This window comes from Pseudomonas nitroreducens, from assembly GCF_010994165.1.
In the GTDB taxonomy this organism is placed as follows: domain Bacteria; phylum Pseudomonadota; class Gammaproteobacteria; order Pseudomonadales; family Pseudomonadaceae; genus Pseudomonas; species Pseudomonas nitroreducens.
Window position 1 is genome coordinate 1 of record NZ_WMBX01000002.1, and the last position, 448,904, is coordinate 448,904.

401 protein-coding genes, 3 tRNA genes, 2 rRNA genes, 3 pseudogenes and 1 riboswitch (1 of these 410 running past the window's edge) are annotated in these 448,904 nt (G+C 65.2%); of the genes and pseudogenes, 231 read left to right on the top strand and 178 right to left on the bottom strand.

Annotated features, from left to right (window positions below):
- Both rrf (GJV37_RS07960) and rrf (GJV37_RS07965) read left to right on the top strand, forming a co-directional pair.
- Positions 1 to 108, top strand: a 5S ribosomal RNA gene (gene rrf / locus GJV37_RS07960); the annotation flags it as partial.
- A gap of 105 nt (positions 109 to 213) precedes the next feature.
- Positions 214 to 329: ribosomal RNA gene (gene rrf, locus GJV37_RS07965) — 5S ribosomal RNA — on the top strand.
- Positions 330 to 536: 207 nt separating this feature from the next.
- Here the strand turns inward: rrf (GJV37_RS07965) and GJV37_RS07970 are convergent.
- The 6 genes from GJV37_RS07970 to GJV37_RS07995 form a co-directional block, all read right to left on the bottom strand.
- Positions 537 to 995 carry a GNAT family N-acetyltransferase gene (locus GJV37_RS07970; protein WP_170860203.1) on the bottom strand — a complete coding sequence of 153 codons (459 nt, stop codon included), beginning with the start codon at positions 993 to 995 and terminating at the stop codon, positions 537 to 539.
- Between the two features lie 119 nt (positions 996 to 1,114).
- The gene (gene fabB, locus GJV37_RS07975; RefSeq protein ID WP_024766931.1) at positions 1,115 to 2,332 is read right to left on the bottom strand and encodes a beta-ketoacyl-ACP synthase I; all 1,218 of its coding nucleotides are present in this window, start codon (positions 2,330 to 2,332) and stop codon (positions 1,115 to 1,117) included.
- 10 nt (positions 2,333 to 2,342) lie between these two features.
- Positions 2,343 to 2,858, bottom strand: coding sequence for a 3-hydroxyacyl-[acyl-carrier-protein] dehydratase FabA (gene fabA / locus GJV37_RS07980; protein WP_017517389.1), 516 nt, complete (start codon positions 2,856 to 2,858; stop codon positions 2,343 to 2,345).
- 231 nt (positions 2,859 to 3,089) lie between these two features.
- Positions 3,090 to 5,006 carry an ATP-binding protein gene (locus GJV37_RS07985; protein WP_024766930.1) on the bottom strand — a complete coding sequence of 639 codons (1,917 nt, stop codon included), beginning with the start codon at positions 5,004 to 5,006 and terminating at the stop codon, positions 3,090 to 3,092.
- A complete protein-coding gene (locus GJV37_RS07990; protein ID WP_170860205.1) occupies positions 5,003 to 5,923 on the bottom strand; it encodes an ABC transporter substrate-binding protein in 921 nt (306 codons plus the stop codon). The genes GJV37_RS07985 and GJV37_RS07990 overlap by 4 nt, the downstream gene beginning before the upstream one ends.
- A gap of 1 nt (position 5,924) precedes the next feature.
- Positions 5,925 to 8,033, bottom strand: coding sequence for a TonB-dependent receptor plug domain-containing protein (locus tag GJV37_RS07995; protein WP_170860206.1), 2,109 nt, complete (start codon positions 8,031 to 8,033; stop codon positions 5,925 to 5,927).
- Positions 8,034 to 8,215: 182 nt separating this feature from the next.
- Here GJV37_RS07995 and GJV37_RS08000 point away from each other — a divergent pair, with 182 nt between their 5' ends.
- The 11 genes from GJV37_RS08000 to GJV37_RS08050 all read left to right on the top strand — a co-directional run bounded on the left by GJV37_RS08000 (position 8,216) and on the right by GJV37_RS08050 (position 18,040).
- Positions 8,216 to 9,238, top strand: coding sequence for an NAD(P)H-dependent glycerol-3-phosphate dehydrogenase (locus tag GJV37_RS08000; protein ID WP_037015951.1), 1,023 nt, complete (start codon positions 8,216 to 8,218; stop codon positions 9,236 to 9,238).
- A gap of 12 nt (positions 9,239 to 9,250) precedes the next feature.
- Positions 9,251 to 9,607: a DUF4389 domain-containing protein gene (locus GJV37_RS08005; protein WP_054908417.1), complete on the top strand. Its 357-nt coding sequence runs from the start codon at positions 9,251 to 9,253 to the stop codon at positions 9,605 to 9,607.
- The gene (gene sixA / locus GJV37_RS08010) at positions 9,604 to 10,068 is read left to right on the top strand and encodes a phosphohistidine phosphatase SixA (protein ID WP_037015946.1); all 465 of its coding nucleotides are present in this window, start codon (positions 9,604 to 9,606) and stop codon (positions 10,066 to 10,068) included. The genes GJV37_RS08005 and sixA overlap by 4 nt, the downstream gene beginning before the upstream one ends.
- Positions 10,069 to 10,325: 257 nt before the next feature.
- Positions 10,326 to 11,993: an AMP-binding protein gene (locus GJV37_RS08015; RefSeq protein ID WP_170860207.1), complete on the top strand. Its 1,668-nt coding sequence runs from the start codon at positions 10,326 to 10,328 to the stop codon at positions 11,991 to 11,993.
- Positions 11,994 to 12,013: 20 nt separating this feature from the next.
- A complete protein-coding gene (locus GJV37_RS08020; RefSeq protein ID WP_017517381.1) occupies positions 12,014 to 12,439 on the top strand; it encodes a hotdog fold thioesterase in 426 nt (141 codons plus the stop codon).
- Positions 12,440 to 12,635: 196 nt separating this feature from the next.
- Positions 12,636 to 13,439 (top strand): AraC family transcriptional regulator, encoded by an 804-nt coding sequence (locus tag GJV37_RS08025; protein ID WP_024766924.1) that lies wholly within the window; start codon positions 12,636 to 12,638, stop codon positions 13,437 to 13,439.
- A gap of 44 nt (positions 13,440 to 13,483) precedes the next feature.
- Positions 13,484 to 14,131 carry a LysE family translocator gene (locus GJV37_RS08030; protein WP_170860208.1) on the top strand — a complete coding sequence of 216 codons (648 nt, stop codon included), beginning with the start codon at positions 13,484 to 13,486 and terminating at the stop codon, positions 14,129 to 14,131.
- Positions 14,132 to 14,279: 148 nt separating this feature from the next.
- Complete coding sequence (locus tag GJV37_RS08035; protein WP_054908420.1) at positions 14,280 to 15,080, top strand: alpha/beta fold hydrolase; 801 nt, start codon at positions 14,280 to 14,282, stop codon at positions 15,078 to 15,080.
- 9 nt (positions 15,081 to 15,089) lie between these two features.
- Entirely contained in the window at positions 15,090 to 15,953 is an 864-nt protein-coding gene (locus GJV37_RS08040; protein ID WP_065327588.1) for an alpha/beta hydrolase, read from the top strand.
- A gap of 81 nt (positions 15,954 to 16,034) precedes the next feature.
- Complete coding sequence (locus GJV37_RS08045; RefSeq protein WP_170860209.1) at positions 16,035 to 16,922, top strand: DUF4892 domain-containing protein; 888 nt, start codon at positions 16,035 to 16,037, stop codon at positions 16,920 to 16,922.
- A 62-nt stretch (positions 16,923 to 16,984) separates the two neighbouring features.
- Complete coding sequence (locus tag GJV37_RS08050) at positions 16,985 to 18,040, top strand: AI-2E family transporter (protein ID WP_065327589.1); 1,056 nt, start codon at positions 16,985 to 16,987, stop codon at positions 18,038 to 18,040.
- 278 nt (positions 18,041 to 18,318) lie between these two features.
- Here the strand turns inward: GJV37_RS08050 and GJV37_RS08055 are convergent, their stop codons facing one another.
- The 5 genes from GJV37_RS08055 to GJV37_RS08075 form a co-directional block, all read right to left on the bottom strand.
- Entirely contained in the window at positions 18,319 to 19,599 is a 1,281-nt protein-coding gene (locus GJV37_RS08055; protein ID WP_193452313.1) for a CynX/NimT family MFS transporter, read from the bottom strand.
- Between the two features lie 53 nt (positions 19,600 to 19,652).
- On the bottom strand, positions 19,653 to 20,300 hold the full coding sequence (locus GJV37_RS08060; RefSeq protein WP_193452314.1) for a FadR/GntR family transcriptional regulator: 648 nt from the start codon (positions 20,298 to 20,300) through the stop codon (positions 19,653 to 19,655).
- Between the two features lie 127 nt (positions 20,301 to 20,427).
- The gene (xopAW, locus tag GJV37_RS08065; protein WP_193452315.1) at positions 20,428 to 21,210 is read right to left on the bottom strand and encodes an EF-hand domain-containing protein; all 783 of its coding nucleotides are present in this window, start codon (positions 21,208 to 21,210) and stop codon (positions 20,428 to 20,430) included.
- 108 nt (positions 21,211 to 21,318) lie between these two features.
- Complete coding sequence (locus tag GJV37_RS08070; protein WP_084359777.1) at positions 21,319 to 22,425, bottom strand: sensor histidine kinase; 1,107 nt, start codon at positions 22,423 to 22,425, stop codon at positions 21,319 to 21,321.
- Entirely contained in the window at positions 22,406 to 23,161 is a 756-nt protein-coding gene (locus GJV37_RS08075; RefSeq protein ID WP_037018411.1) for a response regulator, read from the bottom strand. The genes GJV37_RS08070 and GJV37_RS08075 overlap by 20 nt, the downstream gene beginning before the upstream one ends.
- 321 nt (positions 23,162 to 23,482) lie before the next feature.
- Here GJV37_RS08075 and kdpF point away from each other — a divergent pair, with 321 nt between their 5' ends.
- The 6 genes from kdpF to GJV37_RS08105 all read left to right on the top strand — a co-directional run bounded on the left by kdpF (position 23,483) and on the right by GJV37_RS08105 (position 31,722).
- Positions 23,483 to 23,572 carry a K(+)-transporting ATPase subunit F gene (gene kdpF, locus GJV37_RS08080; RefSeq protein ID WP_037007992.1) on the top strand — a complete coding sequence of 30 codons (90 nt, stop codon included), beginning with the start codon at positions 23,483 to 23,485 and terminating at the stop codon, positions 23,570 to 23,572.
- 8 nt (positions 23,573 to 23,580) lie between these two features.
- A complete protein-coding gene (gene kdpA / locus GJV37_RS08085; RefSeq protein WP_169887900.1) occupies positions 23,581 to 25,275 on the top strand; it encodes a potassium-transporting ATPase subunit KdpA in 1,695 nt (564 codons plus the stop codon).
- A gap of 12 nt (positions 25,276 to 25,287) precedes the next feature.
- Entirely contained in the window at positions 25,288 to 27,348 is a 2,061-nt protein-coding gene (kdpB, locus tag GJV37_RS08090; protein WP_170860178.1) for a potassium-transporting ATPase subunit KdpB, read from the top strand.
- 161 nt (positions 27,349 to 27,509) lie between these two features.
- Positions 27,510 to 28,058 (top strand): potassium-transporting ATPase subunit KdpC, encoded by a 549-nt coding sequence (kdpC, locus tag GJV37_RS08095; protein WP_193452316.1) that lies wholly within the window; start codon positions 27,510 to 27,512, stop codon positions 28,056 to 28,058.
- A gap of 270 nt (positions 28,059 to 28,328) precedes the next feature.
- Positions 28,329 to 30,986, top strand: coding sequence for a sensor histidine kinase (locus GJV37_RS08100; protein WP_065327594.1), 2,658 nt, complete (start codon positions 28,329 to 28,331; stop codon positions 30,984 to 30,986).
- A 43-nt stretch (positions 30,987 to 31,029) separates the two neighbouring features.
- Positions 31,030 to 31,722: a response regulator gene (locus tag GJV37_RS08105; RefSeq protein WP_024767315.1), complete on the top strand. Its 693-nt coding sequence runs from the start codon at positions 31,030 to 31,032 to the stop codon at positions 31,720 to 31,722.
- 59 nt (positions 31,723 to 31,781) lie between these two features.
- On the opposite strand, the gene GJV37_RS08110 is transcribed toward GJV37_RS08105, so the two are convergent.
- The 3 genes from GJV37_RS08110 to GJV37_RS08120 all read right to left on the bottom strand — a co-directional run bounded on the left by GJV37_RS08110 (position 31,782) and on the right by GJV37_RS08120 (position 33,473).
- Positions 31,782 to 32,123, bottom strand: coding sequence for a type II toxin-antitoxin system RelE/ParE family toxin (locus GJV37_RS08110; protein WP_024767316.1), 342 nt, complete (start codon positions 32,121 to 32,123; stop codon positions 31,782 to 31,784).
- Entirely contained in the window at positions 32,120 to 32,356 is a 237-nt protein-coding gene (locus tag GJV37_RS08115) for a type II toxin-antitoxin system ParD family antitoxin (protein WP_024767317.1), read from the bottom strand. The genes GJV37_RS08110 and GJV37_RS08115 overlap by 4 nt, the downstream gene beginning before the upstream one ends.
- Positions 32,357 to 32,435: 79 nt before the next feature.
- A complete protein-coding gene (locus GJV37_RS08120; RefSeq protein WP_024767318.1) occupies positions 32,436 to 33,473 on the bottom strand; it encodes a patatin-like phospholipase family protein in 1,038 nt (345 codons plus the stop codon).
- A gap of 106 nt (positions 33,474 to 33,579) precedes the next feature.
- Between GJV37_RS08120 and selD the strand changes: the two genes are divergently transcribed.
- Together selD and mnmH are read left to right on the top strand one after the other, a co-directional pair.
- Positions 33,580 to 34,614: a selenide, water dikinase SelD gene (gene selD / locus GJV37_RS08125; protein ID WP_024767319.1), complete on the top strand. Its 1,035-nt coding sequence runs from the start codon at positions 33,580 to 33,582 to the stop codon at positions 34,612 to 34,614.
- Positions 34,614 to 35,714, top strand: coding sequence for a tRNA 2-selenouridine(34) synthase MnmH (mnmH, locus tag GJV37_RS08130; protein ID WP_024767320.1), 1,101 nt, complete (start codon positions 34,614 to 34,616; stop codon positions 35,712 to 35,714). Before selD ends, mnmH begins: the two co-directional genes overlap by 1 nt.
- 78 nt (positions 35,715 to 35,792) lie before the next feature.
- On the opposite strand, the gene GJV37_RS08135 is transcribed toward mnmH, so the two are convergent.
- Complete coding sequence (locus tag GJV37_RS08135; protein ID WP_065327598.1) at positions 35,793 to 36,140, bottom strand: GFA family protein; 348 nt, start codon at positions 36,138 to 36,140, stop codon at positions 35,793 to 35,795.
- 150 nt (positions 36,141 to 36,290) lie between these two features.
- Here GJV37_RS08135 and GJV37_RS08140 point away from each other — a divergent pair, with 150 nt between their 5' ends.
- Both GJV37_RS08140 and GJV37_RS08145 read left to right on the top strand, forming a co-directional pair.
- Positions 36,291 to 36,569, top strand: a complete 279-nt coding sequence (locus GJV37_RS08140; RefSeq protein WP_024767322.1) for a hypothetical protein — start codon at positions 36,291 to 36,293, stop codon at positions 36,567 to 36,569.
- 64 nt (positions 36,570 to 36,633) lie between these two features.
- Positions 36,634 to 37,242, top strand: a complete 609-nt coding sequence (locus tag GJV37_RS08145) for a flavin reductase family protein (protein ID WP_193452317.1) — start codon at positions 36,634 to 36,636, stop codon at positions 37,240 to 37,242.
- Between the two features lie 24 nt (positions 37,243 to 37,266).
- Here GJV37_RS08145 and GJV37_RS08150 read toward each other — a convergent pair whose 3' ends face one another.
- Positions 37,267 to 37,641 carry a hypothetical protein gene (locus GJV37_RS08150; RefSeq protein ID WP_024767324.1) on the bottom strand — a complete coding sequence of 125 codons (375 nt, stop codon included), beginning with the start codon at positions 37,639 to 37,641 and terminating at the stop codon, positions 37,267 to 37,269.
- A 1,246-nt stretch (positions 37,642 to 38,887) separates the two neighbouring features.
- Here GJV37_RS08150 and GJV37_RS29790 point away from each other — a divergent pair.
- Positions 38,888 to 39,019 (top strand): annotated as a pseudogene (locus GJV37_RS29790) (HAMP domain-containing protein); the annotation flags it as partial.
- The gene (locus tag GJV37_RS29795) at positions 39,014 to 39,877 is read left to right on the top strand and encodes a methyl-accepting chemotaxis protein (protein WP_374701927.1); all 864 of its coding nucleotides are present in this window, start codon (positions 39,014 to 39,016) and stop codon (positions 39,875 to 39,877) included. The pseudogene GJV37_RS29790 and the gene GJV37_RS29795, both read left to right, overlap by 6 nt.
- Here the strand turns inward: GJV37_RS29795 and GJV37_RS08160 are convergent.
- Positions 39,845 to 41,593, bottom strand: a complete 1,749-nt coding sequence (locus tag GJV37_RS08160) for a SulP family inorganic anion transporter (RefSeq protein ID WP_084359782.1) — start codon at positions 41,591 to 41,593, stop codon at positions 39,845 to 39,847. The genes GJV37_RS29795 and GJV37_RS08160 overlap by 33 nt on opposite strands.
- Before the next feature lie 190 nt (positions 41,594 to 41,783).
- Entirely contained in the window at positions 41,784 to 42,788 is a 1,005-nt protein-coding gene (locus tag GJV37_RS08165; RefSeq protein ID WP_065327603.1) for an NADP-dependent oxidoreductase, read from the bottom strand.
- A gap of 228 nt (positions 42,789 to 43,016) precedes the next feature.
- On the opposite strand from GJV37_RS08165, the gene GJV37_RS08170 reads away from it, so the two are divergent.
- Positions 43,017 to 43,778 carry an SDR family oxidoreductase gene (locus tag GJV37_RS08170; RefSeq protein ID WP_024765409.1) on the top strand — a complete coding sequence of 254 codons (762 nt, stop codon included), beginning with the start codon at positions 43,017 to 43,019 and terminating at the stop codon, positions 43,776 to 43,778.
- Positions 43,779 to 44,213: 435 nt separating this feature from the next.
- Entirely contained in the window at positions 44,214 to 45,104 is an 891-nt protein-coding gene (locus GJV37_RS08175; protein ID WP_024765410.1) for a bile acid:sodium symporter family protein, read from the top strand.
- A 113-nt stretch (positions 45,105 to 45,217) separates the two neighbouring features.
- Here the strand turns inward: GJV37_RS08175 and GJV37_RS08180 are convergent, their stop codons facing one another.
- The 3 genes from GJV37_RS08180 to GJV37_RS08190 are packed head-to-tail and all read right to left on the bottom strand — an operon-like array spanning position 45,218 to position 48,244.
- Positions 45,218 to 46,381 carry an AAA family ATPase gene (locus GJV37_RS08180; protein ID WP_193452319.1) on the bottom strand — a complete coding sequence of 388 codons (1,164 nt, stop codon included), beginning with the start codon at positions 46,379 to 46,381 and terminating at the stop codon, positions 45,218 to 45,220.
- A gap of 47 nt (positions 46,382 to 46,428) precedes the next feature.
- Positions 46,429 to 47,628 carry a benzoate/H(+) symporter BenE family transporter gene (locus GJV37_RS08185; RefSeq protein ID WP_024765412.1) on the bottom strand — a complete coding sequence of 400 codons (1,200 nt, stop codon included), beginning with the start codon at positions 47,626 to 47,628 and terminating at the stop codon, positions 46,429 to 46,431.
- A 13-nt stretch (positions 47,629 to 47,641) separates the two neighbouring features.
- On the bottom strand, positions 47,642 to 48,244 hold the full coding sequence (locus GJV37_RS08190) for a LysE family translocator (protein ID WP_193452320.1): 603 nt from the start codon (positions 48,242 to 48,244) through the stop codon (positions 47,642 to 47,644).
- Positions 48,245 to 48,406: 162 nt separating this feature from the next.
- Between GJV37_RS08190 and GJV37_RS08195 the strand changes: the two genes are divergently transcribed.
- Positions 48,407 to 49,054, top strand: coding sequence for a hypothetical protein (locus tag GJV37_RS08195; RefSeq protein WP_170860171.1), 648 nt, complete (start codon positions 48,407 to 48,409; stop codon positions 49,052 to 49,054).
- Here GJV37_RS08195 and GJV37_RS08200 read toward each other — a convergent pair.
- On the bottom strand, positions 49,051 to 49,491 hold the full coding sequence (locus tag GJV37_RS08200; protein WP_024765415.1) for a MarR family winged helix-turn-helix transcriptional regulator: 441 nt from the start codon (positions 49,489 to 49,491) through the stop codon (positions 49,051 to 49,053). The genes GJV37_RS08195 and GJV37_RS08200 overlap by 4 nt on opposite strands.
- 82 nt (positions 49,492 to 49,573) lie before the next feature.
- Between GJV37_RS08200 and GJV37_RS08205 the strand changes: the two genes are divergently transcribed.
- From GJV37_RS08205 to GJV37_RS08220, 4 genes are all read left to right on the top strand, one after another.
- Positions 49,574 to 50,731 carry an aminotransferase-like domain-containing protein gene (locus tag GJV37_RS08205; protein WP_024765416.1) on the top strand — a complete coding sequence of 386 codons (1,158 nt, stop codon included), beginning with the start codon at positions 49,574 to 49,576 and terminating at the stop codon, positions 50,729 to 50,731.
- Between the two features lie 10 nt (positions 50,732 to 50,741).
- Positions 50,742 to 51,344, top strand: a complete 603-nt coding sequence (locus GJV37_RS08210) for a glutathione S-transferase family protein (protein ID WP_024765417.1) — start codon at positions 50,742 to 50,744, stop codon at positions 51,342 to 51,344.
- Positions 51,345 to 51,713: 369 nt separating this feature from the next.
- Positions 51,714 to 52,175 carry a bacteriohemerythrin gene (locus GJV37_RS08215; protein WP_024765418.1) on the top strand — a complete coding sequence of 154 codons (462 nt, stop codon included), beginning with the start codon at positions 51,714 to 51,716 and terminating at the stop codon, positions 52,173 to 52,175.
- A gap of 97 nt (positions 52,176 to 52,272) precedes the next feature.
- Positions 52,273 to 53,121, top strand: a complete 849-nt coding sequence (locus tag GJV37_RS08220; protein ID WP_024765419.1) for a cache domain-containing protein — start codon at positions 52,273 to 52,275, stop codon at positions 53,119 to 53,121.
- 62 nt (positions 53,122 to 53,183) lie between these two features.
- On the opposite strand, the gene folE is transcribed toward GJV37_RS08220, so the two are convergent.
- From folE to GJV37_RS08240, 4 genes are all read right to left on the bottom strand, one after another.
- Entirely contained in the window at positions 53,184 to 53,729 is a 546-nt protein-coding gene (gene folE, locus GJV37_RS08225; protein ID WP_024765420.1) for a GTP cyclohydrolase I FolE, read from the bottom strand.
- Positions 53,730 to 53,872: 143 nt separating this feature from the next.
- On the bottom strand, positions 53,873 to 54,430 hold the full coding sequence (locus tag GJV37_RS08230; protein WP_054908448.1) for a Smr/MutS family protein: 558 nt from the start codon (positions 54,428 to 54,430) through the stop codon (positions 53,873 to 53,875).
- Between the two features lie 70 nt (positions 54,431 to 54,500).
- On the bottom strand, positions 54,501 to 54,821 hold the full coding sequence (locus GJV37_RS08235; protein ID WP_024765422.1) for a hypothetical protein: 321 nt from the start codon (positions 54,819 to 54,821) through the stop codon (positions 54,501 to 54,503).
- Positions 54,822 to 54,994: 173 nt separating this feature from the next.
- Positions 54,995 to 55,591 carry a cysteine hydrolase family protein gene (locus tag GJV37_RS08240; RefSeq protein ID WP_024765423.1) on the bottom strand — a complete coding sequence of 199 codons (597 nt, stop codon included), beginning with the start codon at positions 55,589 to 55,591 and terminating at the stop codon, positions 54,995 to 54,997.
- 180 nt (positions 55,592 to 55,771) lie between these two features.
- Here GJV37_RS08240 and prmB point away from each other — a divergent pair, with 180 nt between their 5' ends.
- Positions 55,772 to 56,686, top strand: coding sequence for a 50S ribosomal protein L3 N(5)-glutamine methyltransferase (gene prmB, locus GJV37_RS08245; protein ID WP_170860190.1), 915 nt, complete (start codon positions 55,772 to 55,774; stop codon positions 56,684 to 56,686).
- A gap of 217 nt (positions 56,687 to 56,903) precedes the next feature.
- Here prmB and GJV37_RS08250 read toward each other — a convergent pair whose 3' ends face one another.
- On the bottom strand, positions 56,904 to 57,686 hold the full coding sequence (locus GJV37_RS08250; protein WP_170860189.1) for a hypothetical protein: 783 nt from the start codon (positions 57,684 to 57,686) through the stop codon (positions 56,904 to 56,906).
- Positions 57,687 to 57,734: 48 nt separating this feature from the next.
- Positions 57,735 to 58,766: an alpha/beta hydrolase gene (locus tag GJV37_RS08255; RefSeq protein WP_170860188.1), complete on the bottom strand. Its 1,032-nt coding sequence runs from the start codon at positions 58,764 to 58,766 to the stop codon at positions 57,735 to 57,737.
- 122 nt (positions 58,767 to 58,888) lie between these two features.
- Between GJV37_RS08255 and aroC the strand changes: the two genes are divergently transcribed.
- The 6 genes from aroC (at position 58,889) to GJV37_RS08285 (ending at position 63,537) form a co-directional block, all read left to right on the top strand.
- Positions 58,889 to 59,980: a chorismate synthase gene (gene aroC, locus GJV37_RS08260; protein WP_169887882.1), complete on the top strand. Its 1,092-nt coding sequence runs from the start codon at positions 58,889 to 58,891 to the stop codon at positions 59,978 to 59,980.
- Positions 59,981 to 60,039: 59 nt separating this feature from the next.
- Positions 60,040 to 61,200 carry an MFS transporter gene (locus GJV37_RS08265; RefSeq protein ID WP_065327609.1) on the top strand — a complete coding sequence of 387 codons (1,161 nt, stop codon included), beginning with the start codon at positions 60,040 to 60,042 and terminating at the stop codon, positions 61,198 to 61,200.
- The gene (locus GJV37_RS08270) at positions 61,184 to 61,810 is read left to right on the top strand and encodes a methylthioribulose 1-phosphate dehydratase (RefSeq protein ID WP_084359789.1); all 627 of its coding nucleotides are present in this window, start codon (positions 61,184 to 61,186) and stop codon (positions 61,808 to 61,810) included. Before GJV37_RS08265 ends, GJV37_RS08270 begins: the two co-directional genes overlap by 17 nt.
- Positions 61,811 to 61,856: 46 nt before the next feature.
- On the top strand, positions 61,857 to 62,402 hold the full coding sequence (locus tag GJV37_RS08275; RefSeq protein WP_024765430.1) for a 1,2-dihydroxy-3-keto-5-methylthiopentene dioxygenase: 546 nt from the start codon (positions 61,857 to 61,859) through the stop codon (positions 62,400 to 62,402).
- A gap of 174 nt (positions 62,403 to 62,576) precedes the next feature.
- Positions 62,577 to 63,260 carry an acireductone synthase gene (mtnC, locus tag GJV37_RS08280; protein ID WP_089285847.1) on the top strand — a complete coding sequence of 228 codons (684 nt, stop codon included), beginning with the start codon at positions 62,577 to 62,579 and terminating at the stop codon, positions 63,258 to 63,260.
- An 85-nt stretch (positions 63,261 to 63,345) separates the two neighbouring features.
- Positions 63,346 to 63,537 (top strand): PLDc N-terminal domain-containing protein, encoded by a 192-nt coding sequence (locus tag GJV37_RS08285; RefSeq protein ID WP_024765432.1) that lies wholly within the window; start codon positions 63,346 to 63,348, stop codon positions 63,535 to 63,537.
- Between the two features lie 75 nt (positions 63,538 to 63,612).
- Here the strand turns inward: GJV37_RS08285 and GJV37_RS08290 are convergent, their stop codons facing one another.
- Complete coding sequence (locus tag GJV37_RS08290) at positions 63,613 to 64,140, bottom strand: dihydrofolate reductase family protein (protein WP_084359166.1); 528 nt, start codon at positions 64,138 to 64,140, stop codon at positions 63,613 to 63,615.
- A 67-nt stretch (positions 64,141 to 64,207) separates the two neighbouring features.
- On the opposite strand from GJV37_RS08290, the gene GJV37_RS08295 reads away from it, so the two are divergent.
- Both GJV37_RS08295 and GJV37_RS08300 read left to right on the top strand, forming a co-directional pair.
- Positions 64,208 to 64,786 (top strand): TetR family transcriptional regulator, encoded by a 579-nt coding sequence (locus GJV37_RS08295; RefSeq protein WP_169887881.1) that lies wholly within the window; start codon positions 64,208 to 64,210, stop codon positions 64,784 to 64,786.
- Positions 64,787 to 64,810: 24 nt separating this feature from the next.
- Complete coding sequence (locus GJV37_RS08300) at positions 64,811 to 65,344, top strand: methylated-DNA--[protein]-cysteine S-methyltransferase (protein WP_240157938.1); 534 nt, start codon at positions 64,811 to 64,813, stop codon at positions 65,342 to 65,344.
- On the opposite strand, the gene GJV37_RS08305 is transcribed toward GJV37_RS08300, so the two are convergent.
- Together GJV37_RS08305 and GJV37_RS08310 are read right to left on the bottom strand one after the other, a co-directional pair.
- Positions 65,341 to 65,817: a methylated-DNA--[protein]-cysteine S-methyltransferase gene (locus GJV37_RS08305; RefSeq protein WP_024765436.1), complete on the bottom strand. Its 477-nt coding sequence runs from the start codon at positions 65,815 to 65,817 to the stop codon at positions 65,341 to 65,343. The two genes, GJV37_RS08300 and GJV37_RS08305, sit on opposite strands and share 4 nt — an antisense overlap.
- A gap of 2 nt (positions 65,818 to 65,819) precedes the next feature.
- Positions 65,820 to 66,725 (bottom strand): DNA-3-methyladenine glycosylase family protein, encoded by a 906-nt coding sequence (locus GJV37_RS08310; protein WP_193452321.1) that lies wholly within the window; start codon positions 66,723 to 66,725, stop codon positions 65,820 to 65,822.
- 180 nt (positions 66,726 to 66,905) lie between these two features.
- Between GJV37_RS08310 and speE the strand changes: the two genes are divergently transcribed.
- The 3 genes from speE to GJV37_RS08325 all read left to right on the top strand — a co-directional run bounded on the left by speE (position 66,906) and on the right by GJV37_RS08325 (position 71,133).
- A complete protein-coding gene (gene speE / locus GJV37_RS08315) occupies positions 66,906 to 67,766 on the top strand; it encodes a polyamine aminopropyltransferase (RefSeq protein WP_024765438.1) in 861 nt (286 codons plus the stop codon).
- A gap of 286 nt (positions 67,767 to 68,052) precedes the next feature.
- Positions 68,053 to 70,128, top strand: a complete 2,076-nt coding sequence (locus tag GJV37_RS08320) for an LTA synthase family protein (protein WP_193452322.1) — start codon at positions 68,053 to 68,055, stop codon at positions 70,126 to 70,128.
- Positions 70,129 to 70,347: 219 nt separating this feature from the next.
- On the top strand, positions 70,348 to 71,133 hold the full coding sequence (locus tag GJV37_RS08325) for a sulfite exporter TauE/SafE family protein (protein WP_169887878.1): 786 nt from the start codon (positions 70,348 to 70,350) through the stop codon (positions 71,131 to 71,133).
- 140 nt (positions 71,134 to 71,273) lie between these two features.
- Here the strand turns inward: GJV37_RS08325 and GJV37_RS08330 are convergent, their stop codons facing one another.
- Positions 71,274 to 72,290 (bottom strand): AraC family transcriptional regulator, encoded by a 1,017-nt coding sequence (locus tag GJV37_RS08330; protein ID WP_037017623.1) that lies wholly within the window; start codon positions 72,288 to 72,290, stop codon positions 71,274 to 71,276.
- Between the two features lie 130 nt (positions 72,291 to 72,420).
- Between GJV37_RS08330 and GJV37_RS08335 the strand changes: the two genes are divergently transcribed.
- The 6 genes from GJV37_RS08335 to GJV37_RS08360 all read left to right on the top strand — a co-directional run bounded on the left by GJV37_RS08335 (position 72,421) and on the right by GJV37_RS08360 (position 77,810).
- Positions 72,421 to 73,896: a flavin-containing monooxygenase gene (locus GJV37_RS08335; protein WP_084359152.1), complete on the top strand. Its 1,476-nt coding sequence runs from the start codon at positions 72,421 to 72,423 to the stop codon at positions 73,894 to 73,896.
- Positions 73,880 to 74,827 carry an alpha/beta hydrolase gene (locus GJV37_RS08340; protein WP_170860184.1) on the top strand — a complete coding sequence of 316 codons (948 nt, stop codon included), beginning with the start codon at positions 73,880 to 73,882 and terminating at the stop codon, positions 74,825 to 74,827. Before GJV37_RS08335 ends, GJV37_RS08340 begins: the two co-directional genes overlap by 17 nt.
- Positions 74,824 to 75,585, top strand: a complete 762-nt coding sequence (locus GJV37_RS08345; RefSeq protein WP_084359148.1) for an SDR family oxidoreductase — start codon at positions 74,824 to 74,826, stop codon at positions 75,583 to 75,585. Before GJV37_RS08340 ends, GJV37_RS08345 begins: the two co-directional genes overlap by 4 nt.
- A gap of 33 nt (positions 75,586 to 75,618) precedes the next feature.
- Entirely contained in the window at positions 75,619 to 76,302 is a 684-nt protein-coding gene (locus GJV37_RS08350) for a VIT1/CCC1 transporter family protein (protein ID WP_054908468.1), read from the top strand.
- 277 nt (positions 76,303 to 76,579) lie between these two features.
- On the top strand, positions 76,580 to 76,918 hold the full coding sequence (locus GJV37_RS08355; protein WP_024765445.1) for a ribonuclease E inhibitor RraB: 339 nt from the start codon (positions 76,580 to 76,582) through the stop codon (positions 76,916 to 76,918).
- Between the two features lie 187 nt (positions 76,919 to 77,105).
- Entirely contained in the window at positions 77,106 to 77,810 is a 705-nt protein-coding gene (locus GJV37_RS08360; RefSeq protein ID WP_065327620.1) for a type 1 glutamine amidotransferase, read from the top strand.
- A gap of 92 nt (positions 77,811 to 77,902) precedes the next feature.
- On the opposite strand, the gene GJV37_RS08365 is transcribed toward GJV37_RS08360, so the two are convergent.
- From GJV37_RS08365 to ydcS, 5 genes are all read right to left on the bottom strand, one after another.
- Positions 77,903 to 79,327, bottom strand: coding sequence for a gamma-aminobutyraldehyde dehydrogenase (locus GJV37_RS08365; protein ID WP_170860183.1), 1,425 nt, complete (start codon positions 79,325 to 79,327; stop codon positions 77,903 to 77,905).
- A 151-nt stretch (positions 79,328 to 79,478) separates the two neighbouring features.
- Positions 79,479 to 80,300, bottom strand: a complete 822-nt coding sequence (locus tag GJV37_RS08370; protein ID WP_170860182.1) for an ABC transporter permease — start codon at positions 80,298 to 80,300, stop codon at positions 79,479 to 79,481.
- Positions 80,290 to 81,192 carry an ABC transporter permease gene (locus tag GJV37_RS08375; RefSeq protein WP_169887872.1) on the bottom strand — a complete coding sequence of 301 codons (903 nt, stop codon included), beginning with the start codon at positions 81,190 to 81,192 and terminating at the stop codon, positions 80,290 to 80,292. Before GJV37_RS08375 ends, GJV37_RS08370 begins: the two co-directional genes overlap by 11 nt.
- Positions 81,189 to 82,208 carry an ABC transporter ATP-binding protein gene (locus tag GJV37_RS08380; protein WP_024765450.1) on the bottom strand — a complete coding sequence of 340 codons (1,020 nt, stop codon included), beginning with the start codon at positions 82,206 to 82,208 and terminating at the stop codon, positions 81,189 to 81,191. Before GJV37_RS08380 ends, GJV37_RS08375 begins: the two co-directional genes overlap by 4 nt.
- Before the next feature lie 275 nt (positions 82,209 to 82,483).
- Positions 82,484 to 83,656 (bottom strand): putative ABC transporter substrate-binding protein YdcS, encoded by a 1,173-nt coding sequence (gene ydcS / locus GJV37_RS08385; RefSeq protein WP_170859565.1) that lies wholly within the window; start codon positions 83,654 to 83,656, stop codon positions 82,484 to 82,486.
- 350 nt (positions 83,657 to 84,006) lie between these two features.
- Here ydcS and GJV37_RS08390 point away from each other — a divergent pair, with 350 nt between their 5' ends.
- From GJV37_RS08390 to GJV37_RS08405, 4 genes are all read left to right on the top strand, one after another.
- Positions 84,007 to 85,419 (top strand): circularly permuted type 2 ATP-grasp protein, encoded by a 1,413-nt coding sequence (locus GJV37_RS08390; RefSeq protein WP_024765451.1) that lies wholly within the window; start codon positions 84,007 to 84,009, stop codon positions 85,417 to 85,419.
- Positions 85,420 to 85,421: 2 nt separating this feature from the next.
- Positions 85,422 to 86,372: an alpha-E domain-containing protein gene (locus tag GJV37_RS08395; protein WP_065327624.1), complete on the top strand. Its 951-nt coding sequence runs from the start codon at positions 85,422 to 85,424 to the stop codon at positions 86,370 to 86,372.
- Entirely contained in the window at positions 86,369 to 87,178 is an 810-nt protein-coding gene (locus GJV37_RS08400; protein WP_037010443.1) for a transglutaminase family protein, read from the top strand. The genes GJV37_RS08395 and GJV37_RS08400 overlap by 4 nt, the downstream gene beginning before the upstream one ends.
- Before the next feature lie 79 nt (positions 87,179 to 87,257).
- Positions 87,258 to 87,992 (top strand): proteasome-type protease, encoded by a 735-nt coding sequence (locus GJV37_RS08405; RefSeq protein ID WP_024765453.1) that lies wholly within the window; start codon positions 87,258 to 87,260, stop codon positions 87,990 to 87,992.
- A 126-nt stretch (positions 87,993 to 88,118) separates the two neighbouring features.
- Here the strand turns inward: GJV37_RS08405 and GJV37_RS08410 are convergent, their stop codons facing one another.
- Positions 88,119 to 88,922, bottom strand: coding sequence for a cytochrome c (locus GJV37_RS08410; RefSeq protein ID WP_170859566.1), 804 nt, complete (start codon positions 88,920 to 88,922; stop codon positions 88,119 to 88,121).
- Between the two features lie 688 nt (positions 88,923 to 89,610).
- On the opposite strand from GJV37_RS08410, the gene GJV37_RS08415 reads away from it, so the two are divergent.
- The 3 genes from GJV37_RS08415 (at position 89,611) to GJV37_RS08425 (ending at position 93,923) form a co-directional block, all read left to right on the top strand.
- A complete protein-coding gene (locus GJV37_RS08415; protein ID WP_084359130.1) occupies positions 89,611 to 90,816 on the top strand; it encodes an acetyl-CoA C-acetyltransferase in 1,206 nt (401 codons plus the stop codon).
- 161 nt (positions 90,817 to 90,977) lie between these two features.
- Positions 90,978 to 93,122: a 3-hydroxyacyl-CoA dehydrogenase NAD-binding domain-containing protein gene (locus tag GJV37_RS08420; protein ID WP_170859567.1), complete on the top strand. Its 2,145-nt coding sequence runs from the start codon at positions 90,978 to 90,980 to the stop codon at positions 93,120 to 93,122.
- A 246-nt stretch (positions 93,123 to 93,368) separates the two neighbouring features.
- A complete protein-coding gene (locus GJV37_RS08425) occupies positions 93,369 to 93,923 on the top strand; it encodes a cysteine hydrolase family protein (RefSeq protein ID WP_193452323.1) in 555 nt (184 codons plus the stop codon).
- Between the two features lie 18 nt (positions 93,924 to 93,941).
- On the opposite strand, the gene GJV37_RS08430 is transcribed toward GJV37_RS08425, so the two are convergent.
- Entirely contained in the window at positions 93,942 to 94,094 is a 153-nt protein-coding gene (locus GJV37_RS08430) for a hypothetical protein (RefSeq protein ID WP_170859569.1), read from the bottom strand.
- 33 nt (positions 94,095 to 94,127) lie between these two features.
- On the opposite strand from GJV37_RS08430, the gene GJV37_RS08435 reads away from it, so the two are divergent.
- Positions 94,128 to 94,880 carry an amidotransferase gene (locus GJV37_RS08435; RefSeq protein ID WP_170859570.1) on the top strand — a complete coding sequence of 251 codons (753 nt, stop codon included), beginning with the start codon at positions 94,128 to 94,130 and terminating at the stop codon, positions 94,878 to 94,880.
- Between the two features lie 193 nt (positions 94,881 to 95,073).
- Here GJV37_RS08435 and GJV37_RS08440 read toward each other — a convergent pair whose 3' ends face one another.
- Both GJV37_RS08440 and GJV37_RS08445 read right to left on the bottom strand, forming a co-directional pair.
- Positions 95,074 to 96,045, bottom strand: a complete 972-nt coding sequence (locus tag GJV37_RS08440; protein ID WP_017516914.1) for a magnesium and cobalt transport protein CorA — start codon at positions 96,043 to 96,045, stop codon at positions 95,074 to 95,076.
- A 92-nt stretch (positions 96,046 to 96,137) separates the two neighbouring features.
- A complete protein-coding gene (locus GJV37_RS08445) occupies positions 96,138 to 96,359 on the bottom strand; it encodes a hypothetical protein (protein WP_170859571.1) in 222 nt (73 codons plus the stop codon).
- Positions 96,360 to 96,643: 284 nt separating this feature from the next.
- Here GJV37_RS08445 and GJV37_RS08450 point away from each other — a divergent pair, with 284 nt between their 5' ends.
- Complete coding sequence (locus tag GJV37_RS08450) at positions 96,644 to 97,147, top strand: macro domain-containing protein (protein WP_084359124.1); 504 nt, start codon at positions 96,644 to 96,646, stop codon at positions 97,145 to 97,147.
- A 106-nt stretch (positions 97,148 to 97,253) separates the two neighbouring features.
- On the opposite strand, the gene GJV37_RS08455 is transcribed toward GJV37_RS08450, so the two are convergent.
- Positions 97,254 to 97,445 (bottom strand): hypothetical protein, encoded by a 192-nt coding sequence (locus GJV37_RS08455; protein WP_170859572.1) that lies wholly within the window; start codon positions 97,443 to 97,445, stop codon positions 97,254 to 97,256.
- 157 nt (positions 97,446 to 97,602) lie between these two features.
- Positions 97,603 to 98,292: a crotonase/enoyl-CoA hydratase family protein gene (locus tag GJV37_RS08460; protein ID WP_038803681.1), complete on the bottom strand. Its 690-nt coding sequence runs from the start codon at positions 98,290 to 98,292 to the stop codon at positions 97,603 to 97,605.
- Between the two features lie 237 nt (positions 98,293 to 98,529).
- On the opposite strand from GJV37_RS08460, the gene GJV37_RS08465 reads away from it, so the two are divergent.
- Together GJV37_RS08465 and GJV37_RS08470 are read left to right on the top strand one after the other, a co-directional pair.
- Positions 98,530 to 99,804 (top strand): hypothetical protein, encoded by a 1,275-nt coding sequence (locus GJV37_RS08465; protein ID WP_170859573.1) that lies wholly within the window; start codon positions 98,530 to 98,532, stop codon positions 99,802 to 99,804.
- A 22-nt stretch (positions 99,805 to 99,826) separates the two neighbouring features.
- Positions 99,827 to 100,111 (top strand): GNAT family N-acetyltransferase, encoded by a 285-nt coding sequence (locus tag GJV37_RS08470; RefSeq protein WP_024765462.1) that lies wholly within the window; start codon positions 99,827 to 99,829, stop codon positions 100,109 to 100,111.
- A 228-nt stretch (positions 100,112 to 100,339) separates the two neighbouring features.
- Here the strand turns inward: GJV37_RS08470 and GJV37_RS08475 are convergent, their stop codons facing one another.
- Both GJV37_RS08475 and GJV37_RS08480 read right to left on the bottom strand, forming a co-directional pair.
- Positions 100,340 to 101,416 (bottom strand): 3-deoxy-7-phosphoheptulonate synthase, encoded by a 1,077-nt coding sequence (locus GJV37_RS08475; protein WP_024765463.1) that lies wholly within the window; start codon positions 101,414 to 101,416, stop codon positions 100,340 to 100,342.
- 180 nt (positions 101,417 to 101,596) lie between these two features.
- A complete protein-coding gene (locus tag GJV37_RS08480) occupies positions 101,597 to 102,016 on the bottom strand; it encodes a PilZ domain-containing protein (protein WP_024765464.1) in 420 nt (139 codons plus the stop codon).
- Here GJV37_RS08480 and GJV37_RS08485 point away from each other — a divergent pair.
- The 5 genes from GJV37_RS08485 (at position 102,015) to cysB (ending at position 106,001) form a co-directional block, all read left to right on the top strand.
- Positions 102,015 to 102,401: a YbbN family protein gene (locus GJV37_RS08485; RefSeq protein ID WP_065084142.1), complete on the top strand. Its 387-nt coding sequence runs from the start codon at positions 102,015 to 102,017 to the stop codon at positions 102,399 to 102,401. The two genes, GJV37_RS08480 and GJV37_RS08485, sit on opposite strands and share 2 nt — an antisense overlap.
- Positions 102,401 to 103,348 (top strand): putative 2-dehydropantoate 2-reductase, encoded by a 948-nt coding sequence (locus tag GJV37_RS08490; RefSeq protein ID WP_170859574.1) that lies wholly within the window; start codon positions 102,401 to 102,403, stop codon positions 103,346 to 103,348. The genes GJV37_RS08485 and GJV37_RS08490 overlap by 1 nt, the downstream gene beginning before the upstream one ends.
- A gap of 17 nt (positions 103,349 to 103,365) precedes the next feature.
- Complete coding sequence (locus tag GJV37_RS08495; protein ID WP_065084144.1) at positions 103,366 to 104,277, top strand: 5'-nucleotidase; 912 nt, start codon at positions 103,366 to 103,368, stop codon at positions 104,275 to 104,277.
- 96 nt (positions 104,278 to 104,373) lie between these two features.
- Positions 104,374 to 104,859 carry a universal stress protein gene (locus tag GJV37_RS08500; protein ID WP_038803683.1) on the top strand — a complete coding sequence of 162 codons (486 nt, stop codon included), beginning with the start codon at positions 104,374 to 104,376 and terminating at the stop codon, positions 104,857 to 104,859.
- Between the two features lie 167 nt (positions 104,860 to 105,026).
- Positions 105,027 to 106,001 (top strand): HTH-type transcriptional regulator CysB, encoded by a 975-nt coding sequence (gene cysB / locus GJV37_RS08505; RefSeq protein ID WP_024765699.1) that lies wholly within the window; start codon positions 105,027 to 105,029, stop codon positions 105,999 to 106,001.
- A gap of 179 nt (positions 106,002 to 106,180) precedes the next feature.
- On the opposite strand, the gene GJV37_RS08510 is transcribed toward cysB, so the two are convergent.
- Complete coding sequence (locus GJV37_RS08510; RefSeq protein WP_024765700.1) at positions 106,181 to 106,525, bottom strand: hypothetical protein; 345 nt, start codon at positions 106,523 to 106,525, stop codon at positions 106,181 to 106,183.
- Between the two features lie 85 nt (positions 106,526 to 106,610).
- Positions 106,611 to 107,345, bottom strand: a complete 735-nt coding sequence (locus tag GJV37_RS08515; protein ID WP_037007390.1) for a phosphoadenylyl-sulfate reductase — start codon at positions 107,343 to 107,345, stop codon at positions 106,611 to 106,613.
- Between the two features lie 189 nt (positions 107,346 to 107,534).
- Between GJV37_RS08515 and thrH the strand changes: the two genes are divergently transcribed.
- Positions 107,535 to 108,152: a bifunctional phosphoserine phosphatase/homoserine phosphotransferase ThrH gene (gene thrH, locus GJV37_RS08520; RefSeq protein ID WP_024765701.1), complete on the top strand. Its 618-nt coding sequence runs from the start codon at positions 107,535 to 107,537 to the stop codon at positions 108,150 to 108,152.
- Positions 108,153 to 108,240: 88 nt separating this feature from the next.
- Here the strand turns inward: thrH and pabB are convergent, their stop codons facing one another.
- Positions 108,241 to 109,584, bottom strand: coding sequence for an aminodeoxychorismate synthase component I (gene pabB, locus GJV37_RS08525; RefSeq protein ID WP_170859575.1), 1,344 nt, complete (start codon positions 109,582 to 109,584; stop codon positions 108,241 to 108,243).
- Positions 109,585 to 109,746: 162 nt separating this feature from the next.
- Here pabB and GJV37_RS08530 point away from each other — a divergent pair, with 162 nt between their 5' ends.
- The 7 genes from GJV37_RS08530 to GJV37_RS08560 all read left to right on the top strand — a co-directional run bounded on the left by GJV37_RS08530 (position 109,747) and on the right by GJV37_RS08560 (position 120,568).
- Positions 109,747 to 112,455 carry a winged helix-turn-helix domain-containing protein gene (locus GJV37_RS08530; RefSeq protein WP_193452324.1) on the top strand — a complete coding sequence of 903 codons (2,709 nt, stop codon included), beginning with the start codon at positions 109,747 to 109,749 and terminating at the stop codon, positions 112,453 to 112,455.
- A gap of 1 nt (position 112,456) precedes the next feature.
- Complete coding sequence (locus tag GJV37_RS08535; protein WP_193452325.1) at positions 112,457 to 115,180, top strand: helix-turn-helix transcriptional regulator; 2,724 nt, start codon at positions 112,457 to 112,459, stop codon at positions 115,178 to 115,180.
- 230 nt (positions 115,181 to 115,410) lie between these two features.
- Positions 115,411 to 115,866 carry a DUF6160 family protein gene (locus GJV37_RS08540; protein ID WP_037010433.1) on the top strand — a complete coding sequence of 152 codons (456 nt, stop codon included), beginning with the start codon at positions 115,411 to 115,413 and terminating at the stop codon, positions 115,864 to 115,866.
- Between the two features lie 78 nt (positions 115,867 to 115,944).
- Entirely contained in the window at positions 115,945 to 116,706 is a 762-nt protein-coding gene (locus GJV37_RS08545; RefSeq protein ID WP_024765704.1) for a C39 family peptidase, read from the top strand.
- 48 nt (positions 116,707 to 116,754) lie between these two features.
- The gene (locus tag GJV37_RS08550; protein ID WP_024765705.1) at positions 116,755 to 117,759 is read left to right on the top strand and encodes a transporter; all 1,005 of its coding nucleotides are present in this window, start codon (positions 116,755 to 116,757) and stop codon (positions 117,757 to 117,759) included.
- Positions 117,760 to 117,777: 18 nt separating this feature from the next.
- On the top strand, positions 117,778 to 119,376 hold the full coding sequence (locus GJV37_RS08555; protein ID WP_024765706.1) for an outer membrane protein transport protein: 1,599 nt from the start codon (positions 117,778 to 117,780) through the stop codon (positions 119,374 to 119,376).
- 10 nt (positions 119,377 to 119,386) lie between these two features.
- Positions 119,387 to 120,568 (top strand): MalM family protein, encoded by a 1,182-nt coding sequence (locus GJV37_RS08560; protein WP_170859578.1) that lies wholly within the window; start codon positions 119,387 to 119,389, stop codon positions 120,566 to 120,568.
- Between the two features lie 176 nt (positions 120,569 to 120,744).
- Here GJV37_RS08560 and GJV37_RS08565 read toward each other — a convergent pair whose 3' ends face one another.
- From GJV37_RS08565 to ppsR, 6 genes are all read right to left on the bottom strand, one after another.
- Positions 120,745 to 121,731, bottom strand: coding sequence for an alpha-L-glutamate ligase-like protein (locus GJV37_RS08565; protein WP_024765708.1), 987 nt, complete (start codon positions 121,729 to 121,731; stop codon positions 120,745 to 120,747).
- 3 nt (positions 121,732 to 121,734) lie between these two features.
- A complete protein-coding gene (gene rloB / locus GJV37_RS08570) occupies positions 121,735 to 123,270 on the bottom strand; it encodes an osmotic stress tolerance membrane protein RloB (protein ID WP_038803686.1) in 1,536 nt (511 codons plus the stop codon).
- Positions 123,271 to 123,274: 4 nt separating this feature from the next.
- The gene (rloA, locus tag GJV37_RS08575) at positions 123,275 to 123,817 is read right to left on the bottom strand and encodes a retropepsin-like aspartic peptidase RloA (protein ID WP_024765709.1); all 543 of its coding nucleotides are present in this window, start codon (positions 123,815 to 123,817) and stop codon (positions 123,275 to 123,277) included.
- 283 nt (positions 123,818 to 124,100) lie between these two features.
- A complete protein-coding gene (locus GJV37_RS08580; protein WP_170859579.1) occupies positions 124,101 to 124,994 on the bottom strand; it encodes a DUF2950 domain-containing protein in 894 nt (297 codons plus the stop codon).
- 10 nt (positions 124,995 to 125,004) lie between these two features.
- Positions 125,005 to 126,591 carry a DUF3300 domain-containing protein gene (locus GJV37_RS08585; RefSeq protein WP_193452326.1) on the bottom strand — a complete coding sequence of 529 codons (1,587 nt, stop codon included), beginning with the start codon at positions 126,589 to 126,591 and terminating at the stop codon, positions 125,005 to 125,007.
- 162 nt (positions 126,592 to 126,753) lie between these two features.
- Positions 126,754 to 127,572 (bottom strand): posphoenolpyruvate synthetase regulatory kinase/phosphorylase PpsR, encoded by an 819-nt coding sequence (gene ppsR, locus GJV37_RS08590; RefSeq protein ID WP_017516884.1) that lies wholly within the window; start codon positions 127,570 to 127,572, stop codon positions 126,754 to 126,756.
- Between the two features lie 166 nt (positions 127,573 to 127,738).
- Here ppsR and ppsA point away from each other — a divergent pair, with 166 nt between their 5' ends.
- The 8 genes from ppsA to GJV37_RS08630 all read left to right on the top strand — a co-directional run bounded on the left by ppsA (position 127,739) and on the right by GJV37_RS08630 (position 135,797).
- Complete coding sequence (ppsA, locus tag GJV37_RS08595; protein WP_038803688.1) at positions 127,739 to 130,108, top strand: phosphoenolpyruvate synthase; 2,370 nt, start codon at positions 127,739 to 127,741, stop codon at positions 130,106 to 130,108.
- 65 nt (positions 130,109 to 130,173) lie between these two features.
- Positions 130,174 to 131,148 carry an alpha/beta fold hydrolase gene (locus GJV37_RS08600; protein ID WP_193452327.1) on the top strand — a complete coding sequence of 325 codons (975 nt, stop codon included), beginning with the start codon at positions 130,174 to 130,176 and terminating at the stop codon, positions 131,146 to 131,148.
- Positions 131,149 to 131,244: 96 nt separating this feature from the next.
- Positions 131,245 to 131,733 carry a ribonuclease E activity regulator RraA gene (gene rraA / locus GJV37_RS08605; RefSeq protein ID WP_024765711.1) on the top strand — a complete coding sequence of 163 codons (489 nt, stop codon included), beginning with the start codon at positions 131,245 to 131,247 and terminating at the stop codon, positions 131,731 to 131,733.
- A 101-nt stretch (positions 131,734 to 131,834) separates the two neighbouring features.
- The gene (locus tag GJV37_RS08610) at positions 131,835 to 132,833 is read left to right on the top strand and encodes a zinc transporter ZntB (protein ID WP_024765712.1); all 999 of its coding nucleotides are present in this window, start codon (positions 131,835 to 131,837) and stop codon (positions 132,831 to 132,833) included.
- A gap of 54 nt (positions 132,834 to 132,887) precedes the next feature.
- Positions 132,888 to 133,136, top strand: coding sequence for a hypothetical protein (locus tag GJV37_RS08615; RefSeq protein WP_037010426.1), 249 nt, complete (start codon positions 132,888 to 132,890; stop codon positions 133,134 to 133,136).
- A gap of 2 nt (positions 133,137 to 133,138) precedes the next feature.
- On the top strand, positions 133,139 to 133,963 hold the full coding sequence (locus GJV37_RS08620; RefSeq protein ID WP_024765714.1) for a mechanosensitive ion channel family protein: 825 nt from the start codon (positions 133,139 to 133,141) through the stop codon (positions 133,961 to 133,963).
- 73 nt (positions 133,964 to 134,036) lie between these two features.
- Positions 134,037 to 134,627, top strand: coding sequence for an RNA polymerase sigma factor SigX (gene sigX / locus GJV37_RS08625; RefSeq protein WP_065084150.1), 591 nt, complete (start codon positions 134,037 to 134,039; stop codon positions 134,625 to 134,627).
- Between the two features lie 108 nt (positions 134,628 to 134,735).
- Complete coding sequence (locus tag GJV37_RS08630) at positions 134,736 to 135,797, top strand: OmpA family protein (RefSeq protein WP_024765716.1); 1,062 nt, start codon at positions 134,736 to 134,738, stop codon at positions 135,795 to 135,797.
- A gap of 67 nt (positions 135,798 to 135,864) precedes the next feature.
- Here the strand turns inward: GJV37_RS08630 and cobA are convergent, their stop codons facing one another.
- The 11 genes from cobA to acnB all read right to left on the bottom strand — a co-directional run bounded on the left by cobA (position 135,865) and on the right by acnB (position 152,084).
- Positions 135,865 to 136,602 (bottom strand): uroporphyrinogen-III C-methyltransferase, encoded by a 738-nt coding sequence (cobA, locus tag GJV37_RS08635; protein ID WP_024765717.1) that lies wholly within the window; start codon positions 136,600 to 136,602, stop codon positions 135,865 to 135,867.
- 36 nt (positions 136,603 to 136,638) lie between these two features.
- Positions 136,639 to 139,353 carry a nitrate reductase gene (locus tag GJV37_RS08640; RefSeq protein ID WP_170859581.1) on the bottom strand — a complete coding sequence of 905 codons (2,715 nt, stop codon included), beginning with the start codon at positions 139,351 to 139,353 and terminating at the stop codon, positions 136,639 to 136,641.
- A gap of 35 nt (positions 139,354 to 139,388) precedes the next feature.
- The gene (gene nirD, locus GJV37_RS08645; protein ID WP_084359110.1) at positions 139,389 to 139,718 is read right to left on the bottom strand and encodes a nitrite reductase small subunit NirD; all 330 of its coding nucleotides are present in this window, start codon (positions 139,716 to 139,718) and stop codon (positions 139,389 to 139,391) included.
- 56 nt (positions 139,719 to 139,774) lie between these two features.
- Positions 139,775 to 142,225 carry a nitrite reductase large subunit NirB gene (gene nirB / locus GJV37_RS08650; RefSeq protein ID WP_193452328.1) on the bottom strand — a complete coding sequence of 817 codons (2,451 nt, stop codon included), beginning with the start codon at positions 142,223 to 142,225 and terminating at the stop codon, positions 139,775 to 139,777.
- A 272-nt stretch (positions 142,226 to 142,497) separates the two neighbouring features.
- Positions 142,498 to 144,162: a bifunctional protein-serine/threonine kinase/phosphatase gene (locus tag GJV37_RS08655; RefSeq protein WP_193452622.1), complete on the bottom strand. Its 1,665-nt coding sequence runs from the start codon at positions 144,160 to 144,162 to the stop codon at positions 142,498 to 142,500.
- 147 nt (positions 144,163 to 144,309) lie between these two features.
- Entirely contained in the window at positions 144,310 to 145,521 is a 1,212-nt protein-coding gene (locus GJV37_RS08660) for a nitrate/nitrite transporter (protein ID WP_193452329.1), read from the bottom strand.
- 319 nt (positions 145,522 to 145,840) lie between these two features.
- Complete coding sequence (locus GJV37_RS08665) at positions 145,841 to 146,269, bottom strand: thioesterase family protein (protein WP_024765720.1); 429 nt, start codon at positions 146,267 to 146,269, stop codon at positions 145,841 to 145,843.
- A 98-nt stretch (positions 146,270 to 146,367) separates the two neighbouring features.
- Positions 146,368 to 147,060, bottom strand: coding sequence for a polysaccharide lyase family 7 protein (locus GJV37_RS08670; protein WP_193452330.1), 693 nt, complete (start codon positions 147,058 to 147,060; stop codon positions 146,368 to 146,370).
- Positions 147,061 to 147,283: 223 nt separating this feature from the next.
- Complete coding sequence (locus tag GJV37_RS08675) at positions 147,284 to 147,862, bottom strand: ANTAR domain-containing response regulator (protein WP_037010417.1); 579 nt, start codon at positions 147,860 to 147,862, stop codon at positions 147,284 to 147,286.
- A gap of 2 nt (positions 147,863 to 147,864) precedes the next feature.
- Positions 147,865 to 149,067: a CmpA/NrtA family ABC transporter substrate-binding protein gene (locus GJV37_RS08680; protein ID WP_193452623.1), complete on the bottom strand. Its 1,203-nt coding sequence runs from the start codon at positions 149,065 to 149,067 to the stop codon at positions 147,865 to 147,867.
- A gap of 407 nt (positions 149,068 to 149,474) precedes the next feature.
- Positions 149,475 to 152,084, bottom strand: a complete 2,610-nt coding sequence (gene acnB / locus GJV37_RS08685) for a bifunctional aconitate hydratase 2/2-methylisocitrate dehydratase (protein ID WP_038803692.1) — start codon at positions 152,082 to 152,084, stop codon at positions 149,475 to 149,477.
- 382 nt (positions 152,085 to 152,466) lie between these two features.
- Between acnB and GJV37_RS08690 the strand changes: the two genes are divergently transcribed.
- Entirely contained in the window at positions 152,467 to 152,943 is a 477-nt protein-coding gene (locus GJV37_RS08690; RefSeq protein WP_065084156.1) for a DUF1289 domain-containing protein, read from the top strand.
- A 69-nt stretch (positions 152,944 to 153,012) separates the two neighbouring features.
- On the opposite strand, the gene GJV37_RS08695 is transcribed toward GJV37_RS08690, so the two are convergent.
- On the bottom strand, positions 153,013 to 153,876 hold the full coding sequence (locus GJV37_RS08695; protein ID WP_054907736.1) for a universal stress protein: 864 nt from the start codon (positions 153,874 to 153,876) through the stop codon (positions 153,013 to 153,015).
- Between the two features lie 180 nt (positions 153,877 to 154,056).
- Between GJV37_RS08695 and GJV37_RS08700 the strand changes: the two genes are divergently transcribed.
- Positions 154,057 to 154,668: a MiaE family protein gene (locus tag GJV37_RS08700; RefSeq protein WP_065084157.1), complete on the top strand. Its 612-nt coding sequence runs from the start codon at positions 154,057 to 154,059 to the stop codon at positions 154,666 to 154,668.
- 157 nt (positions 154,669 to 154,825) lie between these two features.
- On the opposite strand, the gene GJV37_RS08705 is transcribed toward GJV37_RS08700, so the two are convergent.
- The 3 genes from GJV37_RS08705 to GJV37_RS08715 all read right to left on the bottom strand — a co-directional run bounded on the left by GJV37_RS08705 (position 154,826) and on the right by GJV37_RS08715 (position 157,512).
- On the bottom strand, positions 154,826 to 156,154 hold the full coding sequence (locus tag GJV37_RS08705; RefSeq protein ID WP_024765726.1) for an SPFH domain-containing protein: 1,329 nt from the start codon (positions 156,152 to 156,154) through the stop codon (positions 154,826 to 154,828).
- A 124-nt stretch (positions 156,155 to 156,278) separates the two neighbouring features.
- Complete coding sequence (gene lpxH / locus GJV37_RS08710) at positions 156,279 to 157,001, bottom strand: UDP-2,3-diacylglucosamine diphosphatase (RefSeq protein ID WP_193452331.1); 723 nt, start codon at positions 156,999 to 157,001, stop codon at positions 156,279 to 156,281.
- A gap of 4 nt (positions 157,002 to 157,005) precedes the next feature.
- Positions 157,006 to 157,512 (bottom strand): peptidylprolyl isomerase, encoded by a 507-nt coding sequence (locus GJV37_RS08715; protein ID WP_024765728.1) that lies wholly within the window; start codon positions 157,510 to 157,512, stop codon positions 157,006 to 157,008.
- A 121-nt stretch (positions 157,513 to 157,633) separates the two neighbouring features.
- On the opposite strand from GJV37_RS08715, the gene GJV37_RS08720 reads away from it, so the two are divergent.
- The gene (locus GJV37_RS08720) at positions 157,634 to 159,316 is read left to right on the top strand and encodes a glutamine--tRNA ligase/YqeY domain fusion protein (RefSeq protein ID WP_169887953.1); all 1,683 of its coding nucleotides are present in this window, start codon (positions 157,634 to 157,636) and stop codon (positions 159,314 to 159,316) included.
- A 3-nt stretch (positions 159,317 to 159,319) separates the two neighbouring features.
- Positions 159,320 to 160,708, top strand: a complete 1,389-nt coding sequence (gene cysS, locus GJV37_RS08725) for a cysteine--tRNA ligase (protein WP_024765729.1) — start codon at positions 159,320 to 159,322, stop codon at positions 160,706 to 160,708.
- A gap of 64 nt (positions 160,709 to 160,772) precedes the next feature.
- Here cysS and folD read toward each other — a convergent pair whose 3' ends face one another.
- Positions 160,773 to 161,627 (bottom strand): bifunctional methylenetetrahydrofolate dehydrogenase/methenyltetrahydrofolate cyclohydrolase FolD, encoded by an 855-nt coding sequence (gene folD / locus GJV37_RS08730; RefSeq protein WP_193452332.1) that lies wholly within the window; start codon positions 161,625 to 161,627, stop codon positions 160,773 to 160,775.
- Positions 161,628 to 161,889: 262 nt separating this feature from the next.
- Here folD and GJV37_RS08735 point away from each other — a divergent pair.
- The 9 genes from GJV37_RS08735 to GJV37_RS08775 all read left to right on the top strand — a co-directional run bounded on the left by GJV37_RS08735 (position 161,890) and on the right by GJV37_RS08775 (position 170,840).
- Positions 161,890 to 161,966, top strand: a tRNA-Arg gene (locus GJV37_RS08735).
- Between the two features lie 31 nt (positions 161,967 to 161,997).
- Positions 161,998 to 162,073 (top strand) — tRNA-His (locus GJV37_RS08740).
- Between the two features lie 52 nt (positions 162,074 to 162,125).
- Positions 162,126 to 162,210 (top strand) — tRNA-Leu (locus GJV37_RS08745).
- A 142-nt stretch (positions 162,211 to 162,352) separates the two neighbouring features.
- Positions 162,353 to 163,663, top strand: coding sequence for a trigger factor (gene tig, locus GJV37_RS08750; protein ID WP_037010414.1), 1,311 nt, complete (start codon positions 162,353 to 162,355; stop codon positions 163,661 to 163,663).
- Between the two features lie 93 nt (positions 163,664 to 163,756).
- Positions 163,757 to 164,395, top strand: a complete 639-nt coding sequence (clpP, locus tag GJV37_RS08755) for an ATP-dependent Clp endopeptidase proteolytic subunit ClpP (RefSeq protein ID WP_024763281.1) — start codon at positions 163,757 to 163,759, stop codon at positions 164,393 to 164,395.
- 107 nt (positions 164,396 to 164,502) lie between these two features.
- Positions 164,503 to 165,783 carry an ATP-dependent Clp protease ATP-binding subunit ClpX gene (gene clpX, locus GJV37_RS08760; protein WP_017519553.1) on the top strand — a complete coding sequence of 427 codons (1,281 nt, stop codon included), beginning with the start codon at positions 164,503 to 164,505 and terminating at the stop codon, positions 165,781 to 165,783.
- 133 nt (positions 165,784 to 165,916) lie between these two features.
- Entirely contained in the window at positions 165,917 to 168,313 is a 2,397-nt protein-coding gene (gene lon, locus GJV37_RS08765) for an endopeptidase La (protein WP_024763282.1), read from the top strand.
- 136 nt (positions 168,314 to 168,449) lie between these two features.
- Positions 168,450 to 168,722: a nucleoid-associated protein HU-beta gene (gene hupB / locus GJV37_RS08770; protein ID WP_003087931.1), complete on the top strand. Its 273-nt coding sequence runs from the start codon at positions 168,450 to 168,452 to the stop codon at positions 168,720 to 168,722.
- 228 nt (positions 168,723 to 168,950) lie between these two features.
- Positions 168,951 to 170,840 (top strand): SurA N-terminal domain-containing protein, encoded by a 1,890-nt coding sequence (locus tag GJV37_RS08775; protein WP_037010412.1) that lies wholly within the window; start codon positions 168,951 to 168,953, stop codon positions 170,838 to 170,840.
- A gap of 89 nt (positions 170,841 to 170,929) precedes the next feature.
- Here the strand turns inward: GJV37_RS08775 and fabI are convergent, their stop codons facing one another.
- The 8 genes from fabI to gloB all read right to left on the bottom strand — a co-directional run bounded on the left by fabI (position 170,930) and on the right by gloB (position 181,774).
- Positions 170,930 to 171,727: an enoyl-ACP reductase FabI gene (gene fabI, locus GJV37_RS08780; protein ID WP_038803140.1), complete on the bottom strand. Its 798-nt coding sequence runs from the start codon at positions 171,725 to 171,727 to the stop codon at positions 170,930 to 170,932.
- Positions 171,728 to 171,750: 23 nt separating this feature from the next.
- Positions 171,751 to 173,361, bottom strand: coding sequence for an ABC transporter ATP-binding protein (locus GJV37_RS08785; RefSeq protein ID WP_065084159.1), 1,611 nt, complete (start codon positions 173,359 to 173,361; stop codon positions 171,751 to 171,753).
- Between the two features lies 1 nt (position 173,362).
- Positions 173,363 to 174,382 carry an ABC transporter permease gene (locus GJV37_RS08790; protein WP_038803141.1) on the bottom strand — a complete coding sequence of 340 codons (1,020 nt, stop codon included), beginning with the start codon at positions 174,380 to 174,382 and terminating at the stop codon, positions 173,363 to 173,365.
- Positions 174,383 to 174,386: 4 nt separating this feature from the next.
- Positions 174,387 to 175,469, bottom strand: a complete 1,083-nt coding sequence (locus GJV37_RS08795) for a microcin C ABC transporter permease YejB (RefSeq protein ID WP_024763285.1) — start codon at positions 175,467 to 175,469, stop codon at positions 174,387 to 174,389.
- Positions 175,469 to 177,334: an extracellular solute-binding protein gene (locus GJV37_RS08800; protein ID WP_193452333.1), complete on the bottom strand. Its 1,866-nt coding sequence runs from the start codon at positions 177,332 to 177,334 to the stop codon at positions 175,469 to 175,471. Before GJV37_RS08800 ends, GJV37_RS08795 begins: the two co-directional genes overlap by 1 nt.
- Entirely contained in the window at positions 177,331 to 179,160 is a 1,830-nt protein-coding gene (locus GJV37_RS08805; RefSeq protein WP_193452334.1) for an extracellular solute-binding protein, read from the bottom strand. Before GJV37_RS08805 ends, GJV37_RS08800 begins: the two co-directional genes overlap by 4 nt.
- Positions 179,161 to 179,277: 117 nt before the next feature.
- A complete protein-coding gene (locus GJV37_RS08810) occupies positions 179,278 to 180,900 on the bottom strand; it encodes a LysM peptidoglycan-binding domain-containing protein (protein ID WP_024763288.1) in 1,623 nt (540 codons plus the stop codon).
- Between the two features lie 79 nt (positions 180,901 to 180,979).
- The gene (gene gloB, locus GJV37_RS08815) at positions 180,980 to 181,774 is read right to left on the bottom strand and encodes a hydroxyacylglutathione hydrolase (protein WP_065084164.1); all 795 of its coding nucleotides are present in this window, start codon (positions 181,772 to 181,774) and stop codon (positions 180,980 to 180,982) included.
- A gap of 89 nt (positions 181,775 to 181,863) precedes the next feature.
- On the opposite strand from gloB, the gene GJV37_RS08820 reads away from it, so the two are divergent.
- From GJV37_RS08820 to nudC, 9 genes are all read left to right on the top strand, one after another.
- Positions 181,864 to 182,619: a class I SAM-dependent methyltransferase gene (locus tag GJV37_RS08820; protein WP_024763290.1), complete on the top strand. Its 756-nt coding sequence runs from the start codon at positions 181,864 to 181,866 to the stop codon at positions 182,617 to 182,619.
- Between the two features lie 11 nt (positions 182,620 to 182,630).
- Entirely contained in the window at positions 182,631 to 183,074 is a 444-nt protein-coding gene (gene rnhA, locus GJV37_RS08825; protein ID WP_024763291.1) for a ribonuclease HI, read from the top strand.
- A 72-nt stretch (positions 183,075 to 183,146) separates the two neighbouring features.
- On the top strand, positions 183,147 to 183,884 hold the full coding sequence (dnaQ, locus tag GJV37_RS08830) for a DNA polymerase III subunit epsilon (RefSeq protein WP_037011876.1): 738 nt from the start codon (positions 183,147 to 183,149) through the stop codon (positions 183,882 to 183,884).
- Between the two features lie 207 nt (positions 183,885 to 184,091).
- Positions 184,092 to 186,344: an Orn/Lys/Arg family decarboxylase gene (locus GJV37_RS08835; RefSeq protein ID WP_170859583.1), complete on the top strand. Its 2,253-nt coding sequence runs from the start codon at positions 184,092 to 184,094 to the stop codon at positions 186,342 to 186,344.
- 118 nt (positions 186,345 to 186,462) lie between these two features.
- The gene (locus GJV37_RS08840) at positions 186,463 to 188,637 is read left to right on the top strand and encodes a putative bifunctional diguanylate cyclase/phosphodiesterase (protein ID WP_243778215.1); all 2,175 of its coding nucleotides are present in this window, start codon (positions 186,463 to 186,465) and stop codon (positions 188,635 to 188,637) included.
- Positions 188,638 to 188,829: 192 nt separating this feature from the next.
- The gene (locus GJV37_RS08845) at positions 188,830 to 190,173 is read left to right on the top strand and encodes an amino acid permease (protein ID WP_024763294.1); all 1,344 of its coding nucleotides are present in this window, start codon (positions 188,830 to 188,832) and stop codon (positions 190,171 to 190,173) included.
- Between the two features lie 238 nt (positions 190,174 to 190,411).
- Positions 190,412 to 191,224 carry a crotonase/enoyl-CoA hydratase family protein gene (locus GJV37_RS08850; protein ID WP_024763295.1) on the top strand — a complete coding sequence of 271 codons (813 nt, stop codon included), beginning with the start codon at positions 190,412 to 190,414 and terminating at the stop codon, positions 191,222 to 191,224.
- A gap of 42 nt (positions 191,225 to 191,266) precedes the next feature.
- Complete coding sequence (locus GJV37_RS08855) at positions 191,267 to 192,940, top strand: FimL-related protein (protein ID WP_084359080.1); 1,674 nt, start codon at positions 191,267 to 191,269, stop codon at positions 192,938 to 192,940.
- Complete coding sequence (gene nudC / locus GJV37_RS08860) at positions 192,940 to 193,779, top strand: NAD(+) diphosphatase (RefSeq protein WP_037011888.1); 840 nt, start codon at positions 192,940 to 192,942, stop codon at positions 193,777 to 193,779. Before GJV37_RS08855 ends, nudC begins: the two co-directional genes overlap by 1 nt.
- Before the next feature lie 24 nt (positions 193,780 to 193,803).
- Here nudC and GJV37_RS08865 read toward each other — a convergent pair whose 3' ends face one another.
- Positions 193,804 to 194,586, bottom strand: coding sequence for a TSUP family transporter (locus tag GJV37_RS08865; RefSeq protein WP_024763298.1), 783 nt, complete (start codon positions 194,584 to 194,586; stop codon positions 193,804 to 193,806).
- 158 nt (positions 194,587 to 194,744) lie between these two features.
- On the opposite strand from GJV37_RS08865, the gene GJV37_RS08870 reads away from it, so the two are divergent.
- Positions 194,745 to 195,389: a hypothetical protein gene (locus tag GJV37_RS08870; protein ID WP_037011890.1), complete on the top strand. Its 645-nt coding sequence runs from the start codon at positions 194,745 to 194,747 to the stop codon at positions 195,387 to 195,389.
- Positions 195,390 to 195,478: 89 nt separating this feature from the next.
- On the opposite strand, the gene GJV37_RS08875 is transcribed toward GJV37_RS08870, so the two are convergent.
- The 4 genes from GJV37_RS08875 to GJV37_RS08890 all read right to left on the bottom strand — a co-directional run bounded on the left by GJV37_RS08875 (position 195,479) and on the right by GJV37_RS08890 (position 198,743).
- Positions 195,479 to 196,246, bottom strand: a complete 768-nt coding sequence (locus GJV37_RS08875) for an SDR family oxidoreductase (RefSeq protein ID WP_024763300.1) — start codon at positions 196,244 to 196,246, stop codon at positions 195,479 to 195,481.
- Between the two features lie 28 nt (positions 196,247 to 196,274).
- Positions 196,275 to 197,342, bottom strand: coding sequence for a phosphotransferase family protein (locus GJV37_RS08880; protein ID WP_193452336.1), 1,068 nt, complete (start codon positions 197,340 to 197,342; stop codon positions 196,275 to 196,277).
- Between the two features lie 319 nt (positions 197,343 to 197,661).
- Positions 197,662 to 197,973, bottom strand: a complete 312-nt coding sequence (locus GJV37_RS08885; RefSeq protein ID WP_017519529.1) for an SCP2 sterol-binding domain-containing protein — start codon at positions 197,971 to 197,973, stop codon at positions 197,662 to 197,664.
- Positions 197,974 to 198,032: 59 nt separating this feature from the next.
- Positions 198,033 to 198,743 carry a histidine phosphatase family protein gene (locus GJV37_RS08890; protein WP_024763302.1) on the bottom strand — a complete coding sequence of 237 codons (711 nt, stop codon included), beginning with the start codon at positions 198,741 to 198,743 and terminating at the stop codon, positions 198,033 to 198,035.
- Between the two features lie 211 nt (positions 198,744 to 198,954).
- Between GJV37_RS08890 and sohB the strand changes: the two genes are divergently transcribed.
- Both sohB and GJV37_RS08900 read left to right on the top strand, forming a co-directional pair.
- Positions 198,955 to 199,983: a protease SohB gene (gene sohB, locus GJV37_RS08895; protein WP_193452337.1), complete on the top strand. Its 1,029-nt coding sequence runs from the start codon at positions 198,955 to 198,957 to the stop codon at positions 199,981 to 199,983.
- A 73-nt stretch (positions 199,984 to 200,056) separates the two neighbouring features.
- Positions 200,057 to 201,049 carry a YhdH/YhfP family quinone oxidoreductase gene (locus GJV37_RS08900; protein ID WP_024763304.1) on the top strand — a complete coding sequence of 331 codons (993 nt, stop codon included), beginning with the start codon at positions 200,057 to 200,059 and terminating at the stop codon, positions 201,047 to 201,049.
- Positions 201,050 to 201,070: 21 nt separating this feature from the next.
- Here GJV37_RS08900 and GJV37_RS08905 read toward each other — a convergent pair whose 3' ends face one another.
- Complete coding sequence (locus tag GJV37_RS08905) at positions 201,071 to 201,925, bottom strand: alpha/beta hydrolase family protein (protein WP_037011894.1); 855 nt, start codon at positions 201,923 to 201,925, stop codon at positions 201,071 to 201,073.
- Positions 201,926 to 201,936: 11 nt separating this feature from the next.
- Positions 201,937 to 202,374: a hotdog fold domain-containing protein gene (locus GJV37_RS08910; RefSeq protein WP_024763305.1), complete on the bottom strand. Its 438-nt coding sequence runs from the start codon at positions 202,372 to 202,374 to the stop codon at positions 201,937 to 201,939.
- 123 nt (positions 202,375 to 202,497) lie between these two features.
- Between GJV37_RS08910 and GJV37_RS08915 the strand changes: the two genes are divergently transcribed.
- The gene (locus GJV37_RS08915) at positions 202,498 to 203,076 is read left to right on the top strand and encodes a TetR/AcrR family transcriptional regulator (RefSeq protein ID WP_024763306.1); all 579 of its coding nucleotides are present in this window, start codon (positions 202,498 to 202,500) and stop codon (positions 203,074 to 203,076) included.
- 141 nt (positions 203,077 to 203,217) lie between these two features.
- On the opposite strand, the gene GJV37_RS08920 is transcribed toward GJV37_RS08915, so the two are convergent.
- The 5 genes from GJV37_RS08920 to GJV37_RS08940 form a co-directional block, all read right to left on the bottom strand.
- Entirely contained in the window at positions 203,218 to 203,721 is a 504-nt protein-coding gene (locus GJV37_RS08920; RefSeq protein WP_054907707.1) for a DUF934 domain-containing protein, read from the bottom strand.
- A complete protein-coding gene (locus GJV37_RS08925; RefSeq protein ID WP_024763308.1) occupies positions 203,705 to 205,363 on the bottom strand; it encodes a nitrite/sulfite reductase in 1,659 nt (552 codons plus the stop codon). Before GJV37_RS08925 ends, GJV37_RS08920 begins: the two co-directional genes overlap by 17 nt.
- 239 nt (positions 205,364 to 205,602) lie before the next feature.
- The gene (locus GJV37_RS08930; protein ID WP_084359074.1) at positions 205,603 to 206,097 is read right to left on the bottom strand and encodes a PaaI family thioesterase; all 495 of its coding nucleotides are present in this window, start codon (positions 206,095 to 206,097) and stop codon (positions 205,603 to 205,605) included.
- Between the two features lie 315 nt (positions 206,098 to 206,412).
- Positions 206,413 to 206,628: a DUF2970 domain-containing protein gene (locus GJV37_RS08935; protein ID WP_024763310.1), complete on the bottom strand. Its 216-nt coding sequence runs from the start codon at positions 206,626 to 206,628 to the stop codon at positions 206,413 to 206,415.
- Between the two features lie 48 nt (positions 206,629 to 206,676).
- The gene (locus tag GJV37_RS08940) at positions 206,677 to 208,002 is read right to left on the bottom strand and encodes an MATE family efflux transporter (RefSeq protein ID WP_170859588.1); all 1,326 of its coding nucleotides are present in this window, start codon (positions 208,000 to 208,002) and stop codon (positions 206,677 to 206,679) included.
- A 229-nt stretch (positions 208,003 to 208,231) separates the two neighbouring features.
- Positions 208,232 to 208,319: riboswitch (cyclic di-GMP riboswitch) on the top strand.
- 121 nt (positions 208,320 to 208,440) lie between these two features.
- Here GJV37_RS08940 and GJV37_RS08945 point away from each other — a divergent pair.
- The 4 genes from GJV37_RS08945 to GJV37_RS08960 all read left to right on the top strand — a co-directional run bounded on the left by GJV37_RS08945 (position 208,441) and on the right by GJV37_RS08960 (position 210,441).
- Entirely contained in the window at positions 208,441 to 209,040 is a 600-nt protein-coding gene (locus GJV37_RS08945; RefSeq protein ID WP_084359072.1) for a hypothetical protein, read from the top strand.
- Positions 209,037 to 209,567 carry a GTP-binding protein gene (locus GJV37_RS08950; RefSeq protein WP_193452338.1) on the top strand — a complete coding sequence of 177 codons (531 nt, stop codon included), beginning with the start codon at positions 209,037 to 209,039 and terminating at the stop codon, positions 209,565 to 209,567. The genes GJV37_RS08945 and GJV37_RS08950 overlap by 4 nt, the downstream gene beginning before the upstream one ends.
- Positions 209,568 to 209,599: 32 nt before the next feature.
- Positions 209,600 to 210,010, top strand: a complete 411-nt coding sequence (locus GJV37_RS08955; RefSeq protein WP_024763314.1) for a roadblock/LC7 domain-containing protein — start codon at positions 209,600 to 209,602, stop codon at positions 210,008 to 210,010.
- 71 nt (positions 210,011 to 210,081) lie between these two features.
- On the top strand, positions 210,082 to 210,441 hold the full coding sequence (locus GJV37_RS08960) for a hypothetical protein (protein WP_024763315.1): 360 nt from the start codon (positions 210,082 to 210,084) through the stop codon (positions 210,439 to 210,441).
- Positions 210,442 to 210,500: 59 nt separating this feature from the next.
- Here GJV37_RS08960 and GJV37_RS08965 read toward each other — a convergent pair whose 3' ends face one another.
- Together GJV37_RS08965 and metH are read right to left on the bottom strand one after the other, a co-directional pair.
- Positions 210,501 to 210,854, bottom strand: coding sequence for a 50S ribosome-binding protein YggL (locus tag GJV37_RS08965; protein WP_024763316.1), 354 nt, complete (start codon positions 210,852 to 210,854; stop codon positions 210,501 to 210,503).
- A gap of 189 nt (positions 210,855 to 211,043) precedes the next feature.
- The gene (metH, locus tag GJV37_RS08970; RefSeq protein ID WP_065084174.1) at positions 211,044 to 214,736 is read right to left on the bottom strand and encodes a methionine synthase; all 3,693 of its coding nucleotides are present in this window, start codon (positions 214,734 to 214,736) and stop codon (positions 211,044 to 211,046) included.
- 274 nt (positions 214,737 to 215,010) lie between these two features.
- Between metH and GJV37_RS08975 the strand changes: the two genes are divergently transcribed.
- The 5 genes from GJV37_RS08975 (at position 215,011) to nfuA (ending at position 222,593) form a co-directional block, all read left to right on the top strand.
- Positions 215,011 to 215,817 (top strand): hypothetical protein, encoded by an 807-nt coding sequence (locus GJV37_RS08975; RefSeq protein WP_193452339.1) that lies wholly within the window; start codon positions 215,011 to 215,013, stop codon positions 215,815 to 215,817.
- A gap of 267 nt (positions 215,818 to 216,084) precedes the next feature.
- Positions 216,085 to 217,302 (top strand): hypothetical protein, encoded by a 1,218-nt coding sequence (locus GJV37_RS08980; RefSeq protein WP_223121861.1) that lies wholly within the window; start codon positions 216,085 to 216,087, stop codon positions 217,300 to 217,302.
- Positions 217,287 to 219,446 carry an AAA family ATPase gene (locus GJV37_RS08985; protein ID WP_193452340.1) on the top strand — a complete coding sequence of 720 codons (2,160 nt, stop codon included), beginning with the start codon at positions 217,287 to 217,289 and terminating at the stop codon, positions 219,444 to 219,446. Before GJV37_RS08980 ends, GJV37_RS08985 begins: the two co-directional genes overlap by 16 nt.
- Before the next feature lie 71 nt (positions 219,447 to 219,517).
- Positions 219,518 to 221,800, top strand: coding sequence for a fatty acid cis/trans isomerase (locus tag GJV37_RS08990; protein ID WP_193452341.1), 2,283 nt, complete (start codon positions 219,518 to 219,520; stop codon positions 221,798 to 221,800).
- Between the two features lie 208 nt (positions 221,801 to 222,008).
- Positions 222,009 to 222,593 carry a Fe-S biogenesis protein NfuA gene (nfuA, locus tag GJV37_RS08995; RefSeq protein WP_024763318.1) on the top strand — a complete coding sequence of 195 codons (585 nt, stop codon included), beginning with the start codon at positions 222,009 to 222,011 and terminating at the stop codon, positions 222,591 to 222,593.
- 209 nt (positions 222,594 to 222,802) lie between these two features.
- Here nfuA and GJV37_RS09000 read toward each other — a convergent pair whose 3' ends face one another.
- From GJV37_RS09000 to lpdA (GJV37_RS09035), 8 genes are all read right to left on the bottom strand, one after another.
- Positions 222,803 to 223,969: an MFS transporter gene (locus GJV37_RS09000; RefSeq protein WP_193452342.1), complete on the bottom strand. Its 1,167-nt coding sequence runs from the start codon at positions 223,967 to 223,969 to the stop codon at positions 222,803 to 222,805.
- Between the two features lie 9 nt (positions 223,970 to 223,978).
- The gene (locus tag GJV37_RS09005) at positions 223,979 to 224,221 is read right to left on the bottom strand and encodes a DUF1272 domain-containing protein (RefSeq protein ID WP_024763320.1); all 243 of its coding nucleotides are present in this window, start codon (positions 224,219 to 224,221) and stop codon (positions 223,979 to 223,981) included.
- Positions 224,222 to 224,248: 27 nt separating this feature from the next.
- Positions 224,249 to 225,253 (bottom strand): GlxA family transcriptional regulator, encoded by a 1,005-nt coding sequence (locus tag GJV37_RS09010; RefSeq protein ID WP_084359060.1) that lies wholly within the window; start codon positions 225,251 to 225,253, stop codon positions 224,249 to 224,251.
- 195 nt (positions 225,254 to 225,448) lie between these two features.
- The gene (locus GJV37_RS09015; protein ID WP_024763322.1) at positions 225,449 to 225,994 is read right to left on the bottom strand and encodes a DUF4256 domain-containing protein; all 546 of its coding nucleotides are present in this window, start codon (positions 225,992 to 225,994) and stop codon (positions 225,449 to 225,451) included.
- A gap of 63 nt (positions 225,995 to 226,057) precedes the next feature.
- Positions 226,058 to 227,059 carry a response regulator gene (locus GJV37_RS09020; RefSeq protein WP_084359058.1) on the bottom strand — a complete coding sequence of 334 codons (1,002 nt, stop codon included), beginning with the start codon at positions 227,057 to 227,059 and terminating at the stop codon, positions 226,058 to 226,060.
- Positions 227,056 to 230,739 (bottom strand): PAS domain S-box protein, encoded by a 3,684-nt coding sequence (locus GJV37_RS09025; RefSeq protein ID WP_193452343.1) that lies wholly within the window; start codon positions 230,737 to 230,739, stop codon positions 227,056 to 227,058. The genes GJV37_RS09020 and GJV37_RS09025 overlap by 4 nt, the downstream gene beginning before the upstream one ends.
- Positions 230,740 to 231,042: 303 nt before the next feature.
- On the bottom strand, positions 231,043 to 231,312 hold the full coding sequence (locus tag GJV37_RS09030; RefSeq protein WP_024763325.1) for a hypothetical protein: 270 nt from the start codon (positions 231,310 to 231,312) through the stop codon (positions 231,043 to 231,045).
- A 246-nt stretch (positions 231,313 to 231,558) separates the two neighbouring features.
- On the bottom strand, positions 231,559 to 232,959 hold the full coding sequence (gene lpdA / locus GJV37_RS09035; protein WP_065084180.1) for a dihydrolipoyl dehydrogenase: 1,401 nt from the start codon (positions 232,957 to 232,959) through the stop codon (positions 231,559 to 231,561).
- A 210-nt stretch (positions 232,960 to 233,169) separates the two neighbouring features.
- Here lpdA (GJV37_RS09035) and GJV37_RS09040 point away from each other — a divergent pair, with 210 nt between their 5' ends.
- The 5 genes from GJV37_RS09040 to ppk2 all read left to right on the top strand — a co-directional run bounded on the left by GJV37_RS09040 (position 233,170) and on the right by ppk2 (position 237,239).
- Positions 233,170 to 234,291 carry a M14 family metallopeptidase gene (locus GJV37_RS09040; protein ID WP_193452344.1) on the top strand — a complete coding sequence of 374 codons (1,122 nt, stop codon included), beginning with the start codon at positions 233,170 to 233,172 and terminating at the stop codon, positions 234,289 to 234,291.
- A gap of 274 nt (positions 234,292 to 234,565) precedes the next feature.
- A complete protein-coding gene (locus GJV37_RS09045) occupies positions 234,566 to 234,721 on the top strand; it encodes a hypothetical protein (protein WP_193452345.1) in 156 nt (51 codons plus the stop codon).
- A 328-nt stretch (positions 234,722 to 235,049) separates the two neighbouring features.
- A complete protein-coding gene (locus GJV37_RS09050; RefSeq protein ID WP_024763328.1) occupies positions 235,050 to 235,442 on the top strand; it encodes a hypothetical protein in 393 nt (130 codons plus the stop codon).
- A gap of 146 nt (positions 235,443 to 235,588) precedes the next feature.
- Entirely contained in the window at positions 235,589 to 236,041 is a 453-nt protein-coding gene (locus GJV37_RS09055) for a PaaI family thioesterase (protein ID WP_024763329.1), read from the top strand.
- Between the two features lie 280 nt (positions 236,042 to 236,321).
- Positions 236,322 to 237,239, top strand: a complete 918-nt coding sequence (ppk2, locus tag GJV37_RS09060; protein ID WP_084359054.1) for a polyphosphate kinase 2 — start codon at positions 236,322 to 236,324, stop codon at positions 237,237 to 237,239.
- Between the two features lie 69 nt (positions 237,240 to 237,308).
- Here ppk2 and GJV37_RS09065 read toward each other — a convergent pair whose 3' ends face one another.
- Positions 237,309 to 238,544 (bottom strand): tetratricopeptide repeat protein, encoded by a 1,236-nt coding sequence (locus tag GJV37_RS09065; protein WP_193452346.1) that lies wholly within the window; start codon positions 238,542 to 238,544, stop codon positions 237,309 to 237,311.
- Between the two features lie 260 nt (positions 238,545 to 238,804).
- Between GJV37_RS09065 and GJV37_RS09070 the strand changes: the two genes are divergently transcribed.
- Positions 238,805 to 239,518 (top strand): MORN repeat-containing protein, encoded by a 714-nt coding sequence (locus tag GJV37_RS09070; RefSeq protein ID WP_024763330.1) that lies wholly within the window; start codon positions 238,805 to 238,807, stop codon positions 239,516 to 239,518.
- A 372-nt stretch (positions 239,519 to 239,890) separates the two neighbouring features.
- On the opposite strand, the gene GJV37_RS09075 is transcribed toward GJV37_RS09070, so the two are convergent.
- Positions 239,891 to 240,808 carry a hypothetical protein gene (locus tag GJV37_RS09075; protein ID WP_193452347.1) on the bottom strand — a complete coding sequence of 306 codons (918 nt, stop codon included), beginning with the start codon at positions 240,806 to 240,808 and terminating at the stop codon, positions 239,891 to 239,893.
- Positions 240,809 to 241,044: 236 nt separating this feature from the next.
- Here GJV37_RS09075 and GJV37_RS29455 point away from each other — a divergent pair, with 236 nt between their 5' ends.
- The gene (locus GJV37_RS29455) at positions 241,045 to 241,602 is read left to right on the top strand and encodes a hypothetical protein (protein ID WP_223121862.1); all 558 of its coding nucleotides are present in this window, start codon (positions 241,045 to 241,047) and stop codon (positions 241,600 to 241,602) included.
- Positions 241,603 to 241,661: 59 nt separating this feature from the next.
- Here GJV37_RS29455 and GJV37_RS29495 read toward each other — a convergent pair whose 3' ends face one another.
- The 8 genes from GJV37_RS29495 to pobA all read right to left on the bottom strand — a co-directional run bounded on the left by GJV37_RS29495 (position 241,662) and on the right by pobA (position 250,977).
- Entirely contained in the window at positions 241,662 to 242,129 is a 468-nt protein-coding gene (locus GJV37_RS29495; protein WP_243778227.1) for a hypothetical protein, read from the bottom strand.
- A complete protein-coding gene (locus GJV37_RS09090; RefSeq protein WP_193452348.1) occupies positions 242,126 to 242,638 on the bottom strand; it encodes a hypothetical protein in 513 nt (170 codons plus the stop codon). Before GJV37_RS09090 ends, GJV37_RS29495 begins: the two co-directional genes overlap by 4 nt.
- Before the next feature lie 132 nt (positions 242,639 to 242,770).
- Positions 242,771 to 243,256, bottom strand: a complete 486-nt coding sequence (locus tag GJV37_RS09095) for a BRO family protein (RefSeq protein ID WP_193452349.1) — start codon at positions 243,254 to 243,256, stop codon at positions 242,771 to 242,773.
- A 285-nt stretch (positions 243,257 to 243,541) separates the two neighbouring features.
- A complete protein-coding gene (locus GJV37_RS09100) occupies positions 243,542 to 245,296 on the bottom strand; it encodes an ATP-dependent nuclease (RefSeq protein ID WP_193452350.1) in 1,755 nt (584 codons plus the stop codon).
- Positions 245,297 to 245,378: 82 nt separating this feature from the next.
- Positions 245,379 to 246,533 (bottom strand): catalase family protein, encoded by a 1,155-nt coding sequence (locus GJV37_RS09105; RefSeq protein WP_193452351.1) that lies wholly within the window; start codon positions 246,531 to 246,533, stop codon positions 245,379 to 245,381.
- A gap of 354 nt (positions 246,534 to 246,887) precedes the next feature.
- A complete protein-coding gene (locus tag GJV37_RS09110; protein WP_193452352.1) occupies positions 246,888 to 248,798 on the bottom strand; it encodes a di-heme-cytochrome C peroxidase in 1,911 nt (636 codons plus the stop codon).
- A 183-nt stretch (positions 248,799 to 248,981) separates the two neighbouring features.
- Positions 248,982 to 249,602, bottom strand: a complete 621-nt coding sequence (locus tag GJV37_RS09115) for a sigma-70 family RNA polymerase sigma factor (protein ID WP_193452353.1) — start codon at positions 249,600 to 249,602, stop codon at positions 248,982 to 248,984.
- A 190-nt stretch (positions 249,603 to 249,792) separates the two neighbouring features.
- On the bottom strand, positions 249,793 to 250,977 hold the full coding sequence (gene pobA, locus GJV37_RS09120; protein ID WP_193452354.1) for a 4-hydroxybenzoate 3-monooxygenase: 1,185 nt from the start codon (positions 250,975 to 250,977) through the stop codon (positions 249,793 to 249,795).
- Between the two features lie 117 nt (positions 250,978 to 251,094).
- Here pobA and GJV37_RS09125 point away from each other — a divergent pair, with 117 nt between their 5' ends.
- The 6 genes from GJV37_RS09125 to GJV37_RS09150 all read left to right on the top strand — a co-directional run bounded on the left by GJV37_RS09125 (position 251,095) and on the right by GJV37_RS09150 (position 256,511).
- Complete coding sequence (locus GJV37_RS09125) at positions 251,095 to 251,964, top strand: helix-turn-helix domain-containing protein (protein WP_420852373.1); 870 nt, start codon at positions 251,095 to 251,097, stop codon at positions 251,962 to 251,964.
- 6 nt (positions 251,965 to 251,970) lie between these two features.
- Positions 251,971 to 252,900, top strand: a complete 930-nt coding sequence (gene pcaQ / locus GJV37_RS09130; protein ID WP_193452355.1) for a pca operon transcription factor PcaQ — start codon at positions 251,971 to 251,973, stop codon at positions 252,898 to 252,900.
- A 117-nt stretch (positions 252,901 to 253,017) separates the two neighbouring features.
- Positions 253,018 to 253,737 carry a protocatechuate 3,4-dioxygenase subunit beta gene (gene pcaH, locus GJV37_RS09135; RefSeq protein WP_193452356.1) on the top strand — a complete coding sequence of 240 codons (720 nt, stop codon included), beginning with the start codon at positions 253,018 to 253,020 and terminating at the stop codon, positions 253,735 to 253,737.
- A gap of 12 nt (positions 253,738 to 253,749) precedes the next feature.
- Positions 253,750 to 254,355, top strand: a complete 606-nt coding sequence (gene pcaG, locus GJV37_RS09140; protein ID WP_037015695.1) for a protocatechuate 3,4-dioxygenase subunit alpha — start codon at positions 253,750 to 253,752, stop codon at positions 254,353 to 254,355.
- Complete coding sequence (gene zapE / locus GJV37_RS09145; RefSeq protein ID WP_193452357.1) at positions 254,345 to 255,424, top strand: cell division protein ZapE; 1,080 nt, start codon at positions 254,345 to 254,347, stop codon at positions 255,422 to 255,424. Before pcaG ends, zapE begins: the two co-directional genes overlap by 11 nt.
- Positions 255,425 to 255,668: 244 nt before the next feature.
- A complete protein-coding gene (locus GJV37_RS09150) occupies positions 255,669 to 256,511 on the top strand; it encodes an IclR family transcriptional regulator (RefSeq protein ID WP_024763339.1) in 843 nt (280 codons plus the stop codon).
- Positions 256,512 to 256,518: 7 nt separating this feature from the next.
- Here the strand turns inward: GJV37_RS09150 and GJV37_RS09155 are convergent, their stop codons facing one another.
- The gene (locus tag GJV37_RS09155; protein ID WP_024763340.1) at positions 256,519 to 257,064 is read right to left on the bottom strand and encodes an RNA 2'-phosphotransferase; all 546 of its coding nucleotides are present in this window, start codon (positions 257,062 to 257,064) and stop codon (positions 256,519 to 256,521) included.
- A gap of 311 nt (positions 257,065 to 257,375) precedes the next feature.
- Here GJV37_RS09155 and pcaK point away from each other — a divergent pair, with 311 nt between their 5' ends.
- The 6 genes from pcaK to GJV37_RS09185 all read left to right on the top strand — a co-directional run bounded on the left by pcaK (position 257,376) and on the right by GJV37_RS09185 (position 264,112).
- Positions 257,376 to 258,725: a 4-hydroxybenzoate transporter PcaK gene (pcaK, locus tag GJV37_RS09160; RefSeq protein WP_024763341.1), complete on the top strand. Its 1,350-nt coding sequence runs from the start codon at positions 257,376 to 257,378 to the stop codon at positions 258,723 to 258,725.
- Positions 258,726 to 258,850: 125 nt separating this feature from the next.
- Positions 258,851 to 259,804, top strand: a complete 954-nt coding sequence (locus tag GJV37_RS09165) for an AraC family transcriptional regulator (protein WP_024763342.1) — start codon at positions 258,851 to 258,853, stop codon at positions 259,802 to 259,804.
- A 442-nt stretch (positions 259,805 to 260,246) separates the two neighbouring features.
- The gene (gene benA, locus GJV37_RS09170; RefSeq protein ID WP_193452358.1) at positions 260,247 to 261,614 is read left to right on the top strand and encodes a benzoate 1,2-dioxygenase large subunit; all 1,368 of its coding nucleotides are present in this window, start codon (positions 260,247 to 260,249) and stop codon (positions 261,612 to 261,614) included.
- Positions 261,614 to 262,102, top strand: coding sequence for a benzoate 1,2-dioxygenase small subunit (gene benB, locus GJV37_RS09175; protein WP_425326834.1), 489 nt, complete (start codon positions 261,614 to 261,616; stop codon positions 262,100 to 262,102). Before benA ends, benB begins: the two co-directional genes overlap by 1 nt.
- Before the next feature lie 78 nt (positions 262,103 to 262,180).
- Positions 262,181 to 263,194, top strand: a complete 1,014-nt coding sequence (gene benC / locus GJV37_RS09180) for a benzoate 1,2-dioxygenase electron transfer component BenC (RefSeq protein ID WP_024763345.1) — start codon at positions 262,181 to 262,183, stop codon at positions 263,192 to 263,194.
- 144 nt (positions 263,195 to 263,338) lie between these two features.
- Entirely contained in the window at positions 263,339 to 264,112 is a 774-nt protein-coding gene (locus tag GJV37_RS09185; protein ID WP_169887819.1) for a 1,6-dihydroxycyclohexa-2,4-diene-1-carboxylate dehydrogenase, read from the top strand.
- A gap of 18 nt (positions 264,113 to 264,130) precedes the next feature.
- Here GJV37_RS09185 and GJV37_RS09190 read toward each other — a convergent pair whose 3' ends face one another.
- Positions 264,131 to 265,003, bottom strand: coding sequence for a LysR family transcriptional regulator (locus GJV37_RS09190; protein ID WP_024763347.1), 873 nt, complete (start codon positions 265,001 to 265,003; stop codon positions 264,131 to 264,133).
- Between the two features lie 148 nt (positions 265,004 to 265,151).
- Here GJV37_RS09190 and GJV37_RS09195 point away from each other — a divergent pair, with 148 nt between their 5' ends.
- The 9 genes from GJV37_RS09195 (at position 265,152) to pcaC (ending at position 273,508) form a co-directional block, all read left to right on the top strand.
- Complete coding sequence (locus GJV37_RS09195; protein ID WP_193452360.1) at positions 265,152 to 266,273, top strand: muconate cycloisomerase family protein; 1,122 nt, start codon at positions 265,152 to 265,154, stop codon at positions 266,271 to 266,273.
- Between the two features lie 42 nt (positions 266,274 to 266,315).
- Complete coding sequence (catC, locus tag GJV37_RS09200; protein ID WP_015477003.1) at positions 266,316 to 266,606, top strand: muconolactone Delta-isomerase; 291 nt, start codon at positions 266,316 to 266,318, stop codon at positions 266,604 to 266,606.
- Between the two features lie 47 nt (positions 266,607 to 266,653).
- Positions 266,654 to 267,586, top strand: a complete 933-nt coding sequence (gene catA / locus GJV37_RS09205; protein ID WP_193452361.1) for a catechol 1,2-dioxygenase — start codon at positions 266,654 to 266,656, stop codon at positions 267,584 to 267,586.
- Between the two features lie 271 nt (positions 267,587 to 267,857).
- Positions 267,858 to 268,706: a CoA transferase subunit A gene (locus tag GJV37_RS09210; RefSeq protein ID WP_193452362.1), complete on the top strand. Its 849-nt coding sequence runs from the start codon at positions 267,858 to 267,860 to the stop codon at positions 268,704 to 268,706.
- Entirely contained in the window at positions 268,706 to 269,488 is a 783-nt protein-coding gene (locus GJV37_RS09215) for a CoA-transferase subunit beta (protein WP_024767506.1), read from the top strand. Before GJV37_RS09210 ends, GJV37_RS09215 begins: the two co-directional genes overlap by 1 nt.
- The gene (pcaF, locus tag GJV37_RS09220; protein ID WP_065084133.1) at positions 269,485 to 270,690 is read left to right on the top strand and encodes a 3-oxoadipyl-CoA thiolase; all 1,206 of its coding nucleotides are present in this window, start codon (positions 269,485 to 269,487) and stop codon (positions 270,688 to 270,690) included. The genes GJV37_RS09215 and pcaF overlap by 4 nt, the downstream gene beginning before the upstream one ends.
- A gap of 213 nt (positions 270,691 to 270,903) precedes the next feature.
- Positions 270,904 to 272,274, top strand: coding sequence for a 3-carboxy-cis,cis-muconate cycloisomerase (locus GJV37_RS09225; RefSeq protein ID WP_193452363.1), 1,371 nt, complete (start codon positions 270,904 to 270,906; stop codon positions 272,272 to 272,274).
- A 9-nt stretch (positions 272,275 to 272,283) separates the two neighbouring features.
- On the top strand, positions 272,284 to 273,072 hold the full coding sequence (gene pcaD, locus GJV37_RS09230; RefSeq protein WP_193452364.1) for a 3-oxoadipate enol-lactonase: 789 nt from the start codon (positions 272,284 to 272,286) through the stop codon (positions 273,070 to 273,072).
- 37 nt (positions 273,073 to 273,109) lie between these two features.
- On the top strand, positions 273,110 to 273,508 hold the full coding sequence (gene pcaC / locus GJV37_RS09235) for a 4-carboxymuconolactone decarboxylase (RefSeq protein WP_024765605.1): 399 nt from the start codon (positions 273,110 to 273,112) through the stop codon (positions 273,506 to 273,508).
- Between the two features lie 150 nt (positions 273,509 to 273,658).
- On the opposite strand, the gene GJV37_RS09240 is transcribed toward pcaC, so the two are convergent.
- The 11 genes and pseudogenes from GJV37_RS09240 to GJV37_RS09290 all read right to left on the bottom strand — a co-directional run bounded on the left by GJV37_RS09240 (position 273,659) and on the right by GJV37_RS09290 (position 288,566).
- Positions 273,659 to 275,614 (bottom strand): acetoacetate--CoA ligase, encoded by a 1,956-nt coding sequence (locus GJV37_RS09240; protein ID WP_193452365.1) that lies wholly within the window; start codon positions 275,612 to 275,614, stop codon positions 273,659 to 273,661.
- 95 nt (positions 275,615 to 275,709) lie between these two features.
- A complete protein-coding gene (locus tag GJV37_RS09245; RefSeq protein ID WP_084359763.1) occupies positions 275,710 to 276,480 on the bottom strand; it encodes a 3-hydroxybutyrate dehydrogenase in 771 nt (256 codons plus the stop codon).
- A gap of 58 nt (positions 276,481 to 276,538) precedes the next feature.
- Positions 276,539 to 277,930 carry a GntP family permease gene (locus GJV37_RS09250; protein WP_193452366.1) on the bottom strand — a complete coding sequence of 464 codons (1,392 nt, stop codon included), beginning with the start codon at positions 277,928 to 277,930 and terminating at the stop codon, positions 276,539 to 276,541.
- Between the two features lie 78 nt (positions 277,931 to 278,008).
- Positions 278,009 to 279,274 (bottom strand): OprD family porin, encoded by a 1,266-nt coding sequence (locus GJV37_RS09255; protein WP_193452367.1) that lies wholly within the window; start codon positions 279,272 to 279,274, stop codon positions 278,009 to 278,011.
- A 263-nt stretch (positions 279,275 to 279,537) separates the two neighbouring features.
- Positions 279,538 to 281,008: pseudogene (locus GJV37_RS09260) on the bottom strand (sigma-54 interaction domain-containing protein).
- Between the two features lie 329 nt (positions 281,009 to 281,337).
- Positions 281,338 to 282,240: a hydroxymethylglutaryl-CoA lyase gene (locus GJV37_RS09265; protein ID WP_037018116.1), complete on the bottom strand. Its 903-nt coding sequence runs from the start codon at positions 282,238 to 282,240 to the stop codon at positions 281,338 to 281,340.
- A gap of 135 nt (positions 282,241 to 282,375) precedes the next feature.
- The gene (locus tag GJV37_RS09270; protein ID WP_193452368.1) at positions 282,376 to 284,337 is read right to left on the bottom strand and encodes an acetyl/propionyl/methylcrotonyl-CoA carboxylase subunit alpha; all 1,962 of its coding nucleotides are present in this window, start codon (positions 284,335 to 284,337) and stop codon (positions 282,376 to 282,378) included.
- Complete coding sequence (locus GJV37_RS09275; RefSeq protein ID WP_193452369.1) at positions 284,337 to 285,149, bottom strand: gamma-carboxygeranoyl-CoA hydratase; 813 nt, start codon at positions 285,147 to 285,149, stop codon at positions 284,337 to 284,339. The genes GJV37_RS09270 and GJV37_RS09275 overlap by 1 nt, the downstream gene beginning before the upstream one ends.
- A 10-nt stretch (positions 285,150 to 285,159) precedes the next feature.
- On the bottom strand, positions 285,160 to 286,767 hold the full coding sequence (locus tag GJV37_RS09280) for a carboxyl transferase domain-containing protein (protein WP_193452370.1): 1,608 nt from the start codon (positions 286,765 to 286,767) through the stop codon (positions 285,160 to 285,162).
- Positions 286,768 to 286,941: 174 nt separating this feature from the next.
- Positions 286,942 to 288,105: an isovaleryl-CoA dehydrogenase gene (locus tag GJV37_RS09285; protein WP_024765596.1), complete on the bottom strand. Its 1,164-nt coding sequence runs from the start codon at positions 288,103 to 288,105 to the stop codon at positions 286,942 to 286,944.
- Between the two features lie 56 nt (positions 288,106 to 288,161).
- Positions 288,162 to 288,566: a MerR family transcriptional regulator gene (locus tag GJV37_RS09290; RefSeq protein WP_024765595.1), complete on the bottom strand. Its 405-nt coding sequence runs from the start codon at positions 288,564 to 288,566 to the stop codon at positions 288,162 to 288,164.
- 241 nt (positions 288,567 to 288,807) lie between these two features.
- Between GJV37_RS09290 and GJV37_RS09295 the strand changes: the two genes are divergently transcribed.
- From GJV37_RS09295 to GJV37_RS09315, 5 genes are all read left to right on the top strand, one after another.
- On the top strand, positions 288,808 to 290,706 hold the full coding sequence (locus tag GJV37_RS09295; RefSeq protein ID WP_084359756.1) for a sigma-54-dependent Fis family transcriptional regulator: 1,899 nt from the start codon (positions 288,808 to 288,810) through the stop codon (positions 290,704 to 290,706).
- A complete protein-coding gene (locus GJV37_RS09300) occupies positions 290,706 to 292,433 on the top strand; it encodes an ABC transporter ATP-binding protein (protein ID WP_170859615.1) in 1,728 nt (575 codons plus the stop codon). Before GJV37_RS09295 ends, GJV37_RS09300 begins: the two co-directional genes overlap by 1 nt.
- A complete protein-coding gene (qhpE, locus tag GJV37_RS09305; RefSeq protein ID WP_065084123.1) occupies positions 292,423 to 293,094 on the top strand; it encodes a subtilisin-like serine protease QhpE in 672 nt (223 codons plus the stop codon). The genes GJV37_RS09300 and qhpE overlap by 11 nt, the downstream gene beginning before the upstream one ends.
- Positions 293,095 to 293,374: 280 nt before the next feature.
- The gene (qhpG, locus tag GJV37_RS09310) at positions 293,375 to 294,691 is read left to right on the top strand and encodes a flavin-dependent monooxygenase QhpG (protein ID WP_170859616.1); all 1,317 of its coding nucleotides are present in this window, start codon (positions 293,375 to 293,377) and stop codon (positions 294,689 to 294,691) included.
- A 63-nt stretch (positions 294,692 to 294,754) separates the two neighbouring features.
- Positions 294,755 to 295,282 carry a DUF3828 domain-containing protein gene (locus tag GJV37_RS09315; protein WP_038803153.1) on the top strand — a complete coding sequence of 176 codons (528 nt, stop codon included), beginning with the start codon at positions 294,755 to 294,757 and terminating at the stop codon, positions 295,280 to 295,282.
- Between the two features lie 209 nt (positions 295,283 to 295,491).
- Here GJV37_RS09315 and GJV37_RS09320 read toward each other — a convergent pair whose 3' ends face one another.
- The gene (locus tag GJV37_RS09320; RefSeq protein WP_024765590.1) at positions 295,492 to 296,877 is read right to left on the bottom strand and encodes an NAD-dependent succinate-semialdehyde dehydrogenase; all 1,386 of its coding nucleotides are present in this window, start codon (positions 296,875 to 296,877) and stop codon (positions 295,492 to 295,494) included.
- 132 nt (positions 296,878 to 297,009) lie between these two features.
- Between GJV37_RS09320 and ptrR the strand changes: the two genes are divergently transcribed.
- The 3 genes from ptrR (at position 297,010) to GJV37_RS09335 (ending at position 299,904) form a co-directional block, all read left to right on the top strand.
- The gene (gene ptrR, locus GJV37_RS09325; RefSeq protein WP_024765589.1) at positions 297,010 to 297,888 is read left to right on the top strand and encodes a putrescine utilization regulator PtrR; all 879 of its coding nucleotides are present in this window, start codon (positions 297,010 to 297,012) and stop codon (positions 297,886 to 297,888) included.
- A 223-nt stretch (positions 297,889 to 298,111) separates the two neighbouring features.
- Positions 298,112 to 299,098: a hypothetical protein gene (locus tag GJV37_RS09330; protein ID WP_024765588.1), complete on the top strand. Its 987-nt coding sequence runs from the start codon at positions 298,112 to 298,114 to the stop codon at positions 299,096 to 299,098.
- Positions 299,095 to 299,904, top strand: a complete 810-nt coding sequence (locus tag GJV37_RS09335) for a peptidoglycan recognition protein family protein (RefSeq protein ID WP_170859617.1) — start codon at positions 299,095 to 299,097, stop codon at positions 299,902 to 299,904. The genes GJV37_RS09330 and GJV37_RS09335 overlap by 4 nt, the downstream gene beginning before the upstream one ends.
- A gap of 49 nt (positions 299,905 to 299,953) precedes the next feature.
- On the opposite strand, the gene GJV37_RS09340 is transcribed toward GJV37_RS09335, so the two are convergent.
- Positions 299,954 to 301,501 (bottom strand): nucleobase:cation symporter-2 family protein, encoded by a 1,548-nt coding sequence (locus tag GJV37_RS09340; RefSeq protein WP_024765586.1) that lies wholly within the window; start codon positions 301,499 to 301,501, stop codon positions 299,954 to 299,956.
- 379 nt (positions 301,502 to 301,880) lie between these two features.
- Between GJV37_RS09340 and GJV37_RS29655 the strand changes: the two are divergent.
- The 3 genes and pseudogenes from GJV37_RS29655 to GJV37_RS09350 form a co-directional block, all read left to right on the top strand.
- Positions 301,881 to 302,015 (top strand): annotated as a pseudogene (locus GJV37_RS29655) (LysR family transcriptional regulator); the annotation flags it as partial.
- A gap of 98 nt (positions 302,016 to 302,113) precedes the next feature.
- On the top strand, positions 302,114 to 302,290 hold the full coding sequence (locus GJV37_RS29505) for a LysR substrate-binding domain-containing protein (protein ID WP_246228288.1): 177 nt from the start codon (positions 302,114 to 302,116) through the stop codon (positions 302,288 to 302,290).
- Positions 302,291 to 302,784: 494 nt separating this feature from the next.
- Entirely contained in the window at positions 302,785 to 303,477 is a 693-nt protein-coding gene (locus GJV37_RS09350) for a B3/B4 domain-containing protein (RefSeq protein ID WP_170859618.1), read from the top strand.
- A 4-nt stretch (positions 303,478 to 303,481) separates the two neighbouring features.
- Here GJV37_RS09350 and GJV37_RS09355 read toward each other — a convergent pair whose 3' ends face one another.
- Positions 303,482 to 304,111, bottom strand: a complete 630-nt coding sequence (locus tag GJV37_RS09355; RefSeq protein ID WP_170859619.1) for a TetR/AcrR family transcriptional regulator — start codon at positions 304,109 to 304,111, stop codon at positions 303,482 to 303,484.
- A gap of 95 nt (positions 304,112 to 304,206) precedes the next feature.
- Between GJV37_RS09355 and GJV37_RS09360 the strand changes: the two genes are divergently transcribed.
- The gene (locus GJV37_RS09360; RefSeq protein WP_170859620.1) at positions 304,207 to 304,872 is read left to right on the top strand and encodes an O-methyltransferase; all 666 of its coding nucleotides are present in this window, start codon (positions 304,207 to 304,209) and stop codon (positions 304,870 to 304,872) included.
- Positions 304,873 to 304,883: 11 nt separating this feature from the next.
- On the opposite strand, the gene GJV37_RS09365 is transcribed toward GJV37_RS09360, so the two are convergent.
- Positions 304,884 to 305,807, bottom strand: a complete 924-nt coding sequence (locus GJV37_RS09365) for a LysR family transcriptional regulator (protein WP_170859621.1) — start codon at positions 305,805 to 305,807, stop codon at positions 304,884 to 304,886.
- Positions 305,808 to 305,970: 163 nt separating this feature from the next.
- Between GJV37_RS09365 and GJV37_RS09370 the strand changes: the two genes are divergently transcribed.
- Positions 305,971 to 306,366 (top strand): RidA family protein, encoded by a 396-nt coding sequence (locus GJV37_RS09370; protein ID WP_037012222.1) that lies wholly within the window; start codon positions 305,971 to 305,973, stop codon positions 306,364 to 306,366.
- Positions 306,367 to 306,450: 84 nt separating this feature from the next.
- The gene (locus GJV37_RS09375) at positions 306,451 to 306,951 is read left to right on the top strand and encodes a GNAT family N-acetyltransferase (RefSeq protein ID WP_170859622.1); all 501 of its coding nucleotides are present in this window, start codon (positions 306,451 to 306,453) and stop codon (positions 306,949 to 306,951) included.
- Positions 306,952 to 306,955: 4 nt separating this feature from the next.
- Here GJV37_RS09375 and GJV37_RS09380 read toward each other — a convergent pair whose 3' ends face one another.
- On the bottom strand, positions 306,956 to 307,375 hold the full coding sequence (locus GJV37_RS09380; protein ID WP_170859623.1) for a transcriptional regulator: 420 nt from the start codon (positions 307,373 to 307,375) through the stop codon (positions 306,956 to 306,958).
- A 202-nt stretch (positions 307,376 to 307,577) separates the two neighbouring features.
- Between GJV37_RS09380 and GJV37_RS09385 the strand changes: the two genes are divergently transcribed.
- The gene (locus tag GJV37_RS09385; RefSeq protein WP_235376348.1) at positions 307,578 to 307,967 is read left to right on the top strand and encodes a hypothetical protein; all 390 of its coding nucleotides are present in this window, start codon (positions 307,578 to 307,580) and stop codon (positions 307,965 to 307,967) included.
- 449 nt (positions 307,968 to 308,416) lie between these two features.
- Complete coding sequence (locus GJV37_RS09390; RefSeq protein WP_170859624.1) at positions 308,417 to 310,111, top strand: amidase; 1,695 nt, start codon at positions 308,417 to 308,419, stop codon at positions 310,109 to 310,111.
- 149 nt (positions 310,112 to 310,260) lie between these two features.
- Here GJV37_RS09390 and GJV37_RS09395 read toward each other — a convergent pair whose 3' ends face one another.
- Positions 310,261 to 311,274 (bottom strand): GlxA family transcriptional regulator, encoded by a 1,014-nt coding sequence (locus tag GJV37_RS09395; protein WP_170859635.1) that lies wholly within the window; start codon positions 311,272 to 311,274, stop codon positions 310,261 to 310,263.
- Positions 311,275 to 311,533: 259 nt separating this feature from the next.
- On the opposite strand from GJV37_RS09395, the gene GJV37_RS09400 reads away from it, so the two are divergent.
- Positions 311,534 to 312,193, top strand: coding sequence for a glutathione S-transferase family protein (locus GJV37_RS09400; protein ID WP_024765576.1), 660 nt, complete (start codon positions 311,534 to 311,536; stop codon positions 312,191 to 312,193).
- Positions 312,194 to 312,280: 87 nt separating this feature from the next.
- Here the strand turns inward: GJV37_RS09400 and GJV37_RS09405 are convergent, their stop codons facing one another.
- Together GJV37_RS09405 and GJV37_RS09410 are read right to left on the bottom strand one after the other, a co-directional pair.
- Positions 312,281 to 313,774, bottom strand: coding sequence for an aldehyde dehydrogenase family protein (locus GJV37_RS09405; RefSeq protein WP_170859625.1), 1,494 nt, complete (start codon positions 313,772 to 313,774; stop codon positions 312,281 to 312,283).
- Between the two features lie 412 nt (positions 313,775 to 314,186).
- The gene (locus tag GJV37_RS09410; RefSeq protein WP_170859626.1) at positions 314,187 to 315,860 is read right to left on the bottom strand and encodes an MFS transporter; all 1,674 of its coding nucleotides are present in this window, start codon (positions 315,858 to 315,860) and stop codon (positions 314,187 to 314,189) included.
- A 489-nt stretch (positions 315,861 to 316,349) separates the two neighbouring features.
- On the opposite strand from GJV37_RS09410, the gene ccsA reads away from it, so the two are divergent.
- From ccsA to peaD, 5 genes are all read left to right on the top strand, one after another.
- A complete protein-coding gene (gene ccsA / locus GJV37_RS09415) occupies positions 316,350 to 318,533 on the top strand; it encodes a cytochrome c biogenesis protein CcsA (protein ID WP_169887945.1) in 2,184 nt (727 codons plus the stop codon).
- 197 nt (positions 318,534 to 318,730) lie between these two features.
- A complete protein-coding gene (gene peaA / locus GJV37_RS09420; protein ID WP_193452371.1) occupies positions 318,731 to 320,302 on the top strand; it encodes a quinohemoprotein amine dehydrogenase subunit alpha in 1,572 nt (523 codons plus the stop codon).
- Positions 320,303 to 320,377: 75 nt separating this feature from the next.
- Positions 320,378 to 321,808 (top strand): quinohemoprotein amine dehydrogenase maturation protein, encoded by a 1,431-nt coding sequence (gene peaB, locus GJV37_RS09425; RefSeq protein WP_193452372.1) that lies wholly within the window; start codon positions 320,378 to 320,380, stop codon positions 321,806 to 321,808.
- Between the two features lies 1 nt (position 321,809).
- Entirely contained in the window at positions 321,810 to 322,133 is a 324-nt protein-coding gene (gene qhpC / locus GJV37_RS09430; RefSeq protein WP_015477047.1) for a quinohemoprotein amine dehydrogenase subunit gamma, read from the top strand.
- A gap of 59 nt (positions 322,134 to 322,192) precedes the next feature.
- Entirely contained in the window at positions 322,193 to 323,326 is a 1,134-nt protein-coding gene (gene peaD / locus GJV37_RS09435) for a quinohemoprotein amine dehydrogenase subunit beta (RefSeq protein WP_024765570.1), read from the top strand.
- Between the two features lie 76 nt (positions 323,327 to 323,402).
- Here peaD and GJV37_RS29800 read toward each other — a convergent pair whose 3' ends face one another.
- Positions 323,403 to 323,681, bottom strand: a complete 279-nt coding sequence (locus GJV37_RS29800) for a PSPA7_2676 family Cys-rich small protein (RefSeq protein ID WP_420852374.1) — start codon at positions 323,679 to 323,681, stop codon at positions 323,403 to 323,405.
- Positions 323,682 to 323,878: 197 nt separating this feature from the next.
- Here GJV37_RS29800 and GJV37_RS09440 point away from each other — a divergent pair, with 197 nt between their 5' ends.
- A complete protein-coding gene (locus GJV37_RS09440; protein ID WP_193452373.1) occupies positions 323,879 to 324,691 on the top strand; it encodes an SDR family NAD(P)-dependent oxidoreductase in 813 nt (270 codons plus the stop codon).
- Between the two features lie 160 nt (positions 324,692 to 324,851).
- Here GJV37_RS09440 and GJV37_RS09445 read toward each other — a convergent pair whose 3' ends face one another.
- From GJV37_RS09445 to pbpG, 4 genes are all read right to left on the bottom strand, one after another.
- On the bottom strand, positions 324,852 to 325,418 hold the full coding sequence (locus tag GJV37_RS09445) for a TetR/AcrR family transcriptional regulator (RefSeq protein WP_065084108.1): 567 nt from the start codon (positions 325,416 to 325,418) through the stop codon (positions 324,852 to 324,854).
- Positions 325,419 to 325,622: 204 nt separating this feature from the next.
- Positions 325,623 to 326,756, bottom strand: a complete 1,134-nt coding sequence (locus GJV37_RS09450; RefSeq protein WP_193452374.1) for a thiolase family protein — start codon at positions 326,754 to 326,756, stop codon at positions 325,623 to 325,625.
- Between the two features lie 21 nt (positions 326,757 to 326,777).
- A complete protein-coding gene (locus tag GJV37_RS09455; protein ID WP_414602907.1) occupies positions 326,778 to 327,317 on the bottom strand; it encodes a PaaI family thioesterase in 540 nt (179 codons plus the stop codon).
- Positions 327,318 to 327,478: 161 nt separating this feature from the next.
- Positions 327,479 to 328,408, bottom strand: coding sequence for a D-alanyl-D-alanine endopeptidase (gene pbpG / locus GJV37_RS09460; protein ID WP_169887798.1), 930 nt, complete (start codon positions 328,406 to 328,408; stop codon positions 327,479 to 327,481).
- 504 nt (positions 328,409 to 328,912) lie between these two features.
- Between pbpG and GJV37_RS09465 the strand changes: the two genes are divergently transcribed.
- The 7 genes from GJV37_RS09465 to GJV37_RS09495 all read left to right on the top strand — a co-directional run bounded on the left by GJV37_RS09465 (position 328,913) and on the right by GJV37_RS09495 (position 338,876).
- Positions 328,913 to 330,592 (top strand): AMP-binding protein, encoded by a 1,680-nt coding sequence (locus tag GJV37_RS09465; RefSeq protein ID WP_024765566.1) that lies wholly within the window; start codon positions 328,913 to 328,915, stop codon positions 330,590 to 330,592.
- Positions 330,593 to 330,643: 51 nt separating this feature from the next.
- Positions 330,644 to 331,666 (top strand): AraC family transcriptional regulator, encoded by a 1,023-nt coding sequence (locus tag GJV37_RS09470; RefSeq protein WP_193452375.1) that lies wholly within the window; start codon positions 330,644 to 330,646, stop codon positions 331,664 to 331,666.
- 74 nt (positions 331,667 to 331,740) lie between these two features.
- Positions 331,741 to 333,888: a methyl-accepting chemotaxis protein gene (locus tag GJV37_RS29940; RefSeq protein ID WP_193452376.1), complete on the top strand. Its 2,148-nt coding sequence runs from the start codon at positions 331,741 to 331,743 to the stop codon at positions 333,886 to 333,888.
- Between the two features lie 197 nt (positions 333,889 to 334,085).
- Entirely contained in the window at positions 334,086 to 335,750 is a 1,665-nt protein-coding gene (locus tag GJV37_RS09480) for an acyl-CoA synthetase (RefSeq protein WP_193452377.1), read from the top strand.
- Positions 335,751 to 335,768: 18 nt separating this feature from the next.
- Complete coding sequence (locus GJV37_RS09485) at positions 335,769 to 336,539, top strand: 3-hydroxyacyl-CoA dehydrogenase (protein ID WP_054907902.1); 771 nt, start codon at positions 335,769 to 335,771, stop codon at positions 336,537 to 336,539.
- 8 nt (positions 336,540 to 336,547) lie between these two features.
- Complete coding sequence (locus GJV37_RS09490; protein ID WP_170859893.1) at positions 336,548 to 337,738, top strand: acetyl-CoA C-acyltransferase; 1,191 nt, start codon at positions 336,548 to 336,550, stop codon at positions 337,736 to 337,738.
- A gap of 10 nt (positions 337,739 to 337,748) precedes the next feature.
- Positions 337,749 to 338,876 (top strand): acyl-CoA dehydrogenase family protein, encoded by a 1,128-nt coding sequence (locus GJV37_RS09495; RefSeq protein WP_065084727.1) that lies wholly within the window; start codon positions 337,749 to 337,751, stop codon positions 338,874 to 338,876.
- Positions 338,877 to 339,015: 139 nt separating this feature from the next.
- Here GJV37_RS09495 and GJV37_RS09500 read toward each other — a convergent pair whose 3' ends face one another.
- Entirely contained in the window at positions 339,016 to 339,939 is a 924-nt protein-coding gene (locus tag GJV37_RS09500; RefSeq protein ID WP_193452378.1) for a LysR family transcriptional regulator, read from the bottom strand.
- Positions 339,940 to 340,106: 167 nt separating this feature from the next.
- On the opposite strand from GJV37_RS09500, the gene GJV37_RS09505 reads away from it, so the two are divergent.
- Positions 340,107 to 341,336 carry an acyl-CoA dehydrogenase gene (locus tag GJV37_RS09505; RefSeq protein ID WP_024765513.1) on the top strand — a complete coding sequence of 410 codons (1,230 nt, stop codon included), beginning with the start codon at positions 340,107 to 340,109 and terminating at the stop codon, positions 341,334 to 341,336.
- 205 nt (positions 341,337 to 341,541) lie between these two features.
- Here GJV37_RS09505 and GJV37_RS09510 read toward each other — a convergent pair whose 3' ends face one another.
- From GJV37_RS09510 to GJV37_RS09520, 3 genes are all read right to left on the bottom strand, one after another.
- Positions 341,542 to 341,742, bottom strand: a complete 201-nt coding sequence (locus tag GJV37_RS09510) for a hypothetical protein (protein WP_037015017.1) — start codon at positions 341,740 to 341,742, stop codon at positions 341,542 to 341,544.
- Positions 341,708 to 342,751 carry a TerC family protein gene (locus GJV37_RS09515; protein ID WP_037015020.1) on the bottom strand — a complete coding sequence of 348 codons (1,044 nt, stop codon included), beginning with the start codon at positions 342,749 to 342,751 and terminating at the stop codon, positions 341,708 to 341,710. The genes GJV37_RS09510 and GJV37_RS09515 overlap by 35 nt, the downstream gene beginning before the upstream one ends.
- A gap of 201 nt (positions 342,752 to 342,952) precedes the next feature.
- A complete protein-coding gene (locus GJV37_RS09520) occupies positions 342,953 to 344,335 on the bottom strand; it encodes a substrate-binding domain-containing protein (protein ID WP_084357608.1) in 1,383 nt (460 codons plus the stop codon).
- Positions 344,336 to 344,532: 197 nt separating this feature from the next.
- Here GJV37_RS09520 and GJV37_RS09525 point away from each other — a divergent pair, with 197 nt between their 5' ends.
- From GJV37_RS09525 to GJV37_RS09540, 4 genes are all read left to right on the top strand, one after another.
- Positions 344,533 to 344,775, top strand: a complete 243-nt coding sequence (locus GJV37_RS09525) for a hypothetical protein (RefSeq protein WP_024765509.1) — start codon at positions 344,533 to 344,535, stop codon at positions 344,773 to 344,775.
- Positions 344,776 to 344,899: 124 nt separating this feature from the next.
- Positions 344,900 to 347,536, top strand: a complete 2,637-nt coding sequence (locus tag GJV37_RS09530; protein WP_193452379.1) for a hypothetical protein — start codon at positions 344,900 to 344,902, stop codon at positions 347,534 to 347,536.
- 231 nt (positions 347,537 to 347,767) lie between these two features.
- Positions 347,768 to 348,391 (top strand): response regulator transcription factor, encoded by a 624-nt coding sequence (locus GJV37_RS09535; RefSeq protein ID WP_024765507.1) that lies wholly within the window; start codon positions 347,768 to 347,770, stop codon positions 348,389 to 348,391.
- 389 nt (positions 348,392 to 348,780) lie between these two features.
- Positions 348,781 to 349,932 (top strand): hypothetical protein, encoded by a 1,152-nt coding sequence (locus tag GJV37_RS09540; RefSeq protein WP_141678377.1) that lies wholly within the window; start codon positions 348,781 to 348,783, stop codon positions 349,930 to 349,932.
- 61 nt (positions 349,933 to 349,993) lie between these two features.
- Here the strand turns inward: GJV37_RS09540 and xthA are convergent, their stop codons facing one another.
- Positions 349,994 to 350,806, bottom strand: coding sequence for an exodeoxyribonuclease III (gene xthA / locus GJV37_RS09545; protein WP_054907912.1), 813 nt, complete (start codon positions 350,804 to 350,806; stop codon positions 349,994 to 349,996).
- Between the two features lie 129 nt (positions 350,807 to 350,935).
- Here xthA and GJV37_RS09550 point away from each other — a divergent pair, with 129 nt between their 5' ends.
- The 5 genes from GJV37_RS09550 to GJV37_RS09570 all read left to right on the top strand — a co-directional run bounded on the left by GJV37_RS09550 (position 350,936) and on the right by GJV37_RS09570 (position 360,815).
- Positions 350,936 to 351,583: a GNAT family N-acetyltransferase gene (locus tag GJV37_RS09550; protein WP_024765504.1), complete on the top strand. Its 648-nt coding sequence runs from the start codon at positions 350,936 to 350,938 to the stop codon at positions 351,581 to 351,583.
- Between the two features lie 80 nt (positions 351,584 to 351,663).
- On the top strand, positions 351,664 to 353,391 hold the full coding sequence (locus GJV37_RS09555) for an autotransporter assembly complex protein TamA (RefSeq protein ID WP_084357613.1): 1,728 nt from the start codon (positions 351,664 to 351,666) through the stop codon (positions 353,389 to 353,391).
- Positions 353,392 to 353,405: 14 nt separating this feature from the next.
- Positions 353,406 to 357,071 carry a translocation/assembly module TamB domain-containing protein gene (locus GJV37_RS09560; RefSeq protein ID WP_193452380.1) on the top strand — a complete coding sequence of 1,222 codons (3,666 nt, stop codon included), beginning with the start codon at positions 353,406 to 353,408 and terminating at the stop codon, positions 357,069 to 357,071.
- A 125-nt stretch (positions 357,072 to 357,196) separates the two neighbouring features.
- Positions 357,197 to 359,914 (top strand): magnesium-translocating P-type ATPase, encoded by a 2,718-nt coding sequence (mgtA, locus tag GJV37_RS09565; RefSeq protein WP_170859862.1) that lies wholly within the window; start codon positions 357,197 to 357,199, stop codon positions 359,912 to 359,914.
- Positions 359,915 to 360,014: 100 nt separating this feature from the next.
- Positions 360,015 to 360,815, top strand: coding sequence for a substrate-binding periplasmic protein (locus tag GJV37_RS09570; protein ID WP_205896513.1), 801 nt, complete (start codon positions 360,015 to 360,017; stop codon positions 360,813 to 360,815).
- 2 nt (positions 360,816 to 360,817) lie between these two features.
- Here GJV37_RS09570 and GJV37_RS09575 read toward each other — a convergent pair whose 3' ends face one another.
- Both GJV37_RS09575 and GJV37_RS09580 read right to left on the bottom strand, forming a co-directional pair.
- A complete protein-coding gene (locus tag GJV37_RS09575; RefSeq protein WP_170859863.1) occupies positions 360,818 to 361,285 on the bottom strand; it encodes a thermonuclease family protein in 468 nt (155 codons plus the stop codon).
- A gap of 67 nt (positions 361,286 to 361,352) precedes the next feature.
- A complete protein-coding gene (locus tag GJV37_RS09580) occupies positions 361,353 to 362,345 on the bottom strand; it encodes an aldo/keto reductase (RefSeq protein ID WP_170859864.1) in 993 nt (330 codons plus the stop codon).
- A 115-nt stretch (positions 362,346 to 362,460) separates the two neighbouring features.
- Between GJV37_RS09580 and GJV37_RS09585 the strand changes: the two genes are divergently transcribed.
- A complete protein-coding gene (locus tag GJV37_RS09585; protein ID WP_024765499.1) occupies positions 362,461 to 363,360 on the top strand; it encodes a LysR family transcriptional regulator in 900 nt (299 codons plus the stop codon).
- A gap of 139 nt (positions 363,361 to 363,499) precedes the next feature.
- Positions 363,500 to 364,321 (top strand): alpha/beta fold hydrolase, encoded by an 822-nt coding sequence (locus tag GJV37_RS09590; RefSeq protein WP_024765498.1) that lies wholly within the window; start codon positions 363,500 to 363,502, stop codon positions 364,319 to 364,321.
- Between the two features lie 80 nt (positions 364,322 to 364,401).
- Here the strand turns inward: GJV37_RS09590 and GJV37_RS09595 are convergent, their stop codons facing one another.
- The 14 genes from GJV37_RS09595 to GJV37_RS09660 all read right to left on the bottom strand — a co-directional run bounded on the left by GJV37_RS09595 (position 364,402) and on the right by GJV37_RS09660 (position 377,802).
- The gene (locus tag GJV37_RS09595) at positions 364,402 to 364,755 is read right to left on the bottom strand and encodes a VOC family protein (RefSeq protein ID WP_024765497.1); all 354 of its coding nucleotides are present in this window, start codon (positions 364,753 to 364,755) and stop codon (positions 364,402 to 364,404) included.
- A gap of 38 nt (positions 364,756 to 364,793) precedes the next feature.
- Positions 364,794 to 365,303 (bottom strand): hypothetical protein, encoded by a 510-nt coding sequence (locus tag GJV37_RS09600; protein ID WP_037015035.1) that lies wholly within the window; start codon positions 365,301 to 365,303, stop codon positions 364,794 to 364,796.
- Between the two features lie 135 nt (positions 365,304 to 365,438).
- On the bottom strand, positions 365,439 to 366,113 hold the full coding sequence (locus GJV37_RS09605; protein ID WP_162483998.1) for a methionine ABC transporter permease: 675 nt from the start codon (positions 366,111 to 366,113) through the stop codon (positions 365,439 to 365,441).
- Entirely contained in the window at positions 366,076 to 367,137 is a 1,062-nt protein-coding gene (locus GJV37_RS09610; protein WP_024765494.1) for a methionine ABC transporter ATP-binding protein, read from the bottom strand. Before GJV37_RS09610 ends, GJV37_RS09605 begins: the two co-directional genes overlap by 38 nt.
- Before the next feature lie 135 nt (positions 367,138 to 367,272).
- Positions 367,273 to 368,070: a MetQ/NlpA family ABC transporter substrate-binding protein gene (locus tag GJV37_RS09615; RefSeq protein ID WP_037015040.1), complete on the bottom strand. Its 798-nt coding sequence runs from the start codon at positions 368,068 to 368,070 to the stop codon at positions 367,273 to 367,275.
- A 39-nt stretch (positions 368,071 to 368,109) separates the two neighbouring features.
- Positions 368,110 to 369,507 carry an LLM class flavin-dependent oxidoreductase gene (locus GJV37_RS09620; RefSeq protein WP_193452381.1) on the bottom strand — a complete coding sequence of 466 codons (1,398 nt, stop codon included), beginning with the start codon at positions 369,505 to 369,507 and terminating at the stop codon, positions 368,110 to 368,112.
- Entirely contained in the window at positions 369,504 to 370,706 is a 1,203-nt protein-coding gene (locus GJV37_RS09625; RefSeq protein WP_084357621.1) for an SfnB family sulfur acquisition oxidoreductase, read from the bottom strand. The genes GJV37_RS09620 and GJV37_RS09625 overlap by 4 nt, the downstream gene beginning before the upstream one ends.
- A 9-nt stretch (positions 370,707 to 370,715) precedes the next feature.
- The gene (locus GJV37_RS09630; protein ID WP_024765491.1) at positions 370,716 to 371,951 is read right to left on the bottom strand and encodes an SfnB family sulfur acquisition oxidoreductase; all 1,236 of its coding nucleotides are present in this window, start codon (positions 371,949 to 371,951) and stop codon (positions 370,716 to 370,718) included.
- A gap of 173 nt (positions 371,952 to 372,124) precedes the next feature.
- Complete coding sequence (locus tag GJV37_RS09635) at positions 372,125 to 372,895, bottom strand: MetQ/NlpA family ABC transporter substrate-binding protein (protein ID WP_024765490.1); 771 nt, start codon at positions 372,893 to 372,895, stop codon at positions 372,125 to 372,127.
- Positions 372,896 to 373,021: 126 nt separating this feature from the next.
- A complete protein-coding gene (locus tag GJV37_RS09640) occupies positions 373,022 to 373,687 on the bottom strand; it encodes a methionine ABC transporter permease (RefSeq protein WP_024765489.1) in 666 nt (221 codons plus the stop codon).
- A complete protein-coding gene (locus GJV37_RS09645) occupies positions 373,687 to 375,060 on the bottom strand; it encodes an LLM class flavin-dependent oxidoreductase (protein WP_170859867.1) in 1,374 nt (457 codons plus the stop codon). Before GJV37_RS09645 ends, GJV37_RS09640 begins: the two co-directional genes overlap by 1 nt.
- 10 nt (positions 375,061 to 375,070) lie before the next feature.
- Complete coding sequence (locus GJV37_RS09650) at positions 375,071 to 376,294, bottom strand: SfnB family sulfur acquisition oxidoreductase (protein WP_170859868.1); 1,224 nt, start codon at positions 376,292 to 376,294, stop codon at positions 375,071 to 375,073.
- 305 nt (positions 376,295 to 376,599) lie between these two features.
- Positions 376,600 to 377,079 (bottom strand): YbaK/EbsC family protein, encoded by a 480-nt coding sequence (locus GJV37_RS09655; protein WP_024765487.1) that lies wholly within the window; start codon positions 377,077 to 377,079, stop codon positions 376,600 to 376,602.
- 72 nt (positions 377,080 to 377,151) lie between these two features.
- Complete coding sequence (locus tag GJV37_RS09660; protein ID WP_024765486.1) at positions 377,152 to 377,802, bottom strand: hypothetical protein; 651 nt, start codon at positions 377,800 to 377,802, stop codon at positions 377,152 to 377,154.
- A 248-nt stretch (positions 377,803 to 378,050) separates the two neighbouring features.
- Between GJV37_RS09660 and GJV37_RS09665 the strand changes: the two genes are divergently transcribed.
- Both GJV37_RS09665 and GJV37_RS09670 read left to right on the top strand, forming a co-directional pair.
- Positions 378,051 to 378,476: a YciI family protein gene (locus GJV37_RS09665; protein ID WP_024765485.1), complete on the top strand. Its 426-nt coding sequence runs from the start codon at positions 378,051 to 378,053 to the stop codon at positions 378,474 to 378,476.
- A gap of 17 nt (positions 378,477 to 378,493) precedes the next feature.
- On the top strand, positions 378,494 to 378,910 hold the full coding sequence (locus tag GJV37_RS09670) for a VOC family protein (RefSeq protein WP_024765484.1): 417 nt from the start codon (positions 378,494 to 378,496) through the stop codon (positions 378,908 to 378,910).
- A gap of 85 nt (positions 378,911 to 378,995) precedes the next feature.
- Here GJV37_RS09670 and GJV37_RS09675 read toward each other — a convergent pair whose 3' ends face one another.
- The gene (locus GJV37_RS09675) at positions 378,996 to 380,042 is read right to left on the bottom strand and encodes a helix-turn-helix transcriptional regulator (protein WP_024765483.1); all 1,047 of its coding nucleotides are present in this window, start codon (positions 380,040 to 380,042) and stop codon (positions 378,996 to 378,998) included.
- Positions 380,043 to 380,153: 111 nt separating this feature from the next.
- Between GJV37_RS09675 and GJV37_RS09680 the strand changes: the two genes are divergently transcribed.
- Together GJV37_RS09680 and GJV37_RS09685 are read left to right on the top strand one after the other, a co-directional pair.
- Positions 380,154 to 381,902 (top strand): amidohydrolase, encoded by a 1,749-nt coding sequence (locus tag GJV37_RS09680; protein WP_024765482.1) that lies wholly within the window; start codon positions 380,154 to 380,156, stop codon positions 381,900 to 381,902.
- A complete protein-coding gene (locus GJV37_RS09685) occupies positions 381,899 to 382,816 on the top strand; it encodes a CobW family GTP-binding protein (RefSeq protein ID WP_024765481.1) in 918 nt (305 codons plus the stop codon). The genes GJV37_RS09680 and GJV37_RS09685 overlap by 4 nt, the downstream gene beginning before the upstream one ends.
- A 72-nt stretch (positions 382,817 to 382,888) precedes the next feature.
- Here the strand turns inward: GJV37_RS09685 and ppnP are convergent, their stop codons facing one another.
- The gene (gene ppnP / locus GJV37_RS09690) at positions 382,889 to 383,170 is read right to left on the bottom strand and encodes a pyrimidine/purine nucleoside phosphorylase (RefSeq protein ID WP_024765480.1); all 282 of its coding nucleotides are present in this window, start codon (positions 383,168 to 383,170) and stop codon (positions 382,889 to 382,891) included.
- A 111-nt stretch (positions 383,171 to 383,281) separates the two neighbouring features.
- Positions 383,282 to 383,833, bottom strand: coding sequence for a 3'-5' exonuclease (locus GJV37_RS09695; protein WP_024765479.1), 552 nt, complete (start codon positions 383,831 to 383,833; stop codon positions 383,282 to 383,284).
- A 97-nt stretch (positions 383,834 to 383,930) separates the two neighbouring features.
- Between GJV37_RS09695 and GJV37_RS09700 the strand changes: the two genes are divergently transcribed.
- Complete coding sequence (locus GJV37_RS09700) at positions 383,931 to 384,815, top strand: NAD(P)-dependent oxidoreductase (protein ID WP_338125917.1); 885 nt, start codon at positions 383,931 to 383,933, stop codon at positions 384,813 to 384,815.
- Positions 384,816 to 384,873: 58 nt separating this feature from the next.
- On the opposite strand, the gene GJV37_RS09705 is transcribed toward GJV37_RS09700, so the two are convergent.
- Positions 384,874 to 385,215 (bottom strand): DMT family protein, encoded by a 342-nt coding sequence (locus GJV37_RS09705; RefSeq protein WP_024765477.1) that lies wholly within the window; start codon positions 385,213 to 385,215, stop codon positions 384,874 to 384,876.
- 443 nt (positions 385,216 to 385,658) lie between these two features.
- On the opposite strand from GJV37_RS09705, the gene GJV37_RS09710 reads away from it, so the two are divergent.
- Together GJV37_RS09710 and GJV37_RS09715 are read left to right on the top strand one after the other, a co-directional pair.
- On the top strand, positions 385,659 to 385,913 hold the full coding sequence (locus GJV37_RS09710; protein WP_037012901.1) for a YkgJ family cysteine cluster protein: 255 nt from the start codon (positions 385,659 to 385,661) through the stop codon (positions 385,911 to 385,913).
- A 124-nt stretch (positions 385,914 to 386,037) separates the two neighbouring features.
- The gene (locus tag GJV37_RS09715) at positions 386,038 to 386,643 is read left to right on the top strand and encodes an START domain-containing protein (protein WP_024765475.1); all 606 of its coding nucleotides are present in this window, start codon (positions 386,038 to 386,040) and stop codon (positions 386,641 to 386,643) included.
- A gap of 208 nt (positions 386,644 to 386,851) precedes the next feature.
- On the opposite strand, the gene gltA is transcribed toward GJV37_RS09715, so the two are convergent.
- Positions 386,852 to 388,135, bottom strand: coding sequence for a citrate synthase (gltA, locus tag GJV37_RS09720; RefSeq protein WP_024765474.1), 1,284 nt, complete (start codon positions 388,133 to 388,135; stop codon positions 386,852 to 386,854).
- A gap of 354 nt (positions 388,136 to 388,489) precedes the next feature.
- Between gltA and sdhC the strand changes: the two genes are divergently transcribed.
- The 10 genes from sdhC (at position 388,490) to brnQ (ending at position 401,610) form a co-directional block, all read left to right on the top strand.
- Positions 388,490 to 388,876 carry a succinate dehydrogenase, cytochrome b556 subunit gene (sdhC, locus tag GJV37_RS09725; protein WP_162483999.1) on the top strand — a complete coding sequence of 129 codons (387 nt, stop codon included), beginning with the start codon at positions 388,490 to 388,492 and terminating at the stop codon, positions 388,874 to 388,876.
- Positions 388,870 to 389,238 carry a succinate dehydrogenase, hydrophobic membrane anchor protein gene (sdhD, locus tag GJV37_RS09730; protein WP_024765472.1) on the top strand — a complete coding sequence of 123 codons (369 nt, stop codon included), beginning with the start codon at positions 388,870 to 388,872 and terminating at the stop codon, positions 389,236 to 389,238. The genes sdhC and sdhD overlap by 7 nt, the downstream gene beginning before the upstream one ends.
- Before the next feature lie 3 nt (positions 389,239 to 389,241).
- Complete coding sequence (gene sdhA / locus GJV37_RS09735) at positions 389,242 to 391,014, top strand: succinate dehydrogenase flavoprotein subunit (protein WP_024765471.1); 1,773 nt, start codon at positions 389,242 to 389,244, stop codon at positions 391,012 to 391,014.
- 11 nt (positions 391,015 to 391,025) lie between these two features.
- Positions 391,026 to 391,733, top strand: a complete 708-nt coding sequence (locus GJV37_RS09740; protein ID WP_024765470.1) for a succinate dehydrogenase iron-sulfur subunit — start codon at positions 391,026 to 391,028, stop codon at positions 391,731 to 391,733.
- Positions 391,734 to 391,982: 249 nt separating this feature from the next.
- Complete coding sequence (locus GJV37_RS09745; RefSeq protein WP_024765469.1) at positions 391,983 to 394,814, top strand: 2-oxoglutarate dehydrogenase E1 component; 2,832 nt, start codon at positions 391,983 to 391,985, stop codon at positions 394,812 to 394,814.
- Between the two features lie 42 nt (positions 394,815 to 394,856).
- Positions 394,857 to 396,089 carry a 2-oxoglutarate dehydrogenase complex dihydrolipoyllysine-residue succinyltransferase gene (gene odhB, locus GJV37_RS09750; RefSeq protein ID WP_193452382.1) on the top strand — a complete coding sequence of 411 codons (1,233 nt, stop codon included), beginning with the start codon at positions 394,857 to 394,859 and terminating at the stop codon, positions 396,087 to 396,089.
- Between the two features lie 81 nt (positions 396,090 to 396,170).
- On the top strand, positions 396,171 to 397,607 hold the full coding sequence (gene lpdA, locus GJV37_RS09755; protein ID WP_037012907.1) for a dihydrolipoyl dehydrogenase: 1,437 nt from the start codon (positions 396,171 to 396,173) through the stop codon (positions 397,605 to 397,607).
- 159 nt (positions 397,608 to 397,766) lie between these two features.
- The gene (sucC, locus tag GJV37_RS09760) at positions 397,767 to 398,933 is read left to right on the top strand and encodes an ADP-forming succinate--CoA ligase subunit beta (protein ID WP_015477516.1); all 1,167 of its coding nucleotides are present in this window, start codon (positions 397,767 to 397,769) and stop codon (positions 398,931 to 398,933) included.
- Positions 398,933 to 399,814: a succinate--CoA ligase subunit alpha gene (gene sucD, locus GJV37_RS09765; protein WP_038803160.1), complete on the top strand. Its 882-nt coding sequence runs from the start codon at positions 398,933 to 398,935 to the stop codon at positions 399,812 to 399,814. Before sucC ends, sucD begins: the two co-directional genes overlap by 1 nt.
- A 482-nt stretch (positions 399,815 to 400,296) precedes the next feature.
- Positions 400,297 to 401,610 carry a branched-chain amino acid transport system II carrier protein gene (brnQ, locus tag GJV37_RS09770; RefSeq protein WP_169887781.1) on the top strand — a complete coding sequence of 438 codons (1,314 nt, stop codon included), beginning with the start codon at positions 400,297 to 400,299 and terminating at the stop codon, positions 401,608 to 401,610.
- 102 nt (positions 401,611 to 401,712) lie between these two features.
- Here the strand turns inward: brnQ and GJV37_RS09775 are convergent, their stop codons facing one another.
- Together GJV37_RS09775 and GJV37_RS09780 are read right to left on the bottom strand one after the other, a co-directional pair.
- Entirely contained in the window at positions 401,713 to 402,378 is a 666-nt protein-coding gene (locus tag GJV37_RS09775) for a DUF3313 domain-containing protein (RefSeq protein WP_065084752.1), read from the bottom strand.
- 76 nt (positions 402,379 to 402,454) lie between these two features.
- The gene (locus GJV37_RS09780; RefSeq protein WP_170859873.1) at positions 402,455 to 403,756 is read right to left on the bottom strand and encodes an OmpP1/FadL family transporter; all 1,302 of its coding nucleotides are present in this window, start codon (positions 403,754 to 403,756) and stop codon (positions 402,455 to 402,457) included.
- A 602-nt stretch (positions 403,757 to 404,358) separates the two neighbouring features.
- On the opposite strand from GJV37_RS09780, the gene GJV37_RS09785 reads away from it, so the two are divergent.
- The 9 genes from GJV37_RS09785 (at position 404,359) to GJV37_RS09825 (ending at position 416,004) form a co-directional block, all read left to right on the top strand.
- Positions 404,359 to 405,339, top strand: a complete 981-nt coding sequence (locus GJV37_RS09785) for an AAA family ATPase (protein ID WP_170859874.1) — start codon at positions 404,359 to 404,361, stop codon at positions 405,337 to 405,339.
- A gap of 14 nt (positions 405,340 to 405,353) precedes the next feature.
- On the top strand, positions 405,354 to 406,295 hold the full coding sequence (locus GJV37_RS09790; RefSeq protein ID WP_170859875.1) for a DUF58 domain-containing protein: 942 nt from the start codon (positions 405,354 to 405,356) through the stop codon (positions 406,293 to 406,295).
- The gene (locus tag GJV37_RS09795; protein ID WP_170859876.1) at positions 406,292 to 406,789 is read left to right on the top strand and encodes a DUF4381 domain-containing protein; all 498 of its coding nucleotides are present in this window, start codon (positions 406,292 to 406,294) and stop codon (positions 406,787 to 406,789) included. Before GJV37_RS09790 ends, GJV37_RS09795 begins: the two co-directional genes overlap by 4 nt.
- Entirely contained in the window at positions 406,776 to 407,783 is a 1,008-nt protein-coding gene (locus GJV37_RS09800) for a VWA domain-containing protein (RefSeq protein ID WP_170859877.1), read from the top strand. Before GJV37_RS09795 ends, GJV37_RS09800 begins: the two co-directional genes overlap by 14 nt.
- The gene (locus tag GJV37_RS09805) at positions 407,783 to 409,357 is read left to right on the top strand and encodes a VWA domain-containing protein (protein ID WP_065084756.1); all 1,575 of its coding nucleotides are present in this window, start codon (positions 407,783 to 407,785) and stop codon (positions 409,355 to 409,357) included. Before GJV37_RS09800 ends, GJV37_RS09805 begins: the two co-directional genes overlap by 1 nt.
- Positions 409,354 to 410,676, top strand: a complete 1,323-nt coding sequence (locus tag GJV37_RS09810; RefSeq protein WP_170859879.1) for a BatD family protein — start codon at positions 409,354 to 409,356, stop codon at positions 410,674 to 410,676. Before GJV37_RS09805 ends, GJV37_RS09810 begins: the two co-directional genes overlap by 4 nt.
- A gap of 14 nt (positions 410,677 to 410,690) precedes the next feature.
- Entirely contained in the window at positions 410,691 to 411,686 is a 996-nt protein-coding gene (locus tag GJV37_RS09815; protein ID WP_170859880.1) for an HAD family hydrolase, read from the top strand.
- A 108-nt stretch (positions 411,687 to 411,794) separates the two neighbouring features.
- Positions 411,795 to 413,369 carry an arylsulfatase gene (locus tag GJV37_RS09820; RefSeq protein ID WP_170859881.1) on the top strand — a complete coding sequence of 525 codons (1,575 nt, stop codon included), beginning with the start codon at positions 411,795 to 411,797 and terminating at the stop codon, positions 413,367 to 413,369.
- 124 nt (positions 413,370 to 413,493) lie between these two features.
- A complete protein-coding gene (locus tag GJV37_RS09825; RefSeq protein ID WP_193452383.1) occupies positions 413,494 to 416,004 on the top strand; it encodes a fused MFS/spermidine synthase in 2,511 nt (836 codons plus the stop codon).
- Here the strand turns inward: GJV37_RS09825 and GJV37_RS09830 are convergent.
- Both GJV37_RS09830 and aspT read right to left on the bottom strand, forming a co-directional pair.
- Positions 415,977 to 416,606: a hypothetical protein gene (locus GJV37_RS09830; protein ID WP_065084760.1), complete on the bottom strand. Its 630-nt coding sequence runs from the start codon at positions 416,604 to 416,606 to the stop codon at positions 415,977 to 415,979. The two genes, GJV37_RS09825 and GJV37_RS09830, sit on opposite strands and share 28 nt — an antisense overlap.
- A gap of 63 nt (positions 416,607 to 416,669) precedes the next feature.
- The gene (aspT, locus tag GJV37_RS09835; protein WP_193452384.1) at positions 416,670 to 418,358 is read right to left on the bottom strand and encodes an aspartate-alanine antiporter; all 1,689 of its coding nucleotides are present in this window, start codon (positions 418,356 to 418,358) and stop codon (positions 416,670 to 416,672) included.
- 249 nt (positions 418,359 to 418,607) lie between these two features.
- Between aspT and GJV37_RS09840 the strand changes: the two genes are divergently transcribed.
- From GJV37_RS09840 to GJV37_RS09860, 5 genes are all read left to right on the top strand, one after another.
- Positions 418,608 to 419,204: a paraquat-inducible protein A gene (locus GJV37_RS09840; RefSeq protein WP_193452385.1), complete on the top strand. Its 597-nt coding sequence runs from the start codon at positions 418,608 to 418,610 to the stop codon at positions 419,202 to 419,204.
- The gene (locus GJV37_RS09845; protein ID WP_193452386.1) at positions 419,201 to 419,836 is read left to right on the top strand and encodes a paraquat-inducible protein A; all 636 of its coding nucleotides are present in this window, start codon (positions 419,201 to 419,203) and stop codon (positions 419,834 to 419,836) included. Before GJV37_RS09840 ends, GJV37_RS09845 begins: the two co-directional genes overlap by 4 nt.
- Complete coding sequence (locus GJV37_RS09850) at positions 419,817 to 421,457, top strand: PqiB family protein (RefSeq protein WP_024762436.1); 1,641 nt, start codon at positions 419,817 to 419,819, stop codon at positions 421,455 to 421,457. Before GJV37_RS09845 ends, GJV37_RS09850 begins: the two co-directional genes overlap by 20 nt.
- A 24-nt stretch (positions 421,458 to 421,481) precedes the next feature.
- On the top strand, positions 421,482 to 422,015 hold the full coding sequence (locus GJV37_RS09855; protein WP_024762435.1) for a PqiC family protein: 534 nt from the start codon (positions 421,482 to 421,484) through the stop codon (positions 422,013 to 422,015).
- A gap of 131 nt (positions 422,016 to 422,146) precedes the next feature.
- Positions 422,147 to 424,120, top strand: coding sequence for a BCCT family transporter (locus tag GJV37_RS09860; protein WP_193452387.1), 1,974 nt, complete (start codon positions 422,147 to 422,149; stop codon positions 424,118 to 424,120).
- 2 nt (positions 424,121 to 424,122) lie between these two features.
- Here GJV37_RS09860 and GJV37_RS09865 read toward each other — a convergent pair whose 3' ends face one another.
- The 5 genes from GJV37_RS09865 to GJV37_RS09885 form a co-directional block, all read right to left on the bottom strand.
- Positions 424,123 to 425,346 (bottom strand): chloride channel protein, encoded by a 1,224-nt coding sequence (locus GJV37_RS09865; protein ID WP_401035575.1) that lies wholly within the window; start codon positions 425,344 to 425,346, stop codon positions 424,123 to 424,125.
- A 225-nt stretch (positions 425,347 to 425,571) separates the two neighbouring features.
- Positions 425,572 to 426,039 carry a DoxX family protein gene (locus tag GJV37_RS09870; RefSeq protein WP_193452389.1) on the bottom strand — a complete coding sequence of 156 codons (468 nt, stop codon included), beginning with the start codon at positions 426,037 to 426,039 and terminating at the stop codon, positions 425,572 to 425,574.
- A 10-nt stretch (positions 426,040 to 426,049) separates the two neighbouring features.
- Complete coding sequence (locus GJV37_RS09875) at positions 426,050 to 426,805, bottom strand: HvfC/BufC N-terminal domain-containing protein (RefSeq protein ID WP_193452390.1); 756 nt, start codon at positions 426,803 to 426,805, stop codon at positions 426,050 to 426,052.
- On the bottom strand, positions 426,802 to 427,635 hold the full coding sequence (gene bufB, locus GJV37_RS09880; protein WP_193452391.1) for an MNIO family bufferin maturase: 834 nt from the start codon (positions 427,633 to 427,635) through the stop codon (positions 426,802 to 426,804). Before bufB ends, GJV37_RS09875 begins: the two co-directional genes overlap by 4 nt.
- A gap of 16 nt (positions 427,636 to 427,651) precedes the next feature.
- Positions 427,652 to 427,939 (bottom strand): BufA1 family periplasmic bufferin-type metallophore, encoded by a 288-nt coding sequence (locus GJV37_RS09885; RefSeq protein WP_024762431.1) that lies wholly within the window; start codon positions 427,937 to 427,939, stop codon positions 427,652 to 427,654.
- Positions 427,940 to 428,172: 233 nt separating this feature from the next.
- Between GJV37_RS09885 and GJV37_RS09890 the strand changes: the two genes are divergently transcribed.
- The 3 genes from GJV37_RS09890 to GJV37_RS09900 all read left to right on the top strand — a co-directional run bounded on the left by GJV37_RS09890 (position 428,173) and on the right by GJV37_RS09900 (position 430,338).
- Positions 428,173 to 428,763, top strand: coding sequence for a sigma-70 family RNA polymerase sigma factor (locus GJV37_RS09890; protein WP_193452392.1), 591 nt, complete (start codon positions 428,173 to 428,175; stop codon positions 428,761 to 428,763).
- Positions 428,750 to 429,391, top strand: a complete 642-nt coding sequence (locus GJV37_RS09895; RefSeq protein WP_193452393.1) for a DUF1109 domain-containing protein — start codon at positions 428,750 to 428,752, stop codon at positions 429,389 to 429,391. Before GJV37_RS09890 ends, GJV37_RS09895 begins: the two co-directional genes overlap by 14 nt.
- A 185-nt stretch (positions 429,392 to 429,576) precedes the next feature.
- Positions 429,577 to 430,338, top strand: coding sequence for a DUF599 domain-containing protein (locus GJV37_RS09900; protein ID WP_084357640.1), 762 nt, complete (start codon positions 429,577 to 429,579; stop codon positions 430,336 to 430,338).
- Between the two features lie 65 nt (positions 430,339 to 430,403).
- Here GJV37_RS09900 and GJV37_RS09905 read toward each other — a convergent pair whose 3' ends face one another.
- On the bottom strand, positions 430,404 to 430,625 hold the full coding sequence (locus GJV37_RS09905; protein ID WP_024762428.1) for a hypothetical protein: 222 nt from the start codon (positions 430,623 to 430,625) through the stop codon (positions 430,404 to 430,406).
- Between the two features lie 160 nt (positions 430,626 to 430,785).
- Here GJV37_RS09905 and GJV37_RS09910 point away from each other — a divergent pair, with 160 nt between their 5' ends.
- From GJV37_RS09910 to GJV37_RS09930, 5 genes are all read left to right on the top strand, one after another.
- Positions 430,786 to 431,259, top strand: coding sequence for a PaaI family thioesterase (locus tag GJV37_RS09910; protein WP_024762427.1), 474 nt, complete (start codon positions 430,786 to 430,788; stop codon positions 431,257 to 431,259).
- On the top strand, positions 431,256 to 431,702 hold the full coding sequence (locus GJV37_RS09915) for a PaaI family thioesterase (protein ID WP_024762426.1): 447 nt from the start codon (positions 431,256 to 431,258) through the stop codon (positions 431,700 to 431,702). Before GJV37_RS09910 ends, GJV37_RS09915 begins: the two co-directional genes overlap by 4 nt.
- Entirely contained in the window at positions 431,703 to 432,947 is a 1,245-nt protein-coding gene (locus GJV37_RS09920; protein WP_065084767.1) for an MFS transporter, read from the top strand.
- Between the two features lie 119 nt (positions 432,948 to 433,066).
- Complete coding sequence (htpG, locus tag GJV37_RS09925; protein WP_024762424.1) at positions 433,067 to 434,971, top strand: molecular chaperone HtpG; 1,905 nt, start codon at positions 433,067 to 433,069, stop codon at positions 434,969 to 434,971.
- 89 nt (positions 434,972 to 435,060) lie between these two features.
- Complete coding sequence (locus GJV37_RS09930; RefSeq protein WP_193452394.1) at positions 435,061 to 435,792, top strand: dienelactone hydrolase family protein; 732 nt, start codon at positions 435,061 to 435,063, stop codon at positions 435,790 to 435,792.
- Between the two features lie 44 nt (positions 435,793 to 435,836).
- Here the strand turns inward: GJV37_RS09930 and GJV37_RS09935 are convergent, their stop codons facing one another.
- From GJV37_RS09935 to GJV37_RS09955, 5 genes are all read right to left on the bottom strand, one after another.
- Positions 435,837 to 437,117 carry a cytochrome c gene (locus GJV37_RS09935; protein ID WP_193452395.1) on the bottom strand — a complete coding sequence of 427 codons (1,281 nt, stop codon included), beginning with the start codon at positions 437,115 to 437,117 and terminating at the stop codon, positions 435,837 to 435,839.
- Positions 437,114 to 439,351, bottom strand: coding sequence for a xanthine dehydrogenase family protein molybdopterin-binding subunit (locus GJV37_RS09940; RefSeq protein ID WP_193452396.1), 2,238 nt, complete (start codon positions 439,349 to 439,351; stop codon positions 437,114 to 437,116). The genes GJV37_RS09935 and GJV37_RS09940 overlap by 4 nt, the downstream gene beginning before the upstream one ends.
- The gene (locus GJV37_RS09945; protein WP_193452397.1) at positions 439,348 to 439,839 is read right to left on the bottom strand and encodes a (2Fe-2S)-binding protein; all 492 of its coding nucleotides are present in this window, start codon (positions 439,837 to 439,839) and stop codon (positions 439,348 to 439,350) included. Before GJV37_RS09945 ends, GJV37_RS09940 begins: the two co-directional genes overlap by 4 nt.
- A gap of 170 nt (positions 439,840 to 440,009) precedes the next feature.
- Positions 440,010 to 441,263 carry a sugar MFS transporter gene (locus GJV37_RS09950; protein WP_024762419.1) on the bottom strand — a complete coding sequence of 418 codons (1,254 nt, stop codon included), beginning with the start codon at positions 441,261 to 441,263 and terminating at the stop codon, positions 440,010 to 440,012.
- Between the two features lie 147 nt (positions 441,264 to 441,410).
- Positions 441,411 to 442,277 carry a pirin family protein gene (locus GJV37_RS09955; RefSeq protein ID WP_084357648.1) on the bottom strand — a complete coding sequence of 289 codons (867 nt, stop codon included), beginning with the start codon at positions 442,275 to 442,277 and terminating at the stop codon, positions 441,411 to 441,413.
- A gap of 130 nt (positions 442,278 to 442,407) precedes the next feature.
- Between GJV37_RS09955 and GJV37_RS09960 the strand changes: the two genes are divergently transcribed.
- The 3 genes from GJV37_RS09960 (at position 442,408) to GJV37_RS09970 (ending at position 446,546) form a co-directional block, all read left to right on the top strand.
- Positions 442,408 to 442,893 (top strand): DUF3859 domain-containing protein, encoded by a 486-nt coding sequence (locus tag GJV37_RS09960; protein ID WP_065084773.1) that lies wholly within the window; start codon positions 442,408 to 442,410, stop codon positions 442,891 to 442,893.
- Positions 442,894 to 443,200: 307 nt separating this feature from the next.
- Positions 443,201 to 445,162 carry a DUF1302 domain-containing protein gene (locus GJV37_RS09965; RefSeq protein ID WP_089285751.1) on the top strand — a complete coding sequence of 654 codons (1,962 nt, stop codon included), beginning with the start codon at positions 443,201 to 443,203 and terminating at the stop codon, positions 445,160 to 445,162.
- 13 nt (positions 445,163 to 445,175) lie between these two features.
- Complete coding sequence (locus GJV37_RS09970; RefSeq protein WP_193452398.1) at positions 445,176 to 446,546, top strand: DUF1329 domain-containing protein; 1,371 nt, start codon at positions 445,176 to 445,178, stop codon at positions 446,544 to 446,546.
- Between the two features lie 132 nt (positions 446,547 to 446,678).
- On the opposite strand, the gene GJV37_RS09975 is transcribed toward GJV37_RS09970, so the two are convergent.
- A complete protein-coding gene (locus GJV37_RS09975; protein ID WP_037013174.1) occupies positions 446,679 to 447,116 on the bottom strand; it encodes an Lrp/AsnC family transcriptional regulator in 438 nt (145 codons plus the stop codon).
- A 129-nt stretch (positions 447,117 to 447,245) separates the two neighbouring features.
- Between GJV37_RS09975 and GJV37_RS09980 the strand changes: the two genes are divergently transcribed.
- Positions 447,246 to 448,133, top strand: coding sequence for a DMT family transporter (locus GJV37_RS09980; RefSeq protein ID WP_193452399.1), 888 nt, complete (start codon positions 447,246 to 447,248; stop codon positions 448,131 to 448,133).
- Positions 448,134 to 448,222: 89 nt separating this feature from the next.
- Positions 448,223 to 448,904, top strand: partial view of a DUF1615 domain-containing protein gene (locus GJV37_RS09985; RefSeq protein ID WP_420876227.1) — the 5' portion only. The gene runs 461 nt beyond the window's last position; the window shows 682 of its 1,143 coding nt (coding positions 1-682); it begins with the start codon at positions 448,223 to 448,225; the stop codon falls past the right edge of the window.

Consider the following 448,904-nt stretch of genomic DNA (forward strand, 5'->3'; position numbering starts at 1 on the left):
CCATAGAGCGTTGGAACCACCTGATCCCATCCCGAACTCAGTAGTGAAACGACGCATCGCCGATGGTAGTGTGGAGTTTCTCCATGTGAGAGTAGGTCATCGTCAAGCTCCTATCCCAAGACCCCTGGTCAGCTTCGCTGGCCGGGGGTTTTGCTTATTAGTGTAAGCAACCCGAATTCGGATGAGCGCCAAGGCGAGCATCCAACCGAATTGCTTGACGACCATAGAGCATTGGAACCACCTGATCCCATCCCGAACTCAGTAGTGAAACGATGCATCGCCGATGGTAGTGTGGAGTTTCTCCATGTGAGAGTAGGTCATCGTCAAGCTTCTAATTCCAAAACCCCTGATCAGCGAAAGCTGATCGGGGGTTTTGTTTTTGGGGAAGGGAAAATACTCGCTGTGCCATGGGATGCTTCCGCTTGGCGCGCCGCCCTCTCCCTAACCCTCTCCCTGAAGGGAGAGGGGACCGATTGGCACGGTGAACAGTTCTGGCGTTAGTCGGAGAACGATGCTATTCGCGAGCAAGCTCGCCCCTACAGCGGGCTGAGGGGCTTGGTCATGATGAGGGTGCGCTCTTCACCGTGGAGTTGTTCGCGCAGCACGCGATAGCCCAGGCGAGTGTAGAAGCTCTCAGCAGTGATGGAGGAGGGGACCAGCAGGGCCTCTATGCTGCGCTCCAGAGCGGCTTTCTCGATTCGGCTCATAAGGGACTGGCCGATGCCTTTGCGTTGCTGCGCAGGGGCTATGAAGAGGCTGCGCACGACATCGCCATCCAGGGCGCCAGTGCCGACCACCTGGTTGCCCAGCAGGGCGACGAACGCCAACCGATGTTCGAGTAATTCCATCACCCGTTCAGGCGTGAAGTGCGCCACCACCGACTCGATGACGCTCGTCGGGTAGTCCAGGCCGTTGCTCTCCCTGACCGCCGCCACGATCACCTGGCTGATGGCCTTGGCGTCGTTGCTGCGGGCTTGTCTGATCATCAAATCCATCTGCGTACTCCCTTTTATCAGCCTGTTAATCCTGACTGGATCGAGCGTGGGAGGGTAGGGCGCGGATTCGCAGGCAACAAAAAAGGCGCCCTGAGGCGCCTTTTTGTTTTGATCACCGATCAGCCGTTGTGGCGTTTCAGGACCAGGGTGGCGTTGGTGCCGCCGAAGCCGAAGCTGTTGCTCATGACGGTGTCGATCTTCGCGTTTTCGCGGGTCTCGCGCAGGATCGGCAGGTCGGCGACCTCCGGGTCCAGTTCGTCGATGTTGGCGGAGCCGGCGATGAAGTTGCCTTCCATCATCAGCAGGCAGTAGATCGCTTCGTGAACGCCGGCAGCGCCCAGGGAGTGGCCGGACAGGCTCTTGGTGGAGCTGATGGCTGGGGCGTTGCTGCCGAACACTTCGCGCACACCACGGATTTCAGCGACGTCGCCGACCGGGGTGGAGGTGCCGTGGGTGTTCAGGTAGTCGATCGGGGTGTCGACGGTGGCCAGGGCCTGCTGCATGCAGCGGATGGCGCCTTCGCCGCTCGGGGCGACCATGTCGTAGCCGTCGGAAGTGGCGCCGTAGCCGACGATCTCGGCGTAGATCTTGGCACCACGCTTGAGGGCGTGTTCCAGCTCTTCGACCACGACCATGCCGCCGCCGCCGGCGATGACGAAGCCGTCACGCTTGGCGTCGTAGGCGCGGGAAGCCTTTTCCGGGGTGTCGTTGTATTGGGTGGAGAGGGCGCCCATGGCGTCGAACAGGCAGCTCTGGCTCCAGTGTTCTTCCTCACCGCCGCCAGCGAAGACGACGTCCTGCTTGCCCAGCTGGATCTGTTCCATGGCCTGGCCGATGCAATGCGCGCTGGTGGCGCAGGCCGAGGAGATGGAGTAGTTCACGCCCTTGATCTGGAAGGGAGTGGCCAGGCACGCGGATACGGTGCTGCCCATGGTGCGGGTCACGCGGTATGGGCCGATGCGCTTGACGCCCTTCTCGCGCAGGGTGTCGATGGCTTCCATCTGGTTCAGGGTGGAAGCACCGCCGGAGCCGGCGATCAGGCCGGTGCGCGGGTTGGATATCTGCTCGGGGGTGAGGCCGGAGTCCTTGATCGCCTGTTCCATTGCCAGGTAGGCGTAAGCGGCGGCGTCGCCCATGAAGCGGAAGACCTTGCGGTCGATCAGCTCTTCCAGGTTCAGGTTGACCGAACCGGACACGTGGCTGCGCAGGCCCATCTCGGCATAGCTCGGGTTGTGGCGGATGCCAGCACGGCCTGCGCGAAGGTTGGCGGAGACGGTGTCTTTGTCATTGCCCAGGCAGGAAACGATGCCCAGACCGGTGATCACGACGCGACGCATGCGGATACCCTTAGAAGCTGTCAGTGGAAGTGAACAGGCCGACGCGGAGGCCTTCGGCGCTGTAGATTTCGCGGCCATCGACGCTGACGGTGCCGTCGGCGATGGCCAGGATCAGCGAACGATTGATCGTACGCTTGATGTGAATGTTGTAGGTGACTTTCTTGGCGGTCGGCAGGACCTGGCCGAAGAACTTCACTTCGCCCGAACCCAGGGCGCGGCCGCGGCCGGGATTGCCCTGCCAGCCGAGGTGGAAGCCTACCAGCTGCCACATGGCGTCGAGGCCCAGGCAGCCCGGCATGACGGGGTCGCCTTCGAAGTGGCAGGCGAAGAACCACAGGTCCGGGTTGATATCCAGCTCGGCGACCAGTTCGCCCTTGCCGTACTTGCCGCCGACATCACTGATGTGGGTGATGCGGTCGATCATCAGCATGTTCGGGGCGGGCAGTTGCGCATTACCCGGGCCGAAGAGCTCGCCGCGGCTGCAGCGCAGCAGGTCTTCTCGGGTGAAGGCGTTTTGTTTGGTCATGCGAGCTCCTCAAAAATCCTGGATAGCAGGCGTTGTTTGGCTTGTGCCTGCGGTGCCGCGTACCGTCGTACTTGTCACGGTGTCATGCGGCAGCCTAGTCATAGACTATTGCCTTTAAGTGAAAGTCACAGCAATCGGCGAACGCTTGTTCACTTTTCGCCGACGCCAGGTTTCCCTGTCGGGACGCAGGCCGTGGGCCGGTCCGCAGTTTGCGGGCAAGTGCTCCCTGGATCAACGACCTGGAGCAACCCAGCGCTGCAGAATCCGCTGCAACTCCGCACGTTTGAACGGCTTTGCGAGATAGTCGTTCATTCCCGCCTCAAGGCACGCTTCGCGATCGCCCTGTAGCGCATTGGCGGTCAGGGCGATGATCGGCACCTGTTCGCCGCCCGGTTTTGCGCGGATCTGCCGGGTAGCTTCGTAGCCGTTGAGCACGGGCAGGCGGCAGTCCATCAGGATCACCGCGAACTCGCCGCGCTCCGAGGTGCGCACTGCCTGGGCGCCGTCACCCACCAGCGTGACGCGATAGCCCAGGCTGCGCAACATAGCTTCTATGACTGTTTGATTCACCGGGTTGTCTTCCACCAGCAGCACGGACTGACCAGTGGCAAGCGCGGCGCCACCGTTCGTCCCGTCCTCCGCGGCGCTTTGACGCTCGCGGAAGGGCAGGGGAATCTCCAGGGTGAAAGTCGAACCGCAGCCTTCTTCGCTGACCGCACCCAGGGTGCCGCCCATCCGTTCGGCGAGTGTGCGCGCGATGGACAGGCCCAGCCCGGTGCCGCCATAGCGCCGCGAAGTGGAGGAGTCTGCCTGCTGGAAGGCCTCGAACATGTGTTCCAGGCGTTCGTGAGAGATGCCGATGCCGCTGTCCTGCACCGAGCAACTGAGCCAGAGCACCTCTGCGTCCAGTGCCTGCCAGGTGGCCTCCAGTCGCACGCCGCCTTCTTCGGTGAATTTCAGCGCATTGCCCAACAGGTTGACGAGGATCTGCCGGATGCGCGTCGGGTCACCCTGCACCTCGAGATTGTCCAGCCCGTCCTGCACATTCATTTCCAGTGCCAGGCCGCGCTGCTGGGCGCTGTGCTGGAAGACCTGAATGGAGCTCTGGATCAGTTCCAGCAGGTTGAACGGAATGCGCTCCAGTTCCAGAGCGCCGCGCTCGACGCGGGAGAAGTCGAGGATGTCGTTGATCACCTTGAGCAGGTGCTCGGTGGATTCGGTGGCCAGTGCGCTGTATTCGGCCTGCTCCTGGTTCAATTCGGTGGTTTCCAGCAGTTGCAGCATGCCCAGCACTCCGTTCATCGGAGTGCGCAGCTCGTGGCTCATCATTGCCAGGAAGTCGGATTTGGCACGGTTGGCCTCCTCGGCCTCCTCCCGCGCCGCCACCAGTTGGGCAATGCTGCGCTCCTGCTCCAGGCTGGCCTGTTGCAGGCCGCGGGCGAGGTTGTTGATGTGGCGGGCGAGGTCACCGACTTCGCCGTCGTCCGGCACCGGCAGGGTGGTGTGGTAGTCGCCGGTCTGGATCGCCTGCACGGCGCGGCCCATGGTGCGGATCGGCGCGGCGAGGCGACGGGCGAGACGGCGCGCCAGCAGGTAGGTGAGGATCAGGGCGAACAGGGCGAGCAGGCTGGCCTTGAGGAGGATCTCCTGCTGCCGCTCGCTGAAGGCGTCGCTGGCCATGCCGACCACCACGCGGCCCAGGTAGTCGCCGCTGGGCGGTGCGGCGGCCGGCAGCATGTCGTTGGAGCCGCCCAGCTCGCTGCCATTGAGGGCGATGTTCTCGCGCTGGATCGAGGCGTGGAAGATTTCCACCTTGGTACTCGCCTGCGCGGGATCGGCTGCGTGCTCGACGTAGACGAGGATGTTGTCGCCCCGGTCGCGCACCTCGATGAAGCGCACGTGGGCGGTGCTCAGGGTCGCCCGCAGTAGGCTCTGCAGCACGGGCAGGTTGCCGGAGATCACCCCGTATTCCGCCGCCGGGGCGAGCTGGTTGGCGATCAGTTGGCCGGTATGGTTCGACTCCAGGCGCAGGTCCTGCAGACGCGAGTAGGTGAAGTAGCCGGTCAGCAGCACGGTCAACAGCAGTGCGGGCCCCAGGCTGATGGCCAGCATGCGCGTCTGGATGTTCCAGCTCTTGCGGGAGCTCATGGTTTCTCTCCTTCGGCCAGGCGCTGCGCAAGCTGCGCGTCGTCCGGCAGGTCGATGCCCAGCGAACGCGCCACCTGGCGGTTGCTCTGCACCTTGAAGCGTTCGGGGTAGAGGCTGCGCGGCCATTGCTCCGCCGGCCGGTCGAGCAGGGTGTCCAGGGTCTCCAGCCAGTCGCTCTGGTCGCTGTAGCTGCTGGCCAGGCTGCCGGCCTTGACGAAGGCGGCGGTAGGGCCGATCAGCGCCCGGTTCTCGGCGTAGGCGCTGAGGAGGATGCCCTTGATGGTCTGTGCGTTATAAAGCTGTTTGTCGTCCAGCCCGAGCAGCAGGTCACTGCGACCGAGCAATTCTCGCAACGGGCGGCTGTCGTCGGGGCGGGTTTGCCGTTCGCTGGTGAGCTCGACGCCGAGCTCCCGCGCAGCCTGGTCGAGCTCCGGCAGGAGGAACTCGCTGGCAGGGCCGAGCAGTACGCCAATGCGCTGCGGACGCGGGCTGAGTTGCAGGGCGAGTTGCAGTTGCCGGGCCGGCGGCGGGTCGCTCCAGAGCAGGCTGAGATGCGGTGGCTCGCGCTCGCCCAGGACCTGCCGGGCTTCGACGCGGCTGACCAGTAGCGTCAGCGCCGGCGGTGCGTCGTGGCTGGCCAGGCGCCAGTTCAGCGCGCCGCTGCCGAGCAGCAGCAGGCGCGTCTGGCCATCGAGGTTGGCGGCGGGGGGCAGGTTTTCCGGGGTCTCCAGTCGCACCTGGTCATTCGGCCGGTGTTGCGCCAGCGCTTCGGCGAAGTCCTGCAGGGCTGGGCTCTGCTCGGTGCTGACCAGCAGGATGTCGCGGGCCTGGGCCGGCAGCGCGAAGAGGCAGGCCAACCAGAGCAGCAGGGCGGCGAAGAGGGGGCCGGGGCTCGTCCATGAGCGGCGGGCAGACATGCTAGAAGGCCACCTCGGCGCTGAAGTAGAGCAGGTGGCGGTTGTCGTAGCGGTTTTCCGGCCAGGTCAGTGGTTCGTCGTCCAGGCGCTGCTGCAGGACGCCGGCCAGTTCCAGCGCGGCGCGGCCCAGGGGAATGCGCTTGGCCACGCGCAGGTCGATGCGCTCGAAGCGGTGTTCGTTCAGCGCATCGTCGCCATAGTAGAAGACCGAGCTGGACCAGCCGCGGCCCCAGTCGCGCATCCACCCGGCCGAGCCGCTGTTGCGCGCGGTGAGGCGCCGGTCGAATCGGCTGCTGGCGTCATAGTCGACATAGGCATAGGTCAGCCGCACGCGGTCCTGCCGCGTCAGGCGCCAGTCCAGCTGAGTTTCGGCGCCGCTGAAGCGGATGTCGTTGTCGTTGGTCGGTTCGAAGTCGGATACCTGCAAGGGATCGCTGATCAGCCCGTGGATTTCGTCGTAGTAGGCTTTGATGTCCACCGCCAGCCCGAGTTCGTCGAACTGGCCGTTGTAACCGATTTCCCGCGAGCGCATGCGCTCCTGGTCCAGGTCGCCTGGGCCGTGGGCGCGGGCAAAGTAGTAGGCGCTGGACTGGCCATACGCGAGCGGCGAGAGGTGGCGCGCCCGGTAGCTCCAGTTCACGTCGTTCTCGTACATGTCCGGCGAGCGCACGGCTTCGGAATACACCGCTCGCAGGCTGTGGCGCGGATTGATCAGGTAGTTCAGCGCGAGGCGCGGGCTGACCGAACTGCCGGAAAGCTGGTCGTCCTCCGCCATCGCACCGCCCTGCAGCAGCCAGTGCGGCGACAGGTGCCATTCCAGCTGGCCGAACAGGCGCCAGATGTCGTTGTTCACCGTGCCGTCGAAGTAGGTCTCCGAGGTGGCCTGGTCGTGCCGATAACTCATGCCGCTGACCAGCCGCACGCTTTCGGCGAGGCTCAGGGTGTCCTGGATTTCCAGGTCGTAGCGGGTCTCGCGAATGTTCTGGTTCACCTGCCCGCACACCGGCAGGTAGGCGCCATTGGCCAGTTGCTGCAGAACCTGCCCGGCCAGTGCCTGTTCCTGAGCGGTCCCGCGGGGAATCCTGGGCAGCGACTCGGCCAGGTCGTCGACGTACTTCGGGTTCAGTGACCAGAGCTGCGCCAGCTGGGGGCTGAAGGCGACCTGGGCCTCGCAGGCGCCGAAGTCCTGCAGGCGCTCCCAGTGCTCGGCGTAGCCCTGCACATAGAAGCTGTGCTCGGGGTTCACGTCGAAGGTCCAGCGCATCGAGCCCGCGTAGTCGCGCGCGGTCAGGTCGGAGTTGTCGTCGCCGGGGGCGATGTCGCCGAAGATCGGCTCGTAGCTGTAGGGCCGCTGGTTGGTGCCTTCCTTGGCTGCCAACTGCCAGTCCAGGCTGTTGCGCAGGTCGAGGTTGTGGCTGGCCACCAGGTTGAAGCGGTTCAGGCGCCGGCCATCGCGGTAGTCGCGATCGAACTGGTCATGGTCGAAGCCGTCGTCTTCCTGGCCGGACAACGACAACCGGTAATAGCCCGAGCGGTCGTGGATGCCCTGGCTCGCGTACCAGTCGCGGACGCCGTTCTGCCCGGCGGTGTATTTCAAGCGCGTGCCCTGGCTGTCGGCCGGGTGGCGGGTGAGGATGTTGATGACGCCCATCAGCGCGTTGGCGCCGTAGCTCACCGCGTTGGGGCCGCGGAAGACCTCGATGCGGTCGATGTCCTCGATGGCCACCGGGATGTCGCTCCAGTCCACCGTCGCCAGGCCTGGGCGGTACACCGAACGGCCGTCCACCAGCACCTGCAGGCGCCGCGCCTCGGTGACGTTGGTGCCGTGGTAGTTCACCGTCGCCTGGTTGCCCGACAGGTAGCCGACCATCATGCCCGGTACCAGGCGCATCAGTTCCGGAATGTCGCGAGCGCCGGAAGCCTTGATCAGGTCGCGGTCGAGTACCGTCATGCTGCCGGGCACCTCCGCGGGGGACTGTTTGAGCCGCGTCGCGGTCAGAACCTGGGGAACGTCGAGGCTGTCCACGAACAGATCGCCCGCCATGGCCTTGCCGGCCAGCAGCGCGGCAAGCAGGGTAAGCGGCAAAGGGACGCGGGCGGGATGCTGCACGGAACGACCTTGTTCTCGGTTTTTATCAGATGTGTCGACGTCTGGAGTTAGACGTTTTCTGTCAGACGGATGTTAAACGAGGCAGCGCTGATTGCCAGTCCGGCGATCCGGGCTGGTCGCTCGCCGATGCGGCCTTATAATGCCCCAATCGCTGCCTCAGGGCGGCCACCAATGGAACAGACATGACACAGCAGCAACCGATCGCCGTCCTCGGTGGTGGCAGTTTCGGCACCGCCTTCGCCAATCTGCTGGCAGAAAACGGGCAGCGCGTTCGTCAATGGATGCGCGACGAGGAGCAGGCCGAGGCGATCCGCACCCGCCGCGAGAATCCCAACTACCTCAAGGGCGTGCGTATCCATGACGGCGTGGAGCCGACCACGGACCTGGTGGCGACCCTGGCCGAGTGCGAGATGATTTTCGTCGCAGTGCCTTCCAGCGCCCTGCGCAAGGTGCTCGATGGCCGCAGCGAAGAGCTGGCGGGCAAGATGCTGGTCAGCCTGACCAAGGGCATCGAAGCGCAGAGCTTCAAGCTGATGAGTCAGGTGCTCGAAGAGATCGCACCGAAATCCCGCATCGCGGTGATTTCCGGCCCGAACCTGGCGCGCGAGATCGCCGAGCACGAGCTGACCGCCACCGTGGTCGCCAGCGAGGACGAAGACCTCTGTGCCCAGGTGCAGCAGGCCCTGCACGGCCGCACTTTCCGCGTCTACGCCAGTGGCGACCGCTTTGGCGTCGAACTGGGCGGCGCGCTGAAGAACGTCTACGCCATTATTGCCGGGATGGCTGCCGCGCTGGGCATGGGCGAGAACACCAAGGGCATGCTGATCACCCGCGCCCTGGCGGAGATGACCCGCTTCGCCGTCAAGCTCGGCGCCAACCCCATGACGTTCCTCGGCCTGGCCGGTGTGGGCGACCTGATCGTCACCTGTTCGTCACCCAAGAGTCGTAACTATCAGGTGGGCTTCGCCCTGGGCGAAGGCCTGACCCTGGAGGACGCCGTGGCGCGCATGGGCGAGACTGCCGAGGGCGTGAATACCCTCAAGGTGCTCAAGGCCAAGGCCGACGAGCTGCAGGTCTACATGCCGCTGGTGGCCGGCCTCAACGCCATCCTGTTCGGCGGCCGTACACTGGAGCAGGTCATCGGAGCGCTGATGAGCGGCGAGCCGAAGACCGACGTCGACTTCATTCCCACCACCGGTTTCTGAGGAGGTTTCGCCATGTCCGCTGAACGTCAGCCCGCTGACCGTCTAGAGAAGGAATCCCTGGTCCTGCGCGTCGTCTGGATGCTGGTCTTCGCGCTGGTCTGGTTCGTCGCCGAGATGATCCTCGGCGCCGTGGTGATCATCCAGCTGATCTACCGCATCATCTACGGTGCGCCCAGCGGCAGCCTGATGGGCTTCGGCGACAGCCTGAGCCAGTACTTTGCGCAGATTGGCCGCTTCGGCACCTTCCAGACCGAAGAGAAGCCCTGGCCGTTCGCCGACTGGCCGACTGCCCGTGCCCCGGAAGGCGAGGCCCCGCACGACGTGCCGCCGGCGCCGCACCCGGTGCGTGACGAGGAGCCGAAGCTTTGAAGCTCTGGCTGCTGCGCCATGGCGAGGCCGAGCCCCAGGCCCGCCGTGATGCCGAGCGCCGACTGACGGCCCATGGCATCAAGGAGGCGCTGAAAAGCGCCGCCCAGTTGGCCGGCCAGCCGCTGGACGGCATCCTCGCCAGCCCCTACGTGCGCGCCCAGGAAACCGCCGAGCTGGTTCGCGAGGCGCTGGGTTTCGAGGGGGCGGTCGGCACCGCGCCCTGGCTGACTCCGGATGACGATCCGAAAGACGTGCTGCGTTTCCTCGATGGCCGCAACGAGCAGAACCTGCTGCTGGTCACGCATCAGCCTCTGGTCGGTGCGCTGGCCGGCCTGCTGGTGCATGGCAGCCGCAGCGATGCCGTGCCGTTCAGCACCGCCACGCTGGCGGAACTGGAAGGCGAGGTGCCGGTGGCGGGATTGATGGAGCTGGTGTCGCTCTACCATCCGCGGCATTCCTGAGTCGTCCGTTTCCGAAAAAGGCCCCGAAAGGGGCCTTTTGCATTTCCATTACCGGCAAATCGTGCCTGGATGTTTCTTCGCGAGCCCCGTTGCAGAGCGGCTGGTGGCCAATCCTTCGGCTAAATCCTACAAAAGTTCACACGACCAGCCTTGTCTGCCGCTGCGCTGCGTGGAATATTCAACCAAGCAAGTGCTTGGTTGATCCATCGCTATATCCCTGAGCTACACCTCTGACAAAAAAAACAAAGGAGGGGCACGTGGTTAAAGCAGTCCGATTACCACTCGACCTGTTCTATCAGCGCGAGAAGAGCCACCCGAACAAGCGCTACCTGGTGCAGCCGCTCACTGGCGGCCAAGTGCAGACCCTGACCTGGGGCGAAGTGGGCGACCAGGCCCGCCGCGCCGCCGCCTGGCTGCGCAGCCTTGACCTGCCCGAAGGCAGCCGGGTGGCGATCATTTCGAAGAACTGTGCGCACTGGATAGTCGCCGACGTCGCCATCTGGATGGCCGGCCACGTCTCGGTGCCGCTGTATCCCAACCTCACCGCCGACTCCGTGCGCCAGGTGATGACCCACTCCGAAGCGCGGGTGGCCTTCATCGGCAAGCTGGACGACTGGCCGGCAATGGTCGACGGTATTCCCGAGGGCGTGCCCACGGTGGCTTTGCCGCTGCATCCGGAAGGGCGATTCGACCACCAGTGGGGCGATCTTCAGCAGCAGGCGCCGATCAGCGATGATCCGCGCCCGGACACCACCACCCTGGCAACCCTCATCTACACCTCCGGCACCACCGGTACGCCCAAGGGCGTGATGCACACCTTCGGCAACTTCGCCTTCGCCGCCAGCCATGCCATCGACCTGTTCGGTGTCGGCGAGGAGGACCGGCTGCTGTCGTACCTGCCGCTGTGCCATGTGGCCGAGCGGATGTTCGTGCAGATGGCGTCGATCTATGCCGGGCAGACGATCTTCTTCGCCGAGAGCCTGGACACCTTCGTTGCCGACATGCGCCGGGCGCGGCCCACGGTGTTCTTCGGCGTGCCGCGCATCTGGACCAAGTTCCAGATGGGCGTCTACGCGCAGATACCGGCGAAAAAGCTCGACCGCCTGCTGCGCCTGCCCATCGTCGGCCGCCTGGTCGGTCGCAAGGTACTCGCCGGCCTTGGCCTGGACGCCGTGCGCTACGCCCTGTGCGGTGCCGCGCCGGTGCCCGAGGCGCTGCTGAACTGGTACCAGCGCCTGGGCCTGAATGTGCTCGAGGTCTACGGCATGACCGAGAACTGCGGTTACTCCCACGTCTGCAGACCGGGCGAGCAGAAGACCGGCTGGATCGGCCGCAACAGCCCCGGCGTGGAAGTGCGCATCAGCGACGAGGGCGAAGTGCAGGTGCGCAGCGGCGCGACCATGGTCGGCTACTTCAAGGACCCGGAGCGCACTGCCGAGACCATCACCGAGGACGGCTTCCTGCGTACCGGCGACAAGGGCGAGCAGGATGCCGAAGGCCACCTGCGCCTGACCGGACGCATCAAGGAAATCTTCAAGACCGCCAAGGGCAAGTACGTGGCCCCGGCGCCCATCGAGAACCGCCTGGCCGTGCATTCGCGGATCGAGCAGATCTGTGTGGTCGGCGACGGCCTGATTGCCCCGCTGGGTCTTTGCGTGCTCTCCGAGGTGGGCCGCCAGGAAGCCGCCAACGGCTCGCGCATCGAGCTCGAACAGAGCCTGCAGGCGCTGCTGACGGAGGTGAACGAGGCGCTGGACAAGCACGAACGCCTGGCCGGACTGGTGCTGGTCAAGGACGTCTGGACGGTGGATAACGGCTTCCTCACGCCCACTCTGAAGATCAAGCGCAACGTGGTGGAAGGCACCTACGGTCAGCGCTTCAATGAATGGGCGGAGCGCCGCGAGGCGGTGCAATGGCATGAATGAGACGACATGAGGGGAATGGCATGACCTGGCGCACCACGCCCGATCTGGAAAAGCTCAACGCGAACCTGAAGAACACCATCGGTGAAGTGCTCGATATCCGCTTCGAGGCGTTCGACGACGACTCGCTGACCGCCAGCATGGTGGTGGATTCGCGTACCCACCAGCCCTACGGCCTGCTGCACGGCGGCGCCTCGGTGGTGCTGGCGGAGACCGTCGGCTCCACCGCCAGCTACCTGTGCCTGGATACGTCCAAGTACTACTGCGTTGGCCTGGAGGTGAACGCCAACCACCTGCGCGGCCTGCGCAGCGGGCGGGTGACGGCGGTGGCCAAGGCGGTGCATATCGGTCGCTCGACCCACGTCTGGGAAATCCGCCTGCACGGGGATGATGGCAAGCCGAGCTGCATCTCGCGGCTGACCATGGCGGTGGTGCCGCTGGAGCGTTGAGGGGGCCGGGAACTGGCTCGAACGTGGGATGGCATGGAGCGAAGCGATACCCATCAATTACTGCTCCGGCAGCATGGGTATCGCCTAGGCTCCACCCATCCTACAAGGGCGCTCCCTGCGGTTGCATCTGACTGGAGGAGCGGGCGCTCGCAATTTTGTCCAAGACCCGCCGTTCCTGCGCCGGTAAAGTAGGCCCATGGAACGTATCGAACACCACAGCAGCGGCTTGCCCGGCGTCCGTTTCATCGACGCCGAGTACCGCCGTTTCGCCTTTCCGCGGCATTTTCACCTCGACTATCACGTCGGGTTGATGCTCGACGGTCGCCAGCGCTACACCCATCGCGGTGAGCGCTCGCTGGCCGGGAATGGCGACATCCTGCTGATGAGCCCCGAGAGTATCCACGACGGTTCCAGCGACGGTGAGGACGGCTATCGCATCCGCGTGCTGTCCATCGACCCGCACTGGCTGGACGATGCCTGCCGCGCCTTCAGCGATGGCCGCCAGGGCGCGCCGCGGCTGACGGCCGCGCAACTGCGCGATCCACGGCTGCAGGCCGAACTGCAACAAGCCCATGCCCTGATGCTGGGTGGCGAGCGGCTGGAGCAGGAAGGCCAGCTGTGGCAGGCGCTGGCCGCCTTGCTGGAGCGCGCCTCCAGCCTGCGCATCCGTGAGCCGGGGCAGGGTTTCGACGCGCCGACCTGGGCACGTATCCGCGAATGGCTGGAGTCGCGCCTGGAAACGCCGCCGACGCTGGAGGAGATCGCCGAGTTCTGCGACCTCAGCCCCTGGCAGGTATTGCGCCGCTTCCGCCACCAGTGCGGATTGCCGCCGCACCAGTGGCTGACGCACCTGCGACTCGAGCGCGCCTTGCCGCGGGTGCTCAAGGGCCAGCCGCTGTCGGAGATCGCCCTGAGCCTGGGCTTCTATGACCAGGCGCACTTCAGCCGCCTGTTCCGCCGCACCTACGGATTGCCGCCCGCGCGTCTGCGCCAGCGCTGATCCACCCACCGATCCCGTTTCCTTTCCCACTGGAGAATCCCGCCATGCAGGAGGTTCACGTCTTGCTCATGCTCACCGCCGTGTTTGCCGTCGCCCTGGTCAGCCCCGGCCCGGACGTCGCGCTGGTGGTGCACACTTCTCTGCACCAGGGCCGCCGCGCCGGCGTGCTCAGCGCCCTGGGGCTGGCCTGCGGCATCCTGGTCCACGGCACGTTGGTGCTGACCGGCGTGTCGCTGCTGCTCAGCCGTTCGCCGCTGCTGTTCAGTGCGTTACAGCTGGTGGGCGCGTTCTATCTCGGCTGGCTGGGCATCGGTGCTCTGCGTGCCCTGCGCAAGCCGGGCGGGGCAGGGCGGATCGACGGCGAGCTGGCTGAATCCAGGCTTGGCCCCTGGCTGCGCGGGTTGGCGACCAACCTGTTCAATCCCAAGGCGCTGGTGTTCTTCCTCGCATTGCTGACCAGCCTGATCCCGGTAGACATGTCGGCACCCGGCAAAGTGGCGGTGGCTGTGATGCTGTTCGGCACTGGTTTCCTCTGGTTCAGCCTGCTCAGCGTGATCCTCACCCGACCGGTCTGGCAGAAGCGCCTGCTGCGGGCGGTCCCGGTGATCAATGGAGCCTGTGGGCTGGTATTCCTGCTGGTGGCTGGCGGCATCCTGTTCAGCGTGGTGAACCACGCGGTGCAGTGGGTCTGAGTCGCGCCGCGAGAGGGCGGGAAGGGCAAATCCGCCGGAGCGCCATGGACTTTGGCCGTAGTGCCGTCATTCGCGGGAATGCGGGTCATTGCCGCACTCGGGTTGCTGTCGGAAAATCCAGGCTGTCATTCCCCCGAGTTCACCCAGCATGTCGCAAGCGGTCTTCTTCGCCCACGCCAACGGTTTCCCCTCGGGTACCTATGGCAAGTTGTTCGACGCCCTGGAGCCGGATTACCGGGTCCATCGGCTGGACATGCACGGCCATGACCCGCGCTTCCCGGTGAACGCCAACTGGGAAAACCTGGTGGAGGAACTGCTGCATCACCTGGAGGCGCTGGATGAACCGGTGTGGGGCGTCGGCCATTCCCTGGGCGGCGTGCTGCATTACCACGCGGCGCTGCGCAGGCCCGAGCTGTATCGCGGGGTGGTCATGCTCGATTCGCCCCTGCTGACCTTGGCCGATCAACTGGTGATCCGTGTCGCCAAGCGCTTCGGCTTCATCGACCGGCTGACGCCCGCCGGCCGCACGCTCGGTCGCCGCGAGGATTTCGACGATTTTGCCGAGGCGCTGGAGTATTTCGCCGGCAAGCCGCTGTTCAAGCGTTTCGACCGCGATTGCCTGGAAGCATACGTGCGCCACGGGCTGGCGCCGGCCGACGCAAGGGGCCTGCGGTTGAAGTTCGACCCGGCCACGGAAATCTCCATCTACCGCAACGTGCCACACACCAGCCCCGGCCGCGCGAAGCAGCTCGCCGTGCCGTTGACCATGGTGCGCGGCCGCCACAGTCGGGTGGTGCTGCCGCACCACGCCCGTATGATCGGCCGCATCCCCATGGGGGAGAGCCTGTCGCTGCCCGGTGGGCACATGTTCCCGCTGGAGCGCCCGCAGGACACCGCCGCTCTGCTCAAGACCGTCTTCGCCCGCTGGCAACAGCGCACCAACGCCTGAGGAACCGCCATGACCGCCAAAGTCCAGGAAATCCGCCTGAACCTGCCGCATATCGAGCTGGCCGCGCACCTGTTCGGCCCGGAAGACGGCCGGCCGGTGATTGCCCTGCACGGTTGGCTGGACAACGCCATGAGCTTCGCCCGCCTGGCACCGAAGCTCGAAGGCGTGCGCATCCTCGCCCTCGATTTCGCCGGCCACGGCCACTCGGGCCACCGCGCACCGGGGGCCAGCTACCTGCTCTGGGATTACGCGCTGGACGTGCTGATGGTGGCCGACCAGATGGGCTGGGAGCGTTTCTCCCTGCTCGGGCACTCCATGGGCGCGATCGTCTCGGTGCTGCTGGCCGGCGCCATGCCCGAGCGCATCGAGCGCCTGGCGCTGATCGACGGCCTGGTGCCCTACACCGGAGAACCGGACACCTCGCCGCAGAAGCTTGGCGAAGCCTTGCGCGCGCAACTGGCCCTGCCGAACAAGCGCAAACCGGTGTACGAGGCTATCGACCGTGCCGTGGAAGCGCGCATGAAGGGCGTCGGCGCGGTGAGCCGGGAAGCCGCCGAGCTGCTGGCATCCCGTGGTCTGGTACCGGTGCCCGGCGGCTACACCTGGCGTACCGACGCGCGCCTGACACTGCCGTCGCCGCTGCGCCTGACCCGCGCCCATGCGCGACAATTCGTCCAGTCCGTGCAGTGCCCGACCAGCCTGGTGCTGGCGCAGCAGGGGTTGATGCTGGTCGAGCCGGCCACCCGCGAACTGCTCAAGGACAGGCCCTTCGAGGTCCATGAACTGCCGGGCCAGCACCACCTGCACCTGGATGACGAGGCGGGCGCCGAAGCGGTTGCCGCGATCTTCCGGCCGTTCCTGCTGGCGGACTGAGCAATACCCTGTAGCGGCGCGCAGCTTGACTAAAACGGGGCCTGCCGCGAGTCTGCACGGATCGTTTCAGGGAGATTGTGCATGCTCGACGTCCAGACCACCGCGCGCCAAGACGGCAAAAACCTTTCGGCGGACGCGCAGAAGGCCCGGATCTCGCGGCTCCTTCACTCCCTGATCTTCACCGGTATTCTCGGTGTCAGCGCCGTTGCCGGCGCCGCCGACCTGCCCGACAGCCACGACCTGGACATCCTCCCGCGCTTCCCGCGTTCGGAGATCGTCGACTTCAACCAGGCTGCCGGCCAGGAGCGCATCTACCCACAGGGCTCGATCAGTCGTATCAGCGGGCGCCTGCGCATGGAGGGGGAGGTGCGTGCCATCGGCGACCTGACCGCCGTGACCTACCGCCTGCCCGACGAGGACTCCAGCCAGAGCGCCTTCGCCGCCGCGCGCAAGGACCTGCTCAAGGCCGACGCCACGCCGCTGTTCTGGTGCGAGAGCCGCGATTGCGGCTCCAGCAACCTGCTGGCCAATTCGGTGTTCGGCAACTCCAAGCTGTTCGGCCCGGACGACCAGCAGGCCTACCTGCTGGTACGCCTTGCCGCGCCTCACGAGGACAGCCTGGTAGCGGTCTACACCATCACCCGCGGCAACCGCCGCGCCTACCTGCATGCCGAACAGCTGGACAGCGGCGCCGCCCTCGGCGAGTTGTTGCCCAGCCCGGCGACCCTGATGCGCCTGCTCAAGGCCAACGGCGAGCTGACCCTCAGCCATGTGCCTCAGGAGCCGGGCGGTGCCTGGCTCGACCTGCTGGTGCGTACCCTGCGCCTGGATACCGGGGTGCGCGTCGAGCTGGCCGGCAAGCATGCCAGCGACTGGCGCGCAGCACTCACCGCCCAGGGCGTGCGCGATGCGCGTCTGGAGCAGGGCAGGGACGATAGTGACGGCCTGCACCTGACCTGGCTGCGCTGATTCCCCTACGCTGAAGGACGAAACGCCCTACACTGGGGCTTTCGAGCCAACCGGGGTTTCCAATGTTCGACAATGATCGCCTGTTGCTGCGCCTGCTGTTGCTGGGCCTGCTTGCGGCCAGCATCTGGGTGTTGCTGCCCTTCTGGTCGGCATTGGTCTGGGCCGCAGTGCTGGCTTTCGCCAGCTGGCCGCTGATGCGCCTGCTCACTCAACTGCTGGGCGGCCGCCAGGCAGCGGCGGCCGGCGTGCTCACCGTCTGCTGGATCGTGCTGGTGGCGCTGCCATTGGTATGGCTGGGCTTCGGGCTGGTGGACCGGGTGCGCGAAGGCGTGGAGCTGGTGAAGAACCTGCAGGTCTCCGGCCTGCCGCCGCCGCCGGAGTGGATGGCCCGCGTGCCGCTGATCGGCGATCGCCTGATCGGCTGGTGGTACCAGGCCGACCAGCAGGGCGTGGCAATGTTCTCCGCGCTCAAGCCGTACATGGGTGAGGTCGGCAACTGGGTGCTGGCGCGCAGCGCCAAACTGGGGGCGGGGATCTTCGAGCTGGTACTCAGCCTGGTGCTGATCTTCTTCTTCTACCGTGACGGCCTGCGCCTGCAGGCTTTTGCCCACGGCATGCTGCAGCGCCTCATCGGCGACACCGCACAGCAGTACATGGACATCATCGCCGGTACCGTGCAACGGGTGGTCAACGGGGTGATCGGCACCGCCGCCGCACAAGGGGTGCTGGCGACCGTCGGCTTCCTCATCGCCGGCGTGCCGGGCCCGCTGGTGCTGGGCTTGCTGACCTTCGTCTGTAGCCTGCTGATGGTGCCACCGCTGATCTGGGGGCCGGCCGTGCTCTGGCTGTTCTACCAGGAGAGCTATGGCTATGGCGTGTTCATGGCCATCTGGGGCTTCTTCGTGATCAGTGGCGTGGACAACATCCTCAAGCCCTACCTGATCAGCCGGGGCGGCAACCTGCCGCTGGTGGTGGTGCTGCTGGGCGTGCTTGGCGGCTTGCTCAGCTTCGGCTTCATCGGTTTGTTCCTCGGGCCGGTGCTGCTGGCGGTGGTCTACAACCTGATCAGCGCCTGGGTCGAGAGCTCGCGCCGGCCGCCGTCACCGCCTGTAGTTTGATGGTTCGGAGCAGGGTTTTGCCCTCTCCCTAACCCTCTCCCTGAAGGGCGAGGCGACTGTCCGGCGTGTGCCGAAAGCGCGGCACTCGCCGGCTGACTCCCTAGAAGAGCCCCGCGCCGAGCGGCTCCCTCGCCCTGCGGAGCGGGGCGCGCAGCCAGGGCGGGGGAGAGGGCGCAACGGCCGCTTCGGAACTGACGGGAAGCTCCATTCGCGAGCAAGCTCGCTCCTACAGTTAAGGCGCAATCCCGAACGGGTTATGCGCCCTGCGGCTTCAGGTGTCAGACGTGCTCGCTCTTCACCTGCACCAACCGATCCCGCCCGGCGCCCAGGCCGAAGATGATCGCCGCCACCGTCACCACCACGAAGATCACCCCGGTTGCCGCCCAGCCGCCGGTGAGGTCGTGCACCACGCCGACCAGGAAAGGTCCGCAGGCCGCCAGCGTGTAGCCCACGCCCTGGGCCATGCCGGAGAGGTTGGAGGCGACGTGGGAGTCCGGCGAGCGCAGCACGATCAGCGCCAGGGCGATGCTGAAGGTGCCGCCCTGGCCGAGGCCGAGCACCACCGCCCAGCCCCAGATACCCGACAGCGGGGCGAGCAGCAGGCCGAGCAGGCCGGCCAGTGTCAGGCTCATGACGATCACCACGGCGAGGCGCTGGTCCTTGCCGCGGGTGGCCAGCCAGGGGGCGGCCAGGGCGCTGAACAGCTGCACCATCACCGAACCGGAGAGCACCAGCCCGGCTTCCACCGCACTGAGTCCACGGTCGATGAGAATCGACGGTACCCAGCCGAAGACGATGTAGGCCAGCGACGATTGCAGGCCCATGTACAGCGTCACCTGCCAGGCCAGCGGGTCGCGCCACAGGCCCTTCACCTTGTACACCGCACGGTGGGCGTGGTGGTTCTGGTGCGTCTGCGGCAGCCAGATCGCCGCCGCGACCACGGCGGGAATCGCCCAGAACGCCAGGGCCAGTTGCCAGCTGTTGCCCATCAGCCCGGCCAGCGGCACGGTGGAGCCCGCGGCGGTGGCGGCGCCCAGGCACAGGGCCATGGTGTAGACGCCGGTCATGGTCCCGGCGATATGCGGGAAGTCGCGCTTGACGATGCCCGGCAGCAGCACGCCGATGATGCCGATGCTGGCGCCGGCCACCAGGCTGCCGAGGAACAGCCCGGCCACCGGGAACAGGCTGCGCAGGACGATGCCGCCGGCCAGGGTGAAGAGGATCAGCAGCACGGTGCGCTCGGCGCCCAGGCGCCGCGCGAGCATCGGCGCCAGCGGCGCGAACAGGCCCAGGCAGAGCACCGGCAGGGTGGTCAGCAGGCCGGCGGCGGCAGCGGAAAGGCCGGTGCCGTCGCGCACGGTGTTGAGCAGCGGCGACAGGCTGGAAAGCGCCGGGCGCAGGTTGATCGCCACCAGCACCAGGCCCAGCAGCAACAGCCAGGTACGTTGCGGGCGCGGTCCGATCTTCGGCGCGCTGTCGTCTTCGGCGTCGATCAGCAGTTCTTCGGGCGGGCAGGACACCTTGTGTTCGATGTCTTTCGGGTCATTGGGCAGGGACATGGTGGGCATTCCAGGGCAGCAAGGCAGAAAGCGTTCGGTATAGGAAATGGGAGTCAGATCAGCAGCGCGCGGTTCGCTTTCGCGGCGGCTTCGGCGTCGCCACGGGCAATGGCGTCCACCAGCTCGCGGTGCAGCTCGAAGCTCGGCTGCGGCCGGTTCGGGTCGCCGATGGTGCGCTCCAGCCCGGCGCGGATGACCTGGGAGAAGTAGCGGTACAGCTCGCTGAGCACCGGGTTGTGGGCGCTGTCCACCACGCGTTGGTGGAAGGCCAGGTCGTGGGCGATGTATTCGTCCAGCGATCCGCCGTGGTGCACGGCGGAAGCTTCGAGGGCCTCATGCAGCGCGGCGAGGTCGGTTTCGCTGCGGCGCTCGGCGGCCAGTCGGCTGGCTTCCACCTCGATGATGCCGCGTGCCTCCAGCGCCTGCTCCACCGAGCTGCGGGCGAGCACCAGCATGGCGTCCAGCGGGTTGGCGCAGGCGCGTACGTAGGTGCCATCGCCCTGGCGCACTTCCAGTACACCGGAGAAGGTCAGCACGCGCACGGCCTCTCGAACCGTATTGCGGCTCATGCCGAGAGCTTCGGCCAGTTCGGGTTCGGGGGGCAGGCGCTGGCCCAGCGGCCAGGTGCCGTCGCCGATGCGCTGATGGATCTGCTCCAGGGCGATGTCGACCAGGGAGCGCTTTTGAAGAGGGCTTGGCATGGAAACATCCAATCATCGGATGAATTTGAAGAGGCCAAGACTAGGCCAGGCACGGGGTCGCTGGCAATGCGGGACTGACGGGTGATACCGCCGGAGCGGGGGGCTCCGGCGGTGGGTACGACGCGGATCAGGCGGCGATGTTCACCAGGCTGCCGCTGGTAGCCTGGAGTGCAGTGACCTCGCTGCTCTGGTATTGCTTGAGCAGGTTGGCCACCAGCTTCTGGTAGGCAGCGCCGGTGTTGGCGCTGCTTGCGGAGTTGCTGGAGGCGGTGGTCGTCGAGCTGTCCGAGGAGCCGCTGGAAGAATCGCTGGACGAGCCACTGGAGGCCGAAGGCGGCGGTGGCGGCGGACCGTCGCTGCGCTGCGCCTGCAGTGCGCTGGCGAGTTCGTCGCTGCTGATGGAGCCGTTGCCGTCGGCGTCGAGCTGGCTGAACAGTTCGCTCAGGCGCTCGCTGTCGTCGCTGCTGCCCAGAGCGGAAAGCTCGTCGCTGCCGAGGCTGCCGTCGCCGTCGCTGTCCAGGGCGCTGATCAGGTCGTCGGCGGACTCCCCCGCATCGGCCATTCCCCCCATGCCGCCCGGCGGTGGGGGAGGCGGGGGCATGGCGGCGGAGAGTTCGTCCTGGGAGATGCCGCCGCTGGCATCGCTGTCCAACTCGCTGAGCAGGGCGTCGATGTCGATATCGCTGCTGTCCGAGTCGTCGCCGGACGACAGCGCGTTGGTCAGTTCGTCCTTGCTGATGCTGCCGTCGCCATCGCTGTCGATGGACTTGAACAGGTCTTCCTGGAACTTCGCCGCGCCCTGGGACGCGCCAGTGCTACCGCTCTGTGTGGCGGTGCTGCTGGCGGTCTGGGTCCGGGCGAGCGAGCTGGTGTAGTAGCTCGCATAGCTGCTGCTCACGCCGCTGATCATAGGAGAGTCTCCATGGTTGCCAAGCCGGAGGGTTCTCCGGTGATGACAGCCTCGGGCGCGCCTGTGTCGCGGGTTTGTGCGCTTTGTTTGCTGGCGGCTACAACGGCGTTACGCAGCCGCGCTTCTGGGCAGGCGCAGCACGGCGGTGGCGCCGCCGCCAGGGGTTTCCTCGAAGAACAGGTCGCCGCCCTGGCGCCGCGCGGCATCGCGGGCGATGGCCAGGCCCAGGCCGACGCCGCCGGAGTTGCGGTTGCGTGAGCCTTCCAGGCGGAAGAACGGCTCGAACACCTGCTCGCGCAGCTCCGCGGGAATGCCCGGGCCGTGGTCGCGTACGCGGATTTCCAGCTCGCGGGTGCCGTCACGCAGCTCGATGCTGACATCGCCGGCATAGCGCAGCGCATTGTCCAGCAGGTTGTTCAGGCAGGAGCGCAGTGCCATCGGCTGCACCTTGAGCGGCGCGCAGTAGCCTTCCACGCCGACATCGGCGCCGCGCTCGCAGGCGTCCTCGGCGAGGGAATCGGCCAGCGCCTTCACGTCGAACCACTGCAGGGGTTCGCTGGCGCGCTCCTGCTGCAGGTAGTGCAGGGTGGAGTCGAGCATGCCGATCATTTCGGCCAGGTCCTGGCTGATGCGGGTGCGCAACTGCGGGTTGTCGACTTCCTCGACGCGCAGGCGCAGGCGCGAGAGCGGCGTGCGCAGGTCATGGGAAACCGCCACCAGCATGCGGCTTCGCTGCTGCACCTGTTCGCGAATGCGCTCGCGCATGCGGTTGAAGGCGCGCGCGGCCTGGCGCGCTTCACGCGTGCCGGTCTCCGGCAGGGGCGGGCTGTCCAGGTCTTCGGATAGGCGCAGCGCAGCGTCTCCCAGATGCTGCACCGGGCGGGCCAGCAGGCGCGCGCCGATGTAGGCGGCGAGGATCAGGGTCAGCAACTGGAAGGCGAACGGCACGCTCCAGAACGGCAGGCGCGGGCCGGGCGGTGGCGGCGGCATCATGCCGGGGGGCGGCGGGCCGCGCTCGAAGCCGTGCTCCGCTGGCGGCGGAGGCGGTGGCTCGTGACGCGGCCCGTAGTGATGGAACCAGGCGAAGGCCAGCAGGTGCGCGACCACGATGGCCAACAGGAACACGCCGAACAGCCGGGCGAACAGGCTGTCGGCGCGCTCCAGGGGTTTTTCCTTTGCGCGCACGGGCGCGGATTCAGGCGATGTCGCGGACATCGAACAGGTACCCTTCGCCGCGTACGGTCTTGATCAGCCGGGGCGAGCGCGGATCGTCGCCGAGCTTCTGACGCAGACGCGAGACCAGCAGGTCGATGCTGCGGTCGAAGGCCTCGATGGCGCGGCCACGGGCGGCGTCCAGCAGCAGTTCGCGGTTGAGCACCCGCCGCGGGCGTTCGAGGAACACCCAGAGCAGGCGGAATTCGGCGTTGGACAGCGGCACCACCAGGCCATCCGGTGCATGCAGCTGGCGCAGTACGCTGTCCAGCCGCCACTGGTCGAAGCGCACCTGGGCACGCGGTTCGCCGCGGGTGCCTTCCTCGCTGGGGAGACTGGTGCCGCGCACGCGGCGCAGGATGGTCTGGATGCGCGCTACCAGCTCGCGCGGCTCGAAGGGCTTGGCCATGTAGTCGTCGGCGCCCAGTTCCAGGCCGATGATGCGGTCCGCCGGTTCGCAGCGGGCGGTGAGCATGAGGATCGGGATGTCCGACTCGGCGCGCAGGTAGCGGCACAGGGACAGGCCGTCTTCGCCGGGCAGCATCAGGTCGAGCACCACGACATCGAAGTTTTCGTTTTCCAGCGCACGGCGCATCTCGACGCCGTCGGCCACGCCATGGGCCTCGATGTTGAAGCGCGCGAGGTAACCGCAGAGCAGCTCGCGGATCGGCTGGTCGTCGTCCACCAGCAGGGCGCGGGTGGTCCAGCGGCGTGGGTCGTCGGAAGTGGTCGGGTGCATGAAGAAACCTGTCGCGGGAGAACGTGGGGCAGGATGGCCAGGGGCCGCCAGGGGCATGCGACGCACGCATGCTAACCCGTCAGCGCGTGCGCGGGCCATGGTCGGCGAGGCTGCGGTGCGCGGGTGTCGTCAGCGTGTCGGCTGTGTATCGGTCCGGATACATAAGCGCCAATCGCCGCGCCAGAGCGGCTTTTTACGCTTTCTTTATGCCGCGCGGCACGCTCGGGAATCGCTCCTTTACGCGTTGCTTGCGGAGAATTTCCGTCAAGCGGCAAACAGCCGCGCAAGCGATGGAATCGCCCGCGTGAGGAGAAATAGATCATGAGCGTGCTCGACGCTGTGTCACTGGTCCTGGCCACGGGACTGTTCATCTACCTGCTGGTGGCGCTGCTGCGCGCCGACCGTTCCTAGGAGCGTTCATGAACAGTCATGACGTGCTGCTGATCATTGCCTTCCTGGCTCTGGTGCTGGCGCCAGCGCCGTTCCTCGGGCGCTTCTACTACAGGGTGATGGAGGGCCAGCGGACCTTCCTCAGTCCGGTCTTCCTGCCGGTGGAGCGGGCCATTTACCGCGTATGTGGCATCCACCCTGACGATGAGCAGAACTGGAAGAGCTACACCCTGGCCCTGCTGGCCTTCAACCTGGTAGGGCTGGTGTTGCTGTTCGCCATCCTCCTGCTGCAGGGCGGCCTGCCGCTCAACCCGCAGCACCTGCCGGGTCTGGAGTGGACGCTGGCGTTCAACACCGCGGTGAGTTTCGTCACCAATACCAACTGGCAGGCCTACAGCGGTGAGGCTTCGCTGAGCTACCTGAGCCAGATGCTCGGCCTGACCGTGCAGAACTTCGTCAGCGCCGCCGTCGGCCTGGCCGTGCTGGTGGCGCTGGCCCGCGGCATCTCGCGCAAGTCGACGAACAACCTCGGCAACTTCTGGGTCGACCTGACCCGCGCCACCCTCTACGGGCTGATCCCGCTGTGCCTGCTGCTGGCGCTGCTGCTGGTCTGGCAGGGCGTGCCGCAGACCTTCCTCGACTACGCCCACGCGCTGACCGTGCAGGGCGCCGACCAGTCCATCCCGCTGGGCCCGGCGGCCAGCCAGATCGCCATCAAGCAACTGGGCACCAATGGCGGCGGCTTCTTCGGCGTGAACTCGGCGCACCCGTTCGAGAACCCGACCATCTGGAGCAACCTGTTCGAAGTCGTCTCGATCATCCTGATCCCGGCTGCGCTGGTGTTCACCTTCGGCCACTACGTGAAGGACCTGCGCCAGAGCCGCGCCATCCTCGGCTGCATGCTGGTGCTGTTCGCCCTCGGCCTGGGCGCCTCGCTGTGGGCCGAGTACCAGCCCAACCCGGCGCTCAGCGCGCTGCCGGTGGAGCAGGTCGCCCCGCTGGAAGGCAAGGAAAGCCGCTTCGGCACCACGGCCAGCGTGCTCTGGGCTGTGACCACCACCGCGGCCTCCAACGGCTCGGTGAACGCCATGCATGACAGCCTGAATCCGCTGTCCGGCATGGTGGCGATGCTCAACATGATGGTCGGCGAAGTGATCTTCGGCGGCGTCGGTGCGGGGCTCTACGGCATGCTGCTATTCGTCCTGATCGCCGTGTTCCTCGCCGGGTTGATGGTCGGCCGCACCCCGGAATACCTCGGCAAGAAGCTCGAAGCCCGCGAAGTCCGCCTGCTGGTGGCAACCCTGCTGGTGATGCCGGTGGGCGTGCTGGTGCTCGGCGCCATCGCCGCCAGCCTGCCCGGCCCGGCCTCCTCGGTGAGCAACCCCGGCGCCCACGGCTTCAGCCAACTGCTCTACGCCTATACCTCGGGCACCGCGAACAACGGCTCGGCCTTCGGTGGCTTCGGCGCCAACACGCCGTTCCACAACCTGATGATCGCCCTGGCCATGCTGATCGGCCGCTTCGGCTACATCCTGCCGGTGCTGGCGATCGCCGGCAGCCTGGCGGCGAAGAAGGCCACGCCGGTCGGCCCCAACAGCTTCCCGACCCACGGCCTGCTGTTCGTCAGCCTGCTGACCGCGACCATCCTGCTGGTCGGCGGCCTGAACTTCCTGCCGACGCTGGTGCTGGGCCCGGTGGCCGACCACCTGACGCTTGGTTTCTGAGGAGCTCCTTGAATGAACGCACATACCCAGGAACTCGCGATGAAAAAGGCCGTTGAAAAACGCCCGACCACCGCGCTGTCCGCCCTCTGGAAGCCGGCACTGCTGCAGGCCTTCATCAAGCTCGACCCACGCCAGCTGCAACGCTCGCCGGTGATGCTGGTGGTCGCCCTGACCGCCGTGCTGACCACCGTGCTGTGTGTGGTCGGCGGCGAGGCGGTGCCCACCTTCGTCGCCGTGCAGATCGCCGTGTGGCTGTGGTTCACCGTGCTCTTCGCCAACTTCGCCGAAGCCCTTGCCGAAGGCCGCGGCAAGGCCCGCGCCGACAGCCTCAAGGCCGGTACCCAGGGCCTGCAGGCCATGCGCATGGCGGTGACCGGCAAGTTCGAGAAAGTCGCCGCCAGCAGCCTGCGCAAGGGCGACGTGGTACGAGTCGAAGCCGGCGAGCTGATTCCCGGCGACGGCGAGGTGATCGAGGGCGTGGCGGCGGTCAACGAGGCCGCCATCACTGGCGAATCCGCGCCGGTGATCCGCGAATCCGGAGGCGACCGCTCCGCCGTGACCGGCAACACCCGGCTGGTCTCCGACTGGCTGCTGGTGAAGATCACCGCCAACCCCGGCGAATCCACCCTCGACCGCATGATCGCGCTGGTGGAGGGCGCCAAGCGCCAGAAGACCCCCAACGAAGTGGCGCTGGACATCCTGCTGATCGGCCTGACGCTGATCTTCCTGCTGGTGGTCGTGACCCTGAAGCCCTTCGCCCTGTTCGCCGGCGGCAACCTGCCGCTGGTGTTCCTGGTGGCGCTGCTGGTGACCCTGATCCCCACCACCATCGGCGGCCTGCTCTCGGCCATCGGCATCGCCGGCATGGACCGACTGGTGCGCCTGAACGTCATCGCCAAGTCCGGCCGCGCCGTGGAGGCGGCGGGGGACGTGCACGTGCTGATGCTCGACAAGACCGGCACCATCACCTTCGGCAACCGTCGCTGCAGCGCGCTGCATACCGCACCCGGCGTGCAGCCGCTGGAGCTGGCCGAAGGCGCTTTCCTCGCCTCGCTGGCGGACGATACGCCGGAAGGCAAATCCATCGTGGAGTTCCTGCGCGCGCAGATCGTCCTTCCGGAGCCGGAACGCAGCCGCGTGACGCCGATTGCCTTCAGCGCCGAGACGCGCCTGTCGGGCATCGACATGGACGGCCACATCTACCGCAAGGGCGCCGTCGACGCCGCGCTGGCCTTCGTTGGCCTGGATCGCGCGCAGATGCCGGAAAGCCTGGCCAAGGAAATCGAACGCATCGCCCAGAGCGGCGGCACGCCGCTGCTGGTAGTAGCCGACGGCAAGCTGCTGGGCGCCATCCACCTCAAGGACGTGGTCAAGCCGGGCATCCGCGAGCGCTTCGCCGAGCTGCGCCGCATGGGCATCCGCACCGTGATGGTGACCGGCGACAACCCGCTGACCGCCGCCGCCATCGCCGCCGAAGCCGGTGTGGACGACGTGATCGCCGAAGCCACGCCGGAGAAGAAGCTGGCGCGCATCCGCCAGGAACAGGGCGAGGGGCGCATGGTCGCCATGTGCGGCGACGGCGCCAACGACGCTCCGGCCCTGGCCCAGGCGGATGTCGGCATGGCCATGAACGACGGCACCCAGGCCGCCCGCGAGGCCGCCAACCTGGTGGATCTGGACAGCGACCCGACCAAGCTGCTGGACGTGGTGCAGGTCGGCAAGGAACTGCTGGTGACCCGTGGCGCGCTGACCACCTTCTCGGTGGCCAACGACGTGGCCAAGTACTTCGCCATCCTTCCCGCGCTGTTCGCCGGCATCTACCCGCAACTGGGCGTGCTCAACGTGATGAAGCTGGCCAGCCCGCAGAGCGCCATCCTCTCGGCCATCGTGTTCAACGCGCTGATCATCGTCGCGCTGATCCCCCTGGCCCTGCGCGGCGTGCGCGTGCAGGCCAGCGACGCCTCGCAGCTGCTGCGGCGCAACCTGCTGATCTATGGCGTGGGCGGCCTGGTCGCACCGTTCGTGGGGATCAAGGTGATTGACATGATTCTGGTAGCGGTGGGCCTGGCCTGAGGCGCGCGCCTTTTCCCCTCTCCCAATGGGAGAGGGGACCGTCCGGAGTGATCGGGAAACGCCGACCTCGCCGGACACACCGAACGTCTCCCTCTCCCTTCAGGAGAGGGCTGGGGTGAGGGACGCCTCTCGCTCCGAACCCAACAGAGGATCACGAAAAAATGCTCAACCAACTCCGCCCCGCCATCGCCTCGCTGGTCCTGCTCAGCGCGATCACCGGTGTTGTCTACCCGCTGGCCGTCACCGGCATCGCCCAGGTGGCCTTCCACGACCAGGCCAATGGCAGCCTGGTGCGCGACGATCAGGGCAATGTCCGCGGCTCGGCCCTGATCGCGCAGAAATTCGACGGCGCCCAGTGGTTCCATTCGCGCCCCTCGGCCGGTGATTTCGCCACCGTCTCCAGCAGCGCCAGCAACCTTGCGCCCGGCAACCCGGCGCTGGCCGAACGCATCGCCAAGGATGCCGCCGCCCAGCAGATTGGCGGCCAGCCGGTGCCGCTGGCGCTGGTCACCACCTCCGGCAGCGGGCTCGATCCGCAATTGCCGCCCGTCGCGGCGCTGTATCAGGTGCCGCGCATCGCCCTGGAACGTGGCGTACCGGCGGCGAGCCTGGAGAAGCTGGTGGAGGCGAACACCGAACGCCCGCTGATCGGCCCCGCCGTGGTCAACGTGCTGGCGCTGAACATGGCCCTCGCCAGCCTGCCTCGCTAGACTCCAGCGCCTGTGTAGCAGGGTGCAGCCAGGGTTGGACCGTAGGGCGAATAACCTGGAACAGGTTATCCGCCGACTCTGATCGTGGTGGATAACGCTGGCGCGTTATGCACCCTACAAACGCACGCGCGCGTTGTTCTGGTAGGAGCGCCGTCGACGCTATGCAGGAAGGCGGCGCTGGCTGACGGTATCTTCCCGTGGGAAAGAGGTTTCGGCCCCTTCTCCAGCAACACATGAACGAGCGCCATCAGGCACTTCGAGGATAGCGACATGACCGACCCCAACCGCGCCGATGCCCTGCTGGCCGACCTGCCTGCCATGGGCCGTGGCCGCCTCAAGGTTTTCCTCGGCGCCGCGCCGGGTGTCGGCAAGACCTACGCCATGCTCCTGGCCGCCCAGAGCCAGTTGCGCCAGGGCGTCAAGCTGCGCGTCGGCATCGTCGAAACCCACGGCCGCGCCGAAACCGAAGCACTGCTCGCCGGTCTGCCGCAGCAGGCACTCAAGCGCTCCGTCTACCGTGGCATCACCCTCGAAGAAATGGACCTCGACGGCCTGCTCGCCGACCCGCCCACGCTGGCGCTGGTGGACGAACTGGCCCACAGCAATGCACCTGGCAGCCGCCACGCCAAGCGCTGGCAGGACATCCAGGAGCTGCTCTCCGCCGGCATCGACGTCTACACCACGGTCAACGTCCAGCACCTGGAAAGCCTCAATGACCACGTCCGCGACATCACCGGCGTGCAGGTGCGCGAAACCGTGCCCGATTGGGTCCTGCAGGAAGCCTACGAGCTGTTGCTGGTGGACCTGCCGCCGCGCGAACTGCTGGAGCGCCTGCGCGAGGGCAAGGTCTATGTGCCCGAGCAGGCGCGCGCCGCCATCGATGCCTTCTTCAGCCAGACCAACCTGACCGCGCTGCGCGAGCTGGCCATGCAGACGGCCGCCGCGCGGGTCGATGCCGACCTTACCCATCGCTACCGCCAGCAGGGCGGCGAGGCGCCCGCCGTGCGTGGGCGCCTGCTGGTCGGCGTGGATGGCGAACACAACGCCGAACGCCTGGTGCGCCACGCCAGTCGCGTAGCCGAACGCCGGCACCTGCCCTGGTCGCTGGTGCATGTCGACACCGGCGAGGCGCGCAGCGAAGAGTCGCGCATGCAATTGCAGAGCGCCCAGCAACTCGCTGAGCGCCTGGGCGGCGATGTCGTCGAACTGCGCGGTGGCGAAGTCGCGCGAACCCTGGTCGAACATGCCAAGGAGCGTCGCGCCACGCTGTTGCTGGTTGGCCGTTCTCGACAACGCTGGTATCGCCAGCTGTTCGGCGGCGGCCTGGCGGCGCGCCTGCTGCGCCTGGGCGACGGGCTGGAAATCAGCGTGCTCGACAGCGAGGCTGATCTCACGCCACCCAAGGTTCGCGCGCAGACGCCCTGGCCCTGGGGCAATTACCTGCTCGCCGCGCTGGCCGCTGCCTGCGCCAGCGCGCTGGCCTGGGGCGTGGCCAGCGTGCTGGAACTGCCGAACATCTCCCTGGTGTTCCTCGCCGCCGTGCTGCTGGTGGCGGTACGCAGCAGCCTCGGCCCGGCGCTGGCCTGCGCGGTGCTGTCGTTCCTGGCCTACGACTTCCTGTTCATCCCGCCGCATTTCTCCTTCTCCATCCAGCGCGAAGAAGACGTGCTGACGCTGCTGTTCTTCCTGCTCATGGCCGGCCTCACCGGCAACCTTGCCGCCCGCCAGCGCCGGCAATTGCAGGCCCTGCGCGAGACGCAGGAAGAGACCAGCCAACTGCTCGACCTGTCGCGCAAGCTCACCGCCGCCACCGACCGCCAGGCGGTGATGGCCGCCGCCGCGCAACAACTGGGCGGCTGGGACGGGCTGGACATCTGCCTGCTCGGGCAGGTCAACCGCGAGTGGAAAGTCGAAGGAGGATTGAACCGGCCTTTCGACGACCAGGAGCGCGCCGCCGCCGACTGGGCCTGGCAACACGACCAGCCCGCCGGGCTGGGTACCGGCACGCTGCCGGGGGGGCGCTGGTGGTGGTGGCCGCTGTTCGGCGAGGATGGCCCTTTGGCTCTGCTGGGTGTCAGCCCGCGCGATGGCCAACCGCTGCCAGGTTCGCGCCGCCGTCTGCTCGCCGCCCTCGGCCAGCCGCTGGGGCAGGCCCTGGCCCGTGCGCGTCTGGCCGAAGACCTGGAAGCCGCGCGCCTGCACGGCGAAACCGAACAACTGCGCAGCGCGCTGCTGGCCTCGGTCAGCCATGACCTGCGCACGCCACTGACCTCCATGCGCGGCGCCATCGACAGCCTGCTGGCATTGGGCGACGCGATCCCGCCGCCGGACCGCCGCGAACTGCTGGAAAGCACCCGCGACGAGGCCGAACGCCTGGACCGCTACATCCAGAACCTGCTGGACATGACCCGCCTCGGCCACGGCGGCCTGAAACTCTCGCGCGACTGGGTATCGCCCGGCGACATCGTCGGCAGCGCGCTCAACCGCCTGCGCGCCGTGGTTGCCCCGTACCGCGTGGAAACCCGCGTGCCGCCGGAGTTGCCGCTGCTCTACGTGCACGCCGCGCTGATCGAGCAGGCGCTGGTCAACGTGCTGGAAAATGCCGCACGCTTTTCGCCGCCACAGGGCCGCCTGCGCGTTGCAGTGGATTCCATCGAGGACGAGTTGCGCTTCTCGGTCAGCGACGAAGGGCCGGGCATTCCACCGGCGGAGCGGGAGAAGATCTTCGACATGTTCTACACCGCGGCCCGCGGTGACCGAGGCGGGCAGGGCACCGGGCTGGGCCTGGCGATCTGCCAGGGCATGGTCGGTGCCCACGGCGGGCGGATCACCGTCGAGGATGGCATCGACGGGCGCGGCACCACCCTCGTGCTGCACCTGCCGCTGCAGCAGCAGCCGGATATGGAGGAGCTTGATGCTGCTGTCTGAAAGGCTCAAGCTGAACGCTTCCGTCAGCCAGCCCAACACCCCGATGAACGCCAGCGCCGCCACGATTCTGGTCGTCGACGACGAACCGCAGATCCGCAAGTTTCTCCGCATCAGCCTCAGCGCTGGCGGCTACAAGGTGCTGGAAGCCGGTACCGGCGAGGAGGGTCTGGCCCAGGCCGCGCTGGGGCGACCGGACCTGGTGGTGCTCGACCTTGGCCTGCCGGACAAGGACGGCCAGGACGTGCTGCGTGAGCTGCGCGAGTGGTCGCAGGTACCGGTACTGGTGCTGTCGGTGCGCGCCAGCGAAAGCGAGAAGGTGCTGGCGCTGGACAGCGGCGCCAACGACTACGTGACCAAGCCCTTCGGCATCCAGGAGTTTCTTGCGCGCATCCGTGTGTTGCTGCGTCAGGGCGGCAGTGGCGAGGCGCAGGAAGCGGTGGTGGCGGTCGGGCCGCTGAGCGTGGATTTTTCCTACCGCCGTGTGCTGCTCGACGGTGACGAAGTCTCGCTGACGCGCAAGGAGTACGCGGTGCTTTCGACTCTCGCTCGGCACGTCGGGCGGGTGGTTACCCAGCAGCAACTGCTCAAGGATATCTGGGGGCCGACGCATACCGAGGACACGCACTATCTGCGGGTGGTGGTTGGGCATCTGCGGCAGAAGCTCGCCGATGATCCGGCGAGTCCGCGCTTTATCGTGACCGAGGCGGGCGTCGGTTACCGCCTGCGCGAGGCCTGATCGCCCGGTATTCACGCTGTTGCGTGGGCCATGCCCGTGATCGCGCCCATGGGGTGCTCCTACAGGTTGAAGCCTTGGTCTTCGTTGGTCAGCAGCCAGTCGGCAATATCTCGCTTACCGTTAAGCACGCGCCAGACATCGATGTGGTCGGCTCGCTCGATGAAGAACACCAAGTGTGGGTAGCGTTTCAGAGGCCAACTGCGCAGGCCTGGAATGTCCAGTTCGTGGGCATATCGTGAAGAGGATGCTGCGGGGTTTCGTGCAATCAACTGATAGGCACGTTGTAGCTCGTCGATGAAGCCGAAGGCGGCCTTCTCACCACCTTCGCTCAAATAGTATTCCAAGGACTCTGCGACATCCTGCCGGGCTATGGCCCGGGGTCTGACCGGGCGGGCTTTCACGAATCGCGCCTGCGTACGCGGTCACGCAGCGCTTCGAAATACCCGTCATCCACAGCTTCACCGGGCTCGGACGCAGCACCGGCCAGAAGCAGATCACGCAGGTGCTGGCGATCCTGGTCCTTGCGGATCAGCTCGCGCACATATTCGCTACTGGTGCCGTAGCCACGCTGGCTGACCTGATCATCGACGAAGCCTTTCAATGCTTCAGGCAGGGAGATATTCATCGTGCTCATGCCGGCTCTCTCGGAAATGGCAAAATTTGCCAAAGCATACGCCGTTCATTCCGCATGGCAAAAGCCTTCCGCCAGCCGGTCAGTAGGGATTCTCCGCCTCATACCTATCCAGCGTATCGCTGGCGATCTGCCGGCCGAGGGCGATGAGTTCCGGGGCCTTGTAGAACTCGAAGAAGCGGCACACGCGCTTGGGCACGTTGATCAGGATGTCCGGCGGGTAGCCGGCGATCTTGTACTGCGCCAGCGACGTCTGCATCACCTCGAAGCTCTGGTTCACCAGTTCCAGCAAGGAGGCCGGGCTGCTGCTGTCGATCACGTGGCTGCCGGTCGCGGAGCGTGGCGAGCCCTTGGCCTGCGGGGCGGCGGCGGGTTGCTGCATTTCCGGCTCGGCGGGCTCCTCGGCGGCGGCCGGGACGGGGTGGAGCAGGGCGTCGGCGATCAGCTCGGGTGGCGGCTCGGACTCCCCTTTACGGAAGAAGCTCAGCTTGTTGGACAGCCCGGAGAGCACCGCATCGAAGCGGCCTTTCAGGGCGGCGGGGCGCTCGATCACCGGCAGTGAGTACTGGCGCTGGTTGGTGGCGTTGAGGTTGACCGCGACGATCAGGTCGGCGTGGGTCGAGACCACCGGGACGATCGGCAACGGGTTGAGCAGGCCGCCGTCCACCAGCATGCGGGTGCCCTGCATGACCGGGGTGAACAGGCTGGGAATCGCCGCCGAAGCGCGCATGGCCTGGTGCAGGCAACCTTCCTGGAACCAGATTTCCTGCTGGTTGGTCAGGTCGGTGGCGACCGCCGTGTAGGGGATGGGCAAGTCCTCGATATTGATCTCGCCGAGCAGTTCGTGAATCTTGCCGAACACCCGCTCGCCGCGGATGGCGCCGAGGCGGAAGCTGACGTCCAGCAGGCGCAGCACGTCGAGGTAGTCCAGGCTTTCCACCCAGTCGCGGTATTCGCCCAGTTTGCCGGCGGCGTAGATGCCGCCGATCACCGCGCCCATGGAGCAGCCGGCGATGCACACCACTTCATAGCCACGCCGCTCGATCTCCTCGATTACGCCAATGTGCGCATAACCTCGGGCTCCGCCGGAGCCAAGCACCAGCGCAATCTGTTTTGACATAGGGCAACTCCGCGTTACGAACTGCCTGACGATACGCCGGGCACACCGGTCGAGCCAAGCCGGGCTTTGCTAGAATCGGCGTTTGTTTCCCTGCCGGAGCCTCCCGATGAGCGAACCGATCCGCCTGACCCAGTACAGCCATGGTGCCGGTTGCGGCTGCAAGATTTCCCCCAAGGTGCTGGAGGTGATCCTCGCCGGCAGCGGCGCGCAGAACCTCGACCCGAAGCTGTGGGTCGGCAATGCCTCGCGCGATGACGCTGCGGTTTATGCTATCGACGCCGAACGCGGCGTGGTGTCCACCACCGACTTCTTCATGCCGATCGTCGACGATCCCTTCGATTTCGGTCGCATCGCCGCCACCAACGCGATCAGCGACATCTACGCCATGGGTGGCGACCCGCTGATGGCGATCGCCATTCTCGGCTGGCCGGTGAACGTGCTGGCGCCGGAAATCGCCCGTGAAGTGATCGCCGGTGGCCGCAAGGTCTGCGACGAAGCCGGTATCCCGCTGGCCGGCGGGCATTCCATCGACGCGCCCGAGCCGATCTTCGGCCTGGCCGTCACCGGGCTGGTGGAGAAGCGCTTCATGAAGCGCAACGACACCGCCACCGCCGGCTGCAAGTTGTACCTGACCAAGCCGCTGGGCATCGGCATCCTCACCACCGCCGAGAAGAAGGCCAGGCTGCGCGCCGAAGACGTGGGCGTCGCCCGCGACTGGATGTGCACCCTGAACAAACCCGGCGCGCGCTTCGGCAAGCTCGACGGCGTGAAGGCGATGACCGACGTCACCGGCTTCGGCCTGCTCGGCCACCTGGTGGAAATGGCCGACGGTAGCGGGCTGACCGCTCGCGTGCGCTACGACGCCGTGCCGCGCCTGGCCAGCGTCGAGCATTACCTGGAAGCCGGCTGCGTGCCCGGCGGCACCCTGCGCAACTTCGACAGCTACGGCGAGCGCATCGCGCCGTTGCCCGAATTGCACAAGCTGCTGCTGTGCGACCCGCAGACCAGCGGCGGCCTGCTGGTGGCAGTGGAGCCGGAGGGAGAAGCGCAATTCCTCGCCACGGCGAAGGAACTGGGCATGGACCTGGCGCCCATCGGCGAACTGGTTGGCCGACAGCGCCACGCGGTCGAGGTGGAGTGATGCGCGACAACACCCGCCACTACCGCGAGCTGTTCCTCGGCGATGTGAAGATGATGGACGTGCGCGCCCCGGTCGAATTCGGCAAGGGCGCCTTCCCCAATGTGATCAACCTGCCGCTGATGAACGACATCGAGCGGCAGAAGGTCGGCACCAGCTACAAGCAACATGGCCAACAGGCGGCCATTGCCCTGGGCCACGAACTGGTCTGCGGCCAGATCAAGGCCGAGCGGATCGAAGCCTGGGCGAATTTCGCCAAGGCCAACCCCGAAGGTTACCTGTACTGCTTCCGCGGTGGCCTGCGGTCACAGATCACCCAGCAGTGGCTGAAGACCGAGGCTGGCATCGATTACCCGCGGGTTGTCGGCGGCTACAAGGCGATGCGTGGATTCCTCTTCGATACCACCCGTGCGGCCACCGAGGAATGCCAGTTCGTGCTGGTGGGCGGCCTGACCGGCACCGGCAAGACCGAGGTCATCGCCCAACTGGCCAACAGCCTGGACCTTGAAGGCCACGCCAACCACCGCGGCTCCGCCTTCGGCCGCCGCGCCACGCCGCAGCCCGCGCAGATCGATTTCGAGAACCGCCTGGCCATCGACATCCTGAAGAAGCGCCACGCCGGCATGGAGCAGTTCGTGCTGGAGGATGAGGGCCGCATCGTTGGCAGCTGTTCGGTGCCGCTGGAGCTGTACCAGGGCATGCAGCACTACCCGCTGGTGTGGCTGGAGGACAGCTTCGAGCAGCGCGTGGAGCGCATCCTCAAGGACTACGTGGTGAATCTGTGCGCCGACCATGTCCAGGTGGTGGGCGAGGAGGGGGGCTTCGACTCCTTCGCGGCATACCTGCGCAAGAGCCTGTCGGGCATCGTCAAGCGGCTGGGCGGCGAGCGCTATCAGCGCCTGGCGGCGATCATGGACGCAGCGCTGGACGAGCAGAAGGTGACGGGCGCGGTGGACCTGCACCGGGGCTGGATCGAGGGACTGCTGGGCGAATACTACGACCCGATGTACGCCTTCCAGCGCGAAAGCAAGGGCGAGCGCGTGGAGTTCCGCGGCACCCAGGACGAGGTGGTGGAATACCTGCGGTTCCGCGCGGAGCGTTGATCGAATCTTCTGCAGCGGCTGGCTGATCGCGGACTCCGTCCGCGATGATTTCAAGGCCGCAGCGGGGCATTGGTCTGTTCACCGGCTCTTGCCGTCGTATTCCTTCACCGTCAGCCCGGCGAGCTCCACTCCCGGCAGGCAGCGCACATTGATCGCCGCCATCGGCGTGCCGTCCGGCGCGCTGGCGTAGGCCAGCGGTGCGCAGCCGCAGGTGGGGCAGAAGCGATGCTCGATGCGATGGGTGTTGAACGTATAGGTGCTCATCGCACTCTCAGGAGTCGTCAGCTTCAGCTTGCCGCGCGACACGAACCAGAGCAGCGAGCCCTTGCGCCGGCAGATCGAGCAGTTGCATGACACGACCTCACCGACATCCCCTTCCACTTCGAACGCGATCTGCCCGCAATGGCAACTGCCCTGATGCACCATGATCCTTCTCCTGTCGGGATATCCCGTGGGCAGACAGTGTAGTAGTCGCTTGAACGCCATCCGTCCGATGGCATACTGCGGCGCCATCCGGCAGGCCCCCGCGCCGCGTTCTAAGCTGGATTCACCGCGAATATTCCCAGGAGTTCCGTCATGCCGCGCATTCCCCTGATCATCGCCCTGGCGCTGGCCGTCGCTGGCTGCTCGGGCAAGACCGTCAACCGCGACAGTTGCGCCTCGCAACTGGATGCCGCCTGGCACGAACTGGACCTGGCCAAGGCCGAAGGCTTCGCCGGCACAGTCAGCTACTCCAAGGCCCTGGGCCTGCTGACCGCCGCCAAGACCCAGCAGCAGGTCGAGGCGTACACCGGTTGCTCCGACAAGGCCAGCCGCGCGCGTTTCTACATCAAGGAATCCCGCGCCGGCCGCTGAGCCGCGCACCGCCGGGCCGCCTGGCGCGGTCCGCGTCTTCCCACCGATTTGTCCGGATCTGCCCATGCAACTCGACTTCACCCAACTGTCCAAGGCCGAGGCCTATCGCTGGCTGGCTTCCACCGTCACGCCGCGGCCCATCGCCTGGGTCTCCACGCTGTCGAAAGAGGGACAAAGCAACCTCGCGCCGTTCAGCTTCTTCCAGGTCATCAGCGATTCGCCGCCGACCCTGCTGGTCAACACCAGCGTGCGCGACGACGGCAGCGTCAAGGACACCTTGCGCAACGTGCGCGAGACCGGCGAGCTGGTGATCCACCTGGTCAGCGCCGCGCAGGTCGAAGCCATGAACGCCACCGCCGCCTGGCTGCCCCACGGCGTCAGCGAGATCGAGCACGCCAGCATCGCCACCGTGCCCAGCGAGCGTGTTGCTCCACCTCGCGTTGTGGGCGCGCCGGTGGTCTTCGAATGCCAGTTGGCGGAAATCATGCCCTACCCGGCGGAAAACCCCTCGAGCATGCTGATCTTCGCCCGAGTGCTACTGGCGCATATCGACGATGCGGTGATGCAGGACGAACGCCACATCGACCCGACGCGGCTGGACCTGGTGGGCCGTCTGGGCGGCACCCAGTACAGCTACACCCGTGACACCTTCAGCATGATTCGTCCGAAGTAGGGCTGCGCGCCTGGCGCTGCGACGTCAGGCAAATTCCAGCTCCAGGCCGAGTTGCCAGCGGATGTCGCCGAGGCGCGCCTCGTCCAGCCGCTCGCCGAGGGCGAAGAGTTCCGAGAGCAATGCGTCGCGGTGGGTGAATTCCAGCGTACTGCCGTGAACCAGGCTGACGACGACCTGTACCAGGCGCCAGCCGGCCTGCGCCTCGAACCAGCAGTCCAGCCATTCGCCCTTGCTCTCGTCGTAGGTCTGCGGGCAGACGAAATGCCGAATCGGCAGATGCCCGCGCGTCAGCAGCAGGGGGTCGAGGCGGCGTTGCTCGCGGTACAGCTCCGGCAGGAAGAGTTGGTCGGCGAATCCTGTCAGCGGGCGCTGCAGGACCAGTTGATAGAAGGCGTTCATCCGCGCACCTGGAGTGGAAGGGCAGGTGTCGGAATCTGAATGGTCGGGCAGGCAGGTCGCTGTCGGCGATTTCCGTATCCGTGCCAGGAAAGTCCTGTTCAGTGTTCTGGATACGACCTCCACGTATCCTTGCGCAGCATCACCGTGCCATCACCGTCGCGCCCTCTATCCAGTCGATGGGCAGCGCTCCTAATGTTCCGCCCATAAGCACCGATAACGAGCAGGAGACCTACGAGGATTTCCTGCAACGCCATTGCGGATGGGGGGAGTAGCCATGGTTGCCTTCGTGCAGCGTCGTCTGGCCGACATGGGCACGGCGAAGAAACTGGCCATCGGCTTCGGCCTGGTGCTGTTGCTCACGGCGCTGGTGGCGGTCATCGGCGTGACGTCGTTGCGCGCCATTTCCCAGCGCTTCGACCTGCTCGGCGACATGTCGACCATCAACCGCGAACTGCTGGAGATGCGCCAGAGTGAGAAGGATTTCGTCATCGACGCCAGCGATGCTTCCGCCAAGCGCCTGCGCGAGCACGCCGGCAATCTCGGCGAGGCGGTGGCGCGGCTCAAGGCCCGGCCGGACCAGGCGGCAGTCATGGCCCGGGTGGAGCAGGGCATCGCCGATTACCTGGCGGCATTCGAGAAGTTCGAAAAGTCCAGCAAAAGCCGGCGGCTGTCGCTGGACGCCGCCACCTGGTCGGTGAACGGTGCGTCCAACAGCCTGGACATCCTGCAATCCAGCCTGGCCGATGACGGCGCCTACGAACTCAAGGAATCCCAGGGCCAGAAGGGGGAGGAGTTGCTGCAGCAGGCCGCCCAGGTCAGCCAGCTCTACCGTCTGGTGCTGCAGGGCCTGAACGAGGCGCGCTCGCGCATGGAGGTCGGCGGCGAGAGCGGCGAGAAGGCCGAGGGTGGGCGCATCAAGTCCGCCGCCGAGGCGCTGGAACTGTCCGCCAAGCTGCAGGAGGCCATCACCGACCCGACCTACGTCTCGGTGCTCAAGGACGTGATCACCAACATCAACGCCTTCGTCGAGAAGCTCGACGAATACAGCGCCAGCCTCGAGCAGGAAAAACAGGTCCACGCGCAGATGAACGACCGCGCGGCCCAGGTCATGCAGCAGGTCGATGACGCCTATGCGGCGCAGCGGGCGGCCATGCAGACCCAGCTACGCACCAATACGCTGCTGATCGTCGCTTCGGCGGCGCTGGCGCTGCTGGTGGGCGCACTGGCTTCGCTGCTGATCACCTGGATGATCGTGCGGCCGCTGCGCCAGGTGATCGGCATGGCCAGCCGCATCGCCGAGGGCGATCTGAGTGTGAGTGTCGAAGTGCGGCGCAAGGACGAAGTCGGCCAATTGATGGGCGCGGTGGGCAGCATGGCCGACAGCCTGCGCGGCATTGTCAGCCGCCTCAGCGATGGCGTGGGGCAGATCACCGCGTCGGCGCAGGCGCTTTCCAGCGTCACCGAGCGCACCCAGCACGGGGTGAACTCGCAGAAGGCCGAGACCGATCAGGTCGCCACGGCGATGAACCAGATGGCGGCCACCGTGCATGATGTCGCGCGCAACGCCGAGGAAGCCGCCAGTTCCGCCGAACAGGCCGATGGCAAGGTCGCCAGCGGGCAGGATGTGGTGCGCCAGACCCTTGGCCGTATCGAGCAACTGGCCGACGCCGTGCGCGCGGCCACCGAAAGCATCGAGCAGCTCGGCCGCGAGAGCCAGAGCATCGGCAGCGTGCTGGTGGTGATCAAGAACGTCGCCGAGCAGACCAACCTGCTGGCGCTCAATGCCGCCATCGAGGCGGCGCGGGCCGGCGAGCAGGGCCGGGGCTTTGCCGTGGTGGCCGACGAAGTGCGGGCGCTGGCGCGGCGCACCCAGCAGTCCACCGCCGAAATCGAGACGTTGATCGCCGCCCTGCAGAGCGGCGCGACCACCTCGGTCCAGCGCATGCAGCGCAGTCACGCGCTGGTGGAGATGACCGTGGGCGACGCGGTACAGACCGAGGCCGCGCTGGGCAACATCGCCTCGGCGGTGGCGGTGATCCACCAGATGAACCAGCAGATCGCCGCCGCTTCCGAACAGCAGAGCGCGGTCGCCGAGGAGATCAGCCGCAGCGTCACCAGCATCCGTGGCATCGCCGACGAATCGGCGCAGGCCATGGAGTCCACCGCATCGTCCAGCGTCGAGCTGGCGCAGCTCAGTCGCGAGCTACAGGGGCTGGTGGGGCAGTTCCGGCTGTGACGCCGCTGCGGCACGTTCGGCCGCCTCCTGCTCGCGCTTGCGCTGCTGGTGCCAGCGCCGGTAGGCGTTGACACCCGCACGCACGGAGCTGAACACCAGCGGCGGCTTGACCTCGCCCAGCAGTTGCGAGCGTTTGAGCAGGGCCAGCGTTTCGCCGGTGACCCGCGCCAGCGACAGGTAAACGCCCCGGGCCTCCAGGGTCTGCTGCACTTCGCGTAGCGTGGTCAAGCCGCTGATGTCCAGGTTGAGGATGCCTTCGGCGTTGAGCAGCACGGCGCGGGCGTTCGGCGTCTGGGCCACCACCTCGAGGATGCGTTGCTTGAAGTAGTCGGCATTGAAGAACAGGATCGGCGCGTCGAAGCGGTAGATCACCAGCCCCGGCAAGGTGCGCGCGTTGGGGTATTGCTCGATTTCCACCTGGCCGTCGATGCCATGCACCCAGCCCATTACCGCGTCGTGCGGGCGGTAGGTGAGATAGAGCAGGCGCAGCAGGGCCAGCATGATGGCGACGAAGATGCCCGGCAGCACGCCGACGCTGAGCACGCCGACCGTGGTCAGCACGCACAGGCCGAACTCGAACCGGCTCAGCGCCCAGAAACCGCGCAGTGCGCGGAAGTCGATCAGGCCCCAGCCGGCCATCAGCAGCACCGCGCCCAGCGCCGGCATCGGCACCCAGCCCAGCGGCTTGCTGAACAGCAGCAGGACCAGGCCGATCACCAGGGCGGCGACCACGCCGACCATCTGGCTCTTGCCGCCGACCATGTCGTTCACCGCGGTACGCGAGTCGGCGCCGCTGATGACGAAGCCCTGGGAAATCCCCGCGCCGATGTTGGCCATGCCCAGCGCCATGAACTCGTGGTTGGCGTCGATGGCGTAGCCGTGGCGGGCGGCGAAGCTGCGCGCGGTGAGCATCGCGCTGCAGAAGCTGACGATGGTGATGCCCATGGCATCGCGGAACAGGCTGCCGGCCTCCTCGACGCTGGTCTTCGGCCAGGTCAGGTGGGGCAGGCCTTGCGGCACCTCGCCGAGCAGCTTGATGCCGTACTGGTCCAGGCCGAACAGGGCGGCGATGACCGAGGCGAACAACACGCCGACCAGTGCGCCGGGAATCTTCGGGTAGCGACGTGGTAACAGGATCATCAGCGCCAGGGTGCCGACGCCCAGCGCCAGCGTCGGCAGGTGCGTATCGGCGAGATTGCGCACCAGCGCGATCAGCCCGCGGACGAAACCGCTGGTCTCGCTGTGGTAGCCGAGGATCTTGCCGAGCTGGCCGGCGATCAGGCTCAGGCCGATACCGTTGAGGTAACCCACCAGCGTCGGCCGCGACAGGAAGCTGGCGACGAAGCCCGCACGCGCGAAACCGGCGGCGATGGACAGCGCGCCCACCAGCACCGCGACTATCATCGACAGTTGCAGCAGCCGCTCCGGGTTGCCTGCCGCCAGCGGCGTGATGGCCGCCGCGACCATGGCGGCGGTGGCGGCATCCGGGCCGACCATCAATTGCCGCGAGCTGCCGACGATGGCGTAGATCAGCATCGGCAGGATGCAGGCGTAGAGCCCGACCTGCGGTGGAAAGCCGATGATCTGCGAGTACGCAATGGCAGTGGGAATCTGCACCGCAGCCACCGACAGGCCGGCCTGGATATCGCGCGGCAGCCAGTCGGAGCGGTAGTGCAGCAGGCTGTCCAGACCGGGCAGCCAGCGGGCGAGGGACATCGGGGGTCTTCCTTGGAATCGGCCAAGGGAAATCCTAGCTGGAAAGGCGCCTCAGAGCTTGTCGGAAATCATTGAGATAGAGGGCGCATAGCCATCCCAGCAACTCACGGCAACTTCAGTGCTGGGTTTACCCCTCACCCCAACTCTCTCCCGCTAGCGGGAGAGAGGGGCTTTGGGGCTGAGGGGCGGATCAGACCTTGAGCACCAGCTTGCCGAAGTTCTCGCCGCTGAACAGCTTGGCCAGGGTCTCGGGGAAGGTTTCCAGGCCTTCGACGATGTCTTCCTTCGATTTCAGCTTGCCTTCGCCGATCCAGGTCGCCATGTCCTTGAAACCTTCCTGGAAGCGGTGGGCGTAATCCATCACCACCATGCCTTCCATGCGCGCGCGGTTGACCAGCAGGGAGAGGTAGTTGGCCGGGCCGCGCACGGCTTCCTTGTTGTTGTACTGGCTGATCGCGCCACAGATCACCACCCGCGCCTTGGGCGCCAGGCGGGCCAGCACGGCGTCGAGGATGTCGCCGCCGACGTTATCGAAGAATACGTTCACGCCCTTGGGGCATTCGCGCTTGAGGCCGGCGTTGACGTCCTCGGCCTTGTAGTCGATGGCGCCGTCGAAGCCCAGCTCATCCACCAGATAGCGGCACTTGTCGGTGCCGCCGGCGATGCCCACCACGCGGCAACCCTTGATCTTGGCGATCTGCCCGACCACGCTGCCCACCGCGCCGGCGGCGCCGGAGACGACCACGGTGTCACCGGCCTGAGGCAGGCCGACGTCGAGGAAGCCGAAGTAGGCCGTCATGCCGGTCATGCCCAGCGCCGAAAGGTACAGGGGCAACGGCGCGCGCTGGCTGTCGACCTTGTAGAAACCCTTCGGCTCGCCGAGGAAGTAATCCTGCACGCCGAGGGCGCCGTTCACCTCGTCGCCGACCTTGAAGTCCGGGTGCTGCGAGGCGATCACCGTGCCCACGCCGAGGGCACGCATCACGTCGCCGATGGCCACCGGGGCAATATAGGACTTGGCGTCGTTCATCCAACCGCGCATGGCCGGGTCCAGCGACAGGTACTGGTTCTTCACCAAGATCTGCCCCGGGCCGGGTTCGCCGATCGGGGTTTCCACATAGGTGAAGGTGTCGCGGGTGGCGGCACCGACCGGGCGCTGGGCGAGCTGGAACTGGCGGTTGATCTGGGCAGACATGGCAGTGGACTCAGTCAGGGGGAAAGCCTAGGTGATAGTCCGCCTGCTGCGCCGGGGCAAGTTTCGTCCGCCGGAGGAATGTTCACCCATCGGTTCCAGTGATCCGGATTTGCAGGAATCATCATTGCCATGGATGCAGGAACGTCGCCCCGCCTGATAGTGCTTCGCGCCGCTGGAGCGCTGGCTAGACTGCGACGGTTATTTCCCAAACCGCTTCGAGGTTCGCTCATGAGTCAGCTGCTTTCCGGCCAGGTTGCCCTGGTCACTGGCGCCGGTAACGGTATCGGCCGCGCCACCGCCCAGGCCTTTGCCCAGCAGGGTGTGAAGGTCGTGGTTTCCGACGTCGACGCCAAGGGCGGCGAAGCTACCGTCGAGCTGATCCGCGCCGCCGGTGGCGAGGCCACCTTCATCCGTTGCGACGTGACCCGCGACGCCGAGGTCAAGGCGCTGGTGGAAGGCACCGTGGCCGCATACGGCCGCCTGGACTACGCCTTCAACAATGCCGGCATCGAGATCGAGAAGGGCAAGCTGGCCGACGGCGAGGAGAGCGAGTTCGACGCCATCATGGGCGTCAACGTCAAGGGTGTCTGGCTGTGCATGAAGCACCAGATCCCGGTGATGCTGGAGCAGGGCGGCGGCGCCATCGTCAACACCGCCTCGGTCGCTGGCCTGGGCGCCGCGCCGAAGATGAGCATCTACGCCGCCTCCAAGCATGCGGTGATCGGCCTGACCAAGTCCGCCGCCATCGAGTACGCGAAGAAGAAAATCCGCGTCAACGCCGTCTGCCCGGCGGTGATCGACACCGACATGTTCCGCCGTGCCTACGAGGCCGACCCGAAGAAGGCCGAGTTCGCCGCTGCCATGCATCCGGTGGGCCGTGTGGGGCGCGTCGAGGAAATCGCCAGTGCGGTGCTGTACCTGTGCAGCGACCACGCCGGCTTCACCACGGGCATTGCGCTGCCGGTGGATGGCGGGGCCACGGCGATCTGATCGATTCGGGGGAGCGGTGCGTTCGAGTGTTCCCTCTCCCCAACCCTCTCCCTGAAGGGAGAGGGGGCTGTTCGGCATGCGGGTGACACGCCCGTTTAGCCGCCTCGTCCCCCGTTTCATGTAACCGAAACGGTGTCAGGTGAGCGACGAACTGAATGTGGCGGAGGACGAATCCCTCTCCCTTCAGGGAGAGGGTGTTCCCAGTCCTATTACTTCATGAATCACCTGTAGGAGCGCATTTACCAGCCGATTCGGCGCTGGGCGGTTCGCGAGCAAGCTCGCTCCTACAAAAAGCGTACCCGCCGACGATCCCGACCCGTTCGCAACAAGACTTTGCATTCTGTTACAGGATGAAGTGGTTTTGGCCTGCAAGGCCAGTTACAAGCGCCCAAGAGGCCGAAACAATCGGCCCACCCCAGTTGGAGAATAATGACAATGACCAACGATCCCTTGCTGACGCTCTTCATGCCCATTGCCCTGGGCATCATCATGCTGGGCCTCGGCCTGTCCCTGACCGTCGCCGACTTCGCCCGCGTGGTGCGCTATCCCAAGCCGGTGCTCATTGGCCTGGTCTGCCAGATCATCCTGCTGCCCCTGGCGTGCTTCCTCATTACCGTCGGCTTTGCCCTCGAAGCCGCACTGGCGGTGGGCATGATGCTGCTCGCCGCATCCCCCGGCGGCACCACCGCGAACCTCTACAGCCACCTGGCCCACGGTGACGTGGCGCTGAACATCACGCTGACCGCGGTGAACTCGGTGATCGCCATCCTCACCATGCCGCTGATCGTCAACATGTCTCTGCTCTATTTCATGAACGATGGCCAGACCATTCCGCTGCAATTCGGCAAGGTGCTGCAGGTGTTCGTCATCGTCCTGGGACCGGTCGCCATCGGCATGATCGTGCGGCGCCTGCTGCCGAGCGTGGCGGCGGCGCTGCAGAAGCCAGTGAAGATCCTCTCGGCGCTGCTGCTGGCGGTGATCATCGGCGTGGCCGTGACCAAGGACTGGCAGACCTTCCTGACCTACGCCCCCATCGTTGGCGCGGCCGCCCTGAGCTTCAACCTGCTGAGCCTCGCCGTGGGTTACTGGGTGCCACGCCTGCTCAAGCTGTCCAAGCCGCAGTCCATCGCCATCGGCATGGAGATCGGCATCCACAACGGCACCCTGGCCATTGCCCTGGCGCTCAGCCCGATGCTGCTGAACAACAGCACCATGGCGATTCCGGCGGCGATCTACGGCGTGCTGATGTTCTTCACTGCTGGTCTGTTCGGCTGGTGGGTCAGCCGCGGCGTGGCGAAGACAGCCGCGGAGCAGGCGCCTGCCTGATCCGCTACCGCACCCGCCATCGGGTGTCCATTGTTCTCGTGAGCGCAGGAGCGGACTCCATCCGCGATTGTTTTCCCGTCGCTCCTACGCCATATCGTTGCCTGACTCCGAGCTCAATCCGCCCAATGCCACGCCGGGGTATCGAACATGCCCTGGTCGCGGATGCGCGTCTGGCCCAGTTCCTTGTCCAGGTGCAGGCAATTGCACTCGGGGTGTTCCTCCAGCGTGGCGATCAGCCGGCTGGCGTGGGACACGACCCAGACCTGGGTGTGTTTCGACGCCGCGATGATCAACCGTCCCAGCGCGGGCAGCAGGTCCGGGTGCAGGCTGGTTTCCGGCTCGTTGAGCACCATCAGCGACGGCGGCCGCGGAGTGAGCAGGGCGGCCACCAGCAGCAGGTAGCGTAACGTACCGTCGGAGAGTTCCGCCGCGCTCAGGGGCCGCAGCAGCCCGTGCTGTTTCAGCGCGACGGCGAAGCGCCCGCCAAGCTGGCAATCGATCTGTAGTTCGGCGCCTGGGAAGGCGTCGCTGATGGCGGCTTCCAGGGCATTGGCATCGCCGATTTCCCGAATCGTCTGCAGCGCGGCGGCCAGGTCGCGGCCGTCGTGGTGCAGCACCGGCGTGCGGGTGCCCAGTTGCGGCTGGCGTGCGGGGGCGTCGGCGTCGGTGCGGAAGTGGTCGTAGAAGCGCCAGCCGCGAATCTGCTCGCGCAGCAGCAGTGCTTCGGGGCAGTCCGAGCCACTGCCGATCTGGGTGAACAGGCTGTCGAAGGTCGGGATGTGCTGCTCCAGCACCTGCCAGCTGCGGCCTTCGCGGGCACGCAGCATCGGACCGTTGCGTTCCACCAGTTGCGAGGCGGGGCGATACCAGGGGCCGGCCCAGATGCTTTCGTGCTTGATTTCCGGGTCCAGGCCGAAGGCGCTGACCACCGGCGGGGGCGGCAGGCCGAGGGCGATGGCGTAACCGAAGTCCTCGCCGGCGAAGCCCAGGCGCAGGCGCTTCACTTCGTTGCGCGGGCCGCCCTGGACTTCCACCTCGCCTGTGCGCATGCGCCTGGAATGGGTCTCCGGCCCGGCCCAGAAGGTGGATTCCAGCCCGCCTTCGCGCGCCAGTGCATTCACCACGCCGCCCTGAGCGGTCTCGCCGAGCAGGCGCAGGGCACGGTAGAGGTTGGACTTGCCGCTGCCGTTGGCGCCGGTGATCAGGTTCAGCCGGCCCAGCGGCAGCACCAGCGAGTTGATCGAGCGGTAATTGGCGACGGCCAGGGTGTGCAGCATGCGGGCGATCCGGTTCGGGCAAACGCCCGCATGCTAGCAGAAGGGTCTTACGCGGAACGACGCCAGTTCAGTACCAGCTGTGTCAGCAGGCCTGCAACCAATCCCCAGAAGGCGGAACCCACGGAGAACAGGGTGAAACCGGAGGCTGTGACCAGGAAGGTGACCATCGCCGCTTCGCGCTGGCGCGCATCGGCCATCGCGTTGGTCAGGCCATTGGTGATCGAACCAAGCAGCGCCAGCGCGGCGATCGACAGCACCAGCGCCTTGGGCAGCGCGGCGAACAGCGCTGCCAGGGTGGCGCCGAAGATGCCGGCGATGCCGTAGAACAGCCCGCACCAGAGCGCGGCGGTGTAGCGCTTGTGCGGGTTCTCGTGGGCTTCCGGGCCGGTGCAGATCGCCGCGCTGATGGCCGCCAGGTTGATGCCGTGGGAGCCGAAGGGCGCCAGCAGCAGCGAGGCGATGCCGGTAGTGGAGATCAGCGGCGAGGCGGGCACCTGGTAGCCGTCGGCGCGCAGTACGGCGAGTCCCGGCATGTTCTGCGAGGCCATGGCGACGATGAACAGCGGGATGCCGATACTGATGGTGGCGGCCAGGGAGAAGCTCGGCGTCGTCCACACCGGACGGGCGATCTCCAGCTGGAAGTGGCTGAAGTTGAGCAGGCCGAGGAAACCGGCCAGGGCGACGCCAACCAGCAACGCAGCGAATACCGCGTAACGTGGCGAAAGACGCTTGGCGACGAGGTAGCTGACGAACATCGCCACCACCAGCGCCGTCTGCTGCTGCGCGGCGTTGCAGATCTCGATGCAGATGCGGAACAGCACGCCGGCCAGCAGCGCCGAGGCCAGCGAGCCGGGCACCTGGCGCATCAGGCGGTCGAAGCTGCCGGTGACGCCGCAGATCGTGATCAGCGCGGCGCAGACAATGAACGCGCCGATGGCCTCGCCATACGGCACGCCGGGCAGGCTGCTGATCAGCAGCGCCGCGCCGGGGGTGGACCAGGCGATGACGATGGGGGTGCGGTAGCGCAGGGTGAGGCCGATGGTGGTCAGCGCCATGCCGATGGACAGCGCCCAGATCCACGAAGAAATCTGCGCGGTGGTCAGCCCCGCCGCCTGGCCGGCCTGGAACATCAGCACCAGCGAGCTGGTGTAGCCGGTAAGCATGGCGACGAACCCGGCAACGATGGCGGCGGGAGATGAATCGGCCAGCGGGCGCAAGGGCGCGGCGGCGGGAGTAGTGTCAGTCATGCACGAACTTCCATCAGGTGCGGGTGAATAGCGGGTAGAGCGAGGCTACCAGCAGGGCGGCCATGCCGACATTGAACAGGCGCAGCCGCAGTGGGTCTTCCAGCCAGCGCCGCAGCAGGCTGCCGAGTATGGTCCAGACGCCCACGCTGGGCAGGTTGACCACGGCGAACAGGGTGGCGATCAGCACGACATTGCCGATCCAGCTGTTGGCCGGCAGGTAGGTGGCGATGGCGCCGACGGCCATAACCCAGGCCTTGGGGTTGACCCACTGGAAGGCGGCTGCCTGGAGAAAGGTCATGGGTCTGGCGGCGTTCTCACCCTTCGCTTCGGGCGCGCCGGAGCGGGCACTCTTCCATGCCAGGTAGAGCAGGTAGGCGCCACCGGCATAGCGCAGCGCCGTGTAGGTCGCCGGGAAACGCTCGAACAGCTGGTGCAGGCCCAGGCCCACGGCGACCACCAGCAGCAGGAAGCCGATGCTGATGCCGAGCATGTGCGGGATGGTCCGGCGCACGCCGAAGTTCACGCCCGAGGCCAGCAGCATCATGTTGTTGGGGCCGGGGGTGATGGAGGTGACGAAGGCGAACAGCACGAAGGCGCCGAGGAGTTCGAGGGGCATGGCGGAGTACCGGTCTAATTGTAGGGCCAGACTAATCCTGCCAACGCAGGGCTGTCCCATAACAGCCAGTGGCCGAGTGGCCCGTACAGTGGCGGCATCGCTGGCACGGCCCGCATGCCCGCAGTATGTTGCACACTCCCGACAGACAGGAGTCAGCCGTTCATGGAGCAGAACCCATACGCCGCGCCGCAGGTGGAGTTGGTCGACACGCGCGCGCCCACGCCTTTCCTCGTCGGCGACTGGTCGTCCGGCAAGCTGCGGCTGCTGGCGGGACTCACGCTTGCTCTGCTGCTGACGGACCTGACGCTGATCGGTATCGGCATGGTCGCTCGCCTGCCGGGTGGCCCGAAGTTCCTGATGCCGTATGAGGAGTGGCTGGGTGCGCTGAGTATGCTGCTGGGGTGTTTTCTGGCCTGGCGCAGCACGCGTCTGCTTGAGGATCGATTCGCGGCCCGCGGGCTCCGCTGGCCAATGTGGATTCTCATCGTCATCGCCGTGGTGATGCAGGTGTTTTCCATGCTTTTCGACGTCGACCTGACCGGCTCGCGCCAGAGCAACGCGACGGTGTATTTCATGATGATGTACCTGCCCAGCGGCCTGGTGCAGCTCTGGTATGGCATCCGTGTGCTGAAGATCCAGCTGCCGTTCACCTCGGTGAAGGTCATGGGCTGGTTCGACGTCGTGAGCGGCATCTGCCTGGCGAGCATCGTACTGTTCGCCTTTGGCACCTTGCTGTCGATCATCAACACCATCCCCTTGGCGCTGATTTTCCTGCGCTCCGCCGGCGAGCAGGAGCGGGCCGCCCGCTAATCGTCCGGCGAGCGGGCAATGGCCTGGTTCACCGCCAGCCAGCCTTTCACCGCTTCTTCCCCGGCCTCGCCGAAGGCGCGCTGCAGCAGGCGGTCCTGCTCGCGGCGCAGGGCCTTTTCCAGCTTGCCGCCTTCAGCGGTCAGCCCCAGCCGCCGCTTGCGCTTGTCGTTGCCGCAGGCCTCACTGCTGATCAGTTCGCGCTCGAGCAACTGACGCAGCGGCAGGTTCAGTGCCTGCTTGGTCACGCCCAGGGCGGCCAGCAGTTGGCTGACACTCAGCCCCGGATTACGCGCGATGAAGAACAGGATGCGGTGGTGCACCCGGCTCAGCCCGCGGCGGGCGAGCATCTCGTCGGGTTTCGCGGTGAAGGCCCGGTAGCTGTAGAAGAAGGCCTGGATCGCTTCGAGTTGCAGGCTGTTTTTTGTTAGGTCAGGCATATTGACGTATCCATCCCGGGCGTCGTAGCTTCGGTCAAGCAGTTTGACTCATTCTTCCGTGCTCCCGCTACCGGTGACCCCCATGGCCTTCTCCGAACGCATCGCCCGACTGAAAAGCTCTCTGATCCGTGAAATCCTCGCCGCGGCGCAGCGCCCGGAGGTGATGTCCTTTGCCGGCGGCCTGCCCGCCGAGCCGATGTTGCCGAAGGTGAATTGGGACGACATGCCGGTGAGCATGGGCCAGTACGGCATGAGCGAAGGGGAGCCGGCGCTGCGCGAGGCCATCGCCGCCGAGGCGCGAGCGTTGGGCGTGCCCTGCGAAGCGAGCCAGGTATTGATCGTCAGCGGTTCGCAGCAGACGCTCGACCTGGCCAGCAAGCTGTTCATCGATCCGGGTACCGAGGTATTGCTCGAAGCGCCGACCTATCTTGCTGCGCTGCAGGCCTTCCAGCTGTTCGGCGCGAACTGCCTGACCGTGCCGCTGGGCGCCGAAGGCCCGGATGTCGCCGCGCTGCGCCAGCGCCTGCAGGCCAGCAAGCCGGCCTTCGCCTACCTGATCCCGACTTTCCAGAACCCGTCCGGCGTGCGCTACAGCGAGCAACGCCGCGATGAAGTGGCCGCCGTGCTCGACGAGTTCGGCGTGACCCTGATCGAGGACGAGCCTTACCGCGAGCTGGTGTTCGATGCGGGCGCCGCGACTCCGTTGGTCAGTCGCCTGAAGAAATCCAGCTGGATCTACACCGGTACCGTCTCCAAGACGCTGCTGCCGGGGCTGCGCGTGGGCTTCCTGATCGCCACGCCGGACCTGTTCCCGCACCTGCTGCGCCTGAAGCAGTCCGCCGACCTGCACACCAACCGCGTCGGCCAGTGGCAGGCACTGCAGTGGTTCGGCACCGAGGCCTATCGCGGCCACCTGGCCGAGCTGCGCGATTTCTATCGCATTCGCCGCGACGCCATGCAGCAGCAGCTGGAAGAGCATTTCGCCGAGCTGGCGGAGTGGAATGTGCCCCAGGGCGGCTTGTTCTTCTGGCTCAAGCTCAAGCAGCCGCTGGATACCCGTACACTGCTGGACGCGGCGTTGGCGCAGAACGTGGCCTTCATGCCGGGCGAGCCTTTCTTCACGCAACCGGATGCCAATCCCGGCTATTTGCGGCTTAACTTCAGCCACGTGGCGCCGGAACGTGCCGGCGAAGGTTTGCGCCGTCTGGCGACGGTCATCCGCGAAGCCCAGGCCCAATGAGGAGATGAGCATGTACACCGTCTACGGCGATCGACTGTCCGGCAACTGCTACAAGGTCAAGCTGGCCCTGCACCTGCTCGGCCTGCCTTACCAGTGGCGCGAGATCGATATCCTCAAGGGCGAGACGCAGACCGCCGAGTTCCTGGCGATGAACCCCAACGGCAAGGTGCCGGTGCTGCAGCTGGAAGATGGCACCTGCCTGTGGGAGTCCAACGCCATCCTCAACTTCCTCGCCGATGGCAGCGATCTCCTGCCACGTGAACCGCGCCTGCGCACCCAGGTGCTGCAATGGCAGTTCTTCGAGCAATACAGCCATGAGCCCTACGTGGCGGTGGCGCGTTTCATCGAGTTCTACCTGGGCCTGCCCGAAGAGCGCCGCGAGGAGTATGTGCGCTGCCAGAAGGGCGGTTACAAGGCGCTGAAAGTGATGGAAAAGCAGCTGCAGCAGACGCCTTACCTGGTGGGTGACCAGTACTCCATCGCCGACATCACCCTGTATGCCTACACCCATGTGGCGCACCAGGGCGGCTTCGACCTGTCGAACTTCCCGGCCATCAATGCCTGGCTGGCGCGGGTGGCCGACCATCCGCGGCACGTGGCGATGCAGGACTGATCATCCCGCCCGGCCATTGAAAACGCCGCTTCCCTCGAAGCGGCGTTTTTCGTTGGCAGACCCAATGATGCGGAAGCGGATTCGGTCCGCGATCGTTTTCTCGTCGATTCGAGGTGGCCGGATAGCACTCGCGAACGGAGTCTGCTCCTGGCAAAGTTTCGCTTTGTGCGAAGCGAAAACAGGCAATTTGCCATCAGATAAGTCCGAAAAGCCGCTCTAAACCGCTGATTTCGGTACTTTGGGGTTGACCGGCATCATGGCGGCGTTTTGTCGCCCTCCCTAATCTGGACGGGCTGCCATGCGGGACGTACCGATGTGGCCGGGCGCGAGCGGCAGGCAGTGTCGTCGCCCGGCGTGGGGAGGGGAAAGATGGCCTATCTGGTCTGGCAGGCGGATCTCGACACCGGGATCGGAGTGATCGACGCGCAGCACAAACGCATCGTCGAAATGATCAACCAGCTGCACGAGGCCCAGGCCCATCACGACCGAGCCATGCTCGGCGGCGTGATCGAGGAACTGGTCGACTACACCATCTCGCACTTCGCCTTCGAGGAGACGCTGCTGGAGGATTCCGGCTACCAGTTCACCCGTGCGCACAAGAAGGTCCACGAACTCTTCATCAAGCGCGTTTCCGACTACCGCCTGCGCTTCGACGCCGGCGAGGACGTCGCCGAGGAACTCAAGGGCCTGCTCGGACGCTGGCTGTTCAACCATATCCGTAATGACGACGCCAACTACGTGGAGTCGGTGATGGCCAGCATGCACGAGCTGACCCGCGACCAGAGCCACGGTGGCTGGCTGTCGCGCTCGATGAAGCGATTCTTCGGCTGAATTTTCAGTCACTTCGGCGGTGAATGCCGACGCGAATCCCCTTCGGCTGGCTATGCTCTGTGCACAACTACAAGCAATGCCACGGGGGTATTCGCGCATGAAGACGCTGTTGAAGTCACTGCTGCTGCTTTCTTTCCTCTCATCCTTCCCATTGTTCGCCGCCCAGCCGACGACCTCGCCAACGGACGACCAGCGCGCCAAGGCGTTGCTGTCCAAGGCGGTGGCCGCCTACAAGCAGGAGGGCGACAAGGCCTTCGCTGCGTTCAGCCGCCAGGGCGAGTTCATCGACGGGGACCTGTATGTGTTCGTCGTGGACAGCAAGGGCACCATGCTTGCCAGCGGCGGGCCATCGGTGGTGCTGATCGATCGGGATGTGTCGACCACACTCGATCCGTCATTGCAGAAGCAGTTTGCGCAGGCGCTGAAATCGCCGGAGACAGGCAAGGTGCAACAGGCCGACTACCGCTGGAAGAACTGGGCGGACGGCAAGGTCGAGCGCAAGCACGTCTATTACCAGCGTGTGGGTGAGCGCTTCCTCGCGGTGGGCTACTACATCCCGCGCGCGTCGGCGCAGCAGGCGGCGGCCATGCTGGACAAGGCGGTGAAGGCCGTCGAGGCCGATCCGCAGGACACCTTCAAGAAGATCACCGCGCGCGATCCCGCATTTATCCAGGATGACCTCTACGTCTTCGTTGTCGACCTGGATACGTCGAAATTCGTTGCCCATGGCTTCAATACGCGGATGGTCGGCACGGACTTCGATTCGCTGAAGGACCCGGGCGGCAACCCGATCGGCCACGCCATGCTGGAACTGGCCAAGTCCAAGGGCGAGGCGGAATTCGAGTACCAGTGGCGCAACCCGGTGACCAGCAAGGTGGAGAACAAGCACGCCTTCCTGCGCAAGGCCGGCCATTACCTCGTTGCGGTGGGTTACTACACGCGCTGATTGCAGCGATTCACAGGCACAAAAAACCGGCCCGAGGGCCGGTTTTTTCATGACGGCGGCTGTCAGCGGATCAGGCTGAGGAACTCGCTGCGGGTGGCGGCGTTCTCGCGGAACTCGCCGAGCATCACCGAGGTGACCATGGAGGAATTCTGCTTCTCCACGCCGCGCATCATCATGCACATGTGCTTGGCCTCGATCACCACGGCCACGCCCAGCGCGCCGGTGACCTGCTGGACCGCCTCGGCGATCTGCCGCGACATGTTTTCCTGGATCTGCAGGCGGCGGGCGTACATGTCGACGATGCGCGCCACCTTGGACAGCCCCAGCACCTTGCCGTTGGGGATGTAGGCCACGTGGGCCTTGCCAATGAACGGCAGCAGGTGGTGTTCGCACAGCGAGTAGAGCTCGATGTCCTTGACCAGCACCATCTCGCTGTTGTCGGAGCTGAACAGGGCGCCGTTGACGATCTCCTCCAGCGTCTGCTGGTAGCCGCGGCAAAGGTACTGCATGGCTTTGGCGGCGCGCTTGGGCGTGTCCACCAGGCCTTCGCGGGTGACGTCCTCACCGAGCTGGCTGAGGATCGCGGAGTAGTTTTGTTCCAGGGACATGATCTACCTGTGGCAATGACAAAAATAAAAACCGTGGCGCAGGGTAGGGCGCTCAGCCTTGGCTGGCAAGGCCCGAGCGCCGGTTGGCGCGTTATGGCAGGCGGATTGTCGCCGGACGCGAGTGCTAGCCGGGGGCAGGGCTTTTACTCGTCGCGGCCTTCGAGCATGTTGCGGCGCAGCATCACGTAGATGGCGCCGGTACCGCCGTGGCGCGGCAGGCAGGAGGTGAAGCCGAGTACCTGCGGGTGCTGGCGCAGCCAGGTGTTCACATGGCTCTTCACCATCGGGCTGCGGCCGTCGACGCGCGCCGCCTTGCCGTGGGTAACGCGGACGCAGCGGATCTCGAAGCGCGTGGCTTCGGCGATGAAGTCCCAGAGGGTTTCGCGGGCCGTTTCGATCTTCATGCCGTGCAGGTCGAGGCTGCCCTCGAAACTGATCTGGCCGGCCTTGAGCTTGCGTATCTGGCCTTCCTGGACGCCGTCGCGGGCCCAGTAGAGTTCGTCCTCGGGGCCGACGTCGATGACGAACTGGTCGGAGAGGCCGTCGACCCGGATGTTCTCGGTGCGTACGGTCGCGTTCTGTCGCAGCTCCTTGAGCTGCTTGCGGTCGGCCTTGGGTTTACCGGTGTCGGCCTGGTCCACGGTGATCCGTCTGACGCCGCGCATTTCGCTGGCGAATTGGGAAAAATCGTCGTCTTGCATGCGCACCTCCTCAAACAGCCGCGCAGTCTAACGGATCGCGCCGGTCCTGCGGAAATGCGCCGTGCGGGGATCAGTCGCGGCGCTTCATCAGCCGGGGCGACAGGCTCAGGCCTTCACGGCCACGGGCGCGGCGGCGCGCGGCGCGCCAGAATGTGACGCCCAGCCACAGACAGAACAGTCCGATTACCAGCAGCACGGCGCCGGCTCCCGGTTCGATGTGCAGTACGCCCACCGCGGGCTGGCGGCGGAGCAGGGCGGCGACGCCGGCCATGGCGGACAGGATGCCCAAGGTGGCGATTACCGCGGCGATCGCGGCGGCGAAGCGCCAGCGCCAGCGACCCGGACGCTTCGGGCGCAGGCTGGGTGGATCGAATTTATCGGTCATCTTCATCCCGACTTCCTCATCTATTGAACGAGGCTATGACCGGTGGGGAGGGGTGGGGTTCCAACCCCAGGGGCGGGAAGCGCGGCGAACCCGCTGGGTGAGCGGGTTCGCGGGCTATCGCGCCTAAGCTGAGCCTAACCCCGGGTGCTTGTCGTTGCCGCCCGTCGGGACGAATGGCTTCAGACCAGCGCCTGGGCTTGCGCGACCACGGCGGCGAAGTTGTCGCCCAGGGCGGCGATTTCGGCGCGGTGCAGGTCGCGCGCGGCGAGCACGCCGCCTTCGGGGGTGGGAATGTCGCGGGTGGCGCAGGCGGCATCCACCAGGGTGCAACGGTAGCCGTAGTCCTTGGCGGCGCGGACGGTGGTGCTGATGCTGGAGTGGGTCATGAACCCGCAGACGATCAGGTCCAGGCGGCCGCCGGCCTGCAGGCGGTCATGCAGGTCGGTGCCGGCGAAGGCGTTGGGCAGGCGCTTGTCCACCACCACCTCGCCCGGCAGCGGCGCCAGTTCGGGCAGGAAGCGGCCGCGCGGGCCCTGAGGGTCGAGGAGGCCGCCGACCACGCCCAGGTGGTGTACGTGGACAATGGGAGTGCCCATGGCCCGGGCCGTCTCCAGCAGCAGGCGAATCTGCGCCACCGCGGCATCCAGGTCAGGCAGGGCCAGTACGCCGCTGCGGTACTCCTCCTGGGCATCGATGATCAACAGAGTGCTCTGGCGCAGGGTGGCCGGCGGATATCCGCGCCCACTGATCTGCAGCATGCTGAGCGGAAGGGACATGTCACGACTCCTGTAAATGCATGTTCACTCATTGTGGGCCGTAACGCGTCCGCTGTGAATCTTTGCGAACTCGCGCCAAAGTGGTAATGGCATTCTGTGGCGGAACGGGCTGGAAAGCCCCCGGAGTGTCCGCATTCCGCTAGAATGCGCCCCTTTTTGCGAGCTGCGAGGACTGCTGCCGTGACCGAATCTCGTTTGCTGACCCTGCGTGACCACATCCGCTGGGCCGTCAGCCGCTTCCACGCCGAGGAACTGTTCTTTGGCCACGGTACCGACAACGCCTGGGATGAGGCCCGCCAACTGGTGCTGGGCGCGCTCCATCTGCCCTGGGAAATGGCCGACGCCTACCTGGATTGCCGCCTCGAGGACGAGGAGCGCGAATACCTGATGCACCTGCTGCGCCGACGCATCGAGGAGCGTGTGCCGACTGCCTACCTGCTGGGTGAGGCCTGGTTCTGCGGCATGCCCTTCGTGGTGGACGAGCGCGTGCTGGTGCCGCGCTCGCCCATCGCCGAACTCATCGAACGTCGCTTCGAGCCCTGGCTGGCGGCCGACCCTGCACGAATCCTCGACCTGTGCACCGGCTCGGGCTGCATCGGCATCGCCTGCGCCAGCGCCTTCCCGGAATCCGAAGTGGTGCTGGGCGACCTGTCGTTCGATGCCCTGGAAGTGGCCAATATCAATATTGAGCGCCACGAGCTGGGCGAGCGCGTCTACACCGTGCAGGGTGACGGCTTCGAAGGCCTGCCGGGCCAGCGTTTCGACCTGATCGTGTCGAACCCTCCCTATGTCGACGCCGAAGACTTCGCCGACATGCCCGCCGAGTACCGCCACGAGCCGGAGCTGGGCCTGGCCTGCGGCAACGACGGCCTGGACCTGGTGCGGCGCATGCTGGCCGAGGCGGCGGACCACCTGACCGAGCGCGGCACATTGGTGGTGGAGGTGGGCAACAGCCAGGTGCACGTGGCGGCGCTCTACCCGGAAGTGGACTTCACCTGGCTCGACTTCGAGTACGGTGGCCACGGGGTATTCCTGCTCTCGGCGCAGCAATGCCGCGAGCATCAGGAGCTGTTCAGGGCGCGGGTAAAGGCCTGATCCGCTCCAAGGGTGGGCTGAATCTGCAGGAGCGAGCTTGCTCGCGAATGGATTTACCGGTTGGTCCGGCGCCTGGCCGGTTCGCCAGCAGGCTCGCTCCTACAAAAGAATGCTTCGGCGTGGGACTCAGCCCATCGCGGAGGTCGGCTTTGGGTAGGAGCGGACTTCGTCCGCGGTTGCCCACCGGCCGCGCCGATCGGTCGGCGGCGCATGCACGCTAGTGCGTGGCGATCCAGATCAGCAGTCCCGCCTGGAACACGGCGAACACCGTCAGGCAGGCGATGGTGAAGCGCAGGCTGGTGTCGTCGCGGCGGAAGGTCTCGATGCGCTGCTCCAGCCGGCGAATCTCGTTGGACTGGGTGGCGAGGTTCTGGTCAGCCTGTTCCAGCATCGAGCTGGCTTCCAGCAGCGGGACTATCTGCACCTTGTCCTTGTGCCAGTCGTCGTACAGCTCGCTGACCCGGCCGACGCTGTAGCGCGCCTTCAGCAGCCGCGAATCCTCGTAGATCACGTCGAAGCCCTGGGCGCGCAGGAAGTGGTCGCGGCGCTGCCGGGCCTCTTCGTTGGGTGCGTCCTTCATCGCCAGCGCGCCACCCTCGACACGGTAGTGCGACCACTTCTTTTTCGCCCAGGCCACTCCCTGGGCCAGCAGGAATCGCCCCAGTCCGCGGTTCAGCGGTTCGGTGGTGAAGCCCGAGTCGGCGCCGAAGCGCACTTCCTTGTTGCGGTGGTCCGCCCAGACCTCCAGCAGGTTCACTTCCTTGCGCAGCACCTGGCCGGGCACCTGTACGGTCAGCCGCAGCAGGCTCTGCTCGCCGTTGTGGCGTTCCACCCGGCCCAGTTGCACGAAGCGCAGCGGCCGCGCGCCAGTGGTGCGGTCGGTGGGCAGCGGCGCCAGGCGCAGCAGGCGATAGTGTTCCGGCGCCAGGTCCGCCCAGGGATGCGGGCGGGCGGCGGCGCTCTCGTCGGCGGCGACGGCTGTCTGTTCGGCTTCGGTCATGGGGTCTACCTCGGGGCCTGGCGGGCGTGGCCAGGGCTCTCCCGTGGTTTATCGACGCACCGGCGGATTTCTTGAGACGTTCGCTCCAGATCCGGGCGCATTTTCGGCAAGCGTACTGCCGGGCAGGCTCGGCGCGTGCTGGATGAAAGTCGTGATGCGCTGCACCAGCTCACGGGCCAGCGGCAGGTTGGGGTTGTTGTAGGAGGCGAGCTGCTGCGGACCGCTGGTCGGAACGATCCGCAGGATATGGTTCATCCCCGAGATCAGATGGAAGTCGCTGTCGGGCTTGGCGCGCTTGAGCGCCTGCGCATCCTCGACGCCGACCTGGATATCGTTGGTGCCCTGCAGGACCAGCGTCGGCAATTTCAACTCGGCGAAGGCGCGGGCCGGGTCCTGGCGGAACAGCGAGATCAGGTAGGGTTGCACGCTGGGGCGGAACAGCACCTTCAGGGGCTCCGGCACCCGTGGCTGCAACTGCCCGGCCTGCAGACCGTCGATCAACTGGTCAGCCTGGGCGAGCAGGGGCGGCGGCAGGCGGGCTTGCAACTGCTCGCGCAATACGTCGCCGATCGGGCGGGCGCTGCCGGCCAGGGAAACCAGCGCCTCGGCGTGGGTTTGCGGCGCGGCGAGGCTGGCGATCAGCGCGCCCTCGCTGTGGCCGATGAGAATCTGCCGGCCGAAGCGCGGGTCGTGGGCCAGCTTGTCGCTCCAGGCCATCACGTCGCTGACGTAGGCTTCGACGCTGAGCTCTTCCTCACGCGGCGCGGCCGGCAGGCTGCGGGCCACGCCGCGCTTGTCGTAGCGTACGCTGGCAATGCCGTTTTCCGCCAAGGCCTCGGCCAGTTTGCGCAGGTAGGCGTTCTGTCCGCCCTCGGGGTTGTTGCCGTCGCGGTCGGTGGGGCCGGAGCCGGCGATCAGCAGTGCTACTGGCGGAGGGGTATCGCCCTGGGGCAGCAGCATCGTCCCGCGCAGCACGCCGTGGCCGGTATCCAGATCATAGGGACGCTGCAGGATGCTGGTGGGGGCGGCCTGGGCGATGCTGGTGACGAAACAGAAGAGGAGCAGGGCGAGACGGCGCATCGAAGACTTCGCGATGGGGCTGATGGCGCTTTGATCCTCGCGGGCGGCGAAGGTTCGCAGGGCGGATTGACGCAGGTATACTGCTCGGCCTTTTCGATACCAGTCTTTTCGCGGAGCCTCGCATGTCCGGCAACACCTACGGCAAGCTGTTCACCGTCACCACCGCTGGCGAAAGCCACGGCCCGGCGCTGGTCGCCATCGTCGACGGCTGCCCGCCCGGCCTTGAGATTTCCCTGGAAGACCTGCAGCGCGACCTGGACCGCCGCAAGCCCGGCACCAGCCGCCACACCACCCAGCGCCAGGAAGCCGACGAGGTGGAAATCCTCTCCGGCGTGTTCGAGGGCAAGACCACCGGCACCCCGATCGGCCTGCTGATCCGCAACACCGACCAGAAGTCCAAGGACTACTCGGCGATCAAGGACCTGTTCCGCCCGGCCCACGCCGACTACACCTACCACCACAAGTACGGCATCCGCGACTACCGTGGCGGCGGCCGTTCCTCGGCGCGCGAGACCGCCATGCGCGTGGCCGCTGGCGCCATCGCCAAGAAGGTCCTGGCGGGCATGGGCATCAGCGTGCGCGGCTACATGAGCCAGCTCGGCCCGATCGACATCCCCTTCAAGACCTGGGACAGCGTCGAAGACAACGCCTTCTTCAGCCCCGATCCGGACAAGGTCCCGGAGCTGGAGGCCTACATGGACCAGTTGCGCCGTGACCAGGATTCGGTCGGCGCGAAGATCACCGTGGTCGCCGAAGGCGTGCCGCCGGGCCTGGGCGAACCGATCTTCGACCGCCTGGATGCCGAACTGGCCCATGCGCTGATGAGCATCAACGCGGTGAAGGGCGTGGAAATCGGCGCCGGCTTCGCCAGTGTTGCCCAGCGCGGCACCGAGCACCGCGACGAACTGACCCCGGAAGGCTTCCTGTCGAACAATGCCGGCGGCATCCTTGGCGGCATTTCCAGCGGCCAGCCGATCATTGCCCACCTGGCGCTCAAGCCAACCTCCAGCATCACCACCCCGGGCCGCTCCATCGATGTGGACGGCAACCCGGTGGACGTCATTACCAAAGGCCGCCACGACCCCTGCGTGGGCATCCGCGCAACGCCCATCGCCGAGGCGATGATGGCCATCGTGCTGCTTGACCACCTGCTGCGCCACCGCGCGCAGAACGCCGACGTAAAGGTCGGTACACCGGTCCTTGGCCAGCTTTGAGTGACCTGGCGCTCCCGCCGGCCTGATCAGGTGGCGGGAGCGTCGGATATTCGCCGCCGATGACTCAGGTTCCCTACTGGCGGCTGTCCAGTTTCTACTTCTTCTACTTCTGCCTGCTGGGTGGGACGGCGCCGTTCCTCGCGCTGTATTTCCATCACCTGGGGTTCTCTGCGCCACGCATCGGCGAACTGGTGGCGATCCCCATGCTGATGCGCTGCATCGCCCCCAACCTGTGGGGCTGGTTGGGCGACCGCAGCGGCCAGCGGCTGGCCATCGTGCGCTTCGGCGCGGTGTGCACGGCGCTGTGTTTCGCCGGCATCTTCCTCGGTCACAGCTATGCGTGGCTGGCGCTGATCATGGCCGGGCACGCGTTCTTCTGGCACGCGGTACTGCCGCAGTTCGAGGTGATCACGCTGGCGCACCTGCGCGGGCGCACCGAGAGCTACAGCCGCATCCGCCTGTGGGGTTCCATCGGTTTCATCTGTACCGTGGTCGGCCTGGGCTGGCTGTTCGAGTTCGCCAGCCTGGACGCCTATCCGCTGGCGCTGCTGACGATCATGCTCGGCATCGTCGGCGCCAGTTGGTGGGTGCCGAATGCCCAGCCGCCGGCGCGGCAGGATGAGGCCAGCGCGGGCGGTTTTCTCCAGCAACTGCTCAAGCCCGGCGTGCTCGCCTTCTACCTGTGCGTGTGCCTGATGCAGCTGTCCCACGGTCCGTACTACACCTTCCTGACCCTGCACCTGGAGTCGCTTGGCTACGCCCGCGGGCTGATCGGCCAGCTCTGGGCGCTGGGGGTGGTGGCCGAGGTGCTGCTGTTCCTGGTCATGCCGCGCCTGCTCAAGCGCTTCTCGCTGCGCCAGGTGCTGGTGGCGAGCTTCCTGCTGGCGGCCTTGCGCTGGCTGCTGCTGGGAACGTTGGCCGGGCACCTGCCGGTGCTGCTGTTTGCCCAGTTGCTGCACGCGGCGACCTTTGGCAGCTTCCACGCCGCCGCCATTCATTTCGTCCAGCGCAGCTTCCAGGCTCGCCAGCAGGGGCAGGGCCAGGCGCTGTACGCCGCGCTGGCCGGCACCGGTGGCGCGCTCGGCGCGCTTTACTCCGGCTACAGCTGGGGTAGCCTTGGGCCGGCCTGGACCTTTGCCATCGCCAGCGTGGCTGCGCTGGCTGCCGCCTTCATCATCTGGACCCGTCTGAACGAGGACCCGCATGAACGACACCCGTGAACAGCTGACCCAACAGATCATCGAGGCCGGCCGTTTCCTCTATGGCCGTGGCTGGTCGCCGGCCACCAGCAGCAACTATTCCGCGCGCCTGGCCGCCGACCGTGCGTTGCTCACCGTTTCGGGCAAGCACAAGGGCCAACTCGGTGAGAACGATGTGCTGGAAACCGACCTCGCCGGCAACAGCCTGGAACCGGGCAAGAAGCCCTCGGCGGAAACCCTGCTGCACACCCAGCTCTACGCCTGGCGCCCGGAGATCGGCGCGGTGCTGCACACTCATTCGGTCAATGCCACCGTACTGTCGCGCCTGACCGTGGGTGACCGCCTGGAGCTGGAAGACTACGAACTGCAGAAGGCCTTTGCCGGCGTCAGTACCCACGAAGGCCGTGTGACCGTGCCGATCTTCGATAACGACCAGGACATCGCCCGGCTGGCGGCCAAGGTGCAGCCCTGGCTCGATGAGCATCCGGACTGCCCCGGTTACCTGATCCGTGGCCACGGACTGTACACTTGGGGGCCACGCATGGCCGATGCCCTGCGCCAGATCGAAGCCTTCGAATTCCTCTTCGAATGCGAACTGAAAGTACTGAGCCTTCGCGGCGGCACGCGCTGAGCGAACCCGGCCCGCTTTTGAGAAAAAGCCCAGAAGGACAACGACCATGAGCAGCCTGACCGTCTACCACGAATCCAACCCCGAGCAGCCGCTGAAACTGCTGACCCACGCCGAGGACATCGCTTCCACCCTGGGCGAGCTGGGCGTGCGCTTCCAGCGCTGGGCGGCGAATGCCCCCATCGTTCCCGGCGCCAGCCAGGAAGAGGTGATCGCCGCCTACCAGCACGAGATCCGTCGCCTGCAGGAGGAGGAGGGCTACGTCACCGTCGACGTGGTCAGCCTGACCGCCGATCATCCGCAAAAGGATGAACTGCGCGCCAAGTTCCTCGATGAACATCGCCATGGCGAGGACGAGGTACGCTTCTTCGTCGCCGGCCGCGGGCTGTTCACCCTGCACATCGAGGATCACGTCTACGCCGTGCAGTGCGAGAAGAATGACCTGATCTCGGTGCCCGCCGGCACCCGCCACTGGTTCGACATGGGCGAGCGCCCGCACTTCGTGGCCATCCGCCTGTTCAACAATGCCGAAGGCTGGGTCGCGAAATTCACCGGCGACGAGATCGCCAAGCGGTTTCCGTTGCTGGAAGACTGATCTCTCCTTAGCCGGGGAGGGTAGGCTGTTTCCTGCTCTTCGTAGGAGCGAGCTTGCTCGCGAACAGTGTTGCCGGCCCACTCGGTTCCATGCGGTTCGCGAGCAAGGACTGGGCGTCCCCCTCGGTCCTACATGTCATCCCGCCTGGGTTAAAGGCGGGCTTTTGGAGTCCCCATGCCCATCAAAGCCATCCTCACCGACATCGAAGGCACCACCAGCGCGGTCAGCTTCGTCTTCGACGTGCTCTTTCCCTATGCCGCCGCGCACCTGCCGGACTTCGTGCGTGGGCATGCCGACGAGCCGGCCGTGGCCGAGCAACTCGCCGCCGTGCGCGCCGACAGTGGTGAGACGAACGCCGACACCGAACGCTGCATCGAAATCCTTCTCGGCTGGATCGCCGAAGACCGCAAGGCCACGCCGCTCAAGGCACTGCAAGGCATGGTCTGGGAGCAGGGCTACAGCGCCGGCCAGCTCAAGGGCCATGTCTACCCGGACGCCGTCGACGCGCTGCGCCACTGGCACGCCGAGGGCTACCGGCTGTACGTCTATTCCTCCGGCTCTATCCAGGCGCAGAAGCTGATCTTCGGCTGCTCGGAGGCGGGCGACCTGTCGCCGCTGTTTTCCGGCTACTTCGACACCACCAGCGGACCCAAGCGCGAGGTGGAGTCCTACCGCCGCATCGCCGCCGCCATCGGTCTGCCGGGCGAAGACATCCTCTTCCTCTCCGACATCGTCCAGGAGCTGGATGCCGCGCAGCAGGCCGGCCTGCAGACCATCGGCCTGGCCCGCGAGGGTGGGGGACTGGAAGGCCACGACACGGTGGCAAGCTTCGCGCTGATCGACCCGGCGCGGGTTTGACCCCTGCCTTGAATGCACGCCCGCGCCGCTGCGGCGCGGGCAGCTATGCTGATCAGGCCGACATTCTCATAGAAGGATCTTCCAAATGGGCTCGACCCTCAGTGGCCTGATCAGCCTGATCATCTTTGCCCTGGATATCTGGGCGATCATCAACGTGGTGAAAAGCAACGCCGAGATGCCGATGAAGATCATCTGGATCCTGGTGATCGTCATCCTGCCGGTTCTCGGCCTGATCATCTGGGCGGTGGCAGGGCCGCGCGGCAACGTGCGGGTCTGAGCGCCATCCCGACTCCCGCAGGGGCGGGCCATGTTCGCGATAGCGCCCATGGAACGCTCCTGCAGGTCGACAGCTTCAGTCGAACCGGTAATGCATCCGCACGCAGCCCGGCTCGATCACCTTGGCCGACAGCAGCGTCGGCGACACCCGCAGCCCGGTGGCGGGGAATAGCGCAAAACCGCCGCCGATGATCTCCGGCATCACATAGATCTCCAGCTCATCCAGTGCCCCGCGCTCCAGGAAGGCCATCTGCAGCTGGCCGCCGCCGAGCATCCATACGTCGCCATCTTCCAATGCGCGCAGTTCCCCGATCAGCGCGTCGACATCGCTGCGGGTTTCCAGCGGGTCCTTCGGGTCGTCGATGGGGCGCGAGGTCACCACCAGCACGCGCTTTGCGCCATAGGGCCAGGGGCCGGGGTCGGCCGCGAGGAAGTCGTAGGTCGCGCGGCCCATGACCACGGTGCGGATGCGCTGGAGGAACAGGGTGTAGTCATGTTCGCCCAACTGCAGCTGGTCATGCCTGAACAGCCAGTCCAGCCCGTGTTCGGGCGTTGCGATGAAGCCGTCGAGGCTGGTGGCGATGTAGCCGAGAATTCTGGCCATGTTGCGTTTCCCTGGATAAGCTTTGTGCCAATATATAAATGAATGTTCATTTATAAAAGAGATTGGCATGGCTCGAACCAAGACAGTAAGCGACGCAGCGATACTCGACGCCGCCATGCAGCTGATGGTGCGCGCAGGACCGGAGGCGGTGACCTTCGCCGCCGTGGGCCGCGAGGTCGGGCTTTGCGCCGCGACACTGGTGCAGCGCTACGCGACCAAGGCGGATTTCCTCCGCGCCGTGTTGCTGCGCGCCTGGGACCAACTGGATGAGCAGACCGCCCGACTCGACGAGAGCACCGAGTTGAGCCCGGAAGGCGCGATTCAGATGCTGGTGGCGATGTTTCCGGTGGGCGAGGGTGAGACCGATTACGCGGAAGGGTTGCTGATCCTGCGCGAGGACATGCGCGATCCAGTGCTTCGTGAACGAGGTGCACGATGGGGCGCGTCGTTGGCCGCGGCATTGGGGCGGCGATTGAGCGATGATCCGCAACGGCAGCCGATTCTCGGCCGGCTGATGGCCTGCCAGTGGCAGGGTGCGCAGCTGTGGTGGGCTTTCGAACGTCGAGGCGATCCGGCGAGTGCCATCGGCGACGAGCTGCGCCGTTGGTGCGATGTCGTGCTGAAGGCGGAAAGGGTTGCGGGATAAGGCGCCGCGATGGAGACTCGTTCGATGCATTACTGCCTGATCGAAACAGACCTCGGCTGGTTCGGGCTCGCCTGGAGCCCGCAGGGAATCACGCGCGCCTATCTGCCGGGGGACTCCGTGCACAGCGTGCGCGAGCGCTTCGACAAGCTCGGCACCGAGACTGCCCAATGGCCTGCATTCATCGATGAAGCGCGCCGGTTGATCCTCGGTTATGCGCAGGGCGAAGCGGTGTCGTTCGAGAGCTTGCCGCTGGACCTGTCCGGCCAGAGCGATTTCCACCGCCGCGTCTACGACGACATTCTCCAGCTGGGCCGTGGGGAGACCACGACCTATGGCGAGATCGCCCGGCGCCTGGGCGATGTCGGCTTGTCCCGCGCGGTGGGGCAAGCGATGGGGTCCAATCCGATCCCGTTGATCATTCCCTGTCACCGTGTGCTTGCCAGCGGCGGCAAGACCGGTGGCTTCTCCGCACCCGGTGGTAGCGGCTCGAAGATGCGCATGCTGGCGTTGGAAGGCTACGTCGATCCGCAGGCCGCACAGACCTCCTTCGATTTCTAGGCCTTTTCCAGCGCGCCCTCCAGGCGCAGCAACAATTCCTTGCGCGGCAGGCCGCCGGCGTAGCCGGTGAGGCTGCCGTTGCTGCCGATCACCCGGTGGCAGGGAACGATGATGCTGATCGGGTTGGCACCGTTGGCCGCGCCCACCGCGCGGATGGCCTTGGGCCGGCCGATCCGCCGCGCCAGTTCCGCATAGACAGTGGTATAGCCGTAGGGAATCTCCAGCAGCGCCTGCCAGACCTGGCGCTGGAACTCGGTGCCACCGGTGTTCAGCTTCACGTCGAAGCGCTGGCGCTTGCCGGCGAAATATTCGTCCAGCTGACGCGCCACGTCGTCCAGCAGCGGGCTGCCTTCGCGCCAGTCCGGCTGAGGGTAATGGCGCACCTCCAGGTCCATGTAGAGCATGCTCAGGCCGCCTTCGTCGCCGGCCAGCAGCAGGCGGCCGGTGGGGCTGTCGTGGTAACGGTAGTGCATGGTCATCCTCCGGTGCGGCCGACCTGGGAATAGGCGTGCCACAGATAGACGGCGGCATAGGCGCGCCACGGCCGCCAGGCTTCGGCGCGACGTTGCAGCTCGCGGGCGGTGATGCCTTCCGCGCCCCACACCGGCGACTTGAGCAGGCCCAGGTCGGCGGCGGGGAAGGCGTCCGGATCGCCGAAGGCGCGCAGGGCGACGTACTCCGCCGTCCACGGACCAATGCCGGGGAGGGCGCAGAGGCGCTGTACCAGGTCGTCGGCGCCGTCGTTCACGTGCAATTCCAGCGCGCCGCTGGCGCAGGCGGCGGAGAAGCGCTGCAATGTCTCCACGCGCTTGCCGGGCATGCCGATGCCGGCTAGGTCAGCTTCGGCCAGGGCCTCGGGGGGGGGGAACAGCCGCGTTGGCTGGCCTTCACAATCGCCGGGCAACGCTTCGCCCAGGCGCTGCACCAGGCGTCCGACGATGGTGACGGCGGCCTTCACCGTGACCTGCTGGCCGACGATGGCGCGCACGGCCTGCTCGAACGGGTCGAAGGCGGTGGGCAGGCGCAGGCCGGGCGCCTGCAGTAGCAGCGGGGCGAGCAGCGGGTCGGCCTGGAAGTGCTCGGCGATCTGCAGTGGGTCGCTGGCCAGGTCGAACATCTTGCTCACCCGCGCCGCCAGCGGTTGCGCATGCTGCGGCGCCAGGTGAATGTCCAGTTCCAGTTCGGCGCTGTCTTCGCGCGGGCGAACGCTGAACCAGCCGATATCGCCGCCCACGCGCACACTGCGGGCATAGCGGCGCGGCGACAGGCATTCGACGCCGGTCAGGCTGCGCAGGGCGAAATGCTCGTGGAACTGCTGCCAGTCCCAGGGCGCACGGTAGGGCAGGCGAATGAGTTGGGGAGTGGGGGGCGTGTTGGTCATGGGGCGACATTACCCGTTGCCGGCAATGCTGTCCTCCCGCGCCTGACTTTCAAATTCCCCTGGAAGGCTGGCGCCGACGGCAGGGTTCGACCTGTCATCGATGGGCACGTAGAATGCGCGCCTCTTTCGGGGCGGCCCGGCCGTCCCCTCCTATTGTCTTGTCCCGACGGGAGCGCACTCATGCACGATTACCAGGAAACCCTCTACGACGGCTATGGCCAGCGTTTCAGCGTCGACAGGATGCTCCACGAGGTGCGCACCGAGCACCAGCACCTGGTGATCTTCGAGAATGCCCGCATGGGCCGGGTGATGGCGCTGGACGGCGTGATCCAGACCACCGAGGCCGACGAGTTCATCTACCACGAGATGCTCACCCACGTGCCGATCCTCGCCCATGGCAACGCCAGGCGCGTGCTGATCATCGGTGGCGGCGACGGCGGCATGCTGCGCGAGGTGTCCAAGCACGCCAGCGTCGAGCACATCACCATGGTCGAGATCGACGGCACCGTGGTCGACATGTGCAAGGAGTTCCTGCCCAACCATTCCCAGGGCGCCTTCGACGACGCGCGGCTCAACCTGGTGATCGACGACGGCATGCGCTTCGTCGCCACCACCACGGAGAAGTTCGACGTGATCATCTCCGATTCCACCGACCCCATCGGCCCCGGCGAAGTGCTGTTCTCGGAGAACTTCTACCAGGCCTGCCATCGCTGCCTGAACGACGGCGGCGTGCTGGTGACCCAGAACGGCACACCCTTCATGCAACTGGACACCGTGCGCAATACCGCCGGCCGCATGAACGGCCTGTTCGCCGACTGGCACTTCTACCAGGCGGCGGTACCGACCTACATCGGCGGTTCGATGACCTTCGCCTGGGGTTCGACCAACCCGGCCCTGCGCCACGTCGACGTGACCACCCTGGCCCAGCGCTTCGCCGCCAGCGGCATCCAGACCCGCTACTACAACCCGGCTATCCACCAGGGCGCCTTCGCCCTGCCGCAGTACGTACTGCAGGCCATCGGCAAGCGGGCCAACGACTGATCGTCGCGCAAGCGCGGGGACAAGCCCCGCGCCACGACATTTTCTTCACGCGCTCTACGGCACTCTGCCCGCCCTTGGGCGGTCCCACATGCGCCGATTCACCCTTGCATCATCCCGAAACGATTGGCATGCCAGGCTTAATGTCCGCTCAAACGGCGCACTTTAGAATGCGCCGCCGCTGCTTTTGCGGTGTAATGCCGCAGCCTTTCGTGCTTGCGTGGGCCACGGTTCTGCCCGGCCTAGGCGAAGCACCTTCGAACCCACACGTTCATTACGGAACCAAGAAATGGGCCAATCAGAAGTCCTGACCAATCGCCAGACCGGTGCGAGCCTCACGCGGCCGACCGTGTCCAGCCATCTGGCGTTCACCGCGCTCAGCGTCGTCACGCTGATGGTGATGTACTCCCTGCTGCGCCTGGCGCTGTTGATCTATAATCGCGAGCTGATCGGCAGCACGCCGGCCTCTACCTTTGTCGAAGCATTCCTCACCGGCATGCGCTTCGACATCCGCGCCGTGGTCTACATCGTTGCTCCGCTGGTGTTCGCTATCGTCAGTGTGCGCGCCATGGGCTGGCGCTGGCTGTGGAAGGCCTGGCTGACCGTCGCCGCGAGCATCACCCTGTTCCTCGGGGTGCTGGAGATGGACTTCTACCGTGAGTTCCACCAGCGCCTGAACAGCCTGGTGTTCCAGTACATGTCCGAAGACCCGAAAACGGTCATGAGCATGATCTGGTACGGCTATCCGGTGGTCCGTTACCTGCTGGCCTGGGCTTTTGCCACCTGGCTGCTGTACCTGCTGTTCAAGGGTATTGACCGCGCCACCCGTCCGGCCGCCAGCGGCCCGTCGGCGGCCGCCTGGTACATCCGTACCGCCGTCTTCCTGGTCATGGTCCTGCTGTGCGTCGTCGCCGCCCGCGGCACCCTGCGCCAGGGCCCGCCGCTGCGCTGGGGTGATGCGTTCACCACGGACTCGCAGTTCGCCAACCAGCTCGGCCTGAACGGCACCCTGAGCCTGATCAAGGCCGCCGAGAGCCGCTTCTCCGAAGACCGCGACAATATCTGGAAGTCGACCCTGCCGCAGGATCAGGCCTTGGCCACGGTGCGTCAGATGCTGGTGATGCCGGACGACAAGCTGGTGGATGCCGATGACGCGCCGGTTCGCCGCGACTACACGCCGCCAGCCGATGGCACCCTGCCGGTGAAGAATGTCGTGGTGATCCTCATGGAAAGCTTTGCCGGCCACTATGTCGGTGCCCTGGGCGCTCCGGGTGAGATCACGCCGAACTTCGACAAGCTGGCGAAGGAAGGGCTGCTGTTCACCCAGTACTTCTCCAACGGCACCCACACCCACCAGGGCATGTTCGCCACCATGGCGTGCTTCCCCAACCTGCCGGGCTTCGAGTACCTGATGCAGACGCCCGAGGGCGGCCACAAGTTCTCCGGCCTGCCGCAGTTGCTGTCGGCGCGCAAGTTCGAGGACGTCTACGTCTACAACGGCGATTTCGCCTGGGACAACCAGTCCGGCTTCTTCGCCAACCAGGGCATGACCTCGTTCATCGGCCGCAATGACTTCGTCAACCCGGTGTTCTCCGACCCGACCTGGGGCGTCTCCGACCAGGACATGTTCGCTCGCGGCAACGAGGAACTGGACAAGCTGGAAGCCACCGGCAAGCCGTTCTATGCGCTGCTGCAGACCCTGTCCAACCACGTGCCCTACGCGCTGCCCAAGGACCTGCCGGTACAGCCGGTGACCGGTTACGGCAGCCTGGACGAGCACCTGACCGCGATGCGCTACTCCGACTGGTCGCTCGGCCAGTTCTTCGAGAAGGCCAAGAAGTCGCCGTACTACAAGGACACCATCTTCGTGATCGTCGGCGACCACGGCTTCGGTACCCCCGAGCAACTGACCGAGATGGATCTGTTCCGCTTCAACGTGCCGCTGCTGGTCGTCGCGCCCGGCATTCAGGAGAAGTTCGGCGCCACTCGCGACACCGTCGGCACCCAGATCGACATCGTGCCGACCATCATGGGTCGCCTGGGCGGCGAAGCGCGCCACCAGTGCTGGGGCCGCGACCTGCTGAACCTGCCCGAGGGTGACAAGGGCTTCGGCATGATCAAGCCCTCGGGCAGTGGCCAGGATGTGGCGCTGGTTTACGGTAATCGCATCCTGATCAAACCCAAGGAAGGCGACATCCGTGTCTACGATTACAAGCTGGGCAAGGACTTCGGTGTCACCCGCATCGAAAACACCCCCGAGCAGTCGCAGATGAAGACCCGACTGGAGTCCTTCATTCAGACCGCCACCCAGGCCCTGCTGGATAACAAGACCGGTGTGGTTGACGGCAAGCCTGACGTGAAGTGATCGATGAGCCGGTGAAAAGGGGCCTTCGGGCCCCTTTTTCTTGCCTGCCGCTGCGCCAGGAGTGCCATTCCAGATGACATCGCGCAGGCGCGGCCCATCCAGATTTCAGCAAAAGACAGTTATAAAGTAAGACCACATCGGTCTAATGGATTATAAGAAAAGTCAGTATCCTCCCGGCCACACCACGAGGTGATCAGTTTCGCCAGTCAGGACGCGTAGATGGATTTCGGCAATATCGGGTTTGTAGTCGCGGGTCTTGTCGTAGGCTTTATCGTTGGGATGACCGGTGTCGGTGGCGGTTCGCTGATGACGCCCATCCTGCTCTGGTTCGGTATCAACCCTGCCGCCGCGGTAGGCACCGACCTGCTCTATGCCGCTATCACCAAGTCCGGCGGCGTCCTGGTTCACCGCAAGAACGACAACATCGACTGGCGCATCACCGGCTGGCTGGCCCTGGGCAGCGTCCCGGCTGCCGCGTTGACGTTGCTGTTCCTGCACAGCCTGCATACCGACACCGCGGCCATGAACGCGGTGATCAAGAACGCCCTGGGCGTCGTGCTGCTGCTCACTGCGCTGGCCGTGCTGTTCAAGAAGCAGGTGCTGGCCTTCGCCCAGCGTCACGCCGGGGACAGCTTCCACTTCAGCGGCCCCCGGCTGAATACCCTGACCGTGATCACCGGCGCCATCCTCGGCGGCATGGTCGCGCTGACGTCCATCGGCGCCGGCGCCCTGGGTACGGTGGCGCTGTTCATCCTCTATCCCTTCCTCGCCACCCGCCGTCTGGTGGGCACCGAGATCGCCCACGCTGTGCCCCTGACCCTGGTCGCCGGCCTCGGCCATGCCAGCATGGGCAACATGGACTGGGGCCTGCTGGGCTACCTGCTGATCGGCTCGCTGCCGGGCATCTACATCGGCAGCCACCTGGCCGGGCGTATTCCGGACGGCGTGCTGCGCCCGTGCCTGGCGATCATGCTGGCAATGATCGGCTACAAGCTGGTCTTCTAAAAAACCGTCTACGATCTGCTGCGCGTCGGCCGTAGGGCGTTGGAAAGCGCCCTCAGATGCTCATTTACAGAACGTAAACTCCGCTCTTCGGGCGTTCTCCGCCTACCACGGCTCTGCTCGCAAGATCGTCAGCAGATTTTCTAACGGCGGCGGAAACGTCCCGGCGTCACGCCTTTCCAGCGACGGAAGGCGTGGATGAAGTTCGACACCTCGCCGTAGCCGAGTCGCTCGGCGATTTCCTCCAGACGAATTGCCCCCGTGGCCAGCAATTCCTCGGCCAGCGCCTGGCGCACCTCGTCGAGCAGCGCGCGATAGCTGCTGCCTTCGCCTTCCAGCCGGCGCCGCAACGTGCGCGAGGTCATGTGCAACTCATCCGCCAGTTGCTCCATGTCCGGCAGCCGCCCCGGCGTGCCCAGCAGGCGGTCGCGGATCTGCCCGGAAAGCCCGGTGCGTACCTGGCGCCGGGCGAGCAGGGCGCGGCATTGCTCCTCGCAGCGCCGCGCCACTTCCGGGTTTGCGCCCGGCAGCGGCATTTCGAGAATGTGGCTGTCGAAGACGATGCGGTTTTCCGTCTGGCCGAACAGCGGTTTCACCCCCAGTTCATCGATATAGGGCTGCAGGTCGGCTGGCGCTTCGCGGCGGAACAGCGCCTGGCGAATCGGCGGCGGCTGGTTGGTGAGGTCGCGCTGGATGCGCAGCACACCGCCGCCGTCGCGGTCGATGAGGAAGTCGCGCAGGTCTTCCGGCACGGACGTGTCGTCCAGCACCAGGTGCGCTTCGCCGTCGTGTTCCTCCAGGGTCATGCGGTGGAAGGCATAGGTCAGGTCGAGGTAGCGCAGGCCCAGGTGCGCGGCACTGAGGAAGGTCGAGCTGCTGAGCATCGCGAAGCCCCAGATGCCGTAGGCGTTGAGGTGGTAGCGCAGGCCGGCCTTGAGCCCGATGCCGGGGCGCTGGCCGATGTGCCGGTTGATGTTGCGCAGCAACTCCAGTTCCTGGGTGGCCTCCACCTCGGCGCCGGGATCGGCGAGCACACCGATGTCCAGTCCGGTGCGGCCCAGGCACTGTTCCAGGGTCATGCCATGGTCGAGGCCGAACTGGGTCATGAGCTGCACGCTGATGGCACTGCGCCGGGGGGAGCAGGCTGGGGTAGCAGGCATCGAAACCTCGGGAGTCAGGGTGACCGAAAGTCACAATTTTCTGTCCGACTATGCCATAACCCGTGACGGGAAGTCGCACTAGGATGTTGTCATCCGCCGCTGCGCGGACATAAGAACCGGGAGCACAACAATGACAACATCATCCCGTCGATCGGCCGCCCCGCGCGTGCTGATCATCGGTGCCGGCTTCGCCGGCCTGGGGTTGGCGATCCGCCTGCAAAAGGCCGGGATCGACGACTTCCTGATCCTCGAAAAGGCCGCCGACGTCGGCGGCTGCTGGCGCGAGAACGTCTATCCGGGCGCTGCCTGCGACGTGCCTTCGCACCTGTATTCCTTCTCCTTCGAACCCAAGGCCGACTGGTCGCGCAAGTTCGCGCCCCAGGCGGAAATCCTCGACTACGCGCGGCACTGCGCCGATAAATACCGCCTGCGCGAACGCATCCGCTTCAACTGCGAGGTACGCGAGGCAAACTTCGATGAAGCCGCCGGTGAGTGGCGCGTAACCTGCGCAGATGGCGAAGAGCTGCGCGCGCAATCGCTGGTCTGCGCCCTGGGCCAACTGAGCCGCCCGTTGATCCCGAAGCTGCCGGGGATCGAGCGCTTCCAGGGCAAGGCCTTCCATTCCGCGCAGTGGGACCATGGCACGCCATTGGACGGCAAGCGCGTGGCCGTGGTCGGGACCGGCGCCAGCGCCATCCAGTTCGTCCCGCAGATCGCGCCGAAAGTCGCCGAGTTGCTGCTGTTCCAGCGCAGCGCCGCCTACGTGATTCCCAAGCCGGATCGCCCCTACGCCGGCTGGGAGCGCCGCATCAAGTCGCGCCTGCCCTGGCTGCAGCGTCTGGATCGTGGGCTGAAGTACGTGCAGCACGAGGCGCGGGCGCTGGCCTTCACGGTGTTCCCGCCGATGATGAAATTCATGCGGATCAGCTTTCACCTGCACATGCGCAAGAGCATCGCCGACCCTCAGCTGCGCGCGCGGCTGCAGCCGGATTACCCCATGGGCTGCAAGCGCATCCTGATCAGCAACGACTACTACCCGGCGCTGGCGCGCAGCAACGTGAAGCTGGTCGATACCGGCATCCGTGAGGTTACTGAAGACGCCATCGTCACTCGCGACGGCCAGCGTCATCCGGTGGATACGATCATCTACGGCACCGGCTTTGCCGCCACCGAGTTCCTCGCGCCGATGCGCATCACCGGCCTCGCCGGGCGCGAGCTGAACCAGGCCTGGAGCGACGGCGCCGAGGCGTACAAGGGCATCAGCGTCAGCGGCTTCCCCAACTTCTTCATCCTCTACGGACCGAACACCAACCTGGGGCACAACTCCATCATCTACATGCTGGAGAGCCAGTTTCCCTACGTACTCGGCTGCCTGCAGCGCATCCAGCGCGAGGGCCTGAAGTACCTGGACCTCAAACCGCAGGTACAGCAGGGCTTCAATCGCCAGTTGCAGCACGACCTGCAGCACACCATCTGGGAGCGCGGTTGCAGCAGCTGGTACAAGACCGAAAGCGGCCGCAACACCGTCAACTGGCCGGGCTTCACCTTCCGTTACCGCCAACAGACCCGCCAGCCGGAGTTCGCCGACTATGACTGCATCCGTTGAGCCCGTGGTACCGCTGTCGATCCGCCAGAAACTCCTGACCGCCACCTTGCGTGGCACGCTCAACCTGCTGTTCCGCGGGTTGATGGGCCCGCAGTTGCCGGTGAAAGCTCAACGTGCATTGCTGCGCGGGCTGACGGCCGCAACCCTGACGCCTCGCGGCGTGCATCGTCAGCAGACGACGCTGGGCGGTGTCCCGGCCGAGGTCTGGCGTCCCGATGGGGGCGGCGAGGGCAGGGTGATCCTCTACCTGCATGGCGGTGCCTATCTGGTTGGCTCGCCGGCGACCCACCGGGCGATCACCGCCAACCTGGCGCGGCGCTGCCAGGCCGAGGTGTGGGTGATCGATTACCGCCTGGCGCCGGAGCACCGTTTCCCGGCCCAGCGCGAGGACGCGGTGGCGGCCTACCGCGCCTTGCTGGACAAAGGCATCCCGGCATCCGCCATCGCCGTCGCCGGAGATTCCGCGGGGGGCCATCTGACCCTGCAACTGGCGCTGGAGGCGAAGAAGCAGGGGCTGCCGGTGCCGGGCGCGCTGGTGACCTTCTCGCCGGTGACCGATCTCTCCGCCGAGCATCTGCACGCGCCAACGGCCGGCGATCCGCTGATCACCCGCGCCTGGATGGACAGCGCCATGGAGATGTTCTGCCCGCCGGGCATGCCGCGCGTGGACGCACAACTGTCGCCGCTGCATGCTGATCTCACCGGCTTGCCGCCGCTGCTGATCCAGGTCGGCGAGGATGAAGTGCTGCGCAACGACAGCCTGCGCTTCGCCGACGCGGCGCGGCGGCATGGCGTGAGCGTCAGCCTGCAACGTTTCCCCGGCTGCTGGCATGTGTTCCAGGCTCACGCCGGCCTGCTGGACGTGGCCGACCGGGCGCTGCAGGACGTTGCCAACTATCTCGCCGGCCATCTGCAGGGAGCACGCCGATGAATTCCATCCTGATCAGCGGTGCCGCCTCCGGCATCGGCGCCGCTACCGCGAAGCTCTTCCACCGTAATGGCTGGCGCGTCGGTCTGATCGACCTCAATCCCGAGCCGCTGGAGAACCTCGCCGCCGAACTGGATGGCGCCTGGCAAAGGGCGCTGGACGTTACCGATGCCGAGGCCGTAACGGCGGCGGTGAACGCGTTCGCCGAAGCCAACGGCGGCCACCTGCGCCTGCTGTTCAACTGCGCGGGCATCCTGCGCTTCGGGCGTTTCGAGGACATCAGCCTCGCCGAGCACAACCGCATCATCGCCATCAATGTGCAGGGCGTACTCAACTGTTGCTATGCCGCGCTACCGTACCTCAAGCGCACGCCGGGTGCACAGGTGCTGAACATGGGCTCGGCTTCCGGGCTGTATGGCGTGCCGCAGATGGCCAGTTATTCGGCCTCGAAGTTTGCCATCCGTGGGCTGACCGAGGCGCTGGAGCTGGAGTGGCGCGAGCTCGGCATCCGCGTCGCCGACCTGATGCCGCCGTTCGTGCGCACGCCGATGGTCGCCAGCCAGACCTTCGAGCCCCCGGTATTGCGCCGCCTGGGCGTCACCCTGGTCGCCGAAGACATCGCTCGGGCCGCCTGGCGCCAGGCCCGGAGTGGCGGCGTGCACCGACCCATTGGCGCGATGTTCCGCGCCATGTACTGGTCCGGTCAGCTGTCGCCCCCGGCGATCAACCGCTGGGTGATGGCCTGGCTCAGCCGTGCCTGAGTAGACTGCAGGGGCGGCGAAGGAGGCCGTCCCATGCAGCGAATCCCCGAACCCCAGCCCTCTGTCTGGCAGCGAGTGCTGCAGGACATCACCACACCGTTCGACCGGATCAGCGAGATGACCTACGGGGTGATCATGACCCTGACCATCATCTCGGTGATTTCTGCTGCCAGTGGCGGTGCGAGCCGACAGGACCTGATCGTCGCCGCGTTGGGCTGCAACATCGCCTGGGGCGTGGTGGATGCCCTGATGCTGCTGGTGCGCCTGCGGGTGGAGCGGGTGCACCAGCACGGGCGGCTGCGCGCTTTGCGGGGTGTTTCGAGCGACACCGACTTTCGTGAAGGGCTCGACGAGTTCCTGCCGCCCAGGCTGGTGGCAGTGCTCCATCCGGATGAGGTCTGGAGCCTGCGCCAGCGGCTGATGGCCTCGGAACTGGGTATCGGTCAGCCGCGCGGTGGCGGTGCCGCTGTCTGGCTGGCGGCGTTGCTGATCGTGCTGCTGGTGAGCGGCATCACCCTGCCGTTGATCCTGCCGCTGTGGCTGGTGCCGGACGAGCTGATGGCACTGCGCATTGCCCAGGGCATCGGTGTGGTCATGCTGTTTGGCCTGGGCTGGCTGCTCAGCCGCTGGTCCGGTGACTCCCCCTGGCCGGGTGCGCTGGGCTTCACGGCCCTTGGCGTTGCCATGACGGGCCTGTGCATCGCGCTGGGCGGCTAGTGCCGCGGGGTTGCGCCATCCGCCGCCTGTCGCCGCCGAGCGGAGCAAAGCGTCAAAGTAGCGGCAGGTCGGGCGCCGAGACGCTACGCTGAGAAATGTGGCCGCTATATTTCCGTTGCGCCGCTCGGCGCGTTCGGCGGAGTTGGCCACCATTTCGGGGGACGTTGCGGCATTTGACGTTTCCTGGCGGCACACTGAAGTGCCCGGAACGCGACCGCCAAGGCCGCGTTCGTTGGCGGGGAATACACTCTGAACGTCTCGACAGGAGGTGCGTACCATGGAAAAGCCCCTCTCGGAGGATATCAGCGTCAACGTGTTGCGCCGGATGAAGGAAGGTGGCTTCGATTTCGCACGCATTCATCCCATCGACTTTTTCGCCATCTTTTCCGATGAACAGAACGCCCGCAAAGCTGCCCGGCAGTTTCGCGGCGAATCGCTGAGAACCCAGGTCGAGGCCCGCGATGACGGCGGCTGGAGCCTGCAGATCAGCAAGGTGATGTTCGCCACCCACGCCGCCATCGGTGATTTCGAACACGATCTTGAGGAGGTCGTGGTGCCACTGGGCGGTATTCTCGATGGATGGGGCGTGACCCAGGAGGTCACTTCCCTGCGCTAGCAGCACGTCGTTGAGCCGCTTTTCATGGCGGCCGATCTTCTACCCGCGAAACCCGACAGCGCGCCGTCGCCAGCAGTGACGGCGCGCTTCTTCACGTCGGCAAAGGCGGCGATGCAAGAAGGACCTTGCGGACACGCCCGGTTCCCCCGGCGCCACCGATGCGGCAGACTGCCGCGCGGAGGTGACCATGACCGATATCCTGATCCTGACCCACGTCGATTTCTGCCCGCCCGGCCATCTGGGCGTGGTGCTCGACCGTTTGCAATTGCCGTTCGACGTCCGCCGTGCCGACCTGGGCGAGTTGCAAGGCTACGACCTGGAACGGCCCAGGGCCGTCGCCATCATGGGCGGGCCGATGAGTGTGAACGACGACCTGCCATGGCTGCGCGACGAGATCGCGGCAATCCGCCGCTTCATCGAGCGCGACGTACCGATGATCGGCCACTGCCTGGGCGGCCAGTTGCTGGCCAAGGCGCTGGGCGCGGACATCCGTCGCCTGCCGTACACCGAACTCGGCTGGCAGCCGATGCGCCGCCAGGAAGGCCAGAGCCCGTGGCTGGCGCACCTGCCCGACGAATTCCCGATCTACCAGTGGCACGGCGATACCTTCGACATCCCCGAAGGCGCCACGCGCCTGCTGTCCAGCCCCTGGTGCGAGAACCAGGGCTTCAGCTATGGCGATCGCATCCTCGGCCTGCAGGGCCACCCGGAAATGACCGAGGAACTGGTCAGCGATTGGGTCAACGGTTTCCCGGAATACCTCGATCCCAGTCAGCCAAGCCAGGAGAGCGCAGCAGTCATGCTCGACGGTCTGCCGCAGCGAGTGGCGGCGATGAACCAGGTGGCGGAAGGCTTCTACCGTCATTGGTTGAAGCTGGCCGGGTTGATCTGATCCGGCGATCCTGGGGCGGCGATGGGACATCGCGGACGGAGTCCGCTCCCACGCAGGAGCTCGCTCCTACAGTGTCTGCATGTGTGTGCGACTCAATGCTTGAACATGATGTGCCGCGCCACGGTGTAGTCCTCCAGGCCGTACATCGACAAATCCTTGCCATAGCCGGACTGCTTGAAGCCGCCGTGGGGCATTTCGCTGCACAGCATGAAATGCGTGTTCACCCAGGTGCAGCCGTACTGCAGGCGCGCCGCGACTCGTGAGGCGCGTCCGACATCCTTGGTCCACACCGACGAGGCGAGGCCGTAGTCGGAGTCGTTGGCCCAGCGCACGGCCTCGTCCGCATCGCTGAACGGCGTCACCGACACCACCGGGCCGAACACCTCGCGGCGGACGATCTCGTCGTCCTGCTGGGCGTTGGCTACCACCGTGGGTTCGTAGAAGAACCCCTTGCCGCTGACCATCTTGCCGCCGGTGGCGATCTGGATGTGCGGGCTGGCCTTGGCCCGTTCGACGAAGCCGGAGACGCGGTCGCGCTGGGCCGCGGTGATCAACGGGCCGAGTTCGGTATTCGGGTCGTTCTGCAGGCCGGTCTTCAGGCTGGATACCGCGCTGGCCAGATCGGCGACGAAGTTGTCGTAGACCTTCTTGCCGGCATAGATGCGGCAGGCGGCGGTGCAATCCTGCCCGGCGTTGTAGAAGCCGAAGGTGCGGATGCCGGCGATCACATCTTCCAGGTCGGCGTCGTCGAAGACGATCACCGGGGCCTTGCCGCCCAGCTCCATGTGCAGGCGTTTCACGCTGTCGGCGGCGCTCTTGATGATGGCCTTGCCGGTGCCCACCGAGCCGGTCAGCGAGACCATGCGCACCAGGTCGTGGCTGACCAGTGGCGCGCCCACGCTCGGGCCACGGCCGAAGACCAGGTTGACCACGCCGGCGGGGAACAGCTCGGCGATGAATTCGGCCACGCGCAGGGCGGTCAGCGGGGTCTGTTCCGACGGCTTGAGCACCACGCAGTTGCCCGCGGCCAGCGCCGGGCCGAGCTTCCATGCGGCCATCATCAGCGGGTAGTTCCACGGTGCGATGGAGGCGACCACGCCCACCGGGTCGCGACGGATCATCGAGGTGAAGCCGGGCAGGTACTCGCCGGCGGCGGAGCCGGGCAGCACGCGGCAGGCGCCAGCGAAGAAGCGGAATACGTCGGCGATGGCCGGGATCTCGTCGTTCAGCGCGGCGGCGTAGGGTTTGCCGCAGTTTTCCGACTCCAGGCGGGCCAGTTCCTCGGCGTGTTCCTCGATGCGGTCGGCCAGGCGCAGCAGGAGCATGGCGCGGTCCTTCGGCGCGGTCTGCGACCAGCCGTCGAAGGCGGCGTTGGCGGCGCGCACCGCGGTATCCACCTGGGCTTCGCTGGCTTCGGCGATCTGGCCGATCACCTCGCCGGTGGAGGGGTTGAGGATATCCAGCTTGGTGCCTTCACCGGCGACGAACTGGCCGTTGATCAGGAGTTTGGTTTGCATGGGGCTCTTCCTTCAATGGGTTTCCCCTCACCCCAGCCCTCTCCCGGAGGGAGAGGGGGCTGTCCTCTGCACGGTGGTATCCCGCTGCACGGATGCTCCCTCTCCCTTCAGGGAGAGGGCTGGGGAGAGGGCGTTTCGCAAAACGCCAGAGTCATTTCCCGCTCCCTGCCACATCACTGGTCCCGCGCGTCAGGTAGTACGCGCCGAGTATCGGCAGCATGGTGGCGAGCATCACCAGCATGGCCACCACGTTGGTGATCGGCACGTCGCGCGGGCGGGTCAGCTGGTTGAGCAGCCACAGCGGCAGGGTGCGCTCATGGCCGGCGGTGAAGGTGGTGACGATGATCTCGTCGAACGACAGCGCGAAGGCCAGCATGCCGCCGGCCAGCAGCGCCGTGGCGATGTTCGGCAGGATGATGTAGCGGAAGGTCTGCCAGCCGTCGGCGCCCAGGTCCATGCTCGCCTCGATCAGGCTGAACGAGGTGCGGCGGAAGCGCGCGATCACGTTGTTGTAGACGATCACCACGCAGAAGGTGGCGTGGCCGATGACGATGGTCAGGAAGCCGGGGTCGATGCCGAGGGTCTTGAATGCCGAGAGTAGGGCGATACCGGTGATGATGCCGGGCAGGGCGATGGGCAGGATCAGCATCAGCGAGATGCCTTCCTTGCCGAAGAAGTCGCGGCGGTAGAGAGCGCCGGCTGCCAGCGTGCCGAGGATCATGGCAATCAGCGTGGCGACGCAGGCGATCTTCACCGACAGCCAGATGGCGTCGAGTACGTCCCCGCGCTGAAACGCGATGCTGAACCATTTCAGGGTGAAGCCCTGCAGCGGGAAGCTGTAGGCCGACTCCTCGGTGTTGAAGGCGTAGAGCAGGATCACCAGGATCGGGAAGTGCAGGAACAGCAGCCCGCCCCAGGCCGTCAGGCGCAGGAACCAGGAGGGACGGTCGGTGGAATGTGCATCAGAGCGCATCGAAGGCCCCCAGCCGCTTGGCGATGGAGAGATACACGGCGATCAGCACGATGGGCACCAGGGTGAAGGCTGCCGCCAGCGGCATGTTGCCCACTGCGCCCTGCTGCACGTAGACCATGGTGCCGATGAACAGCCCGCTGGGGCCCACCAGTTGCGGGATGATGAAGTCGCCCAGGGTCAGGCTGAAGGTGAAGATCGAGCCGGCCACCACGCCGGGGAAGGCCAGCGGCAGGATGACCTGGAAGAAGGTCTGCCGCGGGTGCGCGCCGAGGTCGGCCGAGGCTTGCAGCAGCGTGGGCGGTAGGCGCTCCAGGGCGGCCTGGATCGGCAGGATCATGAACGGCAGCCAGATGTAGGTGAACACCCAGAAGCGCCCGATGTGCGAGGTGGACAAGGTGTTGCCGCCCACGCCGGGCACTTCCAGCAGCAGGTTGAGCAGGCCAAGCAGGTGCAGGTGCTCGATCACCCAGTAGAGGATGCCGCCCTTGGCCAGGATCACCGTCCAGGCGTAGGCCTTGACGATGTAGCTGGCCCACATCGGCAGCATCACGGCGATGTAGAAGAAGGCTTTTTCCTTCGGCCCGGCATAGCGCGCCATGTAGTAGGCGATGGGGAAGGCGAGGATGGCGCTGGCGATGGACACGGCGATGGCCATGCCCAGCGTGCGCAGGACAATGTCGTAGTTTGCCGGGTTGAACAGTGCCCGGTAGTTGGCCAACGTCAGGTCCGGCGTCACCGCCATAGTGAAGTCGTCGAAGGTGTAGAAGCTCTGCCAGAGCAGGGCGAACAGCGAGCCGATGTAGATCACGCCGAACCACAGCAGCGGCGGGATCAGCAGCATCAGCAGGTAGAGTGTGCTGCGCCGGTAGAGGAAGGTGGAGATCGCCCTCATGACGGCGGTTCTTCCAGCAGCGGCACCAGCGCGCTACGCGCCCAGGAGGCGGTCACTGCGTCGCCGGGTTTCGGGCGCTGTTCCTCGCGCTCGCCGTTGGGCAGCGCGGCGACCAGGCGCACACCGTTCTCCAGTTCGATCTCGTAGCGGCTGCTGGCGCCCATGTACTGCACGTCGAACAAGGTGCCACTGACCTCCAGTTCGCCCTCACCGGCGCGGCCGAAGCGCACGTGTTCCGGGCGCAATGAGTGTGGGCGGGACTCGCCGAGCAGGCGTTGGGCGAGATCGCCGCGCAGCACGTTGGCGGTACCGACGAACTCGGCGACGAAGCGCGTGGCCGGGCGACGGTAGAGGTTGCCCGGAGTATCGACCTGTTCGATGCGGCCCTTATTGAACACTGCGACGCGGTCGGACATGGACAGCGCTTCGCTCTGGTCGTGGGTGACGAAAATGAAGGTGATGCCCAGCTGGCGTTGCAGTTTCTTCAACTCCACCTGCATCTGCTCGCGCAGCTTCAGGTCCAGCGCGCCGAGGGGTTCGTCCAGCAGCAGCACACGCGGGCGATTCACCAGGGCGCGGGCGAGCGCCACGCGCTGGCGCTGGCCGCCGGACAACTGCGCCGGCTTGCGCTTGCCGTATCCGGCGAGGGCGACCATCCCCAGGGCTTCCTCGGCGCGGTGGTAGCGTTCGGCCTTGGCCACGCCTTTCACCTTCAGGCCGTAGGCGACGTTGTCCAGCACGTTCATGTGTGGGAACAGCGCGTAGTCCTGGAACACCGTGTTGACGTCGCGCTCGTAGGGCGGCAGGCCCGCGGCTTCGTTGCCGTGGATGCGGATGGACCCGGAGGTGGGTTGCTCGAAGCCGGCGATCAGCCGCAGGCAGGTGGTCTTGCCGGAGCCGGACGGGCCGAGCATGGAGAAGAACTCGCCGTCGCGGATCTCGATGGACACGCGGTCGACGGCGCGCACCTCGCCATAGTGGCGGCTCACGTCGGTGAACTGGACGGCTGTGGTCATGCTGCGGGCTACCTGCGTGGCGGGGGCTGCATCAGAAAAGGTAGCGCATGGGGGCGGGGGTGCTTGCCGACTTGTGGGTGAGGTGGGGCATTTGTAGCGGCGACTGTTTTCTGGAAAGGTTTGTGCCAACGCATCCCCTCACCCCCAGCCCTCTCCCTCAGGGAGAGGGAGCCGTCCGTGCCGGCTGATGGCAAGGTTTCATCCTGCACCGAACGGTTCCCTCTCCCGCTTGCGGGAGAGGGTTAGGGTGAGGGGCTTTTGATCCGGCAGGGGGATCACCTCCCACCCATGATCGCAATGTAGTCCTGCGTCCAGCGGCTGTACGGCACGCACTGCCCCTGGGCGCACTTGGCCTGCGGGGTCTTCCAGAAGGCGATGCGGTCGAACTGGTCGTAGCCATTGTTCGCGCAACCCTGGGCGCCGAGCAATTGGCTGCCGGTGCAGCCGGCGGGGGCGGCGGGCACCGAGCCGAACCAGGCGGCGACATCACCCTGCACCTTGGGTTCCAGCGACCAGTTCAGCCACTTGTAGGCGCACACCGGGTGCTTGGCGTCCACGTGCATCATGGTGGTGTCGGCCCAGCCGGTGACGCCCTCGGTGGGGATGGTCGAGGAGATCGGCTGCTTCTCGCCCTGCAGCGCGTTCACCTGGTAGGGCCAGGAACCGGAAGCGGCCACGCCTTCGTTCTTGAAGTCGCTCATCTGCACCGTCGCATCGTGCCAGTAGCGATGGATCAGCTTCTGCTGTTCGCGCAGCAGCTTGAGGGCGGCGGCGTACTGTTCCTCGTTGAGTTCGTACGGGTCCTGGATGCCCAGCGCGGGCTGGGTGGTCTTGAGGTAGAGCGCCGCATCGGCGATGTAGATCGGGCCGTCATAGGCCTGCACGCGGCCCTTGTTGCTCTTGCCGTCGGGCAGCTTCTGCTCGCTGAACACCACGCTCCAGCTGTCGGGGGCCTTGGGGAAGACCTTGGTGTTGTACATCAGCACGTTCGGCCCCCATTGGTAGGGCGTGCCGTAGTGCTGGCCATCCACCGTGTGCCAGGGCGCGTCCTGCAGGCGCTTGTCGACGTTCTTCCAGTTGGGCACCAGGGCGATGTTGATCGGCTGCACGCGCTTGCCGTAGACCAGCCGCAGCGAGGCATCGCCGGACGCGGTGACGAGGTCGTAGCCACCCTTGGCCATCAGGCTGACCATTTCGTCGGAAGTGGCGGCGGTCTTCACGTTGACCTTGCAGCCGCTGTCCTTCTCGAACTGGCTGACCCAGTCGTAGTTCTTGTCGCTCTCGCCGCGCTCGATGTAGCCGGGCCAGGCAATGATATCCAGCGCGCCTTCGGGGTTGCCGAGCTGCTTGAGTGCTTCTGCCGCCTGCAGCGAGGCGCTGGAGAGCAGGCTGACGCCGGCGAAGGCCAGTGCCGCGGCTTTCACTAAGGACAATTGCACGGATGACATGGACGGACTCCTGTTGTTCTTCGTGTGGGAGCCACTGCGGAACCAGCGCGCAGAAAAATGGCACCTCCGTTGACCGCTGCATGTCCATAGCGAATGGGCACGCTCTTGCAGCGTAGTTCCGGCCCCGGAGGCTGACAAGAAAGCCTCCGGCACCCCGCAAAAGCCCGCCGCATGGCGCTTGCGGCCCCAAACGGGGCGGGCCGGGGTGGCTGGCCGGGAAAAGTGCACCAAGCGGGTGCGTGGCCTCCGGGCAGCCTTTGCAAGTCATTGAACCAACAGGAAATCGACCTCTGGCACGGGCCTTGCGATGGCCTTCGCAGCCGAGGACGAGCGGCAACAAGGAGTAGAAGATGGCTCGGGTGTTCTATGACGAAATGCATGACGCCGCTGGCGCCTGCCGACCGCACTACACGGAGTTCGCCCGCTGGCTGGCGGACATGCCCGGCGAGCATCTGCAACAGCGCCGCCGCGAGGCCGACCTGCTGTTCTATCGCGCCGGGATCACCTTCACCCTCTATGGCGACGACCAGGGCACCGAACGCCTGATCCCCTTCGACACCATCCCGCGGAGCATTCCCGCCAGCGAATGGAAAATCATCGAGGCTGGCTGCATCCAGCGGGTACAGGCGCTCAACCTGTTCCTTGCCGACCTCTACCACGACCAGCGCATCCTCAAGGAAGGCCTGATCCCGCCCGAGCAGGTGCTGGCCAACGACCAGTACCAACTGGCGATGCAGGGCCTGGACGTGCCCGGCAATGTTTACGCGCACATCGCCGGCATCGATCTTGTGCGCGACGGCAACGGCGCCTACTACGTGCTCGAGGACAACCTGCGCACCCCCAGCGGCGTCTCCTACATGCTGGAGAACCGCAAGATGATGATGCGGCTGTTCCCCGAGCTGTTCTCCGCCCAGCGCATCGCCCCCATCGACCACTACCCGAACCTGCTGCTGGATACCCTGCGCAACTCCAGCCCGCTGGATAACCCCAGCGTGGTGGTGCTGACGCCGGGGCGTTTCAACAGCGCCTACTTCGAGCACGCCTTCCTTGCCCGCGAGATGGGCGTGGAACTGGTGGAAGGCGCCGACCTGTTCGTCCGTGACGAGCGCGTCTACATGCGCACCACCGCCGGCCCGCAGCAGGTGGACGTGATCTACCGGCGCATCGACGACGATTTCCTCGACCCGCTGGCCTTCAACCCCGACTCCATGCTCGGCGTGCCCGGCCTGCTGGCCGCCTATCGCGCCGGCAACGTGGTCCTGGCCAACGCCATCGGTACCGGCGTGGCGGACGACAAGTCGGTCTACCCCTACGTGCCGGAAATGATCCGCTTCTACCTCGACCAGGAGCCGATCCTGCACAACGTGCCGACCTGGCAGTGCCGCCGCCCGCAGGACCTGTCCCACGTGCTGGCGCACCTCCCCGAACTGGTGGTGAAGGAAGCCCAGGGCTCCGGCGGCTACGGCATGCTGGTCGGCCCGGCGGCTACCACGGCGGAAATCGAAGCCTTCCGCGCGCGGCTGATGGCGCGGCCGGAGGCCTACATCGCGCAGCCGACGCTGAGCCTGTCGACCTGCCCGACCTTCGTCGAGAACGGCATCGCCCCGCGGCACATCGACCTGCGGCCCTTCGTGCTGTCCGCGCCGGACAACGTGCGCCTGGTGCCGGGCGGGCTGACCCGCGTGGCGCTGCGCGAAGGCTCGCTGGTAGTGAATTCGTCACAGGGTGGCGGCACCAAGGACACCTGGGTGGTGGAGGACTGATCATGCTGAGCCGTACCGCTTCTGACCTCTACTGGATGTCGCGTTACCTGGAGCGCGCCGAAAACCTCGCGCGCATGCTCGACGTGTCCTACTCGCTGTCGCTGATGCCCCAGGACGGCCGCGGCGATGGCCTGGAAGAGCTGGCCATGCCGCTGCTGATCACCGGCAACCTCGACGCCTATCTCGCCCGCCACGGCGAGCTCCACGCCGAGCGCCTGCTGAACTTCTTCGCCCTGGATGCCCAGAACCCCACCAGCATCTATTCCTGCTTCGGCGCCGCCCGCGCCGGGGCGCATGCGGTGCGCGGGCGCATCACCACCGACATGTGGGAAAACATCAACGCCACCTGGCTGGAGATGCGCGACATCGCCCACCAGGGCCTGCTGCGCTACGGCATCAGCCACTTCTGCGAATGGGTGAAGGACCGCTCGCACCTGTTCCGCGGCGCCACCTTCGGCACCAGCATGCGCAACGACGCCTTCCACTTCATCCGCCTGGGCACCTACATCGAGCGCGCCGACAACACCTTGCGACTGCTCGATGCGCGGCATCAGGTGCTGGGCGAACACAGCGCCGGCCCGGCGGAAGGTTCCGCCCGTGGTTACTACCAGTGGACGGCATTGCTGCGCGCGCTCTCGGCCTTCGAGGGTTACACCGAGCTTTATCGCGATGCGCTGAACGCACGGAACATCGCCGAACTCCTGCTGCTGCGCGAGGACGTCCCGCGTTCGCTGCTGGCCTGCGCCGAGGAACTGCGCCAGATCCTCGCCAGCCTGCCGGGCGCCAACGGTCGGCCGGCCCAGCGCATGGCCGCCGAACTGGAGGCACGGGTGCGCTACACCGGCATCGACGAGGTGCTCGGCGCCGGCCTGCACACCTGGATCACCGACCACATCGGGCTGGTTCGCCAGCTCGCCAACGCCATTCACAGCTCGTACCTGGAGGCCGCATGAAACTCTCCATCCGCCACGACACCACCTACCGCTACGAAGACCAGGTGCGCGCGAGCATCCAGTACCTGCGCCTGACCCCGCAGGAAAGCGAGCGCCAGCACGTCCTGGACTGGCAACTGCACCTGCCGCGCCCGGCGCACCCGCAGCGCGATGCCTACGGCAACATCCTCCATGTGCTGACCCTCGACGAGCCCCACGAGGCCATTGCCATAGCCGCTCACGGCAACGTTGAAATCGACGTGGAGAACGAGCGCGAGCACGATCACCTGTCGCCGCTGCCGTTCCTGCGTGGCACGCGCCTGACCCAGGCCGACGGCGCGCTGCAGGAGTTCGCCCGAGCCCAGTGTGCCGAGCGGCGCGACCGCAAGGCGATGATCCGCCTGATGCAGGCGCTGAACGAGCGCATCGCCTACGTGCCCGGTTCGACCCAGGTGGACAGCACTGCCGCCGAAGCCTTTGCGGCCGGGCAAGGGGTCTGCCAGGACCATGCCCACGCCTTTCTCGCCTGCCTGCGCTATCTGAGCGTGCCGGCGCGCTACGTTTCCGGCTACCTCTACACCGACAGCGAAGAGCACCTCGCCAGCCATGCCTGGGCGGAGGCCTGGCTGGACGACGCCTGGTACAGCTTCGACGTGACCAACGTGCTGGACCGTCCTGAACGCCACCTGAAACTGGCGGTGGGCCTGGACTACCTCGACGCTTGCCCGGTGCGCGGCATGCGTCGGGGTGGCGGCGGCGAGCAGATGCACGCCCGCGTCACCGTGGCGCCTGGGCATCTCCAGCAGGCCCAGCAGATGCAGCAATGAGCGGGCGTGGCGAAAGACCGGGCACCGGCTTAAGATCGGTGCCAGCTTTCCCGTTCCCTGAACCTGCCATGAGAACGCCATGACCTATTGCGTCGCCATGAACCTCGCCCAGGGCCTGGTCTTCGTTTCCGATTCGCGCACCAATGCCGGCGTCGACAACATCGCCGTGTTCCGCAAGCTGCACATCTTCGGCACACCCGGCGAGCGCCTGATCGTGGTGCAGAGCGCCGGCAACCTGGCCACCTCGCAATCGGTGATCAGCACGCTGCGCCTGCGCATGGGCAGCGACGGGCCGAACCTGGGCAATGTCGAGAACCTGTTCGAGGCGGCCCGGCTGGTGGGCTCGACTCTGCGCGAGGTGGTCGATCACGATGAGAACATCGGCCAGAACCAGGGCGTCGACCTGGGTAGTTCGTTCCTGGTCGGCGGCCAGATCGGCCAGGAAGTGCCGCGTCTGTTCAACGTCTATCCGCAGGGCAACTTCATCGAGTCCTGCCGCGACACGCCTTACTTCCAGATCGGCGAAAGCAAATACGGCAAGCCGATCATCGACCGCGCCATGAGCTACGCGACACCGCTGGAACAGGCGCTGCGCTGCGCGCTGATCAGTTTCGACTCGACCATCCGCAGCAACCTCTCGGTGGGCATGCCGCTGGACCTGCTGGTGTATCGCGAAGGCAGCCTGGAGGTGCCGGCGGGGTATCGTATCCAGGAGGGCGATGCGTATTTCGAGGGCATTCGCGGGCAGTGGGGCGCCGGGCTACGTCAGTTGCTTGGCGAACTGCCGGCGCCGCCGGGGGATTACTGGCACTGACGTTTCGCTGCGGGCCGGGTTTTGGGGATAGTGCTGTAGGGTGCATAACCTGGAACAGGTTATCCGCCGATATCGATAAGGCGGATAACGCTGGCGCGTTATCCGCCCTACAAAGAGCCCCGGCTTCTAGCCGCCAACCTTCACCTTGCGCCCCGCCATGTGCTTCAGGTAAGCGACGATCTGATCCAGCTCCTTGTCGCTGATCGCATCCGTCGCAAACCCTTTCATCCGCGCTTCCGGCCAGTGCCGCAGGCTCTGCGGGTCGCGGATGTACCGCTTGAGATAGCCCGCGGCGAAGTATTCGGTCGGGTTGTGCGGGATGTTCAGGTCCGGACCGAACTGCGAATCCCCGGCACCGTTCAGGCGGTGGCAGGCCAGGCAGTTCTTCTGGAACTGGGCGAAACCGTCCTGCACTGGCTTCGGTGCGCTCTTCGCCGGCAGCAGCGCCGGGAAGCGTTCGGCCAGCGGCTTCAGGTAACGGATGCTGGCAACCTGGAACGGCCACTGCTCCGGGCCGATGCCGGCGGCCTTGGGATCGCTCCACACAAGGTAGAACGGCCCGGCGGACGGCTTGCCGTCGCCGAGTTTCGGCCAGGGCCTATCGGCTTCCTCGATGGCCAGCCAGGCGCGCGAGCCTGTGTTCTCCAGCAGCGGCGCGGCTGGCAGCTCGGCGGCGAATCCATCGAGCGCCACTGCCTGCAGGTGATCACCGGGCTTCACGCCTTTGAGCAGCGCGGCCAGTGGCACCGCGCGGTAATGCATGGTGCGGTTGTAGGAAACGTCGGCGGGAATCTCGATGTCCTGCGCCTGGGGATCGGCCAGCAATTGCTCACTGGTCAGGCTGTGCTTGCCATCGGGCAGTTCGAGGGTGAGCGTCGCGGCGAAAGCGGTGGGGCAGAGCAGGAGCAGCGTCAGCAGCAGTGGGCGCATGGTCGCATCCGTGGCGGAGTGGGCCGCGGAACATTAGCAGAGGAGTGGGCGCCGCAGGAGATGGGTGGCTCCCGCGCTGCGTTGACCGTGGCGCGCGGATGGCGGCACGCGGTACGCAGCGACGGGGTAGCCGGGTGTTGGCCCTAGCCGACCAGACGACTCAGATTGGGGATGATCAGTACAACGGTGGTTGCGAAGACGATCAGGCTTGCCTGACGCCACTTTCTCGATTGTTTGTCCATGATGTCCTTCCGCCTTTCTTGTTCTTGGCACGGCCACCCACGGCCTGTTGACAGTGGCGCGCATGCCTTGGCTTCTGGTGACTCCAGCCGAGCCGGCAAAACCCGGCAACGGCACTTTTCGCATCATCTGCACGCTTTTCATTCACTGCATAACGGAGTCTAAGCCTAGTGCCGCGCGGGCTTAGACCATCTTGCAGCAAGTGATGCAGCTTCAGGCATATTCCCTCTATATGACTGGAACGTGACAACGCGGTTCAGCTTTTCGACCGCTCGTCCGTTCCCGCCGAAAACCCCTTTCCAGAGCTTTCGGCTCGATCACCTCCGGTCGGTCGCTGAGCGTGGCGGTCAATTTCGCTGAGCGCTGCGGTCATTGCTCCCTGCCGATACGCCGCTAAGGTAGGCCGACACGCCACGCCTGCGTGACGACAACTCTAAGAGAGAACACCATGACCGAAGCATTCATTTACGACGCGGTGCGTACTCCCCGCGGCAAGGGCAAGAAGGACGGCGCGCTGCACAGTGTCAAGCCGGTCAACCTGATGGCCGGCGTGCTGCGCGCACTGCAGCAGCGCAACCAGCTGGATACCGCCCAGGTCGACGACATCGTCCTGGGCTGTGTGACCCCGGTGGGCGACCAGGGCTCGGACATCGCCAAGACCGCTGCGCTGGTGGCCGACTGGGACGAGCAGGTCGCCGGCGTGCAGATCAATCGCTTCTGCGCCTCGGGCCTGGAGGCGGTCAACCTGGGCGCCATGAAGGTGCGTTCGGGCTTCGAGGACCTGGTGGTGGTCGGCGGCGTCGAATCCATGTCCCGCGTGCCCATGGGCTCCGACGGCGGCGCCTGGGCGCTGGACCCGGAAACCAACCTGCACACCAGCTTCGTGCCCCAGGGCATCGGCGCCGATCTGATCGCCACCCTGGAAGGCTTCAGCCGTGCCGACGTCGACGCTTTCGCCCTGCGCTCCCAGCAGAAGGCCGCCAAGGCCCGCGCCGAAGGACTGTTCGCCAAGTCCCTGGTGCCGGTGACCGACCAGAATGGCATCGTCCTGCTCGACCATGACGAGTTCATTCGCGGCGACTCGACCCTCGAAGGCCTCGGCGCGCTCAAGCCCAGCTTCGAGATGATGGGACAGATGGGCTTCGACGCCAGCGCGCTGCGCAAGTACAGCTTCGTCGAGCGCATCGAGCATGTACACACGCCGGGCAACAGCTCCGGCATCGTCGACGGCGCCACCGCCATGCTCATCGGCTCCGAAGCCAAGGGCCGCGAGCTGGGCCTGAAGGCCCGCGGGCGCATCGTCGCCACCGCGGTGACCAGCACCGACCCGACCATCATGCTCACCGGCCCCGCGCCGGCAACCCGCAAGGCGCTGGCCAAGGCTGGGCTCAAGGCCGAGGACATCGACCTCTATGAAGTGAACGAAGCCTTCGCCTCGGTGGTGATGAAGTTCATGAAGGACATGGGCGTGCCGGAGAGCAAGGTCAACGTCAACGGCGGCTCCATCGCCATGGGCCACCCGCTGGGTGCCACCGGCTGCATGATCCTCGGCACCCTGCTGGACGAGCTGGAGCGGCGCAACCTGCGCTACGGCCTGGCCACCCTCTGCGTGGGCGGCGGCATGGGCATAGCCACCATCATCGAACGTATTTAAGGATCGATCATGGGCAACTGCGCTCGGCCATGCCGCGTTGGAAGCTCTCCGGGAATGCCCATTGGCTACAGCCAACTCCGCTTCCCGAAGAGATTCCGCCCTGCCTGACCTTCGCTCGTGACGCCCCTGAAGCGATCCCCCAGCATGGGAAGAAAACAAAAATGACTGACGCCATCCGTTACGAGAAAGGCCAGGACAACATCGTCGTCCTGACCATGGACATGCCTGGCCAGAGCGCCAACACCATGAACGGTGTCTACCGCGAGGCCATGGCCGCCACTGTCGCGCGCCTGGAAGCCGAGAAGGACTCGATCGCCGGCGTGGTGATCACCTCCGCGAAGAAAACCTTCTTCGCCGGCGGCGATCTCAATGAACTGATCAAGGTCACCAAGGCGGACGCCAAGGCCTTCTACGAAGGCATCCTGGTGCTCAAGGGCCAGCTGCGCCGCCTGGAAACCCTCGGCAAGCCCGTAGTTGCCGCCATCAACGGCGCGGCGCTGGGCGGCGGCTGGGAAATCTGCCTGGCCTGCCACCACCGCATCGCCCTGGACGAAAGCCACGTCCAGCTCGGCCTGCCGGAAGTCACCCTGGGCCTGCTGCCCGGTGGCGGCGGGGTAGTGCGCATGGTCCGCCTGCTGGGGCTGGAGAAAGCCCTGCCGTATCTGGCCGAAGGCAAGAAAGTGCGCCCGGACCAGGCGCTCAAGGCCGGCCTGATCCATCAGTTGGCCTCCAGCCGCGACGAGATGCTGAGCAAGGCCCGCGAGTGGATCGCCGCCAACCCGGCCGCCAAGCAGCCGTGGGACAGCGCCGGCTACAAGATCCCCGGCGGCACGCCGTCCAGCCCGGCCGTGGCACAGATGCTCGCCATCGCCCCGTCCGTGCTGCGCGACAAGACCAAGGGCTGCTTCCCGGCACCGGAGAAGATCATGTGCGCTGCCGTGGAAGGCGCCCAGGTGGACTTCGATACCGCGCAGCTGATCGAGGCGCGCTACTTCACCGAGCTGACCACCGGCCAGGTGGCGAAGAACATGATCGGCACCTTCTGGTTCCAGCTCAACGAGATCAACGCCGGCAAATCCCGTCCGCAAGGCATCCCGCCGCAGCAGACGAAGAAGGTCGGCGTCGTCGGCGCCGGCATGATGGGCGCGGGCATCGCCTACGTCTCGGCCGCCGCCGGCATCGAGGTGGTGCTCAAGGACGTTTCCGTCGAAGCGGCGGAAAAGGGCAAGGCGTACTCCGCCGGCCTGCTGGACAAGAAAGTCGGCAGGGGCCAGATGACGGCCGAGAAACGCGACGCCTTCCTCGCCCGCATCAAGCCGACGGCCAGTGACGCCGATTTCGAAGGCTGCGACCTGATCATCGAAGCCGTATTCGAGGACCGTGGCCTGAAGGCCAAGGTCAGCGCTGCTGCGGAAACCGCCGCGCTGCCGGACGCGGTGATCGCCTCCAACACCTCGACCCTGCCGATCACCGGCCTGGCCGAAGCCGTGGCGCAGCCGCAGAAATTCATCGGCCTGCACTTCTTCAGCCCGGTGGACAAGATGCCGCTGGTGGAAATCATCCGCGGCGCGAAGACCGACGACGCCACCCTGGCCCGGGCCTTCGACTACGTCCTGCAGATCAAGAAGACCCCGATCGTCGTCCACGACAGCCGCGGCTTCTTTACCTCCCGCGTGTTCGGCACCTTCACCAACGAAGGCCTGGCCATGCTCGGCGAAGGCGTGTCGGCGGCGATGATCGAGAACCAGGCGCGCCAGGCTGGCATGCCGGTAGGCCCGCTGGCGATCAGCGACGAAGTCTCCATGAGCCTGATGACCCATATCCGCGAGCAGACCCGCAAGGACCTGGAAGCCGAAGGCAAGCCATTGCCGAAGCATCCGGCCTTCGCCGTGGTGGACCTGATGGTCAACGAGTACAAGCGCCCGGGCAAAGCCGCCGGCGCCGGTTTCTACGACTATCCGGCCAACGGCAAGAAGCATCTGTGGACTGAGCTGAAACAGCGCTTCGAGAAGGCTGACGCGCAGATTTCCGCCGAGGACGTGCGCGACCGCATTCTCTTCGTGCAGGCTATCGAGACGGTGCGCTGCGTGGGGGAGGGCGTGCTGACCTCCACCGCCGACGCCAACATCGGCTCGATCTTCGGCATCGGCTTCGCGGCCTGGAGCGGCGGTGCGCTGCAGTTCATCAACCAGTACGGCCTGAAGGACTTCGTCGCCCGCGCCCAGTACCTGGCCGAGCAGTACGGCGAGCGCTTCCTGCCGCCGGCGCTGTTGCTGGAGAAAGCGGCGCGGGGCGAAAGCTTCTGAGTCGGTTCCTTCGAGAGCCCCTCACCCTAACCCTCTCGCGGAGGGAGAGGGGACCGTTCGGCGCAGGGTGAAACCGTGGCATCAGCCGGCACGATCCGCCCCCTCTCCCTCTGGGAGAGGGCTGGGGTGAGGGCAATCGACTTGCACGGACTTTCAACCGCTCTCTAAAACCGGCCCGCATGGCCGGTTTTTTCTCGTCTGCGCAGCCCATAGAATGGCGTCTTTCCGCCCATCAGGACCGCACCGATGACCGCTCCCGCCCTGTTGATCATCGATATGCAGAACGGCATGCGCACCAGTCCCGAGTCGCGCAACAACCCGCAGGCCGAACCGCGCATCGGTGAGCTACTGGCAGCCTGGCGCCAGGCAGGCTGGCCGGTGGTTCACGTGCGGCACATTTCCCGTACACCAGGCTCACCGTTCTGGCCCGGCCAGCCCGGCGCGGAATTCCAGCCGGAGCTGGCGCCGCTGAAGCACGAGCACGTGGTGGAGAAGAACGTCCCCGACGCCTTCATCAACAGCGCCCTGGAACGCTGGTTGCGCGTGCGCGGCATCGAGTCGGTGGTGATCTGCGGCGTGAGTACCAACAACTCGGTGGAATCCACGGCCCGCACCGCGGGTAACCTGGGCTTCTTCGTCCAGGTGGTAGCGGATGCCTGCTTCGCCTTCGACAAGCGCGATTTCAACGGCGTGCTGCACAGCGCAGAGGAGGTCCACGCCATGTCCCTGGCCAACCTGCAAGGCGAATACGCGCAGGTAGTGGACGCGAACTCGGTTCTGCGCGAGCGGTCATTGGACTGAATCCTTGCCAACCGGCCGTCACCCTTGTGCGCCGGTGCAATTGAAGGAAGTCGGTTTTTCCGGTATTTCCCCTGAAATTCCTGCACAAGAATCGGCTTCGGCATCTTGTGCGGTGAAAAAATAGGGCGTAATTTTCACGCGCGTTTCATCAGTGTCAGGATAACCACTCATATCAGCCGCCAACCCCCCAGGAATCACCCCTGCATGTCGTTGCACATCTGCATTCTGGAAACCGACATCCTCCGCCCCGAACTCATCGATCAGTACAAGGGCTATGGCTGGATGTTCCAGCAACTGTTCGCCAAGCAACCCGTTCCGGCCGAGTTCAAGGTCTACAACGTGGTGGAAGGGCATTACCCGCCCGATGATGAGAAGTTCGATGCGTACCTGGTGACTGGCAGCAAGGCGGACTCCTTCGGCACTGATCCCTGGATCCAGACCCTCAAGGACTACGTGCTCAAGCTCTACCAGCGCGGCGACAAGCTGCTGGGCGTGTGCTTTGGCCACCAGTTGCTGGCGCTGGTGCTGGGCGGCAAGACCGAGCGTGCCAGCCAGGGCTGGGGCGTGGGTATCCACGACTACCGCATCGAGGAGCAGCCGGAGTGGATGAGCCCGTCGCTGGGTGATGGCCTGACCCTGCTGGTCAGCCACCAGGACCAGGTCACCGAGCTGCCCCACGGCGCGCGCCGCATCGCTTCCAGCGATTTCTGCCCGAATGCTGCCTACGCCATCGGTGATCAGGTGCTGTGCTTCCAGGGCCACCCGGAGTTCCAGAGCGACTATTCCCAGGCGATCCTGGAGCTGCGCAAGCACATCTTCAGCGAGCCGGTGTTCCAGTCCGGTATCAATAGCCTTGCGCGCCCGCACCAGGGTACGGCGGTGGGTGAGTGGATGATGCGCTTCGTCCAGCAGGGCAGCGACGAGAAGAAAAGAGCCGAGAAGAAAAGCGCGGCCTGATTTCTGCCGTGCTGACTGAAAACGCCGCTCAGATGAGCGGCGTTTTCGTTTGCGCAGATGTCAGGCTGAACAGTTTTTGTAGGATGGGTGGAGCGCAGCGACACCCATGCAGGCCGATGCGTACCATTCGATGGGTATCGCTGCGCTCCACGCCATCTTACGTTCCGCGTCGCCGAATGGCCGCCGATGGTCTCTATAGCCAATCCGCCTGCTTGAAGCTGATGTATAGCCCGACGCAGCCCAGCGCCAGCAGCCCCATGATCAGGAAGTAGCCGTAGTGCCAATGCAGTTCCGGGATGTATTCGAAGTTCATCCCGTAGATACCGGCCACGGCGGTGGGGAAGGCGAGGATGGCCGCCCAGGCAGCGAATTTGCGCTGCACCACGCTCTGCCGTGAAGACTCCAGCGCCAGCCCGACTTCGATGGTCTGGCTGGCGACATCGCGCAGGGTAGTGAGGTCTTCCAGCAGGCGGTTCACGTGGATCGCCACGTCGCGGAAGTAGGGGCGCATCTGCTTGTCGATGAAGGGGAAGTCCAGGCGCTGCAGTTCCTGGCAGATTTCCACCATGGGCGCGGCGTAGTGCTTGAGCTTGAGTACCTCGCGGCGCAGGCCATAGATTTTCTCGATCTGCTCCTGGGTCAGTGACTTGCGCAGCACTTGTTGCTCCACTTCCTCGATCTCCTCGCGTATGGCCTCCACCACCGGTTCGTAGTTGCTCATCACGAAATCCAGCAGGGCGTAGAGCACGAAGTCGGTGCCATGGGCCAGCAGCAGCGGCCGGGCTTCGCAGCGTTGCCTGACCTGGGCATAGGACTGGGAGAAACCATGGCGTGCACTGATGATGTAGCCGATGCCGGCAAACAGGTGGGTTTCGACGAACATCAGCCGGCTATCGGCGCGGATCGGCGAATAGATGACGATGAACAGCGCATCGCCGAAGGTTTCCAGCTTCGGTCGACTGTGCTTTTCCAGGGCGTCGGAGACAGCCAGTTCGTGGAGATTGAACTGCCGTTGCAGGTTGAACATTTCCTCCGGCGTTGGCTCCTGCAGGCCAGTCCAGACGAAGTGATCGGGCTGGCAGGCCCAGCGATAGCCGTCCTCAAGCGGGATGTCGGAAACCTTGCGGCCCTTGCTGTAGACGGCGGAAGCGATGACTCGGCCCATGCTGAAACCCACGCTGCTATTGGATCGGTCGGGAATCGTTCTGCAGGGTTTGAGTGTTGGCCAGCCTGGCGAGACGCGCCAGTGACGTGCAGTCAGGAGTGGGGAGTGAGGGCGGCCTGTATACCTTGCAGCGCGACGGGCACCGCCTGGTTGAATCGCTCGAAGAGCCCGTTGCGGTCGACATTGTCCACTGGAGCACGGCGGGCGCCGTCGAAGCCGGCAGTGAGCGCCGTGACCACCAGGATCACGATGGTGTAGAGCCCCAGGGCAGCGAGGGCGCCGTTGCGGGCATAGCGGTGGGCTCGGCGGTTCATGCTGGCGACTCGGGTTCCGGGATGGGATGGCCCAGTGTCGCTTTGGTTATTTCGATTGAATAACGATGATGGTTGGTTCCCGGTATCAGGCGAATTGATGGATGGCGGTGCAACGGCCAGGCGCAAGGCTGCGGGTGGCGGGACCTCGTCGGATGTTTCCGGGACTCTGGCGGTCTTCATGGCTGCTTGACCCTCGTCAAGGAGGGGGAGGCTACCGGGCGTAGCTTGGAGATCAGGTGGTGGCGCGAAGCTGCCACGGACACCCCGGACGCAAGGAACTCCCCATGATTCGATACGTTGAAGGCGACATTCTGCTGAGCAAGGCCCAGGTCATCGCGCACGGCATTGCGCCGCAGGACCATTTCGACAGCGGCCTGGCGCTGGACTTGCGCGAGCGCTGGCCGTCGATGGTTCGCGACTACCGTCATGCGTCGCACTCGAATGCGCCCAAACCGGGTGCGATCTGGATCTGGTCGGGCGTGGACGCCGATGGCTCCACCCGCTGCATCGTCAACCTGCTCACCCAGGGCATGCAGGGCGAGGGGCGCGGCGCAAAGCCAGCCGGAGCGACACTGGAGAATGTCAGCCATTGCCTGAAGGATTTGGCCAAATACCTGCAGAGCGAGCGCATCGAAAGCGTGGCTCTGCCCTGTCTGGCAACAGGGGTTGGCGGGTTGGAGTGGAAGGAAGTCAAGCCGCTGGTGGAGCGTTACCTGGGAGACCTGGCCGCCACTGTGTGGGTCTACGAGACCTACCGCCGGGGAGTCGAGGCCGCCGAAAGGCCCTGAGGCTGCGTCATCGCCTCTGAAAAGCCCGGCTTCAGGCCGGGCTTTTCGCTTCGGGCTCGACTGCATGACGTCACCTGCTGCAGGCGGCTGGAGGGGCGTAAAGGTCTTAGCCCTGCTTGGCAGCGGCTTCGACATTCACCTTGCTGGCAGACTGCTCGGACTGTTGCTGCGGGATGGCGGCCTGGGTCATGTGAACCATGCGGTCCTGCATCAGCGGGGACTCTTCGGCGAAGCTGGCTTGAGCGGCAAAGGCAGTAGCGGCGGCCAGGACGCTGGCGGCGATGATGTTGAGTTTCATGATGAACACCTCCGGTTAGTTTTGCTTGGGTTCATCTATAGATTAATGCGTAATAATTTTTGAAAAATAGCAAACAGGATTAATCAGTGTTGCTTTTTGGGTAATAATTTGGGCATGAAAAAGCCCGGCACAGGCCGGGCTTTGCGTTCTCAGGCGATCAGGCCAGGTGGTTCTTGTCCAGCTCGATGGACTTGTCGAGGGTTTCCAGCAACTGCTTGCGCACCTTCAGCTTGGTATTGCGGTGGGCAGTCATGTTCAGCTTCTTCAGGTGCTGTGCGGCTTCCAGGGCGGCGGCCTGGAGCTGTTCTGCCGGCACCACCTTGTCGAGGAAGCCGGCATCCACGGCGTCACGTGGGTTGAACATCTCGGCATTCACCACCGAGCGGGTGAAGGCGGAGCGGCGCAGGCGATCACGGGCCAGCTCAATGCCGACGTGGTGCATGGTCATGCCGATGGCCACTTCGTTCAGGCCGATCTGGAACGGACCATCGACGCCGATGCGGTAGTCCGCCGAGAGCAGAATGAACGCGCCTTTCGCTACCGCGTGGCCGGTGCAGGCGACGATGATGGGGAAAGGGTGGGAAAGCATGCGGCGCGCCAGGGTCGAACCGGCAGCGACCAGATTCACGGCGTTTTCAGGCCCGGAGGTCATCACCTTGAGGTCATAGCCGCCGGAGAGGATGCCGGGCTGGCCGGTGACGATGACGATGGCGCGGTCCTTCTCCGCCTGGTCCAGGGCCTGGTTGAAGGCTTCGATGACCGCGGGAGAGATGGCGTTCACCTTGCCGTTGTTCAGGGTCAGGGTGGCGATGCCGTCTTCGAATTGGTAGCTGATCAGCTCACTCATGGCAGAGAGTCCTGGGTTGGAGTCCGTGGGTTGAAGTGGGCCAGAACATACTGAGGCGGACCTGGAGCGTAAAGCGTTTTGACTGACTGGTGGGTCATCCAGCGGCCACTAAATTCGGGCGATATCTGTGCGCTGTGCACGCAAATTCTCGCAGCTCTCATAGAGAGGTCGAGGGTGTGCTGTTAAGCTGCCACTATCCCTGCGCCCCGCTCTCGCACAATCCAGGATGTGCCTTCCATGTCGAAGATTCTCAAGTGGTCTCTTTTTGCTATCGTTGCGATTGCCTTGATCATCAAGGCGTCGCTCTGGCTCTCTGTGCGCAGTGTGGTGAACGACGCAATCGCTCGTGTTTCGCCATTCATGGAGATCTCCTACGGTGGCATTTCCTCGTCCTTCGACGGTCGGGTGGGGCTGCAGAACGTGGTGATCAGGGTGCCAATGGCCGGTGACAGCCTGAAGGTTTCCCATGCACAGTTGAAGTTCAATGGCCTGCGCGAACTGCTCAGCTTCAAGGAGCGCCTGGGCGAGGGCAAGCTGCCGGAGCAGATGGCGGTGGACCTGAAGGGCGTTGAACTGCAGATTCATGGCCCGTTCATGCAGTCGCTGTACGCCCAGCCGGCGGAGAAGAGCGCCTTCACCGCCATGAGCGAAGTGGCCTGCGGCAACGTACGCAACATCGGTGTCGATGAGTTGCTGCAGATGGGTTACCGCACCCTCGAATCGGACATCGAGTTCTCCTACCGCCTGCAGCCGGGCGCGCAGACCCTGACCTTCGACCTGCGTAGCGACACCCGCGACATGCTGGACATGCACACCAGCATGACGCTGATGAACGTCTCCGAGCGCCCGGGCGACATGCGTGTGAATCCGCCGCGGGTGTCTCAGGTCGTCGTCGAGATGAATGACAACCAGTACCAGCGCCGAGTCAGCGAATTCTGCCGGGGCAAGCTGGGCGTGGACCAGAAGGCGTATACCGCGCTTTCGCTGGAACAGTTCGACAAGGCGCTGCGCCAACAGCGTATCGCCCTGGACAAGCCGGTGCTCGAGGCTTACGGCCGTTACCTGGAAGACCCGCGCTCGCTGCGCGTTGAGCTGACCCCCAGTGAGGGTATGGCCTGGGACGGCCTGCAATTTTTCGAGCCCAAGGATGTGATTCAGATGCTGCATCCGGTCGTCTTAGTAAACCAGCAGTCGGTTACACCGCTGGGATTCGCCTGGGTCGATCCGCTGAAGAAAAAAATCACGCCGGAAAGCCAATATCAAATGGTTTCGGCCCAAGAAACGGTTGAGTCGCAGGCCAGAACGCAGCAATATGAGTTCGTTAGCGTTGAAAGCCTTGCCCAGTACACCGGCAAGCGCCTGCAGTTCATCACGTTCGATGGTGCCTATTACCAGGGTGTGCTGCACAAGGTGGAGAACGGTCGAGCCTATATCACGGTCCTGATGGGGACCGGCTCGGCAGAAATGTTCCTCCGCCTGAACAAGATCAATCAGGTGCGGGTCATGTTGTGAGGCCCCCGGAAGGAGAGAGCAAGTGAGTGAGTCGTTGTCCATCCAGCATGATGAAACCAGCCACCAGTTCGTAACGACTGTTGATGGTCATCGCGCCTATCTGGCCTACATGGATCTGGGCAAGCAGACGCTCGACATCTATCGCACTTTCGTTCCGGACAGCCTTCGCGGCCGCGGCATCGCCGCCGCCCTCACCGAACACGCGCTGCAGTTCGCCGAGCGCAAGGGCTACAGCGTCATCCCGTCGTGCTCCTATGTGGAGCGCTACCTGGAGCGCCGCCAGCGCCACACTGATACTGCGCTCTGATCATCAGGGCGCAGAAATGAAAAGCCCGGCCAATGCCGGGCTTTTTTATGCCTGATGGAATTCCATTTCCGGCAGAAGTTCTGTAGGAGCGAGCATGCTCGCAAACGGTGTTTCTACCCAGCGTCAAGCGATTCGCGAGCAGGCTCGCTCCTACAAAAAGCACCGGTGCAGAATTTGCCAAAGAAAAAGCCGGGCATCTGCCCGGCTTCTTCCTATCCGCTCGAAGCGTCAGCCGCGCTGGCGCTTGGGCAGGACGTCCTTGAGCTTGGCATGCATGCTGCGCACGGCCTTCTCGGTGGTGTCCCAGTCGATGCAGGCGTCGGTGATCGACACGCCGTATTTCAGCTGGCACAGATCCTTCGGGATTGGCTGAGCGCCCCAGCCCAGGTGGCTTTCGACCATCAGGCCGACGATGGAATTATTACCTTCGGCGATCTGGTTGGCGACGTTGTCCATCACCAGCGGCTGCAGGGCCGGGTCCTTGTTGGAATTGGCGTGGCTGCAGTCGACCATCACGTTGAGCGGGATCTTCGCCTTGGTCAGTTCCTGCTCGCACAGGGCGACGCTGACCGAGTCATAGTTCGGCTTGCCGTTGCCGCCGCGCAGCACCACGTGGCCGTAGGCGTTGCCCTTGGTGGTGACGATGGAGACGCCGCCTTCCTGATTGATGCCCAGGAAACGGTGCGGGCTGGAAACCGACTGCAGGGCGTTGATCGCCACGGTCAGGCTGCCGTCGGTGCCGTTCTTGAAGCCGACCGCCGAGGACAGGCCGGAGGCCATCTCGCGGTGGGTCTGGGATTCGGTGGTGCGCGCGCCGATGGCCGACCAGCTGATCAGGTCCTGCAGGTACTGCGGGGAGATCGGGTCGAGCGCTTCGGTGGCGGTGGGCAGGCCCATCTCGGCGAGGTCGCGCAGCAGCTGGCGGCCGATGTGCAGGCCGTCCTGGATCTTGAAGGAGTCGTCCAGGTACGGGTCGTTGATCAGGCCCTTCCAGCCGACGGTGGTACGCGGCTTCTCGAAGTACACGCGCATCACCAGGAACAGGGTGTCGGAGACTTCCGCGGCCAGCACCTTCAGGCGCTCGGCGTATTCGTGGGCGGCCTTGATGTCGTGGATCGAGCAGGGGCCGATCACCACGAACAGGCGGTGGTCCTTGCCGTCGAGGATGTCGCGGACGACCTGGCGGCCATTGGCGACGGTGCGCAGGGCGGCATCGGTCAGGGGGATTTCGCGCTTGAGCTGCTCCGGCGTGATCAGTGTCTCGTTGGAGGCAACGTTAAGGTCGTCTATCTGTAAATCAGCCATCGTGGTACTCAATCAGGTCACGGGTGCCGGCCGCCAGAAATCCCCGTGCGATGGGGCGCAGGCAAATGTGTCGCTAAGGGGAACCCGAACCTTAACCGTTCAGGCGTGACCTCGACAATGGCTCGATGCAGGAAAGTGCCCGCAACACGGGCATTTGCGCAACTTTCTGCGCGACGTCGATCAGACCGCGCAAAACAATGGGAAGTCCGCGGCGTTCTGCGCGATCCACTCCAGTGCCAGGTCCTCGAAAGGCAGGCTGTTGCCGCTGGCCCGCTCCCGCTGGCGGCGGTACTGCTCGATCTGGCAGACCTGCTCCACCATGCGTGCCCGGAACAGCGTGTCCTCGTCGATGAAGGCGATGCCCACGCGATAGTCGCTGGCCTGCTTGCGGCTCCAGGCGATGATGCCGGGGTAGCGGGCGGAGTCGCCCAGCAGGGGGATGCGCAGTTCGATGGAGGTGCCGCGGCGAAAGCCCCGTGGCGAATTGCACGCGACGCCGCCCAGGCTGATATTGTGCAACCGCTGGCGCGGCAGGAAAGTCTGTTTGCGGATGACCAGCTCGACCGGAAAATCGCAAGGGTGACGCAGGAACTGACGCATGACGGAACGCTCCGACTGCAATCTTTATAGTGGTGGCACCTTGAGTATAGTGCCGGCCCTGGAGCTGACCGACCTGGATGCCGACCGCCGGCTGCTGGAGCTGCCGGGCGCGTCGCTGCTGATTTTCACTGGAGAAGGCTGCTCCACCTGTCGCTGGGCGCGGCAGGCTCTGCCGCAGTTCCACCTGCCGGTGGACCGTCTGTGCTGGATCGATGCCGGGCACAGCGGCGGCCTGGTCGAGCGCTACGAAGTCTTCCACCTGCCTTCCCTGTTCCTGGTGCGTGACGGCCACTTCCTGGGCGCTATCCATGCCCCCCTGCGCCCCGAACCCCTGATCCAAGCCCTGCGCGATGCGCTGTCGCGCCCTGCTGAGGAGTTGCCTTGATGAATCTGCGAATCGGCATCATCGGAACCGGCGCCATTGGCGGTTTCTACGGCCTGATGCTGGCCCGTGCCGGCCACGACGTGCATTTCCTGCTGCGCAGCGAATACCCCGCTGTCGCGCAGAACGGTCTGCGCCTGAACAGCCAGGTGCATGGCACGCTGAGCCTGGCGCCAGTGAATGCCTATGCCGACGTGGCGAAGATGCCGCCCTGCGATTGGCTGCTGGTGGGCGCCAAGACCACCAGTAACGCCGACCTCGCGCCGCTGATCATTCAGGCCGCTGCACAGGGGGCGAAGGTCCTGCTGCTGCAGAATGGCCTCGCCGTGGAAGACGAATTGCGGGCTCTGTTGCCCGAGCACATCCATCTGCTGGGTGGACTGTGCTTCATCTGCGTGCATCGCGCCGAGCCGGGTGTGATCGAGCACCAGGCCTTCGGCGGCGTCAACATCGGCTATCACTCCGGCCCTGCCGACGAGGCCGAGGCGCGCCAGGCGATAGTGGAGGAGGGCGCCGCACTGTTTCGCAGCGCGGGCCTGGACTCCAACGCCATGCCCAACCTGGAGCAGGCGCGCTGGCAGAAGCTGGTCTGGAACATCCCCTACAACGGCCTCTCCGTGCTGCTCGACAGCGGCACGCGGGCGATCATGGACAACCCTGACAGCCGCGCCCTGGTCGCCGAGCTGATGGAAGAAGTCATCGCCGGCGCCGCCGCCTGCGGGCATTCGCTGCCTTCGGGCATTGTTGGCGCCATGCTCAGCTCCACGGATGCCATGCCTGACTACCTGCCGAGCATGTACCATGACTTCGCCCAGCGCCGACCGCTGGAACTGGGCGCTATTTACGCGGCGCCACTGGAAGCTGCACGCCGGGCCGGGTGCGAACTGCCGAAGATCGAGGCGCTGTATCGCGCGCTGCGCTTCATCGACGCGCGCAACCAGGCTCGCTGACGAACGCCGGGGGAAGCATGGCAAAAGGGTTGGGCGACAAGCTGGTGGTGGCGATTTCCTCGCGGGCGCTGTTCGATCTGCGGGAAAGCCATCAGGTCTATGAAAGCGAGGGTGTCGAGGCCTATCGCCAATACCAGATCGCCCGCGAGGACGAAGTCCTGCCGCCAGGCGATGCATTTGCCCTGGTGCAGAAGCTGCTGGCCCTCAATGGCGGGACCGACAGCGCGCCGGTGGAGGTCATCCTGGTCTCGCGCAACAGCGCCGACACCGGCCTGCGCGTGTTCAACTCCATCCAGCATTACGGCCTGGGCATCTCGCGCGCCGCCTTCGTCGGCGGTCGCAGCCCCTATCCGTACCTCAAGGCGTTCAACTGCCACCTGTTCCTCTCGACCCACATCGAGGACGTGCGCAACGCATTGGATGCCGGCTTCGCCGCGGCAACCATCCTCTCCGGCGGCACACGCCGGGAGGCCAATGGCGAGCTGCGTTTTGCCTTCGACGGCGATGCCGTGCTGTTCTCCGACGACTCCGAACGCGTCTACCAGCAGGGCGGGCTTGAAGCCTTCCAGACCCACGAGCGCGAGTCCGCCCGCGAGCCGCTGGGCGGCGGGCCGTTCAAGCCCTTCCTGGCGGCGCTGAACCGTGTGCAGCAGGCCTTCCCGCAGGAGTCCTGCCCGATCCGCACGGCTCTTGTCACTGCGCGGTCCGCCCCGGCCCACGAGCGGGTGATCCGCACGTTGCGCGAGTGGGATATCCGCCTGGACGAATCGCTGTTCCTTGGTGGTCTGGACAAGGCCGCTTTCCTCGAAGCCTTCGCCGCGGACGTGTTCTTCGACGACCAGCCGATGCACTGCGAGAAGGCCCGGGAAGTGGTCGCCACCGGCCATGTCCCCCATGGTGTGAGCAACGAGAAGCAGGTCGCCGGATAGCCGCTGGGCCGCGACATCCGGCCTTCTCGGAGCGATTCGCGTTCTCCTGCTACGCTGCTGGATAGGCCCCGCCGCGCAGGCAGTCGAGGAGGCCGCATGATCCGATCGATTCTTTACGCCACTGACCTCGGTCTCTACGCCCCCTATGTCCTTCAGCACGCACTTTCTTTGGCCCGTGCCTACGGAGCCGAGGTGTATGTCGTGCACGCGGTGGAGCCGCTGGGGCTGTTCGCCGAGTCCGTCCTGCAGACCTATCTGGACGAAGGCACACTGAACGAGATGCGCACCCATGGCCTGGCCAACGTCATGGGCAGCATCGAGCAGCGGGTGATGGAGGGGTTCCGCGACGAGTTGGGGGAAGCGCGCCAGGATGCCGAACTGATCCGCTCGGTGCGCGTGGTGCAGGGGGATGCGCCGATGGTGATTCTCGATGAAGCCAAGCGCCTGGGCGTCGACATCATAGTCGCCGGCAGCCACAGCCACGGGGAGGGGCTGAACACGCCACTGGGGCGCACCGCCGGGCGACTCGTGCAACTGGCCGAGGTGCCGGTCTACCTGGTACCGATGCTGCAGCACCGTTGAGCGCTTTGTGACGATACGTCGGGCAAGCCCGGAATTTGTGTAGGGCTTTAGACGAATGGCATGCAGGGCAAAAAAAAACGTCTAGTTTTATTCCTTAAACCATTAATATGGTTATAAAACGACAAGCCCCTGATCGCGGGTCGCGACATTCATTTCGAGGAAAGTCCATGAAGCTTCAGCAACTGCGCTATATCTGGGAAGTCGCGCACCACGATCTGAACGTCTCCGCTACCGCCCAAAGCCTCTACACCTCCCAGCCCGGCATCAGCAAGCAGATCCGCCTGCTGGAAGACGAGCTGGGTGTCGAAGTCTTCGCCCGCAGCGGCAAGCACTTGACCCGCGTTACCCCGGCCGGTGAGCGCATCATCACCACGGCCGGCGAGATCCTGCGCAAGGTCGAAAGCATCAAGCAGATAGCCCAGGAGTTCTCCAACGAGAAGAAGGGCACCCTGTCCATCGCTACCACGCACACCCAGGCGCGGTATGCGCTGCCTGGCGTGATCAGTGGTTTCATCAAGCAATATCCGGACGTCTCCCTGCACATGCACCAGGGCACGCCCATGCAGATCGCCGAGATGGCCGCCGACGGCACCGTCGACTTCGCCATCGCCACCGAGGCCCTGGAGCTGTTCGGTGACCTGATCATGATGCCCTGCTATCGCTGGAACCGCTGCGTGATCGTGCCCCAGGGCCACCCGCTGACCAAGGTGCCGAAGCTGACCCTGGAGCTGCTGGCCGAGCAGCCCATCGTCACCTACGTGTTCGGCTTCACCGGCCGGTCCAAGCTGGACGAGGCCTTCAACCAGCGCGGCCTGGTGCCCAAGGTGGTGTTCACCGCGGCCGACGCCGACGTGATCAAGACTTACGTGCGCCTGGGCCTGGGCGTCGGCATCGTCGCGCACATGGCAGTCGATCCGAAGCTGGATAGCGATCTGGTGATGCTCGACGCCAGCCACCTGTTCGAATCCAGCGTGACCAAGATCGGCTTCCGTCGCGGCACCTTCCTGCGCGGTTTCATGTGCGACTTCATCGAGAAGTTCGCCCCCCACCTGACCCGCGACCTGCTGGCCAAGGCCGTGCAGTGCCATAACAAGACCGAGCTGGATGAGCTGTTCGACGGTATCGAGCTACCGGTCTACTGATTGCGTTCATAGCAGCGAGAAGCCCGGCATCTGCCGGGCTTTTTCATATCAGCCTATGCGCTAGCGCAGTATCGGGAATGCTCGGGCGCGTGCGATCCGAACCGTCGGCCATGGGGAAGCTTCCTTGTGTCTCAGGGGCGGGCAGAACTGGCCCATCAAGAAAGCGCCAAGGCTGAGGTTTACAGGCGATCCAGATCGTCGCGCCGCGCCAGTTCAGCGAGGGCCTCGCGTGAGTCCAGCGGTAGCTCTCCACGGCCTTCGAGCACCTCGTGGAGGAAGCTCATGAACACCGTGTAGACCACCTCGCGGCCGTCATCGTGACGAACCACGAAGAACGGTGCGGTGTCCACGCCGTACTGTGCGGCAACCAGCCAGCCGGTGCTGGCGGGGTTGCGCTCGTCGGCGACCAGGGTGCGGTCGATGCGGCTCAGGTAGCCGCCCTTGACCAGGCGTTCGTGGACTTCGCGGCACTTGCGGCAGTCCTGGCCATCGGCCAGGACCTTTTTCACCAGGGTGATACGCATGGGATCGACTCCGCCGCAGGCGTGGAGGAGTCCGATCCTGTGCTGCGGGTAGACAAGGAATTTTCCGTCAGTCGAGGGTAAGGCTTCAGGCCTTGCTGATCAAATTACCGGCGTGCAGGCCACACTCTTTCTGCGTGGCTTCTTCCCACCACCAGCGGCCTTCGCGCTCGTGCTGGTTCGGCAGCACGGGGCGGGTGCAGGGCTCGCAGCCGATGCTGATGAAGCCGCGCTCATGCAGGCTGTTGTAGGGGATTTCCAGCATGCGGATGTAGGCCCAGACGTCTTCGCTGCTCATGTTGGCCAGCGGGTTGAACTTGACCAGCGGCTTTTCCGGAGTGGAGAAGGCTCCGTCCAGCTCGACCACGGCGACCTGGCTGCGGGTGCCGGGGCTCTGGTCCTTGCGCTGCCCGGTGGCCCAGGCGGTCACGGTGGAGAGTTTGCGCTTGAGCGGCTCGATCTTGCGGATGCCGCAGCACTCGCCGTGGCCGTCCTTGAAGAAGCTGAACAAGCCCTTTTCCTTGACGAACGGCTCCAGCAGGCGAGGGTCCGGGGTCATCACCTCGATGGCGATACCATAGTGCTCGCGGACCTGTTCGATGAAGCGATAGGTCTCCGGATGCAGGCGGCCGGTGTCCAGGCTGAATACCTTGACGTTCTTGTTGAGCTTCCAGGCCATGTCCACCAGCACCACGTCCTCGGCGCCGCTGAAGGAAATCCACAGGTCGTCGCCGAAGTGCTCGAAGGCAAACTTCAGGATGTCCTGTGGGGATTTGCTGGCGTAGCTCGCGGCGATTTCCGCGATATCGAACGGGAGGCTCATCAGGCGGTATTCCTAGTTTTAATGGCGCAGTGCGCTCTGTGGGCGCGATGGTAGCAAAGAGGGGGATATGCCCCTAAATAACCATCAGGAAGGTCGACTGATGTGTTTGGGTATAAGTGCCGCGTTGCGCCGCTTGGAGCGAGCGGCTAGAGTGCCGCCTCTCAAGTCAATCCTGCGGGGAAATCGTTCGTGGAAATCGCCTGTCTCGACCTGGAAGGGGTTCTGGTTCCGGAAATCTGGATCGCCTTCGCTGAAAAAACCGGTATCGAAGCGCTCAAGGCGACGACTCGCGATATTCCGGACTACGACGTGCTGATGAAGCAGCGTCTGCGCATTCTCGACGAGCACGGCCTTAAGCTGTCCGACATCCAGGAAGTGATCGCCACCCTGAAGCCGCTGGAAGGCGCCGTGGAGTTCGTCGACTGGCTGCGCGAGCGCTTCCAGGTGGTGATCCTTTCCGACACCTTCTACGAGTTCTCCCAGCCGCTGATGCGCCAGCTCGGTTTCCCGACCCTGCTGTGCCACAAGCTGATCACCGACGAGACTGATCGCGTGGTGGATTACCAGCTGCGCCAGAAGGATCCGAAGCGTCAGTCGGTCATCGCCTTCAAGAGCCTGTACTACCGTGTCATCGCCGCTGGCGATTCCTACAACGACACCACCATGCTCTCCGAAGCCCACGCCGGCATCCTGTTCCACGCGCCGGAAAACGTGATTCGCGAGTTCCCGCAGTTCCCGGCGGTGCACACCTATGAGGACCTGAAGAAGGAATTCCTCAAGGCGTCCAATCGCCCCCTCAGCCTGTAAGACCGGCTGTGATGAAAAAGCCCCGCGGATGCGGGGCTTTTTCTTATCGGCTTCTTTTTCTGTAGGTAACTGGCAATCCCAGCGAGCCTCACAGGCTTTCCAGTGTGCGCAGCAGCACGCCCACCTTGGTCAGCGACTCCTCGTATTCTTCCTCCCAGTTGGAGTCGGCCACGATGCCGCCGCCGGCCCAGCAACTGGCCTGGCCGTCCTTCACCAGCACGGTACGGATGGCGATGGAGCTGTCCATCTCGCCGCGCACGTCGAGATAGAGCAGGCTGCCGCAGTAGATGCTGCGCTGGGTCGGCTCCAGTTCGTCGATGATCTGCATGGCGCGAACCTTCGGTGCGCCGGTGATGGAGCCGCCGGGGAAGCTGCCTTCGAGCAGGTCCAGCGCATCCTTGTCGGCCGCCAGTTCGCCGCGCACGCTGCTGACCAGGTGGTGGACATTGGGGTAGGTCTCCACTGCGAACAGCTCGGGTACACGCACGCTGCCCGGCCGGCAACTACGGCCCAGGTCATTGCGCAGCAGGTCGACGATCATCAGGTTCTCGGCGCGGTCCTTCTCGCTGGCGAGCAGGGCTTCGGCGTTGTTCCGGTCGGCCTCGGGGGTATTGCCGCGCGGGCGGGTACCCTTGATCGGGCGGGTTTCCACCTGGTTGCCGTGAAGCTGGATGAAGCGCTCCGGCGACAGGCTGAGGACGGCGCCTTCAGGCAATGCCAGATAGCCGGCAAACGGCGTAGGACAGGCCTCGCGCAGCGCGCGGTAGGCCAGCCAGGGGGAGCCGCTGCAGGGGGCGCGGAAGCGCTGGGTGTAGTTAACCTGATAGCAGTCGCCGGCCAGGATATAGTTGTGCACTCGCTCCAGCGCTTCGCGGTACTGATCGCGACTCAGGTCCGGCCGGAATGGCGCACCCAGCCGGAAGGGCGGCAGGGCGTCGCCATCGTGAGCCGCTTCGAACAGCCTGATCAGGCGTTCCCGCTCGTCCGCCGCCAGCGCCGGATGGAATACCAACCGGCTGCTGCGTTCCTCGTGGTCGGTGAGCAGCGCCCAGGCATACAGGCCCAGGCGCGCATCGGGCAGGGCGAGATCATCCAGGTTCGGTTCGGGCAGGTGCTCGATGCGCCGGCCAAAGTCATATCCGAGATATCCGATCATTCCGCCGACGAATGGCACATCGATAGTGTCGGGTACTCGAGCTTCGCCCAGGCTCTGCAGGGCGCTTCTTACTCGAGCGAAAAAGCGGTTGGCCGATTCTCCGGCCAAAGGTGCCAACTCTGCCAATGGCCAGGCGCTCAGAAGGTCATAGCGTCCACGTGTGGCAATGGGTCGACCGGCGTCCAGGAGGACGGCGCCGGGTGCCCGATGGATCAGGGCGAAGCGTTCGCCCGGGTCTTCCTGGTAGGGAAGCGGGTGCAAAAAACAGTCAGGCATGGGTAACAGCGTGCAGGCAAATGAGGTGATCAGGTCGGCTGAAGTATCGATCCTAGAGCTATTTCTTCAGTTTACGTAGGAAGGGCATTCTGATAAGAAGTGACGAATCCCACGCGGACGATGCTCCGTACCAACAACGATAATGACATAGGGATACAGGCCGTGGATGTAGTGCTCGAACCCGCAGCCGGCAGCCTTCTGCGCTCCAGATTAACACCCCCTCGGGTGCCTGCTGATTATTTGATTCGTCCCGCGGTACAGAATGCCCTGGACCGTCATCCTTATGCCTCGATACTGCAGTTCTGCGCGCCGGCCGGTTTTGGCAAGACCACCGCGCTGGCGGCGCTGGCCGGCAAGCGCGCGAGCGAAGGCCACCAGGTCGCCTGGCTCTCCCTGGAGAGTGACGACGACGATCCCGGCCGTTTCTGCCTGAAACTCATCCAGGCGCTGGCCACTGCCGTGCCGGGCATCGGCGAGGATGCGCTGGGCTACGTGCGCAACACCATGCGCGTGCCCGTGGTCGCGGTCATGGAAAGCCTGCTGATGGACCTCTCCCGCGACGAGCGCAAGGTCCTGCTGGTACTCGACGACCTGCATGAGATCACCCATTCCGACGTCTTCGCCGGCCTCAATCGCCTGGTGCAATACGCGCCGCCCGGCCTCACCCTGGCCATCGGCAGCCGTTCCCAGCCGCCGCTGAACCTCGCCACCTGGCGCGCCAAGGGCCTGCTGCTGGAAATCGGCCAGGACGAGCTGCGCCTGTCCCGCGACGAAACCCGCGAATACCTGGCCCGCGATGGCCTGCAACTCGAAGATAGCTGCCTGCAGTCGTTGCACAACCAGACCGAAGGTTGGATGGCGGGGGTGCACCTGGTCAGCCTGTGGTTGCGCCAGCAGTCTGGCGCGCCGGAGGACCTCAAGCTGCTCAGCAGCGACAAGGCGGCGGTGGGCGATTACCTGCTGCGCGCGGTGTTCGAGCGCCTGCCCGCCGATGTGCAGGACGCACTGCTCTCGCTGGGGATTGCCAATCGCCTGAACGGCGACCTGGCCAATACCCTGACCGGTCGCCAGGATGGCCAGGCGCTGCTGGAGCACCTGGACAGCATGCAGCTGTTCCTCCTGCCGCTGGACCGGGATCGCCAGTGGTACCGCTTCCACCAGTTGTTTGCCGACTTTCTCCGGGCTCGCCTGCGCGAGCGCGACCCGGAACGCTTCAAGCAACTGCACTTCAACGCCAGCCTGTGGTTCACCAATCACCACATGCCGACCCTGGCCATCGAGCACGCCTGCCTCGCCGAGGATCCGGAGATGCTCGCTGCGCTGGTGGACGGCTGCGGCCTGGAGCTGATCAACCGTGGCCAGCTGTACCTGATTTCGCGCTGGCGCAAACATGTGCCCAACGAGATCGCCGAGCGCTATCCGATCCTTGTGCTCAGCGACGTCTGGACCCGCGCCACGGAGCTCAGCCTGCCCGAGGCCAACCGCATGATCGACGAGCTGCTGGCGCGCTGGGGCGACTCGCGCGGCAGCGGCCCGATGGGCAACCAGTACCTTTCGGCACTGGCAGTGAAGGCCGTGCTTGCGCTGCAGAAGGATGACCTGGAGCAGTGCATCACCCTGGCGCGCAAGGTGGAGAGCCAACTGGGTCAGAACTCGGCGTTTCTCGAGGGAGCCATCCTGCTGATCGCGGCCTTCGCCCAGGTCGTGCGTGGCCAGGCGGAGCAGGCACGTCGATTGATGGGGTTGGCGCAGCAGCGCAACCACTTCCTCGACGGCCGCTACCTGCACATGCAGCAGTGCACCATCGAAGTGGTGCTGGCGCTGGAGCAGGGCCAGGTCAAACAGGCGCAGATGCTCATCGAGCGCGTGCGCGAGCAGGCCATGCCGCTGTTCGACAAGCGCTCGCAGGCGCTCGCCCTGCCGGCCATCGCCGAAGCGCTGACCGCCTACTACCGTACCGAGCTGGACGGCCTGGAAGAGCGGCTGCGCTGGGCGCTGGGTCGGGTCGATGTGGTCAATCCCATCGACCTCTACGCTCAGGGCATGCAGTGCCTGGCGCGCATCCAGCGCCTGCAGGGGCGCGGCAAGGAGGCGCTGGCCACGCTGGGTCTGATGCAGACCCTGGCCTCGCGCAACCAGTCCTGGCGCTTCTTTGCCATGGCAGTGGGCGAGGAGATCAACCTGATCCTCCAGGAAACCGCCACTGATCGCTGCAAGCGCGCCGAGCAGCGCCTCAAGACCATCGACTGGGCCAAGCTCGCCAGCCACTACAAGCAGATGCCGTTCAACCCGGTGCTCTGGGTACAGGGCATCAGCCGGGTTCGCCTGCTCCAGGCGCGCGGGCACTTCAGCGAGGCGCTGCACGAAATCACCCAACTGCGCGGCATGCTGCAGCCGGGCTGGCACGGCCTGCAACGGCTGCGCCTGGACCTGCTGGCGGCCTTGAGCTACCAGCGCCTGGGCTATCAGGAGCGCTCCCACAGCCTGCTCGGCCAATGCCTGGTCGGCGCCGAGCGGGAGGGGGTGCGGAGCATTTTCATCGAGGAAGGCGAGGGGATTCGCCAGTTGCTGCAGCAACTGGAATCCACCGAGCGACAACCGGCACTGCAGGTCTTCATTCGCGGAATGTTGACCGTCTGGCCGGGGCAGGAAGCACGCAGGTCACCCGAGGTGCTCGAGGAAGGTCTGACCGACCGCGAGCGCGAGGTGGTATGCCTGGCGGCCCAGGGACTCTCCAACGAGGAGATCGGCCAGCAGCTGTCGCTGGCCCTGGGCACCGTCAAATGGCACCTGCACAACATTTACGAGAAGCTCAAGGTGCGCAATCGGACCCAAGCGATACGCCGTGCCCGCGAGCTGAGTCTGCTCTGACATGACGACCCTGACCACACTGCCGCAGCAGCCCATGCCGCTGCTGCGCACCAAGCTGTTCCCGCCGCGCACCGACAGCGATTCGCTGCTTCCGCGCCGCGCCCTGATCGATCGCCTGTACGCCAATCGCCAGCAGCGCGTGCTGATCCTCAGTGCACCGGCCGGCTTCGGCAAGAGCACCATTCTCAGCCTGTTCCGCCAGCGCCTGATGCAGAGCGGGGCACGGGTCGCCTGGATGTCCTGCGACGAGGGTGACAGCGAGCCGCAGCGACTGGTGCAGTACCTGGTGGCGAGCATTCGCAGTGTCGAGGCGGACTTCGGCGCCAACACCTCGAACCTGCTGCAGTCGGACATGACCCTGCCGCTGGAAGGCATCATCGACGCCTTCCTCTCGGATCTCAGCCGCCTCGACGGGCCGCTGTACTTGTTCCTCGACGACTTCCACCAGATTCGCCACCCGGCCCTGGCCCACGGCGCGCGCTACCTGATCGAGCACCTGCCGGACAACATCCGCCTGGTCACCAGCACCCGTTATCGCCCGCGCTTCCTGGTGGACGAGCCGGGCCTGGCGCCGTGGGCCTTCTGCCTGAGCGGTGACGACCTGCGCCTGACCCGCGAGGAAACCGACACCTTCCTTACCGAACTCAAGGGCCTGGCGCTGAGCGACAGCGAGCTCAAACTGCTGCACAAGCGCACGGAAGGCTGGATCACTGCGCTGCATCTCGCGGCGCTGGCGCTGGCGCGCAATCCGGATCGCGCGGCGCTGCTCAAGGGGCTCTCCGGTACCGAGCGCGACCTCGCCGATTACCTCGCCGAGGACGTGCTGCGCAGCCTGCCCGAACCGCTGCAACAGTTCCTCGACCAGACCTCGGTGCTCGACGAGTTCTGCGCCGAGCTGTGCAATGCGCTGACCGGGCGCCGGGATGGCCTGGACATGCTGATGCGGTTGCAGAATGAGCAACTGTTCATCATCCCGCTGGACGACCAGCGCGAGTGGTTTCGTTATCACCACCTGTTCGCCGAGTTCCTCCAGGGCCGTCTGGCGCGCAACTCCGACCCGACACCGCTGCTGCACGCCGCGGCGCGCTGGTGCGAGAGTCGTGACATGGCCGACCGCGCGATCAAGTACGCCCTGCGGGCCCGCGACTATGCGTTTGCCGCCGACCTGCTGGAGCGCCAGGGTGCCAAGCTGATCGCCGGCAATCGCGTCTACGGCATCCTCGGCATGCTCGGCAGCATTCCCGCCGAGGTGATCCGCGAGCATCCGGTGTTCCAGATCTTCTACGCTTGGCAGCTGGCCTTCGAGCAGAAGTTCGCCGAGGCCGAGGCGTTGATCGAAGAGCTCAGTGCCCGGTTGCTGCAGGGGCAGGGCAAGGTGCGCCACTTCGGCATGGCCGAGTTGCTCGCCGTGGCCCAGGTGCTGAAGGCACTGGTGTTGCTCTACCAGGACAAACTGGAGGCTTGCCTGAAGGTGGCGCGCCAGTGGCTGGCGCTGGTGCCGGGCAGCCAGCCGGTGTTTCGCGCCAGCCTGTCGTGCATCCAGGCGGCTGCGTATGCGCTGCTGGGTGACTATGCCGAGGCGGCCAACGCCATCGGTGTTGCCCGTGATTGCCTGCGCATGGCCGATAGCGAATACCTGCAGGTCGTGGTCAGCATGATCGAAGCGCTGATCTGCAAGGAACGCGGCGAACTGGAGCGCGGCCGGACCATTGCCGAAAGCGCGCGCAGCCGAGTGGAACGGGTTTTCGGTCGGCGCAGTCGGGTCGGCGGACCGCTGTCCCTGGCCTATGCCGATTTGCTGTATGAGCAGGATCGCCACGCGGCGATTCTCGCCGAATTGCCCTTGGCCACCACCTGGCGCGACGTCGCCACGCCGGTGGAGCTCATCAGTCGTGGTCAACTGGTGATGGCCAGGGCGCGTTTCTTCGCCGGTGAAGCCGAACAAGGGTTGGCCCAGCTCGACGAATGGCTGGTTGGTCTGCAGTCGCCGGGCTATGAGCGTGTGCATGCGTTGGCCATGAGCTGCAAGGTGCAATTGCTGCTGTGGATGCGCCGGCCGAACGAGGCCGAGCGTGTGTGCCTGCAACTGGCGGGGCATCTCTCCGGGCTCAACGCCGAGCGCTATGCCGACGCTCACTCCGCACTGGTGATGGCCGAGGCGCGCCTGGCTCTGTCAGAGCGCCATGCCGAGCGTGCCCAGCAGCGTCTGGAATCGTGCCTGGCGGGCTTTACCTCACTTTATCAGCGCGACCGGCGGCTGCGTCTTTCGCTGTTACTTTCTGTGGCGTATTGGCAGAAAGGTAACAGCGAAAAAGCCTTCGCTTTGTTCGCTCCCACCCTGGAAGAAGCCTGGAACCTGGGCTACCGGCGGCTGTTCCAGGACGACGCGCTGTGGCTGCTGCCGCTCTGGGATGCCTGGAAGGTAGCTGAACCCAAACGTGCCTCGGCCTGGCAGGGGGTTGCGGAAATGCTTCGCGAGCAGTGCCGAAGGCTGTCTGTCGATCCGGAAAGTTTCGAAGAAAATCAGGATGTTAGCCATCGAGAGCGGGAGATTCTGCGGCTCGTGGCGGCGGGCTTGTCGAACCGCGACATCGCCCAGGCGGTGCATTTGTCGGAGGCCACCATCAAGTGGCATCTGCACAACCTGTTCGCCAAGCTCGGCGTGCGCAGTCGGACTCAAGCGGTTCTCAAGGGAAAGAGTCTGGGATTGCTGAGCGAAGCTTGAGTCAGACGGTTCGTTTGCGCCATCCCTTGGATGGGCTGGCAGGTTCACGGCGGGTCAGTAGCTTGGAGATCAGGACGCGAAGCTTCGTGCTTCACGAATCCATACCTGCGGCGCCTAAGGAAGAAGTCGTGGGTCTGGAAGATCGGCAGCAGCCGGTCAACCTGCAGCGGGGTAGGACGCCCCTTGCAGTGCCTGGGGCAACCCCACCTGAACACTGGAGATTTATAACAATGAAAATCAAGCAACTGGTTCTTGCAAGCGCAGTTCTGGCCGCTCCGTTCCTGGCACATGCCGACATGAAATCCATGGATGACGCTGCACTGTCCGGTATCACCGGCCAGGATGGCATCAGCATTTCCGGTACCTTCAACGCCTCCATCGGCGCCGTCACCTACAAGGACGCCGATGCCGGCGGCGGTTCCCTGGTTCTGCAGGGTATCCATCTGCCGAGCGTGACCATTGCCGACAACGCCCCGATGACTGTCGACGTGGTGACCACCAACATCACCCCGTCCGGTGGCGGCACCGCTGTTGCAACCCAGCAGCTCGCCATCGGTCTGCCCACCGTGACCGGCGACGTTACCATCGACGCCGTCAAGGTTGGCACCACTGGAGCCAGCATTGGCTCGCTGACCGTTTCCAACCTGAACCTGGCTGGTTCGACCGTGAAGGTCTGGGGTCACTGATCCCGAGGTTGTACGCGCGGTAACCCTTGCCGGCGCCTGCCGGCAAGGTTTTTCCAGGATTGAAGCGAAGGGGGCTGGATGTTCGAGATTCTGCTGGGAAGCCTGCTGGGTCTGTTCGGTTTTACCCAGGCGGTGGATACCAAGCCGCAGCAGCAGGGCACAGTGAACATCTCGCAGCCGCTCACGCCCAACGGACCGTTTCGCGAGTCGGTGCAACTTGAACCGATGAGCCAGGTGCAGTTCCGCAACGTTATCCGCCAGGCCTATGACTACAGCTGTGGCTCGGCGGCACTGACCACGCTGCTGGATTACTACCTGGGCCGCAACCTGGAAGAGCGTCAGGTCATGGAAGGCCTGATCAAGTACGGCGAGGCCGACAAGATCGTCCAGCGCCGTGGTTTCTCGCTTCTGGACATGAAGCGTTATGCCGCTGCACTCGGCTACAAGAGTGGCGGCTTCCGTGCCGAGTTCTCCGACCTGGACTCGCTCGAACACCCGGCGCTGGTGCCGATCCACTATGCCGGCTTCAAGCATTTCGTCGTGGTCCGCGATGTCTACAACGACCACGTCTTCGTTGCCGATCCTGCCTTGGGCAACATCAGTTTCACCCGCGCCCGTTTCGAAGAAATCTGGGACCAGAACGTGCTCTTCGTCATCTACCCCAGCGGCCAGGAGCCCAAGAACGCCCTGGAGCTGCGCGAGGCCGACCTGCGTCTGGTGGATGACCGGACCGTCAGCCTGCTGGCATTCCGCGAATTCCCGGAGATGAGCAAGCTCACCCAGAACCAGATTGGCGAAGCCGCCACGAAGGGGGATGTTCAGTACATCCGGCGCAAGTGATCGCCCGATCGGCCCAGACGAATAAGAACAAGACCAGGGGATAGCAACATGGATTTCAAGGGGTTTGCGTGCGTTGCCGCTCTGGCCTTGCTGGTAAGCACCAGCACCATCGCCGAAGAAGCGACAACCGAAGACGCGCGTGACGCGCTGGCCAAGAAGGACACCGATGCCGACAGCGCCAAGGCGCTGGAGCAGGTGTTCCAGGCCGCCGAGAAAAGCTACACCCTGCTCAAGAAGGGTGAGCGCCAGCTGACCTACGGCTTCGACTACACCCTGATGCGCGACACGCGCCTGCAGGCCGTGCGCAGTGGCGAGAACGTCTACAGCGTACTGGCCCAGAGCGAGGCGCAGCACACCTTCACCAATTCCTTCACCTTCGACTACGGCATCTGGGACAACCTGACCTTCAGCATGCGTCTGCCCTTCGTTGCCAAGTACGACACCGAGCGTGACATCCATGCCTACAGTCTGGGCGACGTTTCCGCGACCCTGCGCTGGCAGCCCTGGGCGGCGCGTCGCGGCCGGCCGGTCACCACGCTCTACGCAACCCTCGGCCTGCCCACCGGCGACAGCCCGTACAAGGGTAACGTGCAGGACGACGTTTCCACCGGCAACGGTTTCTACAGCCTGGGCGCCGGTGCCAACATGTCCTACGTGATCGACCCGGTCGTGCTCTACGGCTCCCTCGGTTACACCTACAACATGAAGGTCGACGACATCCACCAGAACCAGTACGGCGAAGAGCTGGAGAAGGTGGTGCCGGGCGATACCCTGAACTTCGCCATGGGCATGGCCTACGCACTGTCCTACGACGTTTCCCTGGCCACCTCCTACCAGATGGCCTACTCGTTCAAGAACAAGTACTACTTCAACGACCGTACGGTCGAGGCACCCGAGCAGACCAGCGCGATCATGAACTTCTCGCTCGGCCTGCGAACATCGCCGGACTACATCGTCAACGTGAACGCCGGTTTCGGTCTGACCGAAGACTCGCCGGATGTACTGCTGGGGGTTTCCCTACCCCTGGATATCCAAGGCCTCAAAGCCCAGTAACCGACGAGCGACTACCACATGACTATGCGCATTTCGCCCCTCGCGGTGGCGATGGCAGGGGTGGGGTTTGGCTGGGCGACGCTCGCCAACGCCCAGTTGGCCAACGACCTGACCATCGGCAACCCCAAGGCCATGGCCATGGCCAACGCGGTCACGGCCGACTCCACCGGCATCGACGCGGTGCACTACAATCCCGCCGCCCTGACCAAGCTCAAGGGTCGCCAGACCCAGATCAAGCTGATCACCGGGGTCATGGACATCCGCGCTGGTTTCAAGGCACCGCCGGACTATGGCTCCGCCGCATTCGGCCTGGACGACGACCCGGTGGCCGGCCAGAACAGCCGTACCCTGACCCCGACCATGTACCTACCGGGCCTCGGCGGCATGACCGACATGCCGCTGCTGGTGGCGCCACTGGCGGGGCTGTCGATCAACCCGCCCGGCTCCAAGTTCACCTTCGCCACCAACGTCTACGCGCCCCAGGCGCTGGGCTATTCGCGCGACTCCGACAGCGACCCGGCGCGCTACGAAGGCCGACGCGTCTCGCTGCAACGCATCACCTACTTCTCGCCCTCGGTGGGCTATGAGGTCAACGACACGTTGTCGGCGGGCCTGTCGATCGGCTTCTCGCACCAGGCCATGGCCCTGGATACCGACTTCCGCAACCCCGGCCTGCTCACCGGCCTGCTGCAGACCCTGCACGACACCACCTGCGTGCCGGGCGCGCAGGAGATCGTCGAGTTGGTGTTCAACGTCTGCGGCGGCCGCATCGGCCCCTACGATTCGCTGGCCAACCTCAAGCTGGACATGCAGCAGACCCTGTCGCCGAGCTTCAACCTGGGGGTGCTCTGGGAGCCCTACGACTGGTTCGCCTGGGGCGCGACCTACCAGAGCGAGTCGCGCATGCACCTCAAGGGCAAGTACCGCGTCGACTACACCAAGGACTGGCAGGGCTTCTGGTCCGGCATGCAGAGCTCGGTGTTCGGCGCCTTCCTCAGCCCGCTGTTCCCCTATGGCAATGCCGAGGAAGAGCACGGCGTGGCGACGCTGAACATGGTCAACCCGGACAGCTTCTCCACCGGCATCAAGGTACGTCCGTTCGACAAGTGGCAATTCAACTTCGACCTGAAGTGGACTGACTACAGCGACTGGAACAAGCTGGAAATCGAGTTCGACAAGGAGCTCGACCTGCTGCGTATCGCCAAGAACTTCGCGCCCAACGGCGCCACCGACCACAGCATCATCCTCGACCGCGGCTACCAGGACACCTGGAGCTACGCCATGGGCATGCAGTACGACGTCAACGACCGCCTGCAACTGCGCGCCGGTTACGAGTACCGGCCCTCGGCGATTCCCAAGGACAAGGCGGATGCCCTGGTGCCCATTGGCGATGCCAACCTCTACGGCCTGGGTCTGGGCTATCAGTGGGACAAGGACACGGTGATCGACCTGGGCTTCAACTACTTCGTCTCCAAGCAGAGCATCAAGGCGGGCACCAGCTGCAACCTGAACTGCACCGGCATCGACAACCTGGTCTACAACCCTTATGCCGGACTCGATGTCAGCACCACGGTGAAGGCCTACGTCTTCGCCATGACTTACCGAACCACCTTCTGAGGGCATGAACATGGGCAGGCTGACCCTCCTGATCTCCTGCATCGCCGCCGCCGGCCTGAGTGCGTCGGCGCAGGCCGCCAGCGGCCGCTACCTGTCGTGGGTCGACGACAGCGGCCAGGTGCACAACACCTTCGTCGACGACAGCTATGCCAAACAGCAACGCCAGGCGGACAAGCGCATCGACCAGAGCGACCGAGCGCGGTTGATCGACGTCAGCGCTACCCAGTGGCCGGGAAGTCGGCCGGCGGGGGAGAGCAAGCGTCGTTATTTCACCTGGGTCGATGCCCAGGGCAACCTGCAGAACAGCTTCTACGCCGCCGGCCAGGTCGCGCCTGGGCGTGCCGACTATGTGCTGCCCAACGGTGATCATTCTTCCGAGTACATCGATGCCGAGTCCTATGAGGACCGCGGCTTCGTCCGCAGCGAGAACGGCAGCCCTTACTTCACCTGGGTCGACGACAAGGGCCAGGTCCGCAACTCGCCGATCACTGCGCAGCAGCGCGGCGAAACCTTCCGTCGTGGCGAGCAGGGCGGCAGCCAGATCGCTTTCACCGAAGGCCGCCAGATCGACCTGAAAACACGCCCGAGCAACTTGCCGGGGCTCGATGGTGCAGGCGAGCAGACCGACGCCATGAAGGCACTGCTCAAGGGCAGCGGCAAGACCCTGGACGATCTCTACGTCGACCTGCAGCGGCGCTGCTGCGACCAGATGGGCGAGGGCGACTTCACCGAACTGTCGGCCGAGGAACCGCGTTACGAGGAGCTGAACAAGTTCTCGCCGAGCTTCGACTTCCCCATGGGCAAGAGCTACTACGTGGCGATGAAGTTGCCCAGCTCCCAGCGCGTCTACGGCCTGCGCGTGCGCAGCTTCGCCAATCACCAGGTGGTCTACCCGTCGCTGCTGTTCCTCGACGAGCAGAAACGCCCGACCCGGCTGGTGAGCGACGCGGTGTACAAGCTCAATCCGGAAACCTGGTACCGCTATGCGTTCATCGAGGGGACCATCCCGGTGCGTGCGAACCAGGGCGAGCGCTACGTGCTGTTGCTGACCACCGATGAGGACCGCAGCCTGCAGACTCTGGATAACAAACCGTACAAGCGCCCGCTGGAGAACCTGGCGGTGAACGAGGCGGGGATGAAGGTGCGCGATCACGGCGACCAGGGGGGCTTCGAGCTGGCGGTGGTGCGCTGAGCTGAAGCTCTTTGTAGGACCGAGGGGGACGCCTAGTTATTGCTCGCGAACCGCCCGACTGCGGAGTTGCCGGGGGATCCGTTCGCGAGCAAGCTCGCTCCTACAGGTAGATAGCGCAGCGACTGCCCCATGAAAAAGCCCGGCATTTGCCGGGCTTTTTCATGGGGCAGGGCGACTCAGACTTCCTTCGGATGAACATGGCCGAACAGCTGCTGGGAGAAGCGCACGCGCTCCTCCACAGTCTCCTTCACGCCCTTGGCTTCCAGCTCGGCGATATGCGCCTCCACGGCATGGGTGCGCAGGGTCAGGCCGCAGTCGTTGGCGATCTGGATGTTCAGGCCGGGCCGGGCGTTGAGCTCGAGGATCAGCGGGCCCTTGTCCTGGTCCAGCACCATGTCCACGCCGATGTAGCCCAGGCCGCACAGCTCGTAGCAGCCGGCGGCGAGCTTCATGAAGCCGTCCCAGTTCGGCAACTGCACGCCGTCCACCGCATTGGTGGTGTCCGGATGCTTGCTGATCTTGTTGTTCAGCCAGGTGCCGCGCAGGGTCAGGCCGGTGGCCAGGTCCACACCCACGCCGATGGCGCCCTGGTGCAGGTTGGCCTTGCCGTTGGACTGGCGGGTCGGCAGGCGGAGCATCGCCATCACCGGGTAGCCCATCAGGACGATGATGCGGATGTCCGGCACGCCTTCGTAGCTGATGCTCTTGAAGATCTGGTCCGGGGTCACCCGGTACTCGATCAGCGCGCGGTCGCGGTGGCCGCCCAGGGAGTACAGGCCGGTGAGGATGCTCGACAGCTGGTGCTCGATTTCCTCGTGGCTGATGATCCGCCCGGAGACCGTCTTGTAGCGTTCCTCGAAGCGGTCGGCGATTACCAGGATGCCGTCGCCGCCGGCGCCCTGCGCCGGCTTGATCACGAAGTCGCTGCGCTCGCCGATGATTTCCGGCAGGCGTTCGATCTCCTTCTCGGTGGAGATGATCCCGTACATTTCCGGTACGTGGATGCCCGCTTCGATGGCGCGCTGCTTGGTGATGATCTTGTCGTCGACGATCGGGTACAGGTGCCGCTGGTTGTACTTGAGCACGTAGTCCGCGTTGCGTCGGTTGATGCCCATGATGCCTTTGGCTTCCAGGGCTTTCCATCGCTTGATCAGGCCGAACATGGCTTAGTCCTTGAGGAAGGCTTTGAAGCGGAACAGTTCGGTCAGGCGGTAACCGCGGTAGCGACCCATCGCCAGCATGAACGACACCAGGATCAGCAGCACGGCCGGGAAGGTGAACACGAAGTACACCAGTTCCGGTACGCGCATCAGGATGTGCGCCAGGGCGGCGGCGAACAGGGTGCCGATGGCAGCCTTCATGGCGTGGGCGGCGCCGCGCTCTTCCCAGGTGATCGACAGGCGTTCGATGCTCATGGTCAGGATCACCATCGGGAACAGGGCGACCGACAGGCCGCTCTCGAAGCCGAGCTTGTGGCTGAGCAGGCTGATAGCGGCGATCATCACCACCACGAAGGTCAGCACCACCGACAGGCGTGGCAGCATCTGCAACTTCAGGTGTTCCAGGTACGAGCGTAGCGACAGGCCCAGGGCGGTGATCACCGTGAACAGGCCGATGCCCCACTGCAGGCCGGTCTCGCGGAAGGCCAGGGCGATCAGCACCGGGGTGAAGGTACCCAGGGTCTGCAGGCCGATCAGGTTGCGCAGCACCAGGATCACCAGCACGCCGAACGGGATCATGATCATGATCTGGAAGGTCTGCTGGGTAGACAGCGGCAGGCCGTACAGCGAGTACTCGAGGAAGGCCGCGTCGGTGTTCTCGTCCGACAGCTTGGCCAGGCGGATGGCGTTCATCTCGCTGCTGTTCAGGCTGAAATTGACCGTCGCTTTCTTGCCGCCTTCGATGGACAGCAGGCTCTCGTCACCCAGCCACCAGATCAGGCGGTCGTTGGGCAGGCCGCGTTCGCCGGTTTCCGGGTTGAAGTACAGCCACTCCTTGCCGTTGTAGCTGCGCAGCCAGAGTTCGGGTTGTTGCGGCTGGTTGGCGACCAGGCGGATGGTGTGCACGCGCTCCAGCGGCACGTGGGCCACGGCGAGCAGGGTCTCGACCACGTGGGAGCGCTTGTCCAGGCTGGTATCGCCGGCCAGCAGCAGCTTCACGTTGTCGTCATTGAGGTTGTTGGCGCGCTTGATGGCTTCGCTGACGAAGGTCTCGACGTCCGCCGAGTGCTGGCGGATGGGCGCGATCAGCGCTTCGGCGGCGATCTTGTCCGGGCCTTCGAGCGGCAGGCTGTCGCGGAAGATCGGGCCTTTCTCCTTGGCTTTTTCGCCGCTGGCGCCGGCATAGCGCTTGGTCAGCACCAGGCGGTAGTAGAGAGTCTGCTGGCCGCTGGCGCGGCGCGAGGACCAGGTCACCTTGCGGTTGCCGTCCGAGCGGTTGATGCCCACGCCGTAGTTGTTGGAGACGAAGCTCTCGTTGAGGCTGACGTAATCCTGGGTCAGCGGCGGCACGAACATCTGCACCTTCACCGGGGTCTTCGGCGTGGCGACGAACTCGACCTTGGCGTCGATGTTCCACAGGTCGTCGGTCTCGGCCTCGGTCATGGGAATGCCGAGGACGAAGATCTGGTAGGCAGTGATCGCGACGCCCAGCGTCAGCAGGATGGCGATCAGGACCTTCAGATGCAGGGTAAGAGAGCGCATGGGATTACTCGGCAGGTTTCGCTACGGGTTGGCAGCCGGGCTTGCCGGCAGCGTATTTCAGGCTCGGGTCGACCAGGGCGCCGAAACGCTTGAGCGCGTCGGAGCCGATCAGAAGCGGGTATTGGAAGGCGCTGCGGTCGGTAAGGTTCACTTCGATGGTGCGCAGGGCCTTGCCCATGCACAGCTCCAGTTCGATCACCGGGCGCGCGGTATAGGCCTTGCCTTCGTCAGGGTCGTAGTCGCCGTGGCGGCGCTTGATCTTGCTGATGCGCGCCAGGGGTTTCTCGATGGGCTGGCTGTCGGCGGTGTCGGTGGCCAGGTAGAAGCGCACCCAGGTCTCGCCGTCGCGCTTGAAGCGCTTGATATCGCGGGCGCTGAGGGAGGCGGTCTTGGCGCCGGTATCGAGCTTGGCGGCCAGTTCGATGTCCAGGTCGTTGATCCGTGCGTATTCGTTCAGGCCATAGACGGTCTTGCCGGCAGCGGCGCTGATGCCGGGAAGCAGAAAGATGCTCAGGAAGAGGAGCAGGGCAGTGGGCTTGAGTCTCATGGGCCTTGATGAGTGAGTGGCCGCAAAGCCTTGAAAAGAAACGCCCCGGTCGTCACCCCATATGGCTGTGGCCGGCATGCCGGCCGGCGGGGCCTGGTGACGCCAGGCAATAGCGCGGCGAATTCTATCATGTGGTTTTTCGCTGGCGACAGTCGGTTGGCGCCTTGGCAGGGTATTTGTTTCAGGCTAATGACAGGCCGGCGCGTACCTGCCGAACAGCGAGGCGAGTGGCAGACTTTCCCCGCCCCGTCCGACCGCAGGAAGGCCGGACGGGTTCAGGGCGTCAGGGTTTTTCTCCCTGCGCAGTGACTTCGGTCCAACTGCTGTCCGGGTCGAAGCGGCTCATTTTCATGGCGATCTTGCCGCTCTGCGGGCCGAGGTTCTTCGAGAAAATCTCGCCGTCGTGGCTGATCATGAAGCTCATGACACCGCTGTCGCCGTACTTCACCGGCCAGGCGATCAGGGCAAAGCCGCGAGTCATCCTGCCGCCGATCTTATAGTCGTAGGCGCCACCCGGTGCCGATGGCCCCTGGGCGGTGAGGATGCGGTAGTGGTAGCCGTGCCAGCCGTCACCGGGCAGTTCGTCGCCGAACAGCGGGCCGAGCGGGCTCTCCTCGCCGCCTTCTTCCTCGGGCCAGTACAGGCCATCGTGGTGTCCGTCGCTGCTGACGAATTTCTGTGCGTATTCCAGGATGCCGTCACCGTTGCGGTCGACCTCGGCGAAGTCCATCTGCGCATCGTGGTAGGCCTGCACGGCTTCCTGGGTCGACTCCTCGTTGCGGCCGATGCGGCGGATGCGGATTTCCTCGCCGCCGGCCTTGGCGTTGAATGCCCAGCCTTTTTTCTCCTGCTCGATGGGCAGGGGCAGCGTCCAGGGATCGTTGCCCACCACCAGATGCGCGCGCCTGGCGTTGTCCTTGTGGATTTCGTGCTTGTCCCGATAGTGCGCAAGGAAGGCGTCCACCTCGTCGCGGTCGATACCTTCGGTGGGGATGTAGTTGTGCCAGTCATTGCCGAGCAGGGCAGCGAGGCGCTCCGGATCGGCTTTTTCGGTGCCGAGCGCGGCGATGAAGGCGTCGGCGGCGGCTTCCGGGGTGGGGAAGGATTCCTGCGCCAGCAGGACGCCGGGCAACGCACCCAGGAGGGCGAGCGCCAGCAGGCGCGATGCGATATGCATGACTCGTCTCCTATCGGCGTCCGCCGCCACGAGGCGCGCGGGCAGGTCGTTGTACGGCATGCCCGGCGCGCGCCGCCTGCGGGCGGCTGGCAGCGGCGCGGCTGACTTGCCCGCGGTTGGCGAGCTCGCGGGTCTTCCGCGGATTGTTGGCACCGGCGAACGCGTTGTTGCGGGGAGCCTGGGTCCGGGCGTGCTGCTGACGGGCCTGTTCACGAATTTTCTGGTTGTTCTGCGCCCTCGGTCGCTGCTGGGATTGTGCGTTGCGGCTCTGTGCCACGTTCTCCGCGCGCTGGCGGGCCTGGTTGACGTCACGCGGTTCGCGGTTGGCCTGCTGGGCACGCTGGAGGGCCTGCGGGTTGTCGCGCAGATCGCGGGTCGCAGCCTGGGCGCGCTCACGTGCCTGCTGATTGTTTGCAGGCGGTGCGACTCCCCGCTGGGCCAGGCTTTCCCGTGCGCGAGAGCGCTCCTGCGCCTTGGCCGAGTCGAAGCCGCGCATGGCCTCGCGCTGCTCGCCACCGGCAAGCCGGCGGTTGTACTGCTCGCGGCTGCGGGTATCGCGATAGGGCACGCCGTTGCGGTAGGTCGGGTCATGGCGCCAGGCGGTGCGATTGCCGTTGACGGTGCGGTTGCTGTTGAAGTCGCGGTTGACGTTGACGTTCCGGTTGCTGTTGAAGTTGTTGTAATGCTCCACGTCGACGTCGATCTCGTGGTCGTCCCAGTCGCAGTCGCCCCAGAGCGAGCCGACGATGGCGACGCCAGCGCCAAATGCCAGGCCGGTCGCCAGTGCAGTGGCTACCGGGTATTCGGGCGGAGGCGGGTAGTAGACCGGTGGGCTCGACGGATAGGCCCAGGTGCCGTAGACCTGCGTCGGGTTGTAGCTGGGGACGTAGACCACCTGCGGATCGGCCGGCTCGATGATGATGGTTTGCGCCGGCGCCGATTGCTGCACAACCGCGGTACCACCGCTGGGCGCGGGCTGAGCGGGAGCCGGCGACGCCGGTTTGACGGTGACGGTCTGCTGCTCATTCGACTGCAGGTTGCCGGCGGCCTGGGCCTGGCGACGCAGGCGCTGGATGGCGTCCATCACCGCATCAGGCTGGGCCAGGAAGGCATCGCCGACCCGCTGTACCCAGACCGGGTCCTGTCCCAGCGTCGCCAGTACAAGTGGGAAGGCAACCAGCGACTGGACGCTGGGGTCCCATGGCTGATCTGCCACCTGCTTTACGGCGTCGTCGCCACTGACTTTGGGGTGCGCCTTCGACCATGCTGCCGCGTCGGCCACATTGCCGGGGTAGGTAGTCGCCATCAGCACCTGCGCCAGCAGGGAGTCGGGATACAGCGCCAGGGGCGCGAGCATCTGGTCCAGTTGCTCAGGGGTGAATACGGCCTGGGACTGTTGCTCTGCAGGGGCAGGGGCAGGGGCGGTGGCTGGTGGCGCGGGCGCAGCAGCCTGGGTCGGTGGTGGCGCTGGCGCGGCGGCAGGCTGAGTGGTAGCTGGGGGGCTCGGGTTGGCCGCCTTGGCTTTGGGTGGTTTATCCGAATCGCAACCCGACAGCGCCAGCAAGACGACCAGAACCAGGTACTGACATTCTCGCATGGCGCTCTCCTGTGCCGTTGCAGTGGAATGCCCGCCCCATGACATAGGTCACGGGTAATTCGTGGGTCTGGAGAATGATAGGCGCAGCGGTGAGAAGCTGCCGAAAGATCAACGGCCGGTATGACCGGCCGTCGAGCGCAGAGGCGATGAGTCTCGGAGGGATTACTTCAGGCGGCGCTCGACACCTTTTTCCACCAGGATCTTCGCGGAGATTTCCTCCACCGAGAAATGTGTGGAATTGATGTAGGCGATGTTCTCGCGGCGGAACAGGTTCTCCACCTCGCGAACTTCGAACTCGCACTGGGCGAAGCTGGCGTAGCGGCTGTTGGGCTTGCGTTCGTGGCGGATGGCGGTGAGCCGGTCCGGGTCGATGGTCAGGCCGAACAGCTTGTGCTTGTAGGGCTTGAGCGCATTGGGCAGCTGCAGGCGCTCCATGTCCTCTTCGGTCAGCGGGTAGTTGGCCGCACGGATGCCGTATTGCAGGGCCATATAGAGGCAGGTGGGCGTCTTGCCGCAACGCGAGACGCCGACCAGGATCAGGTCGGCCTTGTCGTAGTAGTGGGTGCGGGCGCCGTCGTCGTTGTCGAGGGCGAAGTTCACCGCATCGATCCGCTCCATGTAATGCGGGTTATGGCCGATGCTGTGGGATTTTCCGACGGAATACGACGAGTCTGAGGATAATTCTTGCTCGAGCGGGGACAAAAAGGTCGAGAAGATGTCAATCATGAAACCGTTGGATTGCGCCAAGACCGAACGGATCTCACGATTGACGATGGTATCGAAGATGATCGGTCTTGCCCCGTCCGCCTCCGCAGCCCGATTGATTTGCTGTACCATGACGCGCGCTTTTTCTTCGGTATCGATGTAAGGTCGCGTCAGTTTGGTGAAGTTGATGTTCTCGAACTGCGCCAGAAGGCTCTGGCCGAGGGTTTCGGCAGTGATGCCGGTGCCGTCGGAAATGAAGAATGCAGTTCGTTTCATGTGCGCTGCGGGCCTTATTAGGTAGGATCGAATCCTGGTTATGATAGGCCCCACGTTTGCAAGGCCCTTTGCCGGGGCATTCTCACCCATTTTTCCGGCTCCGGCCAGAAGGGTGGGGCCGCTCCGACTCGTATGACCTTTTCCAACACTTAGTGGAGAGATCACCTTGGTAGAGTACGTAGTTTCCCTCGATAAGCTCGGCGTCCACGATGTCGAACATGTGGGGGGCAAGAACGCATCCCTGGGCGAAATGATCAGCAACCTCGCCGGTGCCGGCGTTTCCGTACCGGGTGGCTTTGCCACTACCGCCCAGGCCTACCGTGACTTCCTCGAGCAGAGTGGCCTGAACGATCGCATCCACGCGGCGCTCGATGCCCTGGACGTGGATGACGTCAACGCCCTGGCCAAGACCGGCGCGCAGATCCGCCAGTGGGTGATGGACGCCGAGTTCCCCGAGCGCCTCGATGCCGAGATCCGCAAGGCCTTTGCCGAGATGGCCGGCAGCAATGACAACATGGCCGTTGCCGTGCGTTCCTCCGCCACCGCCGAAGACCTGCCGGATGCATCCTTCGCCGGCCAGCAGGAAACCTTCCTGAACATCCGCGGCGTGGACAACGTGATCCGCGCGGCCAAGGAAGTCTTTGCCTCCCTCTTCAACGACCGTGCCATCGCCTACCGCGTCCACCAGGGCTTCGACCACAAGCTGGTCGCCCTGTCCGCCGGCGTGCAGCGCATGGTTCGTTCGGAAACCGGCACCGCCGGGGTGATGTTCACCCTGGATACCGAATCCGGTTTCCGTGACGTGGTGTTCATCACTGGTGCCTACGGCCTCGGCGAGACCGTGGTGCAAGGCGCGGTGAACCCCGACGAGTTCTACGTCCACAAGCCGACCCTGGAAGCCGGCCGGCCGGCCATCCTGCGCCGCAACCTGGGCAGCAAGGCCATCAAGATGATCTACGGTGACGAAGCCAAGGCCGGTAAATCGGTCAAGGTGGTCGATGTGGAGAAGGCCGATCGCGCCCGCTTCGCCCTGTCCGACGCCGAAGTGACCGAACTGGCCAAGCAGGCCCTGATCATCGAGAAGCACTACGAGCGTCCGATGGACATCGAGTGGGCCAAGGACGGAGACGACGGCAAGCTGTACATCGTGCAGGCCCGTCCGGAAACCGTGAAGAGCCGTTCCAGCGCCAACGTGATGGAGCGCTACCTGCTCAAGGAAAAAGGCAAGGTCCTGGTCGAAGGCCGCGCCATCGGCCAGCGCATCGGCGCCGGTCCGGTGAAGGTGATCCACGACGTCTCGGAGATGGACAAGGTCCAGCCGGGCGACGTGCTGGTCTCCGACATGACCGACCCGGACTGGGAACCCGTGATGAAGCGCGCCAGCGCCATTGTCACCAACCGTGGCGGCCGTACCTGCCACGCTGCGATCATCGCCCGTGAACTGGGTATCCCGGCTGTCGTCGGCTGCGGTAACGCCACCCAGGCGCTGAAGGATGGCCAGCGTGTGACCGTGTCCTGCGCGGAAGGCGATACCGGCCTGATCTACGAGGGCGAGCTGGGCTTTGACGTTCGTCAGAACTCGGTCGATGCCATGCCCGACCTGCCGTTCAAGATCATGATGAACGTCGGCAACCCCGATCGCGCCTTCGACTTCGCCCAGCTGCCGAACGAAGGCGTGGGCCTGGCTCGTCTGGAATTCATCATCAACCGCATGATCGGCGTGCACCCCAAGGCGCTGCTGAACTTCGCCAGCCTGCCTGCGGACATCAAGGAAAGCGTCGAGAAGCGCATCGCCGGTTACGACGATCCGGTCGGCTTCTACGTCGAGAAGCTGGTCGAGGGTGTCAGCACCCTGGCCGCTGCCTTCTGGCCGAAGAAAGTCATCGTGCGCCTGTCGGACTTCAAGTCCAACGAATACGCCAACCTGATCGGCGGCAAGCTCTACGAGCCGGAAGAAGAGAACCCGATGCTCGGCTTCCGTGGCGCCTCGCGCTACATCAGCGAATCCTTCCGTGACTGCTTCGAGCTCGAATGCCGTGCGATGAAGAAGGTCCGCAACGAAATGGGCCTGACCAACGTCGAGCTGATGGTGCCGTTCGTGCGCACCCTGGGCGAAGCCTCCCAGGTCGTCGATCTGCTGGCCACCAACGGTCTCAAGCGTGGTGAGAACGGCCTGCGCGTCATCATGATGTGCGAACTGCCGTCCAACGCCCTGCTGGCCGACGAGTTCCTCGAGTTCTTCGACGGCTTCTCCATCGGCTCCAACGACCTGACCCAGCTGACCCTGGGCCTGGACCGTGACTCGGGCATCGTTGCGCACCTGTTCGACGAGCGTAACCCGGCGGTGAAGAAGCTGCTGTCCAACGCCATCCAGGCGTGCAACCGCGCTGGCAAGTACATCGGCATCTGCGGCCAGGGCCCGTCGGACCATCCGGACCTCGCCAAGTGGCTGATGGAGCAGGGCATCGAGAGCGTGTCGCTGAACCCCGACTCGGTCCTCGATACCTGGTTCTTCCTCGCCGAAGGCCAGGCTTGACGTTTCCCTTACCATCCTGAGAAGGGCGGGTGATTTCACCCGCCCTTTTTTGTGCAATAGATTCCATGCAAAGCAGCAGTCAACTCTTTCCCGTCGCGCTCGTGAGCGCCGAACTGCGTGGCGACCTCACCGAGGACGTCTACCGCCTCAAGCCCAATAACAGCCCTGACTCCAGCGTCGAGCTGGCGGTCACCCGTCTCGGCCTTCCAGACGGGCGTCGAGGCGTACCGGTGATTCTGCTGCATGGCAGTTTCTCCAATCGGCGCTTCTGGTTCTCGCCCAAGGGCATCGGGCTGGGTGCCCACCTGGCGCGTGCCGGCTTCGACGTGTGGATCGCGGAAATGCGTGGCCACGGCCTGTCGCCGCGCAACGAGGACTACGACCGTAACCGGGTCGCCGACTACGCGCGCTTCGACCTGCCGGCCATCGCCAATTTCGTGGTCGAGCTGAGTGGCCAGGTGCCGCATTGGCTCGGCCACTCCCTGGGCGGCGTGACCCTCGCCGCCGCCCTGGGTGGTGGTTACCTGGGTGATCAGCAAGCGGCCAGTGCGGCGCTTTGCGGCAGCCAGGTCAGCCGCACCTACTGGCCGCTGAAGTTGCCCCCGGTGGCGTGGAGCGGGCGGTTCCTGCTCAAGCGCATGGGCGGCCTGTCCGGGGCCCGACTCAAGCGTGGGCCGGAGGACGAGCCGCTGGGCCTGGCGCTGGAGGCCCTGCACTGGTACAGCCTGTTCGGCCGTTTCGGCGAGAAGGGCAATGACTGGTGGGCCGGGCTGCAGAAAGTCTCCGTGCCCGTTCTGGCGGTCGGCTCCGATGGCGACATCCAGGACCCGGCCTGGGCCTGCCGCAAGCTACTGGAGCAGTTTGGCTCCGAGGTGCGTGAATATCTGCACCTGGGGCGTCGTCAAGGCTTCTCCGAGGATTTCGGCCACGTTGACATGCTGATCAGCAAGGGCGCCCAGCGCGAAGTCTGGCCACAGCTGCAGCATTGGCTGGAGCACGGTTGCCTGCCAGCGGGGCAGGGCGCTCTGGCGCAGGCTTGAGCTTGGCGTGGCAGGGAGTAGACTGTGACGCCATTGCGGCTTTCGGTCACATCCAGGCCTGAAGCCCTGGCGGATTTCATCAAGAGGAGCGTCTCCATGCATTACGTCACCCCCGATCTGTGCGATGCCTACCCGGAGCTGGTCCAGGTCGTCGAGCCGATGTTCAGCAACTTCGGCGGGCGGGACTCCTTCGGTGGCGAGATCGTCACCATCAAGTGCTTCGAGGACAACTCGCTGGTCAAGGAGCAGGTCGAGAAGGATGGCAAGGGCAAGGTGCTCGTGGTGGATGGCGGCGGCTCGCTGCGTCGCGCGCTGCTGGGCGACATGCTCGCCGAGAAAGCCGCCAAGAGCGGCTGGGAAGGCATCGTGGTGTACGGCTGCATCCGTGACGTCGACGTGATCGCGCAGACCGACCTGGGCGTGCAGGCACTGGCCAGCCACCCGATGAAGACCGACAAGCGCGGCATCGGCGACCTGAACGTCGCCGTGACCTTCGGCGGCATCACCTTCCGCCCTGGCGAGTTCGTCTATGCCGACAACAACGGCATCATCGTTTCGCCTAAAGCGTTGAAAATGCCGGAATAATTCGAACCTTCCCACAAGGTTTCGAGTCAATGCCGGGAGCGGAAGCTTCCGGCATTTTTCATGGGGCTGCGTTCACGCGATCTGGAGCGAGGGGAGAGGGCATGCAGCAGTACGAAAGCGGCACGGAGCGCGGGTTGATCGACGGCTTCGTGCTGGATGGCCATGGTGGCGGTCGGCGGATCACCCGTAGCGAATTGCCGCTGCTGGACCTCAAGCCCGAGGAAAGCCTCTGGGTGCACTGGGATCGCGGTGTGCCCGAAGCCCAGGCCTGGTTGCGCGAGTCCAGCGGGCTGAACGAGTTCGCCTGCGACCTGCTGCTGGAGGAGGCAACACGACCGCGCCTGGTGGACCTGGGCGGCGAGCGCCTGCTGCTGTTCCTGCGCGGGGTGAACCTGAATCCCGGTGCGGTCCCGGAGGACATGGTCTCGCTGCGGGTCTATGCCGAGTCGCAACGCGTGATTTCCCTGCGCTTGCGTCCGCTCAAGGCCGTGGCTGACCTGCGCGCCGACCTAGATGCGGGGCGCGGCCCCAAGACCGCGTCGGAAGTCGTCCTCTACCTGGCCCATTACCTCACCGATCGCGTGGATACCCTGATCGGCGGCCTGGCCGACCAGCTTGACGCCATGGAAGAAGCCATCGAGGAGGACGAGCGCAGCATTCCCGATCAGCATCAGTTGCGCACCCTGCGTCGACGTGCCGCAGGCCTGCGGCGATATCTCGCGCCCCAGCGGGAGATCTACTCGCAGATGGTCAAGTTCAAGCTGTCCTGGACGGTCGCCGACGACGCCGATTACTGGAACGAGTTGTACAACCGCCTGACCCGCAACCTGGAAGAGCTGGAGCTTGTCCGAGAGCGCATCAGCCTGATCCAGGAAGCCGAACATCGTCGAATTACCGAGCGAATGAACCGCACCATGTACCTGCTTGGTATCATCACCGGCTTTTTCCTGCCCATGAGCTTCGTGACCGGGCTTCTGGGTATCAACGTCGGTGGCATTCCGGGTGCGGATGCGCCGTATGGGTTCGTCGCCGCCTGCCTGTTGATCGGTGGTCTGGCGACATTCCAATGGTGGATCTTCCGCCGCCTGCGTTGGCTCTAGGTGTGACTTTCGAGGTGGTGGGGGCGTCAAGCACCTCACACAGGCGAGGTGCGTATGCACGACCCATTTGAAGAATCCTTGCGCGATCTGCTGCGAATGCCCCCGGAACAGCCGGGCGACGATTCGCGCCTGGACCGCGTGCTCAAGACCGCCAACCGCCAGGTGGGCGCGGGCGATCTGTTCAGCCTGATTGGGCACTGGTTCCAGGCCCTTTCCATCGGCGTGAGCCGTGGCGCCGCACACCTTGCACCCGTCTCGCGCCACGCGCAGAATTCCGCCCCTTCCGCTGACAAGGCCGACTGAACATGCAATTCGACATCTGGACGCAAAGCCTGCTCACCGCGATGAACACCCTGTGGGGCAAGCTGGCCGGGTTCATCCCGAACCTACTCGCCGCACTGGTGATCGTGCTGCTCGGCTTCGTCGTCGCCAAGCTGCTGGACGCGCTGCTTTCCAAGTTGCTCGCCAAGCTCGGCCTCGACCGCCTGATGGCAGGTACCGGCCTGACCAAGCTGCTGTCGCGCGCCGGGATCCAGGTGCCGGTTTCGACCCTGATCGGCAAGATCATCTACTGGTTCGTGCTGCTGGTGTTCCTCGTCTCTGCCGCGGAGTCCCTGGGCCTTCAGCGTGTCTCGGCGACCCTGGACATGCTCGCGCTGTACCTGCCCAAGGTGTTCGGCGCAGCACTGGTGCTGATCGTCGGCATCCTGCTCGCCCAACTGGCCAACAGCCTGGTGCGTGGCGCTGCCGATGGCGTCGGCCTCGAATACTCCAACGGCCTAGGTCGTGTCGCTCAGTGGCTGGTCATCATCATCAGCATCTCGGTCGCCATCGGCCAGCTCGAGGTGAAGACCGACCTGCTGAACTACATCATCGCCATCGTGCTGATCACCATCGGTCTGGCCGCTGCGCTGGCGCTGGGCCTGGGCAGTCGCGAAGTGGCGGGGCAGATTATCGCGGGGATCTACGTGCGTGAGCTGTATCAGGTCGGACAACAGGTGAAAGTGGCGGATGTCGAAGGCATCATCGAGGAAATTGGTACCATCAAGACTATTCTGCTGACAGACGAGGGTGAGCTGGTGTCGATCGCCAACCGCATCCTGCTCGATCAGCGTGTGACCAGTCGCTGAAGATGATGACCGATTGCCGGTCCGGCTTCCCGAAAGCCGCGCCGGACGCTGACTTGACCTGGCCCGACCCGACTTGAACAAGCCGCAATCATTGTCCGTGCGCTATGACCCGCGCCAGCTCACCGATGAGGAGCTGGTGGCGCGTTCTCACGAGGAGCTTTACCACGTGACGCGGGCCTACGAAGAGCTGATGCGCCGCTACCAGCGCACGCTGTTCAACGTCTGTGCGCGCTACCTGGGCAACGACCGGGACGCCGATGATGTGTGTCAAGAGGTCATGCTCAAGGTGTTGTATGGTCTGAAGAACTTCGAGGGCAAATCGAAGTTCAAGACCTGGCTGTACAGCATCACTTACAACGAGTGCATAACCCAGTATCGGAAGGAGCGGCGCAAACGCAGATTGCTCGATGCGCTGAGTCTGGATCCAGTCGAGGAGGCATCTGAAGAGAAGTCTCCGAAAGTCGAAGAACGGGGTGGGCTAGACCGCTGGCTAGTTCATGTCAATCCCATTGATCGGGAAATCCTAGTCCTTCGATTTGTAGCTGAACTGGAGTTCCAGGAGATCGCCGATATCATGCACATGGGGCTTAGCGCCACGAAAATGCGCTACAAGCGTGCACTCGATCGAATGAGAGAAAAGTTTTCCAATGTGACGGAATCTTAGTCGGGGAAATATTGTCTCTCTGTTTGGGAAGTTCTGATAAACTTGCCACCCAAGTTGTACGGCCTATGGTTGGACAACTTATTGACCACCAAGATGGGGATTTAACGGATGAAACTGAAGAACACCTTAGGCGTCGTAGTTGGCTCGCTGATCGCCACCGCCGCTGTCAACGCGTTCGCTCAAGGCCAGGGCGCCGTCGAAGTCGAAGCTTTCGGCAAGCGCTACTTCACCGACAGCACCCGCAACATGAAGAACGCCGACCTGTACGGCGGCTCGGTCGGCTACTTCCTGACCGACGACGTCGAGCTGGCTCTGTCCTACGGTGAGTACCACGACGTACGTGGCACCTACGAGACCGGCAACAAGAAGGTCCATGGCAACCTGAGCACTCTGGACGCCATCTACCACTTCGGCACTCCGGGTGCTGGCAACCTGCGTCCGTACGTTTCCGCCGGCGTTGGCCACCAGAGCCTGACCAACATCAACTCCGACAACGGTGGCCGTCAGAACCTGACCATGGCCATGATCGGCACCGGTCTGAAGTACTACTTCACCGAAAACTTCTACGCCAAAGCCAGCCTCGACGGTCAGTACGGCCTGGAGAAGCGTGACAACGGTCACCAGGGCGAGTGGATGGCAGGCCTGGGCGTTGGTATGAACTTCGGTGGCGGCGCCAAGCCGGCCCCGGCTCCCGAGCCGGTTGCTGAAGTCTGCTCCGACTCCGACAACGACGGCGTCTGCGACAATGTCGACAAGTGCCCGAACACTCCGGCCAACGTCACCGTTGACGCCAACGGCTGCCCGGCTGTGGCTGAAGTCGTTCGCGTTCAGCTGGACGTGAAGTTCGACTTCGACAAGTCCAAGGTTAAAGAGAACAGCTACGCTGACATCAAAAACCTGGCTGACTTCATGAAGCAGTACCCGTCCACCTCCACCACCGTTGAAGGCCACACCGACTCCGTCGGCACCGACGCCTACAACCAGAAACTGTCCGAGCGTCGTGCCAACGCCGTTCGTGACGTACTGGTCAACGAGTACGGTGTTGAAGGCGGCCGCGTAAACGCTGTTGGTTACGGTGAGTCCCGTCCGGTTGCTGACAACGCAACTGCCGAAGGCCGCGCTGTTAACCGCCGCGTAGAAGCCGAAGTAGAAGCCCAGGCCAAGCAGTAATCGGTCCGAGCTCCTGAGAAAAACCCGGCCTAGGCCGGGTTTTTCTTTGCCTGCAGGAAAGTGAGGCTCAGGCGCTACGGGCTAGTGTTGCCTGCTGCGCAGCGGCTGCGACTTCGCCGACCACCAGGATTGCCGGGCTCTTCAGGGCGAAGTGCTGGGCGTCTTCCAGCATGTCGCCCAACTGGCTGCGGTATTCGCGTTGGGCGGGCAGGGATGCGTTCTCGATCATCGCCACTGGTGTGCAGGCAGCCATGCCGCCTTCGATCAGCCCGTCGCGGATTTCCGCCAGTTTCGCCACACCCATGTACACCACCAGGGTCGTCCCGCCTTCGGCCAGGGCTCGCCAATTCAGCGGACTATCGTCCTGGGTGTGGGCGGTCACCAGGGTCACTCCACGGCTGACGCCGCGTAGCGTCACGGAAATGCCGCATTGGGTAGCGGCTGCCAGTCCGGCGGTGATGCCATTGATCAGTTCGCATTCGATTCCCCTTGCCTTGAGCCAGTCTGCCTCTTCGCCGCCACGGCCAAAGATGCACGGGTCGCCGCCTTTCAGGCGCGCCACGCGGCGACCCTGCCTTGCGTAGCGCAGCATCAGGCGGTGGATGAAGTCCTGTGGTGTGGAGCGGCAGCCGCCGCGCTTGCCGACGGAAATTACCCGCGCGGACGAGCAGTGCTCCAGCACGGCGGGATTCACCAGGTCGTCGATCAGCACCACCTCGGCCTGGGCCATGGCGCGGACGGCCTTCAGGGTCAGCAGATCCGGGTCGCCGGGACCGGCGCCGATCAGCCAGACTTTTCCACTCATGTCGTTTCCCTCAGGCTGCCTTCTTCGCGGCTCGCTTCAGGCGGTCGCCGCCAGCGGCTTGCGGGCCAGCAGGCGCTTGATTTCCGGTACGCAGGAGCCGCAGGCGGTCCCGCACTTGAGTTCGCATTTGAGGCCTTCCAGGTCCAGGCCCTGGTCAATGCCGGCTTGTATGCGGCGTTGGCTGACGTTCAGGCAGTTGCACAATGTCTTATCCGCGGCCGCCCCAGCATTGCCAGGGGCGGCGCTGAGCGGGGCGAGCAGCCAGCGGCGCAGCTCCTGGTCGGCGCGGCCTTCTTTCCACAATTCGCGCAGCCAGGCGCGGGCGGCGGTTTCGCCGGCCAGGCGCAGCGAGACAATTCGCGATTGTTCGATACGCACGCGTTTGCCGACGGTGCGGCGCGGGTCGTCGTAGGCCATGACCGGGCCATCGGACAGGCCGAGCAGAGTATCGATGCGGGCCAGCCACTCCGCGCTGGGTGCCTCGACGTGCGCAGCGCGGATCACCAGTGCCGGTCGCTCGCGGCCGGTGGGGCTGAAGCTGGCGTAGCGCAGCTCTTCGAACAGCGGGCGCAAGGCATCGAAGCGCTTTTGCACCTCGCCTTCCACCAGGGCGAAGAACTGCCAGGGCAATTCGATTCGACTGACCTCGACCGTGGCGTGCTTCAGTTCGGGTTGGCGTGATAGCGGGTCCACGGCAGGCAGGGTCAGGACGTTGATGCCGAGCCCCTTGAGATAGCGGTCGCCCCAGTGCATGGGCAGGAAGGCCTGGCCGGGGCGCAAACGCTCGTCGGCCTGCACCGGCAGCACCAGTTCACCGCGGCGGCTGTGCAGACGGACCAGTTGGCCGTCGCTGATGCGCCGGCGGCGCAGTTCGTCCGGGTGCAGCCCGAGCACGGCTTCTTCGACGTGGCCGAACAGTTGCGGCGCTGTGCCGGTGCGGGTCATGCCGTGCCACTGATCGCGCAAGCGGCCGGTGTTGAGGATCAGCGGATAGCGCGCATCGCGCTTCTCCTTCGGTGCGCGATAGGGTTCGGCAATCAGCCGGGCGCGCCCATTGATGGTGGGGAACTGTCCGTCGCCATACAGGCGCTCGGTGCCGAGCAGCGCGCCGGGGCGGAAGGGCCACTGCTGCGGACCATGGGTGTCCAGCAGCGCGTAGTCGATGCCGGAGAGGTCTAGGTCGCGCTTACCGGTCAGCAGCTTGTATTCGTCGAATAGCGCGGACGGCGATGTGAAATCGAACAGGCTGGGCTCGCCGGGACGCAGGTGTTGCTCCAGGCGGCGGGCGAAATCGCAGACGATGCTCCAGTCCGCCCGGGCCTCACCGATGGCGGGAACGGCCGGGCGCACGTGGCTGATGCGGCGTTCGGAGTTGGTCACCGTGCCTTCCTTCTCGCCCCAACTGGCGGCCGGCAGCAGCAGGTCGGCGTACTGGCAGGTCTCGCTGGTGGTGAAGGCTTCCTGGACGATGATGAAGGGGCAGGCGGCCAGGGCTTCGCGCACGCGAGTCTGGTCCGGCAGTGATTGGGCCGGATTGGTGCAGGCGATCCACAGGGCCTTGATGCGGCCGTCGCGGACCGCATCGAAGAGTTCGATGGCGCTCAGGCCGGGATTTTCCGGGAGCTTTTCGACTCCCCAGTAAGCGGCGACTTCCGCGCGGTGTTCGGCGTTCGAGGCTTCGCGGTGTCCGGGCAACAGGTTGGACAGGCTGCCGGTTTCGCGGCCGCCCATGGCGTTGGGCTGGCCGGTGAGGGAGAAGGGGCCGGCGCCGGGGCGGCCGATTTGCCCGGTAGCCAGGTGCAGATTGATCAGCGCGCTGTTCTTGGCGCTGCCGGCGCTGGACTGGTTGAGCCCCATGCACCAGAGCGAGAGGAAGGCGGGCGCCTGGCCGATCCACTGCGCGGCACGTTGCAGGTCGCCCACGGCGATGCCGCAGATTTCCGCCACGGCCAGCGGGCCGTAGTCGCGCACCAGTGCTTTCAGCTCATCCAGGCCCTCGGTGTGGGTGTCGATGAAGGCGCGGTCGATCCAGCCTTCCCAGAGCAGGATGTGCAGAATGCCGTGGAACAGCGCGACGTCGGTGCCGGGCAGGATCGCCAGGTGCAGATCGGCCGCCTCCGTGGTGTCGGTGATGCGCGGGTCGATGACGATCAGCTTCATTTCCGGGCGTCGCGCGCGGGCTTCTTCCAGGCGGCGGAACAGCACCGGGTGGGCGTAGGCCATGTTGCTGCCGGCGATCATCACGCAGTCGGCCAGTTCGATGTCCTCGTAGCTACAGGGCGGGGCGTCTGCGCCGAGGCTGCGCTTGTAGCCGACCACCGCCGAGGACATGCACAGGCGCGAGTTACTGTCGATATTGTTGGTGCCGATCAGGGCGCGGGCCAGCTTGTTGAAGGCGTAGTAGTCCTCGGTGAGCAACTGGCCGGACACATAGAAGGCCACGCTATCCGGCCCGTACTCGCGGATGGTTTCGGCGAAAACGCCAGCGGCGTGTTCCAGCGCCGTATCCCAGTCTGTACGGCTACGAGCCAGGCCCTTGCCCAGGCGCAGCTCGGGGAACTGCGCGCGGGCATCTTCATCGCCGGTGAGGTGCAGGGTCGAGCCTTTGCTGCACAGGCGGCCGAAGTTGGCTGGATGCTGCGGGTCGCCCTGTACGCCCAGGATGCGCTCGTCGTCGTGTTCGATCAGTACGCCGCAACCTACGCCGCAGTAACAGCAGGTAGATGCGGTGGTGCGACGGTTGTTGGTCATGGCGCAGCCTCGCTCTGAATCAGAAGCACGGGAAATCACGCGCAGTGGGCGAGGTTGCCGCGCAGGGCCAGCAGCACGCGGCCATCCTCGACCTTCGCCTCGTGGCGATGGGCGCAGCCCTGGTCGGGAGCCACGGCTTCACCGCTGGCCAGCTCTATCTGCCAGTTGTGCAGGGGGCAGGCCACGCGCTTGCCGTAGATCAGTCCCTGGGACAAAGGGCCGCCCTTGTGCGGGCAGCGGTCATCGAGGGCGAAGACTTCGTCGTCAGAGGTGCGGAAGATCGCGATGTCGCCCTGGGGGCCGGCGATGACGCGCGAGCCCAGCGGGTTGATGTCGTCCAGGGCGCAGATGTCGAACCAGTTCATGGGGTGTCTCCGGCAATCGGGTAGTAAGGGCCCCGATGGTGGGGCCCGGCGGGCACTCAGGCGGGCTCCAGCTGCTTTAGCGGAATCCGTTCGAATTCCTTCTTCAGCGGTTGCTGGGCGATGCGCTCCTGCCACGGGTCCTGCTCCAGCGACAGGGAGAATTGCAGGCGTGCATTGAGCGCCTGGCGGTTCTCCGCGTCGTCGAGCACGGCCTTCCTGATGTGCTGCATGCCGACCCGTTGCAGGTAGTGCACGGTGCGCTCCAGGTAGAAGGCTTCCTCGCGGTAGAGCTGCAGGAAGGCGCCGCTGTACTCGCGCACCTCGTCGGCGGTCTTGAGCTTGACGAAGAACTCCGCCACCTCGGTCTTGATTCCGCCGTTGCCGCCGATGTACAGCTCCCAGCCCGAATCCACGCCGATGATGCCGATGTCCTTGATACCGGCCTCGGCACAGTTGCGCGGGCAGCCGGAGACCGCCAGCTTGACCTTGTGCGGCGACCACATGTTGAACAGGTCGTGCTCCAGGTCGATGCCCAACTGGGTCGAATTCTGCGTGCCGAAGCGGCAGAACTCGCTGCCCACGCAGGTCTTCACGGTGCGGATGGATTTGCCGTAGGCATGGCCGGAGGGCATGTCCAACTCCTTCCAGATTGCCGGCAGGTCATCCTTTTTGATGCCCAGCAGGTCGATGCGCTGGCCGCCAGTAACCTTGACCATGGGCACCTGGTACTTGTCGGCGACGTCGGCGATGCGCCGCAGTTCGGCGGCGTTGGTCACGCCGCCCCACATGCGCGGGACCACCGAGTAGGTGCCGTCCTTCTGGATGTTGGCGTGGGCGCGTTCGTTGATCAGGCGCGACTGCGGGTCATCCTTCGCCTCGCCCGGCCAGGTGGAGATCAGGTAGTAGTTGAGTGCCGGGCGGCAGGTGGCGCAGCCGTCCGGAGTGCGCCACTCCATGAAGCGCATGGCGGCGCTCAGGCTGATCAGGTGATGGTCGCGGATCGCCTGGCGTACCTGGCCGTGGTTGAGGTCGCTGCAGCCGCAAATGGCTTTCTCGCTCTTGGGCTTCACGTCCGCCGCGCCGCCCACGGTACTGATGAGGATCTGTTCGACCAGCCCTGCGCAGGAGCCGCAGGAACTGGCGGCCTTGGTGTGCTTCTTCACCTCGTCGACGCTGAACAGGCCGTTCTCCTGGATCGCCTTGACGATGGTGCCTTTGCACACGCCGTTGCAGCCGCAGACTTCGGCGCTGTCGGGCATGCTCGCCGCGCTGCTTTGGCCCTGGTGGCCGACGTCGCCCAGACTGCTTTCGCCGAACATCAGGTGGTCGCGGATCTGCGCGACGTTGTGGTTCTCGCGGATCTGCCGGAAGTACCAGCCGCCGTCGGCGGTATCGCCGTAGAGGCAGGCGCCGACCAGCACGTCGTCCTTGATCACCAGTTTCTTGTACACGCCGCCGATGGGGTCGGAGAGGGTGATGGTCTCGGTGCCTTCGCCGCCCATGAATTCACCGGCGGAGAACAGGTCGATGCCGGTGACCTTGAGCTTGGTGGAGGTCACCGAGCCCTGGTAGCGGGCGAAACCGAGCATGGCCAGGTGGTTGGCGCAGACCTTGGCCTGCTCGAACAACGGCGCCACCAGGCCGTAGGCGATGCCGCGGTGGCTGGCGCATTCGCCCAGGGCGTAGATGCGCGGGTCGTAGGTCTGCAGGGTGTCGTTCACCAGGATGCCGCGGTTGCAGGGCAGGCCGGTCTTTTCCGCCAGTTCGGTGTTGGGGCGGATGCCGGCGGCCATCACCACCAGGTCGGCGGCGATCACTTCGCCGTCCTTGAAGCGGATGGCGCAGACGCGGCCGCTGCCGTCGTCGATCAGCTCTTCGGTGTGGGTGTTCAGGCGGAAGTGGATGCCGCGCGATTCCAGCGCTTCCTGCAGCAGCTTGCCGGCGGTGCGGTCCAGCTGGCGCTCCAGCAGCCAGTCGGCGAGGTGCACCACGGTGACGTCCATGCCGCGTTGCTTGAGGCCGTTGGCCGCCTCCAGGCCGAGCAGGCCGCCGCCGATGACCACCGCGTGGCTGTGGCTGGCGGCGGTGTCGATCATGGTCTGGGTGTCGGCGATGTCGCGGTAGCCGATCACGCCCTGCAGGCGGCTGCCCGGCACCGGCAGGATGAAGGGGTTGGAGCCGGTGGCGATCAGCAGGCGGTCGTACTCGGCCTCGGTGCCATCTTCGGCGTACACCTTGCGACGATGGCGGTCGATGCGGGTGACCTTGCGGTTGAGCAGCAGGCGGATGCCGTTCTCGCTGTACCAGTTGAGGTCGTTGAGGACGATGTCCTCGAAGGCCTGCTCGCCGGCCAGCACGGGGGAGAGCAGGATGCGGTTGTAGTTGGGGTGGGGCTCGGCGCCGAACACGGTGATGTCGTAGAGGGCGGGCGCGATCTTCAGCAGTTCTTCGAGGGTGCGTACGCCGGCCATGCCGTTGCCGATCAGTACGAGCTTGAGCTTTTTCATGTCAGGGCTCCGCGTCACGGAAAAATCACGGAAAACAAAAAAGGCGTCCCGCCGGTTACCCAGCGAGGACGCCTTTGTCCAAGTCCCGTTCGATCGGGAAGTGCGAGCCTCTTCGTTGAGGGACGCGCTTTTGTAGATTGTTGAAACGGTTATTGCAGGGGCTGTGCCAACTTGCTCGATCTCCGGTTTCCGGGGCTTTCAGGTAGATCGCCCGGAGAATCGTCGTTTTTGCTGCACTGCGGTGATGCGTTCTGGGCCGAACTGGTGCGCCCTTAGCCCTGGTGCAACAACCAGAGCAGCAACCCCAGGTTGATCGCCAGGGAGGCGAGGGCAACGCCGCGCCAGACTCTCAGCGGCTCGCGCTCCAGCAGGGGGCGCGGACGCGCTGGTGCCTGCCGTTCGCCTTGTTCCAGGGCGAGCAGGCATTCCTCGGCGGTCTCGAAGCGCTGCTGCGGCTGGGCGGCGGTCAGCTTTGCCAGCCAGTCGTCGAGCCAGGCCGGTATATCCGGGCGATAGCGGCTGGCCGGTGCGGGCGTGCCGAAACGCGGATGCTGGAAGGCTTCGATCTCGCCATAGGGGTATTGGCCGCAGAGCAGTCGATACAGCGTGACACCGGCGGCGTAGAGGTCCTGGCGCGCATCCGGCGGCGCGCCCTGGAAGGATTCCGGCGCCAGGTAGCTCGGGGTGCCGGGCAGGTCGTGCGGGTCTTCCTGCGACAATCCGGGGCAGTGGGCGAGGCCGAAGTCCAGCAGGCGCAGTTCGCCGTCGTCGGCCCAATGCAGGTTTTCCGGCTTGATGTCGCGGTGCAGGATGTTGCGCCTGTGCAGTTGGCCCAGGCCACGTAGCAGGCGCTGGGCGAGGTCGAGCCAGTCGGGCAGGTTCAGCGGGCCGTGGAGTTTCAACTGCTCGTCCAGCGTCTGCCCCGGATACTCGCGCATCGCGTAATAGAGATGCTGGCGCTGCGGCAGGCTGTGCAGTTCGGGGAAGTAGCGGCCTTGCACGCGACGCAGAAACCATTCCTCCAGCAGCAGCGACTGGGCGGCTTCCGGAGAATCGCGCAGCGCTGGCGGCAAGGTCTTGAGCAGCCAGGGACGATTCTGCCGGTCGCGCACGCGGTAGATCAGCGACTGGCGGGATTGGGCCAGCTTGCCTTCGACCTGCCAGCCCTCGAATTCCTGGCCGTCTCTGAGCGAGGGCGACGCTGGCCAGTGGACGAGTTGGGCGAGGGCGTCGCCGAGGCTCGCGGGCGGCAGTTCGTCCACCTGCAGCAGCAGGGCGCTGGCGTTGTCCTGGCTGCCGGCCAGGTGGGCGGCGCTGACCAGTGCGTCGACGCAGGCTTGCAGGCTCTGTGCGTCCTCCAGCAGGCGCTGGATGGCACTGTCACCCAGAGCGGCCCAGATGCCGTCGCTGACCAGCAGGAAGCGTTGCCCGGCTTCCAGTTCTCCGTCGCGGTAGTCCACCACCAGGTGTTGGTCGAGGCCCAGTGCGCGCTTGAGCACGTGTTGCATGCCGGGTTGTTCCCAGACGTGATCCTGGGTCAGGCAATCCAGAACGCCTGCGTGCCAGCGGTACAGGCGGCAATCGCCGACGTGGGCAAGGGTGAATCGCCGGCCCCGCAGGACCAGCGCGGTGAGGGTGGTGAGCAGCGGCTGGCCGCCGCCGTTGGCCTGCAGCCAGCGGTTCTGCGAGATCAGCAGGCGGTCGAGGGCCTGGGCGACGGCCCAGGTCTCGGGAGTGGCGTAGTAGTCGGCGGCCAGCGCCTGCAGGGTCAGGCGCGCGGCCAGGCCGCCGTCGGCGCACTGGCTGACGCCGTCGGCGATGGCGAACAGGTGCCCCTTGCTGGCGGCCAGTCCGGCGGGCGGGGTGACCACCCGCAGGGCGTCCTGGTTCTCGGCGCGCGGGCCGGTGGCGCTGGCCTGGGCGAAGCTCAGGCGCAGCTCATTGCAGGAGCGAGCTTGTGACCCACAGGGATGTGGGGAATGCCGAATATTGTCGGGAACAGAGTCGGCCTCGCGAACGCCTTCCCCGGTGACCTCCACATCAAGCGGTTCGCGAGCTAGCTCGCTCCTACAAGGGCGCATCGTTCAGACCCGCGCCGCGGTAACGGCCGCGCTGCCCCAGGTGGTACGCCAGCGAGCCTTCACCGCGTGCAGGCCGAACCAGGCCAGTACGCCGAGGCTGGCGAACAGCCAGAGGCCGATCTGGTAGTCACCGGTGGCCTGCTTGATCGCACCCAGGCCGGCCGTCAGGCAGAAGCCGCCGATGCCGCCGGCCATGCCGATCAGACCGGTCATCACGCCGATGGTCTGGCGGAAGCGTTGCGGCACCAGCTGGAATACCGCTCCGTTGCCCGCGCCCAGGCTGAGCATGGCCACCACGAAGAGGCTGAGCGCGGCCACCGCGCTGGGCAGGTGGAAGCCCACGGCGGCGATGCAGATAGCGGCGACGGTGTACATCACCAGCAGGCTGCGGATGCCGCCGATGCGATCGGCCAGGGCACCGCCCAGCGGGCGCATCAGGCTGCCGGCGAAGACGCAGGCGGCGGTGTAGTAGCCGGCTTTCACCGGGTCGAGGCCGTACTGGTCGTGGAAGTAACCGGGCAGGGTGCTGGCCAGGCCGAGGAAGCCGCCGAAGGTCACACTGTAGAAGAACATGAACCACCAGCTGTCACGGTCGCCCAGGGCCTTCAGGTAATCCGCCAGAGACTTGACCGGCGGCCGCTCCGGGGCGTTGCGGGCGAGCAGGGCGAACACCAGCAGGGTGGCCAGCAGCGGGATCAGCGCGAAGCCGAAAACGTTCTGCCAGCCGAAGGCGGCAGCGATGGCCGGGGCGAACAGGGCCGTCAGCACCGTGCCGGAGTTGCCCGCGCCGGCGATGCCCATGGCCTTGCCCTGGTGCTGCGGCGGGTACCACTGCGAGGCCAGTGGCAGCGCCACGGCGAACGAGGCGCCGGCCATGCCCAGCAGCACACCGAGGATCATCGCCTGCTCCAGGCTGTGGATGCCCAGCTGCCAGGCGCCGAACAGCGCGCAGATGACGATGATCTGACCGAAGATGCCCGCGGCCTTGGGTGACCAGCGATCGGCCAGCAGGCCCATCAGGAAGCGCAGGATGGCGCCGGAGAGGATTGGCGTGGCGACCATCAGCGCACGCTGTTGGGTGGTCAGTTGCAGGTCGGTGGCGATCTGCACGGCCAGCGGGCCGAGGACGTACCAGACCATGAAGCTCAGGTCGAAATACAGGAAGGCGGCGAAGAGGGTCGGCGCATGGCCGGCTTTCCAGAAACTCGTGTTCATCGAACACCTCATCAGCAACGGTTGAGGGCTCCGGTCAGGCGCTCACGTGGCAGCCGCCGGGCTCGGGAAAGGTCCTGCTGAGCCCCTGCGCCGGGGCAAACGAAAAAGGCGTCGCTCCACCCACCGCAAGCTGCGGGTGTGGATGCGACGCCTTTGTCGTAGGTTGGGTAATCGCCGTTGACTACCGCCGCCCTTTACTGAGCAAGGTGCGGGCCAAGGTGAAAGAACCCCGACGGATCAGGGCGATGCCGGATGAGGTGGGATCAGCAATGATCCAACGTGGGGCGCTCCGATGGATGGCGCGCGCCCTGCTGGAGCGTCAGGCGATCCAGTTGACGTTGGGGAAGGTGTCGCGGAATGCCGTCGGTATCTCCACGACCTTGCCGATCTTGTAGTCGAAGAACACGAAGCCGGACTTGGCCATCGCCACCAGGGTTCCGTCGGCCGGGCGGGTGATGCGGAAGATGATGTCGCCGCCGTACTTGTTGAAATCCATGACGCCGACCTCGAACAGCAACTGGTCGCGGGCGTGGGCTTCGGCGCGGTAGGTGGTGGCGAGGTCGGTGACGATGATGCCGGTCTCGCGGATGCCGTAGTCGAACAGGAAGCGCGCGCGGGCCTCGGAGATCATCGAGATCATCGAGTCGTTGCCCAGGTGGTTGGCGCCGTTGATGTCGGTGACGCGGACGGTGAGCTTGGTGCTGTAGATGAACAGTTCTTCGGGGAATTCCAGTTTCAGGCGGGCCATGGCGATCTCGGTGACAAGGCGGCGGGTAGTGCGGATGTGCCGCGCATTCTACGCGCAGTCCGCTGCTCCCGCGCCTCATCAGGCCACTGAATGGCGGGTCAGCGATGCGCCATGTTCAGGTGGAAGACGGTCACCCGCGCACCCTCGCCGCTGTTGCCGTAGTTGTCGTTGATATAGGCCCCGGCCTTGAAGTAGAGCAGTTGCTTGGACCAGGTGGTGCTGAGGATCTTGCGGTAGTAGTTGGCGCGGCCGTCGGAGGTTTCCACGCGAATGGCCAGGTTGCCCACCGAGGTGACGCGCAGGCTGTAGTTGAAGGCCTGATCCAGCGCGACATTGTCGATCAGCGGCACATTGATGCTGGCCCTGTCGTCGGGGTGGTTGCGTACCAGGGCTTCGAGTCGCCCGCTCGCCAAGGTTGGCAGATAGTGGTACTGCAGCTTGACCAGTGGCTCGCCATCACCGGTATAGGGCGAGCGGCTGTGGATCTGGCCGATGATGATCTTTTTCTTCGATGGCACCTGCTGGACGCTCATGGTCACGCGCAGCTCGTTGTCGCCCTGGTTGTAGTACCAGTTGGCGACTTCGCCGGCGGTGGTTGTCTCGCGCAGTTCACTGCGGGGATAGACGCTGTCGGAGGTGTGCGAGCCGGTGACGGGCACCCAGAACACCAGCTGGTTGCCGTCTCTCTTGAAGTAGCGGCTCTGGTAGCCCCTGGCGATCTGCTCGGTGGTGACTTCGGTGGGGCGTGGGTCGGTGGGAACGCTGAGGTTCCAGGTGCTGAGGTCGATCATGGGCTTGCCCTTGCTGAGCCGCGTGTGCGGCGAGGTCGGGTGGGCGCCGAGGTGCCTAGCCGGCGGCGGCCACTGCGATGCGCCATCGAACCCTGCCGATGACGCTCCGGGGGCCCGGCCTGGAGCCGGGCGGGCGCAGCATAGGACGTTGCCGGGAGGGCAGGGGCCAGCTTGGCGGCTGGCGAAATGATCGCGCCGTGCCGTCGCTGGCAGATGGCCGGTCTCAGTGCCCGAGCATTTCATGCATCGCGATGATCTGTTCCGCCACCTGCGACAGCTTCTGCTGTCGGCCCATGGCCTGACGGCGCATCAGGGTGTAGGCCTCCGCCTCGGCGCAGCCCTTCATTTTCATCAGCAGTCCCTTGGCCAGCTCGATGCGCTTGCGCTCCGCCAGTTGCTGCTCGCGGGCCTGTAGTTGGGCGCGCAGGGCCTGGTCGCTCTCGAAGCGGGCCATGGCGACGTCGAGGATCGGCTGCAGGCGCTGGGCCTGGATGCCCTCGACTATGTAGGCGCTGACCCCGGAGCGGATGGCCTGGCGCATCACCTGCGGGTCGTGCTCGTCGGTGAACATGACGATGGGGCGTGGCTGGTCGCGGCTGACCAGCACCACCTGCTCCATCACGTCGCGGCCGGGGGATTCGGTGTCGATGAGGATCACATCGGGGCGCAGGGCTTCCACCCGCTGCGCGAGATCGACCGTGAGGCCGGATTCGTCGATCACTTCGAAGCCGCACTCCACCAGGGCAGCCCTGAGGCGCCCGACCTTCTTCGGGGTGTCGTTGATCAGCAGAACGCGCAGCATGCTCAACCTCGTTCCGCCAGGGCATTCAGCTCGAAGCTGCGGGCATAGCCGGCCGGATCGCTGCCATCCCAGAGGCGACCGTCGATCAGGGTGGAGGTGCGCATTTCGCTGTCCGGCACGCTGACGCCCAGGGCGCTGGCGGCTTCGCGGTACAGCGCGAACTGCTGGACCTGACGAGCGATGCCGAGGTAGTCGACGTCCTCGCGCAACAGGCCCCAGCGGCGGAACTGGGTCATGAACCACAATCCGTCGGAGAGCCAGGGGACGTTCGCCTGCCCGTCGTTGAAGAAGCGCAGCGGGTGCGCGTCCTGCCAGGCGTGGCCGAGGCCGTCCTGGTAGCGGCCGAGCAGGCGCGGTTCGATGCTGGCGAGCGGGGCGTCGACATAGTCCTCGCTGCTGATCAGCCGGGCGGCGCTGCGCAGGTTGTCCTGGCTGGCTTCGATGAAGCGGCTGGCATCGAGAAGGCTCATCACCAGCGCGCGAGCCGTGTTGGGGTATTGCTCGACGAAGGCGCGGGTGGTGCCCAGGACCTTTTCCGGGTGGTCGGGCCAGATCTGCTGGCTGGTGGCGAGGGTGAAACCCATGCCTTCGTCCACGGCCAGCGCGCCCCAGGGGCCACCAGCGCAGAAGCCGTCGATGCGTCCGGCCCTGAGGTGCTCGACCATCTGCGCTGGCGGCACCACCAGGCTGCGCACGTCCTGCAGCGGGTGAATGCCGTGGGCGGCCAGCCAGTAGTAGAGCCACATTGCGTGCGTGCCGGTGGGGAAGGTGTGGGCGAGGGTGAGTTGCGCACCGTTCTGGCGCACATGGCTTTGCAGTGCTTCAGCAGAGGTCACGCCGTCGCGCATCAAGGGGGCGGAAAGGTTGATCGACTGGCCGTTCTGGCACAGGCCCATGAGCACGGCCATGTCCGTGGCGGGGGCGCCGCCCAGGCCCAGTTGCAGGTCGTAGATCAGGCCGTAGAGGCTTTGCGCCGCATCGAGCGCGCCGTTCAGCAGGCGGTCGCGCAGGCCGGCCCAGGAGCTTTGGCGTTGCAGGTTCAAGGTCAGGCCGTAGGGCTGGCCGAAGCCCTGGGTTGCGGCCACCACCAGGGAGGCGGAATCGGTGAGGGCCATGAAGCCAAGGTTGAGCGCGGCCTTCTCCGGGGCATCGGAGCCGGCTACCCAGGCCAGGTTGCCCGGCAGTGCGCTGGTACTGTCGATCATCTCCACCTCTGAACGCGCGCTCATGCACGCTCAATACAAAAAGGCGCCGCTCCACCGGCCTTCGAGGGGCGGTGGCAGCGACGCCATTGTCAGAGGGCGACCCGCCGTTGGATCACCGTTTATGAAGGCAGAGCAAGAGCTGTGCCAGGGAAGCGGCGGAAAAAAGAAGCCCCGCCATGGAGAGCGGGGCGCAGAGGAAGGGAGCGCACCTCTGGAGGGTTCCACAAGGGCACCTGGGCACGGAAATCGGCAGGAGCCTGTTGTCCACCTTAGACCTCGAGGCCCGGGGCGCAAGCGGTCAATAAGTATTAGGCCCATCGTTAGGGGCGGGCGGCAGGCGTCCATTTCGGGATCTGCAAAAGAAAAGCCCCGCACTCAGGCGGGGCTTTTCGTCACGCTGGGATCACTCAGACCTGAAGGGCCGGGATCTTCGCGTTGGCTGCCGCTTCACGGAACTCGGCGATCTGGTCGAAGCTCAGGTAGCGGTAGATATCGGCAGACATGCTGTCGATGTCCTTCGCGTAGGCCATGTACTCCTCGACAGTCGGCAGCTTGCCGATGATCGAGGAAACGGCGGCCAGCTCGGCGGATGCCAGGAACACGTCGGTGGCGTCGCCCAGGCGGTTCGGGAAGTTACGGGTCGAGGTGGAGACCACGGTCGAACCGGTCTGTACGCGAGCCTGGTTACCCATGCACAGCGAGCAGCCCGGCATTTCCATGCGCGCGCCGGCCTTGCCGTAGATGCCGTAGTAGCCTTCCTCGGTCAGCTGGTGGGCGTCCATCTTGGTCGGCGGAGCCAGCCACAGACGGGTCGGAATGCCACCCTTGACCTTGTCCAGCAGTTTGCCGGCAGCGCGGAAGTGACCGATGTTGGTCATGCAGGAGCCGATGAAGACTTCATCGATCTTGCGGCCTTGCACGCTGGACAGCAGACGGGCGTCGTCCGGGTCGTTCGGAGCGCAGAGTACCGGCTCCTTGACGTCGGCCAGGTCGATCTCGATGACCGCGGCGTATTCGGCGTCCTTGTCGGCTTCCAGCAGTTGCGGGTTGGCCAGCCAGGCTTCCATCGCTTGCGCGCGGCGCTCCAGGGTGCGGGCGTCGCCGTAGCCTTCGCCGATCATCCAGCGCAGCAGGGTGATGTTGGACTTCAGGTACTCGGCGATGGCCTCTTCCGGCAGCTTGATGGTGCAACCGGCAGCCGAACGCTCGGCGGAGGCGTCGGACAGCTCGAAGGCTTGCTCGACGGTCAGGTCGTTCAGACCTTCGATCTCGAGGATGCGGCCGGAGAAGATGTTCTTCTTGCCCTTCTTCTCGACGGTCAGCAGGCCGGCCTGGATCGCGTAGTAGGGGATCGCATGGACCAGGTCACGCAGGGTGATGCCTGGTTGCAGCTTGCCCTTGAAGCGCACCAGAACCGATTCGGGCATGTCCAGCGGCATGACGCCGGTGGCAGCGGCGAAGGCCACCAGGCCGGAGCCGGCCGGGAAGCTGATGCCGATCGGGAAGCGGGTGTGCGAGTCGCCGCCGGTGCCGACGGTGTCAGGCAGCAGCATGCGGTTCAGCCAGCTGTGGATGATGCCGTCGCCCGGACGCAGGGAGACACCGCCGCGGGTCATGATGAAGTCCGGCAGGGTGTGGTGGGTCTTGACGTCGATCGGCTTCGGATAGGCAGCGGTGTGGCAGAAGGACTGCATCACCAGGTCGGCGGAGAAGCCCAGGCAAGCCAGGTCTTTCAGCTCGTCGCGGGTCATCGGGCCGGTGGTGTCCTGGGAACCGACGGTGGTCATCTTCGGTTCGCAGTAGGTGCCCGGACGTACGCCCTGGCCTTCGGCCAGACCGCAGGCGCGGCCAACCATCTTCTGGGCGAGGGTGAAGCCCTTGCCGCTGTCGGCCGGGGCTTCCGGCTTCTTGAACAGGTCGGACGGAGCCAGGCCCAGCTCGGCACGGGCCTTCTCGGTCAGGCCACGGCCAACGATCAGCGGGATACGGCCGCCGGCGCGGACTTCGTCGAGCAGAACCGGGGTCTTCAGCTCGAAGGTGGTGACCACTTCGCCGCTGTCATGACGCACGACCTTGCCTTCGTACGGGTACACGTCGATGACGTCGCCCATGGCCAGGTTGGTGCAGTCGAACTCGATCGGCAGGGCGCCGGCGTCTTCCATGGTGTTGTAGAAGATCGGGGCGATCTTGGTGCCGAAGCAGAAGCCGCCAGCGCGCTTGTTCGGCACATAGGGGATGTCGTCGCCGAAGAACCACAGCACCGAGTTGGTGGCGGATTTACGGGACGAACCGGTGCCGACCACGTCACCGACGTAGGCGACCGGGAAGCCTTTGGCCTTCACGGCTTCGATCTGCTTCAGCGGGCCGACGGAGCCCGGCTGGACCGGCTCGATGCCGTCGCGGGCCATCTTCAGCATGGCCAGGGCGTGCAGCGGGATATCGGGGCGCGACCAGGCGTCCGGAGCGGGAGACAGGTCGTCGGTGTTGGTTTCGCCGGGGACCTTGAACACGGTCAGGGTCAGCTTCTCGGCGACGGCCGGACGGGCCTTGAACCACTCGCCATCGGCCCAGGACTGCAGCACGGCCTTGGCGGCAGCGTTGCCTTTCTTGGCACGCTCGGCGACGTCGTGGAAGGCGTCGAACATCAGCAGGGTGTGCTTCAGTTGCGCGGCGGCGACTTCGGCCAGCTCGGCGTTGTCCAGCAGCTCGACCATGGTGGCGATGTTGTAGCCGCCCTGCATGGTACCCAGCAGCTCGAGGGCGCGGGTCTTGGAGATCAGCGGGGAAGTGGCTTCACCCTTGGCAACGGCGGACAGGAAGCCGGCCTTGACGTAGGCAGCTTCGTCCACGCCCGGCGGTACGCGGTTGGTGATCAGGTCGAGGAGAAATTCTTCTTCGCCGGCCGGCGGGTTCTTCAGGAGTTCGACCAGACCAGCGGTCTGTTCGGCGTTCAGCGGCTGGGGCACGACGCCCTGGGCGGCACGCTCTTCTACGTGTTTGCGATAGGCTTCAAGCACAGTATTTCCCTCATCAGTGGTCCCGGAGGACGCGTATCCAGGAGACCTCTCCGATCCATTCGTCAGGCATGGTGGACGGTAATCCACTGACCTACGACGGCACCGGCGATCTCCGGGCAGAAGCTGTTTTCAAAGTTTTACGCCGGGGTGGCCAGGGACTGATGGGGCTGGGCGCTTGAGGGAGGCGCCCAGACCGCGCGGCTGCCGGAATCTGTGCTTCGTGACGCTTTGAAAACAGCTTCTTTCGGACAATGACGCCAAAAAGGCGCAGCCATTCTAATGGAATTAATGGGCCTTGGTAAGCCGATTTGCGGCAGCTCGAAGGGTGATCTTGCCTAGACAAAGGGCTAACATGCCCGCTTTGCCGGCCACCCGTTTCCCCATGTCATCTCAGCGCATCAAAACCCCCTGTGTCGGGCTCTGCTCGACGGTCTATGGCGACCTGGTCTGCCGTGGCTGCAAGCGTTTCCACCATGAAGTGGTGAACTGGAACCGCTACAGCGACGAGGAAAAGCGGGCGGTCTGGAGCCGTCTGGAGATTCTGCTGGCGCAGGTAATGATGGCCAAGCTGGAAGTCTTCGACGCGCCGCTCCTGCGCAGCCAGTTGGAGCAGCGGCAGATACGCTTCGTGCCCGAGCAGTCGCCGTATTGCTGGGCCTACCAACTGATCGCCCGCGGTTCAAGGATGATCAACCAGGTGGAGGCCTACGGCCTGGTGCTGCTGCCGGAGTTCCGCGGCTGGACACTGCCGGACCTGCGCGACGCCATCGACAAGGAGTTCTTCATTCTCTCCGAGGCGCATTACGAGCGCTACATCGCGCCGAGCTTTCTCGCCGATGGGCTGGAGTCGCGCGTCTGACCGTCGCCTGCCAATAAAAAAGCGCCCCTCGGGGCGCTTTTTCCTTCCTGTAGAGGTGACGGTCGGGTGTCAGGGCTTGGCGGCGATTTCTTCCAGGTGGGCGATGATGTCGTCCGGCTTGAGCACCAGGATGTCGCTTTCCAGGGAGTCGAGCACCACTTCGGCGGTGTTGCCGATCAGTGCGCCGGACAACCCGGTGCGCGCCACGCTGCCGATCACCGTCACCGCCGCATCGAGGTTGTGGGACGCGCGGGGAATCAGCACGTCCGCCGGGCCCTCCTCGATGTGCAGGTGCTGGTCGTCTACGCCGTATTCGGCCTGGAACGCCTTGCACGCCTCGCGGTACTTGGCCTCGATGGTCTCGCTGAGCTGGAAGGTCGGGTCGGCGGCCGAGAGCATGGGTGACGGGTGGGCGCTGATCACGTGCAACTGGCCGTGAGCGAGCCCGGCGATGTCGTAGGCGTGGCTGACTATCCCGGCATGCAACGTGCGGTGCTCGATATCGTTGTTGCCTACGTCCACGGCGGCGAGGATGTTGCGGCCGGCCCAGGGCAGGCTGGTCTTCACCAGGAGTACGGGGGCAGGGCAGAAGCGCAGCAGCTTCCAGTCGTCCGGGGTGAGCAGGGCCTTTTTCAGCGGGTTGTCCGGGCTGTGCTGCTTGATCACCAGCCCGCACCCTTCGGCCTGCTGCTCGGCGATGACGGTCTGGTGCAGATTGTCCTTCCAGGCCTGGCGGCTGGAAGCGCTGAAACCTTCCTGGCGCAGCACCTCGGCCACTTCTTCGAGTTTGGCGCTGTAGTCGGCGCGCCGCTCGCAGGCCAGCAGGTGCAGGTGCGACTGGGTCACGCTGGCGATCAGGCGGGCCCGTTTCAGCGCGAGACCTTCCGGCTGGTCCGGGTCCACGACTACGAGGATGCTACGGATGGCTTGCATGATCGTCTCCCTTCGTGCGCGTTGTTTATGTAGAACCACTGTAGTCGGGATATCCCGTTCATGACGTTGAGGCATATCAACGCCGGAAGCTGGTTCCGCGCGGCGGCCCCCGTATAATGCTCCGCCTTTATTGCACCGGCCAGCCAGGCGCCGGTGCGCTGAGTCGTCTGGAGCAAGAAGATGCTGTCCGAAATCAGGGAATTCCTCGGTTGTGCCACGCCGGATGCGTGGGTGGAAGCCGCGCTGCGGGATCAGGCGGTCATGCTGATCGACCACAAGAACAACGAATTCAAGGCCGCCAGCACGGCCCTGGCCCTGATCGCCAAGTACAGCGCCCACGAGGAGCTGGTGAACTTCATGTCGCGCCTGGCCCGCGAGGAGCTGCGCCACCACGAGCAGGTGCTGGCGATCCTGAAGAAGCGCGGCATCCCGCTGCGGCCGATTTCCGCCGGCCGCTACGCCTCAGGCCTGCGCGCGGTAGTGCGCAACCACGAGCCGCAGAAGCTGGTGGACACCCTGATCGTTGGCGCTTTCATCGAATGCCGTAGCTGCGAGCGTTTCGCTGCGCTGGTGGATCACCTGGATGCCGACCTGGCGAAGTTCTACGGCTCGCTGCTGAAATCCGAGGCGCGGCATTTCCAGGGCTATCTGAGCCTGGCGCGCCGTTATGGCGATGACGCCGATATCGACCGCCGCGTGGCGGAGATTCGCGAGGTAGAGGCTGGCCTGATCCAGTCGCCGGACAGCGAATTCCGTTTTCACAGCGGCGTGCCGGCGGAGCTGGCGGCCTGACTCGCGCCCCGCAACAAAAAAAGCGCCCAGACGGGCGCTTTTTTCTTGGCTCTTCATAGGAGCGAGGAGTGCGCGTAGTTCTTGTTTGCGAACCAGTCCGGCAGCAGGGCTGCCGGGATATCCGTTCGCGAGCAAGCTCGCTACTACAAGTTCAGGCTCAGTCTTTTACCTTCAGGTCCAGCGCCAGGTCGCGCGCCGCTTTGGTGGCGAGCACACCCATCAGTTGGCCGATCTCGTCCTGGCGGCTGCTGGCGCTGTTCTGTCCGCCCGCCATCATGACGCTAGGTACCGGCGCCTGGGCGGCGGCTTCAGCCCAGACCTTGTTGATGGCGATCAGCGCATCCAGCTTGGGTTGCAGTGCGCCGTCCGCCTTGATCACAGCTTCGCGGGCATAGGCATCGGCGTCAGCGGTGATCTTGGTGGCCTGCGCCGTCACGGCAGCCTTGTCGCGCAGCAATTCAGCAGTCTGCTTCTCGATCTCAGCGCGCTGCTTCTCGCGCTCGGCGTTGATGACTGCCAGCTGTTTCTCGGTTTCCGCCTGGGTAGTGCGCTCGATCTGGTCGCGCAGGGTCTCCTGGCGCTTGGCTTCCACTTCCTTCTCGCCGCGGGCGGTGACCAGCAGTTTCTCTTCCTCTTCCTTCAGGCGGTTCTGGCGGGCCACGGCCAACTCTGCCAGCGCCTGCTGCACCTTGACCATGCGCTGCTTGTACTGCGGGTTCGGGTCGACGTTAGTGATGCGTGCCTCAACCACTTCCACGCCGAACTTGCGGAACTGCTGCTGCTTGCGCACCGGGATGCCCTTGGCGTCGGTGACTTTCTCGGTGACGAACTGGCTGGCGTTGTTGTCGCCGAAGCTGCCTTGTTCGGTACCGGCCTGCAGGATCGCGGTCTGGTGTGGCACGGCGCCACGCGGGCCGCGCACTTCCTTGCGCTTGATCAGGTACAGGCCGTCGTTGAGCTGGTTCTCGAACTCCGCGGCGAACTCGCTGCGGGCGCCGGCGTAGTAGTCATCGGCGGTCATCAGTGAGGCGGTGGCCTGCAGGGTTTCCTTGATTGCCGGGACCAGCGCGGTGCGGATGAAGTTGTCCGGATTGCGGTATTCCTGGGCCATTTTCAGGAACTGATCGCCGCCAGGCAGGCGGAAGCGTGCCGAGGACTCGACCTTGGCGTCGACGTTGCCGAGGAAGACGATGGGGAAGGCTTCGATGGTGGCGCCCAGGGCATCGTTGTCCGGGTTGTTGTCGTTCTCGTCCATGACCAGCACGGACTGCACGCTGATGGCTTTTTTCCAGGTGGTGGCACGGCCGAACCACTTGGTGGCGTAACCGACGTCGTCGACGATCTTCTCGTCGCCGAAGATGGTCCGCACGTGGGTCATGTAGCCGGCTTCGTTATAGAAGAAGATGCCGTTGAACAGGATGAAGGCGGCGGCGACCAGGGCCAACGGCAGGGCGCCGAACTTGATGAGGTTTCCCTTGCTGAACATGTCTCTTCCTTGAGTGAGCAAACCGCGAATGCTGCGTAAGGTTGCAGTTACCGGTCAAGTGGAAACGTCTGAGAGTGCCGGCGGGTTGGCATCAAAAGGCCACTTCGGCAGTGGCCTTGCCGTGTCAAAGGGGGAAGGGGGCCTGTTGCATGCCGCGGTCATCGGCCTCCAGCGCCCACCCCTGGCGATCCCAGTCGCCGAGGACGATGCGCCGTGCGGGGCGGCCGTCGATCTCCAGTTCGTGGACGGCGGGGCGGTGGGTGTGCCCGTGGATGAGGATGCGCACGCCTTTGTCGCGCATGATCTTCTCCACTTCCGCCGGCGTGACGTCGACGATCTCGCTGGCCTTCATGCGCGTCTGCGCGCGACTTTCCTTGCGCAACTTGCGCGCCAGCTTGTGGCGGGTGGTCAGCGGCAGGTTGCGCAGGATGAACAGCGTCAGCGGGTTGCGCAGCCAGCGACGCAGCTTCATGTAGGCCACGTCGAGGGTGCACAGGCTGTCGCCGTGCATCAGCAGGATCTTCTCGCCGCCCAGGTCGATCAGGCTCGGGTCGCGCAGCAGGGTGCACCCGGCTTCGCGGCAGAAGGCCTTGCCGATCAGGAAGTCGCGGTTGCCGTGCATCAGGTAGATGCGCGTACCGCTGTCGGACAGTCCGCGCAGGGCACGGGCGATGGCGTGCTGGAACTCGTCCATGCCATCGTCGCCGATCCAGGCTTCGAAGAAGTCGCCGAGGATGTATAGCGCTTCGGCTGCGCGGGCGCGGGTGGAGAGGAAATGCAAGAACGCCCGGGTGATATCCGGGCGTTCCGCTTCGAGATGCAGGTCCGAGATGAACAGGACGCTCATCGACTCACTCGCCGATGATTTCGGCTTTCTCGATGATCACGTCGTCGGCCGGTACGTCCTGGTGGCCGGAGCGCATGGTGGTGGCGACGGTCTTGATCTTGTTGACCACGTCCATGCCGTCCTTCACTTCACCGAACACGCAGTAGCCCCAGCCCTGCACGGTCGGCGCGCTGTGGTTGAGGAAGTCGTTGTCGGCGACGTTGATGAAGAACTGCGCGCTGGCCGAATGGGGCTCCATGGTACGGGCCATGGCGACGGTGCCGATCTTGTTGCCGACGCCGTTGTTGGCTTCGTTCTTGATCGACTTGCGGGTGCTCTTCTGTTTCATGCCCGGCTCGAAACCGCCGCCCTGGATCATGAAGTTGTTGATCACGCGGTGGAACACGGTGTTGTCGTAGTGGCCGGCCTTAACGTACTCCTTGAAGTTGGCCACGGTTTCCGGCGCCTTGTCGTCGAACAGTTCAAGGGTGATATCGCCGAAGTTGGTCTGCAGTTTGACGGTGGTAGTCATCAGGGAATTCCGCTCTTTGGAAAAATCGAAGGCCTGTCAGGGGGTTGACAGCTTCGGCTATGATAAGCGCTTTGGTTTGGCCGGCCTACCCTGGCTGAACGACGGAATGATCAAGGACACCATGAGCAAGCCTACCGCCGATACGAAAGAAGCCACTGTTGCCGCCAACTTCCTGCGCCCCATCGTCCAGGCCGACCTGGACAGTGGCAAGCACCAGAAGATCGTCACCCGCTTCCCGCCGGAGCCCAATGGCTACCTGCATATCGGTCATGCCAAGTCCATCTGTCTGAACTTCGGCCTGGCCAAGGAGTTCGGCGGTGACTGCCACCTGCGCTTCGACGACACCAACCCGGCGAAGGAAGACCAGGAATACATCGACGCCATCGAGGCCGATGTGAAGTGGCTTGGCTTCGAGTGGGCCGGGCAGGTGCGCTACGCGTCCAACTATTTCGACCAGTTGCACGATTGGGCGGTAGACCTGATCAAGGCCGGCAAGGCCTTCGTCTGCGATCTCAACGCCGAGGAAATGCGCGCCTATCGCGGTTCGCTCACCGAGCCGGGCAAGAACAGCCCGTTCCGTGATCGCTCCGTGGAAGAGAACCTGGACCTGTTCGCCCGCATGAAGGCCGGCGAGTTCCCGGACGGCGCCCGTTCGCTGCGCGCGAAGATCGACATGGCCTCGCCGAACATCAACCTGCGCGATCCGATCCTCTATCGCATCCGTCACGCGCATCACCACCAGACGGGCGACAAGTGGTGCATCTATCCCAGCTACGACTTCACCCATGGTCAGTCGGACGCCATCGAGGGCATCACCCACTCCATCTGCACCCTGGAGTTCGAGGATCACCGCCCGCTGTACGAGTGGTTCCTGGCCAACCTGCCGGTCCCGGCCCAGCCGCGCCAGTACGAATTCGCGCGCCTGAACCTGAACTACACCATCACCAGCAAGCGCAAGCTCAAGCAGCTTGTTGACGAGGGGCATGTGAACGGCTGGGACGACCCGCGTATGTCGACCCTGTCCGGTTATCGCCGTCGCGGCTATACCCCGGCGTCGATCCGTACTTTCTGCGACATGATCGGCGTGAACCGCGCTGGCGGCGTGGTGGACATCGGCATGCTGGAATTCGCCATCCGCGACGACCTGGACGCCAACGCCGGCCGCGCCATGTGCGTGCTCAAGCCGCTGAAGGTGGTCATCACCAACTACCCGCAAGGCCAGGTCGAGAACCTCGAACTGCCGCGCCATCCGAAGCAGGACATGGGCGTGCGCGTGCTGCCGTTCAGCCGCGAGATCTACATCGACGCCAGCGACTTCGAGGAAGTCCCGCCGGCCGGCTACAAGCGCCTGATCCCGGGTGGCGAAGTGCGCCTGCGCGGCAGCTATGTGATTCGCGCCGACGAAGCCATCAAGGATGCCGCCGGCAACATCGTCGAACTGCGTTGCAGCTATGACGAGAACACCCTGGGCAAGAACCCCGAGGGCCGCAAGGTCAAGGGCGTGATCCACTGGGTGCCGGCCGCCGAGAGCGTCGAGTGCGAAGTGCGCCTGTACGACCGCCTGTTCCGCTCCGCCAACCCGGAGAAATCCGAAGAGGGCGGCAGCTTCCTCGACAACATCAACCCCGAATCCCTGGTGGTGCTCAAGGGTTGCCGCGCCGAGCCGTCGCTGGCCAGCGCCACCGCCGAGGACCGCTTCCAGTTCGAGCGCGAAGGCTACTTCTGCGCCGACGCCAAGGATTCCAAGGCTGGCGCCCTGGTCTTCAACCGCACCGTGACCCTGCGCGACTCCTGGGGGCAGTAAGGGATGGCTGACTTGCAGATCTACAGCACGCTGTCCAAGACCAAGGACAGCTTCAAGCCGCTGGTCGGCAACCAGGTACGCATGTACGTGTGCGGCATGACCGTGTACGACTTCTGCCACATCGGCCACGCCCGCGTGATGGTGGCCTTCGACGTCATCGCCCGCTGGTTGCGCCATCGCGGCTATGACCTGACCTATGTGCGCAACATCACCGACATCGACGACAAGATCATCCGTCGCGCCCAGGAGAATGGTGAATCGTTCGAAGAACTGACCGCCCGCATGATCGCCGCGATGCACGAGGACGAGGCGCGCCTGTCGGTCCTGCGTCCGGACATCGAGCCGCGCGCCACCGGTCACATCGCCGGCATGCACGAGATGATCCAGACCCTGATCGACAAGGGCTACGCCTACGCGCCCGGCAATGGCGACGTCTACTACCGGGTCGGCAAGTTCGCCGGCTACGGCAAGCTGTCGCGCAAGAAGATCGAAGACCTGCGCATCGGTGCGCGCATCGAGGTCGACGAATCCAAGGAAGATCCGCTGGACTTCGTGCTCTGGAAAGGCGCCAAGCCGGGCGAGCCGAGCTGGGAGTCGCCCTGGGGTGCCGGTCGTCCGGGCTGGCACATCGAGTGCTCGGTGATGTCCACCTGCTGCCTGGGCGAGACCTTCGACATCCACGGCGGCGGCCCGGACCTGGTGTTCCCGCACCACGAGAACGAAATCGCCCAGAGCGAGGCAGCCACCGGCAAGCTCTATGCCGCTAGCTGGATGCATGCCGGCGCGGTGCGCGTGGACGGCGAGAAGATGTCCAAGTCCCTGGGCAACTTCTTCACCATCCGCGAAGTGCTGGAGAAATATCACCCGGAAGTCGTGCGTTTCCTGTTGGTGTCCAGCCACTACCGCAGCCCGATCAACTATTCCGAAGACAACCTGAAGGAAGCCAAAGGCGCGCTGGAGCGTTTCTACACTGCGCTGCGTGGCTTGCCGCAGGTGGCTGCCGCAGGTGGCGAAGAATTCGTCGAGCGTTTCGGCGCGGCGATGGATGACGACTTCGGTACGCCGGAAGCGGTGGCCGTGCTGTTCGAGATGGTCCGCGAGGTCAATCGTCTGCGCGACAGCGATCCGGCAGCGGCCGCTGCGCTGGCGGCGCGCGTTCGTGAACTGGGCGCTCTGCTGGGCGTGCTGCAGATGGATGCCGACGAGTTCCTCCAGGCTGGCGCGGCCGGCAAGGTCGATGCGGTACAGGTCGAGGCGCTGATCCAGGCGCGTCTGGATGCCCGCGCGGCGAAGAACTGGGCCGAATCCGATCGCATCCGCGACGAGCTGACCGCTCTGGGCGTGGTGCTGGAAGACGGCAAGGGCGGCACTACCTGGCGTCTTGCCGAGTAGTTGCTTCCCTGGAAATGAAAAAGGCCGCTGATCAGCGGCCTTTTTCTTGTTCGTCGAAAACCTGTCAGGTGTGCAGGTGTTCGGCGGCGTACAGGGTGTTTTCCAGCAGGCAGGCGCGGGTCATCGGGCCGACGCCGCCCGGAACCGGGGTGATCCAGCTGGCGCGCTCGGCAGCCACATCGTATTCCACGTCGCCCACCAGCTTGCCGTCTTCCTGGCGGTTGATGCCCACGTCGATGACGATGGCGCCTTCCTTGATCCATTCGCCCTTCACCAGGCCGGGTTTGCCGGCGGCAACCACGACCAGATCGGCACGGCCAACGTGGTCGGCCAGGTCGCGGGTGAAGCGGTGGGTGACGGTGACGGTGCAGCCGGCCAGCAGCAGTTCCAGCGCCATGGGGCGGCCGACGATGTTGGAAGCGCCCACGACGACGGCGTCCAGGCCGTACAGGTCGACACCGGTGCTCTGCAGCAGCGTCATGATGCCCTTCGGCGTGCAGGGGCGCAGCAGTGGGATGCGCTGGGCCAGTCGGCCAACGTTGAAGGGATGGAAGCCGTCCACGTCCTTGTCCGGGCTGATGCGCTCCAGCAGTTGGGAGGCATCGAGATGGGCGGGGAGGGGAAGCTGGACCAGAATGCCGTCGATGGCCGGGTCGGCGTTCAGGCGGTCGATCAGCGCGAGCAGCTCTTCCTGGGTGGTGCTGGCGGGGAGGTCGTACGCCTGGGAGAGGAAGCCGACCTCTTCACAGTCCTTGCGCTTGTGCGCGACATAGACCTGAGAGGCGGGGTCGCTGCCGACCAGGATCACTGCCAGGCCGGGGATGCGCAGTCCTTGCTGGCGGCGTTCGTTGACGCGTTGGGCAATCTGCTGGCGGAGGCTGGCGGCGATCGCTTTGCCGTCGATCAGTTTTGCAGTCATGTCGGGGGGATAACCATTAAGGCGGGTGAAAAGAAGGCGCGCATTTTCGCACGCTGCCTCCATAAGGCAAAGGCGGATGCCCCTGATTTGCCGTAACTCCTTTATCTCTTTGAATTTTTTTTAAAAAAGTTGTTGACGGGGTAGGGGCTCATCGATAACATGCGCCCCGCTTGCCGAGCACAGCCTGAAACACGAAAGAGGCGGTGCCAACCGATTCAGTGGTTTCACTGAGTCTGCTTAGCAAGGGTTGCCGCCACTTCAAGCGCCCGTAGCTCAGCTGGATAGAGCATCCGCCTTCTAAGCGGATGGTCGCAGGTTCGAGTCCTGCCGGGTGCGCCATGTGGCGTTCGGTACAAGCAAGTGTAATATGGTGGGCGTAGCTCAGTTGGTAGAGCACAGGATTGTGGCTCCTGGTGTCGTGGGTTCGATTCCCATCGTCCACCCCATATTCCGAAGCGCCAGGCCAAGAGCCTGGCGTTTTCGTTTCTGCGGTACCCTGCGGACGTGGTGAAATTGGTAGACACGCTGGATTTAGGTTCCAGTGGCGCAAGCTGTGAGAGTTCGAGTCTCTCCGTCCGCACCATCTTCTTTCCATAAGCTCTCGCATCCGTGAATTTCCGCAGCTTCCACTCAGGGTGACTTCTGCATTTCTTGCTACTAGAATGCTTGCCCTTGATTCTGGGAGCCGGAAGGACCGGCTTACGTCTGTGCCACGAGGAATATCCATGCAAGTTTCCGTTGAAAGCACCTCCGCTCTTGAGCGCCGCATGACCGTTGGCGTGCCGGCCGAGCGTATCGAGACCGAAGTCAACAAGCGTCTGCAGCAGACCGCTCGTCGCGCCAAGGTTCCTGGCTTCCGTCCCGGCAAGGTGCCGATGAGCGTGATCCGTCAGCGCTACGAAGCCGCCGCTCGTCAGGAAGCCCTCGGTGACCTGATCCAGGAAACCTTCTACGAAGCCGTGGTCGAGCAGAAACTGAACCCGGCTGGCGCTCCGTCCGTCGAGCCGAAAGTGTTCGAGAAGGAGAAGGGCCTCGAGTACATCGCTACCTTCGAAGTCTTCCCCGAATTCCAGGTTGCCGGTTTCGACGGCATCAAGGTTGAGCGTCTGCAGGCCGATGTGGCTGACGCCGATCTCGACAACATGCTGGAAATCCTGCGCAAGCAAAACACCCGCTTCGAAGCCGTTGATCGCGCCGCTCAGAACGACGACCAGGTGAACATCGATTTCGTCGGCAAGATTGACGGTGAAGCCTTCGCTGGCGGTTCCGCCAAGGGCACCCTGCTGGTGCTGGGCTCCGGCCGCATGATCCCGGGCTTCGAAGAAGGCCTGGTCGGCGCCAAGGCCGGTGAAGAGCGCGTGCTGAACGTGACCTTCCCCGAGGACTACCAGAACCTGGACCTGGCCGGCAAGGCCGCCGAGTTCACCGCTACCGTCAACAGCGTTGCCGAGCCGAAACTGCCGGAACTGAACGAAGAGTTCTTCGCTCTGTTCGGCGTGAAGGAAAGCACTCTGGAAGGCTTCCGCACCGAAGTTCGCAAGAACATGGAGCGTGAGCTGCGTCAGGCCATCAAGTCCAAGGTGAAGAACCAGGTGATGGAAGGTCTGGTCGAGACCAACCCGATCGAAGTTCCGAAGGCCCTGATCGGCAACGAAGTCAACCGTCTGCGCGTGCAGGCTGTCCAGCAGTTCGGTGGCAACATCAAGCCTGACCAACTGCCGGCTGAGCTGTTCGAAGAGCAAGCCAAGCGCCGCGTCGTGCTGGGCCTGATCGTCGCCGAGCTGGTCAAGCAGCACGAGCTGAAGGCCGATGAAGCCCGCGTTCGCGAAATGATCGAAGAAATGGCTTCGGCTTACCAGGAGCCGGAACAAGTTGTTGCCTGGTACTACAAGAACGACCAGCAACTGAACGAAGTCCGTTCGGTTGTACTGGAAGAACAAGTTGTAGATACTGTCCTGCAGAAGGCCAATGTGACCGACAAGCAGGTATCCTACGAAGACGCGGTCAAGCCTGCAGAAGCTCCGCAAGCGGCCTGATCCAGCGCTTCGTTCGATTGTCACAAGCCAGCCTTCGGGCTGGCTTGTGCGTCTATAGAGACATGACTTTTTATTAGGGAGTGATCGTCGGACATGCATAATCCTTATATGCCGCAAGTTCCGAACATTCAGGCCGCTGGTGGTCTGGTGCCGATGGTGGTGGAGCAGTCCGCCCGCGGTGAGCGTTCCTACGACATCTATTCGCGCCTGCTGAAGGAGCGGATCATCTTCCTGGTCGGCCAGGTCGAGGACTACATGGCCAACCTCGTGGTGGCCCAGTTGCTGTTCCTCGAGGCCGAGAACCCGGACAAGGACATCCACCTCTACATCAACTCTCCGGGCGGCTCCGTGACTGCTGGCATGTCGATCTACGACACCATGCAGTTCATCAAGCCCGACGTGTCCACCATCTGTGTGGGCCAGGCGTGCAGCATGGGCGCCCTGTTGCTGGCTGGAGGCGCCGCTGGCAAGCGCTACTGCCTGCCGCATTCGCGGATGATGATCCACCAGCCGCTGGGCGGCTTCCAGGGCCAGGCCTCGGACATCGAGATCCATGCCAAGGAAATCCTCTTCATCAAGGAGCGCCTGAACCAGGTGCTGGCGCATCACACCGGCCAGCCGCTGGATGTCATCGCCCGCGACACCGACCGTGACCGCTTCATGAGTGGTGACGATGCTGTCAAGTACGGTCTGATCGATCAGGTCTTCACTCAGCGTCCTTCTGCCGCCTGAGTCTCTCCGCTGTACTGCGGCCGGTAATCCGGCCGCTCGCGGGCTTGAAAATGCCTGCGAATGCCTTCATCTTGTCCTTCACGTATATCCCCGATTGGAACGATCGAATGACTGACACCCGCAACGGCGAGGACAACGGCAAGCTGCTGTATTGCTCCTTCTGCGGCAAGAGCCAGCACGAAGTGCGCAAGTTGATTGCCGGCCCCTCGGTCTTTATCTGCGACGAGTGCGTCGACCTGTGCAATGACATCATCCGCGAGGAGGTGCAGGAAGCACAGGCAGAGAGCAGTGCGCACAAGCTTCCGGCGCCGAAAGAGATCCGCACCATCCTCGATCAGTACGTGATCGGCCAGGAACGTGCCAAGAAAACCCTGGCAGTAGCGGTGTACAACCACTACAAGCGCCTGAATCAGCGCGAGCGCAAGGACGACGTCGAACTGGGCAAGAGCAACATCCTGCTCATCGGTCCGACGGGCTCGGGCAAGACCCTGCTCGCCGAGACCCTGGCGCGTCTGCTCAATGTTCCCTTCACCATCGCCGATGCCACCACCCTCACCGAGGCGGGCTATGTGGGCGAAGATGTCGAGAACATCATCCAGAAGCTGCTGCAGAAGTGCGATTACGATGTCGAGAAGGCCCAGATGGGTATCGTCTACATCGACGAAATCGACAAGATCTCGCGCAAATCCGACAACCCGTCGATCACCCGCGACGTGTCCGGCGAAGGCGTTCAGCAGGCCCTGCTGAAGCTGATCGAAGGCACCGTGGCTTCCGTACCGCCCCAGGGCGGCCGCAAGCACCCGCAGCAGGAGTTCCTGCAGGTCGACACCCGCAACATCCTGTTCATCTGCGGTGGCGCGTTCGCTGGCCTGGAAAAGGTCATCCAGAACCGCTCCACCAAGGGCGGCATCGGCTTCAATGCCGAGGTTCGCAGTCAGGAAGCGGGCAAGAAGGTCGGCGAAGCGCTGCGCGAAGTCGAGCCGGAAGATCTGGTGAAATTCGGTCTGATCCCCGAATTCGTCGGCCGTCTGCCGATCATCGCGACCCTCGACGAACTGGACGAACCTGCGCTGATGCAGATTCTGACCGAGCCGAAGAACGCGCTGACCAAGCAGTACGCCAAGCTCTTCGAAATGGAAGGCGTGGACCTCGAGTTCCGTCCGGACGCGCTCAAGGCTGTCGCCCGTCGCGCGCTGGAGCGCAAGACCGGTGCCCGTGGCCTGCGTTCGATCCTCGAAGGCATCCTGCTCGACACCATGTACGAGATCCCCTCGCAGAACGACGTCAGCAAGGTGGTGATCGACGAAAGCGTCATCGAAGGCTCCTCCCAGCCGCTGCTGATCTACGAGAACAGCGAGCAGCCGGCCAAGGCTGCACCTGACGCCTGAAATCAGAAGGGGCCCTAGGGCCCCTTTTTTCTTCCCATCTACCGCGCTTGTTTTTTCCTAGTCCTAACCCCATCTTAGGCCGAAGGGTCCAATCCCATCGTTTTGGCCAAGTGCCGCTGTAGAGCCGAATATCATGAAAACACTCGTCGAGTTGCCCCTGCTGCCCCTGCGTGACGTAGTGGTGTATCCGCACATGGTCATCCCGCTGTTCGTCGGGCGTGAGAAATCCATCGAGGCCCTCGAGGCCGCCATGACCGGCGACAAACAGATCCTGTTGCTGGCACAGAAGAACCCGGCTGACGATGATCCGGGTGCAGACGGCCTGTACCGCATGGGCACCGTGGCCACCGTTCTGCAGCTGCTGAAGCTGCCCGATGGCACCGTCAAGGTGCTGGTCGAAGGCGAGCAGCGCGGCCAGGTAGAGCGCTTCATCGATGAGGACGCCTACTGCCGCGCCGAAGTTTCCATCATTGACGAGGTTTCCGTCGGCGAGCGTGAGTCCGAAGTCTTCACCCGCAGCCTGCTCAGTCAGTTCGAACAGTACGTGCAGCTGGGCAAGAAAGTGCCCGCCGAGGTCCTGTCCTCGCTCAACAGCATCGACGAGCCCGGCCGCCTGGTGGACACCATGGCCGCACATATGGCCCTGAAGATCGAGCAGAAGCAGGAAATCCTCGAGATCACCGAGCTGTCCGCCCGCGTCGAACACGTGCTGGCCATGCTGGACGCCGAGATCGACCTGCTGCAGGTCGAGAAGCGCATCCGTGGCCGCGTGAAGAAGCAGATGGAGCGGAGCCAGCGCGAGTACTACCTCAACGAGCAGATGAAGGCCATCCAGAAAGAACTGGGTGACATCGACGAGGGCCACAACGAAGTCGAGGAGCTGAAGAAGCGCATCGATGCCGCTGGTCTGACCAAGGAAGCCCTGGCCAAGGCCACTGCCGAGCTGAACAAGCTCAAGCAGATGTCGCCGATGTCCGCCGAAGCGACCGTGGTGCGTTCCTACATCGACTGGCTGGTGAATGTGCCTTGGAAGGCCGAGAGCAAGGTGCGCCACGACCTGGACAAGGCCGAGGATATCCTCGATGCGGACCACTACGGCCTCGAAGAGGTCAAGGAGCGCATCCTCGAGTACCTCGCCGTGCAGAAGCGAGTGAAGAAGCTGAAAGGCCCGGTACTCTGCCTGGTCGGCCCACCCGGCGTCGGCAAGACTTCGCTGGCCGAGTCCATCGCCCGTGCGACCAATCGCAAGTTCGTGCGCATGGCCCTGGGGGGCGTGCGTGACGAGGCCGAGATTCGCGGTCACCGCCGTACCTACATCGGTTCCATGCCCGGTCGTCTGATTCAGAAAATGACCAAGGTCGGCGTGCGCAACCCGCTGTTCCTGCTGGACGAGATCGACAAGATGGGCAGCGACATGCGTGGCGACCCCGCGTCTGCGCTGCTGGAAGTGCTCGATCCGGAGCAGAACCACAATTTCAACGACCACTACCTCGAAGTCGACTACGACCTTTCCGACGTGATGTTCCTCTGCACGGCGAACTCCATGAATATTCCGGCGCCGCTGCTGGACCGCATGGAGGTCATCCGCCTGCCGGGTTACACCGAGGACGAGAAGATCAACATCGCCTCGAAATATCTTGTACCGAAACAGACTGCGGCCAATGGTCTCAAGAAGGGCGAGCTGGTCTTCGAGGAGGCGGCTACCCGTGACATCATCCGCTATTACACCCGCGAAGCCGGTGTGCGGAGCCTGGAGCGCCAGATTGCCAAGGTCTGCCGCAAGGCGGTCAAGGATGGCGGCAAGGCCAAGCGTATCGACGCCGTGGTGACGCCGGACTCGCTCGAGAACTACCTGGGTGTGCGCAAGTTCCGCTACGGCCTGGCCGAGCAGCAGGACCAGATCGGCCAGGTGACGGGCCTTGCGTGGACGCAGGTGGGCGGCGAATTGCTGACCATCGAATCGGCCATGGTTCCGGGTAAGGGCGCATTGACCAAGACCGGCTCGCTGGGCGACGTCATGGCGGAGTCCATCACCGCCGCGCTAACCGTGGTTCGCAGCCGTTCGAAGAGCCTGGGCATCGCTCCGGACTTCCACGAGAAGCACGACATCCACATCCACGTGCCCGAAGGCGCGACGCCCAAGGACGGCCCTAGCGCGGGCATCGGCATGTGCACTGCATTGGTGTCGGCGATCACCCAGATTCCCGTTCGCGCCGACGTTGCCATGACCGGCGAAATCACCCTGCGGGGTCAGGTGCTGGCCATTGGTGGCCTGAAGGAAAAACTTCTGGCTGCGCACCGGGGTGGAATCAAGACTGTGATCATTCCCGAGGAAAACGTGCGAGACCTTAGGGAAATTCCGGATAATATTAAGGCCGATCTCGTTATTAAACCGGTTAAATGGATTGACGAGGTCCTGCAAATTGCGCTGCAATACGCCCCGGAGCCCTTGCCCGATGCGGCTCCCGAGATGGTTGCAAAGGATGAGAAGCGCGAGTCTGATTCCAAGGAGCGAATCAGCACGCATTAGTTGGGGGGCTTTCTTGACACTGTTTTTGAGCCCTTGTTATAAAGCGGCACTTGCTTTGTCAGTTGGCAAACCAGCACCTGCTTTTGCTTACACCTAACACATAGAAACATACTCAACAGAAATAAGGGGACTTAGAGTGAACAAGTCGGAACTGATCGATGCTATCGCCGCATCTGCTGATATCCCGAAAGCTGTTGCCGGTCGCGCTCTGGACGCGGTGATCGAGTCCGTAACTGGCGCCCTGAAGGCTGGTGACTCCGTCGTACTGGTCGGCTTCGGCACCTTCGCTGTCAAAGAGCGTGCTGCTCGCACCGGTCGCAACCCGCAAACCGGCAAGCCGATCAAGATCGCTGCTGCTAAGATCCCGGGCTTCAAGGCCGGTAAAGCCCTCAAGGACGCTGTCAACTAAGCGTCTTTTTGGACTTGACCTGGACCGGTTCAACTTCGGTTGGGCCGGTCACGGAGCGATGACCCGGCTGGCGTAGGTCGGTTGGAATCATCAGGGGTCACGGGCTCAACGCCCGCAAGCTCCACCAGTTACGAGAAGGCGCATCCTCGGATGCGCCTTTCTTATATCCGCTTTTTTTTCCACGCCGCGCCGCCATTGACGGTGGGCCGTGGCCGCGTCGGGGGCCGCATGCTGCAAAACATCAGGGACAATTCCCAAGGCTGGATCACCAAGACCATCCTGGGCGTGATCGTTGTCCTCATGGCTTTGACCGGGTTCGATCAGATCATTCGCGCAACCCACCACGAGAACGTCGCTGCTCAGGTCAACGGTGAGGACATCAGTCTGCCGGAACTGCAGCAGGCTGCGGACATGCAGCGTCGCCAGCTGATGCAGCGCCTGGGCAAGGACTTCGATTCGTCCATGCTCGACGACAAGCTGCTCAAGGATTCCGCGCTGAAGTCGCTCATCGAGCGCAAGCTGGTCCTGCAGGCTGCCCAGAATGACAAGTTCGCGTTTTCCCAGCAGGCGCTGGACCAACTGATCCTGTCGACTCCCGAGTTCCAGGTGGACGGCAAGTTCAACGCCGACCGTTTCGACCAGGTCATCCGCCAGATGGGCTATGACCGCATGCAGTTCCGTCGCATGTTCGGTGAGGAAATGCTGATCGGCCAACTGCGCGCCGGCATCGCCGGTACCGGCTTCGTCACCGATGACGAACTGAACGCCTTCGCTCGCCTGGAGAAGCAGACCCGTGACTTCGCTACCCTGACTCTCAAGGCCGACCCGGCCAAGAGCAAGGTCGAGGACAGCGAGATCAAGGCGTACTACGACGCCCACAGCACCGAGTTCATGACGCCTGAACAGGTCACCATCGACTATGTCGAGCTGAAGAAGTCCGCCTTCTTCGACCAGGTCGAGGTGAAGAAGGAAGACCTCGATGCCCTCTATCAGAAGGAGATCGCCGGCCTGGCCGAGCAGCGCGACGCCGCGCACATCCTGATCGAGGTGAACGACAAGCAGAACGACCAGCAGGCCAAGGCCAAGATCGACGAGATCAAGGCGCGCCTGGACAAGGGCGAGGACTTCGCCAAGCTGGCCAAGGAGCTGTCCAACGACACCGGCTCCGCCGCCAATGGCGGTGACCTCGGCTTCGCTGGCCGTGGCGTGTATGACCCGGCCTTCGAAGAGTCGCTGTACGCGCTGAAGAAGGGCGAAGTTTCCGCTCCGGTGAAGACTTCCTACGGCTGGCACCTGATCAAGCTGCTGGGCGTCGAAGCGCCGGAGGTTCCGACCTTCGACAGCCTGAAGGCCAAGCTGGAGCACGAAGCCAAGACCCAGCTGGTCGAGCAGCGTTTCGTCGATGCCACCAAGCAGCTGGAAAGCTCTGCCTACGAGGCTTCAGATCTGGCCCAGCCGGCCCAGGACATGGGCTTGAAGGTGCAGACCAGCAAGCCGTTCGGCAAGGAAGGCGGCGAAGGTGTCACGGCTAACCGCCAGGTCATCCAGTCCGCTTTCAGCCCCGAAGTACTGGAAGAGGGGGCCAACAGCGGCGCCATCGAACTGGATCCGGACACCGTGGTCGTGCTGCGCGTGAAGGCGCACCACAAGCCTGAGCAGGAAACCCTGGAGCAGGTCAGTGCCGATATCCTCAAGCGCCTGCAGGTCGAGCACGCTGCAGTCGATGCCAAGTCTCGCGGTGAAACACTGCTGGCTGGCCTGCGCGACGGCAAGATCCCGCTGACCCAGGCCCAGGAAGGCCAGCAGTGGAAGGTCGTGGAAGCGGCCGCCCGTGGTCAGGAAGGCGTCGATCCGGTCGTGCTGCAGAGCGTGTTCCGCATGGTTCGCCCGGAAGGTGCCGACAAGCCCAGCCTGGGCGGTGTCGCGTTGCAGAACGGCGACTTCGTGCTGGTCAAGCTCAGCGGTGTGAGCGAGCCGGAGGCCAAGCCGACCGAGGAGGAAAAGGCGATGTACCGGCGCTTCCTCGCCTCGCGCAGCGGCCAGGATGATTTCTCCGCCTTCCGCCGTTACCTGCAGGATCAGGCGAAAGTCGAGAAATTCGACGAAGCCAAGAAGTAAGAGACTGGGGCCGCGCAAGCGGCCCTCGTTTTATCGGGTAAAGGAAAAAGGCCGCATTCGCGGCCTTTTTCTTTGCCTGGAGCAAAGCCTCAGTCGTCGCTGAGCGGCCCCATTGCCGTGGTGTTGAAACCGCCATCGACATAGAGGATTTCGCCACTGATGCCACTGGCCAGGTCCGAGCACAGAAATGCACCGGCGTTGCCGACTTCCTCGATGGTCACATTGCGCCGCAGCGGTGTCTGGCGTTCGTTGGCGGCGAGCATCTTGCGGAAGCTCTTGATGCCCGAGGCGGCGAGCGTGCGAATGGGGCCTGCGGAGATGGCGTTGACGCGAATGCCCTCCGGGCCGAGGCTGCCGGCCAGGTAGCGCACGCCGGCTTCCAGGCTGGCCTTGGCCATGCCCATGACGTTGTAGTTGGGCATCGTGCGCTCGGCGCCCAGGTAGGAGAGGGTGAGCAGGCTGCCGTTGCGGCCCTGCATCAGCTCGCGGCCGGCCTTGGCCAGGGCGATGAAGCTATAGGCGCTGATGTCGTGGGCGATCCGGAAGCCTTCGCGGGTGGTGACCTCGGTGAAGTCGCCGTCGAGTTGGTCGCCTGGTGCGAAGCCCACCGAGTGGACAATACAGTCAAGCCCATCCCACTGCTTCCCCAGCTCGGCGAACACGGCTGCGATGTCCGCGTCGTTGGCTACGTCACAGGGGAAGCACAGCTCCGCGCTGGAGCCCCAGCCAGCAGCGAACTCTTCCACGCGGCCCTTGAGCTTGTCGTTCTGGTAGGTAAAGGCGAGTTCGGCGCCTTCCCGGTGCATCGCCGCGGCGATGCCGGAGGCGATGGACAGTTTGCTGGCGACTCCGACGATCAGTACGCGCTTGCCTGCGAGAAATCCCATATTCACTCCTTGATCATGTGAGGTCAGGTCGGTGCCGGGACCATGAAGGCTGCTTCCAGCAGTTGCTGTGTGTACGCATGCTGCGGCGCGGCGAAGACATCCTCGGCCATGCCCTGTTCGACCACCTTGCCATGGCGAATCACCATCAACTGGTGGCTGAGGGCTTTCACTACAGCCAGGTCGTGGCTGATGAACAGGTAGGTCAGGTTGTACTTGGCCTGCAGGCCGCGCAGCAGCTCGACAACCTGGCGCTGCACGGTGCGGTCCAGTGCCGAGGTCGGTTCGTCCAGCAGGATCAGCGCTGGCTTGAGCACCAGCGCTCGGGCAATGGCGATGCGCTGCCGCTGGCCTCCGGAGAACTCGTGGGGGTAACGGTGCCGGGTGTCCGGGTCGAGCCCGACCTCCCTGAGCGCTTCGATGATCGCCTGCTCGCGTTCCTCGGCCGTGCCCATGCCATGGATCTCCAGGCCTTCGCCGACGATCTGGCCCACCGACATGCGCGGGCTGAGGCTGCCGAACGGATCCTGGAAGACTACCTGCATCTCGCGACGCAGGGGCCTGACTTCCGCCTGGTTCATGCCTTCGATGGCCTGACCCTCGAAGCGGATGCCGCCCTGGCTGTTGATCAGGCGCAGGATGGCCAGGCCGAGGGTCGACTTGCCTGAGCCGCTCTCGCCGACGATGCCCAGGGTCTGACCACGCGGCAGGCTGAAGTCGATGCCGTCCACGGCCTTGACGTGATCGACGGTCTTGCGGAACACGCCTTTCTTGATCGGGAACCACACGCGCAGGTCGTCGACCTCCAGCAAGGGCGCTCCTGGCTCGTTCTGTGCGGGGGTACCACTGGGCTCGGCTCCGAGCAATTCGCGCGTGTAAGGGTGCTGGGGGGCCTCGAAGAGGGCTTCGCAATCCGCTTGCTCGACAATGCAGCCGCGCTGCATCACGCAGACGCGGTGGGCGATGCGCCGCACCAGGTTGAGATCGTGGGTGATCAGCAGCATGGCCATGCCCAGCCGTTGCTGCAGGTCGCGCAGCAGGTCAAGGATCTTCAGCTGCACGGTGACGTCCAGTGCCGTGGTCGGTTCGTCGGCGATCAGCAGTTCCGGCTCGCAGGCCAGGGCCATGGCGATCATCACCCGCTGGCGCTGGCCGCCGGAGAGTTCGTGCGGATAGGCCTTGAGGCGGCTGGCCGGGTTGGGGATGCCCACCAGCTCCAGCAGCTCCAGCGTGCGCGCGCGTGCCTGGACGCCGTTCATGCCCTTGTGCAGGGCCAAGACTTCACCGATCTGCTTCTCGATGCTGTGCAGCGGGTTCAGCGAGGTCATGGGTTCCTGGAACACCATGGCGATGCGGTTGCCGCGGATACCCCGAAGTTTGCGCTCGGGCAGCTTGAGCAGGTCCTTGCCGGCATAATGGATGCTGCCCGAAGGATGGCTGGCGGTGGGGTAGGGCAGCAGGCGCAGGATCGAGTGCGCGGTTACCGATTTGCCGGAGCCGCTTTCGCCCACCAGTGCCAGGGTCTCGCCCTTGCGGATGTCGAAGCTGATGTGTTCCACCGCGCGCACCTGCTCGTCGCCGCAGAGGAAATCGACGGACAGGTCGCGGACTTCGATGAGGTTCTCGTTCTGGTTCATCTCACTTCCTCGGGTCGAAGGCATCGCGGGCGGCTTCGCCGATGAACACCAGCAGGCTCAGCATCACGGCCAGCACCACGAAGGCGGTGATGCCCAGCCAGGGCGCCTGCAGGTTGGACTTGCCCTGGGCGACCAGCTCGCCCAGCGACGGTGCGCCGGCGGGCAGACCGAAGCCGAGGAAGTCCAGGGAGGTCAGGGTGCCGATCGCGCCAGTGAGGATGAAGGGCATGAAGGTCAGGGTGGAGATCATCGCGTTGGGCAGGATGTGGCGGAACATGATCGCCCCGTTGCGCATGCCCAGGGCGCGCGCGGCGCGCACGTACTCGAGGTTGCGGCCACGGAGAAACTCGGCGCGGACCACGTCCACCAGGCTCATCCAGGAAAACAGCAGCATGATTCCCAGCAGCCACCAGAACCCAGGCTGCACGAAGCTGGCGAGGATAATCAGCAGGTAGAGCACCGGCAGACCCGACCAGATTTCCAGGAAGCGCTGGCCGAGAAGGTCGATCCAGCCGCCATAGAAGCCCTGCAGCGCACCCACGACGACGCCGACGATGGAACTGAGCACGGTGAGAATCAGGGCGAATAGCACCGATACGCGGAAGCCGTAGATTACCCGCGCCATGACATCGCGGGCCTGGTCGTCGGTGCCCAGCCAGTTCTCCGCACTGGGAGACGAAGGCGCCGGCACGCGCAGGTCGTAGTTGATAGTGTCGTAGCTGTAGGCGATCGGCGGCCAGAGTATCCAGCCGTCCTTCTGCGCGATCTGCTCGCGCATGTACGGGCTCTTGTAGTTGGCTTCCATGGGGAACTCGCCGCCGAAGGCGGTTTCCGGGTAGCGCTTGACCACCGGGAAGTACCACTGGCCGTCGTAGTGGATCGCCAGGGGCTTGTCGTTGGCGATCAGCTCGGCGCCCAGGCTGAGGATGAACAGCGTGAGGAATAGCCAGAGCGACCACCAGCCACGCTTGTTGGCCTTGAAGCGCGCCCAGCGGCGCAGATTGATGGGAGACAGGCGCATCGGATTACTCCCGGTTCTCGAAGTCGATGCGCGGATCGACCAGCGTGTAGAGGACGTCGCTGACCAGCTTCATGATCAGGCCGAACAGGGTGAAGATGAACAGCGTACCGAACACCACCGGGTAGTCGCGGTTCAGCGCCGCCTCGAAGCTGAGCAGGCCCAGGCCGTCGAGGGAGAAGATCACCTCGATCAGCAGCGAGCCGGTGAAGAAGATGCCCAGCAGGGCCGAGGGCAGGCCGGCGATGATCAGCAGCATGGCGTTGCGGAACACGTGGCCGTAGAGCACGCGGCGCTCGGTCAGGCCCTTGGCGCGGGCGGTGACCACGTACTGCTTGCCGATCTCGTCGAGGAAGCTGTTCTTGGTCAGCAGGGTGATGGTGGCGAAGTTGCCGATCACCAGCGCGGTGATGGGCAGCGCCAGGTGCCAGAAGTAGTCGCGGACCTTGCCGGCCCAGGTCAGCTCGTCGAAGTTGTTGGAGGTCAGCCCTCGCAAGGGGAACCAGTCCCAGTAGCTGCCGCCGGCGAACAGCACTACCAGCAGGATGGCGAAGAGGAAGGCGGGGATCGCGTAGCCGACGATGATCGCCGAGCTGGTCCAGACGTCGAAATGGCTGCCGTGGCGCACCGCCTTGGCGATGCCCAGCGGGATCGACACCAGGTACATGATCAGTGTGCTCCAAAGCCCCAGGGAGATGGAGACGGGCAGCTTCTCGACGATCAGGTCGGTGACCTTGGCATCGCGGAAGAAACTCTGGCCGAAGTCCAGGTGCACGTAGTTCTTGAGCATGATCCAGAAGCGTTCGGGTGCCGGCTTGTCGAAGCCGTACATCTTCTCGATTTCCTTCACCAGCTCCGGGTCCAGGCCCTGGGCGCCGCGATAGTGCGTGCCTGCCGCAGCAACTTCCCCGCCGCCACCGGAGATGCGTCCGGTGGCGCCGCCGCTGGCGGCATCGAAACCTTCCAGCTTGGCGATCATCTGCTCCACCGGGCCGCCGGGGGCGGCCTGGATGATGATGAAGTTGATCAACAGGATGCCGAACAGGGTGGGAATGATCAGCAGCAGGCGCCGCAGGATGTAGGCCAGCATCAGTTGGCCCCTTGGGCGACGGCGCCGTCAGCCGGCGCTTCGGCTGCAGCCTTGGCGGCGGTCTTGGTCGGCTCGGCCTTCTCGCGGGCCTGCCACCAGGTTTGCAGCGCATAGCTGTAGGGCGGCAGCTTCTCCGGGTGGGCGATGCGGTTCCAGTAGGCGATGCGCCAGTTGCCCAGGTACCAGTTGGGCACCACGTAGTGGCCCCAGAGCAGCGCGCGATCGAGGGCGCGGGCGTGGCGCACCAGGCTTTCGCGGGAGCCGGCGTTGATCAGGCCTTCCACCAGCGCGTCGATGCCCGGATCGCGCAGGCCGATGAAGTTGCGGCTGCCCGGCTTGTCGGCGCTGCTGGAGTGCCAGAATTCGCGCTGCTCATTGCCCGGCGAGCTGGATTGCGGCCAACTGCTGACGATCATGTCATAGTCCCGCGAGCGCAGGCGGTTGATGTATTGCGAGACGTCGACCCGGCGCAGTTGCATGTCGATGCCCAGCTCCGCGAGGTTGCGCTTGAAAGGCAGCAGTACGCGCTCGAAGTCGGCCTGGGCGAGCATGAATTCGAAGCTCAGCTGCTTGCCGTCCGGGCCGACCATCTTGTCGTTCTCGATCTTGTAGCCAGCCTCCAGCAGCAACTGGTAGGCCTTGCGCTTCTGCTCGCGGATGATGCCGCTGCCGTCGCTGGTGGGCGGCACGTAGACCTGGGTGAAGACCTGCGGTGGCAGCTTGTCGCGCAGCGGTTCGAGGATTTTCAGCTCTTCCGCGTCAGGCAACTCCTTGGCGGCCATCTCGGAGTTCTCGAAGTAGCTGCCGTCGCGCAGGTAGGAGCCGAAGAACAGCTGCTTGTTGGTCCACTCGAAGTCGAACAGGTTGGTGATCGCTTCGCGCACGCGCGGGTCCTGGAACACCGGGCGGCGGATGTTGAAGGCGTAGGCCTGCATGCCCCACGGATTTCCGTTCACCGGCTCCTCGCGGACGATGCGGCCGTCACGCACGGCGGGCGAATCGTAGGCGGTCGCCCAGTTCTTCGCGATGCGCTCGTCGTTGAAGTCGAATTGCCCGGCCTTGAAGGCTTCCAGGGCGACGGTCAGGTCGCGGTAGGACTCCACCACCACGGCGTCGAAGTTGTTGAAGCCGCGGTTCACCGGCAGCTTGTCGCCCCACCAGTCCTTGACCCGCTCGTAGCGGATCGAGCGGCCGGCCTCGACCTTGGCGATGCGGTACGGTCCGCTGCCCAGCGGCGGTTCCATGTTGGTCTTGTTGAAGTCGCGGTTGGCCCACCAGTGCTTGGGCAGGATCGACAGCTGGCCAAGGATCAGCGGCAGTTCGCGGTTGTCGCCGTGCTTGAAGTCGAAGCGCACGCGCAGCTTGTCCTCGGCCACCACCTTGTCGACGTCCGCGTAGTAGTTGCGGTACATCGGGTCGCCGTCCTTCATCAGCGTCTCGAAGGTGAACACCACGTCTTCGGCGGTGACCGGCGTGCCATCCTGGAAACGCGCCTGGGGACGCAGGTAGAAGCGTACGAAGCGATGCTCCGGGTCCTTCTCGATCTTCTCGGCGAGCAGGCCGTACTCGGTGAAGGGCTCGTCGAGTGAGTGGAAGGTGAGGGTGTCGTAGATCAGGTTGATCTGCGGCGCCGAGTTGCCCTTGGCGATGAAGGGGTTGAGGCTGTCGAAGCCGCCGAAGTCGGAGAGACGCAGCGTGCCGCCCTTGGGCGCATCGGCATTGACGAAGTCGAAATGCTTGAAGTTCGCCGGGTATTTCGGTGCCTCGTCATACAGGGTGATGGCGTGCTGCGGCGCGGCCTGCGCGCTGCCCAGCAGTCCCAGCAACAGGCCGGCGCAGAGCGCGGCGCGGCGGGGGCTTTTCATAGGGTGTTCTCCTGGTCTTTTTGCCACCACGCGCGCAAGCCCAAGGTGTAGGGCGGCGTGGTGACGAAGGCGAAGCGGTTGCGGTACGCCAGTCGATGCTTGTTCAGGTACCAGTTGGGAATGCTGTAGTGCTGCCACAGCAGTACCCTGTCCAGCGCGCGGGCGGCGGCCTCCTGCTGGTCGCGGTCAGGGGCGCCCAGCAGTTTTTCGAGCATCGCGTCCACCACGGGATCGGCGATGCCCGCATAGTTCTTGCTGCCCTTGACCGCCACCTGGCTGGAGTGGAAGTACTGCCATTGTTCGAGGCCGGGGCTGAGGGTCTGGGGCAGGGTCATCAGAATCATGTCGTAGTCGAACTGGTCCAGACGCTGTTTGTACTGGGCGCGGTCCACGGTGCGCAAGCTCGCATCGATACCGATGCTGGCCAGATTCTCGCGATAGGGCTGGAGTATCCGCTCCAGGCTGGGATTGACCAGCAGGATTTCGAAGCGCAGCTGTTTGCCGTTGGCGTCCAGCAGGCGATCGCCGGAGAGCTTCCAGCCGGCTTCGCCCAATAGACCCAATGCGTGGCGCAGGGTTTCCCGCGGGATGCCGGCGCCCTTGGTCACCGGCACGCTGAAGGGGCGCTTGAATAGCGCTTCAGGCAGTTGCTGGCGATACGGAGAAAGCAGCAGCCACTCCTTGCCTTGGGGCGCCCCGGTGGCGGCGAAGGTGCTGTTGGGGTAGTAGCTGCTGGCGCGTACGTAGGCGTCGTTGAACAGGGCGCGGTTGGTCCACTCGAAGTCGAACATCATCCCCAGCGCTTCGCGCAGGCGGCGGTCGGCGAAGGTCGCCCGGCGGGTGTTGAGGAACAGAGCCTGGGTCTGGGTGGGGATCTGGTGGGGGATTTCCACCTTTACGACCTCGCCCCGGCGCACCGCCGGGAAGCGGTAGTTGCTGCGCCAGTTCTTCGCCTGGTGCTCGATGTAGATGTCGAACTCACCGGCCTTGAAGGCTTCGAAGGCGATACCGGCGTCGCGGTAGAAGTCCACCTCGACGCGGTCGAAATTGTACTTGCCACGGTTCACCGCCAGGTTCGCCCCCCACCAGTCCTTGGCCCGCTCGAACACCAGTCGGCGCCCTGGTACCACCTCGGTGATCCGATACGGGCCGCTGCCCAGCGGTGGCTCGAAGGTGGTGGCCTGGAAGTCGCGGCCTTTCCAGTAGTGTTGCGGCAGCACCGGCATCTCGCCCAGGCGCAGGATCAGCAACGGATTGTTGTGGCGCTTGAAGACGAAGCGGATGCTCCGAGCAGAAAGGATGTCGACCCGCTGCACTTCCTGCAGGTTGGTGCGGTACATCGGGTGGCCGTGTTTGAGCAGGGTGCGGTAGGAAAATGCAACGTCGTAGGCAGTGATCGGCTTGCCATCGTGGAAGCGTGCTTCCGGGCGCAGGTTGAACACCACCCAGCTGCGGTCCTCGGCGTATTCCACGCTGCGGGCGATCAGGCCGTAGCTGGAGGCGGGCTCGTCACCGGAGGGGTCATACAGGCCGGTACCGACCATCAGCGGCTCGTTCAGCTCGCTGACGCCGTACTGCAGGAAGTCCGCGGTACTCACCGGCGGGCTGCCCTTGAAGGTATAGGGGTTGAGTGTGTCGAAGGTGCCCAGGCCCATCAGCCGCAGCAGGCCGCCCTTGGGGGCGTTGGGATTGACCCAGGCGAAGTGGTCGAAACTGGCCGGGTATTTGAGGTCGCCGAATTGCGCGTACCCGTGGCTTTCGGTGATCTGGGCGGAGGCGGGGACGCCCAGGAAGAGTCCCAGGAGCAGGAGAGACAAGCGACGCATCAGGCGTAGGATCCGATCCTGGCTGGCTGAGGGGTAATTGCGTCGTACAGTAGCAGCTTGTCCCTGCCGCCAGAAGTCATGAAGCCGGGGCATGCAGGCCCCGGCGCAGAAGTGGGATCAGCGGCTCGCGGTGTCGAGGTACAGCGTGATGGTCTGGCCAGGCTTAAGAGCCTTGCCACTGCGTGGGTTCCAGCGCTTGATGTGCTGCATCTCGACGTTGAAGCGCTTGGCGATCAGGTACATCGAGTCGCCTTGCTTGACCTTGTAGTAGGTCGCGGTGTCCTGCTTGGCCTTGGCTTTGCTGTTGGCCGCCAGTTGGGTGGCGGCGGCGCTCTGCAGCTTGAGGGTCTGGCCGGGTTTTACGCCGTGGCTGTCCAGTCCGTTCCAGCGCTTGAGGTCGGCCACGTCGACGCCGTTTTTCTTGGCGATCTGCCAGAGTGTGTCGCCATTCTTCACGGTGTAGCTGCGGGTGGCGACACGCGCGCTGGCGGTGGTCTTCGAGCTTTCCACCTGAGCCAACTGGCGCGGGCTTTCCGGCTCGATGACCGGGCGGCCCGGCTGGCCGGGGATCACCAGGGTCTGGCCGTTGCGCAGGCGGTTGGCGCTCAGGCGGTTGGCTGCCTTGAGTTCGGCGACGCTCAGGCGGTAGCGCTGGGCGATGCTGTGCAGGCTGTCGCCCTTGCGTACCCGGTAGCGGCTACCGGAGCTGGTTGCCACGGTTGCCGCCAGCGGCTTGAGTTCGACAGGCTGCAGGTTGGCGACGCCAGCCTTGAGCGAGTCGGCCTTGTTCAGCGGCACCAGTAGGTGGTGCGGGCCGTCGAGAGTCACACCGCGCTTGAAGGCTGGGTTGAGCTGCTGCAGTTCGTCCTGGTCCAGGTCGGCGACGGCGGCGACCTGGGAGAGATCCAGGCCCGGCTTGACGCGGATCGAGGTGAAGTAGGGCTGGTTGGCGATGGGGCTGAGGTTGATGCCGTAGATGGTCGGGGCATTCACCAGTTGCGACAGGGCCAGCAGCTTGGGCACGTAGTCCTGGGTTTCCTGCGGCAACGGCAGGTTCCAGTAGTCGGTGGGCAGGCCGAGGCGCTCGTTGCGCTCGATCGCCCGGCTGACGGTACCTTCGCCGGCGTTGTAGGCGGCCAGGGCGAGCAGCCAGTCGCCATTGAACATGTCATGCAGACGGTTCAGGTAGGTGAGCGCGGCGTTGGTCGACGCGGTGATATCGCGGCGGCCGTCGTAGAAGTTGGTCTGGCGCAGGTTGAAGTGCGTGCCGGTACTGGGGATGAACTGCCACAGGCCCACGGCCTGGGCGCGCGACACTGCCATCGGGTTGTACGAGCTCTCGATCATCGGCAGCAGCGCGAGCTCCAGTGGCATGTCGCGCTCTTCCAGGCGCTCGACGACGTAGTGCATATACGGTGCGCCGCGCTCGCTGGCGTTCTCCAGGAACGACTGGTTGCTCATGAACCACAGGCGCTGACGCTCGATACGCGGGTTGGTGTTGAGCTGGTCCTGCAGCTGGAAACCGCCACGCATGCGTTCCCAGATATCGTTCTGGGACGCCGTCCAGGCAGGATTGAACTGCACATCGACGGCGCGGGATGCGTTGCGGATCGGGCCGTTGCTGGCTACTTGGCTGGTCGACTGGCACCCAGCCAGGCCCGCGGCGAGAAGGACAATAGAGACTCGGATGGCTCGTGCCAATGCGTCTAGATCGGAGGTATTTCTGGTCTTGGGCGGCATTGGTTGATGACTTTGTCCGGGGCAAAAATTTCGGCGATTCTAGAAACCGAGCCTGCTCTGGTCAAGATTTCGCCAGGCCTCAGAACTGATCCTTCCAGCGGCGAATGGTCGCAAAGACCTCTTCCGGCGTGCGGATTTGCTGGCCATTCCGCTCGTCGGCCATTTTCTTAACGGATGTTTCTGACACGCGAAGGAAAGGATTCGTCGCCCTCTCCAGGTCAATGGAAGAAGGCAGGCTGATCTTCCCCTGTTCGCGCCAGCGGCTGACTTCTTCGAAGCGCGCCAGGACGACCGGGTTTTCCGGCTCCACCGCACAAGCGAAGCGCAGGTTACTCAAGGTGTATTCGTGGGCGCAGTACACAGCAGTGTGGCCGGGCAGGGCGGCCAGCCGGCTCAGCGAGGCATGCATCTGGGCCGGCGTGCCTTCGAACAGGCGGCCGCAGCCCGCCGCGAACAGGGTGTCGCCGCAGAACAGCAGCGGCTGCTCTCCTTCCTCGATGCTGTCTGCTGCATGGAAAAAGGCGATGTGGCCCAGGGTATGGCCGGGTACGTGGATGACCTCGAAATCCAGTCCGAGCACCTCCACATGGTCGCCGTCCTCCAGCGCCACGTCGCGCCCTGGAATCTTCTCCCCTGCAGGCCCCAGCACGCGGGCGCCGGTCTCGGACTTCAGGCGGGCAACGCCACCGACATGATCGGCATGGTGATGGGTAATCACGATGTCGGTCAGCTTCCAGCCAGGATGGGCCAGCAGCCATTGCTCGACCGGTGCGGCATCACCCGGATCGACCACGGCGCATTCGCGGCGGGTCACATCCTGCAACAGCCAGAGGTAGTTGTCGGAAAAGGCGGGCAGGGCATCTATCTGTATCATGGATCGAAAGTCGCCAAGTGGTGGGCATTGGCGCATAGTAGTGCGGATACGCACTTTTGTGTCGCGCTGTGCCACAGGGGGACGTGATGATCGAAGAACCCTTCGCCCAGGCCGATGCCGACTGGCTGGAGCTGATCGACCAGGCTCGCCATTGGCTGTCCGGGCCGATTGGCGGAATGATGCTCGCCGAAGAGCAGCAGTTGCTGATCGACGAACTGGAGCGCTATTTCGGCGGTTACCTGGTCCATTACGGGCCGCATGCGGAGTTGCCGGCCAGCGTTGGCAACATCCAGCGCGGCGTGCGCCTCGGGCCGCCGCTGCCCGGCGTGGAGATCGCCTGCGACGAAGCGGCCTGGCCGCTGGGCGAGCACGCCGCGGACGTGGTGCTGCTGCAGCATGGCCTGGATTTCTGCCTGTCGCCGCACCGTTTATTGCGTGAAGCGGCGCGCAGCGTGCGTCCCGGAGGGCACCTGCTGGTGGTCGGGGTGAATCCCCGGAGCGCCTGGGGTATTCGCCACTACTTCGCTCGTGATGCCTTGCGCCGCGCCCGCTGCATCTCGCCCGGTCGTGTCTGCGACTGGCTCAACCTGCTGGGCTTCGCGCTGGAGAAACGCCGCTTCGGGTGTTATCGTCCGCCGCTTGCATCGGCGAAATGGCAGGGCCGTCTGGCCCGCATGGAAACCTGGGGCCCCGTGCTGCAGGGCTCCGGCGCCGGCTTCTATCTATTGGTGGCGCGCAAGCTGGTGGTCGGTCTGCGGCCCCTGCGTCAGCCCCGTCGTGAACCGCGCGGCCAACTGGTGCCGCTGCCGGTGGCCAAGGTCAGTCGTCGCGATTCCGAGTCCTGAAAGCGAGCCAAATGAGCGAAGAGAAAGTCGAGATCTACACCGACGGCGCCTGCAAGGGCAACCCGGGGCCGGGTGGCTGGGGCGCCGTGCTGTTCTACAAGGGTGCCGAGCGCGAGTTGTGGGGCGGCGAGGCCGAAACCACCAACAACCGCATGGAACTGATGGCCGCCATCATGGCCCTCGCCGCGCTCAAGCGGCATTGCGACGTGCGCATCGTCACCGATTCGCAGTACGTCATGCAGGGCATCACCGAGTGGATGGTCAACTGGAAGAAGCGTGGCTGGAAGACTGCCGCCAAGCAGCCGGTGAAGAATGCCGACCTGTGGCAGGCGCTGGACGAGCAGGTGAACCGGCATACTGTCGAATGGCGCTGGGTGCGCGGCCACACCGGCCATCCCGGCAACGAGCGTGCCGACATGCTCGCCAACCGCGGCGTGAGCGAACTGCCGCGCTAAGCGTCCCGCTATCAGCATCAAGCTCGCCCGGATCAGCCCGGGCGAATCAACCGCAAGAAGGTTTCTCACAGAATGCGCAGCGTCGTACTCGATACTGAAACGACCGGTATGCCGGTCACCGACGGCCACCGGATCATCGAGATCGGTTGCGTCGAACTCGAAGGCCGCCGCCTGACTGGCCGGCACTTCCACGTCTACCTGCAGCCCGACCGCGAGATCGACGAGGGCGCCATCGCCGTCCACGGCATCACCAACGAGTACGTCAAGGACATGCCGCGCTTCCGCGAGGTGGCCAATGACTTCTTCGAGTTCATCAATGGCGCGCAGCTGATCATCCACAACGCGGCGTTCGACGTTGGCTTCATCAACAACGAGTTTGCCCTGATCGGTCAGAGCGAGCGCGCCGAAGTCGCCGACTACTGCTCTATCCTCGACACCTTGCTGATGGCCCGCGAGCGCCATCCGGGCCAGCGCAACAACCTCGATGCGCTGTGCAAGCGCTATGGCGTCGACAACTCCGGCCGTGATTTGCACGGCGCACTGCTTGATGCCGAGATTCTGGCCGACGTCTACCTGGCAATGACCGGTGGCCAGACCAGCCTGTCGCTGGCGGGCAATGGCGCCGAAGGTGACGGCAGCGGGCGCGCCACGGCCACGGCGATTCGCCGCCTGGCGGCCGAACGTGGGTTGACCCGGGTGATCCGCGCCACCGATGCCGAAATCGAGGCGCATGTCGCGCGCTTGGCGGTGATCGAGAAGTCCGCTGGCGGCCCGTCGCTGTGGGCGCAGATGGAAGCACCGAAGGAGTGATCCTCCGCGTTGACCGAGAAAAGGCCCCTGAACAGGGGCCTTTTCATGTCTGTGGGCGCTAGCCAGAGCAAAGCGCTCGAGGTGAGCGTTCCTGTCAGCCACGCGACGTTTTCGTACAGCCGTCAGTCCAGCGCATTCCCCTACATTCCGTGAGTCCATACTCTGAAGAGGATCGACGCCAGTCGTACGTCTTTTCAGGGGTTCACAATGTACAAAGACCTGAAGTTCCCCATCCTCATCGTTCACCGCGACATCAAGGCCGATACTGTGGCCGGCGACCGGGTGAGGGATATCGCGCGGGAGCTGGAGCAGGACGGCTTCAGCATCCTCTCCACTGCGAGCTCCGCGGAGGGGCGCATCGTCGCCTCCACCCACCATGGTCTCGCCTGCATCCTGGTTGCCGCCGAGGGGGCGGGGGAGAACCAGCGGTTGCTGCAGGACGTGGTGGAGCTGATCCGCATGGCACGGGTGCGCGCGCCGCAATTGCCGATCTTCGCCCTGGGCGAGCAGATGACCATCGAGAATGCGCCGGCCGAATCCATGGCCGACCTGCACCAGTTGCGCGGCATCCTTTATCTGTTCGAAGACACCGTGCCGTTCCTCGCGCGCCAGGTCAGCCGTGCGGCGCGCAAATACCTGGAAGGCCTGTTGCCGCCGTTCTTCCGCGCGCTGGTGGAGCACACCGCGCAGTCCAACTATTCCTGGCACACGCCCGGCCATGGCGGTGGCGTGGCCTATCGCAAGAGCCCGGTGGGGCAGGCCTTTCACCAGTTCTTCGGCGAGAACACCCTGCGGTCGGACCTCTCGGTCTCAGTGCCCGAACTGGGCTCGCTGCTCGATCACACCGGCCCGCTCGCCGAGGCGGAGGCCCGCGCCGCGCGCAATTTCGGCGCCGACCACACCTTTTTCGTGATCAATGGCACCTCCACGGCGAACAAGATCGTCTGGCATTCCATGGTCTGCCGCGATGACCTGGTGCTGGTGGACCGCAACTGCCACAAGTCGATTCTCCACTCGATCATCGTGACCGGCGCCATCCCGCTGTACCTGACGCCGGAGCGCAACGAGCTGGGCATCATCGGGCCGATCCCGTTGTCCGAGTTCAGCCGCGAATCCATCGCCGCGAAGATAGAGGCCAGCCCGCTGGCGCGTGGCCGCGAGCCGAAAGTGCGGTTGGCGGTGGTCACCAATTCCACCTATGACGGCCTCTGCTACAACGCGCAGATGATCAAGCAGGCCCTGGGCGACAGCGTCGAGGTACTGCATTTCGACGAAGCCTGGTACGCCTACGCGGCGTTCCATGAGTTCTACGGCGGCCGCTACGGCATGGGCACCCGCCGCGATGACAGCGGCCCGCTGGTGTTCACCACTCACTCCACGCACAAGATGCTCGCGGCGTTCAGCCAGGCCTCGATGATCCACGTGCAGGACGCAGGCTCCCGGCGCTTTGAGCAGGCGCGCTTCAACGAAGCCTTCATGATGCACATCTCCACCTCGCCGCAGTACGGCATCATCGCCTCGCTGGACGTGGCCTCGGCAATGATGGAGGGTCCGGCGGGGCGCTCGCTGATCCAGGAGACTTTCGACGAGGCCCTGAGCTTCCGTCGGGCATTGGCCAACGTACAGCAGAACCTCGCCGAGGACGACTGGTGGTTCTGCGTCTGGCAGCCGCCGGGCGTCGAGGGGACCGACGAGGTGAAGACCCGCGACTGGGTGCTGGAGCCCAATGCCGACTGGCACGGTTTCGGCGACGCGGTGGAAGACTACGTCCTGCTCGACCCGATCAAGGTGACCCTGGCCACACCGGGCCTGACCGCCGGCGGCCGGCTGGATTCGCGGGGAATTCCCGCCGCGGTAGTCAGCCGCTTCCTCTGGGAGCGCGGGCTGGTGGTGGAGAAGACCGGGCTGTATTCCTTCCTCGTACTCTTCTCCATGGGCGTGACCAAGGGCAAATGGAGCACCCTGGTCACCGAGCTGCTGGAGTTCAAGCGCAGCTACGATGCCAACCAGCCGCTGGCGGATGCCCTGCCCAGCGTCGCCCAGGCCGGCGGCGCGCGGTATGCAGGTATGGGCCTGCGCGACCTGTGCGATGAACTGCACCGCTGTTATCGCGACCACGCCACGGCGAAGGCGATGAAGCGCATGTACACGGTGCTCCCGGAGATCGCCATACGCCCGGCCGACGCATACGCGCAACTGGTGCGCGGCGAGGTCGAGGCGGTACCTATCGATCGGTTGGAAGGGCGCGTTGCCGCGGTGATGCTGGTGCCTTATCCGCCAGGAATCCCGCTGATCATGCCGGGCGAACGGTTCACCGAATCCACCCGTTCCATACTCGATTACCTGGCCTTCGCCCAGAGTTTCGAGCGCGACTTCCCCGGCTTCGATTCGGACGTCCATGGCCTGCAGGTGCGCGAGGTAGATGGGCAGAAGCGTTACACCGTGGAGTGCTGCAAATGACCGTCCGGCTACTGATAGAAGTGACATACATCACTGTATGAAAAGTGGAACTATTCTTGTGCGCACCGGTAAAGGGAGAACTTGAGGAAAAAGGGAGGTTTCCCCTATGCGCTGTCCCATGACGTTGCCGAATGAGAGTGAGCGCCTGAGCGCACTCTCCGACTATGGATTCGACGACGAAAGCCTGCTGCCCAGCCTGGACCCGGTGGTGCAGATTGCGGTCCGCATGTTCGGCATGCCCGTTGCGGCGGTGAACATGATCGGCAGTGACCATGTGTTCTTCGCCGCCGCCACAGGCATCGGCGAGGTGGACATGGGACGCGACGTATCCTTCTGCGCCCATGCCATCGCCCAGGACGGGGTGATGGTGGTGGGCGACGCCAGCCGCGATGAGCGCTTCCACGACAATCCGCTGGTGACCGCGCCCAATGGCGTGCGCTTCTATGCCGGCGTGCCGCTGCTTTCAGTGGAAGGGCAGGCGCTGGGGGCTCTCTGCATCATCGACAGCAGGCCCCACGAGGACTTTTCCGGTGAGGACCGCGAACGCCTGGTCGAGCTGGCGCGCATGGCGTCGGACCGGCTCGAGTTGCGGCGCATCGAAGTCGCCTCGTCGCGCACCCGGCCATTGTTCGAGGAATACGCCGGTACCTCACCCACGCCCGTGGTGTGGTTCGACTGCTGGGGTGAGATCGGCGCCTGGAACGAGGCGGCGGCCAACTTGTTCGGTTACGACCTGGTCGAAGGCAGCGGGCAGGCTTTCGAGCTGCTGTTACCTGAGCGTGAGCGTCCGTCATTCCGCGCGCTGATCAGCGGGGCCAGCGATGCCACTTCGCTGGATGGCGTGGCCGTGCCGGGGGAAATCACCGGTGTGCGCAAGGACGGTTCCGAGCTGTCCCTGGGCCTGACGCTGTTCAGTTGGTCGGAGAAGGGCAAGCTCAAGTTCGAGGCTGTACTCAAGGATCTCACCGCCCGCCATCAGGAGGAAGAAGCGCTGCGCCAACTGGCCAGCGTCGACGTGCTCACCGGATTGGCCAACCGTGGCCAGTTCTATCGCCGAACCGAGGAACTGCTGGTGCAGTCGCGGCCGGCGACGGTGCTGATGATCGATCTGGATGGCTTCAAGGACGTCAACGACTCCCTTGGCCATGCGGTCGGTGACGGCATCCTGCGGCAAGTGGCCGAACGGCTGGAGCGTCTGGCAACCGACGGCGCCACGGTCGCGCGAATCGGTGGCGACGAGTTCGCCATCCTCGAGCCCAACCTGCTTTCGCCGGAACACGCCATGCGTTTCGCCCAGGCCGTGATCGCCAGCATCGCCGAGCCGATCCTCATCGATGCCCATGAAATCCATGTTGCCGCCAGTTGTGGCGTGGCGCTGGCCCCGCTGCATGCCCAGGAAGCGCTGGAGCTGGTCGGTGACGCCGACCTGGCCTTGTTCAAGGCCAAGATCAGCGGGCGCAGTCATGCCTTCGTGTTCGTCCCGGCGCTGAAGATGGAGGCAGCGGCGCGGCACCTTTACGGCATGGAGCTGCATCGCGCAGTGGCCAATGGGGAGTTCCTGCTGTTCTACCAGCCCCAGGTCAGTCTGCGCGACGGCTCGCTGCGCGGCGCCGAAGCGCTGATCCGCTGGCAGCATCCGCAGCGCGGCCTGCTGTCGCCGGCGGCTTTCCTGCCGTCGCTGGAAGGCGGGCCGCTGGCGGCCATCGTCGGCGCCTGGATCCTGGACGAGGCCTGCGCCCAGGCGGCCTACTGGCGGCGCAACGGTGCGCCGGACCTGCGCATGGGCGTCAACCTGTTCGGCGCACAGTTCCGCATGGGCAACCTGGTCACCCAGGTGCTGGAGGCGCTGGAGCGTCACGGCCTGCCGGCCGAGGCGCTGGAGCTGGAAATCACCGAGAACATCGTGCTCAACCACGACGACAGCGTGCTCAGCACCCTGCAGAGCCTGCGCTCCTATGGGGTCGGCATCGCCTTCGACGATTTCGGCACCGGCTACGCATCGCTCAGCCTGCTCAAGACCTATCCGCTCTCGCGGATCAAGATCGACCGCAGCTTCGTCAACGGCATGCTGGAAACCCAGCAGGACTTCTCGGTGATCCGTGCCATCCTCGACATGGCGCGCAGTTTCGACCTGGAAACCATCGCCGAAGGCATCGAGACCACCGCGCAGCGCGACCGCCTGCGTGCCGAGCGCTGCAATGAAGGGCAGGGCTATCTGTTCGCCAAGCCGATGCCAGCGCTGCAGTTCGAGCAGCTGTACGGCCTTGGCGGGCGCCAGGTCGGCCGGGCCTGAGCGACGGATTTTCTGCAGCGACATTGACCTTACGGGGCGAAACCGTTCGAAACGGGCGGTGTCGCCTCGCAAATCGGTTTCCTCCTTTGCCCGGCGCTGTCTACCCTGTAGGACAGATCGCCGCTCTGCGTCTTCGCAAGGGGCAGGGCAACAAAATGAAAAGTACGGGTCGCGGGCTTCTAAGGAGCGCAGATGGCGGAAGCGAAAAAGGGCAGCATGGGGTTCTGGAGCTGCACTGCGCTGGTGGTCGGCAACATGGTCGGGTCTGGGGTATTCCTGCTGCCGTCGAGCCTGGCGGCGTTCGGCGGGCTCAGTCTGTTCGGCTGGCTGGTATCGAGCACCGGGGCGGTGATCCTGGCGTTTACCTTTGCCCGGCTCGCCCGGCTCAACCCCGGTGCGGGCGGCCCCTATGCCTACACCCGTGACGGCTTCGGCAGCTTTGCCGGCTACCTGTGTGCCTGGACCTACTGGAAAGCCGCATGGATCGGCAACGCCGCCATTGCCGTCACGCTGGTGGGCTACCTGCGGGTGTTCATTCCGGCGCTGGCCGATCCGCTGCTGATGGTCGCCACGGCCATTGGAGCGATCTGGCTGTGCACCCTGATCAACCTGCGCGGCATCACCGCCTTCGCCGTGGTGCAGAACTGCCTGACCGCGCTCAAGCTGATTCCGCTGCTGCTGGTCGGCATTCTTGGCTGGTTCCACTTCAATCCGGATTACCTGACCATCCCGGCGCCGAGCGAACTGCCGAACATGGGGTATGCCCAGGCCATCGCCACCACGGCGGCGCTGACGCTCTGGTCGTTCATCGGCCTGGAGTCGGCAACCGTGCCGGCGGACGATGTGCGGGACCCGAAGAAGACCATCCCCCGCGCCACACTGTTCGGCACCCTGGCGGCCGCATCGGTGTACATCCTCTCGATCACCGCCGTGCAGGGCCTGATGCCGCCGGAGGTACTGGCCAAGTCCACGTCGCCGTTCGCCGATGCCGCGCGCATCCTGCTGGGCAACTGGGGTTACTACCTGGTCGCGGGCGGTGCGGTGATCGCCTGCCTGGGCGCGCTCAATGGCTGGGTGCTGCTGCAGGGCCAGATTCCGGTGGCGCCGGCCCGTGACGGGCTGTTCCCCGAGTCCCTGGGCAAACTCAACAAGAACGGCGCGCCGGCCAATGGGCTGCTTTCTTCCGGGCTGCTGGTGACGGCACTGGTGATGGTCGATGGTCACGGCGAGCTGGTGGAGGTGTTCAACGTCATCATCCTGCTCGGCACCATGACCGGTGTCGTGCCCTACGCCTTCTGCACCGCGGCGCTGCTGCAGTTGCTGGCGACCAAGCCGGAATCCTTCTCTCCACGCTCGCGCCCGCAGGTGCTGGCCATCGGTTGCCTGGGCTTCCTCTATTCGCTGTGGGCGCTCTATGGCACCGGCGAACAGGCGATCTTCTGGGGCTTCCTGGTGTTCATGGCGGGCATCCCGATGTACACCTGGCGGCAGTACCGCAATCGCGCCCAGGGTTTACCGGTGGCGGCCGGCGACTGATTGTCGCGTACCGGGCCTTGCTGCCAGATCAAGCACTTGCTGGCCGATCTGCGAGCCAGTTCCCGCCCGATGCCGTGGGCTGCGTCACAGACCACGGCATCGACTTTTAGTTTCGCCTTGTTATAGTGACGCGATTTCCAAAATCTGATTCCCAGCACGAATAAGAACTGTTGGCCCGGGCTCCAGCGGCACTGCGCCGCACCCAGACGAGAAGCAGGGCATACCCGAGGACATCCCCGTGAAAGAATACAAAGCCTTCCGCATCGAGCTGGCGGACAAGATCGCCCATGTGCAGATCAACCGTCCGGAAAAACTCAACGCGATGAATGCCGATTTCTGGAAGGAAATCATCGATATCTTCCAGTGGGCCGATGAAACGGATGAAGTCCGGGTAGTCGTCCTCAGCGGCGCCGGCAAGCACTTCTCCGCCGGTATCGACCTGGCGCTGCTGGCCCAGGCTGCCAGCCAGCTGGGCAAGGACGTCGGCCGCAATGCCCGCGCCCTGCGCAAGACCATCCTCCAGCTGCAGGGCTCCTTCAACGCCGTGGACAACTGCAGCAAGCCGGTCCTCGCGGCGATCCAGGGCTACTGCATCGGCGGCGGCATCGACCTGATCTCCGCCTGCGACATGCGCTACTGCAGCGCGGACGCGCAGTTCTCCATCAAGGAAATCGACATGGGCATGGCTGCCGACGTCGGCACCCTGCAGCGCCTGCCGCGCCTGATCGGCGACGGCATCATGCGCGAACTGGCCTACACCGGGCGCAACGTCAATGCCGAGGAAGCCCAGCGCATCGGCCTGGTCAACAGCGTCTACGCCGACCACGCCTCGCTGTTCGACGGCGTGATGGAGCTGGCCCGGCAGATCGCCGCGAAGTCGCCGATCGCCATCCGCGGCACCAAGGAAATGATCGGCTACGCCCGCGACCACCGCGTCGAGGACGGCCTGGAATACATCGCCACCTGGAACGCCGCGATGCTGCAGTCCGCTGACCTGCAGGCCGCCATGATGGCGCACATGAGCAAGAAGACCGCCGAGTTCGCCGATTGATGTCCGTCCACTCTTCTTGCGCGCAGGAGGCGCACTAGGCCGATGGTTACTGGAGCCACGTCCCTCAGTCTGGTCCGCGACGAGCTGTTCGCCACGATGGAGGAGGCCGAGCAGAACCTCGAGCACTTCATCGCCGAGCGTCAGAACGGCAGCCTGCTGCAACATTCCGTCGATTGCCTGACACAGATTCGCGGCACGCTGAACCTGATCGAGCTGGCGGGTGCCGAGCTGCTGGCGCAGGAAGCGCTGGACCTGGCCACCGACATTCCCACCGGGGTCAGCGAAGACCGCGACGGCCAACTGGCTGCGCTCGGCAATGCGCTCTATGTGCTGCGCCGCTACCTGGAAAACCTCGAGGCGCACCGCCAGGAAATCCCCGAGCTGCTGCTGCCGGCGATCAACGACGTGCGCCAGGCCGCTGGCCAGCCCGCGCTGCCGGAGAGCTTCTTCTTCAGTGCGCGCCTGGACCTGCCGCGCCCGCTGCGTGCCGTTACCGCGCCGCAAGTGGACGACCCAGCGCGTGAAGTCCGCCGCCTGCGGCAGATGTACCAGGTCGGCCTGGTAGGGCTGATCCGCGAACAGAATCTCTATCCGAGCCTCAAGCTCATGGGCCGCGCGTTGGGCAAGCTCGACGTGCTGCTGGGCAGTGCCGCGCGCACCCGCCTGTGCTGGGTCGGCGCCGGCGCGCTGGAAGCGCTGGTCGACGCGCAGATGCTGCCGCGCAAGACGCGCAAGCTGGTGTTCTCGCGCCTGGATCGCGAGCTCAAGCAACTGATCGCCAACCCGCAATACGAAGCGCCGCGGCAGTTGCTCAAGGAACTGCTCTATCTCACCACACTGGCGGACACCGGCGGCGTGCGCGCCACCGAGCTGCGCCAGGTGTTCGGCCTGGCACCGCTGCCGTTCACCGATCACCTGCTCGAAGACGAGTCGCAACGCCTGTCCGGCCCCGGCCAGTCGGTGATGCGTTCGCTGTCGGTGGCGATCCGCGAGGAGCTCACGGCGGTGAAGGACCAGCTCGACCTGATCGAGCGCGGCGTTTCCCAGGCCGATGCGCTGGGCATCCTGCACACCCAGTTGGGCAAGCTGGCCAAGACTCTGGGCATGGTGGGCCTGAATTCTGCCGCCACTTCGCTGCAGCACCAGCATGGAGTGGTCGCCGGCTGGGTCGCCAAGGGCGCGGTGGACGATCCGGCTGCGCTCAACGCGCTGGCCGACGCGCTGTTGTACGTCGAAAGCATGGTCGGCAACCTGGAGCGTGGCGAGCGCATGAGCGCGCGCCCGGCGCCGATGGGCGAGGACGATTCCTTCGCCGTTCATCAGCTCGCCGAAGCACGCATCGTGGTCATCGACGAGGCCCAGGCCGGCCTGGCCCTGGCCAAGCGCGCGATCACCGCGTACCTGGAATCCAACGGCGACAAGCTGCACCTGGCCAACGTCCCGATCAGCCTGCAGGCAGTGCGCGGCGGCCTGTGGTTCCTCGGCCAGGAGCGTGCGGCATTGCTCGTGGGTGCCTGTGCCGATTACATTCAGGGGCAGATGATCGAGACGACCCAGATGCCGTCCGAGCAGATGCTGGAAACCCTGGCCGATGCTCTGACCGGCCTGGAGTATTACCTGGAGGGTGGAGCCATGATGCGGCCTGAAGGCCAACCCGACGTCCTGGACGTCGCCAGCGAGAGCGTCAAGGCCCTGGGCCTGACGGTGGCTGCCTGATGCGTACCGGGCGTTGGGAATCCTCGATGTTCGAGGTGGCTCCGAACGGTGGTTGGGCGCTCGCCCATTGCCAGCAGCAGTTCCTTGCCGACAGCAACGGCGTGCTGTTCCCCCGTGACTGGCTTAAGCGCCAGGACCTTTCCGTGCTTTCCGAGCACGCCGTCGGGCAGTTCGATGGCGAGCCGGTGTACCTGCTGGAAGTCGATCGTACCGACCCGCTGGAGGGTGCCAGCTGGATCGGCCTGCGCCAATTCATGATGCAGGCCGAGGAAGACATCTTCGCCATGCTCGGCTTCGCCAGCCAGATCGGCATCTGGTGGCGGCAGAACCGCTTCTGCGGCAGCTGCGGGCAGCCCAATCAGCGCATGCCCCGCGACCGCGCCATGCAGTGTGAAAGCTGCGGCATCCAGCGTTACCCGCTGCTGTCGCCGAGCATGATCGTGCTGGTGACCCGTGGCGATGAGGTGTTGCTGGCCCGTTCGCCGCGCTTCGTGCCGGGGATGTACAGCACCCTGGCGGGTTTCGTCGAGCCGGGCGAGTCGGTGGAGCACTGCGTCGCGCGCGAAGTGCGCGAAGAGGTCGGCGTCGAGATCGGCAATATCCGCTACATGGGCAGCCAACCCTGGCCGTTCCCGCATTCGCTGATGTTCGGCTACCACGCCGAGTACGTCAGCGGCGAGATCGTCATGCAGCCGGATGAGATCGAGGATGCCCGCTGGTTCCACGTCGACGAGCTGCCGCGCCTGCCGGCCGAGCGCTCCATCGCCCGCTACCTGATCGAGGTCTACCTGGCACGCCGCGCCGGTCGTCCCGATCCCGTCCTGCCCGGCGGCGCCTGACTCCAGGCGCCGTATCGGCCGACTTCAGGCCGCGGCAGTGAACCAGTGCTGCCAGGCCAGGCGCACGGTCAGCGCCAATACCACCAGGATGAACACCGGGCGGATGAACTTGGCGCCGCCGCCAATCGCCGTGCGCGCGCCGAAGTAGGCGCCGACCATCAGTGAGCTGCCCATGCACAGCCCCAGCAGCCAGACCACCTGGCCCGAGGCGATGAATACCGCCAGCGCAACGATGTTACTGACGAAGTTCATGCTGCGCGCCACGCCGCTGGCGCGTACCAGGTCCAGCGGGTACATCAGCAGCGTGCTGACGGTCCAGAAGGCGCCGGTGCCGGGCCCGGCCACGCCGTCGTAGAAGCCCAGGCCCAGGCCCTGCGGCCACTGCCGGCCCTGGGCGATCTGCGGGTTGGCGTCCAGCGGCGCTTCGGGCGTCTTGCCGAACAGCAGGTACAGGCCACAGCCGAACACCACCACCGGCAGCATGCGGTTCAGCCATTCCGCCGGCATCAGGTGCGCGGCCCAGGCACCGAGCGCTGCACCGATGGCGGTGGCGATCAGCCCTTTGCGCCACTGGCGCGGCTGGAACAGTTTGCGGCGGTAGAAGGTGTAGCTGGCCACGGCGGCGCCAAAGGTCGAGCTGAGCTTGTTGGTGCCCAGCGCCAGGTGCGGCGGGACGCCGGCGGTGAGCAGGGCAGGGATGGTCAGCAGGCCACCGCCGCCGGCAATGGCGTCGATGAAACCGGCGAGGAAGGCGACGCCGGCGAGGATGACGAGGGTGGTCGGGTCTACGACGAGTTCGAAGGGCATTGGGTTCGCCTTGATCAGGGGCCCGTCCAGCCACTCTTTTGTAAAGAGCGGGTGGCATAGGAAACGTTAACGGACCCGAAAGCTGCGACGGTCTGGCTGGCCGCGCAGGTACGCGGTGCGCATAATGCCGGCAATTCTACGAGGAAGGAAATCATTCGATGCAGTACGACGGTCTGGCCTGGGTCGTTGCCATCCTGGCGCTGTTGGCCCTGGCAGTAGCCGCCCGAATCCTGTTCGACCGTCACTGGTTCCTCGGCTGGTTGCGCGGTACGGCGGGAATGCTGTTCGTGGCCTTGGCCGCGTTGGTGGCGCTGGTGGCCTGGGACCTGCGCAGCTATGACGCGCTGCCGGCAGAGCGGCCGCTGGCGACCCTGAGCTTCCACAAGGTCGGCGAGCAACGCTATGACGTGACGCTGCTACAGGGCGACGAGGAGCGTCGCGTGGAGCTGGCCGGCGACCTCTGGCAATTGGATGCGCGGGTGCTGGAGTGGAAAGGCCTGGCACGGCTGATCGGCATGGCGCCCGGTTATCGCCTGCAGGATCTGTCCGGCCGCTTCCTGGCGGTTGAGCAGCAGTCCCTCGGGCGCAAGGTGTCGCTGGTTTCCGATGCGCCGGGGATCGATCTCTGGCGCTGGTTGCGCGATGGCCAGCATGATCTGCTGACTTTCGTGCCGAAAGCCGGGCGGGTGAATTATCTGCCAATGGCCGACCAGGCGGTATTCGCCGTGCGTTATGGGGCGGGCGGGTTGACCGCCGAGCCGATGAATGCGGCGGCCAATCAGGCACTCAAGGAGTGGCAGTAATTCGCCGTCTGCAGGAGCGAGCCTGCTCGCTCCTGCAAAAAGCAGAAAAGGGAGCCGAATGGCTCCCTTTCTCGTTTCCGCGAAAGCGCTTAGGCGAGGAAGCCGCCGTCCACGTTCAGCGTCACGCCGGTGGTGTAGCTGGAGGCATCGCTGGCGAGGTACAGCACGGCGCCGGCCATTTCGCTCGGGTCGGCTACGCGCTTGAGCGGGATGCGCTGCAGGGCAACGTTGCGGATGGCATCGTTGCTCACCAGGGCCGAAGCGAACTTGGTGTCGGTCAGGCCCGGCAGCAGGGCGTTGCAGCGGATATTGAACTGCGCGCATTCCTTGGCGAAGACCTTGGTCATGCTGATCACGGCGGCCTTGGTCACCGAATAGATGCCCTGGAACTCGCCCGGGGTAACGCCGTTGACCGAGGCAACGTTGATGATGCTGCCGCCACCGTTGGCCTTCATCAGCTTGCCGCCTTCGATGGACATGAAGTAGTAGCCGCGGATGTTCACGTCGACGGTCTTCTGGAAGGCCGACAGGTCGGTGTCCAGCACGTTGCAGAACTGCGGGTTGGTAGCGGCGTTGTTGACCAGGATATCCAGGCGGCCGAACTGCTCGCGGATCTGCGCGAAGACGGCCTGGATCTGCTCCATTTCACCGATGTGGCAGGCAATCGCGGTGGCCTTGCCGCCGGCGGCGACGATCTCGTCAGCCACGGCCTGGCAGCCGTCGATCTTGCGGCTGGAGACGATCACGTGGGCGCCCTGTTGGGCCAGCAGCTTGGCGATGGCCTCGCCGATGCCGCGGCTGGCGCCGGAAACGAAGGCGATCTTGCCGTCGAGGTCGAACAGTTGGGTCTTGGACATGGGGAGTTCTCCTTATTCTTGAGCGCCGTTACAGGCGAGACTTGCCGATGACCTGCAGGCTCACCTGTTCCAGCAGCTTGTTGGCGTGGATGAAGGTGGCGAAGCGCTTGTCCTGGGTCTGGCCGTGGAAGAAGCGGTAGTAGATCTGCTGCATGATGCCGGCCAGGCGGAACAGGCCGTAGGTGTAGTAGTAATCGAGGTTGTCGATCTGAATGCCGGCGCGCTCGGCGTAGTAGTCGGCGAACTGCTGGCGCGTGAGCATGCCCGGCTCGTGGCTGGGCTGGCGGCGCAGCATCTGCATCGGCTGCGGGTCGCCCGCTTCGATCCAGTAGGCGAGGGTGTTGCCCAGGTCCATCAGCGGGTCGCCGAGGGTGGTCATCTCCCAGTCGAGCACGCCGATGATCTGCATCGGGTTGTTCGGGTCGAGGATGACGTTGTCGAAGCGGTAGTCGTTGTGGACGATGCCCGGCTTGTGGTGGTCGGCCGGCATCTTCTCGCGCAGCCATACCTTCACCTGTTCCCAGGCCGGCGCATCGGGGGTCAGGGACTTCTCGTAGCGATCGATCCAGCCGCCGATCTGGCGCTGCACGTAGCCCTCGGGCTTGCCCAGGTCACCCAGGCCGCAGGCGTTGTAGTCGACGTTGTGCAGGTCGACGAACTTATCGATGAAGCTCTTGCACAGCGCGGTGGTCTGCGCCGCGTCGAGGTTGAGTTCCTTGGGCAGGTCGCTGCGCAGGATGATGCCGTTGACCCGTTCCATGACGTAGAACTCGGCGCCGATCACCGATTCGTCGGTGCAGTAGACGTACGCCTTGGGGCAGTAGGGGAAGCCGTCCCTGAGCTGGTTCAGGATGCGGTATTCGCGGCCCATGTCGTGGGCGGACTTGGCCTTCTTGCCGAACGGCGGGCGGCGCAGGACCAGCTCCTGGTTGTCGTACTGGATCAGGTAGGTCAGGTTCGACGCGCCGCCGGGGAACTGGCTGATGCGCGGCTGGCCCTGCAGGCCGGGAATGTGGTCCTTGAGGTAGCCGTCGATCACGGCGGCGTCGAGTTCTTCACCTTCGCGGGAGCGGATGGTCTGGTCGGTCAACGACATGCTGGTCCCTTCTTGTACTGGGCTTGTACGGGTCATCGCACCGCAGCGAGAGCGGCGGGCAAGGGTGGCGCGCAAGGTGGCGTCGTGCTCTTGCCTGATGGGTTGCGGCAGAATCAGGCAAAGCAATGATGGCGCCGGGTGATCATTGGCTAATCTAATGTCGACGTCTGCCGCTCACAAGCACGGCGGGACGTTATTGGCGTCCGTGTTGCACCCCGATCAAGCTGCCTGATTCGCGGGCCGGAGCGGGGCGCGGGCATAAAAAAACCGGAGCCAGGGACTCCGGTTTTTCGTGCTGCGCGGGTAGGTTTGCCTCGGATCAGACCGGGAACAGTTCGCCCAGCTTCATCGCCAGCATCATGTCGCCTTCGGCGCGCAGCTTGCCGGCCATGAAGGCCTGCATGCCGTCGGTTTCGCCGCTGGTGATGCCCTTGAGGGTCTCGCTGTCCATGATCAGGGTGACGTTGGGGGACTCGGCGTCGCCCTGTACCACTTCGCAGGTACCGTCCTTGACGACCAGGTAGTGGTTGTCGCCGTCTTCGATGTTGAACTGGAACACCAGATCCAGGCCGGCGGCCGCGCTGGCGTTGAACTTGCTCTTCATGGTGGAAACGATGTCAGCAACACTCATGGTTCTATTCCTTTTCTAGGTTTTCTCGCGCGGCGCTCGGCGCCGCATTGGGCCGGTACTCAACGATAGGTGATGAGTTCCGGCGCCCTCAACAGTTCCAGATGCACGTGACTGTTGAAGGAAGCCAGGGCCACTTCGCTGCCGCGGAACTTCAGGCGGTTGAGCGAAGTGTTGACGATCTGCCAGTTGAGCTCGAAGGCGTTCAGCGCCGGAATGCCGGTCACCTGCTGGAGCACCGCGGTGATGGTGCCGCCGGAGGTGAACACGCCGATGTTGTCCTTGCCGCTGGCCGACTCCAGCAGGCGCTTGAGGCCGCCGTGCACGGTGTCGAGGAACTCGGCCCAGCTGACCAGGCCGTCCTTGTCGTGATCGCCGGAAACCCAGCGGGCGATCACGGTGGAGAACAGGCGCTGGAACTCGGCGCGGTGGTCGGCGGCGTTGCGCAGGATGTGCAGCGCCTGCGGTTCGATCTCCAGCAGGTCCGGCAGGTGGGCGCGGATCACTGCGTCGGCTTCGAATTCGTTGAAGGCGGAATCGATTTCCAGGGTGGGCGTATCGATCCCGGCCTCGTTCAGCCGGCCCATCACCGCTTCGGCGGTGTGACGCTGACGGCGCAGGTCGCCGGCGACGCAGCGGTCGAAGCGCAGGCCTAGGCTGGCCAGGTGCTCGCCGAGGATTTGCGCCTGGCGCACGCCGGTGTCCGAGAGCACATCGTAGTCGTCGGCACCGAATGAAGCCTGGCCATGTCGAATCAGGTAGATGCTTCCCACGCGCGCGGTCCCGGCAGGGCTGAAAGTTCCGGCGAGGTTATGAGGATCACCTGGGGCTGTCAACGAAAAAACATACGCTTGTTTGAATGCTATTCGCTGGACTGATACAGCGCTTTGCCAGCGCTGGTGGCGGGCCGGCGGCGTGGGTATGCTTGCGGGATTCACAGCGCTTGTCACGCGTGCGCGTACAGAATTGTAAAAGGGGATGTGAGTGGAGTTTCTAGCGGATTACGCAGGTTTCCTGGCCAAGACCTTCACCGTGGTGGTGGCCATCGTCATCGTCCTGGTGGTGATCGCCGCTCTGCGCGGCCGCGGCCGTCGTGGCGGCAGCGGGCACCTGGAGGTGCACAAGCTCAACGACTTCTACAAGGAACTGCGCGAGCGCCTGCAGCACAGCGTGCTGGAGAAGGCCAAGCTCAAGGCCCTGCGCAAGTCCGAGGCGAAAACGCTGAAGGAAGCGAAAAAGAAGAAGGGCGGCGAGAAGAACCGCGTCTACGTGCTCGACTTCGATGGCGACATCAAGGCCTCGGCCACCGAGCAACTGCGCCATGAAGTGACTGCGCTGCTGACCCTGGCTACCCCGCGTGACGAAGTGGTACTGCGCCTGGAGAGCGGCGGTGGCATGGTCCATGGCTACGGCCTGGCTGCTTCCCAGCTGGCGCGCATCCGCCAGGCTGGCGTGCCGTTGACCGTCTGCGTCGACAAGGTCGCCGCCAGCGGCGGCTACATGATGGCCTGCATCGGCGAGCGCATCTTGTCTGCGCCTTTCGCGATCCTCGGCTCCATCGGCGTGGTGGCCCAGCTGCCCAACATCCATCGCCTGCTGAAGAAGCACGACGTCGATTTCGAAGTACTCACCGCCGGCGAGTACAAGCGCACCCTGACCGTGTTCGGCGAGAACACCGAGAAGGGCCGGGAGAAGTTCCAGGAAGACCTGGAAACCACCCACGAGCTGTTCAAGCGCTTCGTCGTCCACTACCGCCCCCAGCTGGCCATCGACGAAATCGCCACCGGCGAGGTCTGGCTGGGCCAGGCGGCGCTGGGCAAGAAACTGGTCGACGAGCTGAAGACCAGTGACGAATACCTGGCCGAACGCGCCCGCGAGGCGGATGTCTACCAGCTCAGCTACGTGCAGAAGAAGTCCATCCAGGAGCGCTTCGGCGTCGGTGTCAGCGGCTTGATCGATCGCGTGCTGGTGACCTGGTGGGACCGCCTGGGTCGCAGCCGTTTCTGGCAGTGACTCTTCTGGCAATGATTGGGCGTCGGGCGCCGGGATCGCGCCCGTTTATCGAATTCGAAAGAGGAGGGTCGAGATGAGTGCATTCAAGGCGTTGTGGGTCACGGAGAGCGCGCACGGCGTGCATGACCTGCAGGTGGCCGAGCGGCAGGTTGCCGATCTGCCGGCGGGTGAAGTGCTGGTGCGGGTGAAGTATTCCTCGCTCAACTACAAGGATGCGCTGTCCGCCAGCGGCAACCGTGGCGTCACCCGCAAGTACCCGCACACTCCCGGCATCGACGCCGCCGGCGTGGTGGAAGAGTCCTCGGTGGGCGAATTCGCCGTCGGCGATGAAGTCATCGTCACCGGCTACGACCTGGGCATGAACACGCCGGGCGGCTTCGGCCAGTACATTCGCGTGCCTGCCGCCTGGTTGATCAAGCGCCCGCAGGGCCTGTCGCTGCGCGAATCGATGATCCTCGGCACCGCCGGCCTGACTGCCGCACTGTGCGTCGACAAGCTCGAGCGCGCCGGCCTGACGCCGTCCGCCGGCCCCATCCTGGTCACTGGCGCCACCGGCGGCGTGGGCAGCATTGCGGTGATGCTGCTGGCGCAACTGGGCTACACCGTGGCTGCCGCCACCGGCAAGCTGGAACAGGCCGAGCTGCTGAACCGCCTTGGCGCGCGGCAGATTCTCGACCGTGCCACTGTCTCCGACGGCGTCGACAAGCCGCTGCTGCGTGAGCAGTGGGCCGGTGCGGTGGACACCGTGGGCGGCGATATCCTGTTCAACGTGGTCAAGTCGCTGCAGTACGGCGGCAGCGTCGCCTGCTGCGGCCTGACCGCCGGCGCCGCCTTCAAGGCCACCGTACTGCCGTTCATTCTACGCGGCGTGAACCTGCTGGGCGTGGACTCGGTAGAGCTGCCGCTGGTGGTCAAGGCTTCCATGTGGGACAAGCTGTCCCTGCAATGGAAGCTCGACAACCTCGAAGCAGCCGTCCGCGAGGTCAAGCTCGATGACCTGCCGGCCGCCATCCACCAGATCCTGGCCGGCAAGCTGGTGGGCCGGGTGCTGGTCAACCTGGATTGATGCCCGTGCCGGGCCTGGGTGTCAGCCCAGGTCCGGCAACAGGTAATCCGCCCACAGCGAATCGGCGAACTGGCTTCTGAAAAAGCCGAAGTGGCCAATGCGCTTCACGCCGATATCCTCCGGCGCGATTCTCTTCAGCGTCTTCGGCGAGCCACGGTAGAAACCGTGCAGCGACTCGGTATTGCGCCCGGACATCATCTCGTCGTCGGTGAAAGAGATGGAGGTAATCGGTGTGCTCACCGAGGAATACGCCTCGCGCACCGCGCCGCCTTCCGCGCCCACCGAGTACTCCGGGTCCAGGCACCAGCGCCGCCATTGCTCGATCACCCCGCGTGGCAGGTCGCCGACCACGCCCAGGCGCTTGCCGGGGAAGTAGCCCAGCAGCGGCGTGATCGTCGGTGCCAGCAGGTACCAGAGCAGCCAGGCCTTGTGCCGCAAGCCCTTGGTGTTCTCGCGCCAGTAGCCGCTGCCGGTGGCAATGGTGAAGGCGCGGTGGATGCGCTCGGTACCCCGCACGAAGGGCAGTATCTGCCCGCCGAGGCTGTGGCCGATCCAGTACACCGGCAGCTCGCCGGCCGCGGCGACTACGGCATCGAGCATGGCGCTGCAGTCGTGGTTGCCCCAGGCGAGGATGTCGACGTCCAGATCACGCAGGGAGCCGGCGCGGGATTTACCCATGCCGGCATAGTCGAAGGTGACTGTCAGGTAGCCGCGCTCGGCCAGCCAGTTGGCGAAGGCCGTGTAGAAGCGCTGCTCGACGCCCATGGCAGGAACGATCAGCACCGCTCCGCGGGCTTCGCCGGGTGGGTAGTACCAGTGGCTGGAGAGGCTTTGGCCATTGCCGTTGTCCAGCGGGCGGGGAAGCGGTGTGATCATGGCGCGGTCCCTCAGGCCTGACTGATGTACATGGTGATGTCGGCGCGGAAGACCTTCTTGTCACCGACGTAGGCGAGCACCGGGACGATGACGTCGCCTTCCTGATTCCAGTCCACGGCACGGCCATCGGCCACGGCGCGTACGTCGCCGTCGGCCTTGGCCAGGTATTCCACGGTCATGCCGCGGGGAATCCAGCGGCGGCCCTTGGGGATCGACACGTCGGTCATGGTCCCGGCGGCCAGTTCGGCAGCGTTGCACAGGGCGATGGCGTGCACGGTGCCGATGTGGTTGAGCACTTCGCGGCGCTTGGGGAAGGTCACTTCCGCGTAGCCTGGGCGCAGTTCGACGAACTGCGGGGCGATGCTGGCGAAGTAGGGGGCGACCTGGCCGATCATGGCGCTGAACTGCGCGGGGCCGGCCTGCTGGTACATTTGCATCATCTGACTCATGGCAACTCCGGGGCAAAGCGGATTGAAGATGGATGCGCGCCCAGGCAGTATACGAAGACTAGAAATTAATTCTAGAAAAATATTCTAGAATTATGTTCGAGCGGTTTTTCCAACAGGAACCCCATGGCCCGACCTTCCCGCAAAGACGACATCCTCCAGGCCGCGCTGGCCTGCTTCAGCGAATCCGGCGTGGATGCCACCACCATCGAGATGATCCGCGACCGCTCCGGCGCCAGCATCGGCAGCCTCTATCACCACTACGGCAACAAGGAACGCATCATCGGCGCGCTGTACCTCACAGGCGTTGGCCAGTACGCGGCGCTGCTGGACGCCGGAATCGAGGAGGGCATGAGCGCGGAGGCCTGCGTGAAGCTGTTCGTCACCTGCTACGTCGATTGGGTGGCGGCCAACCCGGAGTGGGCGCGTTTCATCCTGCACAGCCGAGGCCGCGTCGAAGCGGGAGAGGTGGGTGAGGCGTTGCGCGAGGCCAACCGCGAACAGGGTCGCCGCATTGCCGGGCTGCTCTCCGAGCACCGCAAGGCCGGGGCGTTCAAGGAACTCGCACCGGAGCTGTTCAATTCGGTGGTGATCGGCCCGAGCCAGGACTACGCGCGCAACTGGCTGGCCGGGCGCACGCGGGTGGACCTGATCGATTGTCGCGATCAGTTGGCGCAGATTGCCTGGGAGAGCGTTCGCGCTTGAGTGTGGCCTCCCTGTAGGAGCGAGCTTGCTCGCGAACGGATTTGCCGGCGGCACTGAAGCTGGGGGTTCGCGAGCAAGCTCGTTCCTACGAAGAGCCAAAGAAAAAACCCCGCGATGCGGGGCTTTTTCATATCGGCCAGATCAGGCCAGCTGGCGGCGACGGAACAGCGGTTGCGGCTGGGTCACCGAGGTCTGGTAGACCTCGCTGAAGTCGTCCAGGCCCGCCAGCGCTGCTTGCGGATCGCGGTCGGCGCGGATGGCGTAGGCGTCGAAGCCACAGCTCTGCATGAAGAACAGCTGGTCACGCAGGACATCGCCGATGGCGCGCACTTCGCCCTTGTAGCCGAAGCGCTCGCGCAGCAGGCGCGCGGTGCTGAAGCCGCGGCCGTCGGTGAAGGCCGGGAAGTTCACGGCGATCACCTGGAAGTTGTCCAGGTCGCCGGCGATGGCTTCGGGCTCTTCGTCCGCATCCAGCCAGACGCCCAGGCCGCCGTCGCGACCGCGCAGGGCAGGGCCGTGTTCCAGCCACAGGTTCAGCGGGATGATCACGTCGTCGCAGTTGGGCACGGTTTCCAGGGTCGCGTCCTTGGGCAGCAGGTGCCAGCGGTCGTCGACGACCTCGCGGTGTTTAATGATTCGCTGCATATACGCGCTCCTTGAAGGGGTCGATGCCGATGCGACGGTAGGTATCGAGGAAACGTTCCTCTTCGGTGCGCTGTTCCACGTAGACCTTGATGATCTTCTCGATCACGTCGGCCATCTGCTCCTGGGCGAAGGACGGGCCGAGGATCTGCGCCAGGCTGGCGTCGCGGCTGGCGCTGCCGCCGAGGGAGACCTGGTAGAACTCCTCGCCCTTCTTGTCCACGCCGAGGATGCCGATGTGGCCGACGTGGTGGTGGCCGCAGGCGTTCATGCAGCCGGAGATGTTCAGGTCGATGGCGCCGATGTCGAACAGGTAGTCCAGGTCGTCGAAGCGACGCTGGATGGCTTCGGCCACCGGGATCGACTTGGCGTTGGCCAGGGAGCAGAAGTCGCCGCCCGGGCAGCAGATGAGGTCGGTCAGCAGGCCCACGTTCGGGGTGGCGAAACCGTTCTCACGCAGTTCGCCCCAGAGGGTGAACAGCTGAGCCTGCTCGACGTCGGCGAGGATGATGTTCTGGTTATGGCTGTTGCGCACTTCGCCGAAGCTGTAGCGGTCGGCCAGGTCGGCGACCACGTCCAGCTGCTTGTCGGTGATGTCGCCGGGCGCCACGCCGGTGGGCTTGAGCGACAGGGTCACGGCGACATAGCCGGGCTTCTTGTGGGCGAAGGTGTTGCGGCTACGCCAGCGGGCGAAGCCGGGGTTCTCGGCGTCGAGCTGGGCGAGGGCGGCGTCCTGGTTTTCCAGGGCCTGGTAGGCCGGGTCGACGAAGTGCGCGGCCACGCGCTGCAGCTCGGCGTCGGTCAGGGTGCTCGGGCCGTCCTTCAGGTTCGCCCATTCGGCGTCGACCTTCTGGGCGAAGACTTCCGGCGTCAGCGCCTTGACCAGGATCTTGATGCGCGCCTTGTACTTGTTGTCCCGACGGCCATAGCGGTTGTACACGCGCAGGATGGCGTCCAGGTAGGACAGCAGGTGCTTCCACGGCAGGAATTCATTGATGAAATTGCCGACGATCGGGGTACGACCCAGGCCGCCACCGACAGAGACGCGGAAGCCCAGCTCGCCGGCTTCGTTCTGCACCGCTTCCAGGCCGATGTCGTGCACCTCGATGGCGGCACGGTCGCTCACGGCGCCGTTGACGGCGATCTTGAACTTGCGCGGCAGGTGGGCGAATTCGGGGTGGAAGGTCGACCACTGGCGGATGATCTCGCACCAGGGGCGCGGATCGACCAGCTCGTCATGGGCGACGCCGGCGAACTGGTCGGTGGTGGTGTTGCGGATGCAGTTGCCGCTGGTCTGGATCGCGTGCATCTGCACGGTGGCCAGCTCGGCGAGGATTTCCGGCACGTCTTCCAGTTCCGGCCAGTTGTACTGGACGTTCTGGCGGGTACTGATGTGCGCGTAGCCCTTGTCATAGTCGCGGGCGATCTGCGCCAGCTTGCGCACCTGCCGGGAGGACAGCAGGCCGTAAGGCACGGCCACGCGCAGCATGGGCGCATAGCGCTGGATGTACAGGCCATTCTGCAGACGCAGCGGGCGGAATTCCTCGCCGGTCAGTTCGCCCGCCAGGTAGCGGCGGGTCTGATCGCGGAACTGCTTGACGCGATCCTCTACGATCCTTTGATCGTATTCGTCATATACGTACATGAATCATCCTGCTGTCAGGCTATAGCGCTCAGGGCGTACTGCGTTTCCCAGCGCGCACGGCAACGCGCTCCACGCGGAGTGGGGCGCACGATACCAGTTCGGGAATATGCGCAAAAGTGATGTTTGAGTATATGGCGAGAACTTTCGGATCTAAGCCGCGCCAGGCCTGAATCACGGGTCTGGCCGCGGCTTGCACGGGCACCTGTGTGCGGCTGCGCTTAGTGCTTTTTATGCCGTGATCAGGCTTCGCGGCCGTGGGCGGCATCGCGCAGTTGCGAGGTGTCGACGCGGACGAAGATCGAGTCGCCAACACAGGTCAGCACATCGCCGGCATAGACCTCGCAAATGATCCGGCTTTTGCGGCCGACTTCGCCCTCGACATGGGCCTTGAGGGTCAGCGGCACGCCCATGGGTGTCGGCTTGATGTACTTGATGCCCAGGTTACCGGTGACGCAGTCGATGCGCGGCAGGCTGCCCGGCTCGCGGCCCTCGGCGCGGTAGTGATAGGCCATGGCGGTCCAGTTGGAGTGGCAGTCCACCAGCATCGCGATCAGGCCGCCGTAGACCAGCTCCGGCCAGCCGCAGTACTTGGCCTCGGGCAGGTGCTCGGCGACGACGTGGATGCCGTCCTCGTGCCAGCGGCTCTTGATGTGCAGCCCGTGCGGGTTGCTGCCGCCGCAGCCATAGCAGACGCCTTCCGGCGCGACGGTGTCCTGTAGCGATACCAGGTTCATTACTGTTCCTTGCTCTTGTCGTTGTGCTTGTCTAGCAGCCAAGCCTAACGGCTTTCGAAGCGGGGCGGGAGTAGCGGGGCGGGCGGAGCTGGTCTTAACTGGTGGTGTGGTCCTTCAGCCAATAACGAGAAGATGGGGGAAGCATGAGCGAAGAAACGTCGAACAAGACCAGCGATAGCGTCGTCGATGCCCGCGCCGCATTCATCCTGATCCTGCTGGTGGTCGCGACCGCCGTGTTCTGGGTCAGCCATCAGTGACAGCGGTGCCGGCGGGCCGTCCTGCGGCCCGCTGGTACCAAACGCCCCGCCGCCTGTCCTACAGCCCGGCGAAATGCAGCACCAGCTGCACCAGCCCGTACAGCAGCAGCACGAAGATCAGCGTGAAGAGAATGCCCATGGCGATGAAGTGACTGGGCTTGCCGTGGGTGAAGTCGCGTGCGCGGTTGCGCCCGCTCTGCACGCCGAAGGCTGCGGCCAGCACACTGTGCAGCATCTGCCAGAAGGTCGGCGGCTTGTTCTGTTGCTCGTCCATCGTTGGTCCTCCCTTTGCCTGCAAGCCTAGCTCCTGCGCTAGCGAACGCTAGAGTTCGATCTGCGTCCATTGGCGCTTCTGCCACATCACCGCGAAGATCGCCGAAGCCATCCCGCGCTGGAGAATCTGCATGCTCCAGATCGCCAGCAGACCACCGCCCAGCACCGGGCCGACCAGGTAGGCCAGCGGCAGGAAGAACAGCCACTGGTTGCCCAGGCTGACCGCCATCACCGTGCGCACGGCGCCCGCGCCCAGCAGCGCCTGGGTCAGCACCAGCGCCGTGGCGTCGATCACCATGCCCATGCCGGTGAGCATCAGCGGCACGCGGCCCAGTTCGATCAGCGCAGGGTCGCTGACGAACAGCCGCAGAATGGCCTCGGGGAATATCCAGAACGGCGCACCCAGCAGCGCCAGCCCACAGGCCGCCACCTTCACGACGTCCCAGCCCCAGCGGTGCGCGCTGTCGAAGTCGCGCTCGCCCATGCTCTGGCTGACCAGCGTGGTCGCCGCCATGCCCAGGCCGACGCCGGGCAGGATCAGGAACAGCGCCAGGTTGATCAGCACGTGGGCCACCGCCAGCTCGCGGGTGCCGACCTGGGCGATGATCCAGAACAGCAGGGTGATGCCGGCGGCGAAGAAGAACTGCTGCAGCGAGTTGGGCAGTGACAGGCGCAACAACGTGCGGACGTCGCGCTCGCTCGGCAGGCGCGGGTGGCAGCCTTGGGCGCGCGCATCGCGCCAGGTGATCCAGGCGTAGATCAGCGAGCCGATGTACAACGCCAGCGTGGTGCCCAGGCCGCTGCCCACTGCGCCCATGCGCGGCAGGCCGAACAGGCCGTGGATCAGGCTGTAGCTGATCGCCGCGTTGGCCAGGTGCATGACCACCAGGGTGCGCATGTACATGCCTGATCGCCGGGTGCCGTTCCAGTAGCCCCGGAAGGAGAAGTTCAGGCCCACGGCGAGCACCGACAGCGCGCGCCATTCGAAGTAGGGGATGCCGACCGCCAGCACCTCCGGATCATGAGACAGCGCGCGAATGATGGGCTCGGCGAACAGCAGGCAGATCAGCGTGATCGGCAGCGACAGGCCCAGCGCGACCAGCAGCCCGCAGTTCAGCGGCGCGGCCAGTTCGCCGCTGCGACCTTCGCCCCGCCGGCGGGCCACCAGCGCCTGTACGCCGGCGCCCAGACCCATCACCAGGGAGATGGCGACGAAGTTGGCGTAGCTGCCGATTCCGACCCCGGCGAGGGATTTCTCCCCCAGGTGGCCGACCATGGCTGCATCCACCAGGTTGAGCAGGCTCTGGCTGAGCATGCCGCCGATGATCGGCAGGCCCAGGCTGAGAATGTTCTGGAACCTCTGGCGCTCTAGCATGGCGTCTCGGGGCAGTGAATTCCGGCTTGTTGTGGACATCCGGCGGGCCGTGCCGGTGAGGCGCCGCTGTGGGAAATCCTAGCCGAAGGGCAGGCTTCCTGCTCCCTTTTGGGGCGGAATATGCCTACGAACATTGCGAAGTTGTTCCGGTGATATTTCCGATGTTTGTGTGAGGTCTGTCACGTTTTTTCGGCTTGGCGAACGAAAGCGGCGTACTACGCTGAATTTCAATTGACCAGGGCAAACCTGTGCGAAAGCCAGGGACGCAAAGCCACCGATCTAACGCCCGCAAGGGCCATGACCGCGGGGTTGCCAAGCCGGCCGGACGTTCGTCCGCGCCCTCTGCGAGCTTGTGCTCGGCATCCTCCTACGTCCCGGTGAGCCGCCTGATCAACCCGAGCAGGTTGATGGTGTTTGTTGGCCAAAGGGAGCGCGCCGATGAATCAGCCGTACCAGCTTCAGTACACCTACGGGTTCGCCCGGATGGCGTTGCGTGATCAGGTGGTGTTCAAGTCCATCGTCGGCCTGCTCAGTGGTCGCACCTTGGCGAGCTGGGCGTATGTCGAGGGTCCCGCCGACCTGCTGGTGGAGGGGGAGGAGGGCGCGCCGCGGGTGCGGTTGCGCACGGCCGAGGGTGAGCCGCTCTGGGTGCACTGGCCGCTGCGTGCCAGCGAGGTATTCGATTGCCTGGAACGTGCCGCTCGCGCCATCGGCCAGAGGCCGGCGCAGTCCGCGGGTGAAGCCCTGCGCCTGAAGCACTGGCCGGCCGCGTCACTGCTCAACGGTGATCACCGCTACGTCCGGCTGGCCACGCTGCTTTGTGCAAGGACCATGAGCCTGGACGAGCTTTGCGAGCGCTCCGGCGTGCCGCGCCACGTGGCGGAGAGCTTCGTCCGCCTGATGGCCTCCCATGAAATGTTCCAGCCCGGCGAGGCCCTGCCTGCGCCGGCCGAACAACAGGCTGCCGCTCCCGTCGGCCTGCTGGCGCGCATCCGTCGCAGCCTCGGCCTTGGCGGTGCTTCGGAGGCCGGCCGATGAGGGAATACAAGATCCTCTTCACCGGCACCATGGGCGCGGGCAAGACCACCGCCATCGCCGCGATCAGCGACATCGAGCCGGTCAGCACCGACGTGCAGAACAACGATCCCAGCCTGGACAAGGCGCGCACCACAGTCGGCCTGGACTATGGCGAGGTGGTGATCGGACCCGATGAGCGCCTGCGCCTGTATGGCACGCCCGGTCAGGCGCGCTTTGCCTTCATGTGGAGCATCCTCGCGCGCGGAGCGCTGGGGCTGGTGATCCTGATCGACAACTCGCGGCCCGATCCGCTGGGCGACCTGCAGGTTTACCTCCACGGCTTTGCCGACTGCATCGCCGGTGCGCCCTGTGTCATCGGCGTCGGGCGTCTGCCAGGGCATCCCGCGCCCGGCGTGGATGACTACGCTGCCGCGCTGGCTAGGGCCGGCCACAGCTTCCCAGTCATCGAGGTGGACGTACGTGAGGCAGAGCAGGTGCGCATGCTGCTCGACCTGCTCCTGCTGCAACTGGAATGCACGGCGGCCTGAAGCCTGACGTTTGCAACCGACTGGAGTCGACCATGGAACACGCCTTGACGAGCTTGCCGGAAAGACTGCGGAACGACGCCGAGCAGGCGTTGGATGAGCTCGGCGCCAGCCTGGGGCGGCTGAGCGCGGCGGTGATCGCCACCACCGACGGCTTCGAGGTGGCCTCCCGTGCCGGCAAGGGGCTGGAGGTTTCCAAGCTGGCCGCCATGGCCTGCTCGATTTCGGCCCTCGGCGCCATGGTCGGCCAGGAGAGCGAGGTCGGCCCGCACCAGAACGTGATAGTCGAGGCCAGCGAGGGCTACATCGTCATCGTCGACATACCGCATCCGAGCCATCCGATGATCCTCAACCTGGTCGCCGATCGCGAGGAGATGCTTGGCCAGGTGCTCTATCAGGCCAAGCGAACGGCAACCCGGCTGGCGGATCTGTCGCTGGCCGGCTGAGACAAAAGGCTTCGCGGCGCGCGCGGTCGCGGGGCCCCTATAACAGGACGCGCACTCAAGGAGTAATCGCTATGGCAGCACTGCAACAATCGCTGGACGAACTGCTGAACCTGGATGGTGCCCTGGCGTCGGCCGTGGTGGATGCCAAGAGCGGCATGCTGCTCGGGCAGGCAGGAGGCGGCGTGGACCTGGAACTGGCGGCGGCGGGCAACACCGAAGTGGTTCGCGCCAAACTCAAGACCATGAAGTCTCTGGCGCTCAACGACGTGATCGAGGACATCCTCATCACCCTCGGCCGGCAGTACCACATCATCCGCCCGATGGCGAAGCACGAAGGGGTGTTCATGTACTACGTGCTGGACAAGGTGAAAGCCAACCTGGCGCTGGCGCGGCGCAAGTTGCAGGAGGTGGAGGGGCAGATGGCGATCTGAGGTGAGCTGATGGACGTGGGCGGGCGGGGAGGCCCGCCCACGCTTTGCACAAGGAGTGCTTACTCCTCGAACAGGCCGTGCCAGCAGTCGCTCAGCTCGCCCAGTTCGAAGGATTTCACCCAGGACTGCTTTTCCAGCCACAGGCGAGTGGTCTCGCGGTCGGCCTCGGTCAGGCTACCGACGTCGTTCAGGCACAGGTAGCCGGTGAACTCGCCGTCTTCGGTGGCGCCGCCGACGAAGACCCAGCCTTCGGATTCGACGAAGGCGATCCACTGGTCGAGCACGTCATCCAGGTCGCCGGTGTAGTTCACTTCGAGGCTGAAGCCGAACTCCTGGAACTCGCCCAGGCGCAGCTTCTTCAGCAGGCGGCGTTTGCGAGGCTTGGCCATTTGTTCGGGGGTGAGGTATTTCATCTGTGACTCTCTCTTCAGCGGAAGCCTGGCGGGTGGCCGGCTTCGATCCGTTGTGCCCTGGGGGTGCCCAGGATGCCGGGATTATCCCGCATCTGCGCAGGATATGCAGCGACGCTTTTCCCCAGGCCGCGGACCTGCCTGACGAAACCGCCGCGCCGGGCGGGCCCGGCTGCGGCGTGGGGCGTCAGATCAGTTGTCGTAGCCCAGGTTCGGCGACAGCCAGCGCTCGCTGGTGCTGATTTCCTGGTCCTTGCGCGCGCTGTAGCGTTCGATCTGGTCCCTGTCGAGCTTGCCGACGGCGAAGTACTGCGCCTGTGGATGGGCGAAGTACCAGCCGCTGACGGCGGCGGCCGGGAACATGGCGTAGTGCTCGGTCAGGGTCACGCCGGACAGACCGTCCGGGTCGAGCAGCTTGAACAGCGTGCCTTTCTCGGTGTGGTCCGGGCAGGCCGGGTAGCCGGGCGCCGGACGGATGCCGACGTACTGCTCCTTGATCAGCGCCTCGTTGTCCAGGTGCTCCTCGGGCTGGTAGCCCCAGTATTCCTTGCGCACGCGCTCGTGCAGCCACTCGGCGCAGGCTTCGGCGAGGCGGTCGGCCAGGGCCTTGACCATGATCGCGCTGTAGTCGTCGCCCTTGGCCTCGTAGGCCTTGGCCACTTCCTCGGCGCCGATGCCGGCGGTGGTGATGAAGCCGCCGACGTAGTCCTTTACGCCGCTGTCCTTGGGCGCGACGAAGTCGGCCAGGCTGAAGTTCGGCTTGCCGTCGGGCTTGATGGTCTGCTGGCGCAGGTGGTGCAGGGTGGCCAGCTTGTGGCCGTCGTCGCCGTAGACTTCCAGGTCGTCGTGGTGCACCTGGTTGGCCGGCCAGAAGCCCAGCACGGCACGGGACTTGATCAGCTTCTCGTCGATCAGCTTCTTCAGCATCGCCTGGGCGTCGTTGAACAGGCTGGTCGCCGCTTCGCCCACGACTTCGTCGGTGAGGATGCGCGGGTACTTGCCGGCCAGGTCCCAGGAGATGAAGAAGGGCGTCCAGTCGATGTACTCGGCCAGCACGTTGAGGTCGATATCATCCAGCACCTTGACGCCGGTGAAGCTCGGCACCGGCGGCTGGTAGCCGGCCCAGTCGAACTTCGGCTTGGCGGCGATGGCCTGTTCGTAGCTCAGGCGCTCGGTGCGTGCGCTGCGGTTGGCGGTGCGTTCGCGCACTTCCGCGTACTCTTCGCGCAGCTTGCGGGCGTACTCGGGCTTCATTTCCTTGGACAGCAGCGTGGTCGCCACGCCCACCGCGCGGGAGGCGTCGGTGACGTAGACCACCGCGTCGTTGCTGTACTGCGGGTCGATCTTCACCGCGGTGTGCGCCTTGGAGGTGGTGGCGCCGCCGATCAACAGGGGCAGGCTGAAGTTCTGCCGCTGCATCTCCTTGGCGACGTGGACCATCTCGTCCAGCGACGGGGTGATCAGGCCGGACAGGCCGATGATGTCGCACTTCTGCTCGCGGGCGGTCTGCAGGATCTTCTCCGCCGGGACCATCACGCCCAGGTCGACGATGTCGTAGCCGTTGCAGCCCAGTACCACGCCGACGATGTTCTTGCCGATGTCGTGGACGTCGCCCTTCACCGTGGCCATGAGGATCTTGCCCTTGGCCTCGGGCTTGTCGCCTTTTTCCGCTTCGATGAAGGGAATCAGGTGCGCCACGGCCTGCTTCATCACGCGGGCGGATTTCACCACCTGCGGGAGGAACATCTTGCCGGCGCCGAACAGGTCGCCGACCACGTTCATGCCGGACATCAGCGGGCCTTCGATGACCTCGATGGGGCGCGCGCACTTCTGCCGGCACTCCTCGGTGTCCTCGACGATGAAGGTGGTGATGCCCTTGACCAGCGCGTGCTCCAGGCGCTTCTCGACGCTGTGGCTGCGCCACTCTTCGTCTTCCACTTCCTTGACCGCGCCGCCGCCCTTGTAGTTATCGGCGATGGCCAGCAGCGCCTCGGTGGCGTCCGGACTGCGGTTGAGCACCACGTCCTCGACCTTGTCGCGCAGTTCCTGCGGGATCTCGTCGTAGATCTCCAGTTGGCCGGCGTTGACGATGCCCATCGTCAGGCCGTTCTGGATCGCGTAGTAGAGGAACACCGAGTGGATCGCCTCGCGCACCGGGTTGTTGCCACGGAACGAGAACGACACGTTGGACACCCCGCCCGAGGTCAGTGCGTAGGGCAGGTTGTCGCGGATGTAGGCGCAGGCCTCGATGAAGTCGACCGCGTAGTTGTTGTGTTCCTCGATGCCGGTGGCGACCGCGAAGATGTTCGGGTCGAAGATGATGTCTTCCGGCGGGAAGCCCACTTCGTTGACCAGGATGTCGTAGGAGCGCTGGCAGATTTCTTCCTTGCGCGCCTGGGTATCGGCCTGGCCGGCTTCGTCGAAGGCCATCACCACCACGGCGGCGCCGTAGCGCTTGCACAGGCGGGCGTGGTGCTTGAACGGCTCGACGCCTTCCTTCATGGAGATGGAGTTGACGATGCCCTTGCCCTGGATGCACTTCAGGCCGGCTTCGATCACCTCCCACTTGGAGGAGTCGATCATGATCGGCACGCGGGAGATGTCCGGCTCGGAGGCGATCAGGTTGAGGAACTTCACCATGGCAGCCTTGGAGTCGAGCATGCCCTCGTCCATGTTGATGTCGATCACCTGGGCGCCGGCTTCCACCTGCTGCTGCGCCACTTCCAGCGCTTCGGCGTAGTTCTCCTCGCGGATCAGCCGGGCGAACTTGGCCGAGCCGGTGATGTTGGTGCGCTCGCCGACGTTCACGAACAGCGAACTGCGGTCGATGGTGAACGGTTCAAGGCCGGACAGGCGGCAGGCGCGGGGGATTTCCGGAATGGCGCGCGGCGCGTACTTGGCTACGGCCTTGGCGATGGCCTCGATGTGGCCCGGCGTGGTGCCGCAGCAGCCGCCGATGATGTTGAGGAAGCCGGAGGAGGCGAACTCTTCCACGACCACCGCCATTTCCGCCGGGGTCTCGTCGTACTCGCCGAAGGCGTTCGGCAGGCCGGCGTTGGGGTGGGCGGAGACGTGGGTGCCGGCCTTGGTGGCCAGTTCTTCCAGGTAGGGGCGCAGCTCTTTGGCACCGAGGGCGCAGTTCAGGCCGACGGAGATCGGGTTGGCGTGGCGCACCGAGTTCCAGAAGGCCTCGGTGGTCTGGCCGGACAGGGTACGGCCGGAGGCGTCGGTGATGGTGCCGGAGATCATGATCGGCAACTCGACGCCCAGCTCTTCATAGACGCCCTGCACGGCGAAGATTGCGGCCTTGGCGTTGAGGGTGTCGAAGATGGTCTCGATCAGGATCAGGTCCGCGCCGCCCTCGATCAGGCCGCGGGTGGATTCGCTGTAGTTCTCCACCAGTTCGTCGAAGGTGACGTTGCGGAAGCCGGGGTCGTTGACGTCCGGGGAGATCGAGCAGGTGCGGCTGGTCGGGCCGAGGACGCCGGCGACGAAGCGCGGGCGGTCCGGGGTTTCGGCGGTCTTGGCGTCCGCCACTTCGCGGGCCAGGCGCGCGCCCTCGACGTTCATCTCGTAGGCCAGCTCCTGCATGTCGTAGTCGGCCTGGGACACGCGGGTGGCGTTGAAGGTATTGGTCTCGAGGATGTCGGCGCCGGCATCGAGGTAGGCCTTCTCGATGGCCTGGATGACGTCCGGGCGGCTGAGCAGCAGCAGGTCGTTGTTGCCCTTCACGTCGCTCGGCCAGTCGGCGAAGCGCGCGCCACGGTAGTCTTCCTCCTGCAGCTTGTAGCTCTGGATCATGGTGCCCATGCCGCCGTCGAGGATCAGGATGCGCTCCTTGAGGGCTTGCTGGAGGGCTTGCAGGCGTGCGGCACGGTCGATCATTGGAATACCTGGGGGAAAAGGGCGTGGCGAAAGGTCGCTGATGATAGCAAAGCTGCATGGCATTCCGGTGGTTCGCGGTTTTCCATGAATTCTGCTCATGTTGGTGCGAGGGACGACTTGACGTCCTGTCAACCGCGCCCCGGCCGGACCTGACAAGTCCGGAACTGCCTGACGACGGGCTTGCTGGAAGAATCCACGGCACAAGGCGGCACGGATGAGGAAGTTTCGTGTCGCTGGCCGCTCGCCCAAGGAATCCGCACGCAAGGAGACACCCATGTCGCAGAACGCCAACACCCTGATGCTGTTCTTCAAGGAGCAGGGCCCGCACGAGTTGTGCGTGCTGTCGCTGGTCAACCTGATGCGGAGTGACGAGGAAAAATCCCTCGTCTACCAGCAGCGCTTGGGCGTCGATCTCTCGGGAGTCTGGCAGGGCGAATGGTTCAACCAGCAGTTCAGTGCTCAGCCCGAGTACATCCGCCTGGATTTCGACACCTCGGTGCGCGCCAACCTGCCGCTGGTGCTGCTGGAAAGCCTGTTCGAGCGCGGCCTGCGCGCGGCGGTGGTCGAGGTGTTCCATGGCCAGGTCGGCGAAACCCAGCGCCACCACTTCCTCGACGGCAAGCTGGTGAATCGCTCCGACCTGTATCACCGCGAGCCCTTCATCGTGCCCATCGTCACCGCCCAGTTGGACGCCCAGCGCGAGGAAGGGGAGGAGGACACCAGTGTCTGCGTGGCGCGACCGGTGCTCCTGCGCAAGCTGATCGAGGAAGAGCGCGAGCAGGAGGAGAAAGCCAAGGCGCTGGTGGCGGGCATCGCCGAGATCGCCAAGGTCGCGCGCCAGACCGGCGTCGGCCCTGGCGGCGTGATCAAGACCGGACTGGTGCTCTGGCAGATGGCCAAGGGCCTGCTGCACGCGGTGATCGTGACCGTGCTGGCGCTGGTGTTCTTCAAGGGCTTCTGGATGTGGCTGGGCCTGGGCGTCGTGCTCGCCATCGTCCTGCCGCTGCTGTATGGCTGGGTCGAGTACAGCGACCTCAGCGAAAAGCGCGAGGAACCCGAGGTTGCCGATGGCGCGGACTGATGCGCCAGCTTCCGGCCCATCGGTCCACTACCGTGAAATGCGAAACCCGTCGCAGCCAAAAGCGAAACGCTGTCGCACCCATCTAGGCGCAAAACCCTGCCATGCGTATGCTGGCGCGCGGCGAGAGGTGGTGGCTATCTGCCTGCTCGCCGTCGGCAGGGCGCCATGATCGCCTGCCGGATCATGCAGCCGGCAGCATCGCAGGACCGGCAGGGATGGAGCGTGCGGCGCAGCTGGCCGCCCCACGCAAGCTATGGATTGGCGACCTTGGATACGGATGCATTTTCGCAACTGCTGACGCTCTATATGCGGCGCATTCGCGCCAGCGCTTCGGGCGTGGCGACGGAAATCGGCCTGAGCCGCGAGGCGGTGAACAACTGGCGCAACGGCCTGTCGCTGCCTAACCCGAAATCCCGCGACAAGCTCATCGCCTGCGCCCGCTACCTGCGCCTGACCGAGTCGGAAACCAACCGCCTGTTCAGTGCCGCGGGCTTCGAACCGGAATTCCCGCTGCAGGCCGAGACTGCCGGCGGCGTGCCTTTCGCGCCCTACATCGACTCGTTGTTCGACCAGTTGCGCAGGCTCACGCCGTATCCCATCGTCCTGCTGCTATCCCAGGCTCACTGGGGCCAGCCGCCGTTCCGCCAGGAACTGCTGACCCGTGCCCGTGGGCTTTACGGCGAACAGTCGGTCCTGCATATCCAGCCGCCCTACAGCGCCAGTACCGCCAGCAGCGACTACTTTGCCGCCATCGGCCGCCAGTGCGGCTTCGCCGACATCACCTCGGACTACGACTTCGAATCCGCCCTGGAGCGCCGCCTGCTGGCCGGCGAACGGATCTTTTGCCTGGTCAGCCGTTTCGAACAGGGCACCCCGGCGCTGCGCGAGATGCTCGCCGGTATCCTGCGCAGCCTGAGTGAAATGCACAGTGGCCGTCTGCATCTGTTGTTGTGCGGCGGGGAAGCGCTGGCCGACCTGAAATACCGCAGTGGCGATCTCTCGCTGCTGAACATCGCCCAGGTCAGCCACTGGTCCGAGCTGACCCTGGCCGACCTGGCGCTGCTCGCCCAGCGCCGTTGGCCCGGGCAGCGCTTCGACCAGGCCATGCTCGGCGAGCTGCTGGAAAGCTGCGGCGGCCACCCGGCGCTGGCTGAGGAGGGGCTGGAGTGGCTGGTGCAGTACACCGCGCTGACCGCGGAATCCCGCCAGGCGCTGCATCAATTGCTGTCCCGCAGTGCCCGGCTTTGGCAGGCCTTCCTTCCGCTTAGCGAAACCGACAGCTCACGCGAACGCCTGCGCCTGCGCCTGGAGGCGGACGACCTGGGGCGCGCCAGCCCGTACCTGGCCGATGGCGAGCTGCGTCGGCTGTTCTGGAACAACCTGATTACCGTCCGCGGTTACGGGGATTCGGCGCGCCTGGTATGGCGCTGTGAGATTATCCGGCAGACGGGCCGCCAGGTGCTGGACGCATGCGTCGAGGCCTGAGTCGCCAGCGGGGCGCGGTGAGCTACAAGCGCCTGCTGGTGATTGCCAGCGTGACCTTCCTGCTGGTCAGCGCTGTGTTGGCGCCCCGGCTCAATCCTTTCACCCGCGATGCGGCACTGGGCAATGCGGCGTTCGAACAGTTCTTCGGCGAAATGGCCGCCTGGCGCACGGCGATGATGGAGGCGCAGCAGATCGAGGGCCACTGGCCCGAAGACATCCAGGCCTTCGCGCCCTCCATCGAACATCCCGTGTTGAGCGTCGTTTCGCCGCAGCCGCAGCGCCTGCTGATGACCGTCGCGGATCGCAGCGAGATGGGCGACCTGGCCGGCAAGCAAGTCATCGTCGACATGCCGCCGCGCAGCAGCGAGTGGAGCTGCCGGCCGGGGAGCCCGCCGGTTCCCGCGCGCTACCTGATGAACTTCTGCCTGGAGTCCGGGGACAAGGCCTCGAACGACAGCCCGCTGGTGGAGAACCTGCGCTGGCTGGTGATCATCTGCGCGCTGCTGTTCGTCATCGCCGCGTTGCTCCTGCTGTTCCGCCACCCTTTGCTTGGGCCGGTGCAGCTGCGCCCGCAACGCCTGCTGGACATGCCGCTGGCGGACCTGCCCAGGGTCGACCGCCTGCTCGGTCTGCTCGGGCGGCGCAGGGCAACCCTGCGTGCCGCCGGCATCGAAGCGCAGAGCTGGCAGCAGGCGCTGGCCTACGTGGGCGCCGAAGCGGAGCAGCGTGCCCAGGCGCTGGCCCTGGCGTTGGGTGCCAGTTGCCAGGTGAGCTGGGGCTGGGCGCTGCCGGGGAGGGTGTTCGAATGGAAGCTGCCCGAGGATGTGCCGGTTTCCCTGGATCGCTGCCTGGTCTATGTGCCGGCGACTGAGGAGAACGAGACCCGCGTCCTCCAGCACCTGCGCGTTTCCCACACCGGGCTCGACGTGATGCTGGTGCTGCTCGGCGAGCGCCAGGAACAATTGCTGAAGTACTGCGCCGATACCGCCAATCTCTGCGTGGCGATTGACGCCCGCGAGCAGACCCAATGGTTGCTGGGCGGCAACCCCGGAGAGCTGCTGCTGCGCCTGCTCGCCGCACAACTGCGGCTGACCCGCATCTCGCCGTACCAGACGCGCGGTGGCGTGGTGCGCGCCAGCTCGTTCTTCGGCCGCGACCAGTTGCTGGCGCGAGTACTCAACCGCGAGCCGGCCAATTACCTGGTGGTCGGCGGCCGGCAGTTGGGCAAGAGCAGCCTGCTCAAGGCCGTGCAGCGGCGCCTGGAGGATCATCCGCAGGTGGTCTGCCACTACGTGTCGCTACGCGACCACCGCCTCACGCCACGGCTGGCGCTGCAGTTCGGCCTTCCTGCAGAAAGCACGCTGGAGGCGATCATCGAACACATCAATACCCAGCAACTCGGCAAGCGCCTGTTCCTGCTGATCGACGAGGCCGACCTGTTCTTCCGTGACGAGGCCGCAAACGGGTATCCACAGCTATCGACCCTGCGCGCATTGAGCGAGGAGGGGCGTTGCTGGTTCATGCTGGCCGGTTTCTGGGACCTCTATGCCACTGCCGTGCTGGACTACCAGTCGCCGCTGCGTAACTTCGGCGAAGTGCTGACCATCGGCGCGCTGGAGCGCCAGGCCTGCCGCGAACTGGCCAGTGTGCCCCTGTCGCGGCTGCGGCTGGGGTTCGCCAGCGACACCCTGCTGGAAGACCTGGTGGACGCCAGCGGCCAGCGCGCCAATTTGGTCGCCATCCTCTGCCAGGAATGCCTGGAGGCACTGCCGCCGGGGGCGCGGGTGATCGAGCGGCTGCAACTCAAGGGCGCGCTGGCCTCCCAGGCGTTACAGGATGCACTGGCCGGCTGGGGCCGCCTGAGCCAGGACGAGACGGCCTGCCGCCTGGACCGGATCATCGTCTACCACTGCGCGCAGCATGCCGGCACCGGCCTGGCAGCGCTGATCGAGCTGTTCGGCGAGCGCATCGATGCTGTGGCGCTCAAGGCCTCCCTGGCGCGGCTGCAACTGGCTTTCGTGCTCAAGCGCAGCGGCGATGGCTACGCCTTCGCCGTGCCGCTGTTCGCTGGTCAGTTCGAGGCCGCCGAACTGCCCATATTGCTGCGCCACGAGCTATCCACCCTGGAGCGCGACGCGCGCTAGCCAAAAGGCGCGGAGCCGGCCGGGCCGCGAGTTGGTAGACTTGCCGGCGTTACTGGCCAAGGAACAACCCCATGCTCCCCCGGATCCTCGTGCTGCTGGCCCTGCTCATGGCCAGCGTGGGCCTGCGTGCCGAATCGATGTCCTACACCCGCGATATCCAGCCGATCTTCACCGAGAAATGCGTGGCCTGCCATGCCTGCTACGACTCGCCGTGCCAGCTCAACCTGACGGCCGCCGAAGGCGCGCAACGCGGCGCGAACAAGCTGCCGGTGTATGACGGCGCGCGTACCAAGGCGCAGGACACCACCCGGCTGTTCCTCGACGCCCACGGTGCGGATGCCTGGCGACGCAAGGACTTCTGGTCGGTGCTCGATGGCCGCGGCAGCCAGGCGGCGCTGATGGCACGGATGATCGACCTGGGGCATGACCACCCGCTGGTGCCCAACGCGAAGATCCCCGATGGCCTAGACCTGTCGATCAACCGCACCAACCAGTGCCCGACGCCCGCGACCATCGACGACTTCGTGGCGAAGAACCCGCGCAGCGGCATGCCCTTCGCCGTCACCGGCCTGACCGACAAGCAGCTGAAAACCATCAAGACCTGGCTGGCCCAGGGCGCGCCGGTGGACGAACAGGCCTGGCAGCCGGGCAGCGGCGAAGCGCAGCAGATCGGCGAGTGGGAAAGCTTCCTCAACCAGCCCGGCGCCCGTCAGAGCCTGGTGTCGCGCTGGATCTACGAGCACCTGTTCCTCGCCCACCTGTACTTCACCGAGCGCGGCGAGCCGGGGCACTTCTTCCAGCTGGTGCGCTCGCGCACGCCCAGCGGCCAGCCCATCGACCCCATCGCCACGCGGCGGCCGAACGACGATCCGGGCAATACCTTCTATTACCGCCTGTGGCCGATCCAGGGTGTGATCGTACACAAGACGCACATCACCTATCCGCTCAACGCGGCTCGCCTCCAGCGCAACCAGGAGCTGTTCTACGGCACAGCCTGGGATACCGACAAGGTTCCCGGCTATGGCCTGCAGCACCGCGCCAACCCCTTCTTGACCTTCGAGGCGATTCCGGCGCGGGCGCGCTACCAGTTCATGCTGGACAACGCCGAGTACTTCGTCCGTACCTTCATCCGCGGGCCGGTGTGCCGTGGGCAGATCGCCACCGACGTGATCCGCGACAACTTCTGGGCGGTGTTCCAGGACCCGGACCACGACCTCTATGTCACCGATCCGAAGTTCCAGCGCCAGGCCTCGCCGCTGCTGGCGCTGCCGGGGCAGATCGACGACGTCGGCGCGATGCTGTCGCAATGGCGCTCCTACCGCGACAAGCGCAATCAATACGAAGAGCTGCGCCAGGACGTCTATGACGAGGCACCCGCGCCAACCTGGGCGGACATCTGGGCCGGCAACGACAACGCCGTGCTGAGCATCTTCCGCCAGTACGACAGTGCCTCGGTGCGCAAGGGCCTGATCGGCGGCGTGCCGCAGACCCTCTGGTGGATGGACTACCCGCTGCTGGAGCGCACCTACTACGGGCTGGTGGTGAACTTCGACGTGTTCGGCAACGTTGCCCACCAGGCGCAGACGCGCCTGTACTTCGACCTGATCCGCAACGGCGCCGAACAGAACTTCCTGCGCCTGATGCCCGTCGGTGCGCGCAAGAAGCTGCTGGATGACTGGTACCAGAGCAGCGGCAAGCTGAAGATGTGGGCCGACTACTACAACTCCGACAGCGACGCACCCACCGGGCTGTTCCTGCCGGAGAAGGGCGCCAAGCTGGCCTTCGCCAAGCAATTGCTGAAGCACTACGTGGCGCTCAATGCGCGGCCCGACCCAATCAACCTGTGCGAAAACGGCGCCTGCTACCGCAATTCCGTGGCCGCGCCGCTGCAGGACGCCGAACAGGCCTTCAGTCGGCTGGTCAGCCGCCCGGCTGCCGGCCTGCCGGTCATCGACCAGTTCCCCGAGGCGACCATGCTGCGTGTGGAACTGCCGGACGGCCAGCGCGAGATCTACACCGTGCTGCGCAACCGTGCCCACAGCAACGTGGCCTTCATGACGGGCGAGTCGCTGCGCTACCAGCCGGGCCTGGATACCCTGACCATCTACCCGGGCGTGCTGTCGAGCTACCCGAACTTCATGTTCAACCTGAAGGCGGCCGAGGTACGGGACTTCGTCGGCGCCCTGGAGCAGGTAAAGAGTGCGGCGGACTTCGAGAAGATCGCCGACCGCTGGGGAGTGCGTCGCAGCAACCCGCAGTTCTGGTTCTACTTCCACGACCTGGATGCCTACCTGCGCGAAACAGAACCGGTGGAGGCAGGCGTGCTGGACATGAATCGCTACGAGAACCTGTAAACCAGATCGCGGACCTGAACCTGTAGGACCGAGGGGAGCGCCCAGTCCTTGCTCGCGAACCGGCCCCCGCTGCGGGGCCATTCGCGAGCAAGCTCGCTCCTACAGAAAAGTGCTTGGCCTACCTGCGAATTATTCCTACTAAATCAGTAGGGCTTTATCCGATCCCCCCGTTTGGCGTAAACTGGCGCCACGTTTGCGAGGAGTTGCCATGAGCGCTATCACCATTACCGAAGCCGCACAGGATTACCTGGCCGAGCTGCTGTCCAAGCAGGACACTCCCGGCATCGGCATTCGCATCTTCATCACCCAGCCGGGCACCACGTACGCCGAAACCTGCATCGCCTACTGCAAGCCGGGCGAGCAGAAGGCGGAAGACACCCCGGTCGGCCTGAAGGATTTCACCGCCTACATCGACGCCATCAGCGAGCCCTTCCTGGAAGACGCCGTGGTCGATTACGCCACCGACCGCATGGGCGGCCAGCTGACCATCAAGGCGCCGAACGCCAAGGTGCCGATGGTCAACGAGGACAGCCCGATCACCGAGCGCATCAACTACTACCTGCAGACCGAGATCAATCCCGGCCTGGCCAGCCACGGCGGCCAGGTGAGCCTGGTGGACGTGGTCGAGGACAACATCGCCGTGCTGCGTTTCGGCGGCGGTTGCCAGGGCTGCGGTGCGGTCGAGATGACCCTGAAGGACGGTGTCGAGAAGACCCTGATCGAGCGCATCCCTGAGCTGAAGGGCGTGCGTGACGTCACCGACCACAGCAACCGCGAGAACGCCTACTACTAAAGGCAGGCGGTCGAGCAGCGAAAAGGCGACCTTCGGGTCGCCTTTTTCGTTTGGAGCCGGGTCTGGGCCTGCTCGGAAACGTAAGGCGAATAACGCCTCACGCGTTATCCGCCATTGCGGCGGATAACCCGCTCCGGGTTATGCACCCTACGCAGTGGTGCTCCTTGCAGGAGCGAGCTTGCTCGCGAACCGCGTAGGCAGCCAAACCCTCAGGCCTGCGCCACTTGCCGTCGCCCCGACCAGAGCATCACCAACACCACCAGCAGCACCGGCCAGACCAGCAGGTTCACCGCGCTCCAGCCGACGCTGGTGATCAGCGCGCCAGAGCTGAACGACATCAGCGCCGCCAGGCCGCCGTTGCCCAGTTCCATCAGCCCTTGCGCATGCCCGCGCTCCTGCGGCGAATGGCCGACGGCGAGCAGGGTGGTGCCGGCCACCAGCATCAGGTTCCAGCCCATGCCCAGCAGCAGTGAGCTGATGAGGAACTGCGCCACCGACTGACCACTCAGCGCCACCGCCGCACTCACCGCCAGTAGCGCCATGCCGGCCCAGGCCACGCGGCGGCCGCCGAGGCGGTCCACCAGCGGGCCGGCGACGAAGGCGGGGAGGAACATGCCCAGCACGTGCCACTGGATCACGCTCACCGAGCGCTCCAGCGGCAGCCCGCAGAAGCTCATGGCCAGCGGCGTGGCGTTCATGATCAGGATCATCAGCCCGTGGCCGGCGGCGGTGCAGGCCATGGCCGCGCGGACCGCCGGGCGCGACAGCAACTCGCGCATCACCTTCCAGCCGCCGGTGGATGGCGCGGGCGCTGCGCCTTCCGGCAGACGGCTGAGCACGGCGAGGGCGACCAGCGCCAGTGTGGCGATGGCCAGGTACGAACCCACGAAGGGCGCGGGCAGGGCATTGCGCGACCACAGCGCCAGGCTCGGTGCGAGCAACGCCGCCAGCACGCCGCCGCCGATCACGTAGGCGGTGGCGCGCCCCTTGTGGGTTTCGTCCACCGCTTCCAGCGCGGCGAAGCGGTAATACATCGCCGACGCCTGGTAGGCGCCAATAGGCAATGCGCCGAGGCAGAACAGCAGGAAGTCCGCCAGCCACACGCCCAGCGCGCAAAGCAGCCCGCCGAACACGCCGCAGGCGGCGCCCAGCAGCAGGCCGCGCCGCCGTCCGTGGCGTTGCATGAACAGCGACAACGGCTGCACCGCCAACAGGTTGCCCAGCACCAGAATTGCCAGCGGCAGCGTGGCCAGGCTGTTGAGCGGCGTAAGCTGCGCGCCCACCAGCGAGGTGAGGGTGATGCCGATCAGCGAGCAGGACCAGTACAGCGCCTGGCTGGCGAACAGCAGGCGGATCGCCGGAATGCGCAGCAGCATGTTCCGTCCTCAGCCCTGGCAGCCGGCAGGCTTGAGCACGCGCTGGGTCGAGGCCGGGTTGGCCGCCAGCTTCGCCAGCGGCCGGCGTGGGCGCGGCAGCAGTTCGCCGCCGCAGTTCGGGCAATGGCCGTGCAGCACCTGTTCGGCGCAGTCGCTGCAGAAGGTGCATTCGAAGCTGCAGATGCGCGCGTCGGCGCTGTCGCCGGGCAGGTCGCGGTCGCAGCATTCGCAGCCGGGGCGAAGTTCGAGCATGGCAAAGTCCTTTGCGGTGGATTGAAGTCAGTGCATCTGGCCGAAGCGCGCGGCGTATTCCTGCGGGCTGATCGCCAGGTGCTTGTGGAAGGTGCGGCGCAGGTTTTCCGGGTGGCCGAAGCCACACAGCCGCGATACCGTGCTGATCGACGCCTGGGCGTCCTGCAGCAGCGCACGGGCGGCTTCCAGGCGCACGCGCTCGACGTAGCGGCCCGGGCCCATGCCCAGCTCGTTGATGAACACCCGCGACAGTGTGCGCGGGCTCATGCACGCCTGTTCGGCCAAAACCTCCAGCGACAGGTCGCTGCCCAGGTTGGCCGGTATCCACTCCAGCAGTGCCGCCAGGCGTGGCGTGCGGCTAGGTTCCGGGGTCAACCAGTGACTGAACTGCGCCTGCCCGCCGGGGCGCTTGAGGAACATCACCAGCCGCCGCGCCACGGCCAGGGCGAGGGCACGGCCGAGATCGGCTTCCACCAGCGCCAGGGCGAGGTCGATGCCGGCGGTGACGCCGGCCGAGGTGAACACGTGATCGTCGCCGTCCCGGCGCTGCGGATCGTAGGTATGCAGGCGGTCGCCCTGGACCAGTACCTCGGGGTAGTCGCTGCACAGCTCATCGACATCCGCCCAGTGCGTGGTGGCCGGACGGCCGTTGAGCACGCCGGCCGCGGCGAGGATCAGCGCGCCGGAGCACACCGAGCCGAGCCGGCGCACCTGGGGCTCGGCGGCAGCCAGCCAGTGCAGCAGGTCGGTGTTCTCGCATTGTTTCGGGACGCCAAGCCCGCCGGGGACCAGCAAGGTATCCAGGGTGGCGGGCTCGACTTCCCGCCATCCCATGTCAGCGCAGATGCGCAGGCCGGCCGAGGTGGCCACCGGCCCGGCCTGTTCGCCCAGTACCAGCAGCTCATAGATCGGCGCCAGGCCCTGGCGCTGGCGCTCGACGTTGGCGGAGGCGAACACCTGCAGCGGCCCGGTGATGTCCAGGCTCATGACTTCGGGATAGAGCAGGCAGGCGACGCGGCGCAGCGATTCCATGGCGACACTCGTTCATTGGATGTCACGAGTTTGGCGGTGACCGACGCTGGCGGCAACGTCAGCTACCCCACATATCCTGCCAATCCACTGGCCAGCTCCCGCTCGCCCCGGTGGGCAGGGCCGATCTGCTCAGGAGCAAAGCCCTCCGCCGCTGTGGCGCCGAGCCTCGACGAAAGGCGTGAAAACGGTGCCGCGTCAGACTTTCAGCACGCCGCGAAACCCCCGCGCGGCGTAATAGGATTGCACGCCGTTGTGGTAGGTGAACACACGCTCGTAGCGGCGATCGCCGAACAGCGCGCCATCCAGCTTGCGCATGGAGCCGGGCGTGCGCAGCCAGCTGGAGGTCTTCTGGTCGAAGCTGCCCAGCTCCTGCAACTGGCGGTACTGCGCCTCGTCCAGTAGCTCGATGCCGATCTGCGCGGCCAGTTCGGTGGCGCAGCCAGCGGGCTTGTCCTTCTTACGTGCGTCCAGCGCCTCGCGGTCATAGCAGAGGCTGCGGCGGCCAGCCGGGGTCTCGGCGGAACAATCGAAGAACAGGAAGGCGCCGCTGGCGCTTTCGCGGCCGACCACGTCGGGTTCGCCGCCGGTTTCTTCCATCTGCTCCAGCGCTTTCAGTTTGGCCGGGGCGGCCTCCAGGCGCGCCTGGACTTCCGCCCAGTCGATGCCCTTGTGGCGCTCGGGGTGCTGCTTGAACCGCGCCTGCAGGGTGGCCAGCAGGGCGTCGCGTTGCTTCGCATTCATCTTGCTTACTCTCGGCAGGGGTTGAAGGTCAGAGAGTAAAGCAGGATTTGCGCGGCCTGCGGCTCAGCCGGCGTCGGCCCAGCGCTCGCGCACAGCGAGGATGTCGGGCAGGCGACCGAGGAAAAGCTCCACCAGCTCCGGGTCGAACTGGCGGCCTTTTTCCCGGCGCAGCAGTTCGATGGCTTCGTCGATGCTCCAGGCCGGCTTGTACGGGCGCACGCTGGTCAGCGCATCGAACACGTCGGCGATGGCGACGATGCGGCCCTCCAGAGGGATTTCCTCGCCGCGCAGGGCATTGGGGTAACCCGTCCCGTCCCAGCGTTCGTGGTGGGTGAGGGCGATGCTGCGCGCCAGGGTGAGCAGGGTGGAGTCGTGTTCGCCGATGATCCGCGCGCCGATCTCCGGGTGCTGGCGCATCACCGCCCATTCCTGCTCATTGAGGCGTCCGGGCTTCTGCAGGATGGCATCGGGAATGCCGATCTTGCCCACGTCATGCATGGGCGCCGCGTTGAGCAGGTCGTCGGCGGCCTTCTCCGAGTAGCCGGCAGCGCGGGCCAGGATGTGCGCGTAGTGGCTCATGCGGATGACGTGCAGGCCGGTCTCGTTGTCCTTGTACTCCGAAGCCTTGCCCAGGCGCTGGACGATCTGCAGGCGTGTTTCGCGCAGCTCCTCCACGCGCACCAGCGACAGGTGCGTGCGCACGCGCGCCTTGACGATGGGCGGGCTGACCGGCTTGGTGATGTAGTCCACCGCGCCGACCTCGAAGCCCCGCGCCTCGTCGGGTACATCGGCGAGTGCGGTGACGAAGATCACCGGAATGGCGCAGGTGGCCTGCTCGGCCTTGAGCCGCTGGCAGACCTCGAAGCCGGTCATGCCGGGCATCATCACGTCCAGCAGGACCAGGTCCGCGCGTTCGCGGTTGGCCAGCTCCAGCGCCTTCTCGCCATCCTTGGCGAACAGCAGACGGTAGTCGTCCTGCAGGATGTGGCGCAGCACCTGGAGGTTGGTGGCTTCATCGTCCACCAGCAGCAGGCAGGGACGATGATCTTGGGCGGTCAGGCTCATGCTTGCTCCAGTCGGGCGCCGAGGGTGCGGACCCATTCCAGGGCCTGGTCGAAGTCGAAGTCGTCGATGGCGTAGCGCAGGGCTTCGAAGGCCTCGCGGTGTTCGCCCTGGGCGGTGCCCAGGCGCAGGCGTTCCAGCGCCTGGTCGTCCAGGCCGCCGCGGGAAAGGGCCAGTTGCAGGGCCTGCAGCGCGTCACGCAGGTCCTGCGAGGCGGCCTCGCCAACGGCCGCCCCGACCGCCTCGGCGAAGGCTACCGGCACCAGCGGCACCGATTCGCGGACCGTAGTGAACTCCGCGCGGACACGCTCCAGGGCAGCCGCCAATTGTTCAGCCTTGCCGTGCTCTGCGGCGCCTTCCAGCGCGCCGATGGCGCCGGCCAGACGCGGCAGGGCGAGGTTGGCGGCGGCGCCGCGCAGGCGGTGGGCGAGGGCGGCAATGCCGGCGCGATCGCCGTTGCTCACTGCGCTTTCCAGAGCGTTCAGACTGGTTTCCTGCTCTTCGAGGAAGCGCACGACGGCCCGTGCCATGGGCAGCGGTCCGCCCCACAGGCGGGCGCCGACGGTCCAGTCCAGGGTCGCCAATGGCGCAGTTTCGCTGACGTGCGCGCTGCGAATCGCGGGCGCGGCACCCAGCAGCCGGGCCATTTCGTCCAGCAGGCCGGTGAGGTCCAGCGGTTTGCTGGCAAAGCCATTCATGCCGGCATCCAGGGCGTTCTGCCGGTCGCGGTCGAGCACGCTGGCGGTGAGGGCGATGATCGGCACGGCGTCTTCACCACGTTGCTGCTCGATGGCGCGGATGCGCCGGGTCGCTTCCAGGCCATCCATGCCGGGCATCTGCACGTCCATCAGGATCAGGTCGAAGTCCTGCGCGCTGTAGGCGTCAACGGCGGCCTGCCCGTCGCCGACGCTGTGCGGGCGATGGCCCAGGCGGCGCAGATTCAGCTCCAGCAGCTCGACATTCTGCGGGACGTCGTCCGCTATCAGGATGCGCAGCGGTGGCAGGCTCGGTGCGTGGCTGCGCGTCTCCGGCTTTACGCTGCGGCCGGCCGGCAGCGGCAGGTCGACGGTGAACACGCTGCCCCGGCCCACTTGGCTCTCCACGCTGATGCGGCCGCCCATCAGCTCCACCAACTGGCGCGAGATGGTGGTGCCCAGCCCGGTGCCGCCAAAGCGCCGGCTCATGGAGGCGTCGGCCTGGGCGAAGGGGTCGAAGATGCGCTCCAGGCGGTCGGCGGCGATGCCGATGCCGGTGTCGCGGATGGCCAGGCGCAGCGCGCCGGGTTCGCCGCTGATGACCAGCCGCACTTCGCCACGCTCGGTGAACTTCACCGCGTTACCCAGCAGGTTGGTGAGCACCTGTTGCAGGCGCAATGGGTCGCCACGGAAGTACTCGCCGGCGCGCTGACCATAGTCGATCTGCAGGCTCAGGCCCTTGCGCTCGGCGGACAGCCGCAGCGCCGCGCAGACCTGCTCGCACAGCTCCGGCAGGGAGAAGTCCAGGGCTTCCAGTTCGATGGCGCCACGATCGAGCTTGGCGGTGTCGAGGATGTCGTTGAGCAGGCCCAGCAGCGAGCGCGAGGCGTTCTGTACGGTGCTCAGGTAGCGCCGCTGGTTCGCTTCCAGCGGTGAATCCAGCAGCAGTTCGGTGAAGCCCATGATGGCGTTCATCGGCGTGCGGATTTCGTGGCTCATGTTGGCCAGGAAGCTGCTGCGCGCGGCGGCGGCCTGTTCGGCGCGGTCGCGGGCGCTGCGCAGTTCCTGCTCCATGACGCGGCGCGGGGTGAGGTCGGTGGCCAGCTTCACCACCTTCACCGGCTTGCCGTCGAAGTCGAGGATCGGGTTGTAGGTGGCGTGGATCCACACCTCGCGCCCGTCTTTGGCCAGGCGGCGGTATTCGCCGGCGCTGTGCTCGCCTTTGCGCAGTGCCTGCCAGAACGCCTGGTACTGGGCGCTGGCGGCGATGTCCGGCGGGCAGAACAGGCTGTGGTGCTGCCCCAGCACCTCGGCTTCGGTGTAGCCGAAGAGTTCGAGGATGTTGTCGTTGGCGGCGAGCACGCGGCCTTCGAGGTCGAATTCGATCAGCGCCATGGCGCGGCCGATGGCGGTGACCTTGCCTTCGTATTCGTTGCTCAGCAGCTTGGTTTCGGTCTGGTCGAGCAGCACACCGTCGATCCACTGCGGGTTGCCGGATTCGTCATAGCAGGCGCTGCCGCCCTCCCAGATCCAGTGTTCGGCGCCGCTGCGGTCGAACAGCCGGTACTCGACGACGTAGCTGCGGCGCTCGGCAATGGCGCGGCGGACTTCCTCGTTCACCGCTTCCTGATCATCGGGATGGTAGAGCTGGGCGAAGGTGATGCGCTGGTCGCTGAAGTCCTGCGCCGACCAGCCGGTGACGGCCTCGACCGCATCGCTGACGAACAGGGTGCTCCAGGCGTGGTCCGGGAGGACGCGGAAGGCGATGCCGGGCATGTTGCGGATCAGCGAGCGGTACTGTTCCTCGCTGGTGCGAAGGGCCTGCTCCATCTCGCGGCGTTCGCTGATGTCGGCGACGAACACGACGAACCAGGGCTTGCCGTTGTGATCGGTGACGCCGAGGCTGACGCGCACGGGGATTTCCCGGCCGTCGCGGGTCAGGCCTTCCAGCTCCAGTTCGGAGTTGCTGAACTGGCGCTTGCCGCTGCTCTTGTAGTTATCCAGCGCCATGCGGAACTGATGGCCGTAAGCCTCGTTCATCAGTACCTGCATGGGTTTGCCCACCAGCTCGTGCGGGTGCCAGCCGAACAGGCGCAGCACCGCGTGGTTGACCGAACGGATCACGCCGCTGTGGTCGATGGTGAGGATCGCCTCGACGGCGGCGTCGAGCAGCGAATCCAGGTGCTTGCGCCGGCGCTCCAGTTCCTGGAACAGCTGGCGATAGCGCAGCAGGCCATTCACCGCGGCAACGCAGATGCTCAGGCTGATGGTGGCCATGGACACTGCCAGCGCCAGGTAGAAGCTGCCCTGCACGCCCTGCGGCACGCCGAACTCCTCGCGGCCGACGAAGCGCGCGGCGGCCATGCCGGTGTAATGCATACCGGCAATTGCCAGGCCCATCACCAGGCCGCTGACCAGGATCGCCAGGTTCGGCCGCATCCGCCCGCGCAGGCCGAAGCGCACCCAGAGCGCAATAACCGCCAGCACCACGGCGACAAGGATCGACAGGGCGAACATCCACGGGTTGTAGCGCAGCAGCGGAGCCATCTGCATGGCGGCCATGCCGCTGTAGTGCATGGCACCGATGCCGGCGCCCACCAGCACCCCGCCGCCAATAAGCTGAAGGCGATTGACGTTGCGCCGGGCCAACAGGCTCAGGGCTATCCAGGAGGCGAACAGGCTCGGCAGGCCGGAAAGCAGGGTGATCAACGGGTCGTAGCGCACCGCCGCGCAGAGCTGGAAGGACAGCATGCCGATGAAGTGCATCGCCCACACGCCGCCGCCCAGCGCCACCGCGCCGGTGCCGATGGCCAGTTGGCGGTAGAACGGGCTGCGCGCCAGCCGCGCCACGCCTGACAGTTGCAGGGCCATGGTCGAGGTGAAGACGGCAATGAGGATGGAGAGCAGCACCAGAGCATTGTTGTGCTCGCCGAAAACCAGCAGCGAAGGGGTGTCGCCGCTGTAGAAATATCGCTGCAGATCGAGCATTGAAGGAGACCGTACTGCGTGCCGAAGGCCCGGTGGAAGACGAGACGGGGTGAGCAAAACACAGGATGGCTGCAAATTGCCATCATTGTCGGTCGCTGCACCCGCTGAACCGGCAGTGGAATGCGGGTTTCGGACGAGCGGAAAGCCAATGTTCGGAATCGAAGCTGAAACGATGCAGCCGGACGGCGACCGACACTTCGTTGTCGGCAGACGAAGCGGCAAATTGAGCGGTTGCCGACGGCTGGCGCCGGAAATGAAGAAGCCCGGCTTGGGGCCGGGCTTCTTTGGGTACCTGTCTGCGGATCAGGCGGGCATGTGCCATTCCTGCAGGCGGTAGCCTTCGCGGTTCAGCTCGTCGCGGGCCTGATTCAGCAGGCCTTCGAGCTGCTCCGGGTCGGAGTAGGCGGAGCTGGGAATGCGGGTGAGGCCCAGCAGACGGGTACCGGTGCGATCGAGGACGGACAGGTCGAGGCTGCCGTCGCCCCCTTGGTCAACCCAGGTCACACAATTGAAGGGTTGGAAGGCTCGTCCAGTGATCAGCAGAGCCTCGTTGAAACGAAGAGTCGCATGCATGGTTGTGATCTCTCTGCGTGGTAATCCATTGCGAAGGTGGCGAAAGCGGCTCATCCACTTTCGTGTTCGTTCACGCAATTGATGGATTCAGAGTCGAAGAAAGTCACAACCCATGTCGCGGTTGTACACAAAATAGTCGCAAATAAAACTGTTTCAGTCGCTACAGGCCCCGTCAGCCGTGGCCTGTAGCGATTTTTTGGGTGCGCCATCGCGCCGCACGTGCCATTTGTAGGTGGCGACGAGCGGTCAGGCCTGCATGGCCCAGCCGTCCACGTTCATCGCCGCCTGGCGCAGTGCCTCGGAGCGGGTCGGGTGGGGGTGGCAGGTGCGTGCGATGTCCTCGGCGGCGCCGCGGAACTCCATGGCCACGCAGTACTCCGCGATCATGTCGCCGACGTTCGGGCCGATCATGTGCACGCCGAGGATCTCGTCGCTGCGCTCGTCCGCCAGCACCTTCACGAAGCCCTCTGTCTCGTGGTTGATCTTCGCCCGGCTGTTGGCGGTGAAGGGGAACTTGCCCACTTTGTAGGCGCGGCCCTCGGCCTTGAGCTGTTCCTCGGTCCTGCCCACGGTGGCCACTTCCGGATGGGTGTAGATCACGCTGGGGATGACGTCGTAGTTCACTTCCCCGGCCTTGCCGGCAATCAGCTCGACGCAGGCGATGGCCTCGTCCTCGGCCTTGTGCGCGAGCATCGGGCCGGAGGTCACGTCGCCGATCACCCAGATGCCCGGCACGCTGCTGCGGTGTTCGTGGTTCTCCAGCATGCCGCGCTTGTCGGTAGCCAGGCCCACGCTTTCCAGCCCCAGGCCCTGCGTATAAGGGCGGCGGCCGATGGCGAGCAATACGTAATCCGCCTGGATCGACTCCGCCGCGCCGCCAGCAGCCGGCTCCACGCTCAGCGTCACCTGCTTGCCGCTGACTTTGGCCTGGGTGACTTTCGAGCCCAGCTTGAAGCTCATGCCCTGCTTGGTCAGCGCGCGCTGGAAGGTCTTGGCGGTTTCCAGGTCCATGCCGGGGCAGATGCGGTCGAGGTATTCGATGACCGTGACTTCCGCACCCAGGCGGCGCCATACCGAACCCAGCTCCAGGCCGATGACGCCGGCGCCGATCACCACCAGGTGCTTGGGCACCTCGGGAATCGACAGCGCGCCGGTGGAGTCGAGGATGCGCTTGTTGTCGACTTCCACGCCCGGCAGCGGGGAGGGCTCGGAACCGGTGGCGATGATGATGTCCTTGGCGGTGAGGCTGCTCTTGCTGCCGTCGGCGGCGGTCACTTCCACCTTGCCCGGCCCGTCGATGCGGCCCCAGCCCTTCACCCAGTCCACCTTGTTCTTGCGGAAGAGGAATTCCACGCCCTTGGTCAGCGCGGTCACGCTCTCGGATTTCTGCTTCATCATCTGCGCCAGGTCCAGCTTGGGCTTGACCTGGATGCCGAGGTTGGCGAACTCGCCGCCGGCCGCCGCTTCGTACAGTTCCGACGCGTGCAGCAGCGCCTTGGACGGCATGCAGCCGACATTCAGGCAGGTGCCACCGAGGGTTTCGCGGCCCTCCACGCAGGCAACTTTCAGGCCCAGCTGGCCCGCGCGAATGGCCGCGTTGTAGCCGCCGGGGCCGCCGCCGATGACGATCACATCGTATGCGCTCATGCAGTGCTCTCCGAGTTGGAAAAAGGGGTCAATCGAGGTTAGCCCGCGCTCGCCGGATCACCAGCGCATGGCCTGGGATAAGCGTTACTCGATTTATATTACGAACATAATATATGATTCAACGCAAGTCACGCAGACATGACAGACGCGGCGGGGAGGGCGAAAATGCAGGGCTTTGGCGCCTCGGGTTCGTGCGCCTACGGAGAATTCATGAAAATCGACTGCGATTTCGACAGCGGCAATATCCAGGTCATCGACGACAGCGACCCGCGCCAGGTGCGCCTGGCGCTGCGCCCGGACACGAAAAGCCCGCACTTCCAGTGGTTCCACTTCAAGGCGGAAGGTCTGGAGCCCGGTGAGCAATATCAGTTCAGCCTGACCAACGCCCCCGGCTCCAGCTACACCGGCGGCTGGCCGGGCTACAACGCGGTGGCTTCGTATGACCAGCGCGACTGGTTCCGCGTGCCCAGTACCTATGATTCCAACGGCTTGCACTTCAGCCTCGTTGCCGAACAGCCCCAGGCCTGGTTCGCCTACTTCGAGCCCTACAGCCGCGAGCGCCATGCCGAGCTGGTGAAGCGCGCCCAGGCCAATGGCGCCGAGCTGCTCGCCACCGGCCACAGCATCGAAGGTCGCGAACTGCCCCTGCTGCGCATCGGCAAGGGCGCGGCGGGTGCGCTCAAGATCTGGCTGATCGCCCAGCAACACCCCGGCGAGCACATGGCCGAGTGGTTCATGGAAGGCCTGATCGAGCGCCTGCAATCGGGTGATGCCGAGGTCCAGCGCCTGCTGGAGCGCGCCGATTTCTACCTGGTGCCGAACATGAACCCGGACGGTGCCTTCCACGGCCACCTGCGTACCAACGCCGCCGGCAAGGACCTGAACCGCGCCTGGGCCGCGCCCAGTGCCGAGGAAAGCCCGGAAGTGCTGTTCGTGCAGGAGCAGATGGCGAAGTACGGCGTCGACCTGTTCCTTGACGTGCACGGCGACGAGGAAATCCCCTTCGTGTTCGCCGCCGGCTGCGAAGGCAACCCGGAATTCACGCCGCGCCTGGATCGCCTGGAAAGCCTGTTCCGCGAGCGCCTGGAAGCCAACGGCGAATTCCAGAGCGTGCACGGCTACCCGAAGGACGCTCCCGGCCAGGCCAACCTGACCCTGGCCTGCAATCACGTCGGCCGCACTTACGACTGCCTGTCGCTGACCCTGGAAATGCCGTTCAAGGACCACAACCTGTCGCCCAATCCGCGTACCGGGTGGAGCGGGGCGCGGTCGAAGGCGCTGGCGGAGGCGGTGCTGGTCACGGTCGCCAGCCTGGTCGACGAATTGCGCTGATTCGCGAGCGGACGGACCTCGCGGTTTGCGATGTCCCGCCCCGGAGCTCTTCGTAGGGCCGAGGGGGACGCCCAGTTCTTGCTCGCGAACCGGCCTAGCCGCAGAGCCGCGGGGTATTCGCGAGCAAGCTCGCTCCTACAGAAAAGCGTCTTTCCCGGCGACGTCTTACATCCTTGGCGGCTGACCGTTGGGGTAATCCGTCGCAGGCAGCCTTTGAATCCTTCCCCTCGCGTGCTAATCCAAAACATGAGGCATACGAATTCAGGAGGTAGGTATGACTCGACATCGCAAGCGGTTGACCCCGCAAGTCATCGAAGACCTGCAGGACCGCACGGACGCCCAGGAAGAGCTGGACTTCATAGAGCGTCGTGAAGTGCGCAAGAACCGCTCGGGCGAACGGAGGCCACGCATCCTCGCTGGCGGGGGCTGAGCAAGCAGGCCTCAGGGCCCGGCCGCACTGGCGCGTGCGCCAGCCAGTGGGACATGCCAGGGCCGATTCGGCTTCCCGCCGGGCCGGCCTTGCCTCTGTAGTCATTCACTTTGTCGGAGCGCCTCTGCCGATCCGCGTCGTCAGCCTTTTTCCGTCATCCGTTTCCGGGCTGTAACCGGCATTTTAGAGCGCCCCGGATCTGTAACTTCGTGCTTACTCAATAGTCGGTGTCTTACAAAATACAGACTGAAAACTTGAACTGCTTCACATAAACTCGGGTCTTCCGTTAGCGCATTTCGCTCTACCCGCAGCCGTCAGAAGTAACCCCATGGAAAACCACAGTACCCCCCTGGGTCCGGTTCCCGCTCATCTGGTCCGTGAAGCCGTGGCCAAGAAGACCGGCCTGGGATGGGTGGTCGAGTTCAACGTTGCCACCTGGCTCAACCTGGCTGTGCGCGACGACACCGCTGTAGCCCTCAAGATCAGCTACCTGGACGGCGACAAGCCCCGCGAAGTGCTGGTCGACAAGGGCAGCATCTTCGGCGCCCAGCGCATCCTGCTGTGTGGCATCGCCCGCCTGGGGGTGAACCAGAAGCTGGAGTCCATGAGCCTGTCGCTGGAAACACGCTCGCCGATCCAGTCGCTGCTGGTGGAGGAACTCTTCGTCCAGGCCGTCGAGCGCCAGAGCGAAAAGAAGAGCGGCACCCGCAAGGCGCGCTGACCACCCGTGGCGAGGGGCGCCGGTGGGGCGCATGAGCGCTGCAATCGACGGGCATTCCCGCCGTGCATGAAGCTTCGCCGGGCTTGCGATCCGCCGGTCGGAGCGGGGAATATCGCCTGGCCCCACTCGTTGCACCAGGAAGCCCCATGCCCCTCGATATCGAACAGCTCAAGCTCTACACCGCACACCGTGGCATCGCCATTCCCATGCTCGACCTCCTGCAGTTCCGCCATGCCCCGGCGGAGGACGGCAACGGCCCCGGTCGGCTGGTGGTGCGCGTCGAACCGCAGCACGTGAACGGCTGGGCCAACGCCCATGGCGGGCTGATCATGACCCTGCTCGATGTCGCCATGGCCCTGAGTGCCAGCGATGCCGACGAAGCCGGCCGCGGCGTGGTGACGGTGGAAATGAAGACCAATTTCCTGCGGCCGGGCGGGGAGGTGGGCGAAGTGCTGGAAGCCCTTGGCAGCGTCCGCCACCACACGCGCTCCATCGCCTTCTGCGAGGCCGAGTTGCGCAATAGCGCGGGCGTGGCCGTGGCGTCCGCCTCGGGCACCTTCAAGTACGTCAACAAGCCGCGCCCGCTGGCTGACGCCTGAGCATTTTCCTCCCCGCATAGTCACTTCCCCACGGCCGCGGACGGATGTTCGCGGCCTTTTCCCCGGGCTGATAGCGCTTCGATACCAGCACCGCTCGGCGTGCGTTCTTAAGATCTTCTTAATTCATCGGGTGTCCTATCAAGGGACGCTCTAGCACGGGCTTTGCAAGAAACTTCTTTCACTGGTTGTAATGAATTCGTCATAAAGCGTGACTACATTTTTCTGTCATGAAAGTGTCACTCAATGTGGCTGAGCCAGTGACGGCACAAGGCAACCCACCATGCTGCTCGATGACAAGAACTTCCCACGGCGCGTCCAGCGCGACCTGCAGGACGACCGCGACGAAGAGCTCGAACTCGAACTGTTCGACGAACTCTACGATTTCGAAGGGCTGCGCCACGGCAGCCTGCAAACCCATGAAGAACGCCTGGCGCGCCAGCGCTACTTCCACACCCTGTTCAGCCTGCAGGCCGAGCTGGTCAAGCTGCAGAACTGGGTGGTGAAGACCGGCCACAAGGTGGTCATCCTCTTCGAGGGCCGCGACGCGGCGGGCAAGGGCGGCGTGATCAAGCGCATCACCCAGCGCCTCAATCCGCGCGTGTGCCGGGTCGCCGCGCTGCCCGCGCCGAACGACCGCGAGCAGACCCAGTGGTACTTCCAACGCTACGTCTCGCACCTGCCGGCGGCGGGGGAGATCGTCCTGTTCGACCGCAGCTGGTACAACCGCGCCGGGGTCGAGCGGGTAATGGGCTTCTGTACCGACGGCCAGTACGAGGAGTTCTTCCGCAGCGTGCCCGAGTTCGAGCGCATGCTGGTGCGGTCCGGCATCCAGGTCATCAAGTACTGGTTTTCCATTTCCGACGAGGAACAGCACTACCGTTTCCTCAGCCGAATCCATGATCCGCTCAAGCAATGGAAGCTCAGCCCCATGGACCTGGAATCGCGCCGCCGCTGGGAGTCCTACACCAAGGCGAAGGAAATCATGCTCGAGCGCACCCACATCCCCGAAGCGCCCTGGTGGATCGTGCAGGCCGATGACAAGAAGCGCGCACGACTGAACTGCATCAGCCACCTGTTGAGCCAGATTCCCTACCAGGAAGTGCACCTGCCCGCTGTCAGCCTGCCCGAGCGGCAGCGCCACGAAGGCTACCGCCGGCATCCCACGCCGCAGGAGTTGCAGGTGCCGGAAGTCTACTGACCGGCCGCGGGCGCTTTCGCAGGATGGCGGGGAGTCGCGCCACCGGCGCGATTCGCACTCGGGGATCAATCACGCCAGGCTGCGCACCGTGCAGCGGCCGTCCGCGATGGCGTCGCAGAGGAAGTACGGCATCCATTCCTCCCAGTGCCCCTTGGCCACTGACGATTCGTAACGGCACAGCAGCGTGCCTTCGGCTTCGAACAGGCCCCAGGGCTGCAGCTCGCCGTCCTTCAGCTTGCTCGGCACCTTGATGCCCTGGTAGCTGACGTTGCAGCCCACATGGAAGGCTTCCATCCGCCAGCGCACCGGCTCGTGCGCGGGGAAGGGCTGCGCCTCCAGGAAGCCGAACAGTTCGTCATGGTTCAGCAGGCTCTGGCGGATGGTCGGCCACAGGCTGCGGCGCAGGAAGTACTGGTCGGCGAAGCGCGGATGCGCCTTCTCATCCTTCAGGTACTGGGCGATGAGCTCGCGGATGCCCGGCAGGTTCGGGTTGTGACAGCCAGCCCACATGCCCGCCAGCAGCAGTTCGGTGTGGCTGAAGTAATCGCGCATGTGGTGATACCAGTAGCCACTCCGCAGCCACGCCTCAACGGCCGCCCGGTCGCGTTCGGAGAGCAGCGAGTCGGCATCGCGCACCTGGAAGCGCGAGACTTCGCGGTCCTCCATCACCAGGAAGCGCCACATCGTCGGCGGGATCGAAGCGCGTGTCGCCGCGTCCACCAGCACCACCTGCGCCCCGGCTTTCGCCAGGCGATCCAGCACCATCGGCGGCACCGTGTCGTCCACGTAGAAGCGGCAGCGCCATTGCGGGAACAGCTCGCGTGCGGCTTCCACGTTCTTCAGCGCGCTCTCGCAATAGCGGGGGCGGGCGCCGAACAGCGAAAACACGATCAGGTTGCGTTCCGGGCTCGAGCCGTCAAACGGCGGGGGCGGCGTATCGGGCAGGGGATAGGCGGGGAGCTGGCCGTACTTGCGATCCGCCACGCTGAGCGACAGGTTGCCGTAGCGGCGCACCAGGTCTTCCCGCTTCAGCCAGCCGCAGACCTCCGTCAGCCCGTCCAGCGCGGTGTCCGGCATCCTGTCTTCGCCCAGCGTATTCAGCAGCTTGAGGTAGGTCTTGTAGGCCTGTTCGTAGTCTTTGGTGCGCATCAGGCACAGGGCGTAGTCCGTCAGCAGCGTCGGATTGTTCGGCGAGAGCTGCAGCGCCTGACGCGCCACGTCGCGGCCCTGGCGGTAATTGCCTGCCGCCAGGGCGGCGCGGAAGGTGGCGGCCAGCTTTTGGAACTTCTTCTCGACGGCAGACATGCAGAAACTCTCCAGGGCAGGAGGGCGGCGGGTATTTCTGCCCGGAATGAGCAAGCCCGCGCGCCCTCGATTGCATGGAGCGCAAGGCTAGGGAGCGGGGGGAGAGGGCTCTATCGGATATTTCCTGCGCGCGGCGGCGATAAGTACGAAGTCTCTTCCGCGCCGCCGCTGTCTCCCGGCTAGCGGTGATATCGGCCCGCCACTATTCTTTGCCGGCAGGAAAGCCATCGGGCCCTGAAGCCTTGTCAGCGGGTGATCGAATGAATCGAATCGGACTGGCGAGCCTGCTCGCCATGCTTGTCAGCGCAGCGGGCCTTGCCGGCGAGTTCGCCAGAACGGACAAGGGCTGCCTGGTTCAGGACTGGAACGCCCAGCGCTCCAATCCCAGCTACATCTGGTCCGGCCAGTGCGTGGGCGGTTTCGCCGACGGCAAGGGCATCCTCCTGTCGCTGGTGGACGGCCAGGTGTTCTCCACCACCGAGGGCACCCTGCGCAAGGGCAGTTTCAACGGCCCCGCGGTGATCCAGTGGGCCAAGGGCGACCGCTACGAAGGCGAATTGCAGAACGGCACGCTCAGCGGCCACGGCACCTATCGCTACCCGAATGGCACCACCGCCAGCGGCGTGTTCAGCAACAGCCAGTTGGTGCAGGCCGATGCCCCGGCTGCGCCGGCCGGTGGCAGCCAGAGCGCCGGTGGCGCAGCGGTTTCCGGCGAAGTCGGCTCCGTCGACCTCACCGGCGGCTGCCAGGCAGCGCAGCAGAAGGGCCAGGCCTACATGGAACGGCTTGGCCAGCAAGCCAACAACCAGGACCTTGGCATTTGCGGCTCCGCCAGGGCGATGCACAAGATCGGCGAGATGACCGTGCGCGTCGCCGAGCTCTGCCATGAAATACCCACCTGGACGCAACTGCGCGACGAAGGCCAGCGCATCATCCGTGAAAGCCAGGAAACCATGGACGGCTCCTGCGGCTGAGGTCGCCATGTACTTAGGATGGATTGGAGTGCTGCTCTATCCATCGCCGTTGCGACTGCTGTTCCGATGATTCGCCGGAAGGTTCGTTCCTGCCGGAACCGGCCGGGCAATTGGCCTCTTCTGGAAGGGCTGCGCAGCTCTCTCCATTCCTGGCTGCGGAAAGGAAAGGGTTGATCGTGCAGGTCCGGACGGACGCCGGTTCCTTGCTTGCGAACCCACTCGGCGCCCCATTGAAAAAGCCGTCCCGAGGACGGCTTTTTCGTCACTGCGCCAACCGGCCGCAATCAGTGCCAGAACAGCGCGATCAGGATGATGATCGGGATTGGAACGCCGAGGAAATACAGAAGAATCGAGCGCATGGTGTGCCTCCGGTCAGTGGGCAGGACGGGACTGCGTGGAATGCAGGGTGCGGGTATTGGTCAGCAGCACCACCGCATCGCGGCGACGGCCACCGTGGATGGCCAGGAAGCTGGCGAAGAAGGCGCCGCAGAGCAGGGCCACGAACATCCACAACGCCGAGGCGGCGGCCACCTTGCGGGCGGTATCGGCCGCTTGCTGTGCTTTCAGCTTGGCCTGCTGGGCCGCAGCGAATACCTGGTCGATGCGCTGCTCGGCTTCCGCCTGGCTGATCTCGGTACGCTGCGAAACCACGCGGGCGAGATAGCTGCGATCGTCCGCGCTCAACTGCCCGTCGGCCAGGCCGCGCAGGAAGATGCGCGTGGCGATGGCATGGGCGGCGTCGTCATTGACGGCCACCGGGCGGTTATCGCGGAACAGCATGTCGATGAAGTACGCCGAGCCGTCGTCCGTGTCACTGGCGCTGGCGTTCGAACCCGCGGCAGCGGCGGCGGTGGTTGCCGCAGAAGCCCCGGCCTGCAGGCCACCGCCGACGATATTGCTTACTGAGCCCACCACCAGCGTCGCGGTTACCAGCGTCGCCACGGCCCAGGCGAGGAAGCCGTGCGCGGTGTCGCGGAAATACACCTCGTCGTCATGCAGCGTTGCCCAGCGCGCGCGCAGGCGCCCGGCGATGTAGCCACCCAGGCCCGAGGCGAGGATCTGCGTCAGCATCAGCCAGACGATGGTGGAAACGCCTATCTGCTTGAGCGTCGCGCCATCGCCCGGCCAGGGCGACACCGCGGAAAAGCCCAGGCCGAAGCCCAGGATGATCAGGATCAGGGACAGCGCCGCCGCCCCGGCGGCTCCGGCGAATACCGCCGCCCAGGACACCCCCGAATGGTCGGTGGTATCCACGGCAGTGGTGGCGTAGGCATCGGTCGTTGTAATCATTGCTGACTGCTCCGTGAAAGAGAGGTGGAAGCCTCCGTCTTTCCGCTGCAGCGGCTATGCCAGGTGTAACAAAATAATATTTCTAGTCTAATCAATGACTTGTAAAATATCGGCGGCCGATGGCCATGCAGATTGCAGGATCGGGCCCGCGCAGCGCCGCAGATTGCATGCTCGGGGAACGGCTGGCTTATAGTTCCTGCTACCCCAGCCAACGTACCTGACAGAGCAGGGCGCCCATGACCCTCGAACCCACCACCCTGCTATGGGGCGCTCCCGTGCTGATGCTGCTGGGCGGCTACCTGCTGACCCGCTGTATCGGCCGGTTGCGCCGCATCATCTTCCCGGCCGTGCGCCAGCGCTGGGCCGACGCCACGCGCCCGCAAACGGTCGCCTTGCCCCGCGCCGGGCGCTACGTCATCAACATCGTCTTCCCGGCCTTCACCGTGGTCACCGGCACCGCCTGTTTCTCCGCCGACTTCGCCATCACCGCCCGCGCCTCCGGCCAGCCCGTGCCGTACCAGCGCTATAGCCGTTTCAACCTGTTCAGCGTGCGGCGCAGCGACATGGGCGGCAACTCCAGCAACCCACTGGGCGAGTTCAGCTGCAGCGAACCCGGCGATTACCAGGTCACCTGCCTGACCCCGGAACACATCCGCCCCGGCTTCCAGTTGGAAGTCTCGCCCCATGTCTCGCCGGCTACCTTCGTCCCGCTGATCCTCGGCACCATCCTTTCGGCCGCGATGACCATCGGCGGATTGGTCTTCACCGTCCTCAAGCTGACCGGCCGGCTCTGATTTTTGTGGGACGCCTCAGCAGGGAGGGCGAGGCTGATGCTGCGCCGCGCCCTGCGCCATCACGGCAGATCCCATTCCATCCGCAGCCCGATTTCCCGACGAAAATCGTCCAGCGCGGCGATGAACTGGTCGCGGTCGAACACTGCCGGTGGAATGTCGTAATACTCGGGAATGGGAGTGGGGTGGGTAATACACTCGCGCAACAAGCCGAAGCGCTCCCAGCGAACATGTTGCTCGTCTGCCACCTGTTCGACAGCGATCACCGCGCAGCTCAGGTCCAGGTCATCGGAGCACACCAGCAAAGGCACGACCGTCCTCCAGCCCGGTGCCACGGAATACGATCGATCCCAGATCAGCGCTGAATCGGTATCGCTGTAGAGGCCTGCATGAGCGCAGACCAAGTCGAGTTCTGCGCTTGCATCGTGTTGCGGCAACCAGACTTCCAGCGGCAGCCCGTCAATGCTCAGGGCTGGGTAAAAGTCCATGCTGTAGCGCGACTTGTACAGTTTGCAGGAGAGTCGATTCATTCGACGCTCCCGGCCAGGGATTCAGGATTTTCCAGCTCGAATCGACCGTCGCTGTGACGCCTGATACCCAGCCAGAGATCTTTTTCTGGCTCGAAGCGCTGCAGCGAAATGGGCGATTCCTTCCAAGTGTCGAACTCGTCGTACAACATCTGCCGCCAATCGAAATCCGGATTCCACGACAGCGTGTAGGACACTAGGCCGCCGCCTTCTGAAATATGGATCGAGAAAACATCCAGTGGCGAGCCCATTCTCGTCGCCGACTCCAACAGTCGCCACAGCTCAGGATCGCCCGGGCGGAGCGTCAGCTGAGCGAAGGCGACGACTGCATCGATGTCGTTCCATGCAGCCCGTGCCAGTGGCAGCGCGACCTGGAGGGAGGGTTCTGGTGGTTCACTGGAGGGGTGCTCGACATAGATCAGTCGCGATCCGAACTGAAACTCACACTGATGGACGCCGGGGCTGGATTCCCAGTGGCCGATCATCTGCGCTGTGAGCAATTCGATGTGCATGGGTGTGCTTCCGTGCGATCTGTAACAAGCCTCGCACCATACCGCAAAGCCAAACCATTGGCTGCTCCGCTGAAGCGGCTGGCTGGGTACAGCACTGATGCGCGGCGTGTATCAGGTCCGCAATCGCTTCGCTCAGCCGCGCCAGCCGGTGCGCCCGGCAATCGGCGAGCGCCCTCCGAGCACGCGCGGCAGATCGCCGAAGCTCACCCTGAGATCGTCCTGCCAATCCAGCACCCGCAGGCATTGCCGTTCGAACTGCAACTGCACATGGCGCGGGCCGCTGGCCTTGAACTGGCTACGCACCTGCGGCACCACCGTGCCGCTGATCCAGCGGCGCAGCGAGCCGTAGTCCGGCACATTGAACAGCACCAGCGCCTGGTACACGGCGGATTCGCTGATCAGGACCTGGTCGAGTTCCAGGCCGTCCTCGGTCAGCAGCCGTTCCTGGCGAATCTGGTCGTCGGCCATACGCATGGCCATGCGGTCTTCGTGCGTATAGCCCGTCACGCGGCAGAAATCGGAGAGGAGGAACCAGACCTGATCGTCGATCAGCAGGGCGCGCAGGGTGCGGCGATTGCGGAGGAAGGGGAGTGGGGTGGGTAAAGATATGTCGTCCATGGTGGTATTCCTTAGGGAGCCAAAGAATTCGCCACCAGCCGCTGCTAATCGGTAATGGAGGCGAGCCGCAAAGGGTTAGCAGTACCGATCCCTAAGGACGTCGGCAGGTCCGAAGACCTCCCAATGCGGCCGCCATGGATGGCAATGTCCAGACGAATAAAATCGTCGGGAAAATGCCGAGGCATTACCGAGTCCTTAGGTTTTCGGGCTGCTAATCCCGGCCCCGTTAGTTTTACGGGGCGCGAAGAGAATAGAGAAATTCAAGCAGGGAGGTCAATGTTTCTATTAAGTCTGTAGCCAATGTACGAATGCTTGAAGATCGGCAGGGTGCGTTGCGTGGTTCAAGTCGCCGGTAGCTGCCATTGTGGTAATAAATTCCATTCTTGCGGAATCATTTTTCTGAATTCCTAGGTGCGATTCGATAGCGCCCTTGTTCCAAGCCCATATGCCGTTGTTTCTCAGTACTCCGCACAAACTAGAAACCTGACTCTCCATGGCTAACGCTAAGCGCTCAAATGCCTCCTCGGGAGTGAGGTTGGAAAATGTTCCGTCTTGCCCCTTTCTTGAAGGGAAGCCGTCGCTCCCAAGGTGGAACCCAAGGTTGGTGTGGTTCTGGGTGAACCAATTTTTACAGTCAATGAAGTCTTGGCTGGTTGCGTCGATCAATCCATTGGATGGCGCGATCTTAAATATGTAGTCGAGATCAACCACTGCCTTTGGTGTGTATCCGACACTTTGCAGGACCTGAGTTATTGGTCGAGTGGAAGTGCTACTTTGCCCTTCGATAATGCAGGTTTTTTCTTGTGAAAGTGATCTGGTGGTGACGGTTTTGTATATCTCAGGGAGAAGCATTCGCTCGGTTTTTCCTTCGACTACTAGGACCTTTTCGGAGAATAGGAAGTAGGTTGCGTTTTGAATTGAGAATACAGCGCTGGCGTGGTGGGGGTGTGCGGCGATTACAGATGTTGCGGTCGAGAGTTTAACTCTAGTTAATGTCTCGTCGTTGTTGCCGCGATATATTATTGAGGTATTTAGTATGTGAGAATTTCCAAGCATCAAAGGTGAGTGGGTTGAAAATATTACTTGGAAGTTTCCTCGGGAAAGCGTTTCCAGAGCATCTCGGAGCAGCTCGATGGCTTGAGGATGAAGGTAGAGTTCTGGTTCGTCGATGAGCAGAACTATTGTGGCGCCGTTAGCTGCGCGCCGGTTCATCTGTGATGCCAGGAGCTTAATTAATGCCATCTGGACAGTGCGTTGTGCACCGTGCCCAAACGAAGTGAACGGTCGTTTGTGCCCGTCAGTATCTGACAAAGATATTGTCGCACCCTTTACTAGCTCTTCGAGGGTAGGAGATTGGATGTCAAGATGCATTCCCAGACCGGGGAAGAATTCCGATATTTCGGTAGATGCTTGGGTTTCTAGAGCGTTAAGTTCCGCCAGTCGTTGTGGGCCGGTCAGGTGGGAGTCGAGTGTCTGAAGATCAGCAAGTAAAGTCTGAAGTGATGCTGCGTTGTTTGTGCGTATTTGCTCTACTGTGTATTTAAGCAAGAGGCCGATAGTGTTTTTCGCGGCAAATTTTCCAATGTCATCAGCTGCATCGTCCATTGCCTCTATGTAAAGGGGGTCTGGGAATAGAACGCCGAGGGCGTTGTCTAGGCCGACGGGGTTTGCTACCCATTCGCCAGTTGTTTGATCCATTACCTCAATTCGGACTTGTGCTGCTGGGGCACCGGGGGCGTCTTGCCTCCTTCTGATGTGTAGCGTTCCTTGGTTTATGTATCTGGCGACTTGAGCTTGCTGATTCGCTGGGAGAATGGTCAGGGATACATTTGATATTAATCCCTCTACAAAAATTGATTGTGAAGGGTCGTTGAAGCTGTGCTCCTGAAGTACGCTCTTTCTTAATAGCCAGCTTATTGCGCGAAGTATATTTGATTTTCCGGAGTTGTTATATCCGATGACAGGGTTGAAGCTGTTGAGAGGTATTGTTACGTTTGTGCAGGAGCAAAAATTTGTAACTGTAATTGATTCGATTCGCATATTTGACCTCCTTGTCATAAGCGGTTCAGTAGCGGCTGCGTTTAGTCGATACTTTGTGATGTTGATTTATCTAATGCTCGAATTACTCCCCGCCCACCCCATTGCGCTGATGCCGATAAACACTCACCGCCTCATAAACCGCCTTCCGCAACCGATTGATTCCGCCAATTGGCTGGTGCTCCGGCAGGGCATGCCACGGGTTGTAGGAGATGTTGTCGCAGGCAAGGTTCTGCTCGCGGCTGTCGAAGTCCTGGGGCGGGATGCTGACGGTGGCGACGGTCTGGAAGGGGGCGTCGGATTCGCTCCATTCGACGCTGGTGTCTTCGATGGGCATGTATTTGCTCGGGTCCTGTTTCTGCACTTGCAGGGCGAAGCAGGCGGGGACGCGGTCGACCGAGAGTTGCTGGTACATGGCGGTGCGCAGGAAGTTGGGCAGCTTCTCGTTGAGCTTGGGTAGCTGGTAGGCCGGGCAGCCTTCGGTCTGCGGGATGACGCGGAACTTGATGTTGTTCGCCTCGCCCAGCTTGTACGGCGCGATGCCGTTGTAACCGGTTTCGAAGGGGCTGTCGGGCGCGGAGGCGAGGGTCTGCAGGGCGATGACCAGGTGGCGGATTTCCCAGGTGCTGGGCTTCCAGCTGGGGAAGAAGGCGGCGACCTTCTGGCCGCTGGCCTGGGCGGCGAAGTTCTGCCGGTATTCGGCGACGTCGCGGACGAAGAACACCGGGTGGTTGAACATGACGAAGTCCTGTTCGGTGTCGTGGCCTTTGCCGGGCATCAGCTTGGCGCCGGGGACGTCGAGCAGTTTGATGGCCATGCCGCGGGCGTCGCGGGCGCTGTCGAACTGCGGGTAGGCGTTGCCGTTGGAGAAGCGGACCATGGCCTCCCACTTGTGACCCGGCTCGGCGAACACGCCCTGGCGCAGGCCGGGAGCGATATCGCTGGCGACTGTGACCTCGGCTTTTACGCAGCCGTGAGCCTTGGCGTGGGCGTCACGCAGTACGCGGGTGTTGTCGCGGTGCTGTTCGACGATGCGCACGGCGTCTTCGATGATGGCCTGGGTGAGCTGGGCTTCGCCCGGCGGGATTTCTTCCTGGGCGGAGACGGGGCCGGAGAATTTCCAGGCGTAGTAGAGGCTGCCGATGCCCCAGCCGAGCAGGCCGATGGCAGCGATGGCGAGCAGCAGACGGCCGAGCCATTTGCCGAGGAAGAGCCAGATTCGGGTGAGCAGGGAGCGCATGGCACGGGGTCCTTTGGTGTTTTCTTTTTTTGGAGGGGATTCCGTTCCCTGGCCCGTGGGGGCTTGCTGTGGAGCGTTTCCCTCTCCCTAGCCCTCTCCCTGAAGGGAGAGGGGATGGGGCGGTGTTTCGGTGGTGCTTGGGAGCGGGCGGCTGGCCCTCACCCCAGCCCTCTCCCAGGGGGAGAGGGGGCGGATCGGTGTTACAGGTTGCTGCGGAGCCTAGGGTTGCCTGTAGGAGCGAGCTTGCTCGCGAACCCGCTTCACTCTGGAGCGGTGGGGAGTCTGTTCGCGAGCAAGGACTAGGCGTCCCCCTCGGTCCTACAAAAAAGCAAAAGACAGTTCAGCGCTGGCCGGTTATTCGCACTTCGGCCCGGGCGTCCACGCTGGGGTGGGGACGTTCGGGTCGAGTTTGTTTTCGTATTCGGCGTTGCCCAGCACCTTCAGGTATTCCACCAGCGCCCAGCGTTCTTCCGGCGACAGGGCGCGGCCGATGACGCCGTCCTGGCGGCAGCCGTCGCGGAATTCGTGGCCGCGGTTGCTGTTGCCGGTGACGCTGGTCTTGTAGAGGAAGCCGCCGGGGAAGCGCTCGGTGCGGTAGCCGGCGAACTTGGGGTCGTACTCGAAGCTGCCGACCCAGAATTGCGCGTCGCGCTCGGCCACCGGGGAGAGCATCTGGAACAGGTTGGGCACCGAGCCGTTGTGCAGGAAGGGCGGGGTGGCCCAGATGCCGTCCAGCGGGCGGGCCTTGTAGGCGCGCAGTTCCTGCACGCCGATGGGCAGGCCGTAGCCGTTCATTTCCTGCTGCTGTGGCTCGCTGATGTGTGCGTCGCGGTAGGCGCGCTGCTCGACGAAGGCGGTGACGTAGGCCAGGCCCTTGGCGGCGGAGATCTTCGACAGGTCCAGTGGCACGTCGCTCTGCGGGTAGAGGTGGACGTTCATGCCCTGCAGCTCGTCGGTCTTCAGCTTCAGCGCGCGGATGTCGAAGGTGTGGTCGGCGATGTTGTCGGCGGTGGTCGGGTCGGTGCCGATCTCTTTCGTGGACACCAGCTTCATGCGCCATTCGGGCACGCGCGCCGGGGCGATGTAGTCCTTGGCGCCGGGCTCCTTCACGTGCGGGCCGTGGCAGTAGACGCAGTTGGCCTGGAACAGGGCGCGGCCCTGGGAGGCTTTCTTCAGGTCGATCTCGCCGAAGACCTCTTTCGGCCAGGTCGGCGGCTTGAGCTGCTTGAGGGTTTCCTCGAGGGTGTAGAGGTCGCGCAGGCGCACGCTGGAGGCGTAGCGCTCATCGCCCATCACCGGCTTGCCGTCGCTTTCGAACAGGCGCAGGGTGGCGCCGACGCCGAGGGCCTCGCCGATGTTGCGGGCCATGGGCTGCATGGCCGAGCCGTTCCACTGCACCCAGTCGAATTTCCAGATGTCCCACACCTGCGGGTAGTTCACCGGGGCGTTGGCGACGCGGTAGTTGGAGGCGTCGATGCCATCGCCGAACACGCTGTTGGCGATACGGCCGAAGGCGTCGGCGCGGCCGGGGCCTTCCAGGGTCGGGTAGAGGCCGCGGTGGGTGTCGTTCCAGGCGGTGGAGACGAGGGTGCCGAGCACGTTGCGCACGTCGCGCTTGAGCGCGGCCTTGCCCTTGGGATAGCGATCGCCCAGTACGCCCTTGGCGAAGCGGTCGAACTTCCACGGCACGTAGTAGGTGGAGGCGAGGCTGGCGCCCAGCGCCTGGCCGAACGCGCCGCCGCGCAGGGTGGGCACGGTGGAGGCGATGGAGTGCATGGCCGCGCCGCCGTCGATGCGGATGGCGGTGCCTTTGTAGCGCAGCTCGCCGGTGTGGCAGGCGGAGCAGGTGATGTCCAGGTACCAGGCGCCGGTCTCGCCGTCCTGGTGGCGGGCAAAGCCGACCGGCAGGTTGCCGGGATTCTTTGCAGTGGCGGCCAGGGTGTCGTCAGGGGCGCGGCCGATCTGCTCGGGCTCGATGAGGAAGCCGAAGCGCGCAAGGTTTTCCGGGGAGGCGAACTTGTCCTTGTTGAAAGGCTGCTCGAGGTGGGTGAACCAGTCGTAGCGCAGGCCTTTCACCTGGGTGCCCTGGGGCGTGTAGTAGTAGGTTTCGCGGTCCTGTTTGGACCACTGCTCCTCGAGGTGGATCATCTTCTGCGGCGGGGTGTATTCCGGCAGGTTGGGATGCGCGGTGTACCAGGCGATGAGGCCGCCGACGAGCAAGAGCAGCAGCAAAATCGCCAGTAGGACGCGTCCGAGAATACGCATCGAAACTTCCTTGTTATGTGTGCGAAAAAGATTCGGACGTTTATGCCAACTGCGTGACGGATTGGCAAGGTGATGCCGCACCGAATTCAGGGTTTTTATGGCGGGTTACGGGGTGTGGCGGGGAGTTTCCGGATATACGGAGAGCGGATGTGCGGCGGCAGCCATCGTCTTTCAGGCAAGCGCCTAAGTCGCGGAGCGCAGTTCCATCAGCAGGCTCAGGCAGATCACCGCGCCGATCAGCACGCCGACCACGCTGGCGATGATCAGCGGCCAGCGCAGGCCGGGGCTATCCTCTTCGTCATCGGGCAGGCGCGCATGGATGGCGGGCCAGAGTTCGTCCGGGGGCGGCAGTTCCGGCCAGGGTTCGTCGCTGGGCGGTGGGGAAGGGTGGCCGGCGAGCTGGTAGAGCAGGGCGATCATCCAGTCCAGCGCGGCGATGCGCGTGGGATGGTAGCGGTCGGCGTCGGTCCAGACGTGGAGGAAGGTGTCGACCAGCAGGGCGTCTGCCTGTGTCTGATCGGCCTTCAGCTTCAGCGCCAAGGGGTAGAGGCGCGGGGCGGTGCAGCGGTACAGCGTGGCGAAGGCGCGCGCGTCTCCGTCGCCGCTTTCGGCGAGCAGGTAGCTGAGGAAGTTGGTTTCGTCCGGGTCGATGACGGCCTCCGGCGGTGTCGCGGCGAGCGATATGGCTGGAGGGAAAGGATAGATCGTGATGCTTTTTGTAGGAGCGAGCTTGCTCGCGAACAGTCGTGCGAGTGGGTTCGCCTTTGGGGCGGTTCGCGAGCAAGCTCGCTCCTGCCCGATCAAGAGCCCCTCACCCTCACCCTAACCCTCTCCCGCGAGCGGGAGAGGGGACCGTTCGGTGCAGGATGAAACCTCAACGTCAGCCGGCACGGACGGCTCCCTCTCCCGCCGGGAGAGGGTTGGGGTGAGGGGAAAGCATCGGTACGAACAGCCAGGGAACGACGGTTGCTCCTGCAAGCTCGGTGAGTCGGCACTAAGCCACGTCCTCGAACGGCAACCCGACATAGTTCTCGGCAATGGTCGTGCGCCCGGCCTCGGAGCCGAGGAAGTAGTCCAGCTCGGTCTCCAGCATGCGCCGGGTGAAGGCGTCGCTGTCGGGGAACTGGTGCAGCATTGAGGTCATCCACCAGGAGAAGCGCTCGGCCTTCCAGATGCGCCGCAGGGCAATCGGCGAGTACTGCGCCAGCAAGTCGGTGCGGCCGTCGGCGTAGACTTTCACCAGGATGCGATGCAGCGCGTCAACGTCACTGGCCGCCAGGTTCAGTCCCTTCGCGCCGGTGGGCGGGACGATGTGCCCGGCATCGCCGACCAGGAACAGCCGGCCGTACTGCAGCGGCTCCACCACGAAGCTGCGCAGCGGGGCGATGCTCTTTTCCAGCGACGCCCCGGTCACCAACTGGCGCGCAACGTCCTCGGGAATACGGCGTTTGAGCTCGTCCCAGAAACGCCCGTCAGACCAATCCTCCACCTTCTCATCCAACCCTACCTGCAGGTAGTAGCGGCTACGGGTGGCGCTGCGCTGGCTGCACAGGCTGAAACCGCGCTCGCTGCTGGCGTAGATGAGTTCGTGGCTGACCGGCGGGGTGTCGCTGAGCAGGCCGAGCCAGCCGAAGGGGTAGACGCGTTCGAAGACGCTCAGGCGCTCGGCGGGAATGCTGCGCCGGGCCACGCCGTGGAAGCCGTCGCAGCCGGCGATGTAGTCGCAGTCCAGGCGCACGCGTTCGCCCTGATGGGTGAACGTGACGTAGGGCTTGTCGCTGGTGACGTCGTGCAGCTCCACGTCAGTCGCTTCATACACGCTCATCGCACCGCTGGCTGCGCGGGCCTGCATCAGGTCGCGGGTGACTTCGGTCTGGCCGTACACCATCACCTGCTTGCCGCCGGTGAGGGCCTTGAGGTCGATGCGCTCGCGGCGGCCGTTGAGCACCAGCTCGAAACCGTCGTGGAGCAACCCTTCGGCGTCCATCCGCGCGCCGGCTCCGGCTTCGCGCAGCAGGTCGGCGGTGCCCTGTTCGAGTACCCCGGCGCGGATGCGGCCGAGCACGTAGTCGGGGGTCTGGCGTTCGAGAATCACGGTGTCGATGCCAGCCTTGTGCAGCAACTGGCCAAGCAGGAGGCCGGCAGGGCCGGCGCCGATAATGGCGACTTGGGTCTTCATGGCGTGGCTCCTTGGAGAGCGCTGTTGTTTTTGTCTCCTGCATTTTTTGTGGATGGGATCGGTCTTTGAAGGTAATTTCCAACAGTCTTCTTGGATTTTTCATGGATGCGGGCGGTGATCGAACAACGTGCTGACAATCCGGTCCCGGTGTTCCGCCTGTATGGCGAAACGACGGTTTGGCCGACGCCGGACCTGATCCACTGCGAGTCGATCGCCTCGCGCAGTCGCCTGCATGACTGGGAAATCCGCCCGCATCGCCATGGCGACCTGGTGCAACTGCTCTACGTGCAGGCCGGTGCGGCGGAGCTGGAGGTGGAGGGGCAGCTGACGCTGATCCGCGAGGCGTCGCTGCAGGTCACGCCGGCGCTGGCGGTGCATGGTTTTCGCTTCGCCGAGGACGTGCAGGGCTGGGTGCTGAGCATGGGGCTGCCGCTGGCCGAACAGCTCGGTAGCCTGCTGGAAAGCACGGTGCTGGAGCAGCCGGCGTGCTTTGCCGTGGGCGAGGGCAAGCGTCACCTGGATGCGCTGTTCGAATCCATCGACCGCGAGTACGCCGGGCAGGCGCCGGGCCGCGACCTGATGCTGCAATCGCTGCTCAACATGCTGCTGGTCTGGCTCAGTCGTCGGGCGCTGGAGCAGTCCCGCGCGGAGGCAAGCCAGCAGGATCGCGGCGTCGAGCATCTGCAGGCGTTCTCCCGCCGGCTGGAGCAGGATTTCCGGTTGCATCGGCCCATCGAGCACTACGCGGCGGCGCTGGGCATCAGCGCCGCGCACCTCAATGCGCTGTGCCGGCGCCTGGCCGGGCAGTCGGCGCTGCAGATGATCCACCAGCGCCTGCTGCTGGAGGCCAAGCGCAACCTGGTGTACACAGCCATGACCATCCAGCAGGTGTCGGACAGCCTGGGCTTCTCCGAACCCGCGTATTTCTCCCGATTCTTCAAGCGTTACGCCGGGGTTTCGCCCCGCGCGTTCCGCGAGCTGCGTTGAGCCGCCATGAATATCGATTCGCGTATCAAGTTCCGCCACCTCGTGTGCTTCCTCGAAGTGGCCCGCCAGGGCAGCCTGGCCCGCGCGGCGGATGCCCTGGCCGTGAGCCAGCCGGCCATCTCGAAGACGCTCAAGGAGCTGGAGGACCTGCTCGAAGCCAGCTTGTTCGAGCGCGGCAAGAGCGGGGCCAGTCTGACGGAAGCGGGAGTAGCCTTCCTGCGCTACGCCGGCCCCTGCGTGCAGGCGCTGCGTGACGGCGTGAACAGCCTGCGCGGCGGCGAGTACGTCTCCAGCACGGTACGCCTGGGCGTGCTCTCCACTGTCGAAAGCCTGCTGATGCCGGAGACGGTGCGGCGCCTGCACGAGCGGCACCCGGCGCTGGTGGTCAGCGTGGTGACCGGGCCGAGTGCGCACCTGCTCTCGCAATTGCGTGTGGGCGAGCTGGACCTGGTGGTCGGTCGCATGACCGAAAGCCCGCAGATCCAGGGGCTCGCTTTCGAACACCTGTACAGCGAGGCGATGACCCTGGTGGCCCGCGCCGGCCATCCGCTGCTGGGCCGCCCGCTGCCGCCCTCGGCGCTGGACGACTGGCCGCTGGTGCTGCCGCTGGCCGGCACTACCATTCGCAAGTCCGCCGACAGCCTGCTGGTGCAGAGCGGCCTCGGCCAGCCGCGCCAGAGGCTGGAAACCCTGTCCACGGTGCTCAGCCGCCGTTATGTATTGACCAGCGACGCGCTGTGGATCGCTCCGCTGGATTCGGTGCGCCTGGACCTGCGCTCCGGTGAGATGGTCGAACTGCCGCTGGATGTACAGGAACCGGGCGGTTCAGTGGGGATTTGCAGCAACTCGACGCTGCCGCTTTCCCTCGGTGCGCACTGGTGCCTGGAGGTACTGCGCGAGGTGGGGGAAGCTTATCGCAGCGAGACTTATCCATAACCTTATGGTTATGGATGGCGGGTATCTTTTCAATTTTCCAGGTCCGTTGGGCGGGTGACACTCTGCCGCACTGCCTGATGCAACAGGCTCCTATAAATCCAACAAGAGGAGACCGATATGTCCGACGCGGAAAACAGCCGCTTCGTCATTCGTGACCGAAACTGGCACCCCAAAGCCCTCACGCCCGACTACAAGACTTCCATCACCCGTTCCCCGCGCCAGGCGCTGGTGAGCATTCCGCAATCGGTTTCCGAAACCAGTGGCCCGGACTTCTCGCACCTGAAGATGGGCGAGCACGACAATGACCTGCTGCTCAACTTCAACAACGGTGGCCTGCCCATCGGTGAGCGCATCGTCGTTTCCGGCCGGGTCATGGACCAGTACGGCAAGCCCGTGCCGCATACCCTGGTGGAGATGTGGCAGGCCAACGCCGGCGGCCGTTATCGCCACAAGAACGACCGTTATCTCGCGCCGCTGGACCCGAACTTCGGCGGCGTCGGCCGTGCGCTGACCGACAGCGAAGGACGCTACGTCTTCCGCACCATCAAGCCCGGCCCGTATCCCTGGCGCAACGGCCCGAACGACTGGCGCCCGGCGCACATCCACTTCTCCATCAGCGGCCCGTCGATCTCCACGCGGCTGATCACCCAGCTGTACTTCGAGGGCGACCCGCTGATTCCGATGTGCCCCATCGTCAGGTCCATCGCCAACCCGAATGCGGTGGAAAGCCTGATCGCGAAGCTCGACATGAGCAACGCCAACCCCATGGACTGCCTGGCCTATCGCTTCGACATCGTGCTGCGCGGCCAGCGCAAGACCCATTTCGAGAACAAGTGAGGAGGACCGACCATGCCTATCGAACTGCTGCCGGAAACCCCCTCGCAGACCGCCGGCCCCTACGTGCACATCGGCCTGGCGCTGGCCGCCGCCGGTAATCCGGCCCGTGACCAGGAAATCTGGAGCGAGATGGCCAAGTCCGGCGCGCCCGGCGAACACATCCTGCTGATCGGCCATGTGTACGACGGCAACGGCCACCTGATCCGCGATTCCTTCCTCGAGTTGTGGCAGGCGAATCATGAGGGCGTGTATGACACTGCCTTCGATCTGGAAAAGCCCTTCAATGGCTTCGGACGCACGGCAACGACCTTCGATGCTGGCGAGTGGCAGGTGCAGACCATCAAGCCCGGTGTGGTGAAAAATGCTGCCGGTGTGCCCATGGCGCCGCACATCAACGTCTCGCTGTTCGCCCGGGGTATCAATCTCCATTTGCAGACGCGCCTGTACTTCGACGACGAGGCGCAAGCGAATGCCGTGGACCCGGTCCTGAACCTGATCGAGCAGCCCGAACGTCGGCAAACCCTCATTGCAAAGCGTTGCGAGGTGGACGGGAGGCTCGCTTACCGGTTTGATATCCGCGTCCAGGGAAATGCGGAAACGGTGTTCTTTGACTTCTGATACACGACTCCATGAGACATCCGCCGAACCGGTCGCCGACCGCGTTCGGCGGCACTTCGCGGCCGCGCTCGACGAGCGCGGCTATCGGGCGGACGAGGCTCAGGTGACGGCGGTGGACCACCTCGCCACCTGGCTCGACGACTTCCTTGCCGGGCGTCACGGTTTCCTGCGCAAACCAGTCGCAGGCGTCTACCTGTGGGGCGGTGTGGGGCGCGGCAAGAGCTTCGTCATGGACCAGTTCTTCGCCGCCGCGCCGACCCAGGCCAAGCGCCGCGTGCACTTCCATGCCTTCCTGCAGGAATTGCAATCACGCATGCTGGCGATCACCGGGCAGTCCGACCCGCTGGTGCGCGTGGCCCGCGTCATCGCCGAGGAAACCAGGCTGCTGTGCTTCGACGAATTCCACGTGCACGACATCGGCGACGCCATGCTCCTGGGGCGGATGCTGAAGGTGCTGGTGGACGAAGGCGTAGGCCTGGTCTGTACGTCCAACTATGAACCGGAAAATCTCTGTCCGAACCCGCTGTACCGCGAGCGCTTCCGTCCGGCCATCGAGCTGATCGAAAAGCGCTTCGACGTGATTTCGGTGGATGCCGGGCAGGACTATCGCGAGCACAGTACGTCGCTGGAAGAGTGGGGCAGCTTCCTCTGGCCGGCGCGCGCCGATGATCTCGAACTGGTCGGTTCCCGACTGGGGCTGGCGGCGGACGCGAAGTTCGACGAGGTGCTCAGCGTCAATCACCACCCGCTGAAGGTGCATGCCCACGACGATCACTGTGCGTGGATGGATTTCAGCGAAATGTTCGAACGCCCGCGCTCAGCCAGCGATTACCTGTGGCTGATCGAGCATTTCCCGCGCATGGCGGTGAGCGGTCTCGGCCCGCTGGCGGACTACCCGCCGGACGTGAGCATGCGCTTCCTCAACTTCATCGATATCGCCTACGACCGGCAGTTGAGGCTGCAATTGTTCGCCACGGTGTCGCTGGACGAGTTGGCGGCGGGCGGGGCCGCGCTGGACTTCTCGCGAACGCTGAGCCGGTTGCGGCAGTTGAAGCTGGAGTCGCTGTAGGCGGTCGCGCGGGCTGTCGAGAGTTGTTCGCGAGCAAGGACTAGGCGTCCCCTTGACCCTACGAAGAGCGCGCAGGCGTTTTCCTGAAGGAGCGAGCTTGCTCGCGAACCCAGGTTGTACCTGGCGCGATGCGCTAGATTCGCTAAGCATGGATAACCTCTGTTCGATAATCGGCCAAATGTGTTGCGATAATCGCCCATGCGTGTCGATAATCGCCCGGCATTCGCCTGCCAGGACAACAACAATGACCGACTCCCCCCGTGCCAGCCTGCCGCCCCTTGCGCCGCCGATCATCGCTTCGCCCGCCAAGCGCATCGAGGCCTTCACCGGCGACCCGAACTTCATGACCTCGCTGGCCCGTGGCCTGGCGGTGATCCACGCGTTCCAGGAGCGCAAACGGCACCTGACCATCGCGCAGATCAGCCACCGCACCGAAATTCCCCGCGCCGCCGTACGCCGTTGCCTGCACACGCTGATGAAGCTGGGCTATGTCACCTCCGACGGCCGCACCTATTCGCTGTTGCCGAAGGTGCTGACCCTGGGGCACGCCTACCTGTCCTCGACGCCGCTGGCGGTCACCGCGCAACCGATCCTCGACCGTTTGAGCGAGCAACTGCACGAAGCCTGTTCGATGGCCACGCTCGAAGGCGACGAGATTCTCTACATCGCCCGCTCGGCCACGCCGCAGCGCCTGATTTCGGTGGACCTGAGCGTCGGCAGCCGCCTGCCGGCGTACTGCACCTCCATGGGCCGCATCCTGCTCGCCGGGCTGAACGACGACGCGCTGGAGGACTACCTCGCCCACGCCGACCTGCAGGTGAAAACCAGCCGTACCGTGCACACCCCGGAAATGCTGCGCGCGAGCATCGCCGAGATCCGCCAGCAGGGCTGGGTGATCATCGACCAGGAACTGGAAGTCGGGCTGCGCTCCATCGCCGTGCCGCTGAAGGATTCCGCCGGTCAGGTGCTGGCCGCGCTGAACGTCGGCACCCACGCCGGGCGCGTGTCACGCCAGGAACTGGAAACGCGCTTCCTGCCGGTGCTGCTTGAGGCCAGTCGCGAGCTGGGCACGCGGCTGTTCCACTGAGTTTTCCTCAGCGTTGTTCCAGGTACGCTGGTGGTACGGCGTCCGCCAGCCAGACGCCATTGGCAGAGCGATAGAAGCGGTGGCCTTCGCGCCACATCTGGCCGCTGCGTACTACCAGGATGGTTGGCTTGCCACGACGCGAGCCGACACGATCGGCAGTCTCGCGGTCGGCGCTCAAGTGGACGTGCTGGCGGCTCATGGGCTTCAGCCCGTCACGGATGATCGCCGCCAGTGAGGCGGGAATAGTGCCGTGGTAGAGCACTTCCGGCGGCTCGCAGGCTTCCAGCTGCAGATCGATGCTGACCGAATGGCCCTGATTGGCGCGGATGCGCAGGCCGTCGTCGCTGAAGGTGAAGCGCTGCTTGTCGTTGGTGGCCACCACCTCTTCGAGCATGTCGCGGCTGAATTGACGGCCCTTACCGGCCGACCGCTCCAGCAGTTCGTCGACGCTCACCCAGCCGTTCTGGTCCAGGGTCAGCCCAGCAGTTTCCGGGCTGTGGCGCAGGATTAGCGACAGCCATTTGCTGATCGATTTCCGTTCGTTGTCGTTCATTTCTTCCTCTGATTTTCCTTTCGGGCTGGCGCATTCTAGCCATAGCCGCAGCAGGCTCCTTAATCTCGTTCGCTAACCGCCCACTGGTGCGGTTAACGAATTGAATCGTCCTACGGCAATTCGTAATGTTTCCTACCCGTCCAGCCGGACGGGTAATAACAACAATGAGCGTCAGCCATGGCCCCTGTGTGCCTGCCCCATCCGCCGGTCCTTGCGTCCACCGGCTCGCGCCTCATTCCTGTCCAGCTTGCGGGAGTGCAGGGCGATCCAGCCGGCCTTCCCGCGACGACGCCTTCGCAGGAAGTCTTCGCATGACCAGTTCCGCCCACGTGCCCGCTGCCGGCACCCTCGACGTCCAGTCCTTCATCAACGCCCAGCCGCTGTCGCTGTACCAGTGCCGCATCGTGCTGCTGTGCTTCCTCATCGTTTTCCTCGACGGTCTGGATACCGCCGCCATGGGCTTCATCGCCCCGGCGCTGACCCAGGACTGGGGCATTGACCGCGCCAGCCTCGGTCCGGTGATGAGCGCCGCGTTGATCGGCATGGTGTTCGGCGCCCTGGGCTCCGGCCCGCTGGCCGACCGTTTCGGGCGCAAGGGCGTACTGGTGGTGGCGGTATTCCTGTTCGGACTCTTCAGCCTTCTGTCGGCCTACAGCAGCAACCTCGAACAGCTGATGGCGCTGCGCCTGCTGACCGGGATCGGCCTGGGCGCGGCGATGCCCAACGCGACCACGCTGCTCTCGGAGTACACCCCCGAGCGCCTCAAGTCGCTGCTGGTGACCAGCATGTTCTGTGGCTTCAATCTCGGCATGGCCTCGGGCGGCTTTGTCTCCGCCAAACTGATCCCGGCCTACGGCTGGCACAGCCTGCTGTTGCTCGGCGGCGTTCTGCCGCTGCTGCTGGCGGTGGTGCTGCTGGTATGGCTGCCGGAGTCGGCGCGTTTCCTGGTGGTGCGCAATCGCGGAGCAGACAAGGTCAAGCGCGTGCTGGCGCCCATCGCGCCGGCCGAGGTGGTCACGGCACGCGAGTTCAGCGTGCCGGAACAGAAGACGGTGCAGAGCCGCAACGTGTTCAAGGTGATCTTCTCCGGCACCTACAGCGCGGGAACCCTGCTGCTGTGGCTGACCTATTTCATGGGCCTGGTGATCGTCTACCTGCTCACCAGCTGGCTGCCGACGCTGATGCGCGACGCCGGCGCGAGCATGGAGCAGGCCGCGTTCATCGGCGCGCTGTTCCAGCTCGGCGGGGTGCTCAGTTCGGTGGCGGTGGGCTGGGCCATGGACCGCTTCAATCCGCACAAGGTCATCGGCATCTTCTATTGCCTGGCGGGCGTGTTCGCCTACTTCGTCGGGCAGAGCCTGGGTACCGTCACGCTCCTGGCGACCCTGGTGCTGGCTGCCGGCATGTGCGTGAACGGCGCGCAGTCGGCCATGCCGTCTCTCGCCGCGCGCTTCTACCCGACCCAGGGACGCGCCACGGGCGTGTCCTGGATGCTCGGCATCGGCCGCTTCGGCGCCATCCTCGGCGCCTGGATCGGCGCGACCCTGCTGGGCCTGGGCTGGAACTTCGAGCAGGTGTTGACCGCGTTGATGGTGCCGGCCGCGATCGCCACGGCGGCGGTGCTGGTCAAGGGGCTGGTGAGCCACGCCGACGCTACCTGAGCAGCGAGCGGGGCAGGGATTGTGTTGCCATTCATCTCTGCCTCGCGCCGACCCTGCTGCACTTGCATAGACTGGATGCACCGCAACGCAGATTGCGGCCACTAACAACAACTGTGAGTGCCTCTATGCAAAGCCTGCTGAGCGAGCGCAGCCGTGTATTCGAGCGTGCCGATCCTTACGCGGTTTCCGGTTACGTCAACCAGCACGTGGGCACCCACGACCTGCGCCTGCCGGCGCACGGTCATCCCCAGGCCAGCCTCAACCACCGCCGCTTCGCCAGCCTCGACCTGTGCCGTATCAGCTATGGCGGCGCGGTGCGCGTCACTTCGCCGGCACTGGAAAGCATCTTCCACTTGCAGATTCTGTTGAGCGGCCACTGCCTTTGGCGCGGCCAGCGCCAGGAGCGCTACCTGGCGCCGGGCGAGCTGCTGTTGATCAACCCGGACGATCCGGTCGACCTGACCTACTCGGACGACTGCGAGAAATTCATCCTGAAGATTCCGGTGACCCTGCTCGAAGCCATCTGTGCCGAGCAGCGCTGGAACGCACCGCGCGGTGGCGTGCGCTTCACCGAGAATCGCTACCGGCTGGGCGAACTGGAAGGCTTCGTCAACCTGTTGTCGATGGTCTGCCAGGAGTCCGAAGCCGGCGAGCGTCTGGCTCGGGTGGACGAGCACTACCAGCAGATTGTCGCCAGCAAGCTGCTGACCCTGCTGAAGACCAATGTCAGCCGCGAGCCCATCGCTGGCGGCAGCGCCTCCTTCGAGCGCATCGAGGCGTACATCGAAGGCCACCTGCGCGAGGACATCGATGTCGAAGCCCTGGCGCGCCAGGCCTCCATGAGCCTGCGCTCGTTGTACGCGCTGTTCGAGCGGCAGGCCGGCACCACGCCGCGGCAGTACATCCGCCGGCTCAAGCTGGAGCGTATTCGCTCGTGCTTGGCGGACCCGGCTTGCAACGTCCGCAGCGTGACCGAGTTGGCGCTGGACTATGGCTTCCTGCACCTGGGGCGGTTTGCCGAGGGGTATCGGCAGCAGTTTGGCGAGTTGCCTTCGGAAACTTTCAAGCGTCGCACCTGAGCCGTTCCTGCTGGTTAGCCTTGGTTCCAATATTGGATGGGTGTGCCGTTTAGGCGTCCTGCGCCGCATCGGCGTGCGCTCCGACTCTTTGTTTCGCCCCCTCGGGCGAGTCACTTTGGCAAACGACGGATGGCCGCCCCGCCCAAAGTAACCAAAGGTCTTGCCCCGGACATCCGGTTTTTCGCTTAGGCGAAAAATTCCCTCGTTGAACGGGGCCGTTCGGAGTGCTCGGAAGTCGCTCTGGAAGCCCTCAAGAGCACACAGAGGCAGCCCCTGCCTGTAGGAGCGAGCTTGCTCGCGAATCCCGTGCCACAAATCAAGGGCATCCGCTCACCAGCACGCCTGCACAAAACGGATAGCACTCTGCACAAAGCGGATATTGCCCCCGCGTACCCAGCCCTAACCTGAGCCTGCCTGAACAATAACAACGGAGGCCCTGGCCATGTCCCTGGGTATCGACTACTTGCGTTCACTGCTTGAGGAAGACGCCGCGAAGGGCGTCTACCGCTGCCGCCGGGAGATGTTCACCGACCCGCGCCTGTTCGACCTGGAGATGACCCACATCTTCGAAGGCAACTGGGTCTACCTCGCCCATGAAAGCCAGATCCCCGAGAAGAACGACTTCCTGACCACCATGATCGGTCGCCAGTCGGTCTTCATCGCGCGCAACAAGGACGGCGTGCTCAACGCCTTCCTCAACGCCTGCAGCCACAAGGGCGCCATGCTCTGCCGGCAAAAGTCCGGCAACCGTTCCAGCTACACCTGCTCGTTCCACGGCTGGACCTTCAACAATTCCGGCAAGCTGCTCAAGGTGAAGGACCCGGCCGAGGCCGGCTACCCCGAAGGCTTCAACTGCGAAGGCTCCCACGACCTGACCAAAGTGGCGCGCTTCGAGTCCTATCGCGGCTTCCTCTTCGGCAGCCTGAAGGCCGACGTCAAGCCGCTGGTGGAGCATCTGGGCGAGTCGGCGAAGATCATCGACATGATCGTCGACCAGTCCCCCGAAGGACTGGAAGTCCTGCGCGGTTCCTCCAGCTACATCTACGAAGGCAACTGGAAGCTCACCGCCGAGAACGGTGCCGACGGCTATCACGTCAGCTCCGTGCACTGGAACTACGCCGCCACCCAGAACCAGCGTCAGCAGCGCGAAGCGGGCGAGGCCGTGAAGACCATGAGCGCCGGTGGCTGGGCCAAGCAGGGTGGCGGTTTCTACTCCTTCGACCACGGCCATCTGCTGCTCTGGACCCGCTGGGCCAACCCCGAGGCGCGCCCGGCCTTCGAGCGCCGCGACGAGCTGGCACGCGACCATGGCCAGGCCCGCGCCGACTGGATGATCGAGAACTCGCGCAACCTCTGCCTGTACCCCAACGTCTACCTGATGGACCAGTTCAGCTCGCAGATCCGCATCGCCCGGCCCATCGACGTCAACCGCACCGAGATCACCATCTATTGCATCGCGCCCAAGGGCGAGAGCAGCGAGGCGCGCGCCCAGCGCATCCGCCAGTACGAGGATTTCTTCAACGTCAGCGGCATGGCCACGCCGGACGACCTGGAGGAATTCCGCTCCTGCCAGCAGGCCTACCAGGGTAGTGCCGGTGGCTGGAACGACATGTCGCGCGGGGCGAAGCACTGGATCGAAGGCGCCGACGACGCGGCGCGGGAAATCGACCTGGCGCCGGCGCTGTCCGGCGTGCGCACTGAGGACGAGGGCCTGTTCGTGCTGCAGCACCAGTACTGGCAGCAGACCATGATCGACGCGCTGGGTGCCGAGCAGGTCAATCGCATCGCGCTGACAGAGGAGGGCGTGTGATGAGCCGCTACGAACTCGTGCGTGACTTCCTCTACCGCGAAGCGCGCTATCTCGACGACAAGGACTGGGATGCCTGGCTGGAGTTGTACGCCGCCGATGCCACCTTCTGGATGCCCTCCTGGGACGACCGCGACCAGCTCACCGAAGACCCGCAGCGGGAAATCTCGCTGATCTGGTACGGCAACCGTGGCGGCCTGGAAGACCGCGTGTTCCGCATCAAGACCGAGCGCTCCAGCGCGACCCTGCCGGACACGCGCACCTCGCACAACCTGAGCAATATCGAGGTGCTCGGCGAGGCCGATGGGCAGTGCCAGGTGCGCTTCAACTGGCACACCCTGAGCTTCCGCTACAAGACCGTCGACAGCTACTTCGGCACCAGCTTCTACACGCTCGACGACGTGCGTGGCGAACGGCCGTTGGTGAAGGCGAAGAAGGTCGTGCTGAAGAACGACTACGTCAGGCAAGTCATCGACATCTACCACATCTGATTTCGCCGTCAGGGCTGTGCGTCGCGCGCGTGGATTCGCCGCGCGCGACGCCGCCTGCGCGGCATCGAGGTGCACGCCATGAACCACAAGATCGCCCTCAACTTCGAAGACGGCGTTACCCGCTTCATCGACGCCAGCCCGAGCGAGACCGTGGCCGATGCGGCCTACCGCCAGGGCATCAACATTCCGCTGGATTGCCGCGACGGCGCCTGCGGCACCTGCAAGTGCTTCGCCGAAGCCGGCCGCTACGACCTGGGCCAGGAATACATCGAGGACGCGCTGACCGAGGATGAAGCCGAGCAGGGCTACGTGCTCACCTGCCAGATGCGTGCGCAGAGCGATTGCGTGGTACGCGTGCCGGCTTCCTCGCAAGTCTGCAAGACCGCCCAGGCCAGTTTCGAAGCGAACATCAGCGCGGTGCGCCAGCTCTCCGAAAGTACCATCGCGCTGTCGATCAAGGGCGAGTCGCTGAGCAGGCTGGCCTTCCTGCCGGGGCAGTACGTCAACCTGCAGGTGCCGGGCAGTGAGCAGAGCCGCGCCTATTCCTTCAGCTCGCTGCAGAAGGACGGTGAGGTCAGCTTCCTGATCCGCAATGTGCCGGGCGGCCTGATGAGCAGCTTCCTCACCGGCCTGGCCAAGGCCGGCGACGCCTTGTCCCTGGCCGGCCCGCTGGGCAGCTTCTACCTGCGCGAGATCAACCGACCGCTGTTGCTGCTGGCCGGCGGTACGGGCCTCGCGCCCTTCACCGCGATGCTCGAACAGATCGCCGAGCGCGGCAGCGAACACCCGCTGCACCTCATCTACGGTGTCACCCACGACGTCGACCTAGTGGAAATGGACCGGCTGGAAGACTTCGCCGCGCGCATTCCCAACTTCACCTTCAGCGCCTGCGTGGCCAGCCCGCAGAGCAGCTACCCGCGCAAGGGCTACGTCACCCAGCACATCGAGCCGGCGCACCTGAACGACGGCGAAGTGGACCTCTACCTCTGCGGCCCGCCGCCGATGGTCGAGGCGGTCAGCCAGTACATCCGAGAACAGGGCATCACTCCGGCGAATTTCTACTACGAGAAGTTCGCCGCCAGCGCTGCCTGATTCCCGACAACCCACGCGGGGCGGCTCTTCGTAGGAGCAAGCTTGCTCGCGAACAGCTTCGCAGCGGGGCTTTGGTTCGCGAGCAAGGGCTAGGCGCCCCCCTCGGTCCTACAGGGCGGCTCGCTCCAGTGCCATGAGGTCACCATGAAAAGATTCAACAACAAGATTGCCCTCGTCACCGGCGCCGCCCAGGGCATCGGCCGGCGCGTCGCCGAGCGGCTGGTGGAAGAGGGCGCGAAGGTCATCGCCGTGGACCGTTCGGAGATCGTCCACGAACTGCGGGACGCCCTCGGCCAGCACGGCGAAGTCCTCACTCTCACCGCCGACCTGGAGCGTTTCGCCGACTGCCAGGGTGTGGTCGCGCAGACCATCGAGCGCTTCGGCCGCCTCGATATCCTGGTCAACAACGTCGGCGGCACCATCTGGGCCAAACCTTTCGAGCACTACGCCGAAGACGAGATCGAAGCCGAGGTGCGCCGCTCGCTGTTCCCCACCCTGTGGTGCTGCCGCGCGGCGCTGGTGCCGATGCTGGAGCAGGGCGCGGGCGCCATCGTCAACGTGTCATCCATTGCCACCCGCGGGGTGAACCGCGTGCCCTACGGCGCGGCGAAAGGCGGGGTGAACGCGCTGACCGCCTGCCTGGCCTTCGAGACCGCCGAGCGCGGCGTACGGGTGAATGCCACCGCACCCGGCGGCACCGAGGCGCCGCCCCGGCGCATCCCGCGCAATGCAGCGCAGCAGAGCGAGCAGGAGAAAGTCTGGTACCAGCAGATCATCGACCAGACCGAGAACAGCAGCCTGATGAAGCGTTACGGGACCATCGACGAACAGGTCGGCGCGATCCTCTTCCTCGCCTCCGACGAAGCCAGCTACATCACCGGCGTGACTTTGCCGGTGGGTGGCGGCGACCTGGGCTGAGGCGCCGCCATGTTCTGCTTACGGCAGGTTCGCGCCGATCAGTTGCAGGCAGCGTTGCAATGGCGTGCTGACGTCGCCGCGGCGCTGGCTGAGGATGATCGGCGAGACCGCCTCGGCGTCGGTCAGCCTGGCGTAGCCGATGTCGGCGCGGTGCTGCTGTTGCACCGACGCCGGCACCAGTGCCACGCCCAGGCCGGCGGCGACCAGGCCGATGGCGGTCTGCAGCTCATTGGTCCACTGCGTCACGCGCACGCTCAGGCCATGGTTGGCGAACAGCGCCAGTACATGGTCGGCATAGCTGGGGCGCGGGTTGGCGGGGTAGAGCACGAAGTCCTCGCCGGCCAGTTGCGCCAGGCTCAGCGGCGCGCCAAGCAGGCGATGCCCGGCCGGCAGCACGGCGACCATCGGCTCCTCGCGCAATACCTGCTGGGTAATGGCGGGGTCGTCGATGCGGATGCGCCCGAAGCCGATGTCGATACGCCCGCTTTTCAGCGCCTCGACCTGCTGCACTGTGGTCATTTCCTGCAAACCCAGCTCCAGCCCGGCATCGCTGCGCAGCTCGCGGATCAGCTCGGGCAGGCCGTCGTACAGCGTCGACGGCGCGAAACCGATGCCGAACCACTGGCGCTCGCCCAGGCCGATGCGCCGGGTGCTTTCGCAGATGCCCTCCAGCTGCGCCAGCAGGGTGCCGGTCTGCTCGTGGAAATAGCGTCCGGCGTCGGTCAGGCGCAGCGGCCGGCCGCGCTCCAGCAAGGGCACGCCGAGCAGTTCCTCGAGCTGCTGGATCTGCCGGCTCAGCGGTGGCTGGGCGATGTGCAGGCGCTCGGCGGCGCGGGTGAAGTTGAGGGTGCCGGCCACTTCGCGGAAGTAGCGCAGGTGTCGCAGCTCCATGATACCTCCAGGGTATGCAACAAGACGGCATCGATATTGGACTGCCTGCAGGCCCCGGCGCAATCCTTTGCCAAACGTGAAAAGACCTTCCGGGTATCGCCGACGTGCGTCCCGGCCCATCCAGAAATCCCAGACCGGAACGCCGTCCATGAGTAGCCCCGTCATCGAACGCATCGAGTCGATCATCGTCGACCTGCCGACCATTCGCCCGCACAAGCTGGCCATGCACACCATGCAGCAACAGACGCTGGTGATCATCCGCCTGCGCTGCTCCGACGGCGTCGAGGGCATCGGCGAAGCCACCACCATCGGCGGCCTGGCCTACGGCAACGAAAGCCCGGAGAGCATCAAGGCCAACATCGACGCGCACTTTGCGCCGCTGCTCCAGGGCCAGGACGCCAGCAACATCAACGCCTGCATGCAGCGCCTGGACAAGTCGATCAAGGGCAATACCTTCGCCCGCTCCGGGATCGAGAGCGCGCTGCTCGATGCCCAGGGCAAGCGTCTCGGCCTGCCGGTCAGCGAGTTGCTCGGCGGCCGCGTGCGCGACAGCCTCGAAGTGGCCTGGACTCTGGCCTCCGGCGACACCGTCCGCGACATCGCCGAAGCCGAGCAGATGCTCGACATCCGCCGTCATCGCATCTTCAAGCTGAAGATCGGCGCCAACCCGCTGGAGCAGGACCTCAAGCATGTGGTGGCGATCAAGAAGGCCCTGGGCGAGCGCGCCAGCGTACGTGTCGACGTCAACCAGGGCTGGGACGAATCTCAGGCCATCCGTGGCTGCCAGGTGCTCGGCGAGAACGGTATCGACCTCATCGAACAGCCCATCTCGCGCATCAACCGCAGCGGTCAGGTGCGCCTGAACCAGCGCAGCCCGGCACCGATCATGGCCGATGAGTCCATCGAGAGCGTGGCCGACGCCTTCAGTCTCGCCGCCGACGGCGCCGCCAGCATCTTCGCCCTGAAGATCGCCAAGAACGGTGGCCCGCGCGCCGTGCTGCGCACTGCACAGATCGCCGAAGCGGCGGGCATCGCGCTGTACGGCGGGACCATGCTCGAAGGCGCCGTCGGCACCCTGGCCTCGGCCCACGCCTTCATCACCCTGGAGAAGCTGACCTGGTCCACCGAGCTGTTCGGCCCGCTGCTGCTAACCGAGGAGATTGTCACCGAGGCGCCGGTTTACCGCGACTTCCAGCTGCACGTACCGCGCACGCCCGGCCTGGGCCTGACCCTGGACGAAGAGCGCCTGGCGCGCTTCCGCCGCACCTGATTTTCAACCTGTTCCCGACTGCCCGATAGAGGAGATGACCCGATGCTGTTCCACGTGAAGATGACCGTGAAATTGCCCGTCGACATGGACCCGGCCAAGGCCGCCCAGCTCAAGGCCGACGAGAAGGAACTGGCCCAGCGCCTGCAGCGCGAGGGCAAGTGGCGTCACCTGTGGCGCATCGCTGGGCACTACGCCAACTACAGCGTGTTCGACCTCGCCAGCGTCGAGGAACTGCACGACACCCTGATGCAGCTGCCGCTGTTCCCCTACATGGACATCGAGGTCGACGGGCTCTGCCGCCATCCGTCCTCGATCCATGCCGACGACCGCTGATTTTCGTTCCGTACGACTCGACAAGAACAAGACTTGAGGATCGCACCATGACCGTGAAGATTTCCCAGACTGCCGACATCCAGACCTTCTTCGAAGAAGCCAGCGGCGCCCTGAACGATCAGGGCAACCCGCGGGTGAAGAACCTCGTCCTGCGCATCCTGCAGGACACCGCCAGGCTCATCGAGGACATGAACGTCACCCCCGACGAGTTCTGGAAAGCCGTGGACTACCTCAACCGCCTCGGCGCGCGCCAGGAGGCCGGGCTGGTCGTCGCCGGCCTGGGCATCGAGCACTACCTCGACCTGCTGCTGGACGCCCAGGACGCGGCGGTCGGCATCGAAGGCGGCACCCCGCGCACCATCGAAGGCCCGCTGTACGTGGCCGGTGCGCCGCTGTCCGAGGGCGAGGCACGGATGGATGACGGAAAAGATGCCGGCACCGTGATGTTCCTCTCCGGTCGCGTGTTCGACCTCGACGGCAAACCGCTGGCCGGTGCCGTGGTCGACCTCTGGCACGCCAACACCAAGGGCACCTACTCCTACTTCGACAGTACCCAGTCCGAGTACAACCTGCGCCGGCGCATCGTCACCGACGCCGAAGGCCGCTACCAGGCGCGCAGCATCGTGCCCAGCGGCTACGGCTGCCCGCCGGACGGCCCGACCCAGGAGCTGCTGAACCAACTCGGCCGCCACGGCCAGCGCCCGGCGCACATCCACTTCTTCATCTCCGCGTCGGGGCATCGCCACTTGACCACGCAGATCAACCTGGCCGGTGATCAGTACCTGTGGGACGACTTCGCCTACGCCACCCGCGATGGGCTGATCGGCGAGGTGCGTTTCGTCGAGGACGCGGCGGCGGCCAAGGCGCGCGGTGTGGAAGGGCGCTTCGCCGAGATCGAGTTCGATTTCCAGCTGCAGCGGGCCGTCGCTGCCGGAGCCGAAGACCGCAGCAATCGTCCTCGCGCGCTGCAGGAGGTCTGACCGGGTAGGACCGAGGGTACGCCCAGTCCTTGCTCGCGAACGGATTCTCCGGCTGCTCCGGCGCCGGGCGGGTTCGCGAGCAAGCTCCCTCCTGCAGGGGGCTGCGCCTCCCGCGCACTCGCTCAAATGGCAATCCTCACTCGCAGCGCAGCCGTTAGTCCCCTAAGAGAAGTGTTCGATATTCGCACCAATAGTCGATTATCGCATTGTTTGCCCATCCCCCCGGCGGTACCTTTTTCCCACCTGCACCACCCCTACAACGAGACCGACCATGGCTGAACTCCTGACTCTCCGCGAAGCGGTCGAGCGCTTCGTCAACGACGGCGATACCGTCGCCCTCGAAGGCTTCACCCACCTGATCCCGACCGCCGCCTCCCACGAGCTGATTCGCCAGGGCAAGAAAGATCTGCACCTGGTCCGCATGACGCCGGATCTGGTCTACGACCTGCTGATCGGTGCCGGCTGCGTACGCAAGCTGACCTTCTCCTGGGGCGGCAACCCTGGCGTCGGTTCACTGCATCGCCTGCGTGACGCGGTGGAGAAGGGCTGGCCGCGCGAGCTGGAGATCGACGAGCACAGCCACGCCGACCTGGCCAACTCCTACGTCGCCGGTGCCTCGGGTCTGCCGTTCGCGGTGCTGCGCGCTTATGCCGGCTCCGACCTGCCGAAGGTCAACCCGAACATCAAGTTCATCAACTGCCCGTTCACCGGCGAGCAACTGGCTGCCGTGCCTTCGGTACGCCCGGACGTCACCGTGATCCACGCGCAGAAGGCCGACCGCAAGGGCAACGTGCTGCTGTGGGGCATCCTCGGTGTGCAGAAGGAAGCCGCACTGGCCGCCAAGCGCTGCATCGTTACCGTGGAAGAAATCGTCGACGACCTGAACGCGCCGATGAACTCCTGCGTGCTGCCGACCTGGGCGCTGTCCGCCGTCTGCCTGGTGCCCGGCGGTTCGCACCCGTCCTACGCCCACGGCTACTCCGAGCGCGACAACCGCTTCTACCAGGCCTGGGACCCGATCGCCCGCGACCGCGACACCTTCAACGCCTGGATCGATACCTACATCCGCGGCACCAAGGATTTTGCCGAGTTCCAGACCAAGCTCGCGGAGGCCAAGTAATGAGCGCCTACAGCACCAATGAAATGATGACCGTGGCCGCCGCCCGCCGCCTGAAGAACGGCGCCGTCTGCTTCGTCGGCATCGGCCTGCCGTCCAAGGCTGCCAACCTCGCGCGTCTGACTGCCTCGCCGGACGTGGTCCTGATCTATGAATCCGGCCCCATCGGTGCCAAGCCCAGCGTGCTGCCGCTTTCCATCGGTGACGGCGAGCTGGCCGAAACCGCCGACACCGTGGTGCCCACCGGCGAAATCTTCCGTTACTGGCTGCAGGGCGGGCGCATCGACGTCGGCTTCCTCGGCGCGGCCCAGGTCGATCGCTTCGGCAATATCAACACCACCGTCATCGGCGACTACAACAAGCCGAAAGTGCGCCTGCCCGGCGCCGGCGGCGCGCCGGAAATCGCCGGTTCCGCCAAGGAAGTGCTGATCATCCTGAAGCAGTCCCACCGCACCTTCGTCGACAAGCTGGCCTTCATCACCTCGGTCGGCTTCGGCGAGGGCGGTGACCACCGCCAGCAATTGGGCCTTCCCGGAAAAGGCCCGGTGGCGATCATCACCGACCTGTGCATCATGGAACCGGAAGCCGGCAGCAACGAATTCATCGTCACCTCGCTGCACCCGGGCGTGACCCGCGAGCAGGTCGTGGAAGCAACTGGCTGGGCGATTCGCTTCGCCGAGCAGGTGAGCGAAACCGTCGCGCCGACCGAGGTCGAATTGGAAGCCCTGCGCGCCCTGGAGGCCCGCACCGCTGCCGCCCATGGTCAGCAGGGAGGTGAGGAATGAGCCGCGAGGTCTTCATCTGTGACGCAGTGCGCACGCCCATCGGCCGCTTCGGCGGCGCGCTGGCCGGTGTGCGCGCCGACGACCTCGCCGCCGTGCCGGTGAAGGCGCTGGTGGAGCGCAATCCGCAGGTCGACTGGGCCGCGCTGGACGAGGTCTACCTCGGCTGCGCCAACCAGGCCGGCGAGGACAACCGCAACGTCGCGCGCATGGCGCTGCTGCTGGCGGGCCTGCCGGAGAGCGTGCCGGGCGTGACCCTCAACCGTCTCTGCGCCTCTGGCCTGGACGCGGTGGGCACCGCCTTCCGCGCCATCGCCAGCGGCGAGGCCGAACTGGTCATCGCCGGTGGTGTGGAGTCCATGTCCCGCGCGCCCTACGTGATGGGCAAGGCCGACAGCGCCTTCGGCCGTGGGCAGAAGATCGAGGACACCACCATCGGCTGGCGCTTCATCAACCCGCTGATGAAGGCGCAGTACGGCGTGGACGCGATGCCGCAGACCGCCGACAACGTGGCCGACGATTACAACGTCAACCGTGCCGACCAGGACGCCTTCTCCCTGCGCAGCCAGCAGCGCGCCGGCGTCGCCCAGGCTTCCGGTTACTTCGCCGAGGAAATCGTCCCGGTAGTGATCAAGGGTCGCAAGGGCGAAACCGTCGTCGACACCGACGAACACCCGCGCCCGGATACCACCCTGGAAGCGCTGGCCAAGCTCAAGCCGGTGAACGGCGAAGGCAAGACCGTCACCGCCGGCAACGCCTCGGGCGTCAACGACGGCGCTGTGGCGCTGATCCTCGCCAGTGCTGAAGCGGTGAAGAAACACGGCCTGACACCGCGTGCGAAAGTACTCGGCATGGCCAGCGCCGGCGTCGCCCCGCGGGTGATGGGCATCGGCCCGGTGCCGGCGGTGCGCAAGCTGCTGGAGCGCCTGAATCTGTCGATGGATCAGTTCGACGTCATCGAGCTGAACGAAGCCTTCGCCGCGCAGGGCCTGGCGGTGACCCGTGAACTTGGCGTCGCCGATGACGATGCGCGGGTGAACCCCAACGGCGGCGCCATCGCCCTTGGGCATCCGCTGGGCGCCAGCGGTGCACGGCTGGTGCTCACTGCTGTGCATCAGTTGCAGAAGACGGGCGGCAAGCTCGGTCTGTGCACCATGTGCGTGGGCGTAGGGCAGGGTGTGGCGCTGGTGGTCGAGCGGGTGTGATCCCAAGAGCCCCTCACCCTAACCCTCTCCCGGAGGGAGAGGGGATTGTCCGTCATGGCGGTGATTGCGTGCGCATCCTGAAGTGTCAGGATGCATGGCGGAATATCTTCTCACTGCGAACGGCTCCCTCTCCCGCTGGGAGAGGGCTGGGGTGAGGGCCGCCCAACGCGCCATACTGTCCCGACAACGCCCGCCGATCTCCGGAGCTGCCTCGTGAGCACCAACCTTCTGTTCGACGCCTACTTCACCCAGCCCGCCATGCGCGCGATCTTCAGCGACCACGGCCGGGTGCAGGGCATGCTCGACTTCGAGGCCGCCCTGGCTCGTGCCGAGGCCCGCGTTGGCGTGATCCCGGCGAACGCGGTGGCACCCATCACCGCTGCCTGTCGCGCCGAGCTCTACGATTTCGAGGCACTGGCCCAGGCCATCTGCAGCGCCGGCAATTCCGCGATCCCGCTGGTGAAGGCGCTGGGCAAGCGCATCGCCGCTGAGGACGCCGAGGCCGAGCGCTACGTGCATCTGGGCGCCACCAGCCAGGACGTCATGGACTCCGGGCTGGTCCTGCAACTGCGTGCTGCCATCGAGCTTCTGGAGAGTGATCTCGCTCGACTGGCCGACGCGCTCGTCGCTCAAGCACAAGCCCACGCCGGTACGCCCATGGTCGGCCGCACCTGGCTGCAACATGCCACGCCGGTCACCCTTGGCATGAAGATCGCCGGTTGGCTGGGCGCGATGACCCGCCACCGCCAACGCCTGGACGAACTCAAGCCGCGCCTGCTCTGTCTGCAGTTCGGCGGCGCTTCCGGCAGCCTCGCCGCATTGGGTGAGAAGGGCTTTGCCGTGGCTGAGACGTTGGCTGAAGAGCTGGACCTGCAACTGCCCGAGCAACCCTGGCACACCCAGCGCGACCGTCTGGTGGAGTTTGCCAGCCTGCTCGGCCTGATCGCCGGCAGCCTCGGCAAACTGGGCCGCGACCTCAGCCTGCTGATGCAGACCGAAGCCGGCGAAGTCTTCGAGCCATCCGCGCCGGGCAAGGGTGGTTCCTCCACCATGCCGCACAAGCGCAATCCGGTGGGCGCTGCCGTGCTGATCGGTGCGGCCACCCGTGCGCCGGGGCTGGTCTCGACGCTATTCGCCGCCATGCCCCAGGAACACGAGCGCAGCCTTGGCCTGTGGCACGCCGAGTGGGAAAGCCTGCCGGAGCTGTGTTGCCTCGTCTCGGGTGCCCTGCAACAGGCGCTGTCCCTCGTGCCGGGCCTGGAAGTCGACGCCGAGCGCATGCTCGCCAACCTCGACCTGACCCGCGGCCTGGTGCTCGCCGAAGCAGTGAGCATCGCCCTGGCCCAGCGTATCGGCCGTGATGCCGCGCACCATCTGGTGGAAAAGTGCTGCAAGCAGGCGGTGAAGGAGGGCGCGCACCTGCGCGTGGTGCTCGGCGCCAATGCCGAGGTCACTGCACAACTGAATGCCGAGGAGCTGGATCGTCTTCTCGATCCTGCCCATTACCTGGGTCAGGCGCGCCGCTGGGTCGAGCGCACGCTGGCCGAACACCAAGAACTTTCCTTGCGCAAAGAATCCCGATAGGAGCCTTGCATGCCTGCCGTACGTCTCGCCGATGGCGACCTGAACTACCAACTGGACGGCCCGGCCGGTGCGCCGGTGCTGGTGCTGTCCAACTCCCTGGGCACCGACCTGCACATGTGGGACGCGCAGGTCGCGGCCTTCGCCGAACACTTCCGCGTGCTGCGCTATGACACCCGTGGCCACGGCGCTTCGCTGGTCACCCCCGGCCCCTACAGCGTCGAGCAGAACGGCCGCGACGTGCTGGCGCTGCTGGACGCGCTGGACATTCCGCGCGCGCATTTCTGTGGTCTGTCCATGGGCGGCCTGATCGGTCAGTGGCTGGGCATCCATGCGCCGGAGCGCCTCTCGCGGCTGGTGCTGTGCAATACCGCCGCGAAGATCGGCACCCCGGAAGTCTGGAACTCGCGCATCGAGACCGTACTCAGCGGCGGTGCCAAGGCCATGCGCAACCTGCGTGACGCGTCGATCTCGCGCTGGTTCACCGCTGACTTTGCCGAGGCTGAGCCGGGCAAGGTGGAGCCCATCGTCGGCATGCTGGCGCAGACGTCGCCGGAAGGTTATGCGGCCAACTGCGCAGCCGTGCGTGATGCCGATTTCCGTGGCGAGATCGGTGCGATCACCGCGCCGACCCTGGTGGTCTGCGGCTCAGTCGACCCGGTGACCACTACCGAGGACGGCCGCTTCCTGCAGGCGCGCATTCCCGGCGCCGAGCTGGTGGAGTTCCGCGCTGCGCACCTGTCCAACGTGCAGGCGGGGGATGCCTTCAGCCAGCGCGTGCTTTCCTTCCTGCGCGCGTAATTGCTCGCTCCTACAAGGTTCCGATTTGGAGTTTGAGATGGACGAAAAAGAACGCTACGAAGCCGGCATGCAGGTGCGTCGCGCGGTACTCGGCGATGCCCACGTCGACCGCAGCCTGGCCAAGCGCAACGCCTTCAACGAAGAGTTCCAGGAAATGATCACCCGCCACGCCTGGGGTGACATCTGGACCCGCCCCGGCCTGCCGCGCCACACCCGCAGCCTGATCACCATCGCCATGCTGATCGGCATGAACCGCGAGGGCGAACTCACACTGCACCTGCGCGCCGCGCGCAATAATGGAGTGACCCGCGAAGAGATCAAGGAAGTGCTGCTGCAGAGCGCTATCTACTGCGGCATCCCCGCCGCCAACGCCACCTTCCACCTCGCCGAGGCGGTGTGGGACGAGCTGGGTACCGAGTCGCTGGACGACGCCTGATTCAGCGCCGCCCGGACCACGCATCCGGGCGGTGCCTGATTGGCTGATGCTCGTCCGCCCTACGACCCTGCGATAGTCCGAGCGGGGAAGTCTCGCGGAGAAACTCCGCTCCCATGAGATCAAGAGCCGCTCCCACGACTCTGGAGAGACTCAGCTCTCCAGCTCCTTGCGATCCCTGAACAACTCCAGCGCCTGCGGATTGGCCAGCGCATCGGTGTTCTTCACCGGCCGGCCGTGCACCACGTTACGCACCGCCAGTTCGACGATCTTGCCGCTGATGGTGCGCGGGATGTCGGTGACCGCGAGAATCTTCGCCGGCACGTGGCGCGGGGTGGTGTTGCTGCGGATGGTCTGGCGGATGCGCTCCTGCAGTGTCTCGTCCAGTTCCACGCCGTCGCGCAGGCGCACGAACAGCACCACGCGCACGTCGCCCTGCCAGTCCTGACCGATGGCGATGGATTCCAGCACCTGCTCGACCTTTTCCACCTGGCGGTATATTTCCGCGGTGCCGATGCGCACGCCGCCGGGGTTGAGCACGGCATCCGAACGACCATGGATCACCAGGCCGCGGTGCTCGGTTTCTTCGGCGTAGTCGCCGTGGGCCCACACGCCGGGGAAGGTGGCGAAGTAGGCTTCGTGGAATTTCTCGTCGTTTTCGTCGTTCCAGAAACCCACCGGGATCGATGGGAAGTGCTTCACGCAGACCAGCTCGCCCTTTTCACCGTGCACCGCTTTACCCGTCTCGTCCCAGACCTCAACTGCCATGCCCAGCGCCTTGCACTGGATTTCCCCGCGCCAGACCGGCGCAGTCGGATTGCCGATGGCGAAGCAGGAAACGATGTCGGTGCCGCCGGAAATCGACGACAGGCAAAGGTCGGGTTTCACCTCGCGGTAGACGTAGTCGAAGCTCTCGTGGGCCAGCGGTGAACCCGTGGAGAGGAGCGTCTTCAAACGCTCCAGCGAGTGGGTCAGGCGCGGGCGCACATTGGCTTTCTCCAGCGCCGCGATGTACTTGGCGCTGGTGCCGAAGACACTGATGTGTTCCGCATCGATCAGGTCCATCAGGCGCTCGGGGCCGGGGTGGAAGGGCGAGCCGTCGTAGAGCACCAGCGTGGCGCCGACGGCCAGGCCGGAGACCAGCCAATTCCACATCATCCAGCCGCAGGTGGTGTAGTAGAACAGCGTGTCGTCCTGCCCCAGGTCGACGTGCAGGCCGTGTTCCTTCAGGTGTTGCAGCAGCACGCCGCCGGTGCCGTGGACGATGCACTTGGGTACGCCGGTGGTGCCGGAGGAGTAGAGGATGTACAGCGGGTGGTCGAAGGGCACCGGGGTGAATACGGGCTCGCCGCCGCTGTGGAAGAAGTCCTGCCAGAGGCTGACCCGCGCCGGCGTCTGGAAGTCCGTGCGGCGCGCATGGCCGTTGGCGTAGGGGACGATCAGCAACTGTTCGAGGCTCGGCAACTGGGCGAGGATTTCGTTGAGCTTGGCGGTCAGGTCCAGCACCTTGCCGGCGTAGCGGTAGCCGGCGCAGGCGATCAGCACCTTGGGTTCGATCTGGCCGAAACGGTCGATCACGCCCTGGGTGCCGAAGTCCGGCGAACAGCTCGACCAGGTGGCGCCCAGGCTGGTGGTGGCGAGCATGCCGACCACGGTCTGCCAGGTGTTGGGCATGAAGGCCGCGACGCGGTCGCCGACGCCCACGCCGGCTTCGCGCAGGGCGCGCTGCAGGCCGGCGACCTGGGCGGCCAGTTCGGCGTGGCTGAGCACTTCGCGCTGTTCATCCTCGCTGACGGCGATCAACGCCGGCTTGTGGTCGCGGCGGCGCAGCAGGTGTTCGGCGAAGTTCAGGGTGGCGCCGGGGAACCAGCGCGCATCGGGCATTTCCGGGCCTTCCTCGAGGACCGCCGTGGGCGCCTCGTGGAATTGCACGTCGAAGCTGTCGACGATGGCCAGCCAGAAGGCCTCGCGCTCGGCGATGCTCCAGGCGTGCAGGGCGGCGTAATCGGGCAGGTCAAGGCCGTGCTGCTGCGCTACCTTGCGCCGGAAGGCGTCCATGCGGGTGGCGGCGATGCGTTCGGGGGAGGGGCTCCAGAGCGCCTGGTTCATCGACTACGACTCCAACTGATTCGTGTGGGACGGAAGGCACCGCCGACGAACGGTGCCTGCGCAGCATGTCACGAAGCGCCGCAAGAACCCTCAAGTCACTGGGCGACCCAGCCGCCATCCATGTTCCAGGCGGCGCCGCGGACCTGGGCGGCAGCTTCAGAACACAAGAATAGCGCCAGCTCGCCGAGCTGGTCGGCGGTGACGAAGTCCAGCGACGGCTGCTTCTCCGCCAGTAGGTCGTGGCGCGCCTGTTCGGGGCTGGCGCCGGCGGCGATACGCGCGTCGATCTGCTGTTGTACCAGCGGCGTCAGCACCCAACCGGGACAGATGGCGTTGCAGGTGATGGCCGTGGTGGCGGTTTCCAGGGCGGTGGTCTTGGTCAGGCCGATCACCCCGTGCTTGGCGGCCACGTAGGCGCTCTTGCCGGCGGAGGCGACCAGGCCGTGGGTCGAGGCGATGTTGAGGATGCGCCCCCAGCCGCGCTGGCGCATGCCCGGTAGCGCCAGGCGGGTGGTGTGGAACACCGAGGAGAGGTTGATGGCGAGGATCGCGTTCCAGCGCTCCACGGGGAAGTCTTCCAGCGCCGCGACGTGCTGGATGCCGGCGTTGTTGACCAGGATGTCGGGGCCGCCGAACTCGCGCTCGACGTAGGCGATCATCTCGGCGATCTGCTCGGGTTGTGCCATGTCCGCACCTTGGTGCCCGATGCGCGTGCCGTGCACCGACAGCTCGCGCACGGCCGCGTCGATGTCGCCGAAGCCGTTGACCACCACATTGGCGCCCGCCTGGGCCAGGCGCGCAGCGATGCCCAGGCCGATGCCGCTGGTGGAGCCGGTGACCAGTGCGGTCTTGCCCTTGAGTGTCATGCAAATCTCCTCTACAACGGAGCGGCCGCCGCGCGGCGACCGCTGGAAAACAACAGGTTTATACGATGCCGGTGGCGTAGAAAGTGCCAATCACCACGAACACCGCGAGGGTCTTGATCAGGGTGATGGCGAAGATGTCCTTGTAGGCTTCGCGGTGGGTCAGGCCGGTGACCGCGAGCAGGGTGATGACCGCGCCGTTGTGCGGCAGGGTGTCCATGCCGCCGGAGGCCATGGCCGCCACCCGGTGCAGTACTTCCAGCGGGATGTTGGCGGCGTGGGCGGCAGCGATGAACTGTTCGGACATGGCCGCCAGCGCGATGCTCATACCGCCGGACGCGGAGCCGGTGATGCCGGCCAGGGTGGTGACGGTGATGGCCTCATTGACCAGCGGATCGGGAATCTTCTTCAGTGCCTCGGCCAGTACCAGGAAGCCCGGCAGCGAGGCGATCACCGCGCCGAAGCCGTATTCCGAAGCCGTGTTCATGGCCGCCAGCAGCGCGCCGGAAACAGCGGTCTTGCTGCCCTCGGCGATCTTGCTGCGAATCACCGCGAAGCTGGTCACCAGCACCAGCAGGATGCCCAGCAGCAGCGCCGCCTGCACCGCCCAGATGCCGGTCAGCTTGGCCACATCGCTGGCCACCGGCGCGGCCATGCCGGCCAGTTGCAGGCTGTGGGTCTTGCCGTAGACCTGGGGAATCCAGTGGGTGAACAGCAGGTTGGCGACGCCCACCAGCACCAGCGGCGAGAGCGCCAGCAGCGGGTTGGGCAATCGGATGTCGTCCGCGGTTTCCGGCTCGTTGCGCAGTTCGTTGCCGTAGCCTTCACCGGCCGCGCGCGCCTTGCCGGCCTGGCGGCGGAGGAACAGCATGCCCACGGTGAACACGAACAGGCTGCCGATCACCCCCAGCCAGGGCGCGGCCCAGCCGGTGGTGTTGAAGAAGGCAGTGGGGATGATGTTCTGGATCTGCGGGGTGCCGGGCAGGGCGTCCATGGTGAAGCTGAAGGCGCCCAGGGCGATGGTCGCCGGGATCAGTCGCTTGGGGATATTGCTCTGGCGGAACATCTCGGCGGCGAACGGATAGACCGCGAACACCACCACGAACAGTGACACGCCGCCGTAGGTGAGCAGGGCGCAGACCAGCACGATCACCAGCATCGCCTGGCGGGTGCCGAGCAGGCGGATGGCCGCGGCGACGATGGAGCGCGAGAAGCCCGACAGCTCGATCAGCTTGCCGAACACCGCACCGAGCAGGAACACCGGGAAGTAGAGTTTGACGAAGCCGACCATCTTCTCCATGAACACCCCGGTGAAGGCCGGTGCCACGGCGGAAGGGTCGGTGAGCAGCACTGCCAGCAGCGCGGCGATGGGGGCGAAGAGGATCACGCTGTAGCCGCGGTAGGCGGCGAGCATCAGCAGGGCGAGGGCCGCGAGGGCGATGACCACGCTCATCGAAGTATCTCCAGTTGTCGCGCGGCTCCGGGCCGCGCGTCGTTCTTGTTGTAGTGGGACTGCCTGACGCTCAGATGATCACCACAGCGGCAGCACGTAGCTGAGGATCAGGCGGTTTTCGTCGAGGTCGTTGCCGAAGTGGCTGGAACGAACTGTCGCATTGCGCCACTTCACGCCGAAGTTCTTCAGCGGCCCGTTCTGCACCACGTAGCCGATGTCGGTGTCGCGCTCCCACTCCTTGCCTTCGGGCTTGCCGGCGCCCAGTTCGATGTTGTCGCCGGACAGGTAGCGCGTCATGAAGGTCAGACCGGGCACGCCAAGGGCGGCAAAGTCATAGTCGTAGCGCGCCTGCCAGGATTTCTCGTCGCGGTTGGCGAAGTCGCCGATCTGCACGAAGTTGACCAGGAAGGCGTCGGTGCCGCCGATGTAGGCGAAGCCGGTGTCGCCACTCATCTTCTGGTAGCCGGCGCCGAAGCCGTGGCCGCCGAGGGTGTAGGTGAGCATGGCGCCGAAGGCGCGGTTGTCGACGTTGCTGTGGCCGTCGTCGTCGGAGCGGGCGTAGCGCAGGTCGGTCTTCAGTGACTGGCCGGCGGCGATGGGCAGTACGTGCACCAGGTTGACGATGTGCTGGTCGTAGAGCCCGTCGAGCTTGGCGTAGCTGTAGCCGGTGTTGAGTTGCGGCGTCCACTTGTAGCTGAGGCCGGCGAAGTCGAACTGGTCGCTGGTGTCGGTGGCGACGATGCCGCGCGCGCTGCCACTGGTGACTGTCATGTCCTCGCGGTTGGACGAGTCGCGCTGGCTCACCTGGCGCAGGCGGCCGCCGTCGAAGGTCAGGCCGGCGAACTCGGCGGAATTCAGGTGCGCACCTTCGAAGGTCTGTGGCAGCAGGCGCGAATCGTTGGCCAGCACGGTGGGCAGCTTGGGCAGCAGGGTGCCGATCTTCAGCGTGCTCTTCGAGGCGCGCAGCTTGGCGGTCAGGCCCAGTTCGCTGTAGTCGTCCGGCGCGCCGTTGACCTTGTCCTTGTCGCGCGGCAGCAGGCCGGACCCGGCGCGGTCGGGGCTGGAGTCCAGCTTTAGGCCCAGTAGACCGATAGCATCGACGCCCACGCCGATGGTGCCTTCGGTGAAGCCGGATTCGTAGCGCAGCAGGAAGCCCTGCGCCCACTCGTCCTGCTTGGACTGCGCGGCGTTGTCCTGGCGGAAGTCGCGGTTGAAGTAGAAGTTGCGCAACTCGACGCTGGCCTTGCTGTCGGCAAGGAATTCGGCGAAGGCCTGGGGCGAAAGGGCGAGGGTGGAACTGAGGGCGGTGATGACGGCGGCATGAGTGAGCGTGGAGCGGCTCATCGGGTGATCTCCTGGCGCGGCGCCGTATGCGAAGCGGGACTAGCCGTGGTGTCCGCTGGGGTCTGTTCGCGTTCGGGCAGCGTTGATTGTTGTTATGTCGGCTGTGCGGCGCGAAGGCCGCGAGAGGCGACATAGCCAGGACCGTGCCAGGATTGTAACTATTTGATTTATAAGTCTTATTTTGAGATTTTCGTGGATTGGGAGAAGCGGTTTGTCTCTACCTTGAGACAAGGCGACGGATTGAATCGCCTGGGGGCCATCATTCAAGAGTTTGGAGTGTTTGTCTCTTTTTTGAGACTTGTCTCTTTTTCAGGACTGAAGGCCCAGCGCTGCCATTTTCTTGTACAGCGTCGAGCGCCCCAGGCCCAGGCGTTGTGCGGCCGCATCGACGTTGCCGGCATGCTCGGCCAGGGTGTTGGCAATCAGTTCGCGCTCGAAGGCATCCCGTGCTGCGTAGAAGTCCTGCCCCTCGGCCAGACGGGTTCCCGGTGTCGTCGAGGCGGCGGGCAGTGGCTGCAACTCGCCCAGTGCCGAACGCAGCGCGGCGGCGTCGATCTGCGGGCGATCACCCAGCAGCACGGTGCGCTCCAGCAGGTTGCGCAGCTCGCGCACGTTGCCCGGCCAGGAGTGCCGGGCGAGTAGGGCGAGGCCATCGGTGTTCAGTTCATAAAGTGTCTGGCGGTCGTCGCGCAGGCCGTCGAGGATGGCTTCACACAGCGCCGGCAAATCCTCCAGGCGCTCGCGCAGCGGCGGAATCTCGATGGGCAGGACGTTGATGCGGTAGAACAGGTCGGCGCGGAAACGTCCCTCGCGCACGGCCGCAGCGAGGTCGATGGAGGTGGCGGCGATCAGGCGGATGTCGCTGCGCAGGACTTCGTTCGAGCCGACCGGTTCGAACTCCTTCTCCTGTAGCACCCGTAGCAGTTTGCTCTGCAAGGTCAGCGGCATGTCACCAATCTCGTCGAGGAACAGCGTGCCGCCCTGGGCGATCTGCAGCTTGCCGGCGCGGCCCTTGCGGTCGGCGCCGGTGAAGGCGCCCGGCGCGGTACCGAAGAACTCGGCTTCCAGCAGGGACTCGGGAATGGCGGCGGCGTTGAGGCTGACGAAGGGTTTGTCGGCGCGTGGCGAGGTCGCGTGGATGGCGTGGGCCAGCAGTTCCTTGCCGGTGCCGGTCTCGCCCAGCAACAGGATCGGTGCCTCGCTGGCGGCACCCCGGCGGGCGCGGCGCTTCACTTCCAGGCTGGCCGGGCTGGTGCCGATGAAGTGGCCGAAGCTGTACTTCGCCTGCCGCGCCTGCAGCAGCGAACGGGTCGAGGCCAGCTCGGCCTGCATGCGCTGGTAGCGGGTGAGCAGGGGCGACAGCGCACGCAGTTCGTCGAACAGGGCGAAGCCGATGCCTCCGATGACCTCGCCCGCATCGTCGCGGATCGGCACGCGCATGACCACCAGCGGGTCCTTGGCCATGTCGAGGATGTCCAGCAGCATCGGCCGGCCGCTGCTGACCACTTCGCGCATCAGGCTGCCGGGGATCACCTGTTCTACCGGGCGGCCGACGGCCTGCTCGGCACTGTCCAGGCCGAAGCGCTGCGCATAGCGCTGGTTGATCCAGACGATCCGCGCCTCGCGGTCGACGATCACCGTGCCCTCGCTGAACTGCTCGAAGATCTCGAACAGCGAGCGGATCGCCAGTTGGCGGACGCTGGGGTAGTCCTTGAGGCTGTGGGTGTCGGTCATGGTCAGGCCGTGCGCGGGGAGGGCAGAGGGCGCACTGTACCGGGATGCGAAGATCAGGTCAGCCGGTAGGGCGAATAACGCCACAGGCGTTATCCGCCGATGGCTCGGCGCTGGATGAAGCGCGCTGCTTCAGGCGCCCTACGTTCTGGGAGTGTGCCGGCGAGCAGCCCCGTGAATCGGCGTCACCGGCTCCCCCTCACCGCAGCCCTCTCCCCGAGGAGAGGGGGCAGTCCGTGCCGGCTGACACATTGGTGTCAGCCGGCGCCGAACGGTTCCCTCTCCCTTTGGGAGAGGGTTAGGGTGAGGGGCTCTTGTAGGATCGGTCGACGTCAGCGCTTGGACAGTTGCGCCTTGGCCACCCGCGAGCCGTTGGGCTTGTCCAGCACCGCGCAGATGCGTTGGCCGGCGTCGATCAGCTGGTCCAGGTCGACGCCGGTGTGGATGCCCAGGCCGCCCAGCAGGTAGAGCACGTCCTCGGTGGCGACGTTGCCGGTGGCGCCCTTGGCGTAGGGGCAGCCGCCCAGGCCGGCGACCGAGCTGTCGAACACCGCAATGCCTTCCAGGAGGCTGGCGTAGATGTTCGCCGTCGCCTGGCCATAGGTGTCGTGGAAGTGCCCGGCCAGTTGCGCGCGCGGCACGCGTTGGCCGACGACGTCGAACATGTGCCGGGTGGCGCCGGCGGTGCCGACGCCGATGGTGTCGCCCAGGGAGACTTCGTAGCAGCCCATGGCGTGCAGTTCCGCCGCGACGGCGGCGACCTGCTCTGCGTCCACTTCTCCCTGATAGGGGCAGCCGAGCACGCACGAGACATAGCCGCGCACGCGCACGCCGTGCTGGCGTGCCGCTTCCATCACCGGCACGAAGCGCTCCAGGCTCTCCTTGATCGAGCAGTTGATGTTCTTCTGCGAGAAGGCCTCGGAGGCGGCGGCGAATACCGCGACTTCCTTCACCTGGGACTCCAGCGCGGCTTCGAAGCCCTTCAGGTTCGGCGCCAGGGCGGCGTAGGTGACGCCGGCCTTCTGCCGGATGCCGGCGAAGACTTCGGCCGAGCCGGCCATCTGCGGCACCCACTTGGGCGACACGAAACTGCCGACTTCGATGTAGCCCAGGCCGGCGGCGGTGAGGTCATCGACCAGGCGCACCTTGTCGGCGACGGCGATGGGTTGCTTCTCGTTCTGCAGGCCGTCGCGCGGGCCGACTTCGACCAGGCGGACGGATGTTGGCAGTGTCATGAAATGTCCTCGTTGGGTTTGGGCGAAGGGCGCAGGAGCTTTCGGCCAAGTAGGGCGCATAAAGCGGAACGCGTTATCCGCCGTTGCCTGGCGGCGGATAACGCTGGAGCGTTATGCGCCCTACCAGAGCCAGTGTCAGGCCGGCGCTTCTTCCAGTTCGACCAGCGCGGTGCCTTCGGACACCAGTTCGCCCTCGCTGCAATACAGCGATTTCACCACGCCGGCGTGCGGCGCGCGAATGCTGTGTTCCATCTTCATCGCTTCGAGCACCACCAGTGCGGCGCCGGCTTCGACGCTCTGCCCCGGTTCGACCAGGATGCGCACGATGCTGCCGTTCATCGGCGCGCCCAGGCCGCCCTGGTGCGAATGCGCGGCTTCGGCCTCGGCGATGGCGTCGAAACGCTGCACGTTGACCAGTTCACCGTTCCACTCCAGGTAGAGGCTGTCGCCACGGCGGATCACCTGATGGCGGCGGCGAATCTCGCCGTCCTTCACATCCAGCCACTGACCCTCGAGCTGGGCGATGCGCTGCCCGTCGGCATGGCGCAGGCGCACCACGTGCGACTCACCCTTGGCCAGCAGGTGCAGGTCGGTCTCGCCCGGCAGGCCGCTGCGCCAGCCGCTCTGGGCGGACCAGGGCGAATGGGCGTCATCGCCGCGCACGCGGGCGGCTTCGCTTTGCACCCAGGCTTCGCCAGCCAGCTGCCAGAAGCGCTCGGGCAGGGCGGTCGGAGCGGGCAGCAGGGTGTCCTGGTAACGGGCGATGAAGCCGGTGTCCAGCTCGCCGTCGGCGAAGGCCGGATGGGCCAGCACGCGGCGCAGGAAGGCCAGGTTGGTCTTGAAGCCGCCAACGGCGGTTTCGGCGAGCATCGACAGCAGGCGCTGGCGCGCTTCCTCGCGGTTCTCGCCCCAGGCGATCAGCTTGGCCAGCATCGGGTCGTAGAACGGCGAGATGTCGTCGCCCTCGCGAATGCCGCTGTCGGTGCGGCGGCCGGGGCCGGCGGTGGGTTCGCGGTACAGCGCGAGGTGGCCGCTGGCAGGCAGGAAGCCGCCTTCGGGGTCTTCGGCATACAGGCGCACTTCGATGGCGTGGCCGTTCAGCGGCACCTGTTCCTGGGTGATCGGCAGCGGCTCGCCACGGGCGACGCGGATCTGCCAGGCGACCAGGTCGAGGCCGGTGATGGCTTCGGTGACCGGATGTTCCACCTGCAGGCGGGTGTTCATTTCCATGAAGAAGAACTGCCCGCTGCCTTCGTCGTAGAGGAACTCCACGGTGCCGGCGCCGACGTAGCCGATGGCCTGGGCCGCGCGCACAGCGGACTCGCCCATGGCGGCGCGCAGTTCGGCGGAGAGGCCCGGAGCCGGCGCTTCCTCGACGACTTTCTGGTGGCGGCGCTGGATCGAGCAGTCGCGCTCGTTGAGGTACAGGCAGTGGCCATGCTGGTCGGCGAACACCTGGATTTCCACGTGGCGCGGCTTGGTCAGGTACTTCTCCACCAGCATGCGCGAGTCGCCGAAGCCGGACTGCGCTTCACGCTGGGCGGATTCCAGCGCCTCGGCCAGTTCGGCCTCGCGCTCGACCACCTTCATGCCTTTGCCACCGCCACCGGCGGCGGCCTTGAGCAGCACCGGGTAGCCGATGCGCTGCGCTTCGCGCTGGAAGGTGGCGTAGTCCTGCGCTTCGCCGTGGTAGCCGGGCACCAGCGGCACGCCGGCGGTTTCCATCAGCGCCTTGGCGGCGGACTTGCTGCCCATGGCGTCGATGGCGCTGGCCGGCGGGCCGAGGAAGATCAGCCCGGCCTCTTCGCAGGCGCGGGCGAAGCCGGCGTTCTCCGAGAGGAAGCCGTAGCCGGGGTGGATGGCCTGGGCGCCGGCAGCTTTCGCGGCGGCCAGCACAGCGTCGGCGCGCAGGTAGCTTTCAGCGGGTTTGGCGCCGCCCAGGTCGATGGCGATGTCCGCCTCCTCGACGTGGCGGGCGTTGCGGTCAGTGGCGCTGTGCACGGCCACGGTAGTCAGGCCCAGGGCCTTGGCGGTGCGCATCACGCGGCAGGCGATCTCGCCGCGGTTGGCCACCAGCAGGGTATCGATCTTCTTCATCAGACTTGCTCCTGCCAGGCCGGTTTGCGTTTTTCCAGGAAGGCGTGCAGGCCTTCCTGCCCCTCGGGGCTGATGCGGATGCGGGCGATGGCGGCTTCGGTGTAGCGGCGGCGTTCGGGGGTGAGCTCGCCGGCGCCGATTTCGTGGAACAGCGCCTTGCAGGCCACCAGGGCCGCCGGACTGTTGTTCAGCAGGTTGGCGGTCCAGGCCTCGGCCTCGTCGTCCAGTTCGGCCGCCGGATAGGTTTCGTCCACCAGGCCCAACTCTCGCGCGCGGATGCCGCTGAAGCGCTCGGCGGTCATTGCGTAGCGGGTGGCGGCGCGCTGGCCGATGGCCTTGGTGACGAAGGGGCCGATGGTGGCCGGGATCAGGCCGATGCGCACTTCGGACAGGCAGAACTGCGCGTCCTCGGCGGCCAGCACCATGTCGCAGCAGGCGGCCAGTCCGACACCGCCGCCAAACGCCGCGCCCTGGACGATGGCGAGGGTCGGCTTCTTCAGTTGGTGCAGGTTGTAGAGCAACTCCGCGAGTTGCTGGGCGTCGTTCAGGTTGCCCTGGTAGTCCAGCTTCACGGACTCCTGCATCCACGCCAGGTCCGCACCGCCGCAGAAGTGGCGGCCACGGCCGCGCAGCACGACGAGGCGTACGCGGTCGTCGTTGGCCACGGTGTCCAGTGCCTGGATCAGCTCGGCGATGGTCTGTGCGTTGAAGGCGTTGTTCTTCTCCGGGCGGTTCAGCCACAGGCTGGCGACGCCGCGCGGGTCGATATCGAGCTCGATGCTCTCAAAAGAGAAAGTCTGATAATCGGTCATGGCAGCGGCCTTACATGCGGAAGACGCCGAAGCGGGTCGCTTCGATGGGTGCGTTGAGCGAGGCGGAGAGGGCGAGGCCGAGCACGTCGCGGGTCTGCGCCGGGTCGATCACGCCGTCGTCCCACAGGCGGGCGCTGGAATAGTAGGGATGGCCCTGGCGCTCGTACTGCTCGAGGATCGGTGCCTTGATCTTTGCCTCGTCTTCGGCGGACAGCGCGTTGCCGGCGCGTTCGGCCTGCTCGCGCTTGACCTGGGCCAGCACGCCGGCAGCCTGTTCGCCGCCCATCACGCCGATCCGCGCGTTGGGCCACATCCACAGGAAGCGCGGGTCGTAGGCGCGGCCGCACATGCCGTAGTTACCGGCGCCGAAGCTGCCGCCGATGATCACGGTGAACTTCGGCACCTGGGCGCAGGCCACCGCGGTGACCAGCTTGGCGCCGTGCTTGGCGATGCCGCCGGCCTCGTACTTCTGGCCGACCATGAAGCCGGTGATGTTCTGCAGGAACACCAGCGGGATGCCGCGCTGGCAGGCCAGTTCGATGAAGTGCGCGCCTTTCTGCGCGGCCTCGGCGAAGAGGATGCCGTTGTTGGCGAGAATCGCCACCGGGTAGCCGTGCAGGTGGGCGAAGCCGCACACCAGGGTGGTGCCGAACAGCGCCTTGAACTCGTCGAATTCGCTGCCGTCGACCAGGCGGGCGATGATCTCGCGCACGTCGAAGGGCTGCTTGCTGTCCACCGGGATCACGCCGTACAGCTCGTCGGCGGCGTACAGCGGCGCGCGCGGGGCGAGGGTGTTGAGCTGGCCCTGCTTGGTCCAGTTGAGGTTGGCGATGCAGCGGCGGGCGATGGCCAGCGCGTGTTCGTCGTCCTCGGCGTAGTGGTCGGCGACGCCGGAGGTCTTGCAGTGCACGTCGGCGCCGCCCAGGTCCTCGGCGCTCACCACTTCACCGGTGGCGGCCTTCACCAGCGGCGGGCCGGCGAGGAAGATGGTGGCCTGGTTGCGCACCATGATGGTCTCGTCGCTCATCGCCGGCACGTAGGCGCCGCCGGCGGTGCAGGAGCCCATCACCACGGCGATCTGCGGGATGCCCTGGGCGCTCATGTTGGCCTGGTTGAAGAAGATGCGGCCGAAGTGTTCGCGGTCGGGGAACACCTCGTCCTGGCGCGGCAGGTTGGCGCCGCCCGAGTCCACCAGGTAGATGCACGGCAGGCGGTTCTGCTGGGCGATGGTCTGGGCGCGCAGGTGCTTCTTCACGGTCAGCGGGTAGTAGCTGCCACCTTTTACCGTGGCGTCGTTGCCGACGATCATGCACTCCACGCCTTCCACGCGGCCGATGCCGGCGACCACGCCGGCGGCGGCGACGTCTTCGCCGTACACCTCATGGGCGGCGAGGGCGGAGACTTCGAGGAAAGGGGAGCCTGAGTCGAGCAGGCGGTTGATGCGCTCGCGCACCAGCAGCTTGCCGCGCGCAGTGTGCTTGGCCTGGGCGGCGGCGCCGCCGCCTTCATGGACGCGGCCGAGGACGGCGCGCAGGTCCTGGACGTTCTCCAGCATGGTCGCGGCGTTGGCGGCGAAGTCGGGGGAACGCGGGTTGATCTGGGTGTGCAGGATGGCCATGGGGGCTCCATCAGGTTGAGCTCGGTGCGGGGGCTTTTCTCTCACCCCGACCCTGGCTGCGCGCCCCGCTCCTGAGGGAGAGGGGGCGCAATCGGAACGCTGAAGGTTCAGCCGGCACCGCTCAGTTCCCTAACCCTCCGGGAGAGGGTTAGGGTGAGGGTGCTCTCAGGCTGCTCAGCGGGTCTCGTTGAACAGCTCGCGGCCGATCAGCATGCGGCGGATTTCGCTGGTGCCGGCGCCGATCTCGTAGAGCTTGGCGTCGCGCAGCAGGCGGCCGGTGGGGAACTCGTTGATGTAGCCGTTGCCGCCAAGTATCTGGATGGCGTCCAGGGCCATTTGCGTGGCGCGCTCGGCGGTGTAGAGGATCACCCCGGCGGCGTCCTTGCGGGTGGTTTCGCCACGGTCGCAGGCCTGCGCCACGGCATAGAGATAGGCGCGGCTGGCGTTGAGCTGGGTGTACATGTCGGCGACCTTGCCCTGGATCAGCTGGAACTCGCCGATGCTCTGGCCGAACTGCTTGCGGTCGTGGATGTAGGGAACGATCACGTCCATGCACGCCTGCATGATGCCGATCGGGCCGCCGGCGAGGACGACGCGCTCGTAGTCCAGGCCGCTCATCAGCACCTTCACGCCGCCGTTGACCGCGCCCAGCACGTTCTCTTCCGGCACTTCCACATCATCGAAGAACAGCTCGCAGGTGTTCGAGCCGCGCATGCCCAGCTTGTCGAATTTGCTGCCACGGCTGAAGCCCTTCCAGTCGCGCTCGACAATGAACGCGGTGATGCCGTGGGCGCCTTTTTCCGGTTCGGTCTTGGCGTAGATCACATAGGTGTTGGCATCCGGGCCATTGGTGATCCAGGTCTTGCTGCCGTTCAAGACGAAGCGGTCGCCGCGCTTCTCGGCGCGCAGCTTCATCGATACCACGTCGGAGCCGGCGTTGGGCTCGCTCATGGCCAGGGCGCCGATGTGCTCGCCGCTGATCAGCTTGGGCAGGTACTTGGCCTTTTGTTCGGCGTTGCCGTTGCGCTTGATCTGGTTGACGCACAGGTTGGAATGCGCCCCGTAGGACAGGCCGACCGACGCCGAGCCACGGCTGATTTCCTCGATGGCGATGACGTGGGCCAGGTAACCCATGTTGGCGCCGCCGTATTCCTCCGCCACGGTGATGCCGAGCAGGCCCATGTCGCCGAACTTCTTCCACATGTCCATGGGGAACAGGTTGTCGGCGTCGATCTGTGCGGCGCGCGGGGCCAGTTCGCTGGCGACGAAGCCCTGCACCTGCTCGCGCAGCATGTCGATGGTTTCGCCGAGGCCGAAGTTGAGGGAGGGGTAGCTCATGGAATCACCTGTACTTGTATTTATATGCGGATGAGAGAGCGGGCAGGGCGGCGAGGTCAGCTCGTGGCGCGCTGCTTGCGGGGTTTGTCGGTCTCGGCCATGGCCGCCAGGCAGCGCTCCTCGGCCGTGTCCAGTTCCAGTTTCATCTGCTCGATGTCGAGCAACTGTTGCTCAAGCTGCGCGCGGCGCGCGGTGATCTTGTCGAGGAAGGTCTGCAGCTGCCTGGTGTTGCCGCTGCTGGGGTCGTAGAGGTCGATCAGCTCCTTGCACTCGGCCAGCGAGAAGCCGATGCGCTTGCCGCGCAGGATCAGCTTCAGGGCTACCAGGTCCTTGGCGCTGTAGATGCGCTCCTGGCCACGGCGCTCGGGGCTGAGCATGCCTTGCTCCTCGTAGAAGCGGATGGCGCGGGTGGTGACGTCCAGTTCGCGGGCCAGCTCGGAGATGGTGTAGGTCGTGGGCATGGGAATCTTCTTGCTCGGTCGTTTACCTTTACGTTAACGTAAACCTGCCTTGGGTCACTGTCAACACACCTCGCAGGTGGCGTAGGAAAGGTGGATGGCGCGGGAATTGCCTCGTGGTCGCCTCTAACCTTTCCCACCAGGGGCTTCCCCTTTACGGACGCCGCCGGCGGGTGTACACAGCCCTGACCAGCCTGCGAGTTCCGTGCCCTGAAAGAGGGCGCGGAACCTACCGGAGCGATGCATGACGACAAGAACAATAAGCAGCAACCTGTTGCGCGAAGCCCACCTTGCCCGTGAACACCTGCAGCAGGAGGGCGAAGTGCCCAGCGGCGTGCTCCGCGAGGAAATCGACGCCTCCTGGCGACGCAGCCTCGGCCACGGCCTGGACTGCGCCAGCGGCACCGAGCACGGCCTCGACACGCGGGTGAAGCCCGACGTGCTGCTGGCCGGCAATCGCCTACTGCTCGACGCCGCCACGCCCGAGCTCGACTACCTGCAGCAGCGCCAGGGCCACGACGGCGTGATCATCCTGGCCAACGCCGACGCCACCATCCTGTCCGTCGAAGGCGCGCGCGAGCGCATGCAGAGCAAGGGCCTGGCCGATATCGTCCAGGGCGCCTGCTGGAGTGAAGCTTCCCGCGGCACCAACGCCCTGGGCACCGCGCTGGTGGAAAAGCGCGCCACGCAGATCGACTGCGGCGAACACTTCCTCGACCGCCTGAGCCGCTTCTCCTGCACCTCGGTGCCCATCGAGGGGCCGCAAGGCACGTTGCTCGGTGTGCTCGACATGACCCGCGAAGGGCCGCTTTCCGGTCCGCGGGAAAGCCTCTCGCTGCTCAGCCTCGCGGTGTTCCAGATCGAGGCGCGGCTGTTCGCCGTCAGCCATCCGGGACAGGTGGTGATCGCCTTCCATTACCGCCGCCAGTACCTCGATTCCGCCTGGCAGGGCCTGCTGGCGCTGGGGCTGGACGGCAAGGTGCTGGCCGTCAGCGGCCAGGCCTGCCAGTTGCTCGGCGCCAACCGCGAAGCCCTCGTCGGCCGGCGCAGTGAAGATTTCCTCGGCGTGCGCGGTGAGCAGCTCATCGCGCGGCTATACCAGGGCGGCGTGGGCAGCCTGCAGACGCCCAAGGGCGAGCTGTTCTACAAGACCCTGCAAGCGCCGCTGCGCAGCCATGCGGTGCCGGTCAGTACGCGTGCACCGCGCCCGGCGGCCGGTCCCGAACTCGAAGCTCTGGCCGGCAATCACCCCCGCTACGCCCGTGCCCTGCGCATGGCGCGCCAGGGGTTGGTGAACGAACTGCCCGTGCTGCTGCTGGGCGAAACCGGCAGCGGCAAGGAAGTGGTGGCCCGTGCCCTGCACCAGGCCAGCGCGCGCAGCGACAAGCCCTTCGTCGCGGTGAACTGCGCGGCGATTCCCGAGGGCCTGATCGAGTCCGAACTCTTTGGCTACCGCGACGGCGCCTTTACCGGCTCTCGGCGCGGCGGCATGGTCGGACGGCTGCAGCAGGCCCACGGCGGCACGCTGTTCCTCGATGAAATCGGCGATATGCCCCTGGCCCTGCAGGCGCGGCTGTTGCGCGTACTGCAGGAGCGCAAGGTGGCGCCGCTGGGCGCCGGCGAAGAGCAGGACATCGACGTCGCGCTGATCTGCGCCACCCACCGCGACCTCAAGCGCCTGGTGGAAGAGAAACACTTCCGCGAGGACCTCTACTACCGCGTCAACGGCATCAGCGTGAAGCTGCCGGCGCTGCGCGAACGCGACGACCTCGCCGAGCTCGCCAGAGGTCTACTGGCACGCCTGGGCGCACCCAAGGTGAAACTTTCAGCCGAACTGCTCGGCCTGCTGCGCGAATACCATTGGCCGGGCAACATCCGCCAGCTGGAGATGGTCCTGCGCACCGCGCTGGCCATGCGCGAGGAGGGCGAGGAGGAACTTGGCCTCGACCATCTGCCCGACAGCACTCTCGACGAACTCGCCGCCGGCGAGCGGCCGCAGAGCGGCAGCATCCGCGAGAACGAACTGGAGTTGATCCGCCAGGCGCTGGAGCGCCACCAGGGCAACGTTTCCGCCGCTGCCGATGCGCTGGGCATCAGCCGCGCCACGCTGTACCGAAAGCTCAAACAACTCAAGGTGGGCTGATGTTCTTCACCCGCCTGATCGAGAGCGACGATCCGCAGGCGCTCAAGGCTTCGCTGCGTTGGCTGTACGGCTTCGTGAGGCCGCACAAGGCGGCCATCGCCGGCCTGCTCGGGTTGTCGTTCTGCGCATCCCTGCTGGTGCTGGCGCAGCCCTGGCTGACCAAGATGCTGATCGACGACGGCTTGCTGGCGAAGAACTTCCCGGTGCTGGTGACGGTGGCGGTGGCGATGATCATCGTCGGCCTGGCGGGTACGGCGTTGTCCGGCCTTAACCGCTACCTGCACACGCGGCTGTCCGGGCGCATCCTGTTCGCCTTGCGCGATGCGTTGTACCGCCACCTGCAGACGCTTTCGCCGAGCTTCTTCGGCCGCCGTCGCATCGGCGACCTGATGTCCCGGCTGGATGGCGATGTCGCGGAAATCCAGCGCTTCGCCGTGGACTCGCTGTTCTCCGCCGTTTCCAGCGTGATCGGCCTGGTTGGCGCGCTGGTGCTGTTGCTGACCCTGTCGTGGAAACTGTCGCTGCTGGTGGCGCTGCTGATTCCGCTGGACGTGCTCTGGCTGCGCTGGATGCGGCGCAAGGTCGAGCGCGAGGCGCGCGGTTTGCGCGAGCGTTCGGCGGACCTTTCGTCGTTCTTCGTCGAGACCCTGCCGGCAATGAAGTTCATCCAGTCCGCCGGCCAGCAGAACCGCGAAGCCGGGCGCCTGGAAGGCCTGGGGCAGGGCTATCTGGGCCAGCTGCTGCGCCTGCAACTCACCGAGTTCTTCACCCAGGCCGTGCCGGGCACGCTGATGTCGCTGTCCCGCGCCTGCGCCTTCCTGGTCGGTGGCTACTGGGTGGTGCAGGGCACCTGGCAACTGGGTTCGCTGATCGCCTTTTCCACGTACCTGGGCATGGCCATCGGGCCGGTGCAGAGCCTGCTCGGCCTGTATGTCGCGTTGCAGCGCATGACGGTCAGCCTTGGCCGGGTGATGGAACTGCGCGGCGAGGAGGCCAGCATCGTTTCACCGGTCACTCCACGGGCCATGCCTGCGATTGGCGAGCTGCGCCTGGAGAACCTGAGCTACGCCTGGCCGGGCCGTGCGCAAGCCGTTTTGCTGGACGTACAGGCGGTGATTCCTGCCGGCCTCAAGGTCGCGCTGAGCGGCCCGTCCGGCGTTGGCAAGAGCACCCTGATCGACCTGCTGCAGCGCTTCTACGACCCCGACCAAGGCAGCATCCTGCTGGACGGCGTGGACCTGCGCGAACTCGACCTGCAAGCCCTGCGCCGGCGCGTGGCGGTGGTCAGTCAGGACATCGTGCTGTTCCGCGGCAGCCTCGCCGACAACCTGGCCTACAGCGCACCCGAGTCGAGCCGCGAGGCCATCGAGAAGGCCGCTCGCGCCGCGCAGCTGGACAGCCTGATCGCCAGCCTGCCCGAGGGGCTCGACAGCCCGCTGGGCGAGCGCGGCCAGCAACTGTCCGGTGGGCAGAAGCAACGCATCGCCATTGCCCGCGCGCTGCTGCAGGACCCGCTGATCCTGGTGCTGGACGAGGCCACTTCGCAGGTGGACGAGAGCACCGAACGCGAGGTGATCGCGGCCATCGACCAGTTGTTTGCCGGGCGTACGCGATTGCTGATCAGCCACCGTACTTCGACGTTGGCCGCCGCCGACCTGTACCTGGAATTGCAGGACGGGCAGATGCGCGTGCGCGCAGCGCAGCCGGTGCAGCGACATGAGGCCTGAGCTGCGGGTCGGGGTGGTCGATAGCGGTTTTGCCGAGTCGCAGTCAGCGAGTGTCAGCGCTGCGCGCCGTTTCTTCCTCACCGACACCGGCCATGCTGGAAGCGAACCCCAGGTGGATGCCCTTGGCCACGGAAGCGCTGTCTGCGAGGCCATTCTTTCCCGTACGCCGGATGCTCGCCTGTCTGTTGCACAGGTCTTCGATGAACGCGGCGTGACCAGCCCGCTGCAGATTGCCGCTGCGCTGCACTGGCTCGGCGAGCAGGGCGTGCGGGTGATCAACCTGAGCCTGGGCGTGCGCCAGGATCGGCCGATCCTGCGTGATGCCGTGGCGGAACTGGTCGAAGCCGGCCTGATCGTTTGCGCGTCCAGCCCGGCGCGGGGGGAAGCGGTGTTTCCGGCAGGTTATCCGGGTGTGATTCGCGTGACGGGTGATGCGCGCTGCGGTGAAGGCGAGTGGTCCTGGCTGGATAGTCCGCAGGCGGATTTTGGCGCGGCGGTGAAGGTTGGCGGGCGTTCCGGGGCGAGCCTGGGGTGTGCGGCTTTTTGCGGGCATCTGGCGGCATTGCTGGTGGAACGACCGGAGCTTTCCAATGTGCAGCTCATTGAGCTGATGCGGGAGCGGGCAGCTTTTCGGGGGATCGAGCGGAAGGTGAGTTTGTGAGTCATGGTCGAGTTTTTTCCCCTCACCCCAACCCTCTCCCGGAGGGAGAGGGAGCCGTCCTCTGCAAGCGTTCATTACGCAGACTTTCCCGCGGCCCTCTGCGTGCGAAGAAACTCCCATGCACGCCGATCAGTCCCTACTCCCTCCGGGAGAGAGCCGTCCTCTGCAGGCGTTCAGTTCTGAGACTTTGCTGCAGCCCTCGGCGTGAACAGAAATCCCCATGCACGCCGATCAGTCCCCTCTCCCTCTGGGAGAGGGCTAGGGTGAGGGCCTCCGTAGCATGAGTGAACGCCCGATCCTGATTCTTGGCGCCGGCCCCGCCGGAGCCGCCGTCGCCCTCGGCCTGCACCGTCTCGGTCATCCCGTCACAGTGATCAGCGAATGGCGCCGCTTCGCCGCCGTCGAAGGTGTCTCCCGGCGCGTGCTCGAAGGATTGCGCAACGCCGGTCTGAAGCACGCACTGGAATGTGCCGCGCCGCCCTCGCAACGGCGTGTGCACTGGAACGGCGTGGAAAGCGCGCAGAACATCGAATGCATCCTCGACCGTCCGCGCTTCGATGCCGGGCTGCGCGAGGACATGACCCAAGCCGGTGTCGAGCTGATCGAAGCGCAGGTGCTGGCGGTGGAGAAAGACGGCGCTGCTTGGCGCGTGACGCTGGATGACGGCCGGGTAGTGCAGGGCGCCTTCCTCGTCGAAGCCCGCGGCCGCCAGGCACCATTGAATCAAAAGGGCCAGAAGGCCCGGCGCGGCCCGGAAACCCTCAGCCTGCTCAATCGCTGGCAGGGCGAGCCCGGTCCTTTGGCGACAGCGGTGGAGAGCCTGCCCGACGGCTGGGCGTGGATGGCGCGGCTGGAGGATGGGCGCTGCTACTGGCAGCTCACCCTGGACGTCGCCAGCAGCCAACTGCCGCCCCGCGAGCAACTGCTGGACTACTGCCGCGAGCGCCGCCGCGCGTCGAGGCTGGTCCGGCAATTTTTCGGGGATGCCGAGGAGCGCGAACTGGACCTGCACGCCCGCAGCAGCACGGCGATCCTCTGCCTGGAAGCTTGCGGCGATAACTGGATTCGCGTGGGCGATGCGGCGATGGCGGTGGACCCGTTGTCGGGCAATGGCATCTTCCAGTCGCTGTCCTCGGCCTTGCAGGCGCCGCTGGTGATCAACACGCTGCTGCGCGCGCCGGAGCGGGCTGAATTGGCCAAGCGCTTCCACCGGCAACGGGTCGAGCAGCTGTTCCTGCGCTTCGCCCGCGTTGGCCGTGACTTTTATGCCAGCGAAGAGCAATGGAGTGGCCAGCCGTTCTGGCAGGCTCGCCGCGGGTGGCCGGACGAGCAGCCGAGCCACGTGCCTGCGGATTTCGCCAGCCTGCGCATCGAGCGTGCACCGGTCCTGAAGGGCGAGTTCGTCGATGAGGCGGAAGTGGTGGTCAGCGCCGATCAGCCGCTGGGCATCTGGCACCTCGACGGCCTGGAACTGGCGCCCTGGCTGCGGCGGCTGCGCGCGGAGCCGGAAGCCCAGGTGCTGGCGGACCTGCCGCCGGAACGGCGTCGAGCCTTTCAGGGCTGGCTGCTCGCCCAGGGCTATCGCCCGCAGCTTTAACCACTTCACGGATTTTCGAGGCTGCGCCGGGCGATGATGTACGGCTGCCCGATGGAGAATCCCATGGCCTTCCTGCGATCCGCCTTTGCCCTGTCGCTGATCCTGCTGACGCTCTTCGATACCTCGCTCGCGGCTTCGACGTCGGCGGTCGACACCGCCAGCGCGGAACGCTTCCTGCGCCAGTTGTACGCCAGCTATTCGCCGGACGGGCCGGGCGTGCCGAACCCGTCGCTGAAGGAAGAGGACGTCTACGATGCCTCGCTGATCGCCCTGATGAAGGCCGACCAGGACGCCGCCGATGGCGAGCTGGGCTACCTGGGTGGCGACCCGCTATGCGATTGCCAGGACTGGGGCGATATCAAGGTGAAGTCGCTGGAGTTTGCGCCGGTGGACGATGAGCGAATCAAGGCCCGGGTGGTGCTCAAGGATGCACTGACCGGGGAGGACCGCGACCTTGGCCTGCTGTTGCATCGCACGTCAGGCGGCTGGCTCGTCGAGGACTGCTTCAACGAGCAGGGCAGCCTGGCCGAGAATCTCCGGCATAGCACCCGTGAGCTCCTGCAGCTGAAGAAGGGCGCGGCCAAGCCCTGATGCAGAAGCGCCTCAAGTTCTTGTAGGGCGGATAACCTGTTCCAGGTTATGCGCCCTACGGCTTGATGACGGACTTCGGTCCGGTTCGCGAGCAAAAAGTCTGCCCCTGCAAAGGCCCTTCTGCCTTGAACGAAACGCACGGCACATCGCCCATGAAAAAGGCCCCGCTACCGCTTGGCGATAGAGGGGCCTTCTGCTTTCAGAGCGGCTTACTTGCGGTCGATCCAAACGGTCTGCGGGTTGGTGAACTCGCGCAGGCCGAAGTGCGACAGTTCGCGACCGAAGCCGCTTTTCTTCACGCCGCCGATCGGTACGCGCGGATCGGAAGCGGAGAAGCCGTTGATGAACACGCCACCGCTGACCAGGCGACGGGCCATGTGCTGGGCCTTGGCCTTGTCGGCAGTCCAGATCGCGCCGGAGAGGCCGAACTCGCTGTCGTTGGCCAGTTCCAGGGCGTGCTCGGCGTCGCGGGCGACGATCAGCGAGGCGACGGGGCCGAAGATTTCCTTCTTGAACGCGGTGTTGCCCGGCTGCACGTTGGCCAGCACGGTCGGCGCGTAGTAGTTGCCTTCGCCGTCGAGCTTGTGGCCGCCCAGCAGCAGGGTGGCGCCGTCGGCGATGGCTTGCTGTACCTGGCCGTCCAGCTCGTCGCGCAGGTCGAAGCGGGCCATCGGGCCGACGAAGGTGTCGTCTGCCAGCGGGTCGCCGATCTTCAGCGCTTTCACCGCAGCCAGCAGCTTCTCGGTGAAGGCCGGGGCGATGGATTCTTCGAGGATCATGCGCTTGGCGGCGATGCACACCTGGCCGCAGTTGCCGAAGCGGCTGGCGACGGCGGCCTTCACGGCGGCGTCGAGGTCGGCGTCGGCGAGCACGATGAAGGCGTCGGAGCCGCCCAGTTCCAGCACACACTTCTTCAGCGCGGCACCGGCCTGGGAGGCGATGGCGGCGCCCGCGCCGACGCTGCCGGTCACGGCGATGGAGGCGATACGGTCATCGGCGATGGCCTTGGAGACCAGCGGCGGCTCGACGTTCAGCACCTCGAACACGCCTTCCGGCAGGCCGGCCTGCAGCCAGGCGTCGCGCAGCTGATAGGCGCAGCCCATGACGTTGGGCGCGTGCTTGAGCACGTAGGTGTTGCCGCCGAGGATGATGCTGACCGCGCCACGCATGACCTGCCAGGTGGGGAAGTTCCACGGCATCACGGCCAGGACCGGGCCCAGCGGCAGGTAGGAGATGTACGCGCCGTCGATGCTGGTCTTCTCGTCTTCGAGCATGGCCGGGCCGTTGTCGGCGTACCACTCGCAGAGGTTGGCGCACTTGTTGATCTCGCCACGGGCCTGGGTGACCGGCATGCCCATTTCCTGCGCTTCCATGCGAGCCATCGGCTCGACGTTGGCGCGCAGCACCTCGGCCATCTTGCGCAGCACGGCGACACGTTCGGCGATGCCGGTGTCGCGCCATTGGCGGAACGCGGCATCGGTGCGGGCCAGCGCGGTTTCCAGCTGGGCGGCGTCTTCGAAGGTGTAGCGGGCCAGTTCCTGGCCGGTGGCGGGGCTGCGGGAGATGGCAGCGGGGATGGCGGCGATCTGGTTCATGGTGAGTCCTGCTTGTTCTGTAGGAGGCGGTTCGTCCGGTCGCACTGGCTCCGGAATGACGCTGAAATTAAGATGTCGAACCATTCATGTAAAATGAATAATCAAGAAAGACTCTTTCTCCAGGAGAGAATGATGGACCTGACCCAGCTGGAAATCGTCCGCGCCGTCGCCACCGAAGGCAGCATCACCGCCGCTGCGGCCCGTCTGCACCGCGTGCCTTCGAACCTGACCACGCGGATCAAGCAGTTGGAAGCGGAGCTGGGCACCGAGCTGTTCATCCGCGAGAAGCTGCGCCTGCGTCTGTCGCCAACCGGGCGCAGCTTTCTCGACTACGCCGAGCGCATCCTCGATCTGGTGGAGGAAGCCAGGCAGGTCGCGGTGGGCGCCGAGCCGCACGGCGGGTTCTCCCTGGGCTCGATGGAAAGCACGGCGGCGGTGCGCATCCCGGAGATGCTCGCGCGCTATCACCAGAATTGCCCCAAGGTACAGCTGGACCTGTCCACCGGCCCGTCGGGCGAGATGATCGACGGCGTGCTCTCCGGCCGCTTCATCGCCGCCTTCGCCGACGGCCCGGCCAACCACCCGCAACTGGACGGCCAGCCGGTGTACCGAGAAGAGCTGGTGTTGATGAGCGCCAAGCACCATGCGCCGGTGCATGACGCGCGGGACGTGGCGGGGGAGACGGTATTCGCCTTCCGCGATACCTGTTCCTACCGCAAGCGCCTGGAGGGCTGGTTCGCCGAACACCGGGTGGTGCCGGGCAAGATCGTCGAGATGGAGTCCTACCACGGCATGCTCGCCTGCATCGCGGCGGGCGGCGGCGTGGCGATCATCCCGCGGGGGATGTTCGACAGCCTGGCCGGCGGTCGCAACGTGGCGATCCACCGGCTGGCGCCGCAGCATGCCGATGCGACGACCTGGCTGTTCTGGCGGCGCGGCACCGATACGCCGGCGCTGCGGGCCTTTATCGAGCTACTGGACGCGCCGGGCGCGGAAACCGAAGCGGCTTGATTTCAGCGCTGAAACAGCTGCTGTTTCAGCGCTGCAACGTAACGTTGGCAATACGCTCGAATTTATCCGCAAAGCCCCCTTGCAGAGCCTTTGCGCTGCGCTAACGTGAGCTGGACTGTCAGCCGTGCGAATGCGCGGCAGGCGCCCGTGGTTGGAGCATTGGGCGCATGCCGTGGCGCTTCGCGACAGGGATCGTTTCCATCCCTCGTTGCCCGGAGCCACTATGGACACACGCCCCCGGACCCGTCGCGCGAATCGTCTGCAGATATGGACGATGGGCGCTGGCCTGATCTTCCTTTCCCTTCTGCTGGCCTGGCTGCTGGTGTCGTTGTGGCCGCAGCACTACCCGAAGTTCCCGCTGGCCGGTGTCGAAGGCGATGCTGGCGCGCAATGCCTGCTCGGCTGGTGCCCTGGCCCAGATGCCCGGCTGCTGGTGATGGTGATGGTCGCGGGCGGCCTGGGCAGCTTCGTGCATATCGCCAAGTCGTTCGGCGACTTCGTCGGCAACGACCGCTTCATGGCCAGCTGGATCTGGTGGTACATCCTCAAGCCCTTTATCGGCATGATCCTCGCGCTGATGCTCTACCTGGTCATCCGCGGCGGATTCCTCACCGTCGGCACCACGGCGGCTGCCGATGACGGTGTGGTCAACGTCAACCTCTACGGCCTGGTGGGCATGGCATGCCTTGCCGGTATGTTCGCCAAGCAGGCCACCGACAAGCTGGGCGAGCTGTTCGACACCCTGTTCCGCACCCGTGAAAGCGACAAGCGCCGCGACGGTCTGGGCAACCCCGTGCCGACCTTGACCGACGCACAGCCTGGCGCCGTGGATGCCCAGTCCCTCCATGTCTGCCTGCAGGGCGGCGGTTTCGTGCGCGGCGCCGTCGTCCAGGTCAACGGCGTGAGCCGTGAAACCACCGTCAGCGACAGCACTCGCCTGGCGGTGCAGCTGCTGGAGGAGGACCTGCTGACGGGCCGCCAGCTGAGCCTGGTGGTAGTCAATCCGCCTCCGGGGGGAGGCGCCTCGGCGCCGCTGATGCTGCCGTTGCTGGAGGCTGCCGCGCCGCCGCTCGCGGCGCCGGTGGGGCTGTCGGCGCCTGGCGTCGTCATGCTGCACCCGGAGGTTGAGATCGACGGTTGCGATTGCCCCATCGAAGAGGAAACCGCGGACGAGGACCTGCCCGCCGCTACCGGAGGAGTCCAAGCATGAACTACGCGTTGACCTGGTTGCCGGACGTGCTCGAAGCCGCCGGCTTGAAAGTCGCCCGTGTGGACGGCTGGAGCAGTCGCGGGGTGGGTGATATGGGGCAGGTGCATGGCGTGATCTGCCATCACACCGCTGGCCCGTTGCGCGGCAATATGCCCAGCCTGAAGACCCTGATCGAGGGGCGCCGTGACCTCAGTGGGCCACTGGCCCAGCTGGGGCTCGGGCGTGACGGCACCTACTACGTGATCGCCGCCGGCCGCTGCAACCATGCCGGCAAGGGAAGCTGGGAAGGCTTAAGTTCCGGCAACAGCAGCTTCATCGGCATCGAGGCGGAAAATACCGGGCTCGATGAAGCCTGGAGCGATGTACAGATGGACAGTTACCAGCGCGGTGTCGCGGCCATTCTCAGGCACCTGAAGCAGGACGAACAGGCCTGCGCCGGCCACAAGGAGTACGCCCTGCCGCATGGGCGCAAGAACGATCCGACCTTCGACATGGAGGCATTTCGCACGAGGGTGCGCGAGATACTCGATGGCAAGGCGATCCTGCGTCCGATGATCCCGGCCCTGGAGTCGGATACGGTACCTGGTCAGTTACCGCGGCCGACCTTGCGGCGCGGTGCGGTAGGTGACCTGGTGCGCCTTGTCCAGCGTGCCTGTGGTGCCGATGAGGACGCCCATTTTGGCGCGAAGACCGAAGCTGCGGTGCGGGAGTTCCAGCGCCGCCACGAGCTGGTGGCCGATGGCATAGTGGGGCCGAAGACCTGGCGGCTGATCGATCAGGCCCTGCAGCAGGAACAGGCGCCCTGAATGAAAAAGGCCCCGGAAGGGGCCTTTTTCATGGACGTCTGACTGAGTATCAGGCGCTGCTGTTCACCGTCTCGCGCTTGAGCGGTCGGGTCGCTGGCGCGTGGTGCTCGTCGTGGTCGTGATCGTCGACGATTACCGGTACTTCGTTGCCCTCGGCGTCAAACAGCTTGCCGTTCTGGAAGTAGTCACCCTCGTTCAGCGCGGCGATGTCACGGTAGCGCAGGGTGCGTTCCTCGGCGGCGACGAACACCGACTGCTGGTCCGAGTTGCCGGTCTTGAAGTGGTTGAACAGCAGGTTGAGGCCGATGGCCATGATCGCCGCCGAGCTGATGCCCGAGTGGAAGATGGTGGCGAACCAGCTGGGGAAGTGCTCGTAGAAGCTCGGCGCGGCGATCGGGATCATGCCGAAGCCGATCGAGGTGGCGACGATGATCAGGTTCATGTTGTTGCGGTAGTCGACCTTGGACAGCGTGCGGATGCCGCTCGCCGCCACGGTGCCGAACAGCACCACGCCAGCGCCGCCCAGCACGGAGGAGGGCACCGCGGCGATCACCCGGCCCATCACCGGCAGCAGGCCGAGGGTCACCAGGATCAGGCCGCCGGTGGCTACCACGTAGCGGCTCTTGACGCCGGTCACCGCCACCAGGCCGACGTTCTGGGCGAACGCGCTCTGGGTGAAGGAGCCGAAGATCGGCGCCACTATGCTCGACGCCATGTCGGCGCGCAGGCCGTTGCCCAGGCGCTTGGAGTCGACCTTGGTGCCGATGATCTCGCCCACGGCGAGGATGTCCGCCGAGGTCTCCACCAGGGTCACCATGATCACGATCAGCATCGACAGGATCGCGGCGATGTGGAAGGTCGGCATGCCGAAGTGGAAGATCGCCGGGAAGGCCACCATCGGACCTTCGGCCACGCGGGAAAAGTCGGTCATGCCCAGGGCGGCGGCGATCAGGGTGCCGATCACCATGGCCAGCAGGATCGACAGGCGCGAGATCGACGCGCTGCCCAGTTTGCTCAGCAGCAGGACGATCACCAGGGTGAGCGCGGCCAGGCCGATGTTGGCCATGCTGCCGAAGTCCGGTGCCTTGGGGTTGCCGCCCATGGCCCAGCGCGCGGCCACCGGCATCAGCGTCAGGCCGATGGTGGTGATGACGATGCCGGTCACCAGCGGCGGGAAGAACTTGGTGATGCGCGAGAAGATCGGCGTGATCAGGAAGCCGATGAACGAGGCGGCCATGACTGCGCCGAGCACGGCATTCAGGCCGCCGCCCTCGTAGCCGCCGCCGAGGATGGCGATCATGGTGGCGACGCCAGCGAAGGATACGCCCTGCACCAGCGGCATCTGTGAGCCGAAGAACGGGATGCCGAGGGTCTGCAGCAGGGTGGCGAGGCCACCGGCGAACAGCGAGGCGGCGATCAGCAGGCCGATTTCGCTGGGGGAGAGCCCGGCCGCCTGGCCGAGGATCAGGGGCACGGCGACGATACCGCCGTACATGGTCAGAACGTGTTGCAGGCCGTACGCCAGGTTGGCGCCGATTCCGAGGTTCTCGTCTTCCGGGCGTGCGCCGGCGGACGCTACAGCTGAACGATCATTCATGGCTGAGGACTCGCTTGTTTTTGTTGTGCGGCCACTGTAGACAAAGTTCGTGGGAAATATCCACTGGTTTGTATACATTTTCGCGTCCAATGGTCCGGAATCTGACCGGGTGGTTAGGTGCCTTTTCCGTTGAGATGGCTCTGTAATCAGCGTTATGCATGAAATCCTGACTCGGTATGCTCTGCCCAAAATGTGTGCATTCTTGAATCCAAAAGCACCAGTTGGCTGCATGCAAAGCGCCGCAAGCTTCTTTGCACCCACCTGGACACAGGACTTCGCAAATTGCGGGCCAGAGGTGCCTGGAGCGCGTTGCGTTCCCGGGTGAAGGCCGCTCCTGCTATAACCGTCCGTCACGATGTGCGCAGGACTGCTTCAGAAGATGGCCTTCCCGCCACTGCACAGTTTCAGGGTGTTCGAAAGCGTGCCCCGCCTGGGCAGCCTGGCGGCGGCTGCCATCGAACTGCACGTCACCAGCGGCGCGGTCAGCCAGCAGGTCAAGGCGCTGCAGGCCGGCCTGGGTGTGGAGCTGTTCGAGAAGCGCGGCCGCCAGTTGGTGCTGACCGCCAGTGGGCGAGCGCTGCAGAAGAGCGTGGCCAGCGCGCTGGCTTCGGCGTGGCGCTCAGCGACGAGGCGGTTTCACAGCGCGACCTCGACGAAGGCCGGCTGGTGCGTCCGGCGCCGATCTCGGTGGCGGCAGTGCACAACTACTACGTGGTCTGCCCTGAGGCGAAGCGGGAACGCCCGGAGGTCCGGGCGTTCATCGAGTGGTTGCTGTCGGTTGGTGAGTAGTGCTCAACCCGGGAGCGCTGTGGCTTGGGTGAGTCTGCAAAAGGCGGCTTGGGCGCAGGCCTCAGTAGCCGTAACCGCGCCCATCCGTGAACTGGATGTCGGTCAGGATGCTGATGTCCTTCTCCATCTCACCGCTGGCAGGGGCGCACTTCAATGCACGATTTCTGTGGCCCGACAGTTCGGTTCGACTAAAGCATTGCGGATTAGCCGGACTGATTTTTGAGAGCTTAGATAAGCCTGGCTAATACTTCATTCGGGGATTTCATGGCAGCGTCGGCGCCTTCCCGGTAGAAATAGCGTGGCCAGGCTTGCTGCCCGGCGCCTTCGTGCCCACCGATTCCGGAGACATTCCCATGAAGTCCAGATGGACCACTTTGCTTTGCCTGCTGAAAACCCTGTCCGTTGCCTGGGGCGACTACCACAAGCGCAACTTCGTCCGCCGCTGAGATGGGCAACTTGATCGTCCGCATTCGCTGTACACCTAGGATTTCGCCATGCATCCCGTCACGCCTCGCATTGCCCCCGCCATCGCCGCCATCGCCCCCGGCTTTCGGGCCCTGAGCATCACGGTCGAGGCCGCGCCGATCCGCCACCCGGCGGTGGCCGAGCAGGCCCTGCAGCGAGCCTGCGCGGCTCTCCTGGCGGGTGAGCCGGCCTGGGCCGAGGCACACCTGGCGGCGTGGGCCGACGTGTTCCGCCGTTTTGGTGCCAAGCCTCAGCGCACGCCCTGCTCGGCGGAGGCGCTGCGCAAGCGTGTACTGCGTGACGGCAGCCTGCCGGTCATCGATCCGGTGGTGGACCTGTACAACGCCATCAGCGTGCAGTTCGCGATTCCGGTGGGTGGGGAGAACCTCGCCGCCTACGCCGGAACCCCGCGCCTGGTGATCGCCGACGGCAACGAACTCTTCGACACCATGAAGGACGGCGCGCCGGCCCACGAATCGCCCGAATCCGGCGAAGTCATCTGGCGTGACGACCTCGGTGTCACCTGTCGCCGCTGGAACTGGCGGCAGGGCGTGCGCACCCGCCTGGACGCCGACGCGCAGCGGATGTGGTTCATCCTCGAAAGCCTGCCGCAGATGCCGCTGGAAGCCCTGCGCGAGGCGGGCGACCAACTGATCGCCGGGTTGCAGGCGATGATGCCGGGCGCCAAGGCCGAGGCGCAGTTGGTGGAGTGCCGGGGTTAAGCCTCTACTGCATGAGGCTCTTCAGGTAGGCGCAGAACATATCTGCCAGCGCATCGCTGAAAGCATCGATCTGCTCGGCGCTGCGCGGGCTTTCCGATAACTGCTTGCCCACTGAGCCGAGCGTCGTGGTGATCAACTCGCAAGCCAGCGTGCGCTGGGTTTCGGGAGCGAGCGGGAGGGCTTCGGCGATGAACCCCTGGAAAATCCCCTCGCTGGCGGCCTTGGCTTCGCGGGCCTCCGGCGCATCGCGGTAGAGCGGGGCGGCATCGCTCAGGGCGATGCGCATGCGCGCCTCTTCGCACTCGGAGCGGATGAAGGCATGGACGAGGTTGCGCAGGCGCTGCAATGGCGCCTGCGTTTCGTCCGCCAGCAGGCCGCGCAACATCTCGGTGGTCTGCCGCCATTCGTCGCTCTGCAGGCGGAACAGGATCGCCGCCTTGTTCGGGAAGTACTGGTACAGCGAGCCGACACTGACCCCGGCGCGCTCGGCCACGCGCGCGGTGGTGAAACGCGAGGCGCCTTCCTTCTCCAGAACCTGAACAGCGGCATCCAGAATGGCCGTCACCAGGTCGTTGGAGCGCGCCTGTTTCGGCTCCTTGCGCGTGGAAATACGCGGGCTGCGGCGTTCGGGCATGGGGCTCTCCGGCAATGCGAATAGTGGAACCTGACGAATTCGTCGCATTCTAGTCGGGCGCTTTTTCGCGCTCAATCCCCTATCCGGAGACCAGCATGACGACCCTCACTTCTGCCCCCTTGGCACCCCTGCTGCAACGCCTCTTCGAGGAAGTTGATGCGGCCTCTCCCCAGTCCAGCCCGGCCTTCGCCAATCTCGACCAGGCCGCGCTGACGCGCCTGATGCAGAGCAAGACTGAGTACCGGGAGCTCTACGGCCAGCTCAGGGATCAGCCGCTGCCCGTCTCGCGGGAAACCGCTGCGCTGCTGTACATGCTGGCGCGCAGCATCGGCGCCAGGCACATCGTCGAATTCGGCACTTCCTTCGGTATTTCGACGCTGCACCTGGCGGCTGCCTTGCGCGACAACGGCGGCGGCCGGCTGATCACCAGCGAGTTCGAGCCTTCGAAAGTGGCACGCGCCCAGGCCAACCTGGTCGCGGCTGGCGTGGCCGACCTGGTGGAAATCCGCGAGGGCGATGCATTGCAGACGCTGGCCCGCGACCTGCCTGAGAGTATCGACCTGTTGCTGCTCGACGGCGCCAAGGCGCTCTACCCGGAAATCCTCGCCCTGGTGGAAAACCGCCTGCGGCCCGGTGCGCTGGTCATCGCCGACAACGCCGACTACAGCGCGGAGTACCTGGCGGAGGTCCGCCTGCCGGGCGGGCGCTACCTGTCGATTCCGTTTGCCGATGACGTGGAATTGTCCATGCGCCTGGGTTGAAGTTGCGCTGTCTAGAGCTGGGGCTGGGCCACCGGCGCGTGCCGCGCCATCAGCTCGACGATCCAGTCGATGAACACCCTCAGCTTCGCGCTGACGTGGCGGTTGGGCGGGAAGGCCACGAACAGCGGCATGGTTTCCATCGTCCAGCCGGCGAACAGCTCCACCAGTTCGCCGCGCGCCACGGCCTCGTCGGCCATGTAGCGCGGCAGCCAGAGCACCCCCATGCCGGCGATACCGGCGGCGAGGTAGGCGTTGCCGTCGTCCACGGTCAGCACCGGCCGCCCCTGGACCTGCACGGTCTCCCCGTCCTTGCGCAGCGCGTACGACAACGGCTTGCCGGTGCGCGCCCAGAGGTAACCGACGATGCGCTGCTGGCTGTTCTCCAGGTCACGCGGGTGCTCCGGCACTCCGGCGCGCTGCAGGTAGGAAGGCGCGGCGAAGACCCCCAACTGCAGGTCGCCGACGCGCCGGGCCATCAGCGATTGATCGGTAAGTTCGCCACCACGCACCACGCAATCCACATTCTCATCGATGAGGTCGACCATGCGGTCGCTGACGCCCAGGTCGATCTGGATGTCCGGGTAGCGCGCGTGGAAGTCCGGCAGCGCGGGGATCAGCAGGATGCGCGCCAGCGGGCTGGGCACGTCCACCCTCAGCCGCCCGCGGGGTTCGGTGGCGGCGCTGGAGAGGCTGGTCTCGGCGTCATCGATGTCCGCCAGCAGGCGCACCACGCGCTCGTAGTACGCAGCGCCGTCGGCGGTGAGGTTGAGCTTGCGCGTGGTGCGGTTGAGCAGTCGCACACGCAGGCGCGCCTCCAACTGCTGGATCAGCTGGGTCACGCTGGTGCGGCTCATGTGCAGGGTGTCGGCGGCCTTGGTGAAGCTGCCGGTTTCCACCACGCGGGCGAAGGCTTGCATCGCATCGAAACGGTCCATGGCGGCTCCGGCTGGCCCAGGAAGGAGGGCGTTGAGAGGGGCTGATTGTTTGGATTCTACAAACAATGCTGACCAGTGTTGCCCGATTATCGCCGCCCGCGCGCGCCGTAACCTGCCTCCATCGTTGAACCGGGGCCATCGTGCCCCTCGCTGGAGCAAGCAGATGAGTACACGTGACGTGGTTTTCCCTTCCGGCCGCCAGGCTCTTTATGAACGCAACCGCTATTCCCCGGCGATCCGCAGCAACGGCCTGCTGTTCGTCTCGGGCCAGGTTGGCAGCCGCGAGGACGGTTCGCCCGAGGCCGGGCTGGATGCCCAGGTGCGGCGTGCCTTCGCAAACCTCAACGGGATCCTCGACGCCGCCGGTTGCAGCTTCGATGACGTGATGGACGTGACGATCTTCATGGTCGACCCCCAGGCGAATTTCGAGCGCGCCTGGCAGGTCGCCGCCGACTATTGGGGCGCAGCCCCCTATCCGACGGTGACGGCGGTGGGCGTGACCTGGCTCTACGGCTTCGATTTCGAGATCAAGGTGATCGCGCGCCTGCCACAGGGCTGAAACCGGCCGCAGGGCAGGGCGGCGAGACGGGACGGCCGGGTTTCTTTACCATGCCGTCCTGTTTTGCCCTGCCAGGATTTCCCCATGACCGCTCCGACCTTCCGCACCGCCGTTTCCGCCGACACCGACCGTTGCTTCGCGATCGAAACCACCGCCTACGAGGGCGACGAGGCGGCGACGCACGAGAAGATCGCCACGCGCATCGCGCAATATCCCGAAGGCTTCCTGATCATGGAGCTGGACGGCGAGATCATCGGCTTCATCAACAGTGGCTGCGCGTTCGACGTGGTGATGTCCGACGAGGGCTTCAAGGAACTCATCGGCCATGATCCGGCGGCGCCCAACGTGGTGATCATGTCGGTGGTGATCGACCCGGCGCTGCAGGGCAAGGGCTATGCGTCGCTGCTGATGCGCACCTTCGTCGAACGCATGGCGGGCCTGGGCAAGCGCAGCATCCACCTGATGTGCAAGGACCGCCACGTGCCGCTCTACGAGCGCTTCGGCTACCGCTACGTCAAGCCGTCGGCGTCCGACCATGGCGGCATGGCGTGGCACGAGATGGTCATGGAATTGCCAGCCGCCTGAGCCTTCAGCGCTCCGGTCGATCGTTCACCCGGTCGCGGGTGGCGCGCTCGGCCAGCCGGTCGAAGGATTCCGGCAGCAGCGCCGCCTCTCCCTGCTCGTCGAGCAACTGGCGGAATACCAGGTGGTCCGGGAAGCTGCGGCTGATCAGCGTGAGCAGCTCGGTGCCGCGTTCGGTCAGCTCGAAGTTGTTGCCGGTGCCGCCGTGCTCGCGCGGGCGCTCCTGGATATAGCCGTTGGCGTAGAGATCGCCCTCCAGGTCGCCGGCGACCTTCTTCAGATGATCCGTGCTGCCCTCCACCGGCTCGCCCTGCAGCCGGTGCTGCTCGGCCACTTCCTCGCCGCATTCGCGAGCCTTGTAGGGTTGGTCGGCGCATTCCTGGGCGCGCAGCAGCAGGTGTTCGATCAGGTCCCAGTCGTAGCTCATGGCATGTCCTCCGGGGTTGGAAAGTCGGGGGCTTCCTGATTTGCGACCGGCCAGGGCGGGGAGGGTTCGAACTTCCTGCGCAGCGGCGCGCAACCATCAATGCCGTCGAGCTTCACTATCGATGCAATCGAGTGGTGCGCGGGCCGGGCACGGCTGACTATCTGCCCCACGAGATCGATGAACCGAGCAAGGGACAGAATCGATGAACACCCAGCGCCCCACCGCCAATCGCCCGGCTGCCCGTATCGCCCTTGGTCCGCTGCTGCTGGCGGTGGCAAGCCTGACCGGCTGCGCGGCGACCTCCGAAAGCCAGCTGAGCTGGGACAGCCTCGGTGGCATGACTGCCCAGGACAGCAGCGCCTATCTCAACTGCGTCGACGGCAGGCTGACTCCCGGTACCGCCACGTTCGTCAGCGACCGTGGCACCACCCGCCAGTTGCTCACCGGCAGCGCCGATCCGCTGCAGGCCAGCGGCATCGTCCAGGTGACCCCCATCGCCGGCGGTAACCATTTCAGCGCCTTCCAGCGCAGCGCCTGGCAGGACAAGGGCGAGTTGCTGGACGCCGCCTACCAGTGTTCGCAGCACGGTTGATGATCTGTAGAGGTTGATACGTCTTCGAGCGGATCGCTCCCCCCAGCGACCCGCCCAGCGCCGGCAGGCGGCGAGTAGCCTGCGCCAGCGTCTGCCTTCGGGCTTTCGCTGATTCACTCTCCAAGGGTGCTTCCCCCGGCACCCGTATCTCGCCCGTCGAGTTCGCGCTCGGCGGGCGTTTTTTTTAATTTACGCGTGTTGTGTATTCTGATCGGACATGCCAGTGTGTGCGCCCTGGCGGGTGTATTCGCCCTGCCTTGCCCAGGATGCGCATCCGGTTTGTCCGCCGGGCGCTGAACGACGCCGCCGGCCGACGGTAAACTCACTCCCGTCGCGTAACAGAAGTACAAGAGAATCGAGATGAACACGCATTTTCCGACTTGCGCCGTCTGGGTCCTTCGCGACGCAGACCTGCCCCATCCCACCAACCTTCAGCCGACGGTGAAAGCATGATCGAGGTAACCGAAGTTTCCATTGCGCAGCTGCGTGAAGCCCTCGAGTCGGGCCGCACCACCTCGGTCGAACTGGTCAAGGCCTACCTCGCGCGCATCGATGCCTACGATGGCCCGACCAAGCTCAACGCCGTGGTCGTGCGCAACCCCGAGGCCCTGAAGGAAGCCGAAGCCTCCGACTCCCGCCGCGCCCGTGGCGAAACCCTCGGCCCGCTGGACGGCATTCCGTACACCGCCAAGGACAGCTACCTGGTGAAAGGCCTGACCGCCGCTTCCGGCAGCCCGGCCTTCAAGGACCTGATCGCCTACCGCGACGCCTTCACCGTCGAGCGCCTGCGCGCCGGCGGCGCCATCTGCCTGGGCAAGACCAACATGCCGCCCATGGCCAACGGTGGCATGCAGCGCGGCGTCTACGGCCGTGCTGAAAGCCCGTACAACCGCAAGTTCCTCACCGCGCCCTTCGCCTCCGGCTCCTCCAACGGTGCCGGCACTGCGACCGCCGCGAGCTTCTCGGCCTTTGGCCTGGCGGAAGAAACCTGGTCCAGCGGCCGCGGCCCGGCCTCGAACAACGGCCTGTGCGCCTACACCCCGTCCCGTGGCGTGATCTCGGTGCGTGGCAACTGGCCGCTGACCCCGACCATGGACGTGGTGGTGCCCTACGCCCGCACCATGGCCGACCTGCTGGAAGTGCTCGACGTGGTCGTCGCTGAAGACGCCGACAAGCGCGGTGACCTGTGGCGCCTGCAGCCGTGGGTGCCGATCCCCGCCGTCAGCGAAGTGCGCCCGGCGTCCTACCTGGACCTCGCCGCCGGCCCCGAAGCCCTCAAGGGCAAGCGCCTGGGCGTGCCGCGCATGTTCATCAACAAGGACGAACTGGCCGGCACCAGCGAGAAGCCTGGCATCGGCGGCCCGACCGGCCAGCGCATCAACACCCGCGCCTCGGTCATCGACCTCTGGGAACAGGCCCGCAAGGCCCTGGAAGCTGCCGGCGCCGAAGTCGTCGAAGTGGATTTCCCGCTGGTCTCCAACTGCGAGGGCGACCGTCCCGGCGCGCCGACCGTATTCAACCGCGGCATCGTATCCCCCGAGTTCCTCCACGATGAACTGTGGGAGCTGTCCGGCTGGGGCTTCGACGACTTCCTGCGCGCCAACGGCGACCCCAAGCTGAACAAGCTGGCCGACGTCGATGGTCCGCAGATATTCCCGCACGATCCGGGCACCTTGCCCAACCGCGAGGACGACCTGGTCGCCGGCATGGACGAGTACGTCAACATGGCCAAGCGCGGCCTGAAGACCTGGGACCAGATCGAGACCCTGCCCGACGGCCTGCGTGGCCTGGAAAAGACCCGCAAGCTCGATCTGGAAGACTGGATGGACGGGCTGAAGCTGGACGCCGTGCTGTTCCCCACTGTGGCCGATGTGGGCCCGGCGGACGCCGACGTCAATCCGGAGTCGGCCGACATCGCCTGGAGCAACGGCATCTGGGTGGCCAACGGCAACCTGGCGATCCGTCACCTGGGCGTGCCGACCGTCACCGTGCCCATGGGCGTGATGGCCGACATCGGCATGCCGGTGGGCCTGACCTTCGCCGGTCGCGCCTATGACGACTCGGCGCTGCTGACCTTTGCCGCGGCCTTCGAGGCCACCGGCTCCAAGCGCCTGGTGCCGCCGAGCACGCCGCCGCTGGGCTGATCGGTCGATTGCTTCCAGCAGGATGAAAAACCGCGCCCAGGGCGCGGTTTTTTATTGCCAGAAGCGCTGGGTGCGACGTTTTCGATGATCTGGTGTGCTAATGGGCCATATTAGCGACCAGGCGCCGGCCCGATTGGCGAAGCGTGCCTCTACAACCGCTCCACTGTGCGCACCGCCTTCACGCAACCGAAGCGCGACTCCTTGGACGGCGAGTAGCCGTAGAAGGACGTGTAGCACTTGCTGAAATGGCTGGGCGAGACGAAGCCGCAGGCCAGCCCCACCTCGTACATCGGCAGGCTGGAATGCTGCAGCAGGCGACGGCTTTCGGTAATGCGCAGCTCCAGGTAATAGCGTACCGGCGTGGTGCCCAGTTGGTCCTGGAACAGTCGCTCGATCTGCCGCTTGGAGCGCCCGACGTAGTTCGACAGCTGGTCCTGGCTCAGCGGTTCCTCGATGTTCGCGCTCATCAGGTTGATCGCCTCGCGCAATGGCTCGCTGAGCTTCTCGTGCAGTGCGGGGCGAGTGCGGCGGAAGCGCGACTCCTCGAAGGCCAGGATGTCGACGATGGCGTCCACCAGTTCGCGGCCGTGGCGCGCGTTGATCCACTCCAGCACCAGGTTGAAGGCGCCGGTGGGGCTGGCGGCGGTGAGGCGGTCGCGGTCGGCCTGGTAGCTCTCGCTGGTGACATCGCTGTGCCGGGCGATCTCCGCCAGCGCCGCGCGGTTCTCCGGGTGGATGGCGCAACGGTAGCCGTCCAGCAGGCCCGCCTGGCCGAGGAACCAGGCGCCGTTCCACAGGCCGGCGAGGGCGATGCCGCGGTCGGCGGCGATCCGCAGCAGGCGCGTCAGCTCGGGGATCGCGCGCAGCGAGGTGCGCAAGCCGCCGCAGACCACCAGCAGGTCGAGCTCGGCGAGTTGCGCCGAGGTCAGTGTCGCGCCGGGGCAGATCACCAGGCCCAGGTCGCTGGTGACCGACTCGCCATCGAGGCTGAAGGTCTGGGTGGCGAAGGTCTGTGCGCGGATGAGGTTGGCGGTGACCAGAGTATCCAGAGCCTGGGTGAAGGCCGGCAGGGAGAAGTGCTCCAGCAGCAGGAAGCCTACCCGCGCGAGACGGCCGGGCTCCCGGGACTCTCCGTCGAGATAGCGCAGGTTGCGCCTCTGCATGGCCCCACTGAACTGGCGGCGTTCGACCAATTGGCGGTTCTCCTGTGGGCAAGCGTCAACCGTGAACGCCCGATGGCCGTGGGCGGGCTGGGAATGGGGGCGCCGTGAGACTCAAGCTAAGGCAGTGGCTGAGCTGTGAGTTACTCGACATCGTCGTGGGCATCGCCAAAAACGACATGGCCGGTCGGCGGGGCCGTCGGTCGCTCCCCTGCATTCGGGGCTAGGCTCAAGGCTTTGGTCCACCCCAGGTAATTCCGCCATGTCCCTTGTCCTTTTCGGCCATCTCTTTTCCTCCTACACGCAGAAGGTGCTGATCGCGCTGTACGAGAACGCCACGCCCTTCGAGTTCCGCGGCCTGGGCCCGGATGAGCCGGACAACGGTGCGCACTGGCTGCGCCTGTGGCCGCTGGCGAAGTTCCCGGTGCTGCTCGACGGTGAGCACAGCGTCGCCGAGACCAGCATCATCATCGAGTACCTCCACTTGCAGCATCCCGGCCCGGTGCGGCTGTTGCCGGACGATCCGCTGAAGGCGCTGGACGTGCGCTTCCTCGACCGCTTCTTCGACTGGCACGTGATGACCCCGGTGCAGCACGCCGTGCTGGGGGCCATGAGCGGTGAGGCGAGCAAGCGTGCCGAAGGCCTGGCCCACGCGGTGAGCAAGCTCGAACTGGCCTATGCCTGGCTGGAAGAGGAACTGGCCGGGCGCGCCTGGGCGGCGGGCGACAGCTTCAGCCTGGCCGACTGCGCTGCGGCACCTTCGCTGTTCTACGCCGACTGGACCCACCCCATCGGCGACCGCTACCCGACCCTGCGCGCCTACCGTTCGCGCCTGCTGGCGCGCCCGTCCTTCGCCCGCGCGGTGGAGGATGCGCGACCTCTGCGGACACTGTTCCCGCTGGGAGCGCCGGATCGCGATTGAGCGCAAAAAAATCCCCCGTGCGCTGCCGCGTCCGGGGGATGCAAGACCCGCACAGAGGATGCGCGGACGAGGTAGACGAGTGGAGAGTTACAGGCGAATCAGCACCGACTTCAGCTCGGTGTAGTGCTCGATGGCGGCGGCGCCCATTTCGCGGCCGAGGCCGGACATCTTGTAGCCACCGAAGGGCAACGCCGGGTCCAGCGCGCTGTGGCAGTTGACCCACACCGAGCCGGACTTGATGCGCGGCACCATGCGGTGCACCGCCGCCAGGTCGTTGGACCAGACGCTCGCGCCGAGGCCGTAGGGGCTGTCGTTGGCCAGGCGCAGGGCGTCTTCGATGTCGTCGAAGGGCAGGGCGACCAGCACCGGGCCGAAGATCTCTTCCTGCACCAGCGGGTTCTTCTGGTCGACGTCGACGATCACCGTCGGCTTGACGAAGTAGCCGGGGCCGAACTGCTCGCCGCCGCAGGCGATGGTGGCGCCCTTGTCGCGGCCCAGTTCGATGTAGTCGAACACGCGTTTCTGCTGCTTGGCGGAGATCAGCGGACCCATGTCGATGCTCGGGTCGAGCCCGTTGCCCAGCTTCATGCCGTTGGCGATGCCGGCGATGTCGGCCACCACGTTGTCGAAGTGCTTGCGCTGCACATAGAGGCGCGATCCGGCGCAGCAGACCTGGCCCTGGTTGAAGAAGATCGCCTGGGCGGCGCCGGCTGCGGCGGTGGCCAGGTCGGCGTCGGCCATGACGATGGTCGGCGACTTGCCGCCCAGTTCCAGGGTCACGCGGGTCATGTTGTCCATGGCCGCCTTGCCGATCTGCTTGCCCACCGGCGTGGAGCCGGTGAAGGTCAGCTTGTCCACCAGCGGGTGGTGAGAGAGGGCGGCGCCCGCGGTGATGCCGGTGCCGGTGACGACGTTGAACACGCCGGCCGGGTAGCCCGCTTCGAGGACGAGTTCGGCAAGTTTCAGCGCGGACAGCGGCGTCTCGTCGGCGGGCTTGAGCACCGCCGAGCAGCCGGTGGCCAGCGCCGGGCCGAGCTTCCAGCAGGCCAGCAGCAGCGGGAAGTTCCAGGCGACGATGGCGCCGACCACGCCGACGGCTTCGCGGCGGATGTAGCCGTGGAAGTCGCCGTCGGGCATCAGCGGCATCGATACGTCCACGGTGGTGCCTTCGATCTTGGTGGCGTAGCCGGCCATGTAGCGCAGGAAGTCGATGGCCAGTTGCACGTCCATCACGCGGGCGACGGCGGCGCTCTTGCCGTTGTTCAGGCATTCGAGTTCGGCCAGCAGGTCGGCATCGCGCTCCATCAGCTCGGCGAGCTTCCACAGCAGGTTCTGCCGCTCGCGCGGGCGGGTGCGGCTCCAGGCGGAGTCATCGAAGGCCTGGCGTGCGGCGCGCACGGCGCGGTCGACATCGGCGACGGTGCCGGCCGGCACCTGGCAGAGCACTTCGCCGGTGGCCGGATTGCGCAGGTCCATCAGGGCGCCGTCGCTGGCGGAGGTCCAGTCGGCACCGATGAGCATCTTCGGCGCGCGCTGCAGGAAGGCGCGGGATTCGGGCTTGATGGGCAGGGAAGCGAGCATTGCGGTGGCCTCTTGTTGTCTGTTCCAGGAACGTTGAGGCGGAGCATCGCAACGGCTGTGCCAAGGCTGTTATTTCCATTTAACTAATTGAAATTTAAATAATTATTTCATTTATGAATGACGACGAAGTGGAGCTGCTGTCGCACATTGCGACAGCAGTTGAGACGTTTGAAGGGGCGTTTTCAGAGGGAGCGGAGTTGGGCGTGCCCTCTCCCTAACCCTCTCCCTGAAGGGAGAGGGGACTGGCCTGGCGCGAAGCGTGGCCACGGTACTTTCCTGCTGACATGCTGCTTTCGCTGGGGTGCGATAGCGCGTAGTCGCCGGGAATCACGGTAGCCAGAACGGCACGAACACCCCCTCTCCCTTCAGGGAGAGGGCTGGGGAGAGGGGCTCTCCGGCGTGGCACGACAGATCAGTGAGTGATATCCCGGTCCTTGGTCTCCGGCAGGAACAGAATGCCCAGCACCGCCGTCATCACGGCAATGACGATGGGGTACCAGAGCCCGTAGTAGATGTCCCCGGTGGCCGCCACCATGGCGAAGGCGACGGTGGGCAGGAAGCCGCCGAACCAGCCGTTGCCGATGTGGTAGGGCAGCGACATGGAGGTGTAGCGGATACGCGTCGGGAACAGCTCCACCAGCCACGCGGCGATGGGGCCGTAGACCATGGTCACGTAGATCACCAGGACGGTCAGCAGCACCAGCATCATCAGGTGGTTGATCTTCGCCGGGTCGGCCTTCTCGGGGTAGCCGGCTTCCTTCAGCGAGGCGGCCAGTTGCGCGGTGAAGACTTCGGACTGCACCTTGAACTCTGCCGCCGGCATGCCGGCCCCTTCGAAGCTGGCGATGACCTTGTCGCCGATGTGCACCTGGGCGACGGCGCCCGTTTCGGCCTTGAGGTTTTCGTAGGGGATCGCGCGCTTGGCCAGCAGGCTTTTGGCCATGTCGCAGGAGCTGACGAATTTAGCCTTGCCCACCGGGTCGAACTGGAAGGCACAGGCGCTCGGGTCGGCGACCACCGTCACCGGGTTCTTCTCCTGGGCGGCGAACACGTCCGGGTTACCGAACTGGGTCAGCCCGTGGAAGATCGGGAAGTAGGTCAGCGCCGCGAGGATGCAGCCGGTCATGATGATCTTCTTGCGGCCGATGCGATCGGACAGGCTGCCGAAGAACACGAAGAACGGTGTGCCCAGCAGTAGGGAGCCGGCGATCAGCAGGTTGGCGGTCTGCGGGTCGATCTTCAGTGTCTGCAGCAGGAAGAACAGCGCGTAGAACTGCCCGGTGTACCAGACCACGGCCTGGCCGGCGGTGCCGCCGAGCAGCGACATGATCACTACCTTGAGGTTCTCCCAGCGGCCGAAGGACTCGGTCAGCGGCGCCTTGGAGGCCTTGCCTTCTTCCTTCATCTTCATGAACACCGGCGACTCGGCGAGTTGCAGGCGGATGTACACCGAGATGATCAGCAGCAGGATCGACAGCAGGAACGGAATCCGCCAGCCCCAGGCTTCGAACGCCTCGGTGCCGAGCACGGTGCGGCAGGCCATGATCACCAGCAGCGAGAGGAACAGGCCGAGGGTCGCGGTGGTCTGGATCCACGAGGTGAAGAAGCCCCGCTTGCCCTTGGGCGCGTGCTCGGCGACGTAGGTCGCCGCGCCGCCGTACTCGCCGCCCAGCGCCAGGCCCTGCAGCAGGCGCAGGGTGATGAGGATGATCGGCGCAGCGACGCCGATGGTGGAGTAGGCCGGTAGCAGGCCGACTACGGCGGTGGACACGCCCATGATGACGATGGTGATGAGGAAGGTGTGCTTGCGCCCGATCATGTCGCCCAGGCGGCCGAACACGATGGCGCCGAAGGGCCGCACCGCGAAGCCGGCGGCGAAGGCCAGCAGGGCGAAGATGAAGGCGGTGGTTTCGTTGACCCCGGCGAAGAAGTGCTTGGCGATGATCGCCGCCAGGGAGCCATAGAGGTAGAAGTCGTACCACTCGAAAACGGTGCCCAGGGAGGAGGCAAAGATGACCTTGCGCTCCTCCTTCGTCACTCCGGTGGAAGGCGCGTTGCCCGCGGACGGGCTGTATGTCTGTGCCATGTTCGTCTCCGTCTTGTTGTTGTGTTGGGCCGGAGTCCCTCAATACCGTTACCGCACTCGAGCCCAGGGCTGATGTCAGGTCGTACGGATTGCGCGAAGCTTGAATACAGGCAGCCCTGCGGCACGTCGCAAGGTCAATGAGAAGCATAATCGGCCTGCCGCGGATATCCACTGGCCATCACCGGAAAAGCCCCGGCTGGCGCGGATTGGCACCTGTTCTGGACAAGCGGTGGGAAGTGACGCGTCTGGCTGGCGCCTTTCTCGGGAGCGGTATTCGATGATGGCTTTCTGCTGTTAGACCATCGTCTATAACGGGTGGAGCTGTCTCAGGCTGCTACAGCTGTCGCGATCTGCCACGCCGCATTGCCCATCGCGTGAGCGCAGCCTGCTGTTTCACAAGGATTTTCCCCCCTGGCACGCAACGTGAAGAGCGCTGGGTTTCGCCAAGCGCCGCGTCGGCGCTGCACAAGGAGGCCTGGCTTGAAGAGGATGCATCTGTCGTTGCCGTGGATGGCGGGGCCGCCGGCCGCCGCGCTGACCTGCCTTTTGCTGTGGTTGCTGCCCGGCGTGGGCAACGCTTTGCTCTGGGGGCTGGCGGGTCTGATTGCCCTGGGCGCCATCCGCCATGAATGGCGAGGGCCGGCTTGGCCGATTGCCGTCGGTGCGCTCTGCGGCGCCTGCCTGGCGCTGGCGTTGCACCTGGTGGCCGACCACTTTCAGCTGCGTTATGCGTGGCTCTACAGCAGCGCGGGGCTGCCGGCCTACCTGAAGTTTTCCAATCTCTGGGGTGGCGACGAAGGCACGGTGCTGCTGCTGGCGACCTTCTGCATGGCGATCGCCCTGAAAAGCGCCGCGCTGCCCGGTTGGGCGGGGCGCGGCATGGCGCTGATCGCTGCCTGGTATGCCGCCACCGCCGCCTGGCTCGGGCCGTTCAGTGCGACACCGGGGGATTGGCTGGCGGCGCAGCCGAGCCAGGGCATGAACGCGCACCTGCAGACGTTCTGGATGTCGTTGCACGCGCCGCTGATTCTCTGCGCCTATGCCTGGGTGCTGGCGCCCGCCGGGGCCGCGCTCGAAGCGCTGGGGCGAGGCGGGCACGCCTATGCCTGGGTGATGCCGCGCTATAGCCGTCGCGCCTGGCTGATCCTCAGCGCCGGCATTGGCGTCGGCATGGCCTGGGCCATGGAAGATTTCACCTACGGCCAGCTGTGGCACTGGGACCCGGTGCAGACCTCGGCCTTCATCATCTGGGCGCTGCTTGGCGCGGTGTTGCACGGCGCCCGTCGCTGGCGCGCTGACGGCGCCTACGCACGTCTGCTACCGGTGCTCAGCCTGCTGGCGGCGGCCATGGCCTGCGGCGCCATGGCGGTGACCCGCAGCACGGTGCTGGCCAGCTCGCACCGCTACATCGGCACCACGTCCTGGCTCAGCCACCTGGCATTGGCGGCGATCCTGCTGGCCCTGGCGGCGTTCCACCTGCTGGCCGGATGGCGATCCCGCAAGCGGGCAGGGCGGCGGCGCGGAGCCTCGGACTGGACGCTCGACGTGGCCATCTACCTGTTCGCCGGCACCGGCCTGCTGGCCCTGGGCGCGCTGCTCCAGGCGCACCTCTACGAATGGCTGGGGATGGAGCGGCCGAGCGAGCTGAAACCCTTCTTCGAAACCCTGACCGCCTGGGCCACCACCGCCGAGATGGACAGCCTGCGTCGCGCCTTCGACCAGTGGGACGTCAACGGCTACAGCCTGGCGCACTGGGTCGTGCCGCTGCTGGCGGCCCTCGGCCTGATGGGCGGCTACAGCTTCCTGCACCGTTGCGGGCGACCGCGGCCGGCACTGCTGGCAACCGCCCTGATGGCCGCCCTGATGCTCTGGACCGGCTGGCGCGGCGGTTGGCTGAGCGGCGGCTACAACGGTGACGGCATGCTCTCGCAGAACATCGTGCGGGTACTGCCGTGGCTGGACGCGGCGCTGCTGGGGGGCGCCTTCCTGATGGGCAGTTGCCTGCTGTGGGGCGTGCAGAGCCTGTGGCGCAGCCGACGTCTGGGCAACCTGCGCTACAGCGGCGGGCTGGCGCTGGTGCACGGCGGCGCGGTGATTGCGCTGGTGGGCGGGCTGGCCGCCACGGCGCTGAACAGCTACCAGCAGATCAGCATCCCGCCGGGCACGTCCTTTGAGCAGTGGCACGCGGTGATCGGCGGCATGCAGATGCGCGTCTCGCCGGATTCCAGCCGCCCGGATTTCTCCGGTTACCACGCGGTGGCCAAGGTCGAGTTGCGCGACGGCGAGCGCACATTGGCTGGCCACGCGCTGTTCCAGGACAGCCGCGGCAACCCGCCGGCCTACCAGGGCCCGGTCCGCCAACTCTGCGAAATCCTCGACTACCACTACGCGCGCTTCGCCTCGGACCGCGGCTACGTGCTGCATCCCTTCATCGTTCGCGGCTGGAGGGGCGATCTGCAGATATGGGTGCCAGCCTCGGCGCGTCTGCTCAACCAGCCCGGCGACGACATTGAGAGCGTGGTGGTGGTGCGCCGCTTTCCGTTCCTCTCGCTGGTCTGGATCGGCCTGCTCACCATGCTGTTCGGCGCCCTGATGCTGCCGGCGGGCGGCACTTTGCGCAGGCAGGACCATACTGCTTCGCAGGGTGTCTCACAGGCCCTGTCTCAGAGTTAGACAGCAATCGCGAAATGTGACGTCGCAACCCCGCTGCCACCCGCCGGGCGTGCCGGCAAGTACCGCCGGAAGCCTGAGTAGGCGGGGTTTGCAAAGGAGTGGCACACAACCTGCTAAACCGCTTTCAAGAGCTCGCTCTTAGCCCATCGGTGGGCGCCAATAACCAACAAGAATACCGAGGAGGCCTGACCTTGAAGATGACACGACTTCGGCACTATCTGGGTGCCGGAACCCTGGCCGCACTGGCCCTTGCGCTGCACCAGACGGCCCAGGCCGCACCCGAGGGTCAGGCGATCATCAACGCCAAGTGCCAGGCGTGCCACACGCCCGAAGGCAACAACTCCCTCAGCCGTATCAGTCATCAGCGGAAGACCCCCGAGGGCTGGCTGATGAGTATCGGCCGCATGCAGGTGATGTACGGCCTGAAGATCACCGACGAGGAGCGTCGTGCGGTGGTCAAGTTCCTCGCCGACAAGCAGGGCCTGGCGCCCAGCGAGACCGAAGGCGTGCGCTACGCCCTCGAGCGCCGGTTGAACACCGTCGAGACATTCGATACCAACTTCGAGCAGATGTGCGCCCGTTGCCACTCGGGCGCGCGCATCGCCCTGCAGCGCCGCCCGGCGGCGGAGTGGGAGAAGCTGGTGAACTTCCACCTCGGCCGCTGGCCGTCGCTGGAATACCAGGCCCTGGCCCGTGACCGTGACTGGTTCTACCTGGCGAAGAAGGAGATGGTCCCGGAGCTGGCCAAACGCTTCCCGCTGGAAGACAAGGCCTGGAGCGACTGGCAGAAGAACCGGCCCAAGGCCGAGACACTGGCCGGCGAGTGGAGCTTCGCCGGGCACATGCCGGGCAAGGGCGATGTCGCCGGCAGCATGAAAGTCGCAAAGGACGGCGACGACGCCTTCAAGGTCAGCGTGACCGGCAAGTATGCCGACGGTTCGCCGTTCGATGGCGAGGGCAGCGCTGTGCTCTACAACGGCTACGAATGGCGCGGCGCGGTGAAGGTCGGTGACGTCACCATGCGCCAGGTGTTCGCCGCCCTGAACGGCCAGATGCAGGGCCGCATGTTCGACAAGGCCCACGACGAGCGCGGCCTGGACTTCGTCGCCGCACAGAACGGCACCAGCCGCGTCCTGGGCGTGCAGCCGGCGTACCTGAAGGCGGGCGCCGAGACCGAAGTCAGCGTCATCGGCAGCGGCCTGAAAGGCAAGCCGTCGTTCGGCCCAGGCGTCGAGGTGGTGTCGGTGGTTTCCGCGACGCCCGAGCGCGTGACCGTCAAGGTCAAGGCCGCCGACTCCGCTGCCGTCGGCGAGCGCGATGTTGCCGTGGGCAGCGCCAAGGGCGGCAGCCTCGCGGTGTACAAGGACATCGCCGAAGTGAAGGTGGTGCCGGAGTTCTCCATCTCCCGCATCGGCGGCAATGGCGGCTCGACGCCCAAGGTCCAGGGCAGCTTCGACGCCGAGGCCTGGGGCAAGGGTGCCGACGGCAAACCGTTCCGCATCGGCGTGTTCCCCGCGCAGTGGTCGGTGGAGCCGTTCGACGACCGCGCCAAGGAAGACCAGGACGTGAAGTTCGCCGGGGTGATGGACGCCGACAGCGGCATCTTCACGCCGGGCGACGCCGGCCCGAACCCGGCGCGCAAGATGATGACCAACAACGCCGGCAACCTGAAGGTGATTGCCGCGGTGGACGACGCTGGCCAGTCGCACAAGGGCGAAGGGCACATGATCGTCACCGTGCAGCGTTGGAACAACCCGCCGATTCCGTGATGCGGGATCGGATGAACTGAACCCCTGAACCCCGTCTTCGGACGGGGATTGGCAAGCAAGTTCCGGGAGGTCGCCATGGGCGCCATCTTGAATCTGGTCGAACGCAACCTGCATGAAGTGCAGGTCGACGCCGACCGCCTGTTGTTCCATATCCCCAGCTCCTCGCTGTTCGCCAGCGACGAGTTGACCGGCGGGATCATCGACGCGCTGCGCGGGCATGCCTGCTCGCCGGACGAGCTGACCCAACGCCTGGCCGGGCGCTTCGGCGCCGAGGAAATCGACGAGACCCTGCGCGAGCTGATCGCGCTGGAGCTGGTCAGCGACGGCTCGCCGCTGACCCCTGAAATCGGTATCAAGAAGGTTGACCGCACCGCACTCAATACCGTGGTGCTGAACGTCAATACCGGTTGTAACCTCAGCTGCACCTACTGCTACAAGGAAGACCTGGACAAGCCCTCCGCCGGCAAGAAGATGGGTGCGGAAACCGCCGAGGCCTCGGTGGAAATGCTGATCCAGGAGTCCCCCGACGAGCAGCGCTACACCGTGGTGTTCTTTGGCGGCGAGCCGCTGTCCAACCGCCCGCTGATCGAGCACATGGTCGCGTACTGCGAGCGCCGTTTCGGCGAACTGGGCAAGACGGTGGACTTCGTCATGACCACCAACGCCACGCTGCTCACCGAGGAAATCGTCGACTGGCTCAACGCCCATCGCTTCGGGCTGTCCATCAGCATCGACGGGCCGAAGACGGTGCACGACCGCAACCGCATCACCGTGGGCGGGCAGGGCACCTATGACGTGGTGCGGCGCAAGGCCGACATGCTGCTGTCGCGCTACACCGCGCGGCCGGTCGGCGCGCGGGTGACGCTGACCACCGGCGTCACCGATGTCGAGACCATCTGGAACCACCTGTTCAACGAGATGGGTTTTGCCGAAGTCGGCTTCGCCCCGGTCACCTCGGGCGACATCAGCAGCTACAACCTCACCGGGGACGAGTTGAAGGCGGTCTTCGCCGGCATGAAGGCCCTCGGCCGGCGCTACCTGGACGAGGCGCTGGAAGGGCGCAACATCGGCTTCTCCAACCTGCACCAGCTGATCACCGATATCCACGAAGGGCAGAAGAAGGCCCTGCCGTGCGGCGCCGGGCTGAAGATGCTGGCGGTGGACCACAAGGGCGAGTTGAACCTGTGCCATCGCTTCACCGGCTCCTCGCTGCCGACCTTCGGCAACGTCCATGAAGGGGTGAAGCAGGCCGAGCTGAACGACTTCCTCTCCCAGCGTCTGGACCGCACCGACACCGGCTGCGCCAGCTGCCACATCCGCAACCTCTGCTCCGGCGGCTGCTACCACGAGAGCTATGCGCGCTACGGCGACCCGGCGCACCCCACCTACCACTACTGCGAACTGATGAGGGACTGGGTCGATTTCGGCATCGAGGTCTACAGCCGGATCATGGCTTCCAACCCCAGCTTCATCGACCGCCACATCACCCCGCGGAAGGCGCACTGACATGAAACATCTGAAAGCGATCAACACCAAAGCACAGAAGCTCGAACAGGCCGCCGCCGAGGATCGCATCGAGGACGTGGTGGCGATGAACTCCGTGGCCGGCTGCGCGGCCACCACCGACCCGGGCTGGGAAGTCGACGTGTTCGGCGGCGTGTCCTCGCTCTGCCAGCCGATGGAAGCGGACCTCTACGGCTGCTCCGACCCCTGCTGGTGGCCGGCCCAGGTGCCGGACATGATGAGCACCTACCCCGACTGGAACAAGGATGCGCAGGCCTCGGCCGAGAACTGGCGCAACCTCGGCACCGTATTCCCGGACGACAAATGACCGGACTGACGAATATCGGCCCAAAGAGCATGGACCAGAAGAACAAGAGGAAAACCTGCATGTCCAGAAAAGCATTCGCCGCCGCGCTCGGCGGCCTCTCGCTGGCCTGCGCGCTGCAAGCCGTCGCCGCCGATGCCGGCGCCGACACCGGCAAAGCGCTGGAAAGTGGCCACGAGTACCTGATCAGCACCAACTACCCGAACAACCTGCACGTCATCGACATGCAGACCGACAAGCTCTACAAGACCTGCGCGATCCCCGGCGCCTATGGCCCGGGCATGACCCAGCTGTCGCCGGATCGCAAGGTCGCCTACATCCTCAGCAACCACTATGCGGACATCTACGGCATCCAGCTCGATGACTGCAAACCGGTGTTCCACGCCACCATCGCGCAGAAGCCGGGCGAGAACGCGCGGGCGATGTTCTCCATGACCGTCAGCCACGACGGCAAGGAGATCTACGCCATCGCCAACCCGACGCTGATCCTCTCCGAACACTACGAAGTGCAGCAGCCGCGCCTGCAGGTCTACTCGGTGGCCGACGGCATGGGCGCCAAGCCGGTGCGCACCTTCCCGGCGCCGCGCCAGCTGACCATCATGCAGAGCGGCGATGACGGCACCCTCTACGTGGCGGGCCCGGACATCTACAAGGTGGACGTGAAGACCGGCAAGTTCGACGTGATCATCCCCAGCCGCAACTGGAAGCGCCCCAACTACGCGCCGCCAGATGTGCTCTACGTGTGGAACCAGCAGACCTACCCGCGTGACTTCTCGCTGCTCTACACCACGGCGAAGTTCAAGGACGCCAAGCAGGACATGGCCACGGCCGATTTCCTCTACGGCTTCTTCAACATCGACCTGGCCACCGGCAAGACCGAGACCGTCGATTTCGGCCCGGTCACCGAGGTGTACTTCAGCGGTATTCGCTCGGCCAAGGACCGCAATGTCATCTACGGCGTGCTGAACCGCCTGGCCAAGTACGACATCAAGGAGCAGAAGCTGGTCAAGGCGGCGAACCTGGACCACTCCTACTACTGCCTGTCGACCAACAAGGCCGGCAACAAGCTGTACCTGACCGGCACCCTGAACGACGTGGCGATCTACGATGCCGACAGCCTGGAGCGCATCGGCGATCTGAAGCTGCCGGGCGGCGACATGGCGATCACCACCAGCCAGGCCTTCGTGGCGAACTGATTCACCTCCGCTGTACCGGACTGCCCGGAGCACTTGCGTGCTCCGGGCAGTTTCGTTTCCGGCCCGCAATCCCGGCTCAGATTTCCGGAGCGGGCCTCAGGTACCGCTGCGCCCCGCAGCGCGCACAGCGCTGGCACAGCATCGGCACATGGCCGATCTCGGTCAGATTCCCTTCATCCCAAACACAGCCCAGGAAAAAGCAGCGCAATCGCATGTGTCCTCCTCCGGCAACGCCGGTGTTGAGACAGGCAGAAAGGTGCAGGTGTGGCTCCCGGCTTGTTCTTGTGTGGAGACGCCCGAGAGGTTCTCGCGAGCGCTCTAGAATGGGCAATCTAAACCGCCCAATGGCCTTCATGGCCCGTGCGGTGCGGTCTGTCGCCACGCCGGTTACCACTCGTCACCCTCAGGGAATGGACCTTGACAGTTAATATTATGAGCATAATATTCACCTTCAGATGACGGCCATAATCTGAATCGGGTCGGACATTCCAGACGGCCAATCGGCCCTACCCACCTTGCATGCGGGGCAACCGCCTCACTGGAGACAGAACCATGAATGCCAAATCCGAACTGGGCCGCGCACTGATCACCGGTGCTTCCTCCGGCATCGGCGCCACCTACGCCCAGCGCTTCGCCGCCCAGGGCTACGACTTGCTGCTGGTGGCCCGCGACCAGCAACGCCTGGAGGCCCTGGCCGCACGGCTGGGCGAGGAGTACGGCGTTTCCGTGGATGTGCTCAAGGCCGACCTCACCCGTCGCGAGGATCGTGCCCGAGTCGAAGCGCGCCTGGCCGAAGACAGCAGCATCAGCCTGCTGCTGAACAATGCCGGTGTCGCCATCAACGGCACCCTGCTGGAGACCGACCTGGACCGCCTGGAAAGCATGATCGAGCTGAACGTCACCGCCACCGCGCGCCTGGCCGGCGCTGCCGCCAAGGCCTTCGCCGGGCGCGGGCGCGGGCGCGGCACCATCATCAACGTGGCCTCGGTGCTGGCCCTGGCGCCGGAGCTGTTCAACGGCAGCTACAGCGCCACCAAGGCCTTCGTGCTCAACCTGACCCAATCCATGCAGCAGGAACTGGCGCCGCAGGGCCTGCGTATCCAGGCCGTGCTGCCGGGTGCCACCCGCACTGAAATCTGGGATCGCGCCGGCACCGATATCTCCGCACTGCCGGCGGAAATGCTGATGGACGTGAACCACATGGTCGACGCCGCGCTGGCCGGCCTGGCCCAGGGCGAAGTAGTGACCCTGCCGGCGCTGCCGGATGCCGGCGAGTTCGACGCCTTCACCGCTGCGCGCCTGAAATTGGCGCCGAACCTCTCGCGCAGCGTGCCGGCGCAGCGCTACGGAGTTGCAGTGGGCTAACCGAGTAACTGAGTGGCGAAAAGCTTGCCCCGGCCTTGCGCCGGGGCTTTTTTATGCGCGGCTCTTTGTAGGAGCGAGCTTGCTCGCGAACCTGCAAGGCACGCTGCCAAGCGGTTCGCGAGCATGGACTGGGCGTCCCCCTCGGTCCTGCGGGTGTCTCTTATTCCGCCGCGCCGATTTCCCGCTTCAGGTGCCGGCGGGTGCTGTCCAGGATGCGCTCGGCCAGCTCGGTGTCCGCCACGCTGCGCGACAGCACGAGCGCGCCAATCAGGGTGGCGAGCAGGGCGACGCTTTGGTCCTCGGCATGCTCGGTTGGCAGCGCCTGCTCGATGGCTTTGATGCGTGCCTGGACGATGGCGTCCGTGGTGGCGCTGGCATGCCCGCGGGCGCCCAGTTCGGCAGAGATGGTCGGCAACGGGCAGCCCTTGCCCGGCGTGTTGCGATGGCCGGTGGAGAGGTACTGGTCGATGAAGCCGGGCAGTGGGTCGTCCTTGGCGAACTGCTGGTCGACCACCGGGCGCAGTTGCTCGGCGGCCTGCTGCAGGGCGATTTCCACCAGTTCGTCCTTGGACTTGAAGTGCGCGTAAAAGCCGCCGTGGGTCAGGCCCAGCGCCTTCATCAACGTCTGCAGGCCGGTGGCGTCGACGCCTTCGCTGCGGAAGCGCTGCGCCGCCTCGTTGATGATGCGTTCGCGGGTCTGGGCCTTGTGGTCTTCGGAGTAACGCATGACCGGGTGTCTCCTGCGGTGCATGGAATGCTGGGTGACATTCTAACGCAGGGTGGGCGAGGGGAGGTGATTCAGGGCAGAGGTGTGGATGGAGTTGCAGGAGCGAGCTTGCTCGCGAACGAACCCCCGCAGCGGGTCCAGGTTCGCGAGCAAGGACCAGGCGTCCCCCTCGCTCCCACAAACGTCAAAAGCGCTCGGTAACCGTCAGCGAACAGCTTCCAGCAACGTCGCCACACCTTGCCCGCCACCAATGCACTGGGTGGCAATGGCATAACGCCCGCCGGTTTCCTTCAGCAGCGCCGCCGCCTTGCCGGTGATGCGCGCACCGGTTGCGCCCAGCGGGTGACCGATGGCCAGGGCACCGCCGTGCAGGTTGACGCGGTCGATATCCAGCTCAAGCCCGCGCAGGCAGGCCAGTGCCTGGCTGGAGAAGGCTTCGTTGATTTCCACCAGGTCGATGTCGGCCATGCGCAGACCCGCGCGGTCGAGCAGCTTGCGGGTGGCATAGAGCGGGCCCATGCCCATGATTTCCGGCGGGCAGCCAACCACGGCGACGGCTTTCACCCGCGCCAGGATGTTCAGCCCATGGGCACGGGCGAAGTCTTCGCTGCACACCAGCACGGCCGCTGCGCCATCGGTGAGGGGGGAGGCAGTACCCGCGGTGACGCTGCCGCCGAACGCCGGTTTGAGCTGCGCCAGCGCCTCCAGGTTGGTGCCGGGGCGGATGCAGCCGTCCTCGTTGACCACGCCGTTGGGTGTGTCGATGGGCACGATCTCCGCGGCCAGCAGCCCTTGCTCGCGGGCACGGGCCGCCTTGGCGTGGGAGTCCACCGCCATGGCTTCCTGGTCCGCGCGCGAGATGCCGAAGCGCTCGGCGACGATTTCCGCTGTCTGTCCCATCGGCATGTAGGCCTGCGGGAATTCGGCCAGCAGGTGCGGGTTGGGTGACAGGTTGAAGCCACCCATGGGCACGCGGGTCATGGATTCCACGCCGGCGCAGATGAACGCATCGCCGGCGCCGAGCTGGATCTGCCCTGCGGCGAAGTGGATGGACGTCATGGACGAGCCGCAGAAACGGTTCACCGTGGCGCCGGCCACCGTTTCCGGCAGCCCGGCGAGGAAGCTGGTGATGCGCGCGATATTCATGCCCTGTTCGCCCTCGGGATAGGCGCAGCCCATGATCAGGTCCTCGATCAGGCTGGCATCCAGGCCGCTGCGTTGTACCAGTGCCTTGACGGTCTGCGCGGCGAGGTCGTCCGGGCGTACGTCGATCAGCGCGCCCTTTTTGGCGAAGTGGAACGGGGAGCGGGCATAACCCGCGATCACTACGGAAGTCATGGTCGGTCTCCTGAACAGCTGTCAGCGCCCGAGGATCAGGCAGGTGGTGGAACCGGTGGCGTAGAGCTTGCCGTCCACGTCGTAGAGACGGCCTTCGGCCAGGGCGGTGGAGCGGCCGACATGCACGATCGTGCCCTCGGCGCGGATCGGTCCGGTGTCGCGGGTCAGTGCGCGGATGTAGCTGATGCGCAGGTCGGTGGTGGTGTAGCCCAGGCCCGGTTCGAGCATGGTGTGCACCGCGCAGCCCATGGCCGAGTCCAGCAGCGTGGCCGCGTAGCCGCCGTGCACGGTGCCCAGCGGGTTGTAGTGGCGCATGTCCGGGGTGCCCTGGAAGATGAAGCGGCCCTGGCTCCATTCCAGCGGGACGAAGCCGATCAGCGCGTTGATCGGCGGGGCGGGCAGCTCGCCTGCTCCGATGCCGTCGAAGAACTCCTGGGGCGTCTTGCTGCGCAGTTCCTGCACGGCAATCACGCCAGGCTCGGCCAGGCGCTGGCGCATTTGCGCGGCCGCCGCTTCCCAGGCGGCAATCTTCTGTTCACGGGTCGGTGTCAGTTCGGTCATCGCGGGCTCCAGCACTTCGATTAAATATTACGGTCATCATACTAGCATTGAATGATGATTGGCATATAAGTGACGGAAGCGCCATCCAGCAGGGCTGAAACGACAGGGAAAGGGGGAAGGAGAGGGCGCTGGCGGAGCGGACTCCGCCAGCGCGGAGGGCTTTACTCGGCGGTGGCGGTCATGCTGGCCGCGCGGGCCTGGCTGCGCTGAGCCTTGTATTGCAGGGCGACGGCGGGCACCGGCGAAGCGACACCGGTTTCGACCCAGCGGCGGATGCGACCGGCATCGGCCACGTGGGTGCGTTTGCCAAAGGCATCGAGCAGGGCCAGGGCGACCGGGCGGCCGTTCATCATGGTAACCATCACCAGGCAGTGGCCGGCGTCGTTGGTGAAGCCGGTCTTGGTCAGGCGGATGTCCCACTTGCCGTTGCGCACCAGCGGGTTGGTGTTGAAGAAGCTCAGCGAATAGCTGGGCTTGCTGAAGCGCGCATCGCTGGTCGCCGTGGTGCTCAACTGGCGGATCTGCGGGTAGGTGTAGGCAGCCTTGGCCAGGCGGATCAGGTCATTGGCGTCGGAAACGTTGTGGATCGACAGGCCGGTGGGCTCGACATAATGAGTGCTGGTCATGCCGAGGGATTTCGCCTTGGCGTTCATGGCTGCGACGAAGGCCCTGGAGCCGCCCGGGTAGTTGTGGGCGAGGCTGGCGGCGGCGCGGTTTTCCGAGGACATCAGCGCCAACAGCAGCATGTTCTGGCGGCTGATCATGCTGCCCAGGTGGACGCGGGAGAACACGCCCTTCATCTCGGCGGTCTCGGAGATGTCCACGGGGATCAGCTCGTTCATCGGCAGCTTGGCGTCCAAGGTAACCATCGCGGTCATCAGCTTGGTCACCGAGGCGATAGGCACTACCAGGTTGGGGTTGCTGGAGTAGAGGGTCTTACCGTTCTCCAGGTCGACCACCAGCGCGCTGCCGGAGGCGAGGACAAGTTCTTTGGCGGAGGCCGCCTTGGGGGTGGCAGCAAAGGAGTTCGATGTACAGACAACAGCGGCGCAGGCAAACAGCAGGCTCAGTATCGAACGACGAGTAGTCATGGATGTGATTCGCAAGCGTTGAGTGGGAATTTGTCTACATCCATGTAGGCATTTTCGTCGAATTCTACTGCAAGGCCTGCGCTAGCGCACCTGGCGCTGGGCGTCTCAGTTTGCGACAGCCTGAGACGTGCCGACGTCCTCCAGGCAAGGCCACGACTGGTACTGGCGGCCGTAGCTCAGCTACCAGCTCGAGCTGTTGCGAAATGCAACCGCAGCGGTTGGGAGGCGAACTTCCGAAACTCTTCTCAAGGCCTCGCCACCTCTGGCTTTCAGGCCGAATGGCACGCTTTGTGAGTAGCTATCCTGAATGATGCGGAGGCGCCCGCCAACATCGTTCTGCCGATGGTCGGGGTTGCGTTTACCTTTACGTTAACGTAAACATTCTCCGTCGCCCGCGACCGGTCAGTCAGTCCGGCGGGGTAGGTTGGCTCTCGGTGCTTTGGCACCGCTGCCAGAGCCGATCGTTCAGCGTTGATCCCAGAACAAGCACAACAAGGGAAAGCCATGAACCACCTGAGTTACACCCGCGGCCCCCAGGACAAACCCCTGCTGGCCATGACCGTCGGCGCGGCCTTCGACGCCACGGTAGAGCGTTTCGCGGCCCGCGAGGCTCTGGTCGTGCGTCACCAGAACCTGCGCTACACCTGGGCCGAGCTGGCCGAGGTGGTCAATGGCATCGCCCGCGCTTTCCTCGCCCTCGGCCTGCGCCCCGGCGACCGACTGGGCATCTGGGCGCCCAACTGCGCGCAATGGTGTGTCACCCAGTTCGCCAGCGCCAAGGTCGGCGCAGTGCTGGTCAACATCAACCCGGCCTACCGGGTGAGCGAACTCGAATACGCGCTCAAGCAGTCCGGCTGCCGCTGGCTGGTGTGCGCCGATGCGTTCAAGACGTCCGATTACCACGGCATGCTTGCCGACCTGCTGCCCGAACTGGGGCAGGGGCGACCGGGCGAGCTGTCCAGCGACCGCCTGCCGGAGCTGCGCGGGGTGATCAGCCTGTCCGATACGGCGCCGTCCGGCTTCCTGCGCTGGAGCCAGCTGGAGCCGCTGGGCCGCGGCACGTCCGCCACCGAGCTGGCCGAGCGCCAGGCGCTGCTGCAGTTCGACGAGCCGATCAACATCCAGTACACCTCTGGCACCACCGGTTTCCCCAAGGGCGCCACGCTCAGCCACTACAACATCCTCAACAACGGCCTGATGGTCGGCGACAGCCTCGGCCTCACCGAGCACGACCGCCTGGTGATCCCGGTGCCGCTGTACCACTGCTTCGGCATGGTGATGGGCAACCTCGGCTGCCTGACCCACGGCTCCACCATGATCTACCCCGCGCCCAGCTTCGAGCCCGAGGCAACCCTGGCGGCGGTGGCAGAAGAGAAGGCCACCGCGCTGTACGGCGTGCCCACCATGTTCATTGCCGAACTGGATCACCCGACCCGCCACGACTTCGACCTCTCCAGCCTGCGCACCGGCATCATGGCCGGCGCCACCTGCCCGATCGAAGTGATGCGCCGCGTGATCGACGAGATGCACATGGCCGAGGTACAGATTGCCTACGGCATGACCGAGACCAGCCCGGTGTCCCTGCAGACCGGCCCGGAAGACGACCTGGAAACCCGCGTCACCACCGTCGGTCGCACCCAGCCGCACCTGGAAAGCAAGATCATCGACGCCGACGGCCGCGTCGTCCCGCGCGGCACCATCGGCGAACTCTGCACCCGTGGCTACAGCGTGATGCTCGGCTACTGGAACAACCCGCAGGCGACTTCCGAGGCCATCAGCCCGGCGCGCTGGATGCTCACCGGCGACCTCGCCGAGATGGACGAGGCGGGCAACGTGCGCATTGTCGGGCGCAGCAAGGACATGATCATCCGCGGCGGCGAGAACATCTATCCGCGCGAGATCGAGGAGTTCCTCTATACCCACCACGCCGTGGCCGACGCGCAGGTGATCGGCATTCCCGACGAGAAGTACGGCGAGGAGCTGGTGGCCTGGGTCAAGTTCCACCCCGGCCACAGCGTCGCCGAGGACGAGCTGCGCGCCTTCTGCAAGAACGCCATCGCCCACTTCAAGGTGCCGCGCCACTTCCGCTTCTGCGACGAGTTCCCGATGACGGTGACCGGCAAGATCCAGAAGTTCCGCATGCGCGAAATCAGCATCGACGAGGTGCGCGCCAAGCGTGGCTGAGCGTTCGACACCTTCCTGCGCCCAGGCGTGCGTCCCTGACATCGGCGCGCCATGGGCGTAGAGAAGGGCACCATCTCCATCCGCCTGGTCAGCGAAGCGCTGGCCGAGTTTCGTCGCGCCGGCCGTGACGACGGGCCTCTATTGGCCGCCGCCGGCATCGCCCCGGAGCTGTTCGGCAAGCCTTACGCGCGGGTTTCCAGCCAGGCTTACGCGCGGCTCTGGCTGCGCCTGGCGAAGGAGATGGACGACGAATTCTTCGGCATGAATGCCCGGCGCATGAAGTCCGGCAGCTTCAACTTCATGGCCGCTGCTGCGATCCGCGAACCGACCCTGGAAGCGGCGATGAACGCCGCGCTGCGCTTCATGGGCCTGGTGTTCGACGACTTCTCGCCGCGCCTGGTGCGCCAGGACGGCGTCGCCTCGATCACCCTCGACGAGCCTGCAAGCTCCGCGCCTCGCGCTTTCTGCTACTTCACCCTGTGGTTGATGCTGCATGGCCTGGCCTGCTGGCTGGTGGGGCGGCGCATCCCGATCCTCGCCATCGAGCTGCGTTGTCCACGGCCGGATTTCATCGAGGACTACCGGGTGATGTTCTGTGACAATCTGCGCTTCGCCCGCCGCCAGTCGCGCCTGTTGTTCAACGCCGAAGCGCTGGAGCTACCGGTGCGCCGCGACGAGCGCGAGTTGCGGCGATTCCTGGGTGGCGCGCCGGCCAATATCCTGGTGCGCTACCGCGACCCGCAGAGCCTCGCTGCACGTACCAAGGCCTACCTGCGCAGCCTGAAGTTCGAGCGCTGGCCGGACCTCGACGCATTGGCCAGCCACTTCTACATGGCGCCCTCGACCCTGCGCCGCAAGCTGGCCGCCGAGGGGCAGTCCTACCAGGCACTCAAGGACCAGTTGCGCCGCGACCTCGCCCTTGCATGGCTGGACAGCGGCGACGGCAACTTCGCCGACCTGGCCGAAGAGCTGGGTTTCGCCGACACCAGCGCCTTCTACAAGGCGTTCCGCAAATGGACCGGATCGACGCCGGGGCAATACCGCGCACTGATCCGCCAGGAGCCTGAAATTTAAGGGCGCCGCTCAAGTAGCCGCCTTTCAAGCCGATAGAACGACACAGAACCGCTCTTGCCCAAGGACGCCCCTCCATGCCCCTGTCCCGCCTTTCGATCCAGTGGAAGATTACGCTGCTGACCGGCCTCTGCCTGCTCTGTATCGTCTGCCTGCTGGTCGGCCTCTCGCTGTTCCGGATGAACCATGATGCGCAGCTGATCAAGGCGGCCAACGCTGACATGCTCAAGGACGCGGCCAAGTCGCGGATGCAGGCGCGCAGCGAGCAGCAGGCGGAAATCATCCAGCGCTTCTTCACCGACGTGTACCACTTCGGCAACCAGTTCTCCCGCCAGGTCGCCCAACTGCGCGAACAGTCCACCAAGCACGGCGCGGACCCGGCAGCCGTGCGCAAGGACCTCAACCTGCTGGTGCGCGATGGCCTGAAGAGCAACCCCAACCTGCTCAGCCTCTACGTGGTCTTCGAACCCGATGCGCTGGACGGCCAGGATGCCGACTTCCACGACCAGGCCGACGCCGGCAGCAATGAAAAGGGCCGCTTCGGTGCCTACTGGGCGCAGAAGGCCTCCGGTGAAATGACCGGCCTGGCAGTGACCGAAGACATGATCGCCGACACCTCGGCCATGCTCGACGGCAGCCCGTTCAACACCTGGCAGCTGTGCCCGCTGCAGACCCGCAAGGCCTGCGTGCTCAACCCCTATTTCGACAGCGCCTCGGGCACCAAGGTGCTGATGACCACTGTGACCTTCCCGCTGATGGACCAGGGCAAGGTCATCGCCGTGATCGGTATCGACATCAGCCTCAGCCGCCTGCAACAGTTGGCCGTTGATGGCGACCGCGAGCTCTACGACGGTGCCGGCAGCGTCAGCATCGTCAGCCCGGCGGGCCTGCTCGCCGGCTACAGCAGCGACGAAGCGTTGCTCGGCCAGCCGCTGGAGAAGGCCATTCCCGGCCAGGCCGCCGAACTGCTGTCGCTGCAGGCCAGCGGCCGCCCGCAGGTGCTGGAGAAGGATGGCCAACTGCGCGTGGTCGAGCCGCTGCTGCCGATCCCGGACGCCACCAAGCCATGGGCCGTGGTGCTCGACGTACCGCAGGAGGTGCTACTGGCTCCCGCGCTGCAACTGCAGAAGCAGCTGGATGAGCGCAACTCCAGCGGCGCGCTGTGGCAGACGATCTTCGGCCTGATCGCCGCCATCGTCGGCCTGCTGCTGGTCTGGCTCACCGCCCGCGGCGTGACCCGGCCGATCCTCGGTGTGGCCGCCATGTTGCGCAACATCGCCAGCGGCGAAGGCGACCTGACCAAGCGCCTGGACTACGCCGGCAAGGATGAACTGGGCGAGCTGGCCGGCTGGTTCAACCGCTTCCTCGACAAGCTGCAGCCGATCATCCGCGACGTGAAATCCTCGGTGCACGACGCCCGCGCCACCGCCGACCAGTCCTCGGAGATCGCCAGCCAGACCAGTGCCGGCATGCAGCAGCAGTTCCGCGAAGTCGACCAGGTCGCCACCGCCTCGCAGGAGATGAGCGCCACCGCCCACGACGTCGCCAACAGCGCCGCCATGGCCGCCGATGCCGCCCGTGGCGCCGACGGTGCGACCCGCGACGGCCTCAACGTGATCGACAACACCACCCGCCTGATCGACGAACTGGCCAGCGACATGAGCAGCGCCATGAGCCAGGTGGAAGGCTTGGCGGCGAGCAGCGAGCAGATCGGCTCGGTGCTGGAAGTGATCCGCGGCATCGCCGAGCAGACCAACCTGCTGGCGCTCAACGCCGCCATCGAAGCGGCTCGCGCCGGTGAAGCCGGGCGCGGCTTCGCGGTGGTCGCCGACGAGGTGCGCAACCTCGCCAAGCGCACCCAGGATTCGGTGGAGGAAATCCGCCAGGTCATCGAGGGCCTGCAGAACGGTACCCGCGACGTGGTCGGCGCCATGAGCAACAGCCACCGCCAGGCCCAGGACAGCGTGTCCCAGGTCGAGCAGGCCGTGGCCGCGCTCAAGCGCATCGGCGATGCGGTCAGCGTGATCACCGACATGAACCTGCAGATCGCCAGCGCCGCCGAGGAGCAGAGCGCCGTGGCCGAGGAGATCAATCGCAACGTGGCAGGCATCCGTGACGTCACCGAATCGCTGTCGAGCCAGGCGCAGGAGTCGGCGCAGGTGAGCCAGTCGCTGAACAAGTTGGCGAATCACCAGCAGGGGTTGATGGATCAGTTCAGGGTTTGAGTTCCGGGCCTGCCATCTAAGGAAGGCAGGCCGCTCAGCCAGCGGTGGATAACGCTGGCGCGTTATCCACCCAACAAAAGCACTCGCCGGGCTGTCCAATCCGCTCATCCAGGTTGGCGGCTTTCGACATTGCCCGCGCGCCAGTGCAGCGGGAACATCAGGGGACTCCACACAAGAACAAACCCAGGAGTTCCGCGATGCGTTCCCATACCGCCGCCACGGCCGAGTTCGACTACTTCGCCGCCGCCGACGCCACCCTGGCCGGCAACTTCGATGCCCTCAATGCCTGTGTCGAATGCTGCGACCGCCACGCCATTCCCGGTCGTATCGCACTGTTCTGGGAGGGCAAGGACGGTGACAGCGCCAGCTACACCTTCACCCAGCTGAAAGAACTTTCCGGCCGCTTCGCCAGCTTCCTGTACAGCCTCGGCGTGCGCCCCGGCGACTGCGTCTCCGGCATGCTGCCGCGTACCCCGGAGTTGCTGATCGCCGTACTCGGTACCTGGCGCCTCGGCGCGGTCTACCAGCCGCTGTTCACCGCCTTCGGACCCAAGGCCATCGAGCACCGTGTCAAGCTCGCCGGCAGCAAGGTGGTGGTCACCGACGGCGCCAACCGCGGCAAGCTCGACGAGGTCCCCGACGCCCCCACGCGGGTCACCGTCGGCGGGCCGAAGGGGCAGGGTATTCGTCATGGCGACTACAGCTTCTGGGCCGAACTGGAACGACACTCGCCGGACTTCGAACCTGTCCTGCGCAGCGGCGAAGATCCCTTCCTGCTGATGTTCACCTCCGGCACCACCGGGCTGGCCAAGCCGCTGGCCGTGCCGTTGAAGGCCATCGTCGCCTTCGTCGGCTACATGCGCGATGCGGTCGGGCTTCGCGAGGAGGATTCGTTCTGGAACCTCGCCGATCCGGGCTGGGCCTACGGCCTCTACTATGGCCTCACCGGGCCGCTGGCCATGGGGCACCCGATCACCTTCTACGAAGGCGCGTTCACGGTGGAGAGCACTTGCCGCATCGTGCGCCAGTACGGCATCACCAACCTGGCTGGCTCGCCCACCGCCTACCGTCTGCTGATCGCGGCTGGCGAGGCAGCGTCCAAACCGCTCAAGGGCCGCCTGCGTGCCGTGAGCAGCGCCGGCGAGCCGCTGACGCCGGAAGTGATCCGCTGGTTCGCCAGCGAGCTGGGTGTAACCATCCACGACCACTACGGCCAGACCGAGTTGGGCATGGTGCTGGCCAATCACCACGAGCTGGAACACCCGGTGCACCTGGGCGCTGCCGGCTTCTCCATCCCCGGCCACCGCGTGGTGGTGCTGGACGAGCAGGGCAACGAGCTGCCCGCCGGTCAGCCCGGTGTCCTCGCCATGGACCGCAAGCGCTCGCCGCTGATGTGGTTCGCCGGTTACCAGGACATGGAAACCAAATCCTTCGTTGGCGACTACTACCTCAGCGGCGACACCGTGGAGCTGAACGCCGACGGCAGCATCAGCTTCGTCGGCCGCGCCGATGATCTGATCACCACCTCCGGCTACCGCGTCGGCCCGTTCGACGTGGAGAGCGCGCTGATCGAGCACCCGGCGGTGATCGAGGCGGCGGTGATCGGCAAGCCGGACCCGGAGCGTACCGAACTGGTCAAGGCCTTCGTGGTGCTCTGCTCGTCCTACCGGCCGGGCGCGGAGTTGGCCGAGGAACTACAACAGTACGTGCGCAAGCGACTGTCGGCGCACAGCTACCCGCGGGAAGTGGAGTTCGTCGAGGAACTGCCCAAGACCCCTAGCGGCAAGATCCAGCGCTTCCTCCTGCGCAACCAGGAGATCGCCAAGCAACGCGAAGCGGCCGAGAAAGCGGCGGCTCACTAAGTCCAGCGGAGAAACTTCATGCAGATCCAGAACAAGGTATTCCTCATCACCGGCGGCGGTTCCGGCCTCGGTGCGGCCACCGCGAAGCTGCTGGTGAGCGCTGGCGCCAAGGTGGTGCTGGCCGATATCAACGCCGAAGCCGGTGCGGCCCAGGCTGCCGAACTGGGCGAAGCCAATGCACGCTTCATCCGCACCGACGTGTGCAGCGAGGCGGACGGTAAGGCTGCCGTGCAACTCGCCCTGGACGCCTTTGGTGCGCTGCATGGGCTGGCCAACTGCGCGGGCGTGGCGCCGGCGGAGAAAGTCATTGGCCGCAATGGCGTGCACGGGCTGGAAAGCTTCGCCCGCACCATCAACATCAACCTGATCGGCACCTTCAATATGCTGCGCCTGGCCGCCGAAGCCATGGCGCAGAACCAGCCGGACGCCGGCGGCGAGCGCGGCATCATCATCAACACCGCCTCGGTGGCGGCCTTCGACGGGCAGATCGGCCAGGCCGCGTATTCCGCCTCCAAGAGCGCCGTGGTCGGCATGACCCTGCCGATCGCCCGCGAACTGGCGCGCTCGGGCATCCGCGTGATGACCATCGCCCCCGGCATCTTCGAGACGCCGATGATGGCCGCCATGCCCCAGGAAGTCCGGGACTCCCTCGGCGCCAGCGTGCCGTTCCCGCCGCGCCTCGGTCGTCCCGACGAGTACGCCGCGCTGGCCCGCCACATCATCGAGAACAGCATGCTCAACGGCGAAGTGATCCGCCTCGACGGCGCCATCCGCATGGCCGCGAAGTAAGCAGGAGAATTGCCATGAACGATCCCATCGTCATCGTCAGCGCCACCCGTACCCCCATGGGCGGCTTCCTCGGCGACTTCAAGGATGTCACCGCCGCCACCCTCGGCGCAGCCGCTATCCGTGCGGCCGTCGAGCGCGCCCGCCTGGGTGCCGAAGAAGTGGATGAAGCCGTACTCGGCTGCGTGCTCGCCGCCGGCCAGGGCCAGGCGCCCGCGCGCCAGGCGGTGCTGGGCGCGGGGCTGGCGCGTGGCACGCCGTGCTCCACGGTGAACAAGATGTGTGGCTCGGGCATGAAGGCCGCGATGATGGCCCACGACGCCATCCTCGCCGGTAGCGCCCGCGTCGCCTTGGCTGGTGGCATGGAGAGCATGTCCAACGCACCGTATCTGTTGGAGCGCGCCCGCAGCGGCTACCGCATGGGCCACGGCAAGGTGCTTGACCACATGTTCCTCGACGGCCTCGAGGACGCCTACGACAAGGGCCGCCTGATGGGCACCTTCGCCGAGGACTGCGCCGAGAAATACGGCTTTACCCGTGAGCAGCAGGATGACTACGCCATCACCTCGCTGAGCCGCGCGCAGAAGGCCATGAGCGAAGGCCGCTTCAAGGACGAGATCGTCGCGGTCACTGTGAAGGCTGGCAAGGAACTGCGTGCCATCAGTGAAGACGAGCAGCCGCCGAAGGCGAAGCTGGACAAGATTCCGAGCCTGAAGCCGGCCTTCCGCGAAGGCGGCACCGTGACGGCGGCCAATGCCAGCTCCATCTCCGACGGCGCCGCCGCACTGGTGCTGATGCGCCTGTCCGAAGCCGAGAAGCGCGGTTTGACCCCGCTGGCGGCGATCCGTGGCCATTCGTCCTACGCCGATGCGCCGAACCTGTTCCCGACTGCCCCGGTGGGCGCGGTTGAGCGCCTGATGCAACGCACCGGCTGGGCGATCGGCGACGTCGATCTGTTCGAGGTCAACGAAGCCTTCGCCGTCGTCGCCATGGCCGCCATGCGCGACCTGGATATTCCCCATGACAAGCTCAATGTCCACGGCGGCGCCTGCGCCCTCGGTCATCCCATCGGTGCTTCCGGCGCGCGGGTGATCGTGACCCTGCTGTCGGCGCTCAAGCAGTACGACCTCAAGCGCGGCGTGGCCTCGGTGTGCATCGGTGGCGGCGAAGCCACGGCCATCGCGGTCGAGCGCCTGGCCTAAGGAGCGAGCCATGATTCCCAGCGAAGAAGACCTCCAGATCCGTGACGTTGCCCGCCAGTTCGCCCAGGAGCGGCTGAAACCCTTTGCCGCCGACTGGGACCGCGAGCACCGTTTCCCGGCCGAGGCCATCAAGGAAATGGCCGACCTCGGCTTCCTCGGCATGCTGGTGGCGGAGCAGTGGGGCGGCGCGCAGACCGGCCACCTGGCCTACGCCATGGCGCTGGAAGAGATCGCCGCCGGCGACGGCGCCTGCTCGACCATCATGAGCGTGCACAATTCGGTGGGCTGCATGCCCATCGCCAAGTTCGGCAACGACGAGCAGAAGCGCCAGTTCCTTGTGCCCCTGGCCCGTGGCGAGATGATCGGCGCCTTTGCCCTGACCGAGCCGCAGGCCGGCTCCGACGCCAGCTTCCTGAAAACCCGCGCACGCCGGGACGGCGACCATTACGTGCTGAACGGCAGCAAGCAGTTCATCACCTCCGGCAGCCATGCTGGTGTAGTGATCGTCTTCGCAGTGACCGATGCGGCGGCAGGCAAGAAAGGCATCAGCGCCTTCATCGTGCCGACCGAAACGCCTGGCTATCGCGTGGTACGCGTCGAGGACAAGCTCGGCCAGCACGCTTCCGATACCTGCCAAATCGCCTTCGACGACATGCGTATTCCTGCGAGCTACAGGCTGGGCGAAGAGGGGCAGGGCTACGCCATCGCCCTGGCAAACCTGGAAGGCGGGCGCATCGGTATCGCTTCGCAAGCCGTCGGCATGGCCCGCGCCGCGTTCGAGTACGCCCGCGACTACGCCCACGAGCGCGAAACCTTCGGCAAACCGATCATCCAGCACCAGGCCGTGGCTTTCCGCTTGAGCGATATGGCTACCGAGATCGCCGTGGCCCGGCAGATGGTTCACCACGCGGCCAGCCTGCGCGAAGCCGGCCTGCCGTGCCTGACCGAAGCCTCCATGGCCAAGCTGTTCGCCTCGGAAATGGCCGAGCGGGTGTGCTCCGCGGCGATCCAGACCCTGGGCGGTTACGGCTATCTGCAGGACTACCCGGTGGAGCGCATCTACCGTGACGTGCGCGTGTGCCAGATCTATGAAGGCACCAGCGATGTGCAGCGGCTGGTGATCGCGCGCAGCTTGTAAAGGGTTCGCCGGCAGACCCCGGCCTGTTCGTTGGACAGGCACTTCGGCAGGGCGGGGTCTGCAGGTGGCTTGTCGAACATGACGCCTTCGCTTATGGCGGGGAGCGAAGCGATACCCATCAATGGGATCGCTCCAGGCATCAGGCGCGCTCCGCCGCCTCGCGCGCCGTCACCTGCTGGCACAGCTCGATGATCTGCTCGCGCATCCAGCGGTTGGCCGGGTCCTGGTCGGTGCTCTCGTGCCAGTACAGGTGGGTTTCCAGCTTCGGCACGTCATTCACCGGCAGGTCGACGAAGTGCAGGCCGTGGTGGCGGGCAAAGCGCTCGGGCACGGTGACCACCATGTCGGTCTGCTGTACCACGGTGGACGCCATCAGGTAGTGCTGCGAACGCAGGGCGATCTTGCGCTGCAGGCCCATCTTGCCCAGCGACAGGTCGACGTAGCCCAAGCCGCTGCGGCGGCTGGAAATCTGGATGTGCGCCACCGACAGGTATTCCTCCAGCGTTACCTTGTCCTTGGCCAGCGCATGGCCCTGGCGCATGGCGCAGACGTAGCGGTCTTCCATCAGCTTGACGTGGCGTACCTGCGGGTCGGTGTTCAGCGGCGCGTCGACGGCGAAGTCCAGGCGGCCGGCGGCCAGTTCCTTGGTGGTTTCGCGGCGCTTGGAGAGGAAGCTCTCGATGTGCACGTTCGGCGCCTGGCGGCGCAGGCGCTGGAACAGAGGCGGCAGGACGATGGCCTCGGTGAGGTCGGTCATGCTGATGCGGTAGGTCTTGTTCGCCTGGGTCGGGGTGAAGGTGCGGCTTTCCTGTACCGACACACGCAGCAGCTGCAGCGCGTTGCGTACCGGGCCGATGATGTTCTGCGCCATGGGCGTGGGCACCATGCCCTGCGCGGTGCGCACGAACAGCGGGTCGTTGAAGGTTTCGCGCAGGCGGGCGAGGGCGTTGGAGACGGCGGGCTGGGTAATGCCGACGATCTGTCCGGCGCGGGTCAGGTTGGCTTCGGTGTAGATCGCGTCGAAGACGATGAACAGGTTCAGATCGACCTTGCTGAGGTTCATTACCGGGGCTCCGCTTGTCATTGTTTTGGCCCGATCATACCCGAACCGACGCTCAGGTCCATACGGGTTATGAATGTTCATTGATTCGGATAATAGGCTGGGTAAATGCCCTTGGCTGTTCTAGCATCATCACCACACAAACAACCGCCGCCAGAAGGTTAGCCCCCATGGATTTCGCTTATTCCGCCAAGGTTCAGGACCTGCGTGAGCGCCTCACCGCGTTCATGGAAGCCAACGTCTATCCCGCCGAAAAGGTGTTCGAGGAGCAAGTGGCCCAGGGTGACCGCTGGCAGCCCACGCAAATCATGGAAGACCTCAAGGTCAAGGCGAAAGCCGAAGGTCTGTGGAACCTGTTCCTGCCCGAGTCCGAGCTGGGCGCTGGCCTGACCAACATGGAATACGCACCGCTGGCCGAGATCATGGGCCGCTCGCTGATCGGCTCCGAACCCTTCAACTGCGCAGCTCCCGACACCGGTAACATGGAAGTGCTGGTGCGCTACGGCTCCGAAGAACACAAGCGCACCTGGCTGGAGCCGCTGCTGCGCGGCGAGATCCGCTCCGCATTCGCCATGACCGAGCCGGGCGTGGCTTCTTCCGACGCCACCAACATGCAGGCCAACGCCGTGCGCGATGGTGACGAGTGGGTTATCAATGGCCGCAAGTGGTGGACCTCCGGCGCCTGCGACCCGCGCTGCAAGATCATGATCTTCATGGGCCTGACCAATCCGGATGCACCGCGTCACCAGCAACACTCGATGATCCTCGTTCCCACCGACGCCCCCGGCGTGAAGATTCTCCGTCCGCTGCCTGTATTCGGCTACGACGACGCTCCGCACGGCCACGCCGAAGTGCTGTTCGAGAACGTCCGCGTGCCCTACGAGAACGTCCTGCTCGGCGAAGGCCGCGGCTTCGAGATCGCCCAGGGGCGCCTCGGCCCAGGCCGCATCCACCACTGCATGCGCTCCATCGGCATGGCCGAGCGCGCGCTGGAACTGATGTGCAAGCGCTCCGTCAGCCGTACCGCCTTCGGCAAGCCGCTGGCGCGCCTGGGCGGCAATATCGACCACATCGCCAACTCGCGCATCGAGATCAACCAGGCCCGCCTGCTGACCCTCAATGCCGCGTACATGATGGACAAGGCTGGCAACAAGTTTGCCCAGAGCGAGATTGCCCAGATCAAGGTCGTCGCGCCCAACGTCGCCCTGCAGGTGATCGACCGCGCCATCCAGATGCACGGCGGCGCCGGCGTCTCCAACGACTTCCCCCTGGCCTACTGGTACGCCATGCAGCGTACCCTGCGCCTGGCCGACGGCCCGGACGAGGTGCACCGTGCGGCAATCGGCAAGTACGAGATCGGCAAGTACGTACCGCGTGACGCGCTGCGCAGCAGTCACTGATCGCAACCTGCAATGAAAAAGCCCGCTGATGCGGGCCTTTTTCTTGGGCGGGACAGGGTGCTTTTCGTAGAAGCGGACTCCGTCCGGGATTGGCCTGCATCGTGCCGGACACCATCGCGGAAGGTGGGGCGTCCCGCGCAGGGTGTCGGATATCGGTTGTGCAACGGCACACAGAACAAGGCCAGCTTGCGCTGGCCCTGTTCATTCACTGTTCCGGTGACGGCTCCGGCCCATCCGCCTGGCTCTGCTGCGTCAGCAACCACTCCCGGCGCGTGTGCAACTGGGCGGCGAAGGCCCGCGCAGCGGCCTCGTGGGGAAATCGCAGCGCGCGACGACCGAGACGGACCTGCCAATAGGCCCTGCCGCGAAACTCAACGGCTTCGATCCTCACCTCCAGCGCTTGCATGGATCCTCTCCTGGCTGACGATTTCCAGCGGTTCCTCGCCGGTTCTGCGCGTCTTGAGCAAGGATAGCAGTATGCCACCCGCCAAAAGGCCGAAGGTTACGCCAAGGGACAGTGCGGCGGGAACCTTGCCGATGAATCCGTGCAGGAAAATCTTCGTGCCGATGAACACCAGGACCAGCGCCAGGGCGTACTTGAGGTACACGAATCGATGGATCATCGCCGCCAGCGAGAAGTACAGGGCGCGCAGGCCGAGGATGGCGAAGATGTTCGAGGTGTAGACGATGAAAGGATCCTGGGTGATGGCGAAGATCGCCGGCACGCTGTCCACGGCGAATACCAGGTCGGCCAGCTCGATCAGGATCAGCGCCAGGAACAGCGGGGTGGCGTAGCGCACCAGCTTGCCCGAGGCGTCCGGCATCTTCACGAAGAAGTGGTGTTCGTGAATGGTGTCGGTCATGCGGATGCGCTTGCGCAGGAACTTCAGCACCGGGTTGTTGGCCAGGTCCGGCTCGGCATCATGTTTGCTGAACAGCATCTTCACGCCGCTGAACAGCAGGAAGGCACCGAATACGTACATGATCCACTCGAATTCCTTCACCAGCGCGGCGCCCAGGCCAATCATCAGCGCGCGCATGACGATGGCACCAAGAATGCCCCAGAACAGCACCTGGTGCTGGTAACGGCGAGGGATGCCGAAGAAGCCGAAGATCATCGCCATGACGAACACGTTGTCCATCGATAGCGACTGTTCGACGAGGAAGCCGGTGTAGTACTCCACCGCGCTGGTGGCGCCGAACTCGTACCAGACCCAGCCACCGAAGGCCAGGCCGCAGGCGAAGTAGCCGGCAGAGAGCATCAGGCTCTCGCGCACGCCGATCTCGTGGTGATCGCGTTGCAGGACGCCCAGGTCGAGTACGAGGAGAAGAATCACGATGGCCAGGAAGGCCAGCCAGAACCAGGTGGCGGTTCCGAGGAATGGTTCGGTTAAAAAGGCGTGCAGAGCTGTCATTTGGCCCCTCCCTTAGTGTCGTTGTCGAAAAGTGACTCCGACATGGCGGTTGGCAACCGTCAGAGGGGCCCGGCGTCACTGGCGGGAAAATAGCAGAGCGCCGGGCAGAGACAAGCGAAGGAACGTAACAAGTTCCTACAGTATTTCCAGACCGGGCGATCAGCTTCCTTCAGACAGTCTAGACGCTGATCGCCAGGGGGATCAGTAGACCCAGACTTCGACGCGGCGATTCCTCACCCGTCCGTCATTGTCGCTGTTGGCTGCCACCGGCAGGGCATCGCCCATCCCGCTGATCTCGCGGAACATCACGCCTTCCTTGGCCAGCTCACGGCGCACGGCCATGGCGCGCAGCTTGGAAAGCAGTTCGGCGCGCGCCGGGTCCTGCTTGGGATCGCCGAAACCGACCAGCACGGCCTGCTTGTTCATCTTGCCGGCCTGCTGCAGGTAGGCGAGCAGTCGGTCGATATCGCGCTGTGCCTTGTTGTCCAGGGTTGCGCTGCCTTCGCGGAAACGGAAGTTCACCGACAGGCGCTCGGCGTCTCGCGCCAGGGCCTGATAGTTCTCCGGCATGCTGGCACGCGGTGCCATCTTCACTGCCTGTACACGCTGGCCGACGAAGCCGCTGGCGCTGACCAGGGCCTGGCCCTTGTCACCCTGGGCGAACTGCAGCAGGGCGCGGGCCCAGCGGTTTGGCTCTTCGGGCTTCATGTAGAGGAACAGGCGGCGCGACAGTGGGTAGTCCTCGGTGGCGATCAGCGTTGTCGATGGCGGCATGGCCTGGGAGTCGCCGTCGGCAATGCGCAGCGCCTTGGCATTCTGGACGGACGACAGGCCGACGAAGCCAATGCCCTGCGGGTCCTTGCTCACTTCGGCGGACAACTGGTCGCTGGATTCGAAACGCTGGACGCCACTGGCCAGCGCCTTGCCGTGACTCGCGAGGACAAGCTCCTTGAAGGTATCGAAGGTGCCGGAGTTGTCGTCGCGGGAATACAGGCGAATGGCACCACCTCGCCCGCCAATCTCTTCCCAGGTTTTCACCTCGCCGGAAAAGATCTTCGCCAGCGTATCGGTGGTCAGTTCATCCAGTGGGTTGGCTGCATTGACGATGATTGCCAGGCCATCGATGCCGATCACCTGTTCGGCCTTGGCGCTGCGCAGGTTGCCCGATGCCGAGAGGCCTGCGACTTCGGCGTCCTTGATCGGGCGCGAGGCGGCTGCCAGCTCGGCACTGTTGTCCTTCAGGGCGAGGAAGCCGGTGCTGGAACCGTGGGCGGCCAGGTCGACGATGGCCTCCTTGCCGTCCTGGGTGCGACCGATGATTCGCTGTTCGTTCTCCGCCTTGCCCGGCTTGGCAGTGACGTCGCTGTAGCCCTCGCTCACCAGCAGGCCTTTCACCAGCTCCGGCAGCAGGTGCGCACCGATGGTGTTGGAGCCCTGGATGCGCAGTACCGGCTCGCCGCCCCGGGACGAAGGCAGAGCCGCGAACGCCGACCAGGGGAACGCATAGCAGATGAAGGCGATGGTGAGCCAGGCGATGGTCACGGGCCAGGGTTGGGCGTCGCTGGGGCTCGGCTTGTACTGCATGGGTCAACTTCCATTTGAGGCATCGTTGGCGCGGCAGATTAAGTCGGAATCATTGCACCGATATGACGCATCGCTGGGCTGCTGACTGCCTGCCGCTGCCTTCGGATATGACTGGCGGGTTGTCGGAGATTTCCGATTTCGACTCCGTGCGGGCGGGGTTATACAGATCACCTTGTGCGAGCAGGCCGGAGAGCAAAATGGACGAGATTCTCGACTTTTCGTCGCTTCTGATGAAGCTGGTGCTCATCCTGCTGGTGACGCTGATGGCTGCAACCCTGGTGGTGGCACCCGAATCGATGGTGGAGAACGCCTTCGCGACGCTGTGGCTGGTCGCCCCGCTGTTTGTCCTGACGACACTGCTCGACCTGGCTGGCGCGCTGCGTCGCCACCCGCGGGGCCGCTATGCATCGAAGCCATTGCACGATTTTCGCCACCGTTGATCAACGCAGACCCAGAGGAAGGGTGATGGGAAAATACTTCAGGCTCATCAGGATTACCTGATAACGCCAGTTTTCCGGCCAAGCGAAACTTGCGCGGTTTTAACATCCCCGCCGGACATTAATCATGACTCACCCCCGTAGTGCACCAACGCCGGTCGGCCCCGAGCATCCTGTCAAGCTGATTTCCCTGGCTGTACACAACGCCTCTGCCAATCACTGGGGGCGCCCGTGGCGCCGGCGCACTTTGAGTGTGCTGTATCCGCGGGAGCTGACGTTCAAGGGGATCAGACTGCCGACGCAACAAGTGCACTCATGGTTGCACCTGCTGGCAAGGTCCGGGATGTTGAACCGGCGTAGGGCCGTGCCTGCAGTCAGTCCTCAAAGCGAGACGGCGAATCAGGCTCCGCTGCCGGTAGAGACGCCGCAAGCCAGTTCAGCACTGGCAGACCTGGCCTTCGAGTGGAGTTCGGAGATGATTCCGGATTTCGCACAGTTCGCCCGCTTGTCGCGATTGAAGAGAGAGCAGGAGCAGGCTTCCATAGTTGGTAGCGAGGATATGTCCGACTCCACCGGTGATCAGGAGCGGTTCGATGGCCTGCCCAGTGACGCCGATGCAGTTCTCAGCCAAGTCTCGATGGATGCCGTGTCATCGGATGTTTTGGATGCGGAATTCCTGGATCCCGTGAGTAGCTCGGACACGGCAGATGAAGAGAGCAGCGAGACTACGCAACATGCGGAAGGCACTGCCGTAGAGCCAATTGAACAGCATGGCTCCGGTGGCACCGTGACGGATGAGCTGCAAGCCGTGGAATCGCCAGCTGTTACCGGCCATGAGACCGCCCCAGTTTCGGGGTCGGTGCCGATGTATTCAACGGTGGCTTCGGTGTCAGCCGCTTCCGCGGCGGTGGAGGGCGTCGAGAGGATTGTGGCAGATGCCTCGGAACAGTCCGTTCGCGAAGAGTCGATACTAATCGAGCCGGACAGGCCTTTCCTGCCGGAGCGGGAAGTAGGCGCCGAGCCAATCGGCACACCGCCCGAGTCCGCTGAAGCAGAGCCTGTTCCGTCGACGTCCGTATTGACCCCGCAGCCGGATCGGCAAAACACCGAAATATCCCCCGGCATCTTCTCAGATGAGGTCGTAGTACACGCATCGCTCGCCCAGTCTCTGCCAGACGCCCCGGACATTCTGGAGCCGCTGGAGAGTCCGCACACCGAGGCCTTTGTCCACCACGAGTCCACCGTGGATGAGCGCTCTCTCGAATGGCAGTCGAATGATGTGACGGGTGGTGCCGACCTTGATGAACCTATCGACGACGCCCCCCTCGCGCCTGAGTTGGCTGTTCAGGTTCCGATCGAGTCTTCGGAGCTTTCGGCTGTTGATGCGACCGGTGCCGATGTCCCGGATGAGCCCGAACAGCAGGCATTGGTCGAGCAGGAAATTGTGCAGGTGGAGAAGTTCCCCGAGCCGGATGGTGCCAAGGTGGCGGATCTTCAAGAGGGGGCTGCAGCTGTCGAGCCTTTGTCGACCCCGATGGTGGAGCCAGCGGCGTCACCCGAATCGGCAGTGGCGGCCGGAGTTGGTGCAATGGATCTGCAGTCGCTGGACGAAGCGGTTTCCACAGTGCGAGTCGCAGCGGAGGCGTTAGGGCATTTCGAGCCGGAAGAAGACACGCTGACGGAAGCCGTCCTGCCCCAGGAGAACCGGACCTCGGCAGGTCAATCCGACCACTTGATGGTGCAGCCTGCAATGGACGAGCAATCCAGTCATGGCGTTTCCGGCTGCGGCCCTGCTCAGAGCGACGTAGCCCTGGAGCCGATCATCGCAAGCCTTGAAGACGCGCTGGCGATGCTGGAGGCAGCCAGTACCAATCACGACGGCAAACACAGCCTGCCGTGCGGCTGCAACGACGAAGAGTCCTCAGGGTCGGAGTTCCTCGTTACTACCTCGATCGATGTCGCGGCGGCGACCACTTCCCAGTCGAGCGTGGCTCCTGCAGTTCCCGCAGTCGAGCCCCAGCCACTGGCTGACAACCACCTTGAGGCAGCGGTGCTTCAGGGAGTCTTTATCCAGAAGGAAACTGAAATGACCCATGTGCACGATGAGTTACCTGAGGCCGAGGTGCGGGAAACGGCTGTCCCAGTAACCTCGGTGGAGTTGCAGGAAGTGTCGGCTGTGCTGAACGTGCCTCAGCTCGAGGCGGACCCGGAAGATGTTCTCTCCGACGTCCAGAGTACCCTCAACTCCCTTGCCGGGATGGCCCAGGGACTGACCCAGCAGAAGCAGGCCGCCGGCCGTTTGCAGGAAGAGCTGGAGGAGTGGAGCACCCAGTTGCAGGAGCGCGAGCGCCTGGTGGGTGACAAGGAAGAGCGTCTGCTGCAGCTCGAGAACCACCTCAACGAGGCCAAGGCCAATCTGGATCGCATGGCCGCCGAGAACAATCGCCTGCTGGCAGAACGCAGCGAAGCACTGAAGGAGCTGGCCCAGACAGTCGATATGCGCGACAAGGCGACTCTTAAACGTGCCGAGTCTATCCAGCTGGAGCAGCAGCGCATCGATGAGCACTCGGCCAGCCTGCGCGGCCGAGCGAGCGAATTGGATGAACTTGAAAGCGCACTCAAGCGCAAGACCGAGGAACTGGCGGTGCGGCTCAAGCAGTTGCAGAGCGCCAAGGATAAGTTCAGCACCATCGTCAAGAGTTTCAACGAGACGGTGAAGTTCAACAGCACCTTGTCGGCCATTTCCAAGACAGTGAGCGAGTAACCGAGCAGGCCGGTAGGTTGGAAAACCTGCTGGCCGAGCTGCTGTCACAGCGGGTGCGCTGTCGTATGGGCGTTGCCGAGACCCGGATTGGTCCGTTTACGTTCATTTGATTGCCATGAATACCGTTGCGGCAGCCATTCAACGACATTCTGCGGGAACGACTGCGGCGGCGATTTCTGTCGATGCGCCATGTCGCACCCGGCCCGTGGGGCCTTTGCTGCAAGGAGGAACATGGCCCGCGTAGTTCTCATCGAACCGTTGCGACGTGACTTCGTCGCGCTTCGCCGGTTTCTGCTGGACCACGGTCATCAGTGTGACGTGCATTTCAAGTTTGCACGCCAAGCCTTGAGTGGCCTGGATACCAGCAGCTGTGATCTCCTGGTGGTGACCCTGGAGCTGCCCGACATCCATGGCATGGAACTGGTCACCATGCTTCGACGGGATGGCCGACTCAAGGCCACTACCCCGGTGCTGGTCTGCTCCAGCCTGGGATCGCCACTGAACATTCAACGGGCGATTCGCATCGGCGTGTCGGGGTTTCTGCTGATGGACGACCGTCCGACCCTGATCGGTCGGGCCGTCGACGCCGTTCTCGCGGGCGGAAAGATATTTCCCGAGCACGCGCGTCTGCCGTTGGACCGTGATCCCCGACTGGAGTCCGCGCTAGCACTTCCCACCCATTTGGTGGCCGTTCTCTATGGGTTACGCAGGGGGCGCTCGGTCGGGGCGCTGGCCGATGTCCTGGCATTGTCGGGAGCAAGCATCGGCCAGCACAGGAGGCAACTGATGCGGAAACTGTCCGCCACGACTCTCGATGAGCTGTTCAGCATCAGCGAACAGATTGGGCTGCTCTAATGGCGGGGCGCTCGAGCTATCAGCCGGTTCCTGGAGCCCAGTGGGTTAATTGTCTTGCGAGGCGTCGAATGATTCGGGTGGTCTTACATAGTTTTCCTTCGCCCATGCGGGAAATTACTGACATTCATGACGACATAGGGCTGTGAGAATCCTTCCCGCAACCTGTCCCGGTCTCAAACTATCAAGGTAGAGCGGGGCAGCCCATCGGCTCATCCAGTCGGCCTGATTGCCTCTGCTTTCGAAGCGCAATCACCATCAGATTCCAGGGCTCGTTCGCATTGTCGAGCGTTCTGTCGGGACGGTGGGGCTGACCACCCTTCAGGGTAGGACGTTTCATGACTTCAGATGCGAAGCGGTACGAAGGACATCAAGAAGAGGGCTTGTCAGCCATGACCGCCACTCAGCCGTCCGTTCAGGAAACCGCATTTCTTTCCCCAGATATCGAGGAGGATCTGCCCGGGCTCCTGTCTCCTCTGCCTGCGACCACCGAAGGCATGGTTCGTCCTTCCGTGTCGGTGGGATATATCCCAATCCAAGTGAACGCCGTGACTGGAGTTGGGGAACCGGCCGATCTCCATTCCGTGAAGGCTTTCGAAAACCTGGAGCGGGATCTCGACGATCTCGCCTCGGCCTGCTCGGGGCTGGGCCCTGTGGAGCCCAGTTGCTCCGACTCCATCGAGCCGTTGGCAATGATCAGCGACGCAGCATCTGCCTGTCCGGCGATCAATGAAGCTGAAGCCGTCACGACTCTGCTCGATTCGCTCCAACTGCCGGCATATGCGCATGACGCCGAATGCAATGTGGCTGACGCAGCAATCCTCTCGCCTGCCGGCGAGCCGGCCTTTCACTTTTCCAACGAGGAATCCTCCACCATGAATGCCCAAGCCCAATCCGTCAGCTCCGGAGTCGCAAATGCCCAGGCGCCCGTGGAGTCGGCTGTGACTGTACGTCAGTCGTCCTCCCTTGAAACCGACGGCGTACTGCACGACGTGCAGTCCACGCTCGATTCCCTGGCGGGAATGGCCCATGGCTTGTCGCAGCAGAAGCTGGAGATCGTGAAAATGCGCGAGGCGCTCGAGGAGCGTCGCCTGGCGGCGCTTGAGCGTGAGCGTCAGCTGGCCGAGCGTGAGGAACGCCTGAGCCAGCAGGAACAACGGTTGCAGGAAGAGAAGCACGGCATCGAACGTATTGCCGAGCACAATGCTGCCGTGCTCGCAGAGCGCAGCAGCGCGCTGCAGGCCCTTGCTGAAACAGTCGACAGCCGCGACCGCGCGACGACGAAACGTGCCGAGATCCTGAGCCAGGAGCAGCAAAGCATTGACCGTCAGTTGAATCAGCTACGCGCACGGGTGCAGGAACTGGATGATCGAGAGGTGGGGCTGCAACGTCAGGGCGCGGAGCTGTCCGATCGTTTCAAGCAACTGCTCGATGCCAAGGAGCGCTTTGGCGCCATCGTCAAGGGATTCAACGAAACCGTACGCTTCAACACCACCTACAGTGCTATCAGCAAGACTGTGGGAACCGGCACGGAAGAGGCCTGAGCCCGAAGCCGAGCCTGAGAATGAAATAGCCCGGCCCTTGCCGGGCTTTTCACTCAGGGTGTCACTTCAGCTGCAACCAGATCGGCGCATGGTCGGACGGCTTTTCCATACCGCGGATGTCGTAGTCCACACCGGTATCGGCAATGCGCCCGCGCAGGGCTTCGGAGGCGAGGATGACGTCAATGCGCAGGCCGCGCTTGGGGGTGTCCTCGAAGCCGCGACTGCGGTAGTCGAACCAACTGAAGCGGTCATCCACGCTCGGGTTCTGCAGGCGGAAACTGTCCACCAGACCCCAGCCCTTGAGGCGTGCCAACCATTCGCGCTCTTCCGGCAGGAAGCTGCACTTGCCGGTCTTCAGCCAGCGCTTGCGATTCTCTTCGCCGATACCGATGTCGCAGTCTTCCGGCGAGATGTTGATATCGCCCATCACGATCAGTTGCTGGTCGGGCTGGAAGCGGGTTTCCAGCAGGTCCTGGAGGTCGGCGTAGAAGCGCTGCTTGGCCGGGAACTTCACCGGATGATCACGGCTCTCGCCCTGCGGGAAGTAGCCGTTCATCACGGTGATCAACTGACCCTGGGCGTCCTTGAAGGTGCCCCAGATGAAGCGGCGCTGGGATTCCTCGCCGTCGTTGGGGAAGCCGCGCTGCAGTTCCAGCGGCTCCTGACGGGAGAGCAGGGCGACGCCGTAGTGGCCTTTCTGCCCGTGGTAGTGCACGTGGTAGCCGAGGGCTTCGATTTCCTCGCGGGGGAACTGTTCGTCGGCGACCTTGGTTTCCTGCAGGCCGATCACGTCCGGCTGGTGGCGTTCGATGATCGCTTGGAGCTGGTGGGGACGTGCGCGCAAACCGTTGATATTGAAAGAGACGATTTTCATCCTGGGCGCCCTGGCAAAAGCACGATGCTAGCCCAGGTGGACGGACCCTGGCGACCCCGGCGAGGCGCTGCTAGGGTTTTGTGGCTGGACTCATAACCATAAGAAGAACTCACAAGAAGAGGCGTCCGCATGCCTGATACCCGCGCCGAAGTCCGTCTGCTGGACGGCAGCTACAGCCGTGAAGTCCGCTCGCTGCTGTACCACGCCTATCGTCACGAACCCACTTTTGCCTATCTGTTCGAATCCGATCGCCCTGGATTCGACCAGCGCGTGCGAGCCACCATCCGTGAACTGGTCAACCAGCACTTCCTCGAGGAGTTGCCATCCATCGGGCTGCTGCTCGAGGACCGCTTGGTGGGCGTCGCGCTGATCGTTCCGCCGCAGCGCCGGCTGGATGTCACGGAAAGCTGGTTCTGGCGCATGCGCATGCTGCTGACCACCGGCCTGGGCTGCACCCGGCGCTATCTGGACTACCACGCCGCCGTGATTGGCTGCCTGCCGCCGGGGCCATACCACATCCTGCCGCTGATTGGCGTGCACCCGGAGTTCCAGGGCAAGCACCTGGGCGAACAGCTTCTCGACGCGCTGCATACCTGGTGCGCCGAGGATGGCGGCTCGCAAGGGCTGGTGCTGGATACGGGCAACGCACGGTACCTGGAGTTCTATCGGCGTCATGGCTACGAGGAACTCGGTGAAGTTGCCCTGGGACCGATCCGCGAGCATGTCCTGTTCCACCCGAATGTGGGGCGCGAGGCGGCAAAGGCAGCTGCGGGATAGGCCGGCGGCCAGTCGCTCAGACGTTTCCTACGCTCTAGGGTGAGGCATCGCGGGGAAAACCCGTGCTAGCATTTCGCGCCATGAGAGTTGTCCAAGGATTGCTTGGGCTGCTGCTGGTAATGGCCTTCTGCTTGCAGAGGGCGCTGGCGGTCGAAGCCCATCTCGACGTTCGTGTCACCCCCGCCAACGCTGCGCTCAAGGCCAATATCGAGGCCTATGTGGGCAGCCTTGGCGAGCGTGATCAGGCGGCCCTGCAAAGATTCCGGCGCAATGCCGTGGAGCAGGCGCAGAAGGCCGCCCAGGCTTTGGGTTACTACCAGGCGCGGATCCGTGGCCGGGTGACCGATGACAAGGTGCCCACGCTGCGGATCAATGTGCGGCCAGGCGAGCCCGTGCACCTGCGTAATGTGACGGTGCGAGTTGACGGGCCGGCCGCCAAGCTCAAGAGCTTCCGCGTTCCCGGCGGGGATTCCCTGAAGCCTGGCGCGCAACTCAACCACGGCGCCTACGAGGACGCCAAGCGGCTGATCCAGAACCAGGCTTCGCGCTTCGGTTTCTTCCGCGGGCAGTTCACCCAGCAGCAGTTGCGCATCGACCCCGAGGCGGGTGTGGCGGATATCGAGCTGGTCTACGCCAGCGGGCCGCGCTACCGGCTGGGCAAGGTCGACTTCGCCGGCGATTTCCCCTTCGACGAGGACCTGCTGCAGCGCATGGTGCCGTTCAAGGAAGGCAGCGACTACGATTCCGAGCAGATCGCCGATCTCAACCAGGCTCTGCAATCCAGCGGCTATTTCGATGGCGTGCGGGTCGACGCTGCACCGACCAATGCCGATGGCGAGGTGGTGCCGGTGCACGTTCACCTGGAAGCGCGCAAGCCGCGCACCATGGGGCTTGGCCTCGGCTTCTCGACGGACGTGGGGCCGCGCGCACGGGCGACCTGGACCCGTCACTGGGTCAACCCGCAGGGCCACAGCCTGGGCTTCGAGGCGGAAGTTTCCGCGCCCCGGCAGAACGTCGGCGCCTGGTACGAGATCCCGCTGGACCCGCCGCTCACCGACAAGCTGCGCTTCACCAGCGGCTACCAGTACGAAGACCTGGTGGACACCGAGAGCAAGCTGCTCACGCTCGGTGGCGAGTGGCACCACAAGCTCGACAGCGGCTGGCAGCGGGTCGTCTCGCTGAACTGGCAGCGCGAGGAATACAAGCTGGGTGACGATTCGGGCCTGAGCAGCTTCCTGATGCCGGGGATCGGCTACTCGATCCTCGAAGCCGACAACAAGATCGACCCTGGCAAGGGCTACCGCCTGCAGTTCGAAGTGAAGGGCGCCAAGGAAGGTCTGCTGGCGGACGCCGATGTGGCGCACATCAACGCCATGGCCAAGGGCGTGACCAGTTTCTGGGGAGGGCAGCGCTTGCTTGGACGCATCCAGGTCGGCGGCATCGCCACCAATGACTACAGCGCGATCCCGCCGTCGCTGCGCTTTTTCGCCGGCGGCGACCAGAGCGTGCGTGGCTACGACTACCAGACGCTGTCGCCGAAGAATTCCGATGGCGACCGCATTGGCGGCCGCTACATGGTCGCCGGCAGCGTCGAATACCAGTATCCCATCGCCGAGCGCTGGCGCATCGCCGCCTTCGTCGACCAGGGCAACTCCTTCAACTCGCTGGACTTCCCCTCGATCAAGACTGGCGTCGGGATCGGCATCCGCTGGATTTCCCCGGTCGGCCCGCTGCGCCTGGACCTCGCCGACGGCCTGGATGAGGACGGCGGCATCCGCCTGCACTTCTCCATGGGGCCTGAGTTGTGAGTCGCGTGGGCTGGATGCGCGCACTGCGCTGGAGCCTGGGCGGCCTGCTCGGGCTGATTCTGCTGCTGGTTATCGCCGTGGCTGCCTTGCTCGGCACTCCAGCCGGCAGCCGTGCAGTGTTGAGCTGGGTGCCGGGCCTGAACGTGGAAGGATTCGACGGTCGCCTCGCCGGCGGTTTCAGCGCCAAGCGCCTGGAGTGGAGCGATGGTGCAACGCATCTGGTGCTCGATCAGCCGCAGATCGACTGGTCGCCTGCCTGCCTGCTGCGCATGACCCTGTGCCTGCACAAGGTGGTGGCCAACGAAGTGCTGCTGACCCTGCCGCCAAGCGAGCCGAGCGAGTCCTCCGGCCCAATCGAGTTGCCCGACCTGAGCCTGCCGCTGTCGCTGGAGCTGGGTGACATCCGTATTGGTCGCTTCCTGCTGGATGGCCAGGAACAGCTGCGCGACGCCGAACTGGCGGCGCACTGGGACCGTGAAGGCCTGCATATCGACTCGGTAAAGCTCGTCCGCGATGGCCTGAACCTGTCGCTCAAGGGCTTGCTGAAACCCACGCAGGGCTGGCCGCTGGAGGCCGAGGGCACTCTCGGCCTGCCGGCGCCGGGCGAGAAACCCTGGACCCTGCAACTGCAGGCCAGTGGCGAGCTGATGGGCCACCTGAAGTTGCAGGCGCAGAGCAGTGGCTATCTGAACGGCACCCTGGAAGGTGACCTGCAACCGCTGGCGGAGAACCTGCCGGCCACCGCACTGGTCATTGCCGACGGCTTCAAGGCGGACGCCTCGCTGCCCGATACCCTGACGCTGAATCAATTGCGCCTGAACGCCAGCGGCAATCTCAAGGATGGCTACCAACTGGCCGGCGCTGCCGTGTTGCCCGCCGAGCAAAGCCCGGTGGTACTGACGCTGCGCGGCCGTGTCGACGCCCAGGGCGCGGATATCGCCGCGCTGGACCTGAGTGCCGCCAAGGACCAGCGCGTGGCGCTGACCGGCCGGCTCGACTGGAAGGATGCCTTCGCTGCCAACGCTCAGCTCGACTGGCTCGACTTCCCCTGGCGCCGCCTGTATCCGGCCATCGACGAGCCGCCGGTGAGTGTGCATACCTTCAAAGCCGAAGTGAGCTACAGCGAGGGTGCCTACCTGGGCAACTTCGATGGCGCCTTCAAGGGGCCTGCCGGCGATTTCACCCTGGCCAGCCCGGTGTCGGGCAACCTCTCGGAAGTCTTCCTGCCGTCGCTGAAACTGGTGGCGGGGCAGGGCAAGGCCGAAGGACACCTGAAGGTCGGCTTCGCCGACGCGGTGACCTGGGATGCGGCCCTCGGCCTGTCCGACCTCGACCCGGCCTACTGGCTGGAGGAGATGCCCGGCCGCCTTGGCGGGCCGCTGCGCAGCAAGGGCTCGCTCAAGGGCGACGCGTTGAACCTTGATGCCAACCTCGACCTGCAGGGGCGCCTGCGCGGCCAGCCAGCCATTTTCAAGGCAAATGCCGTGGCGGCTGGTCAGGCGTGGAAGGTCGATGGACTGACGCTGCAACTGGGCGACAACCGCATCAGCGGGCAGGCTGCGCTGGACCAGCGGTTGTCCGGCCGCCTGGATATCGCGCTGAATCGCCTGGGCCAGTTGTGGCCGCAATTGTTCGGCAAGGTCAGCGGCCAGCTCGATCTTGCCGGCACGCTGCAGGCGCCGCAGGGGCAGCTCAAGCTCGACGGCCAGCGCGTCGCCTACGCCGACCAGGGCCTGCGCACGCTGGACCTGACCGCCTCCCTGGATGCCGCCCAGCGCGGCCGGGTCAACCTGACGGCCCAGGGCCTGCGCAGCGGCGATACGGATTTCGGCGTGCTCAAGCTGGACGGCAGCGGCGATCTCAAGCGCCAGCAGCTTGCCCTGAACCTGCAAGGCAAACCGGTGGTGCTCGACCTCGGCCTGGACGGCAACTGGAACGGCAAGGACTGGCGCGGACGCCTCGCGAAAGGCGACATACAGAGCGGCGGACAGGACTGGCGCCTGCAGCAGCCGGCGCGCCTGGAGCGTCTGGCGGACGGGCGCATCAACCTTGGCGCCCATTGCTGGGCCTCCGGCCCGGCCAGCCTGTGCATGGAAGACCAGCGCCTGATGCCCGACCCGCGCCTGCGCATGCACCTGCGCGAGTTCCCGCTGGACAGCCTGGCGCGCTGGCTGCCGGAAGACTTTGCCTGGAAGGGCAAGCTCGACGGCGACGTGCAGCTCGACCTGCCTGGCAGCGGGCCGAACGGTTCGATCCTGATCAATGCCAATAACGGCACCCTGCGCATCAAGGAGCAGGAGGAATGGGTCGACTTCCCCTACCAGCGCCTGCAGCTGGAAAGTCGCCTGACGCCACGGCGCATCGACACCAACCTGCAGTTCCAGGGCGACAAGCTCGGCAGCCTGCAGGCCCAGGTCCAGCTCGATCCGCGCCCGAAGAACAAGCCGGTCAACGGCACCTTCAGCCTCAATGGCCTGGATATCTCCCTGGCCCGGCCGTTCGCGCCCATGGTGGAAACCCTGAAAGGCCATCTCAATGGCAGCGGGCAGATTTCCGGCGGCCTGCTGGCGCCCCGGGTGGACGGCGAACTGCGCCTGAGTGACGGCGAAATTTCCGGTGGCGATCTGCCGACGCGCTTCGAGCAGTTGCAGGTCACCGCGCGGATCGCCGGCGAGCAGGTCGACCTGAGTGGCGACTGGAAGGCGGGCGAGAACGGCAACGGCAGCCTGTCCGGACGCATCGCCTGGGCCAGTGGCCTGGATGTCGACGTGAAGCTGCGCGGCAATCGTTTGCCGGTCACCGTGGAGCCTTACGCCAACCTGGAGGTGGAACCGGACCTCAGCGTGCAGATGGCGGGTGAGAAGCTCGCGGTCTCCGGTTCGGTGCAGGTGCCGCGTGGCGCCATCACCATTCGCCAGTTGCCGCCGTCCACGGTCAAGGTCTCCGACGACACCGTGATCGTCGGCGCGAAGCAGGAACCCAGGAGCGCCTTGGCGCTGAACATGGACATCGACGTCAAGGTCGGCAGCGACAAGCTGACCTTCAGCGGCTTCGGCCTGAATGCCGAACTGGCCGGCCAGGTGCACATCGGCGACAACATGGACACCCGTGGCGAGTTGCGCCTGAACAACGGCCGCTACCGTGCCTACGGCCAGAAGCTGATCATCCGCCGAGCGCGGCTGCTGTTCGCCGGGCCCATCGACCAGCCTTTCCTCGACGTCGAGGCGATCCGCAAGGTCGACGACGTGGTGGCCGGCCTGCGCCTCACCGGCAATGCCGAGCAGCCGCGCAGCGAGGTGTTCTCCGAGCCCGCCATGAGCCAGCAGCAGGCGCTGTCCTACCTGGTGCTGGGGCGGCCGATGTCCAGCGGCGAGGACAGCAACATGCTGGGCGAGGCGGCCCTGGCGCTCGGTCTGGCGGGCAGTGCGCCATTGACCGGCGAGGTGGCGCAGAGGCTGGGTATCCAGGACTTCCAGCTGGACACCGAGGGCACCGGCAACAGCACCAGCGTGGTCGCCAGCGGCCAGCTCTCCGACCGTCTCAGCCTGCGTTATGGCGTGGGCGTGTTCGAGCCGGCCAACACCATCGCGCTGCGCTACCTGCTGAGCAAGAAGGTCTACCTGGAGGCCGCCAGCGGCCTGGCCAGTTCGCTGGATATCTTCTACAAGCGCGACTTCTGAGTGCAGTCGGCAGCGTTGCTGCCGACTCTTCCGCCCCGGCCCCGCCAGCCTTCATGGCCCCTTAAGGTAGCCGGCACAGACTTCCCCCGCCGCCGGACGACGTGGCGCACAAGGGGAGAGTCATCATGCGCCTGGACCTCATCAGGACCCACCTGCTCGAATTCATCAACAAGGGCTTCCCGGCCCGTCAATTGCGCCGGCTGGCCGCGCGCGACCTGCTGCGGGGAGCCGCCGTCGGGCGCCAGGCGTCCAATGCGCTGACCGCGAGCCTGCTGGAGTGGTCCGCGCTGGAGTCCGCCTCTGTGCTGGAACGCCTGGAAAGCCGGCGCGAGGGCCTCAGCGAAACCGAGGCAGAGGAACGCCGCCAGCGCGACGGGCTGAACGAGGTCGACCAGGACCGGCCGATCGGCGCCTGGATGCACCTGTGGTACTGCTACTGCAATCCCTTCAACCTGCTGCTCACCGTGCTGGCGACCATCTCCTGGCTTACCGAGGACGTCGAGGCCGCCGTGGTGATCGGCAGCATGGTGGCTATTTCCACGTTGCTGCGTTTCATCCAGGAGAAGCGCTCCAACCGGGCCGCCGAAAAGCTCAAGGCGATGGTCAGCAACACCGCCACGGTATTCCGCAGCGCCGAGGACGATGGCCCCGCGCTGCGCGTGGAGGTGCCGATCCGTCAACTGGTGCCCGGCGATGTGCTGTGGCTGTCGGCTGGCGACATGGTGCCGGCGGACGTGCGCCTGCTGAGCGCCAAGGACCTCTTCGTCGGCCAGGCTGCACTGACCGGCGAATCCCTGCCGGTCGAGAAGTTCGCTCAGCTGCGCGATGCCCGCCAGGGCAATCCGCTGGAGCGCGACAGCCTGTGCTTCATGGGCACCACGGTGGTCAGCGGCTCCGCCCTGGCGGTGGTGATCGGCACCGGCACGCGCACTTACTTCGGCTCCCTTGCCGAGCGAGTGATCGCCAGCGATCCGACGCCGACCGCGTTCCAGACCGGGGTGAACCGCGTCAGTTGGCTGCTGATCCGCTTCATGCTGGTGATGGCGCCGGTGGTCCTGCTGATCAATGGCTTCACCAAGGGTGAATGGCTGGAGGCCGCGCTGTTCGCGCTGTCCATCGCCGTCGGCCTGACCCCGGAAATGCTTCCGATGATCGTCACCTCGACCCTGGCCAAGGGCGCGGTGGTGCTCAGCAGGCGCAAGGTGATCGTCAAGCGTCTGGACGCCATCCAGAACTTCGGCGCGATGGACATCCTCTGCACCGACAAGACCGGTACCCTGACCCAGGACCGCATCGTCCTCGAACGCCACACCGACGCCTTCGGCCAGGTGCAGGACCGCGTGCTGCAACTGGCCTTCCTCAACAGCCACTACCAGACCGGCCTGAAGAACCTGCTGGACGTCGCCGTGCTCGAACACGTCGAGCTGCGCCATGCGCTCAAGGTGGACAGCCGCTTCCGCAAGCTCGACGAGATTCCCTTCGACTTCGCCCGCCGGCGCATGTCGGTGGTGGTCAGTGAACGCGAGGACAACCACCTGCTGATCTGCAAGGGCGCGCTGGAAGAAGTGCTGGCGGTGTGCGAATCGGTGGAGACCGCCGAGGGTATCGAGCCGCTGACCGGTGCCCGCCTGGACAGCATTCGCGCGGTGGCCGACGAGCTCAACCAGGAAGGCTTGCGGGTGGTCGCCGTCGCCACTCGCGAGTTGCCGCCGACCCGCGATACCTACGGCGTGGCGGACGAGAGCCGGCTGTGCCTGGCCGGCTACATCGCCTTCCTCGATCCGCCCAAGGAAACCACCGCCCCGGCGCTGCGCGCGCTGGCACAGAACGGCGTGGCCGTGAAGGTGCTGACCGGCGACAACGACCGGGTAAGCCTCAAGGTCTGCCGTGATGTGGGCCTGGTGGTCGAGGGTGTGCTGCTCGGCCCGCAGCTGGACGAACTGGACGATACCGCGCTGGGCGAACTGGCCGAGCGCACCACGCTGTTCGCCAAGCTCACCCCCAGTCACAAGGAGCGCCTGGTGCGCGTGCTGCGCGAGCGCGGCCATGTGGTCGGCTTCCTCGGCGACGGCATCAACGACGCTCCGGCGCTGCGCACGGCGGACATCGGCATCTCGGTGGATTCGGCGGTGGACATCGCCAAGGAAGCCGCCGACCTGATCCTCCTGGAAAAGAGCCTGATGGTCCTGGAGGAGGGCGTCATCGAAGGTCGCCGCACCTTCGCCAACATGCTCAAGTACATCCGCATGACCGCCAGCTCCAACTTCGGCAACGTGTTCAGCGTGCTGGTGGCCAGTGCCTTCATTCCGTTCCTGCCGATGCTGCCGCTGCAGCTGCTGGTGCAGAACCTGCTCTACGACCTGTCGCAGGTCGCCATTCCCTTCGACCATGTCGACGACGAGCTGCTGCGCAAACCGCAGCAATGGAACCCGGACGGGCTGGGGCGTTTCATGGTGTTCTTCGGGCCGATCAGTTCGATCTTCGACATCGCCACCTTCCTCGTGCTCTGGCATGTGTTCGGTGCGAACTCACCCGTGCACCAGACGCTGTTCCAGTCCGGCTGGTTCGTCGAGGGACTGATCTCGCAACTGCTGGTGGTGCACATGATCCGCACCCGACGCATTCCCTTCCTGCAAAGCCGCGCCGCCTGGCCGCTGCTGGGCATGACCCTGGTGATCGTCGCGGTGGCGATCTTCCTGCCCATGGGACCGCTGGCGCACTCCTTCCGCATGGAGGCGTTGCCGCTGGGTTACTGGCCTTGGCTGGTGGCCATCCTGCTGGGCTACATGGCGCTGACCCAGGCGGTGAAGGGCTGGTTCGCGCGGCGCTACGGCTGGCAGTGAGCGAAACGGGACGAACGTCCGAACCCGATCACCGCTGGTCACGCGGGCATGGGGTTCAATACACTGCGGCGTCCGTCTTCTCCCGCTGTGAGTCGAGATATTGCCATCGCGAGCCGTTCGCCTGCCGTTGCTCCTGCGTGTGCGCTTCAAGCGCCTGGTCCTGCTGGGCCTGGCGCTGGCCAGCTTGCCGCTGGCTGCCTGCGAAAAGTCACTGCGCTGGGATGACGACCCGCCGTTCAGCATGCAGTTGCCCGACGGCCGCATCGGAGGTCTCTACGTCGAGCTGAACCGTGCCGTGCTGGAGCGCCTGGGTTGCCAGGTGCGCATGGTCAAGCTGCCCTGGGCGCGGGCGTTGAAGGAGCTGGAGCTGGGCCGCCTCGACGTGTTGCCCGGCGCCTTCCGCAAGCCCGAGCGCGAGGTCTATGCCTGGTTCTCCGGTGCCCTGTTGCCGCCCTCGCGCAACATCCTCTTTGTCCGACGCGGTTTGCCCCAGCGCGACAGCCTGCAGCAGCTGTCCGATCTGGCCGGCAGCGGCTTCCGTCTCGGCGCACAGATCGATGTGTCCTACGGCGAACCCTTCCGCCAACTGATGGCCGATCCGGACTACGCCGCGCGTGTGTTCTTCAACCCAAACCGCAGCAACCTCTGGCATATGGTCGACAAGGGGCGCATCGACGGCATCATCGCCGACGAGCACAGCGGCCAGTATGAGCTTCAGCAACTGGGCCTGGCGGGGCGCATCGAACCTACGGGCGTGGTGGTGTCAGCGGAGTCGGCGGAGGTCGCGTTCAGCAAGCGCACCCAGGACGAGGGTTTCGTCCGTCGCTATGCGCAGATGCTCAAGACCCTGGTGGAAGAGGGCGAGGATCGGCGCATCCTGCAGCACTATGTCAGCAATTGACTTCAGGGCTTGCGCCAGAGGTTGATTCGGCGCGCCTTGGCTTCGTGTTCCTCGAACTGGTACTGGCCGACTTCCTCGGACGTCTGCGCGTCGCTCTGCCGCCAGCGTGCGAGGCCGATGCTCAACTGGGCGCGGCCGATATCCAGGGTGTGGCCGCAGTTCGGGCACTCCGCCGGAGTGACCCACACCGCCGCGCGCAGGCTGCCGTCGGCCAGCGGTTCGGCGTGCTTGAGGGTGGCGCTCTTGCCCAGGGCAAGCTGCACCAGGGCTGCGCGGGAACGTTGGCCGAAGGGCTGCTCCAGTTCCGGAGCGGTCACGCCGCGCAGGTGGATGGTGGTGTCGCCACCGTCCGCGCGCTGGCAGTTCAACTGGTCGCCGCTGAAGACGGCCGTCACCTGGCATTCCTCATCCGCGTGGGCGGCGAGGGGAAGGAAGGATAGTACGAGCAGTGCGGCGGGAACGAATCGCATGGAGCCTCCGGTGGACCCCGTCAGCATAACCGCTGCGAGTGTCCACCGGAGCGCCGCTGCAGAGCTTTTACTGGATCAGCGCCATCACCTGTTCGCTGTAGCGTCCGCCGGCGGCGGCGCCGGCCGGGAAGATCGCGTCCAGTTCGAGCAGTTCAGCCTGGGTCAGCGCCAGGTTCACGGCGGCGACGTTCTCCTCCAGGTACTTGCGCTGCTTGGTGCCCGGGATCGGCACGAGGTGCTCGCCCTGGGCCAGCACCCAGGCCAGCGCCAGTTGCGAGGGTTTCACGCCCCGAGCGGCGGCCAGCTCGGCGACCTTGTCCACCAGTTGCAGGTTCTTCGCGAAATTCTCGCCGGTGAAGCGTGGGCTGGAGCGGCGATAGTCATCCTCGGCGAAGTCATCGGGGCTCTTCAACGCACCGGTGAGGAAGCCCCGGCCCAGCGGGCTGTAGGGCACGAAGCCGACTCCCAGGCGCGCACAGGCGGTCAGCACGCCGTTCTCCTCCGGGTCGCGGGTCCACAATGAGTACTCGCTCTGCAGCGCGGTGATCGGGTGGACCCGGTGCGCGCGCTCCAGGGTTTCTGCCGAGGCTTCGCTGAGGCCGAGGAAGCGCACCTTGCCGGCCTTCACCAACTCGGCCATGGCACCGACGGTTTCCTCGATGGGTACATTCGGGTCGACGCGGTGCTGGTAGTAGAGATCGATGTGGTCGGTGCCCAGGCGCTGCAGGCTGCCTTCCACGGCCTGGCGGATGTACTCCGGGCTGCCGTTGGCGCCGCGTACCTGCGGCTGGTCCGGGGTGCGCACGATGCCGAACTTGGTGGCAAGGAAGACCTGTTCGCGCTTGCCCTTCAGGGCGCGGCCGAGCAGTTCCTCGTTGGTGTGCGGGCCATAGATGTCGGCAGTGTCGAGCAGCGTGACGCCCAGTTCCAGCGCGCGGTGCAGGGTGGCGATGGATTCGGCTTCATCGCTGCCGGTGGTGTAGAAGTCGGACATGCCCATGCAACCGAGGCCGATGGCGGAGACGATGGGGCCTTGCGGGCCCAGGCGACGGGTTTTCATGCGGGATTCTCCAGGTGAGGAAAGGGGCAGGACCATTCTTGTTGTTTGTCTGGCATGGATAAACCAGCGGATTACGGTTTAACTATTCGGTATGGATGAATAATCGGAGCGTGTTATGGACCGCTTGCAGGCCATGCAGGTCTACACCCGCATCGTCGAACTCAGGGCCTTCGGCAAGGCGGCGGACAGCCTCCAGCTGCCGCGCGCCAGCGTGACCCAGCTGATCCAGCAATTGGAGACGCACCTGGGCGTGCAACTGCTGCGCCGCACCACCCGGCAGGTGAGTGTCACCGCCGACGGGCAGGCTTACTACGAGCGCTGCGTGCGCCTGCTGGAGGATCTGGAGGAAGCGGAGAACTGCTTCTCCGACTCCCCCGACAACCCGCGCGGCAAGCTGCGCATCGACCTGCCCAGCTCGCTGGGGCGGCTGGTGGTGATCCCGGCGCTGCCGGAGTTCTGCCGGCGCTACCCGCAGATCGAGCTGGAGCTGAGCCTGAACGACCGCCAGGTGGACCTGGTTCGCGAGGGGGTGGACTGCGTGCTGCGCGCCGGAGAATTGCCGGATTCCAGCCTGGTCGGCCGGCGTATCGCCGAGCTCGAGCAACTCACCTGCGTGGGGCGCGCCTACGCGCAGGAGTTCGGGCTGCCCGAGCATCCGCAGCGGCTCGAAGGGCACTTGGCGGTGAACTATCAGTCGGCTTCCAGCGGGCGCATCTTCGACCTGGAGTTCCGCTTCGACGGCCAACTGCGTACCCAGCGGTTGCCCAGCCGGATCACGGTGAACAACGCCGATGCCTACATCGCCGCCTGTCGTGCCGGTTTCGGGATGATCCAGGCGCCGCGCTACCACTTGCGCGAGGGGCTGGCCAGCGGTGAGCTGCTCGAAGTACTGCGCGCCTGGCAGCCGCCACCGTTGCCGGTCAGCGTGCTGTATCCAGTGCGCCGGCAGATGTCGCGGCGCCTGCGGGTGTTTTCCGACTGGCTCGGCGGTTTGTTCGAGGCGGGCATCGGCTGAGCCGTCGCTCGTCGGAAAGCTGCCGGCGAAACCTGCCGCCGTCACTGTGCTGGCTATGCTCAAGGCCGCCGTAGAGCGGTTTGCAGTCGCTGAAGTTGCGGCGTTTCTTTTCAACTACTCCCTGAAGGAAACGACCCAAATGAGCATCGTGAAAGCGAAAGATGGCACCGAGATCTTCTACAAGGATTGGGGCAGCGGGCAGCCAGTGGTGTTCTCCCATGGCTGGCCGCTCAATGCTGACGCCTGGGACGCGCAGATGCTGTTCCTGGTGCAGAAGGGCTACCGTGTCATCGCCCATGACCGGCGCGGCCATGGACGCTCGGGCCAGCCGGCCAATGGCAATGACATGGATACCTACGCCGACGACCTGGCGGCGGTGATCGAGGCACTTGACCTCAAGGGCGCCACACTGGTGGGCCACTCCACCGGTGGCGGCGAGGTGGCGCACTACATCGGCCGGCATGGCACCAAGCGGCTTTCCGGCGCCGTGCTGATCGGTGCGGTGCCGCCGCTGATGCTCAAGACCGCCGCCAACCCCGGTGGTTTGCCGATCGACGTGTTCGACGGCATCCGCAAGGGCGTGAAGGAAGACCGCTCGCAGTTCTTCAAGGACCTGGCGCTACCTTTCTACGGCTACAACCGGCCGGGTGTGAAGGTTTCCCAGGGAGTCATCGACAACTTCTGGCTGCAGGGCATGATGGGCGGGCACCTGGGCTTGTACCTGTGCGTCCGTGAGTTCTCCGAAGTGGATTACACCGAGGACCTGAAGAAGATCGACGTGCCGGCGCTGATCCTCCACGGCGATGACGATCAGATCGTGCCCATTGGCGCCGCCGGCCAGCGCTCTGTCGAGCTGGTGCAGAAAGGTGAGCTGAAGGTGTACAAGGGCGGGTCGCACGGCATGTGCACCACCATGGCCGACCAGGTGAACGCGGATCTGTTGGGCTTCCTCAATCGCTGAAGCCATTCGCGAGCAAGCTCGCTCCTGCAGGAGTAGCGCACAGGCAGTTGTAGGAGCGAGCCTGCTCGCACACCCACTTCTTAATGAACATGCTGGAGTGCGTTCACCAGCGTCCCCTGGGGATCGCGCACGAAGAACCGCCGCACGCCCCAGGGCTCGAGGGTCAACGCATAGACAATCTCGTGGCCGGCGGCCTGGGCACGCTGATACACCTCATCGAGATTGTCCACCTCGATGGACAGGCCTGGCACCGGCGCGCCGGAGCCCCCTTCGCTGGCCAGGCTCAACTGCGCGAGTGCGCTTTCGCCGCTGGCGAGCGTGATCAGCCAGCCGTGGTCCATCACGATCTCTAGGTCGAACAGTTCGCGATAGAAACGCGCGACTTCGGCAGGCTCGCCGGCGGCGAGGTTGGCGACGATGCGGCGGACGGTCATGGCGGAGCTCCGATAAGGACAACCGCCAGCATAGACCCTCAGTGTGCCGGGCGTGCCGGCGGCATCCGCCGACGATGGATGCGGTAGAACTGGTAGAGCACACCGACGACGAAGACCAGCAGCGCGATAGTCACCGCTGTTTGCACCGGTGGCGAATCCGGACCCTGGCCGATGGGGTTCGACGGCGGCAGGCGCGACAGCGATTCGTTGAGCGTCGGGATCATCATCAGGAAGAAGCTGAAGCTCATCGCCGCCGTTTCCACGTACTCGCCCAGGCCGCCGAGGGCGCCGACGCGCTGCGCGTAGCTGCCCACCGCAATGGCGACCAGGCAGAGGATGCCGATGGCGTGCCCCGCGTTGAAGCCGCCGGTACTGGAGAGTCCGAATGCCGTCAGCACGCCGAGGATCATCCCGTAGACATACCACCTGCCGACACGGCTGCGCGGGTCGATGCGCCCCGCCTGATAGAACGCCCAGATGCCCGCGACCAGGGGCACCAGGCTGATGGCGGTATGCACGATACCCAGGGTGGAAAGGGGGTTGGCCATGACGAACGCCTCCGCAGTGAGCACAGGGACGCCACGCATCCACGAGCTGTGCCGGGGCACGGAGGGGCGGGTGTGTTGTCAGGTTAGACGCAACCCGCGTCGGAGCGGGGCCGTGGCGGATTCAGCCGACGAACGTCACAGCCGCTTGTTCAGCCAGCGCGCCAGGCGGTCGCCGCCGAACTGGATCAGGGTCACCAACGCCACCAGCAGGATGATCACGGTGAGCATCACCTGTGTATCGAAGCGCTGGTAGCCGTAGCGGTAGGCCAGGTCGCCGAGGCCGCCAGCACCGATGGCGCCCGCCATGGCCGAGGAGTTGATCATGGTCACCAGGGTGATGGTGAAGCCGGCGACGATGCCTGGCCGTGCCTCGGGCAGCAGCACGTTCCAGATGATGTGCCGGGGTTGGCAGCCCATCGCCTGCGCGGCCTCGATCAAGCCGTGGTCGACCTCGCGCAGGCTGACTTCGGCGATGCGCGCGAAGAACGGCGTGGCGGCGATGGTCAGCGGCACGACCGCGGCCCAGACGCCGTAGCTGGTGCCGACGATCAGACGGGTGAAGGGGATCAGCGCGACCATCAGGATCAGGAACGGGATCGAGCGCAGCACATTGACCACGCTGCCCAGGCTCTGGTTGACCAGGCGCGCCTGGAAGATCCCGCCGGGGCCGGTGGTGACCAGCACCAGGGCCAGCGGAATGCCCACCAGCAGGACGATGGCCGAGGATGCGCCGATCATCAGCAGAGTGTCGAGCAGGCCTTGCAGCAGGCGGTCAGGCATGGGTGAGCACCTCCAGGCGATCGGCAACATCGCGGGCGCGTTCGAGCAGTTGCGCAGCGCTGGTTGCGGGCGCGGCGACGCTCAGCAGCAGGCGACCAAGGGCGCGGCCCTGAATACGTTCGATGCCGCCGTGCAGCAGACTGATGCGGCTGCCCAGTGCCTGGGCAATGGCCAGCAGGTCGGGCTCCTGCTCGCGTACACCGGTGTAGTGCAGGTCGAGGATGACCTCGTCGTCCGACGGATTTTCCAGCCGCGCCAGCAGGTCCGGCGGCAGGTGCTGCTGCAGCGAGCCGAGCAGGGTGCGGCTGACTTCGTGCTGCGGGTTGCCGAAGACCTCCCAGACGTCGCCTTGCTCAACGATGCGGCCCCGTTCGAGCACCACCACGCGGTCGCAGATTTCCCGGATCACCGCCATCTCGTGGGTGATCAGCACGATGGTCAGGCCGAGGCGGCGGTTGATGTCGCGCAGCAGGGCGAGGATGGCCTGGGTGCTCTCCGGGTCCAGCGCCGAAGTGGCCTCGTCGCAGAGCAGGATTTCCGGCTGGTGCACCAGCGCGCGGGCAATGCCGACGCGCTGCTTCTGCCCGCCGGAGAGTTGCGCCGGGTAGGCGTGGCGCTTGTCCTGCAGCCCTACGAGCTGTAGCAGTTCGTCCACCCGCTCGGCGATGCGCGCCTTGGGCACGCCGGCCACGCGCAGGGGCAGGGCGATGTTCTGCGCGACCGTCTTGGCCGACATCAGGTTGAAGTGCTGGAAGATCATGCCGACGCGGCGGCGCAGGCCGACCAGTTGCTGGGCGTCGAAGGCGCCGATGTCCTCGCCGTCGATCAGCACCTGGCCGACGCTGGGTTGCTCCAGGCGGTTGAGGGTGCGGATCAGCGAGCTCTTGCCGGCGCCGCTGCGGCCGATGATGCCGAACACTTCGCCACGGCGGACGGAGAGTTCGATATCGCTCAGTGCCTCCACCGGGCCGTGGTGGCCGGCGTAGGTCTTGCCCAGGCCGCGCAGGGCGATGTGCTGGGTGGCGAGTTCGAGGTTACGGTTGAAGCTGACCATGGTGGGGGCCTGTTCTGGAGTTCGGAGAAGGCTGGTTGCCCTCTCCCTTCAGGGAGAGGGCTGGGGATAGGGAAAAAGCTCCGCCTCGGCTTCGCAGAAGAAGACATTTACCCTTACCGATGAACGTCGGCGCGCTCACTGCCAGCCGGGTTGGTAGAGCGAGCCATGGGCCTTGTCCAGCGCGGCGCGCACCTGCGGTGAATGCTGGTAGAGGTCGACGAATTTCTTCAGCTTGCCGTCCGGGTCCTTGTAGTCATCGCGGGTGACGAACTGGATGACGTACTCCTTGTTCTCGATACCGTCGAACAGCAGCGCGCTGTTCGGATCGATGGTGCCGGCCAGGCGGATATAGTGCGGGTAGCCCTGGGCCAGGTCGACGTCATCCAGCGCGCGCACCAGCTGCACGGCTTCCAGTTCGATGATCTGAATGTGCCTGGGGTTGGCGACGATGTCGTCCAGCGTCGCCTTGTAGCCCACTCCATCCTTGAGCTTGAGCAGCCCGGCCTTCTGCAGCAGCTGCAGGCCGCGGCCGCCATTGATGGGGTCGTTGGCGATGGCGACCTTGGCGCCCTCGGGCAGGTCGGCGATGGCCTTGTATTTGGTCGAATACAGGCCGACGTTGTTGATGATCCCCGGTGCGAAGGCCTTCAGGTGCAGCCCGCCTTCGCGGTTGGCGTTTTCCAGGAAGGGCGTGTGCTGGAAGTAGTTGGCATCGATGTCGCCGTGGTCGAGGGTGATGTTCGGTGCATTCCAGTCGGTGAATTCCACCAGCTCGACCTTCAGGCCTTGTGCGGCGGCTTCCTTCACCGCCACCTCCAGCGGAGGGGCGAAGGCGGCGGTGGTGCCCAGGCGCAGGGTATCGGCGGCCTGGGCGAGGCCGGCGGCGAGGAGGCTCAGCGAGAGGCCGAGGGTGAGCTTGAAGCGTGCATGCATGGCAACGAATCCTTATGGGGTTTAGAGCCTGACGGCCTTTTAAAGAGAGAAGGCTGGAGTCGCTCCAGTGGCGGTTGCCTGGCGATAGCTCGCGCCGACGTGCTGCGCGGGCAGTCGGGCGCGGCCGGCGCCGAAGAGTTTTTCCCGCAGGGTGCCGGCCTCGTAGGCGGTCTTGTAGGCGCCGCGGTTCTGCAATTCGGGCACCACCAGCTCAATGAAGTCGGCGTAGCTTTCCGGCTCCACGGTGCGGGTGAGGTTGAAGCCGTCCAGGCCCGCCTCGTTGATCCAGCCCAGCAGCTCGTCCGCTACCTGCACCGGGTCGCCCACCAGCGTGGTGTAGCGGCCGCCGAGGGTGAACTGTTCCAGCAACTGGCGCACGGTGGCGTCGGTACGGGCCACGGTCAGGGCCTTGGTGGCGGACTCGATGGCATTGGTCTTTTCGTAGCGGATCGGCTCGTCCAGCGCGTAGCGCGAGAAGTCTATGCCGGTGGTGCTGGCGAAGTGCGCAAGCCCGGCCTCGGCGCTGGCGAAGCGGCGGTACTCGGCGAGCTTGTCGCGCGCCTCGGCCTCGGTCGCTGCGACGATGACGTTGATGCCCATGAACACCTTGATGTCGCCCGGCCGACGCCCCGCGTCCACTGCCGCCTGGCGGATGCGGTCCACCAGCACGCGGGTGGCTTCACGGCTCTGTGCCGAGACGAACACGCACTCGGCGTGGCGTGCTGCGAAGGCGAGCCCGCGATTGGACGCGCCGGCCTGGAACAAGAGTGGCGTGCGCTGCGGCGATGGCTGGCTGAGGTGGTAGCCCTCGACGTCGAAGAACTCGCCGTGGTGGCGGACCTTGTGCACCTTGCCCGGCTGCGCATAGAGGCGGCGCTGGCGGTCGGCGATTACCGCGTCGTCTTCCCAGCTGCCTTCCCAGAGCTTGTAGAGCACCTCCAGGTATTCGTCGGCGCGGTCGTAGCGGCGGTCGTGGTCGATCTGCCGGTCCTGGCCCATGGCGCGGGCGGTGCTTTCCAGGTAGCCGGTGACGATATTCCAGCCGACCCGGCCATCGCTCAGATGGTCGAGTGTGGAGAGGCGCCGGGCGAACGGGTAGGGTGCCTCGTAGGTGAGGTTGGCGGTGACGCCGAAGCCCAGATTTTGCGTAACGCCGGCCATGGCCGAGACCAGCATCAGCGGGTCGTTCACCGGCAGCTGGATGGCCTCCTTCGCGGTGAGCTCGATGCCGTTCTGGTAGACGTCGTAGACGCCGAGGATATCGGCCAGGAACAGGCCGTCGAACAGGCCTTTCTCCAGCAGGCGGGCGAGCTCGGTCCAGTGGCTGAGCCTGTTGAAGTCCGTCGAGCGGTCGCGCGGGTGGGTCCACAGGCCGTGGTTGATATGGCCGACGCAATTCATGCTGAAGGCGTTGAGGAGAATCTGTTTCTGGCTCATAGGGTTCCCCGGCGCGGCGGGAGCTTGCCGTTGAGGTAGTAGTTGCCCACCGCGAAATACTTCCAGCGCGCCGGGTCGTGCAGGGTGTGCACGCGGGCGTTGCGCCAGTGGCGATCCAGGCCCAGTTCGGCGAGGCTGGCGCGGCTGCCGCCCAGTTCGATCAGCTTGCTGCCGGCGAGCAGCGAGACTTCGGTGGTAATGGCGCGCGCCTCGGCCACGGCGATGGACGCGGCGGCAACGCTTTCGGCAGTCGGCTCGGCGGTGGCTGCGTCGAGCACTCGGCCGGAGCGGTCCAGCAGCGCTTCGGCGGCATGCAGGCGGATCGCCAGGCGGCCCACCTCGTTGATCGCCAGCGGATCATCGCTGGCCTTGTCCACGCCCGAATCGATCCACGGCCGTGCCTTCTCGCGCAGGAAGGTCAGCGTGTCTTCATAAGCGCCCCGAGCGATGCCGACATCGATGGCCGCGTGCAGAATCTGTGCGTAAGGGCCAACGGTGGTCGGGCGCTCGAAAGCAGCCTGGAACGAGACGATGTCGTCCTCGCCGACCTGCGCGCCATCGAACACCACGCTGCCGCTGCCGGTGGTGCGCTGGCCGAAGCCGGACCAGTCGTCGATGATCTCGACGCCCGGGGTGTCGCGCGGGATGAAGGCGAATTGCTGCAGGCCATCGTCATCGATCACCAGCGTCGGAATGCGCTGCGCATACAGCGCGCCGGTACAGTAGAACTTGCGGCCGTGAATGCGCAGGCGGCCGTCCTCGCGCTTGAGGCGCGTGGTGCGATCATGGGCGGTACGGGTGCCGATCTCCGCCAGCGCATTGCCGAAGCGCACGCCGGCCAGCACCTCGGCGAACAGGCGGGCTTTCTGCTCGTCGTTGCCATTCACCCGCAGCAGTTCGATGGCATAGAAATGGTTCTGCGGAATCTGCCCCAGCGAGCCGTCGGCGGCGGAGATGATGGCGATCACCCGCGCCACGGTGACGCGGGAGACGCCCGCGCCGCCATACTCGCGCGGCACGGTGATGCCCCACAGGCCGGAGCGGCTGAAGCGTTCTAGTTCGTCCCACGGCAGGCGCCGCTCGCGGTCGCGGGCGATGGCGCCTGCGCGGAAGTCGGCGGCCAAGGCGCGGGCGACGTCGAGGGCTTCGTCGTCGCTGCGGATGATGTGGACGGGATTTGGCTGTACGAGACTGTTCATCGGCGCTCCTCAGATCCAGGAATGTCGCGCCGGGCGGGCGCCGTTGAGGTGGTAGGCGCCAACCGCCTGGACCTTCCAGCGCACCGGGTCGTGCAGGGTGTGCACGCGGGCGTTGCGCCAGTGGCGGTCGAGGTTGAACTCGGCGAGGGTGGCGCGGCTGCCGGCCAGTTCGAAGAGCTTCTCGCTGGCGGCCAGGCTGATCTCGGTGGTCAGCACCTTGGCCTCGGCCACGGCGATGGACGCGCGGGCGGCGGACTCGTCGTCGACGGGGCGTGCGCTGACTTCGTCGAGCACATGGCCGGCGCGTTCCAGCAGCGCCTCGGCGGCGTGCAGTTCGACCTGCAGGCGGCCGATCTCGAAGAGGGTGAAAGGCTCTTCGCTGGCCTGCTCGACGTTGGCGTCGATAAAGGGGCGGGTGCGCGTGCGGATGAAGTCGATGGCGTCTTCCAGGGCGTTCGCCGCGATGCCGGCATCAATGGCGGCCTGGATCAGTTGCGAGACGGCGCCCTGGATGTTCGGGATGTCGGCCAGGCGACCGTTGTGGATCACCAGCGAGTCGGCGACGGGTGCGTTATCCAGCAGCACGGTGCCGCTGGCGGTGGTGCGCTGGCCGAAGCCGGACCAGTCGTCGACGATGCGCAGGCCATCCACGCCACGTTCGACGAAGCCCATGACCGCGCGGCCGTCTTCGTCGATGGCTTTCACCGCGACCCAGTGGGCGAACAGCGCGCCGGTTGAATAGAACTTCTCGCCACTGACGCGGAACTGCTCGCCGTCGCGCACCAGTCGTGCCTTGAGTTCGAGGGTGTTCCTGGTATTACGCTCGGGGCCGGCATTGCCGATGCGCCGGCCGTTGAGTACGCCGCCGAACAGCACGCGCTTCTGTGCGTCGCTGGCGACGTTGTCGATGACGTTGAGCAGGCCGAACTGGTTCTGCGGGATCTGCCCCAGAGCCGGGTCGGCGGCACAGATCACGCGGAAGACTTCGGCCACGGTGGCGTAGGAAACTTGCGCGCCGCCGTACTCGCGGGGAATGCTGATGCCGCCCAGGCCGAGGGCGGTGAAGTGTTCCAGTTCGCTCCAGGGCAGCGCGCGCTCGCGGTCGCGCGCGGCGGCTCCGGGTTTCGCCAGGCGGGCCACTTCGTGGGCGGCTTCGATGGCCTGGGCGTCGTTGCTGATACGGCGCGCCGGGAGTAGCCGGGGCGCCTGGTCACGAAGGTCCTTGGGTGCGGATTCGTTGGTCATGCGTTGCCTTCTTTTTTGCTTTTGTTGCTGCCGGTGGTATCGAGGTCTGGCGAGCTAGAGCCAGGCAAGGCGGGCAGGGACTCGGAAGTGCTGTTCACTCCAGTGAATGAGCATTGCGAGTCCCTGCCCAGCGCGGCATGGCCGACGCTCAGCAGACCGTTTCCGGAGCTCGATCAGAACGCCGGCGCAATCTCGCCCTTGTAGCGGGTCAGGATGAACTGGCGGACCTCCGGCGAATTCAGCACCTTGGCCAGCTTCTGGATGCCTGGGTCCTGGATGTTGTCCGGACGCGCCACCAGGAACTCGGCGTAGAGGTCCTTGCCTTTCTCCACGATCAGCGCGCTCTTGGTGTCGATGCCTGCTTCCAGGGCGTAGTTGGCGAAGATGAAGGCCAGGTCCACCTGCTTCACGGCGCGGGCGAGCAGGGCACCTTCCAGTTCACGGATCTTCAGGTGTTTGGGGTTGTCGGTAATGTCGCGCTCGGTGGATTGCGGATTGCTCGGATCCTTGAGCTTGATCAGGCCACTCTCGGCCAGCAGTACCAGGGCGCGGCCGGTGTTCACCGGGTCGTTGGGGATGGCCACGCTGGCGCCGTCGGGCAGTTCGGCGAGGGACTTGTACTTGGTGGAGTAGGCGCCGAACGGCTCGATGTGGATGCCCACCACCGGCACCAGGTCGGTGTGGCGGGTCTTGTTGAAGTCATCGAGGAACGGGCGGTACTGGTAGTAGTTGGCGTCGAGGTTCTTCTGCGCGAGTTGCAGGTTGGGCTGGATGAAGTCGGTGAAGACCTTGATGTCCAGGTCGACGCCTTCCTTGGCCAGTTCCGGTTTGACGAACTCGAGGATTTCCGCGTGCGGCACCGGGGTGGCGCCGACAACGAGTTTTTCCCCTGCGTGGGCGGAGAAGGCGACGACGGCCGCCAGAATGGCGATGGCCTTTTTCATGGGTGTTGCTCCTTGGCAATAGTGGGTGGGCCGTCGTGGTGTGGACGTGGGGCCTTGATGGCAGCGGAGCCCGGCTGCCGGCGGGTGTTCTGGGTGCCGCTCCCGGAGAGGGAGTGGGCGGGGATTTCAGCGCCGGGTGTAGCGCGCCACCAGTCGGTCGCCGCTCATCTGCAGGGCCTGCACCAGCAGGATCAGCAGGGCGACGGTGATGATCATCACGTCGGTCTGGAAGCGCTGGTAACCGAAGCGGATCGCCAGGTCGCCGAGGCCGCCGCCGCCGATCACGCCGGACATCGCGGTGTAGTCCACCAGCACGATGGCAGTCACGGTGACGGCAGCGATCAGCCCGGTGCGGGCTTCCGGTAGCAGCGTGTGCCAGATGATCTGCCAGGTGCTGGCGCCCATCGCCTGGGTGGCTTCCACCAGGCCGCGGTCGACTTCGCGCAGGGCGGTTTCCACCAGCCGCGCGAAGAACGGCGTGCAGCCCACCACCAGTGGCGGGATGGCGCCGGGCACGCCCAGCGAGGTGCCGGTGACCAGCGTGGTGACCGGGATCAGCACGATCAGCAGGATGATGAACGGCAGCGAACGCAACATGTTCACCACCACCGACAGGGCGCGGTACAGGCCGGGTTTCTCGTGCAGCTGGCGCTTGCCGGTGAGGTACAGCAACACGCCCAGCGGCAGGCCCAGCAGCACGGTGAAGGCCAGCGCGCCGCCGAGCATGGCCAGGGTGTCCAGGCAGGCCTGGGCGAGGTCGTGCCAGTCGAGGTTGCGGAACCAGCCGTCCATCATTCGCGGCCCCTGCGCAGCTTGGCGGCGCGGTGCGAAGCGCCCAGGCGGTCGCCCTGGCCGAACAGCTTGTTGCGTAGCGTGCCCTGTTCGTACTCGCGCTTGAACAGGCCGCGCGCCTGCAGTTCCGGAACAAGCAGGTCGACGATGTCGACGAAGGTTTCCGGCGCCACCAGGCTGGAGAGGTTGAAGCCGTCCACGTCGGTTTCCTCGACCCAGGCCTGCAGCTGATCCGCCACGGTCTGCGGCGAACCCACCAGCAGCGGGCCGTCACCGCCCAGTGCGCAGTAGTCGGCGATCTCGGCGGCGGTCCACTGGCGCTGCGGGTCGGCAGCGCTGAAGGCGTCCACCGCGGACTGGATGGCGTCGCTCTGTACGTGGCGCAACACCTGGTCCGGCGCGTACTGGCCGAAGTCGATGCCGGTCCAGCCGGAGACCAGCGCCAGGGCGCCTTCGCGGTCGCTGTACTGGCGATAGTCTTCCAGCTTGGCCAGTGCCTCGGCGTCGGTCGGCGCGACGATCACGGTAAGCTGGTTCAGGACCAGCACGTCGTCGGGCTGGCGACCGGCTTCCACGGCGAGGCGTCGCAGGTCGGCCACCTGGTCGCGGAGGATGTTCTTCGTCGGCGCGGCGACGAACACGCACTCGGCATTGCCGGCGGCGAAGGCCTTGCCGCGGCTGGAGGCGCCGGCCTGGTACAGCACCGGCGTGCGCTGCGGCGATGGCTGGCTGAGGTGGAAGCCGGGCACCTCGAAGTGTTCGCCCTTGTGCTCGATGGGGTGGACCTTGCGCGGGTCGGCGTAGACGCCGCTCTTGCGGTCGGCGACCACGGCGTCATCGTCCCAGCTGGCTTCCCAGAGCTTGTAGCAGACCTCCAGGTACTCGGCGGCCAGGGCGTAGCGCTGCTGGTGGTTGAGCTGCTGCTTCAGCCCCAGGTTGCGCGCGCCGCTGTTGAGGTAGGAGGTGACGATGTTCCAGCCGGCTCGGCCACGGGTCAGATGATCCAGCGTGGACATGCGCCGGGCGAACGGGAACGGGTGTTCGAACGACACCGAGGCGGTGATGCCGAAGCCCAGGTGCTCGGTGGCCGCGGCCATGGCCGGGACGATCTGCAGCGGGTCGTTGGCCGGCACCTGGGCGCCGGCGCTCAGCGCGGCGTCAGCGTTGCCGTGGTAGACGTCGTAGACGCCCAGCACGTCGGCCAGGAACAGGCCGTCGATCCTGCCGCGTTCGAGGGTTTTCGCCAGTTCGATCCAGTAGTGGATGTCGGTGTAGCGCGCGACCTGCTGGTCGCGCGGGTGGCGCCAGAGGCCGGGCGAGAGGTGGCCGACGCAGTTCATGGCGAAGGCGTTGAGGCGAATCTGCTTGCTCATGGCGATGGCCTCAGTTCCAGTCGTGGCGCGGCGGGCGCTTGTCGTTGAGCAGCCAGTTGCCGACCAGGTGGTACTTCCAGCGCACCGGGTCGTGCAGGGTGTGCACGCGGGCGTTGCGCCAGTGGCGGTCGAGGGCGTGGCGGGCAAGGGTGGAGCGGGTGCCGCCCAGCTCGAACAGCTTGTTGGCGGCATCGATGGCGACTTCGGTGGTCAGCACCTTGGCCTTGGCCACGGCAACCGAGGCGCGGGCCACGCTGTCTTCGTCCGGCGCCGGGCGAGCGGCGTCCATCACCCTGCCGGCGCGTTCCAGCAGGGCATCGGCGGCTTCGATGCGGATGCCCAGTTCACCGACCTGGATGATGGTCAGTGGGTCTTCGCTGGCCCTCTCCACGCCGGCGTCGATCCACGGGCGCGCCTGTTCGCGGACGAAGGCGATGGTGTCGCGCAGCGCAGCGCGGGCAATGCCGGCGTCGATGGCGGCGGTGGTGATCTGCGCGAACGGGCCGGCCAGGGTCGGCACGTCGTAGGAGCGGTGGGTAGGGAAGACGTTGAACGCCGGCACCCGCAGGCCGTCCACCAGCACGGTGCCGCTGGAGGTGGTGCGCTGGCCGATGCTGGCCCAGTCGTCGACGATCACCAGTCCCGGCGTGCCGCGCGGGACGAAGGCCAGCTGGGCGTTGCCCTGTTCGTCCAGGCCCAGCACGCCGAGCCAATGGGCGTATAGCGAGCCGGTGCAATAGCCCTTGCGGCCGTCGAGCACGACATGATCGCCGTCACGGCGCAGGCGGGTCTGGATGTCCTGCACGGTCTTGCCGCCGGTTTCCGACAGTGCGTTGGCGAAGCGGTTGCCCTTGAGCGCGAGGTCGAAGAAGAAGCGCTTCTGTTCGTCGCTGCCCTGCAGGCGGATGTCTTCCAGCAGGCAGTAGTGGTTCTGTGGAATCTGCCCCAGCGACGGGTCGGCGGCGGAGATGATGGCGATGACTTCCGCCAGCGTGGCGTAGGACACCTCGGCGCCGCCAAAGGCGCGCGGCACGGTGATGCCCCACAGGCCGCTGTTGGAGTAGACCTCGACCACTTCCGGGGGGACTTCGCGGTTGCGGTCGCGCTCGGCGGCGCCTTCGAGCAGGAAGGCGGCGACCTTGTGGGCGACGTCGATGGCCTCGGCGTCGGAGGTGATTACCTGGGCGTTCGGCTCACGGATGTCGTAGTGGGCGGATTCGGGGAGTTGGGACATGGCAGTACAGCGACCTCGGGGCAGATGAATCGGCCCGGTGTTCGGGCCTGTCTGTTCAGGTCATTGCACAAGCTGTGCCGTAATTTAAAAGTCTTTTAAATCAATAGTTTGGCGTTTTTGGTAAACAGTTGAGACGCTGGGCGAACAGCAAAGTGTTGGGCGAGTGTTGCTGTGGCAACAGTGGCGGAGCAGGGATATACCTTGGCGGATTGGAGCGGCCTGACGCCCATCGCGGATGGAGTCCGCTGCTAACGGAAGTTTCCATCGGGTGTAGCAGCGGACTTCGTCCGCGATGGTCGGCAAACCTAAACTGGTTGATCAACCCGCTCCTGGCAGACATCGATCCAGTCCGCCGCCACCAGCTCCGCCATGCGCTGCGGCCCGATCCGCACGGCGCTGTGCACCGCGCCAGCGGCCGGCAGCACCTCGTCGAACGCCTGCAACGACACATCGCAATACACCGGCAACGGCGTCGCCAGGCCGAACGGGCAGACCCCGCCCACGGGGTGGCCGGTCAACTCCACGACTTCCTCGGCACCGAGCATCTTCGCCTTGCCGCCAAAGGCTTCCTTGAGCTTGCGGTTGTCCAGCCGCGCATCGCCGCGCGCCACCACCAGCACGGTGCGTTCGCCGACGCGCAGGGATAGCGTCTTGGCGATGCGGCCCGGCTCCACGCCGTGGGCCTCGGCGGCCAGGGCGACGGTGGCGGTGCTGGTTTCCAGCTCGATGATGGCGATGTCGGGGGCCTTTTCGGCGAAGAAGGCGCGAACCGATTCCAGGCTCATGGGGCAATGCTCCGTATCTTGCGAAAAGGTCTGAATCTAAGAAGCGCGGAGAAGACTGTCCAGCCCGGAAGGCTAGCGTCCGTGGATGAGCAGGGTTTCGATGTCCGGTACGTGCAGCGCCTGCTCGGCGTTCACCAATGCCAATCGCGCCGCGAAAATCCGTAGTTCCCGATCGGCGGCATGCACGGCGCGCATCAGTTCGCTCAATGGTACCGTGACCGAATGCAGCGGCGGGGGCGGGGCAAAGCCCTCGCCCGGCCCGTTGAAGTCGAAATGGGCGGACTGGTTGCGGCGACTGATGTCGGGCGAAGGGTGGCCGCTGTACAGGTAGGCACCCTTGCCAGCGGCGATGCGCTTCCAGCTGTGCAGGTCGCCCAGGTCGCTGCAGCACTGCGGGAACAGCACATCGAGACTGCCGATCCGCAATACATAGCCGCCGGGCAAGGGCTGGATCTGTTTCCAGTTCCCCGAGCCCGCCAGCCCCTCTTCACAGTGCAGCCGTATCAGGCGCGAGATGTCAGCATCGCTCAGCTCGGCGATACGGTGGAATGCGCTTCCCGGCCGGTAGGGCCTGAGGCTCGGATCGAAGCCGCTGGCCCTCAGATTGCGCTCATGGAAGGCCCGCCAGCTTTCCACGTGCTCCCAGTACGGCCCCTCGGTCGGCACCGGCACGGAGTCGACCAGGTAGAACAGTTCGATGACGGGAATGAGCTGGACCTGCATGGGGGCGCCCGGAGTTTTCCGAACGGCACGTTCTAATGGCGTTGGCCCTGGGCGTCCATAGCGAATTTTCCCATTTCTGCGGCTGCGGTCCTTGGCGCGACCTATGCTCAAAGCCCTCGCAGTACCCCTGAGAATATTTTTGCGTGGGCTGTCGATTCGTCGTCCTGCCCTTCGACTATTCGTCAGGAACCGGATGAAACCGGCCGCCACGCTGGCAATTACAAGAGAATGACAAGAGGAGAAAACCCATGCGTTTCATGGTGATCGTCAAAGCCACCGCCGACTCCGAGGCGGGTGTGATGCCCAAGGAAGAACTGCTCGCCGCCATGGGGGCGTTCAACGAAGAACTGGTCAAGGCCGGGGTGATGCTGGCGGGCGAAGGGCTGCACCCCAGCGCCAAGGGCGCGCGGGTGCGCTTCGATGGCGCTTCGCGGCAGGTGATCGACGGCCCGTTCGCCGAAACCAAGGAGCTTATCGCCGGCTTCTGGATCATGCAGACCGCGTCGTTGCAGGAGTGCATCGACTGGGTCAAGCGCTCGCCCAATCCCTTCGATGGTGAGTCCGAGATCGAAATCCGGCAGATCTTCGAGGCCGAGGACTTCGGTGCCGAATTCACCCCTGAATTGCGTGAGCAGGAAGAGCGTCTGCGCGCCGAAATCGCCAGCAAATCCTGAATCTGGAGGATACCGCCATGTTGATGAATGCCTATCTGGTCTTCGATGGAAACTGCGAGGAAGCCTTCCGTTATTACGCCGAGGTGCTGCGCGCAGAGCTGCCGGCGCTGATGCGCTTCTCCGATGCGCCGGGTTGCGAGGACATGCCCGAGGCCTTGAAGAACCGCGTCATCCACGTCCGCCTGGAAGTGGATGGCCATGTGCTGATGGGATCGGACGCCTCGCCCCAATGCGGCCAGTACGAAGGAGTGAAGGGTGTGTCGATCACCCTGAACGTCGACAGCAAGGCCGAGGCCCGGCGCCTGTTCGAGGCGCTGGGCAAGGGCGGCAAGGTCACCATGCCGCTGGAGCAGACCTTCTGGGCCGAATTGTTCGGCGCAGTGGAGGACCGCTTCGGCGTGCCGTGGATGATCAACTGCGAGAAGGAAGCTTAAGCGCAACGGCGAGCCTGTCGCGGACGGAGTGCGCTCCTACACAAGGGCCGACCCTGGCGTAGGAGTGGACTCTGCCCGCGCTTGCCTATTCAGCTGAGATCCCGCCCGCTGCGCGGAATCGCTCCGGTGTCGTCCCGGTAAACCGCTGGAATGCCCGGTGGAAGCTGGTGACGTGTTCGTAGCCGAGGAGGAAGGCAATCTCCTGCAGCGCCATCCGGCTGGCCAGCAGATAACGCTGGGCCAGCGCCATCCGCACCTCCAGCACTATGCCCTTGAAGGTCAGCCCGTGCTCCCGCAGCCGGCGTTGCAGCGTATGCGGCGGCAGGCGCAACCAGGCGGCGGTCTGTTCCAGATCCGGTAGTGGGATACGCGCGTTCTGCAGCAGGTAATAGCGCACGTCATCCGGTAGCGCCTGACCGCGTTCGAAACTGGCCAGGGTCGCCGCGCCCTGGGCTTGGCACAGCCGCGTCACGGAAGGGTTGGCGGTCGAGAAGGGGCGATCGTGGAATTCCCGTGGCATCCACAATTCGGCCCGCTCGGCATTGAAATGACAGAGGCCGGGGAAAATCTCGCCGTACAGCGCGGCATGCGCCGGCGGCGGGTAGGGCAGGTGCAACTGCATGCTGGCGCAGTTCTCCAGGTCCGGCAGGCGCTGGCACAACCAGCGCCAGGTGCTGCTCAGCCATTCCTCGCAGAGGGCGATGCGCTCCACTTCACTGAAAGGCGGCAATTGCAGCGTCAGCCGAATGTGCTCGTCGACCTCCTCTCGGTGGGTGTGGATCGGGTGAGGCATCAGGCTCGACGGCTGGCCGAGGGAGATGTCCCAGGAGCGCCGCAGGTTGGCCGCGCTGATCAGCGCGTAGCCGATCACTCCCAGGTCATAGAGGTTGTAGCGCTGGCCCAGGCGCAGGAAGAAGTCGCTCGGGCCGAGCAGTCCGGCGGCCTGCTGCAGCAGGCGATAGTAGCGGGCGAAGTTCATCATGCTGGCTGCCGCTTCTCCGCTCGGCGGCAAGCCGAGGCCACCGAGCAGGGGAGCCACGGGTGGCAGGGCGGGGCGAGCGCGCCATTCGTCGATGAAATGGCGGAAAAGCTGACGCGCGGCGTAATCGATATCGAAGGAAGCGGTGGGCATTCGCGCGGTCAACCTGTTGTTTAGTGCTAGCGAGTTGTCATCTTGTGCTAGTCAATGGTTGAAAGTCGAGCCCTATACTGCCCCCACGGACAAGAACAACAAGGGCTTCCCATGACCGCTCCGGACCGCTTCCGCTCCTCCAATTCCCCAACCGGCCGCTTTGCCGAACTGCTGCTGCACAACGGCCGCTTCTACACCCTCGATCCCGCACGACCCTGGGCCGAGGCCGTTGCCATCCGGGATGGTCGGTTGCTGGCGGTCGGCCTTCGCGAAGAGATGGAGCACCTGATCGGCCCGGACACCCTGGTGCATGATCTCGAAGGCGCCTTCTGCATGCCTGGCCTGCACGACATGCACACTCACCCGGACCTGGCGCTGAATCCGCGCTATGCCGACGACCTCGATGTCGGCATCGAGGACCCGACTCCGGAGCAGCTTGCCAAGGCCATTCGAGACTATGCCGACAGCCACCCGGGCGATGGCTGGGTCTACGGCCAGTACTGGGTGCGCTACACCTTCCGCGAAGCCGGGCTGAAGCCGGGCCGCGAGTGGCTCGACTCGGTGATGCCGGATCGCCCCGTGGCGCTGCTCGACCGCATGTGGGGCACCATGATGGTCAACTCCCGCGCGCTGGAACTGGCCGGCATCGACGCCAATACGCCCGATCCGCGCAATGGCTACCTGGAGCGCGACGAGCTGACCGGCGAGCCCAACGGCCTGTTGATCGACGGCGGTTACGCGCTGATCCACGCTGCCATGCCGCCGACCCCGGCCAAGGTGCTGCGCCAGTCCTACCGCGAAGGCGTGCACTTCCAGAGTTCTCGCGGCGTCACCGCGGCCAAGTACCTGCACGTCTGCGAGAACCGCCTGGATGCGCTTAAGTACCTCGATGACGCCGGCCAGCTGACCCTGCGAGTGGAAGCGGCAATCAGCTGGCAGGACGACATCTTCCCGGTGCGTCGTCGCTGGGAGCTGCTCGCCGGCGAACGCCACTACTACCGCAGTGCGCGGCTGTCGGCGAATGCGGTGAAATTCCACTTCGACGGCACCGTCGAGCCGCGCTCGTCCTTCCTTATCACTCCCTGGCCGGGCGAAGATGCCTGGCGCGGCAAGCTGAACCTGACGCCGGAGCACATCACTGACATGGTGGTGGACATGGACCGTCGCGGCATCCGCGTGATCGCCCATTGCACGGGTGATGCGGCGTCCGACGTATTCCTCGATGCGGTGGCCGAAGCGCGCCGGCGCAATGGCTTTTCCGGCGTGCGCCACCAGTGCGCGCACAGCACCATCCTGCATCCGGGCAACCTCAAGCGCTTCCGTGAGCTGGAGGTGATCGCCGAGTTCTCCCCGGCGGCCTGGTACCCGACGCCTTTCGCCAGCGGCGCGCGCTCCGGCTACGGCCCGGATCGCCTGAAGCGCATCTACGACTTCAAGGGCGTGCTGGCCGCCGGCGGCGTCGCGGTATTCGGCACCGACTGGCCGGTGGCGTCAATCGACCCGTGGCTGGCACTGGAAACCCTGGTGACCCGGCAGAACCCATGGAATGACGACCCGGCCTGCTTCGGCGAGCCGATCAGCCTGGAACAGGCGATCCGCGTTGCGACCCTCAACGGTGCCTATGCGATGGGCCTGGAAAATCTTACCGGCAGCCTGGAGGCGGACAAGTCGGCGGACTTCATCGTCCTCGACCGCAACCTGTTCGAGCAGCCGGCGCGCAACTACATCCACCGCACCGAGGTGCAACTGACCTTCGTCGAAGGTCGCCCGGTGTACGACCGCCTCGGCCAGTTCAGCGATACCGCCCTGGCGGCGGTGTGGCAGGGCGAGCCGCCGCGTATCGAAGGGGTCAACGCATGAATGCCGCGAGCATCCCGGTAACGGTGGTCGCCGGCTTCCTCGGCGCCGGCAAGACCACGCTGTTGCGCAACCTGCTGGAGCGCTGTGAAGGGCGGCGGCTGGCAGTGATCGTCAATGACTTCGGCGAGCTGAACATCGACGCCGGGATGATCGCCGAGCAGACCGAGGCGGTGTACAGCCTGGAGAACGGCTGCATCTGCTGCTCGGTGCAGGACGACCTGCTGGCGCAGCTGGAACGACTGGCGAATATGCACCCGCCGTTGGAACAGGTGGTGATCGAGTGCAGCGGGGTGTCCGACCCGCAGCGCATCGTACAGACGCTCGGCTACCCGAAGCTGCGCAGGCGCCTGCACCTGGATGCGGTGCTGACCGTGGTCGACGCCGCCCGTCGTGAGCCGCTCGAAGGCGAGTATGCGCGGCTGGAACGCATGCAGGCGGCTGCCGCCGATCTGCTGCTGCTGAACAAGTGCGACCTGCTCGAAACCGATGAGCTGGCCGCCCAGCGCGAACGCTTCGGCCGTGGCGCGCGGGTGCTGGAAACCATCCAGGCGCAGATTCCCGATGAGCTGCTGCTGGGCGAGCCGTCGCGCAAGCTGCGGCCCCATGGGCAGGAAGGTGTCGACCATGGCGACCTGTTCGACAGCTGGAGTTGGCAGGGGGATGAAAGCTTTGAGGGTGTGCGGCTGAAACTCTGGTTGGAGACGCTGCCGCGTGGCCTGCTGCGCCTTAAGGGACTGATCCGACTGTCTGGACAGGGGGATGCGTTGTGGCTGCAGTACGTTGGCGGGCGCTATCAGCTGCGGCCGGCGACGGCGGCCGAAGCGGCACAGGGATCGCGGCTGGTGTTCATCGCGGAAAAGGACGCAGGATTGCGGGCTGATCTTGCGGCCGGGTTATGCGGCTGCTTTTCGTAGGACAGAGCTCGACAGTTGTACCGGCAATAAAAAGCCGGCCTCAGGGCCGGCTCTTTCATGGAACAGCCGAACTCAGCGGTATTCGCAGAGGTAGGCGGTGTCCTGGGCGACTTTCAGCTGGAACTTGCTGTTGGCCGGTACGGTGAAGTTGCTGCCGCCTTCGAAGGTTTCCCAGCTGTCGCTGCCCGGCAGCTTGACGGTCAGCGCGCCGGCGACGACGTGCATCACCTCCAGCTGGCTGGTGCCGAATTCGTATTCGCCGGGAGCCATCACGCCGATGGTGGCGGGGCCTGCGGTCATGTCGAAGGCGATGGATTTGACGGTGCCGTCGAAGTACTCGTTGACCTTGAACATGGGCTTCTCCTGCTAGAGGGGTGAAAAAGGGCCCGCCAGTATGCCCAAGGGCGCAGGCTCCGTCACTAGAGCGGCGCAGGCGACCGTTCGGTCAGTGAATGGAGCCTTCTTTCAGCCGGCCACCGGCAGTGTCAGCGGCAACAGGCGGGCAGTATTGCGGGCATCCTCCAGGGCGCGGTGCGGCTGTCCCTGGAAGTTCAATCCGGCCAGGTGCAGCGCGGCATTCAGGCCCACCGGCCGCTTGAGCTGGCGGGCCTGGGCGAAGCGCTGTTTGAGGTTGACGTGAGGAACACGGGCCAGGTGGCTGTCCAGGTTCTGGCGGCGCCATTCCAGTTCCAGTTGGTGACGGTCGTAGTCGCCCCAGCTGGTCCAGCCGGCCAGGCGCGGGCGGTGCTGGGCCAGCCAGCGCTCGAATTGCGGCCAGACCTCATGCAGGGGCGCGGCGGCATCGACGTTGGCCTGGGTGATGTGGGTGAGTTCGCGACAGAAGGCGGTCAGCAGCGGTCGACGTTGCGGGCGCACGAAGCGCTGGAAGTGATCCAGCTCGCGGCCGTCGGCCTCGGCCACCAGGCTGGCGCCGATCTCGATGATTTCCATTTCCTCGACCGGCCAGCCGCCTTCCTCGGTGGTGGCTTCCAGGTCGATCACCAGCCAGTGGGGCATAGTCGGTGCTCGTGGTTGGGTACGAATCGAGTATGGAAGGCGTTTGCGGGGCCGGCAAACCGCTGTGCTAGGCTGACCGGCTACCAGGACAAGGGGGATCAAGATGGCGAAAGTGGCATTCATCGGTCTGGGCGTGATGGGCTATCCCATGGCCGGGCATCTGGCGCGCGAAGGGCATGAGGTGTGCGTCTACAACCGCACCGCGAGCCGCGCGGCCCAGTGGGTCAGGCAGTTCGGCGGCAGTTCGGCGGACACTCCGCGCGAGGCCACGCAGTGGGCTGAGTTCGTGATGTGCTGCGTCGGCAACGATGATGACCTGCGCAGCGTGGTGCTGGGCGAGGAAGGCGCGTTGGCCGGGATGCAGCCGGGCGCTGTGCTGGTGGACCACACCACCGCTTCGGCTGAGGTCGCCCGTGAACTGGCCGTGGCGGCGGCGGAGCGCGAGCTTGGCTTCCTTGATGCGCCGGTCTCCGGCGGCCAGGCCGGCGCCGAGAACGGTGCGCTGACGGTGATGGTTGGCGGCGATGCGGACCTCTATTCGCGCGCCGAACCGGTGATCGCCACCTACGCGCGCATGGTGCGGCGCATGGGCTCGGTGGGCAGCGGCCAGCTGACCAAGATGGTCAACCAGATCTGCGTCGGCGGCTTGCTGCAAGGGCTGTCGGAGGCGCTGCACTTCGCCCGGAGCGCCGGCCTCGACGGCATGGCGGCCATGGAAGTGATCAGCAAGGGCGCGGCGCAATCCTGGCAATTGGAGAATCGCCACCAGAGCATGCTGGAAGGGCGCTTCGACTTCGGCTTCGCGGTGGACTGGATGCGCAAGGACCTGGGGATCGTGCTCGACGAGGCCCGCCGCAACGGCGCGCAACTGCCGATCACGGCGTTGGTCGACCAGTTTTACGCCGAGGTGCAGGCTGCCGGTGGCGGGCGCTGGGATACCTCCAGCCTGATCACCCGTCTGCGGGACTCGTCCGAGTCCTGATCGGTCTTCTATTTCCCCGGGCGGTCGCGGAGATCGTCGTGTGCCGAGTCAGTCCGATTCAGGCGCGGAAGATGAAGTACACCGCGCCCAGCAGGCACAGCCCGGCCCATAGATAGTCGAGCTTCAGTGGCTGCTGCATGAAGTACACGCTGAACGGCACGAAGACCGCCAGCGTGATGACCTCCTGCATGATTTTCAGTTGCCCCACCGACATCACCGTGTAACCGATGCGGTTGGCCGGCACCTGCAATAAATACTCGAAGAGTGCGATGCCCCAGCTGACCAGTGCCGCGATGATCCACGGCTTGCTGTTCAGGGTTTTCAGGTGGCCGTACCAGGCGAAGGTCATGAACAGGTTGGAAAGACACAGAAGAAAAGCGGTTTGCAGCCAGACCGGCATGGCAGAGGCTCCAGGGTTGGGGGCTGCGCATGAGCCTACTGGATGCGCCGCGATACAGCCAAGGGGCGGCGATCGCGGCGCTAGGACGGCATGCTGTCGCTGTGAAGCTGACATCCCTGGGCCTGGTCGGGGTGAGACGGGAGTCCGAGAGTGTCCGATGGGCGAGCCGTTGCCGGAGTTTCCCGCTGATCTGGCCCGCTTGGCGGAATGCTCGACCCGCTATATGCTCGGCGGCCCCGTTCTGCTCGCCTCGGGATTGCCGCCCGCCGTGCATATCCGCCCGCGGCGAAAGGGCTTGGCGGGCCTTGCTGGAGAGCTGCCCCCCCAAGATGCTGGCTCGCCGCGCGGTCGAAGTCGATATGTGAAGTGGCGAAGCTGCGCAAGCAACGGCTGCTGAGCGACCAGCCCCGATGACGTCTTGATGTCGAATAGAGAGTAGATCCATGCAATGCCGTATCGGCTGTGGCGCCTGTTGCATAGCGCCGTCGATTTCCTCGCCCATCCCTGGCATGCCCGACGGCAAGCCGGCGGGTGTTCGCTGCGTGCAACTGGATGAGCGCAATCTGTGCAAACTATTCGGCGACTCGCGGCGTCCAAAGGTCTGTGCGGCCTTCGATGCGGACGCCGATGCCTGTGGCAGCAGCAACGAACAGGCCCTGCGGATCCTCACCGAGTGGGAGCGCATCACCGCCGCCTGATGTGACTTGGAAGTCACGATTTCGCGGTCCATACTGACGCCCCGATCCGCTCAAGACCGCGGATTGCGACAGGGCGCCGGCAATTGCCGACCCTACGAGACCAAGAATAAAGAGAGGTAAGACGATGCGTGGTGTATTGCGTATGACCCTGCTGGCCACTGCCGTGATGGGCTTTGCCGGTACTGCCCTGGCGGACGACTGGAAGCTGGAGAAGGAAGACGACGGTGTGAAGGTCTTCCTCAGCCCGGTCGCGGGCTCCAAGTACAAGGCCTACCGTGGCGTCGTCGATATCAAGGCCGATGTGGCCAAGATCAACGCCCTGCAGGAAGACGTGGCCGGCTCCTGCAAGTGGATCCACGCCTGCGCCGAGATGCGTCTGCTGAAGACCGAGGGCGACAATTCCTGGACCTACTCGAAGATCGACATGCCCTGGCCGGTGACTGGCCGCGACGTGGTGATCCACGTAACCACCGAGAAGACCGCCGACGGTGGCCTGATCCGTCATCTCAAGGCCGAGCCGACCTATATCCCGGAAGAGAAAGGCGAAATCCGCGTGCCGAAACTGATCGGCGAGTGGAAGCTGGTGCCCAAGGGCGCTGGCGTGACCGAGGTGACTTACCAGGTGCAGACCGAGCCGGGTGGCAGCATCCCGTCCTGGCTGGCCAACAGCTTCGTGGTCGATGCGCCGATGAATACCCTGAAGGGCCTGCGCAGCGCTGCCGAGAAGTAATCGGCGCTGTCGTTCCCTTTCGTGAAGAAGCCGCCCTCGGGCGGCTTTTTTGCTTTTGCAGGACCGAGGTGACGCCCAGTTCCTGCTCGCGAACCGAGGGGTGGGGAAGCTCGCAGCGGGGCTGTTCGCGAGCAAGCTCGCTCCTACAGAAAAGCTGTGGCAATAAAAAGGCCGCCCGAAGGCGGCCTTTTCTTTTACGCCGTAGCGCTTAGCGGGCCTTGAGGTCCACGAAGTCGCGCTGGGTGGCGCCGGTGTACAGCTGGCGCGGACGGCCGATCTTGTACGGGCCGGAGAGCATTTCCTGCCAGTGCGAGATCCAGCCCACGGTACGTGCCAGGGCGAAGATCACGGTGAACATGCTGGTCGGAATGCCGATGGCCTTGAGGATGATGCCGGAGTAGAAGTCCACGTTCGGGTAGAGGTTGCGCTCCACGAAGTACGGATCGTGGCGAGCGATTTCTTCCAGCTTCATGGCCAGTTCCAGTTGCGGGTCGTTGATGCCCAACTCCTGGAGAACCTCGTCGCAGGTCTGTTTCATGACCTTGGCGCGCGGGTCGAAGTTCTTGTACACGCGGTGGCCGAAGCCCATCAGCTTGAACGGATCGTTCTTGTCCTTGGCCTTGGCCACGAACTTCTCGATGTTCGACACGTCACCGATCTCGTCCAGCATGCGCAGAACGGCTTCGTTCGCACCGCCGTGAGCCGGTCCCCACAGGGCGGCGATGCCCGAGGCGATACAGGCGAACGGGTTGGCACCCGAGGAGCCCGCCAGGCGAACGGTGGAAGTGGAGGCGTTCTGCTCGTGGTCGGCGTGCAGGATAAAGATGCGGTCCATGGCCTTGGCCAGCACAGGGCTGATCGGCTTGGTCTCGCAGGGGGTGTTGAACATCATATGCAGGAAGTTTTCTGCATAGTTCAGGTCGTTGCGCGGGTACATCATCGGCTCGCCCTTGGAGTACTTGTACACCATGGCAGCGATGGTCGGCATCTTGGCGATCAGACGATGCGCCGAGACTTCCCGGTGCTTCGGATTATTGATGTCCAGGGAGTCGTGATAGAAGGCGGAGAGGGCACCGATTACGCCGCACATCACGGCCATCGGGTGTGCATCACGGCGGAAACCGTTGAAGAAGGTCTTCAGCTGCTCGTGAACCATGGTGTGGTTCTTGATGGTGCCGACGAATTTCTCTTTCTGCTCGGCAGTGGGCAGTTCGCCGTTGAGCAGCAGGTAGCAGGTTTCCAGGTAGTCGGACTTCTCGGCGAGCTGTTCGATCGGGTAGCCGCGGTGCAGCAGTACACCTTTATCGCCGTCGATGAAGGTGATCTTCGACTCGCAGGAGGCAGTGGACATGAAGCCGGGGTCGAAAGTGAAGTGACCCGTGGAGGTCAGGCCCCGCACGTCGACAACATCGGGACCCAGCGTGCCGGAGAGGACAGGCAGTTCGACGGGGGCAGCGCCCTCGATGATCAACTGCGCTTTTTTGTCAGCCATGATGGCCTCCTATTTATGCTTGAAATCATCTGTACGACCCCCCACGCAGGGCCCGCACCACTATAGAGAGATAAATCCGAATGTCAATTTGCACAATCGGAGAAGTTTGGCTCCTCCAAGCCCCTGTTTTGCCGGAAAAATTTGCCTGTTTACGCCTTTTATGGGGGTGCGGCAATTAGTCCTTAGGTGGAGGTCTTTCCGTTGTCATTAGGGGCCTAACTGTCTATACTTGGCGACCAGCCGCCAAGGGCCGTCCGGCCTCGCTTGATTGGTGGTTGTCACTCCCGAAGGTGATGGGTACCTGACAAGTGCACCTCCCGACAACTAGCCCTGATCCATAGAAGGGCTCTCAGTGTGAAAAAAGCCGTGAATAGCAAACGACCCGTAAACCTAGACCTAAGGACCATCCAACTCCCTATCACTGCTTACACGTCGATTCTCCACCGTATCTCCGGCGTCATTCTGTTCGTGGGTATCGCAGTGCTGCTGTTCGCACTGGATCGTTCCCTCGCATCCGAAGACAGCTTCGAGCAGGTGAAGGCGTGTCTGACCCATCCGTTGGTCAAGCTTGTGATTTGGGGCCTGCTGTCTGCGCTGCTGTACCACCTGGTAGCCGGTATTCGTCACCTCGTCATGGACGCAGGTATTGGCGAAACACTGGAAGGCGGTAAGCGTGGTTCGAAAATCGTCATCGCTGTCGCAGTGGTGCTGATCGTTCTGGCGGGGGTATGGGTATGGTAACTAACGTCACTAACTTGTCGCGTTCGGGTCTCTACGACTGGATGGTCCAGCGCGTCTCCGCGGTCGTTCTCGCGGCTTATGTTCTCTTCCTGCTGGGCTTCCTGATCGCTCACCCAGGTATCACCTACGCCGAGTGGCATGGTCTGTTCTCCCACAGCCTGATGAAGATCTTCAGCCTGTTGACGCTGGTGTCCCTGAGCGTGCACGCATGGGTCGGTATGTGGACCATCACCACCGACTACCTGACTCCGATGGCGCTGGGCAAGTCCGCGACCGTCGTGCGTTTCCTCGTCCAGGCGGTATGCGGCATGGCCATGTTCGCATTCTTCGTCTGGGGTGTGCAGATTCTCTGGGGTAACTGATCCATGGCTAGCATTCGCTCTCTTTCTTTCGACGCCATCATCGTGGGTGGCGGCGGTGCCGGCATGCGTGCCGCACTGCAACTGGCTCAGGGTGGTCACAAGACTGCCGTGGTGACCAAGGTCTTCCCGACCCGTTCGCACACCGTATCCGCCCAGGGCGGCATCACCTGCGCCATCGCTTCGGCCGACCCGAACGATGATTGGCGCTGGCACATGTACGACACCGTCAAGGGCTCCGACTACATCGGTGACCAGGACGCGATCGAATATATGTGCTCCGTCGGCCCGGAAGCCGTGTTCGAGCTGGAACACATGGGTCTGCCGTTCTCCCGTACCGAACAGGGCCGCATCTATCAGCGTCCGTTCGGTGGCCAGTCCAAGGACTTCGGCAAGGGTGGCCAGGCTGCTCGTACCTGTGCCGCGGCTGACCGTACCGGTCACGCCCTGCTGCACACCCTCTATCAGGCCAACCTGAAGAACGGTACTTCCTTCCTTAATGAGTGGTACGCAGTCGATCTGGTGAAGAACCAGGACGGTCATGTGGTTGGCGTCATCGCCATCGACATCGAAACCGGCGACACCGTTTATATCCGCTCCAAGGCCGTGGTCCTGGCCACTGGCGGTGCCGGCCGTATCTACGCCTCCACCACCAACGCCCTGATCAACACCGGTGACGGTATCGGCATGGCGCTGCGCGCTGGTGTGCCGGTGCAGGACATCGAGATGTGGCAGTTCCACCCGACCGGCATCGCCGGCGCTGGTGTACTGGTCACCGAAGGCTGCCGCGGTGAAGGCGGCTACCTGATCAACGCCCATGGCGAGCGTTTCATGGAGCGTTACGCTCCGAACGCCAAGGACCTGGCCGGCCGCGACGTGGTTGCCCGTTCCATGGTGAAAGAAGTGATCGCCGGCAACGGCGTGGGCCCGAACAAGGACCACGTACTGCTGAAGCTCGACCACCTCGGCGAAGAAGTTCTGCACAGCCGCCTGCCCGGCATCTGCGAACTGTCCAAGACCTTCGCCCACGTCGACCCGGTCGTCGCTCCGATCCCGGTTATTCCGACCTGCCACTACATGATGGGCGGCGTGGCCACCAACATCCATGGCCAGGCCCTGACTACCGATGCCAACGGCAACGAGCAGATCGTCGAAGGCCTGTTCGCCGTAGGCGAAGTGGCGTGCGTATCGGTACACGGTGCCAACCGCCTGGGCGGCAACTCGCTGCTCGACCTGGTTGTGTTCGGTCGTGCCACTGGCCTGCACCTGGAGAAGGCGCTCAAGGATGGTATCGAGCACCGCCAGGCTTCCGAGTCCGACCTGGAATCCGCTTTCAAGCGCCTGAACGGTGTGAACGAGCGCACCAGCGGCGAAGAAGTCGCTCCGCTCAAGCGCGAGCTGCAATCCTGCATGCAGAACTACTTCGGTGTGTTCCGTACCGGCGAGTACATGCAGAAAGGTATCGCTCAGCTGGCTGATCTGCGTGAGCGTATCGCCACCGTCAAGATCAACGACAAGAGCCAGGCATTCAACACGGCGCGTATCGAAGCGCTGGAACTGCAGAACCTCCTCGAAGTGGCCGAAGCCACTGCGATTGCGGCAGAAGCCCGCAAAGAGTCCCGCGGCGCGCATGCCCGTGAAGACTTCGAGGAGCGCGATGACGAGAACTGGCTGTGCCACACCCTGTACTTCCCGGGTGAGAAGCGTGTAGCCAAGCGTGCCGTCAACTTCGCGCCGAAAACTGTTCCGGCATTCGAACCCAAGGTTCGTACTTACTAAGGGTGCCCGCCATGTTGCAAGTGAGTGTTTACCGCTACAACCCTGAGAAGGACGCTGCACCCTACATGCAGGACTTCCAGGTCGATACCGACGGCAAGGACATCATGGTCCTGGACGTGCTGGCGCTGATCAAGGAACAGGACGAGGGCTTCTCCTATCGTCGTTCCTGTCGTGAAGGCGTGTGCGGTTCCGACGGTATGAACATCAACGGCAAGAACGGCCTGGCCTGCATCACCCCCCTGTCGGCCGCTGGCCTGAAGGGCGGCAAGCTGGTTCTGCGTCCGCTGCCGGGCCTGCCGGTCATTCGTGACCTGGTCGTCGATATGCGCATCTTCTACAAACAGTACGAGAGCGTGAAACCGTTCCTGCAGAACAAATATGCAGCGCCGGCCATCGAGCGTCTGCAGAGCCCGGAAGAGCGCGAGAAGCTGGACGGTCTGTACGAGTGCATCCTGTGCGCCTGCTGCTCGACCTCCTGCCCGTCGTTCTGGTGGAACCCCGACAAGTTCCTGGGTCCCGCCGCGCTGCTGCAGGCCTACCGCTTCCTGGCCGACAGCCGTGACACCGAAACTCAGGCGCGCCTGGCGAGCCTGGATGACCCGTTCAGCGTCTTCCGCTGCCGCGGGATCATGAACTGCGTGAACGTTTGCCCGAAGGGTCTGAACCCCACCAAGGCAATCGGTCACATCCGTAACATGCTGCTGCAGAGCGGTACTTGATCTGCGGGCCTTGCGCCCAAAGATCATGAAAGAGCGACACCTGTGCCGCCGGAACATTGTCCGGCGGTACAGTCCTTAGGACCCAAGCCCACAAAGCGGGGGTCCTGTTTTGAAAACGTATATATGACCAGCAGGGGCATCCGGGCTGGTACCCGGACTATCTGCGGGAATCGGTGGCTTGAAGTCGCTGTGTTTGACTTCGCGCCAGAGGTTCCACAGGTGGAGTCCCCTTACCGAGGGTGACCAAGCATGCACGAAAGCGTAATGCAGCGGATGTGGAACAGTGCCCATCTATCCGGTGGAAACGCTGCCTACGTCGAAGAGCTCTACGAGCTCTACCTGCACGACCCGAACGCTGTGCCAGAAGAGTGGCGCACGTACTTCCAGAAGCTTCCTGCCGACGGCAATCCTGCCCCCGACGTTTCGCATTCCTCTATCCGTGATCATTTCGTACTCCTGGCCAAGAACCAGCGCCGCGCCGCGCCTGTTTCCGCTGGCAGCGTAAGCACCGAGCACGAGAAAAAGCAGGTTGAAGTCCTGCGTCTGATCCTGGCATACCGTCTGCGTGGACATCAGGCAGCATCGCTCGATCCGCTGGGTCTCTGGGTGCGTACCGCTCCCTCCGATCTGTCGCTCGAACACTACGGGCTCACCGCTGCAGACCTCGACACTACTTTCCGGACCGGTGAGCTCTACATCGGCAAGGAAGAAGCGACCCTGCGTGAAATCATCGATGCGCTGAAGCAGACCTACTGCAGCACCATCGGCGCCGAGTTCATGCACATCGTCGATTCCGAACAGCGCCACTGGTTCGCCCAGCGCCTGGAAAGCGTCCGTGGCCGTCCGACGTACTCCGCCGACGCCCGCTCCCACCTGCTCGAGCGCCTGACCGCTGCCGAAGGCCTGGAAAAGTACCTGGGCACCAAGTACCCGGGCACCAAGCGCTTCGGCCTGGAAGGCGGCGAGAGCCTGATCCCGATGGTCGACGAGATCATCCAGCGCTCCGGCTCCTATGGTGTGAAGGAAATCGTCATCGGCATGGCCCACCGCGGCCGTCTGAACGTCCTGGTCAACACCCTGGGCAAGAACCCGCGCGAGCTGTTCGACGAGTTCGAAGGCAAGAAGCTGGTCGAGATGGGCTCCGGTGACGTGAAGTACCACCAGGGCTTCTCCTCCAACGTCATGACCACCGGCGGTGAAGTCCACCTGGCCCTGGCGTTCAACCCCTCGCACCTGGAAATCGTTTCCCCGGTGGTCGAGGGTTCGGTACGCGCCCGCCAGGACCGTCGCAAGGACGGCAGCGGCGACAAGGTCGTGCCGATCTCCATCCACGGTGATGCCGCCTTCGCGGGGCAGGGCGTGGTCATGGAGACCTTCCAGATGTCGCAGACCCGTGCTTACAAGACGGGCGGCACCATCCACATCGTGATCAACAACCAGGTCGGCTTCACCACCAGCCGTCAGGACGACGCTCGCTCCACCGAGTACGCGACCGACGTTGCGAAGATGATCCAGGCGCCGATCTTCCATGTGAACGGCGACGATCCGGAAGCGGTCCTGTTCGTGACCCAACTGGCCGTCGACTACCGCATGCAGTTCAAGCGTGACGTGGTTATCGACCTGGTCTGCTACCGCCGTCGCGGCCACAACGAGGCCGACGAGCCGAGCGGCACCCAGCCGCTGATGTACCAGCAGATCGCCAAGCAGCGCACCACCCGTGAACTGTATGCCGACGCGCTGATCGCTGCCGGCGTGCAGAGCACCGAGCAGGCCCAGGAGAAGGTCGACGAATACCGCGACGCTCTCGACAACGGTCAGCACGTGGTGAAGAGCCTGGTCAAGGAGCCCAACAAGGAGCTCTTCGTCGACTGGCGTCCGTACGTGGGGCACGCCTGGACCGCGCGTCACGACACCCGCTTCGACCTGAAGACCCTGCAGGACCTCTCCGCCAAGCTGCTGGAAACCCCGGACGGCTTCGTCATGCAGCGTCAGGTGCAGAAGATCTACGAAGACCGCGCGAAGATGGCTGCCGGCGGCATGCCCATCAACTGGGGCTTCGCCGAGAACCTGGCCTACGCCACCCTGCTGTTCGAAGGTCACCCGGTGCGCATGACCGGCCAGGACGTCGGCCGCGGTACCTTCTCGCACCGCCATGCGGCGCTGCATAACCAGAAGGACGACTCGGTCTACATCCCGCTGGCTCACCTGTTCGACGGCCAGCCGCGCGTCAGCCTGTACGATTCCTACCTCTCGGAAGAAGCCGTACTGGCCTTCGAATACGGCTACGCCACCACCACGCCGAACGCGCTGGTGATCTGGGAGGCCCAGTTCGGTGACTTCGCCAACGGTGCGCAGGTCGTGATCGACCAGTTCATCACCAGCGGCGAGACCAAGTGGCAACGTCTGTGTGGTCTGACCATGCTGCTGCCGCACGGATACGAAGGCCAGGGTCCGGAGCACTCCTCCGCTCGTCTGGAGCGTTACCTGCAGCTGTGCGCCGAGCAGAACATCCAGGTCTGCGTGCCGACTACCCCGGCTCAGGTCTACCACATGCTGCGCCGTCAGGTGATCCGTCCGCTGCGCAAACCGCTGATCGTGATGACTCCGAAGTCGCTGCTGCGTCACAAGCTGGCCATCTCGACCCTGGAAGATCTGGCAGACGGCTCTTTCCAGACTGTGATCAACGAGATCGACAGCCTGGATCCGAAGAAAGTCGACCGCATCGTGCTGTGCAGCGGCAAGGTGTACTACGACCTGCTGGAGAAGCGTCGCGCCGAAGGTCTCGAGAACATCGCGATCGTTCGCCTCGAACAGCTGTATCCCTTCCCGGAAGACGATCTGGCCGAGGTGCTGTCGCAGTACAAGAACCTCAAGCACATCGTCTGGTGCCAGGAAGAGCCGATGAACCAGGGTGCCTGGTTCTGCTCGCAGCACCATATGCGTCGTGTCATCGCCGCGCACAAGAAAGGTCTCAACCTGGAATACGCGGGCCGCGAAGGCTCGGCAGCTCCGGCTTGCGGCTACGCTTCGATGCACGCCGAGCAGCAGGAAAAACTGCTGCAGGACGCCTTCACCGTTTAACGCCAACGCGCAGTTGATACCGAATTTAAGGAAACACACATAATGGCTATCGAAATCAAAGCCCCAACCTTCCCGGAATCGGTTGCCGACGGCACCGTTGCAACCTGGCACAAGAAGGTCGGTGAAGCCGTCAAGCGCGACGAACTGATCGTCGACATCGAGACCGACAAGGTCGTGATCGAAGTACTGGCCGAGGCTGACGGCGTCCTGGCAGAGATCGTCAAGAACGAAGGCGACACCGTTCTCTCCAACGAACTGCTGGGCAAGCTGAGCGAAGGCGGTGCTGCCGCTGCCGCTGCCGCTCCGGCTGCTGCCTCGGCTCCCGCTGCTGCACCTGCTGCCGCTGTACCGGCCGCCGCTGGCGACGACAACATCCTCTCGCCGGCTGCCCGCAAGCTGGCCGAAGAGAACGGCATCGACCCGAACAGCCTGGCCGGTACCGGCAAGGGCGGTCGCGTGACCAAGGAAGACGTCGTCGCTGCCGTTGAAGCGAAGAAGAACGCCCCGGCCGCCGCTCCGGCTGCCAAGGCTGCAGCTCCGGCTGCCGAGGCTCCGGTCTTCGCCGCTGGCGACCGCGTCGAGAAGCGCGTTCCGATGACCCGCCTGCGCGCCAAGGTTGCCGAGCGTCTGGTCGAGGCCCAGTCCTCCATGGCCATGCTGACTACCTTCAACGAAGTCAACATGAAGCCGATCATGGACCTGCGCAACAAGTACAAGGACCTGTTCGAGAAGAAGCACAACGGCGTACGCCTGGGCTTCATGTCCTTCTTCGTCAAGGCCGCCACCGAAGCCCTGAAGCGCTTCCCGGGCGTCAACGCCTCGATCGACGGCAACGACATCGTCTACCACGGCTACCAGGACATCGGTGTGGCAGTTTCCAGCGACCGCGGTCTGGTCGTACCGGTCCTGCGTAACGCCGAGTTCATGAGCCTGGCCGAGATCGAAAACGGCATCGCCACCTTCGGCAAGAAAGCCAAGGACGGCAAGCTGTCCATCGAAGACATGACCGGTGGTACTTTCACCATTTCCAACGGTGGCGTATTTGGATCGCTCCTGTCGACTCCGATCGTCAACCCGCCGCAGACCGCCATCCTCGGCATGCACAAGATCCAGGAGCGCCCGATGGCCGTTAACGGCCAGGTTGTGATCCTGCCGATGATGTACCTGGCGCTGTCCTACGATCACCGCATGATCGATGGCAAGGAAGCGGTAAGCTTCCTGGTCACCATGAAGGATCTGCTGGAAGATCCGGCTCGCCTGCTGCTGGACGTCTGATACGTCAATTCACACGACGGCCCCGTACTACACGACGGCCCCGCGAGGGGCCGTCCGCTTCACCGGAATAAGGATTGAGACATGAGCCAGAAATTCGACGTGGTTGTGATTGGTGCCGGCCCCGGCGGCTACGTAGCAGCTATTCGTGCCGCCCAACTCGGCCTGAAGACCGCTTGCATCGAGAAGTACATCGGTAAAGAGGGCAAGGTTGCCCTCGGCGGCACCTGCCTGAACGTAGGCTGCATTCCGTCCAAGGCACTGCTGGACAGCTCCTGGAAGTACAAGGAAGCCAAAGAGGGCTTCGACGTCCACGGCATCTCCACCGGCGGCGTGAAGATGGACGTTCCGGCGATGATTGCCCGCAAGGCCACCATCGTGAAGAACCTGACTGGCGGCATCGCCACCCTGTTCAAGGCCAACGGCGTGACTTCCTTCGAAGGCCACGGCAAGGTCCTGGCCAACAAGCAGGTCGAAGTGACCGGCCTGGACGGCAAGACCCAGGTTCTGGAAGCCGACAACATCATCATCGCCTCGGGCTCCAAGCCGGTTGAAATCCCGCCGGCCCCGCTGACCGAAGACGTGATCGTCGACTCCACCGGCGCCCTGGAATTCCAGAGCGTACCCAAGAAGCTCGGCGTGATCGGCGCTGGCGTCATCGGCCTGGAACTGGGTTCGGTCTGGGCTCGCCTGGGCGCTGAAGTCACCGTACTGGAAGCCCTGGACAAGTTCCTGCCGGCTGCCGACGAGCAGATCGCCAAGGAAGCCCTGAAGGTCCTGACCAAGCAAGGCCTGAACATCCGCCTGGGCGCTCGCGTCACCGGTTCGGACGTGAAGAAGAAGCAGGTCACCGTGACCTTCACCGACGCCAACGGCGAGCAGAAGGAAACCTTCGACAAGCTGATCGTGGCCGTGGGCCGTCGCCCGGTGACCACCGACCTGCTGGCCGCGGACAGCGGCGTGACCCTGGACGAGCGTGGCTTCATCTACGTCGACGACCACTGCAAGACCAGCGTTCCGGGCGTCTACGCCATCGGTGACGTGGTCCGCGGCGCCATGCTGGCGCACAAGGCCTCGGAAGAGGGCGTGATGGTTGCCGAGCGTATCGCCGGCCACAAGGCCCAGATGAACTACGACCTGATTCCGTCGGTGATCTACACCCACCCGGAAATCGCATGGGTCGGCAAGACCGAGCAGCAACTGAAAGGCGAAGGCGTTGAAGTCAACGTCGGTACCTTCCCGTTCGCCGCCAGCGGCCGTGCCATGGCTGCCAACGACACCACCGGCCTGGTCAAGGTCATCGCCGATGCCAAGACCGACCGCGTACTGGGCGTCCACGTGATCGGCCCGAGCGCCGCCGAGCTGGTACAGCAAGGCGCGATCGGCATGGAATTCGGCACCAGCGCCGAAGACCTGGGCATGATGGTCTTCTCCCACCCGACTCTGTCCGAAGCGCTGCACGAAGCGGCACTGGCAGTGAATGGCCACGCCATCCACATCGCCAACCGCAAGAAGCGCTAAGGAACGGGACCACGGCGGGGAGGGCGGCAGTCTTTTGCGAGGGGCTGCCCCCGACCCGCCGGATCGTTTCTCCCCCGAGGGGGACTCGGTCACAGGTGGCGTGGCGCCACGAGCGCCGCGCCGAATGCGCAATACCCAAGACGAAAACGGTAGACAAGCATGAATCTCCACGAATATCAGGGTAAGCAGCTGTTCGCTGAGTACGGCCTGCCCGTATCCAAGGGCTTCGCCGTCGACACACCCGAAGAGGCCGCAGAAGCCTGTGAAAAAATCGGTGGTACCGAGTGGGTCGTTAAAGCCCAGGTACACGCCGGTGGCCGCGGTAAAGCGGGCGGTGTGAAGCTGGTCAAGAGCAAAGAGGACGCCAAGGCGTTCGCCGCCAACTGGCTGGGCAAGCGTCTGGTGACTTACCAGACTGACGCCAACGGCCAGCCGGTCAGCAAGATCCTGGTGGAATCCTGCACCGACATCGACAAGGAGCTGTACCTCGGCGCCGTTGTCGACCGTTCCAGCCGTCGCATCGTCTTCATGGCCTCCACCGAAGGTGGCGTGGACATCGAGAAAGTGGCGCACGAGACCCCTGAGAAGATCCTGAAAGCCACCATCGATCCGCTGGTTGGCGCTCAGCCGTACCAGGGTCGCGAGCTGGCCTTCCAGCTGGGCCTGAAGGGCGACCAGATCAAGCAGTTCACCCACATCTTCGTTGGCCTGGCCAAGCTGTTCCAGGATTACGACCTGGCGCTGCTGGAAGTGAACCCGCTGGTGATCAAGAAAGACGGCAACCTGCACTGCCTGGACGCCAAGATCAACATCGACTCCAACGCCATGTACCGTCAGCCCAAGCTGCGCGCCATGCACGACCCGTCCCAGGACGACGCTCGTGAAGCCCATGCGCAGAAGTGGGAACTGAACTACGTCGCGCTGGAAGGCAACATCGGCTGCATGGTCAACGGCGCTGGCCTGGCCATGGGCACCATGGACATCGTCAACCTGCACGGCGGCAAGCCGGCCAACTTCCTCGACGTTGGCGGCGGTGCCACCAAAGAGCGCGTGACCGAAGCGTTCAAGATCATCCTGTCCGACAGCAACGTCGCTGCCGTTCTGGTGAACATCTTCGGCGGCATCGTTCGCTGCGACATGATTGCCGAAGGCATCATCGGCGCCGTGAAAGAAGTCGGCGTGAAAATCCCGGTTGTCGTTCGTCTGGAAGGCAACAACGCCGACCTCGGCGCCAAGGTCCTGGCCGAAAGCGGTCTGAACATCATCGCGGCGACCAGCCTGACCGACGCTGCCCAGCAAGTCGTCAAGGCCGCGGAGGGTAAGTAATGAGCGTCCTGATCAATAAAGACACCAAAGTCATCTGCCAGGGCTTCACCGGCTCGCAGGGTACCTTCCACTCCGAACAAGCCATCGCCTACGGCACCAAGATGGTTGGCGGCGTGACCCCCGGCAAGGGCGGCACCACCCACCTGGGCCTGCCGGTGTTCAACACCGTCAAGGAAGCCGTGGAAGCTACCGGCGCCGACGCTTCGGTCATCTACGTTCCGGCTCCATTCTGCAAGGACTCGATCCTGGAAGCGGCCTTCGGCGGTATCAAGCTGATCGTCTGCATCACCGAAGGCATCCCGACCATCGACATGCTGGAAGCCAAGGTCAAGTGCGACGAGCTGGGCGTACGCCTGATCGGCCCGAACTGCCCGGGCGTGATCACTCCCGGCGAGTGCAAGATCGGCATCATGCCGGGTCACATCCACCTGCCGGGCAAGGTAGGCATCGTGTCGCGTTCCGGCACCCTGACCTACGAAGCCGTGAAGCAGACCACCGACGCCGGCTTCGGCCAGTCCACCTGCGTGGGCATCGGTGGCGACCCGATCCCGGGCTCCAACTTCATCGACATCCTGAAGCTGTTCCAGGAAGACCCGAAAACCGAAGCTATCGTCATGATCGGCGAGATCGGTGGTTCGGCTGAAGAAGAAGCGGCTGCCTACATCAAGGCCAACGTGACCAAGCCGGTGGTGTCCTACATCGCTGGTGTCACCGCACCGCCCGGCAAGCGCATGGGCCACGCCGGCGCCATCATCTCCGGCGGCAAGGGCACTGCGGACGAGAAGTTCGCCGCCCTGCAGGACGCTGGTGTGAAAACCGTGCGTTCCCTGGCCGACATCGGCAAGGCCCTGGCCGAGCTGACCGGCTGGCCGGTCAAGTAAGCGCCTCGCTTATTTAACCGTTCGTCAACAGAGGCCACCTTTGGGTGGCCTCTGTCGTTTCCGCCTCGTCTGAAAAGTGTCGTTCAAGCGACATCGCCGATCATTGCGCGGACGATCTGACGTATGTCAGTGCAGCTCATCGGAATAGATCGTTAGGCTAGCAACTATATGAAGCGTCGCGTTCCCCACAAGGGAGGGCTCGCTCACCGTCCATTCCTACCCGGAAGCGACGGCGATTCCTGACCGTCAAGGATGGCGGGATAACCAGAATGCAGGAGCAAACGGGCCACGAGCCCATGGAAAACCTCTGCTATCGGACTTCCAAGAACAACTCTCCGTACCGATGACAGCAGCATCACAGGATGCGCAGGCTCGCCCCGAGTGAGTCGGCCAGTCCCGTTCGATGCGGCTTTGTCACGTCCGTACGGTGTGCGTGCCTTGGGAGACCACAAACCCGCTAAAGCACTGTGGTATTTCCCTTCATGAACGTCTTGAAAGGCCAGGACATCCTGGCATTGGGTTTTATGACCTTCGCGCTGTTCGTCGGCGCGGGCAACATCATCTTCCCGCCGATCGTGGGCCTGCAGTCGGGGCCGCACGTTTGGATGGCCGCGCTGGGTTTCCTCATCACCGCGGTCGGCCTGCCGGTAATCACCGTGGTCGCGCTGGCCAAGGTCGGTGGTGCGATGGATACCCTGAGCCACCCGATCGGCAAAGTCGCCGGTGGGTTGCTGGCGGCTGTCTGCTACCTGTCGGTCGGACCGCTGTTCGCCACCCCGCGTACCGCCACGGTCTCCTTCGAGGTCGGCCTGGCGCCGCTGACCGGGGAGGGCGCTCTGCCGCTGTTCCTCTACAGTCTGGTGTACTTCCTGATCGTACTGGTGATCTCGCTGTATCCGGGCAAGCTGCTGGATACCGTCGGCCGCTTCCTCGCGCCGCTGAAGATCATCGCCCTGGCCGCCCTGGGCATCGCCGCCTTCATGCTGCCGGCGGGCCCCATCGGCGTTGCTGAGCCGGCCTACCAGGCCGCGGCGTTCTCCCAGGGTTTCGTCAATGGCTACCTGACCATGGACACCCTGGGTGCGCTGGTCTTCGGCATCGTCATCGTCAATGCGATCCGCTCCCGTGGCGTACAGTCGCCACGGCTGATCACCCGCTACGCCATCATCGCCGGCCTGATCGCCGGGGTTGGCCTGGCGCTGGTGTACATCAGCCTGTTCCGTCTGGGCGCTGGCAGCCACGACATCGCCGCCGGTGCCGCCAACGGCGCAGCCGTCCTGCACGCCTATGTGCAGCACACCTTCGGCTCGCTGGGCAGCACCTTCCTCGCCGTGCTGATCGCGCTGGCGTGCCTGGTCACCGCCGTAGGCCTGACCTGCGCCTGCGCCGAGTACTTCTGCCGCATCCTGCCGCTGTCGTACCGCAGCCTGGTGATCATCCTGGCGGGCTTCTCGCTGCTGGTGTCGAACCTGGGGCTGACCAAGCTCATCCAGTTCTCCATCCCGGTGCTGACCGCCATCTACCCGCCGTGCATCGTGCTGGTAGCGCTGAGCTTCTGCGCCAGCCTGTGGCGCTCGCAGACCCGCATCGTCGCTCCGGTGATGGTGATTTCCTTCGCATTCGGCATCATCGACGCGCTCAAGGGCGCCAAGCTCGACGCCTGGATGCCGTCCTGGATGGAGCATCTGCCGTTGGCCGAGCAGGGTCTCGCCTGGCTGATCCCCTCGGTCGCCATGTTGGCCGTGATGGTGGTGATCGACCGCCTGCTGGGCAAACCCCAGGAAGCGATGGCCTGATCCCGCCGTACTGAGCCACCAATGAAAAAGGCCGCCCACAAGGCGGCCTTTTTCATTGCTCCAGCAGATGCTTGGCGGCGTCCTTCGTGGACTCGTCGGGTACTATTTGTGCTTCAACTGCTCGTAGGACTTGACCATATCCCGCGCCCAGCCATCGAGCAGGGCCTTGGCGTCATTGGCGGTCATGACCTGGGAGGAGTTCTCCAGCTCTGTGCCGGCGCCCTTGCGGACCACCTGGGCGACCACCGTGCCGTTGCTGCCGTCGAGGAAGGCGGCTTCGGTGGCGATGCTGGTGTCCTGGTCGCGGATGCCGGTAGCGGTGCTGACGCCGGCAGCGATCAGGGCGATGGGGATGACCTCATAGGGCTGCAGCCCCTTGGTCGAGGCGCTGACGGCGGTGATCGCCGGGCGCACGATCAGCACGCCCGGGCCGGGGCCGCTGGCCAGCGGCAGGGCCTTGGAAAATTGCGTCTGCAGGGCCTGGTCATAGTACTTGGTGATGCCATCCAGGGTGCTCTGCGGAATCTTCTCGCTGGCTTGTGGTTGTGGATAGAGCTGGCTCGGCTCGACGTACACGCTGGTGAACTGGCTGACGTCGATACCGGGTTTGATCCAGCGCATCACCGGCGCACCGGAAGGGGACTTCTCTTCCTTGAGGACCTTGTAGTCCTTGAGGAAGCCGGAGTAGTTCTCGGGCTCGACGTACTTGCTTGCGCAGCCGGCGAGCGTGATGGAAGCCAGGCACAGGGCCAGGAGTTTGGTGTGCATCGAGTCGCTCCTTGTAGGTACAGCAGGGGTTGGATCGCGTTCTTCGTCGCGTGAATGCTTCGTTTGGCGTGAGTGGTCAGAATCGCCAGGTCGCACCGCCGCCAAGAATGTGCAGGGCCGCATTGCGATAGGTGCCGGATAGGGTTTCACCAGAGCGGGACTTGGTCTGCTCGTCGTCCATGTCGCCGAGCCACACCAGGGTGTAGGCGAGGTGCAGGTCGAGGCCTTCCTCCAGCTCGTAGTTCACCCCGGTCGCCAGGCGCCAGGCCTCGCCCATGGGGTTGTCGACGGTGCGGTCCTTATCGTCCACCGCCGAGCTGTCGTAGCCCAGGCCCATGCTCCAGCGCAGGCGTGGGTTGGCCTGATACTGCGCGCCGACGGAGGCGTGCCAGGTGTCCTTGTACTGACGGTCGACGGTGCGGTCGACGCCGCCGGCGTCGGCGTCGACTTCCACGCCGATCTGGCCGAAGTCGCTCCAGTCCTGCCAGCCCAGGCTGCCCAGCAGCTTCCATTGCGGGTCGAGCTGGTGGGCGATGCTCAGGGTCGCCGTCTGCGGGATGTTCATGTCCAGTTCCAGCGAGTCGACATCCAGGCGATTCAGGGCGGCATTGATGATCGGGTTGCTGACCTTGTGCACATCCGGGCTGTCCTTGAACTCCAGCTTGACCTTGCTGGTGTAGGCGAGGCCGATCTGCGTACGGTCGCTCACGTGGTAGAGCAGACCCAGGTTGACCCCGGTGCCGACGTCGGTGTCCTTGTATTCCAGCTGGCCGTCCGGCCGGTCCGCCAGCCCGAGCAGGTTGTTGTTGATGGCCATCTCGGTGCGGTAGTAGCCGTAGACGAAGCGCGGACCGATGCCCACCGTGAGGTCGTCGGTGAACTTGTGCGCCAGGGTCGGCTGGAAGGACACGCCGATCACTGCCGCCTCCTGGGTGAAGTAGCGGCCGGCCCAGTCGTCGTCGTAATCGAGCGCCAGGCCGAAATTGCCGTACATGCCGAAGCCGATGGCGGAGCGGTCGTCGATCTGGTGGCTGATGAACAGGCTGGAGCCCGGCAGCCATTGCAGGGCGTTGCCGCCTTCGTTGCCATCGAACTGGTTGTCGCTGTCACGGGAGAAGCGGATGTCGCCGAGGATCACCTGGGCGTTGGCGCTGATCTGCGTGCCCTTGAGTTCGGCGATGCCGGCCGGGTTGCTCATCAGCACGCTCGGGTCGGTGGTCAGCGCAGCTGAGCCGGCGTTGGCAAGGCCGTTGCCTTCCTGCCCGGCCTCGTAGATCAGGATGCCGCCCGCCAGCGCAGGGCTGCTCAGGCAAGCCAGGAAAACGGTCGATAGCAGATAAACAGAAGCAGGCTTGGTTCGTAGGTGATCCGCGTTCATCTGGCGCTCCGGGTGCATATCGTTAGCCACCGCCCCAGATTCAGGTCTGTGGTGGCTCAATGCTCCGAATGCTGTCTGGAGTCGACTGCTGATTCCCCATTGAGTGGGGGACCGTGAAATCAGCCTAGATAGCCAAATGCGATGTGCAAGCCGACTTTAAATTCTTAATGAAATTAATGCCCACCGCATCCCCCTTCAGATGCAAACCGCTTGCTCAGCTCTGCCGGGGAGTGCGTGAGCCAGGATGAATCTCTCGGGCGTGAAATGAAAAAAGCCGACGTAGTGCCGATTGTAGGAGATCGCCAGCTGGGGAAAATCATGCACTACCAGGAGCGGTGACCGTTCCCCAGCTCTGCTGCACGAGGCCCGCCAGCATTGCTGTGCATGCTCGAAGTGGCGATGGCAGAAGCCAAGGCTGCAGAGCACGCCGCCGCCAGCCTCCCTGGTTTTGCCTGCCCGCATCATGGCAACCCGCTTCCATAGCGAAGTATTACCGGTGGGCTACTGTTATCCAGCAGGCCGTGGCACGGCAGTGTGGCTGGAGGGCAGCTCCAGCACGCCATCGGCAAGGAACCCGAACCCACGGTACAAGGATCATCCCCGTGTCCACGCGTGAGCAGATTGCTGGCCTGGAAGCCGCCGTGTCGGCGCAGGTGCTCGGCCAGGAAGAAACCGTCCGCCACATCCTGCTGGGCCTGCTGGCCAACGGTCACGTCCTGCTGGAAAGCCTGCCCGGCCTGGCCAAGACCCGCACCGTCAAGGCGCTGTCGAAGCACCTCGATGCGCGCATGAGCCGCGTGCAGTTCACCCCCGACCTGTTGCCGTCGGACATCACCGGTGCCGAGATCCTCCAGCAGACCGAGCAGGGCAACCAGCTCAGGTTCCAGCCGGGGCCGCTGTTCGGCAATGTCATCCTCGCCGACGAGATCAACCGCGCGCCGGCCAAGGTGCAGGCGGCGTTGCTCGAAGCCATGGAAGAGCGCCAGATCACCGTCGCCGGACAAACGCATCGGATGCCTGGCCTGTTCATGGTGCTGGCGACGCAGAACCCCATCGAGCAGGAAGGCACGTACCCGTTGCCGGAAGCGCAGATGGACCGCTTCCTGATGAAGCTGCTGATCGACTATCCCAAGGTCGAAGACGAGTCCCGCGTATTGCAGCTGGTGCGCGCCGAGGAGCGCAGCCAGCAGTCCGGCACCGAGCCGCCGGAGATCACGCCGCTTGCCCAGGACGCCGTGTTCGCGGCGCGCCGGGAAGTGGGCGACGTGCATGTCTCGGACGCCATCGACCGCTATCTGATCGACCTCATCCATGCCACCCGCCGACCCGCCGACCATGACGCCGACCTGGCCCGCTGGTTGAAGGTCGGCGCCAGCCCGCGCGGCGGCATCAGCCTGGACCGCGTTTCCCGCGCCCACGCCTGGATGGCCGGCAATGATTACGTCACGCCCGACGATGTACGCGCTGTCGTGCATCCCGTTCTGCGCCATCGCCTGCTGCTGTCCTATGACGCGGTGGCCGATGGCGTCGGTGCCGATCAGGTGATCGACCGGCTGCTCGACAAAGTTGCGATTCCTGCCTGAGGAGGAGGGCGTCGATGGCGGATCAGCAGCCGGTCGCCGATGGTTTCGTCTACGCCTCGCTGCAGCAACTGATGCTGCTGGAACATCGCGTGCGCGGCCTGAGCTTCCTGTCACGGCAACCGTTGTCCAGCATCCTTTCCGGCAGCCACGCGGCGCGCCTGCGCGGCCGGGGGCTGAGCTTTGACGAGCTGCGCCAGTACAACCCTGGCGACGACCTGCGTCATCTGGACTGGCGTGCCTCGCTGCGTTACGGCAAGCCCTTCGTGCGCAGCTATACCGAGGAGCGCGACCGTCCCACGCTGCTGCTGGTGGACCAGCGCATGAGCATGTATTTCGGCTCCAAGCGCAGCTTCAAGTCCGTGACCGCCGCGGAGATTGCCGCACTTGGCGCCTGGATGGCCCTGCAGGCGGGTGACCGGGTCGGTGGCCTGGTGTTCGGCGACCGCCAGATCGAGTACATCCGCCCCTTGCGCAGCCGGGCCAGAGTCGAGGCGCTGTGCGCGGCCGTCGTGCGGCACAACCATGCACTGCAAGCCACCCGCAGCGACGACGATGCACCCGGCCAGCTCGACCGGGCGCTGCGCCAATGCCTGGGGGTAGCGGGGCACGACAGCCTGGTGGTGATCATCAGCGACTTTGCCGGCGTGACCGACCAGACGCTGCAGCTGTTGCGGCAGCTGAGCTCGCATAACGACGTGCTGGCCTTGCAGGTATTCGATCCGCTTGCCCTGCGCCTGCCGGACCGCGGCCGCGTGACCGTGACCCAGGGCGAGCTGCAGGTGGAACTGGAGGTTGGCCGGCGGCAGGTGCACCGGCCGCTGGGCGAGTTCCTATCCGGTCGCCTGAAGGACGTGGCGACCCTGCTGCGCCGCAGCCAGGTACCCTTGATGATGTTCAGCAGCGGCCGCGACAGCCTGGAGCAACTGCGCGGCGAGCTGGGGCGCCTGGCCCGATGAGCACTCCGCGCATCGACCAGCTCCAGGAACTGCCGCCGCCACCGACGCTGGTCAGCTACTGGCCGCAGACCTGGGCCTGGGCGGTACTTGCCCTGCTGCTCGTGGCGGCCTTGGCCGTGTGGGCGCTATGGCGCTACCGGCGATGGCGGCGCGACCGCTATCGGCGCGAGGCGCTGCTGCTCCTGGATGATCTGGGCGAGGCCCTGGCGGACCCACAGCGTCGTCTTGCCGCGCTGCGCCAGCTGCCTTCGCTGCTCAAGCGTGTGGCGTTGTCGATGCCCGGTGGCGAAGCCACGGCGGCGCTGGGTGGCCGCGCCTGGCGCAGCTATCTGCAAGGCCGCAGCCCGGCGCAGCTGCCGGCCGATCTGGATCAGCGGCTGGCCATGCTGGCCTATGCGCCGGATGAGCGCGTCCAGGCACTGGGTGAGCAGGAGGCGCAGGCCCTGCTGGCGGTCTGCCGGGAATGGATCGAGGTGCACCATGTGGCAGTTTGACCTGCCCTGGCTGCTGCTCCTGCTGCCGTTGCCCTGGCTCGCCTGGCGCTACCTGCCGGCCTACCGGGAATCGCGCAGCGCCTTGCGGGTGCCGTTCTTCGCCGCCATGAGCCGCGCCGTGGGGCAGGAACCCAGCCGCGGCGGAGCCGCCGGCGGGCGCTGGCAACTCCCGCTGAACCTGCTGGTGTGGGGACTGGTGCTGGTGGCGTGCGCGCGTCCGGTGCTGGTGGAGAAACCCATCGAGCGGGTGCGGCCGATCCGCGACCTGATGCTGGCCATCGATATCTCGCAGTCCATGGAGACCAACGATTACCTCGATGCCGGTGGCCAGCGGGTGGACCGCCTGAGCATCGTCAAGGGCGTGGTGCGCGACTTCATCGGCGAGCGCAAGGATGACCGTATCGGCCTGATCGTCTTCGGTACCGGCGCCTTCGCCCAGGCGCCGCCGACGCAGGACCACGCCAGCCTGCTGATGTTGCTGGACGAAGTCGGCATCGGCATGGCGGGGCCGAACACCGCCCTGGGCGATGCCATCGGCCTGACGCTCAAGCTGCTCAAGGACGCGCCGGAGCAGGAAAAGGTGCTGATCCTGCTCACCGACGGCAACGACACCGCCAGCGCCATCACGCCCAGCCACGCGGCGGCCATGGCCCATGAGCGCGGTGTGGTGGTGCACACCATCGGCATTGGCGACCCCGCGGCCAGCGGCGAGTCGAAGGTGGACCTGAAGACGTTGCAGGATATCGCCCACAGCACCGGCGGGCGCTACTTCCGAGCCGGCGACCGCGAGGCGTTGAAGGCCGTCTACGCGACACTGGACCACATCACGCCGCACCAGGTGAAGACCCTCAGCCACCAGCCCAAGCGCGACCTGTTCTGGGTGCCGCTTGGCGCTGCGTTGACGTTGCTGGTGCTGTCGCACCTGTTGGCGGCCATCGCCGGACGATTGGCCGTGCCAGGCGATTCGCGCGCCAACCGGGAAGTGGAGGGCTGATGGACATCGATCTCAGTGCCTTTCATTTCCTGCGGCCGTGGTGGTTGCTGCTCCTGCTGCCGGGAGTGCTGCTGCCGTTGCTGTGGAGCCGGCGTCACGATCTGGCCCGCCGCCTCGACGGCATCATTGCTCCCCATCTGCTGGCGCACCTGGTGATCACGCCCACCGAACGCCAGCGTGTGCGCCCGGTACAGCTGCTCGGCGCCGTGCTGGTGCTGGGCGGCGTGGCGGCGGCCGGGCCGACCTGGGAGCAGGACCGCCCGGCCTTTCTGGAGAACCGTGCGCCGCTGATCCTGGCGGTGGACCTGTCGCCCTCCATGGCCGCCAGCGATGTTCCGCCGTCACGCATCGAGGCGGTGAAGCACAAGCTCCACGACCTCATCGTGCGGCGGCCGGGCAGCCCGACGGCGCTTATCGCCTATGCCGGCAGCGCACACCTGGTGCTGCCCGCCACCGACGATGGCGGCTTGCTCGACAGCTTCCTGCAGGCGCTGTCCCCCGGCCTTATCCAGCGCAGCGGCAAGGACGCGCTGGGTGCCATCGAGATCGCCAAGCGCCTCCTGGCGGCCGAGCAGTCGCCGGGTACCCTGGTATTGCTGACCGATGGCGCCGACCAGCAGCAGTTCGACGCCATCGACAAAGCCCTGCGCGGCAGTGATCTGCAAGTGCTGGTGCTCGCCGTAGGTAGCCAGGATGGCGGCTTGCTCGACGGTGGCCAGCAGGACGCCGCCGGCCGCCCCTTGTTGGCCAGCTTCGACTCGGACGCCTTGAAGGGACTCGCGGAGGCGGCGGATGCGCCACTGGGCAGCCTGACCCTGGGGGATGACGACCTGGACTGGATCGAATTGCACGCCCAGCAACATTTCCAGGCGGCCCAGGGGGACGAGCAGCAATTGCACTGGAAGGATGCCGGATACTGGCTGTGCTGGCCGCTTTTGCTGCTCGCGCTGCTGAGCGTGCGCAAGGGCTGGAAGGTGCACTGGATGAGCGCACTGTTGCTCGCCGTCGGGCTGAGTGGCGCCCCGGAACCGGCGCGTGCCGGCGCGCTGGCCGATGCCTTTTTTACGGCGGACCAGCAGGGGCGCTGGGCTTTCGAACACGGCCATTATCCGCAGGCGGCTGCGCATTTCCGTGATCCATTCTGGAGGGGGCTGGCCGCTTATCGCGCCGCAGACTACCCGCTGGCCCTGAGCAGTTTCGCCCGGCTGGATTCGTCCGAGGCGTACTTCTACTTGGGCAATACCTATGTGCGCCTGTCGAAGTTCGATCAGGCCATCGACGCTTATCGTCAGGCGCTGCAGCGCCAGGCGGACTTTCCAGCCGCCACCGCCAACCTCGCCCTGGCGCTGGCCCTGCAGAAGGACCGCGAAGACCAGCAGGAAGCCGGCCCGCCCGACGAAAAGCCCGACCAGGAGGTCTTCGACAACACCGCCGGCAAGGGCAAGAGCGTGCCCCGCGCACGCGCCAAGGCCGACTCGGACGAGCAGTGGCTGAACAACCTGAGCACCTCGCCGGCACAGTTCCTGCGCCGCAAGTTCCTGCTGCAGGACGCCGCAGTGGGGACAGGGTCATGACGCGCGCGCTGCTGCTGTTGCTGTTGTGCTGGCCGTGGCTGGGCTTCGCCGCCGAGCCGGAGGTGAAGGTCCGTACCCAGTTGCTGCCGGGCGATTCGGTGCTGGTCGGTGGGACGCTCACGTTGCAGGTCGATCTGCTGGTGGACACCTGGTTCGCCCAGCCGCCGCAACTGCCCGCGCTGAAGGTTGCCGGCGCGGTGGTCTCCGAGCCGAGCAGCGAGGCTGCCCATCTCAACGAGAAGATCGCCGGGAAGCCGTTCTTCGGCCTGCGCTACGGCTACCAGATCACCCCGCAGAATGCCGGGGAATTCACGCTGCCTGCGCTGGATATCCAGGTGCAGCCAGGGCAGGGCAGCGGTCCGCTGAAGATCACCAGCCAGCCGCTGCACTTCACCGCCAAGGCCCCCGCTGGCGTTGCTGCCGACGGCGGTCAGCGCCTGGTCGCCAGCCAGGTGCAGATGACCCAGCAGCTCAAGGCTTCCCGCGAGCCACTGCGGGTGGGCGACAGCGTGACCCGCAGCCTGCACATCACCGCCGAAAACGCCCAGGCCATGCTGATTCCCGCGCCGGACTTCGCCGAGGTGAAGGGGTTGCGCCGCTACGTGCAGCCCCCGACGGTGCAGGCCTTGAGCGATGGGCGTGGCGGCAGCAGCGGCGGTGAGCGCATGGATGCGGCCACCTACGTGGTCAGCCAGGCCGGCGATTTCCAGCTGCCGCCCATCGAGTTGCACTGGTGGGCGGCGGACAGCGGGGAACAACGTACTGTTTCGGTCCCTGCGCTGGAGCTGTCGGCCCAGGCTGCGGCCGTCTACAAGGCGCCTTTCTCCATCAGCGATGACCTGCGCGAGCTGGGGCGCCATGCCCAATTGCGTATCGCCCGTCACTGGTTGCTGCTGGCCGTGTTACTGGCGGTTCTGGTGGGCGCGGGTTACGCCGCGCATGCGTGGGGCGCGCCGTTGCGTACCGGCGTGATGAATGCCATCGAACGCCGCCGCCAGGCATGGCGCGAGTCGCCTGGCTACGCCTGGCGCCAGGTTCGCTCCCAGCTCAAGGGCGACCCGCCGCAGCTCGGTGCGCTGTACCTGTGGCTGCGGCGGACAACCGGAGGTCGTGAATTAAGCACGGCAGTGCCTGATGGTTCCGTCAAACCCGGCAATTCTTTGCTAGCGTTTCTCAGGGCCCGTTACGGCCGGGCCGATGCGCAGGTGCGTAGCGCTCCCGCCCAACTGATACAGGCGTTGCCGGAAATCCATCGAGAGATGGGCCGCGGCAAGCCGGCGAGCCTGCCGGCCCATGCCCTCAAACCTTTGAATCCGTGATCCAGGGATGTGACATGCCTTCGTACCTTGCGCGACCGATTGCCCGCTGGATGCTCCTGCTGCTCTGCCTGCCGCTGCTGGTTCAGGCGGCGGACGAGTTGCCATCGTGGAACGAAGGACCCTCGCGGCAGGCGATCATCGAATTCGTCGAGGCCGTGACCCACGAGGGCGGCAAGGACTTCGTGCCGCCGGCCGAGCGCATCGCCGTGTTCGATAACGACGGTACGCTGTGGAGCGAGCAGCCGATGTACTTCCAGGTGCTCTTCGCCCTGGACGAGGTGAAGCGGCAGGCGCCGCAGCATCCGGAGTGGAAGCAGAAGCAGCCGTTCAAGGCGGTGCTCGAGGGCGACCAGAAGACCCTCGCCGCCAGCGGCATGAACGGCATCCTGGAGATAGTCGCCGCCACCCATTCGGGCATGAGCACTGAAGATTTCATCGCCAATGCCCGCCGCTGGCTCGCCAGCGCCAAGCACCCGCGCAGCCACCGGCCCTACACCGAGATGGTGTTCCAGCCGATGCTGGAGCTGCTGGGCTACCTGCGGGCCAACGGCTTCAAGACCTACATCGTCTCCGGTGGCGAAGTGGCGTTCATGCGCGCCTTCGCCGAAGAGGTCTATGGCATTGCGCCGGAGCAGGTGATCGGCACCACCCTGGGCAGCCGCTTCGAGGACCGCGACGGCAAGCTGTCGATCCAGCGCCTGCCCAAACTGGTGCACAACGACGACGGCCCCGGCAAGCCGGAGAGCATCGACAGCATCATCGGCCGCCGGCCGATCCTGGCCTTCGGCAACTCCGACGGCGACCTGCAGATGCTGCAGTGGACGACCGCCGGCAAGGGGCTGCGCTTTGCCGGCCTGGTGCACCACACCGATGCCCGGCGGGAGTGGGCCTATGACCGGGAGAGCAAGGTCGGGCGCCTGGACAAGGCGCTCGATGAGGCGAAGAGCAAGGACTGGGTGGCAGTGGACATGGCAAAGGAGTGGAAGCGTATCTACCCGTTTGATCAGTAAGACCAACAAGTGAAAACCGCAGGGGCATGGGGATCTCCAGTCGAGCAGTCGGTATCTCCAGTGACGCAGTCGTGGCAAACGATGAGTAACTGGAATGGAGAGACAACAATGAAGCGCACGGGAAGATGGTTATCGCAGTTCGCCCTCGCGGCGACCGCGATAGTGGGGTGTACGGTCGCCAGCGCTGCTGACAAGCCGAACATCCTGGTGATCTTCGGCGACGATATCGGCCAGACCAATATCAGCGCCTATTCGTTCGGCGTGGTCGGCTACCAGACGCCGAACATCGATCGCATCGCCAAGGAAGGCATGATGTTCACCGACTACTATGCGGAGAACAGCTGCACCGCGGGGCGTTCGACTTTCATCACCGGGCAGACGATCCTGCGTACCGGGCTGTCGAAGGTTGGCATGCCGGGGGTGCCGGTGGGGCTGCAGGACCGCGATGTCACCATCGCCCAGGCGCTCAAGGCCCACGGCTATGCCACCGGCCAGTTCGGCAAGAACCACCTGGGCGACCGCGACGAATACCTACCGACCAAGCATGGCTTCGACGAGTTCTTCGGCAACCTCTACCACCTCAACGCCGAGGAAGAGCCCGAGCGCCCGTACTGGCCCAAGGATGACGAGGCCTTCACCAAGGCCGCGACGCCCCGTGGCGTACTCAAGGCTACTGCCGACGGCAAGATCGAGGATACCGGTGCGCTGAACAGCAAGCGCATGGAAACCATCGACGATGACACCACCCAGGCTGCGATCAACTTCATGGACAAGCAGGTGAAGGCGGACAAGCCGTTCTTCGTCTGGATGAATACCACGCGCATGCATGCCTTCACCCACGTGCGTGATTCGATGAAGGGCCAGAGCGGCATGGCAGGCAACGATTACGCCGATGGCATGATCGAGCACGACGGCGACGTCGGCAAACTGCTCAAGGCGGTGGATGACCTGAAGATCGCCGACAACACCATCGTCATCTACACCACCGACAACGGGCCGAACCAGTGGTCCTGGCCGGACGCGGCGACGACCCCGTTCCGCAACGAGAAGAACTCCAACTGGGAAGGTGCCTACCGTGTGCCAGCGATGATCCGCTGGCCGAACCACGTCAAGCCGGGCAGCGTTTCCACCCAGATGTTCTCCGGGCTGGACTGGTTCCCGACGCTGCTGGCCGCCATCGGTGACACCGACATCAAGGACCGTCTGCTCAAGGGCGCCGATATCGGTGGCAAGAACTTCAAGGTGCACCTCGACGGCTACAACCAGCTCGACTACCTGACCGGCAAGACCGACAAGGGTGCGCGCAAGGAGTTCTACTACTTCAACGACGATGCCGAGCTGGTGGGCATGCGCTTCGAGGACTGGAAGATCGTCTGGTGCGAACAACGCGCACCGGGCGGGCTGAAGGTCTGGAGCGAGCCGTTCACCTGCCTGCGGGTGCCCAAGCTGTTCAACCTGCGCATGGACCCCTACGAGCGGGCGGACGTGGTATCGGACCAGTACTACGACTGGCTGACCAAGAACGACTACCTGCTGTTCCAGGGCACGCAGAAGGCGGCGAAGTTCCTCCAGACCTTCGTCGACTACCCGCCGAGCCAGCGCCCGGCCAGCTTCAGCATCGATCAGATTCGCAAGGATGTGGACGCGAAGATCGAAGCGAAGATGAAGCAGGGCAGCAAGTAGTGATCCACGCATTGGGCAGCGCTCCGGCATTGCCCACCTCAATCCCCGCGACAGCACAGCTGTCGCGGGGATTCTTCTGTTCGACAAGGTTGTCCCGATGCCGTCACCTGCCAGTTCGTCGACCATGAATGCTCGCCCCGCCAGACAGGCCGCCATTGGCGTTCCGCGCCGGCTGGCCATGTGGATGCCGGCTCTGCTGCTGTTTGCTTCCGGCGGTGCGGCGCTGGTATTCCAGGTGCTGTGGGTGAAGCAGTTGTCGCTGGTGGTCGGTGTGGAGGTGTACGCCGTGACCACGGCGATCAGCGCCTTCTTCGCCGGCCTGGCGCTGGGAGGACTGGCTTTCGGGCGGCTCGCCGATCGGCTGGCGCGGCCTTTGCGACTCTATGCAGCGCTGGAGGTCCTGGTGGCGCTGCTGGCCGTCGCGTCCACCGTGGCGCTGGCCAATGCCGCCAGCGCCTTCGCGTTTCTGGAGGAAGCCTTCGGCATCCTGGCCTGGGCGCTGCCGTTGGTGCTGGTGGGCGTGCCGGCATTCTTCATGGGCGGCACGCTGCCGGTGCTGGTGCGCGCCGTGGAGCCCGCCGACGGGCAGATGGGACGCGCGGGCGGCAGTTTGTACGCCGCCAATACCGCCGGCGCCATCGCCGGCACGCTGATGGCGGCGTTCGTCTTCCTGCCGATGCTTGGCGTGTTGGCGAGCGCCTTTGCGGCAGCCGTGTTCAATCTGATCGCTGCCGCAGGCGCGCTGACGCTGCGGCGCGAGCCCGCCACGCCAGTGATCGCAGGTGAATCGCTGGCCGCTCCGCGCGGCAAGGCGGCGCGCCTGGCCATCGCCCTTTACTGCGTGGCGGGTGGCGTCGCGCTGGGTTACGAGGTGGTCTGGACGCAATCCATCGTCCAGTTCATGAGCACCCGTACCTTTGCCTTCGCCGTGGTGCTGGCCACCTATCTTTGCGGCCTGGTGCTGGGCAGCGCCCTGTATGCCCGGCGCGCGGACCGCGTTCGCGACCCCTGGGGCCTGTTCGGCCTGCTCATCGCGGCGGCCGGGTTGCTGGCCATCCTGCAGGTCGCCGGGCTGGGTACCTGGCTGGTCGGCCTGCAGACCCGCGCCGAATGGCTGGTGCTGCAGGCCGGTGGCAGCGAACTGGCGGGCATGTGCGCGCGCTTCGCCGTGGCCACGCTGTGCGTGGTGTTCCTGCCGACCACCCTGCTGGGGGCGGCGTTCCCCATCGCCCTGCGCCTGGCGGTGGACCAGCAGCACGTGGGGCGCGATGTGGGCACGGTGGTGGCGCTCAATACCCTGGGCGGCATCGTCGGCGTGATGCTGACGGGGTTCGTCCTGGTGCCGGGGATCGGCCTGGTACGCACCCTGGCGGTCCTCGGAGCTTTGGCTGCGTTCATCGGCCTGCTGGCAGTCTGGCGGGGGGAGGGCGTGGGCAAGGTCCCGCGCATTGGCGTCGCCATGGTCGCGGTTCTGACACTGGCCATCGGCGCAGTGACGCCAGCGCAGCATCTGGCGCAGCTGATGCCGGGGGCGCGCAACGGTCAGATCAGCTTCTATGCCGAGGGCCGCGGCGGCACGGTGGCGGTGATCGAGCAGGGCCGGGGCGACAACCGCTTCAGCCGTCTCTACATCCAGGGCGTTTCCAACACCGGCGATGCCATGCCGTCGCTGCGCTACATGCGACTGCAAGCGCTGTTGCCGCTACTGATCCATAACGGCGAACCGCGTTCTGCGTTGGTCATCGGTTTCGGCACGGGCATTACCGCAGGCGCGATGCTGCGTTATCGCGACCTGCAGCACCCGGTGGTGGCCGAGTTGCTGCCCGAGGTACTGGCCGCCGCCCCGCGCTTCAAGGGCAACTTCGACGCGATCCACGACCCGCGCCTGGATATCCGCCTGCGCGATGGTCGGCGTGAGCTGCTGCGCAGCGCCGAGCGCTACGACATGATCACGCTCGAACCGCCACCGCCCTCGGCTGCCGGGGTGGTCAACCTGTATTCGCGGGACTTCTATGAGCTGGCGGCGTCGCGGCTGGAGGAGGACGGCATAGTCGCCCAGTGGTTGCCGCTGCCGACGCAGAACGATGAGGAAAGCCGCTCCCTGGTGCGCAGCTTCATCGATGTCTTCCCCAATGCCACGCTCTGGACGACCGAGTTCCATGAAATGCTCCTGGTGGGCTCGCAGCAGCCTCTGCATCTGGACGTGACGACCATCCGCCAACGCTTCGAACAGCCCGATGTGGCCGCTGCGCTGGGAGAGGTGGGGATCGATTCGGTCGAAGCGCTGCTGGCCACCTGGGTGACCGACCGCGCGGGCCTTGAGCGCTATGCCGGCGATGCGTTGCCGGTCACCGACGACCAGCCGCGAATCGAATATGCGCCGTGGGTACGTTCCAAGGAAATCGCCCGTGTGCTGCCAACGCTGCTGGCCCTGCGCACGGCACCGCCACTGGAGAACGCCGTGCCATCGGTCCGCGCGTCAGTCGACGATTACTGGGCCCGGCTGCGGCGCTTCTACGATCTGAGCCTGCACGCGTACCGGGGCGACCGCCAGGCCTGGGCACGGGATGCGCGGCAGGTGGCGATCGATGACGGCGACAATCCCTATTACCGATGGTTCCTGGGCTCGCCTTGAGCGTCAGGCTCAGCCGGGTTCATGTGCCGTGCCGCCAGTTCCAGCGCGCCTCGGCCACCACGGCGCAGGCAAGCTAGTAGGGGCAGCCAGGGAATGTCGGTGACACGCACCGAGCCGGCCGGCACCATCCGCACTTCCCCGGCGGTGCCACCGGCAGGGCCGCCATCGGGCAGGTAGACCAGCAGCCAGTCGTCCCGAGTTTCCAGAATCAGCGCGAAACGAAACCCGACGTCCTCCCCCACCAGGCCGACCTTGGCGCCTTCCACTTCGTCCATTCCGGCGAAGCGCGCCGTGGCGTCCTTGAGCAACTGGTAACCCGGCAAGTTGCTCAGCAGCCGGTCTTCCAGCGTGCGCAGCGAGGCCGCCGCGGCGCGGGTCCTTGCCAGCAACCCGGCGAGAAAGCACAGCAACAGGAGCAGAACGATGCAGGCCAGCGTTACCGAGGTGACACCCCAGGCGGTGAAGCCGGTGAATAGTGGCAGGATCTTCTGCACCGGTGGAGTGAGCAGGTGGATGGCCTTTTCGATCAGAATGAAGAGCAGCACCAGCGGCAGGATGAACAGCAGCCCACCGGCGATGGTGGTGCGGATGAACTTCAGCATTTCGACCTCCTTGGGGAAGCCGGCCGACGACAGCGCAACGCAGCCGGTGAATCGATGGCGGGCTCAGCCCGCCGTGACGGCGACGATGATCGGACCGCACACCGCCAGCAGTACGTTGGAAATGGCGTAGCACACCGTGAAGCCAATGACGGGTGTGTTGCTGCCGGACTGCTCGATGATCTTGTTCATCGAGGCCGCTTCGGTCTGCGCGCCGGCCAGGGCGCCGAACAGGATCATCGGGTGCAGCCCCAGGACGTAGCGGCCGAAGTAGAGCGTCACCAGCGGCGGGATGATGGTCACCAGGGCGCCGGAGAGCAGCAGCGCCGCGCCCTGACTCTGGATCGCGGCGATGGCGGCCGGGCCGGCCAGCAGCCCCACCACGGCGCCGAAAGCGGTCAGCCCGAACTCCGAGAAGGCCCACTGTGCGGCCGGGGGCAGGGCGCCCACTTCGGGATGCCGCGAGTTGTACCAGCCGATCAGCAGGCCGGCGAGCAGCATGCCGCCACCGATACCCAGCTCCACCGGAATCATGCCGATGTGGGTGGAGAGCATGCCGACCAGCGACCCCACGACCATGCCCAGGGTATGGATGGCGATATCGCTCTTGTAGTCGCTCGCCCGGATGCGGCCGATCTGCGCTGCCAGTGCCTCGACGCTGGCCGTGCGGCCGGCCAGGGTGATGACGTCGCCACGGCGTAGCACGGTGTCGGGCAGCAGCGGCAGCTCCAGGCCTTGCCGGGTGATGGAGCGGATGTAGCAGCCCATTCGGTCGGCGCCGACCAGCAGCGTCTTGATCTGGTGGATGGTCTTGCCGGCCAGCTGGGGCGAGGTCAGAACGATGTCGGCATCGCGGGTGGCGAAGGACATGCTGTCGGGGTTGTCGATTTCCGGGCCGATCCAGTCGTTGAGGTCGGCCACGGCTTCGCGCAGGGCGTAGACGCCGAGGATGTCGCCGCTCTCCAGGCGCAATTGCGGGTCGCGCTCGAGAATCTGACCGCCACGGATGACCCGCTCGACGCTCAGCGCGGCGTGCCGCGCCTCGACATCGGCGATGCGCTGGCCGATCGCTGCCGCCGACTGGGCACGATGGGCACGGACGACGATGCGGGTGTAGGGAATGCTGATGGCGTTCTCTTCGCGCTCGATGCCCAGCTCCCGCTCCAGCTCGCGTGCGCTCTGGCGCAGGTCGACGCGCAGCAGCTTCGGCGCGATGCTGCCGACGAAGGCGATCAGGCCGATGGTGCCGAACAGATAGGTGATGGCGTAGGCCACCGCCATGTGGCTGTTGAGCTGGCTCTTGGCGGCATCGTCGATGGCCAGCTGGGAAATGGCGCTGCTGGCGGTGCCCATGATCGCCGTGTCGGTCAGTGCTCCCGCGCCCAGGCCGGCAGTGAAGCCGGCGTCGAAGTGGAACAGGTGATACAGGCCGAGGATGACGCCCAGGGCAGTGGCGCAGAGCACCACGGAAAGCACCACCAGCTTCAGGGTGCCGCGATTGAGGCTGCCGAAGAACTCCGGGCCGCTCTTGAAACCGACGGCATAGATGAACAGCGCGAAGAACACCGACTTCAGCTCATGGGGCACTTCCAGGCCGATCTGCCCGATCAGCAGGCCCATCAGCAGCGCGCCGGCGACCGAGCCCAGGTGAAAGCTGCCGATCTGTATCCGCCCCAGCAGAACCCCCAGGGAGATCGCCAGGAACACCGCGATCTCGGGGTTGGCGCGCAAGGCGTGGAGGAAAAAATCGAGCATCGACGCGGCTCCCTGTCGAAGTGGCGTCCGTGCAGTATGGACGGTGAATGCCGAGCTGCCGTTATGCAGCGGAGTGTGGAACGACTTTCTCTTTAGTGCGTTTTCGCCGCGCGACCCCCACCATCGAAAAACCTCGACTAGTCTTGTGCAGACTTCATGCGGATCGCTCCAGAGCCTGTGCCCAGGCTCTCGTCGTGGATAGCGATTTCCCTGGCCGGCGCCGTGCGCCGGCTCACCACGAGAGCGCCCATGGCAGCAGCCAGCGACCTGATCATCTGTGAGTACTGCGATGCGGTGTACGAACGCCAGCCGCTGCAGCGACACCAGCGTGCACTGTGCGTGCGCTGCGGCGGGGTACTGCATCGGCACAACTCACTGTCCGTGCAGCAACGCCTGGCGCTGGCGCTGACCGGCGCGGTGCTGCTGGCCTTCGCCAACAGTTACCCGGTGATGACCATCAGCATGCAGGGCCTGAGCAATTCGGCGACGCTGTGGGACGCGGTGATGATCCTGAGCAGCGGCCCCATCACCTTCATCGCACTGGTGACAGCGCTGGCCATCATCCTCGCGCCGGCGCTGCAGGTAACGCTGCTGATCTGGGTGCTCGGCTTTGCCCTGGCCGGGCGCCGCGCGCCGGCCTTCGCCGGGTGCATGCGCTGGCTGGAGTCGTTGCGCCCCTGGAGCATGCTGGAGGTCTGCCTGCTGGGCACCATGGTCGCGGTGATCAAGCTGGCCGGACTGCTCGATGTGATACCTGGTATCGGTCTGCTGGCGATGGCCGCCCTGAGCGTGTTGATCATCTACATCGCCGGCAAGGACATCCGCGATCTCTGGGAGCGGGTATGAACACGCCCCCGCTCGCCGCTCAGCTGAACCTGTGCCTTTGCCACGGCTGCGGCGCCGCCTGCGATACGCGCAGCGGCGGCCATCATTGCCAACGCTGTGGTGCCCCCCTGCACCCGCGCAAGGCCGATGCCATCACCCGCGGCTGGGCGTACCTGGTGGCGGCGCTGATCTTCTACGTGCCGGCCAACCTGTTGCCGGTCATGCATACCGAGATGCTCGGCCAGGGCATTGACAGCACCATCGGCGGCGGCGTGCTGGAGTTCTGGGAAAGCGGCGCCTGGGACATCGCGCTGATCATCTTCATTGCCAGTATCGGCGTGCCGGCGATCAAGTTCTTCTCCCTCGGGCTGCTGCTCTGGACTGCCCAGCGCCGCAGCAGCTGGGCACGCCGGCAGCGTTCGCAGCTGTACCGTTTCGTCGAGCTGATCGGCTACTGGTCGATGCTCGACGTGATGGTCGTCGCACTGGTGGCGGCCCTGGTGCAGATGCATGAACTGGGCACCATCGAGCCGCGCGCCGGCATCCTGTTCTTCGGCATGGTGGTGGTCCTCACCATGCTTTCCGCCATGAGTTTCGATCCACGACATATCTGGGACGACGGAGATCCGATCGATGGAGCAGGACACCCCTAAGCACGCCGCCCCCGGACAGCCGCAGGTACGCACGCGGCGCTGGAATGTATCGCTGGTCTGGATCGTGCCGATCGTGGCGCTGCTGGTGGGCGCTTCGCTCATCGTGCGCAACTGGATGGAGCAGGGGCCGACCATCGAGATCTCCTTCCGCACGGGGGAGGGCCTGGTCGCGCACAAGACCCAGGTGAAGTACCGCAGCGTGGTGATCGGCGAGGTCGAAGGCGTCGAGCTGGCCAAGGACAAGAAGAGCGTCACCGCCAGCGTCAAGCTGAACAAGGAGGCCGAATCCTTCGCCACCGAGGGGGCGAAATTCTGGGTCGTGCGGCCACGCATCGGCGCTGGCGGCGTGACCGGCGTCGACACGCTGTTGTCGGGCAATTTCATCGGTGCCGACGCCGGTGAATCGAGTGCGCCGAAGAAGCGCTTCACCGGCCTGGAGCTGCCGCCGCCGATCACCTATGGGGAGAAGGGCAAGAGCTTCGTCCTGCGCGCCGACGACCTGGGCTCGCTGGATATCGGCTCGCCTATCTATTACCGCAAGATTCCGGTGGGCCAGGTGACTTCCTACGCCTTGCGCAGCGATGGCAAGGGCGTGGACCTGGGCATCTTCATCGAGTCGCCCAACGACGCTTTCGTGACCCAGAACACAAGGTTCTGGAATGCCAGTGGCGTCGACGTCAACGTCAGCGCCAACGGCCTGAAGGTGAACACCGAATCGCTGTCCGCGCTGTTGGTCGGCGGGCTGGCCTTCGGCACGCCCGAGGGCAGCGAGGAAACGGCCGCCGCCCAGGACAACGAAGCCTTCGACCTCTACGTCGACCGCGACAATGCCCTGGCTCCGCCCACCGGCCTGCCGCAGTACCTGCGCCTGCGCTTCGACCAGTCGATGCGCGGCCTGAGCGTGGGCGCGCCCGTGGAGTTCATGGGTGTCGAGTTCGGCAAGGTCACCAACATCCAGCTGGACTACGACGAGAAGCTGCAGATTTTCCCGGTGGTGGTCGATGCGGTGATCTACCCGCAGCGCCTGGGGCCCGTGCACCAGAAGATGCTCAAGGTCTTCAACAGCAGCGTGGGCGACCAGGGCGGCGTCACCCGCGTGATCGGCAGCTTCGTCGAGCACGGCATGCGTGCCCAGGCGCGCAGCGGCAACCTGCTGACCGGGCAGCTGTACATCTCGCTGGACTTCTATCCCGACGCCAAGCCGGTGGCCTTCGATGCCAGCGCGCGGCCGCTGCGCATCCCGACGGTGCCCAGCAGCCTGGCGAAACTCCAGGAACAGTTGCAGGCGGTGGTCGACCGCATCGGCAAGCTGCCGCTGGAGCGTATCGCCAACAACCTCGACGGCAACCTGCGTGAGCTGCAGGGCAGCCTCAAGCAGTTCAATACGCAGACGTTGCCGGGCGTCACCCGGACGCTCGATGAGGTGCGCACCACGCTCGCCACGGCCAACTCGGCGCTGGGCGAGAACTCGCCGCAACGGGAAAAGCTCAGCGACACCCTGGATGAGCTGGACCGCATGTCGCGCTCGTTGCGTGACCTGTCCGATTACCTCGGGCGCCACCCGGAATCCTTGATCCGTGGTCGTCCGAAGAACGCCAACGCCGACAACCTGCAGCCCTGATTCGCGTACAAGGAGAGACTTCAGATGCCGAAGCTGCCCATGCTGCTCCTGGCCGCACTGTTCCCCGTGTTGTCGGGCTGCAGCAGCGCTCCGATCCACTACCACACGCTGGTTCCCGCACAGCCGGGCAGCCCCGCCAGCGGCCAGGTACGCGTCGAACGGGTGGAGATGCCGCCGCAGGTCGATCGCTCGCAGATTGTCGTCCGCCAGGGCGGCAGCGGGCTGTCGATCCTGGAAACCGAGTGGTGGGGCGCCAACCTGGTGGACGAGTTCCGCAATGCCCTGGAGGACCAGCTCGGCGCTCCGGGGCCAGGCGCTGCATTGCTGCGCGTGGAAGTGCAGCGCTTCGATTCGGTGCCGGGCCAGTACGCGTTGCTCGATGCCCGTTGGCGCCTGCAGCGGCCCGGCTCGAACAAACCGCTGAGCTGCCGTAGCAGCCTGCAGACGGCGGCCAACGGTACCGTGGACGGGCTGGTGGTCGCGCACCAGGCCAATGTGCGCAAGTTCGCCGAACTGGTGGCGCAAGCGAACGCCAGCGGCGGCACGCGTTGTCCTTGATGTTCGGGGCAGGGTGCCAACCGAATCTTTACGAGTACTGAACGCGATACCCTTGGACCGGCGTGCCGCCACGCACGCCGGGGCTTGCAGGTTGGCGCGCGCGATGTCGTTGCACAGGAGAAACCTTCCCGATGAGCTCATCCGGCAAGCCAAGGACAACCCTGAACCCTCCGGTCTTCTATACCAGCGCGGCGCTGATCCTGCTGCTGGTGCTCTACGCCGTGCTCTTCAAGAGCCAGGCCCAGACGCAGTTCGAACACATCCAGCAGTGGATCTTCACCAACGCCAGCTGGTTCTACATCCTCGCGGTGGCGCTGATCCTGATCAGCGTGGTGTTCCTCGCGGTCAGTCGCTACGGCGACATCAAGCTCGGGCCTGATCACAGCGAGCCCGAGTATCGCAGCAGCAGCTGGTTCGCCATGCTGTTCTCCGCCGGCATGGGCATCGGCCTGATGTTCTTCGGCGTGGCCGAACCGGTGATGCACTTCACCAGCCCGCCGGTGGGCGAGGCGGGCACGGTCACCGCGGCTCGCGAAGCGATGAAGATCACCTTCTTCCACTGGGGCCTGCATGCCTGGGCGATCTACGCCATCGTCGGGCTGATCCTGGCCTACTTCAGCTTCCGCAAGGGCCTGCCGCTGACATTGCGCTCGGCGCTGTATCCGCTGATCGGCGAGCGCATCTACGGCCCGATCGGCCATGCAGTGGACATCTTCGCCATCCTCGGCACGGTGTTCGGCGTCGCCACCTCACTGGGTTATGGCGTGCTGCAGATCAACAGTGGCTTCCACCATCTGTTCGGCCTGCCGGTGAATGCGACGGTGCAGATCATCCTCATCGCCGCGACCTGCGCCCTGGCGACACTCTCGGTGGCCAGCGGCCTGGACAAGGGCATCCGCATCCTTTCCGAGCTGAACCTGGCGCTGGCGGTGATCCTCATGCTGTTCGTGCTGCTGCTCGGCCCGACCGTGTTCCTGCTGCAGACCTACGTGCAGAACACCGGTGCCTACCTCTCGGACATCGTCAACAAGACCTTCAACCTCTATGCCTACGAGCCGACCGACTGGATTGGCGGCTGGACCCTGCTGTACTGGGGCTGGTGGCTGTCCTGGTCACCGTTCGTGGGGCTGTTCATCGCACGCATCTCGCGCGGGCGGACGATCCGCGAATTCGTCTGCGGCGTGCTCTTCGTCCCGGCCGGCTTCACCCTGCTGTGGATGACCGTGTTCGGCGATTCGGCGATCCACATGATCCTCAACGAGGGCGTGATCACCTTGGCGGCGGTTGTTGATCAGGACAGTTCCCTGGCGCTGTTCGCCTTCCTCGAGCACTTCCCGCTATCCAGCGTGGTGTCGATGGTGGCGGTGCTGATGGTGGTGGTGTTCTTCGTCACCTCGGCAGACTCCGGGGCGCTGGTGGTGGACATGCTCGCGTCCTCGGGGCACTCCCACTCGCCGTTGTGGCAGCGCATTTTCTGGTCGGTGAGCATTGGCGTGGTGGCGGTGGCATTGCTGCTGGCGAACGGGCTGAAGGCCCTGCAGACAGCGACCATCGCCAGTGCGTTGCCATTCTCGGCGATCCTGCTGGCGTCCATCTGGGGACTGTTCCGCGCGCTGCACCTGGATGCCACGCGGCGCGGCCTGCGCCACCAGTCGCTACCTGCGCCGCGGCATGCGCCACACCACGAAGGCGGTTGGCAACGGCGCCTGCGCAGTATTGCCATGCGCCCCCGGCGCGCCCACGTGACTCGCTTCATTGCCGAGGTCGTGCGGCCGGCTTGCGAGGAAGTGGCCGCCGAGTTGCGCAAGCAAGGCCATGACGTGCAGGTGCTGGAGCGCGAAGATGGCCGCGTGGCCCTGGAGCTGGTGCAGCCGGGGGAGGGCCATTTCCTCTATGAAGTCCGCCCGCGGGCCTTCACCAGCCCCAGCTTCGTTCTACTGGAGGAGGACGAGGGCACCGAGGCGCGCAAGTACTTCCGCGCCGAGGTTCACCTGCGCGAAGGCGGGCAGGATTACGACGTAATGGGGTGGAACCGCGACGATGTGATCTCCGACATCCTCGACCAGTACGAGCGGCACCTGCATTACCTCCATGTCGTGCGCTGAACTCAGGGCTTGTTCGGCGCCACCTTGTCGAGAATCTGCCGGGCCAGGGCATGGTAGAGCGACACCGGCGCTATCCAGCCGGAAATGGCCGCGGCCAGCAGCGTGGCGGCGAGCATGGGAATGGCCAGGTCCGGGCTGTGGGAAAGCTCCAGCACGATCACCGAGGCGGTCAATGGCGAGCGCGTAACGCCCGCCAGATAGGCGCCCATGCCGAGCAGTGCACAGGTCTGCGGGTTGACGCCCGGCAGCAGGGAGAGCACGGGCGCGAACCCCGCGCCGACGCTCAATGATGGCGAGAACAGGCCGCCAGGGATTCCGGCCAGGTACGAGACCACGTTGGCGAGGAACTTCCAGAGCAGGAAGCTGGCGTCGGTCACCGGGTTGCCGTCGAGCAGGGCGCGGGTTTCCTCGTAGCCGGTGCCGAACACGTGGTTGCCGGAAATCACGCCGAGCAGTGCCAGTGCAAGCCCGCAGACAGCAGCGAAGCGCACCGGGAAGCGCTCTCGCACGGCGCACATCCGGCCGATCCAGCCGTGCTGCGCCGGCAGTACCAGCTTCACGTAGAGCCCACCGAGCACGCCGCCCAGCAGCGCGCAGGCGGGCACTTCACTCCAGCCCCAGCCCGTGGGCAACCCGCCGCTGATGTCGCCAAAGTAGGAGTAGTGCCCCATCAGGCCCAGGGTGACCACGCCGCCGATCAGTACGGCGGTCAGCACCAGCCCGCTGAAGCGCTGCTCGTAGGTGCGGCTCAATTCCTCGATGGCGAAAACCACCCCGGCAAGGGGTGTGTTGAAAGCTGCCGCGATGCCGGCGGCGCCGCCCGCCAGGATCAGCCCTGCCACGGTGCGTCGGCCGTGGAGGCCCAGGCGCGTGCCGAAGGCGTAGATCACCGCGGCGCCTACGTGCACGGTAGGCCCCTCACGGCCGACCGAGCCACCGACCAGCAGGGCGCCGAGGGTGAACAGCATCCGTACCAGCGCCACCGGCAGGGCGAGCACCTGTGCACGGAATCGTCGCGATGGCGATTCCAGCGCGGCAATCACCTGCGGGATACCACTGCCTTTCGAGTTCACGAACCAGCGCTGGGTGATCCAGGCCAGCAGCGCAAAACCCAGCGGCGTTGCCAGTAGCGGCAACCACGGCGATACCTGCAGCATCCGCTGGAACAACCCGAAGGAGCGATCCGCCAGCCAGGCAAAAGCCAGGGCCACCAGCCCCACCAGCAGGGCGCCGACCCAGAACGCGAGGTGCTGTCGCCATTTCAGCCAGCGCGAGCGAAGCAGTCGCCGCGTGCGCTTGTTCGCGGCGGAAACGCTTCGTGCATCGGGTTCATCTTGGAGGTCAGAGTCGGACATCGGCGGGTAGAGGTTTCGTCCCAGAAAGACCGAGTATGACCGCTACCGGCTGAACCGGGAAAGCCAGGATGACCGTCGACGAGAGCCGCCATGCCGTCAGCCGATCTTCAATGCCCGGTCCAGCGACCAGGCGCCCGCGCCGCGACCAATCAGCAGCAGGAGCAGGCCGGCCCAGGACAGGTGCGTCGGCCAGGCATCGGGGTAGACGAACACTTCGATCACGGCAGTCATGCCCAGCAGGGCGAGGGCGGAGAGGCGGGTGAACAGGCCCAGCACCAGCAGGACCGGGAAGAAGTGTTCTGCGTAGGTCGCCAGGTGCGCGGCTATATAGGGCGGCACCAGCGGCAGCACGTATTCGGTCTGGAACAGCTCGTAGGTGCTCGGCGTGATGGTCAGGATGCCCTCGACCTTGGTGCGCCCGGAGAGGAAGAAGATCGAGGCGATCCCCAGGCGCGCCACCAGGCACAACAAAGAGTCGCTGAGCAGGGACTGCAGGCGGCTGGCGATGGTGTTCCAGTGCTGGCGAAAGGCGCCGCCCGGGTAGTGGCTGCGGGAGATGTCCATGGCGGCTTCCTCAGGTGAGTTTCAGCGGTTGGAACACGGCGGCGCCGAGCAGGTTGCCCAGCAGTACCGTGAAGTCGAGGTCGGCTTGCGCCCTGAGCGCCAGGGTCGATGCCTGATCGAGGTCATGACCGCTGGCGCAGGCATCGAGGAAGGCGCAACCGCCCACGTCCAGTGCCTGCCAGGTGACGCCCTCGGCATGGCCGACCAGCAGCGCGCCTTCAGCGTGCCAGGGCAGCTCTTCGGGCAATGGCAGCGCTTCGCGGTTGTAGCGCCAGATGCTGTAGATCGGCTGTTGGTCGAACCAGCGCCAGCGCGCGCTGGCGCGGGGTTGCAGGTGACAGGGGGCAAGGTCGGAAGCGGTCATGCCCGCCAGGTCGGACCACTGCAGCGCAGGCTCCTGTGGTGCGGTGTAGGCTTCCAGCCACAAGCGGTCGAGGCGCGCCACGCCGACCAGGTAGGGCAACTCGCGCGCGGGTTCGAAGGCGTCGAGGAAATCGGCGAAGTCTTCGCCGTAGAGCACCAGGCGAGCGTCGTTCGGCGGTGTCTGCTGTGCGTGGATGGTCGCCGCGCCGCGCAGCCAGTCGGTGCCGACCAGGCGTTCGACACTGGGGAAGTTGTCGCACAAGGCGTCGGTGCAGCCCTTGAGCACGGTGTTGCGGTAGACGCTGAAGCCGGCCTGCTCGGTCAGACCTTGCAGTCCGGGGGGAGAGCGCTGGTACAGCGCTTCGACGAAAGCTTCCTGGAATCTGCCGAGGGACGTCTTCATGCGGCCACCTTCGCCTGGTTGAGGATACCCTGGGCGATTTCGCGCTCGGCCAGCAGTTCGCTGAAGGCGGGGATCTGGTCGTCGCGCTCGATCAGCGTCGGGCGCGGGCCGATGCGCCGGATCAGGTGCTGGTAGAGCTCCCAGACCGGTTCGGCGATGGGGGCGTCGTGGGAGTCGATCAGCAGCTCGCCGCGCTCGTCGTGGCTGTGCCCGGCCAGGTGGATTTCCAGGATGGCCGCGGCGGGGAATCGGTCGAGATAGCGCTTGGCATCGAAGCCGAGATTGTGCGCGCTGACGTGTACGTTGTTGATGTCCAGCAGCAGGCCGCAGCCGGTGCGCAGCGCCAGTTCGGTGAGGAATTCGATCTCGTCCCAGTCGTGGCCGTCGAGGCGAAGATAGTGGCTGGGGTTCTCGATGGCGATGCGCCGGCCCAGGGCATGCTGGGTGCGCTCGATGTTGTCGACGATGCGGGCCAGGGCCGCGTGGCTGCGCGGGAAGGGCAGCAGGTCCGGCAGGTACCGGCCGCGCCAGGTGGACCAGGCCAGGTGCTCGGAGATCAGCACGGGCTGCACGCGCTCAACCAGCGCGCGCAGCCGCAGCAGATGAGCCTTGTCGGGGGCGGCGTCCGCCGCCAGGGACAGCGAAACCCCGTGCAGCGACAGCGGATGCCGTTCGGCGATCCGCTCCAGCCAGGCAAGGCGAGGGCCGCCGACCATGTAGTTTTCCGGATGCACTTCGAACCAGAGCCCTCGCGCGCAGCAGTCGAGCGCCTGGGTGTAGTGCTCGGCCTTGAGCCCAAGCCCGGCACCCGGTTGAGTCGATACGTTCATGGTCGGCAGCCTGCACTCAGGACTTCATCGGGGTCAGCGAGCCCATGCCGTGCGGCGTCTTGATCGAGGCGCAGGTGCCGGCCGGGACGTTCTTCCAGTGCATGCCGTCGTAGTCCTTCTTGGCGCTGCCTGCGCAGGTGGTGCCGGCGCCGGCCTTGCAGTCGTTCTTGCCGGCCAGGGCCACGCCGTAGCATTTCTCCATGGCCGCGCCCGTGCTGGCCTTGGTATTCATGTCGTCGGCCAGCGCGTTCCCGGCAAGGGCGGCAAGGGCAAGGGCGGCGGTGGCGAGGGTGAGGTTTTTCATGGTGCGGTCTCCCGTTGGGTGGTGGGGCCGCACAGAGACTTCCGGCGGCTTGTCGAGTAGTTCGCCGGGAGTGGTGATCCGGTTACAGCCGCCTGAAGATTTTTTTGAGATTTCCCTGGGGCGGCCCTAAGGTATTGAACAGCTGCCTGTTTTTTCTGCGGGCCGGCGATCTGCCAGCAAGTGTGGGGCAGACTCGGGAAGATTTTCCTTGCGCGCTGTAACCAGGACGGTCGATGCAACGAACTACCAGCCAGGACGTGTTGATCGCGCGCGAAGCGCAGCTTCAGACACTGCTGATGCAGGGCATGTCCGGTGACGCGGTGGCCTACCGCGAGTTCCTCGCCGCCCTTGGCCCGCACTTGCGCGCGTTCCTGCGCCGCCGTCTGGCGCAGCGCCCCGGCGAGGTGGAGGACCTGGTGCAGGAAGTCCTGCTGGCCGTGCACAACGCCCGCCACACCTATCGCGCAGAACAGCCACTGACGGCCTGGGTGCAGGCGATTGCGCGCTACAAGCTGGCTGACCATTTCCGCGCTTTTGCCCGTCGCGAGGCGCTGCATGATCCGCTGGACGGCGATGAGGGCGAGCTGTTCGCCACCGAGGACGACCAGCCGGCGCAGGCCAGCCGCGATCTGGGCAAACTGCTGCAGCAGTTGCCGGACAAGCAGCGCCTGCCGATCGTCCATGTGAAGCTGGAAGGGTTGTCTGTAGAGGAAACGGCAAACCTGACCGGGCTTTCCAGTTCCGCCGTGAAGGTCGGCATCCACCGCGGGCTGAAGGCCCTGGCGAATATGATCCGAGGGTTGCGAAGCGATGAAGACCAATGAACTGATCGATCTGCTGGCTGCCGGCGAAAGCGCGGTCGATCGGCGAGCGCTGGGCAAGCGCTTTGCTCTGGCCCTGCTGGGCGGCGGCCTGGGCGCGATACTGCTGATGGCCGCGCTCTATGGGGTGCGCGCGGACCTCGCTGACGTCGCGCGGACTCCGCTGTTCTGGGCCAAGGTCGCGCTGCCCGGCAGCCTGGCGCTGATCGCGTACGGGTTGAGCAGCCGCCTGGCGCGGCCGGGGGTCAAGGGCGGTGCTGCGTGGCTGCTGCTCGGGCTGCCGGTGCTGCTGGTGTGGCTGGGTGGCGCGGTGGAGCTGGCCGCGGTGCCTGCCGAAGCGCGCGCCGGGCTGATACTGGGCAAGACCTGGCGCACCTGCCCGCTGAACATTGCGTTGCTCTCGATACCCACATTCATCGCCGTCTTCTGGGCGCTGCGTGGGTTGGCGCCCACCCGGCTGCGCCTGGCCGGTGCTGCTGGCGGTCTGCTCGCCGGGGCTACCTCGACCCTGGCGTACTGCCTGCACTGCCCGGAGATGGGCATTCCCTTCTGGGGCGTGTGGTACCTGCTCGGCATGCTCCTGCCTACGCTGCTGGGCCTGACCCTGGGGCCGCGCCTGTTGCGCTGGTAGGGGCGTGCCGGGCAACACGCCCACCGGGCGCGGCTGCGAAGGCTTGTGAACGCCCGGCGGCCCCCGCGCCCGGACATGCGCCACATACCGGTAAGCCTGCGCAGGGGGCGCGTGTCCTGGCGGGATAAACTGGCGTCTATCGGCTGCGTACCGACTTCATTCCGTCTCCAATCGCAAGGAAATCCATGACCGACGTCGTCGACCTGTTCGACATCCAGTATTTCTGGAACCTGCTTGCCATCCTCTGGTTCCTCTTCTGCTGGATCGGCTACACCCGCTACGCCAAGACCAAGGCCCGCGACACCGCGTGCCTGGCCAGCGTGTTGCATCTCTACCGCCAGGACTGGATGCGTCGCGTGCTGCTGCGCGACAACCGCGTGGCGGACGCCAGCGTGATCGGCAACCTGGAGCGCAACGCCTCGTTCTTCGCTTCCAGCACCCTGATCATCCTGGCCGGTATCCTCACCCTGCTGGGCTCGGCCGAGCGCACGATATCGGTGCTCGCCGACCTGCCTTTCGTGACGCCGCCCACTCGCGGGCTTTCAGAGCTGAAGCTGCTGTGCCTGGCGGTGGTATTCGTCTATGCCTTCTTCACCTTCAGCTGGTGCATGCGCCAATACAACTTCGCGGCGGTGCTGATCGGTTCGGCGCCCATGGTGGGGGAGCGCAACGTCGGCGAGCTGGAGCGCAAATCCTTCGCCGAGCGCGCGGCACGCGTGGTGTCGCTGGCGGCGCACCAGTTCAACCAGGGCCTGCGCACCTACTACTTCGGCCTGGCGATGCTGGCCTGGTTCATCAACCCCTGGATCTTCATGCTGGTGACGGCGGGTGTAGTGGGCGTGCTGTACCAGCGTGAATTCCACTCCAGCGTGCTCCATGTGATGGTCTACACGCCGACGCCCCAGAGCGACGCGCCACGGGACAACGACATTCCTCCCAGCGGCTGAGCGGCAAACGGCAGAAACGACAAGGCCCGCAAAATGCGGGCCTTGTCTTGTGCAGCGCAAGCGACTTACTGTTTCTGCTCGTCGCCGGCGGGCTCCTGCGGCGCAGTGGCCGGGGCAGCCGGAGTGGCCGGGGAGGCTTCAGGTGCCGGTGGAGTGGTCGGCGCCGGAGTAGCCGGCTGCTCGGTCGCGGCCGGTGCCGGCGGCGCTTTCGGCTCTTCTTTCTTGTCGCAGGCGGCAAGGCCCAGACCTGCAACGATCAGCAGAGCGAAGGGAAGGGTTTTTTTCATGCGGAGCCTCCATGTGCGGCTTTCCTGGTGTTAGCCCTTTGAACCAGGCTTGTGTGAATTAGTTCAATGAATATTCCTGCGCCCCTGTATTCCATCACTGCAGGAGTGACAACGACCGGGGTATGATGCGGCCCCGTGCAGTCAATCGGTCGACCCTCCCATGTCCGAAAACCCACTCCTGGAGCGCGCCCAACGCTTCCTTTCGGCGCTGCGTCACTGCCAGTTGCTGGGCATCAGCGCGCATGCGGCAGACGCCTCCGGCCTGACCCTGCGGCTTCCCTACAGCGAGGCCATTGTCGGCAACCCGGAAACCGGCGTGATTCATGGCGGCGCCATCACCACGCTGATGGACACCACCTGCGGCATTTCCACCGTCTGCGTGCTGCCGCAGTTCGAGATCTGCCCGACCCTGGACCTGCGTATCGACTACATGCACCCGGCGCAGCCGCACAAGGATGTCTACGGGTTCGCCGAGTGCTACCGGGTCACCCCGAACATCATCTTCACCCGTGGCTATGCCTATCAGGACGACCCCAGCGAACCCATCGCCCATGTGGTCGGGACCTTCATGCGCATGGGTAAGGCGGTATCCGCCGGCTCGGTGAAGCGCGACGTCGATGGGGGCCAGGGATGACCACGGTGAACATCGAGGCCATGGTGCGCGCCGCGCACGAGAGCAAGGACTACGACCCGCTGATCGACGCGATCCCCTATGCCCGGCTGCTCGGCATCCGCTGCCTGCGCCTGGGCGACGATGCGATCTTCCACCTGCCGGCCAACCCGGACAACATCGGCAACCCCACGCTGCCGGCCCTGCATGGCGGGGTGATCGCCGGTTTCATGGAGCACTCGGCGCTGCTGCATTTGCTGATGTTCATGGGCATCCCGCACATGCCCAAGATCATTGACTTCTCCATCGACTACCTGCGCGCCGGGCACTTCCGCGATACCTACGCGCAGTGCCAGGTCTGGCGCCAGGGCCGGCGCGTGGCGAACGTCGCCATTACCGCCTGGCAGACCACTCGCACCGAACCCATCGCCACCGCTCGCGCGCACTTCAAGGTCGATGGCGCCTGAATGGATACGCTGCTGATCCTGCTCGGCCTGCTGCTGATCCTCGCGGGGTACGTCTGGCTGATTGCCCGCGCGTTCGAGCGCAGCCTGTTCTGGGGGCTTGCCAGCCTGTTGCCGCCGCTGGCCGTGCTGTTCGTCCTGATCCACTGGCGCCTGGCCCGCAGCGCCGTGGCCCTCGGGGCCCTGGGCTGCATTCCGCTGGTGGTCGGCCTGACGATGCTGGCCAGCCGCGACAGTGCGCGCCTGGAGGCCATCCTCCGCCTGGAGTGGCTCAAGCCCGAGGCGGTCGCCAAGCCTGAACTGGCGATCAACCTGCGCGGGGAGCTGAATGGCCAGCCCTTCGTGCCCGAACAGGCCGAGTTCATCGACGGTGTGCTCAGCCTGCGCGAAGGCCAGGACTTCTACGCTCACCGCGAAATCCAGGTGCGCCTGGCTGCGCCGGTCAGCGGCCCGCTCAGGTTGGACGTGCTGCCCGACGACAAGGGACGCCTGCCGGAAATCGAAGTCAGCTGGCTCGCGCCAGGCCAGGACCTGCCCGAAGCGGTCCGTCTGCAGCGTGGCTACAGCCTGCACCTGGACCTGACGCCGAAGGCTCCCAACCGCCTGGAAGGCGCCTTCCACCTGGTGCTGCCGGCCCAGATGCAGACCACGCTTTCGGGCACCATCGAAGTCTTCACCGACCGCCTGCGCTATCGCGATGGCGAGGTGGATACCCGCTTCGACTCCCGCGATACCTTGCGTTATGTACTGCAGGACTACCTGCAGCGCCGCTTTGCGCGTCGTGATGTCGCCGTCACCCGCATGCCTGCCCTGGATACCCAGCGAGCCTCCCAGGAGGTTGCACTGACCGTCGAGGTTGGCGGCGCGCCGCAGGACCTGCAGGTCACGCTGGAGAAGACCCCCACGCGCGGCTGGGGTGTGCGGGACGACCGCTACCCGCGGATGAAGGCGTCGAACGTCGCTGCTGCCCCCCTTGCGGCCGCCACGCCGGCGAAATCCAGTGCCCCTGTGCCGCAGGCGCCGGAAAGCGGTCGCCTGGCCATCGAGCGCCTGCTGTCCGCACCGCAGCGCTACGTCAACCGCAGCATGCGCGTGACCACCGAGCGCGGCCGGGTTGCCGAGGGCGTCTTCGTCGGCCTCGATGTCGACGGCCGCATCGTCATCCGCCAGGTCATCGATGGCCCGGGCGAGGCGAGCTACACGCTGCGTCCCAGCGAAGTGACCGACATCGAACTGCCGGCGCGCTGACCTTTCGCCGGTCATTTGCCGGCGAATTTTCTCCAACCCCTTGAATTGGTTCGGGAAGCCCCCATCTCGCTGACATCGGCCGCACGACGCGGCATTTGTCACCCTCGGAGCGAGAAACGATGAGCGCGGAGACTCAAAAAGAAACACTGGGCTTCCAGACCGAAGTGAAGCAGCTGCTTCACCTGATGATTCACTCCCTGTATTCGAACAAGGAAATCTTCCTTCGCGAACTGATTTCCAACGCCTCCGACGCGGCCGACAAGCTGCGTTTCGAGGCCCTGGCCAAGCCCGAGCTGCTCGAAGGCGGCGCCGAGCTGAAGATCCGTGTGAGCTTCGACAAGGACGCCAAGACCGTCACCCTCGAAGACAACGGCATCGGCATGAGCCGCGAGGAAGTGATCGCGCACCTGGGCACCATCGCCAAGTCCGGTACCGCCGACTTCCTGAAGAACCTCTCCGGTGACCAGAAGAAGGATTCCCACCTGATCGGCCAGTTCGGCGTGGGCTTCTACAGTGCCTTCATCGTCGCCGACCAGGTCGATGTGTTCAGCCGCCGTGCCGGTGCACCGGCCAGCGAAGGCGTGCACTGGTCGTCCAGGGGCGAGGGCGAGTTCGAAGTTGCCACCATCGAGAAAGCCGAGCGCGGCACGCGCATCGTCCTGCACCTGAAGGACGGCGAGGACGAGTTCGCCGACGGCTGGCGCCTGCGCAACATCATCAAGAAATACTCCGACCACATCGCGCTGCCCATCGAGTTGCCGAAGGAGCACCACGGGGAAGAGGCCGACAAGCCGGCTGAAACCGAGTGGGAAGTGGTCAACCGTGCCAGCGCCCTGTGGACCCGTCCGCGCACCGAGGTGAAGGACGAGGAATACCAGGAGTTCTACAAGCACATCGCCCATGACTTCGAGAACCCGCTGACCTGGAGCCACAACAAGGTCGAGGGCAAGCTCGAGTACACCTCGCTGCTGTACGTCCCGGCCCGCGCGCCGTTCGACCTGTACCACCGCGAGGCCCCGCGCGGCCTCAAGCTGTACGTGCAGCGCGTGTTCATCATGGACCAGGCCGACCAGTTCCTGCCGCTGTACCTGCGCTTCATCAAGGGCGTGGTGGATTCCAACGACCTGTCGCTGAACGTCTCCCGCGAGATCCTGCAGTCCGGCCCCATCGTCGATTCGATGAAGTCCGCGCTGACCAAGCGCTCCCTGGACATGCTGGAAAAACTCGCCAGCAATGACGCCGAGGCCTACAAGGGCTTCTGGAAGAACTTCGGCCAGGTGCTCAAGGAAGGCCCCGCCGAGGACTTCGCCAACAAGGACAAGATCGCCGGCCTGCTGCGCTTCTCTTCCACCAGCGACGAGAGCGGCGAGCAGAGCGTTTCCCTGGCCGACTACATCGGCCGCCTGAAGGAAGGCCAGGACAAGATCTACTACCTCACCGGCGAGAGCTTCGCCCAGGTGAAGAACAGCCCGCACCTGGAAGTCTTCCGCAAGAAAGGCATCGAAGTGCTGCTGCTCACCGACCGCATCGACGAGTGGCTGATGAGCTACCTGCCGGAATTCGACGGCAAGCAACTGGTCGACGTCGCCCGTGGCGACCTGGACCTGGGCAGCCTGGACTCGGAAGAGGACAAGAAGGCTCAGGAAGAGATCGCCAAGGCCAAGGAAGGCCTGGCCGAGCGCCTGAAAGCCGCACTGGGCGATGAAGTCGCCGAGGTGCGTGTCTCCCACCGCCTGACCGACTCGCCGGCGATCCTCGCCATCGGCGAGCAGGACCTGGGCCTGCAGATGCGCCAGATCCTCGAGGCCAGCGGGCAGAAGGTGCCGGAAGCCAAGCCGATCTTCGAGTTCAACCCGGCCCACCCGCTGATCGAGAAGCTCGACGCGGAAGCCGACGAAGACCGCTTCGGCGAACTGACCCACATCCTCTTCGACCAGGCCGCCCTGGCCGCGGGGGACAGCCTGAAGGACCCGGCCGCCTACGTGCGCCGCCTGAACAAGCTGCTGGTGGAACTTTCCGCCTAAGCTGAACCAGCCCAAAGCCCGCTTCGGCGGGCTTTGTGTTTTTCCAGTACTCGATCAACTACACCGACAAGCGAAAGGGGACTTCCCGAATGAGCCAGATCAGCGTGCAACCTGTCGCCTACAGCCTCGATGGCGTGTCCTTCGAAGGCCAACTGGTATTCGATGCCGCCAGCAACGCGCCGCGTCCCGGCCTGCTGATGGCGCCGAACTGGATGGGCGTCAGCCAGGGCGCAGTGGATATCGCCCGCAAGGTCGCTGAGCGCGGCTATGTGGTGCTGGTGGCCGATCTCTACGGCAAGGATGTGCGCCCCAATGGCACGGAACAGGCCGGCGCCGCCATGATGCCGCTGAAGAACGACCGTGCATTGCTGCGCAAGCGCATGCAGCTTTCGCTGAAGACCCTGCTGGAACAGGCCGACAAGGCGCCGCTGGATACCGCGAAGCTGGCCACCTTCGGCTTCTGCTTCGGCGGCTGCTGCTCCCTGGAGCTGGCCCGTGACGGCGCGCCGCTGGCGGCTGCGGTGTCCTTCCACGGCACCCTGGATACGCCGAACCCGGCCGATGCGCAGAACATCAAGGGATCGGTACTGGTCCTCGACGGCGCTGTCGACCCGTTCGTGCCGCGCGAGCAGCTCAGCGGTTTCGCCAAGGAAATGATCGATGCCGGGGTGGACTGGACCCTGACCAGCTACGGCGGCGCCGCGCATTCCTTCACCGACCCGCACGCGCAGATTCCCGGCAAGATGCAGTACGACGCCAAGGTGGCGCGCCGTGCCTTCGCCGCGATGTTCGACCTGCTGGAGGAGCGCTTCGGCGCCTGACGGCATCGGGGGGAGGGCGGTCGCGCCGCTCCCCCACGTCGGGCTCAGCGCAGCTTGGCGACCTTGAATTCGAGGTCCGGCCAGGCTGGCAGGCCGGCGAAGTCCTCCCGCAGGAAGCGCGCCAGCGCGACAATCTGTTCGTCGTTGAGGCTGTGACGGAACGCCGGCATGTAGCCCAGCTCCGGTCGGGCGGGTTCGCCGATGCCATCCAGGATCACCCTCAGCAGATTGTCCGGCGTGGCCGCATAGAGTTTGTTGCTCACCGCCAGTGACGGCCGCACGCCATTGAGCTTCGGGCTGTCGCCGTCATGGTGGCAGGCCATGCAGGCGCCATTGAATAGCCTGGCGCCAGTACCGCTGACCGGTTGCAGGGTGCCGTAGGTACGCTCTTCCAACTCGCTCGCCTGCTTCTGTGGCGAGAAGTCGACGGGCTGTTCCGGCCGGAGGCTCGCGAGGTAGCGCGCCATGGCTTGCAGGTCCGCGTCCGGTTGCTGCGCAAGGCCTGCAGCTACCGCTGCCATGGGGCCGGCGGCGCCGCCGTGGTAGCGCGAGAAGCCGTTGCGCAGATAGTCGTACAACGTCGCCTGGGTCCAGGGAATCGCCGTCTGGCCGCTGCCGTCGAGAGGGGGCGCCTGCCAGCCGTCCACTGTCGCACCGGTGAAGCGTTGCTTGCCGGCACGCTCGGCGCCCAGTGCGTTGCGCGGTGAATGGCAGGCGCTGCAGTGGCCGAGCCCCTCCACCAGATAGGCGCCGCGGTTCCAGGCAGCATCGCGCTGCGGCTGAGGCTGGAAGCGGCCCTGGTCGAAATACAGCAGGTTCCAGGTGGCCATCAGCCTGCGCTGGCTGTAGGGGAAGCGCAGGCGGTTGGCCCTGGGCTGCGCCTTCACCGGCGGCCGGCTCATCAGATAGGCGTAGAGGTCGCGCAGGTCTTCGTCGCCAATGCGGGTGAAGGCGGTGTAGGGGAAGGCCGGGTAGAGGTAGTCGCCCTCCCGCGAGACACCTTCGCGCATCGCTCGCTCGAAGGCCTCGAAGGACCAGCTGCCCAGCCCGGTATCGCGGTCCGGGGTGAGGTTGCTGGTGTAGAGCGTGCCGAACGGTGTGGCCATCGCACGGCCACCGCTCAGCGGCACGCCACCTTCACGGGTGTGGCAGGTGGCGCAGTCGCCCAGGGCCGCCAGTTTCTGCCCGCGGGCAATGGACTCGGCACCGAAGCTGTCGACGGCCGGCGGGTCGGCTGGTGCAATGCTCCCTTTCCAGGTAATGGCCAGCGCTACCAGGCTTGATGCGGCCAGCGCTGCGATGACGCCCGGGGAGTGGTTTTTCATTTGGGTTGTTTCTCGTTCAGGGCAGCCAGTACCCGTTCTGGCGTGAACGGCGGGCGGGTGAAGCGCACGCCGGTCGCGTCGTGCAGGGCATTGGCGATGGCGGCGGCGCTGGGTACCGAGGCAGATTCGCCGGCCCCCAGCGGCGGTGTACCGGGGCGGTCGAGCAGCAGCGCGGTGATCCTGGGCACCTGGGGGAATCCGAGGATCGGGTAGCCACCCCATTCCAGGCTGGTGACACCGCTGCGGTCGAAGGTCGAGCACTCCATCAGTGCACGGCTGGTGGCCTGGATCACGTTGCCGTGGACCTGGTGGCGTACCCCGTCGGGATTCACCATCTGCCCGCAGTCCTGCGCCACGTGGACCTCGGTCACGCGGACGGCGCCGGTGTGCGGCTCGACCTCGACGTCGACTATCCACGCCGCCCAGGCCGCACCGAATCCTGGGAAGGTACTGTGGAAGTAGCGCGCGTAGGCGAAGCCGCGGCCGACCAGCAGGTTGCCTTGGCGTGCCCGCGGGTTGGGCGAGACGCGCGGCTGCCACTGGGCGGCGGTGGCCAGCGCGTTGATCAGCGCTATGGCACGTTCGTCATGCAGGTAGCGCAGGCGGAATTCGATGGGGTCGGCGCCGGCCATCTGCGCCAGTTCGTCGATGTAGGACTCATGGGCGAAGACGTTGGGCAGTGCCGATACGCCGCGCATCCACGAGGCGCGAACGATGGGGGCTGCGTCGTTGCAGACCACCCGCATGTGCGCAAAGGCGTATTGCGGGACGGCGGTGCGATCGCCCATCTGGGTTATCTGGGGCTTGGCGTCCACCCGCGAGGTGAGCAGCAGGGCCAGGTTGGCCGCGTTATTGGAGGGGTAGCAGGTTGAGAAGTCGTACGCCGCCACGTCGCCGTTCTCATCCAGCCCGCCGCGGACTTCGATCAGTTGCGCCGAACCCTTGGGCTCCCAGCCGTGTTCCTGTTCGCGCATCAGTTGCACGCGCACCGGTCGGCCGACGGCCAGGGCGAGCAGCGCGGCATCGGCGCTCACGTCGTCGGCGCAGTTGCGGCCATAGCAGCCCGACGCTTCCATCCGGATGACCTCGACCTGTTCCGGCTGCATGCCCAGCAAGGTCGCCAGGTCGGCACGCAGGTCGTGGGGGTTCTGGCTGCCCGACCAGACCTTCATTAGGCCATCCTCGAAGTGCGCGAGCGCGCAGGATGGGCCGATGGAGGCGTGCTGCTGATAGGGCCAGACGTAGGTGCGCTGCAGGGGACGGTGGAGCTGCGCCAGCGCGGCATCCATCTGCGTGTCGTCCTGGAGCATGCGTGGCTGCTTGGGATGGGCGCGCAGGGTGGATTCCAGTTCGTCCAGGCCCAGGGGTGGCAGGCCGCTCCAGTGCTTCCAGCGTACTTTCAGCTGGCGGGCAATGTGGATCGCCTGCTCTTCGCGCTCGGCTACCACGCCGATGAAGTCACCTATTATCACCAGCCGGACAAAACCGGGCAGGTGGGCTACGGACTGCTCATCCACTTCCGCCCGGCTTCTGCCCAGCGGCGCGCTGACATCCGCACCGGTGTAGGGCGGCCGCACCACGCGGCCATGGAGCATGCCCGGCAGGCGCATGTCGTGTACGTAGGTCAGCCCGCCCGTGACCTTGGCCGGGATGTCCAGGCGGGGCACCGAGCGGCCGACCACGCGGTAATCGCTGTGGGCCTTGAGCGGCGCGCTGGCATCGACCTTCAGTTCGAAGCGCTCGCCACGCAGCAGTTCGCCGTAGCCGATACTGCGGGTGGGTTTGCCTCTGACGAAGATTGCCCCGCCGGCGCAGTCGAGCTGGCGAATGTCGACCCGGAGGTGTTGCGCCGCGCGCTGCATCAGGAACTCCCTTGCCTCGGCGGCTGCCCGGCGCAGCGGAATGGCGCTGACCTGGAGGGTCGAACTGGCGATGGTCGGCCCCTGGTCGGGCGTGTAGCGGGTGTCACCCAGCAGCAGGGTGATCTGCTGCAGGTCGACGTTCAGCTCCTCGGCGACTATCTGGGTCAGGGCAGTGCGTATGCCGGTGCCGAGGTCGACATGGCCGCAGGCAGCGGTGACGGTGCCGTTGCCGGCGATGGCAATGAAGCTGTCGACCTCGTCGAGGGTCAACACGCCATCGGCGCTTTGCGCCAGCAATGGGTCAGGCAGTTGAGTGCTGACCAGCAGGGCCGCGCCGGCCTTCAGGAACTCACGGCGGCCGAGCAGGCTCATGCCGGGTTTTCCTGGCCGCGGTTGCCGATTCGCTCGGCGGCCCTGCGCACGGCACTGAGGATCTGCACGTGGGTACCGCAGCGGCATAGGTTATAGGCCAGTTCCTGGCGGATCTCCTCGTCGCTGGGCGAGCCGTTGCGGGCGAGCAGGGCTGCGCTGGTCATGATCATGCCGTTGCTGCAGTAACCGCACTGCGCCGCCTGCTCGTCGATGAAGGCCTGCTGGACCGGGTGCGGGGCATCCAGTGTGCCGAGACCTTCCAGGGTGGTGACCTGGCGCCCCACAGCCGCGGAGACCGGCGTGACGCAGGAGCGGGTGGCGATGCCGTCGAGATGCACGGTACAGGCGCCGCACTCGCCCAGGCCGCAGCCGAACTTGGGGCCATTGAGCTGCAGGTCGTTGCGCAGGACGTACAGCAGCGGCGTATCGGCGGTCACGGCGAGGTGCCGGGGCTGGCCATTGACGACCAGCGAGAGGGGGTCAGCCACGGGGTGTGCTCCTTCCGGGGAAATCGGTCCCTTGCGCCGAAGAGGGTCGGCGGAGGGAAACGGAAGGCAGTCTTCGGGAACGAGCTGACGCCAGCTAGGGCGAGGGGGCCGATAGGCCTGTAGGAATCAGGTGAAAGGGCGCGGACACCGCGCCCCGTCGCAGTGTGGTTTCAGGGGGTACCGGCAGGGGCGGAGGCTGATTGGTCGGCACGATAGCCGCGCGCACCGAACCAGATGATGTACAGGTAGCACACCAGCGGCACGGCAAAGGAGGGCAGCAGGCCGATACGGTCGGCGAAGAAGGCTTGCACCAGCGGCATCAGCGCGCCGCCGACGATGGCCATGCAGAGCAGGCCGGAGCCTTTGCTGGTGAGGTTGCCCAGGCCCTCCAGAGCGAGAGAGAAGATGGTCGGGAACATGATCGAATTGAACAGGCCGATCAGGATCAGCGCCCACATCGCCACGTGCCCGCCCAGGGTCAGCGCTATGCCGATCAGCACCGCGATGGCCACGGCGTTGAAGGCCAGCAGGCGGTTCGGCGCGATCGCGCGCATCAGGGCGCTGCCGATGAAGCGACCGACCATGGCGCCACCCCAGTAGAACGACAGGTACTTGCCGGCCTGCTCCGCCGGCAGCCCGGCGATGTCCGGCTGGCCCATCAGGCTCACCAGGTAGCTGCCGATGGAGACTTCGGCGCCGACGTAGCAGAAGATCGCGATCACCCCGAACACCAGGTGCCGGTGGGCGAGGATCGACTGGCGGCCTGCCGCGCCATCGGTGGGTTCGCCGTGATGGATCTTCGGCAGGCGGAACAGGGCGATCAGCACGGCGATGGCGAACAGCAGCCCGGCCAGCACCAGGTAAGGCGTCTTCACCGAGTCGGCTTCGCTGGCGGCGGAGCCACCGATCTGCGAAGCGGCACCGGCTCCGATGGCGAGGATGGTCACCGAACCCAGCAGCGGGCCGACCGTCGTGCCCAGGGAGTTGAACGCCTGGGTCAGGTTCAGCCGGCTGGCCGCGGTGGCGGCGGGGCCGAGCACATTCACGTAGGGGTTGGCCGCAACCTGCAGCAGGGTGATGCCCGAGGCGAGGATGAACAGCGCGGCGAGGAAGAACGGATAGGACTGCGAGCCGGCCGCCGGGTAGAACAGCAGGCAGCCGAGGCCGGCCGTGGACAGGCCGACGATGATGCCGCTCTTGTAGCCGACCTTCTCCACCAGCCGCCCGGCGGGGAAGGACATGATGAAGTAGGCGCCGAAGAAGCAGAACTGCACCAATGAGGCCTCCACGTAGGACAGCGTGAAGACGGCCTTGAGGTGCGGCACGAGGATGTCGTTCAGCGAAGTGATCAGGCCCCACATGAAGAACAGCAGGGTCAGCACGGTGAGGGCGCTGGTGTGGCGTTGGGCGGTCGACTGGTCCATCGCGGACTCCTCGGGCCAGAAGTAACGGGCTTGCCGGGGGCAAGGGTTCAGGGCGCGCGATGCTACAGCAGGCCTTCGCGCGAGTCCTCAAGCATTCGCCGGTGTTCGACAGCGCGGCGGCGATGTCCGATAGGTTTCTCTGTTCGGCTAGCGCGGCAACTCGATGCGTTCCTGCTCACCCGGCACCGTCGGCCAGTCGTGGGCGGCCCAGCGGGCACGAGCGTTGTCGATCAGTGCCGGGTCGCTGGCGACGAAGTTCCAGTTCATCCGTCGCGGACCATCCAGCGGCTCGCCGCCGACGATCACGGCATGGCAGTCGCCACAGGCACTGAGGGTGAAGGTTTCACCTTCGGGCAGCACCACCAGCTCATGCGGTGACAAGGGCTCGTCGTCCAGGAGGGCCTCTCCCTCGATGAGGTAGAGCGCCCGTTCGGGGTGTTCGTCGGGTATCACCAGGGTCGCGCCAGCATTGAGTTGCAGGTCGGCGTAAAGCGTTCTGGAGTGCACCGGCACCGGTGACTCCAGGCAGAAGCCGGTGCCGGCGATCATGCGGATGCGCACGCCCAGGTGGTCGCTTTCCGGCAGGCTGGCGCTGGCGTGGTGGCTGTAGCTGGGCTCGCAACTCTCGAGCTCGCGCGGCAGAGCCAGCCAGACCTGCAGGCCGTGCAGGCGCGAGCCGCTGTGCAGCAGGTCGGCGGGGGTTCGCTCGACGTGGGCGACGCCGCGGCCGGCGGTCATCCAGCTGACGTCGCCGGGCAGTACCCGCTGGTCCGAGCCGAGACTGTCCTTGTGCTGCACCTGGCCCTCGAACAGGTAGGTGAGGGTGGACAGGCCGATGTGGGGGTGCTGGCGGATGTCCATGCCATGCTCCGGCGCGAAGCTGCTTTCGAGCATGTGGTCGAAGAATACGAAGGGGCCGATGCTGCGCCGCTGTGCAGACGGCAGGGGCCGCAGGATGGGCACGCCCTCGACGTCTTCGGCGCGCGGGCGGATGGCTAGCAGGCTGTCGCTCATGATGATGTCCAGTGGTCCGATCCACGCATGATAGACGCTTGGCGCCATGCCTACCCACGCGGCGCCAAGCTGTCATCAGGCTGTCACGGCGATGTCATAGCCTCGCGCGGACCCCAACAAGGAGCGCGACATGCCCATTTCCCGCCTGCCAGCAGTCCTGGCTCTCTCCCTGGCTTCTGCCTTCGCCTCCTCGGCCTTTGCCGAAGTGCGCGTCAACGGCCCGGTCGAGTACGGCGTCTTCGTCAGCAACTACAAGGATTACCAGCCGGGCGAGCGCGTGCTGACGCGCAGCGAGCAGGAGCTCGAGTCCACCACCCGCGTGCCGGCCAAGCTGGGCACCAAGTTCGGCCTGCGCTACCAGCTCAGTGGCAAGGTCGAGGGCGATACTCCGCTGACGCTGCTGTACTTCACTCCCGGCGTGGTCAGCCCCGATGGCCAGCGCCACGACAAGTTCGAAGTGGTGCAGAAGCTGGTCGTGGGCGCGCCCACCGATGTGATGGCCTACCAGTTCACCGAGAATCATGAAGTGGTACAGGGCCAGTGGCGCTTCATGGTGTTTCAGGGCGATCGCCTGCTGGCAGAAAAGACCTTCACCGTCGAACAAATCACGCAGTAATAACCCTCTGTAAGAGAAGGGCCCGGTCATATGCCGGGCTTTTCTTTGCCTGTTGAAAGAGACGGATTACATCCTTTCCATTGGCAGAGGGGAAACAGTTTGTTACTTTGCCTGCACGATAGTCCCAACTCCAGCGTGCAAGCAGAAGAGGAGGGGGGGCCATAGCGCCCGCAAGCGCTCTGGCAGGAGTGTTACTGCACGGCGGCCCGGTTTTGTCCGAGGCTGGCGGCAGCCGAGAAACGAATAAGAACAGCTCTGGCCGCAATGACCGGGGCGATAAATCTTGGCCATGGAGGTAATGCTGTCTATGAACAGTCGATTGGGTGCGCGCTCGTCCATTTTCTGGGCGCCGCGGCGGGCGGGGGCGGTGATGGGACTCTTGCCGCTGCTGGTGGCGGGCTCGGCCCAGGCTCTGGAGTTCAAGCTGGCCGACAACGAGATCACCGGCTCGCTGGACAGCACGCTGTCCTACGGCGCCATGTGGCGCGTGCAGGGCCGCGACAAGAGCAACATCAGCGACATCAACGCCGACGACGGCAACCGCAACTTCGACACCGGCCTGGTTTCCCAGGTCTTCAAGCTCACTTCCGACCTCTCGGCCAAGTACCAGAACTATGGCCTGTTCATGCGTGGCACCGCGTATTACGACACGCAGATCATGGACAAGCGCAACGACTACTACGACACCACCAATGGCGTGGAGCGTCCCAGTCAGTCGTACCCGCAGGACGACCACTTCACCGACGACACCCGGCATATCGCCGGCCGCAAGGCCGAGCTGCTGGATGCCTACCTGTCCGGCAGCTGGGATGTCGACGAGCACCCGCTGACCGGCCGCGTCGGCCGCCAGGTGCTGAACTGGGGCGAGGGCGTGTTCTACCGTGGTGGGGTCAACACCATCAACCCGGTCGACGCCGCACGCTTCCACCTGCCGGGTTCCGAACTCAAGGAAGTGCTGGTGCCGGTGGAGGCCCTGAGCTTCAACCTCGGCCTGACCGACGACCTCTCCATGGAAGCCTTCTACCAGTGGAAGTGGAAGGAAACCCGCCTCGACTCGGTCGGTACCTACTTCTCCGATACCGACCTGTTCAGCGATGGTGGCGAAACCGCCTATACCACCGAAACCGACCCGCTGATCAAGGAACTGCTGGCCGGCTACCCGACGGTCGCCTCTCTCGGCCTGCTGGGCAACGGCCCGCATGGGCCGAACGCCTTCCTCGATCCGAACACCGGCACCTTCAAGGTGGCCAACATCGGCAAGGACATCGAGGCGCGCGACGACGGCCAGTTCGGCGTGGCGTTCCGCTACATCGCCGAGGAGCTCAACTCCACCGAGTTCGGTTTCTACTTCGTCAACTACCATGCCAAGGAGCCGCAGGTCGCGGTCGATCTGCGCAACTACCAGGGTGTCGATGTCGACGCGTTGAACAGCCTGCTCGGCCCGCTGGGCCTGGGCGAGGCGGTGCCGGGCCTGGCCACGCTGGACATGGCGAGCAACGCCGAAGCCCGCCGTGACTATGTCGAAGACATCCGCATGTACGGTTTCAGCTTCAACACCACCCTGGGCGATGCCTCGGTATCCGGCGAGATCGCCTACCGGCCGAACATGCCCATCAGCATTTCCGCCACCGACGACCTGCTCGGCGACCTGCTGACCCAGGGCGTGCTGGGCCAGACCAACCTCTACGACGGCAATGTGGCCGCCGGGCAGGCCTGCGCCCAGGTGGCCGGCAAGCAGCTGTGCCGCGGCAGCCTGTTCGAGAACTATGAACGCGCCGAGACCTACAACATCTCGCTGTCGACCATCTACAACTTCGGCCCGCACCTGACCTTCGACTCCATGACCGGCGTGGCGGAGCTCGCCTCCGAGCACATCCGTGGCAGCAGCCTGAAGTACACCGCCTGGGACGGCACCGAGCGCAAGTTCGTCGGCGCCCAGGACAAGGCCTACGTCGGCGGCAACGACGACGACGTGCAGATCAGCCGCGACAGCTACGGCTACACGCTGCTGCTCACCGGTAGCTGGAACGACGTCTACGCTGGGGTGAAACTTTCGCCCTACGCCGTCTACCAGGAGGACTTCAGCGGCAACTCCGACCGCACCGGCAACTTCATCGAAGGCCGCAAGGCCTACACCCTCGGCATCGACGCCAGCTACCTGAACACCTTCGAAGTCGGCACCCAGTACACCAACTACTACGGCGCCGGCTCCAGCAACTCCATGCGCGACCGCGACAACGTCTCGATCACCGCGAAATACTCGTTCTGATCCGGAGAGGACCATGTACAAGAAGAGTTCCCTGATCGTCCTTGCCACGCTGACAGCCCTCGCCGTCACCGATGCGCGCGCTGCCGTCTCGGCCGACCAGGCTGCCCAGCTGAAGAGCAGCCTGACGCCCATGGGCGCGGAGAAGGCCGGCAACGCCGCTGGCACCATTCCTGCCTGGAGCGGCGGCCTGACCTCGGCACCCGCCGGCTACAAGGGGCCGGGTGCGCACCATGTCGATCCGTTCGCTGGGGAGAAGCCGAAGTTCGTCATCACCAAGGCCAACCTTGACCAGTACAAGGCCAACCTGACCGCGGGGCAGATCGCACTGTTTAACGCCTATCCGGACAGTTACCAGATGCCGGTCTACGAGACCCACCGTACCGGTTCGGCGCCACAGTGGATCTACGACAACATCTACAAGAACGCCACCAGTGCCAAGCTGGTGGAGGGCGGCAACGGCTTCTCCGACGCCTACGGCGGCGTGCCGTTCCCGATCCCGAAAAGTGGCGTGGAAGCGGTGTGGAATCACATCGCCCGCTACCGCGGCACCTATATCGTGCGGCGTTCGTCCCAGGCCGGCGTGCAGCGTAACGGCGCTTACGCGCTGGTGACCTCCCAGGACGAGGCGCTGTTCCGTTTCTACGACCCCAAGGGCAGCTACGACAAGCTCGGCAATACACTGTTCTACTACATGACCTTCACCACCGCGCCGGCTCGCCTGGCCGGCAACGGCGCACTGGTCCAGGAGACCCTCGACCAGGTCAAGGAACCGCGCCAGGCCTGGGGTTACAACCCCGGCCAGCGCCGCGTGCGCCGTGCCCCGACGCTGGCCTACGACACTCCGATCGAAGACTCCGACGGTCTGCGCACCGCCGACGACACCGACATGTACAACGGCGCGCCGGACCGCTACGACTGGACACTGGTGGGCAAGAAGGAAATCTACATTCCCTACAACAACTACCAGATCACCAGCCCGGAGGTTAAGTACAAGGACCTGCTCACCCCGGGCCACGTCAATCCCAAGTACACCCGTTACGAACTGCACCGCGTGTGGGTAGTGGACGGCAAGCTGAAGCCCGGCGCGCGGCACATCTACTCGCGCCGCACCCTCTACCTCGACGAGGACAGCTGGGGCGCCGCCGTGGTGGACCAGTACGACGGCCGCGGCGAGCTGTGGCGCGTGTCGCTGGCCTACCTGAAGAGCTTCTACGAGCAGCCGATGGTGTGGACCGCCCTGGACACCTTCCATGACCTCCAGGCGCACCGCTACAGCATCCAGTGGCTGGACAACGAGGAGCCTGGCACCGCCGACTTCAGCCAGCCGGCCCCGGACGACTCCAACTTCAGTCCCTCGGCGTTGCGCCGCAAGGCCTCTCGCTAAGCGCAAACGACAAAGGCCCCGCGAGGGGCCTTTGTCGTTTGACCACCAGTGGATCGCGAGCAAGCTCCTACAGGTCAGGCCGGCATGTTCTTTGTAGGAGAGAGTTTGCTCGCGAACCTGTGCATCCAGGCATCACGCCATCGGCGGCAACCGCCGCTTTACCGGACTCTTCTTGACGATGGCCGTATTGGTCTCGGCGAAGCCATTGAGGTGATCGAGAATTTCATCCAACTGCTCCATCGAGCGCACGCACATCCGCGCGTAGAAGCAATCCTCCCCGGTGACCTTGTCGCATTCGGTGAATTCGGGGATCGCCAGGATCTGCTTCTCCACTTCCTGCAATTTTCCCGGTAGCGGTCGCACCCGGACAATCGCCTGCAACTGGTAGCCGAAGGCGCGCGGGTCGACGTTCAGCGTGTAGCCGGTGATCACCTGGCGCTCCTCCAGCTTGCGCAGGCGCTCGGCGACGCTGGGGGAGCTTAGGCCGCTGACTTGGGCCAGGGCCTTGAGGGACAGGCGCGAGTCTTCCATCAGTGCGGCGATCAGCAACTGGTCGATATCGTCGGTCATTTTTGTCTCGAAAGGTGAATTCGGATAGTTGCCTTGATAGTAAAGGTGAATAGCTGGCTTTGCCTGCGTCAGGCGATGGAGTGCATGAATTCACCTCTTCATACTGATCACCACAAGCGGAGGTGAATCATGAACGAGCGAATCAGGCGCGGCACCCTGGAAATGATCATCGCCATGCTGATCTGCGGCACCATCGGCTGGCTGGTGGTGGTTTCCGGCCAGCCGGTGCTGGACGTGGTGTTCTGGCGCTGCGTATTCGGCGCCGCCACCCTGCTGGTGATCTGCGCCGCCATGGGCTTCCTGCGCCCTGGCATTCTCAGCCGCGCCACCTTCGGCCTGGCGTTGCTCAGCGGCGCGGCCATCGTTGGCAATTGGGTGCTGCTGTTCGGCTCCTACTCGCGGGCCTCCATCGCCATCGGCACGGCCGTGTACAACGTGCAGCCATTCCTGCTGGTGTTGCTCGGCGCGTTGTTCCTCGGCGAGAAGGTGACGGCGCAAAAACTCACCTGGCTGGGTATTTCCTTCCTCGGCATGCTGGCCATCGTCAGCGCGCACGGTGAAGCGGGGCAGGTGGGCAGCGACTACCTGGGCGGGGTCGCGCTGGCGCTCGGTGCGGCGGCGTTGTACGCCGTGGCGGCGCTGATCATCAAGCGCCTGACCGGCGTGCCGCCGCACCTGATCGCGCTGATCCAGGCGGTGACCGGCGTTCTCCTGCTCGCCCCCTGGGCCAACCTGACCTCGCTGCCCCAGGCGAGCACGGCCTGGGCCAGCCTGGCGACCCTGGGCATCGTGCACACCGGCATCATGTACGTGCTGCTCTACGGCGCGATCCAGAAACTGCCGACAGCCCTGACCGGGGCGCTGTCGTTCATCTATCCGATCGCAGCGATCTTCGTCGACTGGTTCGCCTTCGGACATCGCCTGACTCCGCTGCAATGGTTGGGCGTGATCGCCATCCTGCTGGCCGCCGCCGGCATGCAGCGCGGCTGGAGCCTGAACCTGCGGCGCCTGGCCTAGCGCTGAAATCCGTGCTTGCCTGACAATGCCGGGGAACCTGTGCCGCTGCGCACCGGTCCTGTAGGCGGACTTCAAGCAAGGAACGGACTATGACTGCGGCTGCCCTGACGGCAGATTCACCCAGCCTGAAAAGGCTTTCATCCCGATACATTCAGCTGCTGGGCGTGGCCGCGTTACTGGCGCTGGCCGGCTGCGGCAGCCGCGCGCCGAGCGTGCCGGAGCCGACCCCGGAGGAGGTGCGCGGCAAGCTGGTCAGGCTGATTCCCGCTGGCACTTCTGACCGCGAGGGCTGGGCGAAGGACATCCAGGTCGCCTTCACCACCCAGCGCATTCCGGCGACTACCGAGAACCTCTGCTCAGTGGTGGCGATCACCGAGCAGGAGTCCAACTTCAAGGCCGACCCGGCCGTACCTGGGCTGGGCAAGATCGCTCGCGCCGAGATCGACCGGCGTGCGAGCAAGGTCCATGTGCCGGGTTTCCTCATCGATACCGCGCTGGCGCTGAAATCGCCGAATGGCCGTACCTACAGCCAGCGCCTGGCGAGCGCGAAGACCGAGAGGGAACTGAGCGCGATCTTCGATGACTTCATCGGCGGCGTACCGCTGGGCCAGCAGTTGTTCGGACGCTTCAACCCGGTGCATACCGGTGGGCCGATGCAGGTCAGCATCGCGTTCGCGCAGGCCCATGCCGAGGGCTACCCGTACCCGGTGGACGGCAGTATCCGCCGCGAGGTGTTCAGCCGCCGAGGCGGCATGTACTTCGGTACCGCCC

Excerpts from the sequence above, each read along its gene's own strand:
- GJV37_RS07970 (WP_170860203.1), bottom strand. The coding sequence starts at position 995 with ATGGATTTGATGATCAGACAAGCCCGCAGCAACGACGCCAAGGCCATC.
- fabB (WP_024766931.1), bottom strand. The coding sequence starts at position 2,332 with ATGCGTCGCGTCGTGATCACCGGTCTGGGCATCGTTTCCTGCCTGGGC.
- fabA (WP_017517389.1), bottom strand. The coding sequence starts at position 2,858 with ATGACCAAACAAAACGCCTTCACCCGAGAAGACCTGCTGCGCTGCAGC.
- GJV37_RS07985 (WP_024766930.1), bottom strand. The coding sequence starts at position 5,006 with ATGAGCTCCCGCAAGAGCTGGAACATCCAGACGCGCATGCTGGCCATC.
- GJV37_RS07990 (WP_170860205.1), bottom strand. The coding sequence starts at position 5,923 with ATGTCTGCCCGCCGCTCATGGACGAGCCCCGGCCCCCTCTTCGCCGCC.
- GJV37_RS08000 (WP_037015951.1), top strand. The coding sequence starts at position 8,216 with ATGACACAGCAGCAACCGATCGCCGTCCTCGGTGGTGGCAGTTTCGGC.
- GJV37_RS08005 (WP_054908417.1), top strand. The coding sequence starts at position 9,251 with ATGTCCGCTGAACGTCAGCCCGCTGACCGTCTAGAGAAGGAATCCCTG.
- GJV37_RS08020 (WP_017517381.1), top strand. The coding sequence starts at position 12,014 with ATGACCTGGCGCACCACGCCCGATCTGGAAAAGCTCAACGCGAACCTG.
- GJV37_RS08025 (WP_024766924.1), top strand. The coding sequence starts at position 12,636 with ATGGAACGTATCGAACACCACAGCAGCGGCTTGCCCGGCGTCCGTTTC.
- GJV37_RS08030 (WP_170860208.1), top strand. The coding sequence starts at position 13,484 with ATGCAGGAGGTTCACGTCTTGCTCATGCTCACCGCCGTGTTTGCCGTC.
- GJV37_RS08035 (WP_054908420.1), top strand. The coding sequence starts at position 14,280 with ATGTCGCAAGCGGTCTTCTTCGCCCACGCCAACGGTTTCCCCTCGGGT.
- GJV37_RS08040 (WP_065327588.1), top strand. The coding sequence starts at position 15,090 with ATGACCGCCAAAGTCCAGGAAATCCGCCTGAACCTGCCGCATATCGAG.
- GJV37_RS08045 (WP_170860209.1), top strand. The coding sequence starts at position 16,035 with ATGCTCGACGTCCAGACCACCGCGCGCCAAGACGGCAAAAACCTTTCG.
- GJV37_RS08050 (WP_065327589.1), top strand. The coding sequence starts at position 16,985 with ATGTTCGACAATGATCGCCTGTTGCTGCGCCTGCTGTTGCTGGGCCTG.
- GJV37_RS08055 (WP_193452313.1), bottom strand. The coding sequence starts at position 19,599 with ATGTCCCTGCCCAATGACCCGAAAGACATCGAACACAAGGTGTCCTGC.
- GJV37_RS08060 (WP_193452314.1), bottom strand. The coding sequence starts at position 20,300 with ATGCCAAGCCCTCTTCAAAAGCGCTCCCTGGTCGACATCGCCCTGGAG.
- xopAW (WP_193452315.1), bottom strand. The coding sequence starts at position 21,210 with ATGATCAGCGGCGTGAGCAGCAGCTATGCGAGCTACTACACCAGCTCG.
- GJV37_RS08070 (WP_084359777.1), bottom strand. The coding sequence starts at position 22,425 with ATGTCCGCGACATCGCCTGAATCCGCGCCCGTGCGCGCAAAGGAAAAA.
- GJV37_RS08075 (WP_037018411.1), bottom strand. The coding sequence starts at position 23,161 with ATGCACCCGACCACTTCCGACGACCCACGCCGCTGGACCACCCGCGCC.
- kdpF (WP_037007992.1), top strand. The coding sequence starts at position 23,483 with ATGAGCGTGCTCGACGCTGTGTCACTGGTCCTGGCCACGGGACTGTTC.
- kdpA (WP_169887900.1), top strand. The coding sequence starts at position 23,581 with ATGAACAGTCATGACGTGCTGCTGATCATTGCCTTCCTGGCTCTGGTG.
- kdpB (WP_170860178.1), top strand. The coding sequence starts at position 25,288 with ATGAACGCACATACCCAGGAACTCGCGATGAAAAAGGCCGTTGAAAAA.
- kdpC (WP_193452316.1), top strand. The coding sequence starts at position 27,510 with ATGCTCAACCAACTCCGCCCCGCCATCGCCTCGCTGGTCCTGCTCAGC.
- GJV37_RS08100 (WP_065327594.1), top strand. The coding sequence starts at position 28,329 with ATGACCGACCCCAACCGCGCCGATGCCCTGCTGGCCGACCTGCCTGCC.
- GJV37_RS08105 (WP_024767315.1), top strand. The coding sequence starts at position 31,030 with ATGAACGCCAGCGCCGCCACGATTCTGGTCGTCGACGACGAACCGCAG.
- GJV37_RS08115 (WP_024767317.1), bottom strand. The coding sequence starts at position 32,356 with ATGAGCACGATGAATATCTCCCTGCCTGAAGCATTGAAAGGCTTCGTC.
- GJV37_RS08120 (WP_024767318.1), bottom strand. The coding sequence starts at position 33,473 with ATGTCAAAACAGATTGCGCTGGTGCTTGGCTCCGGCGGAGCCCGAGGT.
- selD (WP_024767319.1), top strand. The coding sequence starts at position 33,580 with ATGAGCGAACCGATCCGCCTGACCCAGTACAGCCATGGTGCCGGTTGC.
- mnmH (WP_024767320.1), top strand. The coding sequence starts at position 34,614 with ATGCGCGACAACACCCGCCACTACCGCGAGCTGTTCCTCGGCGATGTG.
- GJV37_RS08135 (WP_065327598.1), bottom strand. The coding sequence starts at position 36,140 with ATGGTGCATCAGGGCAGTTGCCATTGCGGGCAGATCGCGTTCGAAGTG.
- GJV37_RS08140 (WP_024767322.1), top strand. The coding sequence starts at position 36,291 with ATGCCGCGCATTCCCCTGATCATCGCCCTGGCGCTGGCCGTCGCTGGC.
- GJV37_RS08145 (WP_193452317.1), top strand. The coding sequence starts at position 36,634 with ATGCAACTCGACTTCACCCAACTGTCCAAGGCCGAGGCCTATCGCTGG.
- GJV37_RS08150 (WP_024767324.1), bottom strand. The coding sequence starts at position 37,641 with ATGAACGCCTTCTATCAACTGGTCCTGCAGCGCCCGCTGACAGGATTC.
- GJV37_RS29795 (WP_374701927.1), top strand. The coding sequence starts at position 39,014 with ATGGCCGACAGCCTGCGCGGCATTGTCAGCCGCCTCAGCGATGGCGTG.
- GJV37_RS08160 (WP_084359782.1), bottom strand. The coding sequence starts at position 41,593 with ATGTCCCTCGCCCGCTGGCTGCCCGGTCTGGACAGCCTGCTGCACTAC.
- GJV37_RS08165 (WP_065327603.1), bottom strand. The coding sequence starts at position 42,788 with ATGTCTGCCCAGATCAACCGCCAGTTCCAGCTCGCCCAGCGCCCGGTC.
- GJV37_RS08170 (WP_024765409.1), top strand. The coding sequence starts at position 43,017 with ATGAGTCAGCTGCTTTCCGGCCAGGTTGCCCTGGTCACTGGCGCCGGT.
- GJV37_RS08175 (WP_024765410.1), top strand. The coding sequence starts at position 44,214 with ATGACCAACGATCCCTTGCTGACGCTCTTCATGCCCATTGCCCTGGGC.
- GJV37_RS08180 (WP_193452319.1), bottom strand. The coding sequence starts at position 46,381 with ATGCTGCACACCCTGGCCGTCGCCAATTACCGCTCGATCAACTCGCTG.
- GJV37_RS08185 (WP_024765412.1), bottom strand. The coding sequence starts at position 47,628 with ATGACTGACACTACTCCCGCCGCCGCGCCCTTGCGCCCGCTGGCCGAT.
- GJV37_RS08190 (WP_193452320.1), bottom strand. The coding sequence starts at position 48,244 with ATGCCCCTCGAACTCCTCGGCGCCTTCGTGCTGTTCGCCTTCGTCACC.
- GJV37_RS08195 (WP_170860171.1), top strand. The coding sequence starts at position 48,407 with ATGGAGCAGAACCCATACGCCGCGCCGCAGGTGGAGTTGGTCGACACG.
- GJV37_RS08200 (WP_024765415.1), bottom strand. The coding sequence starts at position 49,491 with ATGCCTGACCTAACAAAAAACAGCCTGCAACTCGAAGCGATCCAGGCC.
- GJV37_RS08205 (WP_024765416.1), top strand. The coding sequence starts at position 49,574 with ATGGCCTTCTCCGAACGCATCGCCCGACTGAAAAGCTCTCTGATCCGT.
- GJV37_RS08210 (WP_024765417.1), top strand. The coding sequence starts at position 50,742 with ATGTACACCGTCTACGGCGATCGACTGTCCGGCAACTGCTACAAGGTC.
- GJV37_RS08215 (WP_024765418.1), top strand. The coding sequence starts at position 51,714 with ATGGCCTATCTGGTCTGGCAGGCGGATCTCGACACCGGGATCGGAGTG.
- GJV37_RS08220 (WP_024765419.1), top strand. The coding sequence starts at position 52,273 with ATGAAGACGCTGTTGAAGTCACTGCTGCTGCTTTCTTTCCTCTCATCC.
- folE (WP_024765420.1), bottom strand. The coding sequence starts at position 53,729 with ATGTCCCTGGAACAAAACTACTCCGCGATCCTCAGCCAGCTCGGTGAG.
- GJV37_RS08230 (WP_054908448.1), bottom strand. The coding sequence starts at position 54,430 with ATGCAAGACGACGATTTTTCCCAATTCGCCAGCGAAATGCGCGGCGTC.
- GJV37_RS08235 (WP_024765422.1), bottom strand. The coding sequence starts at position 54,821 with ATGAAGATGACCGATAAATTCGATCCACCCAGCCTGCGCCCGAAGCGT.
- GJV37_RS08240 (WP_024765423.1), bottom strand. The coding sequence starts at position 55,591 with ATGTCCCTTCCGCTCAGCATGCTGCAGATCAGTGGGCGCGGATATCCG.
- GJV37_RS08250 (WP_170860189.1), bottom strand. The coding sequence starts at position 57,686 with ATGACCGAAGCCGAACAGACAGCCGTCGCCGCCGACGAGAGCGCCGCC.
- GJV37_RS08255 (WP_170860188.1), bottom strand. The coding sequence starts at position 58,766 with ATGCGCCGTCTCGCCCTGCTCCTCTTCTGTTTCGTCACCAGCATCGCC.
- aroC (WP_169887882.1), top strand. The coding sequence starts at position 58,889 with ATGTCCGGCAACACCTACGGCAAGCTGTTCACCGTCACCACCGCTGGC.
- GJV37_RS08265 (WP_065327609.1), top strand. The coding sequence starts at position 60,040 with ATGACTCAGGTTCCCTACTGGCGGCTGTCCAGTTTCTACTTCTTCTAC.
- GJV37_RS08270 (WP_084359789.1), top strand. The coding sequence starts at position 61,184 with ATGAACGACACCCGTGAACAGCTGACCCAACAGATCATCGAGGCCGGC.
- GJV37_RS08275 (WP_024765430.1), top strand. The coding sequence starts at position 61,857 with ATGAGCAGCCTGACCGTCTACCACGAATCCAACCCCGAGCAGCCGCTG.
- mtnC (WP_089285847.1), top strand. The coding sequence starts at position 62,577 with ATGCCCATCAAAGCCATCCTCACCGACATCGAAGGCACCACCAGCGCG.
- GJV37_RS08285 (WP_024765432.1), top strand. The coding sequence starts at position 63,346 with ATGGGCTCGACCCTCAGTGGCCTGATCAGCCTGATCATCTTTGCCCTG.
- GJV37_RS08290 (WP_084359166.1), bottom strand. The coding sequence starts at position 64,140 with ATGGCCAGAATTCTCGGCTACATCGCCACCAGCCTCGACGGCTTCATC.
- GJV37_RS08295 (WP_169887881.1), top strand. The coding sequence starts at position 64,208 with ATGGCTCGAACCAAGACAGTAAGCGACGCAGCGATACTCGACGCCGCC.
- GJV37_RS08300 (WP_240157938.1), top strand. The coding sequence starts at position 64,811 with ATGCATTACTGCCTGATCGAAACAGACCTCGGCTGGTTCGGGCTCGCC.
- GJV37_RS08305 (WP_024765436.1), bottom strand. The coding sequence starts at position 65,817 with ATGCACTACCGTTACCACGACAGCCCCACCGGCCGCCTGCTGCTGGCC.
- GJV37_RS08310 (WP_193452321.1), bottom strand. The coding sequence starts at position 66,725 with ATGACCAACACGCCCCCCACTCCCCAACTCATTCGCCTGCCCTACCGT.
- speE (WP_024765438.1), top strand. The coding sequence starts at position 66,906 with ATGCACGATTACCAGGAAACCCTCTACGACGGCTATGGCCAGCGTTTC.
- GJV37_RS08320 (WP_193452322.1), top strand. The coding sequence starts at position 68,053 with ATGGGCCAATCAGAAGTCCTGACCAATCGCCAGACCGGTGCGAGCCTC.
- GJV37_RS08325 (WP_169887878.1), top strand. The coding sequence starts at position 70,348 with ATGGATTTCGGCAATATCGGGTTTGTAGTCGCGGGTCTTGTCGTAGGC.
- GJV37_RS08330 (WP_037017623.1), bottom strand. The coding sequence starts at position 72,290 with ATGCCTGCTACCCCAGCCTGCTCCCCCCGGCGCAGTGCCATCAGCGTG.
- GJV37_RS08335 (WP_084359152.1), top strand. The coding sequence starts at position 72,421 with ATGACAACATCATCCCGTCGATCGGCCGCCCCGCGCGTGCTGATCATC.
- GJV37_RS08340 (WP_170860184.1), top strand. The coding sequence starts at position 73,880 with ATGACTGCATCCGTTGAGCCCGTGGTACCGCTGTCGATCCGCCAGAAA.
- GJV37_RS08345 (WP_084359148.1), top strand. The coding sequence starts at position 74,824 with ATGAATTCCATCCTGATCAGCGGTGCCGCCTCCGGCATCGGCGCCGCT.
- GJV37_RS08350 (WP_054908468.1), top strand. The coding sequence starts at position 75,619 with ATGCAGCGAATCCCCGAACCCCAGCCCTCTGTCTGGCAGCGAGTGCTG.
- GJV37_RS08355 (WP_024765445.1), top strand. The coding sequence starts at position 76,580 with ATGGAAAAGCCCCTCTCGGAGGATATCAGCGTCAACGTGTTGCGCCGG.
- GJV37_RS08360 (WP_065327620.1), top strand. The coding sequence starts at position 77,106 with ATGACCGATATCCTGATCCTGACCCACGTCGATTTCTGCCCGCCCGGC.
- GJV37_RS08365 (WP_170860183.1), bottom strand. The coding sequence starts at position 79,327 with ATGCAAACCAAACTCCTGATCAACGGCCAGTTCGTCGCCGGTGAAGGC.
- GJV37_RS08370 (WP_170860182.1), bottom strand. The coding sequence starts at position 80,300 with ATGCGCTCTGATGCACATTCCACCGACCGTCCCTCCTGGTTCCTGCGC.
- GJV37_RS08375 (WP_169887872.1), bottom strand. The coding sequence starts at position 81,192 with ATGAGGGCGATCTCCACCTTCCTCTACCGGCGCAGCACACTCTACCTG.
- GJV37_RS08380 (WP_024765450.1), bottom strand. The coding sequence starts at position 82,208 with ATGACCACAGCCGTCCAGTTCACCGACGTGAGCCGCCACTATGGCGAG.
- ydcS (WP_170859565.1), bottom strand. The coding sequence starts at position 83,656 with ATGTCATCCGTGCAATTGTCCTTAGTGAAAGCCGCGGCACTGGCCTTC.
- GJV37_RS08390 (WP_024765451.1), top strand. The coding sequence starts at position 84,007 with ATGGCTCGGGTGTTCTATGACGAAATGCATGACGCCGCTGGCGCCTGC.
- GJV37_RS08395 (WP_065327624.1), top strand. The coding sequence starts at position 85,422 with ATGCTGAGCCGTACCGCTTCTGACCTCTACTGGATGTCGCGTTACCTG.
- GJV37_RS08400 (WP_037010443.1), top strand. The coding sequence starts at position 86,369 with ATGAAACTCTCCATCCGCCACGACACCACCTACCGCTACGAAGACCAG.
- GJV37_RS08405 (WP_024765453.1), top strand. The coding sequence starts at position 87,258 with ATGACCTATTGCGTCGCCATGAACCTCGCCCAGGGCCTGGTCTTCGTT.
- GJV37_RS08410 (WP_170859566.1), bottom strand. The coding sequence starts at position 88,922 with ATGCGCCCACTGCTGCTGACGCTGCTCCTGCTCTGCCCCACCGCTTTC.
- GJV37_RS08415 (WP_084359130.1), top strand. The coding sequence starts at position 89,611 with ATGACCGAAGCATTCATTTACGACGCGGTGCGTACTCCCCGCGGCAAG.
- GJV37_RS08420 (WP_170859567.1), top strand. The coding sequence starts at position 90,978 with ATGACTGACGCCATCCGTTACGAGAAAGGCCAGGACAACATCGTCGTC.
- GJV37_RS08425 (WP_193452323.1), top strand. The coding sequence starts at position 93,369 with ATGACCGCTCCCGCCCTGTTGATCATCGATATGCAGAACGGCATGCGC.
- GJV37_RS08430 (WP_170859569.1), bottom strand. The coding sequence starts at position 94,094 with ATGAGTGGTTATCCTGACACTGATGAAACGCGCGTGAAAATTACGCCC.
- GJV37_RS08435 (WP_170859570.1), top strand. The coding sequence starts at position 94,128 with ATGTCGTTGCACATCTGCATTCTGGAAACCGACATCCTCCGCCCCGAA.
- GJV37_RS08440 (WP_017516914.1), bottom strand. The coding sequence starts at position 96,045 with ATGGGCCGAGTCATCGCTTCCGCCGTCTACAGCAAGGGCCGCAAGGTT.
- GJV37_RS08445 (WP_170859571.1), bottom strand. The coding sequence starts at position 96,359 with ATGAACCGCCGAGCCCACCGCTATGCCCGCAACGGCGCCCTCGCTGCC.
- GJV37_RS08450 (WP_084359124.1), top strand. The coding sequence starts at position 96,644 with ATGATTCGATACGTTGAAGGCGACATTCTGCTGAGCAAGGCCCAGGTC.
- GJV37_RS08455 (WP_170859572.1), bottom strand. The coding sequence starts at position 97,445 with ATGAAACTCAACATCATCGCCGCCAGCGTCCTGGCCGCCGCTACTGCC.
- GJV37_RS08460 (WP_038803681.1), bottom strand. The coding sequence starts at position 98,292 with ATGAGTGAGCTGATCAGCTACCAATTCGAAGACGGCATCGCCACCCTG.
- GJV37_RS08465 (WP_170859573.1), top strand. The coding sequence starts at position 98,530 with ATGTCGAAGATTCTCAAGTGGTCTCTTTTTGCTATCGTTGCGATTGCC.
- GJV37_RS08475 (WP_024765463.1), bottom strand. The coding sequence starts at position 101,416 with ATGGCTGATTTACAGATAGACGACCTTAACGTTGCCTCCAACGAGACA.
- GJV37_RS08485 (WP_065084142.1), top strand. The coding sequence starts at position 102,015 with ATGACGGAACGCTCCGACTGCAATCTTTATAGTGGTGGCACCTTGAGT.
- GJV37_RS08480 (WP_024765464.1), bottom strand. The coding sequence starts at position 102,016 with ATGCGTCAGTTCCTGCGTCACCCTTGCGATTTTCCGGTCGAGCTGGTC.
- GJV37_RS08490 (WP_170859574.1), top strand. The coding sequence starts at position 102,401 with ATGAATCTGCGAATCGGCATCATCGGAACCGGCGCCATTGGCGGTTTC.
- GJV37_RS08495 (WP_065084144.1), top strand. The coding sequence starts at position 103,366 with ATGGCAAAAGGGTTGGGCGACAAGCTGGTGGTGGCGATTTCCTCGCGG.
- GJV37_RS08500 (WP_038803683.1), top strand. The coding sequence starts at position 104,374 with ATGATCCGATCGATTCTTTACGCCACTGACCTCGGTCTCTACGCCCCC.
- cysB (WP_024765699.1), top strand. The coding sequence starts at position 105,027 with ATGAAGCTTCAGCAACTGCGCTATATCTGGGAAGTCGCGCACCACGAT.
- GJV37_RS08510 (WP_024765700.1), bottom strand. The coding sequence starts at position 106,525 with ATGCGTATCACCCTGGTGAAAAAGGTCCTGGCCGATGGCCAGGACTGC.
- GJV37_RS08515 (WP_037007390.1), bottom strand. The coding sequence starts at position 107,345 with ATGAGCCTCCCGTTCGATATCGCGGAAATCGCCGCGAGCTACGCCAGC.
- pabB (WP_170859575.1), bottom strand. The coding sequence starts at position 109,584 with ATGCCTGACTGTTTTTTGCACCCGCTTCCCTACCAGGAAGACCCGGGC.
- GJV37_RS08535 (WP_193452325.1), top strand. The coding sequence starts at position 112,457 with ATGACGACCCTGACCACACTGCCGCAGCAGCCCATGCCGCTGCTGCGC.
- GJV37_RS08540 (WP_037010433.1), top strand. The coding sequence starts at position 115,411 with ATGAAAATCAAGCAACTGGTTCTTGCAAGCGCAGTTCTGGCCGCTCCG.
- GJV37_RS08545 (WP_024765704.1), top strand. The coding sequence starts at position 115,945 with ATGTTCGAGATTCTGCTGGGAAGCCTGCTGGGTCTGTTCGGTTTTACC.
- GJV37_RS08550 (WP_024765705.1), top strand. The coding sequence starts at position 116,755 with ATGGATTTCAAGGGGTTTGCGTGCGTTGCCGCTCTGGCCTTGCTGGTA.
- GJV37_RS08555 (WP_024765706.1), top strand. The coding sequence starts at position 117,778 with ATGACTATGCGCATTTCGCCCCTCGCGGTGGCGATGGCAGGGGTGGGG.
- GJV37_RS08560 (WP_170859578.1), top strand. The coding sequence starts at position 119,387 with ATGGGCAGGCTGACCCTCCTGATCTCCTGCATCGCCGCCGCCGGCCTG.
- GJV37_RS08565 (WP_024765708.1), bottom strand. The coding sequence starts at position 121,731 with ATGTTCGGCCTGATCAAGCGATGGAAAGCCCTGGAAGCCAAAGGCATC.
- rloB (WP_038803686.1), bottom strand. The coding sequence starts at position 123,270 with ATGCGCTCTCTTACCCTGCATCTGAAGGTCCTGATCGCCATCCTGCTG.
- rloA (WP_024765709.1), bottom strand. The coding sequence starts at position 123,817 with ATGAGACTCAAGCCCACTGCCCTGCTCCTCTTCCTGAGCATCTTTCTG.
- GJV37_RS08580 (WP_170859579.1), bottom strand. The coding sequence starts at position 124,994 with ATGCATATCGCATCGCGCCTGCTGGCGCTCGCCCTCCTGGGTGCGTTG.
- GJV37_RS08585 (WP_193452326.1), bottom strand. The coding sequence starts at position 126,591 with ATGCGAGAATGTCAGTACCTGGTTCTGGTCGTCTTGCTGGCGCTGTCG.
- ppsR (WP_017516884.1), bottom strand. The coding sequence starts at position 127,572 with ATGAAACGAACTGCATTCTTCATTTCCGACGGCACCGGCATCACTGCC.
- GJV37_RS08600 (WP_193452327.1), top strand. The coding sequence starts at position 130,174 with ATGCAAAGCAGCAGTCAACTCTTTCCCGTCGCGCTCGTGAGCGCCGAA.
- rraA (WP_024765711.1), top strand. The coding sequence starts at position 131,245 with ATGCATTACGTCACCCCCGATCTGTGCGATGCCTACCCGGAGCTGGTC.
- GJV37_RS08610 (WP_024765712.1), top strand. The coding sequence starts at position 131,835 with ATGCAGCAGTACGAAAGCGGCACGGAGCGCGGGTTGATCGACGGCTTC.
- GJV37_RS08615 (WP_037010426.1), top strand. The coding sequence starts at position 132,888 with ATGCACGACCCATTTGAAGAATCCTTGCGCGATCTGCTGCGAATGCCC.
- GJV37_RS08620 (WP_024765714.1), top strand. The coding sequence starts at position 133,139 with ATGCAATTCGACATCTGGACGCAAAGCCTGCTCACCGCGATGAACACC.
- GJV37_RS08630 (WP_024765716.1), top strand. The coding sequence starts at position 134,736 with ATGAAACTGAAGAACACCTTAGGCGTCGTAGTTGGCTCGCTGATCGCC.
- cobA (WP_024765717.1), bottom strand. The coding sequence starts at position 136,602 with ATGAGTGGAAAAGTCTGGCTGATCGGCGCCGGTCCCGGCGACCCGGAT.
- GJV37_RS08640 (WP_170859581.1), bottom strand. The coding sequence starts at position 139,353 with ATGACCAACAACCGTCGCACCACCGCATCTACCTGCTGTTACTGCGGC.
- nirD (WP_084359110.1), bottom strand. The coding sequence starts at position 139,718 with ATGAACTGGTTCGACATCTGCGCCCTGGACGACATCAACCCGCTGGGC.
- nirB (WP_193452328.1), bottom strand. The coding sequence starts at position 142,225 with ATGAAAAAGCTCAAGCTCGTACTGATCGGCAACGGCATGGCCGGCGTA.
- GJV37_RS08660 (WP_193452329.1), bottom strand. The coding sequence starts at position 145,521 with ATGAACACGAGTTTCTGGAAAGCCGGCCATGCGCCGACCCTCTTCGCC.
- GJV37_RS08665 (WP_024765720.1), bottom strand. The coding sequence starts at position 146,269 with ATGGCCCGCCTGAAACTGGAATTCCCCGAAGAACTGTTCATCTACAGC.
- GJV37_RS08670 (WP_193452330.1), bottom strand. The coding sequence starts at position 147,060 with ATGATCGACCTCAGCACCTGGAACCTCAGCGTTCCCACCGACCCACGC.
- GJV37_RS08675 (WP_037010417.1), bottom strand. The coding sequence starts at position 147,862 with ATGCTGCGCGTTCTGCTGATCAACGACACCCCGAAGAAGGTCGGGCGC.
- GJV37_RS08680 (WP_193452623.1), bottom strand. The coding sequence starts at position 149,067 with ATGATCGACAGTACCAGCGCACTGCCGGGCAACCTGGCCTGGGTAGCC.
- GJV37_RS08690 (WP_065084156.1), top strand. The coding sequence starts at position 152,467 with ATGTCATCTCAGCGCATCAAAACCCCCTGTGTCGGGCTCTGCTCGACG.
- GJV37_RS08695 (WP_054907736.1), bottom strand. The coding sequence starts at position 153,876 with ATGCAAGCCATCCGTAGCATCCTCGTAGTCGTGGACCCGGACCAGCCG.
- GJV37_RS08700 (WP_065084157.1), top strand. The coding sequence starts at position 154,057 with ATGCTGTCCGAAATCAGGGAATTCCTCGGTTGTGCCACGCCGGATGCG.
- GJV37_RS08705 (WP_024765726.1), bottom strand. The coding sequence starts at position 156,154 with ATGTTCAGCAAGGGAAACCTCATCAAGTTCGGCGCCCTGCCGTTGGCC.
- lpxH (WP_193452331.1), bottom strand. The coding sequence starts at position 157,001 with ATGAGCGTCCTGTTCATCTCGGACCTGCATCTCGAAGCGGAACGCCCG.
- GJV37_RS08715 (WP_024765728.1), bottom strand. The coding sequence starts at position 157,512 with ATGACTACCACCGTCAAACTGCAGACCAACTTCGGCGATATCACCCTT.
- GJV37_RS08720 (WP_169887953.1), top strand. The coding sequence starts at position 157,634 with ATGAGCAAGCCTACCGCCGATACGAAAGAAGCCACTGTTGCCGCCAAC.
- cysS (WP_024765729.1), top strand. The coding sequence starts at position 159,320 with ATGGCTGACTTGCAGATCTACAGCACGCTGTCCAAGACCAAGGACAGC.
- folD (WP_193452332.1), bottom strand. The coding sequence starts at position 161,627 with ATGACTGCAAAACTGATCGACGGCAAAGCGATCGCCGCCAGCCTCCGC.
- tig (WP_037010414.1), top strand. The coding sequence starts at position 162,353 with ATGCAAGTTTCCGTTGAAAGCACCTCCGCTCTTGAGCGCCGCATGACC.
- clpP (WP_024763281.1), top strand. The coding sequence starts at position 163,757 with ATGCATAATCCTTATATGCCGCAAGTTCCGAACATTCAGGCCGCTGGT.
- clpX (WP_017519553.1), top strand. The coding sequence starts at position 164,503 with ATGACTGACACCCGCAACGGCGAGGACAACGGCAAGCTGCTGTATTGC.
- lon (WP_024763282.1), top strand. The coding sequence starts at position 165,917 with ATGAAAACACTCGTCGAGTTGCCCCTGCTGCCCCTGCGTGACGTAGTG.
- GJV37_RS08775 (WP_037010412.1), top strand. The coding sequence starts at position 168,951 with ATGCTGCAAAACATCAGGGACAATTCCCAAGGCTGGATCACCAAGACC.
- fabI (WP_038803140.1), bottom strand. The coding sequence starts at position 171,727 with ATGGGATTTCTCGCAGGCAAGCGCGTACTGATCGTCGGAGTCGCCAGC.
- GJV37_RS08785 (WP_065084159.1), bottom strand. The coding sequence starts at position 173,361 with ATGAACCAGAACGAGAACCTCATCGAAGTCCGCGACCTGTCCGTCGAT.
- GJV37_RS08790 (WP_038803141.1), bottom strand. The coding sequence starts at position 174,382 with ATGCGCCTGTCTCCCATCAATCTGCGCCGCTGGGCGCGCTTCAAGGCC.
- GJV37_RS08795 (WP_024763285.1), bottom strand. The coding sequence starts at position 175,469 with ATGCTGGCCTACATCCTGCGGCGCCTGCTGCTGATCATTCCCACCCTG.
- GJV37_RS08800 (WP_193452333.1), bottom strand. The coding sequence starts at position 177,334 with ATGAAAAGCCCCCGCCGCGCCGCGCTCTGCGCCGGCCTGTTGCTGGGA.
- GJV37_RS08805 (WP_193452334.1), bottom strand. The coding sequence starts at position 179,160 with ATGCGTCGCTTGTCTCTCCTGCTCCTGGGACTCTTCCTGGGCGTCCCC.
- GJV37_RS08810 (WP_024763288.1), bottom strand. The coding sequence starts at position 180,900 with ATGCCGCCCAAGACCAGAAATACCTCCGATCTAGACGCATTGGCACGA.
- gloB (WP_065084164.1), bottom strand. The coding sequence starts at position 181,774 with ATGATACAGATAGATGCCCTGCCCGCCTTTTCCGACAACTACCTCTGG.
- rnhA (WP_024763291.1), top strand. The coding sequence starts at position 182,631 with ATGAGCGAAGAGAAAGTCGAGATCTACACCGACGGCGCCTGCAAGGGC.
- dnaQ (WP_037011876.1), top strand. The coding sequence starts at position 183,147 with ATGCGCAGCGTCGTACTCGATACTGAAACGACCGGTATGCCGGTCACC.
- GJV37_RS08835 (WP_170859583.1), top strand. The coding sequence starts at position 184,092 with ATGTACAAAGACCTGAAGTTCCCCATCCTCATCGTTCACCGCGACATC.
- GJV37_RS08840 (WP_243778215.1), top strand. The coding sequence starts at position 186,463 with ATGACGTTGCCGAATGAGAGTGAGCGCCTGAGCGCACTCTCCGACTAT.
- GJV37_RS08845 (WP_024763294.1), top strand. The coding sequence starts at position 188,830 with ATGGCGGAAGCGAAAAAGGGCAGCATGGGGTTCTGGAGCTGCACTGCG.
- GJV37_RS08855 (WP_084359080.1), top strand. The coding sequence starts at position 191,267 with ATGGTTACTGGAGCCACGTCCCTCAGTCTGGTCCGCGACGAGCTGTTC.
- nudC (WP_037011888.1), top strand. The coding sequence starts at position 192,940 with ATGCGTACCGGGCGTTGGGAATCCTCGATGTTCGAGGTGGCTCCGAAC.
- GJV37_RS08865 (WP_024763298.1), bottom strand. The coding sequence starts at position 194,586 with ATGCCCTTCGAACTCGTCGTAGACCCGACCACCCTCGTCATCCTCGCC.
- GJV37_RS08870 (WP_037011890.1), top strand. The coding sequence starts at position 194,745 with ATGCAGTACGACGGTCTGGCCTGGGTCGTTGCCATCCTGGCGCTGTTG.
- GJV37_RS08875 (WP_024763300.1), bottom strand. The coding sequence starts at position 196,246 with ATGTCCAAGACCCAACTGTTCGACCTCGACGGCAAGATCGCCTTCGTT.
- GJV37_RS08880 (WP_193452336.1), bottom strand. The coding sequence starts at position 197,342 with ATGTCGTTGACCGACCAGACCATCCGCTCCCGCGAAGGTGAAGAACTC.
- GJV37_RS08885 (WP_017519529.1), bottom strand. The coding sequence starts at position 197,973 with ATGAGTGTTGCTGACATCGTTTCCACCATGAAGAGCAAGTTCAACGCC.
- GJV37_RS08900 (WP_024763304.1), top strand. The coding sequence starts at position 200,057 with ATGAGTGCATTCAAGGCGTTGTGGGTCACGGAGAGCGCGCACGGCGTG.
- GJV37_RS08905 (WP_037011894.1), bottom strand. The coding sequence starts at position 201,925 with ATGATCACACCGCTTCCCCGCCCGCTGGACAACGGCAATGGCCAAAGC.
- GJV37_RS08910 (WP_024763305.1), bottom strand. The coding sequence starts at position 202,374 with ATGAGTCAGATGATGCAAATGTACCAGCAGGCCGGCCCCGCGCAGTTC.
- GJV37_RS08915 (WP_024763306.1), top strand. The coding sequence starts at position 202,498 with ATGGCCCGACCTTCCCGCAAAGACGACATCCTCCAGGCCGCGCTGGCC.
- GJV37_RS08920 (WP_054907707.1), bottom strand. The coding sequence starts at position 203,721 with ATGCAGCGAATCATTAAACACCGCGAGGTCGTCGACGACCGCTGGCAC.
- GJV37_RS08925 (WP_024763308.1), bottom strand. The coding sequence starts at position 205,363 with ATGTACGTATATGACGAATACGATCAAAGGATCGTAGAGGATCGCGTC.
- GJV37_RS08930 (WP_084359074.1), bottom strand. The coding sequence starts at position 206,097 with ATGAACCTGGTATCGCTACAGGACACCGTCGCGCCGGAAGGCGTCTGC.
- GJV37_RS08935 (WP_024763310.1), bottom strand. The coding sequence starts at position 206,628 with ATGGACGAGCAACAGAACAAGCCGCCGACCTTCTGGCAGATGCTGCAC.
- GJV37_RS08940 (WP_170859588.1), bottom strand. The coding sequence starts at position 208,002 with ATGCTAGAGCGCCAGAGGTTCCAGAACATTCTCAGCCTGGGCCTGCCG.
- GJV37_RS08945 (WP_084359072.1), top strand. The coding sequence starts at position 208,441 with ATGAATCAGCCGTACCAGCTTCAGTACACCTACGGGTTCGCCCGGATG.
- GJV37_RS08950 (WP_193452338.1), top strand. The coding sequence starts at position 209,037 with ATGAGGGAATACAAGATCCTCTTCACCGGCACCATGGGCGCGGGCAAG.
- GJV37_RS08955 (WP_024763314.1), top strand. The coding sequence starts at position 209,600 with ATGGAACACGCCTTGACGAGCTTGCCGGAAAGACTGCGGAACGACGCC.
- GJV37_RS08960 (WP_024763315.1), top strand. The coding sequence starts at position 210,082 with ATGGCAGCACTGCAACAATCGCTGGACGAACTGCTGAACCTGGATGGT.
- GJV37_RS08965 (WP_024763316.1), bottom strand. The coding sequence starts at position 210,854 with ATGAAATACCTCACCCCCGAACAAATGGCCAAGCCTCGCAAACGCCGC.
- metH (WP_065084174.1), bottom strand. The coding sequence starts at position 214,736 with ATGATCGACCGTGCCGCACGCCTGCAAGCCCTCCAGCAAGCCCTCAAG.
- GJV37_RS08975 (WP_193452339.1), top strand. The coding sequence starts at position 215,011 with ATGTCGCAGAACGCCAACACCCTGATGCTGTTCTTCAAGGAGCAGGGC.
- GJV37_RS08985 (WP_193452340.1), top strand. The coding sequence starts at position 217,287 with ATGCGTCGAGGCCTGAGTCGCCAGCGGGGCGCGGTGAGCTACAAGCGC.
- GJV37_RS08990 (WP_193452341.1), top strand. The coding sequence starts at position 219,518 with ATGCTCCCCCGGATCCTCGTGCTGCTGGCCCTGCTCATGGCCAGCGTG.
- nfuA (WP_024763318.1), top strand. The coding sequence starts at position 222,009 with ATGAGCGCTATCACCATTACCGAAGCCGCACAGGATTACCTGGCCGAG.
- GJV37_RS09000 (WP_193452342.1), bottom strand. The coding sequence starts at position 223,969 with ATGCTGCTGCGCATTCCGGCGATCCGCCTGCTGTTCGCCAGCCAGGCG.
- GJV37_RS09005 (WP_024763320.1), bottom strand. The coding sequence starts at position 224,221 with ATGCTCGAACTTCGCCCCGGCTGCGAATGCTGCGACCGCGACCTGCCC.
- GJV37_RS09010 (WP_084359060.1), bottom strand. The coding sequence starts at position 225,253 with ATGGAATCGCTGCGCCGCGTCGCCTGCCTGCTCTATCCCGAAGTCATG.
- GJV37_RS09015 (WP_024763322.1), bottom strand. The coding sequence starts at position 225,994 with ATGAATGCGAAGCAACGCGACGCCCTGCTGGCCACCCTGCAGGCGCGG.
- GJV37_RS09020 (WP_084359058.1), bottom strand. The coding sequence starts at position 227,059 with ATGAGCCTGACCGCCCAAGATCATCGTCCCTGCCTGCTGCTGGTGGAC.
- GJV37_RS09025 (WP_193452343.1), bottom strand. The coding sequence starts at position 230,739 with ATGCTCGATCTGCAGCGATATTTCTACAGCGGCGACACCCCTTCGCTG.
- GJV37_RS09030 (WP_024763325.1), bottom strand. The coding sequence starts at position 231,312 with ATGCATGCGACTCTTCGTTTCAACGAGGCTCTGCTGATCACTGGACGA.
- lpdA (WP_065084180.1), bottom strand. The coding sequence starts at position 232,959 with ATGAGCGCATACGATGTGATCGTCATCGGCGGCGGCCCCGGCGGCTAC.
- GJV37_RS09040 (WP_193452344.1), top strand. The coding sequence starts at position 233,170 with ATGAAAATCGACTGCGATTTCGACAGCGGCAATATCCAGGTCATCGAC.
- GJV37_RS09045 (WP_193452345.1), top strand. The coding sequence starts at position 234,566 with ATGACTCGACATCGCAAGCGGTTGACCCCGCAAGTCATCGAAGACCTG.
- GJV37_RS09050 (WP_024763328.1), top strand. The coding sequence starts at position 235,050 with ATGGAAAACCACAGTACCCCCCTGGGTCCGGTTCCCGCTCATCTGGTC.
- GJV37_RS09055 (WP_024763329.1), top strand. The coding sequence starts at position 235,589 with ATGCCCCTCGATATCGAACAGCTCAAGCTCTACACCGCACACCGTGGC.
- ppk2 (WP_084359054.1), top strand. The coding sequence starts at position 236,322 with ATGCTGCTCGATGACAAGAACTTCCCACGGCGCGTCCAGCGCGACCTG.
- GJV37_RS09065 (WP_193452346.1), bottom strand. The coding sequence starts at position 238,544 with ATGTCTGCCGTCGAGAAGAAGTTCCAAAAGCTGGCCGCCACCTTCCGC.
- GJV37_RS09070 (WP_024763330.1), top strand. The coding sequence starts at position 238,805 with ATGAATCGAATCGGACTGGCGAGCCTGCTCGCCATGCTTGTCAGCGCA.
- GJV37_RS09075 (WP_193452347.1), bottom strand. The coding sequence starts at position 240,808 with ATGATTACAACGACCGATGCCTACGCCACCACTGCCGTGGATACCACC.
- GJV37_RS29455 (WP_223121862.1), top strand. The coding sequence starts at position 241,045 with ATGACCCTCGAACCCACCACCCTGCTATGGGGCGCTCCCGTGCTGATG.
- GJV37_RS29495 (WP_243778227.1), bottom strand. The coding sequence starts at position 242,129 with ATGAATCGACTCTCCTGCAAACTGTACAAGTCGCGCTACAGCATGGAC.
- GJV37_RS09090 (WP_193452348.1), bottom strand. The coding sequence starts at position 242,638 with ATGCACATCGAATTGCTCACAGCGCAGATGATCGGCCACTGGGAATCC.
- GJV37_RS09095 (WP_193452349.1), bottom strand. The coding sequence starts at position 243,256 with ATGGACGACATATCTTTACCCACCCCACTCCCCTTCCTCCGCAATCGC.
- GJV37_RS09100 (WP_193452350.1), bottom strand. The coding sequence starts at position 245,296 with ATGCGAATCGAATCAATTACAGTTACAAATTTTTGCTCCTGCACAAAC.
- GJV37_RS09105 (WP_193452351.1), bottom strand. The coding sequence starts at position 246,533 with ATGCGCTCCCTGCTCACCCGAATCTGGCTCTTCCTCGGCAAATGGCTC.
- GJV37_RS09110 (WP_193452352.1), bottom strand. The coding sequence starts at position 248,798 with ATGCGTATTCTCGGACGCGTCCTACTGGCGATTTTGCTGCTGCTCTTG.
- pobA (WP_193452354.1), bottom strand. The coding sequence starts at position 250,977 with ATGAAGACCCAAGTCGCCATTATCGGCGCCGGCCCTGCCGGCCTCCTG.
- pcaQ (WP_193452355.1), top strand. The coding sequence starts at position 251,971 with ATGAATATCGATTCGCGTATCAAGTTCCGCCACCTCGTGTGCTTCCTC.
- pcaH (WP_193452356.1), top strand. The coding sequence starts at position 253,018 with ATGTCCGACGCGGAAAACAGCCGCTTCGTCATTCGTGACCGAAACTGG.
- pcaG (WP_037015695.1), top strand. The coding sequence starts at position 253,750 with ATGCCTATCGAACTGCTGCCGGAAACCCCCTCGCAGACCGCCGGCCCC.
- GJV37_RS09150 (WP_024763339.1), top strand. The coding sequence starts at position 255,669 with ATGACCGACTCCCCCCGTGCCAGCCTGCCGCCCCTTGCGCCGCCGATC.
- GJV37_RS09155 (WP_024763340.1), bottom strand. The coding sequence starts at position 257,064 with ATGAACGACAACGAACGGAAATCGATCAGCAAATGGCTGTCGCTAATC.
- pcaK (WP_024763341.1), top strand. The coding sequence starts at position 257,376 with ATGACCAGTTCCGCCCACGTGCCCGCTGCCGGCACCCTCGACGTCCAG.
- GJV37_RS09165 (WP_024763342.1), top strand. The coding sequence starts at position 258,851 with ATGCAAAGCCTGCTGAGCGAGCGCAGCCGTGTATTCGAGCGTGCCGAT.
- benA (WP_193452358.1), top strand. The coding sequence starts at position 260,247 with ATGTCCCTGGGTATCGACTACTTGCGTTCACTGCTTGAGGAAGACGCC.
- benB (WP_425326834.1), top strand. The coding sequence starts at position 261,614 with ATGAGCCGCTACGAACTCGTGCGTGACTTCCTCTACCGCGAAGCGCGC.
- benC (WP_024763345.1), top strand. The coding sequence starts at position 262,181 with ATGAACCACAAGATCGCCCTCAACTTCGAAGACGGCGTTACCCGCTTC.
- GJV37_RS09185 (WP_169887819.1), top strand. The coding sequence starts at position 263,339 with ATGAAAAGATTCAACAACAAGATTGCCCTCGTCACCGGCGCCGCCCAG.
- GJV37_RS09190 (WP_024763347.1), bottom strand. The coding sequence starts at position 265,003 with ATGGAGCTGCGACACCTGCGCTACTTCCGCGAAGTGGCCGGCACCCTC.
- GJV37_RS09195 (WP_193452360.1), top strand. The coding sequence starts at position 265,152 with ATGAGTAGCCCCGTCATCGAACGCATCGAGTCGATCATCGTCGACCTG.
- catC (WP_015477003.1), top strand. The coding sequence starts at position 266,316 with ATGCTGTTCCACGTGAAGATGACCGTGAAATTGCCCGTCGACATGGAC.
- catA (WP_193452361.1), top strand. The coding sequence starts at position 266,654 with ATGACCGTGAAGATTTCCCAGACTGCCGACATCCAGACCTTCTTCGAA.
- GJV37_RS09210 (WP_193452362.1), top strand. The coding sequence starts at position 267,858 with ATGGCTGAACTCCTGACTCTCCGCGAAGCGGTCGAGCGCTTCGTCAAC.
- GJV37_RS09215 (WP_024767506.1), top strand. The coding sequence starts at position 268,706 with ATGAGCGCCTACAGCACCAATGAAATGATGACCGTGGCCGCCGCCCGC.
- pcaF (WP_065084133.1), top strand. The coding sequence starts at position 269,485 with ATGAGCCGCGAGGTCTTCATCTGTGACGCAGTGCGCACGCCCATCGGC.
- pcaD (WP_193452364.1), top strand. The coding sequence starts at position 272,284 with ATGCCTGCCGTACGTCTCGCCGATGGCGACCTGAACTACCAACTGGAC.
- pcaC (WP_024765605.1), top strand. The coding sequence starts at position 273,110 with ATGGACGAAAAAGAACGCTACGAAGCCGGCATGCAGGTGCGTCGCGCG.
- GJV37_RS09240 (WP_193452365.1), bottom strand. The coding sequence starts at position 275,614 with ATGAACCAGGCGCTCTGGAGCCCCTCCCCCGAACGCATCGCCGCCACC.
- GJV37_RS09245 (WP_084359763.1), bottom strand. The coding sequence starts at position 276,480 with ATGACACTCAAGGGCAAGACCGCACTGGTCACCGGCTCCACCAGCGGC.
- GJV37_RS09250 (WP_193452366.1), bottom strand. The coding sequence starts at position 277,930 with ATGAGCGTGGTCATCGCCCTCGCGGCCCTCGCCCTGCTGATGCTCGCC.
- GJV37_RS09255 (WP_193452367.1), bottom strand. The coding sequence starts at position 279,274 with ATGAGCCGCTCCACGCTCACTCATGCCGCCGTCATCACCGCCCTCAGT.
- GJV37_RS09265 (WP_037018116.1), bottom strand. The coding sequence starts at position 282,240 with ATGACACTGCCAACATCCGTCCGCCTGGTCGAAGTCGGCCCGCGCGAC.
- GJV37_RS09270 (WP_193452368.1), bottom strand. The coding sequence starts at position 284,337 with ATGAAGAAGATCGATACCCTGCTGGTGGCCAACCGCGGCGAGATCGCC.
- GJV37_RS09275 (WP_193452369.1), bottom strand. The coding sequence starts at position 285,149 with ATGACCGATTATCAGACTTTCTCTTTTGAGAGCATCGAGCTCGATATC.
- GJV37_RS09280 (WP_193452370.1), bottom strand. The coding sequence starts at position 286,767 with ATGGCCATCCTGCACACCCAGATCAACCCGCGTTCCCCCGACTTCGCC.
- GJV37_RS09285 (WP_024765596.1), bottom strand. The coding sequence starts at position 288,105 with ATGAGCTACCCCTCCCTCAACTTCGGCCTCGGCGAAACCATCGACATG.
- GJV37_RS09290 (WP_024765595.1), bottom strand. The coding sequence starts at position 288,566 with ATGCCCACGACCTACACCATCTCCGAGCTGGCCCGCGAACTGGACGTC.
- GJV37_RS09295 (WP_084359756.1), top strand. The coding sequence starts at position 288,808 with ATGACGACAAGAACAATAAGCAGCAACCTGTTGCGCGAAGCCCACCTT.
- GJV37_RS09300 (WP_170859615.1), top strand. The coding sequence starts at position 290,706 with ATGTTCTTCACCCGCCTGATCGAGAGCGACGATCCGCAGGCGCTCAAG.
- qhpE (WP_065084123.1), top strand. The coding sequence starts at position 292,423 with ATGAGGCCTGAGCTGCGGGTCGGGGTGGTCGATAGCGGTTTTGCCGAG.
- qhpG (WP_170859616.1), top strand. The coding sequence starts at position 293,375 with ATGAGTGAACGCCCGATCCTGATTCTTGGCGCCGGCCCCGCCGGAGCC.
- GJV37_RS09315 (WP_038803153.1), top strand. The coding sequence starts at position 294,755 with ATGGCCTTCCTGCGATCCGCCTTTGCCCTGTCGCTGATCCTGCTGACG.
- GJV37_RS09320 (WP_024765590.1), bottom strand. The coding sequence starts at position 296,877 with ATGAACCAGATCGCCGCCATCCCCGCTGCCATCTCCCGCAGCCCCGCC.
- ptrR (WP_024765589.1), top strand. The coding sequence starts at position 297,010 with ATGGACCTGACCCAGCTGGAAATCGTCCGCGCCGTCGCCACCGAAGGC.
- GJV37_RS09330 (WP_024765588.1), top strand. The coding sequence starts at position 298,112 with ATGGACACACGCCCCCGGACCCGTCGCGCGAATCGTCTGCAGATATGG.
- GJV37_RS09335 (WP_170859617.1), top strand. The coding sequence starts at position 299,095 with ATGAACTACGCGTTGACCTGGTTGCCGGACGTGCTCGAAGCCGCCGGC.
- GJV37_RS09340 (WP_024765586.1), bottom strand. The coding sequence starts at position 301,501 with ATGAATGATCGTTCAGCTGTAGCGTCCGCCGGCGCACGCCCGGAAGAC.
- GJV37_RS09350 (WP_170859618.1), top strand. The coding sequence starts at position 302,785 with ATGCATCCCGTCACGCCTCGCATTGCCCCCGCCATCGCCGCCATCGCC.
- GJV37_RS09355 (WP_170859619.1), bottom strand. The coding sequence starts at position 304,111 with ATGCCCGAACGCCGCAGCCCGCGTATTTCCACGCGCAAGGAGCCGAAA.
- GJV37_RS09360 (WP_170859620.1), top strand. The coding sequence starts at position 304,207 with ATGACGACCCTCACTTCTGCCCCCTTGGCACCCCTGCTGCAACGCCTC.
- GJV37_RS09365 (WP_170859621.1), bottom strand. The coding sequence starts at position 305,807 with ATGGACCGTTTCGATGCGATGCAAGCCTTCGCCCGCGTGGTGGAAACC.
- GJV37_RS09370 (WP_037012222.1), top strand. The coding sequence starts at position 305,971 with ATGAGTACACGTGACGTGGTTTTCCCTTCCGGCCGCCAGGCTCTTTAT.
- GJV37_RS09375 (WP_170859622.1), top strand. The coding sequence starts at position 306,451 with ATGACCGCTCCGACCTTCCGCACCGCCGTTTCCGCCGACACCGACCGT.
- GJV37_RS09380 (WP_170859623.1), bottom strand. The coding sequence starts at position 307,375 with ATGAGCTACGACTGGGACCTGATCGAACACCTGCTGCTGCGCGCCCAG.
- GJV37_RS09385 (WP_235376348.1), top strand. The coding sequence starts at position 307,578 with ATGAACACCCAGCGCCCCACCGCCAATCGCCCGGCTGCCCGTATCGCC.
- GJV37_RS09390 (WP_170859624.1), top strand. The coding sequence starts at position 308,417 with ATGATCGAGGTAACCGAAGTTTCCATTGCGCAGCTGCGTGAAGCCCTC.
- GJV37_RS09395 (WP_170859635.1), bottom strand. The coding sequence starts at position 311,274 with ATGCAGAGGCGCAACCTGCGCTATCTCGACGGAGAGTCCCGGGAGCCC.
- GJV37_RS09400 (WP_024765576.1), top strand. The coding sequence starts at position 311,534 with ATGTCCCTTGTCCTTTTCGGCCATCTCTTTTCCTCCTACACGCAGAAG.
- GJV37_RS09405 (WP_170859625.1), bottom strand. The coding sequence starts at position 313,774 with ATGCTCGCTTCCCTGCCCATCAAGCCCGAATCCCGCGCCTTCCTGCAG.
- GJV37_RS09410 (WP_170859626.1), bottom strand. The coding sequence starts at position 315,860 with ATGGCACAGACATACAGCCCGTCCGCGGGCAACGCGCCTTCCACCGGA.
- ccsA (WP_169887945.1), top strand. The coding sequence starts at position 316,350 with ATGCATCTGTCGTTGCCGTGGATGGCGGGGCCGCCGGCCGCCGCGCTG.
- peaA (WP_193452371.1), top strand. The coding sequence starts at position 318,731 with ATGACACGACTTCGGCACTATCTGGGTGCCGGAACCCTGGCCGCACTG.
- peaB (WP_193452372.1), top strand. The coding sequence starts at position 320,378 with ATGGGCGCCATCTTGAATCTGGTCGAACGCAACCTGCATGAAGTGCAG.
- qhpC (WP_015477047.1), top strand. The coding sequence starts at position 321,810 with ATGAAACATCTGAAAGCGATCAACACCAAAGCACAGAAGCTCGAACAG.
- peaD (WP_024765570.1), top strand. The coding sequence starts at position 322,193 with ATGTCCAGAAAAGCATTCGCCGCCGCGCTCGGCGGCCTCTCGCTGGCC.
- GJV37_RS29800 (WP_420852374.1), bottom strand. The coding sequence starts at position 323,681 with ATGAAGGCCATTGGGCGGTTTAGATTGCCCATTCTAGAGCGCTCGCGA.
- GJV37_RS09440 (WP_193452373.1), top strand. The coding sequence starts at position 323,879 with ATGAATGCCAAATCCGAACTGGGCCGCGCACTGATCACCGGTGCTTCC.
- GJV37_RS09445 (WP_065084108.1), bottom strand. The coding sequence starts at position 325,418 with ATGCGTTACTCCGAAGACCACAAGGCCCAGACCCGCGAACGCATCATC.
- GJV37_RS09450 (WP_193452374.1), bottom strand. The coding sequence starts at position 326,756 with ATGACTTCCGTAGTGATCGCGGGTTATGCCCGCTCCCCGTTCCACTTC.
- GJV37_RS09455 (WP_414602907.1), bottom strand. The coding sequence starts at position 327,317 with ATGACCGAACTGACACCGACCCGTGAACAGAAGATTGCCGCCTGGGAA.
- pbpG (WP_169887798.1), bottom strand. The coding sequence starts at position 328,408 with ATGACTACTCGTCGTTCGATACTGAGCCTGCTGTTTGCCTGCGCCGCT.
- GJV37_RS09465 (WP_024765566.1), top strand. The coding sequence starts at position 328,913 with ATGAACCACCTGAGTTACACCCGCGGCCCCCAGGACAAACCCCTGCTG.
- GJV37_RS09470 (WP_193452375.1), top strand. The coding sequence starts at position 330,644 with ATGGGCGTAGAGAAGGGCACCATCTCCATCCGCCTGGTCAGCGAAGCG.
- GJV37_RS29940 (WP_193452376.1), top strand. The coding sequence starts at position 331,741 with ATGCCCCTGTCCCGCCTTTCGATCCAGTGGAAGATTACGCTGCTGACC.
- GJV37_RS09480 (WP_193452377.1), top strand. The coding sequence starts at position 334,086 with ATGCGTTCCCATACCGCCGCCACGGCCGAGTTCGACTACTTCGCCGCC.
- GJV37_RS09485 (WP_054907902.1), top strand. The coding sequence starts at position 335,769 with ATGCAGATCCAGAACAAGGTATTCCTCATCACCGGCGGCGGTTCCGGC.
- GJV37_RS09495 (WP_065084727.1), top strand. The coding sequence starts at position 337,749 with ATGATTCCCAGCGAAGAAGACCTCCAGATCCGTGACGTTGCCCGCCAG.
- GJV37_RS09500 (WP_193452378.1), bottom strand. The coding sequence starts at position 339,939 with ATGAACCTCAGCAAGGTCGATCTGAACCTGTTCATCGTCTTCGACGCG.
- GJV37_RS09505 (WP_024765513.1), top strand. The coding sequence starts at position 340,107 with ATGGATTTCGCTTATTCCGCCAAGGTTCAGGACCTGCGTGAGCGCCTC.
- GJV37_RS09510 (WP_037015017.1), bottom strand. The coding sequence starts at position 341,742 with ATGCAAGCGCTGGAGGTGAGGATCGAAGCCGTTGAGTTTCGCGGCAGG.
- GJV37_RS09515 (WP_037015020.1), bottom strand. The coding sequence starts at position 342,751 with ATGACAGCTCTGCACGCCTTTTTAACCGAACCATTCCTCGGAACCGCC.
- GJV37_RS09520 (WP_084357608.1), bottom strand. The coding sequence starts at position 344,335 with ATGCAGTACAAGCCGAGCCCCAGCGACGCCCAACCCTGGCCCGTGACC.
- GJV37_RS09525 (WP_024765509.1), top strand. The coding sequence starts at position 344,533 with ATGGACGAGATTCTCGACTTTTCGTCGCTTCTGATGAAGCTGGTGCTC.
- GJV37_RS09530 (WP_193452379.1), top strand. The coding sequence starts at position 344,900 with ATGACTCACCCCCGTAGTGCACCAACGCCGGTCGGCCCCGAGCATCCT.
- GJV37_RS09535 (WP_024765507.1), top strand. The coding sequence starts at position 347,768 with ATGGCCCGCGTAGTTCTCATCGAACCGTTGCGACGTGACTTCGTCGCG.
- GJV37_RS09540 (WP_141678377.1), top strand. The coding sequence starts at position 348,781 with ATGACCGCCACTCAGCCGTCCGTTCAGGAAACCGCATTTCTTTCCCCA.
- xthA (WP_054907912.1), bottom strand. The coding sequence starts at position 350,806 with ATGAAAATCGTCTCTTTCAATATCAACGGTTTGCGCGCACGTCCCCAC.
- GJV37_RS09550 (WP_024765504.1), top strand. The coding sequence starts at position 350,936 with ATGCCTGATACCCGCGCCGAAGTCCGTCTGCTGGACGGCAGCTACAGC.
- GJV37_RS09555 (WP_084357613.1), top strand. The coding sequence starts at position 351,664 with ATGAGAGTTGTCCAAGGATTGCTTGGGCTGCTGCTGGTAATGGCCTTC.
- GJV37_RS09560 (WP_193452380.1), top strand. The coding sequence starts at position 353,406 with ATGCGCGCACTGCGCTGGAGCCTGGGCGGCCTGCTCGGGCTGATTCTG.
- mgtA (WP_170859862.1), top strand. The coding sequence starts at position 357,197 with ATGCGCCTGGACCTCATCAGGACCCACCTGCTCGAATTCATCAACAAG.
- GJV37_RS09575 (WP_170859863.1), bottom strand. The coding sequence starts at position 361,285 with ATGCGATTCGTTCCCGCCGCACTGCTCGTACTATCCTTCCTTCCCCTC.
- GJV37_RS09580 (WP_170859864.1), bottom strand. The coding sequence starts at position 362,345 with ATGAAAACCCGTCGCCTGGGCCCGCAAGGCCCCATCGTCTCCGCCATC.
- GJV37_RS09585 (WP_024765499.1), top strand. The coding sequence starts at position 362,461 with ATGGACCGCTTGCAGGCCATGCAGGTCTACACCCGCATCGTCGAACTC.
- GJV37_RS09590 (WP_024765498.1), top strand. The coding sequence starts at position 363,500 with ATGAGCATCGTGAAAGCGAAAGATGGCACCGAGATCTTCTACAAGGAT.
- GJV37_RS09595 (WP_024765497.1), bottom strand. The coding sequence starts at position 364,755 with ATGACCGTCCGCCGCATCGTCGCCAACCTCGCCGCCGGCGAGCCTGCC.
- GJV37_RS09600 (WP_037015035.1), bottom strand. The coding sequence starts at position 365,303 with ATGGCCAACCCCCTTTCCACCCTGGGTATCGTGCATACCGCCATCAGC.
- GJV37_RS09605 (WP_162483998.1), bottom strand. The coding sequence starts at position 366,113 with ATGTTGCCGATCGCCTGGAGGTGCTCACCCATGCCTGACCGCCTGCTG.
- GJV37_RS09610 (WP_024765494.1), bottom strand. The coding sequence starts at position 367,137 with ATGGTCAGCTTCAACCGTAACCTCGAACTCGCCACCCAGCACATCGCC.
- GJV37_RS09615 (WP_037015040.1), bottom strand. The coding sequence starts at position 368,070 with ATGCATGCACGCTTCAAGCTCACCCTCGGCCTCTCGCTGAGCCTCCTC.
- GJV37_RS09620 (WP_193452381.1), bottom strand. The coding sequence starts at position 369,507 with ATGAGCCAGAAACAGATTCTCCTCAACGCCTTCAGCATGAATTGCGTC.
- GJV37_RS09625 (WP_084357621.1), bottom strand. The coding sequence starts at position 370,706 with ATGAACAGTCTCGTACAGCCAAATCCCGTCCACATCATCCGCAGCGAC.
- GJV37_RS09630 (WP_024765491.1), bottom strand. The coding sequence starts at position 371,951 with ATGACCAACGAATCCGCACCCAAGGACCTTCGTGACCAGGCGCCCCGG.
- GJV37_RS09635 (WP_024765490.1), bottom strand. The coding sequence starts at position 372,895 with ATGAAAAAGGCCATCGCCATTCTGGCGGCCGTCGTCGCCTTCTCCGCC.
- GJV37_RS09640 (WP_024765489.1), bottom strand. The coding sequence starts at position 373,687 with ATGGACGGCTGGTTCCGCAACCTCGACTGGCACGACCTCGCCCAGGCC.
- GJV37_RS09645 (WP_170859867.1), bottom strand. The coding sequence starts at position 375,060 with ATGAGCAAGCAGATTCGCCTCAACGCCTTCGCCATGAACTGCGTCGGC.
- GJV37_RS09650 (WP_170859868.1), bottom strand. The coding sequence starts at position 376,294 with ATGTCCCAACTCCCCGAATCCGCCCACTACGACATCCGTGAGCCGAAC.
- GJV37_RS09655 (WP_024765487.1), bottom strand. The coding sequence starts at position 377,079 with ATGAGCCTGGAATCGGTTCGCGCCTTCTTCGCCGAAAAGGCCCCCGAC.
- GJV37_RS09660 (WP_024765486.1), bottom strand. The coding sequence starts at position 377,802 with ATGCAGGTCCAGCTCATTCCCGTCATCGAACTGTTCTACCTGGTCGAC.
- GJV37_RS09665 (WP_024765485.1), top strand. The coding sequence starts at position 378,051 with ATGCGTTTCATGGTGATCGTCAAAGCCACCGCCGACTCCGAGGCGGGT.
- GJV37_RS09670 (WP_024765484.1), top strand. The coding sequence starts at position 378,494 with ATGTTGATGAATGCCTATCTGGTCTTCGATGGAAACTGCGAGGAAGCC.
- GJV37_RS09675 (WP_024765483.1), bottom strand. The coding sequence starts at position 380,042 with ATGCCCACCGCTTCCTTCGATATCGATTACGCCGCGCGTCAGCTTTTC.
- GJV37_RS09680 (WP_024765482.1), top strand. The coding sequence starts at position 380,154 with ATGACCGCTCCGGACCGCTTCCGCTCCTCCAATTCCCCAACCGGCCGC.
- GJV37_RS09685 (WP_024765481.1), top strand. The coding sequence starts at position 381,899 with ATGAATGCCGCGAGCATCCCGGTAACGGTGGTCGCCGGCTTCCTCGGC.
- ppnP (WP_024765480.1), bottom strand. The coding sequence starts at position 383,170 with ATGTTCAAGGTCAACGAGTACTTCGACGGCACCGTCAAATCCATCGCC.
- GJV37_RS09695 (WP_024765479.1), bottom strand. The coding sequence starts at position 383,833 with ATGCCCCACTGGCTGGTGATCGACCTGGAAGCCACCACCGAGGAAGGC.
- GJV37_RS09705 (WP_024765477.1), bottom strand. The coding sequence starts at position 385,215 with ATGCCGGTCTGGCTGCAAACCGCTTTTCTTCTGTGTCTTTCCAACCTG.
- GJV37_RS09710 (WP_037012901.1), top strand. The coding sequence starts at position 385,659 with ATGCAATGCCGTATCGGCTGTGGCGCCTGTTGCATAGCGCCGTCGATT.
- GJV37_RS09715 (WP_024765475.1), top strand. The coding sequence starts at position 386,038 with ATGCGTGGTGTATTGCGTATGACCCTGCTGGCCACTGCCGTGATGGGC.
- gltA (WP_024765474.1), bottom strand. The coding sequence starts at position 388,135 with ATGGCTGACAAAAAAGCGCAGTTGATCATCGAGGGCGCTGCCCCCGTC.
- sdhD (WP_024765472.1), top strand. The coding sequence starts at position 388,870 with ATGGTAACTAACGTCACTAACTTGTCGCGTTCGGGTCTCTACGACTGG.
- sdhA (WP_024765471.1), top strand. The coding sequence starts at position 389,242 with ATGGCTAGCATTCGCTCTCTTTCTTTCGACGCCATCATCGTGGGTGGC.
- GJV37_RS09740 (WP_024765470.1), top strand. The coding sequence starts at position 391,026 with ATGTTGCAAGTGAGTGTTTACCGCTACAACCCTGAGAAGGACGCTGCA.
- GJV37_RS09745 (WP_024765469.1), top strand. The coding sequence starts at position 391,983 with ATGCACGAAAGCGTAATGCAGCGGATGTGGAACAGTGCCCATCTATCC.
- odhB (WP_193452382.1), top strand. The coding sequence starts at position 394,857 with ATGGCTATCGAAATCAAAGCCCCAACCTTCCCGGAATCGGTTGCCGAC.
- lpdA (WP_037012907.1), top strand. The coding sequence starts at position 396,171 with ATGAGCCAGAAATTCGACGTGGTTGTGATTGGTGCCGGCCCCGGCGGC.
- sucC (WP_015477516.1), top strand. The coding sequence starts at position 397,767 with ATGAATCTCCACGAATATCAGGGTAAGCAGCTGTTCGCTGAGTACGGC.
- sucD (WP_038803160.1), top strand. The coding sequence starts at position 398,933 with ATGAGCGTCCTGATCAATAAAGACACCAAAGTCATCTGCCAGGGCTTC.
- brnQ (WP_169887781.1), top strand. The coding sequence starts at position 400,297 with ATGAACGTCTTGAAAGGCCAGGACATCCTGGCATTGGGTTTTATGACC.
- GJV37_RS09775 (WP_065084752.1), bottom strand. The coding sequence starts at position 402,378 with ATGCACACCAAACTCCTGGCCCTGTGCCTGGCTTCCATCACGCTCGCC.
- GJV37_RS09780 (WP_170859873.1), bottom strand. The coding sequence starts at position 403,756 with ATGAACGCGGATCACCTACGAACCAAGCCTGCTTCTGTTTATCTGCTA.
- GJV37_RS09790 (WP_170859875.1), top strand. The coding sequence starts at position 405,354 with ATGGCGGATCAGCAGCCGGTCGCCGATGGTTTCGTCTACGCCTCGCTG.
- GJV37_RS09795 (WP_170859876.1), top strand. The coding sequence starts at position 406,292 with ATGAGCACTCCGCGCATCGACCAGCTCCAGGAACTGCCGCCGCCACCG.
- GJV37_RS09800 (WP_170859877.1), top strand. The coding sequence starts at position 406,776 with ATGTGGCAGTTTGACCTGCCCTGGCTGCTGCTCCTGCTGCCGTTGCCC.
- GJV37_RS09805 (WP_065084756.1), top strand. The coding sequence starts at position 407,783 with ATGGACATCGATCTCAGTGCCTTTCATTTCCTGCGGCCGTGGTGGTTG.
- GJV37_RS09810 (WP_170859879.1), top strand. The coding sequence starts at position 409,354 with ATGACGCGCGCGCTGCTGCTGTTGCTGTTGTGCTGGCCGTGGCTGGGC.
- GJV37_RS09815 (WP_170859880.1), top strand. The coding sequence starts at position 410,691 with ATGCCTTCGTACCTTGCGCGACCGATTGCCCGCTGGATGCTCCTGCTG.
- GJV37_RS09820 (WP_170859881.1), top strand. The coding sequence starts at position 411,795 with ATGAAGCGCACGGGAAGATGGTTATCGCAGTTCGCCCTCGCGGCGACC.
- GJV37_RS09825 (WP_193452383.1), top strand. The coding sequence starts at position 413,494 with ATGAATGCTCGCCCCGCCAGACAGGCCGCCATTGGCGTTCCGCGCCGG.
- GJV37_RS09830 (WP_065084760.1), bottom strand. The coding sequence starts at position 416,606 with ATGCTGAAGTTCATCCGCACCACCATCGCCGGTGGGCTGCTGTTCATC.
- aspT (WP_193452384.1), bottom strand. The coding sequence starts at position 418,358 with ATGCTCGATTTTTTCCTCCACGCCTTGCGCGCCAACCCCGAGATCGCG.
- GJV37_RS09840 (WP_193452385.1), top strand. The coding sequence starts at position 418,608 with ATGGCAGCAGCCAGCGACCTGATCATCTGTGAGTACTGCGATGCGGTG.
- GJV37_RS09845 (WP_193452386.1), top strand. The coding sequence starts at position 419,201 with ATGAACACGCCCCCGCTCGCCGCTCAGCTGAACCTGTGCCTTTGCCAC.
- GJV37_RS09850 (WP_024762436.1), top strand. The coding sequence starts at position 419,817 with ATGGAGCAGGACACCCCTAAGCACGCCGCCCCCGGACAGCCGCAGGTA.
- GJV37_RS09855 (WP_024762435.1), top strand. The coding sequence starts at position 421,482 with ATGCCGAAGCTGCCCATGCTGCTCCTGGCCGCACTGTTCCCCGTGTTG.
- GJV37_RS09860 (WP_193452387.1), top strand. The coding sequence starts at position 422,147 with ATGAGCTCATCCGGCAAGCCAAGGACAACCCTGAACCCTCCGGTCTTC.
- GJV37_RS09870 (WP_193452389.1), bottom strand. The coding sequence starts at position 426,039 with ATGGACATCTCCCGCAGCCACTACCCGGGCGGCGCCTTTCGCCAGCAC.
- GJV37_RS09875 (WP_193452390.1), bottom strand. The coding sequence starts at position 426,805 with ATGAAGACGTCCCTCGGCAGATTCCAGGAAGCTTTCGTCGAAGCGCTG.
- bufB (WP_193452391.1), bottom strand. The coding sequence starts at position 427,635 with ATGAACGTATCGACTCAACCGGGTGCCGGGCTTGGGCTCAAGGCCGAG.
- GJV37_RS09885 (WP_024762431.1), bottom strand. The coding sequence starts at position 427,939 with ATGAAAAACCTCACCCTCGCCACCGCCGCCCTTGCCCTTGCCGCCCTT.
- GJV37_RS09890 (WP_193452392.1), top strand. The coding sequence starts at position 428,173 with ATGCAACGAACTACCAGCCAGGACGTGTTGATCGCGCGCGAAGCGCAG.
- GJV37_RS09895 (WP_193452393.1), top strand. The coding sequence starts at position 428,750 with ATGAAGACCAATGAACTGATCGATCTGCTGGCTGCCGGCGAAAGCGCG.
- GJV37_RS09900 (WP_084357640.1), top strand. The coding sequence starts at position 429,577 with ATGACCGACGTCGTCGACCTGTTCGACATCCAGTATTTCTGGAACCTG.
- GJV37_RS09905 (WP_024762428.1), bottom strand. The coding sequence starts at position 430,625 with ATGAAAAAAACCCTTCCCTTCGCTCTGCTGATCGTTGCAGGTCTGGGC.
- GJV37_RS09910 (WP_024762427.1), top strand. The coding sequence starts at position 430,786 with ATGTCCGAAAACCCACTCCTGGAGCGCGCCCAACGCTTCCTTTCGGCG.
- GJV37_RS09915 (WP_024762426.1), top strand. The coding sequence starts at position 431,256 with ATGACCACGGTGAACATCGAGGCCATGGTGCGCGCCGCGCACGAGAGC.
- GJV37_RS09920 (WP_065084767.1), top strand. The coding sequence starts at position 431,703 with ATGGATACGCTGCTGATCCTGCTCGGCCTGCTGCTGATCCTCGCGGGG.
- htpG (WP_024762424.1), top strand. The coding sequence starts at position 433,067 with ATGAGCGCGGAGACTCAAAAAGAAACACTGGGCTTCCAGACCGAAGTG.
- GJV37_RS09930 (WP_193452394.1), top strand. The coding sequence starts at position 435,061 with ATGAGCCAGATCAGCGTGCAACCTGTCGCCTACAGCCTCGATGGCGTG.
- GJV37_RS09935 (WP_193452395.1), bottom strand. The coding sequence starts at position 437,117 with ATGAAAAACCACTCCCCGGGCGTCATCGCAGCGCTGGCCGCATCAAGC.
- GJV37_RS09940 (WP_193452396.1), bottom strand. The coding sequence starts at position 439,351 with ATGAGCCTGCTCGGCCGCCGTGAGTTCCTGAAGGCCGGCGCGGCCCTG.
- GJV37_RS09950 (WP_024762419.1), bottom strand. The coding sequence starts at position 441,263 with ATGGACCAGTCGACCGCCCAACGCCACACCAGCGCCCTCACCGTGCTG.
- GJV37_RS09955 (WP_084357648.1), bottom strand. The coding sequence starts at position 442,277 with ATGAGCGACAGCCTGCTAGCCATCCGCCCGCGCGCCGAAGACGTCGAG.
- GJV37_RS09960 (WP_065084773.1), top strand. The coding sequence starts at position 442,408 with ATGCCCATTTCCCGCCTGCCAGCAGTCCTGGCTCTCTCCCTGGCTTCT.
- GJV37_RS09965 (WP_089285751.1), top strand. The coding sequence starts at position 443,201 with ATGAACAGTCGATTGGGTGCGCGCTCGTCCATTTTCTGGGCGCCGCGG.
- GJV37_RS09970 (WP_193452398.1), top strand. The coding sequence starts at position 445,176 with ATGTACAAGAAGAGTTCCCTGATCGTCCTTGCCACGCTGACAGCCCTC.
- GJV37_RS09975 (WP_037013174.1), bottom strand. The coding sequence starts at position 447,116 with ATGACCGACGATATCGACCAGTTGCTGATCGCCGCACTGATGGAAGAC.
- GJV37_RS09980 (WP_193452399.1), top strand. The coding sequence starts at position 447,246 with ATGAACGAGCGAATCAGGCGCGGCACCCTGGAAATGATCATCGCCATG.